This window comes from Collinsella phocaeensis (assembly GCF_900119895.1).
In the GTDB taxonomy this organism is placed as follows: domain Bacteria; phylum Actinomycetota; class Coriobacteriia; order Coriobacteriales; family Coriobacteriaceae; genus Collinsella; species Collinsella phocaeensis.
Genome location: NZ_FQLR01000004.1, coordinates 1265618 through 1594016 on the forward strand (window position 1 = coordinate 1265618; position 328399 = coordinate 1594016).

Annotated in this window: 260 protein-coding genes, 5 tRNA genes, 3 rRNA genes, 3 pseudogenes and 1 riboswitch (1 of these 272 only partly in view); of the genes and pseudogenes, 96 read left to right on the forward strand and 175 right to left on the reverse strand. The window is 65.4% G+C overall.

Annotated features, from left to right (window positions below; translation table 11 throughout):
- From BQ7355_RS07575 to BQ7355_RS07585, 3 genes are all read right to left on the reverse strand, one after another.
- On the reverse strand, positions 1-538 hold the 5' portion of the coding sequence (locus BQ7355_RS07575) for a flavodoxin family protein (protein WP_072415634.1). Its footprint begins 431 nt before the window's first position; only the first 538 of its 969 coding nucleotides appear in the window; its start codon is at positions 536-538; the stop codon falls past the left edge of the window.
- A 270-nt stretch (positions 539-808) separates the two neighbouring features.
- Positions 809-2398 (reverse strand): helix-turn-helix domain-containing protein, encoded by a 1590-nt coding sequence (locus BQ7355_RS07580; protein ID WP_072415635.1) that lies wholly within the window; start codon positions 2396-2398, stop codon positions 809-811.
- A 432-nt stretch (positions 2399-2830) separates the two neighbouring features.
- A complete protein-coding gene (locus BQ7355_RS07585) occupies positions 2831-3079 on the reverse strand; it encodes an acyl carrier protein (RefSeq protein ID WP_072415636.1) in 249 nt (82 codons plus the stop codon).
- A 318-nt stretch (positions 3080-3397) separates the two neighbouring features.
- Between BQ7355_RS07585 and BQ7355_RS07590 the strand changes: the two genes are divergently transcribed.
- Complete coding sequence (locus BQ7355_RS07590; RefSeq protein WP_072415637.1) at positions 3398-3823, forward strand: ABC transporter ATPase; 426 nt, start codon at positions 3398-3400, stop codon at positions 3821-3823.
- Between the two features lie 203 nt (positions 3824-4026).
- Here the strand turns inward: BQ7355_RS07590 and BQ7355_RS09440 are convergent, their stop codons facing one another.
- Entirely contained in the window at positions 4027-4152 is a 126-nt protein-coding gene (locus tag BQ7355_RS09440; RefSeq protein WP_275886587.1) for a hypothetical protein, read from the reverse strand.
- An 82-nt stretch (positions 4153-4234) separates the two neighbouring features.
- On the opposite strand from BQ7355_RS09440, the gene BQ7355_RS09120 reads away from it, so the two are divergent.
- Complete coding sequence (locus tag BQ7355_RS09120; protein WP_143761788.1) at positions 4235-5350, forward strand: hypothetical protein; 1116 nt, start codon at positions 4235-4237, stop codon at positions 5348-5350.
- Positions 5351-5357: 7 nt separating this feature from the next.
- Complete coding sequence (locus BQ7355_RS07595; protein WP_072415638.1) at positions 5358-5753, forward strand: hypothetical protein; 396 nt, start codon at positions 5358-5360, stop codon at positions 5751-5753.
- Between the two features lie 133 nt (positions 5754-5886).
- On the opposite strand, the gene leuS is transcribed toward BQ7355_RS07595, so the two are convergent.
- From leuS to BQ7355_RS07635, 8 genes are all read right to left on the reverse strand, one after another.
- Positions 5887-8475, reverse strand: a complete 2589-nt coding sequence (gene leuS / locus BQ7355_RS07600) for a leucine--tRNA ligase (protein ID WP_072415639.1) — start codon at positions 8473-8475, stop codon at positions 5887-5889.
- Between the two features lie 481 nt (positions 8476-8956).
- On the reverse strand, positions 8957-10060 hold the full coding sequence (locus BQ7355_RS07605) for a hypothetical protein (RefSeq protein WP_240307349.1): 1104 nt from the start codon (positions 10058-10060) through the stop codon (positions 8957-8959).
- Between the two features lie 224 nt (positions 10061-10284).
- Positions 10285-11436: an LEM-3-like GIY-YIG domain-containing protein gene (locus BQ7355_RS07610; RefSeq protein WP_240307350.1), complete on the reverse strand. Its 1152-nt coding sequence runs from the start codon at positions 11434-11436 to the stop codon at positions 10285-10287.
- A gap of 260 nt (positions 11437-11696) precedes the next feature.
- A complete protein-coding gene (locus BQ7355_RS07615) occupies positions 11697-13208 on the reverse strand; it encodes an IMP dehydrogenase (RefSeq protein ID WP_072415641.1) in 1512 nt (503 codons plus the stop codon).
- 245 nt (positions 13209-13453) lie between these two features.
- The gene (locus BQ7355_RS07620) at positions 13454-14020 is read right to left on the reverse strand and encodes a manganese efflux pump MntP (RefSeq protein ID WP_072415642.1); all 567 of its coding nucleotides are present in this window, start codon (positions 14018-14020) and stop codon (positions 13454-13456) included.
- 80 nt (positions 14021-14100) lie between these two features.
- A complete protein-coding gene (locus BQ7355_RS07625; RefSeq protein ID WP_072415643.1) occupies positions 14101-15186 on the reverse strand; it encodes a PLP-dependent transferase in 1086 nt (361 codons plus the stop codon).
- A gap of 234 nt (positions 15187-15420) precedes the next feature.
- A complete protein-coding gene (gene thrS / locus BQ7355_RS07630) occupies positions 15421-17181 on the reverse strand; it encodes a threonine--tRNA ligase (protein WP_072415644.1) in 1761 nt (586 codons plus the stop codon).
- A 256-nt stretch (positions 17182-17437) separates the two neighbouring features.
- Entirely contained in the window at positions 17438-17869 is a 432-nt protein-coding gene (locus tag BQ7355_RS07635) for a double zinc ribbon domain-containing protein (protein ID WP_072415645.1), read from the reverse strand.
- A gap of 318 nt (positions 17870-18187) precedes the next feature.
- Between BQ7355_RS07635 and BQ7355_RS07640 the strand changes: the two genes are divergently transcribed.
- The 4 genes from BQ7355_RS07640 to BQ7355_RS07655 all read left to right on the forward strand — a co-directional run bounded on the left by BQ7355_RS07640 (position 18188) and on the right by BQ7355_RS07655 (position 22688).
- A complete protein-coding gene (locus BQ7355_RS07640) occupies positions 18188-19630 on the forward strand; it encodes an NAD(P)/FAD-dependent oxidoreductase (RefSeq protein WP_072415646.1) in 1443 nt (480 codons plus the stop codon).
- Between the two features lies 1 nt (position 19631).
- Positions 19632-21029: an NAD(P)/FAD-dependent oxidoreductase gene (locus BQ7355_RS07645; RefSeq protein WP_072415647.1), complete on the forward strand. Its 1398-nt coding sequence runs from the start codon at positions 19632-19634 to the stop codon at positions 21027-21029.
- Positions 21013-21399: a DUF1667 domain-containing protein gene (locus BQ7355_RS07650; RefSeq protein WP_072415648.1), complete on the forward strand. Its 387-nt coding sequence runs from the start codon at positions 21013-21015 to the stop codon at positions 21397-21399. The genes BQ7355_RS07645 and BQ7355_RS07650 overlap by 17 nt, the downstream gene beginning before the upstream one ends.
- 194 nt (positions 21400-21593) lie before the next feature.
- Positions 21594-22688 carry an RlpA-like double-psi beta-barrel domain-containing protein gene (locus BQ7355_RS07655; RefSeq protein ID WP_072415649.1) on the forward strand — a complete coding sequence of 365 codons (1095 nt, stop codon included), beginning with the start codon at positions 21594-21596 and terminating at the stop codon, positions 22686-22688.
- A gap of 230 nt (positions 22689-22918) precedes the next feature.
- Here BQ7355_RS07655 and BQ7355_RS07660 read toward each other — a convergent pair whose 3' ends face one another.
- The 34 genes from BQ7355_RS07660 to BQ7355_RS07825 form a co-directional block, all read right to left on the reverse strand.
- On the reverse strand, positions 22919-24289 hold the full coding sequence (locus BQ7355_RS07660) for a bifunctional folylpolyglutamate synthase/dihydrofolate synthase (protein WP_072415650.1): 1371 nt from the start codon (positions 24287-24289) through the stop codon (positions 22919-22921).
- A 380-nt stretch (positions 24290-24669) separates the two neighbouring features.
- Positions 24670-27378, reverse strand: coding sequence for a valine--tRNA ligase (locus tag BQ7355_RS07665; protein ID WP_072415651.1), 2709 nt, complete (start codon positions 27376-27378; stop codon positions 24670-24672).
- Positions 27379-27678: 300 nt separating this feature from the next.
- Positions 27679-29118 (reverse strand): ATP-dependent Clp protease ATP-binding subunit ClpX, encoded by a 1440-nt coding sequence (clpX, locus tag BQ7355_RS07670; protein ID WP_072415652.1) that lies wholly within the window; start codon positions 29116-29118, stop codon positions 27679-27681.
- Entirely contained in the window at positions 29118-29741 is a 624-nt protein-coding gene (locus tag BQ7355_RS07675) for an ATP-dependent Clp protease proteolytic subunit (RefSeq protein ID WP_072415653.1), read from the reverse strand. Before BQ7355_RS07675 ends, clpX begins: the two co-directional genes overlap by 1 nt.
- Before the next feature lie 131 nt (positions 29742-29872).
- Positions 29873-31162, reverse strand: coding sequence for a trigger factor (gene tig, locus BQ7355_RS07680; protein WP_072415654.1), 1290 nt, complete (start codon positions 31160-31162; stop codon positions 29873-29875).
- A 65-nt stretch (positions 31163-31227) separates the two neighbouring features.
- A tRNA-Leu gene (locus BQ7355_RS07685) sits at positions 31228-31311 on the reverse strand.
- A gap of 631 nt (positions 31312-31942) precedes the next feature.
- Entirely contained in the window at positions 31943-33832 is a 1890-nt protein-coding gene (locus BQ7355_RS07690) for a glycosyltransferase family protein (RefSeq protein WP_072415655.1), read from the reverse strand.
- Positions 33833-34372: 540 nt separating this feature from the next.
- On the reverse strand, positions 34373-36262 hold the full coding sequence (locus tag BQ7355_RS07695; RefSeq protein ID WP_159430450.1) for a glycosyltransferase: 1890 nt from the start codon (positions 36260-36262) through the stop codon (positions 34373-34375).
- A gap of 90 nt (positions 36263-36352) precedes the next feature.
- Positions 36353-37825, reverse strand: a complete 1473-nt coding sequence (locus tag BQ7355_RS07700) for a sugar nucleotide-binding protein (protein ID WP_240307351.1) — start codon at positions 37823-37825, stop codon at positions 36353-36355.
- Positions 37826-37839: 14 nt separating this feature from the next.
- On the reverse strand, positions 37840-38862 hold the full coding sequence (gene rfbB / locus BQ7355_RS07705) for a dTDP-glucose 4,6-dehydratase (RefSeq protein ID WP_072415657.1): 1023 nt from the start codon (positions 38860-38862) through the stop codon (positions 37840-37842).
- 8 nt (positions 38863-38870) lie between these two features.
- Positions 38871-39773 (reverse strand): glucose-1-phosphate thymidylyltransferase RfbA, encoded by a 903-nt coding sequence (gene rfbA / locus BQ7355_RS07710; protein ID WP_072415658.1) that lies wholly within the window; start codon positions 39771-39773, stop codon positions 38871-38873.
- Positions 39774-39780: 7 nt separating this feature from the next.
- On the reverse strand, positions 39781-40602 hold the full coding sequence (locus BQ7355_RS07715; RefSeq protein WP_159430451.1) for a glycosyltransferase: 822 nt from the start codon (positions 40600-40602) through the stop codon (positions 39781-39783).
- Positions 40586-41569: a glycosyltransferase family 2 protein gene (locus BQ7355_RS07720; protein WP_072415660.1), complete on the reverse strand. Its 984-nt coding sequence runs from the start codon at positions 41567-41569 to the stop codon at positions 40586-40588. Before BQ7355_RS07720 ends, BQ7355_RS07715 begins: the two co-directional genes overlap by 17 nt.
- Positions 41570-41959, reverse strand: coding sequence for a GtrA family protein (locus BQ7355_RS09480; protein WP_072415661.1), 390 nt, complete (start codon positions 41957-41959; stop codon positions 41570-41572).
- 14 nt (positions 41960-41973) lie between these two features.
- Complete coding sequence (locus tag BQ7355_RS07730) at positions 41974-43608, reverse strand: hypothetical protein (protein ID WP_143761789.1); 1635 nt, start codon at positions 43606-43608, stop codon at positions 41974-41976.
- A gap of 283 nt (positions 43609-43891) precedes the next feature.
- Positions 43892-47629: a glycoside hydrolase family 2 gene (locus BQ7355_RS07735; RefSeq protein ID WP_072415663.1), complete on the reverse strand. Its 3738-nt coding sequence runs from the start codon at positions 47627-47629 to the stop codon at positions 43892-43894.
- A 265-nt stretch (positions 47630-47894) separates the two neighbouring features.
- On the reverse strand, positions 47895-50627 hold the full coding sequence (locus BQ7355_RS07740) for an NlpC/P60 family protein (protein WP_072415664.1): 2733 nt from the start codon (positions 50625-50627) through the stop codon (positions 47895-47897).
- Between the two features lie 163 nt (positions 50628-50790).
- A complete protein-coding gene (locus BQ7355_RS07745; RefSeq protein WP_159430452.1) occupies positions 50791-53730 on the reverse strand; it encodes a L,D-transpeptidase family protein in 2940 nt (979 codons plus the stop codon).
- A 105-nt stretch (positions 53731-53835) separates the two neighbouring features.
- Complete coding sequence (locus BQ7355_RS09445) at positions 53836-56697, reverse strand: GH25 family lysozyme (protein ID WP_072415666.1); 2862 nt, start codon at positions 56695-56697, stop codon at positions 53836-53838.
- Between the two features lie 173 nt (positions 56698-56870).
- Complete coding sequence (locus BQ7355_RS07755) at positions 56871-58673, reverse strand: AAA family ATPase (protein WP_072415667.1); 1803 nt, start codon at positions 58671-58673, stop codon at positions 56871-56873.
- A 282-nt stretch (positions 58674-58955) separates the two neighbouring features.
- Positions 58956-59642 carry an N-acetylmannosamine-6-phosphate 2-epimerase gene (locus BQ7355_RS07760; RefSeq protein WP_072415668.1) on the reverse strand — a complete coding sequence of 229 codons (687 nt, stop codon included), beginning with the start codon at positions 59640-59642 and terminating at the stop codon, positions 58956-58958.
- Positions 59643-59657: 15 nt separating this feature from the next.
- On the reverse strand, positions 59658-60614 hold the full coding sequence (locus BQ7355_RS07765; RefSeq protein ID WP_072415669.1) for an ROK family protein: 957 nt from the start codon (positions 60612-60614) through the stop codon (positions 59658-59660).
- Between the two features lie 9 nt (positions 60615-60623).
- Positions 60624-61544, reverse strand: coding sequence for a dihydrodipicolinate synthase family protein (locus BQ7355_RS07770; RefSeq protein ID WP_072415670.1), 921 nt, complete (start codon positions 61542-61544; stop codon positions 60624-60626).
- A gap of 144 nt (positions 61545-61688) precedes the next feature.
- Positions 61689-62513, reverse strand: a complete 825-nt coding sequence (locus tag BQ7355_RS07775) for an ABC transporter ATP-binding protein (protein ID WP_072415671.1) — start codon at positions 62511-62513, stop codon at positions 61689-61691.
- Positions 62514-64565: a dipeptide/oligopeptide/nickel ABC transporter permease/ATP-binding protein gene (locus tag BQ7355_RS07780; protein WP_072415672.1), complete on the reverse strand. Its 2052-nt coding sequence runs from the start codon at positions 64563-64565 to the stop codon at positions 62514-62516.
- Positions 64566-64568: 3 nt separating this feature from the next.
- Positions 64569-65528, reverse strand: a complete 960-nt coding sequence (locus BQ7355_RS07785; protein ID WP_072415673.1) for an ABC transporter permease — start codon at positions 65526-65528, stop codon at positions 64569-64571.
- Between the two features lie 135 nt (positions 65529-65663).
- Positions 65664-67274 (reverse strand): ABC transporter substrate-binding protein, encoded by a 1611-nt coding sequence (locus tag BQ7355_RS07790; RefSeq protein WP_072415674.1) that lies wholly within the window; start codon positions 67272-67274, stop codon positions 65664-65666.
- A 453-nt stretch (positions 67275-67727) separates the two neighbouring features.
- Entirely contained in the window at positions 67728-69734 is a 2007-nt protein-coding gene (gene uvrC / locus BQ7355_RS07795; RefSeq protein ID WP_083581655.1) for an excinuclease ABC subunit UvrC, read from the reverse strand.
- A 2-nt stretch (positions 69735-69736) separates the two neighbouring features.
- Positions 69737-70999 (reverse strand): carboxylate--amine ligase, encoded by a 1263-nt coding sequence (locus tag BQ7355_RS07800; RefSeq protein WP_072415675.1) that lies wholly within the window; start codon positions 70997-70999, stop codon positions 69737-69739.
- Between the two features lie 38 nt (positions 71000-71037).
- A complete protein-coding gene (locus tag BQ7355_RS07805) occupies positions 71038-72036 on the reverse strand; it encodes a lipid II:glycine glycyltransferase FemX (RefSeq protein ID WP_072415676.1) in 999 nt (332 codons plus the stop codon).
- 90 nt (positions 72037-72126) lie between these two features.
- Complete coding sequence (locus tag BQ7355_RS07810; RefSeq protein ID WP_072415677.1) at positions 72127-73311, reverse strand: DegT/DnrJ/EryC1/StrS family aminotransferase; 1185 nt, start codon at positions 73309-73311, stop codon at positions 72127-72129.
- A gap of 71 nt (positions 73312-73382) precedes the next feature.
- Positions 73383-75482 carry a murein biosynthesis integral membrane protein MurJ gene (gene murJ / locus BQ7355_RS07815; RefSeq protein ID WP_205407579.1) on the reverse strand — a complete coding sequence of 700 codons (2100 nt, stop codon included), beginning with the start codon at positions 75480-75482 and terminating at the stop codon, positions 73383-73385.
- Positions 75483-75484: 2 nt separating this feature from the next.
- On the reverse strand, positions 75485-75979 hold the full coding sequence (gene ybaK, locus BQ7355_RS07820) for a Cys-tRNA(Pro) deacylase (protein WP_072415678.1): 495 nt from the start codon (positions 75977-75979) through the stop codon (positions 75485-75487).
- Between the two features lie 85 nt (positions 75980-76064).
- On the reverse strand, positions 76065-77303 hold the full coding sequence (locus BQ7355_RS07825) for a coiled-coil domain-containing protein (RefSeq protein WP_072415679.1): 1239 nt from the start codon (positions 77301-77303) through the stop codon (positions 76065-76067).
- A gap of 302 nt (positions 77304-77605) precedes the next feature.
- Here BQ7355_RS07825 and BQ7355_RS07830 point away from each other — a divergent pair, with 302 nt between their 5' ends.
- Both BQ7355_RS07830 and BQ7355_RS07835 read left to right on the forward strand, forming a co-directional pair.
- Complete coding sequence (locus BQ7355_RS07830) at positions 77606-78469, forward strand: tRNA threonylcarbamoyladenosine dehydratase (RefSeq protein ID WP_083581657.1); 864 nt, start codon at positions 77606-77608, stop codon at positions 78467-78469.
- 16 nt (positions 78470-78485) lie between these two features.
- The gene (locus BQ7355_RS07835; protein ID WP_072415680.1) at positions 78486-79265 is read left to right on the forward strand and encodes a TatD family hydrolase; all 780 of its coding nucleotides are present in this window, start codon (positions 78486-78488) and stop codon (positions 79263-79265) included.
- 21 nt (positions 79266-79286) lie between these two features.
- On the opposite strand, the gene BQ7355_RS07840 is transcribed toward BQ7355_RS07835, so the two are convergent.
- From BQ7355_RS07840 to BQ7355_RS07850, 3 genes are all read right to left on the reverse strand, one after another.
- On the reverse strand, positions 79287-79961 hold the full coding sequence (locus BQ7355_RS07840; RefSeq protein WP_072415681.1) for an HAD family hydrolase: 675 nt from the start codon (positions 79959-79961) through the stop codon (positions 79287-79289).
- 114 nt (positions 79962-80075) lie between these two features.
- A complete protein-coding gene (gene pgi, locus BQ7355_RS07845; RefSeq protein WP_072415682.1) occupies positions 80076-81770 on the reverse strand; it encodes a glucose-6-phosphate isomerase in 1695 nt (564 codons plus the stop codon).
- A 184-nt stretch (positions 81771-81954) separates the two neighbouring features.
- Positions 81955-83763 carry an ABC-F family ATP-binding cassette domain-containing protein gene (locus BQ7355_RS07850; protein ID WP_072415683.1) on the reverse strand — a complete coding sequence of 603 codons (1809 nt, stop codon included), beginning with the start codon at positions 83761-83763 and terminating at the stop codon, positions 81955-81957.
- A gap of 334 nt (positions 83764-84097) precedes the next feature.
- Between BQ7355_RS07850 and BQ7355_RS07855 the strand changes: the two genes are divergently transcribed.
- The gene (locus tag BQ7355_RS07855; protein WP_072415684.1) at positions 84098-84742 is read left to right on the forward strand and encodes a GNAT family N-acetyltransferase; all 645 of its coding nucleotides are present in this window, start codon (positions 84098-84100) and stop codon (positions 84740-84742) included.
- A 248-nt stretch (positions 84743-84990) separates the two neighbouring features.
- On the opposite strand, the gene pstB is transcribed toward BQ7355_RS07855, so the two are convergent.
- The 7 genes from pstB to rpsA form a co-directional block, all read right to left on the reverse strand.
- Positions 84991-85848, reverse strand: a complete 858-nt coding sequence (gene pstB / locus BQ7355_RS07860; RefSeq protein WP_083581709.1) for a phosphate ABC transporter ATP-binding protein PstB — start codon at positions 85846-85848, stop codon at positions 84991-84993.
- Positions 85848-86774: a phosphate ABC transporter permease PstA gene (gene pstA / locus BQ7355_RS07865; RefSeq protein WP_240307352.1), complete on the reverse strand. Its 927-nt coding sequence runs from the start codon at positions 86772-86774 to the stop codon at positions 85848-85850. Before pstA ends, pstB begins: the two co-directional genes overlap by 1 nt.
- Positions 86767-87675, reverse strand: a complete 909-nt coding sequence (pstC, locus tag BQ7355_RS07870; protein WP_072415685.1) for a phosphate ABC transporter permease subunit PstC — start codon at positions 87673-87675, stop codon at positions 86767-86769. Before pstC ends, pstA begins: the two co-directional genes overlap by 8 nt.
- A 42-nt stretch (positions 87676-87717) precedes the next feature.
- Positions 87718-88650, reverse strand: a complete 933-nt coding sequence (locus BQ7355_RS07875; protein WP_072415686.1) for a phosphate ABC transporter substrate-binding protein — start codon at positions 88648-88650, stop codon at positions 87718-87720.
- A 343-nt stretch (positions 88651-88993) separates the two neighbouring features.
- On the reverse strand, positions 88994-90421 hold the full coding sequence (locus BQ7355_RS07880; protein WP_072415687.1) for a Sapep family Mn(2+)-dependent dipeptidase: 1428 nt from the start codon (positions 90419-90421) through the stop codon (positions 88994-88996).
- Positions 90422-90456: 35 nt separating this feature from the next.
- Entirely contained in the window at positions 90457-91167 is a 711-nt protein-coding gene (locus BQ7355_RS07885) for an HAD family hydrolase (RefSeq protein WP_072415688.1), read from the reverse strand.
- 195 nt (positions 91168-91362) lie between these two features.
- The gene (gene rpsA, locus BQ7355_RS07890; RefSeq protein ID WP_072415689.1) at positions 91363-92532 is read right to left on the reverse strand and encodes a 30S ribosomal protein S1; all 1170 of its coding nucleotides are present in this window, start codon (positions 92530-92532) and stop codon (positions 91363-91365) included.
- Between the two features lie 298 nt (positions 92533-92830).
- On the opposite strand from rpsA, the gene BQ7355_RS07895 reads away from it, so the two are divergent.
- Positions 92831-93610: an HAD family hydrolase gene (locus BQ7355_RS07895; RefSeq protein ID WP_072415690.1), complete on the forward strand. Its 780-nt coding sequence runs from the start codon at positions 92831-92833 to the stop codon at positions 93608-93610.
- Positions 93611-93669: 59 nt separating this feature from the next.
- Here BQ7355_RS07895 and BQ7355_RS07900 read toward each other — a convergent pair whose 3' ends face one another.
- Complete coding sequence (locus BQ7355_RS07900) at positions 93670-95040, reverse strand: L-cysteine desulfidase family protein (RefSeq protein WP_072415691.1); 1371 nt, start codon at positions 95038-95040, stop codon at positions 93670-93672.
- Between the two features lie 121 nt (positions 95041-95161).
- Here BQ7355_RS07900 and BQ7355_RS07905 point away from each other — a divergent pair, with 121 nt between their 5' ends.
- The 4 genes from BQ7355_RS07905 (at position 95162) to BQ7355_RS07920 (ending at position 99066) form a co-directional block, all read left to right on the forward strand.
- Positions 95162-95707, forward strand: coding sequence for a DJ-1 family glyoxalase III (locus tag BQ7355_RS07905; protein WP_072415692.1), 546 nt, complete (start codon positions 95162-95164; stop codon positions 95705-95707).
- 150 nt (positions 95708-95857) lie between these two features.
- Positions 95858-96403, forward strand: a complete 546-nt coding sequence (locus BQ7355_RS07910; protein ID WP_072415693.1) for a Maf family protein — start codon at positions 95858-95860, stop codon at positions 96401-96403.
- Between the two features lie 9 nt (positions 96404-96412).
- Entirely contained in the window at positions 96413-97420 is a 1008-nt protein-coding gene (locus BQ7355_RS07915) for a P1 family peptidase (protein WP_072415694.1), read from the forward strand.
- A 167-nt stretch (positions 97421-97587) separates the two neighbouring features.
- Positions 97588-99066 carry a basic amino acid/polyamine antiporter gene (locus BQ7355_RS07920; protein WP_072415695.1) on the forward strand — a complete coding sequence of 493 codons (1479 nt, stop codon included), beginning with the start codon at positions 97588-97590 and terminating at the stop codon, positions 99064-99066.
- A gap of 240 nt (positions 99067-99306) precedes the next feature.
- Here the strand turns inward: BQ7355_RS07920 and BQ7355_RS07925 are convergent, their stop codons facing one another.
- Positions 99307-100356 (reverse strand): glycosyltransferase family 2 protein, encoded by a 1050-nt coding sequence (locus BQ7355_RS07925; RefSeq protein ID WP_072415696.1) that lies wholly within the window; start codon positions 100354-100356, stop codon positions 99307-99309.
- Complete coding sequence (gene glf / locus BQ7355_RS07930; RefSeq protein WP_072415697.1) at positions 100349-101551, reverse strand: UDP-galactopyranose mutase; 1203 nt, start codon at positions 101549-101551, stop codon at positions 100349-100351. The genes BQ7355_RS07925 and glf overlap by 8 nt, the downstream gene beginning before the upstream one ends.
- Before the next feature lie 149 nt (positions 101552-101700).
- On the opposite strand from glf, the gene pta reads away from it, so the two are divergent.
- On the forward strand, positions 101701-102681 hold the full coding sequence (gene pta, locus BQ7355_RS07935) for a phosphate acetyltransferase (protein WP_072415698.1): 981 nt from the start codon (positions 101701-101703) through the stop codon (positions 102679-102681).
- A 161-nt stretch (positions 102682-102842) separates the two neighbouring features.
- On the opposite strand, the gene BQ7355_RS07940 is transcribed toward pta, so the two are convergent.
- The 10 genes from BQ7355_RS07940 to rnd form a co-directional block, all read right to left on the reverse strand.
- The gene (locus BQ7355_RS07940) at positions 102843-103631 is read right to left on the reverse strand and encodes an HAD hydrolase family protein (protein ID WP_072415699.1); all 789 of its coding nucleotides are present in this window, start codon (positions 103629-103631) and stop codon (positions 102843-102845) included.
- Positions 103632-103692: 61 nt separating this feature from the next.
- Complete coding sequence (locus BQ7355_RS07945; protein WP_083581663.1) at positions 103693-104469, reverse strand: ECF transporter S component; 777 nt, start codon at positions 104467-104469, stop codon at positions 103693-103695.
- Entirely contained in the window at positions 104466-106145 is a 1680-nt protein-coding gene (locus BQ7355_RS07950) for an ABC transporter ATP-binding protein (RefSeq protein WP_072415700.1), read from the reverse strand. Before BQ7355_RS07950 ends, BQ7355_RS07945 begins: the two co-directional genes overlap by 4 nt.
- Positions 106118-107005, reverse strand: coding sequence for an energy-coupling factor transporter transmembrane component T (locus tag BQ7355_RS07955; protein WP_072415701.1), 888 nt, complete (start codon positions 107003-107005; stop codon positions 106118-106120). The genes BQ7355_RS07950 and BQ7355_RS07955 overlap by 28 nt, the downstream gene beginning before the upstream one ends.
- A gap of 234 nt (positions 107006-107239) precedes the next feature.
- Entirely contained in the window at positions 107240-108406 is a 1167-nt protein-coding gene (locus tag BQ7355_RS07960; protein ID WP_072415702.1) for an acetate/propionate family kinase, read from the reverse strand.
- A gap of 213 nt (positions 108407-108619) precedes the next feature.
- The gene (locus BQ7355_RS07965; RefSeq protein WP_072415703.1) at positions 108620-108955 is read right to left on the reverse strand and encodes a histidine triad nucleotide-binding protein; all 336 of its coding nucleotides are present in this window, start codon (positions 108953-108955) and stop codon (positions 108620-108622) included.
- A gap of 71 nt (positions 108956-109026) precedes the next feature.
- Positions 109027-109293, reverse strand: a complete 267-nt coding sequence (gene xseB, locus BQ7355_RS07970; RefSeq protein ID WP_072415704.1) for an exodeoxyribonuclease VII small subunit — start codon at positions 109291-109293, stop codon at positions 109027-109029.
- Positions 109294-109334: 41 nt separating this feature from the next.
- On the reverse strand, positions 109335-110777 hold the full coding sequence (gene xseA / locus BQ7355_RS07975; protein ID WP_072415705.1) for an exodeoxyribonuclease VII large subunit: 1443 nt from the start codon (positions 110775-110777) through the stop codon (positions 109335-109337).
- Positions 110778-110882: 105 nt separating this feature from the next.
- Complete coding sequence (locus tag BQ7355_RS07980; protein WP_072415706.1) at positions 110883-111587, reverse strand: zinc metallopeptidase; 705 nt, start codon at positions 111585-111587, stop codon at positions 110883-110885.
- Between the two features lie 122 nt (positions 111588-111709).
- Positions 111710-112843, reverse strand: a complete 1134-nt coding sequence (gene rnd, locus BQ7355_RS07985; protein ID WP_072415707.1) for a ribonuclease D — start codon at positions 112841-112843, stop codon at positions 111710-111712.
- Between the two features lie 90 nt (positions 112844-112933).
- Between rnd and BQ7355_RS07990 the strand changes: the two genes are divergently transcribed.
- On the forward strand, positions 112934-113851 hold the full coding sequence (locus BQ7355_RS07990) for a diacylglycerol/lipid kinase family protein (protein ID WP_072415708.1): 918 nt from the start codon (positions 112934-112936) through the stop codon (positions 113849-113851).
- A 438-nt stretch (positions 113852-114289) separates the two neighbouring features.
- A complete protein-coding gene (locus BQ7355_RS07995; RefSeq protein ID WP_083581664.1) occupies positions 114290-116416 on the forward strand; it encodes a C69 family dipeptidase in 2127 nt (708 codons plus the stop codon).
- 163 nt (positions 116417-116579) lie between these two features.
- Here the strand turns inward: BQ7355_RS07995 and argH are convergent, their stop codons facing one another.
- The 8 genes from argH to polA all read right to left on the reverse strand — a co-directional run bounded on the left by argH (position 116580) and on the right by polA (position 127389).
- Positions 116580-118004 (reverse strand): argininosuccinate lyase, encoded by a 1425-nt coding sequence (gene argH, locus BQ7355_RS08000; protein ID WP_072415709.1) that lies wholly within the window; start codon positions 118002-118004, stop codon positions 116580-116582.
- 105 nt (positions 118005-118109) lie between these two features.
- Positions 118110-118319, reverse strand: coding sequence for a hypothetical protein (locus BQ7355_RS08005; RefSeq protein ID WP_072415710.1), 210 nt, complete (start codon positions 118317-118319; stop codon positions 118110-118112).
- Between the two features lie 71 nt (positions 118320-118390).
- Positions 118391-119680, reverse strand: a complete 1290-nt coding sequence (locus BQ7355_RS08010; RefSeq protein ID WP_072415711.1) for an argininosuccinate synthase — start codon at positions 119678-119680, stop codon at positions 118391-118393.
- 787 nt (positions 119681-120467) lie between these two features.
- Positions 120468-121238, reverse strand: coding sequence for an amino acid ABC transporter ATP-binding protein (locus BQ7355_RS08015; protein ID WP_275886588.1), 771 nt, complete (start codon positions 121236-121238; stop codon positions 120468-120470).
- A gap of 2 nt (positions 121239-121240) precedes the next feature.
- Entirely contained in the window at positions 121241-122440 is a 1200-nt protein-coding gene (locus BQ7355_RS08020; RefSeq protein WP_072415712.1) for an amino acid ABC transporter permease, read from the reverse strand.
- Positions 122441-122551: 111 nt separating this feature from the next.
- A complete protein-coding gene (locus BQ7355_RS08025) occupies positions 122552-123472 on the reverse strand; it encodes a transporter substrate-binding domain-containing protein (RefSeq protein WP_240307353.1) in 921 nt (306 codons plus the stop codon).
- Positions 123473-123676: 204 nt separating this feature from the next.
- Entirely contained in the window at positions 123677-124516 is an 840-nt protein-coding gene (locus BQ7355_RS08030) for an HAD hydrolase family protein (RefSeq protein WP_072415713.1), read from the reverse strand.
- Between the two features lie 101 nt (positions 124517-124617).
- The gene (gene polA / locus BQ7355_RS08035) at positions 124618-127389 is read right to left on the reverse strand and encodes a DNA polymerase I (RefSeq protein ID WP_072415714.1); all 2772 of its coding nucleotides are present in this window, start codon (positions 127387-127389) and stop codon (positions 124618-124620) included.
- A 254-nt stretch (positions 127390-127643) separates the two neighbouring features.
- Here polA and BQ7355_RS08040 point away from each other — a divergent pair, with 254 nt between their 5' ends.
- A complete protein-coding gene (locus BQ7355_RS08040) occupies positions 127644-128378 on the forward strand; it encodes an iron-sulfur cluster assembly scaffold protein (protein ID WP_072415715.1) in 735 nt (244 codons plus the stop codon).
- Positions 128379-128399: 21 nt separating this feature from the next.
- Complete coding sequence (locus tag BQ7355_RS08045) at positions 128400-129404, forward strand: GGGtGRT protein (protein WP_072415716.1); 1005 nt, start codon at positions 128400-128402, stop codon at positions 129402-129404.
- Positions 129405-129725: 321 nt separating this feature from the next.
- Here the strand turns inward: BQ7355_RS08045 and BQ7355_RS08050 are convergent, their stop codons facing one another.
- Positions 129726-130718, reverse strand: a complete 993-nt coding sequence (locus BQ7355_RS08050) for a D-isomer specific 2-hydroxyacid dehydrogenase family protein (protein WP_072415717.1) — start codon at positions 130716-130718, stop codon at positions 129726-129728.
- Between the two features lie 272 nt (positions 130719-130990).
- On the opposite strand from BQ7355_RS08050, the gene BQ7355_RS08055 reads away from it, so the two are divergent.
- On the forward strand, positions 130991-132691 hold the full coding sequence (locus BQ7355_RS08055; protein WP_083581665.1) for an FAD-dependent oxidoreductase: 1701 nt from the start codon (positions 130991-130993) through the stop codon (positions 132689-132691).
- A gap of 29 nt (positions 132692-132720) precedes the next feature.
- Here the strand turns inward: BQ7355_RS08055 and BQ7355_RS08060 are convergent, their stop codons facing one another.
- Entirely contained in the window at positions 132721-133905 is a 1185-nt protein-coding gene (locus BQ7355_RS08060) for a pyridoxal phosphate-dependent aminotransferase (protein WP_072415718.1), read from the reverse strand.
- 276 nt (positions 133906-134181) lie between these two features.
- Here BQ7355_RS08060 and BQ7355_RS08065 point away from each other — a divergent pair, with 276 nt between their 5' ends.
- Positions 134182-135285, forward strand: coding sequence for an IS110 family RNA-guided transposase (locus BQ7355_RS08065; protein WP_072415719.1), 1104 nt, complete (start codon positions 134182-134184; stop codon positions 135283-135285).
- 344 nt (positions 135286-135629) lie between these two features.
- Here the strand turns inward: BQ7355_RS08065 and BQ7355_RS08070 are convergent.
- The 5 genes from BQ7355_RS08070 to BQ7355_RS08090 form a co-directional block, all read right to left on the reverse strand.
- Positions 135630-135706, reverse strand: a tRNA-Lys gene (locus BQ7355_RS08070).
- A 27-nt stretch (positions 135707-135733) separates the two neighbouring features.
- Positions 135734-135810, reverse strand: a tRNA-Lys gene (locus BQ7355_RS08075).
- Positions 135811-135833: 23 nt separating this feature from the next.
- Positions 135834-135910 (reverse strand) — tRNA-His (locus BQ7355_RS08080).
- Between the two features lie 384 nt (positions 135911-136294).
- The gene (locus BQ7355_RS08085) at positions 136295-136774 is read right to left on the reverse strand and encodes a VanZ family protein (protein WP_072415720.1); all 480 of its coding nucleotides are present in this window, start codon (positions 136772-136774) and stop codon (positions 136295-136297) included.
- A gap of 4 nt (positions 136775-136778) precedes the next feature.
- Positions 136779-137858, reverse strand: coding sequence for a hypothetical protein (locus BQ7355_RS08090; RefSeq protein ID WP_072415721.1), 1080 nt, complete (start codon positions 137856-137858; stop codon positions 136779-136781).
- A 281-nt stretch (positions 137859-138139) separates the two neighbouring features.
- Here BQ7355_RS08090 and BQ7355_RS08095 point away from each other — a divergent pair, with 281 nt between their 5' ends.
- Entirely contained in the window at positions 138140-138916 is a 777-nt protein-coding gene (locus BQ7355_RS08095; RefSeq protein ID WP_072415722.1) for an SDR family NAD(P)-dependent oxidoreductase, read from the forward strand.
- A 113-nt stretch (positions 138917-139029) separates the two neighbouring features.
- Here BQ7355_RS08095 and BQ7355_RS08100 read toward each other — a convergent pair whose 3' ends face one another.
- The 4 genes from BQ7355_RS08100 to argS all read right to left on the reverse strand — a co-directional run bounded on the left by BQ7355_RS08100 (position 139030) and on the right by argS (position 144832).
- On the reverse strand, positions 139030-139377 hold the full coding sequence (locus BQ7355_RS08100; RefSeq protein WP_240307354.1) for a GtrA family protein: 348 nt from the start codon (positions 139375-139377) through the stop codon (positions 139030-139032).
- 185 nt (positions 139378-139562) lie between these two features.
- Positions 139563-141908 (reverse strand): transcription termination factor Rho, encoded by a 2346-nt coding sequence (gene rho / locus BQ7355_RS08105; protein WP_240307355.1) that lies wholly within the window; start codon positions 141906-141908, stop codon positions 139563-139565.
- Positions 141908-142591, reverse strand: a complete 684-nt coding sequence (locus tag BQ7355_RS08110; protein ID WP_072415723.1) for a transaldolase family protein — start codon at positions 142589-142591, stop codon at positions 141908-141910. The genes rho and BQ7355_RS08110 overlap by 1 nt, the downstream gene beginning before the upstream one ends.
- Positions 142592-142978: 387 nt before the next feature.
- Entirely contained in the window at positions 142979-144832 is a 1854-nt protein-coding gene (argS, locus tag BQ7355_RS08115; RefSeq protein WP_072415724.1) for an arginine--tRNA ligase, read from the reverse strand.
- A gap of 321 nt (positions 144833-145153) precedes the next feature.
- Between argS and BQ7355_RS08120 the strand changes: the two genes are divergently transcribed.
- The 5 genes from BQ7355_RS08120 to BQ7355_RS08140 all read left to right on the forward strand — a co-directional run bounded on the left by BQ7355_RS08120 (position 145154) and on the right by BQ7355_RS08140 (position 149435).
- On the forward strand, positions 145154-145660 hold the full coding sequence (locus BQ7355_RS08120) for a CarD family transcriptional regulator (RefSeq protein ID WP_072415725.1): 507 nt from the start codon (positions 145154-145156) through the stop codon (positions 145658-145660).
- A gap of 234 nt (positions 145661-145894) precedes the next feature.
- Complete coding sequence (locus tag BQ7355_RS08125) at positions 145895-146494, forward strand: HD domain-containing protein (protein WP_072415726.1); 600 nt, start codon at positions 145895-145897, stop codon at positions 146492-146494.
- A 334-nt stretch (positions 146495-146828) separates the two neighbouring features.
- On the forward strand, positions 146829-147572 hold the full coding sequence (locus BQ7355_RS08130; RefSeq protein WP_083581667.1) for a transposase: 744 nt from the start codon (positions 146829-146831) through the stop codon (positions 147570-147572).
- A 261-nt stretch (positions 147573-147833) separates the two neighbouring features.
- Positions 147834-148451 carry an RNA polymerase sigma factor gene (locus BQ7355_RS08135; protein WP_083581668.1) on the forward strand — a complete coding sequence of 206 codons (618 nt, stop codon included), beginning with the start codon at positions 147834-147836 and terminating at the stop codon, positions 148449-148451.
- A 15-nt stretch (positions 148452-148466) separates the two neighbouring features.
- On the forward strand, positions 148467-149435 hold the full coding sequence (locus tag BQ7355_RS08140; protein WP_143761791.1) for an anti-sigma factor: 969 nt from the start codon (positions 148467-148469) through the stop codon (positions 149433-149435).
- A gap of 245 nt (positions 149436-149680) precedes the next feature.
- Here the strand turns inward: BQ7355_RS08140 and BQ7355_RS08145 are convergent, their stop codons facing one another.
- From BQ7355_RS08145 to BQ7355_RS08175, 7 genes are all read right to left on the reverse strand, one after another.
- Positions 149681-150949: a glutamate-5-semialdehyde dehydrogenase gene (locus tag BQ7355_RS08145; RefSeq protein WP_072415728.1), complete on the reverse strand. Its 1269-nt coding sequence runs from the start codon at positions 150947-150949 to the stop codon at positions 149681-149683.
- Positions 150950-150993: 44 nt separating this feature from the next.
- Positions 150994-152115, reverse strand: coding sequence for a glutamate 5-kinase (gene proB / locus BQ7355_RS08150; RefSeq protein WP_072415729.1), 1122 nt, complete (start codon positions 152113-152115; stop codon positions 150994-150996).
- 72 nt (positions 152116-152187) lie between these two features.
- Positions 152188-153699, reverse strand: a complete 1512-nt coding sequence (locus BQ7355_RS08155) for a nicotinate phosphoribosyltransferase (RefSeq protein WP_072415730.1) — start codon at positions 153697-153699, stop codon at positions 152188-152190.
- Between the two features lie 62 nt (positions 153700-153761).
- Positions 153762-154136 (reverse strand): hypothetical protein, encoded by a 375-nt coding sequence (locus tag BQ7355_RS08160; RefSeq protein WP_072415731.1) that lies wholly within the window; start codon positions 154134-154136, stop codon positions 153762-153764.
- Positions 154137-154349: 213 nt separating this feature from the next.
- On the reverse strand, positions 154350-154577 hold the full coding sequence (locus tag BQ7355_RS08165) for a helix-turn-helix domain-containing protein (RefSeq protein ID WP_072415732.1): 228 nt from the start codon (positions 154575-154577) through the stop codon (positions 154350-154352).
- A gap of 73 nt (positions 154578-154650) precedes the next feature.
- A complete protein-coding gene (locus BQ7355_RS08170; RefSeq protein WP_143761793.1) occupies positions 154651-154872 on the reverse strand; it encodes a helix-turn-helix domain-containing protein in 222 nt (73 codons plus the stop codon).
- 94 nt (positions 154873-154966) lie between these two features.
- Positions 154967-155929 carry a radical SAM protein gene (locus BQ7355_RS08175; RefSeq protein WP_072415733.1) on the reverse strand — a complete coding sequence of 321 codons (963 nt, stop codon included), beginning with the start codon at positions 155927-155929 and terminating at the stop codon, positions 154967-154969.
- A 354-nt stretch (positions 155930-156283) separates the two neighbouring features.
- On the opposite strand from BQ7355_RS08175, the gene BQ7355_RS08180 reads away from it, so the two are divergent.
- Positions 156284-156359, forward strand: a tRNA-Ala gene (locus BQ7355_RS08180).
- Positions 156360-156709: 350 nt separating this feature from the next.
- Here the strand turns inward: BQ7355_RS08180 and BQ7355_RS08185 are convergent.
- Positions 156710-157813, reverse strand: coding sequence for an IS110 family RNA-guided transposase (locus BQ7355_RS08185; protein WP_072415132.1), 1104 nt, complete (start codon positions 157811-157813; stop codon positions 156710-156712).
- A gap of 497 nt (positions 157814-158310) precedes the next feature.
- Between BQ7355_RS08185 and BQ7355_RS08190 the strand changes: the two genes are divergently transcribed.
- The 9 genes from BQ7355_RS08190 (at position 158311) to BQ7355_RS08230 (ending at position 167947) form a co-directional block, all read left to right on the forward strand.
- Positions 158311-159129, forward strand: a complete 819-nt coding sequence (locus BQ7355_RS08190) for an ABC transporter permease (RefSeq protein ID WP_072415734.1) — start codon at positions 158311-158313, stop codon at positions 159127-159129.
- Positions 159130-159138: 9 nt separating this feature from the next.
- A complete protein-coding gene (locus BQ7355_RS08195) occupies positions 159139-159894 on the forward strand; it encodes an ABC transporter ATP-binding protein (protein WP_072415735.1) in 756 nt (251 codons plus the stop codon).
- Positions 159895-160082: 188 nt separating this feature from the next.
- Positions 160083-161990 (forward strand): fructose-1,6-bisphosphatase, encoded by a 1908-nt coding sequence (locus tag BQ7355_RS08200; protein ID WP_072415736.1) that lies wholly within the window; start codon positions 160083-160085, stop codon positions 161988-161990.
- Between the two features lie 144 nt (positions 161991-162134).
- Entirely contained in the window at positions 162135-162569 is a 435-nt protein-coding gene (locus BQ7355_RS08205; RefSeq protein WP_162840631.1) for a GtrA family protein, read from the forward strand.
- 514 nt (positions 162570-163083) lie between these two features.
- On the forward strand, positions 163084-163647 hold the full coding sequence (locus BQ7355_RS08210; RefSeq protein ID WP_072415737.1) for a hypothetical protein: 564 nt from the start codon (positions 163084-163086) through the stop codon (positions 163645-163647).
- A 77-nt stretch (positions 163648-163724) separates the two neighbouring features.
- Positions 163725-164279 (forward strand): hypothetical protein, encoded by a 555-nt coding sequence (locus BQ7355_RS08215; protein ID WP_143761795.1) that lies wholly within the window; start codon positions 163725-163727, stop codon positions 164277-164279.
- Between the two features lie 63 nt (positions 164280-164342).
- Positions 164343-166112 carry an ABC transporter ATP-binding protein gene (locus BQ7355_RS08220; protein WP_072415739.1) on the forward strand — a complete coding sequence of 590 codons (1770 nt, stop codon included), beginning with the start codon at positions 164343-164345 and terminating at the stop codon, positions 166110-166112.
- Positions 166105-166851: an energy-coupling factor transporter transmembrane component T family protein gene (locus tag BQ7355_RS08225; protein WP_072415740.1), complete on the forward strand. Its 747-nt coding sequence runs from the start codon at positions 166105-166107 to the stop codon at positions 166849-166851. The genes BQ7355_RS08220 and BQ7355_RS08225 overlap by 8 nt, the downstream gene beginning before the upstream one ends.
- 139 nt (positions 166852-166990) lie before the next feature.
- Positions 166991-167947, forward strand: coding sequence for an RsmB/NOP family class I SAM-dependent RNA methyltransferase (locus tag BQ7355_RS08230; protein WP_072415741.1), 957 nt, complete (start codon positions 166991-166993; stop codon positions 167945-167947).
- Here BQ7355_RS08230 and BQ7355_RS09180 read toward each other — a convergent pair.
- Positions 167944-168117 carry a hypothetical protein gene (locus tag BQ7355_RS09180; RefSeq protein WP_159430453.1) on the reverse strand — a complete coding sequence of 58 codons (174 nt, stop codon included), beginning with the start codon at positions 168115-168117 and terminating at the stop codon, positions 167944-167946. The two genes, BQ7355_RS08230 and BQ7355_RS09180, sit on opposite strands and share 4 nt — an antisense overlap.
- A gap of 213 nt (positions 168118-168330) precedes the next feature.
- Between BQ7355_RS09180 and BQ7355_RS08235 the strand changes: the two genes are divergently transcribed.
- A complete protein-coding gene (locus BQ7355_RS08235; protein WP_072415742.1) occupies positions 168331-169470 on the forward strand; it encodes a hypothetical protein in 1140 nt (379 codons plus the stop codon).
- Positions 169471-169812: 342 nt separating this feature from the next.
- On the opposite strand, the gene BQ7355_RS08240 is transcribed toward BQ7355_RS08235, so the two are convergent.
- A complete protein-coding gene (locus tag BQ7355_RS08240) occupies positions 169813-170283 on the reverse strand; it encodes an RrF2 family transcriptional regulator (protein WP_072415743.1) in 471 nt (156 codons plus the stop codon).
- Positions 170284-170458: 175 nt separating this feature from the next.
- Here BQ7355_RS08240 and sufC point away from each other — a divergent pair, with 175 nt between their 5' ends.
- The 16 genes from sufC (at position 170459) to BQ7355_RS08320 (ending at position 186670) form a co-directional block, all read left to right on the forward strand.
- A complete protein-coding gene (gene sufC / locus BQ7355_RS08245; RefSeq protein WP_072415744.1) occupies positions 170459-171238 on the forward strand; it encodes a Fe-S cluster assembly ATPase SufC in 780 nt (259 codons plus the stop codon).
- A gap of 11 nt (positions 171239-171249) precedes the next feature.
- Positions 171250-172662, forward strand: a complete 1413-nt coding sequence (sufB, locus tag BQ7355_RS08250) for a Fe-S cluster assembly protein SufB (protein WP_072415745.1) — start codon at positions 171250-171252, stop codon at positions 172660-172662.
- A 160-nt stretch (positions 172663-172822) separates the two neighbouring features.
- Complete coding sequence (locus tag BQ7355_RS08255; RefSeq protein ID WP_240307357.1) at positions 172823-174070, forward strand: SufB/SufD family protein; 1248 nt, start codon at positions 172823-172825, stop codon at positions 174068-174070.
- Positions 174067-175410, forward strand: coding sequence for an aminotransferase class V-fold PLP-dependent enzyme (locus BQ7355_RS08260; RefSeq protein WP_083581671.1), 1344 nt, complete (start codon positions 174067-174069; stop codon positions 175408-175410). The genes BQ7355_RS08255 and BQ7355_RS08260 overlap by 4 nt, the downstream gene beginning before the upstream one ends.
- Positions 175411-175646: 236 nt before the next feature.
- Positions 175647-176069: a Fe-S cluster assembly sulfur transfer protein SufU gene (gene sufU / locus BQ7355_RS08265; protein WP_072415746.1), complete on the forward strand. Its 423-nt coding sequence runs from the start codon at positions 175647-175649 to the stop codon at positions 176067-176069.
- Between the two features lie 59 nt (positions 176070-176128).
- Entirely contained in the window at positions 176129-176782 is a 654-nt protein-coding gene (locus BQ7355_RS08270) for an ABC transporter permease (RefSeq protein WP_072415747.1), read from the forward strand.
- A 73-nt stretch (positions 176783-176855) separates the two neighbouring features.
- On the forward strand, positions 176856-177758 hold the full coding sequence (locus tag BQ7355_RS08275) for a glycine betaine ABC transporter substrate-binding protein (protein WP_072415748.1): 903 nt from the start codon (positions 176856-176858) through the stop codon (positions 177756-177758).
- Between the two features lie 52 nt (positions 177759-177810).
- A complete protein-coding gene (locus BQ7355_RS08280; RefSeq protein ID WP_072415749.1) occupies positions 177811-178548 on the forward strand; it encodes an ABC transporter ATP-binding protein in 738 nt (245 codons plus the stop codon).
- Positions 178545-179183 carry an ABC transporter permease gene (locus BQ7355_RS08285; RefSeq protein ID WP_240307358.1) on the forward strand — a complete coding sequence of 213 codons (639 nt, stop codon included), beginning with the start codon at positions 178545-178547 and terminating at the stop codon, positions 179181-179183. The genes BQ7355_RS08280 and BQ7355_RS08285 overlap by 4 nt, the downstream gene beginning before the upstream one ends.
- A 144-nt stretch (positions 179184-179327) precedes the next feature.
- The gene (locus BQ7355_RS08290; RefSeq protein WP_240307359.1) at positions 179328-180701 is read left to right on the forward strand and encodes a lysylphosphatidylglycerol synthase transmembrane domain-containing protein; all 1374 of its coding nucleotides are present in this window, start codon (positions 179328-179330) and stop codon (positions 180699-180701) included.
- Positions 180702-181236: 535 nt separating this feature from the next.
- Positions 181237-182343, forward strand: a complete 1107-nt coding sequence (locus BQ7355_RS08295) for a coiled-coil domain-containing protein (protein WP_143761796.1) — start codon at positions 181237-181239, stop codon at positions 182341-182343.
- Between the two features lie 226 nt (positions 182344-182569).
- The gene (locus BQ7355_RS08300) at positions 182570-183295 is read left to right on the forward strand and encodes a response regulator transcription factor (protein WP_072415751.1); all 726 of its coding nucleotides are present in this window, start codon (positions 182570-182572) and stop codon (positions 183293-183295) included.
- 159 nt (positions 183296-183454) lie between these two features.
- The gene (locus BQ7355_RS08305) at positions 183455-184447 is read left to right on the forward strand and encodes an ABC transporter ATP-binding protein (RefSeq protein WP_072415752.1); all 993 of its coding nucleotides are present in this window, start codon (positions 183455-183457) and stop codon (positions 184445-184447) included.
- Positions 184440-184643 (forward strand): hypothetical protein, encoded by a 204-nt coding sequence (locus tag BQ7355_RS08310; RefSeq protein ID WP_072415753.1) that lies wholly within the window; start codon positions 184440-184442, stop codon positions 184641-184643. The genes BQ7355_RS08305 and BQ7355_RS08310 overlap by 8 nt, the downstream gene beginning before the upstream one ends.
- 65 nt (positions 184644-184708) lie before the next feature.
- On the forward strand, positions 184709-185527 hold the full coding sequence (locus BQ7355_RS08315) for a hypothetical protein (protein WP_240307360.1): 819 nt from the start codon (positions 184709-184711) through the stop codon (positions 185525-185527).
- Between the two features lie 216 nt (positions 185528-185743).
- Positions 185744-186670 (forward strand): sensor histidine kinase, encoded by a 927-nt coding sequence (locus tag BQ7355_RS08320; protein ID WP_205407580.1) that lies wholly within the window; start codon positions 185744-185746, stop codon positions 186668-186670.
- A gap of 54 nt (positions 186671-186724) precedes the next feature.
- Here the strand turns inward: BQ7355_RS08320 and BQ7355_RS08325 are convergent, their stop codons facing one another.
- Positions 186725-187387, reverse strand: a complete 663-nt coding sequence (locus BQ7355_RS08325) for a pentapeptide repeat-containing protein (protein ID WP_072415755.1) — start codon at positions 187385-187387, stop codon at positions 186725-186727.
- 154 nt (positions 187388-187541) lie between these two features.
- Here BQ7355_RS08325 and BQ7355_RS08330 point away from each other — a divergent pair, with 154 nt between their 5' ends.
- Positions 187542-187841: a hypothetical protein gene (locus BQ7355_RS08330; protein ID WP_072415756.1), complete on the forward strand. Its 300-nt coding sequence runs from the start codon at positions 187542-187544 to the stop codon at positions 187839-187841.
- Between the two features lie 306 nt (positions 187842-188147).
- On the forward strand, positions 188148-189662 hold the full coding sequence (locus tag BQ7355_RS08335; protein ID WP_072415757.1) for an ATP-binding cassette domain-containing protein: 1515 nt from the start codon (positions 188148-188150) through the stop codon (positions 189660-189662).
- An 89-nt stretch (positions 189663-189751) separates the two neighbouring features.
- On the opposite strand, the gene guaA is transcribed toward BQ7355_RS08335, so the two are convergent.
- The gene (guaA, locus tag BQ7355_RS08340; protein WP_072415758.1) at positions 189752-190735 is read right to left on the reverse strand and encodes a glutamine-hydrolyzing GMP synthase; all 984 of its coding nucleotides are present in this window, start codon (positions 190733-190735) and stop codon (positions 189752-189754) included.
- A 127-nt stretch (positions 190736-190862) separates the two neighbouring features.
- Here guaA and BQ7355_RS08345 point away from each other — a divergent pair, with 127 nt between their 5' ends.
- The gene (locus tag BQ7355_RS08345; RefSeq protein ID WP_240307361.1) at positions 190863-192212 is read left to right on the forward strand and encodes an APC family permease; all 1350 of its coding nucleotides are present in this window, start codon (positions 190863-190865) and stop codon (positions 192210-192212) included.
- Between the two features lie 150 nt (positions 192213-192362).
- Here the strand turns inward: BQ7355_RS08345 and BQ7355_RS08350 are convergent, their stop codons facing one another.
- Positions 192363-194048, reverse strand: a complete 1686-nt coding sequence (locus tag BQ7355_RS08350; RefSeq protein WP_072415759.1) for a DUF2130 domain-containing protein — start codon at positions 194046-194048, stop codon at positions 192363-192365.
- Positions 194049-194261: 213 nt separating this feature from the next.
- Positions 194262-195527 (reverse strand): 4Fe-4S binding protein, encoded by a 1266-nt coding sequence (locus tag BQ7355_RS08355; RefSeq protein ID WP_072415760.1) that lies wholly within the window; start codon positions 195525-195527, stop codon positions 194262-194264.
- 235 nt (positions 195528-195762) lie between these two features.
- Here BQ7355_RS08355 and BQ7355_RS08360 point away from each other — a divergent pair, with 235 nt between their 5' ends.
- Positions 195763-197274, forward strand: a complete 1512-nt coding sequence (locus BQ7355_RS08360) for an alpha-amylase family glycosyl hydrolase (RefSeq protein ID WP_072415761.1) — start codon at positions 195763-195765, stop codon at positions 197272-197274.
- Between the two features lie 148 nt (positions 197275-197422).
- Here the strand turns inward: BQ7355_RS08360 and BQ7355_RS08365 are convergent, their stop codons facing one another.
- The 4 genes from BQ7355_RS08365 to BQ7355_RS08380 all read right to left on the reverse strand — a co-directional run bounded on the left by BQ7355_RS08365 (position 197423) and on the right by BQ7355_RS08380 (position 202530).
- On the reverse strand, positions 197423-198316 hold the full coding sequence (locus BQ7355_RS08365; protein WP_072415762.1) for a metallophosphoesterase: 894 nt from the start codon (positions 198314-198316) through the stop codon (positions 197423-197425).
- 366 nt (positions 198317-198682) lie between these two features.
- The gene (groL, locus tag BQ7355_RS08370) at positions 198683-200320 is read right to left on the reverse strand and encodes a chaperonin GroEL (RefSeq protein ID WP_072415763.1); all 1638 of its coding nucleotides are present in this window, start codon (positions 200318-200320) and stop codon (positions 198683-198685) included.
- Between the two features lie 108 nt (positions 200321-200428).
- Positions 200429-200716, reverse strand: coding sequence for a co-chaperone GroES (gene groES / locus BQ7355_RS08375; protein ID WP_072415764.1), 288 nt, complete (start codon positions 200714-200716; stop codon positions 200429-200431).
- 173 nt (positions 200717-200889) lie between these two features.
- Complete coding sequence (locus BQ7355_RS08380) at positions 200890-202530, reverse strand: amidohydrolase (RefSeq protein WP_072415765.1); 1641 nt, start codon at positions 202528-202530, stop codon at positions 200890-200892.
- Positions 202531-203237: 707 nt separating this feature from the next.
- Here BQ7355_RS08380 and BQ7355_RS08385 point away from each other — a divergent pair.
- Positions 203238-204707 (forward strand): amidohydrolase, encoded by a 1470-nt coding sequence (locus tag BQ7355_RS08385; RefSeq protein ID WP_072415766.1) that lies wholly within the window; start codon positions 203238-203240, stop codon positions 204705-204707.
- A 200-nt stretch (positions 204708-204907) separates the two neighbouring features.
- On the opposite strand, the gene BQ7355_RS08390 is transcribed toward BQ7355_RS08385, so the two are convergent.
- From BQ7355_RS08390 to BQ7355_RS08450, 13 genes are all read right to left on the reverse strand, one after another.
- A complete protein-coding gene (locus BQ7355_RS08390; RefSeq protein ID WP_072415977.1) occupies positions 204908-205888 on the reverse strand; it encodes a YitT family protein in 981 nt (326 codons plus the stop codon).
- Between the two features lie 188 nt (positions 205889-206076).
- Positions 206077-206940 (reverse strand): MetQ/NlpA family ABC transporter substrate-binding protein, encoded by an 864-nt coding sequence (locus tag BQ7355_RS08395; protein ID WP_072415767.1) that lies wholly within the window; start codon positions 206938-206940, stop codon positions 206077-206079.
- Positions 206941-207244: 304 nt separating this feature from the next.
- Positions 207245-207910: a methionine ABC transporter permease gene (locus BQ7355_RS08400; protein WP_072415768.1), complete on the reverse strand. Its 666-nt coding sequence runs from the start codon at positions 207908-207910 to the stop codon at positions 207245-207247.
- On the reverse strand, positions 207903-208793 hold the full coding sequence (locus BQ7355_RS08405; protein WP_072415769.1) for a methionine ABC transporter ATP-binding protein: 891 nt from the start codon (positions 208791-208793) through the stop codon (positions 207903-207905). Before BQ7355_RS08405 ends, BQ7355_RS08400 begins: the two co-directional genes overlap by 8 nt.
- Positions 208794-209300: 507 nt before the next feature.
- Entirely contained in the window at positions 209301-209864 is a 564-nt protein-coding gene (locus BQ7355_RS08410; RefSeq protein ID WP_072415770.1) for an Asp23/Gls24 family envelope stress response protein, read from the reverse strand.
- A 48-nt stretch (positions 209865-209912) separates the two neighbouring features.
- Positions 209913-210290, reverse strand: coding sequence for a DUF2273 domain-containing protein (locus tag BQ7355_RS08415; protein WP_072415771.1), 378 nt, complete (start codon positions 210288-210290; stop codon positions 209913-209915).
- The gene (locus BQ7355_RS08420) at positions 210287-210829 is read right to left on the reverse strand and encodes an Asp23/Gls24 family envelope stress response protein (protein ID WP_072415772.1); all 543 of its coding nucleotides are present in this window, start codon (positions 210827-210829) and stop codon (positions 210287-210289) included. The genes BQ7355_RS08415 and BQ7355_RS08420 overlap by 4 nt, the downstream gene beginning before the upstream one ends.
- Before the next feature lie 318 nt (positions 210830-211147).
- On the reverse strand, positions 211148-211954 hold the full coding sequence (locus tag BQ7355_RS08425) for a YebC/PmpR family DNA-binding transcriptional regulator (RefSeq protein ID WP_072415773.1): 807 nt from the start codon (positions 211952-211954) through the stop codon (positions 211148-211150).
- A 723-nt stretch (positions 211955-212677) separates the two neighbouring features.
- Positions 212678-213511, reverse strand: coding sequence for a prolipoprotein diacylglyceryl transferase (gene lgt / locus BQ7355_RS08430; RefSeq protein ID WP_072415774.1), 834 nt, complete (start codon positions 213509-213511; stop codon positions 212678-212680).
- A gap of 76 nt (positions 213512-213587) precedes the next feature.
- On the reverse strand, positions 213588-213875 hold the full coding sequence (locus BQ7355_RS08435) for a NifU family protein (protein WP_072415775.1): 288 nt from the start codon (positions 213873-213875) through the stop codon (positions 213588-213590).
- 205 nt (positions 213876-214080) lie between these two features.
- Positions 214081-214551, reverse strand: coding sequence for a 23S rRNA (pseudouridine(1915)-N(3))-methyltransferase RlmH (rlmH, locus tag BQ7355_RS08440; protein ID WP_072415776.1), 471 nt, complete (start codon positions 214549-214551; stop codon positions 214081-214083).
- A 69-nt stretch (positions 214552-214620) separates the two neighbouring features.
- Complete coding sequence (locus BQ7355_RS08445) at positions 214621-215589, reverse strand: VanZ family protein (RefSeq protein WP_240307362.1); 969 nt, start codon at positions 215587-215589, stop codon at positions 214621-214623.
- Between the two features lie 383 nt (positions 215590-215972).
- Entirely contained in the window at positions 215973-216443 is a 471-nt protein-coding gene (locus tag BQ7355_RS08450; protein ID WP_072415778.1) for a YbaK/EbsC family protein, read from the reverse strand.
- A gap of 548 nt (positions 216444-216991) precedes the next feature.
- Between BQ7355_RS08450 and BQ7355_RS08455 the strand changes: the two genes are divergently transcribed.
- Together BQ7355_RS08455 and BQ7355_RS08460 are read left to right on the forward strand one after the other, a co-directional pair.
- Positions 216992-217513, forward strand: a complete 522-nt coding sequence (locus BQ7355_RS08455; protein ID WP_072415779.1) for an HD domain-containing protein — start codon at positions 216992-216994, stop codon at positions 217511-217513.
- Positions 217510-218496: a putative ABC transporter permease gene (locus BQ7355_RS08460; protein ID WP_072415978.1), complete on the forward strand. Its 987-nt coding sequence runs from the start codon at positions 217510-217512 to the stop codon at positions 218494-218496. Before BQ7355_RS08455 ends, BQ7355_RS08460 begins: the two co-directional genes overlap by 4 nt.
- 428 nt (positions 218497-218924) lie before the next feature.
- On the opposite strand, the gene BQ7355_RS08465 is transcribed toward BQ7355_RS08460, so the two are convergent.
- Positions 218925-219569: a hypothetical protein gene (locus BQ7355_RS08465; RefSeq protein ID WP_072415780.1), complete on the reverse strand. Its 645-nt coding sequence runs from the start codon at positions 219567-219569 to the stop codon at positions 218925-218927.
- A gap of 83 nt (positions 219570-219652) precedes the next feature.
- Positions 219653-220786 carry an AAA family ATPase gene (locus BQ7355_RS08470; RefSeq protein WP_072415781.1) on the reverse strand — a complete coding sequence of 378 codons (1134 nt, stop codon included), beginning with the start codon at positions 220784-220786 and terminating at the stop codon, positions 219653-219655.
- A gap of 745 nt (positions 220787-221531) precedes the next feature.
- On the opposite strand from BQ7355_RS08470, the gene BQ7355_RS08475 reads away from it, so the two are divergent.
- Together BQ7355_RS08475 and BQ7355_RS08480 are read left to right on the forward strand one after the other, a co-directional pair.
- Positions 221532-221705 carry a YccF domain-containing protein gene (locus BQ7355_RS08475; RefSeq protein WP_083581673.1) on the forward strand — a complete coding sequence of 58 codons (174 nt, stop codon included), beginning with the start codon at positions 221532-221534 and terminating at the stop codon, positions 221703-221705.
- 221 nt (positions 221706-221926) lie between these two features.
- Positions 221927-223045, forward strand: coding sequence for a DUF389 domain-containing protein (locus BQ7355_RS08480; RefSeq protein WP_083581715.1), 1119 nt, complete (start codon positions 221927-221929; stop codon positions 223043-223045).
- 400 nt (positions 223046-223445) lie between these two features.
- On the opposite strand, the gene BQ7355_RS08485 is transcribed toward BQ7355_RS08480, so the two are convergent.
- The 3 genes from BQ7355_RS08485 to BQ7355_RS08495 form a co-directional block, all read right to left on the reverse strand.
- Positions 223446-227987 (reverse strand): 2-hydroxyacyl-CoA dehydratase, encoded by a 4542-nt coding sequence (locus BQ7355_RS08485; RefSeq protein ID WP_240307363.1) that lies wholly within the window; start codon positions 227985-227987, stop codon positions 223446-223448.
- A 2-nt stretch (positions 227988-227989) separates the two neighbouring features.
- Positions 227990-228724 carry a TetR/AcrR family transcriptional regulator gene (locus BQ7355_RS08490; protein WP_240307364.1) on the reverse strand — a complete coding sequence of 245 codons (735 nt, stop codon included), beginning with the start codon at positions 228722-228724 and terminating at the stop codon, positions 227990-227992.
- 1021 nt (positions 228725-229745) lie between these two features.
- Positions 229746-230555 (reverse strand): ZIP family metal transporter, encoded by an 810-nt coding sequence (locus BQ7355_RS08495; RefSeq protein WP_072415783.1) that lies wholly within the window; start codon positions 230553-230555, stop codon positions 229746-229748.
- A 285-nt stretch (positions 230556-230840) separates the two neighbouring features.
- Between BQ7355_RS08495 and BQ7355_RS08500 the strand changes: the two genes are divergently transcribed.
- The gene (locus tag BQ7355_RS08500; RefSeq protein WP_072415784.1) at positions 230841-231080 is read left to right on the forward strand and encodes a hypothetical protein; all 240 of its coding nucleotides are present in this window, start codon (positions 230841-230843) and stop codon (positions 231078-231080) included.
- A gap of 79 nt (positions 231081-231159) precedes the next feature.
- On the opposite strand, the gene BQ7355_RS08505 is transcribed toward BQ7355_RS08500, so the two are convergent.
- Positions 231160-231579 (reverse strand): peptide deformylase, encoded by a 420-nt coding sequence (locus BQ7355_RS08505; protein WP_072415785.1) that lies wholly within the window; start codon positions 231577-231579, stop codon positions 231160-231162.
- A gap of 101 nt (positions 231580-231680) precedes the next feature.
- A complete protein-coding gene (gene rpmE, locus BQ7355_RS08510; protein WP_072415786.1) occupies positions 231681-232103 on the reverse strand; it encodes a 50S ribosomal protein L31 in 423 nt (140 codons plus the stop codon).
- A 277-nt stretch (positions 232104-232380) separates the two neighbouring features.
- Between rpmE and BQ7355_RS08515 the strand changes: the two genes are divergently transcribed.
- Both BQ7355_RS08515 and BQ7355_RS08520 read left to right on the forward strand, forming a co-directional pair.
- Positions 232381-232668 carry an ACT domain-containing protein gene (locus BQ7355_RS08515; RefSeq protein ID WP_072415787.1) on the forward strand — a complete coding sequence of 96 codons (288 nt, stop codon included), beginning with the start codon at positions 232381-232383 and terminating at the stop codon, positions 232666-232668.
- 34 nt (positions 232669-232702) lie between these two features.
- Positions 232703-233542: a Cof-type HAD-IIB family hydrolase gene (locus BQ7355_RS08520; RefSeq protein WP_072415788.1), complete on the forward strand. Its 840-nt coding sequence runs from the start codon at positions 232703-232705 to the stop codon at positions 233540-233542.
- 113 nt (positions 233543-233655) lie between these two features.
- Here BQ7355_RS08520 and BQ7355_RS08525 read toward each other — a convergent pair whose 3' ends face one another.
- From BQ7355_RS08525 to BQ7355_RS08550, 6 genes are all read right to left on the reverse strand, one after another.
- Entirely contained in the window at positions 233656-234450 is a 795-nt protein-coding gene (locus BQ7355_RS08525; protein ID WP_072415789.1) for a Cof-type HAD-IIB family hydrolase, read from the reverse strand.
- A gap of 118 nt (positions 234451-234568) precedes the next feature.
- Complete coding sequence (locus tag BQ7355_RS08530; RefSeq protein WP_072415790.1) at positions 234569-236386, reverse strand: adenine deaminase; 1818 nt, start codon at positions 236384-236386, stop codon at positions 234569-234571.
- Positions 236387-236525: 139 nt separating this feature from the next.
- Complete coding sequence (locus BQ7355_RS08535; protein WP_072415791.1) at positions 236526-237857, reverse strand: serine/threonine protein kinase; 1332 nt, start codon at positions 237855-237857, stop codon at positions 236526-236528.
- 85 nt (positions 237858-237942) lie between these two features.
- On the reverse strand, positions 237943-238362 hold the full coding sequence (locus BQ7355_RS08540) for a transcriptional regulator (RefSeq protein ID WP_072415792.1): 420 nt from the start codon (positions 238360-238362) through the stop codon (positions 237943-237945).
- An 80-nt stretch (positions 238363-238442) separates the two neighbouring features.
- Entirely contained in the window at positions 238443-238940 is a 498-nt protein-coding gene (locus tag BQ7355_RS08545) for an Ltp family lipoprotein (protein ID WP_205407581.1), read from the reverse strand.
- A gap of 309 nt (positions 238941-239249) precedes the next feature.
- The gene (locus BQ7355_RS08550; protein WP_072415794.1) at positions 239250-240479 is read right to left on the reverse strand and encodes an amidohydrolase; all 1230 of its coding nucleotides are present in this window, start codon (positions 240477-240479) and stop codon (positions 239250-239252) included.
- Positions 240480-240723: 244 nt separating this feature from the next.
- Positions 240724-240893: riboswitch (Lysine riboswitch) on the forward strand.
- Positions 240894-240904: 11 nt separating this feature from the next.
- Between BQ7355_RS08550 and BQ7355_RS08555 the strand changes: the two genes are divergently transcribed.
- The 4 genes from BQ7355_RS08555 to dapD all read left to right on the forward strand — a co-directional run bounded on the left by BQ7355_RS08555 (position 240905) and on the right by dapD (position 244753).
- The gene (locus tag BQ7355_RS08555) at positions 240905-242230 is read left to right on the forward strand and encodes a diaminopimelate decarboxylase (protein WP_072415795.1); all 1326 of its coding nucleotides are present in this window, start codon (positions 240905-240907) and stop codon (positions 242228-242230) included.
- An 83-nt stretch (positions 242231-242313) separates the two neighbouring features.
- Complete coding sequence (dapA, locus tag BQ7355_RS08560) at positions 242314-243204, forward strand: 4-hydroxy-tetrahydrodipicolinate synthase (protein WP_072415796.1); 891 nt, start codon at positions 242314-242316, stop codon at positions 243202-243204.
- Positions 243197-243976, forward strand: coding sequence for a 4-hydroxy-tetrahydrodipicolinate reductase (gene dapB, locus BQ7355_RS08565; protein ID WP_240307365.1), 780 nt, complete (start codon positions 243197-243199; stop codon positions 243974-243976). The genes dapA and dapB overlap by 8 nt, the downstream gene beginning before the upstream one ends.
- A gap of 63 nt (positions 243977-244039) precedes the next feature.
- The gene (dapD, locus tag BQ7355_RS08570) at positions 244040-244753 is read left to right on the forward strand and encodes a 2,3,4,5-tetrahydropyridine-2,6-dicarboxylate N-acetyltransferase (RefSeq protein ID WP_476695867.1); all 714 of its coding nucleotides are present in this window, start codon (positions 244040-244042) and stop codon (positions 244751-244753) included.
- Positions 244754-244851: 98 nt separating this feature from the next.
- On the opposite strand, the gene BQ7355_RS08575 is transcribed toward dapD, so the two are convergent.
- The gene (locus BQ7355_RS08575) at positions 244852-246156 is read right to left on the reverse strand and encodes an Mbeg1-like protein (RefSeq protein WP_240307366.1); all 1305 of its coding nucleotides are present in this window, start codon (positions 246154-246156) and stop codon (positions 244852-244854) included.
- A gap of 218 nt (positions 246157-246374) precedes the next feature.
- On the reverse strand, positions 246375-247379 hold the full coding sequence (locus BQ7355_RS08580) for a nucleoid-associated protein (protein WP_072415797.1): 1005 nt from the start codon (positions 247377-247379) through the stop codon (positions 246375-246377).
- Between the two features lie 145 nt (positions 247380-247524).
- On the opposite strand from BQ7355_RS08580, the gene BQ7355_RS08585 reads away from it, so the two are divergent.
- The 3 genes from BQ7355_RS08585 to BQ7355_RS08595 all read left to right on the forward strand — a co-directional run bounded on the left by BQ7355_RS08585 (position 247525) and on the right by BQ7355_RS08595 (position 250422).
- Positions 247525-247860: a rhodanese-like domain-containing protein gene (locus tag BQ7355_RS08585; protein WP_072415798.1), complete on the forward strand. Its 336-nt coding sequence runs from the start codon at positions 247525-247527 to the stop codon at positions 247858-247860.
- A 3-nt stretch (positions 247861-247863) separates the two neighbouring features.
- Positions 247864-249567: an FAD-dependent oxidoreductase gene (locus tag BQ7355_RS08590; RefSeq protein ID WP_072415799.1), complete on the forward strand. Its 1704-nt coding sequence runs from the start codon at positions 247864-247866 to the stop codon at positions 249565-249567.
- 180 nt (positions 249568-249747) lie between these two features.
- A complete protein-coding gene (locus BQ7355_RS08595; protein WP_072415800.1) occupies positions 249748-250422 on the forward strand; it encodes a Crp/Fnr family transcriptional regulator in 675 nt (224 codons plus the stop codon).
- Positions 250423-250979: 557 nt separating this feature from the next.
- On the opposite strand, the gene BQ7355_RS08600 is transcribed toward BQ7355_RS08595, so the two are convergent.
- The 5 genes from BQ7355_RS08600 to BQ7355_RS08620 all read right to left on the reverse strand — a co-directional run bounded on the left by BQ7355_RS08600 (position 250980) and on the right by BQ7355_RS08620 (position 257976).
- On the reverse strand, positions 250980-251927 hold the full coding sequence (locus BQ7355_RS08600; protein ID WP_072415801.1) for an L-lactate dehydrogenase: 948 nt from the start codon (positions 251925-251927) through the stop codon (positions 250980-250982).
- Positions 251928-252075: 148 nt separating this feature from the next.
- Positions 252076-253305, reverse strand: coding sequence for a glycosyltransferase family 4 protein (locus tag BQ7355_RS08605; RefSeq protein ID WP_240307367.1), 1230 nt, complete (start codon positions 253303-253305; stop codon positions 252076-252078).
- Between the two features lie 47 nt (positions 253306-253352).
- Positions 253353-254465 (reverse strand): glycosyltransferase, encoded by a 1113-nt coding sequence (locus BQ7355_RS08610; protein ID WP_072415802.1) that lies wholly within the window; start codon positions 254463-254465, stop codon positions 253353-253355.
- A 107-nt stretch (positions 254466-254572) separates the two neighbouring features.
- The gene (locus BQ7355_RS08615; protein ID WP_072415803.1) at positions 254573-255739 is read right to left on the reverse strand and encodes a pyridoxal phosphate-dependent aminotransferase; all 1167 of its coding nucleotides are present in this window, start codon (positions 255737-255739) and stop codon (positions 254573-254575) included.
- 146 nt (positions 255740-255885) lie between these two features.
- Positions 255886-257976, reverse strand: a complete 2091-nt coding sequence (locus BQ7355_RS08620) for an NAD(+) synthase (protein ID WP_072415804.1) — start codon at positions 257974-257976, stop codon at positions 255886-255888.
- Positions 257977-258309: 333 nt separating this feature from the next.
- Here BQ7355_RS08620 and BQ7355_RS08625 point away from each other — a divergent pair, with 333 nt between their 5' ends.
- A complete protein-coding gene (locus tag BQ7355_RS08625; protein ID WP_072415805.1) occupies positions 258310-259263 on the forward strand; it encodes a hypothetical protein in 954 nt (317 codons plus the stop codon).
- Positions 259264-259299: 36 nt separating this feature from the next.
- On the opposite strand, the gene BQ7355_RS08630 is transcribed toward BQ7355_RS08625, so the two are convergent.
- Together BQ7355_RS08630 and BQ7355_RS08635 are read right to left on the reverse strand one after the other, a co-directional pair.
- A complete protein-coding gene (locus BQ7355_RS08630) occupies positions 259300-259626 on the reverse strand; it encodes an HIRAN domain-containing protein (protein WP_083581674.1) in 327 nt (108 codons plus the stop codon).
- 266 nt (positions 259627-259892) lie between these two features.
- A complete protein-coding gene (locus BQ7355_RS08635; protein ID WP_072415807.1) occupies positions 259893-261116 on the reverse strand; it encodes a Fic family protein in 1224 nt (407 codons plus the stop codon).
- A 234-nt stretch (positions 261117-261350) separates the two neighbouring features.
- On the opposite strand from BQ7355_RS08635, the gene BQ7355_RS08640 reads away from it, so the two are divergent.
- Positions 261351-261740: a (deoxy)nucleoside triphosphate pyrophosphohydrolase gene (locus BQ7355_RS08640; RefSeq protein ID WP_072415985.1), complete on the forward strand. Its 390-nt coding sequence runs from the start codon at positions 261351-261353 to the stop codon at positions 261738-261740.
- Between the two features lie 13 nt (positions 261741-261753).
- On the opposite strand, the gene BQ7355_RS08645 is transcribed toward BQ7355_RS08640, so the two are convergent.
- From BQ7355_RS08645 to BQ7355_RS09485, 6 genes and pseudogenes are all read right to left on the reverse strand, one after another.
- Positions 261754-262401: a DUF3427 domain-containing protein gene (locus tag BQ7355_RS08645; RefSeq protein WP_072415808.1), complete on the reverse strand. Its 648-nt coding sequence runs from the start codon at positions 262399-262401 to the stop codon at positions 261754-261756.
- Positions 262371-263108: a DUF8090 domain-containing protein gene (locus BQ7355_RS08650; protein WP_072415809.1), complete on the reverse strand. Its 738-nt coding sequence runs from the start codon at positions 263106-263108 to the stop codon at positions 262371-262373. Before BQ7355_RS08650 ends, BQ7355_RS08645 begins: the two co-directional genes overlap by 31 nt.
- Positions 263105-263329, reverse strand: coding sequence for a DEAD/DEAH box helicase (locus BQ7355_RS08655; RefSeq protein ID WP_072415810.1), 225 nt, complete (start codon positions 263327-263329; stop codon positions 263105-263107). The genes BQ7355_RS08650 and BQ7355_RS08655 overlap by 4 nt, the downstream gene beginning before the upstream one ends.
- Before the next feature lie 149 nt (positions 263330-263478).
- Entirely contained in the window at positions 263479-264447 is a 969-nt protein-coding gene (locus BQ7355_RS08660; protein WP_072415811.1) for an IS1595 family transposase, read from the reverse strand.
- 155 nt (positions 264448-264602) lie between these two features.
- On the reverse strand, positions 264603-265190 hold the full coding sequence (locus BQ7355_RS08665) for a DEAD/DEAH box helicase family protein (protein ID WP_083581676.1): 588 nt from the start codon (positions 265188-265190) through the stop codon (positions 264603-264605).
- 191 nt (positions 265191-265381) lie between these two features.
- Positions 265382-265861, reverse strand: a pseudogene (locus tag BQ7355_RS09485) (phospholipase D-like domain-containing protein); the annotation flags it as partial.
- A 176-nt stretch (positions 265862-266037) separates the two neighbouring features.
- On the opposite strand from BQ7355_RS09485, the gene BQ7355_RS08675 reads away from it, so the two are divergent.
- The 4 genes and pseudogenes from BQ7355_RS08675 (at position 266038) to BQ7355_RS08690 (ending at position 269830) form a co-directional block, all read left to right on the forward strand.
- Entirely contained in the window at positions 266038-266574 is a 537-nt protein-coding gene (locus BQ7355_RS08675; RefSeq protein ID WP_072415814.1) for a cysteine hydrolase family protein, read from the forward strand.
- A gap of 342 nt (positions 266575-266916) precedes the next feature.
- Positions 266917-267327: a peptide deformylase gene (locus tag BQ7355_RS08680; RefSeq protein ID WP_072415815.1), complete on the forward strand. Its 411-nt coding sequence runs from the start codon at positions 266917-266919 to the stop codon at positions 267325-267327.
- 243 nt (positions 267328-267570) lie between these two features.
- Positions 267571-268799: pseudogene (locus BQ7355_RS09405) on the forward strand (uracil-xanthine permease family protein).
- Between the two features lie 95 nt (positions 268800-268894).
- A complete protein-coding gene (locus BQ7355_RS08690) occupies positions 268895-269830 on the forward strand; it encodes a D-2-hydroxyacid dehydrogenase (RefSeq protein WP_072415816.1) in 936 nt (311 codons plus the stop codon).
- A gap of 274 nt (positions 269831-270104) precedes the next feature.
- On the opposite strand, the gene BQ7355_RS08695 is transcribed toward BQ7355_RS08690, so the two are convergent.
- Positions 270105-271502: a M18 family aminopeptidase gene (locus tag BQ7355_RS08695; RefSeq protein ID WP_072415986.1), complete on the reverse strand. Its 1398-nt coding sequence runs from the start codon at positions 271500-271502 to the stop codon at positions 270105-270107.
- A 264-nt stretch (positions 271503-271766) separates the two neighbouring features.
- Between BQ7355_RS08695 and BQ7355_RS08700 the strand changes: the two genes are divergently transcribed.
- From BQ7355_RS08700 to BQ7355_RS08710, 3 genes are read left to right on the forward strand one after another with little or no spacing between them, the layout of a single operon-like run.
- Complete coding sequence (locus tag BQ7355_RS08700; protein WP_072415817.1) at positions 271767-272468, forward strand: ABC transporter ATP-binding protein; 702 nt, start codon at positions 271767-271769, stop codon at positions 272466-272468.
- A gap of 5 nt (positions 272469-272473) precedes the next feature.
- A complete protein-coding gene (locus BQ7355_RS08705) occupies positions 272474-275299 on the forward strand; it encodes an ABC transporter permease (RefSeq protein WP_240307368.1) in 2826 nt (941 codons plus the stop codon).
- A 3-nt stretch (positions 275300-275302) separates the two neighbouring features.
- On the forward strand, positions 275303-276064 hold the full coding sequence (locus tag BQ7355_RS08710; protein ID WP_083581677.1) for a glycosyltransferase: 762 nt from the start codon (positions 275303-275305) through the stop codon (positions 276062-276064).
- Positions 276065-276147: 83 nt separating this feature from the next.
- Here the strand turns inward: BQ7355_RS08710 and BQ7355_RS08715 are convergent, their stop codons facing one another.
- The 4 genes from BQ7355_RS08715 to BQ7355_RS08730 form a co-directional block, all read right to left on the reverse strand.
- Positions 276148-276834 carry a hypothetical protein gene (locus tag BQ7355_RS08715; RefSeq protein WP_072415819.1) on the reverse strand — a complete coding sequence of 229 codons (687 nt, stop codon included), beginning with the start codon at positions 276832-276834 and terminating at the stop codon, positions 276148-276150.
- 109 nt (positions 276835-276943) lie between these two features.
- A complete protein-coding gene (locus BQ7355_RS08720; RefSeq protein WP_072415820.1) occupies positions 276944-277804 on the reverse strand; it encodes a DegV family protein in 861 nt (286 codons plus the stop codon).
- A gap of 248 nt (positions 277805-278052) precedes the next feature.
- Positions 278053-279078, reverse strand: coding sequence for an aspartate-semialdehyde dehydrogenase (locus tag BQ7355_RS08725; protein WP_072415821.1), 1026 nt, complete (start codon positions 279076-279078; stop codon positions 278053-278055).
- A 191-nt stretch (positions 279079-279269) separates the two neighbouring features.
- Positions 279270-280634, reverse strand: coding sequence for an aspartate kinase (locus BQ7355_RS08730; protein WP_072415988.1), 1365 nt, complete (start codon positions 280632-280634; stop codon positions 279270-279272).
- A 306-nt stretch (positions 280635-280940) separates the two neighbouring features.
- Between BQ7355_RS08730 and thrC the strand changes: the two genes are divergently transcribed.
- Together thrC and thrB are read left to right on the forward strand one after the other, a co-directional pair.
- Positions 280941-282455, forward strand: coding sequence for a threonine synthase (thrC, locus tag BQ7355_RS08735; RefSeq protein WP_072415822.1), 1515 nt, complete (start codon positions 280941-280943; stop codon positions 282453-282455).
- Positions 282456-282589: 134 nt separating this feature from the next.
- Positions 282590-283471 (forward strand): homoserine kinase, encoded by an 882-nt coding sequence (gene thrB, locus BQ7355_RS08740; protein WP_072415823.1) that lies wholly within the window; start codon positions 282590-282592, stop codon positions 283469-283471.
- A 213-nt stretch (positions 283472-283684) separates the two neighbouring features.
- Here the strand turns inward: thrB and gatB are convergent, their stop codons facing one another.
- From gatB to gatC, 3 genes are read right to left on the reverse strand one after another with little or no spacing between them, the layout of a single operon-like run.
- A complete protein-coding gene (gatB, locus tag BQ7355_RS08745; RefSeq protein WP_072415824.1) occupies positions 283685-285370 on the reverse strand; it encodes an Asp-tRNA(Asn)/Glu-tRNA(Gln) amidotransferase subunit GatB in 1686 nt (561 codons plus the stop codon).
- Positions 285367-286884, reverse strand: coding sequence for an Asp-tRNA(Asn)/Glu-tRNA(Gln) amidotransferase subunit GatA (gatA, locus tag BQ7355_RS08750; protein WP_072415825.1), 1518 nt, complete (start codon positions 286882-286884; stop codon positions 285367-285369). Before gatA ends, gatB begins: the two co-directional genes overlap by 4 nt.
- Positions 286884-287195, reverse strand: coding sequence for an Asp-tRNA(Asn)/Glu-tRNA(Gln) amidotransferase subunit GatC (gene gatC / locus BQ7355_RS08755; RefSeq protein ID WP_072415826.1), 312 nt, complete (start codon positions 287193-287195; stop codon positions 286884-286886). The genes gatA and gatC overlap by 1 nt, the downstream gene beginning before the upstream one ends.
- A 366-nt stretch (positions 287196-287561) precedes the next feature.
- Between gatC and BQ7355_RS08760 the strand changes: the two are divergent.
- Together BQ7355_RS08760 and BQ7355_RS08765 are read left to right on the forward strand one after the other, a co-directional pair.
- Positions 287562-288592, forward strand: a pseudogene (locus BQ7355_RS08760) (IS110 family RNA-guided transposase).
- Positions 288593-289658: 1066 nt separating this feature from the next.
- Positions 289659-290363 carry a helix-turn-helix transcriptional regulator gene (locus BQ7355_RS08765; RefSeq protein WP_072415827.1) on the forward strand — a complete coding sequence of 235 codons (705 nt, stop codon included), beginning with the start codon at positions 289659-289661 and terminating at the stop codon, positions 290361-290363.
- A gap of 230 nt (positions 290364-290593) precedes the next feature.
- On the opposite strand, the gene queA is transcribed toward BQ7355_RS08765, so the two are convergent.
- The 3 genes from queA to BQ7355_RS08780 all read right to left on the reverse strand — a co-directional run bounded on the left by queA (position 290594) and on the right by BQ7355_RS08780 (position 293187).
- Positions 290594-291772: a tRNA preQ1(34) S-adenosylmethionine ribosyltransferase-isomerase QueA gene (gene queA / locus BQ7355_RS08770; RefSeq protein WP_072415828.1), complete on the reverse strand. Its 1179-nt coding sequence runs from the start codon at positions 291770-291772 to the stop codon at positions 290594-290596.
- A gap of 198 nt (positions 291773-291970) precedes the next feature.
- The gene (locus BQ7355_RS08775) at positions 291971-292561 is read right to left on the reverse strand and encodes an epoxyqueuosine reductase QueH (protein WP_072415829.1); all 591 of its coding nucleotides are present in this window, start codon (positions 292559-292561) and stop codon (positions 291971-291973) included.
- Positions 292561-293187, reverse strand: coding sequence for a DUF3267 domain-containing protein (locus BQ7355_RS08780; RefSeq protein WP_072415830.1), 627 nt, complete (start codon positions 293185-293187; stop codon positions 292561-292563). The genes BQ7355_RS08775 and BQ7355_RS08780 overlap by 1 nt, the downstream gene beginning before the upstream one ends.
- A gap of 66 nt (positions 293188-293253) precedes the next feature.
- Between BQ7355_RS08780 and BQ7355_RS08785 the strand changes: the two genes are divergently transcribed.
- The 3 genes from BQ7355_RS08785 to BQ7355_RS08795 all read left to right on the forward strand — a co-directional run bounded on the left by BQ7355_RS08785 (position 293254) and on the right by BQ7355_RS08795 (position 296990).
- Positions 293254-295410 carry a class I tRNA ligase family protein gene (locus tag BQ7355_RS08785; RefSeq protein WP_072415831.1) on the forward strand — a complete coding sequence of 719 codons (2157 nt, stop codon included), beginning with the start codon at positions 293254-293256 and terminating at the stop codon, positions 295408-295410.
- 209 nt (positions 295411-295619) lie between these two features.
- Positions 295620-296156 carry a GNAT family N-acetyltransferase gene (locus BQ7355_RS08790; RefSeq protein ID WP_072415832.1) on the forward strand — a complete coding sequence of 179 codons (537 nt, stop codon included), beginning with the start codon at positions 295620-295622 and terminating at the stop codon, positions 296154-296156.
- Positions 296157-296159: 3 nt separating this feature from the next.
- Positions 296160-296990 (forward strand): methyltransferase domain-containing protein, encoded by an 831-nt coding sequence (locus BQ7355_RS08795; protein ID WP_072415833.1) that lies wholly within the window; start codon positions 296160-296162, stop codon positions 296988-296990.
- 75 nt (positions 296991-297065) lie between these two features.
- Here the strand turns inward: BQ7355_RS08795 and BQ7355_RS08800 are convergent, their stop codons facing one another.
- The 3 genes from BQ7355_RS08800 to BQ7355_RS08810 all read right to left on the reverse strand — a co-directional run bounded on the left by BQ7355_RS08800 (position 297066) and on the right by BQ7355_RS08810 (position 301089).
- Positions 297066-298850, reverse strand: coding sequence for an ABC1 kinase family protein (locus BQ7355_RS08800; protein WP_083581678.1), 1785 nt, complete (start codon positions 298848-298850; stop codon positions 297066-297068).
- An 8-nt stretch (positions 298851-298858) separates the two neighbouring features.
- Entirely contained in the window at positions 298859-299314 is a 456-nt protein-coding gene (locus tag BQ7355_RS08805; protein ID WP_072415835.1) for a hypothetical protein, read from the reverse strand.
- A 137-nt stretch (positions 299315-299451) separates the two neighbouring features.
- A complete protein-coding gene (locus BQ7355_RS08810) occupies positions 299452-301089 on the reverse strand; it encodes a C69 family dipeptidase (protein WP_072415836.1) in 1638 nt (545 codons plus the stop codon).
- 202 nt (positions 301090-301291) lie between these two features.
- Here BQ7355_RS08810 and BQ7355_RS08815 point away from each other — a divergent pair, with 202 nt between their 5' ends.
- Both BQ7355_RS08815 and BQ7355_RS08820 read left to right on the forward strand, forming a co-directional pair.
- Complete coding sequence (locus BQ7355_RS08815) at positions 301292-301522, forward strand: cold-shock protein (protein WP_072415837.1); 231 nt, start codon at positions 301292-301294, stop codon at positions 301520-301522.
- A 170-nt stretch (positions 301523-301692) separates the two neighbouring features.
- Complete coding sequence (locus BQ7355_RS08820) at positions 301693-301905, forward strand: hypothetical protein (protein ID WP_072415838.1); 213 nt, start codon at positions 301693-301695, stop codon at positions 301903-301905.
- A gap of 113 nt (positions 301906-302018) precedes the next feature.
- Here BQ7355_RS08820 and folD read toward each other — a convergent pair whose 3' ends face one another.
- The 7 genes from folD to BQ7355_RS08855 all read right to left on the reverse strand — a co-directional run bounded on the left by folD (position 302019) and on the right by BQ7355_RS08855 (position 309620).
- Positions 302019-302879 (reverse strand): bifunctional methylenetetrahydrofolate dehydrogenase/methenyltetrahydrofolate cyclohydrolase FolD, encoded by an 861-nt coding sequence (folD, locus tag BQ7355_RS08825; RefSeq protein WP_072415839.1) that lies wholly within the window; start codon positions 302877-302879, stop codon positions 302019-302021.
- Between the two features lie 145 nt (positions 302880-303024).
- Positions 303025-304692 (reverse strand): formate--tetrahydrofolate ligase, encoded by a 1668-nt coding sequence (locus BQ7355_RS08830; RefSeq protein ID WP_072415840.1) that lies wholly within the window; start codon positions 304690-304692, stop codon positions 303025-303027.
- 186 nt (positions 304693-304878) lie between these two features.
- Positions 304879-305937 carry a Holliday junction branch migration DNA helicase RuvB gene (gene ruvB, locus BQ7355_RS08835; protein ID WP_072415841.1) on the reverse strand — a complete coding sequence of 353 codons (1059 nt, stop codon included), beginning with the start codon at positions 305935-305937 and terminating at the stop codon, positions 304879-304881.
- Positions 305937-306548, reverse strand: coding sequence for a Holliday junction branch migration protein RuvA (gene ruvA, locus BQ7355_RS08840; RefSeq protein ID WP_072415842.1), 612 nt, complete (start codon positions 306546-306548; stop codon positions 305937-305939). Before ruvA ends, ruvB begins: the two co-directional genes overlap by 1 nt.
- Entirely contained in the window at positions 306545-307069 is a 525-nt protein-coding gene (gene ruvC, locus BQ7355_RS08845) for a crossover junction endodeoxyribonuclease RuvC (protein ID WP_072415989.1), read from the reverse strand. Before ruvC ends, ruvA begins: the two co-directional genes overlap by 4 nt.
- Positions 307070-307149: 80 nt before the next feature.
- Positions 307150-309129, reverse strand: coding sequence for a carbon-nitrogen hydrolase family protein (locus BQ7355_RS08850; protein ID WP_072415843.1), 1980 nt, complete (start codon positions 309127-309129; stop codon positions 307150-307152).
- Between the two features lie 131 nt (positions 309130-309260).
- Entirely contained in the window at positions 309261-309620 is a 360-nt protein-coding gene (locus BQ7355_RS08855) for a desulfoferrodoxin family protein (protein ID WP_072415844.1), read from the reverse strand.
- Between the two features lie 254 nt (positions 309621-309874).
- Between BQ7355_RS08855 and uvrA the strand changes: the two genes are divergently transcribed.
- Positions 309875-312763: an excinuclease ABC subunit UvrA gene (gene uvrA, locus BQ7355_RS08860; protein ID WP_072415845.1), complete on the forward strand. Its 2889-nt coding sequence runs from the start codon at positions 309875-309877 to the stop codon at positions 312761-312763.
- Between the two features lie 114 nt (positions 312764-312877).
- On the opposite strand, the gene BQ7355_RS08865 is transcribed toward uvrA, so the two are convergent.
- Complete coding sequence (locus tag BQ7355_RS08865) at positions 312878-315013, reverse strand: LTA synthase family protein (protein ID WP_159430456.1); 2136 nt, start codon at positions 315011-315013, stop codon at positions 312878-312880.
- Between the two features lie 196 nt (positions 315014-315209).
- Between BQ7355_RS08865 and BQ7355_RS08870 the strand changes: the two genes are divergently transcribed.
- From BQ7355_RS08870 to BQ7355_RS08880, 3 genes are read left to right on the forward strand one after another with little or no spacing between them, the layout of a single operon-like run.
- Positions 315210-316067, forward strand: coding sequence for an Mrp/NBP35 family ATP-binding protein (locus tag BQ7355_RS08870; RefSeq protein ID WP_072415847.1), 858 nt, complete (start codon positions 315210-315212; stop codon positions 316065-316067).
- 26 nt (positions 316068-316093) lie between these two features.
- Positions 316094-317353, forward strand: coding sequence for an NAD(P)/FAD-dependent oxidoreductase (locus BQ7355_RS08875; protein WP_072415848.1), 1260 nt, complete (start codon positions 316094-316096; stop codon positions 317351-317353).
- A 47-nt stretch (positions 317354-317400) separates the two neighbouring features.
- Complete coding sequence (locus tag BQ7355_RS08880) at positions 317401-319044, forward strand: NAD(P)/FAD-dependent oxidoreductase (protein ID WP_072415849.1); 1644 nt, start codon at positions 317401-317403, stop codon at positions 319042-319044.
- A gap of 233 nt (positions 319045-319277) precedes the next feature.
- Here the strand turns inward: BQ7355_RS08880 and uvrB are convergent, their stop codons facing one another.
- From uvrB to BQ7355_RS08910, 6 genes are all read right to left on the reverse strand, one after another.
- The gene (gene uvrB / locus BQ7355_RS08885) at positions 319278-321527 is read right to left on the reverse strand and encodes an excinuclease ABC subunit UvrB (RefSeq protein ID WP_072415850.1); all 2250 of its coding nucleotides are present in this window, start codon (positions 321525-321527) and stop codon (positions 319278-319280) included.
- 22 nt (positions 321528-321549) lie between these two features.
- Positions 321550-322122, reverse strand: a complete 573-nt coding sequence (locus tag BQ7355_RS08890; protein WP_072415851.1) for a lytic transglycosylase domain-containing protein — start codon at positions 322120-322122, stop codon at positions 321550-321552.
- Positions 322123-322133: 11 nt separating this feature from the next.
- Complete coding sequence (coaE, locus tag BQ7355_RS08895) at positions 322134-322769, reverse strand: dephospho-CoA kinase (protein WP_072415990.1); 636 nt, start codon at positions 322767-322769, stop codon at positions 322134-322136.
- A gap of 191 nt (positions 322770-322960) precedes the next feature.
- Positions 322961-323076, reverse strand: a 5S ribosomal RNA gene (gene rrf / locus BQ7355_RS08900).
- 144 nt (positions 323077-323220) lie between these two features.
- A 23S ribosomal RNA gene (locus tag BQ7355_RS08905) occupies positions 323221-326191 on the reverse strand.
- A 333-nt stretch (positions 326192-326524) separates the two neighbouring features.
- Positions 326525-328033 (reverse strand): 16S ribosomal RNA (locus tag BQ7355_RS08910).
- Together the 16S, 23S and 5S rRNA genes form the textbook arrangement of a ribosomal RNA operon.
- Positions 328034-328399: the final 366 nt, after the last annotated feature.

The following is a 328399-nucleotide window of genomic DNA, read 5'->3' on the forward strand; positions in this document are numbered from 1 at the left end:
CGATGACCTTCCAGCTCGGCGTCATGGCCTGGATCTGGTGCTCGGACTGGACGTGCGTGCCCCAGTCGGAGCCGCCGATGCCGATATAAGAGACGACCTTGGGGCTCATGATGGCGGGGTCGGGAACGACGACGCCCTTCGCCGCATCGCCGCCCTGAGCCAGACGGCCCTGCGCGATCTGGGTGCTGATGAAGTTGTTACCGGTGTCCATGCGCGGCCCGAAGCGGTCCATGACGGTATGGAACAGACCCGAGGCGCCCGTCTCGAAAATGGGATCGACCATGATGACGCCGTCGGCGTTGAACATCTCGAAGGCGAGCCAATCGAAGTCGTCCTTGTGGATGCACATGTTCTTCGTGCCGCTCATGAGCATCTTGACGCACGTGATGCACCCGGTGCAGTGCTTGATATCGAGATCCATCGCACGGATGAACTCGATCTCGCAGCCCTCTTCCTGGCATGCCCTCAGCACCTCTTTGCAGATGCAGTCGTTATTGCCGTTTTTGGTGCCAAACGAGACACCGACGATCTTGGTCATTGCCTGCTCCCTCTCTTGCGGCGATCCAGAACCTGCGACGTCGCGACGGGCGACGCCTGCCCCGAATGGGGAGGTTGTTTCACACAACCCTGGACAAGCTCGCGCTGGAAGCGGAAGGCTAACAAAAAAGTGGACCCCGGTCTCCAAACATTGGCTGCGCATAGCGCTGCCATGACCTTGTCCACTGGTTGGTAGTATGCATCGGACTCAAAAACCCGGTCAACAATCTCCCTGTCAACGGTTGAATCTCGAAGATGAACGGATAAACGCCTAATACAGATCGGATAAACCCGACATGCCTTTCATGACGTGCTCGGTGAACGATATCGCCAGGCGGTCTTCGCCCAGTTTGAGGTCGAGATCGAACAGCTCCCGTATCTTCCCGATCCGGTAGAAATACGTGTTTCGGTGCACGCAGAGCACATCGGCGGATACACCGGGAGCGCCCGGGTAGAAAACCGACACCACCGCGGTATCGAAATAGGAGGTGCCGTGCGCACGGTCGTAGCGGTACATGGCGACGACGCGCTTGTCGAGCATCATGTCCACTTGATCGAACGAGCTGACCGAGTTGGCCATCACGCGGAACCGGTACTGCCAGAACAGCAGGATAGCGCTCTTGCCATCAAGGGCATCAACGGCATCGACAAGGCCCCTCGCCTGCGTGAATCTTATGGGCAGAAGCATGAGCTGAGAGAACGGCTCGGACACGAAGAGCCGCATCCCGTTATGGTCCAGGCATTCGGAAAGTCGGGTGTTCTCAAGCAGGAAGTGCGAGGCGCGATTGTAATCGCTGTACCCGGCGGCATGCTCCCCGTTCCCGATGGGAATCAAGATCACGAACGCATCTCCCGTCATCGTCCAGATGCATCGCGCCGGTATGCAAGACACCAAACTCGGCATAAACGCCCGATAATCGGCGGCAGTGAGGCTCTCGTCGCCCACGCATTGCGCCACGACGTACGTCTCGTCGAGCGGCGCGCTCGTGGTGGCAAGCTGCGCCCGCATCGCCTCTTCGGTAGCCATGCGGTTGCCCAGCATATCGGAAAGCACCGAGGAGCCGGTCCCTGCGCGCTCTCCCGCCTCGCCGGACTGGGCGATAAGGATGCCGACAAGATAGCTGGCAAAATCGATGAGCTCGATATCGACGGCGGTGATGGGCCGTTTTTCCTCGAGCACATCAAGGCGGCCCATCTCGATCGACTTGTAATAGACGATCGACACTGCCCATTTGCTCCCGGTGCGGGCATTATGCGAAAGCGCGGTCCAATGCGTCATTCGAAGACCCTGCAAGACGCCATCCTCGTTGAGCTGGTCGTTCGCCTCCGGCGACACGTAGCCGCGTATCAGGCTCTGGATCACCTCGGGCAGGTCTTCGGGAAAGGAGCCGGCATAGGCGAGAACGCGGCAATCGGTATTGGATATGATTAGGGGATTGCCCAAGATCTCACTTGCATGCTGCGCGAACCTGCCGACGCTCATCGAGTTCTTGAACGCATCGAACAGGCGCGCAGAAAGCGCACCCGTCTCCGCGCACATAGCGGGGATGCGCGAGAAACGACGCTCGAGGGCACCGAAACCATCCTTGAGCGCCACGGCGACCACGCCGCGAGAAGGACGCCTCGTCGCCTGCGTGAGCGACTCCCCAACGTAGACCACGACGATCTCGCTTGGATCGTGGGAGACCTGGCCCAAGTCGCGAGAACCCAGGTTCTCTATGCGTACGGGCAGGACGCCTTCCATGTCGAAGTCGCCGCCAGGGCCATCGAAGGAGGGGACGACCTCGACGTTGACGCTCTCGCCCGCGGCAAAAGCGACATCATCGCAAGACAGTCCCATGATGAGCGTCCCCAGCTTCATATCGTTCCCCTCCTGTTGTGCATTTGCACAATTATTATACGCCGAAGCGCTCTAGCTTTTGAAATTAGAGCCATGGCTAATCCGGTCAGCGGTCCGTACGATGGAACCATAACGCAGGCCACCTGCGAAAACGAACCGACCCGACCTCCTAAGGAGCGTCCACTCTCCAAGGAGGTCGGAGGTATCACTTTCGTAGCGTGGCACAAGCGGTCCTTTAATATGGTCGTCCTTGAAAAGATGCTGGTCTGGTTGCACATGCAACGCATGAGCGCATTCACTTCGGGTTCGCTTGCAGCGGCTTAGCGCATATGCGCGTACCCATGGAGCGTTCGCAACGGAATGCGAGCGAGCGTTGAAGCCTCGGTGCTCACCGCATGGTGGGGATCTCGTGCCGCCGTCTCGCGCGCAGCACATTCCGGCTCCGCTTGACCCCTATTCCTCCATAAGCTCCATCACATAGTCGACGGCGTCTGCAATCGTCTGCTTACGACGGAACTTCATATACGGAATCTCGATGCCGAACCTGTCTTCGAGGCTTGCGACGAGCTGCGAGGTCTGAAGAAGCGTCATGCCCAGCTCATCGAAACGCGTGCACTCCGATATGTCGGAGCCGGCTCTTCCGGACACGCGAGATACGCATGAACGCAGCGCTGCAAAGGTTTCCCTACGCGCCCCAGGCATGGCAACCCCTTTCGTGCAGAGAGCGGAAACACACGGCGACAAGGGTATCGGTGCCGTTCGAGAAGGTACGTGCGCGCAGGCCGCCAATCCGCTCCGTATCCATACTCGAAAGTCTGGTATGAAGACAGCGCTCGAACAATGGAAAGAATTCCAAAGCTCTTGGATGTACGCCGCGCCTTTTTGTGCACAGGTGCAAAAGATTGACGCGGAAGCAACGCAGCGCTCAAACGGTGTGTCGGGTCATTACAATACCCGTGACCTTCATATACACGATTACGGCCACATGCGATACGGCATCGATACGGATTGGAGCGCACCATGGCGGACTGGAACATACGCACGATCGTTCAGGATATCGTTCTGGCCATCGTGATCAACACGAGCGCCACCCTGTTGGCGGGTGCCCCGATCTTGTTTGCATCATGGTATCCCCTCACCTGTGCGGCGTTTGGCACCAACGTGCTCATCCAGCTCCTGGTACCGGTGTCTGCCATCGCCGCCGTGTTGACGCGCCCGCTCGATGCGCGCGCATGCCGCCCATACGTATCGATTTTCCTCGAGAACCTGATGTTCGTGACGTGCATCTCGCTCACGATGGCGTTCATCCAGACGCCTTCAGGCGGCAGCGTCATCAGCGCCTGGTGGGCGACGTATATCCCGCTCATGCTTATCGGTTACGTCACATCCGTGCTCATGTTCACGGCATTGCGTGCACGTGACAAGCGCCATGGGGGCGCTGCGTAGGACCGTTCATCAAGAAGCCGCAACCCGCATGGGCCGAGTACGCCGGTCCGGTGATGCAAGCAGGCCGCACCGGCAGCTCGGCTCGCAACGGGACATAACCTCCGATGCGCCGAGGGCGTCAAGGCGGAACGGAAAACCGAAGGGGGCCGATATGCCATCGGCCCCCTTCGGCGTTTCACATATTCAGTTTGAGTAACGAGACGCTACTTCGCGACGATGTTCACCAGCTTGCCCGGGACGTAGATGACCTTCATCACGTTCTTGCACAGATTCTCCATAATTGCCGTTTGTCGAGCAATTACACCGCTCGCGCCAACTATAGAATGCATAACTATATAAGACGCCCTTTGCTTTTATCCTAACTTGCAACGGCGCGCCAGAACCAAAGCTCGTCAAAGGAATGGAGTCAAAATGCTATCACGTAAAGAGTTTTTAGCTATAGTTGCCTCCATGGTCGCAAGCAACCTGCTACCCAGTAATGCATTCGCAAACGATGATGAACTGACTGTACTATCCCCTGAAAACGCTCAAGCTATTGCCGATAACCTCTTGAGCTGCACTAAGCCCGATTTCACGTGCATCCCCAGTGAGCCAATTAAGTTCTACGACACCTCGGGAAAGGCGCAAGGCTATATTGTCGATTTTTATCGTGCAGACACTCCTTATGGATATGTAGTTATCGATTCACAGACCACAGGTCTAATCTCTTCATACTCATTTTCGAAAAACCGGGTTGGCCCAGCAACTCAATTGCGAGCAAGTCGTAATGCACACCTCAATCAATCCGAAATGTATGTGGTAATGCTGAATCCCCTAGAATTCGGCTTAGTAGGCAATGACGGAGTCATGCGTCTCAACACAAACAGGACTATCTCGCTAAATAACATTCCACAGCCTTCATCGATCCCTTCAAGTTGGGGCGACGTTATGGTCGGAATGGGAGAAGTTTATTCTAATTACACCATCTTAAAAGAAAACTATAGCGGAGAGGTACGAGGCATATCCGAAGCAACAGTCGAAGCATCGACCGGTCGTTACGCATGCGCTGTAACAGCTCTAATGCTGGCATCGGAACTGCACGGCATCTCTAGCATCTACAGCAATCCAAACGACTATCTAAAGCTATGGGAACTGACCGAAACAAAACCGCTCCCTGAAAGCGCACAGACAAAGCCTGGAATAATTCTGGGATCCACTACAAATTCAAAATGCGGACCCGGCTATTCACGATTTACCAAATCTAAAGGAATTACCACTTCTTCATATTATGTCTCGAATGCCCTTTATTCAACGTTCCAATCGCACGTTGATTCCAAGGGATGCTCATTAATTCATGGCAGGCTCGAAAATGGAGGAAACATAGGGCATGTAATGACAGTACAAGGCTATGCAACCATTCGCCAAAATCAAACTGGTAATACCAATCAAATGCTTGTTGTTGCCGATGGATGGTACATGGAGCCCGTATGTCTCAATGTCAAAGCTCAGTATTACTCCTACATCGACGCGACGCTTCTCTATCGGTAGGATTCACATGACCCAAAAAGTCGTTCCCTATACAATGGGTGGACTGGCCCTCATCGCAGTGCTCTCCCTTGGCATCCTCCTGTCCTTCCAGCACAAGCCGAACGGGAGAAATGAAGAGGCGGGGCCCGGGGCCCTCTATTCAGCCGAGGGAACCATACACGAAAAGCGAGATACCCTTGATGGCCATTGCGTTATGAACATCGAGCTTTCGGACGACATCGCGCCCAGTGATGGGCAAGAAGATACGGTGACGGTCGCATTTTCGTACCGCTACGCCGGTTCCGAGGCGCTTAACGAGCTGAAAGCCGGCGACCTGGTCGCATTTACCTACCTTCCGACCCCCAATGATGCTGGAGAGCTCGCAGGGATGAGAGTTTCGCTCAAGGAACCGCCTCAAGTATAAGCAGCATTCATCGCGTTCAGCCCGTCTTCTACCTTCCAAGCCTTCCGCAGGGCCGCGCAACGCAAAGGGAGGTCCGACCTCGCATCGGACCTCCCTTTCAACTCGTACATAGATACCTGCAAAAAACGCTTCGCTACTTCGCGACGATGTTCACCAGCTTGCCCGGGACGTAGATGACCTTCATCACGTTCTTGCCCTCGAGCCACTTGGCGACCGCGGTCCTGGCGGCAGCCTCGACATCCGCCTGATCGGCGCCCGCAGCGACCTCGATACGGGCGCGCACCTTGCCGAGCACCTGGACGGCGATCTCGACGGTGTCCGACGCGGCCTCGGAGAGGTCGAAATCGGGCCAGCTCGCCGTGAAGGCGTTTCCCTCGCAATGCAAGGCGGCATGCCACAGCTCGTCGGCCATGAAGGGGCAGATGGGCGCCATGACGCTCACGATATCCGTCGCCACCTGCGCGGACAACGCGGCATCGAGCTCCTCGCCGGAGTTGAGGTACGCGCTCGCGGCGTTGACGAGCTCCATGATCGCGGAAATTGCGGTGTTGAACTGGCCGCGGTCGAAGTCCTCCGTGCACTTCGCGAGCGTGCGGTGCCGCTCGCGGTACAGCGCGAGCGCGGCCTTTCCGAGAGTCCCCTTGTCAAGCGTTGCCTGCGCATCGCCGGCGAACGCAAGCTGCCACACGATGCGCCACGCGCGCTTGATGAAGCGGTTGGCGCCCTCCACCGCGTTGGGATCCCAGTCGAAGTCCTTCTCCGGCGGGGCGATGAACAGGATCGCCAGGCGCATCGTGTCGGCACCGTAGGGCTCGATGACGGAACTGGGCGGGACGACGTTGCCCTTCGACTTGGACATGGTGTCGCCGTGCTCGTCTTTCACCATGCCCTGGCAGAGCAGGTTGGTGAAGGGCTCGTCGACGTCGAGCAGGCCCATGTCGCGCAGGGCCTTGGTGAAGAAACGGCTGTAGAGCAGGTGCAGGATCGCGTGCTCGATGCCACCGATGTAGTTGTCGACCGGCATCCAGCGGTTGGCCGTCTCGCGAGAGAACGGCAGCTCAGCGTTGTGCGGGTCGGTGTAGCGCAGGTAGTACCAGCTGGAGCACGTGAAGGTGTCCATGGTGTCCGTCTCGCGCCGCGCGGGGGCGCCGCACACCGGGCAGGTGGTCTCGTAGAACTCGCGGCACTCGGCGAGCGTCTCGCCGGCGGTGAGGTCGAGGTTCTCGGGCAGGGTCACGGGCAGCTGGTCCTCCGGCACCGGGACGATCCCGCAGTGCTCGCAATGGATGACCGGGATGGGGTTGCCCCAGTAGCGCTGGCGGGAGATGAGCCAGTCGCGAAGGCGGAACTGCACGGAGCGGCGACCGGTGCCGGCCTCCTCGAGGTCCGCGACGATGGCCGCCTCGCCCTCGGAGTGCTTGCCGCCGCGCATGCCGGTGTACTTGCCGGACTGCACGAGCGTGCCGTCCTGGGCATGCGCCTCGGCCCAGTCGACGGTCTCGGCATGATAGGTATCGATAGAGGCGCCGGAGGCCTCGAGCTCGGCGCGCTCCTCGTCGGTCAGGATGATCGGCACGATCGGCAGGTCGTACTTCTTGGCGAACTCGAAGTCGCGCTGGTCGCCGCACGGGACCGCCATGACGGCGCCGGTGCCGTAATCGGAAACGATGTAGTCCGCGACCCAGACGGGCACCTTCTGCCCGGAAACCGGGTTGAGCACGTAGCGGCCCGTGAACGCACCGTGCTTCTCGAGCGTGCCCTGAGCGCGCTCGACGGCAGAGATGTGCTTGGCGCCCTCGACGACCTCGCGCACGCCCGTCTCGTACTCGGTGCCCTCGACGAGATCCATCAAGCCCTTGTACTCGGGGGCGAGCAGGAAGAAGGTATTGCCGAACAGCGTATCCGCGCGCGTGGTGAAGACGGTGATCTTGCCCTCATCGCCGGGGATGGGCTCGCCCTCGGCATCGCACAGGGTGAAGTCGACCTCGGCGCCCTCGGAGCGGCCGATCCAGTTGGCCTGCATCTGCTTGACGCGCTCGGGCCAGCCGGAAAGCTTATCCAGGTCATCGAGGAGCTCCTGCGCGTACTCGGTGATCTTGATGTACCACTGCTCGAGGTCGCGCTTCTCGACCTCGGAGTCGCAACGCCAGCAGCGACCCTCGGTCACCTGCTCGTTGGCGAGAACGGTCTCGCACTTGGGGCACCAGTTGACCGGATTCTTCTTGCGGTAGACCAGGCCGCGCTCCATGAGCTTCTCGAAGATCCACTGGCCCCAGCGATAGTAATCGGGGCTGCAGGTCTTCACGAGACGGTCGAGGTCATACGAGAACCCCATGCGGCGCATGGTGGCGAGGGCCTGGTCCATGTTCTTGTACGTCCACGCGGCGGACTGCGTGTTGTGCTTGATGGCTGCGTTCTCCGCAGGCAGGCCGAAGGCGTCGAAACCGATGGGATGCAGCACGTCGTAGCCGCGCATACGGGCCTGACGCGCCATCGCGTCGCCGATGGTGTAGTTGCGGGCATGGCCCATGTGCAGGTCGCCGGAAGGATACGGGAACATCTCGAGGACGTATTTCTTGGGCTTGGCGGAATCCGTGTCCACGGCGAAGAGATTCGCCTCGTCCCACGCCTCCATCCACTTGGTCTCGATCGCCTGGGCGTCGTAGGCCGGGATCTCCCCCGCCGTCGCGCTCGCGTGATCGTGCTCGCAGCAATCGCACATGGTTGGCTCCTATCGTTCAAGCGCCGGGGCCGCTCGGGGGCCGCCGCGCCGCGTCGGTAATGTTCAAGAGTTTAACAGGTCTGCAGCAAGCAAAACTGTTCGATCTCGCGCACCGCACGCTACGGCAAGTCCTTGGCAGATCTTTCAAACTCAAACCAAGGAATAATCGACCGCATGCACACCAATCCAACCCGGAATGCTCGCAATATGTGCTGTAAAATCCCCTTGCAGTTAATTGTTGCAGGTTTTATATATTTCGAAGCGCATTTCAAACTTCTTCGACCTGCGCCTTTTATTGATTGCATGGTCGATGTTATTGCTATTGTTTTATATCATTTTACTCTAAGAGATTTTTGCAGCACTAAAGAAGCGCGGCGGCACACAAACGCAGCGCATAATATGAAAGATTCGGGGCATAGCAATGCTCGCGGGCGTGAACGCGACGAGCAGCCGCGCTTGGCGCAGGAAGACCGAACTTTTTTTACATGCGGGCATTCGCCAGATTCGCACATGCATAATCTGCCAACACGGAATCAAACGATCTAACTACGAACTGCAACCACAGCAGTCGCCTCCGCTCTTGCGTCCTGAGAAGCACCTCCCTGCTCTCTGCAGAATCTTTTGCCCCGCGAAGCAAGGGGCGCGAGCGCCTGCCCAGCAATCTCCTCATGCGATCAGCAAGTTTTTCCAAGTACTCAAAACTCATTGCATCATCGGAGGTGATGGTGAAATGGGGCACATCGCGGATTGTGGCCATATCGTTCCTACGCCGAGAATCGAGCATCATCTTTTCCATTCCCGAATGCGTACTTGCCGGGTCGTAATCCACAAACACCATGCGCCGTTCGCCTTTGCGGCTCGTGGAACGTATCGCAATATCGGGATATCGAATCGAGTACCTTGGCTTGCCCCTGCGGTCGCTTCCATCAAATACGCGAACCATCTCGTTGAAGGAAGGGTCACCCAAATCAAAACCCCCGAGCCTCGCGGGCAGACAAAACATCATTCCCAACGCACATTCTTTTGGAGACCTTGCATGATCGCGGACATGCCTTAGAGCCAAACGCGCCCGTTTGGCCCCCTTGAGGCCATCAGATCTATCCAAGTACCTCGCTATCGAGTTTTGGCTTGCGATTGCGTGACCACCTTCCGAACGGAACACGACGCCGCCCAGCGCAAAGGAATCAAACCGAAAGTCCGAGCAGACGCACATGCCAAAATAAATCGCCGCCAGCGTATCAACCGCCTGGCAGATCTGTAAAAAGGCGAGCTCCGGGCAGCATACCAGCATCTCTGCACCGTGGACACGGCATGCTATGGGAATCAGACTGCCGGGCGGAATGTCCTGACTGCAACGATGCGGGCGAACCGCAGAACTTCGGCGGAGCGCGCCGTCGCCGATAACCAAAAAGTCAAGAGGACCCTCCAGTCCAATAGTCCACCGCAGCTCTTCCACCACCTGGGAATCTGGAGCATCGGACGATGCCGGGACATCAAGATACGGCGCATTGTTGCCCACACGTGGATCTCGGTGACTCAATAGCCAGTGAAGCGCAGAAAAATGAGAAAGCACATAGGTTTTCATCCGACCATCCCCCCCCATTGCCCGTGGATGATGTTCATTGTTTCCCAGTGATGCTGCAAAATTCCCTTGAAATAAAAGCAATGTTGCGAGGGTGCAATCCAACGATGCTGCATCCAGTTGCGACCTGCGGAAAGAATACAATTGACCCGTCTTAGATATGTCACCATCGTTCTGTACATTTACTGCAAGGGATTTTTGCAACAAGTCGTATTAGGGCAAGGAAACTACAAGCAACCCCAGCGCGCAGCCAATTCATGGAAATAGTGATACGCAAGCCCATTCGCCACATACGTCCTAATCCACGATCCATTATCGAAGTGGTCGTCCCTAAACTGATAACCTAAAATCGAAACTAGCTGGTGGTCGCTCAGGTTCGAAAGCTCCTTCTTGGATGCCTTTCTGAGCGCTATATCATCTTTTCCTATCGATTGATATACAACCCCGTAGTCAACGGGGACAAATCCTCCTCGGTAGGCCAAATCCAGCAAACCATTCAAGCTGTTTTCAAGGCCGTAGGGATCATCCTGCTGTGGGTCATAGAAGCTGAAGCTTGAGCACCACTCTCTCTTCTCCCCTGTCAACTCGATATCCTCGAGCACCCTGTGGATCTCCACGAGCGCCTTACGTGAATAAGCGGCCTTCACATAGCGGATGGGATTTGCGCTCCCCGGCGCGTACAACCCCGAGACGCCCTTTCCGACATAGCGATCTCTAATACACTGATCGGCAACGCGCCCCACGAACTCCATGCGATGAGCCGACTCGGCTTGACTGACCGAGCGAGCCGCACACATGCCCGAACCCGCCGGCAACCATGCCGCGATTTCATAGGCTTCAAGAACCATACCGTCATAGACCGCCAGAGCAAGATGGATTCCCTCAATCTTACTTTTGTCCACACGCCAAAACCCTCGTGTTACCTCATACAACTCAAAATCGGACATTCCGTTTCGATAGAGCTGGTTGACCTTGACCAAGACCGTATCTTCGAGAAAATCCGACTCGGTCAATTCGCCGTGATCGAACCTCGCGTCGAGCTCCGATACCTCTATCCGCCCATATAGGCTCGATTCATGACCCGCCTGCTTGTTCGTCAGATTCTTCAGTCCGAGTAAGTCAATTGCCGCCGCCTCGACTTTATATGCGGCCTTCTCATCAAGGCCGAAAGCCAAAATCTCGATGAGAGGTTGCCTGCCACGCGCTTGTATCTCGGCAATCTTGCGTGCCTTATCGCTTTCGGAACCGTCGTGCAAATGAGCGAATGCCCTATTGCCCTTTCCTTTGCCAACATAAAAAGGAACTTTAGTCACGGGATCAGAATATATATAGACGTAATACCCAAGCGCTTCGATTGTTTTTGGAGAAAACTTATCCACTCTTAACTCGATTCATTCGAAAAGCGGCGACCATGACCAGCGAACTACGGCAAGCGATTGTAGATAGCAGCAAACGAGCAACGGGGCAATGGCAGGCAGCTTTGAAACGCAGGCTACACCCACGTCAATTTGGCAGAACGCCGTCAAACCAGCTTCACATTAAATACTGACAAATCCTTCGTACCCAAAATAGCAGAAGGCTCGCATGAGGGCGCACGCGAGCCTTCTGAGCATTAGCCTGTAGGATGATTTGGAACCGTTTAGTTGTAGCTCACCGTCTGCTGCGAGTCCTTGACGACGACGTCGTGCGCGCCGCCCTCGACGATCGAGGTGGCGGAGACGAGCGTGAGGCGCGCCTTGTCCTGCAGCTCCTTGATGGAGAGCGCGCCGCAGTTGCACATCGTGGACTTCACCTTGTACAGCGTGCCGTTGACTCCGTCCTTAAGCGAACCGGCGTACGGGACGTAGGAGTCGACGCCCTCGACGAAGGAGAGCTTCGCGGCGCCACCGAGGTCGTAGCGCTGCCAGTTGCGGGCGCGGGCGGAACCCTCGCCCCAGTACTCCTTCATGTACTGGCCGTTGACGTTCACGCGGCTGGTCGGGCTCTCGTCGAAGCGGGCGAAGTAGCGGCCGAGCATCATGAAGTCGGCACCCATGGCGAGGGCAAGCGTCATGTGGTAGTCGTACACGATGCCGCCGTCGGAGCACACGGGGACGTAGACGCCGGTCTCCTCGAAGTACTCGTCGCGGGCACGGCAGACGTCGATCAGCGCGGTCGCCTGGCCGCGACCGATGCCCTTGGTCTCGCGGGTGATGCAGATGGAGCCGCCGCCGATACCGACCTTGATGAAGTCGGCGCCGCAGTCGGCCAGGAAGCGGAAGCCCTCCGCGTCGACGACGTTGCCCGCGCCGACCTTGACGGAATCGCCGTAGTTGGCGCGAATCCACTCGATGGTGCGCTTCTGCCACTCGGAGAAACCCTCGGAGGAATCGATGCAGAGCACGTCGGCGCCCGCCTCGATGAGCAGCGGCACGCGCTCGGCGTAGTCGCGCGTGTTGATGCCCGCGCCGACCATATAGCGCTTATTGGCGTCGAGGAGCTCGTTCGGGTTGGTCTTGTGGGAGTCGTAGTCCTTGCGGAAGACGATGCCGATCAGGTGGTCGTTGTCGTCGACGACCGGGAGCGCGTTGAGCTTGTTGTCCCAGATGACGTCGTTGGCGGCCTTGAGGGTGATGTCCTTGTCGCCGACGATGAGCTGCTCGCGCGGGGTCATGAACTCGGAGACCTTCTTGGAGTGGTCGTCGCGGCTCGGGCGGTAGTCACGGCTGGTGACGATGCCGAGCAGCTTGCCGCGCGGGGTGCCGTCGTCGGTGACGGGCATGGTGGAGTGGCCGGTGCGGTCCTTGAGCTCGATGACCTGCTCCATCGTCATGTCCGGGGTGAGGGTCGAATCGGACTCGACGAAACCGGCCTTGTGGTCCTTGACGGCCTTCACCATGGCTGCCTCGGATTCCGGGGTCTGAGAGCCGTAGATGAACGCCATGCCGCCCTCGGTGGCGAGGGCGGTGCCCATGTTCACGCCGGAGACGGACTGCATGATCGCGGAGACCATCGGGATGTTGAGGGAGATGGCAGGCTCCTCGCCGCGCTTGAAGCGAACGAGCGGCGTCTTCAGCGACACGTTGGCCGGGATGCACTCCGAGGAGGAGTAGCCCGGGACGAGCAGGTACTCGGAAAACGTATGGGACTCACCTGGGAAGAACGTTGCCATGATGCTCCTTCTACTCATTGCTACCGGCGGGACGACCGCCTTTGGCGCCCGTTAATGTTGACCTATTCTAGCGCACAATCGCTGGTATCGGGCCAAATGAACGAACTCGATACAGGTCACGGGAGATAAAGGGGAATCCACTGCAACGTCGCAGGGAGAACTTTATCCTATTGCAGCGGAAGCGGGCGCTGGGGCCGTAACGGCCGCCGGGACGGGCGGTATGCCGCACGCCTGGGGGAATTGCGTTACGAGAGGAACGCCTTGAGGCCGATACCGATGAGCACGATCCCGCCGGCGATCTGGGCATGCGAGCCGAAGCGCTCACCGAGGCGGCGACCGACGAGCAGGGCGAGCATGCAGCAGACGAACGTCGTGACGCCGATCGAGGCGCCGTACACGACGATGTCCGCACCCTCGGCAGCCAGGGAGATGCCGACGATGAAGGCATCGATCGAGGTCGCCACGGATTCCACCATGATCGTCCCGAACGTGAGCCGGCTCGCCGGGCACGCCTCGGGTTCGCGCAGCTCGTGAAGGGCCTCGACGATCATCTTGCCGCCGACGATGCCCAAGATCACAAGGGAGACGATGCCCGCGTAGGCCTCGATCAGGGGCGCGATGAGCGTTCCGCCGAAATACCCGGCGATCGGCATCCCCATCTGGAACAGCGCGAAGAGAATCGGCATGGCGAACTTGCGGGAGGGCGGCATGTCGGGTTCGCAAAGGGAGTTGGACAGCGTGACCGCCATCGCGTCCATCGCAAGGGCGACGCCAAGGGCCACGCTCTCGATGAAGACCGTGGTATCGAGCATCTGATGAGACCTCCGTATTGTCCGCTGTAGAAGAGCATCGGAGACGCGACGTGAAGACCGGCGCCGCGCACCCGAGGCGATCAGGATGGGGCTCGACGCAGGCAGCCGTCCAGGCCGTCGATGACCCCAAGGGCGTCATCGGAGCACACATCGAGGATGATGCGAGGGACCCCGCCGGGGCCCTCGGCAAGGTCCACGGACAGCTCGTGCGGGCCGAACCGATGGCGAAGGGCGGCACGGAGACTCTCCACCTCGGCAGCCTCGCGGGACCGCTCCCCGCCGAGCAGCGTGAACGACACGCGCGTACCGAAGCCGTGTATCAGCACATTCGCGGCATGGCCGCGATCGGGATGCGAAGAGAGGCCCGGATAGCTCACCCTGCCGACACGGGGATGGCACGCAAGGTACTCGGCGACCGCACGGGCGGCGTCCATACGGGGTTGCAGGACGTCGAGGAGAACGGGAAGCGACGATGCGGCATGCAGCAGCAGGTCTTCGGGCAGGCGACGGGAGCTCGGCACGACCCCGCCGGGTTCGCCCAGGGACCGCGCGAGCATGCGGTAGGCGTCCTCCGCCGCAGGGTCGGCCACCTGGTGCCGGCCGCGGCGGGCGACCGAGCGCCCCACCGATACGACAAGGCAGCCCGGGCAGCCGAGTGGCGACAGATCCTCGACCGCAACATGCGCACCGAGCTCCAGCGGCCGGCAGCACGCGACCGTGGGGACGGAGTTGCCCACGATCAGCGTGGCCCCGGCCATGCGAGCGGCGCGACCGAGCGCGCGCACGTCGGCCACGCGCAGGACGGGACCGCAGAGCATGTCGACATACCAGAACGTCCTGCCCGGGCAGGCCCCCGCGGCGTAGGCATACGACGCGCGGGCGAACGGCTCGGCCGCATCCGAGGCCGCCGGGCCGTCGACGGCCGCGGCCCCCGCGGCGATGAACGCATCGGGGGTCGGGTCGGCGATGAGCGAAAGCCCGTGCCACCCGAGATGCCGTTCAAAGGCATCGGGGTCGCCCGCGCACGCGACGAGGCGGTCGCCCGCACCCATGAGGCCGAGTTTCGCGATGAGCTCAGCCGACGATGCGGCGCGCGAAACCCACGCGCAGCGTGCGGACGCGGCCTGCGCGTACGCCCCCTCGAAACCAGCATTATCGGATGCCATGAAGCCCCCTCGTCAACGACCCAACCGCATCAGTATACCGTGAACCCCTTGGATGTCTGCAGCGAGGCAGAGACCATGTCCCACATCGCACGCCCCGAAGGAGACGGTGCGCCCCGCGCCCGCGACCCTCGACGCACGCAGCGTCTCCACCAGACATGAAAACCGGTCGCCGCATACACGCGACGACCGGCAATATCAACGCTTCGACTCTCGCTGGTGCGCAGGGCCCAATGACTACGCGCGCGTGCGGGTCTCCTCGACGACCTGCGCGATAAACGCATCGAGATCCATGGGCACGGTCTCGTTGGAGCGGTCGCGGACGGAAACGTTGCCGGCCTCGGCCTCCTTCTCGCCCAGGATGAGCATATAGGGAACGCGGTCGGTGCCGCGGGCCTCGCGGATCTTGTAGCCGATCTTCTCGTCACGGTTGTCGCACGCGGCACGGATACCGGCGGCCTCGAGCTTCGCGGTGACCTCGTTGGCGTATGCGCGGCTCTTCTCGGACACGGGAAGGACCTTGACCTGCATGGGCGCGAGCCACACCGGGAACTTGCCGGCGAAGTGCTCGATCAGGATGCCGATGAAGCGCTCGATGGAGCCGAAGCACACGCGGTGCAGCATGATGGGGCGCTTCTTCTCGCCGTCGGCGTCCACGTAGGTGAGGTCGAAGTTCTGCGGCATCTGGAAGTCGAGCTGCACGGTACCGCACTGCCAGGTGCGGCCGAGCGAGTCCTCCAGATGGAAGTCGATCTTAGGGCCGTAGAAGGCGCCGTCGCCCTCGTTGACCACGTAATCCATCCCCAGCTGCTCGAGGGCCGTCTTGAGGCCCTCCTCGGCTGCGGCCCAATCCTCATCGGAACCCATGGAATCATCGGGACGCGTGGAGAGCTCGAGATGGTAGGTGAAGCCGAACTTGTCGTAGACGGAGGTGATGAGGTTCACCACGCCGACGATCTCGTCGGTGAGCTGCTCGGGCGTGACGAACAGGTGCGCGTCGTCCTGATTGAAGCAGCGGACGCGGAACAGGCCGTGCAGGGCTCCCTTGAGCTCATGACGGTGCACCAGGCCGATCTCGCCGGCACGGATGGGCAGCTCGCGATAGCTGTGCGGCTTGGAGCTGTACACCAGCACGCCGCCGGGGCAGTTCATCGGCTTGATACAGTACTCCTCGTCGTCGATCATGGTGGAGTACATGTTGTCCTTGTAGTGGTCCCAGTGGCCCGAAGTCATCCACAGCTGCTTGTTCATGATCTGCGGCGTGGAGATCTCGACGTAGCCGGCAGCATGATGGATCTCGCGCCAGTATTCGAGCAGGGTGTTCTTGAGGATCATGCCGTTGGGCAGGAAGAACGGGAAGCCGGGGGCCTCGTCGCGCATCATGAACAGGTCCATCTCGCGGCCGATGCGACGGTGGTCGCGCTTCTTGGCCTCTTCGAGCATGGTGAGGTGCGCCTCGAGCTCGTCCTTGGTGGCGAACGCGGTACCGTTCACGCGCGTGAGCATCTTGTTGGAGGCGTCCGCCTTCCAGTAAGCTCCGGAGACGCCCGTGAGCTTGAAGGCCTTGAGCGCCTTGGTGTAGGTAAGGTGCGGGCCGACGCACATGTCGATGTAGTCGCCCTGCTGGTAGAAGGTGATGCGGGCGTCCTCGGCAAGGTCGCCGATGTGCTCGACCTTGTACTTCTCGCCGCGCTCCTCCATGAGCGCGACGGCCTGATCGCGGGGAAGCTCGAAGACCTGGAACTTCAGGTTCTCCTTGACGATCTTCTTCATCTCGGCCTCGATGGCGGGCAGATCGTCCTCGGAGATCTTCTTATCGCCCAGGTCGACATCGTAGTAGAAGCCGTTGTCGGTAGCCGGCCCGTACGCGAAGTCCGCCTCCGGATAGAGACGCTTGATGGCCTGGGCCATGATATGCGCAGCGGAGTGGCGGATGACGCGCAGGGCCTCGTCGCCCTCGACCTCGGCCACGGAGCCGTCGTTGTAGAGTGCCTTCATATGAATGCCTTCCTTATATGGTGCAGTACCTGATTTGGTGTCTAAGTGTACCCGTTTTCACCTGGGGCCGCGCTTCCAATCGAGGATGCAGGCATCCTGCAGAATTCCAACCGGATACGCGGACGCGGTGCGCACGGGAAGAACGGGTACGCGGGCAGCGAACCCGTTCGAAAACGCACCCGCCACCGGTTACGGTGGCGGGTGCGGGCCGACGCGCCTCTCTGCGCCCCATGCTGCGCACGGGACGGGGCCGCGCCTACTGGATGTGAGTTCGGCAGTACGGACACACCTTCCAGTGCGCGTCAAGCGGACGATGGCAGCTCGGGCACACGTTGCGGACCTGCGTGTTGCACACGGGGCAGACCACGAAATCCTTCTCGATGGGACCGCCGCACTGCGGGCAGGTCCCGTACTGGGCGAGCTGGCGCTCGCGCAGGGCGATGTCCAGCTCCTGCTCCTCGCGGTCGGCGAGGTAGGAATTGGGACGGAGGGCAAGATAGGCGATCAGGCCGACGAACGGGATGAGGGCGATAAGTCCCCAGCCCCAATAGGCGGAGACCCCGCGGCGCTTCGCGTCGATGAAGACGTAGACCACGGAGAGCACATACAGCGCGGCGAAGAAGCCGGCGAACGCGTACAGCGCGATCATGAGCTGAGGCGACATGAGTTCCTGGATGTACTGAGCCATGGACTTGATCACCCTTCAATCGTGGATGGATATGCTGCTTAACCGTTGCATTGTAACCCGCATGCGGGGAATTCGTCCATCGTGCAGGAGAAATGCAGTCTACCGTCGCATTCCCGAACCGATGCCGCGCCCGGATGGGGCGCACCGCAGGCGCATGGAGAGCCGTCTGGACGCACCCTCCTCAGCACATGCCCACCCGATCGGCCCATGGCCGCCCGACCGTTCGCGGACGCTTGTTGACACTTCGTCTACTCGATTGGCCGCAGCGCCCGGCCGAGCATAGGATAGGGACGTGAGCATTCGAGACGGGAGGCACACGTGGACAGATACGACATCGTGATCGTCGGAGGCGGCATCGTCGGCTGCGCGATCGCCCGTCAGCTCGCGCGCTACGACCTCGCCATCGCGGTGGTTGAAGCCGCGAACGACATCGCATGCGGATCCACCAAGGCGAACGGCGGCCTCGTCCATGCGGGATACGACCCTGCGCCGGGAACGTGCAAGGCACGGGTCAACGCGCGTGGATGCGAGCTGTACGGCAGGTGGTCCGAGGAGCTCGGCTTCGCGTTCAGGCGCTGCGGCTCCATGGTCCTCGCCTTCAGCGACGGGGACCGCGCGCAGCTCGAGCGCCTGCGCGTCCAAGGAGAGCGCAACGGGGTCCAGGGGCTTGAGCTCATAGGGCCCGACGTCATCCGGGAACATGAGCCGCGGGCGAGCGCCGAGGCGACGTCCGCCCTATGGTGCCCTTCCACCGGCTACGTCGACCCCTTCGAGGTGGCGATCGCCGCAGCGGAGAACGCCGCCGCCAACGGCGTCGCGTTCATGCGCGAGGCGCCGGTGCGCGCGATCGAGCGCACCGGCGACGGGGGATTCCGCATCGTCACCGACCGGGCGGCGATGGAGGGACGCGTCCTGATCAACGCGGCAGGCAACGAATGCGCGGACATCTCCCGCATGGCGGGCGGCGAGACGATGGAGATGGCCTGGCGCCAGGGCAACATCGTCGTGCTCGACCATGAGGCGCGCCCCCTCATGCCGCTCTACCCCACGCCCACGCCCGTATCGAAAGGCGTCATCGTTACCGGGACGGTGCACGGCAACACCGTCATCACCGCGACCGCCCATGAGCGCGCCGCGGGCGACACAGAGACCTACGCCGACGATATCGAGGCGCTGCTCGCCGGGGCGCGCAAGCTCGTCCCCGACCTCGACTGCCGGCGCGTCGTGCGCGCGTTCGCCGGCGGGCGCGCCGTGATCCGCGGCCTCAACGACTTCATGATCCGGCGCTCGTCCTGCCGCCCCGGGCTCATCCAGGCAGCGGGCATCCAATCGCCCGGCGTCGCGAGCGCGCCGGCGATCGCCGAGCGCGTCGAGGAGCTCGTGCGCGAGGAGGGCCTCGCGCTCGCGCCGCGCGCAGACTGGGACCCGCATCGCTGCGCCCCGACCGACTTCGACACCGCCTCCCTTGAACAGCAGCAGGCGCTCATAGAGCTCGATCCCGCCTGGGGCCGCATCGTCTGTCGCTGCGAGACCGTACCCGAAGCCGAGATCGTCGAGGCCATACGCCGCGATCCGGGGGCGGTGTCCGTCGAAGGCGTCAAGCGCCGGTGCCGCGCGGGCATGGGACGCTGCCAGAGCGGTTTCTGCCAGAGCAAGGTCGTCCGGATCCTCGCGCGAGAGCTCGAATGCGATCCCTGGGATGTCCCGCTCGAGGACGCGGGCTCCCCCATCGTGTACGGACCCGTCAAGGAGGGGCGCTGAGATGACTGAACAAGCCGTTCTGCACACGTCGGCCACAGGAGGAGCCGTCGAGGAGCAGGTCCCCTCCATGGAATGCGACGTCGCCGTCATCGGTGGCGGGCCGGCCGGCATGGGCGCGGCGCTCGCCGCGGAACGCGCCGGGTCACAGGTGCTGCTCATCGAGCGCAACGAGCACCTCGGCGGCATACTGCGACAATGTATCCACCCCGGCTTCGGACTCTCCCACTTCAAAGAGGAGCTGACCGGCCCCGAATACGCCCAGCGCTTCATCGACCAGGTGAAGCGGACCGATATCGAGGTCTTGACGGAATCCATGGTCATCGCGATCGACCGCGAGCCCGATGAAGCCCCGGGGCACCTGCTCACCATCATGAGTCCAGACGGCATGCGCCGCGTCCGCTGCGGATCCGTCGTCCTCGCCATGGGGTGCCGCGAGCGCACGCGCTCCGAGATCAAGATTCCCGGCTCCCGACCGGCAGGAGTCTTCACGGCCGGACTCGCCCAGAGGTACCTCAACATCGAGAACCTCGCTCCCGGGCACCGCGCCGTGATCCTGGGCTCGGGTGACATCGGCCTCATCATGGCCCGGCGGCTCTCGCTCGAAGGGTGCGAGGTCGAAGGCGTCTATGAGCTCATGCCCTATGCCAACGGACTCGCCCGCAACGTGAAGAACTGCCTGGAGGACTTCGGGATACCCCTGCACCTCTCCTGCACCGTGACCCGCATCATCGGGCGCGGCCGGCTCGAAGCGGTGGAGATATCCCAGGTCGACGACGCCCTCAAGCCCATTTCCGGAACGGAGCGCACGGTTCCGTGCGACATGCTCCTGCTCTCCGTGGGGCTCATACCTGAAAACGAGCTCGCGTGCGCGGCGGGCGTGCAGCTCGACCCGAGAACGCGCGGCGCGGCGGTGGACGACCGCCTCATGACCACGGTTCCCGGCGTCTTCTCCTGCGGCAACGTCCTGCACGTGCACGACCTGGCGGACAACGTGACGGCCGAGGCCGAGCGGGCGGGAGCCGCGGCGGCGGCGTGGGCGGCCGAACGGCAGCGCGCGCGACAAGGGGGGCCGGGATGCGCATCCGAACCGGATGCCGACCTCGAGCAGGTGCCCCTCGAGGTGCGCCCCTCCGGCCTCGCGGGATACGTCGTCCCTGCACGGATCTCCGACCGGTCGGGCTGCCGTTTGTTCTTCAGGGTTCGCAAGCCCGTAGAACGCGGCAGGATACGCATCACGAGCGGTGATGTGACGCTGTTCGAGGGCAAGCCGCGCCCGTTCAAGCCGAGCTGCATGGAATCGGCGCCCGTGACCGGCCGCATGCTCGCCGAGGCGCACGGCGAAGTGACCTTGAGCATCGAGGAGATTACCGGAGGGCCCTGCGATGACCAGATACGTTGAGACCTTTTCGTGCACGACCTGCCCCTCTGAATGCAGTCTGTCCGTGACGGCGGACCGCGCCGGCTCGGGCGAACCGTGCGTTCTGAACGTGACGGGAAACCGATGCGCGCGCGGCGAGGCGTTCGCACGGCAGGAAATCGTGCGACCCGTCCGCGTATTGACCACGACCGTGCTCGTGAACGGCGGAGACGAGCGACTCCTTCCCGTGCGCACCGCCGCCCCCATCCCCCGCGACCTGAGCGTCGAGGCCATGCGCGCACTTCGCTCCGTCGTCGTAGACGCACCGATACGCATGGGCGATGTGGTGCTCGCCGATGTCCTGGGGACCGGGGTCGACGTCATCGCGTCGATGGATATCGACCGCGCCTAGGCCGGCGCGCCGACCGCGCAGCGCACCCGCGGCCTCCCGCGCGGTCGGCTGCATCGACAGGGCACTCCCCTCTTGACGAAGCCCCGCGAGTCGAATCGGCATCCGCACGCTGATGGAGAAACATTCAAGTTCAACCTGAACCTGAGCAGCTTGGAATATACTGGAGCGGAACATCCGATTCCGAGGCGGTATCCATGCACACACAGAACCGTAAGCAGCGGCCATCGTTCCGGCGCGGCGCCGACATCGCCATCATGGCAGGGCTTTCGCTCGCCCTTATCACCGGCTCCGCCCCGACGGCATATGCTGCCACGGCAACGACGGAGCTCGACCGTCTCGCTTCGCGGGTGGAGTCCGCCACGGCAACGTATAGGGATGCCAGCGCGCAGGCCGCGGAACTCCAACAGCAGATCGACGCCATGGCCGACGAGATCTTGACCCTTGAGCAGGAGACCCTCCCCGCTCAACGCGCCGCGGCATCGCAGGCGGCAAGCAACCTCTACAAGATGCGCAGCGGATCGGCGAACATCGTGTCCATGCTTCTCGGGGCGGAATCCTTTGGCGACTTCATCACGCTCACCAAGTACCTGGGAACGGTGGAGCAGGATAACATCGATGCGCTCGAGGACCTCAACGACATGCAGTCGAAGATGGAGCAGCAGCTGAAGGCCCTCTCCGAAGCCAAAGACGAAGCGACGGCCCATCAGGCCACCGCAGCCGCCGCACTCGACGATGCGCGCACCGCTCATGCGGCGATGGCCGAACACATATCGGCGAGCGAGTCGAGCGAGGAGGACCGCGCAAAGGTCGAGGCGGCTCAAGATTCCATCGACCAGGCCGTATCCGAGTCTCCTGCCCCCGAAAGCCCCGCCGCCCCTCCCGCCGCCGAATCGACGCCCGACGACGACGCGGACCAGAACGAACAGATTCCATCGCAACCAGAACCGGATAGCGGCGCTACCGATAATAGCGGTGGCAACCAGGGCGGAGATACGGACAGCGGCTGGCTTTCCGGCGTCGCTTCCTATTACGGCATCGGCGACGGGTTCATGGGCGGCACGACCGCCAGCGGCGAGATCGTCACCGAGACGTCCATGGGCATCGCCATGCTGAACGTACCGTTCGGGACGCGCGTCGAAATACGGTACGGTGGGCGATCGGTCGTCGCATACGTCAATGACCGCGGACCCTACGTGCACGGGCGCGTCATCGACATGCAGCCCGCCGTCGCCCGGGCGCTCGGATTCATCAGCGTGGGCGTCGGAACCGTGCAGTACCGCTTTTTGTAATACGGGCGAGAGTCGTCAGCGGCCCGGGCGCTCGACTATCGCCCATGCGAAGGGAGCCGGCACGCGCTGCCGGCTCCCTTCATATGCAGGACGGATGTCGGCGGCGAGCCGATGGCGAACTCCGCATGCGCCGCCGCTCCGCGAAGGCTGCCGCCCTCCCCTAACAGCCAGACAGCGTACGGCCCATCGAGCAAGCTGGCCCCAAGTGTCCGAAGCATATACCCCGACCGCTACCGCAACAGCGCGGCCACCTCGCCCGCAAGCGTGATGGTACCGGCGGCGACAAGCGCCATGCCACGCTCGGTGGCGTCATCCAGCGCATCCTGCACGCACGGGAACGTCCCGATCAGGCAGCTCGAATCCCTGCCCTCGCGATCGAGCTCATCGAGCACCAGCCGCGCAAGCTCAGCGGGAGGCATGGCGCGATCGGATGCCGTCGCGGTGACCACGATGCGGGGAAACGCGGGGACCAGACGCTCGACGATTCCCGTCACGTCCTTATCGGAAAGGGCCGCTATGAGCAGGGTCGGACGGTCGCCGGCATCGGGAGCGAGCTCACCTAAAGCCGATATGAAATACTCGCAGCTCTGAGGGTTATGGCAGGCGTCAACGAGGACGAACGGATCGCGGCGGACGACATCGAACCGCCCTGGGACGGGACAGGCGTCGAGGGCGCCGGACAGCAGGTCATCAGCAAGGGGATATCCCAGGTACACCTCGGCGAGAGCGACGGCGCACGCGGCGTTTTGCGCCTGGTAGATCGGCTTGCTCAGAGATACCGCATGATCTGCGAGAGGGGTCGAGCAGGATAGATGCATCTTGTCCCCGAGTCGTTCGGGCCCATGGGTGACCACATGGCCGGAGCAATACGGATCTACGCCGCACGCGCAGCAACGATCGCGCATGACCCGCTCGACGGAAGACTCATGGGTGCCCTCTCCGAGCACGACGCGACGTCCCGACTTGATGACGGCGGCCTTCTCCCCCGCGATGGCTTCAAGGGTGTCGCCGAGAATGCGCACGTGGTCGAGACCGATGCCCGTAATGGCGACCGCGACCGGGTCGGTTGCGCTCGTGGCGTCCCAGCGACCGCCCATTCCGACCTCGAGCACCGCAACATCAACGCGCGCCTCGGCGAACACAACCATCGCGGCGACCGTCAGCAGGTCGAACGGGGTGATGGCGTACGGTGCCTCGCCACGCTCTGAGCGTCGGGCGTTCACGCGCGACCCAGCGGCCGCCGCAGCCGAGACTCCATGCGCAAACGCCTCCGGGCTCACGACCCTCCCGTCGACCTCCATGCGCTCCTCATACCGCACGAGCTGGGGAGAAGTGTACAGAGCGCAGCGCTTACCGGCAGCAGAGAGAATCGCGGCGGTGAAGCGCGCCGTGGAGGTCTTGCCGTTGGTGCCGGCGACCTGGATGCAATCGAAATGCTCATCGGGGCGACCAAGCTCCTCGAGCATATCGATGACCGTCTCGAGCAACGGGCCCGTCGTGCCGGGCAACGTTCCGGTATCGGCGGCAAGGCTGACTGCCTCATTGTATAAAAGCGGCTCTACAGGAAACGGAATTGCATACTGATTCGTTCGCTTTGGCATGATGCCCCCATTTATTTTGTTGACCCACTATGTTTTTGGATAAAGATGGCAAATATATAAACGCGGGCGCGAGTCTTATATCCAAAAGCCCGTCAGAATCCAAAACATGCCCGACGGTGCGCGCCAAACCGACTCAAACAAGGCAAACGTGGCGTTACAACGAGTATGCATGGCATCTTGAGACCGTTGGAACGTATATATTTGCCATATTTGTCCAAGTACACCCGCGATAAAGCCGCAAACCTGAACGGTGCCCCGTGGTCGACTGCCCGCGCCCGAAAGATCAACAGGACCACTCGCACCGTAAACGCGCCGCAGTCTTCCCCGAATGCAGAAAAGCCCCGGCTCCCGCAAGAATCCTCGGGAACCGGGGCATGGGACTAGAAATCGGCCAGCTGAGCCTTGAGCGCGGCGATCGTATCGACAAGCTCGGCGGCGCGGGCGCGCTTGGCCTCGACGATCTCGGGCGCGGCCTTGGCGATGAAGCCCTGGTTGGACAAGGTCTTCTCAGCGCTCGCGAGCTCCTTCTCGGCAGCCTTGAGCTCCTTCTCCATGCGAGCGCGCTCCGCCTCGAAGTCCACGAGGTCGCCCATGACCACGTACGCGTCGAAATCCGGACCGGCAAGCGCGATGGCCTTCTCGGGCTTCACGAACTCATCGGCGGTCGAGACGGCGAGCTCACTCACGTTCGCCAGGTCGCAGATGAAGTCAGCCATGCCGCGAATCGCCTCGGCGACCTCGGGCGTGGTGGCCTTGACCTCGCAGCGCAGCTCCTGCTTGGGCGAGATGCGATAGCGAGCGCGGCTCGTGCGGACATCGGTCACGACGGCGCGCATGAGCTCGAAGGACTTCTCGGACGTCTCGTCGACGAAGCGCTCGAAATCGGCGGGCTCGGGCCAGGAGGCGATCATGAGGGCCTCGGCGCGCTCATAGGAACCGTCTTCCTTCACGTCGAGGTAGCTAGCGGGCATGGTGTCCCAGATCGCCTCGGTGACGAACGGCATGAGCGGGTGCATCAGGCGCAGCGAGGTGTCGAGCACGAAGATGAGGTTACGCTGGGCCTGCAGACGGGCGGCATCGTCCTTGAGGCGGGTCTTGGTAACCTCAACGTACCAGTCGCAGACCTCGTTCCAGAAGAAGTTCTGCACGCCGCGGGCCATCTCGCCGAACGTGTAGCGCTCGATGCCCTCGGTGACCATGCGCACCGCCTTTGCCAGGCGGCTGAACATCCAGGCGTCCGCCGCGGTCTCGGCCACGGGCTCGCCGGGAGTGTAGCCATCCATGTTCATGAGCAGGAAGCGGCTGGCGTTCCAGATCTTGGTGACGAACGCGCGAGCCTGCTCGGTGCGGGCAGAGCCCTTGAGCGCCTTGGTCTTCTTATCGATATCCGCGTCGAACTTGACATCCTGGTTGGTGGTGCACAGCGTGAGCAGGTTGTACCGCATGGCGTCGGCGCCGTACATATCGATGAGGTCCATGGGGTTCACGCCGTTGCCCTTGGACTTGGACATGCGGCTGCCGTCCTTGGCGAGGATCGTCGGGTAGATGACGACGTCGTGGAACGGCACCTCGTCGAGGAAGTACAGCGAGCTCATGACCATGCGGGCGACCCACAGCGCGATGATGTCGCGCGCGGTGACGAGCGCGGTGGTGGGGTGATGCCCCTCGAGCTGCTCGGGGTGCTGCGGCCAGCCCTGCGTGGCGAAGGTCCACAGCTGGGAGCTAAACCAGGTGTCGAGCACGTTCTCGTCCTGATGGATATGGGTGCCGCCGCACTTGGGGCAGACGGTGACGTCCTCCATGCAGGCGTCCTCCCAGCCGCACTCCTCGCAGTAGAACACGGGGATGCGGTGGCCCCACCACAGCTGACGGGAGATGCACCAGTCTTTCAGGTTCTCCATCCAGGTGGTGTAGGTATCGGTCCAGCGGGCCGGGTGGAAGGTCACGCGGCCGTCGCGCACGGCGTCGAGCGCGGGGCCTTTCAGCTTGTCGACGGCGACGAACCACTGCTCGGAGAGCCAGGGCTCGAGCGTCTGGTCGCAGCGGTAGCAGTGCATGACGGAGTGCTTGTGCTCGTCGATGTGGTCGAGAAGGCCGTGCTCCTCGAACCATGCGAGCACGGCCTCGCGGCACTCGTCGCGGGTCATGCCGGTGAACTCGTCGTAACCCTCGACGACGACGGCGTGCTCGTCGAAGATGTTGATCTTCTCAAGGCCATGGGCCTCGCCCATCGCGTAGTCGTTGGGGTCGTGCGCCGGGGTGACCTTCACAAAGCCGGAGCCGAAGTCGGGGTCGACGTGCCAATCGTCGAAGATCGGGATCTCGCGGTCGACGATGGGAAGTTTGACGGTCTTGCCCACGAACGCGGCCTTCTCGGGATCCTTGCTCGATACGGCGATGCCCGTGTCGCCGAGCATGGTCTCGGGGCGCGTGGTGGCCACGACGATGTACTCCTGGCCGTTGACGGGCTCGGTGAGCGGGTAGCGGAGGTGCCACAGGTGGCCGTCCTCCTCCTTGTACTCCGCCTCGTCGTCGGAGATGGCGGTGGTGCAGTCGGGGCACCAGTTGACGATGCGCTTGCCGCGGTAGATCAGGCCGTCATGGTACCAATCGCAGAAGACGCGGCGCACGGCCTCGGCATACTCATCGTCCATGGTGAAGCGCTCGGCCTCGAAGTCGACGGAGCATCCCATGCGCTTGATCTGCTCGACGATGGTGCCGCCGTACTCGTGTGTCCAGTCCCAGCAGGCGTCGAGGAACTTCTCGCGACCGATCTCCAGCCGGGAGATGCCCTCCTCTTTAAGCTTCTTGTCGACCTTGGTCTGCGTGGCGATGCCGGCGTGGTCGGTGCCCAGGATCCAGCGGGTCGAGCGGCCGCGCATGCGCGCCATGCGGACGATGGCGTCCTGGATGGAATCGTCGGTGGCGTGACCCATATGAAGGATGCCGGTGACGTTGGGCGGCGGAATGGTGACGGTGCAGTCGCCAACGCCGGGGCGGCGCTTGTAGTAGCCGCCATCGAGCCACTTCTGCAGGATCGCGGGCTCGTTGACCGCCGGGTCATAATTCTTGGGCATCTCTTCTGCCATAGGGAAATCCTTCCTCGTTCTCGCGATATGAAGGTCAATCTACACAACTGTCCAAGAGGATAGCACAGCGAGCGGATCGCTTACATATGCCTGGGGCATCGGAGGCAGAGCGCAACACACCAGACGCAGGCATACCGCCAGGGCATGCCATTAGGGTACGTCCCTCTTGGCACGGACCTGCCCCTTTTGGCACACGGCCTGAATCGACCAAGGCTACAACGGGACCGCCCCCGATCCGTAAGCGGCTCGGGGGCGGAAGGTGATTCGCTGAAATGACAGCGGGCGGTGTTCTGCCCGACGTCAGTCGACGTCCACGTCGTAGATGCGGCGCGGCTGCTCGGATCCGGTGACGCACTCGGCGGTGACGACGACCTTGGCGACGTTCTCCTCGCTCGGCAGGTCGAACATCGTCTGCTGGAGCAGGTCCTCGCAGATGGAACGCAGGCCGCGCGCGCCGGTCTTGCGCGCGAGCGCGAGCTTCGCGATCTCGTGCAGCGCCTCGTCGGTGAACTCCAGCTCGCAGCCCTCGAGCTCGAACATACGGCGATACTGACGGACGATGGCGTTCTTGGGCTCGGTGAGGATGGAGACGAGGTCCTCCTCGGCAAGGGGGCACGTCTGCGTGATGACCGGGGTGCGCCCGATGAACTCAGGGATCATGCCGAAGGCGTTGAGGTCCTCGGGCAGCACTTGATGGAGCAGGTCGGTCTCGTCCTCGGAACTGGGCCCGGCGATTTCCGAATTGAAGCCGATGCCCTTGTTGCCCACGCGGTCGGAAACGATCTTGTCGAGCCCGACAAAGGCGCCGCCGCAGATGAACAGGATGTTCGTGGTATCGATCTGGATAAGCTCCTGCTGCGGGTGCTTGCGCCCTCCGGTGGGCGGAACGCTCGCGACGGTGCCCTCGAGGATCTTGAGCAGCGCCTGCTGCACGCCCTCGCCCGAGACGTCGCGGGTGATGGAGAGGTTCTCCGCCTTGCGCGCGATCTTATCGATCTCGTCGACGTAGACGATGCCGATCTGCGCACGCTCGACGTCGCCGTCTGCAGCCGTGATGAGCTTCAGCAGGATGTTCTCCACGTCCTCGCCCACGTAACCCGCCTCGGTGAGGGCGGTGGCGTCGGCGATGGCGAACGGAACCTCGAGAATGCGGGCGAGCGTCTGCGCAAGCAGGGTCTTGCCGGTGCCGGTGGGACCGAGCAGCAGGATGTTGCTCTTGGCGAGCTCGACGTCGTCAAGATCGGAGCCCGCAGCATGCTGTCCCAGCGGCCCCTCGGAAGCGTCGGACGCGGGCGCGTCGCCCGCGGCCTCGCGCTCGAGCACGCGCCGATAATGGTTGTACACCGCGACGGACATCGCGCGCTTCGCGTCCTCCTGGCCCATCACGTAGGCGGAAAGGCGGTCGTAGATCTCGTGCGGGGTGGGTACTCGCGTGATGAGGTCGCTCGCGACGTGGGCGGCGTCCTCGAAGCCGTCCTCCTCGTCCTCGGGCTCGGCCATGAACTGGGAGAGCTGCTGCGGAAGCATCATGTCGGACGGGAAGGGCATCTGCTGCTGGGAGAGGAAGTCCTGCGTGAGGGACTCCTCAAGGATCTCGGAGCACGCGGCGACGCACTCATCGCAGATGAAGATGTTGCTCGGCCCCTTGACGAGCTTGCGGACCTGCTCCTGCGTCTTGCCGCAGAAGGAGCAATGGATGGGGCCGAAGTCCATCGTATCGGGCGTCTGGTCCTTCGCCATTACTGGGCACTCCCCTTAGCAGCCTCGATGCGAGAGGTCACGATGCGGTCGACCAGGCCGTACTCGAGAGCGGCCTGGGCGCGCATGTAGTTGTCGCGCTCGGTGTCGGCCTGGACCTTCTCGAAGGGCTGCCCGGTGGCATCGGACAGAATCTGGTTGAGCGTGGCGCGCGTCTCGCGGATCTCGCGCGCGGCGATCTCGATCTCGGTCTGCTGGCCGGAAGCGCCGCCGCTCGGCTGATGGATCATGACCATGGAGTTGGGCAGGCAGAAGCGCTTGCCCTTCGCGCCGCTGGCCAGCAGCACGGCGGCCATGGAGGCGGCCATGCCCACGCAGATGGTGGAAACCTGCGGCTTGATGTAGTTCATGGTGTCAAGGATGGCCAGGCCGGAATAGACCTCGCCGCCGGGAGAGTTGATATAGAGCGAGATGTCCTTCTCGGCATCCTGGCTCTCCAGGTGGAGGAGCTGGGCGATGACGAGGTTGGCGGTGACGGAGTTGATCTCCTCGCCAAGGAAGATGATACGGTCGTTAAGCAGGCGGGAATAGATGTCGTAGCTGCGCTCGCCACGCGGGGTCTGCTCGATGACGTACGGCACGAGCGCGGACTCGATACGATGCATGGGCGCATCTCCTTTCGGAATCGTGTGTGAGAAAAGCGTACGGTGCACGCCCGGCGCCAGAGCGCGGAATCGTTGCACCGTACACGTACATCCGGTCTCCCGGTATGGTACCCGCTTGCGCGGACAGAATGCTACTCGGCGTCAGCCTTGGCGAACTCGTCGACCTCGGTGACCTGAGCATTGTCGACGAGCCAGTCGACGGCCTTGGAGCGGCGGATGGAGTCGCGAACGGCGGGCATGCGGCCGTCGGCGAGGAACTGGGCCTTGGTGGCGGCGGCGTCCTCGACACCGGCGCGCTCGAACTCGGCGTCGACGTCCTCGTCGGTGACCTCGACCTTGAGCTCGCGGGCGAGCGCGTCGAGGGCCAGGGACTCGCGGGCGACGTCATCGGCCTGCTTGTGCAGGTCGGCGATGAACTGATCGGAGGTGAGGCCGGTCATCTGCAGGTAGGTGTCCAGGTTCATGCCGCGAGAGCCGATCTGCTGCAGGAAGTTCTGGCCCAGCTCGGAGAACACGGAGTTGGCGTAGGTCTCGTCGACCTCGTCGAGCTGCAGGCGCTCGGCGAGCGCGGCGACGGCGCGGGTCTCCTTGATGCCGGGGAGCTTCGAGGTCTTGTCGGCCTCGAGCTCGATCTTGACGGCGTCGCGCATGGCGGCGATATCATCGAAGCCGAAGGACTCCTTGGCGAACTCGTCGGTGAGCTCGGGGACCTTGCGCTCCTTGACGGACTTGACGGTGAGCTCGACGGAAGACTCCTCGGCGCCCTCCTCCTCGGGAGTCCAGGAGACGGACTTGACCTCGTCGACCTTCATGCCAAGCAGGGCCTCGGCGACGGCGGCCGGAAGGTTGTTGGAGGACATGGAGACCATGCGGCCCTCGCCGGCGACGCCCTCGGCGCCCTTGACGTCCTTGATGTCGACGGTGACGAAGTCCTCGCCCTCGATGCCGCGCTCGACGTCCTCGACGGTGGCGTGATAGCCCATGAGCATGTCGACCTGGGCGTCGATCTCGCCCTCGGTGACCTCCGCCGGCGGCATCTCGATGGCGACGGCGTCATAGCTGGAGAGCTCGGCGGTGGGACGAAGGGTGAACTCGACGGAGTAGACGTAGTCCTGGCCGTCGGCAGCAATGGCCTCGACCTTGCTGTAGTCGCCCTCCTTCAGGGGGACGATGTCGAGCTCGTTGAGGAGGGCGGCCTCGTTGGAACCCAGGATGTCGTTGGTGGCCTGGGCGAGGACGGCCTCGGCACCGAGAGCGCTGTCGATGACGGCGCGCGGAGCCTTGCCGGGACGGAAGCCGGGGAAGCGGTACTGCTTGGCGGCCTGCTTGTAGGCCTTCTTGATGGCAGCGTCGACGTCGGCGGCCGGGATGGTGACCGTCGCGGTGAGCTTGTTGTTCTCGACGTCAGAAGTGATGTTCAACGTTCCTCCTCTTACAGTACGGCTTGATCGGGTGCCGAAAACCCCTGATAACCATATGCGTGCGTTGGTGCGGGCGAAAGGACTCGAACCTTCACGGGAAGCCCACTGGAACCTAAACCCAGCGCGTCTACCAATTCCGCCACGCCCGCAACGTGCGCACAGCCCAAGTATGATACCAGATTGCGGACACGTGTCGATACGCACCGCCGCTCACGCTGGGATTTCGATATATCTGCGCATCTCCCTTGATGGTCAGCCCATGCCCGGTCGCCATGCCAAAGGTATCTGCAGCGTAGGCCGCCTGATGAGAGCCGCCCATCGGGCTCGACGCAACAGCCCGCCACGCTCGACGTAGCAAGCCGCCAGGTTTGATGCAACAGGCCGCCAGACTCGACGCAACAAGCGACATATATTTGACTGCTACGGCCGCAGCGCAATCAAGGCGTAGTCGCCGGCTTGCCCCCTTAGGGACCTCCAAGGATGCCCCGCCGCGATCGGCAAGCGCATCAGAAGGCTCCGGGCCGGATACCTTGCTGCAAATCTTCGGGTTTGTTGAATGTGAGTCCTAGAGCAACATCTAGGGATGCCTGCCCGGGAACAAACCCGCAGGTCGCTCGATGTCAGAAGCGACACCGAGACACACTGCGCGAAATGAGGACCAGAAATCCGTCATTCTGCAGCAACTGAGGTCCATCAGACCCCATGCGGCCACAGATACAGCCGCCGAACAACGAGGTGCGCGGCGGCTGCTGTGGAAACGCTTGGTTACAAGGTCCGCACCTACTCCGAACGAGCGGCGAGGTACTCCTCCCAGAACGAGCGGGACGTCATGCGCGGGAACTCGACCGTCCAGGACGCGCGGATCGCCTTGCCGTCACGGCGCCAGGTCTTAAGCAGCTCGCGCTCGCGCTTGCGGATCGCCGCGAAACGTGCCTTGTCCATCGTGCGGACCGCGCCCTTCTCGCGCGTGGGATCCAGATACACGATGGTGCGACAACGAGCGGAATCCCCTTCGAGCGTTGCGGCGCCATTCTTCACCGCGTAGCCGGGGCGGGAGCGCAGCAGGAAGTCGGGAAGGTAGTGCTTGTCGTACGGCAACGTGGTAACCAGCTTGCGCCACAGGGTGGGATGGAACTCCATGGACCGGCTGGAGAGCACGGCCTCGGTAACGCCCGCCTGCGCGAGCACCCCAGGATCCATCTCCCCCACGGACACGACCTTCTCGTTCCTGCGACCGTTGGACATCATGAGCGCGGCGCCGTCGGCCTCCTCGAGGAACTTCGGTCCCTTGAGGTAGTCCGCGAAGCCGTCCAGCATGAGCTCGGCGGCCGTGTAGTCGAGGTCGCGCAGCTGCTGGCGCACGTTGCGGCGAAGGCGCAGGACGAACAGGCGCTCGTCGGCGCAGTCGTCCACAGCGATCATGGCCAAGAAGTTGCGCGCGTACTGGTAGCAGTCGACCGAGGCACGGAACCGGCCCTCAAAGCTCTCGTGCCACACGCAGATGCCGTTCATGCACATGTAGACCGGCTTGTTGCGCGCTCCGAACTCGACGTCGTCGCAGCGGATGAAGAACGGCATGGGAAGGCCGTTCGCACGGATGGCGGAGGTGGGGATGCAGCTGAACCACCACGCGCCGTACGCACCCGGGACCTCGACGTCCTTGCGCTCGTTAGCGCAGATGTCGAACAGGCGCGAGACGTCGTAGTCGCGCTTCACCTTGGCGTAGACTCCCGTGGGGTTGACAAAGGCGACGTCCTCGAACTGGCGCGTCGGGTGCTCGAGCGAGAGCATCGCCCCGTTGAGGAACGCATTTCGGTACGTCCCGCGCGCGAGCGACAGCAGGTTGAACGTGCGGATGAGGCTCTCGGGGACGATGCGGACGTCGTCGTCCATCACAAGAACGTGCGTGAAGGCACCCTCGACCTCGGTGGCGGCCATCATGCCGCGCGCGAAACCGCCGGATCCGCCCACGTTGGGGTTGGGCAGCACGGTGACGAGGTCGTCGGAGAGCGCATCGACGTCGAGCGTGCGACCGTTATCTACCACGAACATATGGAAATTGCCCATGATGGGCGCACCCTCGGCACGAACGGCCTGCTGGACAAGGTCGATGTTGGCCGTGATGTAGGCTTCCTTCTTGAAGGTGGTGGTGGCGATGGCGAGGCGCACCTCGTTGACCTCGGAAGGATCGACCTCGCAGGACCACCAGGCGTGAGCGATGGAGACGGCGTCGCCGCGGGAGGGCTCGATGGCGAATCCGATAAGGTCCATGTCATCCGCCGCGACCGCGACGTCCAGGACGGCGGGAGCCTGCAGGGTGCCCGAGAACTCGTGAGAGCAGATGACCGTACGCTCGGGATCGAGCCCGGAGGGCTTGGCATCGGGGTCGATCGGGGTGGAGACGGGAATGCCCTCGATACGCAAGTCGCCGGCGCCTGCGAGCTCGATGTGGAGCACGGGGTTCCGTATGCCCGCGTAACGGCGCCACTTCCCTATCGACAAGCCGTTGAGGTACGTGAGGAAGTCAATGGGTGCGCTGCAGACGAGGGCGCCGGCCTCCGCGTCGACGGACGCCGAGCCGGCGGCCGTGCGATAGTAGAGCTCCGGATGCTTTGCAGCGTGATCGTCGACATACAGCAGAACGTTTTGAAGCTTGAAGGAAATGGGCATGTAGGGTCTCCGTTATGGTGGATCCGCGCAGTGGGCGCGGGGTTGTAGCTCGGTGACATTCTAGCGAGAACTCTTAACGAGCGAAATGCATGTTCACAATGCATGTTATTTAGGGCGCAAAGCATCCGATTTAATTATCCATGGACCGCACTTCCTATCGTGCTCGACACCAATCTTCCTTACGTTAGCCGGATCATTACATCATCAGCGAACCCCTTCAGCAAGCACTCCCCATTTCTCAGAAGCGATGCTTACATCCATGTACTCGCTCATGAATTATCTACATTCTCAGCTTTCTAGATACATAAGGTACATAGCTTGTTGTGGTCATACATTTCAATAGGGATTGAAACAATTGTGTTAGATCCTCAATGGCTCCCAAGCAAACCAAGAGATAGTCAAACTGTAGCGACAAAGAGTAAACAAAACACGGACACCTCCAGAGGGGGTGTCCGTCATAGCAGCAATTATTACATGAATTAACACGCGAAAGCATTGCTCATATATGGATATAATATATATAATATAAAATAATTAGAGTTAACTTTGTGAAGCTTTAATTAAATACTTCTTCCAAAACTCAATCGACGTTAGCTCGGCGCGCGCGCGCGAATACTCTTCCTTCAACTTCTGCTCATTCTTCTTATAAAACTTCATCGCCTTACGGAATCGAGTCCAGACTTCGTTGAATCGTGCAATGTCAAGCTTGCGAACTACGCCACAACGGTTAGGCATATCTATTGCAACCAAAACTTCAGCACCACGAATTTTTCCTGCAGGGTAAACCCATCCAGCAGCATCAATTACGGCAGCACGATTGCCCCTCTTGCCTTGTTCCTTAACATAACGTTGACCATTAAAAGTAATAAAATCCTTCGCAGCCTCAATTCTATTTCGAGGAAGATCACGAATCACTTCACTGTGAGTAAGGTGCTTAAGATTAATGCCATAATCATCCACTTGTTTTTGAAGATCTTTAAATGGCACAAGCCTTTCTCGATTCCTGTTTGCCTCAAGGAAGCGGCGCTCAGTAACAGGCTCTCGAATAAAAGATGGGCCCTTTAAGAAATCCTCGAACCCCTCGACGGCAAGAAGCGCATCATCGTAATTAAACTTTTTCAAATCAAGCTGAACCTCGCGATAGACCTCCTCCACAAAATCAGATAGAGGAGCTACCCCGGTAGTAAACTGACATACCAAGGGATTACGACTGACTTGGTAGCGCTCAACAGCGGCATTGTATTTAAAGAAGAATGACGCATGCCAAACGCATATGGAGTTCATGGTGATGAACTTCGGCTTGCACCGAAGTGAATACTCAGCATCATCCGATCGAACGAACAGCGGAAGAGGTAGGCCTTCTCGTTCGATTGTAGAGACCGGTATGCAGCAGAACCACCATCCGGCGTAGCACTGAAGGGTATCTTGGCAAAGAGGGTCCTCAGTTGGCGCCACGAATGTCTCAGTCTCAATTACATCATGAAGGATGCTCATATGTCCGGATGGCTTTAGTGGACGGAACTTGCCCTTATAGGTAAAGAAACCCAAATCCTCTGTACGGAGGTCAGGCTCCTCAAGGCTCATCATCGCGCCGCTAACAAACGCCTCGCTATATTTAGAATTAACAATTGAAAGAAGATTGTAAGTACGAATAAAACTCTCAGGCATCACCTCGACATCATCATCCATTAATAAGACATGGGTAGCCTTCGGAGACTGCTCCATTGCTTCAATCATGCCACGAGCAAATCCTCCTGAACCACCAACATTGGGGTTTGGGTGCAGATGGACATTGCTGCAGCACACTCGCTCTTCACAAAGCGAGCGACCATTGTCGACAATATGAACCTGGAAATGACTAGATATCAATTCATCTGTATCAAGCACATTAGCTTTAATTAGCTCGATATTTTTATATATATACGATTCTTTTTTAAACGTAGTTGTAGCTAGAGCAAGCTCAACAGGCCTTACATCGACCTCATCTACACAAGTGTAATAAAATGCATTTTTAATATCTAGTTTATCATCGGTACTTATTTCAAAGGAATTAAGGACATCGCCGTCAATGACTGACAACCTCAAATCCAAGTTTTTCCATTCAGATGAAGCATCCAGGGCCACCTCGGATCCGGTTATCTTTCTAGCAGACCAATCGAAGGCATCCGCGGCCGTCTGAACAAGACAACCAGCACCGCCCCTATATTCAAGATGAAGATAAAAATCCTTGGCAACAGTGTACCGTTTCCATTTCATTGTAGAAAGGGCATTGAAGTAGGTAGTGAAATCAAATACACCTGGCCCAAGTAGCGAAAAAGATCTATCTTCATGCAACATCAGATGGCCCGACTCGCGCCTACACCATAGGGTTGGATTATTCAACGCGAAGCTGGAGTCGCTCAAAACAATATTAGCAAGCTTAAATTGCATATCATCCATCCATTCAAATGACACGATACCTGTTAGAAGTCATCAATGATTGAAAACCACACAATTATGGAGAAATCGTAATATGATTCCTTAAAACAAGCAATTTAAACATTCGGTCCAGTCGGCCGGCACGAAGCCGGTCGCCCCGATCTTCGCGAGGTCGAGCGCGGAGTGCTCCGGCCTCGGGGCGATGGGGCCCTCGGCGGAGGCGTAGTACTCGGCGGTGGAGACGGGCGCGACGCGGTCCCCATTGCCGTTGGCGAGGTCGAACACGCGGGCGGCGATCTGCGCCCAGGACTCCACCGGGCCGCTCCCGGTGAGGTTGTAGGTGCCGTGGGGGCACGGGGAGGTCGGCTCGACGTCGGCCTCGCGGTAGCCGAGCAGCCAGAGGATGCCCTCGGCCATGTCGCGGGTGAAGGTGAGCCGTCCGTACTGGTCGTCGACCACGGTGACCTGATCGAGGGGGTCCTGCGGGTCGGCCACGCGGTCGGAGAGGGACCTCATCGTCCTGACGAAGTTGCGGCCCTCGCCGATGACCCAGGAGCTGCGCACGATGTAGTGCCTGGGGCACCCGGCCACGGCGAGGTCCCCGGCGGCCTTGCTCTGGCCGTAGACGGACAGCGGGCTGAAGGGCTCGTCCTCGGTATGGACCTCGGCGGCGCCGTCGAAGACGTAGTCGGAGGACACGTGGACGAGCGTGATGCCGTGCTCGGCGCAGGTGCGGGCGAGGAGCGCCGGGCCGGTCGCGTTGGCCCTCCAGGCGGCGGTGCGGCCCTCGGGGGTCTCGGCCCTGTCCACGGCCGTGTAGGCGCCGCAGTTGATGACCGTGCCGTAGAGCGGCCAGTCGTACTGGCCGTAGGCCGCCGGGTCGGACATGTCGAAGGTGTCTATGTCGCAGAAGTCGAACCAGGCGGTAAGCCCGCGCTCCTCGGCGAGCGCGCGAACCGCATGTCCCAGCTGGCCGTTGCAGCCGGTGACGAGCGTCCTCTTGGGCGCCATCGGGACGACGTCGGCGAGCATCGGGTGGTTGAGGTCGGCCTCGGAGACGGTCGCTTCCTCCAGCGGGATCGGCCACTCGATGGCGAGCTCGGGGTCGGCCAGGTTCACGAAGGTGTAGGTGCCCTTGAGCTCGGCCGACCAGTGGGCGTCCACGAGGTAGGTGTAGGCCGTGCCGTCCTCGAGCGCCTGGAAGGAGTTGCCCACGCCGCGGGGCACGTAGATGGCCTTGCTCGGGTCGAGCACGGTCGTGTAGACCTTGCCGTAGGTGGCGCTGCCCTCGCGCAGGTCGACCCAGGCGCCGAAGACCGAGCCGCGGGCGACGGAGATGAACTTGTCCCAGGGCTCCGCGTGGATGCCGCGGGTGACGCCGCGGTTCTCGTTGTAGCTGATGTTGTTCTGGACGATGCGGAAGTCCGGGACGCCCAGAGCGCACATCTTGGCGCGCTGCCAGTTCTCCTTGAACCAGCCGCGCGAGTCGCCGTGGACGGCGAGGTCGACGAACTTGAGGCCCCCGATTCCGGTCTCCGCCACGGAGAGGTCCTTCTCGAATGCGATGTCTGCCACCTGTCTCTCCCCTCCTACTGCCCCTGCGCGCGGTACCTGGCCTCGGTGGCCTCCTTGGCCGGGCGCCACCAGGGCTCGTTCTCGCGGTACCACTCGATGGTCTCCGCCAGGCCGGAGGCGAAGTCGGTATGCCGGGGCTCCCAGCCCAGCTCGCGGCGGAGCTTGGAGCTGTCGATGGCGTAGCGGCGGTCGTGGCCGGGGCGGTCGCGCACCCAGTCGAAGTCGTCCTCCGGGCGGCCGAAGGCCCTGAGGATCTCGCGCAGGACCGCGAGGTTGTCGCGCTCGCCGTCGGCGCCGATCAGGTAGGTCTCCCCTATGCGGCCGCGGGTGAGGATGCACCAGACGGCGGAGCTGTGGTCCTCGGTGTGGATCCAGTCGCGGACGTTGCGGCCGTCGCCGTAGAGCCTCGGGCGCACCCCGTCTATCAGGTTGGTGATCTGGCGCGGGATGAACTTCTCCACGTGCTGGTAGGGGCCGTAGTTGTTGGAGCAGTTGGAGATGGTTGCCGCAAGGCCGAAGGTCCTCACCCAGGCGCGCACGAGCATGTCGGAGGCCGCCTTGGTGGAGCTGTACGGCGAGCTCGGGCGGTAGGGCGTCTCCTCGGTGAAGCGGGCCGGGTCGTCGAGCGGCAGGTCGCCGTAGACCTCGTCGGTTGAGACGTGGTGGTAGCGGACATCGTGCCTGCGGCACGCCTCGATCAGGGCGTAGGTGCCCCGGACGTTGGTCTCCAGGAAGGGCGAGGGGTCGGCGATGGAGTTGTCGTTGTGGGACTCGGCGGCGTAGTGCACCACGGCGTCGGCGTCCGCCACGAGGCGGTCCACCAGCCCCTCGTCGCAGATGTCGCCCACGACGAGCTCGACGCGGTCGGCGGGGAGCCCCGCGATGTTCCCCGGGTTGCCGGCGTAGGTGAGCTTGTCCAGCACGGTGACGTGCACGCCGGGGTGCTCGCGCACGACGTGGTGGACGAAGTTGCTGCCGATGAAGCCGCAGCCGCCGGTGACGACGATGCGGCGGGGCTCGAAGGCGGTGTCGGTCATGTCTCCCCCTAGTACTCCGAATTACGGTTGACGAACTCGCCGGCGGCGACGCGCTTGAGGTGCCGGCCGTACTCGGACTTGCCGTAGCGCTCCGCGCAGGCCGAGAGCGTCTCCCGGTCGATCCAGCCGTTCTCGTAGGCGATCTCCTCCAGCACCGAGACCGGCATGTCCTGGGAGCGCTCGACGGCGCGGACGAACTCGCCGGCCTCGTGGAGGCTCTCCATGGTGCCGGTGTCCAGCCACGCGTAGCCGCGGCCGAGGGTGACGACGGAGAGCAGCCCGTCGTCCAGGTACATGCGGTTGAGGTCGGTGATCTCCAGCTCGCCGCGGGCGGAGGGGGTGACGCGCTTCGCGCGCTCGGCGACGTCGCCCGGGTAGAAGTACAGGCCGGTGACGGCGTAGCTGGACTTCGGGTGCTCGGGCTTCTCCTCGATGGAGACGGCGTTGAGGTCTGAGTCGAACTCCACGACGCCGAAGCGCTCGGGGTCGTCTACGTGGTAGCCGAACACGGTGGCCAGGCCGCGGGTCTCGGCGTTCTCCACGGCGCGCCGCAGGTGGCGGCCCAGGCCGTTGCCGTAGAAGATGTTGTCGCCCAGCACCAGGGCGCAGGGCTCGCCGGCGGCGAACCCCTCGCCGATCACGAACGCCTGCGCCAGGCCGTCGGGGCTGGGCTGGACGGCGTAGGACAGGTTCACGCCGTAGTCCGACCCGTCGCGGAGCAGCCGCTCGAAGTTCGGCAGGTCGGAGGGCGTCGAGATGATCAGGACGTCACGGATGCCGGCCATCATGAGGACGGACAGCGGGTAGTAGATCATCGGCTTGTCGTAGACCGGCAGCAGCTGCTTGCTGGTGACGGTGGTGAGCGGGTAGAGGCGCGTTCCGCTGCCGCCCGCGAGTATGATGCCCTTCATATTGGCCCTACCTATTAATTAAGAAATAGATCCTTTTACCAAACGTCCTTAATGTAACAGATACCTTATGCAGTAAAACATCAACAATAGATATTGATGTCTCAAATCGTTTTGAGACAGCTTCTATAAAGAAGGCATCATCCTTTTTAAGCCGGGCTGAATCTTCCTGAAATAGCTTTCCCGTCATAGATTCAGTATTTACTCGAAAACGAGATAATTCTTCATCGACATATGCAACATCGCCACAAGATGACAACCGAAGCCAATACTCCCAATCAGGAGCATAAGTCATAGAATCATCAAATGATCCCACGCGCTTTGAAGCAGACATGGAGAACATCACATTAGAAGGCTCTCCATAGAAATTATATGTACGAAAAGACCTATGCAAAATCTCGTCACCGTTAAATATACGACTCCGTTTAAAAGGGCGCCTCCGCATGGTGACTCTACCTTGATCATTTATTACACAAGAAGCGCCAAAACATAGGGATACCATCGAATTGCCTCGGAAAGCATCGACTTGCTTTTCGAGGCTATCACCAGACATAATGTCATCTTGAAACAAAAAACGTATATATGATCCTTTTGCCTCTGAAAGACATCTATTCCAGTTACCAACTAAGCCACAATTCTTGACGTTTTGAATGAAACGAATGCGGTCATCAGAAAATGATTTAATAATCGAAACGGTATCATCTGATGAGCCGTCATCAATAATCAAAAGTTCAAAGTTGGAGAACGACTGATTCAATATTGATTCAATTGCTTCAGATATATGCCTTGAGCCATTATATGTGGGCATGCATATGCTAACAAGTGGTTTCATCATCATCCGTTCTATGGTCTATTATTTTTTCAACGATATATCTTGGCCTGTGCTTGCTTTCCATATAAGTCTTGCCAACATATTCACCAATTACACCAATAGCAAGGAGCTGAAGACCACCCAGACACCAGATCGACATCACGATGCTCGTCCAACCAGCCTGAACATCACCGAACAGTCGACCAAAAAGGAAATATAATAAGAATAGCAGGCTTACTATAAATATCACCATGCCGGCAATGGTTATGAACCTAATAGGTTTTGTACTGAAAGAGGTAATGCCTTCGAAGGCAAAAGCTAACATTTTTTTAAGTGGATACTTCGATTCGCCAGCAAACCTCTCAGCACGCGAATAGTAAACAGAACATGATTTAAAACCAATCTGAGGAACCATACCGCGTAGAAAGAGATTAACCTCGTCATACTTCATAAGGGAGCAGACTGCACGCCTGCTCATAAGGCGATAATCAGCATGGTTATATACGGACTCCACTCCTAATCTAGATTGAAGCCTATAAAATGCTTGAGCACTCGTCCTCTTAAAAAAAGTATCAGATGACCTGTCTTTACGAACACCATAGATCACCTCATATCCCTCATTGTAGCGTGCAAGCATTTCATCAAGAGCATTAATATCATCCTGAAGATCAGCATCCATTGAGCCGATAACATCAGCATTATCCATGGCATAATTTAAACCGGCAATAAGCGCATTCTGATGGCCGCGATTACGAGATAGCTTAAGTCCAGAGAACATGGTTGCGGAATCATAGAGTGAACAAATGATCTCCCATGTCCTATCCGTTGACCCATCATCAACAAATAGAACCCTGCTAAAAGTAGAAATCATTCCACGTTGTATAAGGTCCTCATACTTATCTTTAAGCTGTAGAGAAGTCTCACTCAGTACTTCTTGTTCGTTAAAGCACGGAACAACAAGATAAAAAATGGGGGGGTTAGCACCCATCTAATCATCCTTCTTTCTGTAGGCCCAATTCTTACTTAATAGATAGTTCAAAGGCATAGTAAAGAATAGATTAAACAAAGGGCCCAACAATGAAGGCAATCTTAAAACTTCTATCCACACAATAAGTAAGATATTATTTAAAATGAGACCAGTAAAGGCGTTGGAGCAGAGTGTCTTCAACAGCACTTCAAATTTACGCCTCCAGCTTACGGAACCAAGTTTGAAAACAAACCTACTATTCCAAAAAAACGAATTGAGAACTCCTACAAAATATGACACAACATTTGCAGCAAGATAATGGCAGCCTATCATAATTAAAAATAGATAAGATAGATAGGACACTATAGTATTAGAAGCACCGACAATAAGAAATTTTAGAAACTGACCCATTGACTTCTCCAAACTTAACTTACTTTAATAAGATAAGCCATACAATCGGTCTCGTCTTGAATAACTTGATAGCCCGGCAGAGGCCCATACTCATCAGTTCCTAATCGATTTGCCAGAAATGGTATAAATGTAGAAAGAGCATTCGGATCATCAGTATATAGAACAATATCTCCGTCATCGTCATACCTGCCAAGAGCGGATTCAATTCCTTCTTCTGTGGGTACATCAGCAATTACTTCATCAAAGTTCTGAGCCTCAATAGATTTAGATGTTAATTTAAAGTAATTATATGAAATAAAGAATGCATCTGTATCACCCTCGCATTCATTCACAACAGCGCTTAGATTGTCTTCTGCACCTGCTATTAGGTAAAGAACATTGGAGCTCTGTCCTGCAATGCCAAGCATAGCAATTGCAACCATCGTTGCAGCGCCAACGAAGGAGAGCGTTACATTCGAAAAACGACGCTCGATTGAGGATGATTCTACTAAAGCAGCAGCGGCCCAGCCAACGATTAGGCAAAGAACTGGGTAGACAAAACAAACGTACCTGGAAGAAATCCAAGGAGAAACCGCTGCAGACACAAAATAAAAGCATAAAGAGACAATTGAAAGCAACACTACGGAATGTAAAGATGCTGCCTTGGTGTCTTCAACGATTGCACCATCCACCCGCTGTCGACGAAGACTCCTAAAACCAGCAAACAAAGCAACTATGACAATAACTAAATATAGGAAGGCGATCCATCTAAAACCAAAAGCCAAATCATTTATGCTCAAAAGGGCAGTGCTCAGTACACGCTCGGCCCTCGCTTCCAAAGGAAGAGCCGATTTTGCCCCTGATGTATATCCGTTTCCAAACATGCTCTCAACCGCATTCGGGAACACGGCAAAGGCCACAAGAACGCTAGCAATTATGACGCAGCCGTAGATTAGTGCGCTTGTATAGCTATGTTTAATTAGAAGATATAGACATGTGAATAATGCAATAAAGAACATGGTTATGAACATATAGTAATGAACCATATATCCAAAGAATGCGGACAAGAACACTCCGATCAGGATCTTCGGATCACGACTGTTTTCAAAAAGATATCTATACTGAAAGTAGCAGCACACAATAACCGCCAACATCGCCAGCATGTACATACGAATATAAATAGAAAAGCTAACAGCAGCAGGGCTGAAACCGAATAGCAACGGAGGCAGTAGTGCTGTGTCAGAATTTGATATTATCCGTCTTGATAGACTGTATAGAACAAGCTGGATAAGCAGGAAAAACATAATATTTGGAATAATTCCATACCATTTGGAAATTGTTCCTGGAAAGAACGAGCAGATAGCATGAATAATTAAAAAGTATAGAGGTGGATGCGCGTCGTTCGATAGATTATAGATTACAGAATCGAATCTAAAAGCTTCACCTGGATCAACCTGTAAATAGCTTTTAAAGAAATCTGGGCGCAGGACAGTTCCATCCATTGCACCGTTCCAGAATAATGAAGGTTGATACAGGCTATTAGCCAAACCAAAGGTCCACAACTCATCAACATGGAAACCTTCCTTTCGAAAGGCCCAAAATAAAATGAGAACGATTTGCATCAGCACCATTGAGCCAAAAACAACATGTTGCTTGTTGATGAGTTTCACCCTTAGCTCCACGCGCACCTTCCTTGAACCAGTTTTTGGATAAGTCTAGTCGCTTCTTTCTCAACACAAAATACAAGCCACTAGACAGCTATAAAGTAACAAAGATAAATGTATCTCAATACTTGTCGATTTAGAGCCCATATAACCCAGATAATGAAAATACCAACTGAGTGGTGAGCAGCTGGATCAATACAGCTGTCGCCCCACGTCCAAATGACTTGACCGTGGGGCAATTCATTTAGCTTAACCAAAAGCGGTTTGAATTCATTGAAACTACTGATAGTTATCGCTCCACCACCCTGATTTCCAACGCCTCGATGGCTCTCCCCTGCCCGGTCGTGCCGGCGGTCTCACCATTGGAGACCCAGCCCTGCCAGCCTATCTCGGCAACATGCGTACGGTACCGAATATCGTAGCGACCCGCATCTGCACCTGTCAGCTCGATCTGCAGAGCCTCGAGCTGCAAAGAACGCCCGGTAGTGCCGCCCAATTCGCCGGAATCGACCCAATCCTGCCAGCCGATCTGCGCAGAGTGCGCCCTGTAGCGAATTCCCAGGTCATCGCTTGGAAGATCAAGCTTGATCCGAATTGCCTCCATGCTTTTCGCCTGACCGGTCGTTCCCGCAAGAGCGCCGTCGTGCACCCATGCCTGCCAGCCAATATCAGACACATGCCTCCTATAGGAAATCATCGGCTGCAGGAATGCGCCTTCAGTCGCACCGGGAGCAGCACCGCCCTTCTCCACCAGAACGATTTGAAGGGCCTGCATATCCTTTGCCATGCCTTCGCTGCCAGCAGATTCTCCATTCTTGGCCCAACCAAGCCAACCCGCATCGGCGATGTGGGCACGATAGTACACATCGTACAAGCCGGCAATATCGCCCGTCAGCTTTATCTTGACTGCCTCCATGGCATTGCCCTGCCCGACGGTTCCACCGGAGCCCGCAGTCCAGCCCTGCCACCCGATATTGGAAACATGGGCAGAAACCTGGATATCGCCATACGCAACGACATTCTCCACAGTCATACGAAGGGCCTCAAGCTGTTTGTTCTTTCCTACGGTACCGCAAGTCTCTCCGCCCGATACAGGAGTCATCCAGCCGATATCCTCCACATGCGCGGTGGACACCACCTGCGCACTCCTATCGGATGCGACGGAAAACGCCTGTAGGTTGGACCAGGGTCCATCGGCACCCTTCTCCACGAGCACGACCTGAAGCGCCTGCATGGGCTTCGCCTGCCCTTGCGAACCGGCTGGTTCACCGTTTTTCGCCCATCCAAGCCAGCCGCTATCTGCGATATGGGCACGATAGTAGATGTCGTACCGGGAAGCGAGATCACCCGTCAGTCGAATGCGAATGGCCTCGATCGCCCTTGCCTGACCCGTCGTGCCCGCCTTGCCAGCAGACCATGCTCGCCATCCTATGTCTTGGACATGGGCAGAAAGCTCTATATCGCCCGCAGTCGGGCCTTCCGCGTCGAGCCTGATGGACTCAAGATTCAAGCTACGGCCTATGGTTCCCAACGTAGCGCCCGCGGGGTTCTCGTCGAGCCAGCCGAGTTCCGAAACATGGGCCTGCCCCACCAACTCGTCCTGCGGCACCGTGATGCCCTCGACGACATCCTCGCACTGCACCCCATCGCGAGTTGCGACCACACGGATCGAGTTGAGCGCACGGGAATCTAAGGCGACGCTGTCCCACACAAACACGCCGTCCTGGGTTTTCACACCGCAACCCACCTGCTTACCGTTCACGTAGAGCACGCAATCGTCGCAGTTCGAATACACCTTGATGTCCCGTTCGGCACGATGTCGCTGCGTAAAACGCTTGCTCGTGATATGCGCAAACGGCTCATCGTCATTCCACACGGCCTTGAAGAAGTAATACGCATCCTTCTGTGTGGCATGGTCGTAGTTGACGAGCCCCTTGGTGTTCATGCGGGAGATTCCGCCCTCATCGCGATAGCACGAGAAATCGAACATGTTCCACACGAAGCTGGCGGGGACATCGTCTCGCTTGGAGATCGTATCCCAGAACGTCTCAAGAACGAACCCCTGGTACTCCTCGGTATGCATGGCATGCGATGCGTCCTCGTTTCCATTCCAGGCAAAGTTTTCGTCCACTTCCCAGTGGTGATTAGTATTCGCTCCGGAACCGTATTCGGAAACCATGATCGAAGGAGTCTGATAGATGCTCTTGTAGCGATCGAGCTTCTCGTTGATCTGCGCAGCAAGCTGCTGCTTTCCCGACGTGCCGGCACTCGCGACCGGCGTCTTGAAGCCGTCGTACAGGTTGACGCCCGTAAGGTCAATCGAGGCGCTCCAGCGGTTCGTCAGAGATGCCGTGTCATAGGAATCAATCGTAGCCTGAACAATGAGGCGGTTGGGGTCCTCAATTTGAGCAAGCTCGACGAGATCTTTGTTAAACGCCACAACCTCATCCTGCGTCACGTTGAAATCGCTTCCGAACTGCGCAAAGCCAGGATTCCAGCCGACCTCGTTCTGAACGCCCCACATCACGACGGACGTATTGTTGTAGCTCTGGCGAATCATTTCCTTCAGCTGGTTCAGAACGGAGAGACGATAGCTCTCCGCCTTCGAGTACAGCAGGTAATAGGGAATCTCGGTATACACCAAGACGCCGGCTCGATCCGCCATCTCGAAGAACTGCCGGTCGTGCGGATAGTGCGCCACGCGTACCGCGTTGACACCCATATCGAGCATCATGTCCAGGTCCTGCTGCATATCCTCAGCTGTAACGGCGTTACCCCGGTCCTGACGATCCTGGTGGTAACCCACACCGTGGATTTCTATCTTTGATCCGTTCAGATAGGCAGCCCCGTCGCGAATCTCAAACGTCCTCACGCCGTACTGCCGCTCGACGTGATCGAGAACGGCTCCGGACCGATCCAAAACATCGAGGGAGACGGTGTAGAGATAGGGGTCGGCAACACCGTTCCAAAGATGGGGGTTGCTCACCCGAAGGCTGCACCGCAGCGGAACTGCCGTCGAACTCGCAGAAAGCTCCGAAGGAACATCGACGGATCGAACCAGATTGCCATCAGCATCCAACACGGAAGCGCGCAGCGTAACGGGAGCGTCGAAGGATGCCGAATTGGAGAGCTGGACGCGAATGGAAATGTCGGCAACACCGCCCGAAACAGCCGAATCGATGTAGAACCCGTCCGACCCGTAGTCTTCAAGGGAAACGTGCTGAGCCTCAGGGGATATCAGCTCGACATCACGATAGATGCCCGCCCATTGGGTGTAGTCGACGTTGATCGGTATGGACACCGTGTCGATATTGGTCACCCTTGCAACCACGGAGACCGACGATTTGCCCTGCACGTAGTCTGTGATATCGAACGTGAAAGCCGAATAGCCTCCCACATGGGTACCCACGTTCACGCCGTCGATGAGAAGCACGGTATTGCGACTCGAACCGTAAAACTTGATGAAGAGCTTCCGTCCCTGATAGGCAGCAACATCGATCGTCTTGCTGTACGTGACCGTCTTCGTGTTCATCTGAGGGATAAATGACATGGCGGGATGCGTGTACTCCCACGAGTGCGGAAGATCGACCATGCCGGAAGATCCTCCAACGGGAAAGGTCCAACCCGAGAAGTCGGTCGTTCCGGCGTCGAACTCCCATCCGGCATTGATGTTCTGCACGATTCGACCCTTGACGTCCGCCGCAGGAGCAACGGCGTCGACGACTTCGGCATCCTCGACGCTCGGCGCTGCCGAGGATGCATCAGTGGAAGAATCCTTTAAGGCCCGCTCCTGACCCGGAAAGCCCTCAGCATCGCCCGCTGTAAACTCTTCAGAGATCGGCTCATTCATCGCCTCTTCGGAGGAATCCGTAGCGGCTGAAGCTCCCGTGTCAGCCGTCCCCGTCGCAGAGAGCTCCGCTGCCACATCGATGCTTTCGGGTTCAACTTCTGCATAGATAGCAAACGGGTTTGCACATGCGCCTATAGCGAAGATACCGATCGCCAGCCACCGAGCGAGTCGCTTCATTCGAAACACCTCACATACTCAATACATCGTACACAGCACAGCCATACCTATTCTACGGGAGCGCAGCCAAACACCAGGGGCACTCGATGAACGGCGCTGAACTAGGATGCGGTCGCCCCCCTCAGCAGTCTTTTCCCGTGGCGTGCTCTTATGCATCGACTCGATGGTTAAAGGCAAACTCCCCTTTAGGCCATATTGGAAACAGTTGTGCCCGAGCCTTCCCAAGAAAGCCCGGGCACACAAAGGATTCTGTCGAGCAGGGCCCCTACGGCATAGGCCTAGCGACTGCAAGGACCTTTGCGTTGTACACGCTCGCGATCCTCACCCCGACGCGCGGGCTGTACGCCTCGATGATCTTGTCATTGCCCAGATAGATCGACACATGGCCGGAAGACAGGATCAAATCGCCAGGCTGCCTGCTCGCAAAGGATACGTGCATGAAGCGCGACGACGCCCTCATCTGGTTCGCGTACTGGTCGTGACCGGGCGTGTAGTAGTGGTCCCAGGGGTTCATGGGAGACAGGTCCATGCCGCATGCATAGAGGCTCTGCATAACCAGACCGGCGCAGTCGACCCCCACGCCGGGTGCGCACGAGTAGTCCCAGATGTATGGGGTGTTGAGATAGTCCATCGAGCGTGTGACCATCGCGTTCACGCAATCCATACGCGTAGCGTCGAACGGGATGCGCGATTCGGTTCGATACCCAAAGATACCCGAGCCCTGGTTCTTGATGGAGACGGACTTGTTAGACACCTTGTAATAGCTACCCGGCGTCTGGTAGCCGATATATGGCAGAGACCCCACGGCAGCATAGTACGCCCCCGTGGTCGAGCCGGGCGCAGCGGCACCCTTCGCTCTCAGCCGGATCTGAACGGCCTGAACGCTCAAGTTGCATGACGTCGTGCCCGCCACGGCGCCGTTGGACGTCCATCCAAGCCATCCGATCTTCTCAACGTGCACGCGGTACCACACGTCGAAATGCTTGGACGCTTGGCCGGTCAGTGAGATTGCGACAGCCTGCAGCGATTCGTTAGCAGCCCCAGCGTCCGCACCATCTGATACCGCGGAAAGCCAACCCTTGTTCGAGACATGGACGCGATAGGAGATTCCGCCCTGGAGACTCGAAGACCCGTATGTGACTCGAAGACCCTTCAGCACCTTGGACTGCCCGACGGTGCCGCATACGGATCCGGTGGAGACCGCAGTCTGCCAGCCAGACCCCTCCACGTTGCCGGAGTAGGAGATCTGCGGCGTCTGGATGAATGGCGTGCCCGTAGAACCCGGCGCCGCGGCCCCCTTGGAGACCAAGCAGACCTCGACAGCCTCGACAGAGGCCGCAAGCCCCTCCGACCCTGCCGCATCACCGTTGCATGCCCAGCCGAGCCAACCGATATTGGCGACATGCACGCGGTACCAAACGTCGTAGCGGTCCGCCAAAGATCCCGTCAGGCTGATCTTCACGGCCTCGATCGGAAGGTTCCTGCCCGTCGTGCCCGATGTCGCCCCATCGCGGACCGAGCCCTGCCATCCGATGTTGGAGACATGGGATGCGTAGACGATGGACCCGGAATCTGGAATACCAGGACAGGAAAGGCGAATAGCCTGGAGCGAAAGACCGCGACCGGTCGTACCGAGAACGATGTGGGCCCCTGGGGAGTATTCCTTACCGGTGCGCCAGCCTATCTCGGCGCTATGGGCACCGTACTCGAAGACAGGCGCCTTGAATGCGTTGGATTGCGGGCCCGGGGCAGCGAAGCCCTTCTCTACCAGAACAACCTGAATTGCCTGCACGTCTCGTCCGTACCCCTGGGATCCGGCAGGGTCCCCGTTGCTCGCCCATCCCAGCCAGCCGAACTCAGCAGAATGGACGCGATACCAGATGTCGTACTTCTGCGCAACCTCCCCGGTCAACCTCATGCAGATGGCCTCAACGGCGAGCTTGCGTCCCGTCGTGCCTACACTGCCCGTCGACCAGCCTTGCCATCCGATGTTCGAAACATGCGCCCGCGCCTCGATTGCGCCACCCGCATCTGCAAGAAGGCTGAATCTCAACGCCTCAAGCCGCAGCGCGCGGCCCGTCGTCCCGGCAGTCTCGCCGTCCCTGCTCTGCCCCATCCAGCCGATATCCGCAACATGGGCAGAGTAACCGACCAGCGCCTGTGTAAAGGCATCACCAGTGGATCCCGGAGCCGAAGCGCCCGATGCAACAAGCGCCACCTGGACACCGTACAGTTTGCGCCCGAAGCCCTGAGACCCCGCAGGTTCTCCGTTTTTGGCCCAGCCGCTCCAGCCGGACGCCCCGCAGACCCGGTAGTACAGGTCGAACGATTGTGCGGCCTCTCCCGTGAGCTGGATCTTCACGGCCTCGACCGCCTGGCTTTTACCGACTGTTCCCGCATAGGCCGTGCCGTCCATCGCGGTCCATGGCTGCCAGCCGATGTTGGAAACGTGAAGGCTCGCCTCGATGCCGCCGGGCACGTCACCGGAATACGCGACGCGCAGCGCCTCGAGCGCATTGCCCGCACGGTCCGACCCGGCGGTCTTCCCAGCCCCTACCGGATCGAGCCATCCCAAGTTGGACACATGCGCCTGGACGAGAAGCCCTTCGCCCGATGCATTCTCGCCTGCGTCCAGAGGGCACTGGTTTTCATCTTGAACATCAGGTTCGACAGGAATCTCCTCATTCGCCCCGGCTCCACCGGACGTGGATGAACCCTCAACCAAAGTGCTTTCGCTATCGGTCGGCTCAAAAGCTCCCGAATCATCGGCAACCTTGTCGGAATCCATGTCCTCGTCCTTGACGCCGTCGACGCCGCCATCAGTCGACGCAGCCCCGTCCATCGGTTGCGCGGCGGCTGCGCCGTCTTGGATGTCAACGTCGCTCGATACGGTGTCATTCACTACGGCGTCCGCATAGATCGAGACGGGCTGAATCAGGTATCCCAACACGAACGCCACCATGGAAATCCAGGCGATCGTCCTCCTCAACGACTTCATGCGCAGTCCCCCTTACATTCTTACATCCATTCGTTCTCAGGGCATCCATTATACGCAGAGCCCCGATAAGGCGCCGTATGGACTGTGGGAAACCCCGACCTCGCCCAATACAGCGAAGCGCCCGGCCATATCGACCGAGCGCTTCCCGACCACGAGCATCACGTTACTCGTAGGTAACGACCTTGGTACCCGTTGGGATGTTGTCCCAGATCCACTTGGCGTTTTCGAGCGAAAGCCTCACGCACCCTTCCGAGACGTGCTCCCCGAGCCTTCCGTCCTGGACGTTAAAGGTCCCCTGGTCGTACTTGATCGTATGGAACAGGTAATCACCGTAGAACTGGGTGTAGTAGTAGCAGCTGTAGCCGCGACCGAACACGTACCCCTTAATCCCGACGGTGTACTCGCCGAGGACCGTAGGCGTGAGCGGCGCACCCACGGAGCATACCCAGTACGCCTGCTGCTGCCACATGCCCTTGGAGCCACGGTAGATGCCCACACGGCACGTCGTCGTGTTGACCATGATGAGCCACGGGGTCCTGCTGCCGTACGCATTGGCACGGTTCTTCATTTCCAGCTGGTCCGCAGGAACGATGGGCTTATCCGTAAACGGCTTATACGTAGAGCCCGGAGCGGCAGAGCCCTTGGGCAGAATGCGAATCTGGACCGCCTCGAGGCGATACCCGAGCTTGCTCGTGCCCGCCGGCTCGCCGTTCTTGGTCCAACCGAGCCATCCGTACTCCTCGGAATGCGCACGGTACCACACATCGAAGTACTGGGAGAGCGTGCCCGTGAGCCGGATCTTAACGGCCTCGATGCGCTTGCCCTTACCGGTGGTTCCAGCAAGCAAGCCATCGGAGACCTCGGATTGCCAACCGATATCCTGCACGTGGGCGGAGTAGGCGATGCCGCCGTCGAGCGAAGAGTCGACGGAGAGCTTGAGCGCCTCGAGGCTCAACGCCTGACCCGTCGTGCCCACCGTGCCATCGGTCGTGCTCGAGAGCCAGCCCTTGTTCGAAACGTGCGCCTGCGACGTGAGCGTGGGCTTCGAGACGACGGTGGGTTTATCGCTCGCGGGCGCATCGGAGGAGCCCTTCTTCACGAGCCTGATCTCGATGGCCTCGGCCTGCAGGGCGGTGCCCACCGTGCCCGCGTCGGATCCGTCGTGAGCCCAACCGAGCCAGCCGTACTCTGCGGAGTGCACGCGGTAGTACACGCTGTAGGAATCGGCGAGCTCGCCCGTCAGCTTGATGCGGATGGCCTCGATAGGCAAGTTCTTGCCGGTGGTACCAGAGATGGTGCCGCCGTTCACCCAATTCTGCCAGCCGATGTTGGACACATGGGAGCTGATCTGGATGTCACCGGAGACGGGACCGGAAACGATGGCTCGAACGGCCTGGAGCGAAAGGGACTTTCCGGTAACGCCCACGGAAGCGCCCTCTCGGACGGGGTCTTGCCACCCGACGTTAGCGCTGTGGGCCTGGATCGTGATATGGGGCGTATCGTAGGAGGTCTGGACGTACGCATTGGACGTCGAGCCCGGGACGGAGGAGCCCTTCTTCACCAACGCCACGCGCACCGCGACGGCATGCGAATCCGTACCGGTCGAACCGGCTTCGGCTCCATTGGACGCCCAGCCGAGCCAGCCGGCATCGGAATCGTATACCTGGTACCAAATATCGTAGGAGCTCGCCAGATCGCCAGACAGCTTAAGCGAGACGCCCTTCAGGACATCGCCCGATGCACCGGCGGCAGAACCCTCGGAAACCCAGGCGCCCCAACCACCGAACTGCGAGAGCCCGCGATACTGGAGGGATCCGGCGGCGAGCTTGTTATCAACCGACAAGGCGAACGTCGAGATACGACCACCCCTCTCGGAGCCGAGGGTAACGGTCGTCGCCTTGCCAAAGCCAGTTGATGTGCCGGAGAGGTAGGAAACGGAGCCCGACAGCTGCTCTTGGGACCCAAGATACGCTCCTGACGTGGAGCCCGGGGCGGCGGAGCCCTTGGCGACGAGCTTGACCTGAACGGCCTCGACGGCATGCGACATCCCGACCGTGCCGGCGGGATCGCCGTCCTTCGCCCAGCCCATCCAGCCGATGCCCGAGACGTGGGCGCGGTAGTACACGTCGTAGGAAGCGGCCATCTCGCCGGTGAGCCGGACCTGCAGGGCCTCCATCCTGAGGCTGCGGCCGGTGGTGCCGGCGGTGCCGGAGGTCCAGTCCTGCCAGCCGATGCCGGAGACGTGGGCGCGGACCTGGACCGTCCCGGGGAGCTGCTGGTTCTCGAGGGAGACCCTCAGGGCCTCGAGGGACAGGGAGCGGCCGGTGGTTCCCGCGGTGGCGCCGTCGCACACGGCGGCCATCCACCCGATGCCGGAGACGTGCGCCCCGACAGACACGTCGACCGGCTTGCGGCGAAACGCCTCGGAGGTCACAGATCCCGAGGACGACGGAGCCTCCCCGCCCTTCTCGACGAGCAGGATCTGGACCGCCTCGAGGGCGCTGGAGTAGCCCTGGGTGCCCGCCTCCTCGCCGTCCTTCGCCCAGCCCATCCAGCCGATGCCCGAGACGTGGGCGCGGTAGTACACGTCGTAGGAAGCGGCCATCTCGCCGGTGAGCCGGACCTGCAGGGCCTCCATCCTGAGGCTGCGGCCGGTGGTGCCGGCGGTGCCGGAGGTCCAGTCCTGCCAGCCCACGTTGGAGACGTGGGCGCGGACCTGGACGGAGCCGGCGACGGCTGGGTTCTCCAGGGTGACCTTCAAGGCCTCGATGGAAAGGGAGCGCCCGGTGGTGCCGGCGGTGGCGCCGTCGCGGAGGGCATCCTGCCAGCCCATAGAAGCGACATGTGCGGAATATGCGATCGCCGTCTCCTTTGCCGGCGTAACGGACTCGACATGCTGAGCGGCAGCATCGTTCGCATCGACGATAGCAGGGTCGTCCGCTTCGTCCCCTTCGGTGGCAGAGGGGCTCTGATCGGATGCGTCCACCTGCGGGGATTCAGTGGCGTTTTCGGAAGCCGGACCATCGGAGCCAAGGACGGCAGACGCTCCGTCATCAGAGGATTCCGCCGTAACCGGCAAGCTCTCCGCGACCGCCTGGCTCAACCCTCCCGTTAAAGATAGCGTGAAAAGCGCGATGCACGCCAGCACGCAAATGCATCGCCAGGCTGTCAGCAATCTTCTTCTGTGCATAGCTATCCCTCATTCCAGCTACAAAAGCGGCGCGTTTCTATACCAACCCCATTTCGGTGCGTAGGTCGTACCATAATGGGAGGTCCACCATTCAAGGGACAACGTGCGGATTCGCCCGTCCGCGTTGTCCATCACAAGACCGTCCCCCACGTATATGCACACATGGCCGTATCGGGACCCCATGACCGTATTGCCATGGGAGGGAACCGAAACGACCATACCGACCTTGAGGTCGGCAGGTCGAGACGAGGTGCAGAAGTTCCAGTAGTACTCATACGCATCCATATGGACGTTACCGAGCCCGATGTTGTCGAAAACGCGTGCGACCCACTCAGCGCACATATTAGGACCGGGACGCGGAACGGTGCGAGCGCTTTCGACGACGCGCTTTTGCATGGCGCTTCCCGCGGCAAGGGCCTGGGGGACGCCGCCGACGTAATAAGGACCGTAGCTACCGCTGCTCGGCACCGCAGAGCCGCAGGCGCGCACCGAGACCTGTATGGCGGTGACGTCCTGCCCCGCGCCCGTGGTGCCCGCCGTGGCACCGTTGCGAGCCCAACCGAGCCATCCGACATCTTGGACGTAGACGCGGTACCAGATATCGAAATACTTCGACAGCTCCCCAGTGAACGAGAAGCGCACGGCCTGGACCCTGTTGGCCGAACCCAACCCACCGGCCACGGAGCCCCCGGCGTACGATCCCAGCCAGCCCGCATTGGACACATGGACCTGATAGGAAACCCCACCGGAGACACCGCTCTGAACGGAGAGCTTGATGGCGTTGAGAGCGGTACGCGACCCCGTGCTACCGCTCACGGCGTTGTTGCCGACAGCGGAAGACAAGGCCGATCCCGTTGAGGTCTGCAGGGCGATAACGGGCATCTCGAGAGAGGGGCGGGCCGTCGAACCGGGAGCGGATGCGCCCTTTTTGACCAACTTGACCTGAACGGCCTCCACGGGCGCGCTCAATCCGACGGTACCTGCGGTAGCGCCGTCCTTCGCCCAATCCAGCCAACCGATGTTGGAAACATGAGCACGGTAGTAGACGTCGTAGGACTCGGCCATATCGCCGGTGAGGCGCGCCTGGACCGCCTCGATGGGCAGGCCCCGGCCCGTGGTGCCGGCCGTGCCGGAGGTCCAGTCCTGCCAGCCCACGTTGGAGACGTGGGCGCGGACCTGGACGGAGCCGGCGAGCTGCTGGTCGGTGAGCCCGACCTGCAGCGCCTCGACGGCGAGCGCGCGGCCCGTGGTGCCGGCGGTCGCCCCGCCGCGGACGGCCCCCTGCCAGCCGATGCCGGAGACGTGGGCGCGCACCGAGACGTCAACCGGCCTGCGGCGGAAGGCCTCGGGGGTGGCGGAGCCGGAGGACGAGGGGGCCTGGCCGCCCTTCTCGACGAGCAGGACCTGGACGGCCTCCACGCCGCAGGCGTAGCCCTGGGTGCCGGCCTCCTCGCCGTCCCTGGCCCAGCCCATCCAGCCTATGTTGGCGGCGTGGACGCGGTAGTAGACGTCGTAGGACTCGGCCATCTCGCCGGTGAGGCGCACCTGGACCGCCTCGATGGGCAGGCCCCGGCCCGTGGTGCCGGCCGTGCCGGAGGTCCAGTCCTGCCAGCCCTCGTTAGAGACGTGGGCGCGGACCTGAACGGAGCCGGTCTTCACTTGATTCACAAGGGTAATCTTGAGCGCTTCTATGCTCTTCGCTTTCCCCACCGTGCCAGCAGTCTCGCCATCAAGGGCAGCTTGATTCTGCCAGCCGATGTCGGCAACGTGGGCGTGCGTGGAGATGTGCTGGTTGGCCTCAGCCACCGAGCCCGGCACAAGCCCCTCATACGCATAGTTCACGTCCACGTTGCCCGAAATGCCCGGAACCTTACCCTGAGACGTGTACTGCCACGCATCCGGATCGCTCGGATACTCGCAAATCTTGTAGTACTGCGCCGACCACTTGCTCCACGAATCGAAAACAGGACTCGTGAGGTAGTACTTCCACCAGCGGGCGCCCGCATACACGCCCGCATCGTAGCCGGCGGCCTCGATCTTAGAGCAGAACGTCTGGGCGATATCCGCGAACCTGTCCTTGGCTCCGAGAGTCGAATCGTCCTCCATATCGTAATAGATGGGCAGATCCGGCGTGAGACCCTTCATCTCCGAAAGGACGTGTGCGGCTTCGTCAGCCGCCTCCTTGGTGTTCACCGAATAGGAATACAGATAGGCGCCCCACTTGATACCAAGGCGCTCGCACTCCTCGACATTACGCTTGAAATACTTATCCGTATCGCCGGCATTCTGGTCACCATATCCGATCCGCAGGATCGCAAAGTCCACACCGGCCGCCTTGACGGCATCCCAGTCGATCTTGCCCTGAAACTCGCTGACGTCGATGCCCTGTGCAGTAGCGCCATCGGGCAACGGATCCATGGCGCGACTTAAGAAATCACCGCTCGGGGCGCTCTCGTCGTCCAGGGACTCGATGCGCTGACCGTTCTGGTAACGCCAAGAATTCTCGACAAGCGTGCGCGAGGCCATGGTGTTCGCCTCAGAGGCGTCTTCAGCTGCGACGCTTTCCTCAGCTTCAGAAACATCATCCTGCGCTACGGCAAGTTCATCCGTCGACGCTGCGCCCTCCCCCATCTCGGTCGACGCACTGCCAGGGGCCTCATCGGCATCCTGCGACGCCTCCGCCTCCGAATCGACAGGTTCGTCGGACGTTGAGCGATCAGATTCCGTCCCGTCCGCCTGAACTGACCCGTCCTGAGCAGAATCCGCCTGCCCGCCTTCGTCCGAGACCGTTTCGGCATAGATGGCAACCGGCTGAATCGCAGACGAAGCGATCATCACGCCCGTAAGCAGCGAAACAACCGCACTCTTCCAATAGCTCATAGGTATAGACCCCTCACAGCAGCAACGTGATACGGGGTCATTTTACTCTAGGGGCACGACCATCTCAAATCGATTTGAACTTGAAACGAGGAAGCCTGCAATACAGAGGTGCAGCCCCGGCATCGGGCTCGACGATGAGCGGCGCATGACCATGAAAGGGCGAAACTCGGGATCTAGACCCTAGGCACCGTTTCCGCCGCCACCGCAACGTGCTTACCGGAACACGCAATCCCCCAGCGCACGCGCGACGACGCGCGCTCCGGCAACGCGCCCGCATCGTAGCGACGATCATCGATCTGCCGCAGAGCTTCCTGCGCCAGCCGTTTCAGGTCGCCCTCATCAGCCCCGCGCATATACTTGAGCTCGATGGTGACCAGGGGGCGGCTACCCTCGAAGAAAGGCGTCGCCTGGGGCACAAGTTGAATGTCCGGACGGCCGTCTCCCACCTCGCGATTAGAAACAGGGTCGGCAAACCCGCTAATCCCGAAACAAAGACCCAGGATGAGCATGTGAACGGAACGCTCGGACGTGATGTCGTGATAGCTTGCGGAATCCCTCAAGATGCGCCTCAGCTCTGCGCGCACCGTCACGGCGTCACAAGAGACCAGCGCTTCGTGAAACGCAGCGAGGCTGTCGCGCCCACCGGCGCCACGTGCGAACCGTTCGACGACCTCGTTTCTGTACAGCTCGGAAACCTCCGCATTGGGAATGCGCATTCGGCGCTGGATCCGCGTATTGTTGGGTAGCCCCGTATCCTCCGTCGTAAGATAGCCTGCCAGATACAGCATGCTCCACAGTGCATCCGAACGCACGCCGATATCAGGAAAGACAACACCAAGATCGAGCGGAGCAAGCAGGGTACCGCTTGACGAGAGAAGGCTGTACACCTTAGCGAGCATGGACTCGTCAGCATCGCGCACAAGGTCGGCCAAAACGGAATTGCCCGACGTGTTTCCCCAGTACACATCCGCAATACAGCCGTAGTTGACGTAGTTGAGCACGCTCCAAGGGTTATACACATCGGCCGCACCGAAACGGTACCCGTCATACCACCGGCGCGCCTCGACCATATACTTTGGATCGTCATAGCCCATGTAAGCGATCAGCGCAGCCGTCTCCGTGTCGGTGAAGCCGAAGCGCTCGTCGGAGTCGGTGGAAAGCGGCGTGGACACCACGAGGTTGTTCAGGTCGGAGAAGATCGACTCCTTGGAGATGCGCTGAACGCCGGTAAGGCACGCGAAGGCCAGCACCTCGCCTCCGTCCTTGAGCGGACCGGTGAGAAGGCGCTTGAGGAACGTGACGACCTCGCGGTAATACCCGCCGTTAGGACCGGAATAGCCCGCCATGACCGGGGCATCGTACTCGTCGACAAGCAGGACCACCGGGCGCCCATGGTAGGCGCGAAGCAGGCGGGCGAGGTACAGCAACGACCCCGCATAGTCCGACTCGGATGCCGAGCCTGTGATGATACCCATCACGGCATCCCAGTCGTACGCTGCCACCGCATCAGACTCTAGCACGTACGCGTGCCGATCGAACTCCGCAGCGAGCACGTCCTTGAGCGCCTCGTATGTCTGCTTCCAGGTGTCGCCCTTGGCGGTGCGCATGCTGAGGTAGATCACGGGATACGCCGCGAAATGCTCCCGATACGCGCCGCCGCCCATCTCCCAGACCTCCGTGCCCTCGAACAGGGAGGGATCGGCCACACCAGCGGGGACGGCCTCGAAGAACGCCTTCATCATGGTCATATTGAGCGTCTTGCCGAAGCGCCGCGGGCGGCAGAACAGCGTCGCCTTGTAGTTCGAGTCGAGCACGTCAGCGATAAGGGCGGTCTTGTCGACCAGCACCGACACCGCGGCGGCAGAGGTGAACCCGTCGTCGCCGATGGGCAGCCGTCTGCGCCCCGTGCGGTCCACGATGCGGGCGCCGGGAGCGCGCCATACGCCTTTACTGCATTCATGCAGCTCCACAGACATATGCGCACCCCTTTCTCTCACGTCCATCATGGTACCACGCCGCGTGGCGCGTCAATGCCGCCCGGCTCCATCGGCATCAGGAAAGGCTGCTCGAGCACTAATGGTTTCGCAGTGTGCTCCGCATCGATTCGTAGATTTCTTCCCGTTCGGTACGATTTCCTCACGTTGCGGATTTTCTTCCCGAGCGAGAAGAAATTGCGGCATCTCGTACAAGAAAGCCCCGCCGCGCAGTTCAAAGCGCGACGGGGCAGCAATCATGAGGCTATCGAGAGACGGTAGGCCCTACTTCTCCACCTCGGCCTTGAACCAGCTGGTGAGGCTCGTGGGGTGGGTGATGGCGGTGCCCACCACGACGGCCCATGCGCCGGCGTCGATGGCCGCACGGGCCTCTTCCGGCGTGTGGACGCGCCCCTCGCAGATCACGGGGATCTCGGGGAACTCCTCGGTGGCCTGACGCAGGAGCGGCAGGTCCGGACCGTCCGCCATGGTGCAATCGACAGCGGCGACACCGTGGGAAAGCGTCGTGGACACGATATCGAAGCCCATGTCCACCGCGCGGCGGATGTCCTCGATGGTAGCGCAGTCGGCCATGCAGAGAACGCCCTCCTCCTTGAGGGGGATCAGCGTGTCCGCGACGGTCTTGCCGTCGGGGCGCGGGCGGTCGGTCGCGTCGAACGCGACGATGTCCGAGCCCGCAGCGACGCAGGCACGGGCGTGGCGCAGCGTCGGGGTGATGTACACGCCCTCGTGACCGTCCTTCCACAGACCGATCACGGGAACCTCGACGCGGCTGCGGATGGCGGCGATATCCGCCAGGCCCTGGCAGCGGATGGCGGCGGCGCCGCCCAGCTCGCAGGCGCGGGCCATCTGGGCCATGGTCTCCGGGCAGCGCAGGGGCTCACCGATGTAGGACTGCACGCTGACGATCAGCTTGCCCTTCAGGGACTGAATGATGGGGTCAACAGCCATGGTACCTCCTAGGAATTAGATCTCGACGTATGCGGAGCGGACGAAGTTCTCGGCCGCACCGATGAGCGGGGCGTCCCCGCCCAGGTCTCCCCCGATGATCGGGGTCTTGGCAACGGGCGGCATGGCCTGCTCGGCAAAGCCGGCGCGCATGGCGTCGGACCATGCCGGACCGCATTGGGCGACGGAACCGGAAAGGATCACGCACGAAGGGTCGAGCATGTTGCACATGCTGCCCATCACCTCGCCGAGCGCTCGGCCCGCGCGCGCCTCGGCCGCGATGGCGGCCGGATCGCCCGCCGCGGCGCGACGGTCGATCTCGGCGCCATGCATAGGCGACCCGTCCGCGCAGAGCTCGTCTCCGCCCAAGCGGATGTACTCGCGGATGATGCCCGGACCGGCGCCGATCGGCTCCAGATGCGCGGTGGCACCGCACGAGCAGGGGACGCCCGCGGCAGCCGGACAGCACACGTGGCCGATATGGCCCGCCTCGTCGTGCTCGCCGAGCATGATGCCGCCCCGCTCGACGAAGGCCCCGCCGATGCCGGTCCCGACGGCGACGACAAGGCAGCTCGCCTTGTCGCGTCCGCCTCCCCAGCGCGCCTCGCCCAGAGCATGGGCGTGCACGTCGTTCAGCACGCAGCACGGAAGTCCGACGGCCGCCGTGACCTCGGCGGCCAGATGCGTCCCTCCCCACCCGGGCATGATCTCGTTGGCGTAGGTGATGTCTCCGGTCCTGGGGTCCACGACGCCGGCGGACGAGATGCCCACGCCCACGGGATGGCGATCGCTGCGCTCGATGGCGTCACGGACCTGTTCGATCACGCGCGCGAGCACGGCGGGGCCGCCCTGGGCGGCATCGGTGGGGACCTTGACGACGCTCTCGACGGTCGGGGCGGACTCCCCCATCACCACGAGGCCGCAGGCGATCTTGGTGCCGCCGATGTCGACGGCGACGATGGTACGGGCATCCATGACGGCCTCCTACAGAAGGCCGTTGTCGACGAGCACCTTGCGGATGGCCTCGACGTTCTCGCCCTCGAGGGCCTTGACCGGACGCGGCATCGTGGGGCTGTCGAAGACACCCATCAGGTGCATGGCGGTCTTGAACGCGCCGACGCCGCCAGCATAGCCCTGGACGCCAGAGGTGACGTCCCAGATGTGGCTGATCTCGTTCAGGCGGTCCTGCTCGGCCTTGACAGCCGGCCAGTCTCCGGCCTGCGCGGCCTTCCACATGCGGACGTACCCTTCAGGCTCGACGTTGGCGAGGCCCGGGACGGAACCGTCTGCGCCGCCCAGGTAGGCGCCGTCGACGACGACCTCATGACCGGTGAGCAGCGTCAGCGGATGGCCGAGCTTCTCGTTCTCCTGGACCAGGTAGCGGAAGGACACGTCGTCGCCGGAGGAGTCCTTGACACCGGCGAGCACGCCCTCGGCACCGAGCTTGGCGAGGAGCTTCCAGGGCAGCTTGGTGTGGACGCACACGGGGATGTCGTAGGCGAAGATGGGGAGGTCGAGCTCGGCATGGAGGATGCGGAAGTGCTCCTCGACCTCAGCCATGCCGCCCAACGCGTAGAACGGGCAGGTGGCGACGAGGACGTCGGCGCCCAGCTCCTGGGCAACGCGGCCGTGCTCGAGGACGCGCTCGGTCTCGGTGTCGATGATGCCCACCATCACGGGAACGCGGTGGTCGACGATGCGGACGGCCTCGGAGATGATCTGGCGGCGGCGCTCGTCGGTGGAGAAGACGACCTCGCCGGAGGAGCCGAGGAAGAACAGGCCGTCGACGCCGGCGTCGATCATGCGGTTGATGCTGCGCTCGAACGAGACGACGTCGAGCTGGTGGTCGGGGGTGTCGGGGACGACGACGGGCGGATAGACACCGGTGAACGCGGGCTTCGTCATGGGAAGGCTCCAATCTGTTTCAAGGCGGGCGCTGGGCTGGCGCCCGGACAACTTGGCGCGTACATACTACTACGTACTACGTAGCGCGCCTGGTAAGAAGGCGCGCCCGACGGATGCGGTCGGGCGCGCCGGCTCGTGCTGGCGTTACTGTCCGAGCTTCGGATGAAGCAGCGACGGGGCGGCGCCGAGCAGCATCTTGGTGTAGGGGTCCTGCGGGTTCTCGAAGACCTGCTTCGCCGGGCCCTCCTCCATGATCTGGCCATGGTTCATGACCACGATCTTGTCGGAGATGTAGCGGACCGTCTGGATGTCATGGCTGATGAACATCATGGACAGGCCGAGGTCCTTCTTGAGGTCGGTGAGCAGGTTCAGGATCTGCGCGCGGACCGAGACGTCCAGCGCGGAGGTGGGCTCGTCGGCGATGATCGCGCTGGGGTTCAGCGACATGGCGCGTGCGATGGCGACGCGCTGGCGCTGGCCGCCGGAGAGCTGTCCGGGCAGGGCGCGCAGAGCGCTCTTGGGAAGGCCCACGAGGCCGATCAGCTCGTTGATCCGCTTCTCCTGCTCCTTGGGGCTGCCCACCTTGTGGACGAGCAGCGGGTCGAGGAGCTGGTCGTGGACGATCATGCGCGGGTTGAGCGCGGTTGCGGGGTCCTGGAACACGACGGACACGACGCGGCCCATCTGCTTGCGCAGGTCGGCGGTGCGCTTGGTGACGTCCTGCCCCTTGAAATAGACCTTGCCGGACGTCGGGCTCTGCAGGCCGCACATGACGTTGGCCGTGGTCGACTTGCCGCAGCCGGACTCGCCGACGATGCCGATGGTCTCGCCGGGCATCAACTTGATCGTGACGTGGTTGACCGCGTGCACCAGGTTGGGGTGCAGAAGCGAGCCGGTGCGCGTCTTGAACGTGACGGAGATGTCATCGAGGAAGATGATGGGCTCCTTCTCGGCAGATGCGTTGCTCATCTAGTTCACCTCCGTGGCGGTAGCGGTCTTGACGGTCTCGAGGTACGGCGTGAGGCCGTTGGCCTTGAGGTAGTCGTCGGGGAGCTCGGAGAAGCGATGGTACTTGCCGGGCACCGACTTGATGACGGGATGCACGTCCAGGCCGAGCGTGGGATGGCTCGAGCGCGGGGCGAAGCGGTCGCCCTTCGGGAAGTCCTCGGGCGAGGGCACGGAACCCGGGACCTGGTGCAGGCGGGTGCCGTCCTTGGCGCCCTCCTCGATGGAGAGGACGGAGCCGAGCAGGCCGCGCGTGTACTCGTGGATCGGGTTGGTGAGGAGCTCGACCGTGGGGGCCTGCTCGATGACCTGGCCGGCGTACATGACGGTGATCTCGGAGCCGACCTCGGCGACGAGGGCCAGGTCATGGGACACGAAGATCATGGCGAAGCCAAGCTGGGCCTGAAGGTCGTTCAGAAGCTTGATGACCTGCTTCTGGACGGTCACGTCGAGCGCGGTGGTGGGCTCGTCGCAGATGATGAGCTTCGGGTCGCGGGTGAGCGCCATGGCGATGAGGACGCGCTGGCGCTGGCCGCCGGACAGCTCATGCGGGTAGCTCTCGAGGGTGCGCTTCGGATCGAGGCCGACCAGCTCGAGGAGCTCCTCGGCGCTACGGGTGCCGCCGCGGCTCGTGAGCTGCTTCATCTGGCTGGAGATGAGCATGGAGGGGTTGAGCGAGGACAGGGCGTCCTGGTAGACCATCGCGATCTCGTGGCCGAGCAGCTGACGGTGCTCGTCTTTGGTGAGCTTCAGCAGGTCCTTGCCGTCGAACAGCACCTCGCCGCAGATCTTCTCGCCGGGGTCGGTGAGGCCCATGATGACCTTGGTGGTGATGGACTTGCCGCAGCCGGACTCGCCGACGAGCGCCATGCACTGGCCCGGACGGACCTCGAAGGAGACGCCGTCGACGACCTTGACGTCGCCGTGGCTCTCGAAGCTGATGGAGAGGTCCTTGACCTGCAGCAGCGGGGGCACGGTCAGGTCGGGGACATGGCGGTCGGTGCGCTTGAGCTCGACCTCGCGCAGGGCGGCCAGGCGACGGTTGAGGGACTCAGCCTGCTGCTCGTAAGCGAGAACCGGGTTGTTGACGAGGATGTCGTCGGCGCGGTTGGACTCGGCGTCGTTGGACTTGACCGGGGCGCCGGGCTTGGCCGCCATGGCGTCGGTGAGGCCCTCGGAGAGGATGTTCAGCGCAAGGCAGGTCACCATGATGGCGATGCCCGGGAACAGCGCCTGCCACCAACGGCCGGCGAGCACGCCGCCGCGCGCGTCGGCGAGGATGTTGCCCCACGTCGCGGTGGGCTCGGTGATGCCGGCGCCGATGAAGGTGAGGGACGCCTCGAAGATGATGGCGTCGGCCACGAGGGTGACGGTGAACACCATGATCGGCGCGATGCAGTTGCGCAGAACGTGCTTGATGAGGATCCACGGCGCCTGGGCACCGGACACGATGACCGCGCGGACGTAGTCCTCACCGTACTCGGACACGATGTTCGCGCGCACGATACGGGCGATCTGAGGCGTGTACATGAAGCCGATGGAGAAGATGATCGCGGGTACGGAGTTGCCGAGAATCAGCACCAGGACGGCGGCGAGCGCGATGCCGGGCACCGACATGATGATGTCGAGGACGCGCATGATGACCTCGGACACGCCCTTGCGCGCGACCGCGGCGATGGCGCCGACGATGGAGCCGCACACGAGCGCGAACAGGGTCGCGCCGAAACCGATGATCAGGGAGTAGCGTCCGCCGTACAGCATGCGGGACAGGATGTCGCGACCCTTGTCGTCGGTACCGAACAGGAAGCCGTCGCCGGGAGCCTGGCGGGCGGTGAAGATCTCGAGCGGGTTATGCGGGGCGATCAGCGGGGCCAGGATGGCCGTGAGCGCGACGAGCACGAGCAGGATCAAAGAGATCTTGCTGCTGAGCTTCATGTTCTTGAAGCCGCCGAACTTCAACCCCTTGGAGGCCGCCTCCTCGAGCTTGGCGGTCTGCTCTTCACGAATCTTGGTCATGGCCTACACCGTCCTAATGCGCGGGTTGATGAGCAGGTACAGCATGTCAACCACGATGTTGATGATGACGAAGGCGAGGGCCACGACGATGACGACGCCCTGGACGAGCATGGTCTCGCCGCCGGTGATGCCGGCGAGGATGGCCGTGCCCATGCCGGGCAGGTTGAAGATGACCTCGATGACGACGGCGCCGCCCATGAGGTAACCGATCTTCAGGCCGAGCGTGGTGACGGGGGTGATCAGCGCGTTGCGCAGCACGTTGCGCGCGATGACGACGAACTCGGGGAGGCCGCCGCCGCGGGCGGTGCGCACGTAGTCCTTGTCGAGCTCCTCGACCATGGCCGTGCGCACGATACGGGTCATCTGGCCGGTGAGCGGGAACGCGAGGGCGACCGCGGGCATGAGCATGCGGGCGAGGTAGCCGCCGGGGTTAGCGAAGAAGCTGGGCAGCGGGCCGGAAGCCGGCAGCACGTGCATATACGAGGAGAAGAGAAGGATGAGCAGGACGGCGAACCAGAAGGACGGCGTCGCGATGCCCGCGATGGAGAACACGCGGATCAGCTGGTCGGGCCACTTGTCGCGGTAAAGCGCGGCGATGACGCCGAGCACGAACGAGACGACGGCACCGATTATGAGGCCGATGAACGTGAGCTGCATCGTGACCGGAAGCGCGGTGGCGATGCGGTCGACGACGGGCGTGCGACCGGCGCCGTAGGTGCCGAGGTCGCCGTGGAGCAGACCGCCGATGTAGTTGACGTACCGCTCGGGAAGCGGGTCGTTCAGGCCCTGCTCCTCCATGTACTGCTCGATTGCCTCCGGCGAGGCGCCCTCGCCCAGCGCGTTGCGCGCAGGGATGCTCGGGTCGGTGAAGGACATCAACCCGAAGACGAGCAGCGTGACGCCGAGCGCCATGATGGGCAGCGCGATAAGACGTCGGCCGATGAGGCGCAAAAGATTGTTCACTTCTTCCCCTCTCTCTCTTCTTATAGGACGCATCGAGACGGTGAGTGGGGGGCCCAGGTAGACCGAGTCACCCGAGCCCCCCACGCTCACACATCTCAGCTCACGCGGGCGCGTGGGCTCGTTGAGGCACCGATGCTACTCGGTGACCGTGGCGCAGTCGATGAAGGACATGCCGGTGGTGCCGATGCCCTTGAAGCCGTCGATCTTGACGCCCTCGGCGTTGGCGGTGTCGCGCCAGGACGCCGTAGCGGTCTTGACCTGGAGGACCGGGTACAGAACGGCCTGCTCCGCGATGAGGTCGAAGCACTTGTTCCAGGTCTCCTGCTGCTCGTCGCCGGTTTGGCCGAGAGCGGTGGCCATGAGCTCGGTGAGCTGCTTCCACTCAGCGGACTCGTTCCAGCGGGCGCGGGTCTTCATCCAGGCGTTGTCGCCGTACCACCAGTTCATCAGCAGGTCGGGGTCGGCACCGAAGCAGCTGGGGTCACCAGGGGCGAGGAGCATATCGAACTCAGCGCCGCCATCGATGTCGGCGTAGGTGTCGGCGGAGGTGCGCTCCTTGAGGGTGACGGTGAAGCCGAGGGCCTCGAGGTCCTGCTGGACCTGGGTGGACATGTTGACGACCTGCTCGTTGTCGGTGGTGCAGAGCTCGACGGCGCCCGGGGTGATACCGGCCTCCTCGATGAGCTTCTTGGCCTTGTCGACATCATGGGTGTAGACCGTGGAGGCCTCGTTGTAGTTGGTGAAGGACTTGGGCAGGTAGCAGGTGGGGGCGGTGGCGAGGCCGGCGAACGCGTTTTCGATCATCTTCTCGTAATCGAGCGCGTACATGACGGCCTGACGGACCTTGACGTTGTCCCACGGGGCCTTCTTGGTGTTGAACATCATGAAGCGGGTGCCGAAACCGTCGACGGTGTCGATGGAGCAACCGGCGCCCTCGAGCTGCTCGACGGCGTCAGCGGTGACCATCTCCATGACGAGCGTGGTGCCCTCCTGCTGGGCCTGGACGCGAGCGGTCGGGTCGACGAGGATGTCGTAGTGCAGCTTCTCGTCCTTGGCGGCATGGTCACCGTTGTACTCGGGGTTGGGAACCATGTCGACGGCGGCGTCGGAGATGGACTCGTACATCCACGGACCGGAGCCGACGGGCTTGGCGGTCATCTCTTCCTTGGTGGAGGAGGCGGGAACGACGCGGACGATGGCCAGGCGCTCCTTCAGCAGGGAGAAGTTGGGGACGGTCGTCTTGACGGTGACCGTGGTGTCGTCCTTCTTCTCGACGGAGGCGATGGGGGCGAGCATCGGGACGTAGATGTTGCCCTCGGCGTTGGAGCGGTTGAAGGACTCGACGACGTCGTCGGCGGTGACGGGGTCGCCGGTGGAGAACTTGGCGTCCTTGCGGAGCGCGATCTCGAAGGTGGTGTCGTCGACCTGCTCGGGATCGCCGGCGGCCAGCTCGTTGAACACGCTGTAGTCGTGGAAGTCGAGGCCGTAGAGACCCTCGACGACATGCCAGTTGGTGCCGCAGGCGAGCGCGGAGGAGGTGCTGGACGGATCGAAGTTGGTGGTGGTGTAGGCGGAACCGGCGGTGATCACGCCGCCGCCGACCTTACCGCCCTCAGCGGACGCGGAACCCTTGCTCTCGTCGCCGCCGCCACCGCAGCCGGCGAGGCCCATGCCGGCGACCGCAGCGGCGGCACCGGAAAGGCCGAGGAAGGAACGCCTGGTGAGACCGTTCTTGAACATATCCATGGAGCACTCCAATCGTGCAGTCCGTCGTCCGCACAGACGACGCCCGTTAGAACTGCCTTTACCTTATCCACGAATGACCTAATACCACTTCACATACCAGTGAACGGTCGCGATGCCGTCCGCGCGGAATTTGCAACCATCCGGCTGTTTTGTTGACAGCAGGTTTTGCTTATGGCGTAATGCATACCACTCCAGTGAGATAGTCTGACCTGCACATATGTTGCCTAACGACGGCGCTGCATGAGACTAAAGCAATCGCAAAACGCAAGAAGCCGAAGGTAAGAAATCATTCGAATAGGGGTCTCTTTTATATGAGATTTACTAAACGTTCGGTGAACGTTTAAGTGACACCTGCAATTTATACGTCATCATTATCTCAATTTGTTGAATGAACCGAATGCTCACCCCGAGCAGCCTCCTACCGACACCCCAGGAGCAGGGAGGCAAGCGGCCCTACTCCCCTTCCGGGCCGCCGTCGGATCCGTCCATGGCGCGCAGCACCCTGAAGACTTCGCGGGCGACGTCGGCCGGGAGCCCCTTGACCGCGCAGATCTCCTCGAGGCTCGCGTCGCGAAGCCGCTTCATGGAGCCGAAGTGCCGCATGATGGCCCGCTTGCGCGTAGGGCCCACCCCTTCGATCTCATCGAGGATCGACACCGTCATCGCACGTCCGCGCAGCTCGCGATGGAACGTGATGGCGAACCGATGGCTCTCGTCGCGAACCTGCTTGATGAGGTAGAGCGAGGCGGAGCCCGTCGGCAGGACGACCGGGGTGTCGTCCCAGGGGACGAACACCTCCTCGTCCGCTTTCGCCAGGCCGCAGACGGGGATGTCGAGCCCGAGATCGGAGAGCTGCCTGATCGCGGCGGTGAGCTGAGGGCGACCGCCGTCGACGACGAGGAGGTCGGGCCGGCTGCCGAAGCGCTCGTCGGCCATGCGCTCGGGCGCGTACCGACGCCCTAGCACCTCGGACATGGACGCGAAGTCGTTCGCCTCGGTAAGCTCCGCCCTGATCTTGAATCTCCGGTACTGGGACTTGTCGGGGCGCCCGTTGCTAAACACCACCATCGATGCGACCGTGAAGGCCCCGTGCAGGGTGGAGATATCGAAGCACTCGATCCGCAGGGGCGGAGCGTCGAGCGCGAGCGCGCTCTCGAGCTCCAGAAGCGCCTGGTTCGTCCTGTCGTCGGCGTACCCCGTTCGAAGCATGTAGCGCATGAGCGCATGGCGCGCGTTCCGCTCGCACATCTCGAGCAGACGACGCTTTTCGCCGCGCTGCGGACGGTGGACATGGCACGCGCGGCCGCGCTTCTCCGAGAGCCACTCCCCGATCACCTCGGCATCGGGCAGGTCCACGGCGATATCGACCTCGGCGGGTATGTCCGCCGTCTCGTCGTAATACCGCTTGACGAAACCGGCGACGAGCTCGTCCTCGGGGACGTCGAGCCCCTTGTCCAAAATGAACTCGCAGGTGCGCTGCGTGCGCCCTTCGCGCACCGCGAACACGCAAGCCCCCGCGATGGTCTCCTCGCGGAAGAACCCGATCACGTCGATGTCCACACGGGACGGGAACACCACCTGTTGCCGATCGTCGAGCCCGTCGATGACCTCCAGCCTGCGCTTGACACGGGCCGCGCGCTCGAAATCGAGCTCGGCGGCGGCCTCGGCCATCTCCTCTTTGAGCTCGGTCACCACATCGGAACGATGGCCGGACAGAAAGCGCTCGACCCGCCGAACCGAGGCGGCGTACTCGTCCGGACTGACGAGCCCCGCGCAGACGCCAGGGCCCCGCCCGACGTGATAGTCGAAGCAGGGGCGCCCGTTCTGGGCACAGATGAGCGATATGAGGTCGGCATCGGCCGGCTGCTTGGCGAGCAGTCGGTGCACGCGCTTCCACTCCGCACACGTCGCCGAGCAGATCGGGCAGATCCGGCGCAACGTATCGATGGTGTCGCGCGCCGCGCGCGCATCCGTGTAGGGACCGAAGTAGCGCGTCTTGGGCTTGTGCTTCTCGCGCGTGTACTTGATCGCCGGGAAGGCGTCGCCGTGCGTGACGGCGATGTAGGGATAGGTCTTGTCGTCCTTGTAGTCGACGTTGAAGTACGGGCGATGCTGGGCAATGAGCTCGCGCTCGAGGACGAGCGCCTCGTGCTCCGACTCGACGACGATGTAGTCGAAGCTCTCCACCGTCTGCATCATGAGCGGGATCTTCGCGCGATCGTCCGCCAGCGTGACATACTGCTTCATGCGGGCGCGCAGGTTCTTCGCCTTGCCGACGTAGACGACCGCACCGGAGGCATCCTTCCAGAGGTAGCATCCGGGATCGGTCGGAACGAGGGCGACCTGTTCCGCAAGCGATGGTGATCCGGAATCCGAAGAGGTCACGTGCTCGCGCGCGGCCCTCGCGTCAAGCGGGGAACCGAGGCGGTGGCGGCCGGGACTCGCAGGCGCTTCGGCCATGGCTAGGACCTGGCTCCAGAACCCATGAATCGGTCGAACTTCTCGGTCTGGTGCAGATACGTCACGCGGGCGTACAGCTTATGGGCGAACGTGTCGCGGGGGTTGTCGTACGGATAGCCGGCCTTGCCCGCGCGGTACATGCCGAGAACCGCCTCGCGCAGCTCGGGGTTCGAGACGTGCCGCTCGATGACCTTCTTGGGGACGCAGGTGTAGAGGGTCTCGCCGAAGGCCTCCTGATAAGGAATCTCGCGATGCAGGATGTACTCGTCGACGAGCAGGCGGGCGATGTTCGCTCCGCCCTGCGCGACGTAGTAGGTGTTTCGGCCGGGCCTGGTGTTGATCTCGAAGAACTTGTAGGACCCGTCGCGCGCATCGTACTTGATGTCGAAGTTGCCGAACCCGCGGTAGCCCACATGACGGCAGAAGCGCTTGGCGTCCTCGATGATGCGCTCGACGCGCTCGGGAAGGATGCACATCGGGTTGCCGATGCGCGCCGGGGAGTGGTCCTGAAGAACGACGCGGCCGCCCGAGACCACGCGCACCTCGCCCGACGCATCGGAGAACGTGGTGAGCGAGCGCAGCGCATCGTCGTCGCCGGGGATGAAGTCCTGCACGACGAGCTCGCGGTCGTATCCCGCGGAGCGCAGGAGGTCGAAGATCCGGAGCAGCTCGGACGGACCGTGGACCTCGTAGACCTTCTCCTTGCCCGGGAAGTCCATCAGGTCGTAGCGCGCGGAGTTGGAGGGCTTGGCGATGAGCGGGTAGGTGAACGCCTCGGCATCGATCTTGACCTCGGCGTCCGAGCAGTCGAACGTCCAGGTCTTAGGATAGGCGATCCCAAGCTCCTCGCAGATGGCGTAGAAGCGCTCCTTCTGCGTGATGTCGTCGAGGAGGTCGAAGTCGTTGTAGGGGACGGCGAACCACTGGGAGAGCTCCTCCTTGTTCTGGGAGAGGATGCGGGCGTGCCAGTCGGCGCTACCGAAGACGATGGCGACCTTGCCCGCGGCGGCAAGTTCGGAACCGAGGCCGCGCAGGTAGTCCATGACCGCCTCGTCGCCCTGGCCCATGGCCGGAACGACGCGGTAGTCCACCAGGTTGCTCGTCGAGGTCACCTTCACGTCGACGGCGGAGACGACCATGGTCTTCACGCCGTAGGCCTCGTGGAAGCAGCGGGCGAACCCGTAGGACATGATCTCGCCGCCCAGGGCGACGGGAACCAGCCGGCTCGAGAGGTCGGATGCCGTGAGTCGGGACGTATCGATCATGGGACCACCTATCGTCAAATAAAAAAGGGGGACGGAAGCTAGCGGAGCCGCGAGCGCAGCGCCTTGATGCGGACGAGGGCGCCGTAGAACCCTGCCCGCACGGGGAGGTCGCGATCGGGGGCGATCATGCGCACGCCGTCCTTCGCGAACTTGGTCTTGAACGTGTTGAGGTTCAAGGTCTCGGGGGCGAACTCGCTGCCGATGCCCATCTGGTCGTACTCGGTGCACCCCATGCGGGCGAGCTCGCAGCACTCGAAGAAGATGAGACGGTCGGTGGCGAGGAAACGGGCGTCACAGGAGCGGGACGCTCCGTAGTATCGGGTCGCGCGCGCTCCGGAGATGGTGGCGATGGTCCAGGTGATCACCTGGTCGCCGTCGCGCCCTGCGAACAGACGGCAATGCTCGGGCCCGAGAACGCGCAGCATGCTGCGATAATCCTCGATGGGCGCCGGAGAGAACCCGTCGCGGGCACCCGTCTCGACCATGACCTCGTAGTACTCCTCGAACGAGGCGAGCGCGCGCTCGGTCTCGTCGCTGAACGAAAGGGTGCATTCGCGCAGCGCCTTGCGGACGTCGCGGCGGCCGCGCGGCTTCATGCGCGAGAGGATCTCATCCTCCCCGCCCGTGAGGTCGATGATGACGGTGGTGTCGTACGGAAGCGTGGAAAGGCAGGGACGGGTCGCGGGGAGCTCGTGCTTCACCGCGAGGCGGCAGAACACCTGGCGGGGATCCTCGGCGCGCACGTACGCGCGAAGCGCCTCGAGCGCCGCGGCCTCCTGCTCGGCGGTGGGCTCCTGCGCCCACACCGGGCCGTGATGGGCGCGCAGGTACCGGTAGCCGTGCGTCTCGTACTGCGCGAAGCAGACCGCGGCGACGGTGCGGCCAGCGTCCTCGACGGCGGCGTAGCCCCACGGGCTGCGCCCGGGGATGGTCGCCTCGAACTCCAGCCACACGGGAAGCTGCTCGACGGGGACGCCCGTCCCCAGCTCGCCCAGCGTGGACTCGTATTCCTCGCGCGTCAACTTCTTGGCCTGCATATCGCCGCTCCGTCTCAACTGCTCGCGTGCGTCACATAGGGTATCGATTGTACCGCCGGCGACCGGGCGCGAGGAACGGACCCGCCGTTTCTATGAAGAGACCACGCCTTTGAGCACATCGACCACGGCTCGTGCGCCCTCGGCCCCCTGGTTGGTGGGGAGCGTGAGGATCCTCTGCACCATATCGTCGCACACGGGTATCGCCGAACGATCGACGGGCACATGGTAGGCCGACTCGTCGAGGACGCCCGGTCCGAGCTCGGGGCGGTACCAGACGGTCATGTAGTGCCCCGCCGCGCAGCACGCCTCGCAGACGGCATCCGACGTAGCCGCATCCGCAACGAGCACGGGGTATTTGAGCAGGGGCTGGTACGGGCCCTGCGCCGCAGAGGAGAGAAGCGTCACACCGGGGACGTCGGCAAGAAGCTCCGAGTACGCCCGCGTGGCCTCGGTGCGCGTCACGACATCCTCATCCAGGCACCCGAACGCCTCGATGACCGCATCGCAGATCGCATCGCTCGGACGCATGGGGTCGTGCGAGACGCCGCCACGACGCTCCTCATCCGAAACGGCGGGTTCGAAAAGCCCGGTCGCGGAGAGGAATCTTCTAAGCCCGCGCGCAACGGGAAGCGGCAGGTGGTTGAAGACTCGGTTCCAGAAGACGAACGTCCCGGTGAGCGCCGTAAGGTGGGCTCCGGTGACGGGGAGCTGCGCGAGGCGCTCGCGCAGCACTTGCAGCACCTCTGGGGAGGCGCCCTCCGGATTCACCCAGACGGCGCCGCCGAACTGGGCATGAAGCATCTTCTCGACGCCGAACGAGTGGAAGGAGACGTCGGCCAGGGGCGACCCATCAGGACCCTTGGCCATGCGCGCCACGCCGTGCGCGCAGTCTTCGAAAACAAGGGCGCCCGCCTTGTGCGCCGCCGAGGCGATGCGCCGCGAGGCGCCATCGTCCACAAGCCCGAAGGTGTGCTGCAGCATCACCGCGCGGACGGACGAGTCGAGCGGCAAGGCGGCAGGATCCAGGGAGGCCGTGTCTGCTGAGACCTCCCCGTAGCGCGGGATCAGGCCGGCGGCGAGTATGGGGTCGACCGCGGTGCAGCAGGTGAGGAGCTGCGTCACGACGTGCCCCTCCCCTATCGTCGCGCGCACGGCCTCGCACGCCGCGAGCATACCGTGACGGGCCCGGTACACGCAGTACCAGTCCTCGGGGCGCGTCCCCGTGCGCTCGGCCATGATGCGGGCGATTGACGCCTCGCGCTCAGTTCGGTCCATAAGAAAAGCCCCTCTCGGTTGCAACCGGCTCAAAGAACCAGGTGAAATCCCAGATCGATATCAACGCGGCGCTACCGCGCGCCAGCGCGTTTCGGCAGGAAACGGCTCAGCATGGAAGACAGGAACGCCACCTCGGGCATGTTCCGGGCGATAGCGACGCCGAACGTGACGAGCACCGCAGGGATTCCTCCCGCCACCGCGTAAAGCAGGGCGACGAGCATGCCGCCCTCGGAAAGCGGCATCACGAGGGCCTGCAGCGCGGCGAGGATCGCGAAGCCGACGCCGGCTCCGGCGATACCCAGGACCGTGGCGCGGACGCTTGCGCGCAACATGGCGCGCGCCCCGATCCGCCCGAGCTCATGGCGCAGGAACGCCAGCGTGACGAGGTCGATCGAGACGAAGAAGAACGTCGAGGAGAAGCCGACGACGTTGAACCCGAACCGGGGCGTGAACACGAGGCAGATCGCGATCTGGATCGCGCCGGCGATGCACTCGGCGACCGCGAAGAGCTTCATCTTGCGAAGGGACGAGCAGGCCTTCTGCAGATAGGTGCACAAGCCGTAGCCGGGCAGGGAGAGCGACAGCCAGCCGATGTAGACCGCGAGCGCATGCACGTCCTCAGCGGGCATCTTGCTGCCGCGCAGCATGTTGGCCAAGCAGGGCGAGAACACGATGAGGTAGAGCGCGAACGGAATGAGAAGGAACAGGATCTGCCCAGAACCTTGGGCAAGGCCGTCGATAAACCGCTTCATCCTCCCGCTCGCCACGAACGAGGAGAGCTCGGTGAACATGGCGGTCGTGATGGGGATCGCGAAGACGGAGTACGGCAGAATGTACCAGATGCGCGCATAGTAGGTGATAGCCGCGCCACTCGGGTTGACGGAGAGGGCGCACGAGCTCTGGACGGATGTCGTGGCGAACGATACCACCGTCACGACGAGCGTGGGGATGCCGATGGAGAGCGTCTCGCGGATGAGCGGATCGTGGACGTCGATGCGCACACGCAGCTTGACGCCGTGACGCCTGAGGGCAGGCACCTGCATGAGGACCTGGACCAGGACGCCCAGCGGGTTGGAGACCGCGAGCACCAGGATCGCCGCCTGCGGGTTGGAATCCACGAGCAGGCCGTAGAGCAGGAACGCCACGGTGATGACGATGTTGTTGGCGATGGGGGCGGCCGTCGACCAGAAGTAGTCGCGCTCCGCGTTGAGGACGCTCGATATGACCGAGGACAGCGCGTACAGGACGATCTCGATCGCAAAGAACCGGAAGAAGTACGTGGCGAGGTCGAAGTCGAATTGCGCCGAGGCGTTGAACGACTGCGTCCAGATGATCTCGCCGGCGAAGATGAACGACAGCACCGACAGCGCGCCCATGAGCAGGGTCACGAGCGAGAGCAGGTTGGATGCGTACGCACTCGCCCCCTCGCGCCCCGCCTTCTTCTTCGTGGATACGTAGACCGGCAGGAACGCGGTGACGAGCATGCCGCCCATCACGAGCTCGTAGAGGGCGTTGGGCATGTTGTTGGCGACGGTGAACGCACTCGAGACGAGGGTCGTCCCCATACCGAAGGCCTGGGCCCACGTGCGGAAGAACCCCGTGATGCGGCTGACGATCACCAGTCCGCTCATCAGCGCAGCGGACCGCCCGACGTCCTCGGCGCTCGCCTCGTCTTCCTCGGCCGAATCGCCGGAAACAGGGTCTTGCGCAGGGGCCTCGACCGCACCGGAGGGGCCATCGGCCTCGGCGAGGGAAGCGAACATGAAGGTGTCGTCGACCTCCGCGGCCTCACCGCAGGCATGCCGCACGGGAAGGTCATCGTCCCAGCCGAGCGGCGCATCCTCGTCCAGATCGCCGTCAAGCAGGGCGAACTGGGCCGTCTCGTCGGCACGGACGGACGCGGAGCCCGACGCCGGCGCCGAAGCGTACTGGGCGGCGACCATGAACGCGGCGGTCTCGTCAGGCGAAGCGGGGCGCTGGGCGAAGTCGGAGTCACGCGCGTCGGCGGTGCCGGGAACCGATCCGTGCGAGGACGCGCCTGCGGCGATGATAAATGCCGTCGTCTCGTCCGGACCAGGAACGGCCCGCGGCGGCGCAGGAACAGAAGCGTCGGTGCTACCGGAGAAGTGCGCGCCACGGGGGCGCTGGTCCATCGAGTCGTCTGAGGTCACAGCTATCCCTTCCTGCAGATCGAAGCGGCGGTCGCGCCGGTGTGAGCGATAAGGTCGCGGGGCGCGATCCTCAATTGTATGCCGCGTTTGCCCCCGGAGATAAAGATGATGTCGTAGCTTAGGCAACTTTCATCGATGAGCGTCGGGAAGCGCTTCTTCATGCCCACGGGCGAGCAGCCGCCGCGAATATAACCGGTTGTTTCCAGAAGATCGCGCACGTGCAGCATCGAAAGCGACTTTAACCCCGCCACGCGCGCCGCGACCTTGAGGTCGAGCTCCTCGGCCACGGGGATACAGCAAACGACATGCTCCCCGCCAGGCGCCACGGTGACGAGCGTCTTGAAGCCCTGGCCCGGATCTTCCCCGAGCTGTTGGGACACATGGATGCCGGAAAGGTCGTTCTCGTCCACCTCGTAGGTCCTGACCTCGTAGGGGATGCGGGCGCGATCGAGCTCGCGCATCACGTTGGTCTTTGGGGTCTTGTCCTTCTTGGCCATGGGCCGAATCCTCCCTGTTACAGACGAAGGCCCCAGAACGCTAGCGTCCTGGGGCCGACTCGATCCTGTGGGTTAAGCGGCTCGCCTAGATGATGGATCCGCCGCCGAGGAAGCCGCCGATGTAGCTGAGCGTGCGATAGCCCACGCCGGCGCCGGGAATCGAGTCGATCATCGATCCGCCGCCGATGTAGATGCCCACGTGACCGCAATACCGACCGCCGGAAGAGAAGAAGACGAGGTCGCCGTATTTGAGCTGGCTCACGCTCGTGGTAAAGGTCCCGCGCGCCTTGACAGACGCCAGGTAGGACTCCGGGCTGTTGGACCAAGGACCGTAGCCAAGCGCGTAGTCAACCAGGCCGGAGCACGTGAAGTACGACGTGGACGTAGATCCGGTCCACTTGTACCCGGTGTAGCTGTAGCCGGAACCGATGACGCTCTGGGCGCGGGCGACCATAGCGTTCGCGCTGCTCGTCGGGGTATTGCTTACGTTGCCTCCGGTGCTGCCGCCGCCGGTGCTGCCGCTGTTGCCGGAATTGCTGTTTCCCGTGTTACCGGTGTTGCCGCTGTTTCCCGTGCTGCCGCTGTTACCGCTGTTTCCCGTGTTGCCGCTGTTGCCGGTGCTTCCGCTGTTGCCGCCGCCCGACTGCTGCTGGGCCTGCTGGCGCGCGGCCTCCTCCTCGGCGGCCTTGCGCGCAGCCTCCTCCTCGGCGGCGATGGCCTGCTTGAGGTCGTCGGAGAGCTGGTCGTAGTACGTCTGCGCATCATCGGCCGCGGCCTGCGCGGCGTTCATCTTGGACTCCTGCTCGCTGACGAGCTTCTCCTGCCTCTCCTTCTGCTCCTCGAGGTCGGAGCGCTTCTGCTCAAGCGACGCCATGAGCTCGCGAGCGCCGGTGATGACGTCCTGCTTGTGCTCAGCCGCCTTGTCGGCATAGTGGAGGTTGGAGATGAGGCTCGTGAAGCTACCGGAACTCAGCAAGGCGGACACGATGTTCGCGCTGCCACCGGACTTGTACTGGCTCGTCACGAGTCCGGAGAGCTCCTCCTGGAACGCGGCGAGCTGCTGCTCCTCCTGTTCGATCTCGGCAGAGGTCTGGTCGATCTGCTCGAGCGTGGCGTTGAGGTCGTTGGAGACCGTCGCGTAATCGTTGCCGGCCTGCTCGGCAGCAGCGTACAGGCTGTACAGCTTGTCCTGGGCGCTATCGAGCTGCTGCTGGATCTCGCTGGAAGAGACCGCCAGCGCGGGGGTGGGGCAAAGGCCTGCCATGAGCACGACGCTCAGGCCGAAAACGGGAATGGCGGTGCGGGTGCGTTTAGGGTGCGCCATATGTACATCTCCTCACGGTGCGCGCGCCGGGGCGCATGCGCTCGTACGGGTTTCCGCCGTTACGCCCATCCCGGGCGCACGACGCGGATGCCGCAATTCTACCAGCCTGTCCATCGTGCGCACCAGCTTTCATGGTCACTCCATACGCATGTGCAGAAGATCGATCTCGCCGCCGCCCGGCGCGAATCCAGCGGCGCCGTGCCAAAAAAGGACGTACCCTCATGGCACGATACGCTCGCCTCCCCTGGCGGGCGCCGAATGCCTGAACGTATAATGGGTCCGCACCATCGAGGAGGACCATCATGATCGACCAGACCGCCGCCGGACACGAGCCGGCACTCGAGGCCGCGCCCGAGACGCCGCCGTCCCCGGCTCCCCAGGAGAGCCCGAAATCGAAACTCGAGGTCATCTTGGGCGTCGAGGGCGTCGAGCGGCTCGACCGCGCGCGCGTGCTGGTCTTCGGCTGCGGCGGCGTGGGCTCGAACTGCATCGAGGCCCTCGCCCGCGGGGGCGTCGGCACGATCGCCGTCGTCGACCGCGATATCGTCGCGCCGAGCAACATCAACCGGCAGGCCATCGCCTACCACAGCACCGTCGGCAAGCGGAAGGTCGATGTGACCGAGGCGATGATCGCCGACATCAATCCGGGCTGCCGCGTCATAGCCGAGCACGCGTTCGTCCTCGCCGAAAACGTGGCGGAGCTCTACGCGCAGCTCGTCAGGCTGGCCGGGGGACCGTTCGACTACGTCGTCGATGCCATCGACACCGTCTCGACCAAGCTCGCCATCGCCCAGCTCTCCGAGACCGCAGGCTTCCGTCTCATCAGCTCTATGGGCGGAGCGAACAAGCTCCACCCCGAATGCCTCCGCATCGCCGACATCCACCAGACGGTCAACTGCTCGCTGTCGCGCATCATGCGGAAAGAGTGCCGTCGCCGCGGCATCCGCAAGCTTCAGGTGCTCTATTCCTGCGAGGAGCCGCTGCACATCAAGGCGCGCGAGGGGGCGGCGCGCAGCGAGCGAAGCGACCTGGGCACCGCTTCGTTCATGCCGCCCATCATGGGGCAGATGATAGCCGGCGAGGTCATCCGGCAGATCTCCGGCGTGGGCTGCGAGGCGATGCGCGCGGATGGCGCGATCATCCGTGCCCGCAAAACCAGCCGCTAGCGCGAAGGGACACGCGATGCACCGCCTGTACGACATGCATTGCCACCTGTCCGCCGCCACGTCCTGCACAGCCATCGCGAACGAGGCGGATCGGCTCGGGATAGCATTTCTCGACATGGGCGTCACCCCCGACGCAGACGAGGGGGCCAGCCGCACGACCGGGCCGCGCAACGTCGCTCGGGCCTGCGGCCTCCATCCCTGGTGGGTCGAGGCGGACGAAGACGGCCGCCGCGCCGCGAGACGCGCCGCCGAGCTCTGCGGCGGCGCTCGGCTCGTAGGCGAGGTGGGCCTCGACTTCTCCCCCGCCCGATGCCGAACCAGGCCGGCGCAAATCGCCGCGTTCGCGGACATCGTCGAAGCCTGCTCCCAGACGGACATCCCGCACCGCGTGCTCAGCCTGCATGCGGTGCGCTCGTCGGGCACGGTGCTCGACATCCTGCAGACCTACGGCATGACAGCGCGCGCAGCCTGCGTGTTCCATTGGTTTTCCGGCACCGGCGATGAGTTCGCTCGGGCGCGCGATGCAGGGTGCTTCTTTTCCGTCAACCCACGCATGCTCGAGACCAGGCGGGGCCGCGAGTTCGCCCGTCAGGCGCCCCTCGACCGCCTTTTACTGGAAACCGACCTGCCCGCCCCGCTTGAGGCGCCGGTCGCTGCGTCAGATTACGCATGCGCCCTCGAGGCCGTGCTCGACGGACTCGCCGAGATCCGCCGCGAGTCCCGCGCCGAGCTTGCCGAACGCATCGCCGCCACCAGCCGCGCGCTCATGCGGCTCGAAGAAGGCCGAAGGGCCTGACGACGGCACGCGGCAGGACGTCTATCCAGCGAACGCGCAAGCGGCGGTCAGCACATCGGGAATCTCGTCGATGACGGCATCGGCGGCATCTTGGGAGAACCCGAAGCGGTCCTCGCGCTTGGCGAAGACGGTAAGCCCCGCGCGCTTTCCCGCCGTGATGCCGGGGACCGAGTCCTCGATGCAGCAGCATGCTGAGACAGGCAGACCCAGGCACTCAACCGTATGCCGGTAGATAGCGGGATTCGGCTTGCTCTCGACGAAGTCCGCCCCGCTGACGACGACCTCGAACCGCCCCTCCAGGCCGCATGCGGCGAGCACGGCGCGAATGCTCTCGAGAGGCGAGGACGACGCAAGCGCGACGCGGACGCCGCGCGCATGCAGCTCGTCGATGGTCTCCGCGACGCCGGGGTTGAGGATGGACGGGTAGTCGCACGGGTGGAGCGCCGACCAGGCGCGGAACTCGCGCTCGGCCTCCTCGCCGGAGAGCTCGCGGCCCGCGCGCGAGAACCAGTCGACGAGGGTAGCCAGAAACACCTGATGGGACTGGCCGACCAGAGCCAGGATCTCATCGTCGCCCACGGGCAGGCCGAGCTCGTCGGCGAACTGGCGCTCCTGGTCCTGATAGAAGGCCTCGGTGTCGACGATGACGCCGTCCATATCGAAGATGACGGCGTCGAACGGGAATCGGTTGCTCATGGACGGTCTCCTACGTGTCGGGATGGCCTCCGCGTCGCGAGAAGAGCGCGGGGGACGGATGCACCGTCCCCCGCGCTCGCGCCGGCGCGCGGCCGCCTGCGGTCTGCGTGTCGCCTAGCGGCGGTTCGCCCGATAGAACTCGATGAGCGCCTTGGTGCTGGCATCCTGGTCGGCGAGCGCCTCGTCATCGTGGAACGCGGGCGTGATCTGGCGGGCGAGCTGCTTGCCGAGCTCGACGCCCCACTGATCGAACGAGTCGATGCCCCACACGGTGCCCTCGACGAAGGTGATGTGCTCGTAGAGCGCGATGAGCGCACCGAGCGCATGGGGCGTGAGGTCGATACCGAAGATGGAGGTCGACGGGCGGTTGCCGGTAAACACGCGGGCGGGGACGATCTCCTCAGGGGTGCCCTCGGCGCGCACCTCATCGGCCGTCTTGCCGAACGCAAGGGCCTTGGTCTGGGCGAGGAAGTTGCCCAAGAACAGCTCGTGGACGTCCTGGTCCCCGTCGCGGTTCGGGTTCGCGGTGTTCACGAACGCGATGAGGTCGGCGGGGATGAGACGGGTTCCCTGATGGATGAGCTGATAGAACGCATGCTGGCCGTTGGTGCCCGGCTCGCCCCAGAAGATCTCGCCCGTGGCGCAGGTCAGCGGGGAGCCATCCCAGCGGACGCCCTTGCCGTTGGACTCCATGGTGAGCTGCTGGAGATAGGCGGGGAAGCGGTGCATGTACTGGTTGTAGGGAAGCACGGCATGGCTCTCGGCGCCGAAGAAGTTGACGTACCACACGTTGATGAGACCCATCAGCGCGACGACGTTCTCCTCGAGCGGCGTGTCCTGGAAATAGGCGTCAACGTCGTGGAATCCCGCGAGGAAGTCCTCGAAGCGGTCGGGGCCGAGCGCGATGATGAGCGAGAGGCCCACGGCGGAGTCTACGGAGTAGCGACCGCCGACCCAGTTCCAGAAGCCGAAGGCGTTCTCGGGGTCGATGCCGAACTCGGCGACGAGGTCGAGTGCGGTGGAAACGGCGACGAAGTGCTTCTTGATGGCCTCGGCGCACGACTCCTCGGAGCCGTCGATGGCACCCGCGGCCTGCAGGGCGTCGAGCATCCATGCCTTGACCTCGCGGCCGTTGGTGAGGGTCTCGAGCGTGGTGAAAGTCTTGGAGACGACGATGACGAGCGTGGTCTCGGGATCGAGGCCGCGAACCTTCTCGGCCATGTCGTTGGGGTCGATGTTGGAGATGTAGCGGCAGTCGATGCCGGCGTCGGCGTAGGGCTTGAGCGCCTCGTAGACCATGACCGGGCCGAGGTCGGAGCCGCCGATGCCGATGCTCACGACGTGCTCGATCTTCTTGCCGGTGACGCCGGTCCAGGCACCGGAGCGGACGCGCTCGGCAAACGCGTACATGCGGTCGAGGGTCTCGCGGACGTCGGCGACGGTGTCCTGGCCGTCCACGATGAACTTGCCGGCGTCGCTCGCAGGGCGGCGCAGGGCCGTGTGCAGCACGGCGCGGTCCTCGGTGGTGTTGACGTGCACGCCGGAGTACATCGCGTCGCGGCGAGCCTCGAGGTCGACGGAGCGCGCGAGATCGACGAGAAGCTTCAGGGTCTCATCGGTGACGAGGTTCTTGGACAGGTCGATGTGGAACTCGCCCATATCGAAGCTCATCTTGGCGACGCGCTCGGGATCGGACGCGAACCAGGACTTGAGATCGATGCCGGCGGCGTTGAGCTCGTCATAATGCTTCTGCAGGGCGGCCCAGGCGGGAGTCGCGACGGCATCGATCGGTGCGGGAACAGCGGACATATGAAACCTCCTCGTTCACCGGGGCGCGCATCCGTGCACAGCGCCCCGTCCAAGTAGGTTCATTCTAGCCCTTTAGGGTGAGAAACGGGGGCGCATCGCCGGGATTCGGCGTCAGACGGTCCGGTGCCAGCGAAACGGCGCGGAAAACGAGAGCGAAGCGCTCAGCTCGGGAGGCGTGCGGACCCTAGCCCTCGAGCCGCTCGCTCGCCTCAAGCCACGCGAGCTCGAGCTCCTCGAGTTCCGAGCGGGCGGCGGAAATCTCGTCCTGAAGAGACGACAGCGCGGCGAAGTCCGTGGGGTCGATGTCGAACATCCCCCGCTCCAGCTCCTCGACGCGCTCGCGTCGCGCATCCATCTTGCGCTCGAGCGACGCGATCTCCTTTTTCAGACGCTGGCGCTCGGCATTGGAGAGGCCCCGCGCGGCCTCGGTCTGCGCCGGGGCGGGCGCGGCTGCCGGGGCCTGGGAGCGCGACACGGCCCCCGAGGACGATGCGGTCAGGCGCAGGTACTCATCAACCCCTCCGGGAACATGGCGCAGACGCCCGCCCAGCACCGCCCACTGCTGGTCGGTGACGCGCTCCATGAGGTAGCGATCGTGGGTGACGAGGATGAGCGTTCCCGGCCAGCCGTCGAGCAGGTCCTCGACGATGGCGAGCATGTCCGTATCGAGGTCGTTGCCGGGCTCGTCGAGGATCAGCACGTTCGGCTCGTCGAGGATCGTGAGCAACAGCGACAGGCGGCGGCGCTGCCCGCCGGACAGGTCGCCGATTCGGCTCCAGAGCTGCTGGGTGGTGAAGCCCAGGCGCTCGCAGAGCTTCTCGGGGCTCGTCTCCTTGCCGTCCACGACGTAGACGCGCTTGTAGCGCGCGAGCACTTCGCGGATCGTCTCGTCCATGTGCGGGGCGAGCTCGTCGAGCTGCTGGGACAGCACGCCGAACCGAACCGTGGCGCCGATCTTCACGCGGCCGCGCGTGGGTGCGAGCTTGCCTTGGATCACCTGCAGGAGCGTGGACTTTCCCGCACCGTTCTCTCCGAGCAGGCCGTAGCGGTCGCCCGCGCCGATGAGCCATGTCACATCGGACAGCACGGGCGCGGCAGCCCCCTCGTAGCCGGCATCGACGTCGACCACGTCGATCACCTGCTTGCCCAGGCGGCTCACAGCCAGGCGCTTCAGCTCGAGCTCGTTGCGCACGGGCGGGACGTCGGCGATGAGCTCGCGCGCCGCCTCGACGCGGAACTTGGGCTTGGTGCTGCGCGCCTGAGCACCGCGGGAGAGCCAGGCGAGCTCCTTGCGGGCCATGTTGCGGCGGCGCTCCTCGGAGGCCGCAGCCATGCGGTCGCGCTCGACGCGCTGCAAGATGTAGGCGGAGTAGCCGCCCTCGAAGGGGTCGACGCGGCCGTCGTGGACCTCCCACATCGAGGTGCACACCTCATCGAGGAACCAGCGGTCGTGTGTCACGACGAGCAGCGCGCCGGACCCGGAACCCCAGCGCTCCTTGAGATGCGCCGCGAGCCAATTGATCGTGCGCATGTCGAGATGGTTGGTGGGCTCATCGAGCATGAGGACGTCATAGGAGCCGATGAGCAGCCTCGCCAGGTCGACGCGCCGGCGCTGCCCGCCCGAAAGCTCCCCCACCGCCCCCTCCCAGGGCACGTCGGCGATGAGGCCGTCGAGGATCTGTCGGACGCGAGGCTGCGAGGCCCATTCGTACTCGGGCATGTCGCCGACGACGGCGCGGTGGACGGTCGAGGCGTCATCGAGCGCATCTTTCTGCCCGAGCAGGCCGACCGTGACGTCCCGTCTGCGGGTGACGCGTCCGCCGTCGGGCTCTATGGCGCCGGCGAGCACCGAGAGCAGCGTCGATTTGCCGTCGCCGTTCCTGCCGACGATGCCGATCCGGTCCCCCTCGTTCACGCCGAGGGTGACGGAATCGAAGATATGCTTGGTGGGAAACTCGAGCCCCACCGAATCGCATCCCAGAAGGATCGCCATATACCGTGCTCCTCATCCGATCAGGTTGCATCAGCCCTCCATCCTAGCACGCGCCGTTCCTCGAGGGCGTCGAGGCCGATCGAGAACCCGCCCCTTCCTGCTGCTCGGATCTCAATTTGGGGACAGGCACCGAATTGAGGGCCGGGCACGGCGACGCGAACAAGAGGCCGTGCCTTGAAAATCCTGTGGACAGGATCGGATCGGCAGCCGCCCGCGCACCGCGGACATGCGGCCGGCGGACGACCCCTGTCGGAGCGCAGGGGCGCATGGTACACATAGGGACGAACCGGCATCGGGGACCCGATGCAAGCACGCAATGACAAGGAGCAGGACCATGACACCCGACGGCATCTCGATCCGCGCGGTCGAGCTGGACGACCTCGACGCCATCGCAGAGATCTACAGCACCCTGTGGTGCAACACGCTTCGCAACCGCGGCGACCTCGAAGACGCGAAGCTCGCCTCCCGTTTCAACATCGCCATGCAGCTCGAGCGCTCCCCCATCGCCCTCGTGGCCGAATCCGGGGCGGGCATCGTCGCCGCCTGCTGCGTCGGCATCTTCGATTCGGGGAGCCCTCGTCAGAACGACGCATGGGAGCCGACCTACCGAGACCTGCTGGGGCGGGCGACCGTGCGCGCTGAGCAAGGTGACGCCAAGCTCGAGGGCTCGCTGTTCGGGGACAGCCGCGAGAAGGTGACCGCCGACCAGTTCGCCGCGTCGGGCAACGAGTACGCCCAGGGCCAGATCAACCTCATCATCATCCGGCCCGATTGGCAGGGCCGGGGCCTCGGCCGCACGCTCATCGAGCGGGCGCGGGCGGAGCTGCGCGCACAGGGGTGCACGAAGTTCTTCCTCATGACCGACAACCAGAGCGACTATGCGTTCTACGATCATCTCGGCATGGTCCGCATCGCCGAGGACCACAGCCAGGACACCGGCGACGGCTTCATCGTCTACATGTACGGCGACGAGGCCTAGCCACCGCGCGCGGAGACGCGTCGCGGAAGCCCGCCGAAGCCAAGGGCGGCGCGGCCGCTGCATCGAAGCCGCGCCGACCCGCCGCCGAGGCACGAATCGCCGGCCCGCGCCTTCGCCGCCCGGGCAGCGGCCCCATATTGACGTGAAGCGAGCGGCGACCCGCCAATCTCGGGTCGCCGCTCGCTTCGTATAGGCCGCACCGAGAAGCCGCATCGAGGCTACGCAGCGGGCTTGCAGGGACGTTGCGACTAGGAGAACATCCCCGTGAGGTAATCGTTCAGGCGCGCATCGTTCGGGCGCTGGAAGATCTGGTCCGTCTCCCCGTACTCGACCATGTCGCCCATGTAGAAGAACGCGGTGCGGTTGGAGACGCGGGCCGCCTGCTCCATGTTGTGCGTGACGATCACGATGGCCCGCTCCTGCGCGATCTGGTTCATGAGGTCCTCGATCGCGAGCGTGGAGATGGGATCGAGCGCCGAGCAGGGCTCGTCGAACAAGATGACGTCGGGATTCAGCGCCAGCGTGCGGGCGATGCACAGGCGCTGCTGCTGGCCGCCCGAGAGCGCGTAGGCGCTCTCGTCCAGCTTGTCCTTCACCTCGTCCCACAGGGCCGCTCCGCGGAGGGACTCCTCGACGAGGCGGTCGAGCGCGGCGCGGTCGGTGAGCCCGTGCCGCTTCGGCGCGAACGTGATGTTCTCCCGAATCGACTTGCGGAACGGGTTGGGCTGCTGAAAGACCATACCGATCGACTTGCGCAGCTCGTAGAGGTTCTCGCGGCGCGTGTTGATGTCGTGGTCGCGGTAGACGATCTGCCCTTCGACCCGGCAGCCGCGAATCTCGCGGTTCATGAGGTTGAGGCTGCGCAGGAAGGTGGATTTGCCGCATCCGGACGGCCCGATGAGCGCCGTGATCTCGCCCTTGTGGAACGCGAGGCTCGTGTCGTGCAGCGCATGGTGGTCGCCGTAGTACACGTTGACGTCACGCGTCTCGAGCACGACCTCGTCGGAAATGGCGACGCCGCTGATGTGTGCGGGACGCGCCTCGCACACGGCTTCGGAAAACGCCTGGGAATCCGAGCCGACCGTGGTGGTATTGTTCTCGTTCATCATTCGGCAGTCATCCTTTTGGCGATCGCCTTGCCCGCGACGCGGGAGAGCACGTTGAACAGAAGCACGCAGATCATGAGCAGCGCAGCGGTTCCCCACACGATGCTCTGGGCCTCTGGGCTTCCCTCGCCGTAGATCTTGTAAATGTGGACGGCGAGCGATTCGCCCGGCCTGAAGATGTTCCAGGCGCACGTGGGGCTCGCGAAGTTCAAGGAGAGGAAGTTCAGGCGCGCCGGCGAGCTCATGCCGCTCGTGAAGAGCAGGGCGGCCGCCTCGCCGAACACGCGGCCCGCGGAGAGGACCACGCCCGTGACGATCGCGGGCATCGCGGCGGGGATGAGCACGTGGACTGTCGTCTCCCACCGGGTGAGGCCCATCGCGAGGCAGGCGTCGCGCTGCGAAGAGGGGACGTCTTCGAGCGCCTGCTGGATGACGCGGACCAGAATGGGGATGTTGAACATCGTGAGCGCGATGGCGCCCGAGATGAGCGAGTAGCCCCATCCGAAGTTCACAGAGAACATCAGGAACCCGAACATGCCGACCACGATGGAGGGAAGCGATGAGAGCGTCTCGATAGCGGTCGACGCGATGCGCGTCACCGGTCCGTCGGGGGCGTACTCGACCAGGTAGACGGCACCGCCGAGACTGATGGGCACCGAAATCACCAACGTGATGACCAGAAGGTAGAAAGAATCGAACAGCTGGTAGGCGACGCCTCCCGCCGTACCATTCGAACGGGCAGCCTCGGTGAGAAAGCCCGGCTTGACGAGCTGGCCGACACCCTGGAACAGGATGTAGGCGACCATCGACACGACGATCAGCATGACGACGCCGACGATCGCGGCGAGCACCGCGGTCGCGATGCGGTCTGCGCGCATCGAGCGGCGGATGCGGGCGGCCTGCGCCCCATCGTTTTTGTCAGCCACGGGACTTCGCCCCCTTATGTCCGATGAGATGGATGATCATGATGAAGACGAGGGACATGCCCATGAGCAGCAGGCCCAACGACCACAGCGCATCGTTTTGGACGGAACCCGTCGCATAGACGGCCATGCTCGTCGTCAGCGTCGTGGTGATGGTCGAAGCCGAGCTGATGAGGGAGGTCGGCATGGCCTCGATGCCGCCGATGACCATGCGGACGGCAAGCGTCTCGCCGAACGCGCGGGTCATGCCCAAGATCACCGCGGTCATGAGCGAGGGGGTCGCGCTGCGCAGCACGACGTGCCAGATGGTCTGCCAGCGGGTGTACCCGAGCGCGAGCGAACCCTGGCGGTAGCTGTCCGGCACGGCGCGCAGGGCATCGATCGAAAGCGTCGTGACGGTGGGAAGGATCATCACGGCGAGCACGATGGATCCAGGAAGGATGCCGAGGCCCACGTCCACGTTAAATATCGCGCGCACGGCACCGACGATGACGTGGAAGCCGATGAGGCCGAACACGACGGAGGGAATGCCGACCAGCAGCTCGATGAGCGGCTGGAACACCCGACGCCCGAACTTGGGCGCGATCTCGACGGTGAAGATCGCCGATCCGAGCGCCACCGGAAGCGCCAGCACGGTCGAAAGCACCGTTACCGAGAACGAGGTCACGATGAGGGGGAGGGCTCCCGTCGCGGGAAGCCCGTCAGGGCCCGTCGACGCGAGGTTCCATTTCGTGCCGGTGAAAAATCCGGCTACATCCACTCCGTCCTTGATGAAGGTCGTGAGGCCGCGCTGGGCCACCATGAAGATGAGCGCCAACACGACGAGCGTCACGAGCGCGACGCACGCGCCCGTGACGCCCAGACCGACCCTCTCAAGGTTGCGCTTCGGCATGATTTTCGCCATGACGCACCTTTCTGAGACTCGCGGACACCCGCGAGGTCCGTGTTACTTGCTGGTGACGTTGCCCTCGGCGTCCTTGGTGACCTTCATCTCGGAGACGGGGATGAAGCCCTGCTCCTCGACGAGGGAGCCCTGGACGTCCTCGGAGAGCATGTACTCGAGGAACGCGACGGTGGCCTCGTCGGCATCCTTGGCGCAGTACATGTGCTCGGTAGCCCAGATGGGGAACGAGTCGTCGAGCACGTTGTCGCTCTTCGGCTCCACGCCGCCGACCTTGATGGCGGTGAACTTGGCGTCGTCGAAGTGGGAGAAGTCGAGGTAGGAGATGGCGTTGTCGGTGCCGCCGAGCTGAGTCTGGACGTCACCGGACTTGTCGAGCTCGGCGTCGCCGGCGAACTCGGGGACATCGGCGCCGAAGACGGCGGCCTCGAAGGTGGCACGGGTGCCGGAGCCGGCCTTGCGGTTGAGGACGACGATCTTGGCGTCCTCGCCGCCGACCTCGGACCAGTTGGCGATCTCGCCGGAGAAGATGCCGGCGAGCTGCTCGAGGGTCAGGTCGTCGACGGTGACGTTCTTGGAGACGACCGGGCCCATGCCCACGACGGCGACCTCATGGTCGACGAGCTTCTCGGCGTCGGCGGCCTCGAGCTTCTCCTCCGCGAAGACGTCGGAGTTGCCGATGGTCACGGTGCCGGAGGCGACGGCGGTGAGGCCGGTGCCGGAGCCGTTGCCGGAGCCGGAGATGGAGCAGTCGGGGTTCTCGGCCATGAACTGCTCGGCGGCAGCCTCGACGAGGGCCTGGAAGGAAGAGGCGCCGTCGTAGGTGACCGTACCGGTGATCTTCTTGGCCTCAGCGGCGCTGCCCGCAGCGGTGGCGGCATCGTTGCTGCCACAGCCGGCGAGACCGAGGCCCGCGAACGTGGCGACGCTACCGGCAAGACCGAGGAACTGGCGACGAGAGCAAGCGTTATCGAACATGATTCTCCTTTCGCGGACGCATGTCCGCCCTGAGATGCTAGGCAGGCCGGTTCTGTCCTGCCCGCGTGTCGATATGCACTCTATCGCGCGCTCACCGGGCGATTTTGCTCGTTCGCGTGTTATTACGCATGCCTGACGCATGCTTACGGTGGGCTGCTTTCAGCCTTACGGATTGTTTACAGTGCCCGCGAAACATCGGGAGCCCGCAAGGAAGTGAGGGGCCTGACCCGGCTCAATCGCGGAATCAGGCCCCTTCGCAAGACGACACGGCAGCCATCGGGCGCACGTGCTCAAGACGTGCGCCCGATGGCTCGATGTTCGAAGTCTTGTCGCGTCCGGCTCCCTAGAGCTCAACGTCCTGCAGGCGCAGGATGGAGAGGATGTACATCTTGAGCGCATCGCGCAGCAGCTCCTCGCTCGCCGCCTCGTTGGGGCCATGCATGGTGCCCGCCCACGCGGGCAGCAGCAGGCTGTTGTCCTCGGGACCGAAGGAGACGGCGCTCTTGAAGTTGCGCGCATAGGTGCCGCCGCCCATGGAAAACGGCTCGGCGGGCTTTCCCGTCACCTCGCGGTAGACGGAAAGCAGCGTCTGGACGGCAGGGCTGTCCGCCGAGACGGAGAAGGGCGGCTTGGCGCGCGTGGACTCGAAACCGCATCCGAACTCGTCGGCAAGCGACCGGCAGCGCGCTTCGAGCGCGTCGGCATCGATGGCATCGGGGAAGCGCACGTCGATGGTCTGGCGAATCCGGCCGCGTGCGACCTCGACGGTTCCCGCGTTGCAGGTCAGCGGCCCGAACGCCGGACTTGCGCACGCGATGCCGATGCCCGTGCCGTCGGAGCCGGCATGTACGCGGCTCAGCAGGTCGATGAAGGAGGCCTCGGCCGGGTCGAACGACTCGGGCAGGGCCGCGATGACCTCGCGCAGATAATCGACGACGAGCGCGATGGCGTTGACCGTGCCCTCGGGAAGCGATGCGTGCCCGCCGACACCTTGCGCGAAGATGCGGACGGCCCCTTCATCCATCGCCTCGACGGTCAAGCGGTCCGCATGGGCCTGCGGCTCGGGCAGCTCGGAGACGGGCACATCGAGCACGCAGACCGATTCGCTCGGAATGGCGTTGGTCGCCTCGGCGCCGCTCCAGCTGCGGATCGCCCCGTGCGCGACGGGGGCGCTCGCGAAGGTACCGCCGAAGCAGCCCTTCTCGGCATTGCAGACGGGAAACTCCGCATCCGGGGTGAACAGGAACGCAGGGTCCTCATGGGAGTCGAGATAGTGGTGGACGTCGGTCATACCCACCTCTTCATCGCAGCCCAGAAGCGCACGGAAGGTGTAGCGCGGCGTGATCCCGCGCTTGATGAGATAGGCGCCGGCATAGAGGGAGAGCACAGCCGGACCCTTATCGTCAATGACGCCGCGACCGAGCAGCCAGCCTTCCCGGCACTCCATGCGGAAGGGATCGGTGGCCCAACCGGGGCCCGCGGGCACGACGTCCACGTGCGCGATGGTCGCCACCTGGGCAGCCTGTGCGCCCGGGACATCGGCCATGCCCACATAGCCGTCATCATCCGCCGTGCGGTAGCCGAGACGCTTGGCCACGGCGAGCGCACGGTCGAGCGCCTCGCGCACCGGACGGCCGAACGGGGCGCCCGCCTCGGCAGCGGAGGCGTCGGCGATCGAGGGGACCTCGACCAGACGGGCTATATCAGCGACGACGTCCTCCCAGACCTCGTCGACGTAGGACTCGACGTCACGGACGAGCTTGTTATCCATATCAGTGCTCCTAACTGGACCATAGGTCGTATCGTTTACGCATCTTGAAGGCTTTGCGGCAGCTCCACGCCGAGTGCGGCAGCGACCTCACGGAAATCCCGGCAGACGATGTCCGCACCGGCGGACTCGTGCTCACCAGCCGGCGCCGCGCCGGTATACACGGCGATGCAGGGAAGTCCGATCTCGTGAGCCCCCTCGACGTCGTGCCGGCGATCCCCCACCATCACGGCCTCCGCGCGATCGGCGCCGAGCTGAGCGAGCGCATCGCGTATACAGTCGGCCTTGGTGTCGCGGCCCGGTTCGAGCCTGCCGACGATGACCTCGAACGGTGGCAGGTCGAGGCTCCGAATCATCTCGCGAGCTGGGCCCTCGAGGCGCGAGGTGGCGACGCCCAGTCGCGTTCCGCGGTCCGAGAGAGCCCGCAGCAGCTCACGGACGCCCGGCATCGCAGGATAGTCATCGGCCGTCACCTCCGCCTCGAACCGCGCACGGTACTCATGCGTGATCTCGATCGCGGTCTCGCGCGGAACATGGCAGAGGTCGGCGAAGCCGTCGAACAGGGGCGGACCGATGAGCGCATGCAGGTCGCCGAGGGCGTCGACGTCGTAGCCGCGCGCTTCGAGCGTCTCGCGCGCCATGCGGATGATAGCCTTGCTGGTATCGGCGATCGTGCCGTCGAAATCGAACAGAACCACCGGCTTGCGCTCGAGTCCGAGCGCGCGGGCGCGCTCGCGAACTGCGTCCATAGGCCCATCTCCTTACACTATGCGTCAGCTAACGCACCGAACGATACCAGAAAGCGGCGCCCGAACGCGATGCCGCGGCGGACGCGGGCGACGCGCCGCGCCCGCCCGCGCCATGAGCGAGGCATCCTTCGAGGCGCAAGAAAAAAGGTCCCCCGGGCGAACCCGAGGGACCTTGTCGAACATGAAGCTCAGACGCTACTCGGCGTCAGAGGCGTCGTCGTCCTTCTTCTCAGAAGGAAGCGGGGTGACCTCGATCTCGATGCCGAGAGTCTCGGCAGCGGACTTCATGGACAGGGAGATGCGACGACGGTCGAGGTCGATCTCCATGACCTTGACCTGGACCTTCTCGCCCACGCGGGTGACCTGGGAAGGCTGGTCGACGTGCTTGTTGGCCATCTCGGAGATGTGCACGAGACCCTCGATGCCCTCGCCGAGGTCGACGAACGCGCCGAACGGGACGAGCTTGGTGACGGTGCCCTCAACGATGGCGCCGACCGGGTACTTCTTGACGAGAGCGCGCCAAGGATCCTCGGTGGTCTGCTTGAGGCCGAGGGAGATGCGCTCGCGGTTCAGATCGACGTCGAGAACCTCGACCTCGACCTCCTGGCCGACCTTGACGACCTCGGAGGGGTGGTTGACGTGGTTCCAGGAGAGCTCGGAGATGTGGATGAGGCCGTCGATGCCGCCCAGATCCACGAAGGCGCCGAAGTCCACGATGGAGGAAACGGTGCCCTTGAGACGCATGCCGCTCTTGAGCTTGGAGAGGATCTCGGAGCGCTCGGCCTTGCGGGACTCCTCGAGCACGACGCGGCGGGACAGCACGACGTTGTTGCGGTTGCGGTCCATCTCGATGACGCGAGCCTCGATGGAGGTGTGCAGGTAGGAGGTGAGGTCCTTCACGCGGCGAAGGTCAACGAGGGAGGCGGGCAGGAAGCCGCGCAGGCCGATGTCGAGGATGAGACCGCCCTTGACGACCTCGATGACCTCGCCCTCGACGTTCTCGCCGGCGTTGAACTTCTCCTCGATGCGGTTCCAGGCGCGCTCGTACTCGGCACGCTTCTTGGAGAGCACGAGACGGCCGTCCTTGTCCTCCTTCTGGAGCACGAGAGCCTCGATGGGATCGCCCAGGGCGACGATGTCTGCAGGGTTGGCATCCTTGCGGATGGAGAGCTCGCGGACGGGGATGACGCCCTCGGACTTGAATCCGATGTCCACGAGAACCTCGTCATGCTCGATCTTAACGACGGTGCCGTTAACCAGATCGCCCTCGTCGAAATCGGTGATAGTGCCGTCGATGAGGCTGTTCATCTCCTCCTCGTTGACATCGTCGAGGGAGAAAATGGACGAGTTCTGAATCTCACTCAAAGGTGGACCCCTTTCGAACTACGGGGCCCCGATTGCTAGGACCTGCAGATTGCGCAACCGAGCGGACTCGGACCGCGCGCACGTTTGGAACTTCTCGGGAGCCGACAGATACGGATGTGATGCGGATGCATTCACGTTTGTCTACATTACGTGGAAACGGGCACGTTTTCAAGGTTGAAGATTGTTTTTTAGGCAAGCGTCACAAACCCGGCGAGACCGTGCGCGCACGCGCGCCCCGACGCTATACAATGTGCTCCACCAATCGCTAGGCGACCGCGCCGAGAAGAAAGGCGACCCGATGCTCAAAGCCGTGGTGTTCGACATGGACGACACCCTCCTCCACCTCAACCTGAGCGCGTTCATCGCGGTCTTCGCGAAAGAGGAGGCGACGATCCTGTCGCAGATCGCCCGGCGCAACATGCTGTCGACGTTCGCGCAGTTCAGCGGCGCCCTCTTCGAGCTCAATGCGAACGAGCGCGACGACGACCTCACCAACATGCAGTTCTTCCGCAACCAGATCGAGCGCCGCTGCGGCGTGCCCCTCGACGACCCCGTCGTCGCCGAGGCCTTCGAGTTCTACGAGCGCGAGGTGCTTCCCACGCGCAACGACTCGATCATCCGCGCCCGGCCCCGCACCGGCTCCCACGCCATTATCGAGCAGGTCGTCTCGCACGGGCTCCGCACCGCGCTGCTCACCAACCCGAGCTTCAGCCGCGCCTGCATCGAGTGCCGCATGGGCTGGGGCGATATGCTCGACATGCCGTTCGAGCTCGTGACGAGCATGGAGAACTCGACCCGCTGCAAACCTGACGCCAGGTACTACCTCGAGAGCCTCGAGGCGCTCGGGCTCGCGCCGGAGGAGGTCCTCATGGTGGGCAACGACCCGAAGCGCGATTTCCCCTCCCCTGACTGCGGCATCCAGACCGCCTACGTGGGCGCAGGCCAGGCCGCCCGCGCCACCTGGTCGGGGACGCTCCAGGAGCTCGCGGACGGATTCGACGAGGTCGTCGATTTGTTCTACGCCCGGCAGGAGGCCGAAGCGGCCAGAAGGTCAGCCGACGCGCAACCCGCCGGCTGACCTCTTCGAAAGCGAAAGGGACCGAACGGCTCTTCCGCGCCGCACGGACGGAAGAAGGGCTAGCAGGCCTCTACGTCGGTCTTGCCGATCATGATGTTCAAGATCTCCACGTCCGTGTCCTTCATGCCGACGCGGCCGACATAGCCCATGCTCGCGATGGTGTCCTCGACCGTCTCCTGCACCAGGCCCTCGCCGGCGCGGAACCCGCGCCCGGCCATGGCCATGTCGTGGCCCAGGATCGCGGCATCCACGGCGGCGGAGATCTTCGCGGCACAGCTCGCCTTCGCGCCGTCGCACACGATGCCGCCCACGTTGCCGAGCGTGTTGACGACAGTCGCCCCGATCTGCTCGCGAGACCCACCGCTCATCCAGGTGATGGCCGCGCCCGCCCCGCAGGCGGCGCAGACCACGCCGCAGAAGGCCGAGAGCGCGCCGATGTAGCTCTTCGTATGGATGGCGACGAGGTCGGCGAGCGCGACGGCGCGCAGCAGGCGCTCGCGGTCGGCCCCGAGCGCCTCGGCGTAGGTGATGACCGGCAGCGCGCACGTGATGCCCTGGTTGCCCGATCCGCACACGATCACGACGGGCAGCGCGCAGCCGCTCATGCGGGCATCCGAGCCGGCGGCGGCTCGGGCGCGGGCGCGGCAGGCGATGTCGCCGCCGCGGGTCGCGAGCAGCGTGCGGCCGACCTCGGCTCCCCAGGGGTTGGCGAGCCCCTCGTCGGAGATGGCCCGGTTGAGCTCGACCTGCCGCTCGAGCGACGGGGCTGCGGCCGATATGTCCCCATGCTCGACGAAATCGAGAATCGTCTCGAGGGAGAGGCCGGGGCGGCCCGCCGCCTGCTGCGGCTCCGTCGGGGGGACCTGGGCGAGGGCGCAGGTGCCCGAGCAGGTGTCCTGAACCGATCCGGTGCGGGCCGCCGGGCACATGCTGGCCACCGCGACCCCGTCGCGCGTGCAGCGGACGACGTTGGTGTGGTGCTCGGAGATCGCCACCTCCGCGACATGGCCGAGCGCCTCGGCGCGCACCTCGATGTAAAGGTTGGGGACTGCCTCCACCAGGGACACCGCGCAGTATCCGTCGACGGCGAGCAGCTCGCGCGCGCGGGCGACGTCCGCATCGGTGACGCCCTCGAGCACCTCCAGCGCGCCCGCCGCGTCGCCGCCGATCGCTCCGAGCACCGCCGCGGACTCGACGCCGCGCATGCCCTGCGAGTTGGGAACCGTCACGCTCTTGACGTTCTTGATGATGTTGCCCGAGCAGCCGACCTCCATGTGCTCGGGCTCGCACCCGAGCACGCGCCGCGCGAGCGCGGCGGCGTATGCGACGGCGATGGGCTCGGTGCAGCCCAGCGCGCAGATCAGCTCATGCTCGAGCAGATCGCACAGCTCCTGATCGGTCACGGTTGGGGACGCAGCGTTCTCGGCCACGATGAACCTCCGGGTGTCTCGCTTCAGTACTCGAAAGCCCATTGTAGACAATAGCCTGAATCCGCGGACCGAGGCGGGGTATAAGCGCTACGACATATACCACCATATGAAAGGGACCGCCATGCCCAGTGTCGCCGTACTCGTAGCCGACGGCTTCGAGACCATCGAATGCCTGACCGTCGTAGACATCCTCCGCCGAGGCGGCGTACGCGCCACGCTCGTCTCCGTGATGGCTACGCGCGACGTGGTCAGCGCCCAGCAGGTCTCGCTCACCTGCGACTACACCTTCGATGAGATCGACTTCGACGATTTCGAATACGTCGTGCTCCCCGGCGGGCTCCCCGGCACCACCAACCTGCGCCACGACGAGCGCGTCTGCGACGTGGTCCGCGCCTTCGCCGCGAAGCGCCATGTCGCCGCGATCTGCGCCGCGCCCTCCATCCTCGGCGAGCTCGGCTTGCTCGAGGGGCGGCGCGCCACCTGCTTCCCCGGGTTCGAGGAAGCGTTCCCCAAGGGCTCTTACGCCGGGGAGAAGACCGTCGTCGTGGACGGCAACATCATCACCGCCTCCGCCATGGGCCAGGCGCTGCCGTTCGCCCTCGCCATCCTGAACGACATCGCGGGCGAGGTCGCCGTCGCGAAGGTCCGCGAGGGAATTCAGCTCTAGGGCCATTCCCCGCCACGGGCCCGCCCCGTCCCAGAGCGCCCGTCGCTCGAGCCGCACGGCTTTGGGCGGCGGGCGCCCTCGCGCATGGTCGACCCCGGCCCGACCACCTCGACATCACCCCCTGCCCCACCGACCCATAAGGAACGAACCGTGATACTCGCCTCGCAATCCCCCCGACGCATCGAGCTCATGCGCGATGCCGGCTACGACATCACCGTGCGCCCCGCCGACATCGACGAGTCGCCGCATCCCGATGAGGCGCCCTTCGCGCTCGTCGAGCGCCTTGCGCGGATGAAGGCCGCCGCCGCGCACGCCGCCGCCGGCGGCGACACCGTCGTCGCTGCCGACACCGTCGTCGTGTTGGATGACGCGATCTTGGGCAAACCCGCCGACGAGATGGACGCCCGGCGCATGCTCCGGGCCCTCTCGGGCAGGACGCACCAGGTGGCCACGGGCGTCTGCATCATGCGCGGCGACTCCATCTCGTCCTTCGTCGAGGTGACCGACGTCACGTTCTACGAGCTCGCTGACGAGGAGATCGCCGCGTACGTCGCAAGCGGGGAGCCCATGGACAAGGCCGGCGCATACGGAATCCAGGGATCGCGCGGGCGCATGCTCGTGAAGCGCATCGACGGCGACTTCTACAACGTCGTGGGTCTTCCCATAGCACGCCTCGTCCGCGCACTCGAGCACTAAGGAGCAACCATGTCCGCATTCGACCCCATCCCCCTCACCTCGATTCCCGGATTCCGATTCGGCCACTACACCGATCAAGACGGCGGGACCGGCTGCACCGCCATCGTCGCGCCCACGGGCGCAGTCGGAGGCGTCGACGTGCGCGGGGCCGCGCCGGCTTCGCGCGAGACCGACCTGCTTCGCCCCGAGAACACCGTCGATGAGGTGCATGCCGTCATCCTCTCCGGCGGGTCCGCCTTCGGCCTCGAGGCGGCGAGCGGGGCGGCCCGCGAGCTCGAGGAGCACGGCATCGGCCTGGACGTCGGCGTCGCCCGGGTCCCCATCGTGTGCTCGAGCTGCCTGTTCGACCTCGCGTTCGGCCGTGCCGACGTCCGCCCGTCGAGCGTCGCAGGCATCCTCGCGGTACGCGACGCGCTTTCCCGCGAACCCGGCGCGGCCCTTGACGAGGGCAACGTCGGAGCAGGGACGGGCGCGACGGTCGGCAAGCTCAACGGACCGGACTGTTGCATGAAATCCGGTCTCGGGGCGCGCGCCTTCCGCCTCGGGCCCCTCATGGTCGGCGCCATCTCCGCGGTCAACGCCGTGGGCAACGTCATCGACCCCGCGACGCAGGAGCCAGTCGCCGGCATGCGCGCGACAGCCGACGGCACGACGATCGTCGACATGGAGGACGCCATGCTCGCCGCCGCCGAGCAGGTCACGATGCCGCTCGACCGGACGAACACCACCATTTCGTGCATCGTCACCAACACATGCCTCACCAAGGCGCAGGCGACCAAGGTCGCCCAGATGGCGGCCGACGCCTACGCGCACACCATCCGCCCGACGCACACCTCCAACGACGGGGACACCATCTACGTGCTCGCGAGCGGGCATCTTGGCGCCGAGGAGTCCTCCTCGCTCCCCATCGACCTGATCGGCCTCGCGGCGACGCGCGCGCTCGAGGCGGCCATCGTCGCAGGGTGCACCGAGTCCGAAGGCGCAGGCGGCCTGCCCGCCCATCGCGACCTCGCATAGCGCTCCCCGCGCGGGCACGCATGCCGCCCCTCGAACCGTTAGCGGGAGCGAGCGGGCCGAACGGGACCGTTCACGCTACACTTCATAGAAGGACCCATCGCGCCGCGACCGCCCCAGGCGGGCGCGGCGCTTCCTTCCCGATCGATTCCGTCCGACGAGGAGCATCTATGGCCGAAACGAAGCACGATTCCGCACCCGATGCGTCCCACCCGCACCGCGGCATCAGCCTCATGGGGCTTATCGCGCTCGTGATCAGCTCCGCCATCGGCTCGGGCGTCTTCGCCCTCTCGTCCGATATCGCGACCGCCGCCGCGCCCGGCCCCGCGCTCATCGCGTGGCTTATCACGGGCATCGGGTTCATGGGCCTCGCCACGACGCTCGGCCGGCTCTCCATCGTCGCCCCGGATATCGACGGCGTCGTCGGATATGCCCGCGCGGGGTTCGGACGCTTCGTGGGCTTCGTGTCGGGCTGGGGCTACTGGCTCTCGATCTGGATCGGCAACGTCGCCTTCGGCGTCATGCTCGTCAGCGCGATCGGCTACTTCGTCCCGGCGCTCTCCGGCCAGCTCGAGGTTCCGGGGCTCGTGCTTATATCCTGCGTCAACTGGCTCATGGTGCTACTCGTGAACCGCGGCGTCGAGGAGGCGAGCTTCCTCAACGCCATCGTCATGGTGTGCAAGCTCGTTCCCATCTGCGCGTTCATCGTCGCCATGCTCTTCGTGTTCAGCTTCGACGTGTTCACGGCGGATTTCTGGGGGACCCTCGCGGCGAACATGACGGCGGACCCCGGCACCGGTTCTGCACCGAGTCAAATCGTCTCCTGCCTCATGGTCATGATGTGGACCTTCGTGGGCATGGAGGGGGCGAGCGTGTTGGGACATCGAGCCGAGCGCAAGTCCGATGTGAGCCGCGCCACCATACTCGGCTGCACGGCGCTCGTCGTGATCTACGTCGCCGCGTCCATCCTCCCCTACGGCTACCTGCCCCGCGAGGAGCTCGCGCAGATCGGGTCGCCCTCCATGCCCTACATCTTCGAGCGCGTCATGGGCCCCTGGGGCGGAACCTTCATCTCGGCAGGCCTCATCGTCTCCGTGCTCGGAGCTTGGCTCTCGTTCACCATCCTCGCCGCGGAGGCGATGTGCGGCATGGCCCAGATGCGCCTGCTTCCACGCCGCTTCGCCCGCCTCAACACCTACAGCGCACCCACGGCCTGCCTCTTCACGACCGGCCTCATGATTCAAGCGCTTGCCATCCTCATGCTGTTTTCGCAGGAGGCCTACAGGTTCGCCTACTCGCTGTGCACCGCATCGATCGCCATCAGCTGGATACTCGCCGCGGCGTACATGGTCAAGCTCGGCTTGAGCAAGACCGGACGGACCGCGATGGGAATCACGCCCGTCGACATCGGGCTTGCGCTGTTCGCGGTCGCATTCCTGACGATCGCGGTGCTCGTCGCGGGCATGGAGCTGCTCATGCTCTGCTGCATCGCGTATGTGCCGGGCATCGTCTTCTACCTTATGGCCTCCCGAGAGCAGGGTGAGCGGGCCCTCTCCCCTATCGAGCGCCTGTTTGCAGCCGCGATCGTCGTCATCGCAATCGTCACGATCGTGCTCGTGGTCAAAGACCCGACACTCATCTCAGGGTAGCAGGCCCAGCCAACATGGAAGCCCGCCCCGCTTCGTCCCATGACTTCAAGCGCGCGTCGGCTCGTGCGCCGGAGGGGTACGCCCCTTCCGGCGCGCACGGGCGCGAGCGCCGCTTTCCCTCGCACGGCATCAAACGCATATCGCCGGGCACCCCGATCGGGGAACCCGGCGATACTGCCGTCCGCACGGCCGAGCATGCCGCAGGGGCGCATCCCTTATGGCGCACGCGCAAGCTGCGGCCTAGTTGAACTTGAAGATCTTGCTCGCCAGGCGATACAGGCCGATCGTCGTCTTCTCGCCTGCACGCGAGGGGAGATTGGTGAACAGGCCGATGACGCCGTAGCGGGCATGGCGGTACATGCGCTCGTCGTACTCCTTGAGCTCGCTCCACAAGTCGGTAAGCCAGCCGTCGGCCTCGGGGTCGTCAGAGAGCTTGGAGAATACCGAGCAGATCGCGAGCATCATCGCGAAATACCCCTCCATGTACGAGCGGAGACGGGCGCTCTCGACGTCGCGATGCAGATGGTACGCGTTCATCATGATCCGCGTGATGCGGAACTGCTGGTCGAGACGCTTGACCATCGTCGCCTCGTTGACGCTCTGCCCCTCGCGCCCGATGAAGTACCGGTACAGATCGATGTCGGCATAGTACAGCGTGCGGCACAGCGGCAGCGGAACGTACGCGTAGATGTTATCGACGTAGAAGGTGTGCGGAGGCATCGGGAGGTTCGCCTCGCGCAGCACTTCCGTGCGGTAGCACAGGCTGTGCATGAGGAGGTTCTGGTCCGGGCGGAAGTGCCCGATGTCGTCCCAGCCGAACACCTTCTTTCGGGGAAGGACGGTACGGTAGCTGACCACGTTGCGCTTTCCCTCGTGGACCTTCTCGTACACGTAGTTCGAGATGAACAGGTCCACGCGGCAGTCCCGCTCCTCGAATCCGCGCAGGATGGAGAGCATCGCGGAAAGCGCGGCGCCATCGAGCCAGTCATCGGAGTCGACGACCTTGTAATACGTTCCGCGCGCCTCGCGCAGCCCGGAGAGCACGGCGATGCCGTGCCCGCCGTTCTCCTGATGCACGGCGCGGACGATGCCCGGGTAAGACGCCTCCCACTCATCGGCCTTGGCGGCGGTGCCGTCGCTGCTGCCGTCATCGACGATGACGACCTCGATGTCGGGTGCGAACGATGAGCCCTCCAAGATAGAGAGGACGCACCGATCAAGATCCTTCTCGGCGTTGTACGACGGGATGCCGAACGTGATGACCTTATGCTGCTCGCTCGGGTTACGCATGGCAGGCAATGATCTCGTCCGAGAGGTTGAGGGCGGAGTCGGTCACCGCGTCCATATCGTAGTAGCGGTACTCGGCGAGGCGCCCGACCGGATGGAAGTTGGTGAGGTTCACGACGCGCTCGAGATAGCGCTCGTACAGGGCGCGGTTCTCGGGCTCGAGGATCGCATAGTACGGGGTCTGGCCGCTGCCGGGCTCGAAGGCGTGGCTGTACTCCTTCATGATGACCGTCTTGCCGGGCACCACCTGGCCGGTCATGTTCTTGAACTCGGTGATGCGCGTGAAGTCCTCGCTCGTGGTGTAGTTCACGGTGCCGACGGGCTGGAAGCGGTCCATGTCGAGCGTCTCGAAAACCATGTCGAGCGTGCGGTACGGCAGGGCGCCGAGATCGAGGCCGAACAGCTCGTCGAGCGGGCCGGTGTAGACGATCTCGCCGCCGTAGACCTTGCCGCAGACGCGGACGTTGGTGGCGTCGATGTCGAAGATGTCGCGGGCGTCGACATCGCAGAACACGTCGATAAGATCGTGGTCGAGCATGCGCTCGAACAGCGCGGTGTACCCGTCCTTGGGCATGCCCTGATACGGCGCCTGCGGGAAGTAGCGGTCGTCGTCGCCGATGAAGATGGGTACGCGGCCGGTGATCGACGGGTCGATCTGGTCGGGCGTCTGGCCCCACTGCTTCATCGTGTAGTGGAGGAAGACGTTCTCGTAGACGTAGTCGGCGATCTCGGTAAGCTCGGGGTCGTTCTTGGCGCGAAGCTCGAGGATGGGCACCTTCACGTTCTCGCCGAAGGTCCCCACGAGCTTGCGGTACAGCTCCTCGCCGCGCTCGTCGCCGAACGCGAGCTTCAGGCTCTGGTGGTTGAAGGGGACGGGCATGAGCGTGCCGTGAATGTTGGCAAGCACCTTGTGCTGGTAATCGGTCCACTCGGTGAAGCGAGACAGGAAGCTGTGCACGCGCTCGCTGAAGGTGTGGTAGATGTGCGGGCCGTACTCATGGATGAGGATGCCGTCCGCATCAAAGCGATCGTAGGCGTTGCCCGCGATGTGCGGGCGGCGCTCCAGAACGGCAACGCGGAACCCGGAGGTCTCGGCCAGGCGGCGGGCGCAGACGGCGCCGGCGTAGCCGGCTCCGACGACGATCATGTCGTACGAATCGGGATTGAAGGTCTCGGGAAGACCAGACGTGATCTGCATCACAACTCCTCGGGGTCCACGTGCCCCTCGGGACAAGAGAGACACAAAATGTGCCTACGGATTATAGCGCCGAAATCCTATAATGAACGACGCAACACAAGGAAAGCTCAACACGCAGGCGCGCGAGGGGCTGCTATCAAAGGAGAAGCATGAGCGATTTCCTGAACCGCATGAAGGCTGCCGCCAAGGCTGACAAGAAGACCATCGTCCTGCCCGAGGGCGAGGATCCCCGCACCATCGAGGCCGCCAGGAAGATCGTCGAGGAGGACCTCGCCAACCTGATCATCCTGGGCGACCCCGCCGCGATCGACGTCCCCGGCGCCACCGTGCTCGACCCCCGCACCGCCGAGAAGCACGACGAGTACGCCGCCAAGTTCGCCGAGCTCCGCGCCAAGAAGGGCGTGACCCTGCCCGAGGCCATGGAGCAGATGAACGACGCCACCTACTTCGGCACCATGATGGTCAAGATGGGCGACGCCGACGGCCTCGTGTCCGGCGCCTGCCACTCCACCGCCAACACGCTGCGCCCCGCCCTGCAGATCCTGAAGACCGCCCCGGGCACCAAGCTCGTCTCCGCGTTCTTCATCATGTGCACCAAGACGCCCGAGTACGGCGCCGACGGCACCCTGCTGTTCGCCGACTGCGGCCTGAACATCAACCCGACCGCCGAGGAGCTCTCCGAGATCGCGCTGGCCTCCGCCGAGAGCTGGAAGGCCTTCATGGGCGACATCGAGCCCAAGGTCGCCATGCTCTCCTTCTCCACCATGGGCTCCGCCAAGGGCGACGTCCCCACGAAGGTCCAGCAGGCCACCGAGCTCGCCAACGAGAAGAATCCCGAGCTCGCCCTCGACGGCGACCTGCAGCTCGACGCCGCACTCGTGCAGTCCGTCGCCGACCTCAAGGCTCCGGCCTCCAAGGTCGCCGGCTCCGCCAACGTCCTCGTCTTCCCCGACCTGGAGAGCGGCAACATCGGCTACAAGCTCGTCCAGCGCTTCGGCGGCGCCGAGGCCTACGGCCCGATCCTCCAGGGCATCGCCCGTCCGGTGAACGACCTCTCCCGCGGCTGCTCCGCCGACGACATCGTGGGCGTCGTGGCCATCACCGCCGTCCAGGCCCAGATGGCCGAATAGCCCGCAGGACGCCTGCCCGGTCCTTCAGGCACGGACCTTATGCGACGAGGCCCCCGGCGCTGCGCCGGGGGCCTCGTCGCGTTTTCGAAGCGAAGCGAGGCGGTGCGGTCCTCACGCACCGCGTATCGAACCCGAGAGAGCGCTTCACGCGTCCCCGAGGCCTACAGCGCCTGCATCTCGCGAAGAACGGCGAACTCGTCGTTGGTAAAGGGACTCACCCGGTCGGCGACGGCCTTGAGCTCGTCGATGGCGTTGCGCACCGCCACGCCGCACCCCGCCTCGACGACCATCTCGTAGTCGTTCATGTGATCGCCGATCGCCATGACCTCATCCATGCCGATACCCATATCGCGCGCGAGGATCGAAAGGCCGCGCGCCTTGTTCATGCCGTCCAGGCAGCAGTCGATCGTCCACGGAGAGGTCTGGACGAAGCCGACATCCTGCGCGAGCTCCGCGGCGCGCGCCTCGAGGGGGCCGAGGCACGCCTCGATGCCCTGAGGCTTGAAGAACGAGACCTTGATGACGTCCTCCGACAGGTCAGGCTCGTCCAAAAGGTCGGTCGGGCCGTACTCCGAGGCGGCGATCGGATGCCAAGCCTCCGGACGCGCGAGGGCGAAGCCGCGGGAGGGCGTGAAGAACACGGGCACCATGCCGCCGCACGCCTCTGCGAACCCGCTCAAGGCGAGCACCGTCTCCGGGCTGAACACGGAGCGAGCGAGCACGCGGCCGTCGCGAACGATCTCGTGCCCATTGCACGCCACGCAGGACATGATGTCGGCGACCGGGGCGAACATCTCGCCCACGGTGCCCGAGAAGCGACCCGTCGCCGCGGCGCAGGATACACCTGCCGCACGCAGGCGGCGCATCTCGTCGAACAGCCCGTCAGGAAGGCGTTTATCCGAGGTGAGGACGGTTCCGTCCATATCGAACGCGACGAGTTTCACGGACATGCGAGAGCTCCCTTCGAGCGCGGCCAGACACGAGAACCCATCATAGCAGCTGCACGGGAGCTTACGAGCCCAGCCCGTATTTCGCCTTCAGGCGATCCAGCTTGGCGAGCATGGGATCGGCGAGCACGAACAGAAAGAAGGCGGACGCCGCGGCGTGCACAGCGTCGAAGGGAATCGCGGTGACGCACATGGCGAAGAAGGTCTCGAAGGTGAGCGGCATCCCGGAATACAGGACGCTCCCCATGTTGACCGTGCCGCCATACAGGAGAAAGGTCGCCAAGGCGCCGAACGCGCACAGCGCGCCCCGCGATCGGGGAAGGCGCCCCGGCGCGAACAGCACGCCGAAGCAAAGTCCCACGACGCCGAAGCCCGTCATCTGCCAGGGAGTATAGGGGCCCTGGCCGAACAGGAAGTTGGACACGAACCCCGCTATGGCCCCCACCAGGAAACCGGTTTGCCCCCCGAAGGCGACGCCGGAGATGGCCACGATGGCGCAGACCGGCTTGAACTGAGGGACGAAGAAGAACGCCGCGCGCCCCGCCACCGCGAGGGCGGAGAGGGTCGCGACCGTCACGATCTCGCGCGCCTGCGGTTTTCTGCGCTCGAACGACGCAAAGAAGGACAGCAGGGCGAGCCCCAAGACCGCCAACGAGACCAGGTAGTGAAGGCGCAGTTCGACAGCGCGGCCGAGCAGGTCGAAGACGAGGGAGCCCGCGCCCGCTGAACCGGCGGCCACGAGCACCGCTGCGATCGCGACGAGGCTTGCGAGGGATACCGCGACGCGACGCGACGCCTGATGGGCGTGCCGACGCGCATCCCGCTCCGTCGGCGCGCTCATCGTGGCCCCCCGCACAACTCGACCAGGTCCTCCTCAACCACGACGTCGGGGCGAACGGCCCGCCCGATGCGGTTGGCGACCGTGGTGTAGAAACTATTGCCGGCGAAGAACTCCCGCGCGGGGGCCGTGGATACCACGCTTCCGCGGAACAGCAGCGAGCAGGTATCCGCATGGCTCGCGCAGAACTCGACGTCGTGAGAGACCATCACGATAGTCATGCCGTCAGCGCGAACGCGCTCGAGCACGCGCGCAAGGCGCTCCTTGAAGGCGGCGTCGAGCCCCTTGGTGGGCTCGTCGAGCAGCAACACGCGCGGACGCAGCAGCAAGACCTTGGCCATGCCGGCACGCTGCCGCTCCCCTCCCGACAGATCGAAGGGATGCCGATCGAGCAGGTGAGCGATCTCGACCTGCTCGGCGACCCGCTCGATGAGGGCATGCGCCTTTGGAGTCGCGCCCGCGACGTCCTCCAGGTCCGCACGTACCGTGTCGTGGACGAACAGCGCCTGCGGATCCTGGGGAAGGACGCCGAGCAATCCGGAAAAGAGCTCTTTCGCGGGAATGCGCCGCATGTCGCGACCGAACAGGCGCACGCTCCCGCGATACGGGGCATACGCGCGCGACATGATGCCGAGCGCCGTGCTCTTGCCCGCTCCGTTGCCTCCCAGAATGCAGTGCCAGCTGCCCTTCGTGACATGGAGCGCGAGGTCGCGCAGCGCGTCCTCGCCGTCGCGCGCATAGCGAAACCATACATCCCGCAGCTCAAGGGCGCTTTCGACGGAATCGCGCTTTCGCGCGCCAACGTCCACCGGGCTCGACGTCGGCGCGACCGCGCCTTCCGCCGCGCGGGCAGCAAGGTACGTGCGCCCCTCCCGAACCGTGAGGGGAATGGGGATCTCGCCCGCAGACGCGCCCTCGACCTCGAGGTATGCGCGCGCGGGGGTGGGCATAGCGCGGCGCATGGGATGCCGGGCCGCCTCGAGATGCGCGCAGACGGAACGCGGTTCGCCCTCGGCGACGATGCGGCCGCAATCCAGCACGACCACGCCGTCGGCGATCGGCAAGGTCTCCTCCAGGCGATGCTCGGACAGAATGACCGTGGTGCCCAAGTCGCGGTTGACCGCACGCAGCGTGGAGAGGAACTCCCGCGCCGCCAAGGGGTCGAGCTGCGCCGTCGGCTCGTCGAGCACGAGCGCCCGGGGCTGCATAGCCATCACGGAGGCCAGATTGAGCAGCTGCTTCTGACCGCCGGACAGCTCGCAGACGGGTCGTTCGAACCAATGCTGGATGCCGAAATAGCTCGCCATCTCAGCCACGCGCAGCCGGATGACCTCACTTGCCAGCCCCAGGTTCTCCAACCCGAAGGCAAGCTCGTGCCATACCTTGTCGCATACGATCTGGGTATCCGGGTCCTGCAGCACGAACCCCACGCGCGACGCCTGCTCGCGACCGGTCAGCTCTCCGATCGGCGTGCCGTCGAGCACGATGGACCCCGTGCGGTCGCCGTGGGGCGACAGCACGGGCTTGAGGTGACGCAGCAGCGTCGTCTTGCCGCACCCCGATGGGCCGCAGACCACCAAGAACGCTCCATCCTCGATCGTCAGGGACACATCTTCCAAAGCGGGAACCGCAGCCCCCGGATAGCGAAACGTCAGATGCGCGATATCGAACGCGCCCATACGCGACCCTCCCATACCTCATACGCCGCCGGCAGCAGGCAGATGACCCCAAACGCGACGTATGCCAGCGGACTGGCGACCGGCACGTACGCAACCGAGACGCGCGGGAAGAACGACATGCCCGCGCTCCCCTGCAGGCAGGAGCCCAGAAACACCGCCGAGCAGAGGAGCAGCACGACGGCGACGGCCCCGTCGCGGCGCGTGAAGCGCACGGGGCGAAATGACGAGCGTCCCTCGAGCCCGTAACCGCGAGCGCGCATGGAGTCAGCCGTTTCGATAGAGCCCTCGAGCGTCCACGTGGTCACCGAGGACAGAATCGCCATCCCGTGGCGAGCGCGGTGGACGGCACCCCCGGAAGAAGCGTCCCGCCCCAGGGTGCGCTGAGCGCACGCGACGGAACGCACATGAGCCTTGATGCGCGGAACGAGCCTCAGCACCATGGAGAAGACGAGCGAGGTCGCAGGGGCGATGCGCCCGAACAGCATCGTGAGCTTGTCGGAGGTCATCACCGCGTTCACACAGGAGAACCAGATGACCACCGTCGTGAACATCATGGCCGAGGAGCACCCGTACAGAAGCGCCTCCAAGGTGACGGGACGCATCCCCAGCATGAACAGAACGGTCGACCCTCCGGGATTCACCAGCGGATTGACAAGCGCGAACAAGCCCAGGACGGGAAGACCGACCGCAATGTTGAACCGCCGCGCCCGAGCACCCGACAGGCGGAAGGAGTACAGGGACGCGCCGGTCAGCGCGATGCCCTGAAACACGGGGTGAAGGATGAACATCGAGGAAAAGACCACGATGAAGAACTGGGCGAACAGGACCGCTGGATGAAGCGATGAGAACGATCCTCTCACGGGTATGCCCCCTCCTTGACATGCCGGCGGCCCCCAACCGAGATAGCCGCATCGATCCCCGACGGGCGCTTCGCGCGGCCGGCGGCGAAGCCGAGGGGCGCGGATCGCGCGCTCCCTCAACGCGGGACAACGCAAAAGGGCCCCGCGGGCGCATGCCCGCAGGGCCCTCGCGATGCACAGTAGACCTTGTTGGGGCACGAAGGTCAAGCGCAACGCGAAAAGACGCGCGAAAACCTAGCCGAGCAGAGCCTCGACGTCGAGCGCGATCATGAGCTCCTCGTTGGTGGGAACCACGAGGACGCGGATCTTCGAATCCGGGGTGGAGATGACGCGCGGCTCGTCGGAGCGGATCTTGTTGAGCTCGGGGTCGATCTTCACGCCCATCCAACCAAGGCGCTCGGCGACGCCGGCGCGCATGGTGACGGAGTTCTCGCCGATACCGGCGGTGAAGACCATGGTGTCAACGCCCTCCATGGAAGCGGCCATCTCGGCGAACAGCTGGGAGGTGCGGTAGTAGAACATCTCCATGGCCATGGCGCACTTCTCGTCGCCCTCGTTCATGCCCTCCTCGATATCACGGGAGTCAGACGACTTGGCGGAAACGGCGAGCAGACCGGACTGCTTGTTCATCATGGTGTCGATCTCGTCGATGCTCATGTCGGCGACGCGGTTGAGATAGAAAACGGTCGCCGGGTCGACGGTACCGCAACGGGTGCCCATGATGAGGCCGTCGAGCGGGGTGAGGCCCATGGTGGTGTCCATGCACTTGCCGTCCTCGATGGCGCAAAGCGACGCGCCGGAACCGAGGTGGCAGCTCACGACCTTGTGGGCCTCGCCGCCGAGGAACTCGTTGACCGTGCGCCAGATGAAACGGTGGCTGGTGCCGTGGGCGCCGTACTTGCGGACATGGTACTTCTCGACGACGTCACGCGGGATGGCATAGCGCCATGCGTGCTCGGGCATGTTGTAGTGGAACGCCGTGTCGGGGACGATCACGTTGCCGAGCTCCGGGAACATGTCGCGGCAGATCTCGATGACGTCGGCCTCGGCGTAGTTGTGCAGCGGTGCGAGCGGGGCGACCTCACGGACCCAACCGAGGGTCTCGTCGGTGACCACGGCGGACTCGGGGAAGTACCAGCCGCCCTGGACGACACGGTGACCGATGCCCTCGATGGGCTGGTCGACGGACTTGAGGATCTCGAAGACGTGGCTGATGGCCGTCTTGTGGTCAGGAAGCGCGACTTCGAGCTTGCCCTTGACGCCCATCTCCTCGTGGCCGATGAAGGAACCGTCGATGCCGATGCGCTCGCAGTTGCCCTTGGCAAAGACCTCACGGGTATCGGTGTTGAGCAGCTGATACTTGAGGCTGGAGCTACCTGCGTTGACAACAAGTACGTTCATGGATCTCCCATCTTGATACGGATGGTCCCGCGCCGCGCGGAACCGAAACGGTTAAATAATACGCCTTCTTTCGAATTTGTGAGAAAAACACTCCCCGCACACCCGAAGGGCGCGTAGGGGCAGCACGGATGCTGCGCGGGCGTCGATAGACGGGCATCGGGGCCGCATGGCGAGTGCATGCCGCACCCGAACGGGTGCCGGGGCACGCCGGCGCTACACCAGGTTCTCGCCGAGCTCCTTGCCGCCGAGCACATGCATATGGACATGCATAACGGTCTGGCCGGCGCCTGCGCCGGTGTTCGCGATCACGCGGAACCCGTCGTCAAGGCCCTTGGCGCGGGCGACCTCGCCGACCGCGTGGACCATGGCGGCGAGCGTCCCGGCGGGAACGCCGTCGACGATGTTGTCGTAATGCGCCTTGGGAATGACGAGCGTGTGAACGGGCGCCTGGGGGTTGAGGTCGTCGAACGCGATCACGAGGTCGTCCTCGTACACGACGCTCGACGGAATCTCGTGCGCGGCGATCTTGCAGAAGATGCAATCGGACATGGCCACTCCTATCTCGTGGATGCGGTACCGCCCCATTGTACGCCGGAGCGCGCGTCGCGGGGAACGAGCCGCTAGAGCCGAAGCTCGTCGCTCGTATCGGCGGCGGAGCCCTCGACGAGCACGTCCGCGCCCTCGTCGTTCTTGACGAGCAGGCTCACCTTCTGCTCGGCGTCCGCGAGGCGGGCACGCAGGCTGGCGAGCAGCTCCACCCCGCGCGTATAGCTGGCGAGAGACTCCTCGAGCTCCATCTCGCCGCTCTCCAGACCGCGGATGATGAGCTCGAGCTCCGTCGAGGCCTCTTTGTACGTGAGCTCGTCGACGTTCTTGTATTCAGCCATGATGGCCTCCTATCCGGGCGGCGGCAGCCGCCCTCTCGTTCTTACAATCGGTCCGCATCCAGACGGACGGAGTCGACGGTCGCCTCGATCGTGCCGTCGGCGACCAAAACGGCGATGCCGTCGCCCGGGTGTACGGCGGCAACGCTGGAAACGACGCCCCGCTCGCCGCGCGCGATGGCGTAGCCGCGGCCGATGACCTTGAGCGGCGAGAGGGCGTCGAGCGCGGCGGCGGCCCCGCCGAGGGACGCCGCGCGCGACTGGACCTGACGTTCGCCGGCGCGTCCGAGCCGCGTACCGGCAAGATCCAGCTCGTGGCGGAAGGATGCGATATGGGACTCCACCGCACGCAGCCGAGGAGCCAGGTTCTCGAACTGAGCGCCCGCGCGCTCGAAGGAGCGTGCGCAGGCGGCATCGAGGCGCTCGGCGCCCTGCTCGAGCTCGAACCGGCGGCGATCCACGAACGAGCGCGGGCCCTGCAGGCAGGGACGCGCGGCGAATGCGTCGAGCGCGAGCGACAACCGCCCCACGTACGCGGACCATGCGCGGACGCAACGCGACGCCGAGGCGTCGAGCGACGCCGAGGCGTCGGCGACGGAGCGCGACATCGCGGCGACCATGCGCTGCTCGCGGGCCGCGGTCACGCTCTCGAGGTCCGCCATCGTGGGCGCGACGGATTCGGCAGCCGCGGTGGGCGTCGAGCAGCGCCGGTCGCTCACCATGTCGCAGATGCTCGTATCGGGTTCATGGCCGATACCGGTGACCACGGGAACCGGGCATGCGGCCACGGCCCGCGCGAGGGCCTCGTCGTTGAACGTCATGAGGTCCTCGAACGAGCCGCCGCCGCGCACCAGCAGGATGCAGTCGGGCCGCTGGGCGGCGGCGCGCTCGAGCGCATCGGCGATCTGGGCCGGAGCGCCCTCGCCCTGGACCTTCGCGTCGACGCACACGAGCTCGACGAGCGGGTTCCGACGCCGGAGGGTGCGCTTCACATCGTCGATCACGGCGCCGGAAAACGAGGTGACCACCGCGACGCGCGTGCAGAACGCGGGGATCTTCCGTTTGCGCTCCGGGTCCATGAGGCCTTCGCGCCTCAGGCGCTCGGCGAGCTGGGCCACCTGCTGGCGCAGCAGGCCCTCCCCCGCCAAGGTGAACGACCTGGCGACGAAGCTCATGCGCCCGGTCGCCTTGTACAGGTTGAAACCGCCGGTGAACTGGACCTGCATGCCGTCGCGCAGCTCGAAGGAGCGCTTGGCGTACGCGCCCTTCCAGATGATGCAGTCCACGGCGCACGAGGCGTCCTTGATCTGGAAATAGCAGTGCCCGCTCTTGGCGTTCGGCCCACGGAAGCCCGTGACCTCGCCCAGGACGGTAAGCTGCGAAATCGAGTCGAGTGCGTCGGCGGCGTACTGGACCGCCTGCGATACGGAGAGCGCACCCCCGTCCGAGCCGCGCGGCGCGCCGCCCGTCAGGCTCCATCCTTCCATCCGTTTCCCCCTTTCTGCAGGGCAATCCGTCGGCCCCATGCTATCTCGGCGTCCGGACACGCACCGCCTCCGCACCTTAAGGGCCGGATGCGGGGCGAAGCGCCGCTACCGCTCGTCGCCGTTCGTCCGGGAAAACAGGTAGAGCAGCTGCATGATGCTCGTGAGGGCCGCGGCGACGTACGTGAGGGCGGCGGCGGTGAGCACCTTGCGCGCACCGCGCACCTGCTTCTCGCTCATTCCGGACGCCTCGATGTAGGCGACTGCGCGGCGGCTCGCGTCGATTTCGACCGGAAGCGTGACGAGCTGGAACACCACCGAGAAAGCGAACAGCGCGATGGCCAGCGCGGTGAGCCCCGAGATGTTCATGAAGACGCCCAGCATGAAGACGATCATCCAGGTGCCCTGGGTGAAGTTGACCACCGGGACGAGCGCCGCGCGCACGCGCATCATCGCGAACCCCTGCGCTCGCTGGACGGCATGGCCCGCCTCATGGCACGCGACGGCCACGCTGGCCACCGATCCGCCCGACATGTTGTCGGAGGAGAGGTGCAGGTTGTTATCGCGCGGATCGTAGTGATCGGTCAAGCGTCCCGCCACGCGCACGATGCCCACCTGGCCGCACCCGTTCGCGTCGAGCATCCGGCGCGCGACGTCGGCGCCGCTGGCGCCGTCCGAGGCCACGCGGGACCATACGCGGTAGGTGCGGTCGATATAGCCCTGGGCCGCGAGGCCGAGGACCGTGGACGCGATGACGAGCAGCAGGTATGCCGGATCGATGCCGAAGCCGTATCCGAAACCGTAGTAGGGCATGGGTCAACCTTTCGAGTCGGTCGGTGCGTGAGCGTGCAGCGGTCCTTGTACCCACCCCGGGCGGGCTCGGCGCGATGCGCGTCCGACTGCACGAAATCTCGCACATCGACCGAATCGCGCACCTAGAGGATCTGGACGGCTCCGTCCTTGACGGTCAGGCCCATGTTGCCGGACAGCAGGTCGTCCAGAAGGGTTCCCACGAGCTCGAACCGCCAGCCCTCGCGCAGGCGGCTCGAAGCCGGATCGTCGATATAGGACAGGAGCTCGTCGCGGCTGGCGATGAGCGACGTCGCGACGCCTGTGCGCTCGGAGACGAGGCGGAGCAGGGCGAACATGAGGTCGCAGACGCTCTCCGTCTCCGGAGAGGGGGCGCGGCGCGCGTGCCCGATGAAGGGCAGCCGCTCCTGCGGGCAGGATGCGCCGCGCGCGGCGGCGGCGAGCACGGCCTCCACGTCGCGCTCGGAGAGCTGCTCGGTTCCCCGGACGCGCTTGAGGTCCGCAGCGTCGCGCGGAGCGCGCTTGACGAGCGCCATGAGCACCTCGTCGGACATGACCCACTTGCGCGGGATGTCGCGCGAGCTTGCGCGCTGCTCGCGCCAGGCGGCCAGCTCGCGGGCGACCGCGAGCTGGCGACGCGTGCACGAGCTGATGCGCTTCACGCGCTTGAAGGCAAGGCGCGGGTCGACGACGTAGTGTCCGAGGTCCCGTAAGGGGGCGAGCTCGCTTTCGACCCAGGTCAGGCGCCCCTCCTCGGCGAGGCGGGCGGCGATGACGTCGTAGGCGCGAATCAGGTAGCGCACGTCATCGACGGCATATTCCATCTGCTTGCCGGTGAGCGGGCGATGAGACCAGTCGGTGAGCGACTCGCTTTTGGGTAGCGCGACACCGCAGAAGGCCTGCACGAGGTTGTTGTAGGACATCTGCATGCGCTCGCCCAAAAACGCGGCGGCGACCTGCGTGTCGAAGATGGGCGCGGGCAGGACGCCGAGCGCATGGTAGAGGACCTCCATGTCCTGCGAGCACGCATGGAACACCTTGAGGACGTCCGCATTCCCCATGAACGCGGCGAGCGGCCCCAGATCATCGATGGCGAGCGGGTCTATGACGACGCACTCGTCCGGCGTCGCGGCCTGGACCAGGCAGAGCCTCGGATGGTACGTGCGCTCCCTGAGAAATTCCGTGTCGATCGCGACGGCCGCATAGGCGGAAGCGCGGTCGCAGAATGCCTGCAGGTCCTCATATGTAGATATGTACATGCCTCACCCGTGATGGTTTGCCGCTCCGCGCGCGGAGGGTAGGATAGTCGACACGATTACTATACTCGGCTTTGCACGAACGGGGAACACATGCGCATCCTCATCATCCACAACCTCGCGTCCGGCCCGAGCTCCGACGAGATCTTCGCGTTCGCGCGCGCCCTCTCGATAGGCGGCGACGAGATCTGCATGCGGTTCATCGGAGACGGCATGGAGCCGGAGGATGCGGTCGCCGACGTCCGCACCTTCGACCGCGTCGTCATCTCGGGCGGCGACGGCACCGTCTCCAACGTCCTGGACAGCCTGCGCGACACGCACGTGCCCGCGCTCATCTTCCCCTCCGGCACCGCCAACCTCTTCTTCAACAACATCGGCAACGCCCCCGAGGCGGCCGCGCTCGCCAAAGCGTGCCGCGAGGGCCGCACCGCCCAGGTGGACATGGGAGAGCTCTTCTGGACGGACGAGGCGGGCGAGGTACGCCGGCACGGGTTCATCATCATCGCCGGGTCCGGGTTCGACGCGGCCATCATGCAGAAGGCCGCTCCCAGCAAAAACGAGATCGGCGAGATCGCCTACGTTCTCGCGGCCCTGGGAACGCCCGAGCCCGACGTCGCCCGCTTCACGATCGAGCACGACGGCGTCGTCGACGAGCTCGACGGCATCAGCTGCATGGTCGCCAACACGGCCCTCATCCAAAACGACATCAACCTCTTCCCCGAATGCCGCATGGACGACGGCCTCATCGACATCGCGGTGATCGAGCCCGCGGCGACCGTCCAGCTTCTCCCCACGCTACTCGCGGGCGTCTTCGACCCCGCCGGTCGCGGGCTGGGCCGCCCCCAGTTCAAGATGTTCCAGGCCAAGGAGGCCAAGATAACCTGCACCCCGTCGCTCGGCATGCAGTTCGATGGCGAGCTCATCGAGAACAACTCCGGGTGCTTCGGCGCTCGGGTGCTTCCGAAATACCTCGACGTCATCATCGACGACTTCTCGCCGCTCGGCCGCTAACCTCCGCCGCAGGTCGCACCAAGGAAGCGAGACACGACCCCGCGTCCCGTCCCGGCGCGCGGGGTCGTGTCTCGGCATGGCGTATCCGCCGTCCGTCCCGAATCCGACGAGCGTGCGCCCGCGCGCCTCCGAGCTCGGCCCGCATGGCGCCCCAACTTCGTCTGTTAGCTGACATAATATGCAAATATGTATAACGCAATCATATCGGGTATGTCTTTATTCTCACGATACCTCATTGGTTTAATAATTACTTTATTCAGATATAGTGACCATATTCACGAGTTTTATTCCATCCACCGACGTTTTTAACCGTTCGGCTTCAAATTCTTCCCATATTCCCAAGATGCGCAGCCACTCGAATACCATTCATTTTGCAGTCGATTTTATTCATTTCGTACAACCCGTGCGATACGGTCCGACTGCGGAAGGAGAGCTGCCATGCTCACGAACCCCAACCGTGCCCCGCTGCCGCGCGTCCGCGTGGCGGCCGCAGGCCTCATGCTCGGCGCCGCCGCGCTGGCCTGCGCCCCCTCCGATGCCCTCGCCTGCACGCAGGTGTGGGTGCCCGATGCGTTCACGCAGACCGGTGACCGCTACGTCGGCCGCTCGGAGGACTACGCATCGCGCCACGTCAAGATCTTCGGCGTGCAGGAGCCCGTCGCGGGCAAGGTCTACGAATCGGAGGAAAGCGACTTCCACATGAAGTCCCGCCTGCCCAAGACCTACCGCTACACCTACGTGCGCGACCACCCGAGCGATTGGGACGGCAGCCATTTCTCCTACTCCGAGGCGGGCATCAACGAGCACGGCGTGTCCTGCTCCGCAACGCTCACGACGAACGCGAGCGACGAGATCCTCGCCGTGGACCCGCTCTGCGACTTCGACAACCCCAACGGAGAGACCGGCGGCATCGGCGAGTTCAACTACGCCGACGTCATCCTCGGCGAAAACAAGACCGCGCGCGAAGCCGTGATCCTTCTCGGCGAGGTCCTCGACGAGCACGGGACGAGCGGTAATGACCAGATCACCATCTCCGATACGGACGAGTCCTGGCTGTTCTGCGCCCTCTCGGGGCATCAGTGGATCGCCTTCCAGCTGCCGGCCGACCAGGTCTCGGTCAACCCGAACATGGGCAACCTGCTGTTCGACGTCGACCTCGACGACAGCGAGACCTGCCTGCACTCCAAAGACCTCCTCGAGCTTCCGCGCCAGCACGGCCTGCTTGAGACCTACGAGGACGGCGCGCCCAACATCGCGGGCACCTACGGCCGGCCGGATGACGGCCAGGGCGTGGGGCAGATGACCCGCTACGTCCAGGGCCGTCATTACTTCGGCGCGTCCCTCGCCCAGGAGCTCTACGACCTCGACGCGAGCCGCGGCGGCGTCACCCGCCTGGACTCCCCCGCCCTCTTCTTCACGCCCGGCACCAAGGACATGGACACCGCGTTCATCCTGCGCTCGCTTGCCGCACGCGGGGAGGGCACCGACGTGGACGCCAACGCGCATGCGGGGTTCTACGCCATAGGCAACAACCGCACCGTCGAGAGCCATATGTTCCAGATTCGCGAGGAGCTGCCCGACGACATCGCCACCGTCCAGTGGGAGGCGCTCTCCCGCGCCGAGTTCTCGGTGTTCGTGCCGCTGTACTCCGCCCTGATCACCGAGCCCAGCCCCTATTTCAGCAACCTCGACTGCGATGAGTCCCACCAGGGTCCGGACCAGTCCGACGACGTCGCCTTCGCCCTGCAGGAGGAGCCCGAGGACTCCCTGCCCTTCGTCCTCATGGACATCAACACGCTCGCGTACAACCACCGCGACAGCATGTCGTCGGGAACCCGAGCCTACCTCGACGCGCTGCAGAACCAGATCATCGAGCAGCACGCCCTCGTCGACGCGGTGATGCGCCAGACGCCCGCCGAGCAGCGCGCCGAGCTGGCGGACAAGGCTCAAGATACCGTCGTCGAGCAGACCTACCGAAAGTGCGATGCCCTGCTGGACGAGATGCGCGCCTACGTCAAGGCCGGCGACTTCGACGCCCCGTTCTCCCCGTCCGACCTGGCCCAGTCCGGAGACCTGCAGGCGCCGCTGACCTATGCCGCGACCTTCGTTGCGCCCTCGATCGCGAAGCAGCCCGCCGATGCGACCTATGAGCAGGGGGCCGAGGCGGCCGACCTTTCCGTCGAAGCGGACGGAAACGCCACCGGCCAGCTCTCCTACGAGTGGTTCGTGGCGGGCGAGACGCCGACCTCGACCGGGATCAAAGCCGCAAGCATGCCCGTAAGCACCGATGCGGTGGGGACCACCGGCTACTTCTGCCGCGTCACCAACGCCGCCGGGCTCAGCTGCGACAGCGCGGTCGCGACCATCACCGTCACGGAGCCCGCTCGGAAACCGGAGCCCCCGAAGAAGGAGGAGGGCGGAAAGCCGCAGACCGGTAACAAGCCCAAGCCGGGCGACCTGCCGCAGACCGGAGACCCTGCGAGCATGACCGTCCTCGGCTTGCTCGCCGCGGGCGGGATCGGCGCCCTCGGATACGGCGCGAGCCGTCGACGCAAGACGCGCTAGCGCACCGGGCCGCGCATAAGGCCGACAACACGACGAGGGGCCATCCGATCGCTCGCGCGATCCGGATGGCCCCTCGTTCTCGCGCATCGGACCGGCCCCGACGCGCCGAAGCGGCCAAGATTGCACCGGGCCGGCACGTCTGAGCTCCGGCCCGTGCGCCCGCCTAGTTCCGTCCCATCTCCACGACCGGGGAAAGCCCCCCGAAGGTCGCGGAATCGTCCGCTATTCCCCCCTCGACCTTCGCGAGCTGCTCGGCGACCGCCGAAGGCGCCGTTCCGCCGCGGGTCGTGCGCGCCGCGACGATCGCATCGATGTCGAGCGCGCCCTCGATATCGTCCCCGAACAGGTCGCTTGCCGCCCGCAGCTCCTCGATCGGGAGCTCGGAGATGTCGCACCCGCGCTTCTCCGCCGCCAGGACGAGGTGCCCCACGACGGCATGCGCCTCGCGGAAGGGCATGCCTCGCTTGGCCAGATAGTCCGCGACGTCGGTGGCGGCGAGGTGGCCGCGGTCCATGCAGGCGCGCATCCGGTCGGGACGCACCGTCCAGGTGGAGACCATGCCGGCCATGACATCCATGCATTGCACCAGCGTGCGCGCTGTGTCGAGCGCGCCCTCCTTGTCCTCCTGCAGGTCCTTGTTGTACGCCAGGGGAAGTCCCTTGCAGGTCACGAGCAGCTGGACGAGGTTTCCGAAGACGCGCCCGCTCTTGCCGCGAATGAGCTCGGCGAAGTCGGGGTTCTTCTTCTGCGGCATGATCGACGAGCCGGTCGAATACGCGTCGGACAGGACGATGAAGCCGAACTCCTGGCTGCTCCACAGGACGATCTCCTCCGCGAGGCGCGACAGGTGCACGGAGGTCACGCTTCCGGCGTAATGGAGATCGAGCAGGAAGTCGCGGTCGGACACGGCATCGAGCGAGTTCTCGATGATGCGCGAGAACCCCAACTCGGCCGCAGTCATGGCCCGGTCCAGCGGATAGGTGGTGCCCGCGAGCGCCGCCGCGCCGAGCGGGCTGGCGTCGGCGGCGTCGAACGCCGCGTGAAGCCGCGCGAAGTCGCGCGAGAACATCCAGGCATAGGCAAGCAGATGATGGGCGAACAGCACCGGCTGGGCATGCTGGAGATGGGTCATCCCGGGCAGGACGGCGTCGCCATCGGACTTCGCGGCCTCGACAAGGGCGCGGCGGAGCCTGAGGTTTGCCGCCATGAGCTCGGAGCAGAGCGCCTTGGCCGCGAGGCGCGTATCGGTCGCGACCTGGTCGTTGCGCGAGCGGCCCGTGTGAAGCCGCCCGCCCGCCTCGCCGATGCGGCGCGTGAGCTCGGCCTCGATAGCCATGTGGATGTCCTCGTCGTCGATATCGAACGTGAACGCGCCGGCATCGATGTCGGCCTCGATCCCCGCCAACCCGGCACGGATGGCCTCGGCGTCCTGCTCGCTGATGATGCCCTGCGCCGCAAGCATCGCCGCATGCGCCCGAGACCCCGCGATATCCTGTCGATAGAGATGCTTGTCGACCGGAAGCGACGCGCCGAACTCCTGCGTCGACGTCGCCACGCCATCCTCGAACCGACCGCCCCAAAGCGCCATATGAACCTCCGTGTGAAATCAAACGAACGCGACGGCGCCCCGTGAGTCGCGATGGGCGCCGTCGCGCTGCCGTCCCATGCGGGCACAAGCCCCGCGCAAGAACCGTTAGCAGTAACCGAGGGCGAGCGCGTGGGCGCGCACGCCGTGCTGATGAGCATACCCCGAAAGCGTGTAGACGGCGCGCTTCCGATCGATCGGCGCATCCTCGGCCCCAAGAGCCTCGCGAAGCCGGGTGCGGGGACCCTTGCCGGCGCACCAGCCCTTGAGGGTATAGATGTCCTTCTTCGCCCCGTGGGCGTAAGCGTCAGATAGCATAACGGACCTCCCGTCCATAGCGATCCCGCACCCGTGTGCGGAACCGAGCGGATATGAGCGCACGCGGCGCCTTAGTAGTTGACGGCGTCGGCCAAGACGGGCTCGGCGGAGCCCATGACCACGTCGAGCTTCAACGCGGCGGCAGCGGTCGCTGAGGCGACCTCGGCCTTCTTGGTCGCCCAGGTCTTGAGGGAGAGGCCCTGGATATCGATGAAGCCCTTTGCGGCCTTCTGATCGAACGCGTCGTCGTTGTCATACGTAGCGAGGCTCTGGTCGTAGAGGGCGGCCGCGCTCTTGCGGCCGACGACGACGCACGACCCCTTGTAGAACTTCAGCTTCACGACACCGGTGAGTGCGGCCTGCGTATCGGCCATGAACGCGTCGAGCGCCTCCTTGAGCGGCGAGAACCAGCGACCGTTGTAGACCTGGTCGGCCCACGTCTGCTCGAGCGACAGCTTGTAGTGGAGAACGTCGCGCTCGAGGCAGAGGTCCTCGAGGGCCTTGTGGGCGGCGATGAGGGCCAAGCCGGCGGGCACCTCGTAACACTCGCGCGACTTCAGGCCGACGTAGCGGTTCTCGATCATGTCGATGCGCCCGTAGCCGTTGGCGCCGGCGATGACGTTCAGCTTGGCGACCAGCTCGGCGACGGAGAGCCGCTCGCCGTCGAGGCTCGTGGGGACGCCGGCGGTGAAGCCGATCTCGACGTACGCGGCCTCGTCCGGGGCCAAGGCGGGATCGACCGTCATCGTCCAGATGTCCGCGGGCGGCTCGTTCCAGGGATCCTCGAGCACGCCCGCCTCGATAGCGCGCCCCCACAGGTTGTCGTCGATGGAGTACGGCTTCTCGATGCTCTGCGCGACGGGCACGCCGTGCGCCTTCGCGTAGGCGATCTCGTCGGGACGCATGCCCAGGTCCCACTCGCGCACCGGGGCGAGGACCTTGAGCGAGGGGTCGAGCGTGGCGATGGAGGTCTCGAACCGCACCTGGTCGTTGCCCTTGCCGGTGCAACCGTGGGCAACGCAGGTCGCTCCGTACTTATGGGCGACATCCACCAGATGGGCGGAGATGAGCGGACGGGAAAGAGCGGAGAGCAACGGGTACTTGTTCTCATACATGGCGTTCGCCGCGATGGCCCGGGTGAGGTACTCGTCAGCGAACTCATCGGTCATGTCGACAACCTCGACGGCGATGCAGCCGAGCGAACGGGCCTTGTCGGCGATCTTCTCCAGCCCGTCGTGCTCCTGGCCCACGTTGCCGAGCATGGCGATCACGTCGAGACCGAGCTCGTTTTGGAGCCACTTGATGCAGACGGAGGTATCCAGACCGCCGGAATACGCCAGAACAACCTTTTCCTTGCTCATGGGAGCGTCCTTTCAAACGTGCAAGACTGCAAATGGGGATAGGACGAGTCCAAAAATGAGGCGTTGCGCTGCGCACACGCGATATCGGGTTGTAGCTTGAAGACGTTGCCCACCGCAGCCCAGCGATGGCGCAAGAAGCTCCCGACGCACCTATTTCGAACCCTGCTGAGGGCGAACCCTCATACGAACAGAGACGACAGGTTATCGTCGTCGGGAGATGGCGCGCTGGCGTCGGATGGCGTTATCGGCGGTGTTGGAGCTGAGCATGAGGGCGCTCTGCGCCACGATGCACGTCAGCGAAACGTTGCTCACCGGTAACCCCTCCTTCTTCATCCAGTACGCGATCAACTAAACCGCGAGCGGCAATCACCGGTCCGTAAATGGTAGACCAACGGGTCCGCTCGACGTTGGACGCTATCCTACGCTAAAGTTCTCGACTCTTGCAAGGATATTTTTTCCCATTGAATATTGTTTCGATACCGTTACGTGGGTCATTCTTTCAGAACCCCGTAACGGCAGAGAAGGGGCGTGTCCACCGGCGGAGTCTAACCGCAGACAGAGGGACCGTCACCGGAAACGCGCCCGAATGCCCGGAGACAAACCTATATGCAACCCTCCATAGGCTTCCGGGCTGAACCCCTCATGTCAGAGTCGCCGCCATGGTCGAGCCGGGCGCCATAAGGCCCTGGGCGATCGCCATGCAGCGCCGCTCGAGCGACGACGCCCGGAGCGTCGCGCGCCAGACGAAAAGAGGGCCCTGAAGCCCTCCTTTCGCCACAGGCCGTCCCTAGCCTTCGAGATACCGGGAGAGAAACTCGCGCGTGCGCGGATGCTCCGGCGCCGTGAACATCCGCTCCGGGTCGCCCTGCTCGGCGATCACGCCCTTGTCCATGAACACCACGCGGTCGGACACCGTGCGCGCAAAGGCCATCTCGTGCGTCACGACCACCATCGTCATGCCCTCGCCGGCAAGCCTGCGCATGACCTCGAGCACCTCGCCCACGATCTCGGGGTCGAGGGCGGACGTGGGCTCGTCGAACAGCATGATCTTCGGGCTCATGCAGAGCGCGCGGGCGATGGCGACGCGCTGCTTCTGCCCTCCCGACAGCGTCTGGACCGAGGCGTGGGCGAAATCAGCGAGCCCGACCGACTCGAGGTGCCCGAGCGCCACGCGCTCGGCCTCCCGCTTGTCCGACTTCTTGAGCGTAACGGGCGCAAGCGTGCAGTTGTCGAGCACGTCCATGTTGTTGAACAGGTTGAACCCCTGGAACACCATGCCGATGTCCTCGCGCAGCCTGTTGACGTCGACGTGGTCCGACGTGAGGTCCTTGCCCTGAAACCAGACGCTGCCGGCATCGGGCGTCTCGAGCAGGTTGATGCAGCGCAGCAGGGTGGACTTTCCAGAACCTGACGCGCCGATGATCGTGACGACCTCCCCCGGCATCACGTCGAGGTTCACGTCGTTCAAGACCGCGAGGTCGCCGAAGGACTTGCGCAGCCCCTCGATGCGGACCATCGGCTCCACGGCAGCCGCCGTGCCGTTTGACATCTGGCTCATAGCTACTCCTCCTCGACGTTGATCGGTTGACAGGACGTGCTGCCCAGCTTGACCGCGCGGACGTCCAGGCGCTTCGCGAAGCGCCCGAGCAACCACGACGCGAACATGGTGAGGCAGAGGTACACCACGCTCGTGATGAGCGCGGCGTCGAAGTTGGCGTAATAGGTGCCGCCGACCGTCGTGGTGGCGAACATGAGGTCGAACGTACCGATGACGGACAGCACCGAGGAATCCTTGATGTTGATGACGAGCTCGTTGGAAAGCGCGGGGATCGCGTACTTGACGCCCTGCGGGAAGACGACCTTCCTCATCGCCTGCCACTGCGAGAGACCGAGCGAGCGAGCCGCCTCGGCCTGACCCGCATCGACCGACTCGATGCCGCCGCGCAAGACCTCCATCATATAGGCGGTGGAGTTGAGCACGATGGTGACGAGGCCCGCCGCGAACGTGGTCCAGATGGAGTTGATCTGCGTGGTGGTGAGATCCGTCAGCTTGAACAGCTTGAACACGCCGAAGAAGACGATCATCGCCTGGACCATCATCGGCGTGCCTCGGACCACGGTGCTGTAGACGCGCGCGAACCCGGAGCCGACGATCTTGCAGAAGCGCACGAAGTCGTTATCCGAGCGGTCGGGCACCTGGATGCGCAGGAACACCAGGAGCAGCGCCAGGAAGAACGCGATGGCGGTTCCGAAGACCGCGAGCGCGACCGTCGTCTTGAACCCGGTGAAGAAGATGTCGCGGCTCTTGATGAGCAGGAAGAGCATGCTCTCGAGCATGGGCTCGGGCCGCGACGGAGCCGCGACGGCGACCTGCCAGGCGGAGGCGAGCCCCATGGCCACGCGGTCGACGACGAGGACCGCGACGATCGCGCAGACGGCGTAGGAGCCGTAACGCAGCGCTCGGGCGACTGCCGGACGCACGAAGGGCGATGCGGTGGCGTATGCGTCCCGCTGGACGAGCTTGAACGCGAGCGCCACGGCGGCGACGGCCAGCCACGCGGCTAGCAGATAGTACATGACGACTTCGACGACGTAGGCACGGGCCAGGAAGCTGAGCGCAGGCCTGCTCAAGCTCGAAAGGAACATGCCCACTGCGGCGATCGCGCTCGTGCCGAGCAGCACGTAGCGATGGTCGCCCGTGATGAACGCGGAGATGCGCGCGATGCGCGGCGCCCCGGCGCCGGATTGGTTGGAGCCCATATGCTCTCCCCCGTTGTCTCTCGATTGCGCAGGACGCGCGCGGACTCTCGCCCGGCGCGCGCCCAGCCTATCTCCTCATGTCAGGGCGGCAACGCCGCCCGCGCTCGTGCGCTACGCCGGCTGACGGTCCATGCAGTCGTTCCACATGGACTGGCGATCGTCCTCGGTGATGCCGGCGATGATCTCGTTGATCGCGTCGAGGACGGCGTCTTGCCCCTTGGCGATGGCGGCGTTGTCGGGCATGACGGAGCCCGTGAACGCATCGGTCATCTCAAGCTGGATGAAGTCGGGGTAGACCTCGAGGAGCTTGGGTGCGGAGAGCTTGGAATAGGTGATGACGTCGCAGGTGCCGTTCACGAGGTTCTCCACGACCATGGGGACGGTCTCGGCGGGCGTCATGTGGTTGATGTCGGGGATCTGCTCGATGACGTCGTCGAACATCGTGGCAGCCTGGCCGAGCACGGAGGCGCCGGCGAGGTCGGCGAACGTGGTGGCGCCCGCGAAGGAGGAGTCCTTCTTGGCGATCATGATGATGTCGTCGTCGACGTAGGAATCGGAGAACGCGGCGGCCGCTTCGCGCTCGAGCGTAACGGACATGCCCGCGCACACGATGTCGACCTGACCGTTGTTGAGCGCGTCGATGAGCGAGCCGAACTCGAGCTTCACCGCGACCGCGTCCATGTCGAGGCCCTCCGCGATGATCTTGGCGACCTGCACGTCGTAGCCGTCGGCGTAGGCGCCGTCGACGTTCTCGATGGGGACGGTGAAGTCAGACTCCTCGGAGACCTGCCAGTTATACGGGGCGTAGGCCGCCTCCATGCCGACGCGCAGCGTCTTGCCGTCGCCCAGCTGCGCCGTGGCGGCATCGCCGTCCGCCGCGGCATCGCCTCCGTCGCCCTGGGGGGCCGGGCCGCAGCCCGCGAGGAACATCAAGCCTCCCACGCTCAAAGCCGTCATGCCGGAGAGCTTCAAAAAGTCCCTACGGGAGCGCATGGCGGGTTGTGCAGTTACATCGACAGTCTCGTGAGTCATGATGCTACCTCCAGATTTTGTCTGAGACCCCTTCCGCACGGCGCAACCAGAGGGGGCCCATCCCCCTCTCCCTTGCAACTTAATGCGTGAAAGTTCCGCGTGCTGCCGGCAAGCATACTCCATCTAAATGGAGCGTGGGCGTGAGACGCATCAGGAAATACGATGGTTACACGGTTCCCCTCCGAACCTATGCGCACCCGTGCATCATAAACGCAGGTCTATCAGCCGCTCGAGCACGCGCGCCACGCCCCGGTCGTTGTTCGAAGGCGCCACGTAGCGGGCATGCGCCCGCATATGGTCCTCGGCGTTGGCGACGATCACGCCATGGCCCGCGACGCGCAGCATCGGGATATCGTTGTACGTGTCGCCGAACACCATGGCTTCGGCGGGCGTGCATCCCACGTGCCCGCAAAGCCGCGCGAGGCCGGACCCCTTATCGACTCCCCGGTTCATGAGGTCGATCCATTCACGGCCGGCGTTGGTCACCGTGAAGGCGGAGCCCCAGGCGTCACGGTAGGCCTCGCGGTACACGTCCTCGGCGATACCGTCCGGAAAGCACACCGTGTACTTGTTGACCTCCGCATCCAGGCCCTCGAAGCTCTCGAGGTAGACGATCTTCCTGTAGAAGCGGCGGAAGAAGGCGTCGAAGGCGCGGTCGCGCTCGAGAATGAAGCACGCATCGATACCGCAGACGGTGGGGCATCCGCGCCCATCAGCCAACGTGAAGTCGATGAGCTCGTGGTAGCGCGCCGGCTCGATGCGGTCGGAATACACGCGCTTGCCGCGGCACACCACGCCCGCACCGTTATCCGAGATGAGCGCCATGCGGTCGAGGCGGTCGGAAAACATATCCTCGAGCGTGTAGCCGGGACGGCCCGAAGCGGCGCAGAACGTGATGCCGAGACCGTCGAGCGCGTCGATGAGCACGGGCATGTCGGGCGGCATCGTCCCGTCATCGGCGAGCAGCGTGCAATCCATATCCGTCGCGACGACGCGGATCCCCGCGAGGTCGTTGTCGCATTCGTACCATTCCGGTTCGTTCATAATCCGTCCCCACCCGCCGCGCGGCGGCTCGCATCTTCCAGTTCGCATCTCCCGCATCGCCCCGCGCGCCATGAGCGCGGGCCGCGCATGCGATCGACGCGCTATTTCGCCTCGGCCCAGGTCTCCCCAAAGGACGCCTCCGCGATGAGGGGCACGCGCAGCGCGACGACATGCTCCATCTCTTCGCGCACCATGGCGGTGAGGGCCTCGAGCTCGTCGAGCGGGCACTCGAAGTCCAGCTCGTCGTGCACCTGGAGGACCATGCGCGCGGAGAAGCCCTCGCCGCGCAGGCGCCGGGCGACGCGCACCATGGCGATCTTGATGATGTCCGCGGCGCTGCCCTGCATGGGATGGTTCATCGCGGTGCGCTCGCCGAAGCCGCGAAGGGACGGATTCTTGGCCCGCAGCTCGGGTATGGGGCGGCGGCGGCCGAACATCGTGGCCGCGAAGCCCGACGCGCGCGCCTCCTCCACCGTTCGGTCGAGGTAGGCGCGGACGCCAGGATACGCCTCGAAATACCTGTCGATCATCTCGCGCGCCTCCGCCATGGGGATGTCGAGGGTCTGCGAGAGGCCGTAGGCCTGCTGCCCGTAGACGATGCCGAAGTTCACGGCCTTCGCGCGGCTGCGCAGGGCGGGCGTCACCTGGTCGACCGGCACGCCGAACACGCGCGCGGCGGTCTCCGCATGGAAGTCCTCCCCCTCGTTGAAGGCGGCGACGAGATGCTCGTCGGCAGAGAGGTGCGCCAGCAGCCGCAGCTCGATCTGGCTGTAATCGACCGCAAGGAACACCGCGCCGGAACCCGCCGAGAACGCCGTCTTGACGGTGTGGCCGAGCTCGGAGCGCGTGGGGATGTTCTGCAGGTTCGGGTCCGAGGAGGACAGGCGCCCCGTGGCGGTGATCGTCTGGTTGTAGGTGGTGTGCACGCGGCCGTCGGCGGCGCGCATGCCGCCCAGCTTGTCCAGATAGGTCGACTTGATCTTGGTCTTCTCCCGGTACTCCAGGATGAGGCGGACGATCTCGTGGTCGTGCGCCAAATCCTCGAGAACCTTCGCGTTGGTCGAGTAGTATCCGCGCTGCGTCTTCTTGAGCCCGCGCGCGGGGAGGCCCATCACGTCGAACAGGATATGCGAGAGCTGCATCGGGCTCGATATGTTGAAGGTCTCGTCGCCGGCGAGCGCGCGGATGCGCGTCGCGAGCTCGTCGATCTGGCCCGCGAGGCCCGCCGAGAGGCCGGCGAGGCGGGCGGGGTCGACCAGCATGCCCGTGCGCTCCATGTCCACCAGGACCGGGACGAGCGGCATCTCGATGCCGCGGAACACGTCGGCCGCCCCGTCGCGCACGAGCGCGTCGGCGAGGGTCGATGCGGACGCCAGGGCGAGCGCGGCGTCCACGGCGGCACGCGCGGGGGCGCCCTCACCGGCGCCTTCCTCGCCGAGACAGGCCGGAACGGAAGCGCCGAGGTACGTCTCGGCGATGTAGGCGGCCTCGAAGCTCGAGCGCGCGGAGTCCAGCAGGTAGGCGGCGACCGAGGTGTCGAACAGGCGCGCGGGGTCCGCCTCGAGCGGATCGTACGCGGCGGGCAGCGCCGAATCGGCAGGCGCCACCGCGTGGAGCAGGGCCTTGATGTCGGGGGAGACGACGCGGCCCTCGGCGAACAGGTAGGACAGGGCGCCGGCGACCAGCCCGCCGGCCAGGTCGAGCGCCCCCTCGGCGACCGGGCAGCCCTCCGGGGAGTCCGCGGGCTCCTCGAGGGAGATGAGCGCGCGCGAGGTGGCGATCCACAACGTCCGCGCGGGCCCGAACAGCGGCGCGGCGCCCTGGCCGCCGTCGAGGGCCGCCGCGACCCACTCCCCCTCCGACGTCGCGCGCAGGAGCTCCTCCGCAGCGGCGCGCACCGCATCCGGATCGGCGGGAACGGCCTCGATGCGGCGGTCGGGCAGCTCGATCACGCGCGCGGCGGAATCCTCGGCCGCCTGCCCGATGAGGGCGAGGAACCTGCCCTGCATCGCGGTGATGCCCACGGAGCCGAGCGCGCGGGAGACGTCGTCGGCGCTGAAGGCGGGGAACACGACGTCGACGGGATCGCAGGCGACCGGCGCGTCGGTCATGATGGTCGCGATCTTGCGGGAGACGAGCGCGTCCTCGATGTGGGCGCGCAGGTTCTCGCCCATCTTGCCCTTGACCTCGTCGGCATGCGCGATGACCTCGTCGAGGCTGCCGTACTGGGCGATGAGCGCGCTCGCCTTCTTGGGGCCGATGCCGGGCACCCCGGGGATGTTGTCGGAGCTGTCGCCCTTGAGGCCGTAGAAGTCCGGCACGAGCGCGGGCGTTATGCCGTGGTAGAGGTCGTCGACGCTCTCCGGAGTCATGACGGCGATGTCCGAGAGGCCTTTGCGCGTGGACACGACGTGCACGTGCTCGGTCACGAGCTGGTACATGTCGCGGTCGCCCGTGACGAGGTACATGTCGCACCCCTGCTCCTCGCCCCGGCGCGCGAGCGTTCCCAGGATGTCGTCGCCCTCCCAGCCCTCGAGCTCGACCACGGGCACGGCCAGCGCGCCCAGGAGCTCCTTGATCATGGGGAACTGCGCGCGCAGGTCGGGGTCCATCGGGGGGCGCTGCGCTTTGTACTGCGGAAGCATCTCCATGCGCACCTTCGGGCGGCCCTTGTCGAACGCGACGATGACGCCCGCAGGGGAGAACTCGTCGACCATCTTGAGGAACATGTTGAGAAATCCGAACACCGCGTTGGTGGGACGGCCGTCCGGCGCGTTCATGGTGGGCGGAACGGCATGGAACGCACGGTGCATGAGGGAGTTGCCGTCGATGACGGCGACGGTGCGTCGGTTCTCGGATGCGTTCTCTGCCATGTGCGGTCCTCTCGTTCCGGCTGACTCGCCAAAATATGTTCCGATACAGTCTACGCGACTTGCGCGCACGCGGCACGGCGCCGCGGGGAAATGAATCGAAAGCATGGAACCCGGATCGATGAATCTCAAATAATCATGACCGCTCACCGAAAAAGACAGCGGGAAAACGGTAAAATGGAACTGCATGTCAGGTTTGCCCGCATCGTGACGCCTTCGGGCGACGCGCGGGCACCAACACGAAAGAGAGGAGAGGCATGCAGTACTCACAGGAAGTGGAGAACATGTGCCCCGTCGCCAAGGGCGCATACCACGGCCCCGCGCCCATCCCCGAGGAGGGCAAGTGGGTTAAAGCCAAGGAGATCAAGGACATCTCCGGTCTGACGCACGGCGTGGGCTGGTGCGCACCCCAGCAGGGCGCCTGCAAGCTCACGCTCAACGTCAAGGAGGGCATCATCGAGGAGGCCCTCGTCGAGACCATCGGCTGCTCGGGCATGACCCACTCCGCCGCCATGGCTTCCGAGATCCTTCCCGGCAAGACCATCCTCGAGGCCCTCAACACCGACCTCGTCTGCGACGCCATCAACGTCGCCATGCGCGAGATCTTCAAGCAGATCGTGTACGGCCGCAGCCAGACCGCGTTCTCCGAGGGCGGCCTGCCCGTCGGCGCCTCCCTTGACGACCTCGGCAAGGGCCTGCGCTCCCAGGTCGGCACCATGTTCGGCACCAAGGCCAAGGGCGCTCGCTACCTCGAGCTCGCCCAGGGCTACGTCACCCGCATGGCGCTCAACGACAGGAACGAGATCATCGCGTTCGAGTTCATGAACCTCGGCAAGTTCACCGACGCCCTCAAGGCCGGCAAGACCCCCGAGGAGGCCATCGCCGGAGCCATGGGCCACTACGGCCAGTGGGAGAACGCCGCCAAGTACATCGACCCGCGCAACGACGAGGAGACCCACACGGTCGCCAACGTCTTCCCGGTCCACGAGTAAAGAAAGGGAGGGACTATAACCATGGCTGTTACTTTCGAAGGTTACGAGCGCCGCGTTGAGAAGATCAACGCCTGCCTCGCCGAGAACGGCATCGCCTCCCTCGAGGAAGCCGAGCAGATCTGCCTCGACCGCGGCGTCAACGCCCGCGAGATCGTTCACGACACCCAGTCCATCGCGTTCCAGAACGCCGAGTGGGCCTACACCCTGGGCTGCGCCCTGGCCATCAAGAAGGGCGCCAAAAGCGCTTCCGAGGCCGCTTCCCTGATCGGCGAGGGCATCCAGGCCTTCACCGTCCCGGGCTCCGTCGCCGAGGACCGCAAGGTCGGTCTGGGCCACGGCAACCTGGGCGCCATGCTCCTCTCCGAGGACACCGAGTGCTTCGCGTTCCTCGCCGGCCACGAGTCCTTCGCCGCCGCCGAGGGCGCCATCAAGCTGGCCCTCAACGCCAACAAGGCCCGCACCAAGCCGCTGCGCGTCATCCTGAACGGCCTCGGCAAGGACGCCGCCCAGATCATCGCCCGCATCAACGGCTTCACCTACGTGCAGACCGAGTTCGACTACTACACGGGCGAGCTGAAGATCGTTCAGACCATCCCCTACTCCGATGGTCCCCGTGCCGCCGTCAACTGCTACGGCGCCGACGACGTCCGCGAGGGCGTTGCCATCATGTGGCACGAGAACGTCGACATCTCGATCACCGGTAACTCCACCAACCCCACGCGCTTCCAGCACCCCACCGCTGGCACCTACAAGAAGGAGCGCCTCGAGGCCGGCAAGAAGTACTTCTCCGTCGCTTCCGGCGGCGGTACCGGCCGTACCCTGCACCCGGACAACATGGCTGCCGGCCCCGCCTCCTACGGCATGACCGACACCATGGGCCGCATGCACTCCGACGCCCAGTTCGCCGGCTCCTCCTCGGTGCCCGCGCACGTCGACATGATGGGCCTCATCGGCATGGGCAACAACCCCATGGTCGGCGCCACCGTCGCCTGCGCCGTTGCCGTCAACGCCGCTCTGAACGCCTAGGAGCGTCTCGCCTCGTCGAGTCGCCGCCGCGCGCTCGCCTACGGCAAGAGAAGGCCGTCACCTCCGGGTGGCGGCCTTTTTGCATTCTGCCGGCCGCACGGGACGGCAGAGGGCAGCCATGCGCAACATGTCCCGGCCCCGATGGCCTCCAGCCGCGTCATGCGCCTCCGGCCCTCAGGGCCCACGCGTCCCCGATAGGACACAAGGCCTGTTGGATACGACCGCAAAGGGGCTGCCACCCGGTCGGGTAGCGGCCCCTCGCGTTCAAGCTGTCGGCGGCATGCCGCCGACAGCTTGAACGAAACGCGCCTCGACGGCGCCCTACAGCTCCGCCGCCCAAGGCTCGCCGGCCGCCATCGCGACGACACCGCCGATACCCTGCTCGACCATGCTGCTCACGTCCACATCGGTAAAGAACGCGATATGCTGGGTGAGCACCACGTTGGGGAACTGGCGCAGATAGGCCATGTTGCGGTTGGCGAGGATATCGTGCGTGCGGTTGACGTGGTAGATGCCGTCCTCCTCGGCGAACACATCCATGGCCAGCGCCCCGATCTTCTCGGTCTCGATGCCCTCGACGAGCGCCTCGACGTCCATGAGCTCGCCGCGGCTGACGTTGACGAGCACCACGCCGTCGCGCATCTTCGCGATTGTGCCCGCATCGATGATCTGGCGCGTGGCGTCCATAAGCGGCATATGCATCGTGATCAGGTCGCTCGACGCATACAGCTCGTCAAGGCCCACGTAGCGCACCGCGCCGGACGTTTCGAGGTCCTCCGCCGGAAACGGATCGTACGCGAGGATCTCGCAACCGAATCCGGACAGATACTCGATGACCGCACGGCCGATGCGGCCGGTGCCCATCACGCCGACGGTGAGACAACGGAGCTCACGGCCCTGCAGGCCCGCCAAGGAGTAGTCGTTGACCTGCTGCCGCCACATCGCGGGCTTATACTTGCGCAGCGCGATCAGCATGAGCATGACGGCGAACTCCGCCACGCCATACGGCGGATAGGTCGTGTTGCAGACGCGGATGCCCAGCGCATGGGCGGCCTCGACGTCGATATGGTTGAAGCCGATACTGCGCGTCGCGACATAGCGAACCCCGCGGTCGCGAAGCCGGGCGAGCAAGTCGGCGTCAAGCGGGCTCTTGTTCACGATGACGACGCCCTCGGCCCCATCGAGACCGTCAAGGTTCGCTGCAGACAGGTGCTCGGTGATACCGCGCACCGTGACCTCACCCGGCAGCTCGGCGCACACGCGGTCGAACGCGGGGCGCTCGTCGTCGCGAAGCTCGTACATATTGATGATCATAGGACCCTCGTTCCTTACGGGAAACCTGGACGGGTGCACTATAGACCGAAGGCGACAGAAGCGACAGGGGTCTCACAGACCTTGCGCATGCTTCCGGACATCCGTCCACTCCCGGACCGCAACCGACCGTTCGCGCACGAGGTTCCGGGCGCACGCGCCGCAAGGTACGCTGTCTGGAGCCGCAAGGCGCCGAGCGCCCGGCGCGCGGGCACTCGGCGCCCAGCCCGCACGCACGCCCTGGCCGGGCGCACAGCCATCGTAAGGAGACCGCCATGGCGACAAGCCGGATCGCTCGCGCGACCGAATCCCCCGCAGGCATCGACCCAGCGCCGCCCGCGCCCCTCGACGTCGACGTGCTCGTGGTCGGATCGGGAATCGCCGGGACCGTAGCCGCCATCACCGCGGCATCCGAGGGGGCACGCGTCGCCCTCGCATGCATCGGCCGCTTCCTCGGCGGCTCGAGCTTCTTCCCCGGAACCTGGGGGCTCGGGCTCATCGGGCCGCGTGACACATCGGATGCCGAAGACCTCATCGACTCCATCCTGGACGTCGGCCAAGGCGTCGCGGAGCCCGGCCTCGTGCGGACGCTTGTCGAGGGCATCCTGCCCGCCGTCGATTGGCTCGAGCGCGAGCTGGACGTCGCGCTCAAGCGCCCCGAAAGCGATGCGAGCGCCGAGGAGGCGGCCTTCATCCCCTGCTTCGACCACAACCGTCGGCTTTGGCGCGGACTGACCCGCACGGAGCTCGAGCGCGCCTTCGCCTGCGCGGTGCGGCAGCGCGGCGTACGCATCCTCGAACACACCGAGCTGGTCGATATGATAAAAGATGACGGCGGCGGCGGCGTCTCCTGCGCCTGGCTCTACGACCGACGCCGCGATGAGCTTCGCGCATGCCGGGTCGGAGCCGCGGTGCTCGCCTGCGGAGGGACGAGCGGCCTGTTCGCGCGCCGACTCACCGCGGGCGACGTGATCGGGTCGGGGCACGGCATCGCGCTCCAGCAGGGCTGCACGCTTGCCAACATCGAGTTCATGCAGATGATGCCGGGCTATGTCGCCCCCGTCCCCGGGCTCGTATTCAACGAGAAGACCTTCCGCTACATCGAGGGGACGGACTCCTCACCGCGCCTTCGCGGCATCTCCCCCACCCGCCAGGCCGCGCTGCTCGAGATGCGCTCGGGGCACGGGCCCTTCTCCGCGCGTCGCGACGACCGCTTGATAGACCTGGCCATCGACGAAGCGGGCGAGGCGGGACTCGCCGTTCACTACGACCTGCCGCCCTATGAAGCGCAACCGGAGTTCGTGCGCGTGTTCAACGCATGGCTCGAGGACGAACACGGCATACGGCCCACCGACGAGCTGCGCGTCGCCCTCTACGCCCATGCGTCCAACGGGGGCATCGCGATCGGGAGCGACGCCCAGACAGAGGTTCCCGGGCTGTTCGCTTGCGGCGAGGCGACCGGGGGCATGCACGGCGCCGACCGCATCGGCGGGCTATCGAGCGCCAACGGGCTCGTCTTCGGGCGCATCGCGGGAGCTTCCGCAGCGCGATGGGCGCGCAGGCGAGAGGGCGACGGCATGCGCACGCGCATCGAGGCCAAGTGCCCGAGCGCGCGCGGAATTCCTGTCGAGAAGGGCCGTTCGGGCCTCAAGTGCATCCGAGAGATCATGGGCGCACGCGCGATGGTCGCTCGCGATGAAGCCGGACTCGGACAGGCCGCCATCGCGCTTCACCGCGTAGATGAGGAGCGCCGCGCAGCGGAGCGCGACACGGATGCGGCGGCTGAGCGCGCCGCGGACCTTCGGCTGCGCGCGCAGATCCTCCTCGCTCAGAGCATGATCTGCGCGATGCGAGCGCGCACCGAGAGCAGGGGCGCCCACATGCGCACGGACCGGCCGGGTCCGGATGCCCGCTTCGCGCACCCCTCGCGCACGCGGCTCGGAGCAGACGCGTCACCCCGGACCGTCATCGGGTAGGGCGCCATCCGACACGCCGAGCGAGGCGGTCAGCCGACATGCGGCGCGATGCGCTCGCGCAGGCCGCCCAACCGCTTCAACGCGGCGCGGAGCGTCTCGTCGCGCTTGGCGAAGTGCAGGCGGACGTAGCGGTTCTCCGGCTCCTTGAAGAAGCTCGACCCCGGCACCGCGCCGACCCCCACGAGGCGGGCGAGGTCGTCGCAGAACTCAAGGTCGCTGGCATAGCCGAACTCCGAGATATCCAGCATGACGTAGTACGCGCCCTCCGGCACCGTATGGGGGATTCCCAGGTCGTCAAGACCGCCGCACAGCAGGTCGCGCTTGCCGCTGTACAGGTTGAGCAGGTCATCATAATACGACTGCGGGAACTTCAGCGCGCACGCCACCGCCTCCTGGAGCGGGGCCGCGGCGCCGACCGTCAAGAAGTCATGGACCTTCTTGATGCGATCGGTTATCCCGGACGGGGCGATGGTGTAGCCCAGGCGCCAACCCGTTATGGAATACGTCTTGGAAAGCGAGCTGCACGAGATGGTGCGCTCCCACATACCGGGAAGGCTTGCCATGTAGGTATGAACATGCGGCGCGTAGACGATATGCTCGTACACCTCGTCGGTAATGACGTATGCGTCGTACCGCTTCACGATATCCGCGATGAGCTCAAGTTCAGGACGCGTAAAGACCTTCCCGCAGGGATTGGAGGGGTTGCACAGGATGAGCGCCTTCGCCCCCTCGTCGCGAAACGCTGCCTCGAGTCGCATCGGGTCGAACGAGAACATCGGGGGCACCAAGGGGACGTAGACGGGCTCGGCCCCCGACAGGATCGCATCCGCCCCGTAGTTCTCATAGAACGGCGAGAAGATCGCCACGCGGTCCCCGGGGTTGGCCACGGTCATCATGGCGGCCATCATGGCCTCGGTCGAACCGCAGGTCACGACGATATGCTCGTCCGGGTCGATGTCGATACCCATGCGGGCGGACTGCTTCTCGGCGAGCGCGTCGCGAAACGCCTGAGCTCCCCACGTGATCGAGTACTGATGGTTGAGCACCGAACCAGATGATGCCACGTGCCCAAGGCTCTCGAGCAGCTCGGCGGGCGGATCGAAATCGGGAAAACCCTGGGATAGGTTCACGGCGCCGTACGCGTTTGAGATACGCGTCATGCGGCGAATGACGGAATCGGTGAACGTTTCGGTACGGTCGGACAGCCTGCGCATGACAGCTCCCATCAAGCAAGATAACGCCTACATCGCTTCGGACATCACCTTACGACGAGAATCCCAAGGAACGTGCGCCCTCAGGGTGGATTTGCAGAACCGAAACAGGCTAAGAGGCGGTATCTGGATGAGAGGCAAAATGAATCAGCAAGCTCATGAGACGATATGAGTTGAACATTGGGAGCCCCTCCCCTTGTAGCTCTATCGTGGGTCGGGCGACAATGGTCGTAACGCCAACCGTGGCCGCGCGCCACATGCGACGGAGAGGGGCCCGCCATGTCCAATTATGTCACAGCCATCGGTCTCGACGTCCACGCGAGGAGCATCTCCGCATGCGCCTTCGACCCCATGACCGGCGAGGTGGTCCGGGCCAGGTTCGGCTACGACCCGGCGTCGGTCGCCGAGTGGGTCCTGGGGTTCGAGTCGCCCAAGGCGGTGTACGAGAGCGGCCCGACCGGCTTCCACCTGTGCCGCGCCCTGCGCGCCCTCGGCGTCGACTGCGCCGTGGGCGCCGTCTCCAAGATGCACCGGCCCGCGGCCGACCGGGGCCGCAAGAACGACCGGCGCGACGCCGAGTGGCTGGCCAGGCTCCTCGCCTGCCGCAACGTCGTCGAGGTGTGGGTGCCCGACGAGCGCACCGAGGCCGCCCGGGACCTCTCCCGCGCGCTCGAGGACGCCCGCGACGACCTGCAGCGCGCCAGGCAGCGCATGTCCAAGTTCCTGCTCAGGCACGGCCTGGTGTTCGACGAGACGACGCCGGCCGGGCGCCGCAGGTCGAACTGGACCGAGGCGTACTGGAGGTGGGCGAGGTCGATCGAGTTCGGCGAGGCCGACGACGCGGCCGCCTACGAGCACTACATGGACGCCGTGGAGCGCTGCGCCGAGGCCAAGAGGGAGCTCGAGCGCAAGGTGGAGGAGGCCGCCGCGCGCCCCGAGTGGGCGCCTGTCGTCGACGCGCTCTGCCTGGTGAAGGGCATCGACGTCGCGAGTGCCTTCCTGCTCGCCGCCGAGGCCGGCGACTTCTCGAGGTTCCCGACCGCGCCGTCGTTCGCCTCGTGGTGCGGCCTGGCCCCCTCGGAGCGCTCGAGCGGCGAGACGGAGTCGCGCGGCGGGATCACCCGCGCCGGTAACGGCCACGTCCGGCGCGCGCTGGTCGAGGCGTCCTGGCACGTCCCGATGTCGACGAGGCACCCCAAGAAGCCGAGGCCGGGCCACGGGGTCGCGCCGGCCGTGTCGAGGCACGCCGCGAAGTGCAACCGCCGCCTGCAGGACAGGCGGGACGCCATGTCCCAGGCGGGGAAGAGGCCGTGCGTGGCGAACTGCGCGACGGCCCGCGAGATGGCCTGCTGGGTCTGGGCGATAGCGCTCATGGCCCGGTAGCGCCCGCGGCCCCATAGGAGTCCGACCCCGGGGGCTCGCCGCGCTCGAGGCCGTTGGGAGGCCGTTCCAGTCCTTTTTCTGGGCGGCGGGAGACCGCCACGCCCGCCACGAGACTGCGACCGAGCGGAGGCCCCCAGCCGTAGCAACGAGATGCGGTTCCGACCCGCGGATATTAGAGTGCCGAACGTGCGTCGAGCAGACACGCCCTCAAGCGGCGCGGCCACCGGGTGAAGATAGATGGACCCTGCCCTCCGCGGTAGCTCCGCGGAGGGCAGGGCCTTTTTGCCACTTGACAATGTTCAACTCATATTAAAAAGCCCCGTCACCGGGGCTTTTGAAATCGATGGTGGATCGTCAGGGATTCGAACCCTGGACCTTGGGATTAAGAGTCCCCTGCTCTAGCCAGCTGAGCTAACGATCCGATGTACGCATGAAGCACAGGCACGAGTGGTGGACCGTCAGGGATTCGAACCCTGGACCTTGGGATTAAGAGTCCCCTGCTCTAGCCAGCTGAGCTAACGGTCCATTATGCCTTGCAAAAAGAGGAATGGGGTGGGTAAAGGGACTCGAACCCTCGACCTACGGGACCACAACCCGTCGCTCTAGCCAACTGAGCTACACCCACCATGTGTGCCTCTTGCGCAACGGAGAATATTATGCATGCTGGAGCGTTTGAGCGCAAGTACTTTTTTGAAAAAGATGGCCGACCAAAAAAGTTGGTCGACACCCTTGATTGCCAGGCTTAGTGCAGCGATCGCCGCGCTGGCTCATCTAACACCCCAACCGGCCCGTTGAGGCGTCCTCGCCTTAACCCCGTCGCCGTTGAACAGCGCGCCATTCAAAAGCATGACCTGCGAGACGGCCGGGCACCTGATTCGACACCCAACCGTCCCTGATGCCGTGCTTTTCGATACAGGACGCGACGTCGGCGGCGGACCAGAGATGCCGTGCGGGGGACGTCCACCTCAGATGCACGGCAGGAAAGATCCCGCGGGCCCATCCGGACGGATCACGCGGAGGCGCGTCGCCGGCCGCGCGCCCGCGCGACTGCGACGCAGCGCACCGCGACGCCCGCGAGCGCCCCGCAACAGTCAAGAAGCACGTCGGTCAGCTGCCCGGACCTACCCGAGACGAAAAGCTGGATGGCCTCGTCGACGCACGGCACGCAGGCGAGCACCAAGGCGATGGCAGGGAAGCGAAACCGCGCGCGCGAGCCCCGAGGATCGCCCGCTTGGGACACCAGCACGCCCAAGGCGGCGTACTCCGTGAAATGCGCCGTCTTCCTGACGAGGAAGTTCGTCACCCACTCCCAGGGAAGGCCGAGACCGTGCAGGAAGCGCTGGACGGCATCCACGACCGCAAGGCTGATACCGGAACTGCCCTCGCCCGGGACGAGCGAGTTGCCCCAAATCAACATGACCATGCACGCGGCGGCCGCGACCCATGGCCACGATACGGTCCGCTCGCGAGCGCCGGCTGCCCTCCGCAAGCGTCTACGCCTCCGCCGAGATGCGGGGCATGGCGGCCGTGCCGCCCTGAATCACCCGCAGGTACTCGCGGCTCGTATGGCGAACGCTTGTGGACCCGTTGGAGCCCAACTCGTCTTCGAGGATCTCGTTCACCCGAACATGCATCCCCGTCTCCTGGGCACCCTCGGCAAACGCCTCAAGGCGGTCGAGAGGGACGACCTCCGTGCGGTCAGGGTCGCCGAGTGCATCGATTCCGCGCTGCACGGCATGCTTCCCGATAGGAGCGGACGTGGCAGCATCATCCTCCGCAAGGATATCGAGAGCGGCGGCCCACATGGCCTCGTGCCCGGAGTAGTCCGCGACGGGAACCTCGAAGATGCCCTCATCACCGGATTCGTCGGCGGCCCCGGGCGCAGGAGCGGCCGCATGGGACGCAAGATCGGTCTCCGTCGAAGGCCGCGACGCGGCGGGCGTGCCGGTGGAGGCGCCATCGGGCTCCTCGATCTCATCGAGTTCAAAGACGGGGGCGGTGCGGGCATCGCCGAACCCCGGCGCGGCCTGGGAGGCCGCCGCCATAAAAGTGGCCGTGACGTCGGCGGGGACGGGCTCAGGGGCCCGTCCGGCATCGAACGCGTCGCCCGCGGGCGCAGGGCCCTCCCCACCTGACATCATCTCGCGCAGAGCGATCTCGTAGATATCCCTCGACGAAACCGGGTCGCAGCTCACCGGCGAGGAGTCCTCCATGAGCGCATCGATGTCGGCCCAGGCATCGCGATCGGACAGGGCGTCCTGGGCGCGCGCGATGGTGGGAACGCCCTTGGATGCCGCGGCGACCCGGGATGCGTAGCGCGCCTCGGCGCGGGCGACATACTCTTCCTCGTGCTCCGCGCGGTCGGCCAGGGCATCGGCGATGCGCGACCCCGCGCACAGCAGGCCCACGCCCATAACGGAACCGAAGGCGACGGGCGCGGCGACGCTTCCGACGAACGCGTGCGCGTCCTCGAACGGAAGCGTCGCGACATAGGCGGCGGCGGGCAGCAGAACACCCGCACCGGCTGAAAGGCCGGCGATCAGAACACCGTTCACGCGCGTCGTGGATTCCATGGCTGGCTCCGTCCTCCTCATCCAAACACCTCGCCCCCGGCTGCGCCAGGGGTCGTATCGCTCTCGCGGAAAATGATGAAGGGCGGCTTGGGGACATCCCCGAGCAACGGATTGAGTTCGTTTCATCTGTGATTTCCGTCGCGATCGTTGTGGTTATTATGCGAGATAGCATGCATGTTTGCAAGAAGGCCGCGCCGGTGGTAGGTAATGAAATACATAAGATTTCTCCGCGATGTCGGAAAGCGGCAGGATATCGCGGATCGAGGACGGAGGAACACGGTATGGGCGCGATCGCGATCGTCACGGGTGCATCTTCGGGGCTCGGGCGCGAATTCGTCCACCTGCTCGACGCGGGGGCGCTCGAGGGCATCGATGAGATCTGGGCCGTTGCCCGGCGCGCCGATCGGCTCGACGCGCTCGTGCGAACGACGTCCCTCCCCGTTCGACCCTTCTGCCTCGATCTGTGCGACCCCATGTCCTTCGACCTGATCGAGGGCGCGCTTGCCGAGACGCCCGGCGCCCGGGTGCGCCTCGTGATCAACAACGCGGGCTTCGGCACATTCGGCTCTTTCCGCGAAGCCGACAGGACCGACGCGTCCCGCATGTGCGCCCTGCTCGTCACCGCCCCCGTCGAGTTGATGTACCGCACGCTCCCGTACATGTCCGCAGGCAGCCGCATCATCAACATCGCGAGCGTCGCCGCGTTCACGCCCCAGCCGGGGCTCGCGGTCTACTCTGCCGCCAAGCGCTTCCTACTCGATCTCTCGCGATCGCTCGATGCGGAACTCGGCAGCGTCGATATTCATATCACCGCCGTATGCCCGAAATTCATGAAGACAGAGTTTCTGGATACGCCCGGCGACGTCGAGGTCGCGCGTCGCATGACCGCGATCGGATTCGAGCAACCCGGCCGGGTCGCCGCCCGCGCCCTTGCGGCCTCCCGCGCCGGCGCGTCGCTGTGCATCCCCTCGTTGGACATGAAGGCGTACTACGCCGCATCGCGCGTGCTCCCCTATAAGGTCATGCTCGGACTCGAGCGCCTTGTCGGCGCCCTGTAGACCGGTCACGAAGGACGCTGCGCGACGGGCGCAGCCTTCCCCAAGGCGCACCGTCGCGCAGCGAATGCGACCCGCCCCTACCGCCGATCCCGTCGACCCGGCGTGAATCGCCTTCAGCCCCCTGCATCCAGCAGGGCTTTTCTCGAACCGAAGTTCCAGGCCATCACGAGCGCGGTCGCCGCGACCTTCGCCATCAGGCAATCGATGCCGCCGGCGACGAGGACATACATGCACGCGTCGTTAAGCATGAGGCCGGCAAGCGAAAGCGCCAAGAACGTCGATGCCTCGCGCATGCGCCCCATGTCCTCACGGCGCCGGAACACATAGCGCATGCTCGCCGGGTAGTTGCAAGCCGTGGAGATCAGGAATGAGCAGGTCGCAGCCGCAAAACACCCCCATCCGGCTAACTCGACCAGGAGCATGAGCAGCGCAAAGTCCACGCCGGTGGCAATCAAGCCCACGAATCCGAATCTCGCCGCCTGCCCCCACGTGCCCTTCGTCAGACCCCTTCCGAGTTCTTGCGTCTCAACGAGCGCGCGGGCCGCCCCGAGCAGATTTCGGAGCGGCCCGCGCGAACGGAACACAAAGAGTATCGCACGGGGCCCTTAAGCGAACCTGAGGCCGAGCGGGCGATGCGCACCCAAGGCTACAGCGCCTCGGGGTGGTCGGCGGCCTTGCGAGCCGTCCTGATGAGAAACTCTTCGTTGGTGTCCGTGCCCTTGAGCCCCTTGATGAACGAAGCGGCGGCGCGCTCCGTATTGTTCATGCCCGAAAGGATGCGGCGAATGCCCCACACGAACGGCTGCATGTTCTTGTCGAGCAGCAGGTCCTCGTTGCGCGTGCCGGACTGAATGGGGTCGATCGCCGGGAAGATGCGGCGATCCGCCAGATCGCGGTCGAGCTTGAGCTCCATGTTTCCCGTGCCCTTGAACTCCTCGAAGATGACCTCATCCATCTTGGATCCGGTATCCACGAGCGCGGAGGCGAGAATGGTAAGCGATCCGCCGTTCTCGATGTTGCGCGCAGCACCCAAAAAGCGCTTGGGCGGATACAGCGCCGCAGAGTCGACACCACCGGACAGAATGCGACCGGACGCGGGCGCGGCGAGGTTGTAGGCGCGCGCGAGGCGGGTGATGGAATCGAGCACGACCACGACATCGCCGCCGAGCTCCACGATGCGCTTCGCGCGCTCGATCACGAGCTCGGAGACGCGTGTATGGTTGTCGGCCGGCATATCGAAGGTCGAAGCCACCACATCGCCCTTGATGGAGCGCTCCATATCGGTGACCTCTTCGGGGCGCTCGTCGACGAGCAGGCAGATGAGGTGCACCTCGGGATTGTTCGCGGCGATGGACTGGCAGATCTTCTTCAGGATGGTGGTCTTGCCCGCCTTGGGCGGAGAGACGATAAGGCCGCGCTGACCCTTGCCGATCGGGCTCACGATGTCGATAGCGCGACCGGTAATGGACTCACGGCCATGCTCCATCTTAAGCGGCTCGTTGGGATAGATCGGCGTCAGGTCGGAAAACTTGGGACGGTTGCGGATCTCCTCGGGATCGAGGCCGTTCACGCTCCGGATCTTGGCGAGGCCGGGGAACTTGTCGTTGGTCCGGGAGGGACGCAGGGTGCCGGCGATGATGTCGCCGGCGCGCAGGCGGGCGCCGCGGATCATCTGGGCGGGAACGAACGCGTCGTCCCGACTCGGCATATACCCATGAGCCCGGATGTAGCCGAAGCCCTCGTTGGTGATATCCAGGATGCCCTCGATGTCGCGGAAACCCTCGGCACGCGCCGCAGTGAGGTAAATCTCCTCGACGAGCTCCGCCTTCTTCTTGCCGGCGACATCGATATCGAGCTCGCGGGCGCGCTCCCGGAGCTCTGCGACCTTGAGCGCGGCAAGCTCCTCGCGCGATACGCTGGGCTCGACAGGGCCCGCGTTGAAGCGGTTGCCCCGCTTGCCGTTCCGCCCGTTGCGTTCACGGCGGTCAGCGCGCTGCTCGCGCGCGGCATGGCGGTCCTCGCGGCGCTGATGCTGCCTGCGCTCACGGGGCGCAGGCGCCGTCTCGGCCACGTCGGAGGAAGGCGACGGACTATCGGACGAAGCGCCGTCTCCGGCAAGCGTCTCGTCGCCCTTGGCCTTTCGACCCGATTTCTTGCGGGGACGGGGGGCCTCCTCGGGTGCGGGCGCCGCGTCGGCGGACGCCTCGGCGACATCTTTAGAGCGGCGCGCGCGGCCGGGACGCGTATCCTTCTTATCCGCATCCCCCGCGGGCCCGCCCTCCGCCTGAGCGGAATCCTGCGCCGCGTCGGCGCGTGCCGCGAGCGCGGCGGCAGCCCGTTCCGCCTCAACGTACGCCTTCGGCTTGCGACCCCGGCGGTGGGGGCGCAGGGCGGGATCTATCACCGGGACGCCGTCGGGGCCGAGAGCGACCCCCGGCGCGGCGGGCGCAGCCTCGGCAGGAGCCGGGGCGTCCGGCGATTGCCCGTCGTCGGCAGTCTTGCGCGTGCGGCGGCGGGACTTTTTCTCGGGCTTCGGGGCATCGGCCGCGTCCGACGGGACTGACGGCGCGACGGACTGGGAGACTTCGGCGGCGGGAGCCTCGGATGCGGCGGCGCGTACGGGAGCCTCGGCCGCAACGGACGCGGTCTTCGATTCCTTTGTCGCCGCAGCCTGAAGCCGGTCCGTTGAGACGTCAACCGACTCGCGTGCCGGGCGAACGGCCTCGGGGCCGTCCGCATGCGCAGCGGCCCGGCGACGGCGGGCGGGTTTCGGGGCCTCGCCGGAGATCAGATCAGAGGCGGCCTTCTGGTCGGCACGCTGCCGACGCGCCACCTCCGCCTGAGAGACCTGAGCGAGGGCCCGGGCCTGTGCGAGCTCGACGGCATGCTCCGCCTCGGAGATGCCCGTACGGACCCGACGAGGACGGGGAGCGGGCGTATCCGCCGCTCCCGCCGTCCCGTCATTCGGTGTCATGGTCTGGTCGTCTGCCACTATGCCTGCTCAACTACTTTCTTCCAATCGGCTTCGAAGGAAGCGAGGCCGGCGTCGGTAAGCGGGTGCTTCAGGCACTTCTTGAGCGCACCGAACGGAACGGTGGCGATGTCGGCGCCGAGAAGCGCGGCCTGGGTCACGTGGTTCGGGGTGCGCACGGACGCGGTGATGATCTCGACCTGGTCGTCGACGTTCTTGCCGGTCCAATCGTAATTGCCGATGCAGGCGACGACGTCGGCGAGCTGGGAGATGCCGTCCTCGGCGATATCGTCGAAGCGGCCGACGAACGGCGAGATGTAGCGGGCGCCGGCATTAGCGGCCAGGAGGGCCTGCGGAGCGGAGAAGACGAGCGTCATGTTGATGCGGACGCCCTCGTCGGCGAGCGCACGGCACGCCGCGAGACCGGCCTCGCACACGGGGAGCTTGACCACGATGTTGGGCGCGAGGGCGGCAAGGCGGCGGCCCTCCTCGATCATGCCCTCCGCGGTGGTGGCGGTGGACTCAGCGGAAACAGGCAGGCCGCAGCAAAGCTCGGCAATCTTCAGCATATGCGGCTCGAAGTCGGCGAGCTTGCCGCCCGTGCGCGCATACAGGGACGGATTGGTGGTGACGCCGGCAAGGCATCCCCAGCTCTTGGCCTCTGCGATTTCGTTGAGATCAGCGGTGTCGATGAAGAATTTCATGGTGAAACCTCCTATATCCTGTCGCCCTTTGCGACATGTACCCAAATGTAGGGCAAGCGGCGCGATGGCGCATATCGCGGAAAGCATGGTGTGATTTGAAAGGGATATGCGTGCCACGGTACGAGCGCAGCTCTGCTCGAGTGTATCACATGCAGAACCTGCACGGCGGCGCGGCTCGCGAGCGTGTGGAATTAGACGGGTTCCCGATACGGCCCGCAGGCGAAGCGTTCAACGTGATAGAGGGAGCAGGCGGGAGGCGCCGCTCGAACGAACGGCACATCCCAAGGTTCACGCAAGGGCGCGCGGCGCACGAAGAAGGGCGGCGCGCCGTTCGCAACGGCGGCACCGCCCTTCCTGCATGCCACGATGGAATCTCAGGAATTCCGGCTACATCTGCTCGGGCGCGGAGACACCGATGAGCGACAGCGTGAGCGCGAGCACGTTGCGGACGGCGTCGCACGCGGCGAGGCGGGCGCGGGAGAGCTCGGCATCGACGGGACGGCCCTCGCTCGGAAGGACCTGGCACGCCTGGTAGAAGCTATGGAAGCCGCCGGCGAGCTCCTCGGCGAAGTGCGTGAGGCGGAACGGCGCGCGGTCGCGGGCACAGCTGGCGATAAGATCCTCAAGCTCGGAGATCTTGCGGGAAAGCGCGAGCTCGGTGGGGTCGGTCAGCAGCGCGTAGTCGACGTTCTCGCCGATGGCCTGGGCGGCCACGGCGTCCATGCCCATCTCGGCGGCCTGCTCCGGCGTGACGCCGGCGGCCTTGCGCAGGATGGAGCAGATGCGCGCATGCGCGTACTGCACGTAGTACACCGGGTTGTTCTGGCTCTTCTCCTTGACGGCCTCGATGTCGAAGTCGATGGCCTGGTTGGAGGAGCGGGAGATCAGCGTGTAACGGGTGGCGTCGGCGCCGACCTCGTCCACGAGCTCCTGGAAGGTGACCATGGTGCCCTTGCGCTTGGACATGCGGATGGGCTTGCCGTTGCGGAGCAGGTTGACGAACTGGCCCAGCAGGACCTCGAACTGGCCGGGGTAGCCGAGCGCGTCGCAGACGCAGCGCACGCGGTTGATGTAGCCGTGGTGGTCGCAGCCCCAGATGTCGATGACGTGGTCGACGCGCTGGAACTTATCCCAGTGGTAGGCGACGTCGGACGCGAAGTAGGTGTACTCGCCGTTGGCCTTGACCAGGACGCGGTCCTTGTCGTCGCCCAGATCGGTGGAGCGGAACCACAGGGCGCCGTCCTTGTTGTAGAGATAGCCCATCTCCTCGAGCTTGGCGAAGGCGCGGTCGACCGCGGAGGTGCCGGCGTTCGGGCCCTCAGTGTCCTTGATATAGACGGTGCGCTCGGAGAACCACTTATCGAAGTCGCAGCGGACGTCGTGGCACAGCTGGCGCATGTTCTCCACCATCTTGGCGTAGCCCTCCTCGCGGAAGTAGAGCATGCGCTCCTCATCCGTGGCATGGGCCCACCTGCCGCCGTCCTTCTTGTAGAAGGCAGCGGCCTCGTCGATGATGTAGGTGCCGCCGTAGGCGTTGCCGCCCAGGCCCTGCGTGAAGGCGTCCATGTAGGGATGGGAGTCGAGATGCTCGTCCGCCTCGTCCTGGACGTAGTTGTCGCGGTCCTTGGCCAGGAAGTCGCGGGCGCCGTCGATATCGAGGCCCTCCTTCTCCATGATCTCGATGAGCTGCATGTAGCGGTAAGAGATGGAGTTGCCGAAGACGTCCATCTGCGAGCCGTGGTCGTTGATGTAGAACTCGCGCTGGATGTCATAGCCGGCATGGCTCATGACGCGGCAGAGGGAGTCGCCGAGCGCGGCCCAGCGGCCGTGGCCGACGTGCATGGGGCCGACGGGGTTGGCGGAGACGAACTCGACCTGGGTCTTCAGGCCCTGGCCGACGTTGGACTTGGCGAAGTCCATGCCCTGCTTGCGGGCCACGTCCAGCACCGCGTTGTTGGCGGCGGCGTTGAGGTAGAAGTTGATGAAGCCGGGGCCGGCCACCTCGACCTTGGCGATGGAAGCGTCCTCGGGCATGTGCGCCACGACGGCATCGGCGATCTTGCGCGGGGCGCAATGGGCGAGCTTGGCAGACTTCATCGCCATGGTGGACGTCCACTCGCCATGAGAAGTGTCAGCCGGTCGCTCGAGGCCGCAGTCCTCCAGGTCGAATGCGGGAACCTCGCCCGCCTCCTGCGCGGCGGAAAGCGCGGCGCGTACCAGCTCTTCAATCTTCTCAGGCATACAGAACTCCTCGTACTCAATTGCCCCGAAATGTCGGTCTCGCAGGGCAACACCATAGATGTGCTGCGTACTTTACCACACCGATGTGCCGCTCGCGGAAACAATGGCCCACATACATGGATTTTTAACGACGACCGTATAGACTAATAACCAAGGTTGCAGATAGGTTTTATCCCCCTTCATCGCACGACAGCCATCTCGATTCGACCGAGTCCGCCCATGCGCCCAGCCGGCTTGTACCGTTTGTGTCAATTTTTTGATGACACCCGCAACTGCATGCTATTGTTGCTGGTAGCGCACAGTGTTTATGTTGGAGGTAGCATGTTCAGTATCGGAGAGCACATTATCCATCCCGGCCAAGGGGTCTGCACCGTCACGGGCTTCGAGGACTCCCCCGCCCCCATGATCGTCCTCGAGGCGAGAAGCGGCCATGCGCGGACCACGCTCAAATATCCCGTCGCGCAGGTCGACCGCCTGCATCCCTGCATCGGCCGAGAGGACGCAGAGCGTCTCATCTCCACATACGCCGAACTCGAATGCGACCCCTATACCGAGCGCAACAGCTCACTCGAGGAAAGCTATTTCAAGCGCCAGCTTAAGCTCGGTGCCCCCGAGACCCTGCGCGTCGCCAAGACCATGCGCCGGCGCATCCACGATGCCGAGGCGCGCGCCAAGAAACCCAGCAGCTATTACGCACGGGTCCTCAAGGAGGCGCGGCGCCGGACCATCGAGGAGCTTGCCGTCGCACTCGATGTCACCGAGGAGGCGGCCGAGGCGCGCATCTGCGCCGCCGCCCGCGCAGCCGGTGAGCTGCCGTCGGTCAACTAGCGCGAGACCAGACCGCCGTACCCGCCCCCTCTCAAAAAGGGGACAGGCACCAAATTGAGCGCAGGAGGCGCGGCGGCGCTCGTGCTATAGTGTGGTGCAGTAAGCCTCCCCCTTCACCGGATGGGGGAATCAAGGTGTCCGGCCCCCGACCGTAGGTACGGCGCTCGCGCAGCGCTATAAGGCAGGGGTCCCGGGCACCTTTTTGCATATCGGTGCCGATACCTAGGAGGAACCATGGCACAGCTCGACGCCGGCCTGACCCGCGAGGCCGCATTCAACCTGCTCTCGGAGCACAACCACGACCCCTTCCACATCGAGCACGGCGAGACCGTCGAGCAGACCATGCGCTACTTCGCCCGCGAGTACGACCCCGAGAACGAGGAGTTCTGGGGCATCGTGGGACTCCTCCACGATCTCGACTGGGAGGAGCATGACGACGAGCCCATGCGGCACACCATCTACGCCGCCAAGGACATCGAGGCGGCGGGTGGAAGCCCCGAGCTGGTCCGCGCCATCCAGACGCACACGAGCGACTACAACACGAGCCTTCCCAAACCCGAGCTCATGATGGAGAAGATCCTGTTCGCCACCGAGGAGCTCACCGGGCTCATCGGCGCCGCGGTGGTGATGCGCCCGTCCAAGAGCATCATGGACTTCAACGTCAAATCGCTCAAGAAGAAGTTCAAGGACAAGCGCTTCGCCGCCGGCGTCTCCCGCGACGTCATCCGCTCCGGCGCCGAGATGCTCGGCTGGGAACTCGACGAGCTGTTCGCGCGCACCATCGAGGCAATGCAGTCCTTCGCCCCCGACCGCGACACCTTCCAGGCCGAATAACCTCAGCGACTCAAATTAGGGACAGGCACGTTTCTGAGGCGTGCTCAGATTGGGGACAGGCACTTTTCTGAGATTCCGTTTCTGAGATTCGGCATCAAGGTCGACGGTCCGCCGTGACGGCTGCCCGGGAAAACCGTTGCTCCCTCCGCATCGAAGCATGAATTGAGATGCTCGCGAATGGCGGGCATCTGTGGCGGGGCGCTCGCATTTCGTGCTAATGTGAGAAGCCCGTCCAGAGCTGCACGGGCTCGGGACGCATAGCTACACGCGACGGGGAACAGGAGCTGAGATGCCACGAACGCCACGGCAACGATCAGAAACCGGCTAATACCACGTGACCCTGCGGGGAAACGGAAAGCAGCTCCTGTTTGAAACCGGTAAGGACCGGGCGGCATTCATGGAAGCCGCCCGGTCCTCTTTTATGCACAGCGGCATCTCGCTCATCGCGTGGTGCCTCATGGGCAACCACGTGCACCTCATCATCGACGATCCGCACGGCCGCATGAGCGAAGCGATCCATCGCATATCGTCGTCCTACGCTTCGTACTTCAACCGCACATTCGGTCACACGGGCCACGTGTTCGAGGGACGCTTCGGAAGTGTCGCCATCCGCGACGAAGGACAACTGCTCGCGGCGGTGAGATACGTCCACGACAATCCGCTCAAGGGCATGGGAATCTCCCCCGACCGCTACCCGTGGAGCAGCTACAGCGAATACGCGTCCGGCGCGTCGACATATACCGACATCGACGGCGTGCTCGGCATGCTCGGGGGCACGCAGGGGTTCATCGCCTTCTCGGAGCGAGGAGACATGGAGGCATACCGTCCCGCTTTTCGAAGATACGCCGACGCCGACGAGCGCGAGCGCTTGGCGCATGACATCTTCGAGAGATTCGGATGCGCCGCCGCGAACGTAAAGGAGCTCCCGAAGGTCACGAGAGATCAGGTTCTCAAGGCACTATGCGACGGAGGCATGTCGGTAAAACACGTTCAGCGGCTTACGGGCATCGGCGAATGGGCGATCCGTAAGGCCGCGGGCAGGGTCAAACCGCGGTCGTCCGACCGTACCCCGCGGTAGCGATCTCCTCAAAAAGGGGACAGGCACTCATTTGAGACCGACGAGCGGAGCACCCGAGCGCATCGCCGAACGCGGACGGCTCCCAGGGTCATCACCAACCGCGCACGGCGCCCAGGCGCATCGCTGGAAACGATCGAAGCCGAGCCGCTCGAAAGCCCCCCCGGCAGGCGCCTGCGAAAACCTCAAATAAGTGCCTGTCCCCTTTTTGAGATGTAACGAATCGGGGCGATGCTTCGTGTATAAAGCGAGGAGGTGGAGAGCATGAGACGAAAACCACTCCATTCCGGCGTCGCCGCGCGACCGGACGTCTTCATGGAGCACACCGTCGAACGGCACCGCGGGGCCGTCATCCAGCTTGCGCTCGCACGGACACGCAGCGCGGCGGATGCCCAGGATATCGCGCAAGAGGTGTTCATCAAGCTCCTGCGGAGCACCGCGCGCTTCCACGACGACGATCACCTGCGCGCATGGCTGCTGCGCGCAACCCACGATTCATGCGTGGACCTGCACCGCCAGGCTTGGCGGCGGCGCGTTGAGACGCGTGAAGACATGGGCGCCGTCGCAGATCGGGCAACGATGGACCCGGCCATCGAGGAAGTCATGGACCATCCGGTATGGACGGCCATGGGGCGCCTTCCCGACAAGCTGCGATGCGCCCTGCACCTGCACTACGTCGAGGGCTACGGCATCGCCGAGGTCGCGGGCATCCTGGGATGCACGGAGGCGGCAGCCCGCACGCGCCTGCATCGCGGACGCAAGAAGCTGGCCGCCGAGATCGCGCGGCTTGAAGCGGCAGGGCCTGCACCCGCCCCTGCGCGCAGAACAGCCGCGGACCCGAACGACCCGACCTACCCCGCAACGCAGCAGACGGCACGCTAGAAAGGAGCCCCCGTCATGACACAGAATCTTATGAACGACTACGTCCGCACCATGAAACGCGTGGGCAGCGACGACGCCTCGCGCGGGCGCATCCGGCGCGCCATCGCCCACGAGCGCGCTCGCAGCGCATCCGTCCCCGCAGCCGCACCTGTGCGCGCCGCCGTGTCCGCACGAACCGCATCGGCATCCGGACGCACGCCACGTCGTGGTATGCGCATCGCCGCCATCGCCGCATGCGCGACGCTACTCGCGCTCGGCGGCGCCATCGCGCTCCCCCGCCTGATGAACCGCAGCTCCCCCGCGACCCCCGTGGCGGGCATGCAGGGATTCGTCCTTGCGGCGTACGCCGACGGCAGCGCAGTCGAAGGCAGCGAGAGCACCGTGGTCACCTCAACGGATATCATCATGAGCTCGGGCTCCTGGAGCCAGGGCGAAGACGGCAGCTACACGACAGCGTACACCATCGACCCCAGCGTCCTCGGAAACGACGTGGTCTCGGTCGAGTACCGCTCGACCAACGAGAGCGTGGTGCTCGAGGGCATGCGCGACCGCGGGAAGGTGCTGCCCGGCGAGAGCCCGGGAACCGAATACCTCTCGTCGATCACCGTGGGCGGGCCGAACGCGACGCTGCCGGACCTCCACCAGCTCGACCTGCGTGTCACCGTGGCAGCAACCGATGCGATCAAGGAAGCTGACGAGGCGTATAGGGAGCTCTCGTATGCTGGCACGTACGACGAGAACGTAAGCGACCACCACTCATTCGAGATCGAGCGCGCCTGCGCCGAGGAGCTCGCATCGGGAACGCTCGAAATTACCGCGACCTTCGCGGACGGAAGCGCGCAGACCCACGTCTACCGCATCGTTCCCGTCGAGGATTTCGATGAGCTCTGGTGGGAAGACCGGGCCGCCTGGCGAGCCTCGTTCGACGACGAGGCCATCGACTACGAGCCTGCGCAGCTCTTCGCCCTGCAGCAGGTCAGCTAGTCCCGATCAAGGGAAAGACACCGAATTGATGCCGTAAGACGGACCGCCTCTCAAAAAGGGGACAGGCACCGAATTGAGGTCCTCAGAGCAGCGCCGGCATCGCTTGAGGAGCTAAGACAACGGAACGGGCCCAGGCGGCAACCGCTTGGGCCCGTTCCATACGCGCGAAGACGCATCGTGCAGTACGGCGCAGCGTGGCGCGCCCACCTCAATTCGGTACCTGTCCCCTTTTTGAGGAAACGCAGCTAGGGACGGACCTGGCCGTTCCCGCGCACCACGTACTTGTAGGTGGTCAGCGCTTCGGCAGCGAACGGCCCGCGGGCATGCAGCTTCTGCGTGGAGATACCGATCTCGGCTCCCAGGCCGAACTCGCCGCCGTCGGTGAAGCGTGTGCTCGCGTTGGCGTAGACGGCTGCGGCGTCGACCTCGCGCAGAAAGCGCTCGCAGGCGGCCTCGTCCTCGGCGACGATAGCCTCCGAGTGGCCCGTCCCGTAGCGGTTTATGTGCTCGACGGCCTCGTCCAGACCGTCCACGCACTTGACGCTGATCTCGAGCGCAAGGTACTCCCGGCCCCAATCGTCATCCGTGGCGTCAACGAATCCGGTGATGAACGCCAGGTCGCGCACCGTCTCGTCGCCGTGCACGAGGACGCCCGCCGCATTGAGCTCCGACAGCATCTCGGGCAGGAAGTCCGCCGCCACCGAACGGTCGACGAGCAGCGACTCGCAAGCGTTGCACACGCCGACCCGCTGGGTCTTGGCATTCATGACGATGGCGCGCGCACGGGAGAAGTCAGCGCTCTCGTGCACGTACACGTGGCAGTTGCCGGTACCCGTCTCGATCACCGGCACGAGGCTCTCGCGCACGCAGCGCTGGATGAGCCCCGCTCCCCCGCGCGGGATCAGCACGTCCACCACGCCGCGCAGCGCCATGAGCGCGCCCGTCGCGGCGCGGTCGGTTGTCTCGATGACGGTCACGGCCTCTCGCGGGAAGCCGCAGGCCTCCACGGCGTCGGACAGCACGTGGGCGATCGCCACGCAAGATCGTTGCGCCAGCGAGCCTCCGCGCAGGATGCAGGCGTTGCCCGTGCGAATGCAGATGCCCGCGGCGTCGGCGGTGACGTTGGGGCGCGCCTCATAGACCATGGCGACGAGCCCGAGCGGGACGCTCACCTTCTGAAGCTCGAGCCCGCAGTCGATGGTGCGCTCCTCCAGGATCCGGCCGACGAGATCGGGCAGGTCGGCGAGCTTCTCCAGGCCGCATGCCATCGATTCGATGCGATCGGGCGTGAGCAAAAGACGGTCGAGCAGGCCCTCGTTCGTCCCCGCCGCACGCGCGGCGTCCATGTCCAGCACGTTGGCGGCCAGAATCTCATCGGCTCGCGCGCGAAGCGCCCCTGCCATAGCCCGTACCGCGGCACAGCGCGCGGCGTCATCGGCGAACCCCAGGGGCCGCGAAGCCTCCTTCGCGGCGAGCGCAAGGGTTTTCACATATGCTTGCACGTCTTCGGTCATGACGTGCCTCCAATCCTTCGAAGCGGCCCGGGTCGACCCGGGCATCAGGCGAACACGATCATGTTGTCGCGATGTATCGCGGGCTTGTGCGCGAGCTCGACCAGCAGACGGTTGCAGGCGATATCCTCCTGACGCATACCGCACGCGAGCTCGAGCGCGTCGGAGCCCGCTTCCGCGATACCGCGGGCGAGCACGGTCCCCGAGGGCCCGCGGACATCAAGCGTGTCCCCGGCGGAAAACGTCCCCTCGACGGCGACGATGCCCACGGGCAGCAGGGACGAGCCGTGCGAGACCAGGGCGTCCGCAGCCCCCTGGTCCACCGTCACGGTGCCGTGGGCGGAATCCCCGAGCGCGATCCATAGCTTGCGCGGCGCGATCTCGAGCCGGTCCGCAGGGGGGACGAACACCGTCCCCACGCGCTCCCCGCGCGCTAGACGGACGAGCGGACGCTCCTCCGCCCCGCTGCATATGACGCTGCGGATGCCGGCGGTCATAAGGATGCGGGAGCTTCTGATCTTGGTGATCATGCCGCCCGTTCCCACCGCCGTGGTCGAGTCGCCGGCAGACCCGATGATCCGAGCATCGATCTTCTCGACGACGGGAATAAGCTCGGCGGTAGGGTCAAGCGAGGGATTCGCGGTGTACAAGCCGTCGATATCCGAGAGGGTCACGCAGAGGTCGGCGGACACGAGGCAGCTCACGAGCGCCGCGAGCGTATCGTTGTCGCCGAATTTGATCTCGTCGACCGTCGTCGTATCGTTCTCGTTGACGATGGGGACGACGCCGAGCTCCACGAGGCGCGTCAGCGCGTCGCGCGCATGCAGGTATGAAGACCGGCGCGCGGTGTCGTGGCGCGTAAGCAGGACGAGGGAGGTGTTGAGCCCCGCTGCGCGGAACACCTCGTCGTACGCGGCGGACAGGATGCACTGGCCGACCGAGGCGCACGCCTGCAGGCTCGGCATATCGGCGGGGCGACGCGAGAAACCGAGATGCGGAGCGCCGCAGGCGATGGCGCCCGAGCTCACGACCACCAGGCTCCAGCCAAGGTCGCGCAGCTCCGAAGCCTGGGAGGCGAGCTGGGCGATGAAGTCGCGGCGCAGCACACGGTCGCGGCCGACCAGCGTGGAGGAACCGATCTTGACGACCATGGTCTTCGATGCGTTCATGGGCACGCTCCTTAGCGAGGCGGGGAACTGACGGGGAACGGCGGCACACCGGCCGCGCAGGCGGAAGAGGAGCTAGGCGCGCGCCTTCCTCCACGGCAGCACGGACGATGCGGCGGCCATACGCTCGCGAACGAGCTCGTCGCGCTCCCGGGCGAGACCCGCCTCCATGCCCACCATGTAGGACTGCGGGTACAGGAAGCGCTTATACGCCGGGTCGAGCGACGCCAGCGCCGCCGCGCACCGGGCGCGCGCGTCCTCTATGGACTCGCGCGGGGAGCAGGCGCGGCCGCCTCGAACCTGCGGCTGCAGCAGCTCGCGCGCGCACAGGCCCTCGATATCGGCGACGAGGGCGGGGTCGTCCACGGCGACGAGAGAGGGCGCCTCATCCGGCCGCGGCGGGCGCGCCTCGTCGTAGATCATGTCGCAAACGGGGCAGCCGGATGCGTCGATGTAGCGGCGAACCGCCTGAAGCCCCGGGATCGTGCGCTTATAGGGCTGCTCGGAGAGCTTGACTACGGGAGTCCAGGCGGCGCCCGCCGATTCGCGGCGCGCTGAAAGCTTGTACACGCACCCGAGCGCAGGCTGATCGTAGCAGGTGGCGAGCTTGGTGCCCACACCGAAGCTGTCGACGGGCGCCCCCTGGCCGAGCAGCGACTGTATCGTGTACTCATCCAGGTCGTTCGAGACCACGATGCGCACGTAGCCGAGCCCCTCCTCGTCGAAGCGGCTGCGCACGTAGGCCGAGAGCTTGGCGAGGTCACCCGAGTCGATCCGAACGCCCGCGAGGCGCTCCCCCGCCGCCTCCATCTCCTTCGCGACGACGATCGCGTTCTCCACGCCCTCGCGGACGTCGTAGGTGTCGATGAGCAGGACGCAGTTCTTGGGGCTGCTCTTGGCGAACGCGCGGAACGCCTCGAGCTCCGAAGGGAACGCCATGACCCAGCTGTGGGCATGGGTGCCGGAGACGGGGATGCCGTAGCGCCTGCCCGCCAGAACGTTCGAGGTCGAGGCGCATCCCGCCACATAGCTCGCGCGCGCCACGGCGACGCCGCCGTCGGGACCCTGCGCGCGGCGCAGGCCGAACTCGGCGACGGGCCTGCCTGCCGCCGCCGCGACGACGCGGGCGGTCTTGGTCGCGACCAGCGTCTGGAAGCCGACGATGTTCAGCAGCGCCGTCTCGAGCAGCTGGCACTCGAGCATCGAGCCCACCACGCGCACCATCGGCTCGCGCGGGAAGACGAGCTCGCCCTCGGGAACGGCGTCGACGTCGACGCGCGGCGAGAACCCGCGAAGATAGTCGAGGAACCCCGCGCAGAACAGGGCGCCGCCGCCCGGGGCGGAGATGCTCGAGAGATAGGCGATGTCCTCGTCGGTGAACCGCATGTTCTCGACGAGCTCGGGGAGCTCCGCAGTGCCGCACATCACGGCGTACGCGCTCCCGAAGGGACGGTCGCGGTAGAACGCCGTGAAGCACGCCTCGTCGTCGATCTTGCCGTTCTGCCACAGCCCTTGGGCCATGGTGAGCTCATACAAGTCGGTAAGCAGGGCTATGTCGGTCGGATGCGCGATATCGGTCAGTGCCATGGAAGCTCCTCGTGAGTAATGAAGGTGCGCGGCGGCGGTTTGCCCCGCACGGGCTCGCGTCGCTATCCGACCAAGCCGGCGTTGCTGAGCACGACCCACACCATGCCGCCCACGGCGCACAGAGCGCATACGGCGATCACGATCTTCTGGGCGGGGGCCATGCCGGGCACGTCGTCATCGGATTCCGGCGTCATCACCATGCGCTGACCGAAGGTGGGCTCGCCGACGGGCTCCTCCGCGCGGCGGGGACGGCGAGGGGCGGGCTTGGCGTCAGGCGCGGGAGCCGACTCGGCGCGCGCGGCGCGACGGAGCTCCTCGAGCTCGGCGCGCTCGCGGCGGGCGCGCTCGGCCTCCTCGCGGGCGGCCTTCTCCGCACGGAGCTGCTCGAGCTCGGCGCGCTCCTCGTCCGTGAGCGGCATCGCTTCCCTATCCTGCATGCGGCGGCCTCCGTCTCCCCGGCGCGACCCGGCGGGCACGCGCACGTATCCAATCATGGGTGTAAGTATACCGCGCAACGGGTGCGGCTCGAGACCGCAGGATAAATGAGCGCCATATCGGGCGCGCCGTGCTCGAGACCTTTCGCGGCGACGCGGAGCCAACGGGGGGTGCGCGCCGACGGCGCCCGGCCCGGACGCGTCGCTTAGGAGAGCCTAGCGGCGCGGCGGACGGCTCCTCAGCAGCTCGCTCGGCTCGACGCCCAGCGCCGCCGCGACCTTGCACAACGTATCGAGCTGGGCATTCGCCTCTCCGCGCTCCATCTTGTCGAGAATCGGCCTGCTGATTCCGGCGGTCATGCAGAAGTCGACCTTCGACATACCGTGTGCCCGGCGAAGCCGGCGCACATTCGTTCCCAAGATATGTCGGAGATTCTCGTTCATGCTGCCGAGTCTGAAGTGGCCGGAGCTTCGGGACGTAACTCGCAGTTTACATTTTCATCCAATCGCATGGCATCTACATGGGTTCGCGAGGAGCATCCCTCCGCAACAGCAACCACGCCTCCGTGCCCAGACCGGACGCGACGCGCTCGAGAGTGTCCAGGCGAACGTTCGCGTCCCCTTGCTCGAGCTTTCGGATGGTGGTGCCGCAGAGCCCCACCATCAGTCCGAAACGATATGTCGAAAGGCCCATGACCTCCCGCCCCTCGCGCACGCGGCGCGCCAGGGTCTTGCTCACAACAGTATCCATAGCGAGCATAATGGGTCATTATTTCACCAAGGACAGAAGTTACGCTTTACATCGGACCGACGGAAAGCTCACACGATGGGAACTAGGCTCCGCGCTTCTCGGTGGGTCCGTCAGCCGCCTTTAGCACGCCGGTCGTATCGAATGCGGGGGTGAAGCTTTCGTCGACCGCGCCGCCCTCCTGCCAAAACATGGTGGTGAAGCCCAGGTCGTCCGCATGGTCGAGCACGCGCTCGTATTCCTCGCTCGTGACGGGACGCGACAGCTCCCCTCCCTCGCTCAGCATCCGCTCGTTCGGCGTGTACTGGTTCATGACGGAGATGGGAACATCGCCCACGGCGTCCCACACCGTGTCGAGCACGCGGCAAGAGTCCTCGGCATGCCCGGGCAGCACCAGATGGCGCACGATGACGCCGCGAAGCATCATGCCCTTCGAATCGCAGCGCGCGCCCCCGCGGCGCTCGACCGCTTCGACCATCTCGACCAAGGCGCGCCGGGCGACACCCGGATAGTCGGCGACATGGGAGCAGGACCGCGCAAGCTCCGCATCGGCGTACTTGAAGTCCGTCAGCCAGATATCGACCGTCTGCTCGAGCGCGCGCACGGCGGCGACCCGCTCGTATCCGCTGGTGTTGTACACGATCGGGATGGTGAGCCCCTGGGCACGGGCGCAGGCCACCGCATCGGGCAGGAGGTGCGCGAACTGCGTCGCGGTGACCAGGTTGATGTTATGGGCCCCCTGCTCCTGGAGCTCCAGCATGATCTGCACCAAGCGCCCGGGCTCGACCTCGACACCGAAGTTGCCGGTCGAGATCTCGTGGTTCTGGCAGTACACGCATTTCAGCGGACAGCCCGAGAAAAACACGGTGCCCGATCCCCGCTCGCCGGATATCGGCGGCTCCTCCCACATGTGCAGCGCCGCACGCGCGATGCGCAGAGAACCGGCCGCGCCGCAGACCCCCGCGAATCCCCCCGCGCGATCGGCTCCGCACCTACGCGGGCACAGGGCGCACGCATCGAGAGTTCCGGCAAAAAGACTGCTATTCATGTTTCTACCTGCGAGAGAATCACACTGTTCGCCCGAACTGGACACGGGCACGTACATCGCTCATCTTCCTTCACCATTTTTCGTAAGTCAAGACTGGTATTGGAAAAGGCCTGCCCTATGATGAAGTTGTTCCGCCCCACGCGGAGCAACTGGGTGAACCGTCGCGTTTATTTAGGGAGCCCACACAGTCGTTGCCGGTACAGGTATCCTTCGTTGTTAAGGACGCTGGAGGGCGCGATGAGGGCGCCCACCTTGAAGAGGTGGGTTCATTATCGTGAAGTGTGGGGCGGTCCTCTTCCGACGATTTTTTTCGTTGACAGTGACACGATTGCTGCTATCATAACTTTTCGTCTTGGGGACGTAGCTCAGCTGGGAGAGCGCTGCCGTCGCATGGCAGAGGCCGAGGGTTCGATTCCCTTCGTCTCCACCAATGACTTGTGAAGGCTCCGACTTCGGTTGGAGCCTTTTTAATATGAGTTGAACATTGTCAAGTGGCAAAAAGGCCCTGCCCTCCGCGGAGCTACCGCGGAGGGCAGGGTCCATCTATCTTCACCCGGTGGCCGCGCCGCTTGAGGGCGTGTCTGCTCGACGCACGTTCGGCACTCTAATATCCGCGGGTCGGAACCGCATCTCGTTGCTACGGCTGGGGGCCTCCGCTCGGTCGCAGTCTCGTGGCGGGCGTGGCGGTCTCCCGCCGCCCAGAAAAAGGACTGGAACGGCCTCCCAACGGCCTCGAGCGCGGCGAGCCCCCGGGGTCGGACTCCTATGGGGCCGCGGGCGCTACCGGGCCATGAGCGCTATCGCCCAGACCCAGCAGGCCATCTCGCGGGCCGTCGCGCAGTTCGCCACGCACGGCCTCTTCCCCGCCTGGGACATGGCGTCCCGCCTGTCCTGCAGGCGGCGGTTGCACTTCGCGGCGTGCCTCGACACGGCCGGCGCGACCCCGTGGCCCGGCCTCGGCTTCTTGGGGTGCCTCGTCGACATCGGGACGTGCCAGGACGCCTCGACCAGCGCGCGCCGGACGTGGCCGTTACCGGCGCGGGTGATCCCGCCGCGCGACTCCGTCTCGCCGCTCGAGCGCTCCGAGGGGGCCAGGCCGCACCACGAGGCGAACGACGGCGCGGTCGGGAACCTCGAGAAGTCGCCGGCCTCGGCGGCGAGCAGGAAGGCACTCGCGACGTCGATGCCCTTCACCAGGCAGAGCGCGTCGACGACAGGCGCCCACTCGGGGCGCGCGGCGGCCTCCTCCACCTTGCGCTCGAGCTCCCTCTTGGCCTCGGCGCAGCGCTCCACGGCGTCCATGTAGTGCTCGTAGGCGGCCGCGTCGTCGGCCTCGCCGAACTCGATCGACCTCGCCCACCTCCAGTACGCCTCGGTCCAGTTCGACCTGCGGCGCCCGGCCGGCGTCGTCTCGTCGAACACCAGGCCGTGCCTGAGCAGGAACTTGGACATGCGCTGCCTGGCGCGCTGCAGGTCGTCGCGGGCGTCCTCGAGCGCGCGGGAGAGGTCCCGGGCGGCCTCGGTGCGGTCATCGGGCACCCACACCTCGACGACGTTGCGGCAGGCGAGGAGCCTGGCCAGCCACTCGGCGTCGCGCCGGTCGTTCTTGCGGCCCCGGTCGGCCGCGGGCCGGTGCATCTTGGAGACGGCGCCCACGGCGCAGTCGACGCCGAGGGCGCGCAGGGCGCGGCACAGGTGGAAGCCGGTCGGGCCGCTCTCGTACACCGCCTTGGGCGACTCGAACCCCAGGACCCACTCGGCGACCGACGCCGGGTCGTAGCCGAACCTGGCCCGGACCACCTCGCCGGTCATGGGGTCGAAGGCGCATGCGGAGATGCTCCTCGCGTGGACGTCGAGACCGATGGCTGTGACATAATTGGACATGGCGGGCCCCTCTCCGTCGCATGTGGCGCGCGGCCACGGTTGGCGTTACGACCATTGTCGCCCGACCCACGATAGAGCTACAAGGGGAGGGGCTCCCAATGTTCAACTCATATCGTCTCATGCGCCCTCCCGGGGAATCGAACCCGGAAGGGCGCGGAGCCGCAAGGACGGCGAAGTCGTTTTTCCGGCGGAGCGACATCTTGTCAGATAATCATGATGTTCCGACGCGCTCCGTCGGAAAACCAAGGCAGCACGGGACCTTTTGTCAGCAAATCACGATTTCTCGACAGGACTGCATCCCCGCTTGGCGAATCATGATTTCCTGACAGGACCGACCTTCCAGCATTGCCCGTGCCACGCCAAGCGGGCACGCTCCCGATGGCGTCCCCGGCGGCACGCTGGGCAGCGCGCCGCAGCGTGCAAATCCTGTGCCGTCCCAACCCCTGTGCTACCATATCCCCTCGTAAGAGATACAGACAAGCGTCGAGGAGCGACCTGTGGCAAACAGCCCCACCTGCGCGACGGCGTCCCACGCCCGCAGCGAATACCAGAAGAACCTCTTCATCCTGAAACAGCTCGTCACCAAAGACTTCAAGCTCAAATACCGCCGCAGCGTGCTGGGCGTCGCATGGTCGGTCCTGAACCCCTTGCTGATGATGGTCGTCATGAGCATCGTGTTCTCCTTCCTGTTCAGCGCCAACATCGAGAACTACCCGCTCTACCTTATCTTGGGCAACATCACGTTCGCCCTCATGACCGACTCCACGAACGCGGCGCTCGTCTCCTTCATCGAGGCTGCCCCGCTGCTCAAGAAGGTAAAAGTCGCGCGTTTCGTCTTCCCGCTGCAGAAGGTCCTGTTCGCGCTCGTCAACTTCTCCTTCTCCCTGGTCGCCGTCGCGATCGTCATGCTGTGGTTCCGCGTCGTGCCCACCTGGCACCTCGTGTGGCTGCCTGTATGCCTCGCGCTGCTCGTCGTGTTCTGCGTCGGCATCGGCCTCATCATCGGCTCGCTCGCCGTCTTCTTCCGCGACGTCATCCATCTGTGGGGCGTCATCCTCACGGCGTGGACCTATCTCACGCCCATCTTCTGGGACTTCCAGATGCTGCTGGACCGCGGCGCCCCCGCATGGGTCATCGGCATCGTCAAGGTGAACCCCATGTACAACTTCGTCACGTTCATGCGCGACATCTTCCTGTGGAACCAGAGCCCTGCGGCATCGACCCTCCTCATGTGCGCGGGCTGGGCGGCGGTCACGCTCCTGATCGGCATCGCCGTCTTCCGGAAGACCCAGCACAAGTTCATCCTCTACGTCTAAGGAATCCTCATGGCATCGACCACCGCCCCCGAGTACGCCGTCGAGGTCAACGACGTCTCGATGGTCTTCAACATGGCCTCCGAGCAACTCAACTCCCTCAAGGAGTACTTCATCAAGCTGATGCGCCACGAGCTGTTCTTCAGCGAGTTCCGCGCACTCAAGCACATCTCCTTCAAGGTCCGCCCCGGTGAGGTCGTGGGGCTTGTGGGCACCAACGGCTCCGGCAAGTCGACGATGCTCAAGATCATCGCCGGCGTCCTCGAGGCGAGCGAGGGGACCTGCATCGTCCGCGGCAACATCGCGCCGCTCATCGAGCTCGGCGCCGGCTTCGACCTCGAGCTGACCGCTCGCGAGAACATCTACCTCAACGGCGCGCTCCTGGGCTATACGAAGGATTTCATCGACGGCCATCTCGACGAGATCGTCGAGTTCGCCGAACTGCGCGACTTCATGGACATGCCGCTCAAGAACTACTCCAGCGGCATGGTCGCGCGCATCGCCTTCGCCATCGCAACGATCACCGAGCCCGACATCCTCATCGTCGATGAGACGCTCTCCGTCGGCGACGTGTTCTTCCAGGAGAAGTGCGAGCGCCGCATCCGACACTTCATCGAATCCGGCAACGTCACCGTGCTCTTCGTCTCGCACTCGCTCGAGCAGGTCGAGCGCATCTGCCAGCGCGCCGTGTGGATCGAGCGCGGCGACCTGCGCATGGACGGCCCCGTGCACGAGGTCTGCGAGGCCTATCGCAACCAGTTCGCCTAATCGGTCGCCCCCTCGCTTCACAAGGGACTCCTCATGGGCCCGGGCGCACCGCGAGCGCCCGGGCCCTTCCGTACACCGAAAGTAACGACCTCCTCCACAGGTCCTCGACAACCATGGACCATACTGGTCTGCGTGAACAGATATCACATGGCGTCGCCGCCCGCCGGCGCCGGCAAGGAGGACCACCCATGGTTGCCCAAGAACGGACCGAGCAGACTCTGAAGTACCTCACGCTGCTCTCGCATCAGTTCCCCAATCAGCAAGCGGTCTTCACGGAGATCATCAACCTCCAGGCCATCCTCAACCTACCCAAGGGCACCGAGCACTTCATGAGCGACCTGCACGGCGAGTACGAGGCGTTCATGCACATCCTCAACAACTGCTCCGGCGTGGTCCGCGAGCATGTCGACGAGATCTTCGGCGACGAGCTGACCTCCGAGCAGAAGGGCGAGCTCTGCACGCTCATCTACTACCCGAGCGAGAAGATCGCCCGCGTGCGCGCCGCGCGCCTCGACTCCCCTTCCTGGTACAAGGAGAACCTCGACAACCTGATCCAGATCGCCCGCGCGCTCTCGAGCCGCTACACGCGCTCCAAGGTCCGCAAGGCCATCCCGCATGACTACGCCTACATCATCGACGAGCTGCTGCACACGCATCCCGACGAGAACAACTACCGCGTGCGGTACCACGAGCGCATCATCGACTCCATCCTCGAGACCGCATCCGCCGACGACTTCATCCGCTCGCTCTCGGCTCTCATCAAGCGCCTCGCCGTCGATCACCTGCACCTCGTCGGAGACGTGTTCGACCGCGGCGGCGGCGCAGCGAAGATCATGGACAGCCTGATGGAGTACCACTCCCTCGACATCCAGTGGGGAAACCACGACATCCTGTGGATGGGTGCGGCCGCGGGCGAGCCCGCCTGCATCGTGAGCGTGCTCCGCAACAACCTGCGCTACGACAACTACGAGATCCTGGAGAACGACTACGGCATCTCGCTGCGCGAGCTCGTCGCGTTCGCCGACCGGACCTATCGGGAGGACGATGGGCGCTCCCCTCTCATCAAGGCCATCAACGTGCTGCTCTTCAAGCTCGAGGGGCAGATCATCGCGCGCCATCCGGAATTCGACATGGAAGACCGCCTGCTGCTGGACAAGATCGACGTCGACCGCGGAACCGTCTCCATCGCCGGCACCGAGCACGCCCTCAACACCCGGGACTTCCCCACCCTCGATCCCGCGCATCCGTACCGTCTGACCGAGGACGAGCAGCGCATCGTCGACAAGCTCGTCTACGAGTTCACCAGCGACGACCGCCTCAGCCGCCACGTGGAGTTCCTGTACAGCCACGGCTCGATCTACCTCGCGCGCAACGGCAACCTCCTGTTCCACGGCTGCGTCCCCATGAACGAGGACGGAACGTTCTCGAGCATGAACTGCATGGGCACCTGGCGCGCCGGCAAGGACTATCTGGACTTCTGCGACCGCATAGCCCGCAAGGCCTGGCGCGACCGCGACCAAGAGGCCCTCGACTGGATGTGGTACCTGTGGATCGGCTTCAAATCGCCCATCTCGGGCCGCGTCGTCAAGACCTTCGAGCGCTCCTATATCGATGACAGGTCCACCTGGGAGGAGCCCATGGACCCCTACTTCGAGCTGACGCACGACATCTACGCATGCGATGCGATCATGCGGGAATTCGGGCTCATGCCCGGCTACGGCCACATCATCAACGGGCACACGCCCGTCAAGACCAAGAAGGGCGAGCAGCCCATCCGGGCAGACGGCCGCCTGCTCGTCATCGACGGCGGATTCTGCCAGGCCTACCACCCCAAGACGGGCATCGCGGGCTATACGCTCATCTCGAGTTCTCGCGGCATGCGCCTGAAGGCGCACGAGGCGTTCAAGAGCGTCGAGGAGGCGCTCACCCGCAATGCCGACATCCAGAGCGAGACCAACCGCTTCGACGTCGCCACGCGGCGGCTCATGGTCTCCGACACCGATACGGGCGAAGTCATCCGGGGGCAGATCAACGATCTGCGGTTGCTGCTCGACGCCTACCGCAACGGCACGATCGCGGAGCGCCGCCTGCGATAGCCCTTACCGCTTGAACCGAGGCGCGCGATGCGGAATGCGCCCGATTGTGGGCGCATTCTGATGACTTGGCGGGATCTGGTACGGCACCTTACATTCTCTTTGCATATGGGATAGAGTGGTTGCGCTCGACGAGCCGAGTTGTCCATGGGAAACCGTACCGAGGAGGAGCACGTGCGCGCAGCGCTCAGCAGCACCGCGACGAAGCAGTTCGGCAGATTCGCCGTCGTGGGCCTGGTCTCCCTCGCCGTCGAATACTCCCTCCTGCTGTACATGGTCGAGGTCCAGAGCATCAACTACCTGGTCGCCACCACCATTTCGTTTTTCGCCTCCGTCGTGGTGAACTACCTCCTGTCCATGCGGTACGTGTTCGAGCGCCGCGAGGACATCAGCCGCAAGCGCGAGTTCACGATTTTCGCCGTCCTCTCCGCCATCGGCCTCGGACTCAACGACCTGTACATGTTCATCGGCGTCGGCGTGCTCAACATCGGCTACCAAGCGATGAAGCTCATCTCCACGTTCTTCGTGACGTGGTACAACTTCTTCTCCCGTCGTCGATTCCTGGACGCCGGCAAGGCATAGGACCGCCAAGCGGACCGGCTCGACCGGTCCGCTTATTTCAACTCGTGGAGGTCGCAACGGTCCGCTCGCGAGGCGAGCGCGGCGCGCGCCAGGCGGAATCCGGGCATCGCCGCGCTGTGCGACGGTCGCGCGTCGGCGAACCGCCGGAATTGCGGCGCGCACGGAAAGGCATGGCATGGCGTAACAGGGTCGAAATGTTCACTGCCGTCATCGCCTGATGTCTTTACTGTGCTATAGTGCACATCGACGCGGAAAGCACCGCGTCTTGACGATTGACCTCGCTCACGCAGAAAGGAGCCACCAAGATGATCTCGAACGTTTCCGTTTCCCTCAACAACTGGTGGTGGCGTGATGCGATTGCGGTCGGTCGACTGTAGGCTCCCTCACGCCTGTTTTCATCAGCATTCGTGAAGCCTCCGGTTTGACCGGGGGCTTTTTTGCTGTCTCGCAGCAGCGAACGCCCCCCCCCCGGCCCCGCATCGCATCGCGCCCGCATCCATCGAAAGGAAGCGCCATGGACACCCCGACCACCCAGCCCCGCACCGTCTCGACTTCTCAGCAGGAGGGCGGCCTCGACATCCGCTCCCTCGTCCTGCTCGCCATCCTGCTCGCCGCCGGGTTCATCCTCAACTTCACCGTCGGCCGCGCGATCTCGAGCGTCTCCGGCGGCCTCATCAGCCCCGAGTTCATCATCTCCGCCTTCTGCCTCACCATCCTCATCGTCCGCCCGAGTGCGGCCCAGGCCCTCGCCATCGGCCTCATCTCGGCCGCCGTCATCCAGGTGACCACCACCTCCCCGTTCATCGACTTCGCCGCCGAAGGCGTCGCGGCCGTCGTCATGGCGCTCATCGTCAAGGCGGGCATGCGCGTCGGCGGCGAGAAGCTCGTCCCGCTCGTGGGGACCTTCGTCACGACCGTCCTGTCCGGTCTCGTCTTCATGGTGATCAAGATGGCCCTCATCGGCGCGGTCATGGAGCTCGCCGCCGCCATGGTGCCCGTCATCGTGGCGACCGCCGTGTTCAACGCCATCCTCGTCCAAGCGCTCTACATCCCGCTGCGCCGCGTCCTCAAGGCTTAAAGGGGCCAGGCGAAGGCCCCTTTAAGCCTCACCCATCAACCGCCATCTCGAACCCTGACATGAGCCAGGAGCCATCCATGGACATCGATCCCAGCACCCAGGCGCGCACCGTCGCCTCCCCCATCCGCCGCGAAGCCGCCATCGGCTCGCTCGTCCTGCTCGCCGTCCTGCTCGCCGCCGGCTTCATCCTCAACCTGACCGTCGGCAACGCGCTCGCCGCCACCGGCATCAAGCCGCAGTTCATCATCTCGGCCTACACGCTCGCCATCCTGCTCACGAGTGCCGACGTGAGCCAGGCGGCCGTCTTCGGCCTCATCTCCGCCGCCGTGATCCAGTTCTCCACGTCCATCCCCGGGCTCAACTTCGCCACGGAACTCGCAGGGGCGACGTGCGCCGCCCTGATCGGACGGGCGGGCCTGCGCATCGCCGGGCGCGACGTGACGCCCCTGGCGGCGGGCGGCCTCGCCACGCTCGTCTCCGGCACTCTCTTCGCCGTCGCCGGAACCCTGCTCATGGGCGCCGCGCTCCCCACCGTGCTGGTGAAGGTCCCGCTCGTGCTGGGAACCGCCGTCTTCAACGCGCTGGTCGTCCAGTGCCTCAGCGCCCCGCTGCGCGCCGCGCTCAACCGATAGCCCCGCCCCGCGCCCCGACCGCACGATGCGGCCGGGGCGGCTCCGTCCATCAGGAAGGCCTCCATGGAACCGATCATCAGCATCGAACACGTTACGTTCCGCTATGCGGACGCCACCGACCCCGCGCTCGTCGACATCGACCTCTCCATATCCGAGGGAAGCGTCGTCGGCGTCGTCGCGGCGGCGGGCGCCGGCAAGTCGACCCTCGCGGCGCTGCTCTCGGGAGCCGCGCCGCACCACTATGCCGGCGAGTTCTTCGGCGCCGTCCGCATCGCGGGCGCAGACACCTGCGACGTCTCGCTGACCGACATCTCGCGCACGGTCGCAAGCGTCAGCCAGGACATCGATGCCCAGATGGTCGCATCCGTCGTCGAGGACGAGATCCTGTTCGGCCTCGAGAACTTCGGCGTGCCACACGATGAGATCGAGGGCAGGCTCGTCAGCGCGCTCGAGAACGTGGGCATCGCCGATCTCCGCGACCGTGAGATCGCGACGCTCTCGGGCGGCCAGAAGCAGAAAGTCGCCATCGCCGCCGCCCTCGCCCTTCGGCCCCGCGTGCTCGTGCTCGACGAACCCACCGCCGCGCTCGACCCCGTCAGCTCCCGTTCGGTTTTCGAGACCCTGCGGCGCGTCAACCGCGATCACGGCGTCACCGTCATCGTGATCGAGCAGGCAGTCGCCCTGCTGTCCGCCTATTGCGACCGCGTCGTCGTGCTCGATCACGGACGCGTCGCCCTCGACGGCGGCCCGCGCGAGGTCTTCGCGCAAGGCACGCGGCTGCGCCGGATCGGTGTCGACAGCCCACGGTGCGCGCGCATCTCCAACAGTCTCGCTGCGGAAGGAATCCTCGAGGATCCCCTTCCGGCCCTCGACGTGGCATCGGCGCTCGCGCAGATCGATCGGATCCTGCGCGCCCACGGGGTCGAGCCCGAGCCCCGCGCGACGGGCGCGGCGCGACCCCGCGTCCGCACCGCGGCGGGAGCAGGCGAGCCGGGCCCCGCTCCGCGCCCCGCGGTCCTGGAGCTGTCCGGCGTGGATTTCCGCTATCCTGCGGGCGGAGCCGGGGTGAGCGACCTCGCGCTCACAGTGCGCGCCGGCGAGATCATGGGCGTCGTTGGCCAGAACGGAGCGGGCAAGACCACCCTCACCAAGCTCGTCAACGGCCTGCTCAAACCCTCGCGCGGCAGCGTCGTCGCGGCCGGCATGGATACCGTCTCCGTCCCCGTCTCGAAACTCGCGACCCGCGTCGCCACGCTCTTCCAGAACCCGGACCGGCAGCTCTGCCAAAACACCGTCCTCGACGAAGTCGCCTTCGGGCTCATGCTGCACGGCACGCCGCGCGACGAGGCCCTGGAGCGCGCCCGGGCGGTCATCGACCGTTTCGGCCTTCCGGCTGCGGAAGCCCCCTTCTCGCTGTCGCGCGGCCAGCGCCAGCTGGTCGCCCTCGCGAGCACGGTCGTCCTCGACCCGGCCCTGGTGATCCTCGACGAGCCCACGAGCGGACTCGACTACCGTGAATGCATGACCGTCATGGGGACCGTTCGCGAGATGGCGGAGCGCGGCTGCGGCGTGCTCATGGTCTGCCACGACATGGAGGTCGTCTCGGATTTCGCCGACCGGATCGCGGTCATGGCAGACGGCCGCATGCTCGCTTGCGGCCCCTCGCACGAGATCTTCTCCGACGCCGACCTCATGGCGCGCGCCTCGATTGCGCCCCCGAACGTGATCGACCTGGCCGCACGGCTTGCCGCCGAGGGCTATACCGCCTTCGCCGGCATCGAAGAGGTGTCGGGGATCGTCGACACCGTGAAGGAGCTGATCTTCCATGACTAACGTCATCGACTACCTTCCGGGCGAAACCGTCCTGCACCGCCTGAACCCGGTCGCCAAGCTCGCGCTCGCCGCATGCATCATCCTTGCGACCTTTCTGGCCCAAAGCTTCCCCGCGCTCGTGGGGCTGCTCGCGCTCACGCTCTGCATGGGCGCCTACGCAGGATCCCTCGAACGTCTTCTCGCGCTGCTCAAAGTGCTCGTTCCGCTCGGCGTCCTCATGCTCGTCCTGCAGACGCTCTTCGTGCGCACGGGGACCCCGCTCGCGCTCGGCATCACCGACGAGGGGCTCGCGTCCGGAGCGCGCACGGCGCTGCGGCTGCTCGGCGTGGCGCTTCCGCTCATCCTCATGCTCACGGTCACGAAGCTCAACGACCTCGCCAACGCATGCGTCGAGGTGCTCCACGTGCCCTACCGCTACGCCTTCACCTTCACCACCGCGCTGCGCTTCGTCCCGGTCTTCTCCCAGGAGATGAACGCGATCATGGAGGCGCAGACCGCGCGCGGGGTGGAGTACGACACCCGAAACCCCATCAAGAAGCTGCGCCTCATGCTGCCGCTCTGCGTGCCCCTGCTTATCTCGAGCGTCGGCAAGACCGACGCCTGCGCGCTCGCGGCCGAGCAGCGCGGCTTCTACCTCAGGACGCGTGCGAGCAGCTACAAGCGCTACCCCCTGCGCGCCCTCGATGCCGGGGCGCTGGCGCTTGGCGTCGCGCTCGTTGCGGCCGCAGCGCTCCTGTAGCAGCCCGCACCCCCGCGCCGCATCCGCGCAAACGGATGCGGCGGCGCGGCCGCAGGGCCACCAAGCCGCGCGACGTGCCGAGCGGCCGGTCTTTCGCTACTATTGAAACCCCTAAGCGAACGAACCGTCCGGAGGGACCATGAACGAATCCATCGATCGCGCCGAGTCGATTCCGGCGTTTCTCGTCGAAGCCGTCGAGGAGGCCTACGGAACCGATGACGCGCGGCGTGCGCTCGAAGGCATGCGCGACGCGGCCGAGCGGCCCGTCACGCTGCGCGCGAACACCCTGAAGGCGACTGCCGACGAGGTCGCACGCGCCCTGGATCGGGCATCCATCGCCTATGAGCGGTGCCCATGGTATGAAGAGGCGTTCGTTCTCGACGCCGTGCGTGAACGGGCCGTCTGGGACCTCGATATCTATCGGGACGGCAAGGTCTACCTCCAAAGCCTGTCCTCCATGCTGCCCCCGCTCGCGCTCGGACCCCGGCCCGGCGCCGACATCCTCGACATGTGCGCGGCGCCCGGCGGCAAGACGAGCCAGATAGCGGCCATGCTGGGCGGGGCAGCGCGCCTCACCGCCTGCGAGATGAATGGCCCGCGCGCCGAGAAGCTGACCTACAACCTGGCCAAACTGGATGCAAGGAACGTGCAGGTCATGCACTGCGACGCACGCAAGCTGGACACATTTTTCTCGTTCGACCAGATCCTGCTCGACGCGCCCTGCACGGGCAGCGGCACCATAAGGGCGGGAGATGCCCGCGCGGCGCGCCATATGGACGCAAGGAGCCTCGAGCGCAGCACCCGCGCGCAACGCGCCCTGCTCGACCGCGCCCTGCGCGTACTCAAGCCCGGCGGAGAGCTGCTCTACTCCACATGCTCGATCCTTCCCGCCGAAAACGAGGAGCAGGTCGCGACCGCGCTGGCGCGGCATCGCGACTGCGAGATCGTCCCCATCGCGCTCGAGGGGGACTGGGAGACGCTCCCCTGCGGCGTCGAGGGAGCGCTCGTCGTCTGCCCGTCCCGTGAGTTTGAGGGCTTCTTCATGGCGAAGATGCGAAAGGACGCCAAGCCGGGGAACAGGGCGCGCCGGTCCTAGGCGCGACGGCGTCCTCCCGGGGCGCCCGCGGAACCGCCGCGCAGGGCGTCGAGCTCGCGCCGGCGCTCCCGTCGGCCCTTCACGGCGGCGACGATGCCGTAGAGCGCCGCCGCCACGCAGATCGCACCCAGGCAGAGAAGCACCGGCGTTGCTATTTCCATGATGCCCATACCGCTCACCGTCCTCATCGTTCACGCGCGGGCGCGAACGGGTATCGTAGTTGCTTCCGAAGAAGCCTAGCAGATTGACCGGACGCGCCGCACGCGGCGCACCACGCCGCAAAACCCACGCATCCTTCCGCACGCCAGTGGCCGCGCCGCGTGAAGCCGACGCGGGCCGAGGCGTTGCGGCCATCTACGACTCTGTGTACTGAGGAGGTCACCATGAGCGATGAGATCGAAACGACGTCGGGCGCCGATGCGCCGCAGAAGGCTCCCGCAAGCCCTGCCGCAACCGAAACCGGCGGCACGGTATCCGATGTGTGGGAGATTCCCTGCACCTCGGCGCCCGAGGCATGCGGGGAGGCGGACGCCGAGGCCTGCGCCGGCGAGCCCGGCCACGCCCCCGTCACCGTGCCCGCCGAGGTCCCGGAGGACATCATGGCGACCATAGACTTCTCCGAGGTCGACCTCGACCCCGCCCTCACCAGCGCCCCGCACGCCGTCACCCCCATGGGGGTCCTGCCCATGGAGCCCTCCCCCATCGAGGGACATCTGCGCAAGGCCGCCATCCGCGTCCCCTACGAGATCGAGGAGGTCGGGGGCTTCACGCTCTTCGGCCGTCGCATCCAGTCCATGATCTACTCCACCGACGTGGCCGTCATCCGCAACTCGAACGCCGACGCCGTGTTCGCGGTCTACCCGTTCACCGCCCAGCCCGCGATCACGCAGGCCCTGCTCACCGCCGCCGAGTGCCCCGTCTTCGTGGGCGTGGGCGGAGGCACCACCACCGGCAAGCGCTCGGTGCAGCTCGCCGCGGTATCTGAGATGCAGGGCGCGGCGGGCGTCATCGTCAACTCCCCCGCATCGCCCGAGATGGTCGAGCAGATCGTCGCCATGGTCGACATCCCCGTGATCGCGACGGTCGTGCGCTGCGACGCCACCGCCCACGCGAAGGTGCGGGCGGGTGCGAAGATCCTGAACGTCGCCGCCGGCAAGGACACGCCGGAGGTGCTGCGCCAGCTGCGCGAGCACTATCCCAACATCCCGCTCATCGCCCCGGGCGGCAAGACCCCGGAATCCATCCGCGAGACCATCGCTGCCGGCGCCAACGCCATCATCTGGACGCCGCCCTCGGCGCAGATGCTCCAAGCCGACATGATGCTTCGCTACCGCAAGCAGGCAGACGCAGGCGAGGCGCCCGTCGTCTCGATCGACCCGGTTTCGGCAGGCGAGGTCAACCCGCTCGATAACGTCCGCCCCGACGTCGCCTTCCCCGACGAGGTCATCGAACGGGTCGCGGCGACCGCGGAGCGCGCCCAGAAGCGCCGCCGCCTGCTCTTCGCGCGCGGACGCAAACGCTAGCGCACTCGGAGGCCGGCCTTGCGCGACCTCGACGCATCCCCGCGCTCATCGCAGAGGGGCCTCAGGCGCCGCCGTCGCGTCCGACGCCGATCTCTCACCCCCGAAGTGAGTGGCAGGCATCGGGAATATCGCACGAGGTGCCTCCTCAACGGTACTGAATGCAGCATCTTCCCAGATGGGCGCTCCATCGCAGTGGAGCGCCCATCCGCGTCTCAGGAACCATCCACTCACTTCAAGGGGTAGAGCCCGAGATGCGCTTGCGAACGTGTCGACCAGGGGGCCGAAAAGGCACGTCGAGGTCGACGCCAGGCAGAGTCTGAAACGTGATGAGACGAAGGGCCCTCAGGCGTCCGCGCCCGGGTCCCCGGCGCCACCGAAGGCGGACGCATCGATATGGATGTCGAGCTCGGGCACATGGGCCAGGTCGGCGAGCGAGACACCGTCGACGTACGCATCGATGGCGGCCTCGAGCCCCGTCCAGAACTTGACCGTGGAGCAGAGGTCCGCACGACCGCACGAGCCCTCGAGCCCGTCGCAGGCGACGGCGGCCGTGGAGCCCTCCGCCGCTCGCAGGATCTCGCCCGCGCTGATATCGCCCGCCGGGCGGGCGAGCATGTAGCCGCCACCCTTGCCGCGCACGCTGCGCAGCAGGCCCGCGGCCATGAGCGGGCGGACGAGCTGCTCGAGATATTTGAGCGAGATGCTCTCGCGCTCGGCGACCTCGCGCAGGGCGATCTTGCCCTCATCGTCGCCGAACGCGGCGATGAAAATCATGAGGCGCAGCGCGTAGCGCCCCTTAGAGGAAATGAGCACGTCTGCCTCCCTCGATTCATGTCGGCGCCCCACGCGGCCCATGCCGTCGCTTAATCTTAGTGGAGCACTCGGGTTAAAGCTTGACTCATGCGCGGTTCATCTTATCCTTAATCCGAGAGAATTCCTAGAGATTAGCCGCCTCGGCTCTGATCGAACCATTCGAGAGGGGACCTCGATGTCAACGAACCCGCTGCTCAGCATCAACAACCTTACAGCATCCGTCGACGAGAAGACCATTCTGCACGGCATTGACCTCAATGTCGCGCCCGGCGAGACCCATGTCCTCATGGGCCCCAACGGCGCCGGCAAGTCCACCATGGGCCATGTCATCATGGGCGACCCGGTCTACACCGTGAACGAGGGCTCCATAACCTTCGACGGCGCCGATATCACCGAGCTCACGCCCGACAAGCGCTCCCGCGCCGGCCTCTTCCTCTCCTTCCAGGCGCCCGTGGAGATCCCCGGCGTGCCGCTGTCCAGCTTCCTGCGCGCGCAGATCGCCGGGCGCCCCGGCCTCGAGATGCGCGGCAAGGAGTTCCGTCGCCGCGTGAAGGAGCTCGCCGCCGAGCTCAGCATGGACACCGCCTATCTCAACCGCGAGCTGGGTGTCGGCTTCTCCGGCGGAGAGAAGAAGAAGGTCGAGATGCTGCAGCTGCTGCTGCTCCAACCCAAGCTCGCCGTCCTCGACGAGACCGACTCGGGACTCGACGTCGATGCGCTCGGCGTGGTGTCGCGCGGCATGGACGCCTACCGCAAGGCCACCGACGGCTCGCTGATCATCATCACCCACAACACGCGCATCCTCGAGCACCTCGAGGTCGACCGCGTCCACGTCATGGTCGACGGACGCATCGTCCGCGAAGACGACGCGTCCCTCATCCCCTGGATCGACGCGAACGGCTTCGACTCCTTCGAGCGCGAGGCCGCCGCGGCCGCCGCGGGCGAGACCCGCTAGGAGGTCCATCCATGGCAAAGAACCGCACCGAGGTCGCGGACATCGACCGCAGCCTCTACGATTTCTCCTACGGGGAGGAAGGCTTCGAGCGCCTGGACGCCGGCCTCACCCCCGACATCGTGACCGAGATATCGCAGCGCAAGAACGAGCCGCGGTGGATGCTCGACCTGCGCCTCAAGTCCCTCGAGATCTACCATCGCATGCCCAACCCCACCTGGGGCCCCGGCATCGAAGGCCTCGACATGGACAACATCGTCACGTACGTGAAGCCCAACACCGAGCAGAAGAACGACTGGGACTCCGTGCCCGACGACATCAAGGACACCTTCGAGCGCCTGGGCATCCCCGAGGCCGAGCGCAGCTACCTGGCCGGCGTGGGCGCGCAGTACGACTCCGAGCTCGTGTACCACAACATGCAGGACACCGCCGCCAAGATGGGCATCGTCTACTCCGGCATCGAGGAGGCGCTGCACGAGCCCAAGTGGGAGGCGATCATCCGCGAGAAGTTCATGACGCTCATCCCGCCCACCGACCACAAGTTCGCCGCGCTGCACGGCGCCGTGTGGTCCGGCGGCTCCTTCGTCTACGTGCCGAAGGGCGTCAAGCTCGACTTCCCGCTGCAGAGCTACTTCCGCCTGAACGCCAAGGGCGCCGGCCAGTTCGAGCACACGCTCATCGTGGTCGAGGACGATGCCGACCTGCACTTCATCGAGGGCTGCTCCGCGCCCAAGTACAACGTCGCCAACCTGCACGCCGGCGCCGTCGAGCTCTTCGTGGGCAAACGCGCCCACTTGCGCTACTCGACCATCGAGAACTGGTCGAAGAACATGTACAACCTCAACACCAAGCGCGCGCGATGCGAGGAGGAGGGCGAGATCGAGTGGATCTCGGGCTCCTTCGGCAGCCACGTGGGCTACCTCTACCCCATGAGCGTGCTCGCCGGCCGCAAGAGCCGCTCGAACTTCACCGGCATCACCTTCGCCGGCACCGGCCAGAACCTGGACACGGGCTGCAAGGTCGTGCTCGGCGCTCCGGACACCACCGCCACGGTCGAGACCAAGTCGATCTCCAAGGGCGGCGGCATCTCCACGTTCCGCAGTTCCATCGTGGCCACGCCGGCCGCTGAGGGCGCCGCAGCGAGCGTGTCCTGCCAATCGCTCATGCTCGACGACATCTCGCGCTCCGACACCATCCCGGCGATGGACATCCGAGCCAAGAACGTCGACATCGGCCACGAGGCCACGATCGGCCGCATCGGCGACGACAAGATCTTCTACCTCATGAGCCGCGGCATCTCCGAGGAGGAGGCCCGCACCATGATCGTCAACGGATTTGCGAACCCCGTCTCCAAGGAGCTTCCCCTCGAGTACGCGGTCGAGATGAACAACCTGATCAAGCTCGAGATGGAAGGGGCGATCGGATAATGGCCCCGCTACTGCAAAATGCTACGGCCTTTCACAGTGCCCCAGATTGGCGCAAAAGAGGAGCCCGCACGCCTCGCGTGCGGCGGGCGACGATTGAGCGCCAAGGTGGGGTGCTGTGGGTGGCCGATGGGATGAGGTCGATAAAATGAAGATGCCAGGTATGACCATCAAGCACGCATCCGCGATGCCCGCGCCCACCTGGAGCTGGCTCAAGATGAACAACGTGAAGATCGAGATCCCCGACGGCCTGGAGCGCAACTGCCAGGTCGAGATCGACGCGGGCGATGCGCTCGACAACGCCGCGAGCTTCGAAGGCTCCGTGGCGAGCCTGCAGGAGCGCATGGACGCCGCGCGCGCCGAGGCGCCCGCCGACGGCCGCGCCATGATCGACGCCGCGACCGGGGCCGACCGCGGTGCCGAGAAGCTCGACGTCCCCGCGCTGTCCGCCTACGAGCACCGCGCCGTGCGTTCCGAGATCGCCTGCGATATCGCGAGCGATTTCGAGACCGGCGTGGGCACCGATATACGCGCCTACCTCAACTTCCTCGCAGGCGGCACCGCCGTGCTCGCCGCCGAGGAGGACGAGGACGCCGAGGCCGCGATCCGCGTCACCACCCGTGCAGGCGAGGCGTCGGGCGCCAGCGTCGACATCGTCGCGGCGCCGAGGTCGACCTTCTCCGTCACGCTCTCCCTCGACAGCTCCGCCGACGCCCCCTCGTTCATGGGATCCACCATGCGCGTGTTCGCCGACCGGGGCGCGCGCGTGGACATCACGGTGTACCTCACCGCCTCCGACGCCGTGACCTGCGTCGAGGACTCCGGCTTCGTGCTGGCAGAGGACGCGCGCGTGACCGTGCGCCATGTGGTGCTGGGCGGAGCCTTCACCGCGACGGGTCTTTCCGCCGACCTGCGCGGAGACCGCTCCCGCATCGACGTCGATACGAGCTATCTCGCCTCCGGCGCGCAGCAACGCGACTTCAACTACGTCATCCGACATCGCGGCCGCAAGACCGTCTCCAACATGGACGCCAACGGCGTACTCACCGGCATCTCGAAGAAGTGCCTGCGCGGCACCATCGACCTCGTCCACGGGGCCAAGGGCGCCGAGGGCAACGAGCGCGAGACCGTGCTGCTCGCGAGCAGGGGCGTGGACAACAAGACCATCCCCAACATCCTGTGCGACGAGGACGACGTCGCGGGCAACCACGGCGCCACCATCGGCCACGTGCGCCCAGAGCAGCTCTTCTACGCCGCCTGCCGCGGCCTGTCCCAGGAACAGACCGAGGCGCTGTTCCTGTCCGCGAAACTCGAGGACGCCGCCCTGCGCGCGCCCGACGAAGCCGTCCGCGCGAACGTCGTGCGTCTCGGCAACCAGATCATCCCGCATTTCGAGGAGGAGATCGCATGATCGATACCGAGAACGTGACGTGCGACACCTGCACGGCTCCATCTGAATTCATCTTCGACGCATCCGACGAGATCAGCCGCGGCTGGCCGCGCGTCGACATCGACATCAACCCCTTCAAGGGCGATTTCCCCCTGCTCTCCCAGCACCCCGAGATCGCCTTCCTCGACAGCGGCGCCACCGCCCAGCGTCCGGCTTGCGTGCTCGAAGCCCAGAAGCGCTTTTACGAGACCATGAACGCCAACCCGCTGCGCGGCCTGTACTCCCTCTCCGTCGAGGCGACCGAGGCCATCGCGCGCGTCCGCGCCCAGATCGCAGGGCTCATCGGCGCCGTGGACGAACGCGGACGCGCCCGCGCGAATGAGATCGTCTTCTGCCGCAACGCCAGCGAGGCGCTGAATATCGTGGCGAAGGGCTTCGCGCCGCACGTGCTCGAACCCGGCGACGAGGTGGTCATCTCCATCATGGAGCATCATTCCAACCTCATTCCCTGGCAGCAGGTCTGCCGCGAGACGGGGGCGAAGCTCGTCTATCTCTACCCCACCAAGACCGGACGCATCACCGACGAGGAGATCGCCGCGAAGATCGGATCCAAGACCAAGATCGTTTCCTGCGGACACATCTCCAACGTGCTCGGCGTCGAGAACCCCATCGCCAAGCTGGCCGCGGCGGCGCATGCCAACGGCGCGTACATGGTGGTCGACGCCGCCCAGTCCATTCCCCACATGGCGCTGGATGTGAACGCCCTCGATGCGGACTTCCTCGCCTTCTCCGCCCATAAGGCCCTCGGCCCCATGGGCGTCGGCGTGCTTTGGGGGCGCCACGAGCTCCTCGACGCGACCGATCCCGTCTACACCGGCGGCGAGATGATCGATTCGGTAACCGAGCAGGACGCCGTCTGGGCACCCGTTCCCGAGAAGTTCGAGGCGGGCACGCAGGATGCCGCGGGCATCTACGCCACCGGCACCGCCCTTGACTACCTCGTGGACCGCGTGGGCTACGAGACCGTCCGAGAGCGCGAAGCGGCGCTCGTCCACTACGCGATGAGCCGCATGGTGGAGCTCCCCTACGTCGACATCATCGGTTCGATCTACTGGGACCAGCACCACGGCGCCATCAGCTTCAACGTGCGCGGCATCCATCCGCACGACGTCGCAAGCATCATGGACATGGACGGCGTCTGCATCAGGGCGGGCCATCACTGCGCGCAGCCGCTCCTCACCTGGCTGGGCGTGGAGAACCTCGCCTGCTGCCGCTTGAGCGTTGCCTTCTACAACGACAAGCACGACATCGACCAGTTCATCGAAAGCCTCGATCACGTCTGGCACGTCTTCAACGGATAGGCCGCACCGGGCGGAGACGCCCGCCTCAGATTCGGGACAGGCACCGATTTGAGGCGGGCGATTTCGGGGTGAGAGCCTGCGTGCGCCCCTGCAAGTGCAGCTTTCGCTCCACGGCGCATGCCTCAAATTAATGCCTGCCCCCCTTCTGAGTACCATGCCTCCAGGAAGGCGCCTCAGAAAAGTGCCTGTCCCCTTTTTGAGAGTTCGCCGAGGGCCAGCAGACGAAAGGAACCCCCATGGGAAACCTCTACACCTCAACGACCTTCATGGAGCACAGCTCCCACCCCGACTACAAGTACGAGATGGCCGCGCCCACCCATACGCACGACGGCATCAACCCGAGCTGCGGCGACGAGCTCACCCTCTCGCTGCGCGTGGAAGACGGCGTCGTCGAGGAGGCCGCGTTCACCGGCCACGGCTGCGCGATCAGCCAGGCGTCCGCCGACATCATGGCAGAGCTCATCACCGGCGAGAGCGTCGAGGAGGCCAAACGGCTCTCCGCGCTCTTCCTCGCCATGATCCGCGGCGAGGAGCTCTCCGAGGACGACTTCGAGGACCTCGACGAGGCCGCCCAGCTGAAAGACATCTCCCATATGCCTGCGCGCGTGAAGTGCGCCGAGCTGGCCTGGCGCACGCTCGACGGCATGCTGGCCGAATAGCGCGACCACCCAACACGCGACCTGATATGAAGGGTCGCCATGCCACCATTGGAGCATCTTTGATCGAACAGGTCGCGACATATTTCACCGAGCACGGAGGGTCGTGGCTCCAGATGCTCATGGAGCATCTGGCCATCAGCGGCATCGCCCTGCTCGCCGCAGCCGCGCTCGCCATCCCCCTCGGAGTCCTCTGCAGCTCGCGCGCTTGGACCGAGCGCGCGGCGACGGGCGTCGCCAGCGTGCTCCGCGTCGTCCCGAGCCTGGCCGTCCTCATCCTGTGCGTACCGTACCTCGGCGTCGGAACGCTTCCCGCGGTCGTCGCGCTCACCGTGCTCGCGATCCCGCCCATCCTCATCAACACGGCCGTCGCGTTCCGCGGCGTGCCCGCGAGCGCCCTCGAGGCGGGACGCGCCATGGGGATGTCGCCCCTCCAGCTCTTCTGCACCGTGCGGGCACCGCTGGCGCTCCCCGTCGCGTTCGCGGGCGTCCGCACCGCCGCGAGCGAGGTCGTGGCCTCCGCATCCCTCGCCGCCTATATCGGCGCCGGCGGGCTCGGCGTCCTCATCTACACCGGAATCGGAGCCATGCGCTTCGACCTGCTGTGGATCGGCGGCCTCTCGGTCGCCGGCCTGTCCCTTGTCGTGAATCGCGCCCTCGCAGCCATCGACGCCCGCATGCGCCGCTGGCAGACCGTCGGAGCGCCCGCGCACTAGCCTCGTGGCGTCTCCCCTGCGCACGGGAGACGCCACGAAGACCCCTCTGCACCTCGCCACCGAAAGGAACCATATGGCTGCATCCATCACGCGTCGCGGAGCCCTCTCTCTTATTGGCACCGCAGCACTATCGTTTACGGGCCTGACCGCGCTTCCCGGCTGCTCCGGCAAGAACGCCGCCGCCGTGACTGTGGGCTCCAAGTCCTTCACCGAGGGCGTCATCCTCTCCGAGCTGTACGCGCTCGCGCTCGAGGACGCCGGCATCCCCGTCGAGCGCGCCTTCGAGATCTCGGGCTCCCTCATCCACGCCGCGCTCGTAGAGGGCGATATCGACCTCTACCCCGAATACACAGGCACCGGCCTCATCTCCGTCCTGCAGATGGAGCCCATAACCAATCCCGACCAGGTGTACGACACCGTGAAGGACGAGTACGCCAAGCAGTTCGACCTGGTCTGGCTCGCCAAGTCCGAGGCGGCGGACGACCAGGGCCTCGTCATCCGCACCGAGGCGGCGAAGAAGTTCGGCATCAAGACCATCTCCGACCTCCAGGCCCACGCGAGCGAGCTGCGCTTCGCCAGCCAGGGCCAGTTCGACGAGCGGTCCGACGGGCTGCCCGCGCTCGAGGCGACCTACGGCCCCTTCGACTGGGCGGAGCACGAGGTCTACGACGAGGGCCTGAAGTACCAGGTCCTCGAGAACGACCAGGCCGACGTCACGCCCGCCTACACCACCGAGGCCCAGCTCACGAACGACGCCTTCACCCTGCTCGAGGACGACAAGCACGTCTGGCCGCCCTACAACGTCGCCCCCGTCGTGCGCCGCGAGGTCCTCGAGGCGCACCCCGAGATCGAAGACGCGCTGGCCCGCGTGGACGACGCCCTCACCACCGAGAAGCTCACCGAGCTGAACGCCCGCGTCGACACCGACAAGGAGGAGTACGAGGACGTCGCCCGCGATTTCTTCGAGACCCTGTAGCCCCGACATGCGGGGCCGGCGTCGCGGCCCCTTTCTCGAACAGAGGAGCACCATGACCCCTGCGGTTGAATTCATTGACGTCACCAAGCGGTTTCCAGGAGCCGCCGCGCCCGCTTTGGACCACGTCGACCTCGCCATCGAACCCGGAGAGCTCGTCTGCGTTCTCGGAACGTCCGGAGGCGGCAAGACGACGCTCATCAAGCTCATCAACCGCCTGCACGAGGCGGACGAGGGAAGCGTGCGCGTAAACGGGGTCGACGTGCGCGACGTGGACGCCATCGAGCTGCGACGCGGTATCGGCTATGTCATCCAGCAGTCAGGGCTCTTTCCGCACATGACGGTGGCCGACAACATCGCATGTGTCCCCAAGATCCTGAAGTGGGACCGCGCGCGCATCGACAAGCGCGTGGACGACCTGCTCGAACTCGTGCACCTCGCCCCGCACGAGTTCCGGGACCGCTACCCCGCGCAGCTATCCGGTGGACAGCAGCAGCGCGTCGGCCTCGCGCGCGGGCTCGCCGCCGAGCCCGACATCATGCTTCTCGACGAGCCGTTCGGCGCCGTCGACGCGATCACCCGCAAAAGCCTTCAGAACGAGCTGCTCCGCATTCACCGCTCCAGCGGAAAGACCTTTATCTTCGTGACGCACGATGTCGCCGAGGCGCTCAGGCTCGCCACGAAGGTCCTCGTCATGGATGCGGGCCGGGTGCAGCAGTACGGAACGCCCGAAGAGCTCCTGCAACGCCCCGCGACGCCCTTCGTCGCCGAGCTGTTCGGAGCGCGCACATGATGGAGACGATCTCCTACCTCATCTCCCATGCCGACCTCTTCCTCGAGGCGACGGTCGAGCACGCCGCGCTCGTCGCCTCGACGCTCCTTATCGCGAGCGCCGTGGCGGCCGCGATCACATTGGCCTGCCTGCAATCGAGGCGCGCCGCGAACGCTGCGGTCGAGCTCCTCGGCGCCTTCTACTCCATCCCCAGCATCGCGCTGTTCGCCCTCCTCATTCCCCTCACGGGCCTCGGCGAGACGACCGCGGTCATCGTGATGGTCGCGTACTGCCAATTCATCCTCGTCCGCAACGCGCTCGAGGGCCTGAACGGCATCGACCCCGCCATCATAGAGGCTTCCCGGGGCCTTGGGATGACCCCTGCGCAGACGCTCCTCCGCATCCGACTCCCCCTCGCGGCGCCCGCCATCATAGCAGGGCTCCGCATGGCGGCAATATCCTGCGTGGGCATCGCCACCGTCGCGGCCACCATCAACGCCGGAGGGCTCGGGAGCGTGCTCTTCAGCGGGCTGCGCACCCTCAACGTCCCGAAGATCCTCGGCGGAACCGTTTGCTGCGTCGCGCTCGCCCTTGCCATCGACGCCCTGCTGCGCACCGTCGAGCGGCTCGTCTTTGCACGTACCGGCCTTCGTTAGACGACAGTCGCGCCCGCTGCGCGACATGCTTTGACCTTCTGCCGTTCTTGTGCGATTCGCCTTCTCCGGCAGAACGGCGCAGTGACGGGTAAACTTCCTAGGTGTGCGCGCTTCCCGAGCGCCATGACCGCAACGGAGGCTAGGTTGGCACCCAACACCGAACACGACATGAAGCATCCCGATGCCGCCCAGGCATCCTCAGGCTCGTCCGCATCGAAGCGCCACGAGCGCACGGCGCCCCGCATCACCGTAGGCGACCGCACCTCCGCAAACGACCGCGAGGCGGACAGCTCCTCCATGAGGCAGGTCCGGACGACCTTCATCTTCCTCGGCTTCGTCGCAGTCGTCTATGTCGCCTACCTTATCCTGAGCGGCCAGGTCGACGACTTCTTCCGCGCGCTTTCCGGCGTCGACCCCCAGTGGCTGCTCTTCGGCACCATCTGCTTCCTGTGCTACTACGTCTTCGGCGTGCTCGCCTATACCGCGATCATCGTCGTGGACCATGACTCCCCGGTCGGCTTTCGCGACCTCATGAGCGTCGAGGCCTCCGGCGTCTTCTTCATGCGCCTCACCCCCGGCGGAGCGGGCGTCATCCCGTCCCAGATATACCGCCTCACCCGTGCCGGGCTGCCGCTTGCCGACGCCTCGGCCCTCCAGTTCGTGCGCTTCACGCTCTACGAGGCGGGCGAGGGCGTCTTCGCCGCCATCATGCTCCTGTTCTGCGGCGACTACTTCCTCAAGACGTTCGCCGACGTCACGATCTTGGGCCTCAACGTGACGTTTATCGGCATCTTCATGTTCGCCTACAAGTTCGTCCAGGTCGGCGGCGTGCTGCTGCTCTGCATACTCCCCGGCCCGATCCAGAAGCTCGGGCGCATCGGTCTCAAGATCGGACGCGCGCTCCATATCCTGAACGACGAGCGCTTCGAGCGCTACAGCGAGGTCGTCGAGACGCAGGTCTCCAACTTCTCCCAGGCGTTCAGGAGCGCCGCCTCGAACTGGCACGTGCTTCCCGTCGTGGAGCTGCTCACCCTGCTGCAGCTCGGCTGCATGTACGCCTTGCCGTATTTCGTGCTCCGCGCGTTCGGACTCGAGGCCGACCTCCTCATCTGCCTCGCCTCGGGATCCATGGTCGAGCTGCTCGTGAACGCCATCCCACTGCCGGGCGGCGCGGGCGGCGCCGAGGTAGGCTTCACGTACCTCTTTCGCGACATGTTCGGCTGGCACCTCTCCGCCGGCCTCGTTATCTGGCGCTCGATCGAGTACCTGCTGCCCGTCATCATCGCCGCCCCCTGCATGGGTATGCGCTCGACCACCGGCGAGAGCATCTACCACCGTTGGAACCGCCGCTTCGGCAACACGCGCCATCTCATCCGCGGCGATTGGAGCGGCATGAAGCGGCCGGCGGGGGTAACGTATCACCCGAAGGCGAAGAAGGCACCTTCCGCCTCCCAGCCGCTCGAACGCAACGGAGCGTCACGCGAGGAGACGGTCGCCGGACCCGACACCAAGGGCTGATGGTCGCCATGCATATGGATGCCATTCGAGACGAGGGTCGCCCGGCGGGACGGCCCTCGCCCTTTTCCCACAATTTCCCCTATCGCCCCTGACGTGCATCGGCCACCCGACAGCCCGACACCGGAACGGGGCACCTGGCCATCGATCGTCCCGCGCCCTCGCATCTTACCCGGCCATCCAGCGGCATCGTCCCCGCCCGCCATGCCAGAAATCAAGCTGTAGACCCTGCTGTCGCGACATACGGCGCAACATCGGCGAGCGAGTGCAGGGAAACGGCAGACGGTCCTCGCGCCCATCAACGTTTTACCAGCTCATCGATGCCCGTGGCCCTTTGGATTAACCCTCAAGCTGAACTTGAGACTCCAGATATTCTCAACAATTCATCAAATGGGCAGCTCATAACCCATCCTAAACCTTCAACTTGACCCTTAAAGATGCCTAAGGTTCAAGTTGAGGTCTAAGCGTGTCGTATACTGCTTCTCGTAAGGCAGGTGCGCCCCTCCCGGACGCCCCAAGCAGACCGTTAGGAACGTGTATGCAGGCATCTCGCTCTCATATTGCCTTCTTGATGAACAGGCCCGCGCGCGCCGTCACGTGCGCCGCACTCGCTGTCGCACTCACCGCGACCCCGGCCCTTCTCCCCCTTCAGGCCCACGCCCTCTCCAGCAGCACCGAATACGAGCTGTCCGAGACGCAGCAGGAGGTCGAGAAGGCCACCGAGGCATACGAGGAGGCCCAGGGCAACCTCGCCGCGCTCCAGCAGAAGATCGATGAGAACACCGCCTCCATCGCCGAGCTCGAGGCCCTGCTCCCCGAGCAGCGCCAGCGCGCTTCTGCGGCCATGCGCGACCTGTACAAGTACCAGAAGAGCAGCAACACGCTCATGGGCATCGTGCTGCAGACCACCTCGTTCGACGAGGCGATCTCCACGGTCGCCTATATGAACCAGATCCAGGAATCCAGCAATGCCGAGCTCGAGCGCCTCACGGCCCTCGAAAGCGAGCTCGAGACGAAGCGCACCGAGCTCGATCAGGCAAAGGCCAAGGCGACCGCCGAGGAGCGGGCCGCGGCCGAGGCGCTCGCCGAGGCGCAGGAGCTCCGCAGCGCGGCCCAGGCCAAGGCGGAGCGCGAGCGCGCCGAGGAGACCGCCCGCCTCGCTGCCGACACCTCCGCCGCATCCGGCGCCGGCGCCGATTCCGGCAACGGCTCAAACACCGCCAACACGCCCGGCCAGTCCATCGGCGTCGAGGTCTCCGGTTCCGTAAACTGGAACGTCACCTACGATGAGTTCATGGCCGAATGGACCCCGCGCATCGATGCGTACCTCTCCGGCTCCCCCCTCGCGGGCTATGGCAGCACCTTCGCCGACGCCGCCTGGAGCTCGTCCGTCGACCCGCGCTGGTCGCCCGCCATCGCCTGCATCGAGAGCACCAAGGGCACCTACACCTTCCGCCCGTACAACGCATGGGGCTGGATGACCAGCCGCCGCTTCGGCAGCTGGGACGAATCTATCCGCGCGCACGTCTCCTTCCTCGGCAGCGTGTACGGCGCCACGCTCACCCCCGCCGCAGCCCAGAAGTACTGCCCTCCCACCTGGCAGGACTGGTACAACAAGGTCGGCGGGCAGATGAGCCAAATCTAAATCAAAGCCTTTGACGAGCTTCAGACGGCGGGACCTTATGGGGTCCCGCCGTCTTTCATGGCGGCCCGCCCGCGGGCACGTGATGCCTGACCTCGCAAGCGCCCGCGCGGGACCGCTCGTCATCCTGCGGCGCCGCGGCGGCGCCGTCCCGTCCCTCTCGCAAGAGCGCGATGCGACAGCAGCGCTTGCGATAGAATCACCCACAGGCGATAAGGAGGGATCACCTATGGCATACGGTCGCATACTCGTCGTAGAGGACGACGCGGACATCAACGAGATCGTCACCACCCACCTCGCACGCAGCGGCCACACCTGCATGCAGGCGTTCTCGGGAACCGAGGCGATGCTCGCGCTCGAGGCCATCGAAAACGCGCCGTTCGACCTCATCATCTGCGACCTGATGCTCCCGGGCCTGTCCGGCGAACGGCTGATCGCGACCGTGCGGGAACGTGACCGCGAGGTCCCCATCGTGGTGATATCCGCGCGAGGAGAGGCGCCCGACCGCGTGGATCTGCTCAGGCTCGGGGCAGACGACTACCTCGTGAAGCCCTTCGACCTCGATGAGCTCACGGCGCGCACCGAGGTCCAGCTCAGGCATCGAACGGCGCGCACGGCGGCCGCCGCATCCGAGCTCGAGCGCGACGCGTCAACGGGAACCCTGGTGTTTCGCTCTTGGAAACTCGACCCTTCCTCCCGGACCTTCCGCGTCGACGGCAGTCCGCTTGCCCTCACGCGCACCGAGTTCAACCTCCTCGAAACCCTGATGCGCCAGCCGAAGCGCGCGTTCTCCAAACGCGACCTGTTCGAGGCCGCCTGGGGCGAACCCTCGTGCGAGGACGACAACACCGTCGCCGTGCACGTATCCAACATTCGCACGAAGCTCAAGGCATCCGGCACCGACCGCTACATCAAGACGGTCTGGGGCATCGGTTTCAAGCTCACGGAAGAATAAGGCGACGGGTGCAGCCGTTTTCGACCGCTCCCGCCGCTCATCTCCGGCATCAACGAGAGGTTCCGTCTTTATCCTTTCTTTAACCTTGCTTCAGGCTTTTTCAAAGCGCATGCCGCATCCTGAAACCATACCGATACCTTGGGAGGCAAGGAGGAAGACATGAACGTCATCGAGACGCGTTCCCTCACCAAGACCTACGGAGGCAAACGGGCCGTCGACGCCCTCGACATGCAGGTGCCCGCCGGCGAGATCTACGGCTTCGTGGGCAAGAACGGCGCCGGCAAATCGACCGCCATGAAGATGATCGCAGGGCTCGTTCGCCCGTCCGCCGGCGAGATCGAGCTGTTCGGCGAGGCGCACGACGCGGACGAGCGCACGCCACATGGCCCGCAGCCGGGCTTCTCCCGCATCGGCGCCCTCATCGAAGATCCCGGGGTGCTGCCCACGTTCTCCGCGCTCGAGAACCTCATGGGCAAGGCGATCGCCATCGGGGTCGTCCGTGCCGAGGCGCACTGCCGCGAGCTGCTTGAACTCGTGGGCCTTGCCGACACGGGGTCCTTGCGCGTCAAGAAGTTTTCCCTCGGCATGAAGCAGCGCCTGGGACTCGCCCTCGCGCTCGTGGGCAACCCGGAGCTCCTGCTGCTCGACGAGCCCTTCAACGGATTGGACCCCGAGGCCACGCGCTCGATGCGCAACGCGCTGATGCGAATCAACCGCGAGCGCGGCGTGACCATGGTCATCTCGAGCCACGTGCTCGATCAGCTCGACCGCATGGCGACGCGCTTCGGCGTGATCCGCGCCGGGCGCATGATCCGCGAGCTCTCCGTGGACGGCCTGCATCGGGAATGCGGCAGCTCGATCCGCGTGAAGACCGCCGACCCCGCACGCTCGCTCGCCATCCTCGAGGAGCATCTTCCCGCAGCGACGTTGCGGGCCGAACCCGACGGGGCGATCCTCGTGAGCGGGGCCGCACGGCACGCGGCGGCGTGCTTCGGCGGGGCAGCGGGCGACGCTACGGCATCCGGGGCACCGTCGGCCGAGGAGGTCTCGCGCATCCTGGGCGAAACCGGCCTTCTCATCCTCGAGCTCACGCGCATCGAGCGCGATATCGAGGAATTCTTCGTCGAGCTCATGGGCGGCTCCGATGCTTAGCCCCGCGCTCCTCAGCGCGACCGCCGATCAGATCGGACCGATTCACGCATCGCATGTGCTGATGGGGCCGCTCGGCCGCGTGGGCATTGCGTTCCCGACCCTGGGGCAGCTGACCCCCGCGATCAACCTGCTGATCGACGCCGCGCTCATCGCGCTTCTTCTCTACATCCTCCTCGCCGCCCGGAAAGGCAGGTAGACCATGCTGAATCTTCTTCGCTCGGACCTTTATCGCTGCACGCGCCTCCGCGGGCTCCGCGGGCCTTGTGGCAATATCTCTCGGTCGTGCTCGGCGTCGCGATCCTCGAGATCGGGCTCAACGCCCTCATCATCTCGCAGGGACTCGGCGAGCTCGAGGCGATCAACGTGAACGAATCCATCACCACGCCCTCTGTGTTTCTGGGCTCGTCCTTGTTCGGCTCCATCTCCCTAATAGGGATCGCAAGCGCCTTCGGCATGGTCGAGTGGATATTTGCCGATCTGAACGACGGCTATATCAAATCCCTCGTGTCCTCGCTCACTGGACGCCTCTCCTATTTCACGGAGAAGGTCGTATTCTCGGGCATCTGGGCGGCCATGATGCTCGTCGCGGGCGCCGTGTTCCACCTTGCCTGCATGCAGCTGCTCCTCGCCCTTCCCCTGGGCCTTTCTTTCACCGCGCTCGACGGGGCCGCGGAGTTCGCGCTTTGGCTGCTCGGCACCTGGTTGGCCGTGTGGGCCCTCACGGTCATCCCGCTTTCCGCCGTGCTGCTCCTCCGCAAGAAGCTGCCAGTCTACGTCCTCACGTTCATTCTGCTCGCGGGCGTCACGCCAGTCCTTCTCGTTGCCATCTCCCATTCGAGCGGCGGCATTCTCGGCGCCCTCGCTCCCCTCGGACCTGCGCTCAACGCCATTGCAAGCTGGATGCCGAGCATGGTGGTCGCGCTGTTCAAGCTCGGCGCGGGCTCCATGTTCGACCCGGCGCAGACGCTGCCGCTCATCGGCTCCGCTCCCACCTGGCTGTGGGGCGCGCTCACGGGTCTCTTGTGGACCGCAATCGGCGGCGGCGCGTTCGTCCTCATCGGCCGCGCCCGCGACGTATAGCCGAAGGATGCCTGGATAGGTCGACATGCTCGAGGAGCGACGTGCATGAGCTTCGGCCGCATGCGGTCGCGGGCAAGACCTGCACCCACCGGATATGAACCTCGACGTCCATCCGTCTGCTCGTCGCCGCCCGGCCCGCCAATCCGCTACCCTATACCCAGTACGCCTTACCGCCCTCCCAACCGGAGGGCGGCGCTCTGCCCGGAGGGAAGATCCATGTCGAACGGCCTGCTCGCCGCACTCATGCTCATCGTCGGTGTCGTCGCCGGAGCGCTCATCGCAGTCGCGGCCTACGCCCCCGAGCTTCGACGCATCGCGCGCTTCCTCGAGCGCCGTTCGACCGACAAGGGCGGCGACGGGCGCGTCACCGTGAACACCAGGGCACCCGGCATCTCCGATCTTGCCGCGGCGATCAACGACGAGCTCGACCGCAGCGCGGTCGCGCGCATCGGAGCCATGCGCCATCAGCAGGAGTTCCAGCGCGACCTTTCCGCGCTCTCGCATGACATCAGGACCCCGCTCACCGGGGCGAAAGGATACCTTCAGCTCGCATCCGACGAGTCCGACCCCAAGCTTCGGCAGCGCCGCCTCGACGCGGCCGTCAAGCGCATCGACCGCACCTCCGAGCTGCTCGATGCGCTGTTCTCCTATACCAAGGCGAGCGACCCCGACCTCGAACTCGACCTCGAGCCCGTGGATGTGCGCGATATCGTGGAACGCTGCCTGCTGGCGCACTATCCCGAGTTCGAGGCGAGAGCGTGGGAGCCCCGCCTCGAGGGGTCGGGGGCGGCGAGGATCGTCGAGGCCGACCGACAGGCTCTCGAGCGCATCGTCGAGAACCTCGTGGTGAACGCCCTGAGACACGGAGCGAGGGCACCCCGCATCAGCCTGGGCGGGCCGAACGGAAACAGCACGCTGCTCCGTCTCTCGAACAGCGTCGACGACCCGGAGTCGATCGACCCCGAGCGGCTCTTCGACCGCTTCTACCGCGCAGACGAGGCACGGACCGGCGGGGGAAGCGGACTCGGCCTCGCCACCGCCGCCAAGCTTGCCCGTGCCATGGGAATGGAGCTCGCGGCGCACATTGAAGGCGAGACGCTCGCTATCGAGCTGTCCGCCCGCAGCGAAATCGGCCGCGCGTAGGCCCTCGGGCGGCGAATCGCGTACGCGCGCGACCGCGCCAACCCGGTCACGCCCCTACTCCTCAGCGATAACGAACCCGAGCAAGGTCGACAGGCTGAGCGCCTGCTCGGCAGACACGACGGCACCGCGCAGCTCGCGGTAATCCGCCGAGAGCACCGGTGCCTCGAAGGCACACGTGGAAAGGTCGATTCCCGCGAGCTTGGTCCCGAAGACGTCTAGGCGCGTCAGGTCGGAATCCGAGAAGACGAGACGCTTTGCCTTCACCGCCTGCATCGCCGCCTCCCGCAGACGCGAGGCGCGGATGGCAACGCGATCGATCGAGGCCTCCGAGAGGTTCGCGTAGCTTAGGTCCGTCTCCTCGAACAGCACGCTCGACAGACGCGCCTGGAGCAGGTTGAGTCCGGGCGCGGAGCATGAGAGGACGTCGCAACGGCTCAACCAGGCCCGCTCCATGGAGCAGCGGGTGAAGCGGCATCCCTCGAAACGCACGTCCCGGAAGGTGCAGCCGGAGAAGTCGACGCCATCGAACTCGCAGCCTCGGAACAGCACGGTGTCGAAGGTTGCGGATTCGGCGGCCTCGTAGGCGAGCGCCATCCCGCGGAACGCCGTGTTCGCGATGAGTCCCTCGCCCTCGGCGAATGCGTCCAGAAGCTCCTCGACGTCCATATGGGCGCCCAAGGCGTCCCCCACCCGCGCGAACCGAACCTTCGATGCCATTCCGTCCCCTTCGCCTTCGTCCCCGTGATCTGCCGCCGCCTCTGAGTCTATCGCATACCATGTCTCCGGCACGAGGCGCGCACACGACGCAGAGCATTCCCGGCGCTCGGAGGCGGCTATACTGTGCGTTGAGCGGACGGTGAAAGGACTGGGCATGGCGAGCAACAAGCGGTCGGCGCGGGCGAAGCAGCGCGCCGAGTTCGAATCGGGATTCGATGCCGGCGCCATGGGCGACCTCTTCGAGCGCGAGCATGCGCGCAACGACGCCCTCGAGGCGGCACATGACGCCGCGGTGCGCCGGCGAGCATGCGAGTCGAAGATGCGCTACGCAAGCCGCGCAGACGCCCTCGACGCCATCGCTGCGTGCGCCGAGCACGGACGTCGCGGCCTCTCCGTCTACCGCTGCCCCTACTGCAATGGCTGGCACCTCACGAGCCATCCTCGAAAGCCCTGACGTGCGATCGGACATTCCCCATCGGAAACGCCAGTCAAGTTTTAACGCGACAGGTTCCCAGGGCGTCCGGCGATCCTTGGGATATCCGACATCACGGCGATGCTCCAGCCGCCCCCTCAATTGAGGAGACGCCCCTTTTGAGGTCCGGTGCGAACGCCGTCGGTTCATGGTACACTCGCTTCGTCCGCCCGTCGGATTCGGGCCACATGCGAGGACGCCGCCGCGAAGAGACAAGGCCGCCATGCGCTTCTAGACATCCCATCAACTGACCTGTTGACCTCCGATAGACAAGAAGGGGATGTCTTCATGCAGCTTGCACTCTCGCGCGTGTCCTACACGCATCCCGCGGCTCAAGACCCCATTTTGAATGATGTGACGCTCGCCTTCCCAGAAGGCTGGACCGGATTGCTCGGCGACAACGGCTGCGGCAAGTCCACGCTCGCGCGCATCGCCTGCGGCGCGCTCGAACCGGATGCCGGAGCGGTGAGCAGCGGGCTCTTCTGCGTCTACTGCCCCCAGGAAGCCGACGAGCAACCGGAAAGCCTGCCGGAGTTCGCGCTCGACTTCGGACGCGATGCCCGCAGCCTGCGCGAACGTTTCAACCTTTCCGACGAGATGGCCTGGCGCTGGAGCGAGCTGAGCTTCGGGGAGCGCAAGAAGCTTCAGATCGCCTGCGCGCTTTGGCAACGACCCGACGTGCTCATCGTCGACGAGCCGACCAACCACCTCGATGCCCCGTCACGCGCCGAGCTCGCCGAGGTGCTGGGGCGCTTCCGCGGAATCGGCATCCTGGTCAGCCATGACCGCGCGCTGCTCGACGCGCTCGCCCAGCGGTGCATCTCGTTCGAGCCCACCGGCCCCGATGGCCAAACGCGCCTGGTCACGCGGCCAGGCGGCTACTCCGCCGCACACGCGCAGGCCGAAAGGGAGCGCGCGGAGACGGCTGCCGAGCGCCTTCGAGCCAAGAGCGAACATGCCCGCCTCGCATCCGAGCAGCGGAACCGGGCGCAGGAGGCCGCGCGAGCCGATGCAAGGCGGTCCAAGCGCCATCTCGATCCCAAAGACAAGAGCGGGCGCGCGAAGATCGACCTCGCGATCTTCACCGGCCAAGACGGCGCGCGCGGCAAGCTGCTGCGTCAGATGGGCGGGCGCTTGGCGGCGGCCCGGGCAAGGGTGGACGCGACGTTCGTACCCAAACGCTACGACGGCAGCCTGTTCCTCGACGCGCGCGCCAGCCCCCGCAAGGCCGTGCTCCACATACCCGCGGGCACCATCCCCTGCGGAGAGGGCGCGCTCAAGCTTCCAGAGCTCTATGTGGGCAGCACCGAGCATATCGGCATCGTGGGGCCGAACGGAGCCGGCAAAACCACCCTGCTCGACCACGTGCGCAAGATCCTCGCCCGGCAAGCGCCCGAGCAGGGCGCGGACGGCCTCGCGATCCTCGACATCCCCCAGGAGCCGAGTCCCGGGCAACGCACCCGAACCCTTGCGGCCGTCCGCTCGCTCTCCCCTACCGATCGCGGACGGGTGCTCAGCTGCGTCGCGCAGCTCAACTCCGACCCCGATCGCATCTTGGAGGGAGCGGCCACCAGCCCCGGCGAGCTCCGCAAGCTCATGATCGCGCACGGGCTGCTGAGCGCCCCTGCGCTCATCATCATGGACGAACCCACCAACCACCTCGACGTGCACTCGGTCGAGGCGCTCGAGCAGGCGCTCGCGCAGTTCGGCGGCGCGCTGCTCTTGGTGAGCCACGACCGTGCGTTCCTCTCCGCGTGCACGAGCGCGACCTGGGAGATCGAGGGCGGAAAGCTCCACCGGTAGCATCGGCGCAAGCCTGCGCGCAAAAAAGAGCGCCAGCCCCGCGATGGGCTGGCGCTCCGGTTCACATGATGCGGCTATCGCGGATCAGGCTACTCGAACTCGATCGTACCGCAGGGCTTGGGGGTAAGGTCGTAGAGAACGCGGCAGATGCCGGGCACCTCGGAGGCGATACGGTCGCCGATCTTCTTGAGGAGCGCCCAGTCGAGCTCGGGCACCTCGGCGGTCATGGCGTCCACGGTGTTGACGGCGCGGATGAACGCCGGCCACTCGTAGAGGCGCTTGCCGTCTTTCACGCCGGTCACGCGGAAGTCCGGCACGGAGACGAAGTACTGCCACACCTTGCCCTCGAGGCCTGCGTTCGCGAACTCCTCGCGCAGGATGGCGTCGGCCTCGCGAAGCGCCTCGAGGCGATCGCGGGTGATGGCGCCGAGGCAGCGCACGCCCAGGCCGGGACCCGGGAAGGGCTGGCGCTCGACCATGTTCTCGGGCAGGCCGAGCTCGCGACCGACGACGCGGACCTCGTCCTTATACAGCAGGCGGACGGGCTCGCACAGCTCAAACTGCAGGTCGTCGGGCAGGCCGCCCACGTTGTGGTGCGCCTTCACGCCGTCGGACTCAAGGATGTCGGGGTAGATGGTGCCCTGGGCCAGGAAGCTCACCTGGTCGCCGACCTTGCGGGCCTCCTCCTCGAACACGCGGATGAACTCGGCGCCGATGATCTTGCGCTTGGCCTCGGGCTCGGCCACGCCGTCGAGCAGGGAGAGGAAGCGGTCGGTCGCGTCGACGTACACGAGGTTCGCGTCGAGCTGGTTCTGGAAGACGTCGACGACCTGCTCGGACTCGCCCTTGCGCATGAGGCCGTGGTTCACGTGCACGCAGATGAGCTGCTTGCCGACGGCCTTGATGAGGAGCGCCGCCACGACCGAGCTGTCGACGCCGCCGGACAGGGCGAGCAACACGTTCTTGTCACCGATCTGCTCGCGGCACGCGGCCACCTGCTCTTCGATGAAGGCCTGAGCGAGCTCAGGGGTGGTGATGCGGACCATGTCGTCAGGACGCATGTTGAGATCCATGGATGCTCCTCCTTGAAACGGCGTTGAATTGCGCTCTTCGATTGTATCCGATACGGCATCCACCCGACTCACGTATACTGGGGTTTTGGAAGAAAGACCTCGCGCGGTCCACGACGCACGATCCGAAATGGAAGGCATGCAAGACTCCACCACCGCCATCGAGAAGCGCTACACCCTCACCACCGCCGTCTGCCTCATCGTGAGCATCTGCATCGGCTCCGGCATCTTCTTCAAATCCGACAACATCCTCGTCGCGACCGGCGGCAACGTCGCGCTCGGAATCGTCGTCTTCCTCCTTGCCGCCACGACCATCGTGTTCGGCGGCCTCACGCTCGCGCACTTCGCGTCGCGGAGCAGGGGCCACGGGGGACTCATCTCCTATGCCCAGGAGTTCCTCGGCCCCGTGCGCAGCACCCTTATCGGCTGGCACTACACCTTTCTGTACATGCCCGTGGTCTGCGCCGTGATCTGCTGGGTCGTCGGGGTGTACGCCTGCATGGTCTTCGGCCTCCCCTCGACGCTTCCCGTGCAGTCGGGCATCGGCCTCGCCTTCCTCGTGCTTTGCACGGCGTGGAACGTGCTGTGGCCGCGCCTCTCCGGATACTTCCAGAACCTCTCGACGCTCGCCAAGGCGGCACCGCTGCTCGCGGTCGGCATCGTCGGGATCGCGTTCGCGCACCCCGCCGACTATCTATCCCAGGGCATCGAGCAGGCGCCCTCCGCAGGGCTGGGTTGGATCGCGGCCGCCGCACCCGTCGCCTTCGCGTTCGACGGATGGAGCTCGGCGGTAAGCATCGCGCCCGAGCTCAAGGACGCCCAGCGCAACCTTCCTCGAGCGCTCGTGATCGGCCCCGCCGTCATCCTGGCGCTCTATCTCGCCTACTTCGTCGGCATCTCCTGCTTCCTCGGGCCCCAGGAGGTCATACGTGCCGGCGACGCAAGCCTATCGGAGGTCTTCGTCAAGCTGTTCGGCCCCGGAGCCGCCACGATCCCCAACGTCATCGCTCTCGTCGCCGTGCTCGGCACCGCGAACGGCATGGTCCTCGCCACGCTCCGCATGCCGTTCTCGCTCGCGTTGCACGGCCAGATGCCCTGCGCGCCGCGCATCGCCCGCGTGAACCCCACGTTGAAGTTCCCCCTCGCGAGCGCGTGCATAGCGCTTGCATGCTCGGTCTTCTGGCTCGCGGCCCACACCGTCGTGACCGCCGCCGGCTTGCTGCCCAACGGGGACATCTCCGAGATCGGCGTGAGCCTCACGCTCTTCGTCCTCTGTCTCTTCTACGTCCGCGCCCTCTCGCACGCGCGCACCGAGAGGGACGCGAGGGGCCTCATCTCCCCAGCCATCGCGCTCGTCAGCTCGGTCGCCATCGGCGTCGCCGGGCTTTCCGACCCCACGCGCTGGCCGTTCGTCGCCGTCTACGCGGTCCTCCTCGCGTGCGGCGTAGTCGCATCCCGGCGCTCGGCCGCGTCGAGCTGAGCCGCGAAACGCCTCGCTTTGGGGACGGGAGCCTTCCCAGGAGGCCCTGACACCCGACGGTATCGACCTGGGGAGCAGGCCGCCTCGATGCGGAACCCGCCCCTCAAGCGAGGTCTCAGGAATCTTTCCGCCCCCACCCGAAGCGAGCGGCTACTCTCCCGCCTGCTCCTCGCGTGCGGCGCGTGCCTCGTCGAACGCCGCCTTCATGGTCTTGTTGCCCCGCGTGAGCCTGCGGATCGTGAGGCCCTGGGCCTTATCGTTGGCGAGACGCAGGTTGTTCTCGCTGGAGATGAGGTTGTCCTTGACCTTCTGCAGGTGCTTTATGGTGGCGTCGATCTCGTCGATAGCCGTCTGGAACTTACGGCTCGCCAGGTCGTAGTTGCGCGCGAAGCCGTCTTGGAAGCTCAGGAGCTTCTCCTCGAACTGCGTCACGTCGATATTCTGCTGGCGCTGCAGTGCGAGCTCGCGCTTCGCCTCGAGGTTGGTCAGGGCGGCGTTGCGCAGCAGGGTGATGATCGGGATGAAGAACTGCGGCCGAATCACGTACATCTTCGGATAGCGGTACGAGACGTCCACGATTCCGGCGTTGTACAGCTCGCTCTCGGGCTCCAGGAGGGAGACGAGGATCGCGTACTCGCATCCCTTCTGGCTGCGGTCGTGGTCGAGCTTCTTGAAGAAGTCCTCGTTCTTGTGCTTGGTCGACGTGGTGTCGTTCTCGTTTTTCATCTCGAACATAATGGAGATGATCTCGTTGCCGTCCTCGTCGCACTCACGGAAGATGAAGTCCCCCTTGGTGCCCTCGGACGCATCGTTGTCCTTCTCGAAGTACGCGCGCGGGAACGCCGTCATGCGCAGGCGGTTGAACTCCGTCTCGCAATGCTGCTCGAGCGTCTCGCCCACCATCTTGGTGGACAGGCGCGCCTTCATGTCGCGCAGGCGCTCGATCTCCTCGTCCTTGTAGCGCACGAGCTCCGCGTTCGCCTTGCGAGCCTGCTCGAGCTCGAGCTCGTGCGCGGCCTGGACCTGCTGCCGCTCCGACTCGCGCACCGCCTGCTCGCGCGCGAGCGCCGCCCGGGCGTCGTCGCGCTCGCGCTCGACGGCCGCGACGGCGCGCACGCGTGCGAGCTCGGACTCTCCCTGCTGAGACGCTAGGCGGCTCCGCAGGTCGGCAGCCTCTTGACGAGCGCGCGACACCTCCTCGGCCATCTCCTGCTGGACCTGTGAGGACGCCGCGCGGACCGCCAGCTCGCGCTGACCGGCCGCCTCGTCGAGCTGCGCCTGGAGCTGCGCGGAGCGAGCGGCCTCCTGCTGGAAGCGCTCCTGGAGCTCGCGCAGCTCGCGGTCGGCGCGCTCGCGCAGGCGCTCCCGCTCCGCGGCCGCCTGGGCGAGCGCCTCCTCGCGCACGCGGGCCTGCTCGAGCTGCGCCTCGCCGTCGCGCTGGGCGAGCCGCGATGCGAGCTCGTCCAGCCGGTGCTGCAGCTCCGCCGCCTCCTTCTGCGCCTCCGCGCGGGCCTGCGCCGCGGCGCGCTCGCTCGCCATGGCGCGCTCCCCCGACGCCGCCTCGAGCCGTGCCGTGAGCTCGGCGATCTGCGCATCGCGGCAGGCGGTCGCCTCGGCGAGCTCGGCGTCGCGCGCGGCCATGCGCTCCTGCAGCACGGCTGCCGCGTCGGCGCGCTCGAGCGCGATCGCCTGCTCGCGCTCCCGGGACAGCAACTCGACGCGCTCGGCGAGCTCGTCGTTGAACTCCTGGTCGCGCACCTGCTTCACGATGTCGGCGTATCCGCTCTCGTCGAGCTGGAACACCGTCTTGCACTTAGGGCACATGATCTCGTTCATACCGACTCCTCCCCGCCGCACCGAGCGGCCCGTCGCTTATCGGATACCGTACCATCCCGTTCGGACAGATAGATGCATCCCCCCGGCCGGCACCGCCGAAAGCGAGACGCGGCCGCCGCGCGCCAAGACGACGCGAAGCGGCCGGAATCGAACGGGATGCGCCGCCGAGCCGCGGTACCCGTGCGAACCGCGGCACCCATCGGCGCCCCAGCGCTAATCGTCCAGCTTCTCCACCTGGTCGAGCAGTTTGTTCAGCTTCACCTTGGCTTCCGCCTTGGCCTTCTCCGCCTCGGCGCGGGCGCGCTCGGCATCCTTGCGCTTCTGCTCGGCATCCGGATCGGGAACCACCAGGTCAGACGCATTGTGGGCTTCCATCGTGAGCGCATGGTCCTCGCAGGCCTCGGCGCACAGGCCGCAGCCGACGCAGTAGGCGGGCTCGAGGGCGAAGCGGCCGGAGCCGAGCAGGTCGCACGCGTTCGTGGGGCACAGGCGAACGCATTCGCCGCACGCAGTGCACTTCTCGAAATCGCAGACGGGCGTGGAGACCTCGATGTTGCCGGCGAGCTCCGGATGGTCGCGCAACGTGGACAGCAGCAGCTCGCGGCTCTGCGTGAGCACGCGGCGGCGGCGCTGCGTCGTGGTCCCGCAGGCGTTGCTGAGGGTGCTCTCGATCGCCTTGAGCTTGTCGGTGTGATCCTTCAGCCTCTGGGTCACCGTGGCGAGCGCGGCGGTCGCGGGCGTGAGCTTGCTCACCGCGAGCCCCGTCTTGCGCACGATGTTGTCCATGAACTCCTTGCGCTCGTACTCACGGCGCTTCTCGCACTTCAGCTGCTTGGGGTCGACCTCGAGGTCCATGCCGCATCCGGCCCACTCCTCCGCCGTCGCGATGGCCTCTCCGAGCGCATCCTCGCCGCTCACCGTCTTGCAGTTGTCGCAGATGCCGAGCGGGAGGTACACGCTCACGTTGGGAAAGTCCACGAGCACGGAGAGCCAGGTCTCGGGCGTGATGTCGCCGATGCATGCGACGACGACCTCGTTTTCCCGCGGCAGGCGGCGCAGGGCCCGCGTGCAGGTGACGTACGCGTGTGTGTGGGCCACCGCGGCGCGCGCGATGTCATCATACAGCTTCTTGGGCTTGAGCTTGGGCGAGTTGAACGCCTCCGTGGGGCATGCCGCCACGCACAGCCCGCACTTGCGGCAGGTGTCGGCGATATCGATGCAGTACTCCTCGATGTCGATCGCGTCCACAGGGCAGACGTCCATGCAGCGGGTGCACGAGCTCTTCTCGTAGTTGCATACGAGGCAAGGGATGGAGTTCGCGCGCGGGCGCTCCTTGTAGTCGGCGGGGTTCCAATGCGGCGCCTCGCCCGTGGCCGTTCCCATGAGGGCGTCGGTGACGCCGCCGAGAGGGTTCTTGAGGGCGCTCAGGCCCTTGGATATATCGATGATGTCGTCGAACAGGTCGTGTTGCTGGGCCATGAGGGCTACTCCTTCGACAAAGTTCAGTCGAACTTTCAGTGTACGTCAACCGCATGCGGGCCGCCACTGAAGGGAGGCGTTATCCTTCGGCTCTCCGCGCAATCCGAATGCACCCGCTCGCTGGGCGAATAGTCGTCCGGTGCCAGGGCCGCCGGCGGTATCGTGTTGAGTGTTCGGCGACGCCACCACAGCGTTCCCGAGCACCTCGTTCTCGCACAGCGCAAGGAGCGCCGCCATGTGGGTCTTCGATACCACCCTCTACCAGATCTACCCCCTGGGCATGCTCGGTTGCCCGTTCGACGCGCCGGACCTCGCCGACTCCGCCGGGATGGAGGGGCAAATTGAGCGCCATCGCATCCGACAGCTCATAGACTGGGCCCCCTACCTCGGGAAGCTCGGTATCGGCGCGATTTTGCTCAACCCCGTCTTCTCCTCCGACACCCACGGCTACAACACGCGCGACCTGCGCCGGGTCGATTGCCGCCTGGGAACCAACGAGGATTTCGCCGATACCGTCGCCGCCCTGCACGCGAGCGGTGTGCGCGTGATCCTGGACGCCGTCTTCAACCATGTGGGACGCAACTTCTGGGCCTTCCGTGACGTCCGCGAGCGGAAGTGGGATTCTCCGTACAAGGATTGGTTCAACATCAGCTTCGATGGCGACACGCATTTCGGCGACGGTTTTTGGTACGAGGGCTGGGAGGGCAACCAGGATCTGGTCAAGCTCAACCTGCGTAACCCCGCTGTCATCGATTATCTGCTTGACGCCGTCAGCATGTGGAAGCACGAGCTGGGCGTCGACGGCCTGCGCCTCGACGTCGCCTACAGCCTCGACCGCGACTTCGTGAAGCGCCTTCATGGGCTCGCCTGCGAACTGGGGGCGGAAACGCGCTTCGATGGCGGCCCGGGCGATGGCTTCCCACTCATCGGCGAGGTCCTGCACGGCGACTACAACCTCATCGTCAACGACGAGATGCTCGACTCCTGCACCAACTACGAGTGCTACAAGGGCCTGTATTCGAGCTTCAACTCCATGAACATGTTCGAGATCGCCCATTCTCTGCACCGCCAATACGGAGGCGACCCCTGGTGCATCTACCAAGGCAAGCATCTGGTGAGTTTCGCCGACAACCACGACGTCTCGCGCCTGGCCAGCATCTTGACCGAGAAGCGCCACCTTCGCCCCGCATACGGCGTCTTGTTCGGCATGCCGGGCATCGCCTGTCTGTACTACGGCAGCGAATGGGGGCAGCTGGGTGAAAAGGGCACCGGCTACCTCGCCGACGTCGCACTGCGCCCGGCACTCGACGCCCCTGCCGCCGACGCGCTCGAGCACCTCGCGCCCGGCTGGGACGGCGGCAACGCCCCCAACGAGCTCACCGGCTACATCTGCGCGCTCAACCACGTGCGCCGCGCGTCGCGCGCGCTCTGCCACGGCGGCTACCGCAACGTCGTGATCACGAACAAGCAGCTGCTGTTCGAGCGCGACGCATGCGCTGGCGCCGCAGGTGCCGCCGAGCGCGTCCTCGTCGCCGTCAACGCGGACGATGCACCCTTCACGTTCGGAGACGGTTCGCTCGCGGGACGCTTCGAAGTCCTGCTCGCCAGCGCGCCCGCCTACGACAACGCGTGCATCGAAGACGGCGCCGGGGAGCCCGCGCGGCTCGTCGCCGGAGACGTCCTCGAACTTGACGGATCACTTGAGATCCCGCCCTTCGGCACGCTCTACCTCAAGCAGCTCTTCTAAGCGGCTCCTCCAGGACAAAGCACCCCGCTTCGCCCCCGTGCGCGCGACAGCAATGGAAACCAAGAGAGGGCCGTAGACGCGACGCGCCGCATGCGACAGCACGATGGCTCGCCACTGCGGCGCTTCGTGCCCGCGGCGCATGCGGCGCCTACAGGCTATCGTCGGCGCAGCGCAGCGTCGCCACCACGAGCTCGGGCCGGTTGTTCACGCGCAGCGGCACGACGCTGGGACCCAGGCCGCGACTCACCACGAGCTGCGTTGCCCCCAGCGTGTGCACGCCCGCGGTGACCTTGGGAAAGAAACCCTGGCTGGGTGCGAAGAGCGGACCCACCGCCGGCAGGCGCACCTGGCCTCCGTGGGCATGGCCGGCAAACGCCACATCGATGCCGCGCGCCGCGTACACCGCGAGCAGCTCGGGGCGGTGCGTGAGCAGGACGGTGCAGGGCGCATGCTCGGCACCCGGTTCGATGCCGGCGCGAACCAGCACGTCCGCTAGCTGCGCATCGATGATCTGGGGCGTCGCGCCGCGCGGATACGGACGGCGGAACACCGGGTCGGTCAGCCCGAGCAGCACGATGCGCTCGCCACCGCGCCGCAACGACACCGATGCATTCCCCAGCACCGTAACGCCCGCACGCTTCAGGCGAGAGACGATCTGCGGATACTCGCGAAGGCGCGCCTCGTGGTTGCCTGGGACGAAAAACACAGGGGCTATGTTCGCAGCCTGCGCCGCCACGTGCATACCGACGTCGACGCGCGTACGACGGGAGTCGACCAGGTCCCCCGTGATCGCGATGAAATCGGGCTTGACGCGATGCAGGCGCTTGAGCAACCTCGCGTTGGCATGGCCGAGCTCCGCGTTATGAAGGTCGGAAATCTGGGCGATGCGCACGCCGTCGAATGCCCGCGGCAACCGAGGAACCGCGAGTTCATACTCGGTCGTCTGAATGCCGCCGTTCGACCATGCGACCCAGGCTGCCGCGGCGAGAGCACCGGCACCCGCCGCGGCGCCCTTCACCAGCATCCGCTTGCGTTCATCCATGTTTACCACCCCGTATCCGCCACGCGCCGGCCGCCGCGCGGAGCCCTTTTTCGCATACAAGCACGCTGCCGCGCAGTACCGTTTCCGTACCCACGCTTTATAAGCAACGCGGAACCCGCACAGGACGCGGGGCCCGCGTGGGCACGCAGGCTCCGAGCAGGTACGCGGGCCCCGGGCGCCCCGGCGACGGATCGCGAACGGCAAGGGCGCGGAGCCGAGCGCACCAACCTCTTTTTTCCTCGCAAGCTCGAATGGCTTGAATGCAAAACCCCGGAGGGATTCCTTGAGGGTGTTCTGAGAGGCTGAGCCTCGAACACACCCGCAAGGAACCCTCCGGGGTTCCAATGGGAGTTCTAAGCGTTTCGCTTAGTACATGCCGCCGCCCTGGGCGCCTGCGGTCGCGGCCGCGATGGCGTCCTCGAGCTGGGTGTTCTTCGGCACGTCGGAGACGGTGGCCTCGGTGATGAGGATGAGGGAGGCCACGGAGGCGGCGTTCTGCAGGGTGGTGCGGGTGACCTTGACCGGGTCGAGCACGCCCATCTCGATCATGTTGCCCCACTCGCCGTTGGCGGAGTTCAGGCCCTCGCCCGCGGGGAGCTCGGAGACCTTGTCCACGATGACGGCGCCCTCGTAGCCGGCGTTCTTGGCGATGGTGGCAACCGGAGCGGTGAGCGCCTTCTTGATGATGTCGATGCCGATCTGCTCCTCGGGATCGGAGATCTCGATGCCCTCGAGCGCGGGCAGGGCGTCCATGAAGGCGACGCCGCCGCCGGCAACGATGCCCTCCTCGACGGCCGCGCGGGTGGCCTGAAGGGCGTCCTCGACGCGGTGCTTGATCTCCTTGAGCTCGGTCTCGGTGGCGGCACCGACCTTGATGACGGCCACGCCGCCGGAGAGCTTGGCGAGGCGCTCCTGGAGCTTCTCGCGGTCGAACTCGGAGTCGGTGTGCTCCATCTCGCCCTTGATGGCGGCAACGCGGTCGGCGATGGCCTCCTTGGAGCCGGCACCGTCAACGATGGTGGTGTTGTCCTTGGTGATGGTCACGCTCTTGGCGGTACCGAGCATCTCGGCGGTGATGTCGGCAACCTTGATGCCGAGCTCGTCGAGAGCGGCCTGGCCGCCGGTGAGGACGGCGATGTCCTCGAGCATGCGCTTGCGACGGTCGCCGTAGCCCGGAGCCTTCACGGCGCAGACGTTGAGGGCGCCGCGGATCTTGTTGAGGACGAGCGTGGGCAGGGCCTCGCCGTCGATGTCCTCGGCGATGATGAGCAGGCCCTTGCCGGCGCGGGAGACGGCCTCGAGCACGGGCATGATGTCCTGGACGTTGGAGATCTTCTGGTCGGTGATGAGGATGTAGGGATCCTTCATCACGGCCTCCATGCGGTCGTTATCGGTAACGAAGTACGCGGAGACGTATCCCTTGTCGAACTGCATGCCCTCGACGGTGTCGATCTGGATGTCGAAGGTCTGGGAGTCCTCGACGGTGATGACGCCGTCCTTGCCCACGACGTCCATGGCGTCGGCGATCTTGGCGCCGACCTCGGGGTCGCCCGCGGAGATGGTGCCGACGGAAGCGATCTGCTCCTTGGTCTCGACCGGCTTGGCGAGGCTCTTCATCTCGGCGACGGCGGCGTTGACGGCCTTGTCGATACCGCGGCGGATGGCCAGCGGGTTGGCACCGGCGGCGACGTTCTTGAGGCCGTCGTTGACGATGGCCTGGGCGAGCAGGGTCGCGGTGGTGGTGCCGTCACCCACGGTGTCGTTGGTCTTGGTGGCGACCTCCTTCACCAGCTGGGCGCCCATGTTCTCGATGTTGTCCTCGAGCTCGATCTCCTTGGCGACGGAGACGCCGTCGTTGGTGATGGTGGGAGCACCGAAGGAGCGCTGCAGCGCCACGTAGCGGCCCTTGGGGCCCATGGTGACGGTGACGGCGTCGGCCAGGGTGTTGACGCCCTTCGCGAGCTTGGCGCGAGCGTCGGTGTCGAACGTGATGTTCTTAGCCATGTGTTCAATCCTCCAAATGAGAGAAACCTGTTGCCGGCCACGGCTGAGTCGGATGCCGCGGCGGATACCTCAATACGGCGTCTGCCCTGAATTGAGGTTGGGGGGGTGCTACTCGACGACGGCGTAGATGTCGTCAGCGCGCATGAGCAGGTAGTCCTCGCCGTCGACCTTGATCTCGTTGCCACCGAACTTGCCGTAGATCACCTTGTCGCCGACCTTCACGTCCATCGGCAGGCGCTCGCCGGCGTCGTTGAGCTTGCCGGCGCCCACGGCGACGACCTCGCCGCGCTGCGGCTTCTCCTGCGCGTTGCTGGCGATGTAGAGACCGGAAGCGGTCTTCTGCTCAGCGGCATCGGGCTTGACCAGGACGCGATCTCCAAGCGGCTTGAGAGACATGCTGTTTCCTCCTTTTGCTGGCGGCCGGTCCCTACCGACCGTCCACGCGTTTGCTTACGCGTTGAATAGTACCCACCAAGACAGACTTATACAACGGAACCGCAAAAAATCTTATGAATCGGCACTTAGATTTCCTGAGCGCTCGAACCCATGGGTCGCAGGATGCCCGGTCCCTAGCGGGAATAGACTTCCCGACCGCCCACGAAGGTCGCGAGCACGCGCGCGTCGATGATCTCCTCGGGGTCGCACGCGGTGACGTCCCGGTCGAGCGCCACGAAGTCTGCGAGGTATCCCGGCGCGATGCGACCGAGCTCGTCCTCGTGCTGGGCCGCGACGGCGCTGCCCGCCGTGTAGATGCGCAGCGCGTCGGCGGCGGAGATGCGCTCTTCCGGCAACCAGCCACCTTGCGGCCAGCGGCTCGCAGGGTCTCGACGCGTCACCGCCGCATACAGCACGTTCATGCTGTCCGGCAGCGTGATGGGGGAATCGGTGCCGAACGCCTGGAGCACCCCGCGGCGCAGGTAGGTCGCGAACGGCCACATGATGCGGCTGCGGTCCGGCCCCAGGTCGCGCTCGGGGCCGCCCGGGTCGAGCGTGATGTGGCACGGCTGGGAGCTCGCGACGACATCGAGATCGCGCAGGCGGTCGATATCCCCGGGCAGCAGGTTCTCGAGGTGCTCGAGGGTGTTGTGCCCGCTCGGCAGCGACCCGTAGAGCCGGCGCGCCTCCTCTAAGATATCGAGGGCCTCGTGGATCGCCCCGTCGCCGATCACGTGGATGCGCACCGCGTGGCCGCGCTCGGCGGCGGAGAGCACGAGCGCGCGCATGCGGTCGGCGCTCACGGTCAGCCTGCCGCGGTCGCCCGGGAAGCGCGGATTGCTGTAGGGCTCGATGAGGTACGCGGTATGCTCGCTCGAGACGCCGTCGAAGAACTGCTTGAAGCCCGGTGCACGCAGGAGGTCGCTGTTGCGGTAGCGCTCCTGCATGGCCTCAAGCCGAGCCTGGTCGTCGAGCAGCGTGGGGAACAGGTGCGCGCGCACCGTGAGCTGGCCCGCCGCCTCGAGGGCCTCGTAGATATCGTCCCGGATGAAGTCGCAGCCGGGCATCGGCATGAGGGACATGTCGCAGATGGAGGTGATGCCGAGCTCGGCCATGCGCGTCATCTGGGCGCGGTACGCATCGCGGATGCGCCCCTCGCCCATCCACTCCAGGCAGCGCGGGAGCAGCTGCATGGCGGCCGCCTCGTGCGCCACGCCCGTCAGCTCGCCGTCCTCGTCGTGATCGAAGCTGCCGCCCACGGGCGGCTCCGTGTCGCGCGTCACCCCGAGCAGCTCGAGCGCCCGGGCGTTGAGCCAGAGCGTGTGCCCGTCGCCCGAGTACATCGCGCAGGGTCGGTCGGGAAGCACCGCGTCGAGCGAGCGGCGCGTGGGGTGGACGGGTGGGTCCCACCGGTAGTCGCGCCACCCCTGGGTGACCACCCAGGCGTCATCGGGCAGCGTCGCGGCGAACGCCGCCGCCTTGGCGGCGAGGTCCTCTTCGCTTTTCCCCATCTCCATCAGCAGGAAGGGAGAGGAGCCGAGCGCCGTGTGGAAGAAATGCAGGTGCGCGTCATGGAAGCCCGGGCACAGGAGCGCGTCGCCGAAATCGCGCACAGGGGTCGCCGCGGGGACGGCGGCGAGGACGTCGTCGGGCGAGCCCACGAGGGCGATGCGCCCCGACGCCACCGCGAACGCGAGCTCACGAGGGGTCCGCTCCCCCGGGGAACTCGTGAACACGCGTGTCGAACGCACAACATAATCTGCCTTGAAAGCCATGCCCTGCCGCCTTCGTGTCGAGTGGACGATACGTCGCCGCTTCCCCACGGGGGGGGATGCGGCATGCCGGACCATCATACCGCCCGGAATCGATCGCTGAGCATATGGTTACGCCAGCGGTCGACTCGCCCGCCCGCGCCGGACCAAGCGATGGGACCCCGCCGAAAATGCGCTTGAACAGGATGCCGCCATCAAGCGGGCTGCCGGACGAGCTCGACACGTGAGGGACGCCGGGCTTCGGCGCCCTCCCCCCGGCGCCAACCGGACGCGGCAGGGGGCATAATCGGCGGCACGCACGCCCGCAGCCCGCCCCGTCGAGAGCAACGGGGATGCTTGCGGACTGAATCGGGGTCCGTAGCGGCCGCGAGGCTCCCCAAACCGGAATCGGGGACGACCGCGGACAAGGCCGGGCTTCAAGAGGGCCGCAAGGTTCCCCAAGCCGACAATGGGTGACGCCTGCGGACGAATCCGAGGCCCATAGCGGCCGTAAGGTTCCCCAAGCCGGCATCCGGAGGCGTTTCCGGACGCCACGGCCGCATACGACGAGGCGCCTCCCTCTCCCTACGGCGGGCCTCGCGCACCCCACGCCCCTCGCCTCGCCTCGCCTCACCTCGAAACAGGTTAAATAAACACGCCGGCATGCTTCACCGTGCTAGAGTTAGGGCAGCGTAAAGCATGTGCAAGCACGACGAGAGGATGTTTCAGGCATGGTGAAGACGAAGGCGCAGCAGATCATGGCGGACCGCGAGGCGCGCAGCGAGCAGGAGGCGACGCGGGCGATCCTCGACATCGCGGCGGAGTTCGAGCCCTACATCATCCGGCAGCGCCGCCACTTCCACAAGCATCCCGAGCCGAGCCTCGAGGAGGTGCGCACGACCTCCGACATCGCCGGACAGCTCGATGCGATGAACATCCCCTACGAGCGCCCGCTCAAGACGGGCCTCGTCGCCACCCTACGCGGCACCGCCCCGGACGCCTACCGCGCCGACGGCACGCCGCGGCGACGCCTGCTCATGCGCGCCGACATCGACGCCCTGCCCGTCACCGAGCGCACCGAGGAGGAGTTCGCGAGCGTCAACGAAGGCTACATGCACGCGTGCGGCCACGACTGCCACATCGCCATGATGCTCGGCTGCCTACAGGTCCTGCGCCACATGACCGATGACATCCACGGCGAGGTCCGCGTCGTGTTCCAGCCCTCCGAGGAAAACGGGTCGGGTGCGAAGATGATGTGCGAGGCGGGGGTCTGCGAGGATGTCGACGGCGCCTTCGCGATGCATATCTGGAGCGAGGTCGACGCGGGCACCGTCAGCTGCGAGCCCGGCCCGCGCATGGCGAACACCGACTGGTTCCGCATCGACGTGCACGGAACCTCCTGCCACGGCGCCATGCCGCAGCGCGGCGCCGACGCCATCATGGTGGCCGCCGAGATCGTGAACGCCCTGCAGACCATCGTGAGCCGCGACCTCTCCCCCTACGAGCCGGCGGTCGTGACGGTCGGCGAGCTCCACGGCGGCACGGCGCGCAACGTCATCGCCGGCTCGGCCTACCTCACCGGCACCGTGCGCACCTACTCCGACGCGACCCACGAGATGATGCCGGAGCTCATCCGCCGCATCTGCACGCACACCGCCGCCGCGCTGGGCGCCGAGGCAGAGCTGTCCGACTACACGATCGCCAACTACAAGGTTGAAAACGAGCCCGCCGCGAGCGAGCGCTGCCGACAGGCCGTCCTCAAGGTGCTCGGCGCCGCGGGAGAGGGGCGCTACCGCGGAACGCTCTCGGGCGAGGACTTCTCGGAGTACCTCCGCCGCGTGCCCGGCGTGCTCGCCTTCGTGGGGTGCCGCAACCCGCAGGTGGGCGCCACGTTCGCGCAGCATTCCTGCTACTACCGGATCGACGAGTCGGTCCTCGCCAAGGGAGCCGCCGTCGCCGCGCAGTACGCCGTCGACTTCTTGGCGGAGCCCACGCAGGAGGAGCTCGACGGGCCGCTCGTCGCACGCATCGCCGAATCCAACCCGGCGCTCGCCGACACCGTGCGCTCCGCCCGGGCGGCGACCGTCGGGGCGCATCACGCCCTGAAAGACGCCCGCGAGGCGCGCATGACCGCCGCCCGCGAGCTGCGCCGCGCCCACGCGAAGTCCGAGGATGAGGCGGAGGACAAGCCGAAGGAATAAGCTCCGCGCCATGCGCCCCGAATTGGCGCCCGCCTCGATTTAGGGGCTGTCCCAAAATCGAGGCGGGCTTTGGGGCGGGGCCCGATGGCCGCTTCCGACACGAGCCGATCGCCCTGAGCGAAACCGCAGGCGCCCCCTGGGGCCGACGCTCCCGGTCGGCCCCAGGGGGCGCCGTCCCATCTTGCCGGTCGGCGGGCCCGCTAGTTGACGTAGCGGAACCCGTTGCCCACGATCTCGGAGCTGTCCACGATCGTGATGAACGCATCCGGCTCGATCTCGCGCACGTAACGGCGCAGCTTCACCGCCTCCCGGCGCGAGAGCACGCACATGATCACCGTCACGCTCCTCCCCGAGAACGCCCCGTAGCCCCGGCTGATGGTCGCCGTCCTCTTGAGCTCCTTGACGATGAACTTCTCGACCGCGACCGGCTGACGGCAGATGACCGTGCACACCTTGCGCAGATGGATGCTCTCGATGGCCTTGTCCACCACGAGGGTCTTCGCGAACAGGCCGAGCACGCAGTAGAGCCCCACGCGAGGGCCGTAGAGCACCGCGGCGATGCCGACGATTCCGATATCGACGTACAGCAGGGCGCGGCCGATCTCCAGCGTGCTGTGGCGCTTCAGGATCATCGCGAGGATATCCGTGCCGCCGGTGGAAGCGCCGATGTCGAACACCATCGCGCTGCCGATGGCGGGCAGCAGCACGGCAAAGCACAGGTCGAGCCACATATCGCCCGTAACCGAGGCCGAGGACGCGCCGGGGAAGAGCACCTCGAACAGCGACACGTACCCCGAGAGCGCGACGGACGCGAACACGCTCCAGAGAATGGCCCGGCGCTCGAGGAAGATGAGCCCGAGCACGACGAGCGCGATGTTGATGATCCACATGAAGGCACCGACGGGCAACGAGGGACAGAGCGTCGACAGGATGACCGAGACTCCCGAGGTTCCGCCGAAGGCGAAGTGGTTCGGCGTCTTGAAAACCACGATCGCCAGGGCCGTAAGGATAAGGCCGGCGTTCAACGTCATGAAAAAGCGCACGAAATGGGGGTCCTGGCTGCGGCGGCGGCCCTCCTGCTCCCCCAGTCTGATATCCTCGGGCGTCACCAGGCGCTCCATAGGTTCGACCGGAGCCCCCTCAGCCGCCCCTTTGCGCTCAGCGACTTCGCTCTCCCCCATCTTGCATCCCCTCTCTCGCGCATCGGCCCCGATGCCTGTGATGGTAGCGCCGCGGGCGGACATTGCAATCCATCACGACGCAGTGACCGGGCGTGCGGCGCTCCGTCCCGCCCGCGCCAAACGAACGGCGGCCCGGCCGCACGAAGCGACCGGGCCGCGAGACGCTGAATCAGCCGATGCGGCGCAGATTAGAATGCGGGCAGGACGTCCTGGCCGTAGGTCCTCTCGAGATAGTCTTTGAAGTCGTCCGAGGTGAGCACGTCGACGAGCGCCTCGACCGTCTCGTTGTCCTCGTTCTCGGCGGTGACGCAGATGATGTTGGCGTACTGCTCGACGGCGGTGGAGCCGGCCTCCTCGTGCGCAAGAGCGTCCTTGACGTGGTAGCCGGCCTCGATGGCGTAGTTGCCGTTGATCACGGCGTAATCGACGGACTCGAGGGCGCGCGGAACCGCAGCGGCCTCGAGTTCCTGGAACTGGATGCCGTGCGGGTTGTCGGCGATGTCGTTGGGGGTCGCCTCGAGGTTCTTGGGATCGGAGAGGGTGATCAGGCCGAGGTCCTGCAGGAGCAGCAGGGCACGGCCCTCGTTGGTGGGATCGTTGGGGATGGCTATGGAGGCGCCGTCCACGATGGAGTCGAGGTCGGAGGACTTGCCGGCGTACACGGCCATCGGCTCGTAGTGGATGGCGCCGACGGACACCAGGTCGGTGCCGTTCTCCTTGTTGTAGTTCTCCAGGTAGTTGATGTGCTGGAAGTAGTTGGCGTCGACCGCGCCGGAGCTGGTGTCCTTGTTGGGCAGGATGTAGTCGGTGTACTCCTTCACCACGAGGTCGATACCCTGGTCGGCAAGCTTGGCGGCGGCGAAGTCGTTCAGGATCTCGGCGTGCGGGGTGGGGCTCGCGGCGACGGTCAGCTTGGTCGAGGCAGAAGCAGAGCCCGCTGCGCCGTCGGACGCGCCGCAGGCGGCGAGGCCGCCGAGGGCGACGACGGAAAGGCCGGCAGCGAAGGCCTTGAGAGCGGAGCGACGGGAGACAGGAGCGTTGAGGACAGCCATGAGGGATTCCTTTCTGAGATGGTGCGGGTCACTGCGCGGTACCGATTAACCTATCAGGAGCATAGGTTTGCAATCGGCCCGCGCCGATAACGTAACCCACCTGTAACGAACATGAATACGCAAGCAAGCACAGGACGGCGCCGCGGGCAGCAGCCATGCCCGGGCGACGCGGTAGGAAACGGAACGGGTAAGGGGCGAGAACGGGGCGCTCAGGTGCCGCAGGTTGCCCCGAACGAGGAGGGCGCGCGCCTTGCGTGCGGCGCCCGACGAGTAAAGGGCAAGATGCGGTGCCTGAGCGTTCCGCCTAGCGGTGGTCGACGCGGCGGGCGATATAGTTGCACACGCTCTGGATCAGCTGCACGAGAACGACAAGCAGCACAACGGTCACGATCATGACCTCGTTCTCATACCGATAATAACCATAGCGGATGGCGATATCGCCCAAGCCGCCCGCGCCCACGGCGCCGGCGATGGCGGTATAGCCCAGCACGGCGATCAGGGTAACGGCGATGCCGCGCACGATGCTCGGCAGCGCCTCGGGCAGAAGCGCGGACCACACGATCCGCGGCACCGAGGCGCCACAGGCCTCGGCGGCCTCGACGGCGTCGCGGCTGACCTCGGCGAGCGACTGCTCGACCATGCGGGCAACGAAGGGCGCCGTCGCCACGACGAGCGGCGGGATGACGCCGCGCACGCCCGTCGAGGTGCCCACGATCGCCTGGGTCGCGGGCATGAGCGCGATCAGCAGGATGATGAACGGCAGGGAGCGGCCGATGTTGACGATCCAACCAAGAACCGCGTTGAGCGCGGGCATGGGACGCAGGCCGTCGGGAGCCGTCAGGTGCAGCACCACGCCGAGCACGATGCCGATCACGTAGGCGATCGCCGTGGAAGCGAACAGCATGACGAGCGTGTCGAGCGTTCCCTGCGCGAGAAGACCGGAGAACTCGGCCAAGAAATCGTTAAGCATCCCAATCAACCCTTCCGAGCAGCACGCGTGTCGCCTCGGCGGATGGCGCGTCGAAGACGCGCTCCACCGGCCCCTGTTCCACCACGCGGCCGTGCTCGAGCACGGCGACGTTCTTGCAGATCTTCTGCACGACGTCCATGGAATGGGTGATCACCACGAGGGTGACCCCGGTCTCGCGGTTGATGTCGCGGAGCAGCTTGAGGATCGTGTTGGTGCTCTTGGGGTCGAGTGCCGACGTGGCCTCGTCGCACAGGATGACCTCGGGCTCGCACGCGAGCGCGCGGGCGATCGCCACGCGCTGCTTCTGCCCGCCCGACAGCTGGCTGGGATAGCTGGAAGCCTTCTCCGCCAGGCCGACGCGCGCAAGCAGGCCGAGCGCGCGCTCGCGGTTCTCCGCCGTGACCTTGCCGTTGGCGGCCACGAACGGGAAGCAGACGTTCTCGAGCACGGTCTTCTGAGCGAGCAGGCCGAAGTTCTGGAAGATCATGGCGACGCGACGGCGATAGGCGCGCAGGTCGGCACCGGAAAGCTCGGTGACGTCCTGGCCGTCGACCACGATCCTGCCGGAGGTCGGGCGCTCCAGCAGGTTGATGGTGCGCACGAGGGTGGACTTGCCCGCGCCGCTCATGCCGATGATGCCGAAGATGTCCCCGTCGGCAATCTCCAGATTGATGTCGGACAGGGCGCTGACAGTCCCGTCCGGAAGAACGGACGCGATCGTCGAGGCAGCCTCGTCGGTCGCCTGGACCACGCTCGCGGCGACCGCTGCAGGGTTTCCACTCACGGCTGCCGCATATGAGAAGTCGGCGCCTTTTCCGCGAGAACGGCGCCCACGCGTCGCAGGCACCGCGAAGGATTTAGAAATATGCTGAATGCTGATCAAAAGTGTATCTCCGCTCGAAGACGGCCAAATCGGAAGAAGGCGGGCTGACTCCCGCCGGAGACAGCCTATCAGGGCGCCCGGTCTCCGTCTAGCCGCGCGGGCGGCGCAGCAAAACAGAGTGCCCGGGCGAGGGCATCTCCATGACCATCATCGTGATATGTGCGGCAAACGTATCCATGTGGCTTACCTTAACAGGCCCAGGCCGCATGGACAACCACGAAATCCATCGGAAACCCCTTCGACCCCGCGCCTCAATTGCCGGACGGCCCCTTAATTGAGATGGGGACGCGAAGCGCCCATGATGTAGAGAGCGTCTCGTCGACCCCGCGCGTTCGGTTGCCGGATACGCCGCCGGGCGCGCGACGCGCCTCAATTAGGGGCGAGCGCTTTTTAAAACAGCCATCAGGCGAGCCGGTCCATCCGTTTGCCCGCGGTGCGATCCGCGCCCCTCCCGCAACACGGCTATACCGGACGCCCGGCCCCGATCGAAAGGGAGGTCTCGCAGGCCTACTCCTCGTCGTCCTCCGCGGACTCGGCGGGCTTGATGGTGTCCAGGAAGCGTTTGCGGCTCGCCTCGTACTCCTCGCGCGTCACGACGTCCTCGATGCGAAGGTTGATGCCGGCGACCTCGAGCCCGGTCATGGCCACGAGGCGCTCGGTGACCCGCTCCTTGACGTCCTCGAAGATGGCGGGCGCATAGCTGCCGTACTCGATGATGACCGAGATGTTCACGACGACCCGGTTGTCGTCGGTGACCTCGACCGAAACGCCCTTGGTGAGGTTCTCGGCGCCGAACTGCTCCTGGACGAAATGCATGAGGTTGCCCTTCATGCCCAGGACGTGGGGCACCTCGCGCGTAGCGAGCGCGACGATCTTCTCGATCACGCCGTTGGAATAGGTGAGGGAGTCCTCGGACTCATCCAGCTCGTCGTCCTCCGTCGAGCCCTCGCCGCCGGCATCGAGCACAGCGACCTCCGTGGCTGGGACCTCAGACTCCTTCCCGCTCTCGAGGCTGACGGCCGGGGCCGCCTCATCCGCGCGCTCGAGTTCATCCATCTTCTCGTCTGCCATGACAATCACGCTCCTCGCTGATCGATATACACCGTGCCGGCAACGCCGTCAGTTGCCGCCGAACAGGCGGCGGAAGAAGTTGACGATTCCGTTATCCCCATCGCGGACCTGGCCCACGATCGCCCCGATCGCGACGAACACGGTGATAACGATCGTGCTCCACAGGCCCAACCAAAGAATGAGGACGGCGACGACAAGACCCGTGAAGGCCCCCGCCGCCGTATGCGGATGAGATGTAACGTAGCGCCATGCTTCGCTTCCGATACCCGAGATGAAGCCCGCGGCCTCGTGGAGCCCGTCGTGCGCCGACGCGCCGTCGGCGTGGTCGCGGGAAGCGCCCCCCTCCGGAGCGGCCTGCGCGCTCTCGTCGTGAGACTCGACGGATAGCTTGGGGAGCTTTCGCTCACTGCTGTTAGATCCACTCACTGGTTGACCTCCTTGGAGAGGGTAACGGTCTTGCTCGGAAGAAAGCGAACGCGCACAGCTGTCGCCTCGATGCCCAACATGCGGTCGCAGGCGCGCTCCACGGCGCGTTGGACCTCCTCGGCGCGGGACTTCAAGTCCGAGTCCCCGAGATAGATCGCATCGATGGTGAAGCGAACCTCGTCGCGCGCCTTGCCGCACACGCGGGCATCGACGCGGTCGATGAGGACGTCCGGGTCCTCGGACGCAGCGGTGCGCGCGCACGACTCGATCGCCGCGAGGCGAACCTCGATATCCCCGTTGGCACCAAGACGAATGCTCGCAGGCTCCACGCCACGGGCGAGCGCCCGGATAAACATGATGAGCGCCGCGACGGCGACGAAGCACGCCATGGAGGCCGCAGCGATCCGCGCGGGCTGGTAGGCGACGATCTCCGTCGCCCCCGGAATCCGGCTCGGCCACAGGAAGGCGGCGAGCAGCACCGCGCAAAAGACGGCGGCAACGGCGTTCACGCCAGCGACGAGCTTTCGAACCACCCGCATACCATCTCCTTCGCACCCCGGGACGCACTGCGCGCGAATCCACTCGCACTGCACGATTATATAGAACCGTGACGGCTCTGCCGGGGGTATCCGCGGAACCGTCGGCCTAACGAAATGGGATCGGCCCTCTGCTTGAACCCACGATACCCGCTTCGCGTCGCCGTAGGCCCCACAGCCAGATTCCACGCGGGAACCCCACGGGCGGCATGGCGGGCACGGAGGCCGACAACGCAAAAGGCCGGCCCGCGCTGCCACGCGAACCGGCCATCATTCATATGCGCATGCGTCCTTCCGGACGCGCACGGACCCGATCGGGCCCTACTCCTCCTCGAGCGCGGCGATGACCTCGTCGGTCATGTCCATGGTGCTGTAGACGTCCTGGACGTCGTCGAGCTCCTCGAGGCGGTCGATGAGGCGCTGGACCTTCTTGGCGTCGGCGCCGGAGACGGCCGTCGGGGTGATGGGAACCATGGTGAGCTCGGCGCCCTTGACCTCGATGCCCTGAGCCTCGATACCCTTGGAGACGGCCATGAGCTCGTTGGCGGCGGTCCACACGACCCAGTCCTCGCCGGCGTCCTCGTAATCGTCGCCGCCGGCCTCGGCGATAGCCATCATGAACTCTTCCTCGTCACCAGCGGCGCCGTTGGCCATCATGGTTTCCTTCTTGGCGTTCGGGTCGAGGATCTCCTTGGAGACGACGACCTGGCCCTTGCGCTCGAACTGGAAGGCGACGGAACCGGAGGTGCCGAGGTTACCGCCCGCATGGGAGAACGCGGAGCGAACGTCGGCGGCGGTGCGGTTGCGGTTGTCGGTCAAGCACTCGACGTACACGGCGACGCCCGCAGGACCGTAGCCCTCGTAGACGATGTTCTCGTACACGGCGGCATCGGCACCGGCACCGAAGGCCTTGTCGATAGCGGACTTGATCTTATCCTTGGGCATCGACTGCGCCTTCGCCTTGGCGACGGCGGCGGCGAGGGAGGCGTTGTTGTCCGGGTTGGGATCGTTGCCTAGACGGGCGGCAACGGTGATGTTGCGGCTCAGCTTGGAAAACAGAGCGGAACGCTTAGCGTCCTGCGCGCCCTTGCGATGCTTGGTAGTTGCCCATTTAGAGTGTCCGGACATGCGAGACTCCTTATCGATAACCCAGCCCGTCCGCATACCGCGGTTCGGGCCCTTGTTCACACACGTGGATGCATGATACTCCCAAGTCGGCGAGCTGAAAAGAACCGTGCATCCCTGCGCACGCAATACGCATGCAGCACCCGCGCGGCCCGGAAACGGACGAATCGGATGCGCCCGGCCGACGCGATGCGCTGCGTCGAGACCCTGCGACAAGAGACCGCGGGGTAGAGGGAGGCCACCGCGCCCCCTCCGGACCTACAGCCATAAGGGAGGGGTCAGAGGAAACCTCTCACCCCCGAAGTGAGTGGATTTTGGCAAGGCTGCTGAACAACAGGTCCAAAAGCGCCCCTGACACACAGTGAAACACCAGATAAGCGCTTTATCATGACGGAGTGTCATCGTTGAACCTGAGAAAATCCACTCACTTCGGGGGTGAGAGCTGCCCGACCCCCTCGCGAGCCGTAACGCGCCAAGGCATTGCCTACGCCCGGGAAGCGAGCAATAGCGAGGACCCCCGCATGTCCCGGGCTGTCTAGGCCCGCCATCAGGTGGACGGCATCCCGTGCCTGACATCCTGGCACAAGGCTCACGCCTAAAGGAAGGGAGGCACTTCCCTCTCGCTTGCAATCGTTAGCGCCACCCCGCCATCGACGCGCCCTTAGGATACGTCCCTTTTGGCGCGGGCCCGCCCCTTTTGGCACGACAGGCGCCGCGAACACGATCCTACTGCCTGACGGGTCCGCCGTCCAAATAGACGCGCTGAGGCCGATTCGCCCGACGCGCCCAAACGATCAGACCGGCACCGATGGCGAGCAGCGGCAGCGACAAGACCTGACCCATCGTGACTACGCCGCCGAACAGATAGCCGAGCTGCGCATCGGGCACGCGAACGAACTCCACGAGGATGCGGGCGATGCCGTAGCCCAGGATGAACACGCCCAGAAACGTACCCTGGGGCGGGACCGGCTTGCGGCGAGACAGAAGCTGCAGCACGACAAGCAGCACGACGCCCTCGAGAAGCGCCTCGTAGAGCTGGGAAGGATGGCGCGCGACGCCACCGCCCGTCTCGAACACGACGCCCCAGGGCAGGTCCGTCGGCTTGCCCCACAGCTCGCCGTTGACGAAGTTCGCGCAGCGCCCCAAGAACAGCGCGATGGGCGCCCCGGTCACCGCGAGGTCCGCGACGGTGAGGATGGACATCCGATACAGGCGGCACACGATCAAGCCGCCGAGCACGGCACCCACCAGCCCGCCGTGAAAGCTCATGCCGCCCTGGTTCACGGCGAAGATCTCCAGCGGATGCGCCCAGTAGTATCCGTCCCCGTAGAAGACGACGTAGAACAGGCGCCCCCCGATGATGAGACCGAACACGACGCCGACCACGACCGTGACCAAGTCGTCGACCGTGAGGTCCATCCCCCAACGGCGCTGGGTCCGGTACATGATGACCGCCGTCAGAATCGCCCCGAAGATGTACGCGAGGCCGTACCAGTAGATAGTGATGGGCCCCGCCGAGATCGCGACGGGGTCCAAGGCGTGGTAAAGGTCGTTCAGCACGAGCTGCCCTCCCTAGGGTTGCAACGACACGGGGCCGCGAGCATGCGCGCGCGGCCCCGCGATCCGGCAGGAAGGATTAGAACGGAGCATACTCGTCGTACAGGTCCGCGGCGGCAGACGAGCCGCCCATGTCGTTGACGGCGACGACACGGGTGACGCCCGGGACGTGCTCCTTGAGGATGCGCTCGACGCCCATGGAGAGGGTGAGCTGACTCATCGGGCAGCCGGCGCAGTGACCGAGCAGCTCAAGCGACACGACGCCCTCGTCGTCGACGCCGACGTAGGCGAGGTCGCCGCCGTCCGCCTGCAGGTTGGGGCGGATCTCCTCGAGCACGGCCTTGAGAAGCTCTTCGTTAACAGCCACGTGGGCTCCTTTCATCGCATAGCAACCCGGCGCGGCGCGCTTGGGCCGGCCGGAGCGAACCGACAGGCGGCCCGCAGGTGGTCATTCATGATACTACACTGCAGCTGGTACCCGAAACGAAGGAGGATCAGTCGGGAAGACGAACATACGCCCGGTCGGACAGCACGCCCCGAGCTTCCGGCTCGGAACCAGCCTCAGCCGCCCCTTATTTGTGGTACGGCTCCCCGCGCATGATCTTGAAGGCACGGTAAGCCTGCTCGAGCAGCACGACGCGGGCGAGGTTGTGCGGCAGCGTTATGCGCCCGAACGAAAGGCGCTCGTCGGCGCGAGCGTAAACCTCGTCCGACACGCCGCACGAACCGCCGATGACGAACGTGATGGAACTCGAGCCGCGCACCATGAGGTCGTCCAGGCGCGCCGCGATCTCCTCGCTCGACCGCTCCTTACCGGCGACGTCGAGCAGGATGACGTGGCTGCGATCGGGGATCGCGGCGAGGATCGCCTTGCCTTCGAGCGCGCGAGCGCCGTCCTCCCCGCCCGACTTGGCCGGATCGCGGTCGGGCACCTCGAGCACCTTCACCGTCGCGTACCCGCCCAGGCGCTTGACGTACTCCGCGCAGGCGTCGGACCAGAACCGCTCCTTGAGCTTGCCGACGGCGACGACGGTGATCTTCATGTGCGTGACCTTTCGAACTCGGTGACCCATCCGCCGATGATAGCGCACCGACGCCGCAGCGGCGACGCATCAGATGAAATCGTACGGCATGCGGCGAAAGAGCAGGAAAAACAGGGCGAGCGCAGGAAATGCGACCGGGGCGAAGGCAAAGGCGGCCCACAAGCTGGCCACGCGCACCGCGAGGAACACGACCCGGCGGGCGGGCGGGCGCTCGCGCGTCTCGCACGTCATGCGCACGAACGCCCCGCCCGGCGTGCGGCCGCCCCGCGCGAACGGCACCGCGAACTCGACCAGAAAGAACATGGCAGCCGGCAGCACGCCCAGGCAGGGCCCTTCGGCAAGGCAGCGCCTTTCCCCGTCGGGCAGAGCCAGCATCGCAAGCGACCAGATGAGCAGCGTCGCCGCCCAAACCAGCAACATGTCGAGCGAGAACGCCACGCCGCGTCGCACGAAGCCCGGTGCGGTCGTGACGCCGCCCTCGTCGCGCTCGACGGGCGGCAAGACGCGTGCGAGGGCCTGCGCCGCCCACCATCCGATGACCGCGCCGCCGGCGTTCCACATAAGGTCGTTCACGTCGAAGGTGCGGTACGCGTGCGGGTAGAGCCAGAACAGACCGGTGAGCTGAGCGGTCTCGACCAGCAGCGAGATGGCAAGGCCGAGCGCGGCCGTCGAACGCAGCCGCATCCCGAACGCGCGGGCGCAGATGAAGCCGAGCGGCATGAAGAAGATGATGTTCATGACGATCTGGAGCACGGCGGTGACGCCGTCCTTGCGAATATCCGCTATAAATGCCAACGGGTCGAGCTGGGGCGCGATGCCGTAGGTGATCCCGAGCCCGGCATCGCCTGCAGGCAGAGGATAGAGGGTGAAACAGCCCAGACCGAGAAAGTACAGGACGATGAGGTAGGCCCCCACCGCGGACCAGAAGCGCAAGCGGCCGTCGCGGTGGTAGAGGTGCGCGAGGATGGGAAGCGTGAGCATGAACGAAGCAGCCGGCCAAAGCCCAAGCGCCACGATGAACTTGTCCGTGAAGCTCAAGAGAAACCCCATGTGCGCCCCCGATCGTCACTCCGCGTCCGCGCACTCGCGCCGTCGACGGCGGCGGGCCCATGCCGCGCCGTGAGGCCATCTTCCCAAACGTCCGGAGACGCTGCCATCGATATGCCTTACAGGGCCCTAACGGAATCGTAAGGTACGCTCCGCCCTTCCCCGCCGCGCCTCAATTTGGGGACAGGCACCGAATTGAGAGTTCGCTGTCGTCGCCGAGCGGATGTCGTCCCCGCGCGGCAGGCCGCAGATTTACAGATCGACTACGTCCCAGATCGGCAGCCACGTTCCCGCGGTCGCCTCAGAAAAGGGACAGGCACCGAATTGAGGGGCCGCAGATCCCGGCGCCACGAGCCTCGCGAGCAGAAGCCGCCTTAGCCCACGAGCTTGCACACGTCGACCCACTTCACGAAGGAGATCGCCCCCTCGAGCTCCCGCGGCGTGAGGCGAACGGCGCTGTTGGAACTGCCGCATGCCGGATATACGTGCTCGAACCTGCGGATCGACTCATCGAGGTACACGGAGACGCCGCCTGGCACGGAGAAGGGGCACACGCCGCCGGGAGCATGCCCCACCAGCTCTTCCACCCGATCGCCCGGGACCATCTTCGCCTTCGTATGGAATTCGGCCTTGAACTTAGGGTTATCGACCTTCGTATCGCCCGCGGCGCACACCAGCACCGCGCCGTCGCCCACCATGAACGAAAGGGTCTTCACGATCTCGCCCTCGGACGCACCCACGGCGTGAGCGGCCTGCGCGACGGTCGCCGAGGATTCATCGAACTCCATGATCCGGTCGCCGAGGCCCCTGCTCTCGAGATATTCCTTTGCAAGCTCAAACGACATACCGGCGCGCCCCTCTCAAACGATCCTGCTGAACGGACACCATTATTGCCCCTTCCGGCGCGCTTGCCGGCCGGCGGCCCCGATTGGAAAGAACGGTTAACACAATCCGGTTTCCGCAAGCCGTCCGCACCCATCCGCGACGACCGAAGCGCCCGAACGCACCGGAGCTACACGCAGTGGCGCGGCTCCTTCCTCGCACCCTCTTCGCAAACCGCTATCGCGATCGTCCCACCGGCGACCCCCGGGCCCCTCAATTCGGTGCCTGTCCCCATTTTGAGGGCTGCGGCCCCCTCGATTACCAATCGGGGACGTAGTCGTTCTGCAAATGCAGACGTCGCCGCGCGGCGCACCCGGGCGGGCGAGCCGCCGCAGCTCTCAGAAAGGTGCCTGTCCCCTTTCTGAGGGGCGTCGTAGCCGTTTCGCACAAAGTTGTTAAGATACGCGAATGATTTCGAGAAATCGCCCGACGTCCCTCACAATGAAGCCTGCGCTGACTTCGCGGGGAGCACCCCCGCATCGAGGACTGCGCACGCGAGAAGGGAGGCGCCATGAGGACCAGGCGAGACGGCATCCCGTCGCAGGAGCCCGCCATCGATGAAGTCGCGCGCATCGCGCGCGAGCTGGAGTCGCACGGCAGATTCGGGCTTACGCGCGGCTTCATCCAGCACGGCGACGTGAGCGTGTACGAGCACGTCGTCTCGGTCGCGCGCGCGAGCGCCGCGGCGGGCGCGTTCCTCGAGCGCATGGGCGTTCGCGTCGACCGCCCCTCCCTTATCCGCGGGGCCCTGCTACACGACTACTTCCTTTACGACTGGCACGACCCCGACCCCAGCCATCGCCCGCACGGCTTCACGCACCCCGCGACCGCGCTCACCCGCGCACTGGAGGATTTCGAACTCACCGAACGCGAGCGCAACATCATCGCGCGCCACATGTTCCCCCTGGTGCCCATCCCCCCTACCTGCCGCGAGGCGTGGATCGTGTGCATGGCCGACAAAGCGTGCGCCCTGCATGAGACGATCGCCGCCCGCCTGCCCGGACGTCGTGGCGGAAGGACCGCATGCGCATGATAGTTCTACAGGACATCGCATCGGAGCTGGCGGCGACGGGCGCGCCGATTTCAGCTCTGTTCATTTCGTTTCTGACCTTCTCGTTCATAGGCTGGCTCTACGAATCCACCGTCTGCGCGCTCGCCAACTACGGGCACTTCGCGAACAGCGGCTTCCTCCTCGGCCCGTGCTGTCCCATCTACGGCGTCGGTGCGCTCGCATGCTGGCTGCTGCTGCGCAACATACCCAGCGTTGCGGTACAGTTCCTCGCTGCTGCCCTGTTGTGCAGCGCGATCGAGTACACCGTGGGAGCCCTGCTCGAGCGGATCACGGGCGCGCGCTTCTGGGACTACTCGAAGCTCCCATTCAACATAGACGGCCGGGTCTGCCTGTACGGAGCGATGCTCTTCGGAGCGGGCGCGGTGGCGATCTGCCGCTTCGCGGAGCCGGCTCTGCTCAGCGTGCTCTCCCGCGTGCCGAGAGAAGCCCTGGCGTGTGCCGCGGTCGCATGCGCAGGCCTGCTCGCGCTCGATACCGCATGCACCCTGGTGAGCTGGCGTCAGCTCTCGCAGCATCTCGAGCTGCTCCGCATCGAGATAGCCGATAGGATCAACGAATCGCTCAAGGACGCCTCCGAATCGCTGCTCGATAAGGTGCCTGAATCCGCGCTGGAATCCGCAGTCGAGCTGAAGGCACGCAGCAAGGAGGTCAACTCCTGGCTCTCCGAGATGTCCGACGGCGCACTGCAGGCTATGCGGAGCAGGGTCGAGATACCGTCGTTCGTCTCCGAGGGAGAGCGAAACCTGCGCTTGGTCACACGGCGCGCGCGAACTATGACCCAGCACGCCGAGAAGGCCGCGCCCGAACGGCTCAAGACGCTGATGTCCCGCCGCGAACTGCGCTTCTTCAACGCCTTCCCCGAGATCAAGCTGAAGTCCTACGAGGGCGTCATCCGCGCCACCGGCCTGAAGGAGCGGGCGCGCGAGCTGTTCTACAGGAAGTAGGACGGGTCTCGGTTCCGATCAGCGGAGCCGTCTGCGCTCATGCCCATGCATGGGCAACCAAGCACAGATAAGGCCGGAATCTCACGGTATGAAGCAAAGGACCCTCTACGGGGCTTCGTGGGTTAGGCGCAGTCTTGAGTCAGCCCGGCTTACCACATTCATAGGAGATTCCGACCTAGCTGCACCTTACCGGACCGACCCGCGTTTCATTCGCGCATTCGGCAAACGGCGCGAACGCAACGCCCAGACGACCCGAGCGCCTCGATCCGCAGGCCCGCTCCCCGGCCTGACCCGTAGGCCGGGGAGCATCGGCAGCATCGAACCCGTCAAGACGGCTGCGACCGTCGGCCCGTGCGCGCACAGCCCTCAAGAGTCGAAACGTCTCCCCATAAGCGAAACTGGGCCGTGCGCACGCACGCGGCGACGACCTAGTTTTTGGCCGGGGCGTCCGCGATCTTCAGCACGAACATATCGGCGGGATCGGTATGCCACTCGACGTACCTTGGGAACATGCCCTTGAAATGCTCCTTGATCGCGGTGAAGCCGCTGTCCTTCTTGCTGGAAGACGAGGCGATCTCGAAGGTATCCATCTTCCAGTAGTCGTCGTTCCTCCATCCGCCCTTCGTGAACTTCTCGGATGTGATGAGGTACTTCGCCGTGGAGAACCCGACCTCTTCAAGCTCGGATTTGAGCGTCGCGTCGCCGCGCAGGCGTTCCTGCATCTTCTTCACATCGGAAGTGCCCATGTACCGGGTCGTCCACTCCACATCGAGATAGAGCTGCGCTCCCTTGCCGGCCGTGTGGCGGCCGAACGGCGACGAGGCGTTCCACTGCTCGTAGCTTTTCCCATCAAGCTTGCTCTGATGCTCCAACGCGTCGTTCCACTTGGATGCCGTATCCGATGCCTTGAACGTCGTGTACCATTTGCCCGTCGTGTTGCAGTAGTAGATCCGGGGCGCCGCATCGCGCTGCTGCTGCTCGAGCGCCTCCTGCTTGCGGATCCCCTCCTGAACCGCCGTCCAGTGGGCGAGGTCCTCGTCGCTGATGTAGAACTCCCAGTGCTCGTACGGCACGTCTTCCTCGGGGAACCAGGCGGGCTGCCTCTCGACCTTGCTCGGCGCGCCGGCGAGATCGACCTCAATCCCCTCGTAGTACGTTAGGGAACGGGGCTAGATTCTTCGATGCCGAAGCGCGCCAAAAGCTGAGCGCGATTCTTTCTTAAATATTCGCGAACAAAGGGAATGGCGAACGCAACGTAGCCGTACGCAGTCGGCTCGATGATCTGCCGTTCGATAAGTTGCGAACGGGCCGAGGAGAGCGACGTACTCGCTACGCCCAGGCGTCTGGCGATGTCCGACGTTGAAGAAACGCGCCGGTCTTCCGCCATCGCGAGCAGATACCTTAGAGCCATCTTCCCAATACCGGCAATGGCGGTTTCTAAAACAGCGCGGTCATATTCCGCCATTGCGTTTGAGATTCCAGTTTCAACATCTTCAGGCGAAACTACGGAGCCTTCATTGCGACGTGCCGCAGTTCGCCACACGTTATAGCCAACAAGCTGGACAAGATAGGCATATCCCGCTGTCGCCTCGGCCGCCCGCATAAGCTCAGTTTCCCTTATTTCCAAACCATTTTGCCTGATCGTTTCGCCCAAGGACGCAGCCACCTCATCGATGGGGATCTCTTTGAGCTCTTCCAAATAGGCGCGACGCAAGAAGGTTGGCCCACCCTCCGCCAGCAAGCTGTTCACACCCGAGGTGATGCCCGCAAAGGCAAAGGCGATGTTCTTTTTCTCGCGAATAAGGTGCTGCACAGCGACGGCAATGCGATTAACATCCTCTTTGCTGGCGTTTTGCACCTCATCGATGGTAACAAGCAATCCTTTGCCCTTCTTGGTGAGAGGAGTGACAACGCTGTCGAGCGCATCGCGAATGTCCAGCGTCTGTCCATCGCTGGACTTCTTGACGGAAGCGTGAATCAACTTAAGATCGACCTCAAAAGAAGCATCGATTCTGTCTTCTTTAGTCAAGCGCCTGCAAAGATCCTCAACCCAAGCTTGATGGACCGTCTCATCGACGACCTTCCAGGAGTGCTTGCGGGCAATTTCGCCCAGCTCATTAAGAAGAACGGTTTTGCCCGAACCGCGAGGCCCCGTGATACGCATGAGACGAGCGGGCGACCCAACACCGGCTAGTAGGGATTCTTCGAAATCATACAGAACGTCATCACGGCCGATAAGCGATGGGGGCTCAACTCCCGCAGATGGGGTGAACGGATTGACTTTTCTCATAATGATCTCCCTAGATTCCCAGTGACCATTTCACGTGGAGTTAGTCATCTACTTATTCCACTTATTCTAGTTATTCTACTTATTTGAATTATTCTACTTATTCAGTCACATCGGGTACGCGAGAACCTTTGATGACCGTAGGCCCGCCCTCGAACACAACCCCCGTCGTAGTTGCGTTCTGGTCGGACATGCGGAACAAGTGCACGGTGTTTTCATCCTGTTTTCATCCGGCGGAGCGTGGAAGCGCCCTTTCATCCTGGCGGTCCAATAAGGAGAAAGGCCACCGTCCAAAGACGATGGCCCTTTCCATCCCCCGCCTCACTTAGAGCCCACAGGGCCTCATCACTGACATAAAGATACTTCGAACAGAAGGCATTTCAAGTTTCAGCGACCGAGGACTGAAGTATCACGGCAATCAACCCATGCGTCTCCTTTCGCGAATCCTCGGCGCTTCTGCGCCCTCGTAGGAGGCTTTGCATATTTCGAGAGGGCGCCGGCGCGGCCGCCGCCCGCCAGAAAGAACCGTCGGGCCTTCGCGGGGGCGGCTCCAAGACGCTGCCCAGACAGCTCGCACCGCGACGACGTAGCGCCCGAAATCCAGCACGCAAAGCCGATCGGAACGTCAGCGGCGGCACCCCAGGCGTGCACCCCCCGATTTAAGACGCGCTTAAGCCGCAGCTCGGCACCCGTCCGTATAATGAGCACGACGGCAGGCCCGTAAAGCGTTTCCGCAGATTGGACACTCATGATCATCCTCGGCAACATCATCTGGATGCTATTCGGCGGCATTTTCACCGCACTTTACTGGCTTCTCGCCGGATGCTTGTTCTGCATCACCATCATCGGCATCCCCTTCGGGCTGCAGGCCTTCAAGATAGCGAAGCTCTCATTGCTTCCCTTCGGGACCCGCGTGGTGTAACGGCCGCACGCATCGGACGCCGCATCGCGGCGCCCCCATCCGACCTTGCCGCCGCGATGCGGCATAGAGCGCGTCGGGAAAACATCCATGCTGCACGCGCCATCGCGCCGTGCCTTCCGCAGGGCAGCGGTACAATGCGGCAGTCGAGTAAACCCGCCGCCGAGCCGCCCCGCGCTCGCCGGCGCCCCAGGCAGGTGAGCACAGTGATGGACCGCGACGCCATGCGGCAGAAGTACATCGAGCGACATCGCAGGCGGCACGGTCAGCGCCCCGCCGCAGACGTCGCGCTTCGCGAAACCCAGCGCTTCCTCAGGCGCGTCTTCAATATCCGCGAGGGCCGCGCACCCTACCACGTCATACGCAAGCGCTTCGTCAACGGCGCGCGACTCACCGGCACGCATCTTTGCATCCTTATCGTCGCCATGGTCATCGCGTGCATCGGCCTCGACACCGACTCGCAGATCGCCATCGTCGGAGCGATGCTCATCTGCCCCATCATGGGCTCGGTGCTCGCCATAGCTTACGGAACCGCCACGCTCGACCGGCCGCTGGCGCGCGACGCCGTCGCGGGCCTTCTGCTCCAGATGGTGTTCTGCCTCATCACCTCGACGATCTACTTCAAGCTCTCCCCGGTTGCCGGCATGACGGCGGCCATCGCTGACAACTCGACCCCGACGGTATGGAACCTGCTCCTCGCGCTCGTTGGCGGTTTTGCCGGCGGCCTCGGCATGTCGCGCGACCAGGAGCCCGCCACGCTCATCTCGGGTGTCGCGGTCGCCACCGCGCTGATGCCTCCGCTCTGCGCCGCGGGCTACGGAATCGCCGCCGCGGACCTGACGCTGTTCCTCTCGGCGCTCTACGAATTCGGCATCAACGTCGTGTTCATCGCGCTGTCCGCCGAGGTCGTGCTGCTGCTCCTCCGCGTGCCCCTCAAGCGTGACCTCAATGACGACGGGATCGTCACCGAGGCAGAGGACGCCCAGGCGCAGGCGCGCTCGCGCACGCTCCGCAGCAGGATCGTTCTCGCCACCGTCGTCTTCGCCCTGCCCTGCATTATGCTTACATCCAACCTGGTCAAGGCCGCCGACGATGCGACGCCCGACTCCTTTGGCGCAGCCTCGACCGCCGAGGAGCTGGCAGTCGTCTGCCCCGGCTTCAAGGAGTACACCGTCGGCATGCGCACGAGGGCGGATGCGGAAGGCGCCGGGACGACACACGAGGAATTGGTTGCCCGCGTGGTGACGGACGCGGAGCTCTCAGCCGACGAACAGAATACGGTGCGCAAGCTCATCGAACTCGACGTCGAAGGTCTCGACCGCGTCGAGTTCTCGGTGGAATGACCCATCAACCTGCACCCTCGCTCCCGTTCGCAGCCGCGGTGCATGCAGACGAGAAGCGGTGCGCCGAGCGGTCAAATGAGCCACATCACCGACGACCAAGGGGTCCCAACCGAGCCCGAGCGGCGCAAAGCAGACGATCGCCCCCGCTTGGTCGACGCATCTATAGCGTTTTTCGTATTCATATCGGAATGACCCGAGTAGCCGCACGGCCCGCTGCAAGAAAGACGCAGGTCACGAAATTGCCATGTGGTCGGTATACAAAAGGGTTCCCGGCAACAGTACGAAAAACGCTATCGATGCGCATGCGGAACCTGCCTGCCCCCATGTTGAAGACGACCGCGCGAGGGCGCCCAACCGAAATCGAGACGCCCTCGCACAACCTTCGCTTCGCCGAGGGCGACTACCGGCCCTCGCCCGCGGGATGATGCGGCTTCATGCGGCTCGTCACCGAGTCGCGGCGCTCCATCGCGATGGGCTCCATAACGAAGCCCTTGCCCGCGCGCAGATTCTCCTTCGCCACCGAGATCATGAGCTTGATGCGATTGAGCTGATTGACCTCGGACGCACCGGGGTCGTAGTCGACCGCGACGATGTTGCTCTCGGGGTGCTGACGGCGCAGCTCCTTGATCACGGCCTTGCCCACCACGTGGTTGGGCAGGCACGCGAACGGCTGCGTGCAGATGATGTTCGGAGCGCCATGGTCGATGAGGTCGAGCATCTCGGCCGTGAGCAGCCAGCCCTCGCCCATGTTGTTGCACAGCGACAGCACCCGGCTGGCCTTCTCGGCCATCGTGGAGATGGACTCGGGGCGCTCGAAGCGCTCGCTGCGCTCGAGCATCTCGTCCACGGGTTTACGCATCCAGTCCACCAGGCCGATCGCAGCGTCCATGCTCGTGCGCGCACCCAAGGAACTCCCGAGCTCATCCTTCTGCACCTGGGCGTTGCTCATGGAGTACAGGAAGAAGTCGAGCAGGCCGGGCACCACAGCCTCGCAGCCCTCGTTCTCGATGACCTCGACCACGTGGTTGTTCGCCGTAGGATGGAACTTCACCAGAATCTCGCCGACTACGCCGACGCGCGGCTTGGAGCCCTCGCCGACAAGCGGCATGGTGTCGAACGCCGTGATAGCCTCACGGGACAGCTTGGTGAAGCTCTTGCGCGTGAACTTGGGGGCGAGCCGGCGCGCCCGCTCCATATAGTCCTCGAACAGCTCGTTTGCAGCCCCCGGCTCGGCCTCGTACGGACGGCAGCGATAGAGCATCTGCATCATGAGGTCACCGAACAGCACGCTGTAGACGGCAGCCTTGAGCAGCGGCAGCGTGAGCTTGAAACCAGGGTTGCTCTCGTCCAGCTTCACCGCGGAAAGGCTGATCACCGGGATGTCGGGGTGCCCGGAATCGCGTAGCGCCTTGCGGATGAGCGCGATGTAATTGGTCGCACGGCAGCCGCCGCCGGTCTGCGAGATGACCACGGCGGTCTTCGACAGGTCATAGCGACCGCTCTCGATAGCCTCCATGATCTGCCCCGTGACCAGGATGGACGGATAGCAGATGTCGTTGTTCACATAGCGCAGGCCCGCCTCGATGGCGCCGCGGTCGGTCGAGGGCAGCAGCTCCAGGTTGTAGCCGCTGGCGCGGAAGACCTCCTTGATGAGGTCAAAATGGATCGGCGCCATCTGCGGGCAGAGGATCGTGTAGCCCGCATCCTTCATCTCCTGGGTGAAGGGCACCTTTTCCCATGCGGCGCTCTGGGAGGAACGTTGAGCCTCGAGCTTGTACTTGTGCGTAGCGAACACCGGAGCGTCGGTCGACGGTGCGACGGGAGCGCCGGCGCCCTGCACGTACGCGGCGCCCGTGCGCTCCGCCTCGGCGCGGCGCTCGGCCTCCTGGTCCTTCAGCGCCGCCATGAGCGAGCGCACGCGGATGCGCGCGGCACCCAGGTTGGACACCTCGTCGATCTTGAGCACCGTGTAGATCTTTCCGGAGGCCTCCAGGATCTCCTGCACCTGGTCGGTGGTGAGGGCGTCCAGGCCGCAGCCGAACGAGTTCATCTGCACCAGGTCGAGGTCGTTGCGCATGGTGACGAAGCGCGCCGCCGCATACAGACGGCTGTGGAACATCCACTGGTCCACGACGCGAATGGGGCGCTCGGGCTTCACCAGGTGCGCCACCGAGTCCTCGGTGAGCACCGCGAAGCCGAAGCTGGCGATGAGCTCGGGCAGCGCATGGTTGATCTCGGGGTCGTTATGGTAGGGTCGCCCGGCGAGCACGATGCCGTGACCGCCGTTCTCCTCGATCCAGTGCACGGCTTCCTCGCCCATGGTCTGGATGCGCTCGTGGAAGCGCGCATCCTCCTCGTAGGCGGCGTTCACCGCGGCATCGATCTCGGTGCGGGTGATCTTGGGTCCGCGCACGCGACCGCGACCGGCCTCGGCGTCCGCGACGCGCTCGACCGCGATCAGCTCGTACAGGCGGCGCTTGAGTTCGACCTTGTCGTGATACGGCACGAACGGATACATGAACTCGACGTGTTTCTCGCCGATCTCGTCGATGTTGAGACCCAACGCTGTGGGATAGCTCATCACGATGGGGCAGTTGTAGCAGTTGCCCGCCGTGGGATCCTCCTTGCGCTCCCAGCGAACGCAGGGCATCCAGATGAAGTCCGGGTCCTTCTCGATCAGGTTCATGATGTGCCCGTGGGAGAGCTTGGCGGGGTAGCACACGCTCTCGGACGGCATGGACTCGATGCCCGCCTCGTAGGTCTTCTTGCTCGAATCGTCGGAGAGCACGACCGAAAAGCCGAGTTCCGTGAAGAAGCGATGCCAGAACGGGTAGTTCTCGTACATGTTGAGCGCGCGGGGGATGCCCACCGTCCCGCGCGGCGCCTCGTCGGCGGGCAGCACCTCGCGATCGAACAGCAGCCTGTTCTTCGCGGCGAAAAGGTTGGGGGCCTCGGTCTTGGCTTTTCGGTGCCCCGCGCCCTTCTCGCAGCGGTTGCCGGTGATGAAGCGCCGGCCGCCGCCGAAATCGTTGATGGTGAGCTGGCAGTTGTTGGAGCACCTGCCACAGCGCGCATGCTTCTGCGTCACGGTGAGGCAAGCGATCTCCGCCGCGGAAAGCACCGTCGAGACGCCGTCGGCGCCGGCGCGGTCGCGCGCCAGCAGGGCCGCGCCGTAGGCGCCCATGCAGCCCGCGATGTCGGGACGCACCGCGTGCACGCCCGTGAGCTGCTCGAACGCGCGCAGCGTGGCATCGGACATGAAGGTGCCGCCCTGGACGATGACCTGCGTGCCGATCTCCTTGGGATCGCGCAGCTTGATGACCTTGAACAGCGCGTTCTTGATGACGGAGTACGACAGGCCCGCCGCGATGTCGCCCACGGTCGCGCCCTCCTTCTGGGCCTGCTTCACGCGGGAGTTCATGAACACCGTGCAGCGGCTGCCCAGGTCGACCGGCGCCTTGGCGCGAATCGCCGCGGCGGCAAAGGCGCGAACGTCCATGTCCATGGACACCGCGAAGCTCTCGATGAAGCTGCCGCATCCGCTCGAGCACGCCTCGTTGAGCATGATGTGCTCGATGACGCCGTCGCGCACGCGCAGGCACTTCATGTCCTGACCGCCGATATCGAGGATGAACTCCACGCCCGGCAGGAAAGCGCGGGCGCCGCGCAGGTGCGCGACCGTCTCGATCTCGCCGGAGTCGGCCTTCAGGGCCTCGATGAGCAGAGCCTCGCCGTAGCCGGTCGTGGTCACGTGGCCGATCGCGCAGCCGGACGGGATGTGCTCGTAGAAGTCCGCCATGATGGTCTTGGCGGTTCCCAGGATGTCGCCGTTGTTGCTGCCGTACCAGGTGTGCAGGAGCTGGCCGTCCTCGCCCACCATGGCCGCCTTCATCGTGGTCGACCCGGCGTCCAGGCCGATGAAGACGCGGTCGCCGGCATAGCTCGACAGGTCGCCGCGCGGCACGACCTCCGCATCGTGGCGCTCCTTGAAGGCCGCATAGTCCTCCTCACTCGCGAACAGCGGCTCGAGTCGTGCGACCTCGGACCCCTGCGTGTCGCCGAGCGCGTCGATGGCCGCGATGAGCTCGGGGAAGCAGGACAGCTTGTCCGATTCGTGCGCCATCGCGGCGCCCGACGCCACGAACAGGTGCGCGTTGTCCGGCACGATGCGGTGCTCCTCGTCCAGGTCGAGCGTGAGGTAGAAGCGACGGCGCAACTCGGAGAGGTACTGGAGCGGGCCGCCCAGGAAGGCGACGTGGCCGCGGATGGGGCGGCCGCAGGCGAGGCCGGAGATGGTCTGCGTCACCACGGCCTGGAAGATCGAGGCGGCCACGTCCTCCGGACGCGCGCCCTCGTTGAGCAGCGGCTGCACGTCCGTCTTGGCGAACACGCCGCAGCGGCTCGCGATCGGGTAGATCGTGGTCGCACTCGCGGCGAGCTCGTTGAGCCCGCTCGCATCGGTGTGGAGCAGCGTCGCCATCTGATCGATGAACGCACCGGTGCCGCCCGCGCACGTGCCGTTCATGCGCTGCTCGATACCCGAATCGAAATAGATGATCTTGGCGTCCTCGCCGCCGAGCTCGATCGCGACGTCCGTCTGCGGGATCAAGGTCTCGACCGCGCGCTTGGAGGCGATGACCTCCTGGACGAACTCGAGGCCGAGCCACTGCGAAAGCAGAAGGCCGCCCGAACCGGTGATGGCGCACGTCATCTTCGCCTCGGGCATGAGCTTCGCGGCGCCTTCGAACAGATCGCGCGCGCATGCGCGCACGTCGGTGTGATGCCGCTGGTACTTGGCGTACACAATATCGTTCGCATCGTTGAGCACGGCGAGCTTGACGGTGGTCGACCCCACGTCGATGCCGAGGTGGAGCGCGCCGCATGCGCGCTCGGGATTCCAGATGGCGCCGTCGGCCAGGATGCTGTTCTTGTCTTCTGCCATGGTTAGTTTCCTTCCGTTCGCTCGGAAGCAGGGATGTCGGATTCCGTCGTGTGCGCCGCCGCCTTCATGCTCATGAGCTTGAGGCCGTATGCCGGAACGTTGATGTCGATGGGCTTTCCGTACAGGTCGCCGGGGCGGACGAACGCCACGACGGTCATGATGCGCGCCATCGTCTCGGGGCTCTCGACCAGACCGTTGCTGAACCAACGCTGGACGATGCCGACCTCCGAGGCGATGACGGAACTCAGGTAGTAATCGAAGAAGGTGCCCAGGGCATCGGGGAAGATGCCCGTCTGCATGCGCTCGGACACGACCCCGCGCGCGAGCACGAGCAGCTTCTCGATGAAGGCGGGGTCGCCACCGGGCCCCAGCAGCGCGCCGATAAGCTCACCGTTGTCCTTAAGGTAGGTGAGGAGCTCGACGGACCCCGAAGCGGGCTCCGCGGCATCGATGTGCGCGTAGAGGTCCTCGAGATGCGCCGCGGCGATCGCGTCGATATGCGTGCGCACCTCGTCGAGAACCGACTCCTCGACACGCTCGATAAAGTCCGGGATATCGCGGTAATGACTGTAGAACGTGCGCCTCGTCAGACCGGCGCGCTCCGTGAGCCCCGCGACCGTCACGCGCGCGAGGTCGCCGGATTCCGCGAGCTCCTCCGCCAGCGCGCGGCGGAGCAGGCGCTGGGAGCGCAGGGACCTGCGGTCGCACTTGCGCTCAGGTTGCGTCTCGATGTCCACGTCGCCTCCACGGTACTCAAGATATTACTCCGACTGAGCATTATTGCACATAGTGTGCATCATATGTCGCGACCGACCCCTTTCATGCAATCCGCACGTTTGTCTACGGCCCAGGGCACCCCGTTGATTTAGAACCTGCATTGAGAGACAGGCACCGATTTGGGGAAATTGGGCAAGGTATTTCGAGAGTGCCATTCGGCTACGAAATATCGGCCTTTCAAGCCTGAAGACAGGCTTCGATGCCGAGCGCCCGTCTCGATGCGGATAAAGAGGCAATGCGATGGAAGGACAGACGGTTCCTCGAGACCCGAGATATAGCCGATCGGTCAAAGCCGAGGCCCCCCCGATTCGGCTACGGCCCTCATAAGGGCGGCAGCGATGGCCCCATTGCCAAACATGCGTGAGCGCGCTCCTTTGCGCCGGATTTATGCACCGGCTACATACAGGTTCCAGGGTTGCCGTGCGCGGGTGGTCAAAATCCCAGCCGAGACAGTGCTGTCTGCGTGAGAAGGCGGGTCGGGCGGCGCGCAATCGGCGCTCAAGCAGCCGTTCCTAGATGACCAGAAGGCACAATAGCATGCACTGTCGATACAGATGTCTCCGAACGCATGGAAGCCGACCGACTACATTCCGCGCAGCACCATGTATATGCGCGCCGAGTACTGTCTCGACCTGTTTTTTGACCATGCTCAAGTATCCGCACCCAGCGCACCGCAGTTTCGCCGCCTCGAAGCTTCCCGACCTCCGACCTCGAGCGCGGCTACGCCGTGCACCGCCAAGCCGGACGCAGCGCACAGCCGGTCATGGCTCGCCTGGGCCCAAGCCGGCAATCTGCGCACGTCACGAGCCTGAGATGCGCATATCCAAAAGAGGATGCGCCCCACAGCCGACTTCGGACAAGACGCCGCCCCGGCCTCCACGTGCGCCGGCTGCGCGACCATCCATGCAGCCGGCATCGATGTAGAAAACCGACTGCACGGCGGATCTCTCCCGACTCGAATTCGCTCAAGGCGGAAAACCGCTAGCCCAGCGCCACGTCGAGGACCATCATGAGCACGAAGCCCGCAATGACGCCGAGCGTGCCCACATTGGAGTGCTCACCGAGGTGGGCCTCGGGGATGAGCTCCTCGACGACGACGTAGATCATCGCCCCCGCGGCGAACGCGAGCATCCAGGGCATGAACGGCTCGATCCAACCCGACGCGAGGACGACGCCGATCCCGAAGATGGGTTCGACGATGCCCGAGAGGCTGCCCAGCAAGAAGGCCTTTGCGCGGCCCATGCCCTCGCGCGCCAGCGGAAGCGAAACCGCCGCGCCCTCGGGGAAGTTCTGCAGGCCCATGCCGACAGCCAAGGCCATCGCCATGCCCAGGAACGCCTCACCGGAGGGTCCGGGGTTCTGGGCGGCCATGGCGAACAGGAGGCCGACGCTCATGCCTTCGGGAATGTTATGGAGCGTCACGGCCGAAACGAGGAGCGTGGTGCGCTTCCAGTCCGTCTTGATGCCCTCCGGCTCGTCGCCGCCCGAATGGAGATGCGGAAGAAGGGTGTCGAGCGCGAGCAGGAAGGCAACGCCCAAAAGGAAGCCGCCCGCAGCGGATACCCATCCCACCTGACCGAGCTCTTCTGCCTGCTCGATGGCGGGATTGAGCAGCGACCAGACGCTCGCCGCGATCATGACGCCCGCCGCGAACCCGAGAAAGATTCGATGGGTGGAGGGTTTGTCGCCCCGCACGAAGAACACCACCGCGGCACCGGCGGTGGTCATGAGCCACGTAAAGCCGCAACCGAGCGCGGTCCACAGCAAGCCCTGGAGAAGACTGGAGTCCATACGATCCTCCGATAAACCGATGCGCGACGCCGCAAGGCGCTACGCCTTAATAAAGCATACTGCTCCGGGTTCATTTTAGCTCAAGCACCTGAGCAGGGAGATCGCCAAGTGTGGCGAAACGGTGCAGGGCCCTCCCCTCTCATGAAAAAACAGATCCAGGGAGGCCGCGCGGCATCTACCTGCAGATCCCCTCCCCCCTGTAAGAGGAATCGCAAGGCTGTTCAAACGACGGCTGATAGCCTTGGTCGCCCGTCAGCGGGACAGGCGGGAGGATGAGGAGGAGCCATGGCGCTTTACTGGCCGAAGCAAAACATCGCGTTCGATATCGTCGACGACCCCTATAGCGCGCCGATCGAGAGGGATGCGTTCCCGGACATCGCGGTCATACCCATGACGCGCGCCCAGATGGGAGATGCGCGAACCATGGACCGCGTCATACGGATCCTAGACGGCTCGGAGGCGGCGGGAGGAGGCGGCGGGATGCGACGCGCCCAGCGCAGGCTTCGTCGGCTGCTCGCCCGCTGACGGAAAGCGGCGGGAGGGAGCATCCGCCCCTCCCGCCGCTCGAGGCGCCAGCCGGTGGCGCATCGCATGAGTGGTCAGATTAGACCAGCTTGCCGTTGCAGTGGTCAATCATGTGCTGAACCATTTGGGCGACGAACCCGGTGTAGTCGCGACGACGAGCGACCAGCTTGCCGTCCACAAGCTCCTCGAAGGAGACCTTCACCTTCGCGAATCGCTTGACGCTCACGATCTCCTCGTGGGAAAGGCAGCGCTCCTCCGCCATGTAGGCGCCGAGGCCGAGCAGCATCTTGGGGTTGTAGATGACGTGCACGCGCTCCTCGTCGTCAACGAAGGCGGCGATGGCCTTCGTCTCGCCGATCTGGTTGGCAGCAAGGCAGGCGGCATCCTCGGCGGCGGCAAGGGTGTCGACGAGGTCCTGCGCGATAGCGGCGTCCTCCGCGGTCGCAGCGGCGCACGGCTGCGACAGGACGGCATCGTCGTGGATAAGCTCACGGATCATGGAAAGCTCCTATCTACCTGGTGCCGCGACGCGGCACATATCAAAAACGGCCCCGCACCCGTAGGGCACGGAGCCGTTGACGCACACATGTGCTTTGAGCGCTACTCGGCAACCTCGGCGGTCTCGGCCTCGGCGGTCTCGGCAGCGGGCTCCTCGGCAGGAGCCTCGGCGGCCTTCTTGGCGGCCTCGGCGGCGTACTTCTCAGCACGCTTGGCCTTCTCGGCGGCCTTGGCCTCGCGCTCGGCGGCCTTCTTGGCAGCGGCCTCCTCGGCAGCCTTGGCCTTGGCGGCCTTCTTGGCGGCCTCGCGCTCGAGGGCGGCCTGGGCGGCGCCACCGAACTTGTCGGCGAAGCGCTGGACGCGTCCACCGGTGTCGACGAACTTCTGCTGACCGGTGTAGAACGGGTGGCACTCGTTGCAGAGCTCGACCTGGATCTCAGGCTTGGTCGAGCGGGTCATGAACGTGTTGCCGCAGCTGCAGCGAACCGTGCAGTCCACGTACTCCGGATGGATACCGTTTTTCATGGCAGGGCTCCTCTTATATCTCGCGTCCTGGTTTCCAAGCAGGACTAAGGGGTGCCTTGGTTTCCGACCAAGGCAAAACAGCTTGCCTATGGTACCACAGGGCGGGCACTGCCACAAAAGCACCATCTTGCAAGCCCGGGCGACCCGCCGAGCGCCCGCAGCCCGCATCGCGCAAGGTTTCAAGATCCGACGAAGGGTTCACGCCCGCCGCGAGCGGATACAATGGTGAGGTTGCTCAGATCCGGGCGCGCGGCGCCCATACGCGAAAGGGGCCCTCATGGCCGAGACCTCATCCAACCGCATCGTCATCACCGTCCTCGGCAAGAACCGCCCGGGCATCGTCGCGGCCGTCACGCGCGTCCTGGGTGAGGAGGGCGTCGACATCCGCGACATCACGCAAAGCATCATCGATGATATCTTCACCATGACCATGCTCGCAGATATCGCCGAGTCCGCCCTGGACTTCCACGCGCTCTCCGACGCCTTGGCCGAGACCGGCAAGGAGATCGGCGTCGAGGTCTCCCTCCAGCGCGAAGACGTCTTCAACTTCATGTATCGCCTCTAAGCCACGCACGCGACCACGCAGCCGAAAGGTTCCCATGATCTTCTTCTCCGATATGGACGGGACGTTCCTCACCACTGAGAAAACGGTGAGCGAGACGAGCCGGCACGCGCTCGACGCCATCGCCGAAGCCGGCTTTGAATTCGTCCCCTGCACCGGACGCGCCCTCACGGGCATTCCCGCAGTTGTCCTCGATCATCCCTCCGTACACTACGCCGTCAGCTCCAACGGCGCCGCCGTCTATCGGCTCGGCCCCGCCGGCAGCCGCCTCGAGGGCGCTGAGCGCATCCGCCTCGTTCCGCTCTCGCGCGAAGCCGCCCATGCCGTATGGGACATCGCCCAAGCCTACGACGTGACGTTCGATGTCTTTGCCGACAACCACAGCTTCCTGCGCCGAGATCTCTACGACCGCCTCGAAGACTTCGTCGACGACCCGTATACGCTCGCTTCCATGCGGGCCGGGCGCACGCCCGTGGACGAGGAGCCCGACGAGACCATTGACCGCGTGCACGACCTCGAGCGGCTGGCCATGTACTGGCGCGATTCGGACGACCGCGACCGCATCGTCGAGGCCGTTGGCGCCATCGAGGGCGTTGCCCTAACGCGCTCCTATCCCATGAACATCGAGGTCATGGACAAGGATGCCTCCAAGGGCACCGCTCTGGACTGGCTATGCCGACACCTGGGCATCCCCGCCTCCAACGCCGTCGCATTCGGCGACAACTTCAACGATATCGAGATGCTCCGGGTCGCAGGGACCGGCGTCGCCATGGATAACGCCGAGCCCGAGACCAAGGCGGCCGCCGACCGCGTCTGCGCGGCCAACGACGACGACGGCGTAGCGCTCACCATACTTGAGCTGATCCAACGCGCATAGGCGCTCCGCAAGCGGATGACGAGGGCCCGGCACGCCTCCCGAAGGAGCGTGCCGGGCCCTCGTTCACCTTGCGAAACGAACCCTCGCACCGAAGCACGAAGCCGGGACATCGCTTAGTCGAGCGACTCAAGGATGCGGCGCATCTCCGCCTGCACCGCGTGATCGCGATTGCGCCCCACGACGCGGTCGGCTACGGCCTTGAGGGCGGGGCGCCCGTTTTCCATGGCACATCCGCATCCCGCGAAGCGGATGAGCTGGTAGTCGTTCATCGCATCGCCGAACGCCATGACCTCATCGCGCTCGATGCCGTAATGCTCCATCAGGAGCTGAACGCCCGTCGCCTTGCTCACCCCGGGCTGCATGCAATCGATCCACGAGCTTCCGGACGGTGCGAACACGAAGTCGTCGCCCAGCTCCTGCGTCAAGACATAGGCGTTGTCCATCACGTTGCCATCGCTGCAAAAGACGCTCGCCTTGATGATGTTCACGTCGACGTCGGGAAGCTCCCAGATGCGCTCGACGTTGGGAAGGTCCTTGTCGACCTCGCGAACGAACTTGCCCTCATCATCGAGCAGGAACGACTTGGTGCGATCGAAGAGCGCGAGGTGCAGGTTGTCGAAGAGCGCGACCGTCTTGGCGAGGCGACGGATGGAAAGATGGGAATAGACCTCGCGGCCGATCTGACGCCCCTCGGCATACACCTGGGCACCGTTGGAAGCCACGAAATCCATCTCCTCGCGCACGGGCGCGAAGAACTGGCAGAGCTTATCGAAGCGGCGCCCCGACGACGCGGCGAAGTGCACGCCTCGGTCCCGCAGGGCGCGAATGAGCTCGTAGGTCTCCTCGGGCACCTGGCTGCTCTCGTCCAGCAGCGTGCCGTCCATATCCGAAGCGATCAGCTTAATCATGTATCACAAACCTCCTGTTTCAATATGCGCACCGCAAGTGTGCGCCCTCTATGGCAGCTTCCCGTCAAAGAGAGGACAGCCTCCCCGCCGGCCACATGACCGCAAGACGGCGGGACCATCACTCCGCGTAAGAGAACGTGGTGACGTCGAACATCCCCTCGGGACGGATGCGCAACGAGGGGATGACGGGCAACGGCAAGAAGATGATGCCCATGATGGGATCGAGCGGCGGCAGGATCCCGGCAGCACGGGCCTCAGCCATGAACGCACCATGCTGGCGGGCCACCTCTTCAGCGGAGGCGTCGCTCATGAGACCGCCGAGCGGGAGCGGAATCCGGGCGACGACCTTGCCCCCGCGGACCAGGACGTGCCCGCCCTGCCCCACGCTCTCCACCGCAAGCAGCATGTCCTCCGGATTATCGCCCACCACGCACACGTTGTGCGAATCGTGTCCGATCGTGCTGGCGACGGCACCGCCCTCGATGGTGTATCCGCGGACCCAGCCGCGTCCGATGTGCGAGCCGACAAGGCCCAGCCCCGCCGGGCCCTCGCCGTCCGCACCCGCCTGCTGGGCGGCGACGCCGCGTCCGTGGCGCTCGATCAACATGATGCGGCAGAGGCCCTCATCGGACTCGGGACGGGCCATACCGGTAATCGCGTTACCGGGAATGACGTCGATGACCGGCTCCCCCGGGCGGAACCCGTAGGAAAACGCCTCGAGCGACAGCCGCGGCAGCTTCACCGAATTGCGCAGCAGCCCCTCAAGGCGGACCGCCTCGGCGGAAGGCTCGGACATCTCCCCCACGAACTCGCCCTCTGCCGCGACAAGGCGTCCGGCAGCGTACACGCGGTGCGGAGCACCCGAGAACGTGAGGTCGTCGAGCACCAGCAAGTCTGCCCGCTTGCCCGGGGCGATGGACCCGCGGCGCTCAAGGGCGGGAACGATCCCGTGGTCCAAGCCGAAGCACTCCGCCGTCGAGAGCGTCGCCATCGAGATCGCCGTGACGGGGTCGATGCCCATCTCGACGGCCAGGCGGCAGGCGTTGTCGATCATGCCCTGCGAAAGCGCGTCGGAAGGCGCGCGGTCATCCGTCGCGAAGCAGCAACGGCGCGCACGGGCAAGGTCCTCGAGCACGAGCGGGGCGAGGCTCTCCAGATCATGGCTGCAGGTACCCTCGCGCAGCATGATGTACATGCCGCGGGACAGCTTGTCGAGCGCCTCCTCGGGAACCGTCGACTCGTGGTCGGCTATGACGCCCGCTGCGGCATAGGCGTTGAGGTCGCGCCCCATGACCATGGGGGCGTGGCCATCCACCTGTCGCGATGCGGTATCGGCGCCCACGGCAACGCGTTCGCACGTCTCGGGATCGGCCGTGAAGATGCCCGGCAGGTTCATCATCTCGCCCAAGCCGAAGATCTCGCCCGGATGCTCGGCCATGAAGGCGCGCATATCGGACGCCGTGATGGTGGCGCCCGCCTGCTCATCGGGCAGGGCGGGCACGCACGAGGGCATCATGAACTTGATGTCGATGGGCGCGCGGCGCGCGTCGGCGATCATGAACGAGAGGCCGTCGAGCCCGCAGACGTTCGCGATCTCGTGGCTGTCGGCAATGGCGGTCGTGGTGCCGCGCGTCGCCGCCATCCTGGCGTATTCCGCGGGCCGGATATTGGAGCTCTCGATATGCAGGTGCCCGTCGATCAGGCCGGGCGCGAGGTAGCGCCCCTCGCAGTCGACGACCTCATCCGCGTCGTAGGCCTCCACGTCGTCTCGTCCCTCGTACATGACGCCGGCGATGACGCCGCGACGGACCGCGACGCTGCCCTTGGCGACGCGATGGCCGTAGACGTCGACGATCCGAGCGTTCCGGAACACCGTATCGGCCTTCAGCCTTCCCTCCGCCGCATCGATGACGTCGATCAGCTCGCGTGCGTTCATAACGCTCCCCTTCCCTATCGCCACAGCCGGCAGCCGCCGGCGCGCATGGTCCATTGGCGTCTATCTTACCCAGTTGAACCCGGCCCGACGCGACGATATGGATCCCGCGGCCAACCCCCAACGACCGACGGAATCGAACTCAGATCGAGCCGGATGCCATGCCCGCGGCGACAGCGAGAAACATGGACGCCGCGATCACGGCGACACCCATCTTCACCTCGGAACATACGCTCCGACGCGCAAGTGCGGGAAATCGCCGGCGCAGACGGCGGCGGTCGAGCATGAGATAGGCGATGACGGTGAAGTCGAGCGCGGCCATCCCCAGGTATTCGAGGACCAGAAACCAAATCGGGAGCGCGGCGTCGTGCGCGTTGGGCGAGACGACGGCGAAGATGCAGCCCATCAGGTAGAACGCCCAGACGACGAGCACCGCTGCGTTCCAGATGCGCCCCGCCCAGGACGGCACGGCTCCCAGCGCGCGCAAGACGGAGCCACGGGCGGCGGCATAGAGACGCGCGGGGCGCCGCGGCGGAATGGACGCGGGCGGAGGTGCGGGCTCGATGAAGATTCCGGTAGACGGCGACTCCGAAACGCGGTCCTGAGGGGCGGGCGCCGGATGCGAAGGCGGCGGGGCGACGGGAGCCGGGGCCAGCGCATCGCGGGCGGCGGCGGCGAATGCCCGGACCGTCTGGAAGCGTGCCGCGGGATCGAAGGCGCACGCGCAGGCGACCACATGGGCGCAATCCTCCGAAAGGCCCGCGCCCAAGCACGCGCCCAGGTCGCATACGCTCGGCGGGGTCGTTCCCGTCAAACAGAAATACAGCAGTTTTCCCATGGCGTACACGTCGCTGCGCTCATCGGTCTGGCCGAAGCCGAACTGCTCGGGCGGAGCATATGCGCGCGTCAGAAAGTGCGCCGTATCCGTCTCCGCGCCCTCGCGCCAACTCTGTGCAATCCCGAAATCGATGATCACCGGCGCCCCGTGGCGCACGATAACGTTCTGGGGCTTGAGATCGCGATGGATCAGCGGGGCATCTAGACGCTCGTGCAGGCAGGCGACGGCGTCCGCCAGCGCGGGCACGACGAGGAGCGCCAGCGCATCCCCCGCCCCGAACGCCACAGCGAAACGATCGAGCGCGTCCCCCTCGATGAACTCCATGACCACCGTCAGGCTGCCGGCGGAACGCTCGCACGAAACGATACGAGGAACGCCGGGAAGCTGCACCCCGATCGTTTGGGCACGGACGAGCTCCTCGTACGCAGTCCCGAGTCCCTTGACGCACTCGATGCGCTTTCGCACGAACCGCTCGCCCCCTTCGGAGGCGCCCTGCAGCCGAACGAGCTCGGTCACCTCATGGGGCGAGCTCTTGAGTGTCCGTTCGACAAGCCAAGGGCCATCGAACTCGCTCGCCAGAAAGGCGTCGAGCTCCGAAGAGAGGTTCTGCGCACGGGTGTCAGTCAAGGTGTTCATAGTCCCATAGTAACAGGATGCCCGGACACGCGAACGCGCATCCGGGCATCTCGGGCGGTCGTGCGGAGGCGGACGATCGCAGAAGCTAGCAGACCGTTTCCTCGCCCAGGCGGTAGAGCTCTTCGTTCACCCTTTGCAAAGAACAGCCGCGATCAAGGCAGAAGATGATGATGGCGTCCCGGCGGTTCTTGGGGTCCAGCATGCTCGCGCCGGCACAGGTAAGGGCACGGTTCGCCTCGCGCAGGCTAAGCGCCATCGCGAAGGCTATCTGGAGCACCTTGTTTCGCGACGGATTGCGGGCGCCGGTAAAAATCTGATACCCGAAGGTCTCGTTCAGATCGGCCATGCGCACCACGCGCACGCGCTCCAGATGCTTGGCTTCGAGCAGGCCTTGAAGATACTCGGCGAGCGAACGGGAGGAAAACTCGTGATCGTCGATGAACGAATCGATGCAAGGGGCGCCGAGCAGTTCCTGCAGCACCTCTTCCGTCAAACGCTCAGACATACATCCCCTCCTGTCCCGTCTGTGACGCACGCCCCGGGGTGCGACCGCACCAGCACGATACACCGTGCCCCGGCACGGCCCTACCCCAGATTCGCGACAGCGTAATCCGCTTCTTCCTGGGTGAATTTCTCCCCATATTCCGAGACCAGCTGGTCGCGAATCGCCTCGGGCGACATGTGCATATCATCTTGATACACCTTCGCCTTCTCGAGCGCATTGGCGTTGTAGTCCGCCTGAAGGTTATCGATGGCGTACTGGGCGGCTTCCGGGGAGAACTGCTCGCCATATTCCGAGACAAGCTGGTCGTAGATGCCCTGCTTCGACATGTGCATCATGTCGGAATAGGTCTCAGCCTTCTTGAGCGCCGATATGTACTCAGTCGGCACGTCCGGCTCCGGTTCGAGCTCGGGCTCTGAGACCGCGCTCTCGACGGAAGCGCTCCCGGACCCCTCATCGCGCGACACCGTGGCCCCCGAGGAGCTGTCTGCAGAGTTGCCGCCGCCTGCCACGGCGACGACGACCACGACGAGCAACGCAAGGATGATCTTGCCTATCGGCTTCTTCTTACCCTCAGCCATAACGATTCCAATCTCTCGACGGCGGGCGCTCATGCCCCGCCCCCAACACAAGAGAAACTGTATCGATATGGCCCGGCCGTTTCATTAGCTGAGAGCTAATACCCGACGCCCCCGCACGGCACGCCCCGTTCGCCCAGCACGCCGAAAAGACCGCGTGGCCGCGCCCGTACATCGAGCGCCGAGCGTGGGCGTGCGGAAACCCGGCGTGACGGTCCCGCGCGCAAGCTGGCCGCCGAGGAGGCTCGCCGGTGGAACGAAACGCCCGATGCCGCACGTGGCGCACGGCTGCACGGCTCGGCCGACAACCGTCTACGGCAACGCGAGCAGGCGGCGGTACACGTCGACCCCGCGCACAAGGACGCTCTCGTCGAACATCAGGGCGTCGCCGTGCAGGGGCGCCCGCGCGCAACCGAGCTCTCCGTAGCCCCCAGCCGTCGCCCCCTCGCTCGGCCCGATCCCCAACAGGAAGAACACGCCCGGCAGATGGCGCTGGTAGAAGGAGAAGTCCTCGGCGATCAGAAGCGGCTCGCGCACGCGCTCGAGCTCGGGCAGCGCGCGCCGAACGAGGGCGAACAGCTCCGGGTCGTTGTCCACCGGAGGGTAGCCGTCGGCGAACTCGACTGACCCCGTGCACCCGCACGAGGAGCACGCCTCATCAAGCACCGCGCGAATCCCCGTGCGCGCGCGGTCGAACATCGCGTCGGTGAACACGCGCACGCTGCCGGCGACGTGCGCGCTGCCGGCAACGGCGTTGCACACCGTCCCCGCCTCAAGGAACCCGAAGCGCGCCAGGCAGGGCTCCTCGGCTCCCAGGCGGTCCATGAGCTCGCGCACCCCGGCGACGAACCGCGCTGCAGCGAGCATGGCGTCGCGGCTCTCGGACGCCGCGACGCCATAGGTCTTGGCGATATGCGTGCTCACGCCCTCGATATGCACATGGGTCTCGCTCGAGCGGGCGAGCAGCGGCCCCGCGCACGACGCCACCGCGCCCCACGGGAGGTCCGGCCACACGTGGAACCCGAAGATCCGGTCGACGCGATAGCGCTCGAACACGCCCGAGGCGCACACGGTCGCGGCGCCGCCCGTCGTCTCCTCGGCGGGCTGGAACACGAACAGGACGCTGCGGCCCAGCTTCGCCCTGCCCGCGGCCCCCGCCGAAAGCACCTCGTCGACCTCCACGGCGGCAGCAAGCGCCATGGCCATATGGGCGTCGTGGCCGCACGCGTGCATGCGCCCCGCATGACGCGATGAGAACGCGCTGCCCGTCGCCTCGGTGATGGGCAGCGCGTCCATGTCCGCCCGGACGGCTGTCGCGGCAGGGGAGCCGCAATCGAAAAACGCGCACACGCAGCCCGGCGCGGGACGGGAGAGCTCGCAGGAAAGGCCCGATAGCACGCCCTCGACATAGGCCATGGTGCTGAACAGGTCGACGTCGAGCTCGGGTATGCGGTGCAGGTCGCGGCGGAACCTCCGCAACCGCCCGAGCCGGTCATCCCTCCGCCCGCCGTCCAACTGCGTGCCCTCGACCCTATGCCCCATATGCCCCTCCCATGCCTCATGCGCCGCTGCCGGCTGGCGCCGCGGCAATCCGCCGGGCAGCGGGCGTACCCGCCGGGGGCCGCACGGCTTCTCCGCCGCAGCGCCCGACGGCCATCACGATGTGGGCAATTATACCGGCGCGGCGCGCAGGCGTTCCGACCGCGGAGTCTCAACCCGCAAAGGTTTCCGTCCTGTTGCGCGATGGCGGCCCGGCTCGCCAAGCGCTCCATCCTGATAAAGTAGATAGACCGATAGAGGCGCGGGAACGATGAGGCGCGGGCGAGCCGGCAGGCGCAGACCCCGTGCGGGGGCAATCCTGCCGAACCCGGCCGCCGGGCACGGCGCGACGGGTGGGCCCGCGGGGAACACCCGCAGGACTGTCTGCATCGTTTTTGCAGGAGCGCTATCCGCACAGAGGAGCTTCCATGACCAAAACACCCTTCGTCACGAAGGACCGGCTCGTGTCCATCTGCGAGCACTTCCCCACCCCGTTCCACCTATACGACGAGGCGGGCATCCGCCGCAACATGGAGGCGGTGCGCGACGCCTTCGCCTGGAACCCGGGCTTCCGCGAGTACTTCGCCGTCAAGGCGAACCCCAACCCCGCGCTCATTTCCATTCTGGGCGAGTATGGCTGCGGCCTGGACTGCTCGAGCGCCACGGAGCTCATACTCGCCGAGGCGCTGGGCATGCGCGGCGATAAGGTCATGCTCTCCGCCAACGACGTCCCGGCCGAGGACTTCCGCCTCGCCGCGGAGCTCGACGCTATCGTCAATTTCGACGACATCAGCCACATCCCGTTCTATCGGCACGTCGCGGGCCCCATTCCCAAGACGGTGAGCTGCCGGTTCAACCCGGGTGGGCTGTTCCAGCTGGCAAACGGCATCATGGACAACCCCGGCGACTCCAAATACGGCATGACCGAAGAGCAGCTGCCCGAAGCCTACCGCATGCTCTCCGAGGCCGGGGCCGAGACCTTCGGCCTGCATGCCTTCCTGGCGAGCAACACCGTGACGGACGAATACTATCCCGCCCTCGCCCGCATCCTGTTCGCGCTCGCGGTGCGCCTCGAGCGCGAGACCGGCGTCCACATCGGCTTCATCAACCTCTCGGGCGGCGTGGGCATCCCCTATCGCCCCGACAAGCGGGCAAACGACATCCGCGCCATCGGCGAAGGCGTGCGACGGGCCTTCGAGGAGATCCTCGTCCCCGCCGGCATGGGCGACGTCGCGATCTTCACCGAGATGGGCCGCTTCATGATGGGACCCTACGGCTGCCTGGTCACGCGGGCCATCCACGAGAAGCGCACCTACAAGGACTACATCGGCGTCGACGCCAACGCCTGCGACCTCATCCGCCCGGCGATGTACGGCGCCTACCACCACATCACCGTGATGGGCCAGGCGAACGGCCCGGACAAGAGCGGCAGCCCGGCGGTGCGCACCTACGACGTCACCGGCAACCTGTGCGAGAACAACGACAAGTTCGCCCGCGACCGCGCCCTGCCCGAGGTGGAGATCGGCGACCTGCTCGTGATCCATGACACCGGGGCGCACGGCTACTCCATGGGCTACAACTACAACGGCCGCCTGCGCAGCGCCGAAGTCCTGCTGCGCGAAGACGGCGGCTGCAGGCTCATCCGCCGCGCCGAGACGCCGTCCGACTACTTCGCGACCCTCGACGTGCAGGCGGGCGTCCACGCCCGACTCGAGCGCATCGCGCACGGCGAGGCCGCGCAGGGCGTCCGGTAGCGACACCGCGCGGCCCGATCGCCGTCCCGTCGCGCCGCGCGGTGCGCCCCGCCGTCATGAGACCCATCGAAAGGAGCCCATACATGGATATCCGCAACCTCACCGGATCGATCGTCGCGCTCGTCACCCCGTTCTCGGCGGACGGCTCGATCGACTTCGACGCGCTCGCCCGGCTCGTCGACTGGCATCTCGACCAGGGCACCGACGCCATCCTCACCCTGGGGACAACGGGCGAGAGCTCGACCATGACGCACGAGGAGGACGAGAGGGTCGTGGCGTTCGTCGTGGAGCGCGTCGGCGGGCGCATCCCCGTGATCGCCGGCTCCGGGTCCAACTGCACGCAGACCATGCTCGAGAAGTCCCTTGCCTTCCAGCGCCTGGGCACCGACGGCCTACTGCTCATCGCCCCGTATTACAACAAGAGCAACGAGGAGGGCATCTACCGGCACTTCGCCACCGTCGCCGACGCGGTGGACATCCCCTGCATCCTCTACAACATCCCTGGGCGGTGCGGCTGCGGCGTCAGCGTCGCCAACGTCGAGCGCCTGAGCCGTCACCCCAACGTCATGGGCATCAAGGAGGCGAGCGGCAGCATGGACTTCGCGATGAGCATCGCGCACCTCGTCTCCGACGACTTCCGCATGTACTCCGGCGAGGATGCCCTCACCGTCCCGCTCATGGCGATCGGCGCCTCCGGCACCATCTCCGTGTGGGCCGACGTCCAGCCTGCGCTCGTGCACGAGATGTGCGCCGCCGCGCTCGCCGGAGACTTCGCGCGGGCCAGCTCGATCCAGATCGCCGGCCTGCCCCTCATCCGAGCACTGTTCTCCGAGGTCAACCCCATCCCGGTCAAGGAGGCGCTGGCCCAGATGGGCATGCTCGACCTCGCCTACCGCGCGCCGCTCGCCCCCATGGCGGACGCGACGCGCGCGCACCTTTCCCACGTCCTGAAGGAGGCTGGTCTTCTTGCTTAAGATCGCCATCATGGGGGCGGGTCGCATGGGCTCGCTCATCCGCTCCACCGCCGAGACCATGCGCGATGCGGCCGGAGAGGCCGTCTTCGACGTCGCGTTCCAGGTCGGACGCGACCTGTCCGACCTCGACTCCGCCCCTGCCGTCGACGTGCTCGTGGACTTCTCCCACGCCTCGTGCCTCGAGGCGGCCGTCGCCTACGCGCGCCGCAGCGGGGCTGCCCTCGTGTGCGGCACCACGGGCCTCACCGCCGCGCAGATGGGGTCCCTGCGCGCCCTCGGCGCGCACGCCGCGGTGCTGCACTCCGGCAACTACTCCATCGGTATCGCGGCGCTCCGCCACCTCGTCGGCCAGGCCGCGCGCGAGCTGCCCGGCTTCGACGTGGAGATCGTCGAGTGCCATCACAACAAGAAGGTCGACGCGCCCTCGGGGACCGCGAAGCTCCTGCTCGACACCGTGCTATCCGAGAAGAACGCCGCCTCGGCCGCCACATGCGCCCCGACGGATGCGGCCGTCGGGGGCTACCGGCCCGTGTACGGGCGCGAGGGCATGTGCGGCGCGCGCGATGAGCGCGAGGTCGGCGTCCACGCCCTGCGCGGCGGGACCGTCGCCGGGGTCCACACGGTGTCGTTTTTCGGTACCGACGAGGAGCTCTCCCTCACCCACCGCGCCACGAGCCGCCAGATCTTCGTCGACGGCGCCTTGGCGGCGACCCTCAAGCTCGCAGGCCGCGAGCCCGGGTTCTACACCTTCGACGAGATCATGTTCGCCTAGCGCGAAGACCGCGCACGCGCGCCTTGGAGCGCGCCCCGACACCATGAAAGGAAGATACGCACCGTGAGCACCGAGATGAACGCACAGGAGATCATCGACTTCATCGCCAGCGCCGAGAAGAAGACCCCCGTCAAGGCCTACGTCAGGCTCAAGGGGGGAGCCTCGGCCGATTGGGGCGACGCGCGCGTCTACGGCGGGCCCGAGGGCATCGTCATCTTCGGGGACTGGTCCGAGCTCTCGCGCGCGCTCGAGGCCAACGCCGACGCGATCGAATACTTCGATATCGAAAACGACTGCCGCAACTCCGCCGTCCCGCTGCTCGACCTCAAGGGCGTCAACGCCCGCATCGAGCCCGGCGCGATCATCCGCGACCGCGTGCAGATCGGAGACGCGGCCGTGATCATGATGGGCGCGGTGATCAACATCGGCGCGGTGATCGGCGACGGGACGATGATCGACATGGGAGCCATCCTGGGCGGACGCGCCACCGTGGGCAAACGCTGCCACATCGGGGCCGGCACGGTCCTCGCCGGCGTGGTGGAACCCGCGAGCGCCACGCCCGTCATCGTGGAGGACGACGTCATGATCGGCGCGAACGCCGTGGTGCTCGAAGGCGTGCGCGTCGGCGCGAACGCCGTGGTGGCCGCTGGCGCCGTATGCGTGGAGGACGTTCCCGCCGGCTCCGTCGTCGCAGGCATTCCGGCGCGCGTCATCAAGATGCGCGACGGGAAGACCGACAGCAAGACCGGCCTGGAAGAGGGGCTGCGCCAGCTGTAGGTCCCCGACGCCGGGCGCGACGCCGGTCCCGACAAGACGATTCCTGTCGTAACGGGCGGGGGGCGCGTACAGGCCGTGCGCGCCCCCCGCCCTCCCTGTTATCCGGACGGCAGCAGCCGGTCCAGCACGCCCGACGCGGCCCCGGCGGCCTTCTCGACCGTCGCCGTCCTCGCCAGGGCCTTGAGCGCGTCGACGACGAACGCCCGCTGCTCGGGCTCCAGGGCGTCCACCGCCTCGCGCAGCACCGGCAGGCTCTCCCGCCAATCCGCGCGCACGTCGGAGAAGCGCTCGGCACCGGTGGCCCCGACCACGCCGAAGAGCGTGTCGATGAACGCGCCGCGCTCGTCGTAGGAGTACTTCTCCATCCACGCGTCAAGCAGCGAATCGAAGCTGCGCGAGCTCACCGAAAGCCCGTCCGCCTCGCGAAACGCGCAGCCGTCGACGGCCCACAGGAACGGGTTGTGCTGGGCGGCCGAGACGCCCTCGGACTCGACCACCGTGCGGCGAATGTCCCCGTCGTGCATCACGACGCCGATCACCGTCGACTTGGGAACCGTCTTCTCAACCCGGCCGCGGATGCGCGCGAACCCCTCCGTGGCGAGGAACTCGTCGTTGAACCCCGGGCCGTCATGGGAGAACACGCGGGCGATGCGCGTCTGCAGCGCCTCGCCGCACGCCGCGGCGGCATAGATCGCGAGGTTGCCTCCCTTGGAGTGCCCTCCCACGTAGACGGGCCCCTCGAAGCGCCCGATCGCTTCCGTCAGATACCGGGCCGCCTCGGTCTGGGAGGGAACCGGGCAGAAAGCCGCCATGTTGAAATCTTCCTTCCAGCCCACAAGGGTGGAATCCGTGCCGCGGAAAGCCACGTAGACTCCTCCGCCGGGCAGCAGAAACGTCATCGCGGCGAACTGCTCCTCGCGGCCCGGATCGGTCCTGAAGCAGAAATCCGCCAGACGGATATCACGGAACCGCGGGTTCGCGCAGACCGCGAACAGGAGGTCCCGGCTGCTCTCGGGATCCCACGTGCGCCGAACCATCCACGGCATGTCCTCCGCGCGCAGAAGCTCGCGCAGGCCGATCCCGGCGGGCGTGCAAGCCGCGAACAGCGCGTCGGGCAGGCGAGTATAGGCGATCCAGGAAAGCACGAGGCTGTCGACCGCGCAGAGCGGACGGCGTTCGAACGTGTCGAACTCGCTCCGTACGTAAGAAAGAAATCCCGACTCCTGCCGCGGGGAGGAGACCTCGGGCATGGGGTCCACCACGGGCACGGGCGCGGCCGGCACCCGTGCGGAATCTTCACGGCGCTTCTCGCGCGCTCCCCGCCCGCCTTTCTTGCGAACGGGACGCCCGCTCCCGCCGTGTGCCGCCCGTTCGCCCTTGCCGCGCGGACGCGTCCTCGCCATGTCCCCTCCCATCCTCCGAACCCGCCTTCCGGCACGCGCGCCGAGCGGTTTCGCCATGCACTACGGTATACCCCGCTCGCGCCATCGAGCCATACGCCGAACGGTCTTGTAACGTTTTCCGGCACCGGCACCAAGAGCGGCGGCACCGGGCGACGATTCCGCACGGCGGGCCAGGCGCCCGCGCCCTCGGCGATCGCGGACCGCGGGGCACATGCGCGCTATCGGTTCTCGATCGACCCGATGTTCTTCAACGAGAGCGTGATCAGACCGTTGGGCTCGTTCACAAACTCGACGTACTCGGAGTTTTTCAGCATCTCCGCGGGGAAGCTGATCTCGATGCCGGTATCGGTGCGTATCTTGTGGTTGCGCACCGGGGCGCGCTCCACGACCGCGCGCTCGACGGGCACGCGCTCGGGCAGCTGCTCCTCGCGCATCTCGGACTCGAAGCTCTCGCGCAGCACGGGCTCGTCCTCGAAGATCTCTTCCGCGAGGTCCCACGGCGCGATCTCCTCGTCCTCCTCGACCTTCTCGGCCACCACGGCCTTGGCGCGGGCGAGCGCGACCGCCGCGTTGGCGCCGTGCTCCTCCGCCACCTGCTCGACCACCCTCGTCACCGTGTCGATGACCTCCTTGCCCGACACGCCCGTCGCGCACTGCAGCAGGCCGTCGGGGACGATGAAGGCGTCCTCGCCGGCGATCTTGCGCTTCTTGTCCTGGTACAGGATGTCGAGCGAGCTCGCGCGGACCAGCGCGAACGACGTCACCTTCTGCGAGGGCGCGGGAAGGATCGCATAGCGCTTGGCGATGTCGTTGCGCACCTCGCCTCCCTCGCGCGCCACCTCGTGCATGAAGGCCGTGCGGCTCGCCATGAGGAGGACCGCGAACCAGCGCACCTCGTCGTCATCCTCGAAGTCGGCGACCAGCACATCGGTCGACTCGGCCTTGTCGGCGCGGGCGAGCTCGCTGGAGAAGAACTCGGCGATCTGCTGCGAGAGGTCGATGAAGTCGCGGTCACCGAACAGGAACGCCTTGAGCTCGCCGGCAAAGGCGCTGTTCTCGGCGAACGTCCCGCGCCTGTTGTCCGTGTTCGTGCGGGCGCGGCGCAGATGCGATGTCACGAACGACCGGACCGCCCGCGTGTCGAGGTCGAGCTCGCGCTGGGACAGTACGTTGACCGCCGATTCGAAATCCAAGATATGCAGGACGGCGTGATTGATCTTCATGCGGGGCGTCTCCTTATCGTTCATTTGAGCCCAACCATTATAGGCGCCGGCGCGCCGCCCGCCCACGGGGTGACTTAGTCACCGAACGCGCGTCGGCCCATCCGTAGGATGAAACCGTAACCTTCCGATGAACAGGAGCGACACCATGGGATTCTTCGAGAGCCTCTTCGGAGGCGGAGCCGATATCAACGAAGAGATGCAGCGGGCGGAGTCCGTCGGCGACCACGCCGTCATCGACGTGCGCAGCGCGGACGAGTACGCCACGGGCCACGTCCCCGGGGCCGTCAACATCCCCCTCGACCGCATCCGCACCGCGCGCACGCCCTATCCGAACCTCAGCCTCCCGCTGTTCGTCTACTGCCTTTCGGGCGCGCGGAGCGCGCGGGCGTGCACCGAGCTGCGCATCCTTGGGTACGAGAGCGTCACGGACATGGGCGGGATCAACCGCTGGTCCGGCTCCATCGTGAAAGGCAGGGGATAAACCATGAAGGTGGTCATCGTAGGAGGCGTCGCGGGCGGCGCATCGGCGGCGGCGCGACTGCGCAGGCTCGATGAGGGCGCCGAGATCGTGATGATCGAGCGCACCGGCTACGTCAGCTATGCGAACTGCGGCCTTCCGTACTACATCGGCGGCGTCATCAAAGAGAAGCGCAGGCTCACCCTCCAGACGCCGGAAAGCTTCCGCGCGCGCTTCCGCATCGACGTCCGCGTGCGTCAGGAAGTCGTCTCGATCGACCGCGCCGCCAAGACGGTCGACGTCCGCAAGCTGGACGACGGCACGGTCTACACCGAGTCCTACGACAAGCTCATCCTCTCCCCGGGCGCCCATCCGACGGTCCCGAACATCCCGGGCACCGACAGCGCGCGCCTTCACACGCTGCGCAGCGTGGAGGACACCTTCCGCATCCGCGAGGCGGTGACGGACGGCGCCGCGCGCAGCGCCACGGTCGTGGGCGGCGGCTTCATCGGCCTCGAGATGGCGGAGAACCTGCGCGAGCTCGGCATCGCCGTCGCCCTGCTCCAGCGCGGCGAGCACATCATGCCCGCGCTCGACGCCGACATGGCGGCCCTCGTCCACAACCGCTTGCGCTCAGGCGGCGTGGACCTGCGCCTCCGCGCGGGCGTGACCGGCTTCGCGGACGAAGAGGACGGCATCGCGACCCTGCTCGACACCGGCGAGCGCATCGTCTCCGACATCGCCATCCTGGCCGTCGGCGTGACCCCCGAGAGCGCGCTCGCGCGGGCGGCGGGCCTCGAGCTCGGCCTGCGCGGGGCTATCCGGACCGATGCCTGCATGCGCACCTCAGACCCGGACATCTACGCCGTCGGCGACGCCGTCGAGGTCGTCCATGCCGTCACGGGCCAGCCCGCCGTCATCTCGCTTGCCGGCCCCGCCAACAAGCAGGGCCGCATCGCCGCCGATGCCATCTGCGGCATCGAGCACCCCTTCACCGGATCCCAAGGGTCCTCGATCCTCAAGGTGTTCGACCTCGACGTCGCCGCGACGGGGCTCACCGAGCGGGCCGCGCAGGCTGCGGGCATCGACTTCGACTCGGTCGTGCTCACCCCGCCCAACCACGCGACCTACTACCCCGGCGGCCACGCCATGACCCTCAAGGTGCTCTTCGAGCGCGGCAGCGGCCGCATCCTCGGTGCGCAGGCCGTAGGTCGCGGTGGCGTCGACAAGCGCATCGACGTGCTGGCCGTCGCCATCCGCGCGCGCATGGACGCCTACGACCTCGCCGAGCTCGACCTCGCCTACGCCCCGCCGTACTCCTCGGCAAAAGACCCGGTCAACATGGCCGGCTTCATGATCCAGAACATCCTCGAGGAGCGCGTGGACAAGGTGACGTGGACGGAAGTGGAACGCGCCGTCGAGACGCCCGGCCCGGATGCCCCGCTCGTGCTCGACACCCGCACCGTCGGGGAATGGGAGCGCGGCCATGTCGAGGGCGCCGCCCACATCCCGCTCGACGAGCTGCGCGAGCACCTCGATGAGCTCCCCCGCGACCGTCGCCTGCTCGTGTACTGCCAAAGCGGCCTGCGCAGCTACGTCGCCTGCCGCATCCTCGCCCAGCACGGGTTCCCCTGCGCCAACGTCGCCGGGGGATACGGGTTTTACGATCAGGTCCTCGAGGGCCGCTATGTCGAGGACTCCGAGGTCGGCCCCTGCGGCATGCGCGCGTAGGGGCATGCCCTCCAACAAGGCGTCCAAGTAGGATACGGGCGGGTCGCTCGAGCGGCCCGCCCATTTGCCGGCAAGGGAGCTCGACGGATGCGACCGGACGATGGCGGCATCAGGATCGCTCGGCTATCGGAAACGCGCCTGAAGCCCTACCATAAGGGCACCGATCAGAATCGAGGTCCCATGGCTCCCAGCGAAACCGAACTCTCGCGCATCCCCTTCTGGAAGCACCTTACCCCAGCGGAGCGGGCCGAGCTCGCCGCCGCAAGCCGCATCGTCGACGTCGAGGCCGGAGTCGCCGTGCAGGGATCGGGTCACGGATGCGCCGGTGTCGTCTTCGTGCGCGCAGGCTCTCTGCGCGCCTCGATGCACGCAGAGAGCGGGCGGCAGATCACGCTGTTCCACGTCGAGGCAAGCGAGTGCTGCGTGCTCGCCGCAAGCTGCGTGCTGCCCATGGTCACCTTCGACATCGTGCTCCAATCCACGGAACGCTCCAGCCTACTTGTCGTCGAGCCGCGCACCTACGCGCGCATCGCCGAGGCCAACGCCCATGTGGAAGCGTTCACGTTCCGCCAGGCGACCGAGCGCTTCAGCGACTGCATGTGGGTCATGCAGCAGGTCCTGTTTATGAGCTTCGATACGCGCCTTGCGATCTTCCTGCTCGATGAGTCGGCGCGCACCGGGTCTGAGGCCCTCAAGCTCACGCACGAGCAGATCGCCCAGCACATGGGCAGCGCGCGCGAGGTCGTCACGCGCATGCTGCGCTACTTCGCCGACGAGGGATATGTCCGCCTGTCCCGCGGAACGGTCGAGCTCGCCGACAAGGCCGCCCTGCGCGCCCTCACCGTCCAGGCATAGTCGCCGCACAGCGTTCGGACTATCCTGTGTCTTTTTTTGCTTGACCCCCTATATTTCTGGACAAATTTGGCAGATATATAAGTCCGCTTGGGCGATCGGTCTCCCCACGAAAGGCCTTCGGCGCAAAAACGCCGGACTTTGCGCCGCAATGCCTCCCGTTAAGTGACATATGTTGCATAACGATGCCGACCACCCTCAGCAAAGCGGCCATTACGGCTGCCCCTTCTTCTATATTTGCCAACAATGTCCGAACATTCAGGGGGTTAAAATTAGATTCGTATATTCTGACCCCTGTTGATGCATGGCCCGCAGTCGTCACCGACCAAAAACGAACGTCACCGAATCCAACCATCTGAATAGGCTCGAAAGGCGCAAGCCCGACATGCCAACCACGTCGAACAACCGATGGACCCGCGGCATCAACATAACCCGCAGCGGCTGGTCACCGCCCGCATCGTCTCAAGACCAGAACAATCGTCCCGCACGGCACAAAAAGGCGGCGACCCGTCGGCCGCCGCCCCCATATAGCAAATTATCAGCTCCCCCGAGCAACGCGCCTACTCGAAATCACACTGATCGATGACGTCCTTCAGAGCGCTCGCGGAACGATGCAGCTCGGCAAGCTCCTCGGCGGAGAGCGAAACGGGGACGCGGCACTCGATACCGTTGCGCCCGACGATCGTGGGCATGGAGATCGCGATATCGGACAAGCCGTACTCCCCCACCATCAGACTGGATACGGGAAGGATGTGCTTCTCGTCCCGCATGATCGCGGTGCACAGGCGCTTGACGGACATGGCGATGCCGTAATAGGTCGCATGCTTCCTGGAGATGATCTCGTATGCGGCGTTCTTCACCTCTTCGGCGATGCGGCGCTCGGACTCCTCATGGTCGAAATGCCCGCGCATCTCGCAGAAGCTGGTAAGGGGCACGCCCGAGACGTTCGCGCTCGACCACACCGCGAGCTCGGAGTCGCCGTGCTCACCGATGATATAGGCGTGGACGTTGCGCGGGTCGACGCCCAGGCGATCGCCCAGGGCATCCTTCAGGCGCGCGGAATCGAGCACGGTGCCCGAACCGATGACGCGGCTCTCGGGCAGGCCGCTCATCTTGATGGCGGCGTACGTCAGCACGTCGACCGGGTTGGAGACGATGAGCAGGATGCCCTCGAAGCCCACCTCGCGGATGCGCGGGATGATGGACTTGAAGATGTTGACGTTCTTGTTGACCAGATCGAGACGCGTCTCGCCGGGCTTCTGGGCGGCACCGGCGGTCACCACGATGATCGCGGCGTCGGCAGCATCCTCGTAGTCACCCGCATAGATCTTCATCGGGCTGGCGAACGGGGCGCCATGGCTGATGTCGAGCGCCTCGCCCTCCGCGCGGGCGTGGTCCACATCGATCAGGACCATCTCGGAGAACAGGCCGCTCTGCATCAGCGCGAAAGCGGACGAAGAGCCCACGAAACCGCATCCGACGATGGCGACCTTCCTGTCGTTGACCATAGCTATCTCCAATCTGGACATCGACCCAACTCGGCCGATAACAAACTATGATCCTATTATCTACCTCTTATAGGATTATATGCTACCGTTCACCGAATACTAAGTCGCACTGTAGAAAGTTTTAGCTTGACGGAAAACCCTATAGCGCCTAGCGCTCCTCGATAAGGCGATCGATGAGCTCGACGGTCTTGCGGTAGGCGTGCGGCCGGTCGAACTGCTCTTCAGCGACCGCCCGGGCACGGGCGCCCATCTGGGCACGGGCATCGGGGGCCGCAGCGAGCTCGAGCAGCGCCGCCGCCAGCGCGTCGGGGCTCTGCGGCTCGACGTTGACGCCGAAGCAGTCCGCCTCCACTTTGGCGGAGAACTCGGCGCTCTTCGACGTGTTGACCATCGGAATGCCTGCAGCGAGATAGTCGCCGATCTTGGTGACGATGCTCTGGGCGGCCTTGCCCACCAAGGAGTTGACCGTGATGTCCGAGGCGCACAGCCAGGCGGCCATCACGTCGTAGGGCATGTAGCCCACCAGCTCCGCGTCGCAACCGGTCTCGGCGACGGCGCGCTCGATCTCGGGACGCGCCGCGCCGTCCCCCAGGAGCTTGAGCTTGATGCGCGGATCGGTCCTCTGCGCAGAGGCTACAGCCCGCACGAGCGTGACCAGGTCGTAGCACGCGCTGAGGGTGCCGGCGTAGGTGATCCACACCTCCCCTTCCGGCTTGACGACCTCGGCGGCATGCGCGCGGGCCCCGGCGTCGAAGGCCGCCAGGTCGTTGCCCACGTACACCGTGATGCTCGGGATGTCGCGCGGACGGTCGGCGAAGGCGCGCGACGCGTACTCGTCGGACGTCCCCACGATCGCGTCGGCGAGGTCGTATGCCGCGCGCGCCTGGCGGTACAGCGGCCAGAAGAGCACATCGGAAACCACGGGGATGTCGAACGCGACCCTGAACGCTTCCGGCCAGAGGTCGTTGACGTCGATCACGAAAGGTATGCCGTAGCGCTTGGCGGCGCGACCGATCTCGCGCGCGACGTCGTTGGGGGGAATCTGGCAGTAGATCAGATCGTAATCGTGGTGCTCGTCGAAATAGGCGCGGGCGCTCTTGGCGGCGATATGGTGCGACCAGATGCGCTGGGGGCAGATATTCTTGGGGTAGCCCGGCTCCTCGATGAATCGAACCGCGAACGCATCGGTGCCGGCATCGAACGTCGCGGCATCGCGGAAGCGCTTGTCCCAATGCTGGAACCGGGAGGTGATGAAATCCACCTCGTACCCAGCGCAGGCAAGCTGCTCGCACAGGAAGGTGTAGCGCGTGGCCCCGCGGACCTCGTCGCCCAGCTTCGCGTCGATGCTGAACACCGCGATGCGTTTCTTCCCAGCCATTGACCGTCCTCTGTCTCGCGCGCGGGGCCTCCCGACGCGGCCGTATCCTATGCGTCGTCCGATGCGGACATGGAACGGCCCCGCTCCGAGCGCCGGCGCAGCACGATGCGCGCGTGCGCGCACACGAAGCCGAGGCCGTTGGTGCGCAGACCGTGGACCGATTCCCCAATAAGATAGGCCAAGTAGCGAAGATTCGAAACCTTGCACGGCTCGATACCCCTCAATGAGCAGAACGTGCGCTTGAGCTCCGCCGGCACCGCGGGCAGCTCGGAGACCAAGCCGGGGTCCATCCTGCCGAACATGTGCTCGATCTTACGCCGGAGCAGCGGATCAGCCAGGCCACCGCGGCCGATGGCGAGGCCCGCATGGCGGAAGCCCACGGTATACAGGGCGGAGCGAACGCCCGCATCGCGGACGCCCAGACGATCGAGCACATCGGCCATGTCCTCCCAGCGCTCGAACGCCAGCGCGGAGGGCTGCCGCGCCGTGGACGACTCGGGAAGGTCCTCGCGATAGCAGTAGAAGCTCTCGTCGGTGTAGACGATGCACTCGGCCTGGGCCAGGGTCTCGATGAGGAACGGGTTGTCCACCCAGCCCGCCCCGGGGACCTCCATGAAGCGGATCGCATGCGATGCCAGGAAATCACGGCGGTAGAGCGCCGACCAGATGCTCGGGTGGTGCATGATGAGGCGCGGGCACTCCGCGAGGGTGAACGCCTCGCCCACCGGGCGCACGCGTTTGTAGTAAGCGCACCGGAACAGCCGCTCATCGGGCGTTCCGGGCATCCACACGCGCCAGTACGCGGACTTGACGACGTCGGGCATGCCCGTACGGCGGGCAAGGCCGAACAGGCTGTCGTACATGCCCGGCTTGAGGTAGTCGTCCGGCTCGACGATGGCGATGTAGGAGCCGCGCGCCTCGTCGATGCCGCGGTTCACGGTGGCGCCGTAGCCCTGGTTGGGCTTGTCCACCACGCGGACACGCGGGTCGGCGGCGGCGTGGGCGCGCATGATGTCGAGCGACGAATCGCTCGACCCGTCGTTCAGCACGATTACCTCGAGCGAACAGGAGCTGTTGGCCTCGATGCTCGTCAGGCATTGGTCGAGATAAGCCTCGGTGTTATAGCACGGCACGATAACCGACACGTCGATATCCGACAAACTCGCTCCTCAGTCGATAGCAAACCGTTCGACGGCGCCCCGCCGCCGCCCCGCCCGGCCCTCGACGCCTGCCGAGGGCCGCGAGCGGGCGAAAGACACGCGAAGGCCTAGCCCCGGATGCCGGCGGCGGCGATGGCGGCCACCGCGTCGCGCAGGCCGGCGGGCGGCAGCACGAGCGCCATGCGCACGTAGCCCTCGCCATGCGGGCCGAAGCTCGCGCCGGGCGTCACGATGACGCCCGCCTTCTCCATGAGCTCCTCGCAAAACGCCATGGAATCGCAGCGGCCGCCGGGCAGCCTCACCCACACGAACATCGAGCCATGGGCGTTCGGGCGCTCCCAGCCCAGGGCCTCGAGGCCGTCGCACAGCGCGTCGCGGCGCTCCTGGTACTTGAGGCGCTGGGCCTCGACCTCGTCGAGCGGGCCCTCGAGCGCTGCGATGGCGGCCTTCTGGATGGGGAAGAACATGCCGAAGTCGATCTGGCTGCGCAGCTTGGCGAAGGCGGCGACCACATCGGGCCGGCCCACGATGAAGCCGATGCGGGCTCCGGTCACGTTGAACGACTTGGAGAGCGAGAAGAACTCGACGCCGACCTCGAGCGCACCGGGGTGCGCGAGGAAGGTGCCGCCGGCCGGCCCGTCGAAGACGATGTCGGAATACGCGTTGTCGTGCACGATGAGCAGGTCGTGCTCGCGCGCGAAGGCGATGATCTCGTCGTAGAGCGCGTCGTTTCCCACCGAGCCCACGGGGTTGGCGGGCAGGGACACGATCATGTACTTGGCGCGGTCGGCGACCTCGGGGTCGATGCCGGCCACGTAGGGCAGGAAGTCACGCTCGGCGTTGAGCGGGTAGTACTCGAGCTTGGCGCCGGCGATCTTGGCTCCCGCCTCGAAGACGGGGTAGCACGGGTCGGGCACGAGCACGGTGTCTCCGGGGTTCAGCAGGGCCAGCCCCAGATGCCCCACGCCCTCCTGCGTGCCGTTGCACGAGGCGACCATATCGGGCGTGATGCCCTCCACGCCGAAGCGGCGGGCATAGTAGTCGCACACCGCCTGCTTGAGCTCGGGCAGATCGCGCAGCGAGTATTTCCACATGGCCGGGTCGAGCGCCGCCTCGCGCAAGGCGGACACGACGTGCTCGTACGGCTCGAAGTCGGGGGTGCCCACGGAGAGGTTGTAGATGGTGCGACCCTGCGCCTCGAGCGCCAGGCGCTTCTGGTTGAGCGAGGCGAAGACCTCGTCGCTGAACAGGTCGAGACGGTCTGCGAACTTCATGGGTCGTCCTTTCCGTTGCGCCCGCGCGAACGGGCTCGCGATGGGACCCGCGCACGGGTCCCCGGTTCACGTCCCGGCGCACGGGACGATTCGGTCATGTCCCTAAGTGTAGCGCGCCGTGCAGGCGCCGGCGCCGCGCTCAGGCGCTACGCCTCGAGCGCCTCGACCTGGTCGAGCCAGAGCGCCGCGGAGGCGTCGCTCGGCATGCGCCAGTCTCCGCGAGGGCTCACGCTCACACTCCCCACCTTGGGACCGTCGGGCAGGCAGCTGCGCTTGAACTGCTGAGCGAAGAAGCGCCGGTAGAAGACGCGCAGCCAGGAGAGGATGACGGCGGGCTCGTAGGCCGGACCGCCGTCTTCGGACGGTTCCGCAAAGGTGCGGCAGGCCATGCGGTAGATCTTCGCGGGCGCGAAGCCGAAGCGCAGCATGTGGTAGAGGAAGAAGTCGTGCAGCTCGTACGGACCGACGAGCTCCTCGGTGCACTGGGCGATCTCCCCGTCACCCGTAGGCGGCAGGAGCTCGGGCGAGACGGGCGTGTCGAGCACGTCGCGCAGCACGGAGGCGATCTGACCACCGAAGGATTCCGCGGCGTGTGCGACGAGATGGCGGACGAGCGTCTTGGGCACGCCGGCGTTGACTCCGTACATGCTCATGTGGTCGGCGTTGTAGGTCGCCCAGCCCAGGGCGAGCTCAGAGAGGTCACCGGTGCCGACAACGAAGCCGCCGAGCTCGTTGGAAAGATCCATGAGGACCTGCGTGCGCTCTCGGGCCTGGGCGTTCTCATACGTGACGTCCGCGACGTCCGGATCGTGCCCGATATCGGCGAAATGCCCGCGGACCGCCTCGCCGATGGGGATGGTCCGGAAGTCGACGCCCAGATGCTCGGCCAGGCGCTCGGCGTTGGATTTGGTGCGCGCGGTGGTGCCGAACCCGGGCATCGACACGGCGTGGACGCCCGTGCGCGGGAGCCCCAGCGCGTCGAAGGCGCGGACGGTGACGAGCAGCGCGAGCGTGGAGTCCAAGCCGCCCGAGAGGCCGATCACAGCGGAACGGGTGCCGGTATGGGCAAGACGCGTCTTGAGGCCGGCGGCCTGCAGGTTGAAGATGGTCTCGCAGCGCTCGGCGAGATCGGACGTCCCCGCCGGCACGAAAGGCTTGCGCGGGGCGACGCGCAGGGTCTCCGCAGCGGAATACAGCGGGTAGATGACCTTCTCCTCGCGCGCGTCCCCCTCGGACGCCGGGGCGCAAAGGCCAACGTCGCCCTCATCCTCAATACAGCTGGAGCCCGAGAACGAGAAGGGAACCTCCAGGCACGCGACGCCGCTGAAGGGCTCGGGGGCCCAGGTGTTGCAGCGGCGGCGCTCGGACATCAGGCGATCGAGGTCGACGTCGACGATGGCCATGTCGCAGGTGAACATGTCGGTCTTGGCGAGCAGCGATCCGTTCTCGGCGATCAGGTTCTCGCCCGAGAAGACCAAGTCGGTGGTCGATTCGCCCTCCCCTGCGTTGGCGTACGCATAGGCGCAGAACAGCCGGGCGGACTGGCCCCGCACCAAATCGCGCCGATAGGCGGACTTCCCGACGATCTCGCTCGAGGCGCTGGCGTTCAAGATCACCGTCGCGCCCAGCTGGGTCGTCATGGCAACGGACGGAGGCTCGGGGACCCACAGGTCCTCGCAGACCTCGACGCCGATGGCCACGTCCTGCATGCCGGGATCGGAGCAGCGGTAGACCATATGGGAGCCGAAGGGAACGTACCCGTTGCCGAACGACAGCCGCACGGAGTTGACGGACGAGGGGTCGAACCAACGCCTCTCGTAGAACTCGCCGTAGCTCGGGAGGTTCTGCTTGACGGTGAGGCCCAGGAGCTTGCCGGCGCAGCAGGCCGCCACGCAGTTGCACACCTTGCTGCCCTGGGCGACGGGAAGGCCCACGGTGAAGAGCATGGGTATGTCGTCGGTGTCCTCGAGCAGGCCCATGAGCGCGACCTCGCAAGCCGAGAGGAGCGCCCGATCGTGAAACAGGTCGCCGCAGGTGTAGCCCGTGAGGCAGAGTTCGGGCAGAACGAGCGCGCCCACCCCCTCGCGAGCGGCGTCGTAGACGCACTCCAAGATCGCGGCGGCGTTACCCGCGATATCGGCGACGCGGATCTTGGGCGTCGCGGCGGCGACGCGGAAGAACCCGTCCCCCGACCCGACGCCGGCGGCGCGCGACCAATATCTGAACAGCTCGTCCATGATGCCCCCATCTCGTTCGTTCGTGCACTCCATTGTAGCGGCCGCGGAGCGATTCGACATCGACGGACCCGGCTCCGCGGCGGGCGCCCGAAGGTGCCGGTGCGCGCCGGCGCGACGGGTGACGAACGCCCGGACGCAGGGAGGGAAACGATGGGGCGGGACATTCTCCACAAGACCTCCCCGTGTGTCGGCTCTTTCTGAACTCTCGAAAACGACGGGGGCGCGAGGACGGTCGGGGTACCACAATCATGGGCACCGCCTCGACGGCACGCGGCATACCGCCGCGCCGCACGCACCTTTTACGCACCACCGCCATGAATCGGAGGCATACCCATGGCTGCACCATATAACGATGAGTACACCGACCGCCAGAAGACGCGCATCTACACCCCCTCGAGCGAGCGCACGCGTTACAACCAGGACGACGCCATCGGCCAGACGCAGGCGATAGCGCCCAAGGAGCGCCTCTTCGACGGCATCTCCGTGCCGCAGATCCTCGCCGGCGCCGCCGCGGCGGCGACCTCCGTGGCGCTGGCGTCCTACATCGGCATCGCCGGCTCGATCATCGGCGCCGCGGTGAGCTCCGTCGTGACCGTCGTCTCCTCCCAGGTCTACCGTCGCTTCCTCACCGCGAGCGCGCGCAAGATCAAGGACGCCGCCCCGCTCACCGGGTCGAACCCGCGCAATGCCGCCGGCGCGGCCGAGGAGACCGTTCGCATGGGCTCGACGCCCGTGCGCGGGGCGCGCATCGCGCCCTCCAAGCTCCAGGCGCGCGCCAAAGCCGAGCGCGAGGCGACGCAGCGCAAGGTCGTCGTGTTCTCCGTCATGGCGGGCCTGCTCGCCGTCGCCGTGTGCGCCGGCGGCATTTGGCTCGCCACGGCGGGCGAGGGCCTGGGCACCAAGGTAGGAGCCGCGGAACCGGCAGAGGCACAGGACGAGGCCGTCACCGAGGACGCACAGTCGCCGAGCGCCGCTCAGGCCCCCTCGGGCGCGGCGGGTACGGGCGCGCCGGCCCAGGCCGATTCAGGCGCACCCACCAGCAGCGATGCCGCAAGCGGCGTAGCTTCCGGATCGAGCGCTACCGACCAGGACGCAAACGGCTCCGGGTCCTCCTCGGGTTCCGGCTCGACGGGAGACTCCACCGCAAGCGGAACGACCGACGGCTCGGACTCAGGTCAGGCGGGCGAAAGCGACACCTCCAGCCAGAGCGGTACGGGCGATACCGCCCAACAGGGTGGCACGACCGGCGATTCCAGCCCGGCATCCAACACGGAGGCGACCGCCTAGCGGGCAAGCGCGGCACCCGTTCGCTGGCGCAACCGGCTAGCGCGCATCCGTCACGCGGATGGAGGCGCGCACCTGTTTCCAGGGATCGTTCTCGGGAGCGACCTGGATGACCACGCACTCGAACGCATCGCCATGGCCGTAGTGGAACATCACCGAGAGCGGCCCCACGGAATCGGCGGGGATGTAGCCCAACATCACGTCCCCGTACTTGACGGCGACGGCATCGGGATCGTAAGGGTTATCCGGCTCGGGAACGAGCGCCAGGGCGTCCCCCACCTTGATCTTCGAAAGCACGAGCGCCCCGTCGTGGTGCTGGAACCCGGCGATATGGAACGTGAACAGATTGCGCGACGGCTCGTACATGGTTGCTCCCATCTCTTGGACGCGGCCGGGCCTGCTTTTGGCGCGGTCACCGACACCGCCCTTGCAGCGCCCCCTTTTGATGCCTGCAATGTACGACCCCGTGCGGACATATTCTGCACCCGGCCGAAACGCAGGGTCGTCCCGTTGCCACCGAGCCGCTACCAAGCGCTCCCCGATACGGAACGGGCTTCTCTTCTGCCGGCATAACGCCACCTCCCGCCGCGCTCCGCTACGCACGGCTGCGTCGACGCGCCCGAAAGATCGTTCTAGCGACCCCCAGAAACCATCCTGCGGATACTCGGGAGGCTCGACGCGTCTTCAAGCACGTCGATGAGCTCGTCCGACTGATAGAACGCCCCGCGATGCTTGTTGCCTATGGGTCGAAGGATGCCGTACTCGCACGCCCTCCCAACCAAGCTTTGCGCCGCGCGCGGCGTGATGCTCAGGTGCTCTGCCACATAGGAGATGCTCACCACCGGCTGCACGGCCAGCAGCGCCGGAAGACGACGGATAGCAGACCCCTTTCGCTCCTCGATCCGCTCCGACCAGCCCGCCATGACCTCATCCAGTTTCACCGCAACGAGTCTCCCCACGACGAGCGCGAGTTCGAGGGCGTCGACGAGCTGCTCCACCACGGCCATCGGGTCGCCTTGCTGGTATGCATCGAGCGACTTCATATAGGCATCGACGTTAGTGAGAAGCCCCGCAGAGACCGGCACCGTGACATGGGAGAGTACACCTGAGCGTCGCAGCATCTTATGAAGCAAAGTGCGTCCTGTCCGACCGTTGCCGTCTATGAAGGGATGAACCGTCTCGAACTGCGCGTGAACGATTGAAGCCTGCACGATGGGATCGAGGTCATCGCGCGATGCGAACGCCACGATATCGTCGAGATACCCCTCCACCCGTGTCCAGGCCGGAGGAACATACCGCGCGCCATGAGGACTGTAGGCGGACCCCCCTATCCAGACCTGCTCTTGTCTGATCTCTCCCCCGAACGCCTCTCCGTCCCGATTAGCTAGAGCACGGTGCACGTCCAAAACCATGCCGATGGACAGGCCCCCTTCGGTGGAAAGCGCTTCTCTCATCGCAGCGACGTTGCCGGCGATCAAGTGCGCGTTTTGAGGCGCTTCGGAGCAAAGCTCAGCAAGCGCGACGTTGCGCACGCTCGACGTAAGGTGCTCTATCTGCGAACTCGCGGAGGACTCGCTTCTCAACAGCAGGGCTGGAAGATCATAGCCCCGCCGGGCCTGCTCGGAATCGAAGCGAGTGATCGAAACCAACAGGTCGGAGATTCGCGCCGAGAGCAACGGGGTGAGCACGACATCGCGATCGGCGATCATGAGCGGAACGGACGCCTCGTATGTGGGCAGCACCTTCCTACGTGCGCTTTTGGGCAGCATCGCCAGCTCGTCGGTGTCTCGCTCCCAAGAGAGGGTCTCGTATCCGATTGCCGGCCACTGCGCCCGATTCGCCCGCTCCGCACCCATACTTCACCTCTCTCTCGACCTTACTATCGGAAGTGAACTTATTTTTACTTCCGAAATCAGCAGTATAACGGAAGTGAATTAGTTTTTGCTTCCGATATAATGCGAGCGCAAGAAGCGAATCCGATGTCACGCGGTCAGCAACGGCCCCCTCAAACATGGCGCGTCGCCCAATTCGATTACGGCGCCCATTGGATCCTATACTGTCAGCGAGACGCATCGAGACAAGAGTGCACCTTGAAGACCATCCACGTGGCGGCAGCCATCATCATGAGCGGCGATAAGATCCTCGCCGCCCAGCGAGGTTACGGCGAATTCAAAGGCGGCTGGGAGTTTCCCGGCGGAAAACTTGAAGCAGGCGAATCTGGCGAGCAGGCGTGCATTCGCGAAATACAAGAAGAGCTCGATGTAGCGACCGAGGACCTTGAACTGCTCTATACCGCAGAGCACGACTATGACTCGTTTCACCTCTCAATGGACTGCTTCACCTGCACCATCGCATCCGGCGAGATACATGATTCCGAACACCAGAACCTACGTTGGCTTGATCGAGACAGCCTCTGGTCAGTCGACTGGCTCCCTGCAGACATCAAGGTCGTTGAAGCTTTGGAGGCCGCCTTCGCATAGGCGAGCCTCTCTCTTACCCGGCGGCCTCGTCCTCATTGAGATCGCTTGTCATGAACTCATAGATATCATGACGGACCGGGCAGTCGAGACGATAGGTGATCTCGACCGCCCTCTTGTTCGCACCTGCCATCACGATGGGATTGAACTCCCCCGTCGGGTACATCTCGCCAAGGAAGTAGAATTCCTTGCTTCCCTCGTCGTTCTTGTTTTTCCTCATGAAGAGATATGTCTTCATGCCGTTGCCCGGCCATGACATCAGGCGTTGGATCTCAGGAGAGTTCAAATCTCGCAGCTGCTTGGAGATCGCGACGAGTTCGCGATCCGACAGGAACCCATCCTCGTATTTGATGGAATCGCTGATCTCGGGGTCTTTGTCATAGTTGATGAAGACTGGATATGTGTTGGTCTTCTTATCGTACTTATAGCCACCGATGTTCTGGCCGTTGACGTTCTTATCCCACTCCAGGAGACGGCAGACCTCCTCGTAGGTGTACTTAGCGAAGAGAACAAAACTCGTGTCCTTATAGATTTCACCGTACGACGCACGATGCCGCGACAACCCAAACTCCACAACCTCTAGAACTTGGCGACGGAACTCCTTATCTCCGAGCGCACGCGCGAAGGCGCCGGTCAGACTGTAACCGTCCTTGTCGACAGCCACCAGGGGAACAAAACCCTACCCGAGGCAAAGTCACCGTAAATCACCGTAAACGCAAAGGCCATCGTGCTTGCCTGGGGCTTCTTCCGGTACGCCGCGACAGCGGAATCGATAAGGTCGATCGATCTTGCCCTTTGGCCGAGAACAAGCTCTCGAAGCATGAAGAGCTCCTCGAAGCGCTTGCCGTTCGCGAGCTTCTGGGAAATAAACTTGAGGATAGAGCATTGAGCCGAATCGAACTCCGTATCGTACACGGACTCATGCTTTCGAAGAAATGCGTGATAGGATCCAAATGTCTTGAAGATGAGCAGAGGGTCGATCGAGCCGTTGCGGTCGAAATCGAGGAGATCGGGAATGCGCCCGATCATCTGCCGAAGATCCGAGTACTCGCCGCGCAGAAACTTGGCAGCAGTGAAGTCTCCCCCGTCGATCGCACGATAGATGCGCGCCTCAAACACCCTATCGAAACTTACGGTTGAAGCGCCAGGAATGATCGCCGATCCCTCCTTGACGATCTTTCTTAACGTATCCTTGTTGTAGGTCTTGTCCCCCGATAGGGCCACAGGAACAAAGAAGTTCTTTTGGTAGTTGCCAATAAAATCAAGCACCAGAGCGCATTCCTTGCCATCCGACTCACGCAGTCCGTGCCCTAGCTGCTGGACGAACACGATCGCCGGCTCCGTTCGTCGCAGCATGATGATCTGATTCACCGATGGTATATCGACCCCCCCTCGTTGAAAATATCAACGGAGAAGATGTATTCGATCTCCCCAGCTCCAAGCCTCGCGATCGCGGCGTCTCGCTCTGCATCAGAATTGCTACCGCTCAATGCAAGCGTTCTGAAACCCCGTACGTTAAACATACGGGAGAGTTCCTCGGCCTCTTCATTCCTATTGCAAAAGATCAATCCGCGGCGGTTCTCCTTGTCCACCGTGTAATCCTCGTTTTTTCGATGATATGCCTGACGCGTTCCTCGGAGACCAGTCGGCCGAACAGCGAGAAATCATCCCTCTCTTCGTAATCGATCGAGAAATCAACGATGCCGAAATCCGAGAGTAGCGAATCGTGCGGGTCCTATACCTACCTTGAGCTGCGGTAATGCGCATCGGTCATAAGCAAATGGCGCATGACCCTTGCCGTTTTGGGCCATTTCTCCTCGTCGCGTCGGACGCGGAACAGGTACACGAACCAGTTCAGGTAGGACTGCAGGTTGCCCTTCTTCATCCCGGGGAAGCGGAATAGGTAGCGCCTGAGCCACGAGCACAGGTTGTTCACGAGCTCCATCGCCTCCAGGTACACAGGGTCCTTCACGTCTGCCTTGTACGCCTCGTCGGTGCACTTGGCGGCCCTCACGAGGCTCATGTGGGCCTTCTCCATGTCGTGGACGATGACGGAACCGGGCGCTATGTGCGACAGCAGCGCGTCCCTGATGCGCCTTGAGGAGGGCTTGCCGTGGCCGCATATGGCCACGACGGCGTTCTTGTAGGCGTCGATGGCCACCGCGATGCAGATCTTGTTCTTCGACAGGCCCCTCTTGGGCACGTAGTCCGCGCTGCGGACGATGTCGGAGTCGGTGAGGTAGAGCTCGTCGATCCAGACGCGCCCCCTCAGCACCAGGCGGTCCTGGTAGCCGTCCACGGTGGCGAAGACGCGGTGGCGCCACTCGAAGGCCGTGGTATGGGCGATGCCGCACACCTCCGCAGCCAGGTCGACCGGCGCGTTGTAGCACATGCAGGTGATGAAGCGCTCCCACACGGGGAGCTCCTTGTTGCTCGACTCGAGCACCGTCCCCGTCAGCGCCGAGAAGGCCTCCCCGCACCTCGGGCACCGCCACCTCTGCCGCCCGGCGGGCGTCTTGCCGTCCCTCGAGCAGTCGGGGAAGCCGCACGACGGGCAGGGCGGGCTCGGGCGCCAGAGCTCGGCGGCCTCGGCGAGGGTCCCGGCTCCGATCAGGGCCCTGCACCTTCTCTCGGCGACTGCGGAGCAGAGGGCCTCGAACCCGTCGGCGTCGAGCGACGAGACAAGGCCCCCGTAGGGGTTTGCGACCATGGCGAATTCCTATCCGCCCAAGCGGCCACCCAGCCAGGAATGTCGCCAAACATAGGACCGGGTGGCCGCTTGGGCAAATCTATGTTTGGCATCCCCATGGTACCCCGAGTGGTGTCAGGCGGGTGCGGTGAGGTTACCGCGACCCGCACGATTCGCTACTCTCGGATGCCGAAATAATGAAATAGAACGAGCATATCGTTTTCTAGAGCGTCTTGTAACGTAATTTGACACGCAATGACATGGTTGAACAAGGCGAACACGTCGTATCCGTCCGTGCGACTCGGCGTAGCCGTCATACCCAACATGAAAGAAGGCTTGAAATAATTCAAAATCGCTTGATAGCTCGACGCACCCGCACGATGCGCCTCATCGATAACGATATAGTCGAAAGCCCGCGGATCGAAATCATCAAGATGCATGCAAATCGTCGAGCACATCGCGAACAGGCAGGTGGCATCCTCGGCGTCAGGGTCGGCTGGATCATACAGGCCATACGAGTAATCGTCTCCCAGAAGGCGGGAATAGCTTTTCATGGATGCCGATAAGATACGTTTGCGATGTGCGAGAAAGAGGATACGGGCAGGCCCCACAACCTGCACATCGAAAGCAGAGAGGTATGTTTTCCCGGTCCCCGTCGCCGAAGCGAGCAGTGCACGCGGCTCGCGGCGTCGATGGAGCACGGAAAGCGCTTCGAGCGCGCTCTTCTGCATGGCGTTGGGCCGAATGTCGGGACTCGATGACATGCAGGACACCGAGGACCTGGGCACGGCTTCAAACGACCGCGCAGCCTTAGATGGAACCAGCCCGTGTTCGCGACGGTGGCACCGTAGGAATCAATCCATTCCGCAGTAAGGTCGACACTCTCGACCGAATCCCATAGCCCGTCGAACTCCGAACGAATCGCATGGATCATCTCCCCGTTTTCATGCGATCTGAACAAGATATTCCACTCTTTGTTGCAGGCCAGGGCAGTCTGGGTGAGATTAGAGCTGCCGAGGATAACGGTAGCCGCTCCATCGGACTCGAAAACATATCCTTTGGCATGCAAGCTGCCCTGATAAACCCGAGTTGTGATATTGCCGTATTCGAGCAGCTTCCCAAACACTGCTGGACTATTGAAATTGAGATACGTCGAGGTGAGAATCCGGCCTTTGATACCTCGATCCCTCAGCTCGGATAGCACCTGAACGAGCATATGCAAACCGGACTCCGCGACAAATGCGACACACAGATCAAACGATTCGCAGGTAGAAAGTTCACGCTTGACAACCGATAGAACGTTCCTGCCGCGCCGCTTGTCATTGGTAACGACCTGAGGGCGATAGCCCTCCTCCGAAGGATATGCAGAATCCAGAAACGCAGTCTTCACGGCAGACAGCAACGCGGTATCGAATGAATCGCTGCGGGAACGCATGGCACTCCGATCTATCGATTGACGCGCCCAGGATAGCAAAACGGACCGACATGCTCGTCATCCACAATGGATCGCTTCGCCAATATGGCCAGATGCCTGTCCGGCGCCCGCAAACAGACATGCTCCCCTACAATGGTCGGGACTATACGAATCCACCACCCACAAAGGAGCCCGCCATGTCCCGCAACTACCTCGTCGTCATCGACATGCAGCATGATTTCGTCGACGGCGCGCTCGGCAGCGCCGAGACCCAGGCCATCGTCGACGCGGTAGCCGCGCGCGCCGCATCCTTCGACGGCACCGTCGCCTTCACCCTCGACACGCACGGCGCCGACTACTCCGAAACCCAGGAGGGCCGCAACCTTCCGGTTCCCCACTGCATCCGCGGCACGCACGGCTGGAATCTCGTCCCCGCCCTCGAGGCCGTTCGCGCCGAGCGCGACGCGCGCGTCTTCGAGAAGCCCACGTTCGGCTCCACCGGACTCGCGCACTGGCTCGCCTCCGAGCACCGCACCGCCCCGATCGACTCCATCGAGCTCTGCGGCCTCTGCACCGACATCTGCGTGGTGAGCAACGCCCTGCTCATCAAGGCGGCGCTTCCCGAGGTCCCGCTCACCGTGAACCCCGCCCTCTGCGCCGGCGTCACCCCTGCCGCCCACGAGGCCGCACTCGCCACCATGCGCAGCTGCCAGGTGCACATCGTCGAAGGCTGACCACCGTTCAGGTCGGCGCTTGAGCCCTCGACGTCAGGACTCAAGCCCCCCCTGCCAACGAGAGGAGCGCGAGATCGCGGCGCATCGTCCTCCACGGCAAGGGGTCGTTTCGACCTCTCGCCCCCGAAGTGAGTGGATTTTTGCGAGACCTTCAGATACGCTTCGTCTAGCTAAAGTACTTATCTGGCCTTTTGACGCTGGATTCGAGCCCATATCACGGGTCTTGCGATACGATCGCGATTTTTCCACTCACTTCGGGGGCGAGAGGGCTCACCAACCCCCCCTCCTCCACCTCTTATCGCCCAGAGATGCCAAGATGCCACCGAACACCTGGAGAACCCCATGATCCGACCGATCGTCACGTCCCCGCTCATGCTGCGCCTGCCGTCCGAAGACGCCACGCCCGCCGACGCCGCATGCGGTCAGGACCTGCTGGACACGCTCGCCGCCCATACGCACGAGTGCGTAGGCCTCGCCGCCAACATGATCGGGCAGCGGCGGCGCATCATCGCCGTCGACGACGGGGGCGCCCCGCTGCTCATGTACAACCCAACGATCCTCGAGCGCAGCGGCCCTTACGAGACACGCGAATCCTGCCTCTCGCTCACGGGAGAGCGCGAGACCGTACGCTACCGCACGATCAAGGTCACCTACCTCGACGCGGACTTCCGGCCTCGCACGCGCGTCTTCCATGGCTTCACCGCCCAAATCATCCAGCACGAGGTCGACCACTGCAACGGTATCGTGATCTAGGCGAAAGTCTCCTCGTGCGGGTGCGGGCCATCACCGCACGCCGTCGCCCACGTATCATTTTGTTTCGCGACCCCGAGCGCAGCTTCCCTCCGTTACAGTAAAACGGATATCGATTCGACACCCTAAGGAAGGAACCTTGTGACCCAACAGGGCAGCGCCCTCTTCCGGTGCCAAGGAAGCGCGCCCGTGCACAGCGTCATCCCCTTGGCGCTCCAACACGTGCTCGCCGCCTTCGCCGCCATCGTGACGCCCACCATCATCGTGGCGGCCGTCTGCGGCTTCACCCCAGAACAGGAGGCGCGCATCATCCAGGCCGCCCTGCTGCTCTCCGCCCTCGACACGCTCCTGCAGCAGTTCCCCCTGTTCGGGCGCATCGGCTCGGGCCTGCCCATCGTCATGGGAGCGAGCTTCACCTTCGTCCCCGCGTTTCGCGCAATCGGTGTCGACATGGGCTTCGAGACCGTGCTCGGCGCGCAGATCGTCGGCGGCGTCCTGGTGATGGTCTGCGCGGCGCTGTTCCGCCGTATCCGGTTCCTGTTCCCGCCCGTCGTCATGGGCACCGTGATCTTCGTTATCGGGCTCTCGCTCTGCCCGGTCGCCGTCAAGTCCATGGCAGGCGGCGAGGGCGCGGAGACCTTCGGCTCGCTCGCCAACTGGATCGTCGCCCTCACCACCTTCGCAGTCACCTTCGGCGTGGGCACCTACGCCAAGGGCACCCTCAAGCTGGGCGGCATCCTGCTCGGCATGGTGGGCGGCTTCGCGCTCGCCTGCGGCATGGGCATGGTCGACGTCTCCGGCGTCGGCAGCGCCTCCTGGTTCTCCCTGCCCGCGTTCATGCCGTTCGAGATCGTGCTCGATCCCGCGGCCTGCGCCATGATCGGGGTGGTCTCCATCGTCAACATCGTCCAGGTCATGGGCGAGCTGTCCGCCGTCACCTCGGCGAGCATGGACCGCGAGGCGACCGATGCCGAGCTCTCCGGCGGCATGATGGCCACCGGAATCGTGGGCGCCGTCGCCGCGCTCTTCGGCCCATCCCCACGGTCACCTACGGCCAGAACGTGGGCATCATCGCCGAGAACAAGGTCGTGAACCGCTCCGTCTTCACCCTCGCCGCGGCCATCCTGCTGGCAGCCGGCCTGCTGCCCAAGTTCGCCGCGCTCCTCACCGCCATCCCCCAGCCCGTCATCGGCGGTGCGACGATCGGCGTCTTCGCCACCATCGGCATGAACGGCGTCGTGATGTTCGCCCGCGAGGGCCTCTCCCAGCGCGACACCACCCTCATGGGGCTCGCGGTCGCCTTCGGCATCGACATCGAGCAATCCGTCGGCGCGCTCGCCGGAGCCGGCATGCCCGCATGGGTGAACACCGTGCTCGGGACCTCGTCCATAGGCGTCGCCGCGGTCGTCGCGGTGGTCCTCAACCTCATCCTTCCGCGCGAGGCGCCCGCCGGGGACGCCGGCGCCCAGGAGTAGGCCGCACGACGCGACGCCGGGCCGCCCGACGGCCCATCCGGCCGCACGGAGCGCCCGACCTCCCCTTCGAGACCACTAGCAAAGGAGATACACCCATGAACGTACTCAGCCTGCTCCCGTTCGACGATACCCAGCGGGCGGCCCTCATGGCCGGCGCGCCCGCCGCGACGTTCGTGCACGCCTCGCGCACCGACGTCACCGACGACCAGATCGCCCGCGCCGACGTCATCGTGGGCAACCTCGCCCCGAGCCGCCTCGCCGCCGCGACGAACCTCAAGCTGCTGCAGCTCAACTCCGCCGGCTACGACAAGTACTCAGGCCCCGGCATCCTGCCCGCGGGCGCGCAGCTCGCCTCGGCGGTGGGCGCATACGGCCAGGCGGTCTCCGAGCACATGTTAACGATGCTCCTCTGCCTCATGAAGCGCCTGCACACCTACCGCGACGACCAGCGCGCCCACGAGTGGACCGACCGCGGCCAGGTGACCACGCTCGCCGGTGCGCGCGTGCTGGTGCTGGGCTGCGGCGACATCGGCAACCACTTCGCCCGCCTCTGCCGCGCGATGGGCGCCGAGGTCCACGGCGTGCGCCGCGGCCTGGGCGCCGCACCGGAGGGGTTCACCGCAGTCCACACCATGGACGAGCTCGACGCCCTGCTTCCCGAGCAGGACGTGGTCGCCTCCTTCCTGCCCAGCAGCCCCTCCACGAAGGGGCTTGCCGACGCCGCCTTCTTCGCGAAGATGCGCGCCGGGGCGTACTTCGTCAACGGCGGACGCGGCGACCTCGTGATCCAGGAGGACATCATCGCGGCGCTCGAGAGCGGGCACCTCGCCGGAGCGGCGCTCGACGTCACCACGCCCGAGCCGCTTCCCGCCGACCACCCGCTGTGGGACGCTCCGGGCGCGTTCGTGACGCCGCACGTCTCCGGCCAGTTCCACCTGCCGGTCGTGCTGGACAACATCGCCGCGATCGCAGCCGAGAACATCGCCCACGTCGCAGCAGGCGAACCCGTCCGCAACGCCGTGGCCCTGTAGGAGGGCGCACCGGGAACAGGGCGCCGGCCATATCGGCGGCCCCGCCCCATCTGCCTTGTTCGACGAAGACCGCAAGCGCCCTCGCATCCCCAACGGATGCGAGGGCGCTTCGCGTTATCGGATGGATGCCTGTCGCGCAGGCGGATCCATCGGAGCGTGCCAGGAGCCTCATCGGTCGCGTCGCCGTAAGCCGGCCCCGCGCGGTACGCCCCCGCACTGCGAGGCCGGAGGCGGAGCGATCGTGCGACGGCAGCAAGGCAAGCCGCACCGGCGCCTACGCCCCGAGCGTGACGACCTCGGCCCCCTCGATGCGGATATCCGCCGCGTAGAACGCCTCGAGCGCGCGGATGGCGAGGGCGACGTCGTGCGACCCGGCCGTCTCACAGCACGAATGCATCGCGAGCTGGGCGCAGCCCACGTCGACGGCGTGCAGGCTCACCTGCGTGTTGGAGATGTTGCCGAGCGTCGAGCCTCCCGCCATGTCGCTGCGGTTCGAGAAGGCCTGGTAGCGGACGCCGGCATCGTCGAGGATCCCCGTGAGCACCGCGCGGCTGAAGGCGTCCGTGCAGTAGTGCTGGTTGGCGGCCTCCTTCACCACCAGCCCGCCGTTGAGGCGCGGGCCCGCCAGCGGATCGGCGAGCTCGGGGTGCGCCGGATGCACGGCATGGGCGTTGTCGCAGCTCACCAGCATCGAGGCGGACAGCGCGCGCAGGTAGTCCTCCGCACCGAAACCCAGGGCCGCGTTCACGCGGGAAAGCGTGTCGACGAGAAGCGTCGATGCGGCCCCCTGCTTGGTCTCCGAGCCGACCTCCTCGTTGTCGAAGCACGCGAAGACCGTCACCGCCGAGGCGTTGGACGCGGCGACGAACGCCTCGAGCGACGCGTAGGCGCACATGAGGTCGTCCAGGCGCGGCGCCGAGATGAACTCGTCGATGGCTCCCCACACGCGCCCGGCATCGCGGACGGCCAGGAACAGGTCGCGCGCGATCACCTGGTCGGGTGCGACCTCCAGCGCATCGGCGACGAGCAGGTCCAGCGACCCCGCCGCGAGGTCGCCGACGGAGACGAGCGGAAAGAGGTCGCTCGCGCGGTTGGGAGAGAAGGCCTTGTTGACGTCGCGGTTCATATGGATCGCGAGGCTCGGGATGAGCGCGACGTCGCGGTTGAGGGCCACCAGGCGGCTCTCGATGCGGCCGCCCTCCCGCACGAGCGCGCGGCCGGCGAGCGTGAGCGGGCGGTCGAACCACGTGTAGTCGATCATGCCGCCATACGCCTCGGTGTCCAGGCGCAGCGACCCGCCCGCCCCCTCGACCTCGGCGGCGGCCTTCACCTTGAACGTCGGGGAATCGGAGTGGGATGCGGCGAGCTGGAAGCGGTACGGGGCCCGCCTGCCGTCCGAGACGGCGGCGCCCACGGCGGGCGCCGGGACGTCGGAACCCACCCGCCACGCGATGACGCTCGAGCCGTTGCGCTGCGTGTAGTACGAACCGCCCGGGACGACGGACCACGCGGCGCCCTCCGGAAGATAGGTGAAGCCGGCCGCGTCCAGGCGCTCGCGGATGCGCGCCGCGGCGTGAAACATCGTGGGGCTGGACTCGATGAACTCGATAAGGCCGCGGGCGGCGTCCATGTCGCCCGAATCCGCCGGGGCCCCACCCCGTGCTCCAAACATCGCCATCGTGACTCCCTTCTGCGCGCCCGTGCGCGCCGATCTCGAATGCAACCAGTCTAGCGCGCGCCGCGTCGTCGGGGCGCGCCAATGGGGACGCACCCTTTTGGCGCGCGCCTCGCGCACGGCCTCCCCGCGCCGGCCGGGGATAGCGGAAGCGCCAAAGGGATACGCCCCCATCGGCGCGCCGGATAGCGCGACCGGGCGCAGCGTTTTGGGCATAATAGGGGAATACGCAGAAGCGACGAAGGGACGGCGCGTCACCTCATGGCATACATCGAGTTCAAGGACGTCATCAAGGCCTACGGTTCGGGCGGCGGCGAGATCCACGCCCTCGACGGGGCGAGCTTCACGGTCGAGCGCGGCGAGCTCGCGGTGGTCCTCGGCGCCTCGGGCGCCGGGAAGACCACCGCCCTCAACATCCTCGGCGGCATGGACACCGCGACCTCCGGCGCCGTCACCGTGGGCGGCCGCGAGATCTCCGCCGCCGGCGAGGCCGAGCTCGTCGACTACCGACGCGCCGACGTGGGGTTCGTCTTCCAGTTCTACAACCTCGTGCCCAACCTCACCGCGCTCGAGAACGTCGAGCTCGCGGCGCAGATCTGCCCCGACTCGTTCGACGCCGCCGAAACGCTCGCCAAGGTGGGCCTCGCCGACCGCCAGGACAACTTCCCGGCCCAGCTCTCCGGCGGCGAGCAGCAGCGCGTCTCCATCGCCCGCGCGCTCGCGAAGAACCCCAAGCTCCTTTTGTGCGACGAGCCCACCGGCGCGCTGGACTACCAGACCGGCAAGCAGATCCTCAAGCTTTTGCAGGACACCTGCCGCACCGAGGGCATCACCGTGGTCATCATCACCCACAACTCGGCCCTCGCCCCCATGGCCGACCGCCTCATCCGCTTCAAGAGCGGCCGCGTCGTGTCCGAGGACGTCAATCCCGCGCCCACGCCGGTCGAGCAGATCGAATGGTAGACGCCATGGACACCCCGAACGACCGCATCGACGGCGCCCCGGCCTCCCTCGACGGCTCCACCCGGCACCCCGAAGGCGCCTTCGGCACGACCGGCCAGGAAAGCGGACAGGGCGAGCCCCGGACGCCGAGCTTCCTTACGCGCGACGTCGCCTGGTGGGAGGTCAGCGAACCGCAGAACCTCAACACGCCCGCGTTCCGGCGGGGCATCGTCCGGACCATCCGGGGCAGCAAGAAGCGCTTCCTCTCCATCGCCGTGATCGTGATGCTCGGCACCACGATGCTCATCGGCCTCAACGCCGGCTGCGAGGACCTGCGCGACTCCGCGGACGTCTACTTCGACCGCCAGAACCTCTACGACATCTCCGTCCAGTCGACGCTCGGCCTCACGGGAGACGACCTCGAGGCAGTCCGCGACGTCGAGGGCGTCGAGGTCGCCGAGGGAATCTACAGCGAGACCGCCTACACCACGCTCGGTTCGCAACGCGAGCGCGTCGAGGTCACGTCCCTATCCAAGGAGGACATCGACCAGCCCGTCCTCGTCGAAGGCGACCTGCCCGAGGCGAACGACGAGGTCGCCGTCACGCAGAAGTACCTCAACGACGCGGGCAAGCGCATCGGCGACACGGTGACCTTCTCGGCGCGCGGCGGCTCCAACCCTGACGCCGCGGAAGTGTTTCTCCAACAGGAGTACACCATCACGGGCGTGGTGAAAGACCCCATCGACATCTTGGCGGAAACCACGACCAACGCCTTCCGCGCCACGGCGAGCTCCGATTACGGCTTCTACGTCACGAAGGGCGCGACGGCGCAGGACGTCTACACCGCCATCCGCGTGCGCGTGGCGGGCGCAGAGGACAAGGACTGCTACACGCGCGCCTACACCGACCTTGTGGACGCGGTCGCCCAGGATATCGAGGCCATGCGCGACGAGCGCGAGGAGGCGCGCGAGCACGAGCTCACCGTCGAGGCGGCCGAGCAGATCGATGCGCTCGAGCGGGGCGCTGAGGTCTCCTTCCAGATGGAGGAGGACCGTATCGCGCGCATGCCGGCAGGATCCGCAGAGCGCATCGAAGCAGAAGCCGAGCTCGCTCGCCAGCGCGAGCAGGTGGCCGCGCAGGCGGCCGATGCCCGCGAGCAGATCGCCGGCGTAGAGGGCGCCACCTGGTACATCCAGGACCGCACGAGCATCTCGAGCTTCGCGAGCGTGGATTCCGACACGTCCTCGATCGAATCCATCGCGACGATCTTCCCGCTCATCTTCTTCGTGGTCGCCGTCCTCATCAGCCTCACCACCGCCACGCGCATGGTCGAGGAGGAGCGCACGCTCATAGGCCTGTACAAGGCGCTCGGCTACGCGCGGCGGCGCATCCTGTCCAAGTACGTGCGCTACGTGCTGTACGCCTGCCTCGCGGGCGGTGCCGTCGGCTGCCTTCTGGGCTTCGTCGCCCTGCCGGAGTTCCTGTTCACGGTGTTCCGCGCCATGTACGACCTGCCTGCCTGGAACCTCGGCTTCGACGGATTGCGCGCCCTGTTCGCCGTGGGGCTGTTCGCCGCCGGCACCGTGGGCGCGACCGTGCTCGCATGCCGCCAGGAACTCGCCGAGACGCCCGCGTCGCTCATGCGCCCCCGCGCACCGCGCACGGGCGCACGCATCCTGCTCGAGCGCATCCGCCCGATCTGGCGTCACCTGGGCTTCCTCAACAAGGTGACCGCGCGAAACCTGTTCCGCTACAAGAAGCGCGCCCTCATGACCATCATCGGCGTCGCCGGCTGCACCGCGCTCGTCATCTGCGGCTTCGGCATACGCGACACGGTCACCTCGCTTTCCGCCAAGCAGTACGGATCGGTCACCAAGGCGGACCTCACCGCCGTGTCCACCCCCGCCGATTTCGCAAGCGCCCGCGAGACGCTGCACGAACGCGCCGAGGGCGAGGGGCTCACGATCGAAAGCGAGCTTCCGGTCTACATCGACAGCGTGACCCTCGAGCACGGCGACGCATCCGAGACGGTGCAGCTCATCGCCGTCGACGACGCGCGGGCAGACGAGCTTTCCGACTACATCGGCACCGTCGACGAGGGCGGAACCGGGCTCTCCGTGTCGGACGGCGCCCTCATCACCAAAAACGCGGCGCAGGTGCTCGGCTTCGGTGCGGGCGACACGGTCCGCATGCAGGACTCCGCGCTGGATGCCGGCGATGTGCAGGTCGCCGGCATCCCCGTCGCCTACCTGGGCAACACGGTCATGCTCACCAAGACCGCCTACCGCGATGCTTTCGGCAAGGACGCTCCCGACAACGCCCTGCTGGCCGACCTTTCGGGAAACCCCTCCCTGCAGATTGCGCTCGGGGAGGCCTCCGCGGACGACGGCTGGCTTTCCGTCACGAGCACGCGCGCGCTCGAACGCGACTTCGAGAAGAACTTCACCGTCGTCAACTCCGTCGTGGCGCTCATCACCGTGATGGCGGCTGCCCTTTCGTTCGTCGTGGTGTTCACCCTTTCCAGCACCAACATCTCGGAACGCGAGCGCGAGCTTGCCACCATCAAGGTGCTCGGCTTCCGCGCCGGCGAGGTCCACACGTACGTGAACAAGGAGACGCTCATCCTCACGGCCATCGGCGCGCTGGCGGGCGTGCCGCTCGGGGCCGTCCTCGCCGAGAGCTTCACCTACATCCTGCAGCTCCCCTCGCTCTACTTCGACGTGCAGGTCGAGCCGCTCACCTACGTGTACGCCGTCGCGCTCGCCTTCGCCTTCACGATCATCGTCAACCTGGCCACCAACCGCTCGCTCGACCGCATAGACATGGTCGGCGCACTCAAGAGCGCCGAATAGCCCATGGAAGACGCGATGACGGCCGGTGCGCACACCGCCTCGAAGGCGGAACGCGACCTCACCCTGGTGCTGCCCGCCTACAACGAGGAGCGCGACCTCGAGCGCGGCTGCCTGCTCGCGCTGGACGCCCTGCGCGCCCTCGCCAGCGAGCGCCCGGGCATGCGCTGGCTGCTCGTCGTGGCGAGCAACGGATCCACCGACGCCACCCCGCGCATCGCCGAGCGCCTCGAGCGGCGCTACCCCGGCGAGGTGCGGGCGCTCGTCATCGAGCGGGCCGGCCGCGGCGGCGCGCTCAAGCGGGCATGGAAGACCTTCCCGGCACACGTCCTCGCCTACTCCGACGTCGACCTCTCCTGCGACATCGCGCAGCTGGGCGCACTCGTGGACCCCGTGCTGGAGGGACGGACCGACATCGCGTTCGGCTCGCGTCTCGCCCCGGGCGCCCGCACGCAGCGCCGCGCGGGGCGCGAGGCCATCTCGCGCATCTACAACGCACTGCTCCAGCGCTATCTGCACGTGGGGTTCCGCGATGCGCAATGCGGCTTCAAGGCCGTGAGCGCCCGCGTCGCGCGCAAGGTCGTGCCCGCCGTCGCCGACGACGGGTGGTTTTTCGACACCGAGCTGCTCGTGCGTGCCGAGCGGTCCGGCCTGCGCCTGCACGAGCTGCCCGCGCGCTGGCGCGAGGACCCGCGCAGCAGCGTGCGCATCCTGCGGACCGCGCTCGCCGACCTGGCCGGCATGCGACGCCTGCGCAGCGAGCTGTAGGACATGGGCGCGTCGTCAGCGCTCTACCCAACACGCCTCGGCGCGAACCTCGCCTTTGGATCCGTCACGATAGGAATCGGACATCATCCACGCGCATCGCCACACGACAGCCTGCGCGCCCGCTCAATAAAGAACTCAGGGTTGATCTCGCCACCCGCGGTCTCACGGCATGCAACGGAGCATTGGACGCCCAAACCGGCCAAGTCCCCAGTGCCGCAGCGGTCGATTGCGCCTCGGACAACGTCGTCAAACGCGTCCACATCGCATGGGACTGGAACCCCGCCCCCCAAGGTGCGCAGCAACCCGTCCGCCGGCAGACTGCGCCACAGGCTCCCATGGCCAACGATATCGACGCCCTCCGCCGAACGCACGGCGTCATCGAAGGCCTCGATACCCAAATCGCCTCGATGGATCAGACCGCATCGATCCACATCTACGGCAACGACGCTCGCGGCCGGAGAGACCATGGCGCAGAGCGCATACTCCCCCATTACCTCGTAGGGAGCAGAGCCGCGCCAAACCCTGATGGCGCGAGCGCGCGCCACCTGGTCGCAAAACGATTCCCATGCACAAACGAAATCGTCGGGCAGCTCGATGCCCATGGACTGCAGGGCAGCGCATCTGCCGGCGGCGGTCCAATCGGAAAGAACGCCGAGCGTAAGGTCCTCATGCCATACGGCCACAGCCCCGACCGGCGCCCCGCACGCCCTGCACATATGCAGACATGCGGAGACGCTCGAATCGAAGCAGACTTCCAACGATGCAGTCATACGTCCTCCCCGGCTGCCCAGCCCATGTCGGCACCAGCCATCGAAAGCAAGCATGGACCACGTGGCACCCATCGAAACCGATACACATCGCACAGGGCCGACGCGTCCCCTACGCCCGCTTGAGCAGGATCGCGCCGAAGGCGGTAGGGCCGCAATGGCTGGAGATGACGCCACCCACCTGGGTCCACGTGACATCCTCGAAGCCCAGCTCGCGCGCATAGGCGGCCATGTCGTGGCGCAGCTCGTCGGACAGGCCCACGGAGTAGGCCAGGCCCACCCAGGAGTAATCGATATCGCCGTGCGAGACCATGTGGTCGAGGAACGCCTTGGACGCCTTGAGCATCGAACCGCGAAACTTCTTGGTCGCCACGAAGGTGCCGCCGGTCACCTCGATGCACGGCTTGATCTTGAGCAGGTGCGCACCAAGAAACGCCATGTTCGACAGGCGGCCCCCGGCCTTGAGGAAGGCGAGGTCCGTGGGCACGAAGCCCAGCAGGACGCGCTCGGAGGCGCGCTCGGCGAACGTGAGGACCTCCTCCACTGTGGCATCCGGGTTGGCCTCGATGAACTTGGCCGTCTCCTGCGCGATCCAGGATTGCCCCACCGACACGAACTTGGTGTCGATCGAATGCACGTAGTCGCGGCCCTCGGCGGCGATGAGCGCGGATTGATAGGAGCACGTGGTGGCGGCGGAGTACGCGAGGTGGATGATCTGCGCCCCGGGCTGCTCGGCGTGGATACGGTCGAAGACGTCGGCGAAGTCCGCCGGCGAGCACCCGCTCGTCTTGGGCAGGACGCCCATCTCGTTGCAGCGGGAATAGATCTCCAGCGGCGAGATGGAACCGTCGTCGAGGACCTCGTCCCCGATGGTGACGTGCATGGGGACGCGCACGATGCCGTATCGCTCGCACAGGTCGGGAGTAACGTCCGAACCCGATTCGACCACGATCACGTACTGTGCCACTACCATCACGACCAATCTGGAATCAAGGCGCGCAGCGCCGAGGTGAAAAAGCGGGCCTCAGATCTCGCGCCCGCTAACTGGCATGATTGTACACACTTTTACGTGATGTGTGGGATTACTCCACACCATCGCGCTCGATGCGGAAGAGAGCACGCCCCAGACAGAAAAGGCCCTTCCCGCCTGTAGCGGAAAGGGCCGGAGGATGGATCGAACGGGTCCGATCGGTGCGCCGGGGCGGCGTGGGCCGCGGGCCGCTACTCGGTCAGCAGCTTGGCTATCTGGACGGCGTTGGTCGCCGCGCCCTTGCGGATCTGGTCACCGCAGCACCAGAAGGTGATGCCGCGCAGGGCCTCGGGGTTGGAGATGTCGCGGCGCACGCGGCCCACCCAGATGAGGTCCTGGTCGGACGTATCGAGCGGCATGGGCCAGCGGTCGTGCGCACTGGCGGCCTCGAGGTCGTCCACGAGCTTGACGCCCGGCGCGGCGGCGAGCGCCTCGCGGGCCCCATCGAGCGTGATGTCGCGCTCGAACTCCAGCGTCACGCTCTCGGAGTGGGAACGCGGCACGGGAACGCGGACACAGGTGCAGTTCACGCGCAGCTCCGGCAGGTGCATGATCTTGCGACCCTCGTTTTGCATCTTCATCTCCTCGGAGGTGAAGCCCTCGAACTTCTCGCCACCGATCTGCGGGATGAGGTTGCTCGCCAGCTGAGCGGTGAACGCGCGGGGCTCGGGCATCTCCTCGCCGCGGCCCATGGCGCCGATCTGCGCCTCGAGCTCCAGCATGCCCGGCATGCCGGCGCCGGAGGCGGCCTGGTAGGTGGAGACGATCATGCGCGTCACGCCGGCGAGCTTATGCAGCGGCCAGGTGGGAACGAGACCGATGATGGTAGCGCAGTTGGGGTTGGCGATGATGCCGTGATGGCCCTTGACGTCCTCAGCATTGATCTCGGGGATGACGAGCGGCACGTCCTCGTCCAGGCGGAAGGCGTGCGAGTTGTCCACCACCACGGCGCCGCGCTTGACGGCCTCCGGGTAGAGGGCCTTCGCGACATCATCCTCTGCGGCGCCGAGCACGATGTCCACGCCGTCGAACGCCTCGGGCACGGCCACCTCGACCGTGACGTCGCCCCAGGGCGTCGCGATGACCTTGCCCGCCGAGCGCGGGCTGGCCAGCAGCTTGAGCGCACCGACCGGGAAGTCCTGCTCCTTCAGGCATGCAAGCATCTGCGTGCCCACGGCACCCGTCGCGCCGACGATGGCGACTGTATACTGCTTCATGGTTGTTCCCCCTTACGGGACGCTGCACGAACTCCTCCGCGGACGATCCCGGCGGCTGGCGCATGCGAACGGATAGAAAACGAGTGGACGGCTGGCTTCAAGAACCCCGGCAGCCTCCAGAGCGTGCCATAAGGGACGCACCCTTATGGCACGCCGGCCATGGCGCAGGCGGCCGGAGCGAGCGAGGCGGCTTAGAACGGCGCCGCCACCGGCTCGAGGTCCGACGTCCTCACGATGCCGCTCTCGTCGGAGAAGGCATGGTAGATGGTCTTGATGGCCAAATCGAAGTCCTTCTCCTCCACGCCGACGATGATGTTGATCTCGTCGCAGCCCTGGGTGATCATGCGGACGCTCACGCCCTCCTGGCCGAGCATGCCGAACAGGTGACCGGAGACGCCGGGACGCCCGCGCAGGTTGCGGCCGACGGTGGCGATAAGCGCCAGATCCTCGACGACCTCGATCTCGAGCGGCTCGACCTCTTTCTTGATGTCGGCGATCAGCGACCACAGGGAGTCCTTGACGTCGGCGGCCTGGACGACCGCGGCGAACTGGTCGACGCCGGTGGGCATGTGCTCGACGGAGACGCCGTAGCGCTCGAAGACGGACAGCGCGCGGCGCATGAAGCCGATGCGGCTCTTGGTGCGGTCGCGCGAGACGTTGATGGCGATGAACCCGCGCTTGCCCGCGATGCCGGTGATGATGGGCTCGGAATCGCCTTCCTTCGCGGTCTCGGAGATGACGGTGCCGGGATCCTGGGGCGCGTTGGTGTTCTTGATGACCAGCGGGATGCCGGCGTCGCGCACGGGGAAGACAGCCTCCTCGTGCAGCACGGAGGCTCCCATGTAGGAGAGCTCGCGCAGCTCCTCGTAGGTGATGCGGGGGATGGGCTGCGCGCCCTCGACGATGCGGGGGTCGGCGGACAAAAAGCCCGAGACGTCCGTCCAGTTCTCGTACAGGTCGGCTTCGAGGCACTGGGCCAGGATGGATCCGGAGATGTCGCCGCCGCCGCGGTCGAGCAGCTTGACCTGACCTTCCCGCGTCGCGCCGTAGAAGCCGGGCATCACGAAGCCGCCCTCGCGGGCGTTCTCGCGCACCAGCTCGGCAGTGCGCTTCATGGAGAGGGTGCCGTCGTGATGGAAGGCGACCATGTCGACGGCGTCGATGAACGGCAGGCCCAGGTACTCGGCCATGAGGCGGGCGGTGAAGTACTCGCCGCGGCTCACGAGCTCCTCGGTGGTGTAGCCGCCCGAGCGGGCGCGCTCGGCGAAAGCGGCGAACTCCTCGCGAATGGGGTAGGAAAGACCGAGCTCGTCGGCGATGTCGAAATAACGTTGGCCGATGTCGGCGAGCAGATCCTCGCAAGACACATGGTAGTTGACGTGCGCATCGACCAGGTAGAGCAGGTCGGTCACCTTGGCGTCGCCGGAGAAGCGACGGCCGCACGCGGACACCACCACGAAACGGCGCGCGGGGTCCGCATCGACGATGGCCTTGATTTTCTTAAACTGCTCGGCGGATGCGACGGACGAGCCGCCGAACTTTGCGATCTTGATCATGCGCGCTGCATACCTTCCCTGCGTATCGATCATCTGGCACTAGCCCGGCCCTGCGGGCGTGCGGCCCCACTCGAAAGCTGGCCCCGTGCAAGCCGGTCCGTTCCCGCAGGAGCCGCTTTAGTACGAGCAAGTGTACCTGAGGACGTGCGACGGGGCGCCGAGCATGACGGCATTGTTTCGAAACCGAGAACATGCTGTGGACGCTGCTTGGACGGACAGGGCAAACACGCAGAGCGCACATTCGTCCACGGCGGCTCTGCTACGATAAAGCAACGAATACCGCCTGCACCATGAGGAGCTGCCGATATGGGAATCTACCATAGCACACGTTCTCGTTCGCTCGCCTACACCGCCAAGGAGGCCATCCGCCGCGGCATCGCCCCGGACGGCGGTCTGTTCGTCAGCGACGAGCTCGGCGATGTGCAGGTGCCCCTCGACGGGCTGGCGGACAAGGGCTATCTCGAGCTCGCGCGCGAGGTCCTGGGCGCCCTGCTCACCGATTATTCCGCCGACGAGATCGCCGCCTGCGTGACCGAGGCGTACGAGGGCACGTTCGCGAGCGACGAGGTGACCCCCGTGGTCGCGCTCGACGGTTCGGGCATCTCCTCCGACGGCGCGCCCGCGTCCGTGCTCGAGCTCTGGCACGGGCCCACGAGCGCCTTCAAGGACGTGGCGCTCCAGATGCTCCCCCGCCTGATGGCGCGCACGAGCGCCGACGACGAGGGCGCGGCCGAGAAGATCATGATCGTCACCGCCACCTCCGGCGACACGGGCAAGGCCGCCCTCGCGGGCTTCGCCGACGCGCCGGGGTGCGGCATCACCGTCTTCTACCCGGAGGGCAAGGTGAGCCGCGTCCAGGAGCTCCAGATGAGCACCCAGGAGGGCGGCAACGTGTCCGTGTGCGCCGTGCGCGGCAACTTCGATGACGCCCAGAGCGCCGTGAAGCGCATCTTCGGCGACGCCGCCCTCGCCGGGCGCCTGGCCGCCGAGGGCGTCCAGCTCTCCAGCGCCAACTCGATCAACGTCGGCCGCCTGGTGCCGCAGGTCGTGTACTACTTCGCCGCCTACGCCCAGCTGCTGCGCGCCGGCTCGATCGCAGCCGGCGACGCCGTCGAGTTCTGCGTGCCCACCGGCAACTTCGGCGACATCCTCGCCGGCTACTACGCCAAGCGCCTGGGCCTGCCCGTTGCCAAGCTCATCGTAGCGAGCGATGCGAACAACGTGCTCTACGACTTCCTCACCACGGGAACCTACGACCGCGAGCGCCCCTTCTTCACGACCACCTCGCCCTCCATGGACATCCTCGTGTCCTCCAACCTCGAGCGTATGCTCTACTACCTGTCCGACGGCGACTGCGAGCTCGTGGCCGACCTGATGGGCAAGCTCGCCTCAGAGGGCTCCTACACCCTTCCCGCCGGTCTGCTCGCGCGCATCCAGGAACTCTTCGGATGCGGTTGGGCGAGCGAGGACGAGGTTGCCGCGGCCATCAAGGACTGCTGGGACGCGTGCGGCTACCTCATCGATCCGCATACCGCCTGCGGCTACCACGTGATGCGCGAAGCGCCGGCGGCCGAGGGCGCCCGCGCGCGCGTGCTGCTCTCCACCGCCAGCCCGTATAAGTTCCCGCGCGTCGTCGCCGAATCGCTCGGACTCACCTGCCCGGACGACGACTTCGCCTGCATGGACGTGCTCGAGCGGGCCACCGGCACCTGCGCGCCCGCGCAGCTCGCCGAGCTGCAGGAGAAGCCCGTGCTGCACGACGCCGTGGTCGGCGTCGACGACATGGGCGCCTTCGTGGAGGCGGCCGCCGCGAAGCTGTAGCCGCCGGCCGTGCCAAAAGGGACGTACCCTAATGGCACGGCTAAACGTTCGGCGCGCCGTTAGGGTACGTCCCTTTTGGCACGCGCCTGCGCCCGCTCCCAGCAGCCGATCCAGCACCCCTCAGGAGGCCCCGCATGATCAAGATCACCGTCCCCGCGACCAGTGCCAACCTCGGCATCGGCTACGACACGCTCGGCATGGCCGTCTCGCTGTACTCGCACTTCACGTTCGAGCGCGCCGAGACGCTGCAGATCACCGGCTGTCCCGAGGAGTTCCAAAACGAGGGCAACCTCGTGTACGTCTCGTTCGTCGATGCGCTGCGCGAGTGGGGCGAGGAGCCCTTCCCCGTGAAGCTCGACATCTCCACCGAGGTGCCCGTGGCGCGCGGGCTCGGATCCAGCTCCACCTGCGTGGTCGCCGGCATCATGGCGGCCGCGGCGCTCACCGGCCACACCGTCGACCGCGCCGAGCTCGTGCGCATCGCCACCGCCGTGGAGGGTCACCCCGACAACGTCGCACCCGCCATCCTGGGCGGCGCCGTGTGCTCGTTCACGCCCGAGGGCGGACTCCCCCGCTGCCTGCGCTACGACGTGAGCGACCGCCTGCGCTTCATCACCGTGATCCCGCCCTACGAGGTGCATACGAGCGAGGCGCGCAAGGTCGTTCCGCAGGAGGTCCCCCTGTCCAGCGCCGTATGGCAGATGGGTCGCATCGCAGGCATGACGCGCGGCCTGGAGACCGGCGACCTCGGCCTGATCGCCGACGCCAACGACGACCGCCTGCAGGAGCCCTACCGCCGTGCGCTCATCCCCGATTACGACGCGATCCGCGCGACCTGCCTGGACGGCGGCGCGGGCACGCTGTGGATCTCTGGATCCGGATCGACCCTCATGGCCGTCACGGACGACACCATCGTGGCGAAGTTCCTCCAGGTTCGCCTGCGCGAGGCGTTCCCCGCCTGCGAGACGCACATCCTCACCTGCGACACGGAAGGCGCCCAGATCGAGTATCTGTAGCGAGGAGTGGGGCCGAGGCGGCGACGCGCCAGGATCGCTCGACGCACCGCAATCAACGTTCGCGGACAGGGACCCGCGACGACCCCGTTAGCGGTATCGTCGCGGGTCCCTGCTATTCACGGCACGGATGACCAGGAAGGCCCCCGCGCACAGCGGGGCGCCCTCCTGGTCATCTTCATCCCGACGCGCGCGGCGGGCGCCACAGGCGCCTCGCTACGACAGGCTCGCGCGCAGCAGTTCGTTGAAGAGCTTGGGGTTGCCCGTGCCCCGGCTCGCCTTCATGCACTGGCCCACCAGAAAGCCGATGACCTTCTGGTTGCCGTCGCGGTACTGCTGGGCCTGATCGGGGCAGTTGGCGAGCACCTCGTCGACGATCGGCTGCAGGGCGCCGGCATCGCTCACCTGGCGCATGCCGCGGGCGTCCACGATCGCCTCCGGGTCCTCGCCCGTCTCGGCCATGGCCCCGAAGACCTCGTGGGCCTGGTTGCTCGAGATCGCGTCGGAGGCGAGCAGCCTGGCGAGCGACGCGACCTGCGCCGGCGCGATCCCGCTTGCGGCGAGGTCGGCGCCCGACGCCTTGAGGAAGCCCGTGAGCTCGTTGACGATGAGGTTCGCCACCGTCTGGGCCTCCTTGCCGGAGCGGCCCGCGGCAGCGCGCTCGAAGAACGCCGCCATGTCGGGATCGCCGGCGAGCTGTTCGGCGTCGGCCCGCTTGATGCCGAAATCGGCCTCGAAGCGATCGCGCTTCGCATCGGGCAGCTCGGGGATCTCGGCCCGGCAGCGCTCGATGAACTCGTCCGTGAGGTCGAACGGGGCCAGGTCGGGATCGGGGAACAGGCGGTAGTCGTCGGCCGTCTCCTTCACGCGCATCACCTGGGTGCGCTTGCGGCTCGGCTCCCAATGGCGCGTCTCCTGGTAGATGGTGCCGCCCTCCTCGAGGACCTCGGCCTGGCGGCAGATCTCGTAGGCCAAGCCGTCGTGCAGCGCCTTGAAGCTGTTGAGGTTCTTGAGCTCCGTCTTGGTGCCGAGACTCGTCTCGCCGCGGCGGCGCAGGCTGACGTTGCCGTCGCAGCGCATGGAGCCGTGCTCCATCGAGCAGTCGGAGATGCCGAGCGTGAGGAAGATGCGGCGGAGCTTCTCCATGAAGAGGCGCGCCTCCTCGGGCGTGCGCAGGTCGGGCTCGGTGACGAGCTCGATGAGCGGCGTGCCGCAGCGGTTGTAGTCCACGAGGCTCTCGGCAGCGCCGCCGATGCGGCCCTCCTCGCCGCCCACATGCACCATCTTGGCAGCATCCTCCTCCATATGGATGCGCAGGATGCGAATGGGCACGGTGTAGCTGCCGTCCTCGTGGAGCTCCGGCACGGCGAGGCCCGCCGTGTCGTAGCCGCTCATGGCGGAAAGCGCACCGACCGCCGCGCGGCCCTCGGCCATCTGCTTGTTCATGGCAGTCGAGAGGCCCTCGGCGTTGGCGCTCGCCGAGGCGAGGCTCTCCGCCTCCGCCGCGCCGAACGCGCACGCGGGACGCTCGGCGGCGCCGCGGCCGGTGACCTCGAGGTCGAGGCGGCCGTGCATGGCGAAGGCGACGGGGCCCTGGGTGGTCTGGAAGTTCTTCGCCATGTCCGGATAGAAATAGTGCTTCCGGTAGAACATGGAGCGCTTCTGGATCTGGCAGTTCGTGGCGATGCCGGCCTTCACGATGCTCTCGATGGCGCGCTTGTTGGGGACCGGCAGGGCGCCGGGCAGGCCCAGGCACACCGGGCACACGTTGGCGTTCGGCTCGTCATCATGGCTGAGCTTGCAGCCGCAGAACATCTTGGTGTCGAGCGCGGTGAGCTCGGTGTGGATCTCCAGGCCGATAACGGCCTCCCAGTCCTTCAGGACCTCCGCGAGCTCCTTCATGCGAGCTCACCTCCCTTCCCTGCGAAGGCGGGCGCGACGGCGCCCGCGGCGGCGCCGGCCACCTCGTCCTCACGCCCGCGCTCCACGGCACGGGCGAACGTCAAAAGGTCACGGTCGGCGAACGCCGGGCCCACCAGCTGCGCCGCCACGGGCAGGCCGGAATCGGCCCCGAGGCCGAGCGGAACGGAAACGCCGCCGTTACCTGCGATGTTGATCGAGATGGTGTACAGGTCGGACAGGTACATCTGCGTCGGATCGGAGATCTCGCCGTGCTTGAACGCGGTGCGCGGGCAGGCGGGCATGAGGATGGCGTCGACCTTCTCGTAGGCAGATGCGTAATCGGCCGTGATGAGGGTGCGTGCCTTCTGCGCCGCATAGTAGTACGTGTCGTACACGCCGCTCGAGAGCAGGTAGGCGCCGAGCATCTGGCGGCGCTTGGCCTCCGCGCCGAAACCGTGCGCACGGCTCTTCGCGCTCTGGGCGGCGAGGTTGGAGCAGCCGGGCTCCTGATAGCCGTAGCGGATGCCGTCGAAGCGCGCGAGGTTGGAGAATGCCTCGGCGGGGCCGATCACGTAATACGCGGCGATGGCGGCATCGAGGTGCGGCAGGTCGACCTCGACGAGCTCGGCGCCCTGGTCGGCCAGGGTGCGGGCCGCGGACTCCACGGCGGCGCGCACCTCGGGCGTCAGGCCCTCGGCCTCCATGAGCGCGGGGACGATGCCCACGCGACGGCCCTCGACCGGGTCGTCGAGATGGGCGAGGAAATCCTGCGCGCAATCCCGGCTCGTGCCGTCCTGCGGGTCGCGACCGGCGGCGGTGAGCGCCTGCATGGCCAAGGCGACGTCCTCGACGGTACGGCCGAAGGGCCCGACCTGGTCGAGCGAGCTGCCGAAGGCGACGACGCCGTAGCGCGAGACCGCGCCGTACGTGGGCTTCATGCCCACGACGCCGCAGAGCGCCGCCGGCTGGCGGATCGATCCGCCCGTATCGGAACCGAGGGAGAGCGCGACCTCGCCCGCGGCGACTGCGGCAGCCGATCCGCCCGAGGACCCTCCAGGGACGCGTTCGAGGTCCCACGGGTTGTTGGTCGGGTGGAAGGCGGAGCTGTCCGTGGAGGAGCCGAACGCGAACTCGTCCATGTTGGCCTTGCCCATGGGGATGCAGCCCGCGTCGAGCATGCGCTGCACGCACGTGGCGGTATAGGGAGACTCATAGCCCTCGAGCATGCGGGATGCGCAGGTGGTGCGCGTGCCGATGAGGTTCATGTTGTCCTTGATGGCAAGCGGGACGCCGGCTAGGGGCCCAAGCGGGGCGCCCGCGGCGCGCGCAGAGTCCACCGCGTCCGCAGCGGCGAGCGCGAGCTCGGAAGTCACCTGCAGAAACGCCTGGACCTGCGGCTCGCGCGCCGCGATGGCGGCGAGCGATGCCTCGGCGACCTCGCGGGCGGTGAAGTCCCCGGCGGAGACGCCGGCGGCGATACGGGACGCCGTGAGCGAATCGAGGAAGGCAGCCACTACCGATCGCCCTCCTCTCCCAGGATCGAGGGGACGCGGAAATAGCGCTCGCTCACCGACGCCGCGTTGCCGAGCGCATGAGGGAGGTCGAGGGAACGGGCCGCCTCCTCCTCGTCCGAGCGCATCACGTTCGCCAGGTCGCCGATGGGATGAAACGTGGGCTCGATGTCGGGCACGTCGTAGGCGAGCACCGGCTCCAGCATCTGCACGGCGTCGTTCAGGTAATCGGTCATCTCCGTGAGCTCGTCGTCCGCGAGCGCAATACGAGCATAGTCCGCGATGCCGCGGACGTCTTCCCGGCTCAAGGCCATGGGCGCTCCTTTCTGCACGCCGCGCGCCACGAAGCCCTGAGAGCCGCGGACGCGGGGCACGTTCAGTCGAATGCCCACCATTATACGCAAGGCCGGGCGCTGCACCGCGATGCAGCGCCCGGCCCGCCAAAACGAAACAAGCCGGACCGACGAACCCCTCGCCTTAGCCCCGCTCAAGACGATATGAGTTGAACATTGGGAGCCCCTCCCCTTGTAGCTCTATCGTGGGTCGGGCGACAATGGTCGTAACACCAACCGTGGCCGCGCGCCACATGCGACGGAGAGGGGCCCGCCATGTTCGATTATGTCACAGCCATCGGTCTCGACGTCCACGCGAGGAGCATCTCCGCATGCGCCTTCGACCCCATGACCGGCGAGGTGACCCGGGCCAGGTTCGGCTACGACCCGGCGTCGGTCGCCGAGTGGGTCCTGGGGTTCGAGTCGCCCAAGGCGGTGTACGAGAGCGGCCCGACCGGCTTCCACCTGTGCCGCGCCCTGCGCGCCCTCGGCCCCGACTGCGCCGCGGGCGCCGTCTCCAAGATGCACCGGCCCGCGGCCGACCGGGGCCGCAAGAACGACCGGCGCGACGCCGAGTGGCTGGCCAGGCTCCTCGCCTGCCGCAACGTCGTCGAGGCGTGGGTGCCCGATGACCGCACCGAGGCCGCCCGGGACCTCTCCCGCGCGCTCGAGGACGCCCGCGACGACCTGCAGCGCGCCAGGCAGCGCATGTCCAAGTTCCTGCTCAGGCACGGCCTGGTGTTCGACGAGACGACGCCGGCCGGGCGCCGCAGGTCGAACTGGACCGAGGCGTACTGGAGGTGGGCGAGGTCGATCGAGTTCGGCGAGGCCGACGACGCGGCCGCCTACGAGCACTACATGGACGCCGTGGAGCGCTGCGCCGAGGCCAAGAGGGAGCTCGAGCGCAAGGTGGAGGAGGCCGCCGCGCGCCCCGGGTGGGCGCCTGTCGTCGACGCGCTCTGCCTGGTGAAGGGCATCGACGTCGCGAGTGCCTTCCTGCTCGCCGCCGAGGCCGGCGACTTCTCGAGGTTCCCGACCGCGCCGTCGTTCGCCTCGTGGTGCGGCCTGGCCCCCCGGAGCGCTCGAGCGGCGAGACGGAGTCGCGCGGCGGGATCACCCGCGCCGGTAACGGCCACGTCCGGCGCGCGCTGGTCGAGGCGCCCTGGCACGTCCCGATGTCGACGAGGCACCCCAAGAAGCCGAGGCCGGGCCACGGGGTCGCGCCGGCCGTGTCGAGGCACGCCGCGAAGTGCAACCGCCGCCTGCAGGACAGGCGGGACGCCATGTCCCAGGCGGGGAAGAGGCCGTGCGTGGCGAACTGCGCGACGGCCCGCGAGATGGCCTGCTGGGTCTGGGCGATAGCGCTCATGGCCCGGTAGCTCCCGCGGTGAGATAGGAGTCCGACCCCGGGGGCTCGCCGCGCTCGAGGCCGTTGGGAGGCCGTTCCAGTTCCTTTTTTGGGCAGCGGGAGACCGCCACGCCCGCCTCAAGACTGCGATCGAGCCGGAGGCCCCCAGCCGTAGCAACGAAATGCGGTTCCGACCCGCGGATATTAGAGTGCCGAACGTGCGTCGAGCAGACACGCCCCCCAAGCGGCGCGTCCCCCGGGTGAAGATGGATGGGTCCTGCCGTCCGCGGTGGCTCCGCGGGGGGCAGGGCCTTTTTGCCTCTTGACAATGTTCAACTCATATTAAAAGGGGACAGGCACCAAATTGAGCAGACGCGGTCCAAGACCTCGTCTGGGTTTGCGGAACGGTTACGCCCCCAACTGGAAGATTTGCAGCACGACTGCCCCCGATAGGCGTTCCCCATTAATAATTGGAGACGGAAGCGACCCGGCTCTCCACAGTCCCAGGCCTCAAAAAAGTGCCTATCCCCTTTTTGAGAGGCGGAACCGGGCTTCGGCATAAGAAAGGCGGGGCCTTCGCCCCGCCTGCATATCAGAACTTTGGAATCACCTTGAACCCGAATCGAAGTGGTACGACCGGATCAACTTGTGGGCCCGTCCGCGTTTCCATCAACGGCCTCATCCGATGCTCGTCGGAAAACGTTGGGCGAGTCCGCTCGCCCCAGATGTTACAAGACCTCGGTCTCGCAGGCGACGGGCCCAAAAGCTGATATTTCTTCGTTGTTCATCGGACTCGCCTCCCTTGACGGTCGCTTGATTTCGGAGCGACGATTTCTGTGTCGACCTGATTGTCCCCGCAGAACGGGACCGCTATACCGACAATGCCAAGCTCCCGCGAACGGCAAGATTCGAGCGGCAAGCGGAAGGGACGCACCCCGATGAGCAGGACATGCGCACGTGCGGCCTTCTTCCGGGCTGCACGCGCGCCGCCGCACAGCCTAAATCGCCCCATGTAAGAGCCTTTTGACAGACGCCTCGCGCGCGAACACATACACTTTGATGCGAAATCGGAGGCATCCGCGACCGAAGGAGGAACCATGAGCGGATCGACAACCATAGGGGCGCGGATCCGCGAGCACCGCGAGGCGCTCGGCATGTCCCAAGACGAGCTCGCCCAGGCGTGCCACGTCTCGCGCCAGACCATCTCCTCGTGGGAGAACGGCAAGACCCTCCCCGATATCCAATCGCTCGCGCTGCTGGCGGGGATCTTCGACACGGGCCTCGAGGACCTCGCGGCAGCCGGAGGCGTCGAGGTGGCCAAGCGGGTCTCAGCCGACCGACGAGAGCTCAAGGTGCTCTGGGCAGCCGTCGCGGGCATCGCGCTGCTCTACCTTCCCATCGGAAGGCTGCTCGAAGCCACGCCGCATGACAACGATCTCGGCCTCGCCATCTATGTCCTATTCCTCATCGTGCTCGCCGCGGTGATCGTGCGCATGAGCCACCTCATGCGCAAGCACCATCTGGCTTCCGACCAAGAGCTTGCCGAGTACATGGTGGGCGATATCAAGAAGGGCTCGGCGGACCGCGCGGAGAAGGGCGGCTTCGCGGCGTTTTGCAGGCGCAACTACTTCCCCATCTCGATCGTCGTGGGCGTGCTCTTCTGGTTCGCCCTCGACGTGGTCTTCGAGATGAGTCGCTCCCTGCCCGCCACCATAGCCTTCGCCGTGGCCTGGATCGTCCTCGAGGTGCTGCTCGAGCCCTCCCATGAGATCCTGGACCGGCTCCGTGGCAAGAACCGCTAGGTAGGCGCAAGCTGGCGGCGCAGCGCAAAGAGTCCGGGCATGCCAAGAGGGTACGTCCCCTTTGGCATGCCCGGGCCAGTACTGCGTACCCAGAGGATGCGCCCCCGACGGCGCGCCCCTGAAGGCGCACCCGGGCGGCACTCGACGCGCGTCCGCCTCCCATGGAACGGGGCGCCGGCACCCTTGCGGATGTCGGCGCCCCCATTGCACGGTATCGTCCTGTGCGACTCCTATTCGATGAGCATCGCGTCGCCGAAGCTGAAGAAGCGGTACCGCTCCTCCACCGCCGCCTCGTAGGCGGCCATGATCTGCTCGCGCGTCGCGAACGCCGAGACGAGCATCATGAGCGTCGAGCGCGGCACGTGGAAATTGGTGATCATCGCATCGACCACATGGAACGTGGAGCCGGGCATGAGGTAGAGGTTGGTGGTCGCGTCCTCGCGCACGGCGATGTCGCCGCGGCCGCACACGGCGGCGGAATCGGGCGCGTCCTCGAAACGACGCGCGCACACCGCGGGGTCGGCAGCCGGGACGTCGGCCTCCCACGAGCTCTCCAGCGAGCGCACGGCGGTCGTGCCGACGGCGATCACGCGATGCCCCGCCGCCTTCGCGGCGCGAACCGCCTCGACCGTCTCCGCCGGCACGTGGTAGCGCTCGGTATGCATGACGTGCTCGGTGGGGTCGTCCTCCTCCACCAGGCGGAAGGTGTCGATGCCGACCTCGAGCTCGACGGTCTCGAAGCGCACGCCCTTCTCCTCGATGCGCTCGATGAGCTCGGGCGTGAAATGCAGGCCCGCGGTGGGAGCCGCGGCGCTATGCTCCTCCTCCATGGCGTAGACGGTCTGGTACTTCTCGGGATCGCCCTCGTAATCGGTGATATAGGGCGGCAGCGGCACGTGGCCCGCGGCGTGGATCGCCTCGTCGAGCGTGCGCAAGGAGCCGTCGGCGTTCTCCCCGACCGGCTCGAAGCGCACCAGGCGCCCGCCGCGGCTATCGTCGACGAACTCGAGGATGGTCGCGCGCAACACGACCGGAGCCCCCTCGGGCGCCAGGGCGCCGCCGGCGCGGTACTCGATCTCGGCACCGGGCTTCAGGCGCTTGCCCGGGTTCACCAGGCACTCCCACACGGCCCCCATCGGATCGACGTCCTCGCGGCGATTCAACAGCAGGGTCTCCGCCGTACCGCCCGTCGGCTTCCTGCCGATGAGGCGGGCGGGCATGACGCGGGTCTTGTTCGCGACCAGCACGTCGCCCGGCTCCAGGTAATCGATGATATCGCGGAAGATGCGGTGGTCGATGGAGCCGTCGCCGCGATGCAGCACGAGCAGGCGGCAGGAGTCGCGCGGCTCGGCGGGCGCCTGGGCGATGAGCTCGTCGGGAAGGTTGTAATCGAAATCGTCGGTACGCATATGCGCTCCTCGTACGGGAAACTTCACTCTCACAGCGCCCCATGATAGCGCGCGGGCGGGACGGGGGCCGGCGGCGCGGGCGGTCTGCACGCAAAAGCATGGATTGCGGGGCTTCGGGGGCACCGTGCGCCGGCATCCGGACGGAACGGCATACGGGCCCAAGTATCCGGGTCGCGCAAGGGCGGGGCAGCCATCCCGCTACGCGTGGGCCGCGCCCTTCGCCGCCTTGCGCTCATCGCGCAGGCGCGCGCGGTCGAGCGCGGCCTCGGCGGCGGAGAAGCGACATCCGCAGTAGTTCTGACGGTACATGCCGAGCTCCCGCGACCGGCGCGTCGCCTCCGGGTACCAGGGGCGGAAGTCCCGGATGACCGGCGTGAGGCCATGGGCGGCAGCCAAGCGCTCGAGCACGTCGTTGCAGGTGTCGAACAGCTGGTAGGGCGAGACGGCGAGCGTCGTGGCCACATGGGTGAACCCTTCGCGCTCGGCGACGCGGCACGCCTCGGCAAGCCGCAACGCGTAGCAGGCGCGGCAGCGGCGCTGACGGTCGCGAGCGCCGATCGGCGCCACCCCGCGCTCCCAGCGCCCGCGGTCCTCGCCCGCCTCGATGAGCCGGATGCCCATGCCCTCGCACCAGCGCCGAAGCTCGCCCAAGCGCCGGTCGTGTTCCTCGACGGGCTGGATGTTGGGATTCGTCCAGCAGATCGTGGGCTCGAAACCCTCCTCGACAAGCAGCCGCACCGGCTCCAGCGAGCAGGGCGCGCAGCATGCATGAAGCAGCAGCCTCGTCATCATCCCTCCGTTTCGCGCGGGGCCGCCGCAAAGAACGCGACGCCCCACGAGGTGTCCTCGCAATACGCGATCGAGCGGTCCCGCCGTATCGCGCGCGCATATCCCCAGTCGCCCGTGCAGCCCGCCAGGTGGACGGACACCGTCACCAGCGTCCACAGCGGCCAGGCGAGCGCCGCGCCGACACCGACAAGGCACGCCGTGACAACGAACGTGGGCGCGAGCGCGATGACCAGATAGGACCGCCTCGTGTACACGACCCCCTCGGCGGCGGCGTACAGCATGCCCTGCTGCAAGTCGGCGCCGAATCCAACATGCGTGCCCGGCGGTGCGAACAGCTTGAACAGGGCGGCGTGCACGAGCTCGTGCACGCCGAGCGGAGCAAGCGTGCCCGCCGCGAGGGCGGCGAGCCACGCCCCGACACCCGGGACGCCGTCCGTGCCCCCGGCGACAGGCTCGATCGGCGGCAGGGGCAGGGACGTGAACGACGCGAGCGCGTACCACGCGGCGCACGCCGCGAGGCCGAGCGCGACGACGGCGCCGGACGCACGGACCATCCGGGCACGAAAGCGCTCGTCTTCGAATATGCGTATCTCCCCGATTTTAACCATGCCTTCCAACACGATCATCCACCCCGCTCGATGTGCGATAATGTTGCGCCATGCATACGAAAGATACCGGAAAAGGAGCCTTCCATGGCACAGAATCTTAGCCGCACGGAACGCGTGAGCTGGCCGCGCCGCGCCGTCGTCACCGCCGGCATGCCCTACGGCAACAAGGGCCTGCACTTCGGCCACGTGGGCGGCGTCTTCGTGCCCGCAGACTTCTACGCCCGCTTCCTGCGCGACCGCCTGGGCCGCGAGAACGTGATCTTCGTCTCGGGCACCGATTGCTACGGCTCCCCCATCATGGAGGGCTTCCGCAAGCGCCGCGAGGCGGACGGCTACGACAAGCACATCTCCGACTACGTGCGCGAGAACCACGACAGCCAGGAAGCCGATCTGGCCAGCTTCGGCGTGTCCTGCGACCTGTACGCCGGCAGCGCGCTGGAGCCCGCAGTCCATATCCACGAGGCCATGACGGCAGAGCTCGTCGAGCGCCTGCACGAGCAGGGCAAGCTCACCAAGATGAGCACCAAGCAGTTCTACGACCCTGCCGCCGGGCAGTTTCTGAACGGTCGCCAGGTCCTCGGCCGCTGCCCCATCCAGGGCTGCAAGTCCGAGAAGGCCTACGCCGATGAGTGCGACCTGGGCCACCAGTTCGAGCCCGAGGAGCTCATCGCCCCCAAGAGCGCGCTGACCGGCGAGACGCCCGAGCTCGTTCCGGTCGACAACCTCTACTTCGACCTGCCCGCCTACACCGAGTACATGCGCGAGCACGCCGAGCGCTTGGCCGCCGACCCCACGGTTCGCTCCGTGGTTTCGAAGACCATGGAGGAATGGCTCGATGCCCCGCGCCTCTTCATCCAGGTCAAGTTCCGCGACGAGTTCGAGGCCGTCCGCGCCGAGCTGCCCGCCCACGAGGTCATCGAGGCCGAGGGCAACAAGGGCTCGTTCACGGTGGTCTTCCCCACCTGGCGCGAGCGCGACGAGGCCCACGAGGTGCTCAACCGCGCCGGCGTGCGCTTCCGCTCCGGCAAGGCGCTCGTACCCTTCCGCATCTCGGGCAACGTCGAGTGGGGCGTGCCCCTGCCCGACATCGACGGGTGCCACGACCTCACCGCGTGGGTGTGGCCCGAGAGCCTCTGGGCGCCCATCAGCTTCACCCGTGCCGTGCTCGCCCGCGATGCCGCCAGGCTCGAAGCTGCGGGCACGCCCGAAACGGAGCTCGCGACGACCGCCGTCGCGGATGCGAGGCTCGTCGGCGACGCCCCCGCCATGATCATGGATGAGCCCGCCTACACGCACGCCAGCCTGGACTGGCGCGACTGGTGGGCGAGCGAGGACGCCCGCGCCTACCAGTTCATCGGCCAGGACAACATCTACTTCTACTGCATCGCGCAATCCGGCATGTGGGAGGCGCTCGACTGGAACATGCAGCAGTCGTGCGTCGCCGCGAACTACCACATCCTGTACATGGGCAAGAAGGCGAGCTCCAGCTCCCAGACCCCGCCGCCGCTGGCGCACGAGATGCTCGAGCACTACACCCCCGAACAGCTCCGCGCCCACTGGCTGTCGCTCGGCCTGGGCGAGAAGCCCGTCAGCTTCTCCCCGAAGGCGTTCGATACGCGCGAGACCGGCAAGGACAAAGACGGCAACCCCGTCCTCGCGCGCGACGACAAGCGCGTGATCGATCCCGCTCTCAAGGAGGGCGCGCTGCTCACCGGCGTGTTCAACCGCCTTGCCCGCTCCTGCTTCTACGGCGTCGCCGAGAAGGACGGCGATACGGCCGCCTACCGCACCGGCCGCATCCCCGCAGGCGCCCCGTCGCCCGCGGTCGTCACCGAGACCGAGCAGGCGATCCTCGCCTTCGAGCAGGCCATGTACACCTTCGAGCTGCACCACGCCCTCGGCGTGTGCGACGAGCTCCTGCGCTCCGCCAACAAACGCTGGAGCGATGCCTCCAAGGCGGCGAAGAACGCCGAGGACGACGGAGCCATGGCGCAGGCGCTCGTCGACGCCTTCCATCAGCTGCGCGCCGCAACGGTGCTCATGCACGGCATCGTGCCCGCGGGCTGCGAGAAGATCTGCGAGCACTTCGCCATCGCCCCCGAGGCCTTCTTCTCGTGGGACAACATCTTCAAGACCAGCGACGAACTCGTCACCGGGCTCGGCGAGCAGCCGGGCGAACACAGGGTCAAGCCGCTGCCGCCTCGCTTCGACTTCTTCGAGAAGCACCCGAGCCAGTTCTAGGCCGCCTGGCTCGGGGAGGGGCGGGACCGACCGTATATCATCCGTGCTCGGGCAGTCCTGGCTCACGACGAAGGCCCCACTGGGGCCTTCTGTTCGTGCGGAATCTGCGCGCGGATGATATACGGTCGGTCCCGCCCCTCCCCGAGCCCACAGATAGGTATTGGCTCGCGATTCTCTCAGACACACTATTTGTTGAAAGGGGGCCATGCATGGCCATCACCATCCGGCAGACGCTTGACTCCGACGTCGCCGCCGCCGAAGCCTGCCTTTCCGACGGGAAGCGCGCGCTTGCAGCGATGGGGATCCCCCAATGGCAGGACGAGTACCCCAATCGCATCGACATCGAAGCCGACAGGGCACAGGGAGCCTCGTATGTCGCCGTCGATGATGACGGGACGGTCCTGGGCGTCATGGCGCTCTCCTTCGATGGGGAGGAGACCTACGACGCCATCGATGGCGCCTGGCTCACCGAGTCCACGAGCCGTGCGGCGACCTATGCGGTCATCCACCGCTGCGCCGTCAGCGCGCAGGCCGCCCGCGGCGGCGTCATGACCGCGATGTTCTCCGAAGGAGAGCGCATCGCCCGCGGCCGCGGCGCGCTGAGCATGCGCATCGACACCCATGAGCGCAACGTCCCGATGCGGGGGCTCGTGGGCAAGCTCGGCTACGAGCGCTGCGGCGTCATCACCCTCCCCTACGAAGGCGGGCGCGACCCCCTGCGCATCGCCTACGAGAAGGTCCTGTAGGCCATGACCCGCGCCGGTATCCAGAAGCATCTCGACATCGCGCCGCTGCTGCGCTGCCCCATCTGCGGGTCGGACCTGCATGCGCGCACGGCCTCAGTCGCCTGCGCGGCGGGGCACGATTTCGCCGTATCGTCCAAGGGGTTTCTCACGCTTATGGCGCGACCCGTCGCCCTCAAGGGCTATGACGGGCACTTCTTCGAGAGCCGGCGGCGCGTCCTCGACGCCGGCTACTACGACGCCGTGCGCGACGCGCTCGTGGAGGAGACCGCGTCCTTCGGCCCCGGCTCCCTCGTCGTGGATGCCGGATGCGGAGAAGGCACCTACGCGAAGGCCGTGTCGCGCGCGCATGGATGCGATGCCATCGGCCTTGATCTTGCCCGGGACGGCATCCGTTGCGCGGCGCGCGGCGGCGGGCGCGAGCGCTGGCTTATCGCCGACCTCGCGCGCATCCCGCTGCGCGACCACGTGGCCGACGCCGTCCTCAACGTCTTCACCCCGGCGAACTACGCCGAATTCAAGCGCGTGCTCAAGCCGGACGGCGTGTTGATCAAGGTTGTTCCCGCCGAACGGCACATGGTCGAGCTGCGGCAGCTTGCGGCCGAGCACCTCGCCCATGCGCCCTTCGACGATCACGGCGTGGCAGAGCACCTCGCGCGGCACATGCGCATCGCATCGCGGCGGCGCATCACGCAGACCTCGCCGGTCTGCCGGCAAGACGCCGGAGACCTCATCCGCATGAGCCCCGTCGCCTTCGATATAGCCGAGGGCCAGCTCGACCTGGACGCGCTGGCCTCCATAACCGTCGACGCCGAGATCATCGTCGCGCGGCCGTAAGAACGCGAAACCGCGCCCCTCTGCGTCGCATCGGGCGCAGAGGGGCGCGGCGGAAGGAAGGCCGTCCCGCCGCGGCTACCTGCCGGCGTGACTGTTGCGCCAGATCTCGCGCCCCAGCCCCAAAGCCAGGATGAGCGCGCTGGTGTACCCAAGGAAGCCGATGACCGGTATGCCGAAGATGACCGGCTCGATCTTGGCGTAGTAGACCACCGAGGACCCGATGAAGAGGCCCGCGATGACGATGGCCATGGACATGCGATCGACGATGCCGCCGAGACGTCGGAGCACCTGCTCGCTGCCGAGCACCTGGGCGTTGATCTTGAGCTGGCCGCGCGTGAGCATCCGAGATGCCAGTCCTAGCTGCTCAGCCGCCTCCAACTGCCCGCGGACCGCGCGCAGCGAGGCGCCAGCAAGCTCCTCGACGCCCTCCTGCAGCCGCTGATAGGAGCTCTTCTCGTGCTTGATGTGCGCCGAGATGATCTCAATCATGTTGACGTTGGGCATGTACTCGGTGAGCAGGCCCTCGAGCGTGACCATGCCGCGCGCAAACAGGGTGACCACGCTCGGAAGCTCGATGTCGTTTTTGCGCGCGAGGCTCACGAGCGAGGTGAGGAACTCGCCGATATCGAGGTCCTTCAGGTCGAGGCCCGCGAAGTCGGCGATGATGAAATCGAGGTCGGACAGAAACGTGGAGTGGTCGAGCTCCGAGGAATCGCCGCGCGTCACCGCGAAGCGCATGAGGGAGTCCTTCAGCTTGGGAACATCGCCCTCGGCCACCGAGAAGATCATGTCCTTCACGATGCCGCGGTCATGGCTCGACATGCGGCCGACCATCCCGAGGTCGATGAAGTTGACCTCGCCGTCCTTCAGAATGATGTTGCCCGCATGCGGGTCGGCGTGGAAGAACCCATCGTCGAGCACCTGCGTGGCGTAGTCCTCGACGATCATCGAGCCGATCTTCTCAAGATCGTAGCCCGCGGCGCGCAAGCCGTCTGGATCGGCAATCGAGATCCCCTCGATGTAGTCCATCACCACGATATGCTCGGTGCAGTACGCCAGGTACGAGCGAGGACAGGAGATGCCGCGCGTACAGGCATGGAATCGATAGAAATCGTCCAGGTTGCGGGCCTCCATGAGGAAGTTGGTCTCCTCGCGGAAGGACTGCCAAAGCTCCTCGATGACGCCTTTGAGATCGATGAACTGATCGGTCTTCACGAACTTCGACGCATGGCGCACGATGGACCGCATGATGTCGATATCCTGGGCCATGACCTGCTGGGCGCCGGGGCGCTGAACCTTCACGGCGACATCCTCGCCCGTCACCAAGCGGGCGCGATGGACCTGCGCGAGCGACGCGCTGCCGAGCGGGCGGCGATCGATCTCGGAGAATATCTCGTTCAGCGGACGGTCGTACTCCGCCGCGAGGCAGTCGTGCACCACCGCGAACGGAACCGGCTCGACGTCGCTGCGCAGGCGCCTGAGCTCATCGCAGTACTCCTGGGGAAGGATCTCGGAGCGGTTCGCCAGAATCTGCCCCATCTTGACGAACATGGGGCCGAGCTCTTCCAGCAGATGGCGCAGGCGGCGCGGCGTGATATCGTGCCACACCTCGTACTTCCGCGCGAGGCGAAAGATCTCACCGATGCGGCGGCGCCTGCCCACCGCGGTGAGCTGGAACTGCTCTGAGGGCGCCATGGAATCGGGCTCGTCCGGGAAGGCGTCGACCGCGCGGGGACGACGGTGCAGCGAGCGCAGCGCCTCCTCCACGCCGTCGAGCACCACGGTGTCCTCGGGCGACAACTTGGCCGCCGGCCCCTGTGCCGCCGTGCTCTTTTGGGTTGGTTCGGGTTCAGATGCCATGGGATAAGCTACTCGCCCTGCTCAGCCGTATCCGCGCCAGCGTCCTCGACCTCGACGGATTCCACGGGAACGGACACGGGGCCGTCCTCGACGGAATCCACCAGCTCGCGAACGTGAGCGATAAACGCCGTGCGCTCGGAAGCACCCATGGTGCGCACGCGGGCCACGATGAGCTCATCCAGAATGCGCTCGGCCGCGGTCTCGCCCTGAGCGCCAAGGCGCTCGGTGACATCGGTGAACATGCCGCCGGCCTGTTCGAAGATATCGGACATGGAGCGGGCGAAATCCGGCGTGGCGGGATCGTGGCGGACCTCATCGCCCTTCGCGTTCAAATTGTTCAGAACCTCCTCGCCGCGCGCGTTGAGGTTCTCGAGAACCTCCTTGCCGCGCTCAGCCGTGATGGCCGCAGCTCCAAAACCGATGTTGACCATGCCGTTCACGAGCTCTTCGAATTTCGTAGCCATAGGGGCCTCCTTCTCGCATGCCGCCCGACGGGGCGACGCCGTATTGTTGCCTTGTACCCGCTCGCGGGCCCGCGTACCCCGCGAGCGGAGACGGGAACGCGCCGTGCCGGCAAGCGGGCCGGCACGGCGCGAGACCGTTAGTTATCGGACCTGGCGAATGCGTTCTTCATCGCCAGGCTCGTCTGGAACAGCACGCGCCCGAGCAACGCGTCCGTCTCGTCGCGCAGGATATCCGCCATGCGCTCGTTGGCGCGGGCGAGCTCAGCCGGAACCGCCGCGGGCTCAATCCCGCGACACGCGGAATCGGTCTCGCGCAGCACCCTATGGCCGATGCCGCCGATCTTTTCCTGATAGCGCTCGATGTGCGCGGCATTCTCGTGGAAACGCGCATCTGCCAAGGCGGCGATGAGGCGGTTGGACCAGTAGAAGCTGTCCGTGCTCACGCGCTCGGTGGTGTTGGAAAGGTACTCCGGCATCGTATCCACGTTGCCGTACAGCGGGAAGAGCGCGTTGAACGGATTCGAGCCAAACGCCATCCACTGGATGCAGGACAGCTCCGGTGCCACATAGGGACGGATCTGGAGCACGGCGAGCTGCCCGTTGCGGTTGATGCCGATCGGGCGGTACGCGCGGCGCGTGTCCTCGGTGCCCCAGCGCCCGTAGCAGTCGTACGGGGTGCCCTGATAATGGGCGGAGAGCACGTACTTCACGTCCTCGATGGTCAGCTTCCGCTCGGGCACGCGGCTCCAGGGGATGTCGTCGGACTCGGGGTGCAGGTCGGCCTCCGGGCCGTCCCAAGCGTCGTGCGGGTTGAGGCAGCGCTGCATGAACCAGGCGCGCGGCGTGTTGTACACATGGTCGGAGTCGCTATGCGACCCGAACGCCTCGCGCGGGTTGAACACGTCGCCCGCATCGACGGCGCGCTCGAGGTCGGAGATCAACTCCTCCAGGCTGAACGGCAGCAGCGAGCCGTCTTCGTCCTCCTCATCCGGCTCGTCGTCGGCGAAGTACTCCGCATCGAAGATGTCCTCGGCGTCGAAACGGCGCGAAAGAGTGAGGTTGAGGTGGTTCTCTTCCATCCAGCTGCGCAGATCCGGGCTGGCCATATGCTCGACCTGGGCGCCCTCGGCGTCAGCCAGGTCGAAGAAGTCGATGCCGAGCTGGTTGGGCATCGTCACGTAGGCGTCATCGGGCACGCGCTTGGCGATCCAATGGTGCCCGCCGATCGTCTCGAGCCACCAGATCTCGTCGACATCGGAAAACGCGATGCCGTTCATCTCGTAGGTCCCGTACCGCTCGAGCAGAGAGCCCAGGCGCTCGACGCCTTCGCGCGCGGAACGGATATACGGCAGCACGAGCGTGACGAAGTCCTCCTCGCCCAGGCCGCCCGGAACGGCGGGCACATAACCCTCCTGCCCCTCTACGCCCCGTGCGGGAACGTACTCGACGAGCGGGTCGGCTCCGAGGACGCGCTCGTTGCTCGTGATCGTCTCCGTAGCGGACATGCCCACGTTGGCCGTGTTGAAGCCCGCGGCCGCCCAAACGCCATGGCCCGGCAGCGCATCCGGAACACTCGTATAGCGCATCGGCTCCTCGGAAAGCTCGATCGTGAGATGGGAGGCGGTGCTCGTGTACACGCGGGGCTGGTCCTGGGGCAGCACGACCTGCATGCGCTTGGGCTCGAACTGGCCGCCGGGCGAATCCTCGTTGCGCGCGACGATCGTGGAGCCGTCGTAGCTCGCTTCCTTGCCGATGAGAATGGTCGTGCAGGCCATATGCGTTCCTCCTAAGGCTTGCTGGCGAGACGCCGCCGGTAACTTCCCGTCCAGTGTACCCCGCGCGGGCATTCCTTTCCGTCGTGTTGCAAGAATCGATTCTCGCGAAGCGCTGCGGCAGGACGGGGGTAGGATTTATCCTGCATCGCGCTCGCGGTGCAGATCGCATACCCCTCACGCGGGGCGAACAGAAAGGTAGCGTATGGCAACCGGCACTCTCACCAAATCCTTCTTCAAGGAGAAGGGCTTCGGCTTCATCACCCCCGACGACGCGCCCGAGAACAGCAGGCATTCCGACGTCTTCGTGCACTTCAGCGCCCTGCAGATGGACGGTTACAAGATCCTCGACGAGGGCGACCGCGTCGAGTACGAGGTCGGCCCCGGCAAGAAGCCCGGCGAGACCCAGGCGATCAACGTCCGCAAGATCGGCTAACGCGACCCTACAGCGCTCGACGCACGGGACGGCCCTCGGCCGTCCTTTTTCATGCGCCAACCGCCTACCGACCCGCTGCGCCGCTCAAGGTCGAAACACGCCCCGATTCGATGGACACGCGAACGGGTAGGAATACCTCGAGAAACGTCCCCGTCGACAAGGAGGCCGGCATGTATCCCAGCAGCTACGACATCTACGCGGTGCTCGTCCAGCTCGCCTTCTCCCTCGTTCCCAAGCTCATCCTTGGCCTCATCCTCCTGGTCCCGACGTATTTCGTCGTGCGCCAAGCGGTCCGCGCGGGGATCCGCCTTGCCGGCGAGGATGCGAAACGGACCGGGAGCGCAGCGACGGGCGGCGATACGACCAAGCGAGCGGAACGTTGAGGCAACCGTCGATCGAAAAGGAACCGGGAGAACCCAACGAGGGGAGCGGCCTCAAGCGGCCGCTCCCCCTCCTCATCCATGCGCTGAGATGCACGGTGATCCCCTTGTAGAAGCTAGGCCAAACCGTGCTGGATCTTCGCCGCGAGCGCGACGTTGCTCATGAGCATCGCGCGCGTCATCGGTCCGACGCCTCCGGGGACGGGCGTGATGTGCCCCGCGACGAGCTCCGCCGAGGCGAAGTCGACGTCTCCGCAGAGCTTCCCGTCCTCGTCGCGATCCATGCCCACGTCGATCACGGCGGCACCCGGTTTCACCCACGGCCCCTTGACCATCTTGGGGATGCCGCAGGCCGCCACGAGGATATCGGCGCTCTGGCAGATCCGCGCCAACTCGCGCGGATCGGTGTGCGAATGGGCGACGGATATGGTCGCGTTCCGGGCGAGCAGCATGAGGGACATGGGCTTGCCCACGATCGACGAACGGCCCACGATGACCGCGTTTTTGCCCGCCGGGTCGATACCGTAGGCATCGAGCATCTCCATGATGCCCGCCGGGGTGCAGGGCCGCAGGCCGGGAAGTCCGCGAACGAGCCTGCCGAGGCTCTCGGGGTGAAATCCGTCGACGTCCTTCAGCGGGTCTATCGCGAGGACCACCTGCTCCTCGTCCAGATGCGCGGGAAGCGGCATCTGGACGAGGATGCCCGCGACGTCCGCATCGGCGTTCAGGCGCGCGATGAGGGCCATGAGCTCCTCTTGGGTGGTATCGGCGGGGAGCTTGTAGTCATGCGAGGGTATGCCGCACAGCTCGCAGTCGCGCAGCTTGGCGCGCACGTAGGTGGCGGAACCCTGGTCGTTGCCGACGAGCACGACCGCCAGGCCGCAGGGAATGCCGCGCGATGCGAGCTCGGCCACCTCGGCGGCGGCGCGCTCGCGCACCTCGACCGCCAGCTTCTTTCCGTCGATTATCGTTGCCAAAGAAATCGCTCTCTCCTAGATCGAATGATCGGGCCGGACGTGCGCCAGGGGGGGCGTGCCCGATGGCGCACGTCTGCACGGGATCGGCGGCGCGCGCCATGGGAGCTATCTCCCTTTAGCACGCGCCGCGTCGCGCGCAGGCTGTTTAGAACAGGCCCGTGATGACGCCGGCGTCGTCCACGTCGATGTTCTCCGCGGCGGGGACCTTCGGCAGGCCGGGCATCGTGAGGACGTTGCCCGTGAGCGCCACCACGAAATGGGCGCCCGCGCTCACCTTGAGCTCGCGCACGGTGATGCGGAAGCCCTCGGGCGCACCGAGCAGCCTGTCCTGATCGCTAAACGAGTACTGGGTCTTCGCCACGCACACGGGAAGGTTGCCGAATCCGTTGGCGCGCAGCTCGGCAAGCTGTCGCTTGGCGGCGGGGGTGAAATCGACGCCGTCGGCGCGGTAGATCTTGGTGGCGACCACCTCGAGCGCATCGGCGACGTCGGCGCCGTCCTCATAGGCGAAACGGAAGTCGCTGGGCTGTTCGACCAGGCGCATCACCTCGTCTGCGAGATCGAGCGCCCCCTCGCCGCCCTTGGCCCAAACCTCGGAGAGGCGGACGTTCACGCCGAGCTTCTCGCACTCCTTCGCGATGAGGTCGAGCTCGGCTTCCGTATCGGACGGGAAGCGGTTGATGGCGACCACGCACGGCAGGCCGTAGACGCTCTGGATGTTGTCGACGTGGCGGAGCAGGTTGGGCATGCCCGCCCGCAGCGCCTCGAGGTTCTCCTCATTGAGGTCGGCCTTGGCGACGCCCCCGTTGTATTTGAGGGCGCGCGCGGTAGCGACCACGACCACCGCATCGGGGCGGATGCCCGTCATGCGACACTTGATGTCGAGGAACTTCTCGGCACCCAGATCGGCGCCGAAGCCCGCCTCGGTGATTGCCACGTCGCCGAAGCGCATGGCCATGCGCGTGGCCATGATGGAGTTGCATCCGTGGGCGATGTTGGCGAACGGACCGCCGTGCACGAACGCCGGCGTGTGCTCGAGCGTCTGGACAAGGTTGGGCTTGAGCGCGTCCTTCAGGAGCGCGGCCATGGCGCCCTGCGCCTTGAGCTGGCTAGCACGGACGGGCTCGCCGGCGTAGCTGTAGCCGACGACGATATCGCCCAGGCGCGCCTTGAGGTCGGAGATGGAGGTCGAAAGGCAGAGGATGGCCATGATCTCGGATGCGACCGTGATGTCGAAGCCGTCCTCGCGCGGCACGCCCTGGGCCTTGCCGCCGATGCCGTCGATCACGTGGCGCAGCTGGCGGTCGTTCATGTCGACGACGCGCTTCCACGTGATGCGCTTGACGTCGATGCCCAGCGCGTTGCCCTGCTGGATATGGTTGTCGAGCATGGCGGCGAGCAGGTTGTTCGCAGCGCCGATGGCGTGGAAGTCACCGGTGAAGTGCAGGTTGATGTCCTCCATCGGGACGACCTGGGCCCAACCGCCGCCGGCGGCGCCGCCCTTGACGCCGAACACGGGGCCGAGGGAGGGCTCGCGCAGCGCCACGGCGCTCTTGATCCCGCGGCGGCGCAACGCGTCCGCCAGGCCGATCGTCGTGGTGGTCTTGCCCTCGCCCGCGGGCGTGGGGTTGATCGCCGTGACGAGGACCAGCTTTGCCTTATGGTTGTCTTCCTCGTTCAAAAGCGAATAGTCGACCTTCGCCTTGTCGAAGCCATACGGGATGAGGTGCTTCGTATCGACCCCGGCCGCCTCGGCGACCTCGGCGATGGGAAGCGGCGTCACGGAATGCGCGATCTCGATATCGGTCATCATGGTGTCATGGTCCCTTCGTTTCGAGGAATAACCCGTCCAGCATAGCATGGGCGCACAAGGGGCTGCGGCACCTCGCAAACGGCCAAAAATTGTCCGCACCGCCCGCCGGACCGCGATCGTCGGCAGGCGCCGCGCCCGAGGCGCTGGACCGGCAGGGGCACCGGGCCGCCCGTGAGCGCGGGGGCGCTATTGCCCGTGCGGCTCCAGCCCCAGGTGCTCGAACGCGACGGCGGTGCCCATGCGACCCTGCGGGGTGCGGATGATGAGGCCTCGCTGCAGGAGATAGGGCTCGTACACGTCCTCGAGCGTGTTGGGGTCCTCTCCCACCGCGCTGGCGAGCGTGGACAGGCCCACGGCGCGGCCGCGGAACGTCTTGCAGAGCGTCTCCAGGATCCGGATATCCATCCAGTCGAGCCCGAGCTCGTCGATCTCGAAGAACGCCATGGCCTCCCGAGCGATGTCCAAATCGATCGCGCCGCCGCCGCGCACCTGGGCGTAGTCGCGCACGCGCTTGAGCAGTCGGTTCGCGAGACGCGGCGTCCCGCGCGAGCGCGACCCGATCTCGCAGGCGGACGCGCGGTCGATCTGAACCCCCAGGATGCCGGCGGATCGGGTGACGATATCGGCGAGGTTGTCGATGGAGTAGTAGTCCAGCCTGAAGGAAATGCCGAAGCGGTCGCGCAGCGGCCCGGTCAGCATGCCGGAGCGCGTGGTTGCCCCCACCAGCGTGAAATGCGGGATATCGAGACGGATCGAGCGGGCCGCGGGCCCCTTTCCGATCACGATATCCAAGGCGAAGTCCTCCATCGCGGGATAGAGGATCTCCTCGACCTGCCGGTTGAGCCGATGAATCTCGTCGATGAACAGCACGTCACCGGGCTGCAGGTTGGTGAGGATGGCGGCAAGGTCCCCGGTCCGCGCGATGGCGGGACCGGACGTGGTCTTGATCTGCGCGCCCATCTCGTTGGCCAGGACCGCGGCAAGCGTCGTCTTGCCGAGGCCGGGAGGCCCCGAGAAGATGACATGGTCCAGGCATTCCCCGCGGGTCTGTGCCGCCTCGATGAGAATGCGGAGGCTCTGCTTGATGTGGTCCTGACCGCAGTAGTCTTCAAGCAGCTGCGGTCGAAGACCGCGCTCGACATCGAGGTCGTCGCGCGTGAGGTTGCCCGTCACGAAGCGCTCCGTTCCCCCGTCGGAGCGGGGCGCATCCGCCCACAGGTCCTGGGAGTCGTCGGCTTCCCACATCACGCATCAGCCCCCAAGCGCCGCAGGGCCGCGGCGAGCAGGTCCTCGACGCGGCCCTGCGCGTCCGCGCCCTCGAGCGAAAGCTCCGCCTCCTGCGGGCTGAACCCCATGGCGAGAAGCGCCGCACGCACGTCATCGAGTGCCGCAGGGGCCGCGGGGGCGATCTGGGCGGGGGCGGCGGGCGCCGATATCCCCGAAAGCTCGCGGTCCTTGGCGAAAACGCCCTTGAGCTCGAGGATGAGCCGCTGGGCGGTCTTCTTGCCAACCCCCGGCACCCTGGACATGGCCTTATCGTCCTCCGCGCAGACCACCGCGTACAGCTGATCGACGGAATATGTCGAGAGCACGGCGAGCGCCAGGCGCGGGCCCACGCCCGACACGGCGACCAGCCGGTCGAACATGGCTCGCTCGGTCGCCGAGGAGAAGCCGAACAGGGCCAGCGCATCCTCACGGACCTGCAGCCGGCAGTGCAGCCTGCAGGACTCCCCCGGGCACGGGAGCGCCGCCGCCGTGGTGGCAGAGATGCCGAGCTCGAATCCGACACCACCCACATCGAGGACGGCGACGCTCGGCGTGGCCGATACGAGCGTGCCGGTAAGCAGGGTGATCATACGTATCCGTTTCCTCTCTGCTGGACGTAGGCGCCCTGGGTGAGCGCTCCGGTTCGACGGAGATGGGCATGGCACACAGCGCAGGCCAGGGCATCCGCCGCGTGGTCGGGATGAGGGTCGTGGTCGAGATGGAGCAGCGTCCGGACCATGTAGGTGACCTGACGCTTGTCTGCCGACCCGGTCCCCACGACGGACTGCTTGATCTGCATGGGCGTGTACTCGCCGAGCTCGACGCCGCAGAGCGAGACGGCGACCAGGGCGGCGCCGCGCGCATGGGCGGTCGGGATGGCCGAGCGAACGTTGGCGCCGAAGTACACGCTCTCCACGGCCGCCTCGTCCGGGCGGTAGCGCTCAACCACCTGTCGCAGCTCGTCGGCGATATGGCGCAGGCGAACCGGCAAGTCGCTACCGGCTGACGTATGGATGCAGCCGTAGGCGCGGCAACGCACCTCGCCAGCACGCTCCTCGACGATCCCCCAGCCGGTGTTTGCCAAGCCGGGGTCGATTCCCAGAATAACGATTCCCATCACCCCGCCCTCGTCCACGAACATCTGTTCTTATACTACCTGCCGGAACCGGAGGGCGCAAGGACGGCTTCGTATCAGTTCTGCGAGAAGAACGGGTAATCGCCCGGCCTCGCGTCGGGCGATTCCTGCCCCGGGAAGACCGGACCCGACGGCATCTGCAGCTCGCCCTGGGAGACGGCGCGCTCGAGCTGGGCCCCCAGCTCCTCCATGTTCGCCTCGATGCGGGCCTGGCCCTCCTCGCTCATGAGCTGCTCGCGCTGTTCGGGCGTGAGGCCGAGCAGGTTGCCCAAAAGTCCCATGAACTCCGCCCGCATCCTCCGGCCGCGCTCGCCCGCCGCGCGCTCCGCGCGCTCGGTCTCGGCGCGCACGAGCTCGGCGATCGTGGACGGCCCCTCGCCGGAACCGCCGGTATCCGACCAGGCGAGGCCGATCGGCCACGCCCGCTCAGCGAGAGAGCGCGGAGACAGGACCGGGCACGGGGGGAGCACCCGGCGCGACGCCTCGCCCGCGCGCACGAGCGCGAGCAGCAGGGCGCGCGCACGGTCGTCCCCCTCGGCCCCCGGAAGCTCCTCGAACGGGAGGTTGCGGTCGATATGCGCCTCGAGGGCCCCGTCCACGAAGGAGGCGTCCGCACCCGCGAGCACCTCCCGCATCGCCCGCGCGCCCGTCCCGTCGCACGGGAACGACGAGACGGCCCGGTCCAGGATGCGGCGGACGCCCCGCTCGACCTCATCGAGGGCCATGAGCCGAGCGGGGAGCACGCTCGAGGTGCGGCTGCGATGCCGCGCGAGGAACTCCAGCGAGGAAAGGTACAGGTCGCCGAACGGCGCGACGGCGCACCACGGCGCCCCGTCGAGCGCGAGGCTCGCCGCGTCGAGCGCGGCGTCGGTCTTGGTGTGCGCGGACAGGACCGCGGCATCGAGCTCGCGGGCGACGTCGACGAGGCAGAGCATGCCGAGCGCGCGATCCATCCGACCGGCGCCGGCGCCCGATTCGTCGCGATCGAGCGTCTCGGGGGCGGCGGTGCGCTCGACGAGCCGGATCCCGAGGTTCGACGCCACGGCGCGGGCGCAGCCGAGGCGAGCGATCTCCTCCATGTGCTCGCGGGGAAGCGTCGCGCGCTCGCTGCCCAGGCTCACCCCGATCACGTTGCGCGGCCCGAGGGCATCGACGGCGAGCGCTGCGAGCAGGGAGGACGCAAGGTCCCCCTCGAGCGGCACGACGGCACGGGTCTCCCCGCGCGCGGCCAGGAAGTCGCGCAGATGCAAGATGAGAGCCTGCCACGTCCACTCCTCGCGACGGTAGGCCGGCAGCTCGTGCGACGCGACGGGCTCGACGGAGACGCCCCGGCGCACCTCTTGGACGAGCAGGTCCTCCTCGAAGGAGGGCGAGGCCGCCACAAGGGCACCGGAATCGTCCAGGACGAAGGAGCCCCCGGTGTACACCATGTCGTCGAACCCCCCGACCGGAGCCATGCACGCGAACCACGCCCCCGCCCGGCGCGCGAGCCTGCCGAACTCTCCGGACGCGACGGAAGCGACCGCCGCGGTCTCAGGGTCGGACGGACAGAAACCGTCGATCTGAAAGTACAGGACGAGGTCGCAGCCGTGCGGGAGCCGCTCGACGTCGCGCGCCGCATCGAACGTCACCGCGACCCGCACGCCGGAGACCTCGAACACAGGAGGCACCCAGGCATCGGGCGATGCGGGGCGCTGCGAGGCAAGCAGGGTGCGCGCGGGGACTGCGCGGCCGCGGCGCAGGACGAACGCCTCGACGAGCGGAGCGCCCTCGTACGACACCACGGCGGGAACCACGCAGGTCAGGGAAAGGTCCTCGAGGCGCCGTGCGAGCGCCGCAAGGCCCCCGACGAGCGCGCGCTCGTAGCCGGGGTACTCGATGAGGCCCGTGGGGGACATGCCGCAGAGCAGGGGCGCGGGGCAGCACAGCAGCCCGGCCCCCGCGCCATGGGCGAGACGCGCCTGGCTCTCCAGACGGTCGAGCACGCCCTCGATATCCCCGAGCCTCATGTCTATCTGCGCCAACGCGACCTTCATCGCCGCCTCCTCTTCATCGGTCACACCATCATACCCGCCCCGCCCCGCGCTGCCGGCCGGCAGAAAACGGGCCGCCCGCTCGAAGCGGACGGCCCGGACGCGGCACTGCGCCCCGCGGATCGCGCCGGATCCTAGAACGAGGCCTTCCAGAGCCCGTGCAGGTTGCAGTAGGCGTAGACGGTCCCGGTTTTCACGCCGCCGGCGAAGAACGTCACCGGGGTCTGGCCGGGCTTGAGGTAATGGAGCTCGAGGCGGTCGTCGGCCTCGAGAGCGATCCACTCGATGGAGTGCTCCTCCGTCATGGGATGGGCGACCTCGCCCACCTGGACGTGGATGATGTGGCCGTCGCGCTGGAGCTCGACCGAGGGGACGTGCTTCTCGGTCGCGGCGTCGACGGTGTTGGGCTCGAGCGCCTCGAAACCCGCCGGAGCCGGGGAACCCGAGACCGATGCGAGGAAGTTGCCGTCCGCATCCTTGTAAAACGTTGCCATATGCTTCTCCTATCCATAGGGCCGGTTACGTTCGCCCTTCATTATGCCCGCCCCCGCGACGGGCATACATCGCGGGCGCCGTCGCCCGGATCGATCGCGAAACGACACAGCCCCCACGCGGGCGCGAAGCGAGACGCGGCCCCGCCTGCGCGAGACGGCATGGGCTCGCCGTGGAGGAAGCGGTGAAATGCGAACACATGTCCGCGCATTGGGATAGAATGGTCCCGTATTCGACACCGTACGGGAGAAGTTCCATGTCCGATTCCTCAATCGTCATCCGGGGCGCGCGCGAGCACAATCTCCGCGGCATCGACGTCGAGATCCCCCGCGACCGCCTCACCGTCATCACCGGGCTCTCGGGCTCCGGCAAGTCGAGCCTCGCCTTCGACACCATCTACGCCGAGGGCCAGCGCCGGTACGTCGAGAGCCTCTCAAGCTATGCGCGCCAGTTCCTCGGCCAGATGGACAAGCCCGACCTCGACTCGATCGACGGCCTGTCGCCGGCGGTCTCCATCGACCAGAAGACGACCTCGAAGAACCCGCGCTCCACGGTGGGCACGGTCACCGAGATCTACGACTACCTCCGCCTGCTGTTCGCCCGCATCGGCACCCCCCACTGCCCCGAGTGCGGCCGCGTCATCGAGCGCCAGACGACCGACCAGGTCGCCGACAAGATCCTCGAGGCGGGACAGGGACGCCGCGCCTTCGTGCTCGCACCCGTCGTGGTCGGTCGCAAGGGGGAGTTCACCAAGCTGTTCGAGGACCTGCGCGGAGAAGGCTTCTCGCGCGTCCGCGTCGACGGCGAGGTGCGCGGCCTCGACGAGACCGTCGATCTCGACAAGAAGTTCAAGCACACCATCGAGGTCGTCGTTGACCGCATCGTCGTGCGCGACACGGGCCTCGGCCGCATCGCCGAGGCCGTGGAGCAGGCGACCAGGCTCGCGCACGGCAACGTGTCGGTATACCTGCTGCCCGACCGCGACGCCCCGGAGGGGGCGCAGGGAGATCTGCTCAGCTATTCCCTCGCGCTGGCCTGCCCCGAGCACGGGCACTCCATCGACGACCTCCAGCCGCGCGACTTCTCCTTCAACGCCCCTTACGGAGCATGCCCGGAATGCGACGGCCTGGGCTTCAAGAAGGTCGTCGACGCCGAGACCCTCATCGAGGACCCGAGCCTCTCGATCGACGAGGGCGTCTTCGGCTCCTTCTTCGGCAAATCCAACTACTACCCGCAGATCTTCCGCGCCCTGTGCGCGCATCTGGGCGTCGAGCCCTCGACGCCCTGGAAAGACCTCCCCGCCCGCGTGCGCAAGGTCTTCCTGGACGGCCTCGGCGACAAGAAGATGCGCGTCGACTACCGCACCCAGGACGGGCGGGACACCCACTGGCTCACCAAGTACTCCGGCGTGCGCAACATCCTGTACGAGCGCTACGTCGAGACGACGAACGAGAACACCAAGGCCAGGCTCGAGCGCTACATACGCGAGGAGCCCTGCACGAGCTGCCACGGCGCCCGCCTGCGACCCGAGATGCTCGCGGTCGCCGTGGGCGGCAAGTCCATCTACGACGTCTGCCGCATGAGCTGCCGCGAGTCCCTCGCGTTCTTCGAGGCCCTCGAGCTCACCGAGCGCCAGAGCTTCATCGGCGGGCGCATCGTGAAGGAGATCATGGAGCGCCTGCGGTTCCTGGTGGACGTCGGGCTGGATTACCTCACCCTAGATCGCGCCTCCGCCACGCTCTCCGGCGGAGAGGCCCAGCGCATCCGCCTCGCCACGCAGATCGGCGCCGGGCTCATGGGAGTCCTGTACATCCTCGACGAGCCCTCCATCGGCCTGCACCAGCGCGACAACGAGCGGCTCATCGCGACCCTGGAGCGCCTGCGCGATCTCGGCAACACGGTCATCGTGGTCGAGCACGACGAGGACACCATCCGCGCCGCGGACTACGTCGTGGACATGGGTCCCGGCGCCGGAGAGCACGGCGGCGAGGTCGTCTGCGCGGGCACGCCCGAGCAGATCGAGGCATGCCCCGCGTCGCTCACCGGCGCCTACCTCACCGGCGCCCGGATGATCGAGCTCCCGGCCGCGCGCCGCTCCCCCAAGCGGGGTGCCCTCACCGTACGCGGGGCATCGGCCAACAACCTCAAAAACGTCACCGCCAAAATCGAGTTCGGCACCCTCACCGTGGTCACGGGCGTCTCCGGCTCGGGAAAGAGCTCGCTGGTCACCGACACCATCGCCCCCGCGCTCACCAACGCGGTGCACCACTCCGCCCGTGTCGTCGGCCCGTACCGTGAGATCGAGGGCATCGACCAGATCGATAAGGTCATCGACATCGACCAGTCCCCCATCGGCCGCACCCCGCGCTCGAACCCCGCCACCTATATCGGGCTCTGGGACGACCTGCGCGCCCTGTTCGCGAGCACGCCGGAATCCAAGGCGCGCGGCTACTCGCCGGGCCGCTTCTCCTTCAACGTGAGCGGCGGGCGCTGCGAGGCGTGCCGGGGCGACGGCCAGATCAAGATCGAGATGCACTTCCTGCCCGACATCTACGTCCCCTGCGAGGTGTGCGGCGGCAAGCGCTACAACCGCGAGACCCTGGAGGTCACCTACCGGGGCAAGAGCATCTCCGACGTGCTGGAGATGAGCGTCACCGAGGCGCTCACGTTCTTCGGCAGCATCCCGCAGATCAAGCGCAAGCTGCAGACGCTCTACGACGTCGGCCTGGGCTATGTGCGCCTGGGGCAGCCCGCCACCACGCTCTCGGGAGGCGAGGCGCAGCGCGTGAAGCTCGCCAAGGAGCTTCACCGCCGGCAGACGGGAAAGACGTTCTACATCCTCGACGAACCCACGACGGGGCTGCACTTCGAGGACGTGCGCCAGCTCATCGACGTGCTGCAGCGCCTCGTCGACGCCGGCAACACGGTGCTCGTCATCGAGCACAACCTCGATGTCATCAAGGTCGCCGACCGCATCATCGACCTCGGCCCCGAGGGGGGCAGCGGCGGCGGCACGATCGTCGCCTCCGGTACGCCCGAACAGGTCGCGCGCGTCCCGGAGAGCTACACCGGCCGCTTCCTCGCGCCCATCCTCGAACGCGACCGCGCACGGATGGAAGCCCGCGACGCCGAGGCGACGAGCTAGCCCACGGGTCCCCTCCCAGCCCATATGCAAGGGCGCGCCCCGTCTTGCGGCTTTGCAACCGCAAGACGGGGCGCCTCTAAGGGGTCGACGCGCGGGCGTTCCGGCGAACGCCCGCTACTGCACCCTGCGCATGAAGTTGTAGTACTGGATCCGCTCGAGCTGGCTCAGCGCCTCCGCGAACGGCCCCTCCGACTCGAGCGCGTAGCGCAGGCCGTCCGCCCCGAGATAGCCTACCGCATGAACGGCGGGGACCTGTTCGGACAGGACGATCTGGGCCTTCTGGTACTCGCTCAGCGGAGCGCCGATCAGATGGAGCGTCTGGGCGGCGAGCAGAGCCGGATCGGTCTCGCGCCAGGCGCTCAGCTGGTCGCAACCCGCCACGTCGTAATTCGCCCAAACGATATACGGGGTCTGGTACTGACGCTGCGCATGGACGGCCGGCTCCTCCCCGGGATACAAGGTATCGTTCAGCCCGGTAGAGACGGAAGGCTGGTGATCGCCGAAGTACACGAGCACGACCGGCCTGTCCAGGCTGCGCAGCTGCGCGATGAGGGCCTCAAGGTCGCGGTCGGACGCCTCGATACAGGCAAGGTAGGTGTTGAGCTGCGTGAGCAGGCCTTCGTCCTCGACGCCTGCCGGCATGTACCAGATGACATCCTCCTCCGGCACGGTACCGGCGTCGTATCCGCCATGATTCTGCATGGTCACGTCAAACACGAACTGGGGAGCCTCGTCGGAGGCCAGCACCTCGAGGATCTTGTCGAAGGTCGCGCCGTCGGTCGCGCCGGCGTGATACCCCGGCGCTCCTTCGAAATCATCGATGTCCAAAAACTCCCCGAAGCCCATCTCGCGATAGACCGACGTGCGCTGGTAGTTGACACCGAGCTGCGGGTGCATCGCCGTCGTGCCGTAGCCCAAGCCGTCGAACTGCCCCGCGAGGCTGTCGATATGGCTGAAATCGTACAGCTGGTAGGCGATCTTGTTCGCACCGAGGAAGGCGGTGCTCGTACCGGTGAGGAACTCGAACTCGGTGTTCGCCGTGCCACCGCCCGAGACCGAGACGTCGAGCGCCCCGCGGACGAGGGCGTCCGCCAGGCCGTTGAAGCGCTGCGGCCCCGCATAGCCGGCCTCGCGCACGGCATCGTAGATGGAAAGGTCCGCGAAGCTCTCGTCCATCACCGCGATGACCGTGGGCTTGAGCACTTCGAACTGCGCGGCCGCCTCGAGGCGCTGCGGGGAGGAACCGGCTCCGGCGTCATAGGCGGCAGCGAGGCGGGCGATGTCCGCCGCGGCGCCCTCCTCGGTATACCCTTCCGGCTCGGGCACGGCGAGATCCTGAGCGACCGCGATGAACGCCGGGACGAAGCCACGAGCGCGGTAGGTCGTGATGGGCTGCCAGCGATCGTACGAGAAGCCGAGCCCCTCTTCGATCGACGTCGTCGAGAACGTCGAGGCGAACACCCCGGCGAGCGCAGCCGCAACGATGAGGTTCGCCCCTGCGTTCAGCGCGGCCGAGCGCTTGCCGCCCGCATGGCCGGGCCACACGAACGACAGGGCGCACGCGCATGCGAACGCCGCCATGATCCCGTAGGCGATCTGAGGTGTGAGCACGAAATCATACCCCTCGGCGACCGCCGCAGCCGTGCCGGCGGCGAGCAGATCGCTCGGCAGGAGCGCGGCCCCCTTGAAAAGCACGACGAAATGCTGGGCTATGCCGAAGCCCGCAGCGGCGACGGGAACGAGCCAGAGCAGAAGACCCGTCCGCTGGCCCAGGACGTAGAGGAACGATGCGAGAGCGAGCAGCACGAGGAACGTAGCGTAGAAGCTGCCCACCGGCAGCTCCGCCGCGGTATCGAGCCACACGTAGTCGACGATCCAGGCAGACGCGGCGCACGTCCCGACCACGAGCACGACATCGCGCAGGGCGCGCAACACCTCGGCAGCCGGACGCCACATGCCCTCGAGCCACACGATCATCGGTCTTCGAGCGAAGCTCACCAGCGCGCCCGCGGCGACGACGACGGCGACCGTCCAGCAATCGGACGGCAGCAGGCCTTCGACCGCGCCCTGGGAGCACCAATCTTCGAGCACGGAGAGAACCGCCGCGCCGGCAAGAGAGACGGCCGCCTCGCCGAGGGCGATGCGGCGTTCGCGGACCCACGTCCACCAGACGCCGAAGCCGGCGACACCGCAAAGGACGAGCAGAAGGATCGAGAAGGGCGCGGAGAGCGCCTCGTGGGAAAACTGCATGGATACGGCCATTCGAACAACAATCGGCCCCTGCGCCTGCACGGGCCCCAACGGGTCCCACTAACTTCCCATCTCGACATGGAACCGTCAACAACGTGCGCGAAGACAACATGAGAGCGCGATGCGGCGGGCCGCGGGAAAGGCGGGCGCGCTACAATGGAACCTGTTTGGAACAACCACCGAAAGGATGCGCAATATGGCATGCGAACACGCGGTAGAGGGCGCCCCCAAGGCTCCCGAGCAATTCGATGAGAACAATCTCTCCGAGGTCAAGCACGTTATCGCCGTGCTCTCGGGCAAAGGCGGCGTCGGCAAGTCCCTCGTCACCGCCGCGCTCGCCATCGAGCTGAAGCGCCTCGGCCACTCCGTCGGCGTGCTCGACGCGGACATCACCGGTCCCTCCGCCCCTCGCATCTTCGGCATGGCCGGCAAGCGCGCCCACGGCATCGGCAACCTCCTCCTCCCCGAGATCTCCGAGGGCGGCATCAAGGTCATGTCGAGCAACCTGCTGCTCGCGAACGAGACCGACCCCGTCCTGTGGCGCGGCCCCGTCATCGCGGGGGCAATCCGCCAGTTTTGGAGCGAGACGAGCTGGGGCCCGCTCGACTACCTGCTCGTCGACATGCCCCCGGGCACGGCGGACGTCGCCCTCACCGTGTTCCAGTCCCTGCCCGTCGACGGCATCGTGATCGTCACGAGCCCACAGGACCTCGTCTCGATGATCGTCGCCAAGGCGGTCAACATGGCCGAGAAGATGAATATCCCCGTGCTCGGCGTCGTCGAGAACATGAGCTACATCGAATGCCCGGACTGCGGCAAGAAGATCGAGGTCTTCGGCGAAAGCAAGCTCGAGGACGTCGCGCGCGCCTACGATCTCGAGATCCTCGGCCGCCTTCCGATCGACCCCGCGCTCGCAGCCGCCTGCGACGAGGGCACCCTCGAGACCGCCCTGCCCGCCGGCATGCTCCCCGAGGCCGTCTCCGCCATCTGCGCGACGGCCGCCTACAAGGACGCCAAGGCGGCGCTCGCAGACGACGGCTCCGACACCCAGTAGGCAGCGGAACGATACCGGGAGGCACCATGACCGAACCCTACGACGTCGCCGTGGTCGGCGGCGGCGCGTCCGGGCTCGCCGCTGCGATCGCAGCGGCGCGCGACGGCGCCAGGACCTGCATTGTCGAGCGAGACGTCGCGTGCGGCCTCCCCATACTCGCCACCGGCAACGGTCGGTGCAACCTCTCCAACGAGCGTCTCGACCCTCGGCGCTACCGCCATCCCGACATCGCCCGTCGCGTGATGGGCGATGACCCCGAGGCCGCCGTCTCAAGTCTCTTCGATTCCCTCGGCCTCCTCTCTTCCCCGGTCGAGGGGCGTCTCTACCCGGTCACCCGGCGAGCGGAGTCGGTTCGCGACGTCCTGCTCTCCGGGTGCGCGCGGGCCGAAGTGGACTCGCTCTGCGGCACCGAGGTGCGCTCGGTCTCCTACGCCGACGGAACCTGGACGCTCGAAGTCGATGCGCCGACGCGCTGCGTGCGCGTGGAGGAGACGGGCAAGGCAGCGCTTCGCCGTGCGCGCAAGGCGCTCGCGGCGGCCCCGCGCGATAGCCGCGCCCTCCGGGCGCATGCGGTCGTGCTCGCGCCCGGAGGGGCGTGCGCGAAGACCTGCGCGCTGTTCGCGGTCCCGCATATGGACGAAGAGCCGCTGCTCTGCCCCATCGCATGCGACGGCCCGAGCGGCATGGACCTGGACGCCCTCGACGGCCTGCGCGCCGAGGGCATGCTCACCCTCAAGCGCGGCGGCGCATGCATCGCCTTCGAGGAGGGAGAGGTCCTCTTCAGGCCCTACGGCATCTCGGGCATCGCCGCGTTCAACCTCTCGCGCCGAATCGAACCCGGGGACACCATCGAACTCGACCTGTTCCCCCGCCACAGCGAGCCCGCGCTGCGCAGCCTGCTCGAGCGGCGCATGCAGGCAGTCGGAGCCTTCCCCGGCGACCCCGCATGGTTCGACGGCATGCTCGCCCGCCCCCTTGCCGGAGCCGTATGCGCCTACGCCCGCGCGCTCGGCAACGACCTCGCCGCCGTCGCCTCCGCGCTCCACCGTTTCCCGCTTGCCGTAACGGGCACCGCGGAGCACGCGCAGGCTCAGGTCCGTCGAGGCGGCATCCCCTGGTCCGCCGTCGATACCGAAACGCTTTCCATCACGCGCGAAACGATCGGCCACGGGCTCTACGCATGCGGGGAGGCGCTCGACATGGATGCCGATTGCGGCGGCTACAATCTCGCGTGGGCCTGGATTTCCGGTCTGCGCGCCGGCGCCGCCGCCGCGCAGCTGCGCTAGCGCGCAGACCGCGCCCCTCTGTTCGCATCGCCCCAAGGAGCTGCACCATGCTTGAGATCACCGAGATTCCCTGCGCCCTCGACCAAGGCGCCGACGAGGAGGGCTGCCTCGAGGTCGGCACCCGAGAAGCCTGCAGGCTTCTCGGGATCCAGCGATCCGACGTCCTCCGCGCCTCCCTGCACCGCAAGTCCATCGACGCGCGCAAGAGGCGCGACGTCCGCTTCACCCTGAGCATCCGTCTCGAGCTCGCCGGCGACCTCGACGAAGCGACAGCGCTCGAGCGCCTTGACGAGCGCACCCGTCGGCGAGTCCGCGCCGTCGATGCGGACGAGCCCGCCTTCCCCAAGCCGCTCGGGCGCGCAGGGACCCCTCACGCCCGGCCCGTCGTCGTCGGAGCCGGCTGCGCCGGCCTTTTCGCCGCGCTCACGCTCGCCGAGGCCGGACTCGAACCGCTCCTCATCGAGCGCGGAGAGGATGCAGGTCGGCGCAGCGAGGCGGTGACGCGCTTCGAGGCGACCGGGGAGCTTGACCCGGAATCGAATATCCAGTTCGGGCTCGGAGGCGCAGGGACGTTTTCCGACGGCAAGCTCAACACCGGCACGAAAAACCCTGCGCATCGGCTCATCCTGCAGACCCTCGTCGACGCCGGCGCCCCGCGCGAGATTCTTTGGGACGCCAAGCCGCATATCGGGTCGGACGTCCTTCCTCGAGTCGTCACCTCGCTCGTCGAGCGCATCCGCGCCCTGGGCGGCGAGGTCCTTTTCGAGACCCGCCTGGTGGACATCGAGCGCGATGCGGCGGGCGGCATCCGGGGCATCGCCTGGGAACGCGGGGGGCGCGAGGAGCGCATCGCCTGCGACCGGCTGATCCTATCTTGCGGGCACTCCGCGCGCGACGTCTTCGAGCTGCTCGCCCGCCGAGGTTTCTCCCTCTCGCGCAAAACGTTCGCCATGGGCGTTCGCATCGAGCATCTCCAGGCGGATATCGACCGAGCGCAATACGGGCCCTCCGCGGGACACCCCGCGCTCGGCGCGGCTCCCTATAGCCTCGTCGCCCACTTCTCCGGCGGGCGCAGTGTCTTCAGTTTCTGCATGTGCCCCGGCGGCCAGGTCGTCGCGGCGGCCTCCGAGCGCGGCGGCGTGGTCACCAACGGAGCCAGCCTCCATGCGCGCGCGGGAGTCAACGCCAACTCGGCTTTGCTCGTCAACGTGACGCCCGGGGACCTCCCCGGCGACGACCCGCTTGCCGGCATCGCCTTGCAGCGCAGCTGCGAACGGATGGCCTTCGATTTGGGAGGCGGGACCTACCGTGCGCCCGCCCAGCTTCTCGGTGATTACCTCGTCGGCATCCCCAGCGCCCGCGGCGGGTCCGTGACCCCCACCTATCCGATCGGCGTCGCCTGGGGCTCCATCTCGCCTGCGCTCCCCGCCCACGTCGATGCGACGCTGCGCGAGGGCATCCCGCTCCTCGCCCGCAAACTCAAGGGCTTCGATAGGCACGATGCGGTCCTCACGGGCGTCGAGAGCCGATCGAGCTCCCCCGTCACGGTGCTGCGCGGCCGCGACTGCGTCGCAGAGGGCGCGCCCGGCCTCTATCCTTGCGGAGAGGGCGCCGGATATGCAGGGGGGATCATGAGCGCCGCCACCGACGGCATACGGTGCGCACAGGCGCTTATCGCCCATGTTGGCTAAGCGACGGATTGCGCAACGAGCCGCACGCCTCCAGTCCCCGGGCGCCGATCGCCGCCTCGAGCGCCGATCGATGATCGGGCCGCCCCGGTTCTCAACTGAACTGCACCCCGAATCTTGGACACAGGAAACCAAGATTCGGGGTGCAGTTCAAACCATGAAAACCGGGGCTTCTTCCTGGCCGTACGTCCGCGCTTTATGGCGCACGGGCGACCTCATGCGCGCCCCGGCGGCAATCAACGCCTCTTGCCGAACCTCGCCCCCGTGCGCTTCCTTCCCCCGCCGAATGCGGAGCCCTTGCGCGCATCGCGCCGCAAGCGCTCGATGACCTCATCCTCGCTCGCATCCTCCACTTGCGCTTTAAGATGAACCAGCGCATCGCGCAGGCGCGCCGCCTCCTCGAAGTCCATCGCCTCCGACGCGCTCCGCATGTCGTCCTCCATCTGGTCGATGACGCGGGCGAGCTCGTCGGCGGGCAGCGACGAGAGTTCCTCGGCCAGCAGCTGGCCGGTCGAGGCGACGACCCCGGGAGCCGCATCCGCCGCCTCGCCCGCCGGGGTGAAGAACTCGCCGTGGCCCAGGGTGTCCCCGCGGCTGCGTCCCTTCTTGCCGACCGTCTCGGCAGCCTCCGAGATGAAGCTCGAGATATCGTTGATGGCCTTGTGCACCGTCCTAGGCTGAATCCCATGCGCCTCGTTGAACGCCATTTGGATGGCTCGGCGCCGCATCGTCTCGTCTATCGCCTCGCGCATCGAATCCGTGACGGTGTCCGCGTACATCACGACTTCACCCTCGGCATTGCGCGCGGCGCGGCCTATCGTCTGGATAAGCGATCGGCGGTTGCGCAAGAATCCCTCTTTATCCGCATCCAAGATGGCGACCAGGGACACCTCGGGCAGATCGAGCCCCTCTCGCAGCAGATTGATGCCCACGAGCACGTCGATCTTGCCCTGTCTCAAGTCTCGGAGGATCTCGACGCGGTCGAGCGTCGCGGTATCCGAATGCATGTAGTTGACCTTGACTCCCGCATCGAGCAGGTAGTCCGTGAGGTCCTCCGCCATCCGCTTGGTGAGCGTGGTGACCAGTACGCGCTCGTGCCGCGCCGTCCTGACGCGGATCTCGTCGAGCAGGTCATCGATCTGGCCGCGCACCGGGCGCACGTCGATCTTCGGATCGAGCAGACCCGTGGGTCGGATGATCTGCTCGACGTTGTTCTGGCTCACCCTCAGCTCGTAATCGCCCGGAGTGGCGCTGACGTAGATGAACTGCGGAATCCGCGCTTCGAATTCATCGAACCTCAACGGCCTGTTATCAAGCGCCGAGGGAAGGCGGAAGCCGTGCTCAACCAGGGTGACCTTGCGCGACCGGTCGCCTTCGTGCATGCCGCGAATCTGAGGCACCGTAACATGGCTCTCATCGATGATGCAAAGCATGTCCTTCGGAAAGTAATCGATAAGCGTGAACGGGGGTTCGCCAGGCTTGCGACCATCGAGGTGCCGGGAATAGTTCTCGATACCCGTACAGAACCCCATCGTCTCCAGCATCTCAAGGTCGTAATCCGTGCGCTGCTGCAGGCGCTGCGCCTCGAGCAACTTGTCCGCCGCCTTCAGCTCGGAGACGCGCTGCTCGCATTCCTCCTCGATGGACCTCAGCGCGGCGGTCACCTTCGGTTTCTCGGTCACATAATGGGAGGCGGGCCACACGGGGATGGCATCGTATTCGCGCAGCAGCTCGCCGGTGACCTCGTCGATCTCCGCGATGAGCTCGACCTCGTCTCCGAAAAACTCGAACCGCAGCGGATGCTCGGCATAGGGCGGATACACGTCCACGACATCACCGCGCACCCTGAAGCACCCGCGCGATAGATCGTAATCGTTGCGGTCGTACTGGATATCGATGAGGGCATGGATGAACTCGTCGCGCTCCAAAGGGTTCTTCTTGTCGACATTCGGCGCCAATCCCGCATAGTCCTCGGGAGAGCCTATGCCGTAGATGCAGGAGACGGATGCGACCACGATTACGTCGCGGCGCGAGAGCAGCGACGCGGTCGCTTGATGGCGCAGCATCTCCACTTCCTCGTTGATGGAGGAATCCTTCTCGATGTAGGTATCGCTCTGCGGCACGTAGGCTTCGGGCTGATAGTAGTCGTAATAGGAGACGAAGTAGACCACCGCGTTATGCGGAAAGAACTCCTTCAGCTCGCTCGCAAGCTGAGCGGCGAGCGTCTTGTTGGGAGCCATCACGAGCGTGGGCTTGCCGAGCGCCTCGATGGTCTTAGCCATCGTGAACGTCTTGCCAGATCCCGTCACGCCCAGAAGAACCTGAAATCGGTCGCCCTGCTCAACGCCTTTGACCAATGAGGCGATTGCTTCGGGCTGATCGCCCGAGGGCTCGAAAGGAGATACGACCTCGAATCGGGCATCCTCGCCGGAAATCCCAAAACGGCGCAGCTCGCCCCCGACGCGCTCGACCTCGAAATCAGCCATGGTACCAACCTTTCAAGAACGATCAGGAAAAGCTGTCAGGATACAGCTCCTGATAGCGGGAACGCGCCGTCGTCACGCGCACGAGGTACGCCTGGGTCTCGGGAAACGTTATCGCATTATGCAGATGCGTCTCTTCCTGAGCCCAGTCATCGACATTGCCCATGCCAGCATTGTAGGCAGCGATGGCCTTGTCGACCGACCCATTGAAATAGTCCAGAAGGTACGCCAGGTACCCGCAACCTAACTCGATGTTCGTCTGCGGATCGTCAAGTGCCGCCGCCGACCATGTCTCCGGATCGACAAGACCGCGCGCAATGACATCTTGTGCGGTCTCGGGCATGAGCTGCATAAGGCCATAGGCGCCTTGAGACGATTCGGCGTTCGCGTCCCAGCCCGATTCGGTCTCGATCACCGCAGCTACCAGGTATGGATCGAGTCCATGGCGCTTCGAGGATGCAAGTATCTCGGATTCATAGCGAAGCGGATACAAAAGCTTGAAGAGAGGAGCCGGCGCATAGGCATACGCGAAGGAAACCGTACCGCACACGGCGACGAGCAGAAGCGGGATGAGACGGTACCATCGGAGAAATCGCATACTCGACCCTCTCATGCAGACGCACCCGCAGCTCCGCAAAGCAAGCCGCGCGCTTGCAGCCAGCTGGTGAGCTGTCGCTCGAGATCATCTTTCGTACCGGTATTTTCGATGACGGTGTCCGCAAGAGCGCAAACACTCGATTCATCCAACTGGAACTCGGATCTCCTTAAAAACTCATCGCGATCCATTCCGCGCTGAACAGCGCGTTCACAACGAGACTCGAGAGGGGCGGTAACAGCAAGCACCTCATCAGCAAGCGCAAATGCCTCAGTACAGGCAGCAGGAACCGATATCTCAACGCACGTCAGCTCATATTGCGGCACCAATACGGAACAGCACTGCGCGGGAAGCAAGCGCAGGGCCAATTGATCCAAGACGGCGGGGTGAACGATCGCGTTGAGCGTAGCGACCAAATCGGGTGACGAGAATGCGCGCGAAGATAGTGCGGCCGCATCGATGCTGCCCTCATCATCAAGGATTTCGAAACCGAACGCTTGACAGAGCTCATCCACGATAGGGGATCCCGGCACATAGAGACTCTTTGCAAGCTCGTCCAAATCAATGCGATGCGCACCTTTAGATTCAAGAACATGCGAGGCATACGATTTGCCCGACGCCATATTTCCAATAATGAATACGGTGAACATATGACCCATCTCAATACAAGAAGCTGCGATTCCTCTCGAATCGCGATGAAGCCATTGTAGCGACTCCAGAATGAGCCGTCCCGCTTGCAGAAAAGAAACAACCAATGCGTATCACGCTAAATGTCTCTTTAAACGCGAAGAGGCCCCCGCGGTCTCCCGCGGGGGCCTCCCCGACCGAAACGCCGTCCACCGGTCAGCGGCGCCCTGCTCTCCCACGGGCTTGCCCCGCAGTACCATCGGCGCGGTGCGGCTTAGCTTCCGGGTTCGGAATGGGACCGGGCGTGCCCCGCACGCTGTGGCCGCTGACCGGTGGGCGGCGTTCCGCCCACCCGGGGGTGCCCGCGTGCCCTGAGGGCCGCACAGCGGAGACGGACCGGACGGTTCGACCGGGCGCAAGCCGAAGCGGCGATGCCCGCGCGCGGGAGCGCGCCGGACGCCCCGCCGCTCGATGCGGGGTAAGAGCTCGGGCGATTAGTACGGCTCGGCTGAGGGGCTCGCGCCCCTTGCACCTGCCGCCTATCGAACCGGTGGTCTACCGGTGCCCTTACCGAAAGGAGAACTGATCTCGGGAACGGCTTCCCGCTTAGATGCCTTCAGCGGTTATCCGCGCCGGACGCGGCTACCCGGCAGTGCCGTTGGTCGACAACCGGTTCACCGGAGGTCCGTCCACCCCGGTCCTCTCGTACTAGGGGCAGCCTCCCTCGATTCTCCTGCGCCCACGGAGGATAGGGACCGAACTGTCTCACGACGTTCTGAACCCAGCTCGCGTACCGCTTTAAACGGCGAACAGCCGTACCCTTGGGACCTGCTCCAGCCCCAGGATGCGATGAGCCGACATCGAGGTGCCAAACCTTGCCGTCGATGTGGACTCTTGGGCAAGATCAGCCTGTTATCCCCGGAGTACCTTTTATCCGTTGAGCGACGGCCCACCCACTCGGGGCCGCCGGATCACTAGAGCCTGCTTTCGCACCTGCTCGGCTCGTGGGCCTCGCAGTCAAGCCCGCTTGTACTCTTGCATTCAAAAGGACGGTTGCCGACCGTCCCGAGCGGACCTTCGCGCGCCTCCGTTACCCTTTAGGAGGCGACCGCCCCAGTCAAACTACCCGCCTGGCACGGTCCCCGAGCCGGATGACGGCCTCGGGTTAGGACGCCGGATGCGCGGGGGCAGTATTCCAAGGTCGGCTCCGCCCGGGCTGGCGCCCGGGCTTCGCAGCCTCCTGCCTATCCTCTACGCGCGCACCCTGCGGCCAATGCCAAGCTGCAGTGAAGGTTCACGGGGTCTTTCCGTCCTTCCGCGGGTAAGTCGCATCTTCACGACTAGTGCAATTTCACCGGGTCCATGGTCGAGACAGCGCCCAAGTCGTTGCGCCTTTCGTGCAGGTCGGAACTTACCCGACAAGGAATTTCGCTACCTTAGGACCGTTATAGTTACGGCCGCCGTTTACCGGGGCTTGGCTTCGGGGCTTCGCCTTGCGGCTGACCCCTCCGCGTGACCTTCCGGCACCGGGCAGGCGTCAGACCCTATACGTCGCCTTGCGGCTTCTGCAGAGTCCTGTGTTTTTGGTAAACAGTCGCTTGGGCCTCTTCACTGCGGCCCCCCTCCGCTCCCGGAGCGAGTCCGTTCACGTACGCGGGGGCACCCCTTCTCCCGAAGTTACGGGGCCATTGTGCCGAGTTCCTTGACCATGGTTGACCCGATCGCCTCGGTATGTTCTACCCACCCACCTGTGTCGGTTTGCGGTACGGGCGGAGACGCCCCTGCCTAGGGGTTTTTCTGGGGACCTCGGGCTCACTCGCTTCGCTCAGTCGCTTCGTCCGGAGCCTCGCCCTCGCGCGGACCGGATTTCCCTGGTCCGCGGGCCGCGCTCCATCACGGGGACGTCCAGAACCCCGCCGAGCCACCCCAATCCGTCGCCCCGTCGGTCGTGACGGCGCGTCTCCGGTGCAGGAATGTCAACCTGCTGCGCGTCGGCTACGCCTCCCGGCCTCGCCTTAGCCCCCGACTGACCCTGGGGGGATTAGCCTCGCCCAGGAAACCTCGGGTTTACGGCGGACGAGTTACGCTCTCGTCTCTCGCTACTCATGCCAGCATTCTCGCTCCCCAGCAGTCCACCGTCGGTGACCCTCCGGCTTCGCCCCGCTGGGGACGCTCCCCTACCGATGACAATCGTCATCCCGCCGCTTCGGTACCACGCTTAGCCCCGTGTATTGTCGGCGCGCGCCCACTCGACCAGTGAGCTGTTACGCACTCTTTGAAGGGGTGGCTGCTTCTAAGCCAACCTCCTGGTTGTCTGCGCGAGCGCACATCCTTTGCCACTCGGCGTGGATTTGGGGACCTTAGCGGGCGGTCTGGGCTGTTTCCCTCTCGAGCACACAGCTTAGCCCACATGCTCTGACTGCCGGACTGTGGGCCCCTGGCATTCGGAGTTCGGTTCGAGTCGGTAGGCGGCGAAGCCCCCTCATCGATCCGGTGCTCTACCTCCAGGGGTGAACGTCCGACGCTAGCCCTAAAGCTATTTCGGGGAGAACGAGATATCTCCGGGTTTGATAGGCCTTTCACCCCTATCCCCAGGTCATCGGAGCACTTTTCAACGTACTGCCGTTCGGCCCTCCACGGGGTCTTACCCCCGCTTCAGCCTGCCCAGGGATAGCTCACCCGGCTTCGCGTCTGCGGCCGCCGACTGGGACGCCCTGTTGAGACTCGCTTTCGCTTCGGCTCGCTTCCCAGCTTAACCTCGCCGGCGGCCAGCAACTCGCTGGCTCATTCTACAAAAGGCACGCCGTCACGGCGCGATGGCCGCTCCGACTGCTCGCGGGCGCACGGTTTCAGGTACTGTTTCACTCCCCTCCCGGGGTGCTTTTCACCTTTCCCTCACGGTACTTGTGCGCTATCGGTCACATGGGAGTATTCAGGCTTGGATGGTGGTCCACCCAGGTTCGGACCGGGTTTCACGTGCCCGGCCCTACTCAGGAGCCCCCTTCGGGGCCCGCGGGAGGGTGCGCCTACGTGGCTCTAACACTGTGCCGCCGGCCTTCCCATGCCGTTCGGCTCCCCTCCGCGGGTCCCCGCCGGGAGCGCCAGCTCCCGGGCGGGGGGCCCTGCAACCCCGGCGGCGGTATAGGCTGGCGCCCGCCCGCTCGCCGGTTTGGCCATAGGTCCCCTTTCGCTCGCCGCTACTCGGGGAATCTCGAGGTTGATTTCTTCTCCTCCGGGTACTTAGATGTTTCAGTTCCCCGGGTTGTCCTCCCCCAAGGTATGCGTTCCCAAGGGGGATGCATGCACCGCTGCATGCGGGTTCGCCCATTCGGAGACCCCGGGATCGTCGGGCGTGTGCCCCTACCCCGGGATTATCGCAGCTTGCCGCGTCCTTCATCGGCTCCATGTGCCAAGGCATCCGCCGTGCGCCCTGCATATCTTGGCCCCGCTCGCGCGGGGCGCCTGGCGTATTTCAATCCGCTCTCGTTCATCGGGTATCGCATACCGCTCCCGCGGGCCCGTGGCCCGCGGGGCGATCTGATGCTTTGACTTACGTCTATTCGTTATCGTTCGCAGAATCGAAGATATCTTTCTCTCTTCTATCGGAATTGAGAATCGATCGAATCATTGTATGATCCGTCTCGCTATGCGGCTCTCAAGGTACGCGGGGCGACCCCGGGGACCGGACGCTGCGGGGGATGGCCGGGAAGGCAGGGCCGGAACGGACGTCCGCGCCGCCCAAGGTCTGTGTCTTCCGAGCGAGAAAATGTCTCCCTAGAAAGGAGGTGATCCAGCCGCACGTTCCCGTACGGCTACCTTGTTACGACTTCACCCCCCTCACCCTCCACACCTTCGACGCCTCCCTCCCGCAAGGGGTTGGGCCGGCGGCTTCGGGTGCAGACGACTCGGGTGGTGTGACGGGCGGTGTGTACAAGGCCCGGGAACGCATTCACCGCGGCATGCTGATCCGCGATTACTAGCAACTCCGACTTCATGGGGGCGGGTTGCAGCCCCCAATCCGAACTGGGGCCGGCTTTCAGGGATCCGCTTCCAGTCGCCTGGTCGCATCCCGCTGTACCGGCCATTGTAGCACGTGTGCAGCCCAGGGCATAAGGGGCATGATGACTTGACGTCGTCCCCGCCCTCCTCCGGCTTGACGCCGGCGGTCCCGCATGGGTGCCCAGCTCTACCTGCTGGCAACATGCGGCGGGGGTTGCGCTCGTTGCGGGACTTAACCCAACATCTCACGACACGAGCTGACGACAGCCATGCACCACCTGTGCGCGCTCCTCTCGGCCACGGGGTCTCCCCCGCTTCACGCGCATGTCAAGCCCTGGTAAGGTTCTTCGCGTTGCTTCGAATTAAGCCACATGCTCCGCTGCTTGTGCGGGCCCCCGTCAATTCCTTTGAGTTTTAGCCTTGCGGCCGTACTCCCCAGGCGGGACGCTTAATGCGTTGGCTGCGGCACGGAGGGCATGTCCCCCCACACCTAGCGTCCATCGTTTACGGCTGGGACTACCAGGGTATCTAATCCTGTTCGCTCCCCCAGCTTTCGCGCCTCAGCGTCGGTCTCGGCCCAGAGGGCCGCCTTCGCCACCGGTGTTCCACCCGATATCTGCGCATTCCACCGCTACACCGGGTGTTCCACCCTCCCCTACCGGACCCAAGCCCGGCGGTTCAGGGGGCGGGACGGGGTTGAGCCCCGCCATTTGACCCCCTGCCTGCCGGGCCGCCTACGCGCGCTTTACGCCCAATGAATCCGGATAACGCTCGCCCCCTACGTATTACCGCGGCTGCTGGCACGTAGTTAGCCGGGGCTTCTTCTGCAGGTACAGTCTTGTCTCTTCCCTGCTGAAAGCGGTTTACGACCCGAAGGCCTCCATCCCGCACGCGGCGTCGCTGCGTCAGGGTTGCCCCCATTGCGCAAGATTCCCCACTGCTGCCTCCCGTAGGAGTCTGGGCCGTGTCTCAGTCCCAATCTGGCCGGTCGGTCTCTCAACCCGGCTACCCGTTGTCGGCACGGTGGGCCGTCACCCCGCCGTCTACCTGATGGGCCGCGGAGCCATCCCCTCCCTCCGGAGATTTGCCCGGCGGGCCATGCGGCCCGTCGGGGTCATCGGGTTTTACCCGCGGTTTCCCGCGGCTATCCCCGAGGAGGGGGCAGGTTCTCCACGTGTTACTCAGCCGTTCGCCACTCGCTTCCCTCCGAGGAGGGGTGCCGTTCGACTTGCATGTGTTAGGCGCGCCGCCAGCGTTCATCCTGAGCCAGGATCGAACTCTCCGTCCAAAAAATGCTTTTGGGCGCGAAAGCCCGTCCGGCCAGCGAATCGCTGATCGGATCCATCGTTTCTCTTAGGCGTGATTCGATTTTCTCGTCCTGATATTCGGAAAGGATCGACGGGCCCTCGCCCCGTTGGGGGCGGGAACCTTATCGTGTCTCTCGTACATCACTGACTTTCGTCTCACAAAAGAAGATGGTGTCTGATTCCTGTCTTCTCGGTGCGCACCCTCATGGGTGCGCTCCCTCGCAGTATCCGGTTCTCAAGGTGCCCGCCGCGGCCCGCCCTCGGGGCGCCGCGCGGCAAGGAGATATATTGCCAGACCGCGGGCGGGCCGGGGGCGGGGATCCGGGCCTCCACGGGATGCACACATT

What these genes read in the sequence shown, in the direction of transcription:
- BQ7355_RS07580 (WP_072415635.1), bottom strand. Translation starts at nt 2,398, where the DNA reads ATGAAGCTGGGGACGCTCATCATGGGACTGTCTTGCGATGATGTCGCT.
- BQ7355_RS07585 (WP_072415636.1), bottom strand. Translation starts at nt 3,079, where the DNA reads ATGCCTGGGGCGCGTAGGGAAACCTTTGCAGCGCTGCGTTCATGCGTA.
- BQ7355_RS07590 (WP_072415637.1), top strand. Translation starts at nt 3,398, where the DNA reads ATGGCGGACTGGAACATACGCACGATCGTTCAGGATATCGTTCTGGCC.
- BQ7355_RS09440 (WP_275886587.1), bottom strand. Translation starts at nt 4,152, where the DNA reads ATGCATTCTATAGTTGGCGCGAGCGGTGTAATTGCTCGACAAACGGCA.
- BQ7355_RS09120 (WP_143761788.1), top strand. Translation starts at nt 4,235, where the DNA reads ATGCTATCACGTAAAGAGTTTTTAGCTATAGTTGCCTCCATGGTCGCA.
- BQ7355_RS07595 (WP_072415638.1), top strand. Translation starts at nt 5,358, where the DNA reads ATGACCCAAAAAGTCGTTCCCTATACAATGGGTGGACTGGCCCTCATC.
- leuS (WP_072415639.1), bottom strand. Translation starts at nt 8,475, where the DNA reads ATGTGCGATTGCTGCGAGCACGATCACGCGAGCGCGACGGCGGGGGAG.
- BQ7355_RS07605 (WP_240307349.1), bottom strand. Translation starts at nt 10,060, where the DNA reads ATGAAAACCTATGTGCTTTCTCATTTTTCTGCGCTTCACTGGCTATTG.
- BQ7355_RS07615 (WP_072415641.1), bottom strand. Translation starts at nt 13,208, where the DNA reads ATGGCAACGTTCTTCCCAGGTGAGTCCCATACGTTTTCCGAGTACCTG.
- BQ7355_RS07620 (WP_072415642.1), bottom strand. Translation starts at nt 14,020, where the DNA reads ATGCTCGATACCACGGTCTTCATCGAGAGCGTGGCCCTTGGCGTCGCC.
- BQ7355_RS07625 (WP_072415643.1), bottom strand. Translation starts at nt 15,186, where the DNA reads ATGGCATCCGATAATGCTGGTTTCGAGGGGGCGTACGCGCAGGCCGCG.
- thrS (WP_072415644.1), bottom strand. Translation starts at nt 17,181, where the DNA reads ATGAAGGCACTCTACAACGACGGCTCCGTGGCCGAGGTCGAGGGCGAC.
- BQ7355_RS07635 (WP_072415645.1), bottom strand. Translation starts at nt 17,869, where the DNA reads ATGGCTCAGTACATCCAGGAACTCATGTCGCCTCAGCTCATGATCGCG.
- BQ7355_RS07645 (WP_072415647.1), top strand. Translation starts at nt 19,632, where the DNA reads ATGACTGAACAAGCCGTTCTGCACACGTCGGCCACAGGAGGAGCCGTC.
- BQ7355_RS07650 (WP_072415648.1), top strand. Translation starts at nt 21,013, where the DNA reads ATGACCAGATACGTTGAGACCTTTTCGTGCACGACCTGCCCCTCTGAA.
- BQ7355_RS07655 (WP_072415649.1), top strand. Translation starts at nt 21,594, where the DNA reads ATGCACACACAGAACCGTAAGCAGCGGCCATCGTTCCGGCGCGGCGCC.
- BQ7355_RS07660 (WP_072415650.1), bottom strand. Translation starts at nt 24,289, where the DNA reads ATGCCAAAGCGAACGAATCAGTATGCAATTCCGTTTCCTGTAGAGCCG.
- BQ7355_RS07665 (WP_072415651.1), bottom strand. Translation starts at nt 27,378, where the DNA reads ATGGCAGAAGAGATGCCCAAGAATTATGACCCGGCGGTCAACGAGCCC.
- clpX (WP_072415652.1), bottom strand. Translation starts at nt 29,118, where the DNA reads ATGGCGAAGGACCAGACGCCCGATACGATGGACTTCGGCCCCATCCAT.
- BQ7355_RS07675 (WP_072415653.1), bottom strand. Translation starts at nt 29,741, where the DNA reads ATGCATCGTATCGAGTCCGCGCTCGTGCCGTACGTCATCGAGCAGACC.
- BQ7355_RS07690 (WP_072415655.1), bottom strand. Translation starts at nt 33,832, where the DNA reads ATGCCCATTTCCTTCAAGCTTCAAAACGTTCTGCTGTATGTCGACGAT.
- BQ7355_RS07695 (WP_159430450.1), bottom strand. Translation starts at nt 36,262, where the DNA reads ATGCAATTTAAGCTTGCTAATATTGTTTTGAGCGACTCCAGCTTCGCG.
- rfbB (WP_072415657.1), bottom strand. Translation starts at nt 38,862, where the DNA reads ATGACCGACACCGCCTTCGAGCCCCGCCGCATCGTCGTCACCGGCGGC.
- rfbA (WP_072415658.1), bottom strand. Translation starts at nt 39,773, where the DNA reads ATGAAGGGCATCATACTCGCGGGCGGCAGCGGAACGCGCCTCTACCCG.
- BQ7355_RS07715 (WP_159430451.1), bottom strand. Translation starts at nt 40,602, where the DNA reads ATGAAACCACTTGTTAGCATATGCATGCCCACATATAATGGCTCAAGG.
- BQ7355_RS07720 (WP_072415660.1), bottom strand. Translation starts at nt 41,569, where the DNA reads ATGGGTGCTAACCCCCCCATTTTTTATCTTGTTGTTCCGTGCTTTAAC.
- BQ7355_RS09480 (WP_072415661.1), bottom strand. Translation starts at nt 41,959, where the DNA reads ATGGGTCAGTTTCTAAAATTTCTTATTGTCGGTGCTTCTAATACTATA.
- BQ7355_RS07735 (WP_072415663.1), bottom strand. Translation starts at nt 47,629, where the DNA reads ATGAAGCGACTCGCTCGGTGGCTGGCGATCGGTATCTTCGCTATAGGC.
- BQ7355_RS07740 (WP_072415664.1), bottom strand. Translation starts at nt 50,627, where the DNA reads ATGAAGTCGTTGAGGAGGACGATCGCCTGGATTTCCATGGTGGCGTTC.
- BQ7355_RS09445 (WP_072415666.1), bottom strand. Translation starts at nt 56,697, where the DNA reads ATGAGCTATTGGAAGAGTGCGGTTGTTTCGCTGCTTACGGGCGTGATG.
- BQ7355_RS07755 (WP_072415667.1), bottom strand. Translation starts at nt 58,673, where the DNA reads ATGTCTGTGGAGCTGCATGAATGCAGTAAAGGCGTATGGCGCGCTCCC.
- BQ7355_RS07760 (WP_072415668.1), bottom strand. Translation starts at nt 59,642, where the DNA reads ATGGCTGTTGACCCCATCATTCAGTCCCTGAAGGGCAAGCTGATCGTC.
- BQ7355_RS07765 (WP_072415669.1), bottom strand. Translation starts at nt 60,614, where the DNA reads ATGGATGCCCGTACCATCGTCGCCGTCGACATCGGCGGCACCAAGATC.
- BQ7355_RS07770 (WP_072415670.1), bottom strand. Translation starts at nt 61,544, where the DNA reads ATGACGAAGCCCGCGTTCACCGGTGTCTATCCGCCCGTCGTCGTCCCC.
- BQ7355_RS07775 (WP_072415671.1), bottom strand. Translation starts at nt 62,513, where the DNA reads ATGAGCAACGCATCTGCCGAGAAGGAGCCCATCATCTTCCTCGATGAC.
- BQ7355_RS07780 (WP_072415672.1), bottom strand. Translation starts at nt 64,565, where the DNA reads ATGACCAAGATTCGTGAAGAGCAGACCGCCAAGCTCGAGGAGGCGGCC.
- BQ7355_RS07790 (WP_072415674.1), bottom strand. Translation starts at nt 67,274, where the DNA reads ATGGATATGTTCAAGAACGGTCTCACCAGGCGTTCCTTCCTCGGCCTT.
- uvrC (WP_083581655.1), bottom strand. Translation starts at nt 69,734, where the DNA reads ATGGCCGAAGCGCCTGCGAGTCCCGGCCGCCACCGCCTCGGTTCCCCG.
- BQ7355_RS07800 (WP_072415675.1), bottom strand. Translation starts at nt 70,999, where the DNA reads ATGATCGATACGTCCCGACTCACGGCATCCGACCTCTCGAGCCGGCTG.
- BQ7355_RS07805 (WP_072415676.1), bottom strand. Translation starts at nt 72,036, where the DNA reads ATGCAGGCCAAGAAGTTGACGCGCGAGGAATACGAGTCCACGCTGGGC.
- BQ7355_RS07810 (WP_072415677.1), bottom strand. Translation starts at nt 73,311, where the DNA reads ATGGACCGAACTGAGCGCGAGGCGTCAATCGCCCGCATCATGGCCGAG.
- ybaK (WP_072415678.1), bottom strand. Translation starts at nt 75,979, where the DNA reads ATGGCCAAGAAGGACAAGACCCCAAAGACCAACGTGATGCGCGAGCTC.
- BQ7355_RS07825 (WP_072415679.1), bottom strand. Translation starts at nt 77,303, where the DNA reads ATGGCGCACCCTAAACGCACCCGCACCGCCATTCCCGTTTTCGGCCTG.
- BQ7355_RS07830 (WP_083581657.1), top strand. Translation starts at nt 77,606, where the DNA reads ATGATCGACCAGACCGCCGCCGGACACGAGCCGGCACTCGAGGCCGCG.
- BQ7355_RS07835 (WP_072415680.1), top strand. Translation starts at nt 78,486, where the DNA reads ATGCACCGCCTGTACGACATGCATTGCCACCTGTCCGCCGCCACGTCC.
- BQ7355_RS07840 (WP_072415681.1), bottom strand. Translation starts at nt 79,961, where the DNA reads ATGAGCAACCGATTCCCGTTCGACGCCGTCATCTTCGATATGGACGGC.
- pgi (WP_072415682.1), bottom strand. Translation starts at nt 81,770, where the DNA reads ATGTCCGCTGTTCCCGCACCGATCGATGCCGTCGCGACTCCCGCCTGG.
- BQ7355_RS07850 (WP_072415683.1), bottom strand. Translation starts at nt 83,763, where the DNA reads ATGGCGATCCTTCTGGGATGCGATTCGGTGGGGCTCGAGTTTCCCACC.
- BQ7355_RS07855 (WP_072415684.1), top strand. Translation starts at nt 84,098, where the DNA reads ATGACACCCGACGGCATCTCGATCCGCGCGGTCGAGCTGGACGACCTC.
- pstB (WP_083581709.1), bottom strand. Translation starts at nt 85,848, where the DNA reads ATGAACGAGAACAATACCACCACGGTCGGCTCGGATTCCCAGGCGTTT.
- pstC (WP_072415685.1), bottom strand. Translation starts at nt 87,675, where the DNA reads ATGGCGAAAATCATGCCGAAGCGCAACCTTGAGAGGGTCGGTCTGGGC.
- BQ7355_RS07875 (WP_072415686.1), bottom strand. Translation starts at nt 88,650, where the DNA reads ATGTTCGATAACGCTTGCTCTCGTCGCCAGTTCCTCGGTCTTGCCGGT.
- BQ7355_RS07880 (WP_072415687.1), bottom strand. Translation starts at nt 90,421, where the DNA reads ATGGATAACAAGCTCGTCCGTGACGTCGAGTCCTACGTCGACGAGGTC.
- BQ7355_RS07885 (WP_072415688.1), bottom strand. Translation starts at nt 91,167, where the DNA reads ATGGACGCAGTTCGCGAGCGCGCCCGCGCGCTCGGACTCGAGCGCAAG.
- BQ7355_RS07895 (WP_072415690.1), top strand. Translation starts at nt 92,831, where the DNA reads ATGCTCAAAGCCGTGGTGTTCGACATGGACGACACCCTCCTCCACCTC.
- BQ7355_RS07905 (WP_072415692.1), top strand. Translation starts at nt 95,162, where the DNA reads ATGCCCAGTGTCGCCGTACTCGTAGCCGACGGCTTCGAGACCATCGAA.
- BQ7355_RS07915 (WP_072415694.1), top strand. Translation starts at nt 96,413, where the DNA reads ATGTCCGCATTCGACCCCATCCCCCTCACCTCGATTCCCGGATTCCGA.
- BQ7355_RS07920 (WP_072415695.1), top strand. Translation starts at nt 97,588, where the DNA reads ATGGCCGAAACGAAGCACGATTCCGCACCCGATGCGTCCCACCCGCAC.
- BQ7355_RS07925 (WP_072415696.1), bottom strand. Translation starts at nt 100,356, where the DNA reads ATGCGTAACCCGAGCGAGCAGCATAAGGTCATCACGTTCGGCATCCCG.
- glf (WP_072415697.1), bottom strand. Translation starts at nt 101,551, where the DNA reads ATGCAGATCACGTCTGGTCTTCCCGAGACCTTCAATCCCGATTCGTAC.
- pta (WP_072415698.1), top strand. Translation starts at nt 101,701, where the DNA reads ATGAGCGATTTCCTGAACCGCATGAAGGCTGCCGCCAAGGCTGACAAG.
- BQ7355_RS07940 (WP_072415699.1), bottom strand. Translation starts at nt 103,631, where the DNA reads ATGTCCGTGAAACTCGTCGCGTTCGATATGGACGGAACCGTCCTCACC.
- BQ7355_RS07945 (WP_083581663.1), bottom strand. Translation starts at nt 104,469, where the DNA reads ATGAGCGCGCCGACGGAGCGGGATGCGCGTCGGCACGCCCATCAGGCG.
- BQ7355_RS07950 (WP_072415700.1), bottom strand. Translation starts at nt 106,145, where the DNA reads ATGGGCGCGTTCGATATCGCGCATCTGACGTTTCGCTATCCGGGGGCT.
- BQ7355_RS07960 (WP_072415702.1), bottom strand. Translation starts at nt 108,406, where the DNA reads ATGAACGTACTTGTTGTCAACGCAGGTAGCTCCAGCCTCAAGTATCAG.
- BQ7355_RS07965 (WP_072415703.1), bottom strand. Translation starts at nt 108,955, where the DNA reads ATGTCCGATTGCATCTTCTGCAAGATCGCCGCGCACGAGATTCCGTCG.
- xseB (WP_072415704.1), bottom strand. Translation starts at nt 109,293, where the DNA reads ATGGCTGAATACAAGAACGTCGACGAGCTCACGTACAAAGAGGCCTCG.
- xseA (WP_072415705.1), bottom strand. Translation starts at nt 110,777, where the DNA reads ATGGAAGGATGGAGCCTGACGGGCGGCGCGCCGCGCGGCTCGGACGGG.
- BQ7355_RS07980 (WP_072415706.1), bottom strand. Translation starts at nt 111,587, where the DNA reads ATGCCCTACTACGGTTTCGGATACGGCTTCGGCATCGATCCGGCATAC.
- rnd (WP_072415707.1), bottom strand. Translation starts at nt 112,843, where the DNA reads ATGTACATATCTACATATGAGGACCTGCAGGCATTCTGCGACCGCGCT.
- BQ7355_RS07990 (WP_072415708.1), top strand. Translation starts at nt 112,934, where the DNA reads ATGCGCATCCTCATCATCCACAACCTCGCGTCCGGCCCGAGCTCCGAC.
- BQ7355_RS07995 (WP_083581664.1), top strand. Translation starts at nt 114,290, where the DNA reads ATGCTCACGAACCCCAACCGTGCCCCGCTGCCGCGCGTCCGCGTGGCG.
- argH (WP_072415709.1), bottom strand. Translation starts at nt 118,004, where the DNA reads ATGGCGCTTTGGGGCGGTCGGTTCGAGGATGGCGTGGCGACGTCGACG.
- BQ7355_RS08005 (WP_072415710.1), bottom strand. Translation starts at nt 118,319, where the DNA reads ATGCTATCTGACGCTTACGCCCACGGGGCGAAGAAGGACATCTATACC.
- BQ7355_RS08010 (WP_072415711.1), bottom strand. Translation starts at nt 119,680, where the DNA reads ATGAGCAAGGAAAAGGTTGTTCTGGCGTATTCCGGCGGTCTGGATACC.
- BQ7355_RS08015 (WP_275886588.1), bottom strand. Translation starts at nt 121,238, where the DNA reads ATGAGCCAGATGTCAAACGGCACGGCGGCTGCCGTGGAGCCGATGGTC.
- BQ7355_RS08020 (WP_072415712.1), bottom strand. Translation starts at nt 122,440, where the DNA reads ATGGGCTCCAACCAATCCGGCGCCGGGGCGCCGCGCATCGCGCGCATC.
- BQ7355_RS08025 (WP_240307353.1), bottom strand. Translation starts at nt 123,472, where the DNA reads ATGACTCACGAGACTGTCGATGTAACTGCACAACCCGCCATGCGCTCC.
- BQ7355_RS08030 (WP_072415713.1), bottom strand. Translation starts at nt 124,516, where the DNA reads ATGAACGAACCGGAATGGTACGAATGCGACAACGACCTCGCGGGGATC.
- polA (WP_072415714.1), bottom strand. Translation starts at nt 127,389, where the DNA reads ATGGCAGAGAACGCATCCGAGAACCGACGCACCGTCGCCGTCATCGAC.
- BQ7355_RS08040 (WP_072415715.1), top strand. Translation starts at nt 127,644, where the DNA reads ATGCAGTACTCACAGGAAGTGGAGAACATGTGCCCCGTCGCCAAGGGC.
- BQ7355_RS08045 (WP_072415716.1), top strand. Translation starts at nt 128,400, where the DNA reads ATGGCTGTTACTTTCGAAGGTTACGAGCGCCGCGTTGAGAAGATCAAC.
- BQ7355_RS08050 (WP_072415717.1), bottom strand. Translation starts at nt 130,718, where the DNA reads ATGATCATCAATATGTACGAGCTTCGCGACGACGAGCGCCCCGCGTTC.
- BQ7355_RS08055 (WP_083581665.1), top strand. Translation starts at nt 130,991, where the DNA reads ATGGCGACAAGCCGGATCGCTCGCGCGACCGAATCCCCCGCAGGCATC.
- BQ7355_RS08060 (WP_072415718.1), bottom strand. Translation starts at nt 133,905, where the DNA reads ATGCGCAGGCTGTCCGACCGTACCGAAACGTTCACCGATTCCGTCATT.
- BQ7355_RS08065 (WP_072415719.1), top strand. Translation starts at nt 134,182, where the DNA reads ATGTCCAATTATGTCACAGCCATCGGTCTCGACGTCCACGCGAGGAGC.
- BQ7355_RS08090 (WP_072415721.1), bottom strand. Translation starts at nt 137,858, where the DNA reads ATGGAATCCACGACGCGCGTGAACGGTGTTCTGATCGCCGGCCTTTCA.
- BQ7355_RS08095 (WP_072415722.1), top strand. Translation starts at nt 138,140, where the DNA reads ATGGGCGCGATCGCGATCGTCACGGGTGCATCTTCGGGGCTCGGGCGC.
- BQ7355_RS08110 (WP_072415723.1), bottom strand. Translation starts at nt 142,591, where the DNA reads ATGAAATTCTTCATCGACACCGCTGATCTCAACGAAATCGCAGAGGCC.
- argS (WP_072415724.1), bottom strand. Translation starts at nt 144,832, where the DNA reads ATGCCTGAGAAGATTGAAGAGCTGGTACGCGCCGCGCTTTCCGCCGCG.
- BQ7355_RS08120 (WP_072415725.1), top strand. Translation starts at nt 145,154, where the DNA reads ATGTTCAGTATCGGAGAGCACATTATCCATCCCGGCCAAGGGGTCTGC.
- BQ7355_RS08125 (WP_072415726.1), top strand. Translation starts at nt 145,895, where the DNA reads ATGGCACAGCTCGACGCCGGCCTGACCCGCGAGGCCGCATTCAACCTG.
- BQ7355_RS08135 (WP_083581668.1), top strand. Translation starts at nt 147,834, where the DNA reads ATGAGACGAAAACCACTCCATTCCGGCGTCGCCGCGCGACCGGACGTC.
- BQ7355_RS08140 (WP_143761791.1), top strand. Translation starts at nt 148,467, where the DNA reads ATGACACAGAATCTTATGAACGACTACGTCCGCACCATGAAACGCGTG.
- BQ7355_RS08145 (WP_072415728.1), bottom strand. Translation starts at nt 150,949, where the DNA reads ATGACCGAAGACGTGCAAGCATATGTGAAAACCCTTGCGCTCGCCGCG.
- proB (WP_072415729.1), bottom strand. Translation starts at nt 152,115, where the DNA reads ATGAACGCATCGAAGACCATGGTCGTCAAGATCGGTTCCTCCACGCTG.
- BQ7355_RS08155 (WP_072415730.1), bottom strand. Translation starts at nt 153,699, where the DNA reads ATGGCACTGACCGATATCGCGCATCCGACCGACATAGCCCTGCTTACC.
- BQ7355_RS08160 (WP_072415731.1), bottom strand. Translation starts at nt 154,136, where the DNA reads ATGCAGGATAGGGAAGCGATGCCGCTCACGGACGAGGAGCGCGCCGAG.
- BQ7355_RS08165 (WP_072415732.1), bottom strand. Translation starts at nt 154,577, where the DNA reads ATGAACGAGAATCTCCGACATATCTTGGGAACGAATGTGCGCCGGCTT.
- BQ7355_RS08175 (WP_072415733.1), bottom strand. Translation starts at nt 155,929, where the DNA reads ATGAATAGCAGTCTTTTTGCCGGAACTCTCGATGCGTGCGCCCTGTGC.
- BQ7355_RS08185 (WP_072415132.1), bottom strand. Translation starts at nt 157,813, where the DNA reads ATGTCCAATTATGTCACAGCCATCGGTCTCGACGTCCACGCGAGGAGC.
- BQ7355_RS08195 (WP_072415735.1), top strand. Translation starts at nt 159,139, where the DNA reads ATGGCATCGACCACCGCCCCCGAGTACGCCGTCGAGGTCAACGACGTC.
- BQ7355_RS08200 (WP_072415736.1), top strand. Translation starts at nt 160,083, where the DNA reads ATGGTTGCCCAAGAACGGACCGAGCAGACTCTGAAGTACCTCACGCTG.
- BQ7355_RS08205 (WP_162840631.1), top strand. Translation starts at nt 162,135, where the DNA reads ATGGGAAACCGTACCGAGGAGGAGCACGTGCGCGCAGCGCTCAGCAGC.
- BQ7355_RS08210 (WP_072415737.1), top strand. Translation starts at nt 163,084, where the DNA reads ATGGACACCCCGACCACCCAGCCCCGCACCGTCTCGACTTCTCAGCAG.
- BQ7355_RS08215 (WP_143761795.1), top strand. Translation starts at nt 163,725, where the DNA reads ATGGACATCGATCCCAGCACCCAGGCGCGCACCGTCGCCTCCCCCATC.
- BQ7355_RS08220 (WP_072415739.1), top strand. Translation starts at nt 164,343, where the DNA reads ATGGAACCGATCATCAGCATCGAACACGTTACGTTCCGCTATGCGGAC.
- BQ7355_RS08225 (WP_072415740.1), top strand. Translation starts at nt 166,105, where the DNA reads ATGACTAACGTCATCGACTACCTTCCGGGCGAAACCGTCCTGCACCGC.
- BQ7355_RS08230 (WP_072415741.1), top strand. Translation starts at nt 166,991, where the DNA reads ATGAACGAATCCATCGATCGCGCCGAGTCGATTCCGGCGTTTCTCGTC.
- BQ7355_RS09180 (WP_159430453.1), bottom strand. Translation starts at nt 168,117, where the DNA reads ATGGGCATCATGGAAATAGCAACGCCGGTGCTTCTCTGCCTGGGTGCG.
- BQ7355_RS08235 (WP_072415742.1), top strand. Translation starts at nt 168,331, where the DNA reads ATGAGCGATGAGATCGAAACGACGTCGGGCGCCGATGCGCCGCAGAAG.
- sufC (WP_072415744.1), top strand. Translation starts at nt 170,459, where the DNA reads ATGTCAACGAACCCGCTGCTCAGCATCAACAACCTTACAGCATCCGTC.
- sufB (WP_072415745.1), top strand. Translation starts at nt 171,250, where the DNA reads ATGGCAAAGAACCGCACCGAGGTCGCGGACATCGACCGCAGCCTCTAC.
- BQ7355_RS08255 (WP_240307357.1), top strand. Translation starts at nt 172,823, where the DNA reads ATGACCATCAAGCACGCATCCGCGATGCCCGCGCCCACCTGGAGCTGG.
- BQ7355_RS08260 (WP_083581671.1), top strand. Translation starts at nt 174,067, where the DNA reads ATGATCGATACCGAGAACGTGACGTGCGACACCTGCACGGCTCCATCT.
- sufU (WP_072415746.1), top strand. Translation starts at nt 175,647, where the DNA reads ATGGGAAACCTCTACACCTCAACGACCTTCATGGAGCACAGCTCCCAC.
- BQ7355_RS08275 (WP_072415748.1), top strand. Translation starts at nt 176,856, where the DNA reads ATGGCTGCATCCATCACGCGTCGCGGAGCCCTCTCTCTTATTGGCACC.
- BQ7355_RS08280 (WP_072415749.1), top strand. Translation starts at nt 177,811, where the DNA reads ATGACCCCTGCGGTTGAATTCATTGACGTCACCAAGCGGTTTCCAGGA.
- BQ7355_RS08285 (WP_240307358.1), top strand. Translation starts at nt 178,545, where the DNA reads ATGATGGAGACGATCTCCTACCTCATCTCCCATGCCGACCTCTTCCTC.
- BQ7355_RS08295 (WP_143761796.1), top strand. Translation starts at nt 181,237, where the DNA reads ATGCAGGCATCTCGCTCTCATATTGCCTTCTTGATGAACAGGCCCGCG.
- BQ7355_RS08300 (WP_072415751.1), top strand. Translation starts at nt 182,570, where the DNA reads ATGGCATACGGTCGCATACTCGTCGTAGAGGACGACGCGGACATCAAC.
- BQ7355_RS08305 (WP_072415752.1), top strand. Translation starts at nt 183,455, where the DNA reads ATGAACGTCATCGAGACGCGTTCCCTCACCAAGACCTACGGAGGCAAA.
- BQ7355_RS08310 (WP_072415753.1), top strand. Translation starts at nt 184,440, where the DNA reads ATGCTTAGCCCCGCGCTCCTCAGCGCGACCGCCGATCAGATCGGACCG.
- BQ7355_RS08320 (WP_205407580.1), top strand. Translation starts at nt 185,744, where the DNA reads ATGTCGAACGGCCTGCTCGCCGCACTCATGCTCATCGTCGGTGTCGTC.
- BQ7355_RS08325 (WP_072415755.1), bottom strand. Translation starts at nt 187,387, where the DNA reads ATGGCATCGAAGGTTCGGTTCGCGCGGGTGGGGGACGCCTTGGGCGCC.
- BQ7355_RS08330 (WP_072415756.1), top strand. Translation starts at nt 187,542, where the DNA reads ATGGCGAGCAACAAGCGGTCGGCGCGGGCGAAGCAGCGCGCCGAGTTC.
- BQ7355_RS08335 (WP_072415757.1), top strand. Translation starts at nt 188,148, where the DNA reads ATGCAGCTTGCACTCTCGCGCGTGTCCTACACGCATCCCGCGGCTCAA.
- guaA (WP_072415758.1), bottom strand. Translation starts at nt 190,735, where the DNA reads ATGGATCTCAACATGCGTCCTGACGACATGGTCCGCATCACCACCCCT.
- BQ7355_RS08345 (WP_240307361.1), top strand. Translation starts at nt 190,863, where the DNA reads ATGGAAGGCATGCAAGACTCCACCACCGCCATCGAGAAGCGCTACACC.
- BQ7355_RS08350 (WP_072415759.1), bottom strand. Translation starts at nt 194,048, where the DNA reads ATGAACGAGATCATGTGCCCTAAGTGCAAGACGGTGTTCCAGCTCGAC.
- BQ7355_RS08355 (WP_072415760.1), bottom strand. Translation starts at nt 195,527, where the DNA reads ATGGCCCAGCAACACGACCTGTTCGACGACATCATCGATATATCCAAG.
- BQ7355_RS08360 (WP_072415761.1), top strand. Translation starts at nt 195,763, where the DNA reads ATGTGGGTCTTCGATACCACCCTCTACCAGATCTACCCCCTGGGCATG.
- BQ7355_RS08365 (WP_072415762.1), bottom strand. Translation starts at nt 198,316, where the DNA reads ATGGATGAACGCAAGCGGATGCTGGTGAAGGGCGCCGCGGCGGGTGCC.
- groL (WP_072415763.1), bottom strand. Translation starts at nt 200,320, where the DNA reads ATGGCTAAGAACATCACGTTCGACACCGACGCTCGCGCCAAGCTCGCG.
- groES (WP_072415764.1), bottom strand. Translation starts at nt 200,716, where the DNA reads ATGTCTCTCAAGCCGCTTGGAGATCGCGTCCTGGTCAAGCCCGATGCC.
- BQ7355_RS08380 (WP_072415765.1), bottom strand. Translation starts at nt 202,530, where the DNA reads ATGGCTTTCAAGGCAGATTATGTTGTGCGTTCGACACGCGTGTTCACG.
- BQ7355_RS08385 (WP_072415766.1), top strand. Translation starts at nt 203,238, where the DNA reads ATGGTGAAGACGAAGGCGCAGCAGATCATGGCGGACCGCGAGGCGCGC.
- BQ7355_RS08390 (WP_072415977.1), bottom strand. Translation starts at nt 205,888, where the DNA reads ATGGGGGAGAGCGAAGTCGCTGAGCGCAAAGGGGCGGCTGAGGGGGCT.
- BQ7355_RS08395 (WP_072415767.1), bottom strand. Translation starts at nt 206,940, where the DNA reads ATGGCTGTCCTCAACGCTCCTGTCTCCCGTCGCTCCGCTCTCAAGGCC.
- BQ7355_RS08400 (WP_072415768.1), bottom strand. Translation starts at nt 207,910, where the DNA reads ATGCTTAACGATTTCTTGGCCGAGTTCTCCGGTCTTCTCGCGCAGGGA.
- BQ7355_RS08410 (WP_072415770.1), bottom strand. Translation starts at nt 209,864, where the DNA reads ATGGCAGACGAGAAGATGGATGAACTCGAGCGCGCGGATGAGGCGGCC.
- BQ7355_RS08420 (WP_072415772.1), bottom strand. Translation starts at nt 210,829, where the DNA reads ATGCGGGTGGTTCGAAAGCTCGTCGCTGGCGTGAACGCCGTTGCCGCC.
- BQ7355_RS08425 (WP_072415773.1), bottom strand. Translation starts at nt 211,954, where the DNA reads ATGTCCGGACACTCTAAATGGGCAACTACCAAGCATCGCAAGGGCGCG.
- rlmH (WP_072415776.1), bottom strand. Translation starts at nt 214,551, where the DNA reads ATGAAGATCACCGTCGTCGCCGTCGGCAAGCTCAAGGAGCGGTTCTGG.
- BQ7355_RS08450 (WP_072415778.1), bottom strand. Translation starts at nt 216,443, where the DNA reads ATGTCGTTTGAGCTTGCAAAGGAATATCTCGAGAGCAGGGGCCTCGGC.
- BQ7355_RS08455 (WP_072415779.1), top strand. Translation starts at nt 216,992, where the DNA reads ATGAGGACCAGGCGAGACGGCATCCCGTCGCAGGAGCCCGCCATCGAT.
- BQ7355_RS08460 (WP_072415978.1), top strand. Translation starts at nt 217,510, where the DNA reads ATGATAGTTCTACAGGACATCGCATCGGAGCTGGCGGCGACGGGCGCG.
- BQ7355_RS08470 (WP_072415781.1), bottom strand. Translation starts at nt 220,786, where the DNA reads ATGAGAAAAGTCAATCCGTTCACCCCATCTGCGGGAGTTGAGCCCCCA.
- BQ7355_RS08475 (WP_083581673.1), top strand. Translation starts at nt 221,532, where the DNA reads ATGATCATCCTCGGCAACATCATCTGGATGCTATTCGGCGGCATTTTC.
- BQ7355_RS08480 (WP_083581715.1), top strand. Translation starts at nt 221,927, where the DNA reads ATGCGGCAGAAGTACATCGAGCGACATCGCAGGCGGCACGGTCAGCGC.
- BQ7355_RS08485 (WP_240307363.1), bottom strand. Translation starts at nt 227,987, where the DNA reads ATGGCAGAAGACAAGAACAGCATCCTGGCCGACGGCGCCATCTGGAAT.
- BQ7355_RS08495 (WP_072415783.1), bottom strand. Translation starts at nt 230,555, where the DNA reads ATGGACTCCAGTCTTCTCCAGGGCTTGCTGTGGACCGCGCTCGGTTGC.
- BQ7355_RS08500 (WP_072415784.1), top strand. Translation starts at nt 230,841, where the DNA reads ATGGCGCTTTACTGGCCGAAGCAAAACATCGCGTTCGATATCGTCGAC.
- BQ7355_RS08505 (WP_072415785.1), bottom strand. Translation starts at nt 231,579, where the DNA reads ATGATCCGTGAGCTTATCCACGACGATGCCGTCCTGTCGCAGCCGTGC.
- rpmE (WP_072415786.1), bottom strand. Translation starts at nt 232,103, where the DNA reads ATGAAAAACGGTATCCATCCGGAGTACGTGGACTGCACGGTTCGCTGC.
- BQ7355_RS08515 (WP_072415787.1), top strand. Translation starts at nt 232,381, where the DNA reads ATGGCCGAGACCTCATCCAACCGCATCGTCATCACCGTCCTCGGCAAG.
- BQ7355_RS08520 (WP_072415788.1), top strand. Translation starts at nt 232,703, where the DNA reads ATGATCTTCTTCTCCGATATGGACGGGACGTTCCTCACCACTGAGAAA.
- BQ7355_RS08525 (WP_072415789.1), bottom strand. Translation starts at nt 234,450, where the DNA reads ATGATTAAGCTGATCGCTTCGGATATGGACGGCACGCTGCTGGACGAG.
- BQ7355_RS08530 (WP_072415790.1), bottom strand. Translation starts at nt 236,386, where the DNA reads ATGAACGCACGCGAGCTGATCGACGTCATCGATGCGGCGGAGGGAAGG.
- BQ7355_RS08535 (WP_072415791.1), bottom strand. Translation starts at nt 237,857, where the DNA reads ATGAACACCTTGACTGACACCCGTGCGCAGAACCTCTCTTCGGAGCTC.
- BQ7355_RS08540 (WP_072415792.1), bottom strand. Translation starts at nt 238,362, where the DNA reads ATGTCTGAGCGTTTGACGGAAGAGGTGCTGCAGGAACTGCTCGGCGCC.
- BQ7355_RS08545 (WP_205407581.1), bottom strand. Translation starts at nt 238,940, where the DNA reads ATGGCTGAGGGTAAGAAGAAGCCGATAGGCAAGATCATCCTTGCGTTG.
- BQ7355_RS08550 (WP_072415794.1), bottom strand. Translation starts at nt 240,479, where the DNA reads ATGGGGCATAGGGTCGAGGGCACGCAGTTGGACGGCGGGCGGAGGGAT.
- BQ7355_RS08555 (WP_072415795.1), top strand. Translation starts at nt 240,905, where the DNA reads ATGACCAAAACACCCTTCGTCACGAAGGACCGGCTCGTGTCCATCTGC.
- dapA (WP_072415796.1), top strand. Translation starts at nt 242,314, where the DNA reads ATGGATATCCGCAACCTCACCGGATCGATCGTCGCGCTCGTCACCCCG.
- BQ7355_RS08575 (WP_240307366.1), bottom strand. Translation starts at nt 246,156, where the DNA reads ATGGCGAGGACGCGTCCGCGCGGCAAGGGCGAACGGGCGGCACACGGC.
- BQ7355_RS08580 (WP_072415797.1), bottom strand. Translation starts at nt 247,379, where the DNA reads ATGAAGATCAATCACGCCGTCCTGCATATCTTGGATTTCGAATCGGCG.
- BQ7355_RS08585 (WP_072415798.1), top strand. Translation starts at nt 247,525, where the DNA reads ATGGGATTCTTCGAGAGCCTCTTCGGAGGCGGAGCCGATATCAACGAA.
- BQ7355_RS08590 (WP_072415799.1), top strand. Translation starts at nt 247,864, where the DNA reads ATGAAGGTGGTCATCGTAGGAGGCGTCGCGGGCGGCGCATCGGCGGCG.
- BQ7355_RS08595 (WP_072415800.1), top strand. Translation starts at nt 249,748, where the DNA reads ATGGCTCCCAGCGAAACCGAACTCTCGCGCATCCCCTTCTGGAAGCAC.
- BQ7355_RS08600 (WP_072415801.1), bottom strand. Translation starts at nt 251,927, where the DNA reads ATGGTCAACGACAGGAAGGTCGCCATCGTCGGATGCGGTTTCGTGGGC.
- BQ7355_RS08605 (WP_240307367.1), bottom strand. Translation starts at nt 253,305, where the DNA reads ATGGCTGGGAAGAAACGCATCGCGGTGTTCAGCATCGACGCGAAGCTG.
- BQ7355_RS08615 (WP_072415803.1), bottom strand. Translation starts at nt 255,739, where the DNA reads ATGAAGTTCGCAGACCGTCTCGACCTGTTCAGCGACGAGGTCTTCGCC.
- BQ7355_RS08620 (WP_072415804.1), bottom strand. Translation starts at nt 257,976, where the DNA reads ATGGACGAGCTGTTCAGATATTGGTCGCGCGCCGCCGGCGTCGGGTCG.
- BQ7355_RS08625 (WP_072415805.1), top strand. Translation starts at nt 258,310, where the DNA reads ATGGCTGCACCATATAACGATGAGTACACCGACCGCCAGAAGACGCGC.
- BQ7355_RS08630 (WP_083581674.1), bottom strand. Translation starts at nt 259,626, where the DNA reads ATGTACGAGCCGTCGCGCAATCTGTTCACGTTCCATATCGCCGGGTTC.
- BQ7355_RS08635 (WP_072415807.1), bottom strand. Translation starts at nt 261,116, where the DNA reads ATGGGTGCGGAGCGGGCGAATCGGGCGCAGTGGCCGGCAATCGGATAC.
- BQ7355_RS08660 (WP_072415811.1), bottom strand. Translation starts at nt 264,447, where the DNA reads ATGGTCGCAAACCCCTACGGGGGCCTTGTCTCGTCGCTCGACGCCGAC.
- BQ7355_RS08665 (WP_083581676.1), bottom strand. Translation starts at nt 265,190, where the DNA reads ATGTCATCGAGTCCCGACATTCGGCCCAACGCCATGCAGAAGAGCGCG.
- BQ7355_RS08675 (WP_072415814.1), top strand. Translation starts at nt 266,038, where the DNA reads ATGTCCCGCAACTACCTCGTCGTCATCGACATGCAGCATGATTTCGTC.
- BQ7355_RS08680 (WP_072415815.1), top strand. Translation starts at nt 266,917, where the DNA reads ATGATCCGACCGATCGTCACGTCCCCGCTCATGCTGCGCCTGCCGTCC.
- BQ7355_RS08690 (WP_072415816.1), top strand. Translation starts at nt 268,895, where the DNA reads ATGAACGTACTCAGCCTGCTCCCGTTCGACGATACCCAGCGGGCGGCC.
- BQ7355_RS08695 (WP_072415986.1), bottom strand. Translation starts at nt 271,502, where the DNA reads ATGTTTGGAGCACGGGGTGGGGCCCCGGCGGATTCGGGCGACATGGAC.
- BQ7355_RS08700 (WP_072415817.1), top strand. Translation starts at nt 271,767, where the DNA reads ATGGCATACATCGAGTTCAAGGACGTCATCAAGGCCTACGGTTCGGGC.
- BQ7355_RS08705 (WP_240307368.1), top strand. Translation starts at nt 272,474, where the DNA reads ATGGACACCCCGAACGACCGCATCGACGGCGCCCCGGCCTCCCTCGAC.
- BQ7355_RS08710 (WP_083581677.1), top strand. Translation starts at nt 275,303, where the DNA reads ATGGAAGACGCGATGACGGCCGGTGCGCACACCGCCTCGAAGGCGGAA.
- BQ7355_RS08715 (WP_072415819.1), bottom strand. Translation starts at nt 276,834, where the DNA reads ATGACTGCATCGTTGGAAGTCTGCTTCGATTCGAGCGTCTCCGCATGT.
- BQ7355_RS08720 (WP_072415820.1), bottom strand. Translation starts at nt 277,804, where the DNA reads ATGGTAGTGGCACAGTACGTGATCGTGGTCGAATCGGGTTCGGACGTT.
- BQ7355_RS08725 (WP_072415821.1), bottom strand. Translation starts at nt 279,078, where the DNA reads ATGAAGCAGTATACAGTCGCCATCGTCGGCGCGACGGGTGCCGTGGGC.
- BQ7355_RS08730 (WP_072415988.1), bottom strand. Translation starts at nt 280,634, where the DNA reads ATGATCAAGATCGCAAAGTTCGGCGGCTCGTCCGTCGCATCCGCCGAG.
- thrC (WP_072415822.1), top strand. Translation starts at nt 280,941, where the DNA reads ATGGGAATCTACCATAGCACACGTTCTCGTTCGCTCGCCTACACCGCC.
- thrB (WP_072415823.1), top strand. Translation starts at nt 282,590, where the DNA reads ATGATCAAGATCACCGTCCCCGCGACCAGTGCCAACCTCGGCATCGGC.
- gatB (WP_072415824.1), bottom strand. Translation starts at nt 285,370, where the DNA reads ATGAAGGAGCTCGCGGAGGTCCTGAAGGACTGGGAGGCCGTTATCGGC.
- gatC (WP_072415826.1), bottom strand. Translation starts at nt 287,195, where the DNA reads ATGGCCTTGAGCCGGGAAGACGTCCGCGGCATCGCGGACTATGCTCGT.
- BQ7355_RS08765 (WP_072415827.1), top strand. Translation starts at nt 289,659, where the DNA reads ATGAGCGGATCGACAACCATAGGGGCGCGGATCCGCGAGCACCGCGAG.
- queA (WP_072415828.1), bottom strand. Translation starts at nt 291,772, where the DNA reads ATGCGTACCGACGATTTCGATTACAACCTTCCCGACGAGCTCATCGCC.
- BQ7355_RS08775 (WP_072415829.1), bottom strand. Translation starts at nt 292,561, where the DNA reads ATGACGAGGCTGCTGCTTCATGCATGCTGCGCGCCCTGCTCGCTGGAG.
- BQ7355_RS08780 (WP_072415830.1), bottom strand. Translation starts at nt 293,187, where the DNA reads ATGATCGTGTTGGAAGGCATGGTTAAAATCGGGGAGATACGCATATTC.
- BQ7355_RS08785 (WP_072415831.1), top strand. Translation starts at nt 293,254, where the DNA reads ATGGCACAGAATCTTAGCCGCACGGAACGCGTGAGCTGGCCGCGCCGC.
- BQ7355_RS08790 (WP_072415832.1), top strand. Translation starts at nt 295,620, where the DNA reads ATGGCCATCACCATCCGGCAGACGCTTGACTCCGACGTCGCCGCCGCC.
- BQ7355_RS08795 (WP_072415833.1), top strand. Translation starts at nt 296,160, where the DNA reads ATGACCCGCGCCGGTATCCAGAAGCATCTCGACATCGCGCCGCTGCTG.
- BQ7355_RS08800 (WP_083581678.1), bottom strand. Translation starts at nt 298,850, where the DNA reads ATGGCATCTGAACCCGAACCAACCCAAAAGAGCACGGCGGCACAGGGG.
- BQ7355_RS08805 (WP_072415835.1), bottom strand. Translation starts at nt 299,314, where the DNA reads ATGGCTACGAAATTCGAAGAGCTCGTGAACGGCATGGTCAACATCGGT.
- BQ7355_RS08810 (WP_072415836.1), bottom strand. Translation starts at nt 301,089, where the DNA reads ATGGCCTGCACGACCATTCTCATCGGCAAGGAAGCGAGCTACGACGGC.
- BQ7355_RS08815 (WP_072415837.1), top strand. Translation starts at nt 301,292, where the DNA reads ATGGCAACCGGCACTCTCACCAAATCCTTCTTCAAGGAGAAGGGCTTC.
- BQ7355_RS08820 (WP_072415838.1), top strand. Translation starts at nt 301,693, where the DNA reads ATGTATCCCAGCAGCTACGACATCTACGCGGTGCTCGTCCAGCTCGCC.
- BQ7355_RS08830 (WP_072415840.1), bottom strand. Translation starts at nt 304,692, where the DNA reads ATGATGACCGATATCGAGATCGCGCATTCCGTGACGCCGCTTCCCATC.
- ruvB (WP_072415841.1), bottom strand. Translation starts at nt 305,937, where the DNA reads ATGTGGGAAGCCGACGACTCCCAGGACCTGTGGGCGGATGCGCCCCGC.
- ruvA (WP_072415842.1), bottom strand. Translation starts at nt 306,548, where the DNA reads ATGATCACCCTGCTTACCGGCACGCTCGTATCGGCCACGCCGAGCGTC.
- BQ7355_RS08850 (WP_072415843.1), bottom strand. Translation starts at nt 309,129, where the DNA reads ATGAAGGTCGCGTTGGCGCAGATAGACATGAGGCTCGGGGATATCGAG.
- BQ7355_RS08855 (WP_072415844.1), bottom strand. Translation starts at nt 309,620, where the DNA reads ATGGCAACGTTTTACAAGGATGCGGACGGCAACTTCCTCGCATCGGTC.
- uvrA (WP_072415845.1), top strand. Translation starts at nt 309,875, where the DNA reads ATGTCCGATTCCTCAATCGTCATCCGGGGCGCGCGCGAGCACAATCTC.
- BQ7355_RS08865 (WP_159430456.1), bottom strand. Translation starts at nt 315,013, where the DNA reads ATGCAGTTTTCCCACGAGGCGCTCTCCGCGCCCTTCTCGATCCTTCTG.
- BQ7355_RS08870 (WP_072415847.1), top strand. Translation starts at nt 315,210, where the DNA reads ATGGCATGCGAACACGCGGTAGAGGGCGCCCCCAAGGCTCCCGAGCAA.
- BQ7355_RS08875 (WP_072415848.1), top strand. Translation starts at nt 316,094, where the DNA reads ATGACCGAACCCTACGACGTCGCCGTGGTCGGCGGCGGCGCGTCCGGG.
- BQ7355_RS08880 (WP_072415849.1), top strand. Translation starts at nt 317,401, where the DNA reads ATGCTTGAGATCACCGAGATTCCCTGCGCCCTCGACCAAGGCGCCGAC.
- uvrB (WP_072415850.1), bottom strand. Translation starts at nt 321,527, where the DNA reads ATGGCTGATTTCGAGGTCGAGCGCGTCGGGGGCGAGCTGCGCCGTTTT.
- BQ7355_RS08890 (WP_072415851.1), bottom strand. Translation starts at nt 322,122, where the DNA reads ATGCGATTTCTCCGATGGTACCGTCTCATCCCGCTTCTGCTCGTCGCC.
- coaE (WP_072415990.1), bottom strand. Translation starts at nt 322,769, where the DNA reads ATGTTCACCGTATTCATTATTGGAAATATGGCGTCGGGCAAATCGTAT.